A 461,373-nucleotide genomic window follows, 5' to 3' on the forward strand; every position below is an offset into this window, starting at 1 on the left:
CCGGACGCGTTGAGGACACGTGCGACGTCGATGCCTTCGTTGCGCAGCGACGTGATCGAATAGCCGCCACCGGGAACGATCAGCACCGAACGGCCATCGGGGCGCAACGGGCGATAGACGCCGACCTCCGGATAGACGACGCCGCGCGCCTGGATATCGCGGTAGCCATCGGCGTAGTGCGGCATGGCCAGGCGCGGGATCGGCAACGGGTTGGGGGCGCCCGGTGGCAGGCCGGGCCAGAGCGCGAACCGCTCGGCGGGGGGCCAGATCGGCATGCCGGGAGGGCGTACCCTCGCGCCTGTCTGTGCGAACGCAGCGGGCGCGAGCCCGGCGGCGAGGGGGAGGGACAGGAGCGAACGGCGGTCGACAGTCATGGCACCTTCGCTAGCCGATGCGCTCCCCTCGGGCCAAGTCCCTGCGATCTTTAATCGCAAGTTTCGCCCACTTAGAACACGGCAAGAGCCGCGTGGAGCGTCAGCGCGACGAGCAACAGACTCGACAGCGCGAACAGCAGGAAGCGAGTCCGCACGCGGTTGCTGGTTGCCTGCACGACGCTGTGCGCGATCCGCAATGCGACGTAGCCCCAGGCGATCCAGGCATTGACGCCGTTGCCCGTGCCGCTCAGCGCCAGCACGGCGCAGACCGCGTAGAACAGCGTCGGCTGTTCCATCAGATGATTGTAGTTGTGCGCCTTCCACTGGATGTGCGGTGGAAGCGCGCGGTCGGCATCCGCCGCCTTGGTGCCGACGAGCGTCCGCAGATCGACGCCGGCCGCCTTCATCGCCGGCAATCGCGTGGCGAGCGTCCACGCCAGCATCACGAGCGTCCACGCGATGAGGACGACCATCGGTTTCAGGATGTCGCTGTGCATGAAAAAGCCTCCCCCGGTGATCCGGAGAAGGCTGCCTCAAGTGCCCGGTTAGAGCAACGGTATCTCTAATCCTCCCCCGCCAGGGGGAGGTGGCAGGCACTTGCCTGACGGAGGGGGAGGACACGGAACCGAGGTTATCGCCGCCTCCCCCTCCGTCGCTTCGCGCCACCTCCCCCTAGCGGGGGAGGATCAGCAGAAACCTCAGGCCTTGTCGAAGCTCGCGCCCCACTTGCGAACCGGGCGGTCCTTCCAAAGCCCACGATGATACGCGTCCGACGCCAGCAGCGGCATGACCGAACCCGCCTCGGCGAACACCATCTGCTCGATGCCCGTGTTCACCTTGCCCCACGATGCCGCTTCCTGCAGCGTCGACGACGAGCACGCACCGTCGCGCACATCGGCTACCGTGATCTGCACCGCGTACTTGTGGACCTGGACGTCGTCGTGGCCGAGGATCTCGGCGCAGACGACGGTGTCCTGGATGAAGTTCTTCGGCACGCCGCCGCCGATCATGAGGAGCCCGGTGGTGCCCGCCTTGATCTTGATCTCGGTGAGCTCGCGGAAGTCGGCGATCGCGTCGAGGACCATGTACGGCTTGCCCGCCTTCACCGCGTCCACCTGGTGCTTGACCAGACCGAAGCCCGCCGACGAATCGACGAACGCCGGGCAGAAGATCGGCACGTCATGCTCGTACGCGAGCTTGACGAGGCTGTTCTCCTTCTTGCCGTGCTCAACGAGATACTTGCCCATCTCGCGGATGAACTCGCGGCTCGAATAGGCGCGCGGCTCGAGCGTCTCGGCGATCTCGAAGATCGTGTGGTCGACGTGCTGGAGTTCTTCCTCGTCGATATACGTGTCGTAGATCCGGTCGATCATCAGCGAGCGCAGCACGTCGTCGTGCGGCACTTCGAGCGCCTGGTAATGCTTGTGGCCGAGGCCCTCGAAGAAATCCATGTCGACGATCGTCGCGCCGGTCGCGACGATGCCGTCGATCATGTTGTTGCGCAGCAGTTCGGCATACAGGTCCATGCAACCGCCGGCCGACGTCGAGCCTGCGATCACGAGGAAGATCGTGCAGTCCTTGTCGGCCAGCATCTGGTTGTAGATGTCGGTCGCACGGCCGAGGTCGCGGCTGGTGAACGACATCTTCTTCATCGCGTCGACGATCGGCCGCGCGTCGAAGCTGGTGATGTCGATATGCTCGACGGTGGTCGAGAGGAGTTCCGCCTTGCGCTGCGCGTCGATGCGGGTGTCTTCGGTCATAACATGCTCCATAAATCCCCCTTCCGCTTGCGGGAGGGGTTAGGGGAGGGACTGAAATATCCGCGAACGCCACGCTCGCGGACAAGCCCTCCCCCGACCCGTCCGTAAACGGGAGGGGAGGAAGAAGGGCGCGGTACTAAAGCTTGGTTACAGCTTGACGACGTTCGACGCGAGGTCCTGGAAGCGCTCGTCATACAGCGAGACCATAGGCTCGTCGGTGACGATCACCGTCTCGTCCGATCCGAACCCGTTGAACGCGGTCCGCATCGCCGAGCCATACGCGCCGAGCATGCCGATCTCGATGTAATCGCCGGCCTTCGTATCCGCGGGCAGCATGAACGGGCCAACCATATAGTCCATGTCGTCGCACGTCGGACCATAGAAGCTGAACTCCATGTCCTTCGCACGGCTGTCCGGCTCGCGGAGCAGCTCGACCGGGAAACGCCAGCCGATATGCGCCGCATCGAACAGCGCGCCATACGCACCGTCGTTGATGTACAGCTCGGTCCCGCGACGCTTCTCGACGCGCACGATGATCGACGAATATTCCGCGCACAGCGCCCGGCCCGGCTCGCACCACAGCTCCGACGAATAGCTGACGGGCAGCGATTCGAACGCACGGTGGATCGTCTCGAAGAAATGCTCGAGCGGCGGGGGCTCCATGCCGGGATACGAGGACGGGAAGCCGCCGCCGACGTCGATGACGTCGACCGTGACCGCCGCCTCGACGATCGCCGCACGGACGCGCTCCATCGCGTTCGAATACGCCTCCGGGGTCATCGCCTGCGAACCGACATGGAAGCAGATGCCGAGTGCGTCCGCTGCCTGGCGAGCCGCGAACAGCAACTCCTTGGCTTCATGCGGGGCCGCGCCGAACTTCGACGCCAGCGACAGCTTCGAATGCTCGGAAGACACGCGCAACCGAACGCAGAGCGTCAGATCAGAAGCTTCGCGGGTGGCGCGAACGACCTTGTCGAGCTCTTCCAGGCTGTCGAGGCTGAAGGTGCGGACGCCGTGCGTGAAATACGCCTCGGCGATCGCTTCCTCGGCCTTGACCGGGTGCATGAAGCACAGCGTAGCCTCGGGAAGCGTCCGTGCGACCAGGCGCACTTCGGCGATCGACGCCACGTCGTAATGCGTGATGCCGTTGTCCCACAGGATCTGCAGGAGTTCGGGAGACGGGTTCGCCTTCACCGCATACATCGAGCGACCCGGGAACTTCTCGACGAAGAACCGAGCTGCGCGCGCAGCAGCGTGCGGACGAACGAGCGTGACCGGATTGACCGGGCGCCCTTTAGCGATGTCGATGCCGCTCCCGATGCGGGAGGTGTCGGCGGTCGAATGGGCTTTCGCTAACCCCAGCGCGATATGATGCTTGACCAATTCAAGGGACCTCCAATGTCCTGAGACAAATTACGAAAACACTGCCTTGCGGTTGGAAGTCCCATGGGGCAGCGGAAGGGCGATCTACGGTCGCTTGCCCCCCATGTAAATAGGGTTGGCCGCATAGGAGCCAGTGTGTGACGATTTTGCGACAGCCGACGCGGGCGGGGGTGCGGGACGCCGCGGAAAAGATCGCGCGCATTCTGCCGCCGACGCCGCTCTTTGTCAGCGAAATCAAGGGTGTACCGGTCGCTTTCAAGGCCGAATCGTTGCAACCAATCGGCGCGTTCAAGATTCGCGGCGCGTGGCATCGGCTCACCGCCCTGGACGAGGCCGCGCGGAAAAAAGGCGTCGTCGCGTTCTCGTCGGGCAATCACGCGCAGGGCGTGGCGTGGGCGGCGAAGCGGTTGGGGATGGCAGCGACGATCGTGATGCCCTCGGACGCGCCGCGGCTGAAGCGCGAGTCGACGCTTGCACTGGGCGCGGAGGTGGTGACCTACGACCGCGCAACCGAAAGCCGCGAGGCGATCGCCGCGCGACTGGCCGAGGCACGCGGCGCGACGCTGGTCCCGAGCTTCGACGACGCGTGGATCATCGAGGGGCAGGGGAGCGCGGGGATCGAGGCGGCAGCACAGATGGCGGCGCTTGGCATGGGCGTGCCGAGCCGCGTGGTGATCCCGTGCGGCGGCGGCGGCCTGTCCGCGGGAATCGCGCTGGCGTTGAAGGACAGCGCGATCACCGTCGTCGAACCCAAAGGCTGGGACGACATGCGCCGCTCGCTCGAGGCGTCGTGGATCGAACCCGTCGGCCCCAATCCGCCGCCGACCGCGTGCGACTCGCTCCAGACGTTGCGCGTATCGCCGCTGACCTTCGACGTCCTCTCCCGACGCGACGCGACGGGGGTGGCGGTCAGCGAATCGGAGATCGCCGCGGCGCAGCGCTGGGCGGCGGAGAAACTGCGGCTGGTGATCGAACCCGGCGGCGCGGTCGGCCTCGCCGCGGTCCTTTCGGGCAAGGTGAAGCTCGAGCCCGGTCTGCTCGTCATCCTGTCCGGCGGCAACGTCGATCTAGCCGCCTACGCCAAGGCGATGGCGGGGTAATCAGCCGGACGGCAATGTCTTCACCGGCGGTTTCGCGCAGGTATAGGCCTGTTTGTACGGCCGGTTCCAGCACGCGACGAAGCCGTCGAGGATGTTGAGGTTCATCGGCCACGCATAGGCGCGCGGCTTGCCATCCGGACCGACCGGGGCATAGCCGGCCGGGCGGGGCAACGCGGCAAGCTTGGCGCGCGCGGTGTCGAGCGCGGCGAGATCGCGGCGCAGGAAGGCGACGCTGCCATCGACATACAGGTTCCAGCCGAACCCTGCATCCTCTTCAGCCGGTTTCCGCGCGGCCTCGAACAGCGCGATCGCGCGCGTCGTCTGTCCAGCGTTCGCGCGCAACTGGCCTTCGTGCCACTGGAGCAGCCCGGCGGTGCGCGGATTGGCGGGATGACCCGTGCGCCATTCGGCGATCAGGTCGGCGGCCTGCGCATCGCAACCCGCCGCGGCGAGCACTCGCCAGCCACCCGTCATGGTCTGGTCGAACGCGCGTTCGTCGAGCGCCAGCATCGCAGGCTTGTCGTATCGACAATCGCTGAGGGGAGGGGCCTGCGCGGCGATCATCGCGAGAAGGGCCAGCATCTTACCTCCGAATGTCAGATCGAGGTTGCCAAGCTATTGCCGCGCCGTGCGAAGTCAACGCGCTTCAATCCCGACGCTGCGTGGCGTATCGGACGGCATGAACGCCACCCTCACCAGCATCGCCGCCGCAGCCCCCGCCATCGCCATGCTGGGGATGTTCGCCTGCCTGATCGGCGGCGTCGTGCTGATTGCAAAGAAGCGGGACATGAAGAAGGGCGTCCTGATGCTGGTCATGGCCGCCGTCCTGCTGGCCAACGTCGCGATCTGGACGCTCTAGCTCCCTCGCCCCTGCGGGGAGAGGGAAGGGGCCCGCCGCGGTTGCGGTGGGAAGGGAGAGGGGCGTTGGGATGCGCTAACCCGTCCCAATTCCCCCTCATCCGACGCTGGCGCGCCACCTTCTCCCCGAGGGGAGAAGGACAGAATCACCTGATCGGCGAGTTCGGGTCCAGGCGCATGTCGAGATACTTGTCCACGCTCCCCATCAGCTCCGGCATCTCATGCTCGAAGAAGTGATTAGCCTTCGGAATCGTGTCATGATGGATCGTGATGTGCTTCTGCGTGCGCAGCTTATCCACCAGCTTCTGCGTCGCCCCAGGCGTCGCGACCTCGTCGGCCTCGCCCTGGATGATAATGCCCGACGAAGGGCACGGCGCCAGGAACGTGAAGTCGTACAGATTCGCCGGCGGTGCGATCGAAATGAACCCGCGGATCTCCGGCCGGCGCATCAGCAGCTGCATGCCGATCCACGCGCCGAAGCTGACGCCCGCGATCCAGGTCGTCTGCGCCTCGGGATGAAAGCTCTGCACCCAGTCGAGCGCGCTCGCCGCATCGCTCAGCTCGCCGACGCCATTGTCGAACACGCCCTGGCTCTTGCCCACACCGCGGAAGTTGAACCGCAAAGTCGCGAAGCCACGCCGCTGGAAGGTCTTGTACAACTGCTGCACGATCGCGTTGTTCATCGTGCCACCGGCCGACGGATGCGGATGCAGGATCATCGCCACGGGCGCGCGCGGACGCGGGCCCGGCGCAAAACGACCTTCGAGACGGCCTTCGGGACCGGGGAAAATGACTTCTGGCATAGGCACTCGCGAGCTGGGATACGCACTCGGGTGGAGTGCGGGATGATCTGCATTATATAGGCGACACGCCCCTTTCCGCAATTGGAACCGACCCTGTCCCGTACCGAGTCCCGCATCTACCTCGATCACGCCGCCACCACGCCGATGCGCCCCGAGGCGGTGGCGGCGGTGATGGAGGGCATGGCGTGCTGGGCGAACCCGTCCTCGCCACATGCCGAGGGGCGCGCGGCACGGGCGGCGCTGGAGAATGCGCGGAAGCGGATCGCCAAGGCGCTCGACTGGCCACACCACGTAATCCTGACCAGCGGCGCTAGCGAGTCTGCGGCGTTGGCGTTGCGCGGTCGACCCGGCGTCGCCGTCGCTGCGGTAGAGCACGACGCGGTCCTTCGGGCAGCCGAACAACCGGCGATGCTGGAAGTCGATGCCGGCGGTATCGTCCTGAACGGAGCGTGCGCCCAGACGATCGCGCTGCAATCCGCGAACAGCGAAACAGGTGTCCTCCAGGATCGACCTATCGGCGTCTGGATCGCCGACTGCTCGCAGACCGCCGGCAAGCTTCCGCTTCCCGATGCCGACCTGATCATCGTCTCCGCGCACAAGCTCGGCGGCCCTCCCGGTATCGGCGCGCTTCTGGTCCGCGATCTCGGCCTGCTCCACCCGACCGGCGGGCAGGAGCGCGGCTATCGCGGCGGCACCGAGAACCTCCCCGGCGCGCTGGGGTTCGCCGCCGCGCTCGAAGCGCCTCGCGACTGGTTCACGGAAATGGCCGATCTCCGCGCCAAACTCGACGCAGCCATACTTGCGGGCGGTGGCGAGATCGTCGCCCACCACACCGCCCGTATCCCGACGATCGCTTCCTATCGCATGCCCGGCGTCAGCTCGGCGGCCCAGTTGATCCGCCTCGACATGGTCGGGTTCGCCGTCTCGGCCGGCAGCGCCTGCTCGTCGGGCAGCATGCGCCCGAGCCACGTCCTCGCGGCGATGGGCTACACCCCCGAAGCCGCCGCCGAGGTCGTCCGGGTCAGCTTCGGCTGGACCACCACGCCCGACGACGTCGCGAAATTCGCCGAAGCCTGGATGCGCATCGCCCAGGACATAAGGCGAGCCGCATGACGTATCTCGACTACCAGGCAACCACCCCGCTCGCGCCCGAAGCACTCGCCGCGATGCTCCCCTGGCTCGCATCGCAGCACGCCAACCCGCATTCCCCCCACCGCGAAGGCCGCCGCGCGAAAGCCACCGTCGAAGTCGCGCGCGATCAGGTCGCGGCGTTGCTCCCCCCCGGCGGCCGCGTCGCCTTCACCAGCGGCGCGACCGAGGCGCTCAACTGGGCGATCAAGGGCACTTCTGGTGAGATGGTCACGCTCGCAACCGAGCATGCTGCCGTACTGGATACTGTATCTTCGGAGAGCAGGTTCGGTCGCAACCAGACGATACTGCCTGTCGATCGCTACGGTTTCGTAGACCTGCCGTGCGCCAATACAATGATCTGGCCCGACACTGGCATTGTTGGAGCGATGCTCGTCAATAACGAGATTGGGGTAGTTCAACCTATCGCGCGGCTTGCGGAAATAGCGCACGCTGCCGGCGCGCTGATGCTCTGCGATGCGGTACAAGGCTATGGCCGCGTCCCGATCCCCGCCACCGTCGACCTGATCGCGATCTCCGCACACAAGATCCACGGCCCCAAGGGCATCGGCGCGCTCTGGATCCGCGATGGCGTCGATCTCGCCCCGCTGATGCACGGCGGCGGACAGGAAGCGCCGGGACGCTCGGGCACGCTCTCACCCGCGCTCTGCACAGGGTTCGCCGTCGCCGCGCAACTCATGGCCGATCGCAAAGAGCAGGACGCCGCCCACATCGACCGCCTCTGGTCGCTAGCCCTCGACCGCCTCGGCCCCGGCTGGACGATCAACGGCGCCACCGACCAGCGCTATCACGGCAACCTCAACATCCGCCGCGACGGTCTCGACGTGAATCGCCTGATGTCCGACCTGCGCGATATCGCTTTCTCCGCTGGCTCGGCCTGCGCGAGCGGCTCCGGTCGCTCCAGCCACGTCCTCCGCGCGATCGGGCTCACAGAAGCCCAGGCGCGATCCAGCATCCGCCTCGGCTTCGGCCGCTACACCACCGAAACCGAACTCGGCGACGCCATTGATGCGATCGCCGCCGCGGCCAAGGCGCAATGGCCGTGATCGTCCGCTTCATCGCCCGCGACGGCTCGATCACCAGCGCCGCCGCGACTGCGGGCGACCGCCTGCTGGACGTCGCACAGGCGCATGACCAGCCCCTCGAGGGCACCTGCGAAGGCCAGCTGTCCTGCGCGACCTGCCACGTCATCGTCGAACCCGCCGACTTCGCCCGCCTGTTGCCGGCGACCGAGGACGAGGAGGACATGCTCGACCTCGCACTCAATGCGACGCGGACCAGCCGGCTCGCGTGCCAGATCCGCCTGACAAAGGCGCTCGACGGACTGACCGTGCGGATCCCCAACTAGGTCAGCAAAGCTTACAGGAAGACAACGGCCGGTTCAGGGAACGTGCACGGCGCGAAGCTGATTATCGCTCCATCGCCCCAATGTACGGGGATCGAGAGGAGTATCGAACATGAAGATCATCGCCTTGTTCGCCGCCGGCGCGCTCGCCACCGGAACGCTGTTCGCCGCGGCCCCCGCCGATGCGCAGCGCTACGGCTGGGACGGCCCGCGCGGTGGAGATCGCGGCTGGCACGACGGGCGTCGCTGGGATGGCCCCCGCCACGGCTACCGTGGTGATGGGTACGGCGACCGCGGGTATCGTCGCGGCGGTTACGATGGCGGGTATCGCGGCGGCTACGGCTATCGCGGACCGCGCGGTTATGGTCGGTCGCGCGTCGTGTGCCGGATCGAGCGCGGCTATTATGGCCCTGTCCGTCGCTGCTTCCGCCGCTGATTTTGGTCGCGTTTCGGACGCCGGTACGGAACCGTAACGACGCCCTTCGAGTTCGGTAACATAGGTTGCAGGGTCATCAGAACCCGCATCCAGCAGGAGAAATATCATGAAGTTGTTCACCCTCGCCGCCGCTGGTCTCGTCGCGCTCACCGGCCTTGCGCCCGTCGGCATCGCTGCCGAAGCCTCGGCCCAGCGCACCGTCGTCCATGAGCGCACCGTCGTCCGCCATACCGACAACCGTCCCGGCTATCGTCATCGCGTCCGCACGCGTCAGGTTTGCCGCAACGTCTATCGCAATCATCATCGTCAGCGCGTCTGCCGCACGGTCCGCGTCAGCCGCTAAGCGTATCGGCCGAGCCTCGGCGACAGCTAAGGCTTGATCATCCCGCCCGACCCCGCCATATGCGCCGCGGGAGTCGGGCGGACGTGGTCGTCGCCAACTTGGTCAGATCCGGAAGGAAGCAGCCACAACGACCCAGCCACGGGTCGTCCCGGCTCCCACCGCGAACATGTCGTACCGACATGCGAGCGCGGCCAGCGGTGCAAAGCACCGTCTGACGATGCGGCTTAGCCGCAGCGCACTTCCAAACTTCTCCTGATCTCGTCGACCCGCAAAATCTATTGCAGCCCTGCGCGTTCTCGAAACGTTCCGAATCATTGTCCTACGGCGCAATGCTGTGCCAGGATCGGCTCATGCCCCGCACGCCCTCCATACTCAGCCCTTCGCCACATCCCCGCCACCCTTTCGGCGAGCGAAGTGCAGACCCTTCCCAGCGTCTGCACTTCCTGCACTTCACTCCCCTTCGACAGCGCGCGCGGCACCCGCTATGACGACCGCAATGTCAGATTCTTTCGACCTGGGCGAACCCCCGCAGCCGGCCAAGACGCCAGCCCAAACAGGGGACGTCGCCTATCGCGTGCTTGCGCGTAAATACCGTCCGCAGACCTTTTCCGAGCTGATCGGGCAGGATGCGATGGTCCAGACGCTCGGCAACGCGATCAAGCGCGACCGGCTCGCGCATGCCTTCCTGATGACCGGCGTCCGCGGCGTCGGGAAGACGTCGACCGCACGCCTGATCGCCAAGGCCCTCAACTGCATAGGCCCGGACGGCGAGGGCGGCCCGACGATCGACCCGTGCGGCGTCTGCGAACCCTGCCGCGCGATCGCCGAGGGCCGCCATATCGACGTGATCGAGATGGACGCTGCCAGCCACACCGGCGTCGACGATGTCCGCGAGATCATCGACGCGTCGCGCTATTCGGCGGTCACCGCGCGCTTCAAGATCTACATCATCGACGAAGTCCACATGCTGTCGAAGAACGCGTTCAACGCGCTGCTGAAGACGCTGGAGGAGCCACCTCCCCATGTGAAATTCCTGTTCGCGACGACCGAAGTGAACAAGGTCCCGGTAACGGTTCTTTCGCGCTGCCAGCGTTTCGACCTCCGCCGAATCTCCGCCGAGCAGCTGTCCAAGCACTTTGCCCGGGTTTCCGAGCAAGAAGGCGTCGTCGCCGAGCCCGAGGCGCTGATGCTGATCGCGCGCGCGGCGGAAGGCTCGGCGCGCGACGGTCTGTCGATCCTCGACCAGGCGATCGCGCATGCCGGGCTCGAGGGCGGCGGCGTGACCGCGGACGCGGTGCGCCAGATGCTCGGGCTGTCCGACCGCGGTGCGGTCCGCGATCTGCTCACGCTGATCCTGGCCGGAGACGGGGCAGGGGCACTCGCCTCGATGCGCCGCCAATATGACTACGGCGTCGATCCGCTGTCGGTGCTGCGGTCGCTGCTCGAAACCGTCCACGGCATCACGCTGACCAAGGTCGGCACGCCGCCCGATGCCGCGCAGCCGATGGAGGAGCGCGCGGCACGCGAGGAATGGGCGGCGTCGCTCGGCTATCCCGCGCTCCACCGTCTGTGGCAGCTGTTCCTCAAGGGACATGACGAGGTCGCCAAGGCCGCGCTGCCGATCGAAGCGGCGGAGATGGCGCTGCTAAGGGCGATCTACGCCTCGACGCTGCCCGATCCCGGTGAACTCGCGCGGCAGATCGCCAGCGGCGCGGCGCCCTCGGCCGCACCGACGTCATCGCCAACGCCGCCGCCTGTACCCCCGTCAGGCGAAGCGCCGCCCTGGAACGCGGGGTCCGCCGCGAAGGCCACCGAAACCGTGGAGACCGGACCGATCCTGCCGCCGACGTTCGAGGCGCTGGTCGATCTGCTCGACGAATCGGGCGGCCTCGCGATTGCGGCGCGGTTGCGTCACGGCGCGCGCGTGGTCAGTTACGTGCCGCCGGAATTCGCGCTCAGCGGCAGTCGCCCGGTGTCGGCCGACACGCTCGCCGAACTCAACACGCTGTTGAAGACGGTGACGCGGACCGCGTGGAAGGTGTCGATCGTCGACGCGCCCGGCGAGCCGACGCTGCGCGAGGCGCAGGACGCCGCCGATGCGGCGGTGCGGCAAGCCGTTCTCGAATCCCCCATCATGAAGGCCGCGGTGGCAGCGTTTCCGGACGCCCAGCTCGAATCGTGGCCCGGCCAAAGGAGCAACGCATGAAGAATATCGATGAAATCCTCGCCATGGCGCAGAACGTCCAGAGCGAGCTCGAAAAGGCGCAGGCCAATCTCGACACGATCGAGGTCGAGGGCGCGTCCGGCGGCGGGCTGGTCAAGGTGAAGGCCTCCGCCAAGGGCCGCATCATCGGCATCGCGATCGACGATTCGCTGATGCAGGTGAGCGAGAAGCAGATGCTCGAAGACCTGCTGACCGCCGCGTTCAACGACGCGCGGGCGAAGGCCGATGCGGTGTCGGGCACCGAAATGTCGAAGATGACGAGTGGATTGCAGCTACCCCCAGGCTTCAAGCTGCCGTTCTGATACCGGCAGCTGGTATCTGACATTTCTCACCCAGAGCCTCCCAAGCCCGTCATCCCAGCGCAAGCTGGGATCTCCCTCGGTGACGCACCCCTTCGCCACTGAGATACCCCAGCTTTCGCTGGGGTGGCGGTATTGGTCAGGACGTGCGCAAACAGCTATCCAACCCGTCGTTCCGCACCACCGAAACCCGCCGCGACAGCGTATTCCCGTGGCGTCGCACAAACCCATGCGGGTCGATCGCTGCGCGCTTCTTCGGCAACGGCAACACCGCGGCGATCCGCCCCGCCTCGGTCGGCGACAGCCGCGACGCGTCGTGATTGAAATACCGGATCGCGCCGGCGTTCGCGCCATACGTCCCGATCCCCGTCTCGGCGATGTTGAGATACACCTCCATGATCCGCCGCTTCGGCCACAGCGCCTCGATCAGTACGGTGAAATACGCCTCGAACGCCTTTCGCAGATAGCCGCCGCCCTGGAACAGGAACGCGTTCTTCGCGGTCTGTTGGCTGATCGTCGAGCCGCCGCGGATCCGCCCGCCCTGCGCATTCCGCGCCGCCGCCCCCGCGATCGCCTTGAAATCGAAGCCATGATGCGAACAGAACCGCGAGTCCTCGCCAGCGATCGCCGCGCGCGCCATGTCCGGGTCCATCTTCGATAGCGGCATCCAGTCCTTCGTCACGCCGTGGCCGTTGATGACGTCGCCCATCATCGTCCAGGTGAACGGAACCGGCACGAACCGGTAGATTCCAACCCACGCGACCGTGATCAGGACGAAGGCGAAGACGATCTTGGCGGCGATGCGGAGGAAGCCCATCGGCGTTCCTTATGCGATCGTTAGGGACTCGCCAATGACCGCCCGCGCTGCCGCGACGCCGGTTTCATAGGCCCCGTGCGCAGTCGAGAAGTCGAAAGCGTGGCATGCCTCGCCGGCGAAGTGGATACGCCCGTCGACCGGCGCGGCGAGGACGGCGCGCTGACCGGCCCGACCGACGCGTGCGTGGCTGTAGCTACCGCCGATATAAGGTTCGTGGCGCCAGCGGGTCGCAGTCAGCGGCGTGAGACGCGGGCGCCAGTCACTGCCGAGGAGGCCCACGAGTTCGTCGATAGCGAACTGCGCCGCATCGCGATCCTCCAGCATTTCCGCGCAGTCGCCACCGAAGAAGCTCTCGACGATCGGCCAGCCGAACGGCGACAGGCGGTGGCTGGCGGTGCAGGCACTGTAGGGGTTGCCGACGAGATGCGCATTGGTCGGCCATTCTGGCCGGTCGACGTAAAGGAATACCTTGTCCGCGAGCCCGAGCGGAAGGTCGGCCGCGGCGCCATGCTTGTCGGGAAGCGGCGGGTCGAACACGATCTGCGAGGTGGCGAGGACGGTGGTAGGGACGCAGACGATAACGTGGTCCGCCTCGATCATACCGACGGAGGTGCCTAGTTTGAGGCGACGGCCGCTGTGGTCGATGCGCGTCACCGGGGTCGACAGGCGGATGTTCAAGCCCGCGCCGTGGCTGGCAACAAGCGTGCCGTAGCCTTCCTTGACTGTCCAGTTGTCGTCGGTGGCGGCATTTTCATACGCCGCCCAATCCTGGAGCGAGACTTGGCTGAGGTTCGCGCCATTGGCGTAACCGGAGATCGCGTCGATCTTCGGGCGCCATGGGTCGTTGGAATCGATGAAGTCGGAGAGGGGGCGGTTCGGACCTTTCAGCCCCGCTAACGCGCGATCGTTCCAGGTTGCGTAGGCGTCGGCGGATGCTGCTTGGTCTTCGGGCGGGAAGCCGAGGTCTCGCCACTGGGTGCGCCAGTTCGCGTCGGAGCGGTCGACGGTGAAGCCCGATCTTTCGGCGATGTCGGTCCAAGGATTGCGCTGAGCGGAGTGTAGCCAGCCGCACCCAGCATCGACCTGTTCCCCCGCAAAGGCTGGGGTCCAGTCTGGGCTCCCGCCTTTGCGGGAGAACAAGGAGGCGAGGGAGAGGCTCCTGGCTCTGCCGCCCAGCCGGTCGCTCGCCTCGACGAGCAATACGTCCTGCCCAGCGTCATGCAGCGTACGCGCCGCAGCGATACCGGCTGCACCGCCGCCGATGACGACGGTGCGCACCATTTTACGCGGCCAGCAGTCGCTTCTCGCCAGCAATCCGCATCATCGCCTTCTGCAGCTTCTCGAACGCGCGAACCTCGATCTGGCGCACACGCTCGCGCGACACGCCATAGACCTGCGACAATTCCTCGAGTGTCTTGGGATCGTCGGTCAGGCGCCGCTCGGTCAGGATATGCTGCTCGCGCTCGTTGAGGTCGTCCATCGCCGACACCAGCATCGAGTGGCGAACGTCCGCCTCCTGCGCATCGGCGACAATCTTGTCCTGCAACGGTGCATCGTCCTGCAGCCAGTCCTGCCACTGCCCATCGCCATCCTCACGCATCGGCACGTTGAGCGACGTATCGCCGCCCATCGCCATGCGCCGGTTCATGCTGACGACGTCAGTCTCCGCAACGCCGAGATCGGTAGCGATCTTGGTGACGTGCTCTGGGCGAAGATCACCATCTTCGAACGCGTCGAGACGGCTCTTCATCCGGCGCAGGTTGAAGAACAGCTTCTTCTGCGCGGCGGTGGTGCCCATCTTCACAAGGCTCCACGAGCGCAGGATGTACTCCTGGATGGACGCGCGAATCCACCACATCGCGTAGGTGGCGAGACGGAAGCCGCGCTCGGGCTCGAATTTCTTCACGCCCTGCATAAGCCCGATATTGCCTTCGGAAATCAGCTCCGACGTCGGCAGGCCATAGCCGCGATAGCCCATCGCAATCTTTGCCACGAGGCGGAGATGCGAGGTCACGAGCTGGGCAGCCGCCTCGGTGTCGCCATGCTCCTGGAAGCGCTTGGCGAGCATGTATTCCTGCTCGGGTTTCAGCAGCGGAAATTTCTTGATCTCGGCGAGATAGCGATTGAGCCCTGCTTCGCTGCCAAGCGTGGGTATCGTCGCTGGAACGTTGGAGCGGGCTGCCATTGTCGTAATCCCTTTCTGCTGACCCCGATTGCCGCACTGCGGCATGGGTTCGATTATCTATACGTGAAGCTGGGTGAACAGTTCCTGCATGTCTGCAGGCATTTCGCTTTCGAACGCCAAAGCGATGCTTTTCACCGGATGGATGAACCCCAGATGGGCCGCGTGCAAGGCCTGCCGGCGGAAACCGAGCGTTTCGAGCAGCGACTTTTGAGCTTGCTTTGTTCTACCATAGACCGGGTCGCCCAACAAGGCGTGACCGATCGACGCCATGTGCACGCGGACCTGGTGCGTGCGCCCGGTCTCGAGCCGGCACTCGACCAGCGCGGCGTTGCGGAGCGGCGCGATCGTGGTGAAATGCGTCACCGCGCGCTTGCCACCTTCGACGATCGCGATCTTCTTGCGGTTCTGCGGGCTGCGCGCGAGTGGCGCGTTGATCGTCCCGGTCGGCGGGCGCGGGATGCCACCGACGATCGCCTTGTAGCGGCGGTCGATGCTGTGATCGTGGAACTGCTTCGCTAGGCCCTCGTGCGCGCGGTCGGTCTTGGCAGCGATCATCAGCCCCGAGGTATCCTTGTCGATGCGGTGGACGATTCCCGGCCGCGCGACGCCGCCGATGCCCGACAGATTGCCCGCGCAGTGGTGGAGCAGCGCATTGACCAGCGTCCCGTCGAAATTGCCCGCGGCAGGGTGGACGACGAGGCCGGCGGGTTTGTCGATCACGATCAGGTCATCGTCTTCATAGGCGACGACGAGCGGGATATCCTGTGCTTCGTTGTGCAGCGGGGTCGGCGGCGGGATCGCGACCGCGAACACTTGGCCCGTCGCCGCCTTCTTCGCCGAGTCACGCCATTCGCGGCCATTGAGCGTCACCTGCCCCGCAGCGATCAGCGCTTTCAACCGCTCGCGCGACATGTCCGGCAGCACTTCGGCGAGCGCACGGTCGAGCCTCCAGCCATCCGTGGCCGGCGTGATCGATGCTTCGACGATGGAAACCCCCCGGTCCATGTCGTAGCGATGTGGCGATGAGCGTGACGATTTCAAGCGAAGTGCTGACACAACTTGTTGCCGCGGCGACCGCGTCGCCCGACGCGGAAATTTGTGGGCTGCTGTTCGGGACGGCGGGGCGGATCGAGGCGGCCGAGGCGTGCGCGAATGTCTCGGCCGATCCGGCGCGGACGTTCGAGATCGATCCAAGCGCTTTGTTCGCGGCGCATCGACGGGCTCGGGGGGGAGGGCCCAGCGTGGTCGGGCATTATCATTCGCATCCGTCGGGTTCGCCGGTTCCGTCTGCGCGCGATGCGGCGCAGGCTATGGGGGATGGGGCGATCTGGGTGATCCTGGGCGGGGGCGCGGCGCGCGCGTGGCGGTCGGTGGATGTCGGTGCGTTCGTCGAGGAGGCGATTGAGCGTATCAAAGGCATTTCCACCCCGGCGAAGGCCGGGGCCCAATTGGGAAGGTCGGAGTAACGGAGCGCAGCGTTTACTTAGCGATGTTCCCCGATTGGGCCGCGGCCTGCGCCGGGGTGGGGCATACCAAGGTGTGGCATGCTGGGGTGGGAGCATGTTGCAACGCTCTGCATTGCGCTGCCTCTTGCCGATCCAACCACCCTTGCGCGCCGTCTGCACCCCCGCCACAAGACGCTCCAGAATTAGGGGATTTTCATGACGGTCAGCCCGGTCGATTTTGCGAGCCTGCTATGTTCGCGCCTGTGCCACGACCTGTTGTCGCCGGTCGGTGCGCTCAACAACGGACTAGAGCTGCTCGCCGACGAAACCGATCAGACGATGCGCGACCGGTGCATGGAATTGCTCCACGACAGCGCGCGGGCATCCGCCAGCAAGCTGAAGTTCTTCCGGCTCGCCTTTGGAGCGGCCGGAGGCTTCGGAGAGTCGGTCGACACGAGCGAAGCGCGCAACGCGATCGAGGGCTTGGTCGCGGAGAACAAGCGGATCACCTTCGTCTGGGGGGTCGAAACGCCGGCGATGCCCAAGTCCGCCGTCAAGGTGCTGCTGAACCTCGTGCTGGTCGCCACCGAATCGCTCGTGCGCGGCGGCACGATGGAGGTCGGCGGCGAGGAGAATGAGGGCCAGCTCGAGATCGTCGTGAAGATCGAGGGCGCGAAGATCGTGCTCGATCCCGAAATCCGCCGTACGCTGGTTGAGGGCGAAGGCGCGCATAGCGTCACGCCGCGGGTAGCGGCCGCGTATCTCATCAATACGCTCGTCCAGGAGGCTGGCGGCACGGTGATCGTGTCCGAGCCCGCCGAGGGGATCATGATCTTCGGGGCCGTCTTCGACGCGCGTTGACACGCGCCGGCGTTCTTTTTGAAGGGCGCCAACCGCGGCGTTCCGGCCTGGGGCGAGCGTTCCCACTAACGCGCCCTTAACCTCCGTCATGCATGACCGTGCTCGAAACGCGGGGCGCGCATGGACGATCTGTTAGAGGAATTCATTGCCGAGACGCGCGAAACGCTGGAGGCGATCTCCGGCGAGATCGTCGCGTGGGAGTCCGATCCGACCGATCGCGCCCGGCTCGATTCGATCTTCCGGTTCGTCCACACCGTCAAGGGCAGCTGCGGTTTCCTCGATCTGCCGCGGCTCGGACGCCTCAGCCACGCGGCCGAGGACGTGCTGGCGGCGGTGCGCGACGGTTCGCGGGCTCCCCACACAACGATGGTCAACGCGGTGCTCGCGATCGTCGACCGGATCGGCGAACTGGTCGAGGCGATCGATGCCGGCGCATCGCTCGACGATTCGAGCGAGAGCCTGCTGATCGCCGCGCTCGCACCGGACGCCACGCCGCAAGTGCATGTTCCCAGCGCGCCGCAGAGCCGCACCGCGAGCCGCAGCGTCCGCCTGAACGTCGATCTGCTCGATCACATGATGAGCGGCATGTCCGAAATGGTGCTGGCGCGCAACGAGCTTGCCCGGCGGTTGCGCGACAGCGACAGCAGCGTCGATCCGCAGGTCGAGGCGGCGCTGGAGCGTCTGTCGCTGACCGTCGCCGACATGCGCGACACGGTGACGCGGACGCGCATGCAGAAGGTCGACGCGCTGTTCTCCGCCCTGCCGCGGATGGTCCGCGATACGAGCGCGGAACTGGGCAAGTCGGTCAACCTCGTCATCGAAGGCGCGGATGTCGAACTGGACCGCGAAATGATCGAGCTGATGCGCGATCCGCTCGTCCACATCATCCGTAACGCGATTGATCACGGCATCGAGGTGCCGGCAATGCGCCGCGCCGCGGGCAAGCCCGAAACCGGCCGCCTGGTCGTGTCGGCGCGCCAGTCCGGCAATCAGATTCTGATCGAGATCGCCGACGACGGACGCGGCATCGACGTCGCCCGGATCGTCACGAAAGCCGAGGAACTGAAGCTGCATTCCGCCGCCGAACTGGCGGGGATGACCGATGTCGCGAAGCTCGACCTGATTTTCGCGGCTGGGCTGTCGAGCCGCGACGAGGTCACCGCGATCTCGGGGCGCGGCGTCGGCATGGACGTGGTTCGGTCGAACATCGAACAGATCGGCGGCCGGATCGTGCTGACCAACGATCCGGGTCGCGGCCTGCGTATCGTCGTCCACGTCCCGCTGACGCTGTCGATCCTGTCGACGATCGTGATCGGCGTCGGCACGCAGCGCTTCGCGATTCCGCGCCAGTCGATCGAGGAGATCGTCACGGTGCGCGGCGACCAGGTGCGGATCGAGACGATCGGCGACGCCACGGCGGCTACCGTGCGCGGGCGTCGCCTGCCGATGGTGTCGCTCGCGCCGCTGTTCGGGCTGGGCTCGGGGCCGCCGCCGACGCTGGTCATCGTCGCGACGCGCGAGGGCGATTATGCGCTGGGGGTCGACAGCGTTGTCGACACCGAGGAGCTGGTCGTGAAACCCGCCTCGCCCGCGGTGATGGCGACCGGCGTCTACGCGGGCAAGACCCTGCCCGACAACGGCTTGCCGATGCTGCTGCTCGACGTGTCGGGGATCGCCGCGGTCGCCGGCCTCCGGTTCGCGCCGGTCGTCGTCAGCAATGCGGTCCCGGAAGAAGTCGCCGTCCCGGGCATCCCGGCGCTGCTGTTCGATGATCTCGATGGACGGCGACGGGCGATCGCGCTCGCGGTCATCGATCGGGTCGACGCCGTGCCGGTCGAGGCGATCCGGTGGAGCGCGGGCGCGCTGCGGCTGTCGGTCGGCGATGCGCTGATCCCACTCTATTCGGTTGGCGAATTCGGCGACCAGGCCGAGGTTTCCGTGTTGCGGCTCACCGATGGCGACGGCGAAATGGCCTATGCGATCGCGGAAGCGATCGAGATCGTCGAACTGCCATCGGACATCGCGCCGGCACGCCAGTCCGCCTCGGGCGGCAGCGGGCCGATTGCGGGCGTCGTGCTGATCGCCGGCGAGGCGATCGAGCTCGTCGATCCGCACGCCTTGTTCGCGAACGAGCCGATGAAGACGGCGTCGCCGCCGGTCTGCCTGTTGCAGGTCGACGGGTCGGGCTGGATGGAGACGTTCCTCAAGCCGGCGCTCGAAGCGTCCGGCTACCGCTGCGTCACCGCGCTTGCCGCGGGAGAAACCGCGGCGGTCGCGTTGGCGATGGAGGACGCGCCGATCCGCGAGACCGCCGCGCCGGTGGTAAGGCTCAGGCGCTTCCGCGCCGTCGACGGCGACGATGACGGCAGCATCTATCGATATGACCGGCCCGCGCTGATCGCGGCGATCGCCGCGCGGAGAGTGCAATGACGGATCTGTTTCTGGTGGCGCACATCGCCGGTCGCGGCGTTGCGATCGATGCGGCGCAGGTCGATTCGGTCGTCGATATCGGCGACATCGTCGCGGTGCCGCGCGCCGATGCGTTTGTCCGCGGTCTCGCCGCGCTGCGCAGTCGGGTGGTCACGGTGATCGACACGGGCACTGCGCTTGGCCTCGTGCCGACCCCCGAAACGGCTCGACGCGCGGTGATCACGATGGTTGAGGGGCATCACTACGCGATCCTGGTCGACTCGGTTGAGGACGTCGCGCCGTTTCAGCGCCTCGCGCTGTCGTCCGGCCTAGCGTTGCGGCACGGTTGGGCATCGGCAGGAACAGGGATCGTCGAACGCGACGGCGAACCGCTGCTGATCGTTGATCTGGCCGCGCTCATCCCCGCCTCCGCGCTCGCCGCGTGAGCGGGCCGCGTGACGGAAAATTGCTTTGCATTCTTTACCCTTAACCCGCCGCTTACGGTTTGCGGACTATCATGATTCTAACGATTTCCCCGGAAGGCTTTCCATGAAGACCTGTCTTGTCGTCGACGATTCGAAGGTGATCCGAAAGGTCGCCCGTCATATCCTCGAGACGCTCGACTTTACCGTCACCGAGGCATGCGATGGTCGCGAAGCGCTGCAGGCCTGCATGGCGTCGGTACCCGACGTGATCCTGCTCGACTGGAACATGCCGGTGATGAACGGGATGGATTTCCTACGCGCGCTGCGCGAGGCCGACGTCCCGCGGCGTCCCAAGGTCGTGTTCTGCACCACCGAGAACGGCATGGCCTATATCCGCGCGGCGATCGAAGCCGGTGCCGACGAATACGTCATGAAGCCGTTCGATCGTGAAACGCTCGAATCCAAGCTGCAAATCGTCGGCATGGCCTGATCCGAGCGGTTCGATGACGGCCCGGCCTCATCCCTCTCCCCGGCGCATCGCCCCCGCCGCGGCACCACCCTCTGTCGATCCGACGCGCGTTCTGATCGTCGATGATTCGGTCGTCGCCCGCGCGGTGATCGCCCGGTTGATCGACGCGAGCGACCGATTTTCGGTCGTCGGTGCGGTTGGCAATGTCGGCGCCGCGCTGGAGTTCCTGGCGCGGGCGACGGTCGATTTCATCCTGCTCGATATCGAGATGCCGGGGGTCGACGGGCTGACCGCGTTGCCCGACCTGATCGCCGCGGGGAACGGCGCCAAGGTCATCATCGTGTCGTCGTCTGCGGACGACGGTGGCGCAGCCACCGTGCAGGCGCTCGCGCTCGGGGCGGCGGAAACGCTCGTCAAACCGTCGGCCAGCGAACTCTCGGCGCGGTTCGGCGCGGCGCTGGTCGCCAAGCTGGAAAAGCTCTGCGAGTATCCCGGGCAATTGCCGCCGGCGCTGGTCGTCCGATCCAGGCCCTCGCAGCCTGTAGCGACTCCGGCGACCCCGCTGGCCCGCCGCCCGACCGGCGACGATTACGACATCGTCGCGATCGGCGCATCGACCGGCGGCATCCATGCCCTTAGCCGGATGTTTCGCGAGGTGCCGAGCGGCTTCCGCCTGCCGATCGTCATTACCCAGCACCTGCCGGCATCGTTCATGCCCTATTTCGCCGCGCAGATCGCGTTGCTGACCGGGCGGGTCTGCGAAGTCGCGGTCGACCGCCTGCGGATCCGCCCGGGCCGGATCGTCGTCGCGCCGGGTGACGCGCATCTCAAATGCGTCAAGCTCAGCGATGGCGGCGCGGCCTTCCGGTTGACGCACGAGGCGGTGGCCAGCGGATGTATGCCCTCGGTCGATCCGATGCTCACCTCGCTTGCCGACGTGTACGGCGCGCGCGTCCTTGCGATCGTGCTGAGCGGCATGGGACGCGACGGCGCCGAAGGGGCGCGGCGGATCCACGAGGCGGGTGGCTGTGTCGTCGCTCAGGACCAGGAGACATCGGTGGTGTGGGGGATGCCCGGTGCGGTCGTCGGATTAGGCGTTGCGGACGCGGTATTGGCGCCCGACGCGATCGGCCGCCTTGTCGCATCGCGGCGGCGCGCATGACTCATTCGGGTAGTCCTGCGTCGGCCGCATCCCCGACTGCGGTAAGCGTTCTTACCGCGTTGCTGGAGGCGCGGACCGGGCAACAGATCGGGACCTATCGCTCGTGGCGGCTCGACACCGCGCTGAAACCGTTGTTGCGTGACCAAAAGCTCGACACGCTCGACCAGTTGGTGACGCAATTGTTGGAGGGGAGCGATCGGCTGATCGGGGACCGGATCGTCGACGCGCTGGTCAATCAGGAAACCTCGTTCTTTCGCGACGCGCACGTGTTCGACATGATTGCCGACGCGGTCGCCGCCGCCGAGGCTGATCGCCAGCGTCCGCGGATCTGGTGCGCGGGCTGTTCGACCGGGCAGGAGCCGCTGTCGTTGGCCATGCTGTTCGCCGAACGCCAGGACGCGACCGGCGCGGCGATGCCGGAGATCGTCGCCACCGACGTGTCCGACGCGGCCATCGCGCGCGCGCGGTCTGGTCGCTTCTCGCAGTTCGAAATCCAGCGCGGACTGCCGGTCCGCCGGATGGTCCGCTGGTTCGACACGACCGGGAGCGACTGGATCGCCAAGCCCGAGCTGGTCAAGGCGATCACGTTTCGCCGGATGAACCTGGTATCGGACCAGCCGCCGGCAGGCCGGTTCGACATCGTCCTGTGCCGCAACGTCCTGCTTTATCTGTCGAGCGAGACCAAGCTCCACGTCTTCCCCAAGATCGCAGCGGCGATGCGGCCCGGCGGACTGCTGGTGATGGGGGCCGGTGAGACGGTGATCGGCCAGACCCGCGTGTTCGAACCGAGCAAGCGTTTCCGCGGATGCTACGAGACGCCGGCGCAACCCGGTCGGGGTTAGCTCACCGGGGCTAGTTCAAGCGCCAAATCGGCCCGATGAGATCCGTTTGTCGGGTGTCGCCGGACCGCGCCCGTTCGTATTCGGCGGAGCCAATTACGTCGGCGACCCGTTGACGCTATCTATGCCGTTGGGCACTGGTGTTGCGACACTCGGCCACGCGTACCATCCGTACCGCGCGTGAAACGGCTCGAAGGGAAGCTGGCTTGAAGTTCATCGAGACGCCGTCACCGAATTTCGACGATCGCACGCTGCCCATCACCATGATCGTGCTGCACTATACCGGCATGAAGGATGGACCGTCGGCAATCGCCCGGTTGCGCGATCCCGAGGCGAAGGTATCGTCGCATTACCTGATCGAGGAGGATGGCACCGTCCTTCGCATGGTCGCGGAGGACAAGCGCGCCTGGCATGCCGGCAAGTCGCACTGGCGCGGGATCGAGGACGTCAACTCCGCCAGCATCGGCATCGAGATCGTCAATCCCGGCCACGAGTTCGGTTACCGCCCGTTCCCCCCTGAGCAGATCGCGTCGCTGATCCCGCTGGTCGCCGAGATCAAGGATCGCCACGAAATCACGCGGGGCAACATCGTCGGGCATTCGGACATCGCACCGACGCGCAAGCGCGATCCGGGCGAACTCTTCCCGTGGCATGAACTCGCGCGGCGCCGGCTGGCGTTGCCGCGGCCGACCAAGAATTTGATGGACCCCGGCTGGACCGAAGGCGGGTTCTGCCTGGCGCTCGAACGGTTCGGCTATGACGTCGAGAACCGGATGGCGGCGACGATGGCGTTCCAGCGGCGGTTTCGGCCGGAGCTGGTCGACGGCGAGGTCGATGCCGAATGCCGGTGCATCCTGCTCGCATTGCTGCTTCCCAAACCGATGGGCGACGATTAGGGCTTTGCGCGCCAGAGGGTCGGGCGACCGCGGGGATGCTGTAATGGCATCCGCGAGGAAAGTCCGGGCTCCGCGAAACGACGGTGCCGGGTAACGCCCGGCGAGGGTGACCTTAGGGAAAGTGCCACAGAGAGCAGACGGCCAACCCTCGGCTTCGGTCGGGGCGGTCAGAGTGAAAGGGTGCGGTAAGAGCGCACCGCGCGCCTGGTAACAGGGGCGGCACGGCAAACCCCACCGGGAGCAAGATCGAATAGGGGTGGCACATGGGCTTCGTTTCAGCTCGTCACCCGGGTTGATTGCTTGAGGCGGCGGGCAACCGTCGTCCTAGAGGAATGGTCGCCTAACTTTCGACCGAAGGGTCGGAAATGGACAGAACCCGGCTTACAGACCCTCTGGCATCCTTTCTCAAAGCATCGCAGACTGCCTCGAAATGGGTTCGGGGGATGTGATGCGGTTCGACAGAGTGGGCATGATCGGTGTGGGCATCGTGGCGGTGTCCGCCGCGGCGGTTCAGGGGATCGCCCAGGCGCCTGCCGCGACGACGCTGCAGCAGGATTTCGACGCGGCGGCGGCGCTCGATACCAAGGGCGACAAGGTGGCGGCGCTGGCGGCCTGGCAAAAGCTCGAAGCGCGGACCAGGCCCGGCTCGCGCAGTCTGGGCGTTGCGCTGATCCGCAAGAGCGCGGCGCTGTTCAAGCTCGACCGGTCGGACGATGCGGTCGCGGCGGCGCGGGCCGGGCTGAAACTGTTGCCGGCGACCGATCCGACGCTCGCCGAGGATCGCTGGCGGGCGTATTTCAACCTCGGCATCATCGCGCAGACCGCGCTCGATTATGCCGGGGCGAGCGACGCGTATGCGAGCGCGGAGACCGCCGCCCCCGAGGCATCGATGAAGGCCGCGTCGATGCTGGCGTTGGCCGAGACCAAGACCTTTACCGATCCCGCCGCGGCGGACGCGGCGCTGGCCCGCGTCGATGCGCTGGTGAAGTCGGTGCCGACCGACGCCAAGCTGAAGGCGCTGATCGCACGTCGTCATGCGATCCTGCTGCTCAACCGCGGTGCCTTCGAGCCGGCGCGGGTCTACGCGGTTGAGGCGGTCAAGCAGATGGGCGGGCTGACCTCGAAGACCGATATCAGCGATGTGTCCGCACGATCGGATGCGGCGATCGCTTCGCTGCTGGCGGGCAAGCCGGAGGATGCGCGACGCTATATGGCGATGACCGGGGCGGGGCGGCTGACCAAGGGCGAATTCGACCCGGCGGTGCAGATGGACGTGCCGCCTTGTGGCGGCGAGGCCGATCTCCGGCCTGCCGACATGGCGGTGGTCGAATTCACCGTCGGCGACGACGGTGCGGTCAGCGCGGTGTCGCCGATCTACGCCGCGGGGGGCGGCGCGGTTGCGCTCGAATTCGCTCGATCGGTGCGTGACTGGTCATGGACGCCCGAGCAGGTGAAGGCGTTCCCGGCGTTTTTCCGGTATAATGTGCGGGTCGAGATGCGCTGTTCGACGGCGTTCGAGCGCCCGTCGATCGGCAAGTTCCTCGATGCCGATATGGCGACATGGCTCGAATCGAAGGGGCTTTCGCTACCGACCGAGGAACGTGGGGCGGATGCCGTCGCGGTCGTCCGCCAGCGTGCGGCGCTCGCTGCTGCAGAGGTGAAGTCCGGACCCAATTCGCTCGCGACGCTGCCGCCGCTGTACCAGTTGGTCAATAATGCAGTCGTCGGCCGCGAGGAGTCCAACGTATTCGCGAGGCGCGCACTCGCGATCGCCGAAGCGCAGGGCGCGCCCGCATCGGCAAGACTGCCGCTCGATATCAGCGTGCGCGTGACGGCCAGTGCGGATAGCTGGAAGGACGGGGCGTTTACCCGCGCCGTCACGCCGCTGCTGTCGATGCCGGTCTATGCGAACGATCCGAAGGCACGGTCGGCGATCCTTTTGCTGATTGCCGAGTGGACCAGTACGCGAAACCGCCGTGCTGTGCTGTTGCAGCAGGTGGCGGACGACAAGGGACTGGCTGCGAACGACCCCATGCGTGTCGGGGCGCTGATCCGTCTAGCCTCGCTCCAGCAACAAGCGGGCGATACGGCCATGGCGCGTGCGACGTTCGACCGATCTGGGCTGGCCGCGAACCAGTGTGCGATTCTCGACGCGCCGCCACGATTCCTGTCGGCTGGCGGCACATTCCCCAACGAGGCGGCGGCTTGGGGTTTCGAAGGGTGGACCAAGACGCAGTTCGACGTCGGCGCCGACGGCAAGGTTCTCAACCAGCGCGCCGTGCTGAGCTACCCCCCGTTCGTGTTCACCAAGGCCGGCGTGCAGACGATCGCGGGCGCACGATACACCAAGACGTTCCGGCCCGATGGCGGCGTCGGTTGCGGCGGCCTGTCGCAAAACGTGCGGTTCAAGCTGCCGGGGTAAGGTTCTGATGTTGTCCTCCCCGCCACGGGGGCTGGCACTTGCCAGACGGAAGGGGAGGATACGGGCCAGAGGTTTTCGCTTACCTCCCTATCCGTCAGGCTGACGCCTCCCACCTCCCCCTGGCGGGGGAGGATTTGGGGGTATTGCAGCCCTCTCGGCTTACACCAGCACCTTGTCCGGCCGGCCGATCTCTTCGAGCACGGTCTTCGAATCGATTTCCATCATCGGTTTGATCAGGCCGTCGCGGATATCGTAGACCCAGCCGTGCAGCAGCACTTCCTGTCCGCGGGCGAACGCGCCCTGGATCGTCGCCGTACGCGCGAGCCGGATCAGCTGGTCGCGGACGTTGACCTCGACCAGCCGGTTGACCTTCTGTTCGCGGTCGGGCTGCGCATCGATCTCATCCGCATGGTCGTGCAGGACGCCGCGCGCGGTCGAGAGCCAGTCGTCCACGGCGCCGCTCGTACCGCCGTCGAGCGTCGCGCGGATCCCGCCGCACGCATAATGGCCGCAGATGATGATGTGCCGCACGCCGAGCACGTCGACCGCATATTGCAGCACCGACATCAGGTTCATGTCGTCGTCGTTGACCAGATTGGCGATGTTGCGGTGGATGAACATGTTGCCCGGCGGCGTCATGGTCATCTGTTCCGGGCTGACGCGGCTGTCGGAACAGCCGATCCACAGGAACTCCGGGTTCTGCCCGACGAGCTGGCGCTGGAAGAAGTCGGCGCTTTCCTCGATGATCTCGGCCGACCACGCCTTATTGGCGAGCAGGAGCTGCTTGTATTGCCTCATGCGAAACGGACCTCGGTCTGGGGGGCGTTGATCAGCTTCACCGTGCGCATCGCGAGGTCTCCGCGGATCAGCACGGTGATACCACGATACTGCGCGCCCTTGATGAACGCGTTGATGATGTCGACGTTATCGAGATCGACATAGCTGGTCGACGATAGGTCGATCAGCAGATTGGCGTTGTCAGGCACCTTGGCGAGCGCCTTCTGCAATTCGTATTTGTGGATGAAATACAGGTTGCGGCGTGCGCGGACGAGGCAATCCTCGTCGTCGCAGGCAAAGGTAATCGCGGTACGGAAGTTGCGCGCGACGACGAACACGAAGCCGACCGCAAGGCCGATGACGATGCCCTCGAGCAGGTCGGTGAACAAGATCGCGCCGACCGTGACGACGAACGGGATGAACTGCGTCCAGCCCTGCTGGAAGCGTTCCTTGAACAGCTTGGGCTTGGTCAGCTTGTAGCCGGTCGCGATCAGCACCGCGGCGAGCGCCGACAGCGGGATCAGGTTAAGCACCGCGGGGATAAGCGCGACGCTGACCAGCAGCCAGAAGCCGTGCAGGATCGTCGACAGTTTGCTCTCGGCCTTCGAATCGACGTTGGCCGACGAGCGGACGATCACTGACGTCACAGGCAGGCCGCCGATCAGGCCGGACAGGATATTGCCGCCGCCCTGCGCCATCAGTTCCCAGTTCTTGTCAGTCGATCGGCGGCGCGGATCGATCTCGTCGACTGCCTTGACGCTCAGCAATGACTCAAGGCTGGCGACGATCGCGAGCGTGACCGCGCTGCTCCAGACGATGCCCATGGTGATCCCGGAGAAGTCGGGGAAGGTGAACAGCGACGGGAATTGCGACAGCGTCTGCGTGATAGGGACCTGAACGAGGTGCGTCGCCTGGAGCTGCCAGTCGGGCTTCACGACGCCCAACAGCATGTTGCCGAAGATGCCGATCAGCACCACGACCAGCGGGCCGGGGACGAAGCGCAACGGGCCGTCCTTCGGCTTGGCGCCGTCCCACCAGAACAGGAACGCGAGGCTGATTGATGCGATCAGGATCGCCCCCGGCGTCACGGCTGCGCTCAGGCTGTCGAAGATCCGTGTGAAGGTATTGATGCCGTTCGCGGTCGTGAATTCGAAGATACCCTCGGCTTCACGGTCGAACCCCACTGCGTGCGGGATCTGCTTGAGGATCAGGATCAGGCCGATCGCCGCGAGCATGCCGGTAATGACCGACGACGGCACGAACTCGCTGAGGATGCCTGCGCGGGTCAGCGAGAAACAGATCTGGAGCACGCCGGCGAGCACGACCGCCATCAGGAACATCTGATAGCTCGGCATGCTCTCGATCGCGGTGAGCACGATCACCGTCAGGCCGGCGGCCGGGCCGCTGACCGACAGCGGCGACTTCGAGAACAGGCCGACGGCGATACCGCCGACGATGCCGGAGATGATGCCGGCGAACAACGGCGCACCCGATGCCAGCGCGACGCCGAGACAGAGCGGTAGCGCGACGAGCGCGACGACGATGGAGGCGGGAAGATCCGCGCGCCACGTGGTAAGCTTTGGAATGAGAGTCGGCACCAGGGCTCCTGTCGCTAAGGTGTCGGCTGGGAATACGTCCGCACCGGACGCGTCTATCCATGCCACATGACAAATAGTTCATGTTCAGTAGGCGATGAACGGCGGCTGACTCAAGTTGGAATGTTGCGGCGCGGAAGATAGTTGGACCGGACGAGTTTCGGCCCAGTTCGATGCCCGCGGTTGCGTTGTCCGCGCGGACGCCTATTTCGGGCCGCTATGGCGAGAAGCACGACACGATCTTCCGACTGGGGTTTTCCACGCTGGCGCGAATATGGCGCGAGCAGCGAGGCGGTGACCGTCCGGCTGTGCGACCGGCATGGCTGCAACGAGCCGGGCAATTGTCCTGCGCCAAAATCGCCGAACAGCCCGGACCGCTGGTATTTCTGCATGAACCACGCAGGCGAATATAATCGCGGGTGGAATTACTTCGAAGGCTTGAGTGCGGAGGAAGCCGCGGAACGGGAGGCGGCCGAGACGCGGACGGCGGACGGCTATACCGATCCCAAGCATTACGCCTGGGCAGGCTCGGGTGACGGCAGTCGGTCGCGCGACGAGATGCGCGCGCTTGAGGTGCTGGACCTCGAACCCGATGCGACGTTCGAGGACGTGCGCGCGGCATGGCGGCGGATGGCGAAGGCTAATCACCCGGACGTGCGCCCCGGCGACAAGGACGCTGCAAAGCGTTTCCAGGGTGTGCAGGCGGCCTATGAGGTGCTCAAGGCAGCCGAGGATCAGCGGACGTGGAAACCGGCGTGATCCGCGTTCTCCCCAGCCGCTGGCAGGGCAGCGTGCTGGTCTGCGTCAAATGTTCGAAAAAGTTGGACGGCGGGTTCGGCGACAAGGGGCGGACACCGCTGGTAAAGCTGCTGCGTCAGGCGCTTGGCGTAAAGAAAGGCCGCAAGGCGGACCGCGGCGTGGTCGAGGTCAAATGCCTCGGGGTTTGCCCCAAGAACGCGGTTGTGATGGTGGACGGGGCTCGGCCGGATCGCTGGATGCTGGTGCCCGCTGGGACTGACGTGGGCGAGGTCGTCGCGTCACTGACCGCTAGCGGGCCCTCACCCTCGCCGCCTTCGGCGTCTCTCCCTCTCCCCTGAGGGGAGAGGGAAGGGGCCCGACCGGCGCTTGCCGGGTGGGAAGGGTGAGGGCACTTTATTCGGCGTACCGCTCCGCCGTCTCGCGGATCAGCGCGATCATGTTCGGGATCCCCTGCGTCCGGTTCGAACTCAGCTGCTTGCTCAGGTCGAACGGCGCCAGTTGCGCCTTGATGTCGGTCGCGACGATATCGCCGGGCGCCTGATCCTGCACCGTCAGCAACACCAGCGCGATGATCCCCTTGGTGATCGCCGCATTCGAATCTGCCAGGAAGTGCAACCGACCGTCATCGGTCTTGGTCGGATACACCCACACCGATGCCGAACACCCCCGCACCAGCGTCGCATCCGTTTTCAACGCATCCGGCATCGGTTCGAGTTCTTTGCCGAGGTCGATCAGCAGGCGGTAGCGATCGTCGGGTTCGAGGAAGTCATATTCCTCGCGGATGTCGGTGAGGGTGGCCATGGAAGCGGCGGTAGCTGGTCGAAGGTAGCGCATCAACTACCTGATACGACCGACCCCCAGCATTGAGGTCTACCACCCCGGCGAAGGCCGGGCCCAACTGGAGAGGTGGGTATGATGACGGGCTAACTTCGTCATAGCCGTCCCCCAATTGAGCTCCGGCCTCCGCCGGGGTGGTTTGCTTCTCACGATGAGGCCCTAAAGATCCACCCCGGCGGCAATCGCCTCCAATTTCTTGATGCGCTCCTTCAGATCGGCGATTTCGATCCGCGATCCGGTCGACACCGCGACCGGCATCCGGCCGTCCTGCGCGTGATCCAGTTCCAGCCGTCGCAGCGAAAGCCATCCGCGCCATCCGGCCAGTCCGCCGGCGACGATCATCGCCAGCCCCGCGAGGCTCGCCAGCGCCAAGGTGATGTAAAGATTCGGGTCGATCATGTCCGCCTCCTAGCGGTCGCGGAGCCGCTCGATCTCTCGGTCGAGATCGACGCTCTTGTGGTTGTCGGTGATCACGCGCTCCAGCACCTGGATGCGCTCCTTCATCTGCTGCACTTCGTCGCGCAGCCGCAGCGTGTCGATGCTGTCGACGGGGTTCTGCTGGATCGTCCCCATCGCGCGGTACCGGGCGTTCAGGACCTTGGCGGCCATCACGATCAGGACGATGCAGACGACCATGGAAAAGGGATTCATCGGTATTTCTCCAACGTCTTGGGCTTAGCGGTCGCGAAGCGCTTCGATCTCGCGCGCGGTGCGCTCGGCGGGATCGGTGGCGATGCGTTCGAGGACCGCGATCCGCTCTTCGAGCCGTGACACCTGGCCGGTGAGTCGCTCGTTCTCATTGCTGAGCAGCAGCACCTTGCGGTCACCGTCGACATCGCCCTCACGCCGCCGTTTGCGGCCGCGTGCCTCCGGTTCGAAGCCATGCTTCGCGCGGATCCAGTTGTTGGCGACCCAGGCGATCGGTCCCACCGAAATCGCCACGATCGGTATCATCAAAGCCCAATCCATCGTCAGTCTCCCTGTTGACGCCGCGTCTCAGCGCAGGCTGTCGATCTCTGCCGCTAGGCTGTTGCCGGAGCGGCTGGTGTAGTGCGTCTCGATGTCGGCGAGGCGGCGGTCGATGTCGCGAAACTTGCTGCGGACTTCGGCGGTCGAGCGCTTCGGGTTCGAGCGGACGCCCTGCCAGAACTTCGCGTCATCGGGTGTCTCGTACAGGCCGATCGGCTTCGCGTGGCCCATCCACGCTACCATCCAATAGGCCAGCAGCGTCCAGGGGAAGCCCCCGGCAAGCGTGAGCACGACCATCGCGACACGGACGAAGAGCACGTCGACGCCGGTATAGTCGGCGATCCCGGCGCAGACGCCCTTCCACTTGGCGTTCTGCTTATCGAGGTAAAACTGTGTGCGGCTGCCGGACATTTCAATTCCTCCGATCTTGCGAGCGGTCGGACGGACGGTCCGACAGATACGGCGATTGCGTGGTGCCGAGACCCGGCTTCCAGTCGGGATTGTCGGCGGCGATGATCCGTTCGACGGTCATCACGCGGTCCTCCAGACGGCGCGCGAGTGCTTGCATCTCGTCGAGCAACTTCTCGTCCTCCTCGGTGATCCGCGGGGCCTGCTTCCACTTGGTGATGTAGTGCAGGATCACCCACGGCAGCCCGATGAACAGCACGGCGCAGACGAGAACGGGGGTCAGTTCATCCATCTCAATCGTCCTTCTTCATGCGCGCCTTGAGCGCGGCGAGCTGGGCGTTGACCTTGTCGTCGCTGCGCAGCTCGGCGATTTCCTCTTCGAGCGTCTTGACGACCCCGAGCCCCATCGCGTCCGCGCGGCCCTCGGCCTCGTCGACGCGGCGGTCGAGGATCTCGAAGCGGCTGAACGCCTCGTGCGTCTTCGGGCCGTTGTACATCTCGCGAAGCCGGGTGCGGTTGTTCGCGCTTTCGAGCCTGGTCTGCACCGCGTTCTGCTTGGTGCGCGCCTCGCGGAGCTTGGTCTGGAGCTTGGCGATGTCCTCTTCGGATGCACGCAGCGCATCGTCGAGCACGCCGACCTCGGCCTTGAGCTGCTCGGCCATGTCGAACGCCTTCTGGCGTTCCACCAGGGCTGCCTTGGCAAGGTCCTCGCGGTCCTTGCTCAGCGCCAGTTCGGCCTTTTCGGTCCAATTGTCCTGGAGCTGCTCCAGCTTCGAGATATGGCGACGCATCTCCTTCTGGTCGGCGATGGTGCGTGCGGCGGAGGCGCGAACCTCGACCAAAGTCTCCTCCATCTCGAGGATGATCATGCGGATCATCTTCGACGGGTCTTCGGCCTTCTCGATGAGATCGGCGAAGTTGGCGGCGACGATGTCGCGGGTGCGGGAAAAGATGCCCATGTAAATCCTACTCCAGGGGTCGGCCCGAGGCTCTAAGCCTTCGGGGTCTTATGCCACGATTGCGGTATGGACCGCGATGGGCGTTGTGTTGGTTGCGATGGCGGGCCCGACTGCGCCGAGGACGCAGGTTGCGCTGACGACGATGGTGCAGAGGGTGGCGGCGACGGTGCGGGCGATGGTGGTGTTGAACATGGTGGGTCCCCTTTAAGACTGGTTGGTTCCGCTATTCGGCGGGTTGCCTGAAGCTTTGCATCTGTCGTGCCAGTTTCGAAAATGGCGGAATTGCAGGGGTTTGCGCGATTTCGGGCGGTTGAGCGGTGGCGGAAGCTTGCCAAGAGTTGGGAATTCGCGCCACATCTTCGCCATGGAGCGAACAACCCAGGTCATCGGCGAGTCCGGTACGTTCATGGCGGCGCTCGAACGCGCGTCGCGGGCGGCGGCGCTGGACCGTCCGGTGCTGGTGATCGGCGAGCGCGGCACGGGCAAGGAACTGGTCGCTGAACGCCTCCACCGCCTGTCGCCGCGGTGGGATCAGCCGCTGGTGATCATGAACTGCGCGGCGTTGCCCGAGACGCTGATCGAGGCGGAATTGTTCGGGCATGAGGCAGGCGCGTTCACCGGCGCGACCAAGGCGCGGGTCGGGCGGTTCGAGGAGGCCGATGGTGGCACGCTGTTCCTCGACGAACTCGGCACGCTGTCGATGGCCGCGCAGGACCGGCTGCTGCGCGCGGTCGAGTATGGCGAGATCACCCGGATCGGCTCCTCGCGGCCGATGCGCGTCGACGTTCGGATCGTCGCCGCGACCAACGAGCATCTGCCCGACAAGGTCGACCGGCACGAGTTCCGCGCCGATCTGCTCGACCGGCTGTCGTTCGAGGTGGTGACGTTGCCGCCTCTGCGCGCGCGAACCGGCGATGTGGTCGTGCTCGCCGAGCATTTCGGGCGGCGGATGGCGTCCGAACTTGGCCACGAACGCTGGGAGGGATTCGGCCCCGCGGCGATGGATGCGTTGATCGCGTATACCTGGCCGGGCAACGTCCGCGAACTCCGCAACGTCGTCGAGCGCGCGGTGTATCGTTGGGAGCAGGCGGGGCCGATCGATGCGATCGAGATCGACCCGTTTCAGTCGCCACACCGGCCCGGTGCTTCGACTGCGCCGAAGCCTATCGTGGTGACCCCACGCGCGGCCGAGGCAGACGACGGCGAAGATCCTGTCGTTGCGTGCGAGGAAGGTCCGTCTGACTTCAAGTCCCGCGTATCCCGCTTCGAACGCGACCTGCTCTCTCGCGCGCTGTCCGAACACCGCTTCAACCAGCGTGCCACCGCCGAGGCGCTAGGCCTGAGCTACGACCAACTTCGCCACGCCCTGAAACGCCACGACCTGCTCAACGCGGGCGGGTGAGGTGTTCCTCCCCCGCCAGGGGGAGGTGGCGCCGAAGGCGACGGAGGGGGAGGCATGCGAAACCTCTGCTCCGTGTCCTCCCCCTCCGTCAGGCTAACGCCTGCCACCTCCCCCTGGCGGGGGAGGATCGCAACTTGTCCCTCACCCGCTCTTCCCGACCAACCCCGCCAGCTTCTTCAACTTCGGCGCGACCATCGGCACGGTCAGCATCGTGCTCGCCAGCGCCATCAGCAGCAGCGCGGTGAAGGTCTCGTTGGTGATGATCTTCTTATCCAGCAGGATGTTGACGAAGATGATCATGATCAGCGCCTTGGTCTGGAGCAGCCAGCCGATTGCCGACGCCTCGCCCGGCCGCCATTTCAGGATCCGTCCGGCCGCATGAACCCCCATGAGCTTGCCGCCGACCGACGCGACCAGCAGCAACGCCGCCGCGCCGAACACCGCGTAACCGCCGACCGCCCACTGCGTCTTCAGGCCGGTCGAGAGGAAGAACACCGGCATCACCGCGAGCAGCACGAAATGGCGGAACTGGTCCATCTTCGCGGTGGTGAACCATTTCGAATCGAGTACCGCCCCGGACAGGAACGCGCCGACCATGAAATGCAGCCCCGCCCAGTCGGCTGCAAACCCGCAGCCCGCGAGCCAGATCAGGCTGACATACCAGCGATCCCGCTCCTCGATCCGCGCCATCAGTTTGCGCACGATCAGCGTCGCGATCGCGAACCCGACGAGAAAACCACCCTGTCGGCCTACGCGCTCCCAATCTAGCAGGATCAACGCGAGCACGCCCCAGATCGCGATGTCGTCAAGGCTGGCGTAGCGCAGGATCCGCTGGCCGATTGGTTCGCGCAGGATCTCGAGCTTTTCGAGAAAGAGGACGAGGATGGGGAGGGCGGTGACCGCGCAGGCCATGCCGATGCCGAGCACCACCTGCCACGTCGCGCCATCCGGCCCGCGCCAGCCGGGATACCGCAGCATCAACGCCGCCGCGATGCTGCCGGTGATGAGCGGAACCGCTAGCGCCAACCCCGCCGTCACGCCGGTCTCGCCGCGCCGCTTCCAGGCCTCGCCGAGGTCAAGTTCGATGCCCGCGACCCAGACGAACATCATCACCGCCCACCACGCGATGCCGTTGAGCGATCCCAGCGTCGCCGGCGTGAAGATCGTCGCGTAATAGTCGGGATATGCCGCGCCGAGCACGCCCGGTCCGAGCAAGATGCCGCCAAAGATCTGCACCACCACAAGCGGCGCCCAGTAATCGGTTCGCCCAAGCCGCCATACCAGATACGGCACGGTAAAGATGATGAGTATCGCGAGGAGGAAGACCTCCGTCGGCGTCATGGCGTGCATGCAAATCCCCCGGCGCCGATCGGTTCCCCCCGCCGGCTTCGTTACGGTAGCGGTATTATGCGAGCGGGACGGCGGCGGCAATACACACGGTTGCCGCCGGACGGAACCCAGTCTCGTGCGCCATTCCGGGACAGGCGATGTGCTGGCAGCTGTTGGGTAGGGCGAGGGGCGATGATAGGCTGCCGTCGTAACGTACCGGCCCACGGGTCTGCGTATCGTGACCGCAAAAGGACATTTCATGAAACGATCGTTGCTGGCGCTCGCGCTGCTCTCCGTCCCGGCGCTGGGACAGACCAATGCGCCGTTCACCGTCAACGGCCAGGGGTTCGCCACGCTGCAGGAGGCGGTGACGTCGATCCGGATGGGGACCGCGACGATCCTGATCGCCCCCGGCATCTATCGGCAGTGCGCGATCCAGCAGGGTGGCCACATCACCTTCAAGGCGGTCCAGCCCGGCAAGGCGATCTTCGACAGCGTCGCCTGCGAGGACAAGGCGGCGCTGGTGCTGCGTGGCAACGGGTCGGTCGTCGATGGGCTGGTCTTCCGCGGCTACCGCGTGTCCGACGGCAACGGCGCGGGCATCCGCACCGAATCGGGCGACCTGACCGTCACCAATTCGATGTTCCTCAACAGCCAGGAGGGGATTCTCGGCGGCCAGCCGACCAACCAGCGGATCACGATCGATCGGTCGACCTTCTCGGGGCTTGGCCAATGCGACCAGTCGCCGAGCTGCGCGCATTCGATCTATCTCGACAACAAGGGCAGCATCTCGGTGACCAATTCGCGGTTCGAGCGTGGCAATGGCGGGCATTACGTCAAGCTGCGCAGCCCGACGGTCACGATCACCGACAACAGTTTCGACGATACCGCGGGGCACAAGACCAACTACATGATCGATCTCCCCGAAGGCGCGACCGGCCTGATCGCGCGCAACACCTTCGTGCAGGGCAAGGACAAGGAAAACCATTCCGGCATGATCGTCGTCGCGGCGGAAGCGCGGACATATCCGTCGACCGGCCTGCGCGTCGAGACCAACGACGCGCGGCTGTCGCCTGGTGACACCACCAACCCGGCGTTCCTGATCGACTTCAGCCACGACAAGCTGGCGATCGGCGCGAACCGGTTGGGTGCGGGATTGCGAGCGTTCGAGACCCGGTGACGAGGGGCAGGGTGGCGTGCTGGGTGCGTCACCCACGAACCGAAGTACTGCGCCAACCTGAAAGGCTGTTCTCCCGCGAAGGCGGGAGCCCAGTCTGTTCTCCCGCCTTCGCGGGAGAACAAGCGCTACTTGCGAGCGTTGGCCAATCTTAGTTAGCGCAGGTGCTCGCAGCACCCGGATCGAGATCCAGGCACCGCCCGTCCAGCCCACTAACCGGCAACCCGATCGTCGCCGCCAAGGTCGGCACGATATCCACCGTCTCCACCGACAGCGGCTGCTCGAACCCGGTCATCCCCTTGCGCCAGAACAGGATCGGCACGCGGCGGTCGTAATCCCACGGCGACCCGTGCGTCTCGACATAGCCGCCCGCCGGCGACACGATCGTCGTCACGCGCGGCTTCAGCAGCACCACCAATTGCCCCGACCGCTCCGGATAGAACGACGCGCGTGCCCGTTCGATCAGCGTCCAGGTCTCGGGCGGAGTCTTCGCCATCGGCGTCGCCATGATCTCGGCGGCGGAGTACGCCCCCGCAATCTGTGGCAGCGCGCGATACCGGCGCAACGCCTCGGCGAGCACCTTCGCGCGCGTCTTCTCCGGCAGCGTATCGTCGATATAGACGTCGCCCTCGGTGCCAAGCAGCACGCTCCCAGGCAGCCCCATGTCCTTGGCGATGGCGGTGCCGACCTGCTTGGCCAGCACGTTTTCGTCCATGTGCGCCTCCATCGGCATCGCGCGCTGCTGCTGGCGCTCGGTCGCATCGTGCGCGCCGTGATCCGCGGTCAGCACGACCTCGTAATCGACGCCGGTCTCATCCATCACCGCGAAGAAATCACCGAGCGTCTTGTCGAGCTGCGCCATCTGGATGCACATCTCAGAGCCCTGCGTGCCGTAGGTATGCCCGATGTAATCGGTCGCCGATGCGCCGATATCGATGATGTCGGTCTGCGGGCCCTGGCCGAGCTTCATGTCCTGGACCAGCGCGGCCGCCATCGCGAACACCGCAGCGTCGGACGCGGGCGAAACGCGGAAACCCTTGGCGTCGCCCGCCTCGCGCTCGAAGCGCCCCTGGCCGTAGGTCTTGCCCGCGATGACGATCGGATGGTTCACGCCCGCGCAATAGCCCGGCAGCGGCAGTGCCGCCTGCGGCTTGGCGATCAGCGCGGCGACCGCATCGCGCGTGCGCTGCACCGCGGGCGGTACCGCGCGGCCGGCATAGGAGACGTACGTCTTGCCGTCCCACCACCAGAGTTCGTCGACCTTGTGGCCACCCATCATCACCGCCGCGCGATCCTTCCCCGCGACCGAGACCGAGCGCGTCCGTGGATCGCGCGCCTTCATCATCTCGCCGAGTGTCGGCACCTTCAGATGCATGTCGGACACGGTGTAGCTGTCGTGCGTGCTGCCGGTGACGCGCTCGTCCTCCGAGCAATAGACGATCTTGTCGGGCCGCCCGGCACGCTGGTCGATCCAGTTGTTGGCGATGATCCCGGTATGCGCGGGTCGCATGCCGGTCAGGATCGTCGAGTGGCCGGGGCACGTCTCGGTCGCGGCGTGGCTCTGGTAGCCGCTCGGGAACACCGCGCCGTTCAGCAGTCGCGTGAAGCCGCCGGTATAGTGATTGCGATATTGCTGGAACAGATCGGCGGCGAACTGGTCGACCGAGATCGCGACGATCAGTTTTGGCGGGGTGGTCGGCGTCGCCGCAGGAGGCGGTGCCGTCTGCGCGGAGACCGAAGCGGCCGAGGTCAGCAGGAGCGCGGCGATAAGTGCTTTCACGAACAGTCCTTTAGCCAGCGACGACCATCGAGCGGGGCCGTCGCTTTGAAGTGCAATACGACAAGGTCACCGCTATGGCTTTGCGCGATGAACGAAACAAGGATGGCCATGCGCGGATTACGTTGCGTCCTGATGACGGTCTTGCTCGCCGTTTGCGGGCTGGCGGGTACGCCCACGTTTGCGGAATCGCTGAACGGCTCCAGCCAGCATCTCATGATGAAGCTGGTCGCCGAGAGCGATCACCCGAACGCCGGCGCCCCGCTGACGATCGCACTGGCAACGACCCCCGAAACCGGCTGGCACGGCTATTGGCGCAATCCTGGCGACGCGGGCTTTCCGGCGACGTTCGACTGGACTTTGCCGAGCGGTGCGAAGGCGGGCGAACCCGAATGGCCGGTGCCGACCACGCTGCTGATCGCGGGCCTGATGAATTACGTCTACGAGGCGCCCTATGCGCCGCTCGTGACGATCCAGGTCCCGGCGGGGCTCGCGGCGGGAACAAAATTCCCGATCCGGTTGAAGACGAGCTACCTCGTCTGCTCCGCGACGATCTGTGTACCCGAGGAAAAGGCGCTGTCGCTCGACCTCACGATCGGTGACGGCGCGCCATCGCAAGCGGCTGCGTTCGCCGGCTGGCGGCAGGCGATTCCGAAGCCACTCGATGCCGGCGCGAGCTATGCGGCGAACAACGGCACCATGCGGATCGCCATCCCGTTCCCGGCAGGCGCGATGGTGGACAAGGCGTATTTCTTCCCGGTCACCACCGGCGCGATCGAGAATGGCGCCGCGCAGACGGTCACGCGTGACGGCGACCGGTTGACGATCGAGACGAAGCTTGCTGCGAATGCCAAGACCGGCGGCCCGATCGAGGGCGTGCTGCGGATCGGCGAAGGGCAGGGGCTCGGGGTCAAGGCGATGCCCGGCGTGGTCGGCGATGCGGCCGGCAGCACCTCGACCAGCGCGACCACCGAAAGCATCTGGCTGACCGCGCTGATCGCGTTCTCTGGCGCAGTGCTGGGCGGCTTGATCCTCAACATCATGCCGTGCGTGTTCCCGATCCTCAGCCTCAAGGCGCTCAGCCTCGCGCGTGGCGGTGCGAGCGAGAAGGACGCGCGCGGCGAGGCCTTGGCCTACACCGCGGGCGTCGTGCTGGTCTGCATCGGACTCGGTGCCGCGATCCTGGCCCTGCGCGCAGGCGGATCAGCGGTCGGCTGGGCGTTTCAGTTGCAGCATCCGGCGGCGATCGTTGTCCTGCTGCTGCTCAGCGTAGCGATCGCGTTCAATCTCGCCGGGCTGTTCGAGGTCCCGACGCCGCGCTTTGCCGGTGAAAGCGGTGCGAGCGGAGCGTTCGCCACCGGCGCGCTGGCGGCGTTCATCGCGACGCCGTGCACCGGGCCGTTCATGGGTGCTGCACTTGGCGCGGCGCTGGTGCTGCCGTGGCCGGCGGCGCTCGCGGTGTTCGGCGGGCTCGGGATCGGCTTGTCGCTGCCCTTCCTCGCGATCGGGTTCGTGCCCGCGTGGCGGCGGTGGTTGCCGAAGCCCGGCGTGTGGATGGAAACGTTTCGCCACATCCTGTCGGTGCCGATGTTCCTGACCGCGATCGCGCTCGGCTGGGTACTCGGGCGACAGACCGGCGTCGAAGCGCTCACGCTTGCGCTGATCGCGGTGCTGGCCGTGGGCGTGGTCCTCTGGATCGGCGGCACGCGCCAGCGCAAGGGCAAGGCGTTCGGCGTCGTGGCGCAAATCCTGTTGCTCGCGGTGTTCGTCGGCAGCGCGTTACTGATCGCGCGAACGCCGCCCGCCTCCGCAAAGACCGAGACCACCGGCGACGAAGCGTTCACCGAAGCCAAGCTCGCGTCGCTGCGTGCGGAGAAGCGCCCAGTGTTCGTGTACTTCACCGCCGACTGGTGTCTAACGTGCAAGGTCAACGAAAAGGCCGCGATCGACACGGCGGGCGTCCGTGACGCGTTCGCCCAGCACAAGGTGGCTGCGCTGATCGGCGACTGGACCGACGGCGACCCGGTGATGGGCCGCTTCATCCAGGCCCACAACCGCGCCGGGGTGCCGCTCTATCTATATTATGCGCCGGGTGCCGCCGAACCGACCGTCCTCCCGCAGGTCCTGACCCCCAGGCTGCTGCAGGGGCTGGGCGCCTAGACAACGATCCTCCCCCGCAAGGGGGAGGTGTCTGGCCCTTGCCAGACGGAGGGGGCGGTGGGGGAACGTCGGTTCCGTGTCCTCCCCCTCCGTCACCTGCGGTGCCACCTCCCCCTTGCGGGGGAGGATCGCCCCGCCGCTGTCGTCGAAGGGGCTGCACAGAATGACTTGTGCAGCGCAGCGAACCATTGCAGCATGGAACCGTAACGCTTGATGGGGAATTGACCGTTCCGATGGGGAAACAGGCGTTCGACGAAATCATGGGGACGCCGGGCGATACGACCGCTCGTCCCGAACTCGCGGCTCTCGGGCGTTGGATCGAGGAGACGCCCGACGCCGAGCTGCGCCGACGGCAGGAAGCCGCCGAGACGACGTTCCGCCAGCTCGGCATCACCTTCGCGGTCTACGGCGAGAACGAGGCGGCCGAGCGGATCATTCCGTTCGATATCGTTCCCCGCGTGTTTCTCCACGACGAATGGACTCGCCTGTCTGAAGGCCTCGTCCAGCGCGTCGAGGCTATCAACGCGTTCCTCAATGACATCTATGGCGAGCGTCGCATCCTGAAGGAGGGCATCCTCCCCGAGGATCTCGTACTCGGCAATGCGCAGTTCCGGCCCGAGATCGCCGGTATCCGCCCACCGCATGGCGTCTGGGCGCATATCTGCGGCATCGACCTCGTCCGCACCGGCCCCGACGATTTCTTCGTGCTCGAGGACAATGCGCGCACGCCGTCGGGTGTCAGCTACATGCTGGAAAACCGCGAGGCTATGCTGCGGCTCTGCCCCGAGCTGTTCCGCGAGTTCCGCGTGGCTGCGGTCGACAGCTATCCCGATCTGCTGCTCGAGACGATGAAGTCGGTCGCGCCGCACGGCACGGGCTCGAACCCAACGTGTGTGCTGCTCACCCCCGGCCATTACAATTCCGCCTATTACGAACACAGCTTCCTTGCGGACTCGATGGGCATCGAACTCGTCGAGGCCGCGGATCTCGTCGTCGACGACGACATCGTCTGGATGCGGACGATCGCCGGGCGCGTGAAGGTCGACGTGATCTATCGCCGGATCGACGACGATTATCTCGATCCGCTCGTTTTCCGGCCGGACTCCGCACTGGGCGTGCCCGGGCTGATCGCCGCCTATGCGGCCGGCAACGTCGCGATCATGAACGCGCCGGGCAACGGCATCGCCGACGACAAGGCGATCTACAGTTACATGCCCGACATCGTGAAGTTCTACTCGGGCGGCGAGTGCAAGCTGCGCAATGTCGAGACGTGGCGCTGCCGCGAGCCGCAGGCGCTCAAATACGTGCTCGACAACCTCGAAGACGTCGTCGTCAAGCTGGTCGACGGCTCTGGTGGCTATGGCATGCTCGTCGGTCCGACCGCGTCGAAACAGGAGATCGAGAATTTCCGCGCCGCGCTCATTGCGGAACCGCATCGCTACATCGCGCAGCCGACGCTGGCACTGTCGACCGTCCCGACGATGGCCGATGGCGGCTTGTCTCCCCGCCACGTCGATTTTCGCCCGTTCGTGTTGAGTGGATCTAAGGGCGTTCAGGTCGTCCCCGGCGGCCTCACGCGCGTCGCGCTGAAGGAGGGTTCCCTGGTGGTGAATTCCAGCCAGGGTGGCGGGACCAAGGACAGTTTCGTCCTGATGAAGGATCAGTCGCAGCGGATGGGAGCGGGCGGGATGACGCAGTCGATGGGCGGCATGTCGCAGGCACTCGGCACGATCCTGCCGTCGCCGGGAGCGACTAGCTGATGCTCTCACGTACCGCATCGTCGCTCTACTGGCTCGGCCGCTATTTCGAGCGAGCCGACTTCATCGCCCGGCTGGTCGAAGCCACTGTTCGTCTCGACGTTCTCTCCTCGCAGCCGGCGGGCGAGGCTGCCTGGGCCTCTGCGCTCGCAGTCACTGAAACCGAGGAGCCGTTCGCGACGCTTGGCGGCAACCTCAGCCAGACCGAGGTCGTGCGCTTCCTGACGCTCGATTCGAGTCACCCCGGCTCGATCGTCCGCTGCGTCGACATGGCGCGCAACAACGCGAAGGCGGTCCGCACCGCGCTGACCCGCGAGGCATGGACCGCGATCAACCGTGCATGGCTGCTGTTCGAGAACCGGACGACGCCGCGCAGCACGACCGACCAGATGAACCTCGTCGAGGCGGTGAAGACCGAGACGCGGGGTTTCGAGGGCGCGGTGCACCGGATGCTGCGCAACCAGACGACGTGGTTCATCCGGCTCGGCCAGGCGGTCGAGCGCGCGGACAACACCGCGCGACTACTCGACGTCAAATACCATATCCTTCTGCCCGAGGGCGAACGGCTCGGCGGGGCGATCGATCGCGACCAGTGGACGACGATCCTCCAGACCGTGTCCGCAGTGACCGCGTATCGTTGGCTCTACAATGACGGGCTGCGTCCTGCCGACGTGATCGATCTGCTGCTTGCGCGTGCGGAACTCCCGCGCAGCCTGGCGGCGTCGGTCGAGGAGACGGTCGACGTGCTCAATTTGCTGGCGAAACGCACGGGCAATCACGGTGAGGCGGACAGGATGGCACGAATGCGCGCATCACGCATGGCCAAGACGCGATCGGGCGAGGTCATCGCTTCGGGACTTCACCAGTATCTGCAGGCCTTCATCGCCGAGAATGCGCTGCTCCATGGCGCGATCGGCCGCCAGTTCAAGTTCCAATAATGCGGTTGTCGATCGATCATCACACGATCTACCGCTTCACCCAGCCGCAGGGCCGGCTCGTTCAGATGCTCCGGCTTACGCCCGAGAACACGCATGACCAGACCGTGGCGTCGTGGCGGATCGACGTCGATTGCGACGCGCGGTTGCGGCCGGGACGCGACGGCTTCGGAAATGCCGTGACGATGCTCTATGCCGAGGGGCCGGTCGACGGGATCGAGATCACCGTCAAGGGCGAGGTGCTGACCAGCCACTCGGACGGCGTGCTGCGCGGCGTGCACGAGACGTTGCCGCCTGCATTGTTCCTGCGCGCGACCGAGGCGACGGCGCATGATGCGGCGATCGCAGAGTTCGCCGCGGATGCCGTGGTCGGCGCGCGTGATCGGATCGGCGCGCTGCACCGGCTCAACCGGGCGTTGCATCAGCAGTTCGTGTTCGACGCCGGCCGCCCCGAGCCGGGGCTCACCGCGGGCGCAGCGTTTCGCAAGGACAGCGCCACGCCGCGCGACATGGCGCAGATGTTCGCGGTCGCTGCGCGGTCGCTGGGGGCGCCGGCACGCTACGTGTCGGGCTATCATCACACCGATTTCGAGGTGGTGCATTTCCCGACCCCGCATGGCTGGGCGGAGGCGCATGTCGACGGGCTTGGCTGGGTCGGGTTCGATCCCTGCACGGGAATGTCGCCCGAGGAGCATTACGTGCGGGTCGCGATGGCGCTCGATGCGGCCGGGGCGGCGCCGGTCGCGGGCTCGCGGCTGGGTGAGGGTGGCGAGGAGCTCGACGTCGACGTGGTGGTGCAGCGCGAGGACTAAAGATTTGTTTCCCCGCGAAGGCGGGGATTCAGACTGGGCTCCCGCCTTCGCGGGGGAACAAGACGCCGCCGCCGGCTCATGGTATCACCACCCCGGCGAAGGCCGGGGCCCAATCGGCAACGTGGTCGTAACGAAGGGCTATTCTCCGTTAGCAACGTTTCCCAATTGGGCCCCGGCCTTCGCCGGGGTGGTACGTCGCCAGACCCGTTCGCGGTTAAACGGGCTCGCCGCCTTCAGACCAGCGCCGCAACCCGTTCCGGCTGCGTCATCAGATCGGCCTCCGTCAGCCGCCGCCAGCCCGCCGGCCCCAAGACCTCCAGCGGCCGATACCGCGTCTTGTATTCCATCCGCGGCGAGCCCTTCACCCAATAGCCGAGATAGACATAGGGCAGGCCGGCGTCGCGGGCGCGGTGGATGTGGTCGATGATGATGAAGTTGCCGAGGCCGGACCGGCGCGCATCGTCGGCAGCGAAGAAGCTGTAGACCATCGACAGCCCATCCGCCTGGCGGTCGGTCAGGCACGCGCCGATCAGCTTGCCTTGCGCGCCGTCCACCGACGGTTCGCGGTATTCGACGATCACCGAGTTGACCGGCGAGTGCTCGATCATGTCGGCATAATCGTCCTCGTCCATGCCAGCCATGCCACCACCGGGATGGCGGGTGCCAAGATAGCGGCGGAGGAGTTGAAACTGCTCGTCGGTGGCCCAGGCCTTGCAGACCGTTACCTCGATATCGTCAAGTTTCTTCAACAGCTTGCGCTGGGTCGCATTGGTCGCGAACTCGGGCGCGACGATGCGCACCGACACGCACGCGGTGCATCCCGCGCAGGACGGGCGATACGCTACCCCCTGGCTGCGGCGGAAGCCGATCCGGCCGAGCGCATCGTTCAGTTCGCCAGCGTGCGGACCGGTCAGTTCGGTGAACACTTTTCGCTCCTGCCGGTCCGGCAGATACGGACACGGCGACGGGCTCGTGACGAAGAAGCGCGGGAAACGAAAGGGCGCAGTCACCGAACCAGATGTCCTTCAGGCAGGCACGAGGATCCGCGCGCCGCTCCTATATGGTCGCGTCGCTCAACCGTGAAAAGCGGGTTTACCACGATTGTGGGTTAACACCGCAAATCCCGGCAAAATCGGGATATTTACGCCAGCTCGACGGTCGACGTTTCATACCCACCGGCGCGGAGTGCGCCCACCAGTCGATCGAGATGCGCGCGATCGCGAAGCTCGCATTCGATGTCGGTGATCAGGCCTTTGGCCGGCAGCGTCGTGAAGACGCGCTGGTGATAGATCTCGATGATGTTGACGCGTTCCTGATCGAAGATCCGTGCGACGTGGAACAGCGCACCGGGCTTGTCCTGCAACCGGATGCGCAGCCGCGCGAGCCGGCCCGACCGCGCGAGATCGCGCAACAGCACGTTGGCGAGCAGCCGCGTATCGATGTTGCCGCCGCACAGCACGATGCCGACGGTCTTTCCCGCGAACCGCCCCGGATGCGAGAGCAACGCCGCGAGCCCTGCGGCTCCCGCGCCCTCGACCACGGTCTTCTCGATCTGGAGCAGCAGGCTGACCGATTCCTCGAGGCTGCGTTCGCTGACCAGCAGGATTTCGTCGACCAGTTCGGCGACGATCTTCGACGTGATCGCGCCCGGCTCTTTGACCGCGATGCCCTCGGCCAGCGTATCGCCTGCGCACGCCATGTCGGTGCCGTTGATGCGGTTGTACATCGACGGGAACAGCTCGGCCTGGACGCCGACGATCTCGATCGGATGGCCGCCGGGCGCCTGACTCGCCGCCTTGGCGACCGTCGACATGCCCGAGATCAGGCCGCCGCCGCCGATTGGGATCACCAGCGTGTCGATCTGCGGCACGTCTTCGAGCATCTCGATCGCGACCGTACCCTGGCCGGCGATGACGCGCGGATCGTCGAACGGGTGGACGAAGGTGAAGCCGCAGTCGCCCTCGAGAATGCGGGCATGCGCATAGGCCGCGTCGAACGTCTCGCCGTGCAGCACCACGTTGGCGCCGTGGCCTTCGGTCTGCATGACCTTCACGGTGGGCGTGTTGATCGGCATCACGATCGTCGCGGGGATGCCGAGCCGGTTGGCGTGATAGGCGAGGCCCTGCGCGTGATTGCCGGCCGACGCGGCGATGACGCCCTTGGCGCAGGCTTCCGGCGACAGCTGCAACAGCGTGTTGAGCGCGCCGCGCTCCTTGTACGCCGCAGTGAACTGGAGGTTCTCGAACTTCAGATACACCGTCGCGCCGGTCATCTGGCTGAGCGTGCGGCTGATCAGCGTCGGCGTGCGGACGATCGACTCGCGAATGCGCGCGTGCGCGGCGTGGACGTCGTCGAGAGACACGGGAAGGGTGAGCGCCGCTGCGGCAGCCTGGGTAGCCATGCTCGCCCCGCTAGACCATCTGGCGCAACGGGGGAACACCGCTTATGCGCGGAGGCTATGGCAAAACTGGCATTTATCGGAACCGGCGTCATGGGCGCGCCGATGGCGGGGCATCTGACCGCGGCAGGGCACGACGTCACGGTCTATAACCGGACTCGGGCCAAGGCGTTGGCGTGGGCCGATAAATATGGCGGCAAAGTCGCGGACACGCCGGCTGCTGCGGCCAAGGATGCCGAGGCCGTGTTCGCCTGCGTCGGCAATGACGACGATCTGGCGTCTGTCACTCAAGGCGAAGACGGCGCGTTCGCGGCGATGCGCGACGACGCGGTGTTCGTCGATCACACCACCGTCTCCGCCTCGATCGCGCGACGCCTCGCGGGCGAGCGTGCGCTGGTGGTCGATGCGCCGGTATCGGGCGGACAGGCCGGCGCGGAGAACGGCAAGCTCTCGATCATGTGCGGCGGCTCGGCCGAGGCGATGGCGAAGGCCGAACCGTTCATGCAGGTCTATGCCGCACGCATCGTCCACGTAGGCGACGCTGGCGCCGGCCAGACCACCAAGATGTGCAACCAGATCGCGATCGCCGGGGTAATCCAGGGGGTCGCCGAGTCGATCCGGTTCGCGCAGATGTCCGGGCTCGACCTGGACAAGGTGTTCGAGGCGATTTCGGGCGGCGCGGCGCAGAGCTGGCAGATGGTCAATCGCTGGCCGACGATGGCGAAGGACGAGTTCGACTTCGGCTTCGCGGTCGACTGGATGCGCAAGGATCTCGGGCTCGCGCTCGACGAAGCACGCCGCAACGGCGCCGTGCTGCCGGTCGCGGCGCTGGTCGATCAGTTCTACGCTGATGTCCAGGCGATCGGCGGCGCGCGGCAGGATACGAGCGCGCTGGTACGGAGATTGCCGAAGTGATGCGCCTGATGGTTTCCGCAGCCGCGATCGCGCTGCTCTCCACACCAGCTTTTGCCGACGGGATCGTCGACAACGTCAACGGGATCACCGTCGCCGATGGCGGTCGCGTGATTCATTTCAAGGCGATCCTCGTCGACAAGGACGGTCGCGTCACGCGGCTCGTGCCCCCCGGCGAGGAGGCCCCCAAGCTGAGCCGCAAGGAACTGAAGAAGAACGCCGGCAAGCCGCTCTACGATTGGCGCGTCGACATGGGCGGCAAGACGGTGCTGCCGGGCTTCGTCGATGCGCACGGTCACGTCCTCGAACTCGGCTTCGGCGCGTTGTCGCTCGATCTTTCGATGACCAGGTCGCTCGACGAGGCGAAGGCGCGGATCGCGGCTTACATCGCGGGCAATCCCGATCGCAAATGGATCCTCGGGCGCGGCTGGAACCAGGAGGTGTGGGGACTTGGCCGCTTCCCGACCGCCGCCGATCTCGACTCCGTCTCGGGGGGGCATCCGATCTGGCTGTCGCGCGCCGACGGCCATGCCGGCTGGGCAAACCGCGAGGCCATGCGTGAGGCCGGTGTCACCGCCGCTACCGTCTCGCCTTCCGGCGGACGTATCGAGAAGACCGGCGGCGCACCGGCGGGCGTGTTCGTCGATGGCGCACAGGCGTTGATCGAGAAGGTCGTGCCGCAACCACTTCCCAAGGAACGCGACGCCGCGTTCCTCACCGCGCAGAGCATCCTGCTCGGCTACGGCGTCACCGCCGTCGCTGACATGGGCACGACGCTGGACGACTGGCTGACGTATCGGCGGATGGCGGATATCGGCGGCTTGCGCGTGCGGATCATGAGCTACGCGCTCGGGATCGACACCGCGAGCCGGATCGGTGGCAAGGGGCCGACGCCGTGGCTCTATAACGATCGTCTGCGGATGGGCGGCGTGAAGCTCTATGCGGACGGTGCGCTCGGATCGCGCGGCGCATGGCTGCTGAAACCCTACTCGGATGCGCCGGGCCAGTCGGGCCTCGGTTTCCTGACCGATGCGCAACTCCAGAACCAGATGAGCCGTGCGGCGATGGACGGCTATCAGGTCGCGGTCCACGCGATCGGCGACAAGGCCAACCAGGAGGTGCTCGACGCGATCCAGGTCGAGAGCGACACCTATACCGGCGACCGCCGCTGGCGGATCGAGCATGCGCAGATCGTCGATCCGAGCGACCTGCCGCGGTTCGGCAAATATGGCACGATCGCGTCGATGCAGCCGACTCACGCGACCAGCGACTGGAAGATGGCGGAGGCGCGGCTCGGGCCAAACCGGCTCGTCGGCGCCTATGCGTGGAAATCGATGCTGACCAACGGCGCCAAGCTCGCGTTCGGCACCGACTTCCCGGTCGAGAAGCCCGATCCGTTCGCGACCTGGGCCGCGGCGTTCACACGGCAGGATGCCGATGGCCAACCCCAGGGTGGCTGGCAGCCGCAGGAACTCGTGACGCGCGAGCAGGCGTGGTGGGCGATGACGGGTGCGGCCGCCTATGCCGGGTTTGCCGAGAAGCAGTTCGGTGCGCTCGCGCCGGGCCAGCGCGCGGACTTCATCGTCGTCGACAAGGATCCGACGCTCGCCTCGCCGACCGATCTGCGCGCGACCAAGGTGAGCGAGACGTGGATCGGTGGCGAGAAGGTCTGGGTGCGCAAGTAACCGCGCGGGTTACTGGCGCATCCGGATCAGCCCTTCCTGCGCGACGCTGGCGACGAGCCGGCCGTCTCGTGCGAAGATCTTGCCGCGGTTGAAGCCGCGCGCGTGGCCCGACCACGGGCTATCGCATGCGTAGAGCAGCCAGTCGTCGGCACGAAAATCCTCGTGCAGCCATAGCGAATGGTCGAGACTGGCGGTCTGCATGCCGGGCGTGATCCAGTTCATCCCGTGCGGCAGCAGCGCGGTACCGAGCAGCGCCATGTCCGACGCATAGGCGAGGATCGCGCGGTGCATCGCCGGATCGTCGCCGATCGGCGCGACCAGGCGGAACCAGTTGGCATAATGCGGCGCCTGCGGGACAGGGTCGATCCAGCTGCGCGGGTTGACCGGGCGCACCTCGATCGGTCGCCAGCGCAGCATGTGCGCGCGGAATTTCTCGGGGATGCCGTCGATATTCTCGAGCCGCAGGTCACGGTCCGAGCGGAGCGTTTCGGGCGCCGGCACGTCGGGCATCGCGTCCTGATGGTGCAGGCCTTCCTCGGGCATCTGGAACGACGCCGCCATGTTGAGGATCGGCTGGCCCTTCTGCATCGCGATCACGCGCCGCGTCGCGAAACTGCGGCCTTCGAAGTCGCGGACGACGCGGAAGACGATCGGATAGTCCTCGTTGCCCGGCCGCATGAAATAGGCGTGCAGCGAGTGCGCGGCCTTGGGGCCTTCGGTCGAGCGTTGCGCGGCCTGGAGCGCCTGCGCGATCACCTGCCCGCCGAACACGCGACCGACGCCGCCGGGCTGGCGCTTACCGACATAGAGATCGGTGTCGACCTCCTCGATCTCGAGCAGGTCGACGAGACCCTGGGCGAGTGCCTCGGGCGACGTATTGGCAGTGTCAGTCGTCATGTAGCATCTTCACCTTTGTTCCCCGGCGGAGGCCGGGGCCCAGTTGGGAAGGTCGCAGTAACGGAGGATCATGGTAACCGGCAAGGTTCGCCCAACTGGGCCCCGGCCTCCGCCGGGGAACGGGCCTTCCAGTACTCGGCCTTTCAAAACGCCGCTGTTCAATACCCCGCCGCGATCGCCAGCCGATCGGCGTGAAAGTTGGCATCCCCGAACATCTCCGCCAGCACGCGCGCGCGCTTCATGTAGAAGCCGATGTCGTACTCGTCGGTCATCCCGATGCCGCCATGCATCTGGATACCCTCCTGCACGCTCAGCGTGGTCGCCAGCGCGGTCATTGCCTTGGCCACCGACACCGCCTCGTCCGCCCGCTCGCTACCCTGGTCGAGCAACTGTTGCGCCTTGAGGACGGCGGCGCGTGCGACTTCCATTTCCGAATACAGATGCGCGGCACGGTGCTGGAGCGCCTGAAAGCTGCCGATCAGCGTGCCGAACTGCTTGCGCTGCTTCATGTAGCCGACCGTCATGTCCATCGCACCACCGCCGACACCGAGCAGTTCGGCCGCCGCGCCCGTCCGGCCTGCGCGGAGCAGCCGGTCGAGCGGGGTTCGGCCTGCGTCGACCTCGCCGATCACCGCATCCGCATCGACCTCGACGCCATCGAACTCAAGGCGGGCGGCAAGGCTGGCATCGGCGAGGCGTTCGGCGTTCGCGGTGAGCCCGGTGGCGTCCTTCGGGACCGCGAACAGCGTAATACCGTGTGCGTCGTCGTCCGCCCCCGCGGTACGCGCGGCGACGATGATCAGGTCGGCGGTGTGGCCGTGCGTGACGAAGCGTTTGGCGCCGGTCAGCTTGAACCCGTTGCCCGAGCGTTCGGCCTTCATCGCCACCGTGTCGCGGTGTTTGGCGGCTTCGTCGATCGCCAGCGCCGCGACGGTCTCGCCCGCGATGATGCCCGGGAACCAGCGTTCGGCCTGGCCGGTCCCCTTCAGCGCTTCGACTGCAGCGACGGCGGTCGAGAGGAACGGTGAGGGAGAGAGGTTGCGACCAATTTCCTCCAGTACGACGCCCGCCTCGACATGGCCGAGCCCGAGCCCGCCTTGGTCCTCACCGATCAGGACGCCGGTAAAGCCCATCTCGGCGAACTGCTTCCACAGGTCGCGCGAGAAGCCGGTCTTGTCGTTGGCGTCTCGCAACGCGCGCATGTGACTGACCGGCGCATGCTCGGCGACGAAATCGCGAATGGTGTCCTGAAGGACGGTCTGGTCGTCGTCTAGATACAGTGGCATGTCTTCGTCCTTCTGCTCCCTCGCCCCGTCGGGGAGAGGGTAGGGGTGAGGGGCTGTTGGGTCGGATCGTCCGAGCCCCCTCTCTCCCGCCTTCGCTTCGCTGCGGCACCCTCTCCCCGAAGGGGCGAGGGATAGGTTTACGCCGGCAGTTCCAAGATCCGCTTGGCGATGATGTTGAGCTGGATCTCGCTCGTCCCACCCTCGATCGAGTTCGCCTTGGTCCGCAGCCACGACCGCGGGATCGCACCGCCACGCGAGCGTTCGCTGTCCCATTCGAGCGCGTCCGAGCCGCCCGCCGCCATCATCAATTCGTACCGACCCTTGTTCAGCTCGGTCCCGTAATACTTCATCATGCTCGGCTGGGCCGGATGCGCCTTGCCCGCCTTCAGCTCGTCGATGAAGCGTTCGGACATCGCCCCGAACGCCTTCGCCCGCACCTCGAACAACGCGATCGACGCGCGCAGCAGCGGATCCGCCAAACGCCCGTCATGCCCAAGCCCGACGGTAGCGATTGCGCCATCGATCAGCGGATTGCCGCCGCTCGACGCCAGCCCCATCCCCGAGATCATCTCGCGCTCATGCCCGAGCAGGTATTTCGCGACGTCCCAGCCCTTGTTCTCTTCGTAGACGCGGTTGACCTTGGGCACCTTCACATTGTCGAAGAACGTCTCGCAGAACGGCGAATTGCCGCTGATCAGCAGGATCGGCTTGGTCGACACGCCCGGCGAGGCCATGTCGAACAGCACGAAGCTGATCCCGCCCTGCTTCGACGTCTTGTCGGTGCGGACGAGGCAGAAGATCCAGTCGGCCTTGTCGGCGTAGGAGGTCCACACCTTCTGTCCGTTGACGAGATAATGGTCGCCCTTGTCCTCCGCCGAAGTCGCCAGCCCAGCAAGGTCGGACCCTGCATTCGGCTCCGAATAGCCCTGGCACCAGCGGATCTCGCCGCGCGCGATCTTGGTCAGGTGATCGAGCTTCTGCTCCTCGGTGCCGTACTTCAAGAGGGCCGGCCCGAGCATCGAGATGCCGAACGAATTGAGCGGGTTGCGCGCCTTTATTGCCGCCATCTCTTCGCGCAAGATCTTCGTCTCCGCAGGCGACAGGCCACCACCACCATAGGCCTTGGGCCAATCCGGCACGGTCCAGCCCTTGGCCGCCATCTTGTCGAGCCACTCCTTCTGCGCAGGGCTCGACGGCTTGAACTGGCGCCCACCCCAGCAGACGTCGTCGTCCGAGCGCACTGGTTTGCGCATCTCGGGCGGGCAATTCTCCGCGAGCCAGGCGCGGGTTTCGGACCGGAAAGTGTCGAGGTCGGACATCGGATCAGCTCCTGCTTAATCGGTGGCACAGCGCGGCGACGGCGATCGCGTCGTGGTCGCGGAAACGGTTGGTGATGACCTGCACGCCGATCGGCAGGCCGCGCGGGTCGGTCCCGACGGGCACGCTGGTCGCGGGCAGATTGGGGAAGGTGGCGAGGCCCGCCCAGGCGAACTGGACGCCGAACGGGGTATCCTCGCCGTCGATCGACAGCGTCCGCCGCGCGACGTTGCGCTCGGCGATGTGCGCGAAGGCGTTTACGCCGCTGGCCGGCGCGATCACCGCGTCGAACTGCGCGAACAGTGCGTTCCACGCGCGTTGCAGCCGCGCCTGCGAGTCGAGTAGGTCGAACCACTGCGACAGCGTTGCGACCTGGCCGTCACGCGCCGGGCCGCCCCGCGTCATCGCGATGCCGAGCATCCGCATGTAGTCGGCGTGTTGCGCGGCGAAGTCGATCGGTGGCGGCGCAAGCGATATCGTTGCGCCCGAGCGGGCCAGCGCTTCGCCGACATGCGCGATCGCCGACACGATCGACGAATCGACCCGCGCCGCCGGATGCGCCGTCAACAGCAGGATGCGCGGCCGTGTGAGGTCGACGCGCGGGCGGGGCAACGGCAAGTCGGCGAGGATGTCGAGCGCGGCGGCTAGATCCTCGGGATTGCGCGCGAGCGGTCCGATCACGCCGAGAGCCGCGCTCGCCCCATCGGTCCCGGGCACGCGGTGGCCGATATCGGACAATGCACCATAGGTCGGCTTGTGCCCCCAGACACCGCAGAACGCGGCCGGTACACGGATCGAGCCGCCGATGTCGGAGCCGAGTTCGAGCGGCACCATGCCCGACGCGAGCGCCGCCGCGGCACCGCCCGACGATCCGCCGGGCGTCAGCGCGGGATCGAGCGGATGGCTGGTCCGGCCGTAGATCGGATTGTCCGCCTGCCAGTCGCTCAGCCGCACCGGCACGTTGGTCTTGCCGAGGATCACAGCGCCCGCCGCCTTCAACCGCGTGACCGCCACCGCATCGCGGTCGACGACACTGTCACGGTGGACCCCGACGCCCCAGCTGGTCGGCAGGCCGGCGACGTCGAACGATTCCTTGACCGTCATCGGCACGCCGAACAGCGGTCGATCGTCCGGCCCTTCTGCGTCGAGCGCCCGCGCAGCCTCCCGCGCCCCGGCGAAATCGCGGACGACGACGGCATTGATCGCACCGTCGCGCGCCTCGATCCGCGCGATCGCCGCATCGCACTCGGCGAGCGCGGTCGTCTCGCCCGCACGGATCGCCGCCGCGGTCTGGAGCGCGGACCGCTCCATCAGCGAGCGACCGCCGGCAAGAAACGACCGCGACCGATCACTTCAGCCGACCGCCCGATGCCGCGGCATCCTTCAGCGACTTCGCCACCGGGAACCCGTATTTCTCGAGCCCCGCGACGACCTTAGCCAAGCCTTCCGACTGCGCCCAGAACATCGGCCCGCCGCGGTACACTGGCCAGCCATAGCCATAGATCCAGACCACATCGACGTCCGACGCGCGCTGCGCCTTGCCCTCTTCGAGGATCAGCGCGCCTTCGTTGACCATCGTGTAGAGCGTCCGCACGACGATCTCTTCGTCGCTGATCTCGCGCGGCGTCACGCCCGATTTCTTGCGGAAATCGTCGATGATCTCGGCCACGCGCGGCGAGTTGGAGGGCGTGCGCTTCTCGTCGTAATCGTAGAAGCCCGCCTTGGTCTTCTGGCCCCAGCGGTTTTCCGCCGCCAGCGCATCGCGGATGTTCTCGATGCGGGTGGGATCGCGGTGCCAGCCGATGTCGACGCCCGCCAGGTCGCTCATCTGGAACGGCCCCATCGGCATCCCGAAGGCGACATGGACCTTATCGATCTGCTCGGGGCTCGCGCCTTCCAGCAGCAGCTTGGTCGCCTCGACCTGCCGGGGCATCAGCATGCGGTTGCCGATGAACCCGTAGGTGACGCCCGCCACCACGGCGACCTTCTTGATCTTTTTCGCCAGCGCCATGACCGTAGCGAGCACGTCGTCGGCCGTCTTGTCGCCGCGTACGACTTCGAGCAATTTCATGACGTTGGCGGGGGAGAAGAAGTGCATGCCCACGACGTCCTCGGGACGCTTCGTGCACGCCGCGATCTCGTCGATATTCAGGTAGGAGGTGTTCGACGCGAGGATCGCGCCCGGCTTGGCGATCGCGTCGAGCTTGGTGAAGATCTCCTTCTTCACCTCCATCGTCTCGTAGACCGCCTCGATGATCAGGTCGCATTCGGCGAGATCGGCGAAGTCGAGCGTCGGCTTCAGCGCGCCCATCGCCTGCTCGACCTGCTCGGGCTTCATCCGGCCCTTCGCGGCGGTCGCCTCGTAGTTTTTCCGCACGACGCCGGTGCCGCGGTCGAGCGCGTCCTGCTGCATCTCGACGATCGTCACGGGAATACCGGCGGACAGGAAGTTCATCGAGATGCCGCCGCCCATCGTGCCCGCGCCGATCACGCCGACGCGCTTGATCTCGCGAAGCTTGGTGTCGGCGGGGACGTCGTCGATCTTGGCCGCCTGGCGCTCGGCGAAGAAGATGTGGCGCTGTGCGGCCGACTGGACGCCGGTCATCAGCTTCATGAACTCCTGGCGTTCGAACGCAATGCCCTCCTCGAAACTGGAGCCGTCCGCAGCCTTCTCGACGCAGGCGATATTGGCGGCCGGCGCGTCGAAGTTACGGAAACGGCGCGCATTCTCCTTCTTGAACGCGGCGACCGCGTCGGGATCGGCCTGCGCGGTTTTCTCGGACGCGCGGGGCAGGGGGCGCTTGGTCGCGATCTCGCGCGCGAACGCGACGGCATCGGCCTCGAGCGAATCCTCGCCGACGATCTTGTCGATCAGGCCAGCGTCGAGCGCCTTCTTGGTCGAAATCGGATCGCCCTTCGCGGTCATCTCCAGCGCGAGCTTCACGCCGGCGATCCGCGGGATGCGCTGCGTGCCACCCGCGCCGGGCAGCAGGCCAAGCTTCACTTCGGGCGTGCCGATCTTCGCCGAGGGGACCGCGACGCGGTAATGGCAGCCAAGCGTGACTTCGCAGCCACCGCCGAGCGCAGTGCCGTGGATCGCCGCGACGACAGGCTTCGACGAGGCTTCGATCATGTAGACGACGGTGGGCAGGCCGGGCTCGACCATCTCCTTGCCAAACTCGGTGATGTCCGCGCCGGCGAAGAACGTGCGGCCGTCGCAGCGGATCACCATCGCGGTGATGCTGTCGTCCTTGACGCCTTCCTTGATCGCCGCCTCGAGGCCCTGGCGGACGGCGGCGCCGAGCGCGTTGACGGGTGGGTTGTTCGAAATGATGACGAGGACGTCGTCATGGCGTTCTGTGCGGATCGGGCTGGTCATAATCTTCTCCTTGTTCTCCTGCGAAAGCAGTAGCCCAGGGCCACATCGGCAGCCCTGTGTGATACTGGACTCCTGCGTGCGCAGGAGAACGGAAACTCAGGTCATCGCGGCGTAGATCATCGTCTTCAGTTCGCGGCGGATGGGATACATATTGCTGGGCGAAAGCTGGGTCATGAACACCATCGACAGGCGCTCGACCGGGTCGACGAAGAACGCGGTCGAGAACATCCCGCCCCAGTAGAATTCGCCCTTCGACCCCGGCACCATCGTCTTCGCGACGTCGTCGGTGATCGCAAACCCGAGACCAAAGCCGGTGCCGGCGTTCGACGCCTCGCTAAACAACGATTTCGACATCGTCGCGAGATCGGATTTTCCGGGCAGATGATTCTGCGTCATCAAGTCGAGCGTCTTTCGTCCGAGGATGCGCGCGCCGTCGAGTTCGCCACCGTTCAGCAGCATCGTATTGAACCGGTGGTAATCGAGCGCGGTCGAGACCAGACCGCCGCCGCCGGACAAAAGCTTCGGCGCGCGGCTCCACGCGCTCTCGGCACCGCGATCGTACATCGCGCGGCCCTTGCCCGGCAGCAGCGTGTAGCAGTCGGTCAGACGGTCGAGCTTGCCCTTGGGGACCTGGAAGAAGGTGTCTTTCATCTTCAGCGGCGCGAAGATGCGCTCCTTGAAGAACTGGTCGAGCGGCAGGCCCGACACACGCTGGACGATTGCGCCGAGCACATCGGTCGCGACCGAGTAATTCCACGCGGTGCCGGGCGAGAATTCGAGCGGGATTTTGGCGAGTGCGCCGATGAAGCCGTCAAGATCATGGCCACCGTGCCAGCCCTCGAGTCTGCCCTCGCGGTAGGCAGCGTCGACGTTCGAACGGTTCTGGAAGCTGTACGTCAGCCCCGAGGTATGACGCAGCAGGTCGACCATCCGCATCGGCTCGGCGGTCGGCTTGGTCACGAACGGCACGCCGCCGCCGCCGCCATCATAGACACCGATATCCTTGAATTCGGGCAGGACGTGGTGGACCGGCGTATCGACCGCGACGAGGCCCTGTTCGACCAGCATCATGAACGCGACCGAGGTGATCGGCTTGGTCATCGATGCGATCCGGAACAGCGATCCTTCGTTGACGCTCTTGCCGCCCTCACGCGCCGCGCCCTCATGCGAGAAATGGACGATCTCGCCGTCGCGCGCGATCAGCAATTGCGCGTTCGGCAGCTTGCCCGAATCGATGTAGCGCGTCTGGAGCAGCGTATCGATCGCCGCCAATCGACTCGCATCGAAGCCGTGCGCGGCAGGTTCAGCGATTTTCACGATTCGACCGTCCGTGTCATGACCCGCTCCATACCCCTAGTTCGAACTTGGTGCCTCTATTGCCTTGAGTGCGGCAGGAATCAACTATAACCTGTCTTCGAACAGGCGATAAGCCAAACCCGAAATTCAACTCTGGAGTCAACCGGTCTTGGCAAGCGAACCGATCATCGCACTCGATCCCTCCTGGCCGGCGATGTCGCTCGCCGATGCCGAGCGATTGCTGACCGCGCCCGGCGCGAAGTTCGAGATGGAGATGCTGACGATCGACGGCATCGAAACGCGGATCTGGAAGAACGCGCCGCCGTCGTTGCGCTGGCTGGCCGAGGCGGCGCGCGCGCATGGCGACCGGGTATTTACGGCGTATGAGGACGAGCGAGTCACCTACGAGGCGAATTTCCGCGCGATCGCGGTGCTGGCGCATCGGTTGCGCGAGATGGGGATCGGTCCCGGCGACCGTGTCGCGCTGGCGATGCGCAACCTCCCCGAATGGCCGGTCGCGTTCTTCGCAGGTGCGAGCATCGGCGCGATCATGGTGCCGCTCAACGCGTGGTGGACCGGCGCGGAGATGGAATACGGCCTCGCCGATTCGGGCGCGCGCGTGCTGATCACCGACGACGAGCGGCACCACCGACTGGAGGCGGCCTATACAACGCTGCCGGCGCTGGAACACGTGTTCGTCGCGCGTGCCGCGGAGCCGTTGACGGGGATCGTCACCCGGCTGGAGGACGTGATCGGCACGCCGCACGACTGGGCGGCGCTACCCGATATCGGTCTGCCGGAGGCGACGATCGCGCCAGACGATGACGCGACGATCTTCTACACCAGCGGCACTACCGGCGCGCCTAAGGGGGCGCTCGGCACGCATCGCAACATGATGTCGAACATCCTGTCGGGCGGCTATTCGTCGGCGCGCTCGTTCCTGCGCCGCGGCGAAGCGCCGCCCGAGCCGACGCCGCGCGTGACGCTGACCGTGATCCCATTGTTTCACGTCACGGCGTGTTCGGCGGGCATGATGGGCGTGATCGCGACCGGCAGCACGATGATCTTCATGCGAAAATGGGACACGATCCGCGCGATGGAGATCATCGAGCGCGAGAAGGTCAATATCACCGGCGGCGTGCCGACCATCGCGTGGCAGCTGCTCGAGCATCCCGATCGCGAGAAATACGACCTCTCGTCGCTCGAATCGATCGCCTATGGCGGCGCGCCCGCGGCGCCCGAGCTGGTGAAGCGCATCCATGCCGAGTTCGGCGCAATGCCCGGCAATGGCTGGGGCATGACCGAGACGATGGCGACCGTCACGCATCACGGGGCCGAGGATTATCTCAACCGCCCGACCAGCGCGGGGCCGCCGGTCGCCGCTGCCGACCTGAAGATCATGGCAGACGACGGCGTGACCGAGATGCCGGTGGGCGAGGTCGGGGAACTCTGGGCGCGCGGGCCGATGATCGTGAAGGGGTATTGGAACAAGCCGGACGCGACCGCGGCGACGTTCGTCGACGGCTGGGTGCGGACAGGTGACTTGGCACGGCTCGACGAGGAGGGGTTCTGCTACATCGTCGACCGCGCAAAGGACATGATCATCCGCGGCGGCGAGAACATCTATTCGAGCGAGGTGGAGAACGTCCTCTACGCGCACCCTGCGGTGACCGACGCGGCACTGATCGGCATTCCGCACCGGATCCTCGGCGAGGAGCCGGCGGCGGTGGTGCACCTTGCGCCGGGCGCGACGGCGACAGAGGCCGAGTTGCAGGGCTGGGTCCGGCGGCATCTGGCCGCGTTCAAGACGCCGGTCGCGGTGCGCTTTGTGCACGAGACGCTGCCGAGGAATGCGAACGGGAAGATTTTGAAGAAGGACCTGCAGGTGTTGTTCGAGGATCGGGTCGGGGTGACGGTGTAGGAGGCCATACCTGTACTGCTCCGTCATCCTGACGAAAGTCAGGACCAGGGTAACGGAGGGCAGCGATTTTTGGCTCTGGGTCCCGACTTTCGTCAGGATGACGAAGAGCGGGGGGCTCGGGATCAATGCATGATCAGACATAACGCGGTCTTTTCGAGGAATTCCATCGCGCTGGCACCGCGCGCCGCTTGAATGCCGACCGCGATTACGGGATGGGGGTGGCAAAGGAATTGCCATGACGGACGCCATGACGGGCGAGGGACTTCGCCAGGAACCGCACCAGCCACAGGGCGAGGGCGGCGCCGTTGCGGAAGGTCCGCCGGCCGAGAGTGCGTTCGGATTGCCGATTGCGGTCGGGGTCGAGGATGCGATGCGGATCGCGCAGCGTCGCGATCGGTTGCTGGCAGCGCTGACGCTGACGGCGGGGGTCGGGCTGATCCTCGCCATCCCGTTCGCGCTGAAATCCGGCGCCGAGTTCTTCCTGCCGCTCACCATCGCGCTCGTGATCTCGGTCGCGCTGGTGCCGGTGCTGGAATGGCTCGAACGGCGCCATGTGCCGTCGCCGCTCGCCGCGATCCTGTGCATCCTCGTGTTCCTGATCGCCGCGAACATCGCGATCGCCGCGATCCTCGTGCCGGCGACTGATTTCTTCCGGTTGCTGCCGACCCGGCTCGACCGCATTCAGAGCAACCTCGCGCCGCTGCTCGATCTCTATTCGAGCCTCGAGAAATACGTGAACAAGACGCTGCGGCAGGTCGCGTCGACGCCGATCAAGCAGCCCGCGACCGCAGGCGTCGCGGCGCCGGGCTCGATCCTCGAACTTGCCGCGACCTCGGCGCCGGCGGTCATCGTGCAGTTCCTGTTCGGGGTGCTGATCGTGTTCTTCTTCCTGTCGGGCTGGACGCGGATGCGGCGGCAGACGATCACCGGGCGGACCAGCTTCGACGGGGCGATGGCGACGGCGCGCGTCATTCAGGATATCGTCGACGACGTGTCGGCATATCTTGGCACCATCACGTTGATCAATATCGTGCTCGGGATCGTCACCGGGGTGGCGCTGTGGTTCATCGGCATGCCCTATCCGGCGATGTGGGGCGGGATCGTCGCGCTGCTCAATTACATCCCGTATTTCGGGCCGGTGATCGGTGCGTTCCTGCTCGCGCTGGGCGGGCTGATGACGTTCTCCGACATCTGGATGGCGATGTTGCCGCCGGCGTTGATGTACGGGCTGCACCTCGTTGAAGCGAACGCCATCACCCCGTTCGTCGTCGGCCACCGGCTGACGATCAGCCCGCTGCTGATCCTGATCTCGCTGAGCTTCTGGGGATGGGTGTGGGGCACGTCCGGCGCATTGTTGGCGGTGCCGCTGCTGATCATCATCCAGACGGTCGTGAAGGCCGCCGGCAAGCCCGATATCGCCGGTTTCCTGTTCGAGCACGGCACCCTGGTGCAGCCGAAGGTCGGGCGAAATCGCCGTCGCGGTGACCAGCCCGAGCCCCAGCGCGAAACCGGCGGATAATTAGGGTTGACGGTATCCGAACCCTCGCCTAGTTGCCGCCTCCACGCTGTTTCAGCGGGTGTAGCTCAGTTGGTTAGAGCGCCGGCCTGTCACGCCGGAGGTCGCGGGTTCGAGTCCCGTCACTCGCGCCATCGTTTACCCTGACCGGGTAGATGGTTCGAGATTGTGTCAAGGTTTTGACGAGCCTTCCGCTGTGTCCTTCGGGGCGCTAGGGTTCGTCATTGGGAATGCGGGTGTAGCTCAGTTGGTTAGAGCGCCGGCCTGTCACGCCGGAGGTCGCGGGTTCGAGTCCCGTCACTCGCGCCACCCTGATGGGGTGGCCGAGACCCTTCTAGATTTTGGATGCTGAGAGCATCCCTCCCACATACCGTTCGTGCAGAGTAGAGACCGAGTAGCTCCGTCAGGAGCGTATCGAGGGCTCGTATCGAAGCATCGGTTCCGCGCGCCAACCTGTCCTTCGATACGCCCTCTCGATACGCCGCCTTCGGCGACTACTCGACGGCTACTCAGGACGAACGGTAGGGGGCGGACGGAGAGCGTTGGCGCATGGAGGCGACAGGCGGGGCTGGGTTACCGCCCGAGCTCCATCCAGCGCAGGACCGGCTTCAGCGGTGCTATCCAGATCAGGCCGGTGAACAGGTAAAACACCAGTTGCGCCAGCCAGTGCCAACTGCCGACGATGTTCGACAAACTCACGATCGCCACGCACCACACCAGGATCAGGAGCAGGATGCCGAGCATGCCGACGGGTTTGCGCCAGGTTGGCGTCATGGCGTGATCCATTCGAGTTCGGTGGCGATGGCGTGGAGCGGGACGTCCCACGGATCTGGGGTCAGCGTATCCACCTGCTGGACCGACAGCGCAATACCGACGCGCCAGGCGTTCGGGTGCGCCAGGAAGGCGCGATCGTAATAGCCGGCGCCCTGGCCGATGCGATTGCCGCTGCGATCGAAGCCGACGAGCGGCGTCAGGATGATGTCGGGTTCGAGCTCGGCCGCGTCCTCGGCTGGCTGGTGCAACCCGAAAGGCCCGGCGACCAGCGCCGCCTCGGTCGCCCAGGACAGGAAGCGCATCGGCAGCGAACGGCGGACGACATGGGGCAGGGCGATCACGCATCCGGCATCGACCGCGGCACGCGCGAAAGGCGAGGGATCGGCTTCGCCGCCGAACGGGACGTAGGAGGCGACCGTCAATCCGGGCTTCAACCGATCGAGGAACGCCGACGGCACCGGGATCCCGACCGGTGGGCGCGCTTCCCGCGCGGCGCGGAGCGAGGCTCTGAGCGCGCTCTTGTCGGTCATGCCGAAACCTTGGTAGATGGTGGTGTGGCGGGCCCACCATGGCCGTGTGCCGGGTTATCCACTGACGCACGGTACGTCAGGTGGGGACCATATGCTTCGGACCAGGATCCTAACAGGGACAGCCCCCTATGGATGATGAATAGCCTCAGGGATAATAAAGGCTCGTACCGGGCAGAACCCGCCACCGCCAATCTAGGCGCTAGGGGGGCCAAGCTCAAGGGGGCTCTGTTCGAGAGCTTGGGCAAGCCCTTCGAGACGATCTGCGATCCGGGTGAGCGCGATCTCGCTGACCGCCGAGCCTTCGGGCGGGCGGTGTGCGGCTTCGTCGAGGTCGTCGGCGAGCATGAGCGCGACGAACAGCATCGCGCGCTCGGCGCTGAGACCGCCAGCCGCCCGGTCCGCGGTCGCCCAGCGCTCCGCGACCATCGCGCCCAGCAACCGGACACGCGACTCTTCGCCGTCGCGGCAGGCGACCGCATGGGGGCGGCCACCGATATCGAGCATGACCTGGGCCATCAGTTGGGGCTCCCGCGATTGATGACGTCGTCGAGCGCCGCGACCGCTTCGGCCATCCGCGCCTTGAGTGCTGCGTGACGCTTGGCGAGCGCGTCGCCGCTTTCGGCACGGGCGGCAATGGCGGATTCGATCCGTGCGATCGCGGCATCGATCCGGTCGACGGCCGCCGTGTCCGATGTCGTGTCCGACGCCACGTCCGACGTCGCGTCCGATATTGTATCTGGGGTGTCTGGCATGACTGTCGAGATAGCATGACCGGAACACGCGACAAGCCGGTTTCGCCGCCCCGATCCGCGATCCACGGTGTTGACAGGGCGCCCCACCGCCCCGCAAAGGCTGCGCGCCCGGAACGGACTCGCGGGTGTTAGCGGAGATACAGCAATGACGGTCAAGGTTGCGATCAACGGTTTCGGGCGCATCGGCCGTCTCGTCGCCCGCGCAGTACTCGAACAGTCGAACGGCGCCCTCGAACTCGTCGCGATCAACGATCTCGGCGACGCCAAGTCGAACGCGTGGCTGTTCAAGCGCGACAGCGTCCACGGCAAATATCCGGGCGACGTCTCGGCCGAGGGCAACGAGCTGGTCGTCGACGGCAAGCGCATCCGCGTCACCGCCGAGCGTGACCCGGCCAACCTGCCGCACAAGGAACTGGGCGTCGACATCGTCCTCGAATGCACCGGCTTCTTCACCGACAAGGCGAGCTGCCAGAAGCATCTCGATGCCGGCGCGAAGAAGGTGCTGATCTCGGCCCCTGGCAAGAACGTCGACCTGACCGTCGTCTACGGCGTCAACCACGACAAGCTGACCGCCGAGCACACGATCGTCTCGAACGCGTCGTGCACCACTAACTGCCTCGCGCCCGTCGCCAAGGTGCTGAACGATGCGATCGGCATCGAGCGCGGCCTGATGACGACGATCCACGCCTATACCAACGACCAGAAGATCCTCGACCAGATCCACCCGGACCTGCGTCGCGCACGCGCTGCGGCGATGTCGATGATCCCGACCACGACCGGCGCCGCGCGCGCCGTCGCCGAGGTGCTGCCGGAGCTGAAGGGCAAGCTCGACGGTTCGGCGATCCGCGTGCCGGTGCCGGACGTATCGCTGATCGACCTGACCTTCACGCCGTCGCGCGACACGACGCGCGAAGAGGTGAACGCGGTGCTGAAGGCGGCGTCCGAGAGCGGCCCGCTGGTCGGCGTGCTCGACTGGTCGGACGAGCCGCTCGTCTCGATCGATCTCCAGCATACCCCGGCCTCGTCGACGATCGACAGCCTGGAGACCGCGGTGATCGACGGCAAGCTGGTCCGCGTCGTGAGCTGGTACGACAACGAATGGGGCTTCTCGAACCGGATGGTCGATACCGCCACGGCGATGGCGAAGTTCATCTAAGGTAGACGGACGCTGCGTTCTCCTAGTGGCCATCCCATCCCAGCCCGTTATCCCAGCGGAAGCTGGGGTTTCCTCATTCGGGTCGTGACGCCCGCCAACGGGGAGACCCCAGCTTTCGCTGGGGTGACGGGGAGTGGGATGGGCGAAAGACCTTTCGCGGTGACGGCGTGGTAGAGGGTAAGTCAGCTGTCGGTATTGGGATCGGCACGATCGCGGGCATCGCCCGTCACCCCCGCGCGAAAGCCCCGATGGAGGTCATCGACCATGTCGAGATCACCATCGAGGCTGGCCTGCACGGCGACTTCCGCGGCTATGTGAAGCCCGGCGGCAAGGGCCGGCGTCAGGTCACGTTGCTCGAACGCGGCGATTGGGATGCGGCGATGGCCGAGGTCGGCCACGATATTCCGTGGTACGAACGTCGCGCGAACCTGCTCGTCGACGGCTTCGACCTACCCCAGATACCCGGCACGCGGCTTCGCATCGGCGCGAACGTCGTGCTGGAGGTGACGCGCCATACCGATCCGTGCGACCGCATGGACGCACTGGCGCCAGGATTGTTCGCTGCGCTGACGCCGGACTGGCGGGGCGGGGCCTGTACCCGAGTTTTGATGGGCGGCATCGTCGCCGTCGGTGATGAGATCAGGATCGAAGAACCATGACCAAGCCATTCAAGACGCTCGACGATATGGGTGACATTCACGGCAAGCGCGTGCTCGTCCGCGAAGACCTGAACGTGCCGATGGCCGAGGGTCACGTCACCGACGACACCCGCCTGCGCGCGACCGTCGCGACCGTCGGCGAGCTTGCCGACAAGGGCGCGATCGTCCTCGTCCTCGCGCATTTCGGCCGTCCCAAGGGCGTGCCGAGCCCCGACTTCTCGCTGTCGCAGGTGGTGAAGCCGTATAGCGACGTGCTCGGCCGCGAAGTCCGCTACATCGACTGGGAGGGCGCGGATGATGCCGTCGCCATGCTCGAACCCGGCGACATCGCGGTGCTGGAGAATACGCGCTTCTTCGGCGGCGAAGAAAAGAACGACCCGGCGGTGGTGCAGCGCTTCGCACGGCTGGGCGACCTGTACGTCAACGACGCCTTTTCTGCCGCACACCGCGCGCACGCCTCGACCGAGGGGCTCGCCCACGTGCTCCCCGCCTATGCGGGTCGCGCGATGGAAGCCGAACTCGACGCCCTTCAGAAGGCGCTTGGCGAGCCGGAGCATCCGGTCGCAGCCGTCGTCGGGGGCGCGAAGGTGTCGTCGAAGCTCGACGTGCTGCGGCATCTCGTAACCCGCGTCGATCACCTGATCATTGGCGGGGGCATGGCTAATACGTTCCTCGCAGCGCGCGGCGTCGATGTCGGCAAAAGCCTGTGCGAGCATGAGCTTGCGAGCGTTTGCGAACAGATCATGGAAGCCGCTGACAAGGCCAACTGCACCGTCCACCTGCCGTACGACGTCGTGGTCGCCAAGGAGTTCAAGCCGAACCCCGCCACCCGCACCGTCAACGTCCACGAAGTCGCTGCCGACGAAATGATCCTCGACGTCGGCCCGGCCGCGGTCGAATCGCTCGGCGACGTGCTCAAGAATTGCCGCACTTTGGTCTGGAACGGGCCACTCGGCGCTTTCGAGACGGTACCGTTCGACAAGGCAACCGTCGCCCTCGCGAAGACCGCAGCGGCACTGACCGAGGGCGGTTCGCTCGTCTCGGTCGCTGGCGGCGGCGATACGGTCGCGGCGCTCAATCACGCCGGCGTCGCGGATGCGTTCACGTTCGTCTCGACCGCAGGCGGCGCGTTCCTGGAATGGATGGAGGGCAAGACCCTCCCCGGGGTCGCCGCGCTGCACGGTTGAAATACGCGAGCATCCGAGCTATGTTTAACATGTTAAACGGAGACTCGGATGCTCGGCGTCAGGCTCGATAGCGAACTCGAAGAACGCCTCGCGGCGGTTGCGCGCACCCAAGGGCGCAGCAAGAGCGATATCGCGCGCGAAGCCGTGCGTCGGTATGTCGAGCGGCACGACGAGGCTTTCCTGGCGGAGGCAAAGCGACAGTCGCTCGCGGCGGCGGCACTTGGCTGGACCGAAGAAGATGAGGAATGGGAGCGGTTGGGAGTAGCCTGGGATAAACCAGAGCTTGCCAGCAATCGCCGCGATGCCGCCGAATGAAACGCGGTGATATCGTTACTATTGCCGACGCCGACGCCGGAGATTTCGCCAGAAAGCCGCGCCCGGCGCTCGTCGTTCAGACCGACGCGTTCCTGGGGGACCACGACAGCGTTACGGTGTGTTTGATTACCAGCCAGCTGGCCGGCCTCGGCATGTTCCGCATACCGATCGCTGCGAATCCCGACACGGGGCTCTTGAAACCGAGCGAGGTCAGTATCGACAAGGTGCAGTCGGTCTGGCGGCATCGCATCGGTCGACGGGTCGGTGTTGCTTCCAACGAAACCATGTTTGCGGTCGATCAGGCACTTCGCCGTTGGCTTGCCCTTTAAATATCAGGAAAGGATTTACCATGACCTCGACGATCACGCCGCAAGTCAAAACCATTCTCGACAAATACGAAGCCACCAGCCCGGCGGTGAAGGCTAACCTCGCGCGCATCCTCATGCAGGGCAAGCTCGGCGGCACCGGCAAGCTCGTCATCCTGCCGGTCGACCAGGGTTTCGAGCATGGTCCGGCACGCAGCTTTTCTGTGAACCCGCCAGCGTACGACCCGCATTACCATTACCAGCTGGCGATCGATGCCGGACTCAGCGCCTATGCCGCGCCGCTCGGGATGCTCGAAGCGGGCGCGGATACGTTTGCGGGGCAGATCCCGACGATCCTGAAGTGCAACAGCTCGAACAGCTGGGCGACCTCGATCGACCAAGCGGTGACCGCGACCGTGTCCGACGCGGTGCGGCTCGGATCGGCGGCGATCGGCTTCACGATCTATCCGGGCGCTGATCAGTTCTTCGATCTCGTCGAGGAAATCCGCGAACTGAGCGAAGAGGCGAAGTCGGTCGGCATCGCCACCGTGATCTGGTCTTACCCGCGCGGCGGCGAGCTGACCAAGGACGGCGAACTCGCGCTCGACGTCGGTGCCTATGCCGCGCACATGGCGGCGCTGCTCGGCGCACACATCATCAAGACCAAGCTGCCGACCGATCATATCGAGCAGAAGGAGGCCAAGCCGCTCTACGCCAAGCAGGACTGGTCGAAGCAGTCCGACCGCGTCCGCCACGTCGTCCAGTCGAGCTTTGCCGGACGTCGCATCAACGTCTTCTCGGGCGGTGCGGCCAAGGGCGAGGACGCGGTGTTCCAGGATGCGCGCGACATTCGCGACGGCGGCGGCAACGGCTCGATCATCGGCCGCAACACCTTCCAGCGCCCGCGCGAAGAGGCGCTGGCGATGCTCGACCGCATCATCCGGATCTACAAGAACGAGGAATAAGCGTCGATGATCGGGGCGCTCTCCTATCACAAGGCGATCGCCCCGATGATCTGGGTGCTTATCAGACTGTCGACGGTCGAGCTGCTCGTCGTTCACCTGTTATTGCCGCATTGGTGGCCACGGGTCTCGGCCTTTGTCGCGATGGGCACGGTAATCGGGATCGTCTGGCTAGTGGCGGTCGTGCGGTCGTTACTCGGCATGCCGGTATTGTTAGAGGCAGAGCAATTGACCATGCGAGTCGGCCGGCTGCGCTCGGTCCGCGTTCCGATCGGCCAGATTGGCGGACTTCGGCTGTCTTGCGACCCGGCGACGTTGAAGCAGCGCAACGTGCTGAACCTGGCGTTGATCGCTTATCCCGATGTGGTGGTCGATCTCACCGCACCGATCGCAGTCGGGCGGCGGCGGATTTCGACGATTGCACACCGGCTCGATGATCCAGCCGGTTTCGCTGCGGCGCTGAACCGGCTAGGGCCGCGGACATGACCGAATTCGAAGATCCGCTGGGCCCGCTCGATCCCAATTTCGCCGAGAATTTCCGCCGCGACATGCGTCGGCCGGCTTGCCAGCTTTACCTGGTGTCGCCGCTGGACGTTGGCGGCGACTTCCCCGACCGTCTCGCGCGCGCTTTAGACGCTGGCCCCGTTGCCGCGTTCCAGTTCCGTGTGAAGGACATCGATCAGCATGCTGCCGCCGCACTCGGCGAGCCGTTGCGCGCGATCTGTGCGGAGCGCGACGTCGCGTTCATCGTCAACGACGATATCGGGCTGGCCAAGCGGCTCGATGCGGACGGCGTGCATCTCGGGCAGGACGATGGCGATCCGCGCGAGGCGCGCGCGCAGCTTGGACCTAATGCGCAGATCGGCGTGAGCTGTCATGGCAGCCGCCATCTGGCGATGGAAGCTGGCGAGGCCGGGGCCGACTACGTAGCGTTCGGTACGTTTTATCCGACCACGACGAAGGTCGCGACGCATACCGCCGAGCCGGTGATCCTGTCCTGGTGGTCGACGCTGTTCGAGATGCCCTGCGTCGCGATTGGTGGCATCACGCCGGAAAACGCTGCGCCATTGGTAGCTGCCGGTGCGGACTTCATCGCCGTGTCGGGCGCCGTCTGGGGTGGTAACGAGGTTGCGGCGATCAAGGCCTTCGCCGAGGTTCTTGCCCAGCGCTGATATCACGCTGAGTTCGCGCCGAACCGTTGGAAACAACCGTCGTTCTGGCCGTTTGATGCATAAGCGTAACGGTTTGGGATGACGGGCATGACGGCATTTGTGACGAAAGCTTCGGTTCTTGCGGCGTGCCTGTTCGGCGTGGCGTCACCCGCCTTGGCGCAGACTGCACCCGCACAGCCTGCGCCCAATACGCCAGTTCCGATCGACCGCAACGTCCTGCATGTGCAGGTGATCCTCGACCATCTCGGTTTCGGACCGGGCGTGCTGGACGGGCGTGGAGGGCAGTCGCTGGTTGCGGCGTTGAAGGGGTTCCAGGAGGCGAAGGGCCTGCCGATCACCGGCAAGCCCGATGCGCGGACTTTGCAGGCGTTGTATCCGTACCGCGCTGCGCGGCCGACCGTGACGGTCGCGCTGACGCCGGAGATGCTGGCCGGCCCGTTCGTCAATCCCTTCCCGAAGGACCCCGCCAAGCAGGCCGAACTCCCGTCGCTCGGCTACAAGAACATCATGGAGAAGCTCGGCGAGATGTTCCACACGACGCCGGCCGTGATCCTGGCGCTGAACTCGCCGACCACGAAGCTGACGCCGGGTACCAAGGTCGTGTTCCCCAATGCGTTGCCGACGTCGCGCGCCTATGATCCGAAGCTGAAGCCGGACTGGATCGCGACGCTCAACATGCTCAACGTCGATGCGAAGCAGCCGCAAGCGGATCACATCGTCGTCGACAAGTCCGACGGCGTGCTCCGCGTGATGGATGCCAACGACAAGCTGATCGCGCAATTCTCCGCGACGATGGGGTCGAGCCACGATCCGCTGCCGCTCGGCACGTGGGAGATCTATGGCTCTGATTATAATCCGAAGTTCCACTTCAACCCGGCGCTCTTCTGGGATGCGAAGAAGGGGCAGAAGAAGGAAATGCTGCCTCCCGGGCCGAACGGTCCGGTCGGCGTCGTCTGGATGGATCTGTCGAAGGAGCATTACGGCATCCACGGCACGCCCAACCCCGAGACGATCGGGCGCGCGGAGAGCCATGGCTGTATCCGCCTCACCAACTGGGATGCGGCGCGGTTATCGATGATGATCAAGCCGGGGATCAAGGCGGTCTTCCAGGCATAGGCCGATGACGCGGACGTTCTGGATCATTCTCGGGCTGATCATCGTCGTGATCGGCGGGTTCGCGTCGATGGTGTCGTTCGGCAGCGACGGTAGCGGTATCGTGCGGCGGGTGCCCTGGCGCAAGCCGTCGCTTCCCGCCGAGGTCGCGGCGGTTCCCGCGACGCCGGGTGCTCTGGCCGTGCCGGTGGTCGGCGTTTCGCGGAAAGCGATCGCCGACAGCTGGAACGATGCCCGGGGCGGCGGTATGCGCGGCCATCATGGTACGGATATCATGGCGCCGGGCGGCACACCCGTCGTTGCTGCCGCACCGGGCCGGATCGAGAAGCTGTTTCAGAGCGGGCTTGGCGGGATCACACTCTACGTCCGCTCGCCCGATCGACGCTGGACCTATTACTACGCGCACCTTGCCGGCTACGCTGCGGGTATCCGCGAGGGCATGGCGGTCAAGGCTGGCGATACGCTGGGCTATGTCGGCGATACCGGCGATGCGGGGGCGGGCAATTACCACCTGCATTTCGGGCTGACGAAGATGCAGCCGGGCGAACGCTGGTATCAGGGCGAGAACGTGAACCCTTACCCGCTGCTTGCCGGAACCCGGTCGTCCCGCTAAAGCCCGCCGCTTCGGGTTTCAGCAGAGCCATGCCCTAGGGCCATGCTTTGCGGATGGCCCCTAGCTCTTTCCAGCAGGAATCGGTCATGAAGATCAACGCGGTCGAGATTCGTCCCGGCAACATTCTTGAATATGAGGGCGGCATCTGGCGCGCCGTCAAGATTCAGCACACCCAGCCCGGCAAGGGCGGTGCCTATATGCAGGTCGAGATGAAGAACCTCATCGACGGCCGCAAGAACAACATCCGTTTCCGCTCCGCCGAGAGCGTCGAGAAGGTCCGGCTCGAGACCGTCGACTTCCAGTTCCTGTTCCGCGAAGGCGACATGCTGACCTTCATGGACAAGATCAATTACGAGCAGATCTCGCTCGATGCCGATATCCTGGGCGACGCTGCGGCGTTCCTGCAGGACGGCATGGACGTGGTGATGGAGCTCTGGGAAGAGCGGCCGATCTCGGTCCAGCTGCCCGACACGATCGAGGCGCTGATCGTCGAGGCGGATGCCGTCGTGAAGGGGCAGACCGCGTCGTCTTCGTACAAGCCCGCGGTGCTCGAGAACGGCGTGCGCGTGATGGTGCCGCCGCATATCGGCGCGGGCACGCGGATCGTCGTGGATGTGTACGAGCAGACCTACGTAAGGCGCGCGGACTAACCTTCGCTGCAACGAGAAGGGTGAGTGCTGGCTGCGTCATCGCGCCACTTTCCTGGGAACACCAACCCGCCCTCTTCCTAGTGGAGAGGTGGAGATTTTTAATGCCCAGCCATTCCGGCATCATGACCGTCATCGAGCGCGCCGCCCGCAAGGCCGCGCCGCGCCTGCGTCGCGACTTCAACGAGGTCCAGCAGCTCCAGGTGAGCCGCAAGGGTCCGGCCGACTTCGTCAGCCAGGCCGACCAGCGCGCCGAGCAGACGATCTTCGAAGAACTTTCGCACGCGCGTCCCGATTGGGGCATGCTGATGGAGGAGCGCGGCGAGGTCGAGGGTGACCCGAACAAGCCGAGGTTCATCGTCGATCCCCTCGATGGCACGTCGAACTTCCTCCACGGCATCCCGCATTTCTGCATCTCGATCGCGGTCGAGGAGCCGATGCCGAACGGCAAGCGTGAGGTCACCACCGCGCTGGTGTATCAGCCGCTGACCGACGAGAGCTTCTGGGCTGAGAAGGGCCGGGGCGCCTGGCTCACCGACCAGCGCCTGCGCGTGTCGTCGCGGCGTGATCTGTCCGAATCGCTGATCGCCACCGGGATCCCGTTCCTCGGCCACGGCGATTTCGCGCAGTGGAGCCGTATTTTCGGTGCGGTTGCGCCTGAGGTTGCGGGCATCCGTCGCCTGGGTGCTGCGGCGCTTGATCTGGCCTGGCTGGCGGCCGGCCGGTTCGACGGTTTCTGGGAGTCGAACCTGAAGCCCTGGGATGTCGCGGCGGGCATGCTGCTGGTCAAGGAGGCCGGCGGTTTCGTCACCGACTTCCGCGGCGGCGACCGCGCGATGGAACGTAACGAGTTCCTCGCCGCGAACGACGCGCTCCACTCGCGTCTTCATAAGCTGGTGGCCGGCGCGCTGCGTTAAGGCCGATGACCGATCCTCCCCCGCAAGGGGGAGGTGGCTGGCTCTTGCCAGACGGAGGGGGAGGTACGGGTAACCTCTGTTCCGTGTCCTCCCCCTCCGTCACCTTCGGTGACACCGCCCCCTGGCGGGGGAGAATCGTGAGGTCGGATGGTGTCTTGTTTTGCACCCTTAATCCCCGGCTCGCTCCGGAATTACCGTTCCGCATTCTTGCCGGCCATTGGCTTTCGGTCCGATGGACCTCAGGGCAATTCGGCGGCCACCACTGCACTACACGCAAATCTTGTTTCCCCGCGAAGGCGGGGATCCAGACTGGGCTCCCGCCTTCGCGGGAGAACAAGGAAGAGGGGGCCGTGGTTCGAACGCGGCCTCATCGTCCTCTGGGGCGACACGCACCCAACACGTCCAAGGGACGGACCAATATCACTGACCAAGCCATCATCGTGCACTCGCACTAGCTCACGCACCCCGAGTAACGCATGTTTCCCACCACCCCCGCCCCTCCTGTTGCGAGTGATTCTCACACCCTCCACGCCTTGCCCCGAACCCCCCATCGGCCTAAAGCGGCCCCGTTCCGTTCGCACTTGCGAGAAGCAATTTGGTCGACCTGTCGCACTATCTTCCGATCCTCCTGTTCCTCGGGGTCGCCATCGCATTGTCGAGCACGTTCGTGTTCCTGCCGATGGCCGTCTCGCGCCTCACCGGATCGCATAAGCCTACGCCGGAAAAGCTCAGCGAATACGAGTGCGGCTTCCCCGCATTCGAGGATCCGCGCAGCCAGTTCGACGTACGCTTCTACCTGATCGCCATCCTCTTCATCATCTTCGATCTCGAGGCCGCGTTCCTGTATCCCTGGGCCGTCTCGGTCTTCACGCTCGGCTGGACCGCGTGGATTTCGATGATGATCTTTATCGGCGAATTGGCCCTTGGCCTCGTCTACGCATGGAAGAAGGGAGCACTCGATTGGGAGTAGAGCTTCAGCCCGCACTCGGTGCCTCCAGCTCGCTGGTGCCACCCGATCAGGGCTTTTTCGACGGATTGAACGGTGAGCTGACGGACAAGGGTTTCCTCGTCACGTCGACCGAAGAGCTGTTCCAGTGGGCCCGTACCGGCTCGCTGTGGTGGATGACGTTCGGCCTCGCCTGCTGCGCGGTCGAGATGATCCACGTCAATATGCCGCGTTACGACCTCGAGCGCTTCGGTGCCGCACCGCGCGCGTCCCCACGCCAGTCGGACGTGATGATCGTTGCTGGTACGCTCTGCAACAAGATGGCCCCTGCATTGCGCAAGGTCTACGACCAGATGTCCGAGCCCAAGTACGTAATCTCGATGGGATCGTGTGCGAACGGCGGCGGCTATTATCATTACAGCTACAGTGTCGTGCGTGGTTGCGATCGGATCGTGCCGGTGGACATCTACGTCCCCGGGTGCCCGCCGACGGCTGAGGCATTGCTGTACGGCATCATGCAGTTGCAGCGGAAGATCCGGCGGTCCGGGAGCATCGAGCGTTGAGGGCTCCCGCACCAGCTTACACGTCGAACGACGGCGTGATCGACAGCGCTCGCGCTGCGCTCGGCGGCATGCTGATCGACGCGGTCGACCATGTCGGCGAAGTCGCGCTGCACGTTCGTCGTGAGGATTTGTATGACGCGATGATCGCGCTGCGCGACACGCCGGGGCTTGCGTACCAGCAGCTCATGGAGATCGCCGGCGTCGACTATCCGGATCGCGCTGAGCGGTTCGAGGTTGTTTATTGCATGCTGTCGCTGACGCGGAACCACCGCCTGCGCGTGCATGTCGCGACCGACGAGGAGAAGCCGGTGCCGTCGGTGACGGACATCTGGCCCGTCGCCGGCTGGCTCGAGCGCGAAGTGTACGACATGTACGGCGTGCTGTTCAGCGGCAATCCGGACCTGCGCCGCATCCTGACCGATTACGGCTTTCGTGGTCACCCGCAGCGCAAGGACTTCCCGCTGACCGGGTATGTCGAGCTGCGCTATTCGGAAGAGTCGAAGCGCGTCGTGTACGAGCCCGTTCAGCTTGCGCAGGATTTCCGTACGTTCGATTTCATGAGCCCGTGGGAGGGCGCGAACTACGTCCTTCCGGGTGATGAGAAGGGGTCTCTCCCCGAGGCCAAGGGCGCGCCGACGCCGCTCAAGGCCGACACGATCGTCAAGGCGGATGCGGCCCAGTCGCCTACGCAGGCGCCGACCGAGCCCAAGAGCACCGAGTCGACCGCGCAGACGGGCGCTGGCAAGCCGGGGTCCGACGCGGATCCGAAGCCAGCGAACCCTGATGTGGTGCCGACCAAGGGTGGAGGACAGAACCAGTGAGTCTGTATGTCGAAGAGCTTCTGGGTGAAGCCGACGCAGCCGATCCGACGACCGGCGACGTCACGATCCAGAACTACACGATCAACTTCGGTCCGCAGCATCCGGCCGCACACGGCGTGCTTCGGCTCGTCATGGAGCTCGACGGTGAGATCGTCGAGCGCGTCGACCCGCATGTCGGCCTGCTTCACCGCGGCACCGAGAAGCTGATCGAATACAAGACCTACACGCAGGCGCTGCCGTATTTCGATCGTCTCGATTACTGCTCGCCGCTGTGCATGGAGCATAGCTGGGTGCTGGCGGTCGAGAAGCTGCTCGACCTCGAAGTGCCCGAGCGAGCGCAGTATCTGCGGGTGTTCTTTGCCGAGCTGACCCGCATCTCGAACCACATGCTCAACCTCGGCAGCCACGTCATGGACGTCGGCGCGATGACGCCGAACCTGTGGCTGTTCGAGATCCGCGAAGACTGCATGAACTTCTTCGAGCGTGTCTCCGGCGCGCGCATGCATTCGAACTATTTCCGTCCCGGTGGCGTGCATCAGGATGCACCGCTAAAGCTGCTCGCCGACATCGGCGACTGGCTCGACACGCGCCTGCCGCGGCTGTTCGAGGATGCGATCTCGCTCGTCGCGGACAACCGCATCTTCAAGCAGCGTAACGTCGACATTGCCGTGGTCAGCCGCGACGACGCGATCAAGTGGGGCTTTTCGGGTCCGATGATCCGCGGCTCTGGTATCGCCTGGGATCTGCGCAAGTCGCAGCCCTACGACGCCTATGCCAAGATGGACTTCGAGGTGCCGGTGGGCACGCGTGGCGATTGCTATGACCGGTTCATGGTGCGCGTCGAGGAAGTGCGTCAGTCCGCGCGGATCATGAAGCAGTGCCTGCGCGACATGCCCGAGGGGCCGATCGCGTCGCTCGACCGCAAGGTCGTGCCGCCCAAGCGCGGTGAGATGAAGCAGTCGATGGAAGCGCTGATTCATCACTTCAAGCTTTACACCGAGGGCTTCCACGTGCCCGCCGGTGACGTCTATGTCGCGACCGAAAGCCCCAAGGGCGAGTTCGGCGTGTATCTGGTCGCCGATGGTTCGAACAAGCCGTACCGCTGCAAGATCCGCCCGACCGCGTTCTCGCATCTGCAAGCCATGGACTTCATGGCCAAGGGCCACATGCTGGCGGATACGACCGCGATCCTCGGCGCGATGGATATTGTTTTTGGTGAATGTGACCGCTGATGGCTGAAGCTCCGAAAATTCCCGACGAGGCCGAGAACCGCGCACGCTGGGGTTCGTTCGCGTGGACGGACGAGAACCAGGTGAAGGCGAACGAGATCCTCGGGCGCTATCCCAAGGGTCGCGAGCAGTCCGCGTCGATCCCGTTGCTCGATCTGGCGCAGCGCCAGGTCGGGGCAGAAACGCAGACGCAGGGCTGGTTGCCGGTCCCGGTGATAGAGTTCGTCGCGCGTCAGATCAGCGTACCGTACATGCGCGTGTATGAGGTCGTGACCTTCTACACGATGTTCAATCTGGCGCCGGTCGGTCGCTTTCACGTCCAGGTCTGCGGCACCACGCCGTGCATGCTGCGTGGGTCGGACGACGTTCTTGCCGCGTGCAAGAACCGCGGGCTGGTCAAGGGCGGCACGACGCCGGACGGCATGTTCACGCTGACCGAGGTCGAGTGCCTGGGCACGTGCGCGAATGCGCCGATGGTGCAGATCAACGACGATAACTTCGAAGACCTCGATTACGACAAGACGACCGAGATCCTCGAGGCGCTGGCCAATGGCGGCCACCCGACGCCGGGTCCGCAGTTCGGTCGTCGCGCAAGCTGCCCTGAAGGCGGCCCGACCTCGCTGAAGGCGATGGTCGACGCGAACCACGATTACCGGGGGGAGTGGGCCTGATGCTCGCCGACAAGGACCGCATCTTTACCAACGTCTACGGTTTTCAGCCGTGGAACATCGACGCGGCTATCATGCGCGGCGATTGGGACAACACCAAGGATCTGATGGCGCTCGGCCAGGACGCGATCATCGACGTGATGAAGGCGTCTGGGCTGCGCGGCCGTGGCGGTGCGGGCTTCCCGACCGGTACCAAATGGTCGTTCATGCCGAAGGAGCCCAAGCCCGACCGGCCGAACTTCCTCGTCATCAACGCCGATGAATCCGAGCCGGGCAGCTGCAAGGATCGCGAGATCATCCGCCACGATCCGCACAAGCTGATCGAAGGCGCGCTGATCGCCGGGTTCGCGATGCGCGCGCGCGCCGCGTATATCTACATCCGCGGCGAATATATCCGCGAGGCCGAGACGTTGTTCGCGGCCGTCGCCGAGGCTTATGATCGCGGCTTCATCGGCAAGAACGCGTGCGGATCGGGCTATGACTTCGATGTGTTCGTGCACCGCGGTGCCGGCGCGTACATCTGCGGCGAAGAGACTGCGATGCTAGAGAGCCTGGAGGGTAAGAAGGGTCAGCCACGGTTGAAGCCACCTTTCCCGGCAGGTGCTGGCCTGTATGGTTGCCCAACGACGGTTAACAACGTCGAATCGATCGCGGTTGCGCCTACGATCCTGCGGCGTGGTGCGGCGTGGTTTTCCAGCTTCGGCGCGGAGAATAATCGCGGCACCAAGCTGTTCCAGATCAGCGGCCATGTGAACAAGCCGTGCGTGGTCGAGGAAGAGATGAGCATCTCGTTCCGCGACCTGATCGAGACGCATTGCGGTGGCATCCGTGGTGGCTGGGACAATCTGCTCGCGGTGATCCCGGGTGGCTCTTCGGTGCCGCTCGTGCCCGCTGCGCAGATCATGGACTGCGCGATGGACTTCGATGGCCTGAAGGCGGTCGGCTCGGGCCTCGGCACCGCGGCGATCATCGTCATGGACAAGTCGACCGATATCGTCCGCGCGATCAGCCGCATCTCGTACTTCTACAAGCATGAGAGCTGCGGCCAGTGCACCCCGTGCCGCGAGGGTACCGGCTGGATGTGGCGGGTGATGGAGCGGATGCGCACCGGCGACGCCGAGCTGTCCGAGATCGACATGCTCCAGCAGGTCACCAAGCAGGTCGAGGGTCACTCGATCTGCGCGCTCGGTGACGCAGCCGCATGGCCGATCCAGGGCCTGATCAAGCATTTCCGCCCCGAGATGGAGCGCCGTATCCGTGAGCGCGGTGGCGACACCGCGCCGATGATGGAAGCCGCAGAGTAATGCCCTTAGTCAAAGTCGATGGCGTAGAGATCGAGGTGCCTGCCGGTGCCACCGTGCTGCAGGCGTGCGAGCTTGCCGGCAAGGAGATCCCGCGTTTCTGTTATCATGAGCGCCTCAGCATTGCCGGTAATTGCCGGATGTGCCTGGTCGAGGTGAAGCCCGGTCCGCCCAAGCCGCAGGCGTCATGCGCGCTGCCGGCGGCGGACAAGCAGGAGATCTTCACCAACTCGCCGATGGTGAAGAATGCCCGCGAGGGCATCATGGAATTCCTGCTGATCAACCATCCGCTCGATTGCCCGATCTGCGATCAGGGCGGCGAGTGCGATCTTCAGGACCAGTCGGTCGCGTACGGTCGCGGTCATTCGCGCTACGACGAGAACAAGCGCGCGGTCACCGAGAAGTATATGGGCCCGATCGTCAAGACGGTCATGACCCGCTGCATCCAGTGCACGCGCTGCATCCGGTTCGCCGAGGAAGTGTCCGGCGTCGAGGAGATCGGTGCGATCTTCCGCGGCGAGGATATGCAGATCACCTCGTATCTCGAGAATGCAGTCAAGAGTGAGCTGAGCGGCAACGTCGTCGATCTGTGCCCGGTGGGTGCGCTGACGTCGAAGCCGTATGCGTTCGAGGCGCGTCCTTGGGAATTGCGCAAGACGCTGACGATCGACGTGATGGACGCGGTTGGCACCAACATCCGGCTCGACAGCCGTGGTCGCCAGGTGCTGCGTTGCGTGCCGCGGATCAACGAGGACGTGAACGAGGAGTGGGCGACCGACAAGACGCGTCACGCTATCGACGGCCTCGTGCGTCGTCGTCTCGACAAGCCGTATGTCCGCGTGAACGGCAAGCTCCAGCCCGCGACGTGGGATGAAGCGTTTGCGGCGATCAAGGCGGTCAACGCCGGGTCGAGCGTTGCAGCCGTCGCTGGCGATCTGGTCGATTGCGAGACGATGTACGCCGCCAAGGCGCTGCTCGCGAAGATGGGGTCGAGCCTGCTCGAAGGCCGTCAGACCGGCATGGACTATGACGCGACGAGCATCGCCGCGGTCAATTTCAACACGACCATCGCCGGCACCGAGCGTGCCGACGCGATCCTGCTGGTGGGCACTAATCTGCGCTGGGAAGCGCCGCTGGTGAACACGCGGGTGCGCAAGGCGATCAAGAAGGGCGCGAAGGTTTTTGCGATCGGGCCGGAAACGGACCTGACATACAAGGTCGAGTGGCTCGGCGACGATCTGGCGCTGCTCGGCAACCTGCCCGAGGCGGTGACCGAGGCGTTTGGCAAGGCTGAGCGTCCGATGGTGATCGTCGGTGGCGGCGCGCTGAAGGGTGGCCATGCCGCTGCGCTGAAGCTCGTCGATACGCTCGGCCTCGTGAAGGCGGACTGGAACGGCTTCAATGTCGTCCACATGGCGGCGTCGCGGATGGGCGGGTTGATGCTCGGCTATGCGCAGAAGGGCGGCATCTCCGACGTGATGGGGGCGAAGCTCGGCTTCTTCCTCGGCGCGGACGAGGTCGATTACTCGAAGTTCGCAGGCTTCAAGGTGTTCGTGGGGCATCACGGCGACAAGGGTGCGGCGGCGGCCGACGTCATCCTGCCGGGTGTCACCTATGCCGAGAAGTCGGGCACGTGGGTCAATCTCGAAGGGCGCGTCCAGCGCGGCGAGCGCGCTGTGTTCGCACCGGGCGATGCACGTGATGACTGGTCGATCTTCCGTGCTCTGTCCGATACGCTTGGCCACACGCTGCCGTTCGACAGCTTCGAGGGTCTGCGCGAGGAAATGTACGCGGACGTGCCTGCGCTGCGTCATCAGGCGCTCGGGACGTTCGAGTGGAACCCACCTTCGCTGAACGGCGCAGGTGAGGGCGTTCTCGCCGGCTATCCGATCAAGGACTTCTACCTGACCAACGCGATCTGCCGTGCGTCGCCGACGATGCAGCGCTGCTCGGCCGAACTTCTCCACGGGGAAGACTATGCGGAGGCAGCCGAATGATCTCCTGGTTCGAATCTTCGCTCGGTTACGACTGGGCGTTCTTCCTCGCGACGATCATCGATATCTTGGTGATCGCCCTGCCGCTGATGCTGGCGGTGGCGATGATCATCTATGCCGACCGCAAGATTTGGGCGGCGATGGCGTTGCGGCGTGGTCCGAACGTCGTCGGTCCGTTTGGTCTGTTGCAGAGCTTCGCCGACGGCCTGAAGGTGTTCCTGCAGGAGACGATCGTCCCCGCAGCCGCGAACCGGACGCTGTTCCTGCTGGCACCGATCATCACCTTCACGGTCGCGCTGATCGTCTGGGCGGTGGTGCCGTTCGGCGTCGGCGTCGTGCTCGCGGACATCAACGTGGGCCTGCTCTACGTGCTCGCGGCGTCGTCGCTCGGGGTGTACGGGATCATCCTGTCGGGCTGGGCGTCGAACTCGAAATACCCGTTCTACTCGGCGCTTCGTGCGGCCGCGCAGATGGTGTCGTATGAAGTCGCGATCGGCTTCATCCTGATTTCGGTCGTGTTGTGGACCGGCAGCTTCAACCTGTCGGCGATCGTGATGGCGCAGAAGTCGCACGTCTGGTTCTTCAACGGGTATATCCTGAACCCGCTGATGTTCCCGATGGCGGTGATGTTCTTCATCTCGTCGCTGGCCGAGACGCAGCGCGCACCGTTCGATCTGACCGAGGCGGAGAGCGAACTCGTCGCCGGGTACCAGACCGAATATTCGTCGATGTCGTTCGCGCTGTTCTGGCTCGGCGAGTACGCCAACGTGTTGCTGATGTGCGCGCTCAACGCGACGCTGTTCTGGGGCGGGTGGTTGCCACCGGTCGACTGGGCGCCACTGTATTACGTGCCGGGGATCATCTGGCTGTTCGCCAAGATCCTGTTCTTCTTCTTCCTGTTTAGTTGGGTGAAGGCGACCGTGCCGCGTTATCGCTACGATCAGCTGATGCGGCTCGGCTGGAAGGTCTTCCTCCCCGTCTCGCTGTTCTGGGTTTTCCTCGTGTCAGGCTATCTCATGCTGACGCGCGTTGGAGTGGGTTCATGAGCGTCGCTCAGATCATCAAGTCGTTTACCCTGTGGGAATTCGTGAAGGCGCACGCGTTGACGCTTCGCTATTTCTTCAAGGAAAAGGCGACGATCAACTATCCGTACGAGCGCAACCCGGTATCGCCGCGGTTCCGTGGCGAGCATGCGCTGCGTCGTTACCCCAACGGTGAAGAGCGGTGCATCGCGTGCAAGCTGTGCGAGGCCGTGTGCCCCGCGCAGGCGATCACGATCGAAGCCGAGCCGCGCGACGACGGTTCGCGCCGTACCACGCGCTACGACATCGACATGACCAAGTGCATCTATTGCGGCCTGTGCGCCGAGGCGTGCCCGGTCGATGCGATCGTCGAGGGCCCGAACTACGAGTTCGCCACCGAAACGCGCGAAGAGCTGATCTACGACAAGTCGAAGCTGCTCGATAACGGCGACCGTTGGGAAAGCGCGATCGCGGCGAACCTTGCCGCCGATGCGCCGTACCGTTAAGCGAGCGCCGCGATGACACAGATTAACTCCGTCGTCCCAGCGCAGGCTGGGATCTCGTGCCGCACGGGCGCACCCACCAACGTGAAGACCCCAGCATTCGCTGGGGTGACGGGGAAGGTGATCGCGTGATCCAGGCCTTGGCTTTTTATCTCTTCGCCTTCGTCGTCGTCCTGTCGGGCGCGCTGACGATCGCGTCGCGCAACCCGGTCCATTCGGTGATGTGGCTGATCCTCGCGTTCTTCAACGCGGCGGGTCTCATGATCCTGGTCGGTGCCGAGTTCATCGCGATGCTGCTCGTCATCGTCTATGTCGGCGCGGTCGCGGTGCTGTTCCTGTTCGTGGTCATGATGCTCGACATCGACTTCACCGAGCTGCGCGCAGGCGTCGCCCGGTATTTCGGGATCGGCCTCGCGCTCGCCGTGGCGCTTGCCGCCGAGGTGATGATCGCGATCGGCGCCTGGAGCACGGGCCCGATCCAGCTCGCACGCCGTGCCGCACCGATCGACGATACCGTGCCCAACATCCAGGCGATCGGTAACCTGCTCTACACGCGCTATCTGTTCGTGTTCGAGGGTGCCGGCCTGGTGCTGCTTGTCGCGATGATCGGGGCGATCGTGCTGACCCACCGCCAGCGCGGCGGCGTCAAGGCGCAGAACATCAGCCGCCAGAACGCGCGTCGTCCGCAGGACGCCACGCGCAACACGAGCCCGGTCGTCGGGCAGGGAGTCGAACTGTGACGATCGGTCTCGTCCATTATCTGGTCGTCGCGGCGATCCTGTTCACGATGGGGGTGCTCGGCATCTTCCTGAACCGCAAGAACCTCATCGTCATCCTGATGGCGATCGAGCTGATCCTGCTGGCGGTGAACATCAATCTCGTCGCGTTCTCGGCGTTCCTCCACGATCTCGTCGGACAGGTGTTCGCGATGTTCGTGCTGACAGTCGCCGCGGGTGAAGCCGCTATCGGCCTCGCCATTCTCGTGATCTATTTCCGCGGTCGCGGCACCATCGCGGTCGACGACGTCAACCGGATGAAGGGGTAATACGGTTGATCCAGCTTATCGTCTTCCTGCCGTTACTGGCCGCGATCGTTGCCGGGTTCGGCAATCGCGCGATCGGCAACGTGCCGGCGAAACTCGTCACCACGGCTGCGCTGTTCGCATCGTGCCTGTTGTCCTGGCCGATCTTCATCGGTTTCCTGTCGGGCACGAGCACCGCCACCGTCGCGCCGCTGCTCGACTTCATCCACTCCGGCGACATGAACGTCGCATGGTCGCTGCGCGTCGACGCTTTGACTGCGGTGATGCTCGTGGTCGTCACGTCGGTCTCGGCGCTCGTCCATCTGTATAGCTGGGGCTATATGGACGAGGATCCCGATCAGCCTCGCTTCTTCGCGTATCTGTCGCTGTTTACCTTCGCGATGCTCATGCTCGTGACCGCGAACAACCTCGTCCAGATGTTCTTCGGCTGGGAAGGCGTGGGTCTCGCATCCTACCTCCTGATCGGGTTCTGGTTCCGCAAGCCTTCCGCCAGCGCGGCGGCAATCAAGGCGTTCGTCGTCAACCGCGTCGGCGATCTCGGCTTCATGCTCGGCATCTTCGGCACGTTCCTGGTGTTCGGCACGGTCTCGATCCCCGAGATCCTCGCCGCGGCCCCTGGCATGGCGGGTTCGACGCTCGGCTTCCTCGGCTACCGCTTCGACACGATGACGGTGCTCTGCTTGCTGCTGTTCGTCGGCGCGATGGGCAAGTCGGCGCAGCTCGGCCTGCACACCTGGTTGCCGGACGCGATGGAAGGCCCGACCCCGGTGTCGGCGCTGATCCACGCGGCGACGATGGTCACCGCCGGCGTCTTCATGGTGTGCCGCCTGTCGCCGATGTTCGAGATGAGCCCGGTCGCGCTGACCGTGGTCACCTCGGTCGGTGCCGCGACCTGCCTGTTCGCGGCGACCTGCGGTCTCGTGCAGACCGACATCAAGCGCGTGATCGCGTATTCGACCTGTTCGCAGCTCGGCTACATGTTCTTCGCGGCCGGTGTCGGCGCGTACGGCGCGGCGATGTTCCACCTTTTCACGCACGCGTTCTTCAAGGCGCTGCTGTTCCTCGGCGCCGGCTCGGTCATCCATGCGATGCACCACGAGCAGGACATGCGCTATTATGGCGGCCTGCGTAAGAAGATCCCGGTGACGTTCTGGGCGATGATGGCCGGCACGCTCGCGATCACCGGTGTCGGCATCCCGGGTATCTTCGGCAACACCGCGATTGGTTTTGCAGGCTTCCATTCGAAGGATGCGATCATCGAGGCGAGCTGGGCTGCGGGTCAGCCGGGTGTGTGGTTCGTTGGTGTGCTCGTCGCACTGCTGACCAGTTTCTATTCGTGGCGCGTGATGTTCCTGACCTTCTGGGGCAAGCCGCGCTGGGCCGCGTCGGAGCACATCCAGCATGCGCTCCATGACGCACACGGTCACGATGACCACGCCCATGACGCGCATCATGCGGACGATCACCACGCGAACCCGGCGCAGGCCGAGGACGCAGGTCATGCGCCGCACGGTCATCACGACGCGGCTCACGCGCCGGCTGAAGGCGATGGTGGGTATCACCCGCACGAGAGCCCGCTGCCGATGCTGATCCCGCTGATCGTCTTGTCGATCGGTGCGGTCCTCGCCGGCTTCGTGTTCCACGGCTTCTTCATCGAGCCGACCGCAGGCGAAGAGTTCTGGAAGGGCGCACTCGCGTTCCGCGAACATCTGATGCACGAGATGCACGGCGTGCCGTTGCTTATCAAACTGTCGGCGACGATCGCGATGCTGCTCGGCCTGCTGACCGCCTGGTATGCCTATATCAAGGCACCGACGTTCCCGGCGAAGGTCGTCGAACAGTTCGGCGTGCTCTACGACTTCCTGCTGCATAAGTGGTATTTCGACGAGCTGTACGACCTGATCTTCGTTCGCCCGGCGTTCGCGATCGGCCGCTTCTTGTGGCATCGCGGTGACGAGAAGACGATCAACCGGTTCGGGCCCGACGGCGCGACCTGGGTCGTCCAGATCGGCAGCCGCGTGGCCAACCGCTTCCAGACGGGATACCTCTACACCTATGCCTTCGTCATGCTGATCGGGCTGACCGCAGCCGTAACCTGGGCGATCGGACTGTAATGACCGGCTTTCCTATCCTCTCCGTCCTGATCGCGGTCCCGATGATCGCGGCCTTCGTGTGCCTGTTCGTCTCGGCGAACACGGCGCGGACGCTGGCGCTGGCGGCGACGCTGATCGACTTCGTTCTCGGCATCATGCTGTGGATGAACTACGACATCGGCGGCGCGCAGTGGCAGTTCGTCGAGCATGCCCCCGGCATCTTCGGTCCGTTCGGCTGGTCGCTCGGCATCGACGGCTTCGCGCTGATGCTGATCATGCTCAGCGTGTTCCTGATGCCGATCTGCATCGGCGCCAGCTGGCGCTCGATCACCACCCGCGTGCCCGAATACATGGCGGCGTTCCTGTTCACCGAAGTGCTGATGATCGGCACGTTCGCGGCCCAGGACCTGTTCCTGTTCTACGTGTTCTTCGAAGCCGGCCTGATCCCGATGTACCTGATCATCGGCATCTGGGGCGGCGCGAACCGGATCTACGCGTCGTACAAGTTCTTCCTGTACACGCTGCTCGGCTCGGTCCTGATGTTCATCGCGATGCTGTACATGGCGAAGACCGCGGGGACGACCAGCATACCGGCGCTGATGAACTACGATTTCCCGGCGCACGTGCAGACGTGGCTGTGGCTGGCGTTCTTCGCATCGTTCGCGGTCAAGATGCCGATGTGGCCGGTCCACACCTGGTTGCCCGACGCGCACGTCCAGGCGCCGACCGCAGGCTCGGTGATCCTGGCGGGCGTGCTGTTGAAGCTCGGCGGATACGGGTTCCTGCGGTTCCTGCTGCCGATGTTCCCCGAAGCCTCGGGCCAGCTGACCTGGCTGATCTTCGGCCTGTCGGCGGTCGCGGTGATCTACACGTCGCTCGTCGCGCTCGTGCAGTCGGACATGAAGAAGCTGATCGCCTACTCGTCGGTCGCGCACATGGCGATCGTCACGATCGGTCTGTTCGCATTCAACCGGCAGGGCATCGAAGGTGCGATGATCATGATGCTGAGCCACGGCTTGGTATCGGGTGCGTTGTTCCTGTGCGTCGGCGTGATCTACGACCAGCTCCATACCCGCGAGATCTCGCGCTATGGCGGTCTTGCGATCAACATGCCGAAGTACGCGATCTTCTTCCTGTTCTTCACGATGGCGTCGATAGGCCTACCGGGCACCAGCGGCTTCGTCGCCGAGTTCCTGTCGCTGATGGGTACGTATCAGGTCTCGACCTGGACCGCGCTGCTCTGCACGACGAGCATCATCCTCGGCGCCGCATACATGCTGTTCCTGTATCGTCGCGTCGTGTTCGGCGAGATCAAGGCGGACGACGTCCGTGCAATGGTCGACCTGTCGGGCCGCGAGATGTGGCTGCTCGCACCGATCGCAGCCGTCGTGCTGTGGATGGGCGTGTATCCCGAGAGCTTCCTAGCACCGATGCGCAAGGACGTGGGCGTGCTTCTCGCTCGTGTCGATCGCGCCAAGCCGGCCAGCGATTCCAACCCAACCGCGGGGAAGCCCGCCGCAACCGTCCATAGTGCCGCGCACGGGGAGGCACACTGATGGATTACGCCGCTAACATCGCAATGACGCTGCCCGAACTGGTGCTGGCGTTGGGTGCGATCGCCCTGATGCTCGTCTCGGCCTGGGGCGGGGACAAGTCCACGCGCGCCGTCTCGATCGCCGCCGTCTTCGTACTGGTCGGGGCAGGGATCGCATTGGTCGGTCCGGCGTCGTCGGGCGGCTATGCGTTCGACGGCCTGTACCGCGCGGACGCGTTCGGCGCGTTCGCCAAGGTGCTGATCTACATCGCCTCGGCGGTTGCGATCGTGATGGCGCCGCGCTTCTTCGCGCGGACGCACGGCGATGATCTGCGCCCGGAATATCCGGTGCTGATCCTGCTGTCGGCTTGTGGCATGGGGATCATGGTCTCGGCCACCGACATGCTGACGCTGTATGTCGGCCTCGAACTCCAGAGCCTTGCGGCCTATGTCCTCGCCAGCTTCATGCGGCGCGACGGGCGTTCGGCAGAAGCCGGCCTGAAGTATTTCGTGCTCGGCGCGCTCGCCAGCGGAATCCTGCTGTACGGCATCTCGCTGGTCTACGGGTTCAGCGGCACGACGTTGTTCTCGGGTATCTCGGAAGCCTATGCCGGCACAAAGTCGCTCGGCCTGCTGTTCGGTCTGGTGTTCGTGTTCGCGGGGCTCGCGTTCAAGATCAGCGCCGTGCCGTTCCACATGTGGACGCCCGACGTGTATGAGGGTGCACCGACCCCGGTCACCGCGTTCTTCGCGTCGGCGCCCAAGGTCGCGGCGCTTGCGCTCAGCGTCCGCGTGGCGGTGGATGCGATGGGCCCGGCGACCGACCAGTGGCGTCAGATCGTGATCTTCGCGGCACTCGCCTCGATCATCCTCGGTGCGGTGGCAGCGATCGGCCAGACCAACATCAAGCGCCTACTCGCCTATTCGTCGATCAACAATGTCGGCTTTGCGTTGATCGGTCTTGCGGCCGGGACTCCGGAAGGCGTGTCGGGCGTGCTGATGTACCTGACGATCTACGTCGCGATGACACTGGGTTCTTTCCTGGTCGTGTTACAGATGCGCGGTGACGACGGCCAGCCGGTCGAGACGATCGACAGCCTCGCCGGCATGTCGCGGACGCGGCCTGCACTGGCGGCGGCACTGGCGATCTTCATGTTCAGCCTCGCCGGCATCCCGCCGCTGTTCGGCTTCTACGCGAAGTTCGCGGTGTTCAGCGCAGCGGTCGACGCCGGGCTGTTCCCGCTGGCGGTGGTCGGCATCGCGGCTTCGGTGATCGGCGCATATTATTACCTGCGCGTCGTCAAGACGATGTATTTCGACGATCCGGCCCCCGCGTTCGCGCCGATGGAGAGCAAGGTCGAGGGTGGCCTGATCGCCATCGCCGCCGTGTTCGTGTCGCCAGCCGGCTACCTCCTCATCCCCGTGCTCGGCGCGTGGACGATGGCGGCCGCACGGGCGTTGTTCTGAGCATCATCCGCACCGTCGCGGAGACAGGATCGACCAACGCCGACCTGCTGGAGCTTGCACGCGGCGGTGCCGAGGACGGTCTCTGGTTGCGCGCGATCCGGCAGACGGCGGGGCGGGGGCGGCTCGGGCGCGAATGGTCGTCGCCCGAGGGTAACCTCTACGCGAGCACGCTCGTCCGGTTGCGGCCGAACGATCCGCCAGCCGCCAGCCTCGCGCTGGTCGCTGCCGTCGCCTTGCAGGAAACCGTCTCGACGTTCCTAGTCGCCGGGATCTGCCAAGGCACGACCGACGCGAGCGAGACGCTGGTCCTGAAATGGCCGAACGACCTGCTGCTCGCGGACGCCAAGCTGTCGGGCATTCTGCTCGAACGCGCCGACAATGCGGTGATCGTCGGCTACGGCGTCAACATCGCGCATCATCCCGATCTGCCCGATCGCGTGACGACCGATCTCGCCGCGCACGGCGTTGTGGTCGAGCCGGCGATGTTCCTCGACATCCTCGCCGACAGTTTCGCGCGCTGGATCGGCCGTTGGCGCACCGAGGGCATTGCTCCCGTTCGCGAGCGCTGGGTCGATTGCGCGCACCCGGCTGGCACTGCGCTGACCGCTCGCCTTCCGGATGGCAGCGGGATCGATGGCCTGTTCGTTGGGCTCGACACCGACGGCGCGCTGATCCTGCGCTTGGCGTCTGGCGAGCGGCGTGTCATTCACGCTGCCGACGTCTTCCTGCTTTGAGGCCCCGCTGATGCTGCTCGCGATCGATGCCGGCAATACCAATGTCGTGTTCGCGCTGGTCGAAGCCGGCGAGATCGTCGCACGTTGGAGGATCGCGACCGATCCTAGGCGGACGGCGGACGAGTATGCGGTGTGGCTGAGCCAGTTGATGCAGCTTGGCGGGCATGATCGTAACGCGGTCGAGGGCGTGATCGTTGCCACCGTCGTGCCGCGCGCGCTCCACAATCTTCAGGTGCTGGCGTCGAAATACTTCAACACCGACGCGCTGATCGCCGGCCATGCGCCGATCGAATGGGGCATCGCGATCGACGTCGACGAGCCTGCGTCGCTGGGTGCCGATAGGGCGGTCAACACGATCGCCGCGCATGCGCTGCATCCCGGCGACCTGATCGTGATCGATTTCGGCACCGCGACCACGTTCGACGTCGTCGACTATAGCGGCGCATACAAGGGCGGGATCATCGCGCCGGGGATCAACCTGTCGCTCGACGCGCTGGTGACGGCTGCGGCGAAGCTGCCGCGGATCGCGATCGAGGCGCCGACGGACACCAGCGTCATCGGGCTCAACACCGTCTCGCAGATGCACATCGGCATCTATTGGGGCTATGTCGCGATGATCGAGGGGCTGGTCGCGCGGATGAAGCGCGAGATCGGCCGTCCCGTGAAGGTCGTCGCCACCGGCGGGCTCGCCACATTATTCGAGAAACAGACCGACGTGTTCGACGTCATCGAAGCCGACCTGACGATCCAGGGGCTGGCGATGATGTGGGATCGTCACCATATCTAGGGCCATTGGGCTCGCGCCGACCGGCCTGCGGGCCATATTCCTGTATAATCCTGAAAGTAATCAATGACTCCGAAGAACGAACTCCTTTTCTGTGGCCTTGGCGGCTCCGGCGAAATCGGCATGAACGTCAATCTGTACGGGTGCCAGGGCAAGTGGGTGATGGTCGATCTCGGCATCACCTTCGCCGATCCGCAATATCCCGGCGTCGACGTCATTTTGCCCGACCTGTCCTTCATCGAGGACCGGATCGACGACCTGCTCGGCATCGTCATCACGCATGGCCATGAGGATCATATCGGCTCGCTGCCGTATCTTGCCGAAGACCTCGGCGTGCCGATCTACGCAACGCCGTTCACGATGGGGCTGATCCGCGGCAAGCTCGAGGAAGAGGGCATCGCCAACCGCGTGAAGCTCAAGATGATCCCGATGGGCGGCAATTTCCAGCTCGGGCCGTTCGGGTTCACCTTCGTCGAGATGTCGCATTCGATCCCCGAGGCGAACGCGCTGCTGATCGACACGCCTTACGGTCGCGTGTTCCACACCGGCGACTGGAAGCTCGACAAGAATCCGGTGATCGGCAACCCGACCACCCCCGAGGGCTTTATGGCGATCGGCGACAAAGGCGTCGACGTGCTGGTTTGCGATTCGACCAACATCTTCAACACCACTGCGTCGGGCAGCGAGAGCACGGTCCGCAAGGGACTGTTCGAGGAGGTCAGCAAGGCCAAGGGCCGGGTGATGATCACCAGCTTCGCGTCGAACGCCGCGCGGCTGCACACGTTCGGCGAAGTCGCGAAGGAAACCGGGCGCAAGCTGTGCGTGACTGGGCGTTCGCTCGACCGGATCATCAAGGTCGCGCGCGCGACGGGGTATTTGAAGGATTTCCCCGACACGATCAGCCCCGACGAAGCGATGCGCCTGCCCAAGAACAAGGTGCTGATCATCGCGACCGGCGGTCAGGGTGAGGAGCGCGCGGCGCTCGCGCGCGTCGCCAATGGCCAGCACACGATCACGCTCGACGCCGACGACACGGTGATCTTCTCGTCGAAGCAGATCCCGGGCAACGAGGTCCAGATCGGTCGCATCCAGAACACGCTGGCGGCCAAGGGCATCCGCATGATCACCGAGCGCCAGGCGCACGTCCATGTCTCGGGTCACCCGGGTCAGCCGGAACTCGCGCAGATGTACGATTGGCTGCGTCCTGAGGTACTCGTGCCGACGCATGGCGAGATGCGCCACATGATGGAGCATGCGCGCTTCGGTCTCGAGCAGGGCATTCCGCGCGCGATCGTGCAGAGCAACGGCGACATCATCCGCTTGGCGCCCAAGGGCCCGGCGAAGATCGGTAACGCGACGGTCGGGCGCCTGGTGCTCGACGGCGACGTGATCCTGCCGGCGGACGGCGCGACGCTGAGCGAGCGGCGCAAGCTGGCGATCAACGGCCAGATTTCGGTCGGTGTCGCGCTCGGTAAGGACGGCCGGATGGTCGGCCAGCCGCAGGTCCGCGTGCAGGGCGTGCCGGTCGAGGAAGACCGCGCGGCATTCATTGCCGATGCTGTGCAGGCGGCGGCCGACACGGTGCGCGGCGGCAAGCGCGAGAGCGAGAAGATGCGCGAGCAGATCCGTCTCGCGGTGCGCAAGGTCGCCAAGCGCTGGACCGGCAAGCAGCCGATCGTCGACGTCCTGCTGATCGAGGGCTGATCGGATGCGCTGGACCTCGGCACTCGCGATCTACGTCCTGTTCTGGGCGTTCTCGGTGTTCCTGGTCCTGCCATTCGGGGTGAAGACGACGCGCGAGGTCGGGGGCGAACACGTCCCCGGCCAGGCCGAGAGCGCGCCGCACGAGTTTCGCTCGGGGCGGACGGCGTGGCGGGTGACGGTGGTGGCGACGGTGTTGTTTGTGCTGTTCCAGCTGAATTATTCTTACGGGTGGATCACCCCGCAAAGCGTCGACCTGTTCGACCGAGGGAACATGGTCACGCGCTAAGGCGTAAGTAGCGTCTAATCCTCCCCCGCTAGGGGGAGGTGGCTGGCCTTGGCCAGACGGAGGGGGAGGCACGCGCCAACCTCTGTTGCGTGTCCTCCCCCTCCGTCACCTTCGGCGACACCTCCCCCTTGCGGGGGAGGATTATAAGCGCGGTCATCCCGGCGTAGCGGCCGAGCCCGCCAGCATCCCACCATCGATGTTGATCTCCGTCCCCGTGATATACGTGGCCTCGTCCGACGCCAGCATCACCGCCACCGCGGCGACCTCGTCCGGCATCCCGAACCGCTTCAACGGCGTATCGGCCACCAGCGCCGCCATCCGCGCTTCGCGGTCCGGCCCATCCCCAAGCATCGGCTCCCAGATCGGCGTCAGGATCGCCGCCGGATGCACTGAGTTGCAACGGATTTTCCATCCCTGCTGCGCGCAATACAGCGCCACCGTCTTGCTGTGATTGCGGATCGCCGCCTTCGACGACGCATACGCCGAGGCGAGGGGGATGCCGACCAGCCCGGACCGTGACGAGATGTTGATGATCGAGCCGGTCCCCGCAGCCTTCATCGCGCCGATCGCATAGCGGCAGCCGAGGAACGTGCCATCAAGATTGACCGCATGGACCGCGCGCCATTCCGCCAGGCTCGCATGTTCGGGATCGTGCGCAACCATGCCGTGCTCGAAACCGGTAATGCCGGCGTTGTTGACGACAACGTCGGCGACCGGAACGATCTCCGCCAGTCGTTGCCAGTCCGCTTCTTTGCGGACGTCCAGCTTTTCGAACCGGCAGCCGATCGCCGCCGCAGTCTCGGCGCCAATAATTTCGTCGATATCGGTGAGGATGACGATGGCGCCGTCGTCATGGAAGCGTTCGGCGATCGCGCGGCCGATGCCCCGCGCTGCGCCGGTGATGACGCACGTCTTTGTATTCAGTCTTGGCATGTGAGCCTCGAATTTGAGTCCGGTCGGCGGATTGCTCCGCTGGCGATGGCCGCGTCAGCAGTGCCGCTGGATCATGTCGAAGACTCCCGTTCAGTTCAGCGCAGGCGTTCGATCGCCTGCGCCAGCGCGACATACAGCTTGCCCATGTCCGACGACAGCAACGTCACCCCGAGCGGCGACCCGTCCCGCTGCGTCAGGATCGCGCGGAGCATCGCTTCGAAGTCGTGAATGTAGCGGTTGACCATGTCGCGAAACGCTTCGTTGTCGTCATAAAGCGCGGCGATCTCACGGACTTCGCTGGCGTCGAGGATCCGCACCGCACGGCGCGTGAAGACGCCGCGGTCGCCCTTGAGATATGCGCCCCAGGCGCTGTCGGAGATTTCCGGTGCGATCGCCTTGGTAATGTCGATCGAAGCCGAGTTCAGCGATTCGATCAGCAGCGAGACGCGGCGCGCGAAGGTATCGCGCTCGGCCTCGTCGCGCTCGGCGCGTGCGTCTTCGATCCGGGTTTCGACGATCGCGGTCTGGTCGACGATCGCCTGAACCTGATGCGAGAGCCGCTCGGTCGCCTGAGTCGCGGCGGCGACCGCGCTATCCGTGGTGTCGATGATCGCGCGGACCTGGCGCTCGACGGTGTCGTTGGTCGCGCGGCGCATCGCGTCGGCGCTGGCGGCCTCGAGCGCAGCCGCAGCTTCGGGTATGACCTTAGACAGAGTCTCGCGCGCCTTGTCGGCGGCGACTGCGGCAGTGTCACGGACGCGGTGAAGCGCCTCGATCAACTGCGGTGCGGCGTCCTCGGCGAAGTGCTGCGTCCGGCCGATCACTTCGTCGACCATCTGGCCGAGCGCATCTGCCTTCGCGCGGCCGGTGTTGAGCGTGTTGAGCAGGTCGGTCGAGAGGTGGTCGAGCACGAGCCGCTGTTCACCGATGACGCCAGCAATCGCCTCGATCGCGTCGTGCGTGCTTTCCGCCGCGGTGACCAGCGCAAGCAGTTCGGGGCGGGCCGAGACGACGATCGACTTGCTGGCGAGCACATGCGAATCGAGCCGGCCGAGCGCTTCGGGCATCGTCTCGTCGATCTCGCGCGCGGCGGCGTCGAGCGCGACCAGCAGCGTTTCGGTCGTGGCGATCGTCCGCTGCGCCATGTCGTCACCAGCGCGCAGCGCCTCGGTCATCGCATCCGCCGAGCCGCCGAGCGCGCTGATAGACGCGGCAAGGCTTTGTGTGCGCTCGGTGCCGTGGCGGTGGAGCGCTTCGATCCGCGTCTCGACATCGCCGAGCCCGGTGTGGAGATCATCGACGATCCGGTCGCCGGCGCTGCGTTGCAGGTCGAGGCGGATCGCTACGCGCTCGATCGCATCCTCGACGGCGGCGATGCGGAGCGCGAGCGCCTCGGCACTGTCGCGCGCGGCGCTGTCGATCGCGGCTTGATTGGCGCCGACCATCGCCAGCATCGCGTCGCCCTGCGCGGCAATGCCCCGGCGCGAGAGATCGACCGCGTCGGCAGTACGGTTGAGCAGCGCGTCGACCGCGGCGGACATGCCGTCGGTGACCGATTCGAGATGCGCGCCGGCGGTCTGGCTGGTGGCCTCCATGCGGACGATATGCGCGGCGAGCCGTTGCGCGGCGCCGCTCGCCATCGCATCGGCCTCGCGCCCACGTTCGGCAAGCGCGACGATCTGCGCGTCGAGGGCTGCGGCATGTTCGCTCGCCGACAGCCCGGTGCGTTCGAGGCGTTTGGCGACGTCGTCGATATCCGCCTGCGCGCGGGGAAGCGTCGCGATCAGAACGCCGAGGCTGGTCTGTGCGCCGGCGGTCGAGGTAGCGAGGTTGCGGGCATGCGCGGCGGCCTGGTCGATCTCAGACGCCATGCCGCGGCCGATCGCGGCAAGCTGTTCGGTCGCGCCGTTACCCATGTGCAGGAACGTTTCGACCTGCTCGGCGAGTTGCGCGCGGTTGGCTTCGATCGTGTTCGACAGCGCGGCGACGGTGCGCTCCAGGCTCGCAGCTTCGTCGCGCATAGCCTGTGCGGTGATGCCGAACCGATGCGCCTCGGCACGGCTGGTCCGCATCGCGAGCAGCCAGACGATGCCGATCAGGACAGGCACCACGCACAGCGCGGCAAGGAACTGGACGAGCGCGACGGGCGCGATCGTCGCCAGCGCATCGCGCGACATCCAGACCATGCCCACTAGCCACGCGAGCACGACCGCAATGGCGAGCCCTGCGAACAGGCGACCATGGCCACGCGCGGGTTCATCCATCTCGAACGCTTCGAAAGTTTCCTGGATCGCGCTGTGGGGCATAGGGTCCGATACCGGTTCCATCACGATATCCGGGCGAATGGGATGGGCATTGCCTGCCGCCGCACGAAACCCGATCATTGGCGAACCCCCGTTCATGAAATTGCGAGGTATCACGAAACGTGGGCCGACAAAACGTCTAGTGCAATCTTCTCTTAAGCATCCGTCCGGTAACAAGGGCGACATGGCGTATGATCCCGGAGCAATCGATACGACGCTGGCGGCTGCGGTCGGCGACGAGCCCGTCCTGATCGCCGAATTGCGACTCGCTTTCGTAGAGAGCGCGGAAAGGGCGTTGACCGCGATGACGCTGGCGCCCGACGCCGAGGAGTGGCGGGCTGCGGCATGGCGGCTGAAGGGACTGGCCGCGAGCTTCGGCGCGGTCCGGTTGATGACGATCGCGACCGCGGTGGCGGAGGGCGATCCGCGCGACACCGAAGGCCTCAAGAAGCTTCGCCGCGCCATCGCGCGACTCTGAGTTTGGGGGCATGACGGCGGACTGGACCGGATCGGGGCCCATTCCACCCGAACGCGGGCTTTGCAGGACGGCATCGACCGCCTAACAGCCAACGATGCTTGCCGGCCTCTTATTTGCAATTCACGACGCCGACGATCGTCCCGATCGTCTGGCCGCGACGCTGCCGTTCAGCGGCGTCACGCTTATCGAATACCAGGCGCGATTGCTGATCGCGGCCGGCGTGTCGCAGGTGATCGTCGTCGTCGCGCGGATGACGCCCGAACTGCTCGGCGCGATCAACCGCATCGGTCGGCGCGGCGTGACCGTCGATACGGTGCGATCGGCCACCGAAGCTGTCGAGAAACTCCATCCGCTCGCGCGTGTCCTGATGCTCGGCGACGGGCTCGTCACGACCGACGCGATCGTCAAGGCGATGGCCGCCGAAGAGGGCGATTGCCTGCTCGTCGTTCCCGAGGCCGATGCGGGGCCGGGGTTCGAACGCGTCGGGGGGCAGATGGCCTGGGCGGGGGTCGCACGGCTGACTGCGAGCCGGATCGCCGAAGTCGCAGGGCTGCCGCAGGATTACGACCTGCAATCGTCGCTGCTGCGGTTCGCGGTGCAGTCGCGCGCGACGCAAGTGCTGTTGCCGACCGATGCGGTGCGTGGCGGGCACGGTATCGAACGCGAGGCACGGACGCTGGAAGAGCGTGGGCGTGCGGTGTTGATGACGATCGTGTCGGGGCGGCGCGGCTGGTTCGACCGGTTCGTTCTCGCGCCGATCGCGCGGCTCGCGCTGCCGCTGTTGGTCGATCGCGGCGCGGCCGGGGCCAGTGTCGGCGCTATCGGGCTGGCGCTGGGTGTCGCCGGGCTGGGGACGATCGGCTTCGGGTTGGTCTCGACCGGTCTCGTGATCGCGCTGGTCGCCTGCATCGCATTGTCGCTCGGCTCGGTGCTGAGTGGCCTGCGCGACGAGGCGCCGCTGGCGCAGTGGCAGACGCTGGCGATCGGCGGCGTTGTGGCGGCTGCAGTCCTCGTTTTCGCCTTCATGATCGCGGGACAGGCGGGGGAGAATACCGCGTTGGCGATCGGCACCGCGCTGATCGCGATCGGGGGCCTGGCGGAACGCGCGATTCTCGAACGTGGTCGTCGGCTCGGGTGGGGGAGCCCGGCCGCCTATCTGCTGATCGTGGCGGTGTTCGCCGTGCTCGGCTTTCCGGTCTTCGGGCTTGGTTTTGCCGCTGTATATGCGACGGCCACTCTGGCGGATGCGATCGAACGACTTCGTCGCGATCCTTAGGCGGTCTTTAACGACAGGGGATTACCTAACGGATCATGTCTGTCGGCCAAGACCCAGTGCAGGACGCTCCGCCGTCCCTCGACGCGCCCGTTGCCCGGGCGGAAGCCGCGCGTCTTCGCGCCGAGACGCGGCTGGCGGGAACGATCGCCGACTTCTTCCTCGATGCCGACGCGCGGCTGGACGATCGTACCCGGCTGATGCTGGCGAATGTCCTCGGCGGGATCGTCGAGGCGATCGAGGCCGACATCCGCCGCCATGCCGCGCGATTGCTCGCCGGGCAGGGGCTGACCAAGGCGGGTGAGACGGTCCTGCGACCAAGAGGTGCGGGTGTCGTCGCCCGGCTGACGCACGCCGGGCTGCTACGCGACGAAGAGCTCATGGACGAGCTGATCGCGCGGGTGCGCCACGATCTGATCGCCGCATCGCTACCCGTCGAGAGCGCCGATCCGGACGAGGCGAGCCTGCTGGTCCGGTTGGCTGGCGTACCCGACCGCGTCGTCGCGTCGGCCGCGTCGGCGTTGCTGGCAGCGGAAAGCCGACGCCGCGTGGCTAACGAACAGGGCACGGCCAGCGGCAGCGAACTGCCCGCCGAACTCCATCACCGGCTGGTCTGGTGGGTCGCCGCCACGATCCGCGATGAGCAGCGCGCGACGACGCGCGAAATCGACCGGGCGATCACCGACGCCGCCGAGCGCAGTCTCGCCGCACACGACGAAGGCGAGCGCGCGGATGCGATCGCGATGCGGCTGGCGGGGGCGATGGATGCGCGACCCAACGAGCTGCCCGCAGTGCTGGTGGAAGCGATCGGCGATCGTCGGCTTTCGCTGTTCGTCGCGGTGCTGGCGCAGGCGCTGGGAATCGCGTTCGATCAGGCGCGGGCGATCACGCTCGAACCCGATGGCGACCGGCTATGGCTGGCGTTGCGCGCGATCGACCTGGATCGGCCGACGATCGCCAGGATCGGGCTGGCGTTGTCCGAAGCCGATCCGCGGCGCGATATCGAGGCGTTCGCCGATGCGCTCGACGATATCGTCGCGGTCGGTGTGACGGACGCGCAGGCCTCGATCGCCCCGCTGGCGTTGAACCGTGATTTTCGGCTGGCCTTGCGGGCACTTGCGCGTACGGATCGGCGATGACGATGTTCGATCCCACGACCGAAAACCCGATCGCGCATGCCATCGTCGCCGCTGACGGCACGCTCGCATTCGCCGATCCGGCGCTGATCGCGCTCAATCAGCGCGCGGGCGGGATGCGCGGTGCTCCGCTGGCCGTGCCGCAGCTGGCGACGATCGCGCGACTTGCACGGCGGCTCGGGATCGTCGTGTCGCGCGGCGTGGTGGTCGCCGACGACGAGGCGGATGTCGACCTCTGGGTTCGCGCTCAGCCAGACGGCGAGAATGTCCGCCTGACCGTCAGCGGGTGGCGCGAGATCGCGGCGTGGCGACCCGCGCGGCCGTCCCCCGATATGCAGACCGATTTTCTGGGAAGCGACACCGACTGGCGCTGGGAAACCGACGCGGCGCTGCGCTTGACGTTCGTCACGCTGGAGGCGGGGCCGAAACACGGCTTCGACCCGTTCGCGTTGCTCGGCCAACCGCTAACGGCGATGTTCGCCTTCGATTCCGCATCGGACGGCGCGTTGCCGATTCTCGATTCGCTTGCCCGGCGCCGTGCGATGACGGCGCAGCCTGCGCGACTGCGGAGTTCGGATCGCGGGGTGATGCTGACCGCCAATGTCCGCTATGACGTGTCGGGCGATTTCGCCGGGTTCGTCGGTGCGGCACGCGTTGTCGAAGATACACCGCCCTCCGCCGAGCCCACCGTCCTCTCGTCGACTTTCACCACCGGGCTCGACAAGGCGTTGCGCGTGCCGCTCGCGCGGATCGTCGCGAATGCCGACAGCATCAATGCACAATCCGATGGTCCGGTGCAGGGCGACTATGCCGACTATGCCGCCGACATCGCCACCGCCGGGCGGCACCTCCTGTCGCTCGTCGATGACCTCGTCGATCTGCAGGCGGTCGAACGGCCCGACTTCGCGATCCCACCCGAGCCGATCGACCTTGCGGATGTCGCGCGCCGCGCAGCCGGGCTGTTGACGGTCCGCGCGGCCAATGCCGGCGTGTTTATCGCCCGCCCCGCGACCGATCAGCGCATACCTGCGATCGGCGATTTTCGCCGGGTCCTACAGATCCTGGTCAATTTGATCGGCAATGCACTGCGCTATTCGCCGCGGGGATCCGATGTTTTGGTCACCGTCACGCGGGACGCTACGCACGCGGTTCTGACGGTTGCCGATCACGGCAAGGGTATCGCGCCCGACGATCAGGTACGGATTTTCGAGAAGTTCGAGCGGGTCGATCCGTCCGAGGCCGGCGGCAACGGACTCGGCCTGTATATCGCACGGCGCTTGGCGCGGGCGATGCAGGGGGATCTCACGGTAGAAAGCACACCCGGCGAAGGCGCGCGGTTCGTATTGACCTTACCGGCGGATCCGGCGCGCCACTAGGATCAGCGCGAGGCCGAACGCGGCGAGGAATGCGCCGCGATCCGCCCAAGGCCGCTGGTCGAGCATGAAGCTCGACTGCGGCCAGTGGACGTATCCGAGCCCCTGACCGATCCAGAGCAGACCCATCAGCGCGCTGAGCACGCCGACGATCATCAGGATCGGCCGAAGCGTCTTCATCAGCGTGACGCCATCGGGACGTAGTCACGTGCAGTCGGGCCGCTGTAGAGCTGGCGCGGGCGGCCGATCTTCTGGTCGGGATCGGTGATCATCTCGTTCCACTGCGCGACCCAGCCGACGGTGCGGGCGAGCGCGAAGAGGACGGTGAACATCGACGTCGGGAAGCCGATCGCCGACAGGATCACGCCCGAATAGAAATCGACGTTCGGGAACAGCTTCTTCTCGATGAAGTACGGATCGCTCAGCGCCAGACGCTCGAGCTCGATCGCGACGTCGAACACGGGGTCGGTGACGCCCAACTCGCCGAGCACTTCCTTGACGGTCGTCTGCATGACGGCCGCGCGCGGATCGTAGTTCTTGTAGACGCGGTGGCCGAAGCCCATCAGGCGGAACGGATCGTTCTTGTCCTTCGCGCGCGCGATATACTCGGGGATGCGATCGACGGTGCCGATCTCATGCAGCATGTTGAGCGCGGCTTCGTTCGCGCCGCCATGCGCGGGGCCCCACAGGCAAGCGATGCCGGCGGCGATGCACGCGAACGGGTTGGCGCCCGACGAGCCGGCGAGACGGACGGTCGAGGTCGACGCGTTCTGCTCGTGATCGGCGTGGAGGATGAAGATGCGGTCCATCGCCTTTTCGACGATCGGGTTCACGACATACTTCTCGGCGGGCACGCCGAACGTCATCTTCAGGAAATTGCCGGTGTAGCTCAGCGTGTTGTCCGGATAGACGAACGGCTGGCCGACGCTGTACTTGTACGCCATCGCAGCGATCGTCGGCATCTTGGCGATCAGGCGGTGCGACGCGATGACGCGCTGCGCCGGATCGTGGATATCGGTCGAATCGTGATAGAAGGCCGACAGCGCGCCGACGACACCGCACAGGATCGCCATCGGATGCGCGTCGCGGCGGAAGCCACGGAAGAATTGCGCGAGCTGCTCGTGCACCATCGTGTGACGCGTGATCGTGTTGGAAAAGTTCGCCAGCTCGTCTTCGCTCGGCAGTTCGCCGTTGAGCAGGAGGTACGCGACTTCCATGAAGTTCGACTGCTCGGCCAGTTCGCCGATCGTGTAGCCGCGGTGCAGCAGCGTGCCCGCGTCACCATCGATATAGGTCAGCTTCGACTGGCACGACGCCGTCGAGGTGAAGCCTGGATCATAGGTGAAATTGTCCGTCTGCGCGTACAGCTTGCGGATATCGATGACATCGGGTCCGACCGTACCGGACATCACCGGATACTCGAAATCCTTGCCGTCGACCTTGAGGGTTGCGGTCTCGCTCATGCTTGTATCCTTCCTCGAAATCTTATCAGCTAGCCATGCGGTCGGCGATCCGTCCGAGACTCTCGTCGCGCCCGAGCAGATCGAGCACGTCGAAGATCCCCGGCGACGTCTTGCGTCCCGTCAGCGCGGCGCGAAGCGGCTGTGCGACCTGGCCGAGCTTGACGCCCCGCGCTTCGGCCACGCGCCGTAACGCGCCTTCGAGCGCCTCCGTATCCCACGTGGCGAGCGCGTCAAGTTCGGCATGGACATTGCCCAAAATCGCACTCGCTTCACCCTGCAAAAGGCTCGCCGCAGCGTCATCCATCGCAAGCGGGCGCTGGCTGAACAGGAAATTCGACCCTTCGGCCAGCTCGTTCAGGTTTGCGGCACGCGGCTTCAGGACGGGCATCGCGCGAGTCAGAAGATCGAGTCCGCCGGTTGGCAAGTTGTGGCCGAGACGATCGGCGGCAAGTTGCGCCAGCCGAGCGTCGTCGGCTTCTCGGAGGTAGTGGCCGTTGAGGTTCTCGAGCTTCTTCAGGTCGAAGCGCGACGGCGACTTGCCGACGCCCGACAGGTCGAACCACTCGACCGCCTGTTCGCGGCTGATGATCTCGTCGTCGCCGTGGCCCCAGCCGAGCCGGAGCAGGTAATTGTCGAACGCCTCGGGCAGAATCCCCATCTCGTCGCGATACGCTTCGATGCCAACCGCGCCGTGACGCTTCGACAGCTTGGCGCCGTCTGGGCCGTGGATCAGCGGGATGTGTGCGTAGATCGGCTCGAGCCAGCCCATCGCGCGGTAGATCGGCAACTGGCGGAACGCGTTGTTGAGGTGATCGTCGCCGCGAATGACGTGCGTGACGCCCATGTCGTGATCGTCGACGACGACGGCCAGCATGTAGGTTGGCGTGCCGTCGGAGCGGAGCAGGACGAGGTCGTCGATCTCTTCGTTCTTGACCGTCACCGCTCCTTGCACGCGGTCCTCGATCGTGACGGCGCCTTCCTGCGGTGCGCGCAGGCGGACGACGTGAGGAAGGTTCGGCGCTTCGCTTTCGGGGCGATCGCGCCAGGGGCTGCGGATGCGGAGCGGCTTCTTCACGGCCTGGGCCTCGGCCCGCATCGCCGCGATCTCGTCGTTGGTCATGTAGCAGCGATAGGCGTGGCCGCTCGCGACCATTTCGTGTGCGACCTGCGCGTGGCGCTCGGCGCCGGCGAACTGCATGACGACGTCGCCGTCCCAGTCGAGCCCGAGCCAGCGCATCCCGTCGATGATCGCGTCGATCGCCGGCTGGGTCGAACGGACTCGGTCGGTATCCTCGATCCGCAGCAGGAATTTACCCCCGTTCGCCTTTGCGAACAGCCAGTTGAACAGCGCGGTGCGCGCGCCGCCGAGATGCAGGAACCCCGTCGGCGACGGAGCGAAACGGGTAACCACGGGTGCGGCCGCATTGGCGGTGCCCGTATCAGATATTGCGCCCAACCGCGGGTGCTCCCAGACTGATGAAACAATGGAGAAACGATGGCCATGACAGCCGTCGCCGCCCCTAGCATGCGTCCTTGGCGGCGACAAATGGGCGTGCCGCGATCGGGGGCCGTCGTCGGGCTTGCCGTGGAACGCTGGCTGGAGGCGGAGCGAGACCAGCTGGTGCTGTGGCTGCCGGTAATGCTGGGCGGCGGAATCGCGCTTTGGTTCGCGCTGCCGGACCCGGCGGCGTGGTGCATGACGATGCTACTGTTGGTGGCGAGTGGGCTGGCGTGCCTCGCCGTGGGGCAGGGCGGGCGTGCGGCACGCGCGCTGGCGATCGGGTTGCTGACCATCGCATTGGGGCTGGGGTTGATCTGGGTGCGGTCGGAATGGGTGGTGCGGCCGGTTCTGGGCGGTCCGACGATCGCAAGTTTCTCGGCGAGGGTCGAGGCGATCGAGCCGCTGGTGGCGCGGAAGCTGGTTCGGCTGACGGTATTGCCGGTTGAGAAGGGGGGGGGAACCGACGGGCAGCCGGTCGCCTTGCCGTTCCGCGTCCGAGTCAATCTGGCGGAAGCGGATGCGCCGAAGCTGCTGGGGACGGGGGCGGTCATCCAGTTGCGGGCACGGCTGATGCCGCCGCCGCTCCCCGCGGTGCCGGGCGCCTACGACTTTGCGCGCGTCGCATGGTTCGGCGGGATCGGGGCGACGGGACGCGGCTTCGCACCGGTAGTCGTGACGACGCCGAGCGAATCGGGCGCCGGCATCCGCGTCGCGCTTTCGCACCACATCGTCTCGCGACTGGACGGCAGCGCGGGCGGTATCGCTGCGGCGCTCGCGACGGGCGACGTCGGTGCGATCAGCGAGGAGGATTCGGAGGCGATGCGCCGGGCGGGGCTCGCGCATCTGCTGTCGGTGAGCGGATTGCACATCACTGCGGCGGTGGCGGCGACGATGCTGATCGTGTTGCGTCTGCTGGCGCTCAGCCCGTGGCTGGCTTTGCACGCGCGCCTGCCGTTGATCGCAGCACTGGCGGGGGCAGCGGCGGCGATCGGCTACACGCTGCTGACCGGCAGCCAGGTGCCGACGATCCGGTCGTGCGTCGCCGCTTTGCTCGTGCTGGCCGCGCTGGCGATGGGGCGCGAGGCGATGACCTTGCGGCTCGTGGCGGCGGGGGCGGCGTGCGTCATGCTGGTCCTGCCCGAATCCGCAGCAGGGCCGAGCTTCCAGCTATCATTCGCGGCGATCACCGCCATCATGGCGCTGCACGAACATCCGGTGATCCGCGCGTTCTTCGGACCGCACGAGGAGGGGCGAGCACGCCGTCTCGCACGGGGCGTGGCGTCGCTGCTGCTTACCGGACTGCTCGTCGAGTTCGCGCTCATGCCGATCGCGGTCTATCATTTCCACAGAGCCGGCGTGTACGGCGCGTTTGCCAATATCATCGCGATCCCGCTGACGACGTTCGTCGTCATGCCGCTGGAGGCTCTGGCGTTGCTGCTGGACGTGGGGGGCCTCGGTGCACCCCTCTGGTGGCTGGTCCAGCGATCGCTCGAAGCGCTGCTCTGGCTTGCGCACACCGTGGCGGGCGCGCCCGGATCGGTGCGGTCGCTGCCGGCGATGCCGACCGCGGCATTCGCGCTGATGGCGATCGGGGGGATCTGGATCGCGTTGTGGCGGACCAGGTTGCGGCGGATGGGCGTGGTGCCGCTGATGATCGGGGCAGCGTGGGCGCTGACCACACCGCCGCCGGATATTTTGGTGACGGGCGATGGCCGGCATGTCGCGGTCCGGACCGCCGCGGGTCTCTCGATGCTGCGGGACCGGGCGGGGGATTATACGCGGGATACGCTTGCCGAGAATGGCGGGGTCGACGGCGAGCCGCTGCTGCTGGCCGACCAGCCCGATGCACGGTGTAGTCGTGATCTTTGCGTCACCGATATTGCCGCGCGCGGACGGATGTGGCGGATCCTCGCGACCCGCAGCGCCTATATGGTCCCGATTGCCGAGTTCGTTGAAGCCTGTCGCAGCGCCGACGTCGTCGTCAGCGAACGCGGTCTGCCGAAGCGCTGCGTACCGCGGTGGCTGAAGCTCGATCGACGCGTTCTGCATCGGACGGGTGGAATCGCGCTGACCCTGGGGACCGGGACGGTCGTCACGATACTGACTGCAGGCGATCGCCATCCGTGGCGCGATCCGCCTCTGCTCAACCGCGCCGTGCATTCGTTCGCGCCACGACATGTCCGGTTCGACGACGCGGCATCGGGCCTTCGAGCCAACCGGGTTTCGCAGAGGTAGAATGGTAGTGCGAAGGCGCAATGGCGCGAAGAAGGTGTAATTCGGGAGACCCGTACGCCTTTCATGAACGATCAGCTGAGGTCGGTACTAGGACGGATAGACGCTCCCCCAAATGCGACATCTTCGCGCCTTTGCGCCTTCGCGTGATCCAAATCACCATCCAACGCGCGCGCTGTCCGGCCGATAAATTTCACGCGGAGCAGTTTCTTAGCCGACGAACCGGACCAGGTTGAATACTGTCCGGTCGTCTCTCCGCAGTCGTTTTAAACCGCAAGTTCTCCCCAATCGAAACACCTCCGCGTCTCCGCGCGAACCAATTCTTTCGACGGCGCAGAGCAGGCGGCGGCTCAGTCGTAGCGGCGGAAGATGCCGGAGAGTTTGCCCTGCACGCGGACTTGGGCGGGGGCGTAGCGTTGCGGGTCGTAGGCGCGGTTTGCCGGGTCGAGGCGGACCATCGCACCTTCGCGGCGGAAGTATTTGAGCGTGGCTTCGCTGTCCTCGATCAGCGCCACGACGATCTCGCCGTCGCGGGCGGTTTCGGTGCGGCGGATCAGCGCGTAGTCGCCATCGAGGATGCCGGCTTCGACCATCGAGTCACCGGAGACTTCGAGCGCATAGTGTTCGCCGGAACCGAGCAAAGCAGCGGGGACGGCTAGCATCGTGCTGCCTTCGAATGCTTCGATCGGGACGCCGGCGGCGATGCGGCCGTGCAGCGGGATCTCGATGACGTCGTTCGCTGGCTGCGGCGCGGCGGGCACGGGTGCCGACTTCACGTTCGATGCCTTCGAGGGCGCCTTCTTTTCCGGACGTTCGGGCATCCGCAGCACCTCGAGTGCGCGCGCGCGGTTCGGCAGGCGGCGGATGAAATTGCGCTCCTCGAGCGCGCTGATCAGACGGTGGACGCCCGACTTCGACTTGAGGTCGAGCGCGTCCTTCATCTCCTCGAACGACGGCGAGACGCCGGTATCGTTGAGTCGATCGTTGATGAAGCAGACGAGTTCGTGCTGCTTGCGCGTGAGCATGGCGGTTCTCCGTCCGGAACAGACGAGGAACTTCTATGGAACATAATTAACGCCGTCAAGCGGCCAGATCACCCAATGATAAGGATTTCCGCCGATTCGCCCGCCTTTGCCACGGGCGCGTTGCCCGCGCGGACGATCAGGCAGGTCGAGCGCGCCAGCGTGAGCAGCATCGAACTGTCCTGGATCGTCGACGCATAGGCGCGGCCGTCGCGGAGTTCGGCGCGCAGATAGTCGGTACGGGCGTTGTTGGCGGGCAGGTCTTCGCCGAGCAGAGCGTGCGTGACCTGCGGTAGCGGGTCGCGCGCACCGGCCATGTGCGCGACGACCGGCTTCACGAATAGCGTCGCGGTGACGAACGCGGAGACCGGGTTGCCGGGCAGGCCGAGCACCATCATCTCGCCGATCCGGCCGGCCATCATCGGCTTGCCGGGGCGCAGTGCGATCCGCCAGAAATCGATTCCGCCGCCGGCCGCCTCGATCGCCGGCCGGACGAGGTCGTGGTCGCCGACCGAGGCGCCGCCGGTGGTGACGAGGAGGTCGGCCGCGACGCTGGCGAAGGCGTCGCGCAGTACGTCGAGCCGGTCGGGAAGGATGCCGAGATCGATGACGTCGACGGGCAGGTCGGCGAGCATCGCGGCGAGCATGACGCCGTTCGATTCAGGCAGCGCGACGCCGTCGGCGGTCGAGCCGGGGGGGACGAGTTCGTCTCCGGTCGCGGCCACCGCGACGCGGACGCGGCGGTTGACGGTCAGGCTGCCGTGGCCACCGGTCGCGGCGACGGCGATCCGCGCCGGGGTGAGGCGATCGCCGACCGCGATCAGCCGGCTGCCGGTGGTGAAGTCGAGGCCCTTGCGGCGGGTGTTGCGGCCGAAGGTCGGCGGTCCTTCGCCGGCGAGGATCAGCGTGTCTCCGTCGCGCTCGGCTTCTTCCTGGACCATGACCGTGTCGGCACCCTCGGGCATTGCCGCGCCGGTGAAGATGCGGGTGGCTTCGGCTGGGCCGACCGTGCCGGCGAAGGGACGGCCCGCGGCGCTCTCGCCGATGACTGTCCACGGGCCGGGGAGGTCGGCGAAGCGGATCGCGTAGCCGTCCATCGCGGAAAGGTCGGCGGCCGGCTGCGTGCGGCGGGCGAGGATATCGGCTGCGGCCCAGCGGCCGGCGGCGTCGCGAAGCGGCACGGTTTCGTGGCCGACGCGCGGGGCCATGGCGAACAGGCGGGTCTGTGCGTCGGCGACGGGGAGAAGATCGGTCATGCGGGAAACCCCGGATTTGCGTGGGTTTGGCGAGTGAAGTGCAGAAAGTGCAGACGCTGGGAGCGGTGTTGCGCGCGCGGCTTTGGGCATGGGCGGAGCGGCGGGAGTTGGGGGTTGGTGGGCATGGCTGCCGCTTTGCCATGGGTTGCGCGCGTAGGACAGATCGATGTTCGGGGTGCGGCTATCGGTCGCAGTTTGGCGCGTGATATCGGGCGACGTCGGGAGTATTCACGGTCACCGACTGTGGCATTGAGAGGGCTCGACACCGTCTGCTGAAATCCCTGTCCTTGCTTATCGGCACAGGCCGCTTCTTCCCTTGCGGGGCGTTTCGGGACACGTCGGTGCGTGATACGATGCCGGGACTGCGAAGGAGGTGCCGATGCTGTTCGTGATGGCTTTGCTGCTGAGCGCGGGGCAACAGCCGCTTCCGCCAGCCAAAAGATCCCATGCCTGTGCCGGCTTGGATGACGCTCGGACCACCCCCGCCGGCCGGCTTCAGCGGCTGGACGACTTCAGGACAAGCTTGGTCGCGCGGGATCGACACCGACTGGATCGCGCGCTGCCCCGCGATGCCGACGGTGGTATCGCCCAGTGCGACGGGATCGACCGCAGCCGTGCCTCCTGTGAAGCGGCGGCCTATCTGCCCGCGCTTCGCAGTTCGGGGCTGATGGAAAAATTTGTGGCAAGCGTTTGCCGAGGGAAGTCCGCTCGAGGAGATTTCGCGTCTGATCCTGCGGTTTCGCCGCGGGTGGCGCATCGCGGTGGATCGTCTCGCTGAGACTTGTGGGGGTGGGGCTTCGCAACTGGGTCCCGGAATCTTCTCGGGGCGTATCGTCTTTGACCCTGGGCTCCCGCTTGCGCGGGAGAACGGCGAACTGAGGAGCAGCTCGGTTCTGTAAGTGATCGGAGGTCGTTTGGATCTTTTTCGGATGTCCGCCCTGTGGAGGCTGCAACGCGGATTTTTCAGGGTCGCGACTCTATCGTCAAGCTAGTCTGGGTTCCCGCCTCCGCGGGAATGACGGTTGGGAGAGCGGATTGAGACGTCTGAGCCGGCCCGGCTCCTACGCTATGCCGGCAGTGCACCTCTCCGGCCTTCGTCGGGGTGGCGTTCGATGCCGGGGGGATGGCGAGACCGCCTTGGCTGACGGTCGCTGGCAGACGCCTTTATTCCCAGCCAGCGCCTGTTCATCGTCGCGGGCGCTTTATTGCCGATTAAAGGGCACCATATCAACGTGATGATCGCTATCCAGCCGCCGAAGAAAGACCGGATCGCCGCCGTGATCGGCGCGGTTCTGGTTCCAGGGTTGCTCGGGTATGCGCTGATCTATGGGTTGGCGGTGCCGATGCCGGCAGCCGTTGGCGAGGCGTTGAAGGTGTTCGGAGTGGCGCCGCCTCCCCCTCCACCGCCGGTCGAGAAGGTGAAACCGAGGCCTTCGCCCAGTCGCAAGCCGCAGGGGGCCGCGTCGCCGCCGAACCTGAAGTCGAAGGCTACGGAGGTGGTCGCGCCGCCGCCGGTGGTGCCGATCGTCGTGCCGCCGCCGGTGATCGTTGCGGAGAAGGCGGGAGTTGGCGCGCAGGCGACTGCCGGGGCTTCCGACGTGCGCGGGCCGGGGAGCGGGAGTGGGGGGATCGGCAATGGCACCGGGAGTGGCGGATATGGCGACGGCGATGGCGGCGGGGGTGAGGAGACGCCGCCGCGGTGGCGTAAGGGGCGGTTGAAGGATTCGGACTATCCCAGCGAGGCGCCGGAGACGGGGATCCGCGGGATCGTCTCGGTACGCTACACCGTCGAGGTGAGCGGCCGGGTGTCGCATTGCCGGGTGACGCGGTCGAGCGGGAGCGGCGTGCTGGACAGCCTGACGTGCCGGTTGATCGAGCAGCGGTTTCGGTATGATCCGTCGCTCGATGCGGCGGGACGGCCGGTGGAGTCGACGATCGTGGAGAATCACGACTGGACGATCGACGACTCGGATTTCGGGGATCGGCGGTAGGTTCGGCTAGCGGTGCGTTGATCGGCCTGCCCTCACCCTCGCCGCCTTTGGCGTCTTTCCCTCTCCCCTTTGGGTAGAGGGTTTCAGGCGGTCCAGTTTCCGGATTTGCCGCCTGACTTGGCCAGGACGCGGATGTCCGAGAGGACCATCGTCTTGTCGATCGCCTTGGCCATGTCGTAGATCGTCAGGAGCGTTACGGTGGCCGCCGTCAGCGCCTCCATCTCGACGCCGGTCTTGCCTTCGGTCGAGGCGGTGGCGGTGGCGGTCACGCCGGTTTCGTCGACGACCAGGTCGATCTCGACCTTGGTCAGCGGCAGCGGGTGGCAGAGCGGGATCAGGTCGCTGGTGCGCTTGGCGGCCATGATGCCCGCGACGCGCGCGACGGCCAGGACGTCGCCTTTTTTCGCGGTGCCGGCGCCGATCGCCGCTGCGGCCTCGCGGGACATGGTGATGCGACCCGTGGCGACGGCTTCGCGGGCGGTGACCGCCTTGCCGCCGACGTCGACCATTCTTGCCGCGCCGGCTTCGTCGATGTGCGTGAGGCCCGTCACCCGACCAGCACGCGCGTGGCGGCTTCGACGTCGTCCTGGCGCATCAGCGCCTCGCCGATCAGGAAGCAGCGGATGTCGTGCTCGGCCATCGCGTCGAGCTCGGCGCGCGTGGTGAGCCCGCTTTCGGCGACGAAGGTGCAATCCTTCGGCGCGCGGCTGACCAGTTCGTAGGTGCGGTTGAAGTCGACGGTGAAGTCGCGCAGGTCGCGGTTGTTGACGCCGATCAGCCGCGACTTGAGCTTCAGCGCGCGCTCCATCTCGTGTGCGTCGTGGACCTCGACCAGCACGTCCATCCCGCAGTCGAGCGCGGACGCCTCGATCTCGGCCATCTGCACGTCGTCGAGCGCGGCGACGATGATCAGGATGCAGTCCGCGCCGATCGCTCTGGCCTCGGTCGACTGCCACGGGTCGACCATGAAGTCTTTCCGCAGCACGGGGATCGATACGGCGTCGCGGGCGGCGGCGAGATACTGGTCGGCGCCCTGGAACCACTTTTCGTCGGTGAGGACCGACAGGCACGCGGCGCCGCCGGCTTCGTAGGCGCGAGCGTGCGCGGGCGGATCGAAGTCGGCGCGGATCAGGCCCTTCGACGGGCTCGCCTTCTTGATCTCGGCGACCAGCGCATAGCCTTGCTTGGCGTCGAGCGCGGCGCGGAAGCCGCGCGGTTTCGACATGCGGGCGATCCCGGCGTCGATATCGGCAAGCGACGTCGTTGCTTTGCGGGCGGCGACTTCGGCGCGCTTGGTCTCGAGGATACGGTCGAGCATGGTCATGTCAGTAGGCGATCCAGCAGGCGAGCAGCGCATCGGCGCTGCCGGTGTCGAGGGCGGCCGCAGCTTTGGCGACGCCTTCGACAAGAGTGGGGACGGTGCCGGCGACCATCAAGGCGGCGGCGGCGTTGAGCAATACGGCGTCGCGGTAGGCGCCGGTCTCGCCCTTGAGCAGGCGGCGGAGCGCGTCGGCGTTATGGGCTGCGTCACCGCCGCGGATATCGGTGATGGCGTGGCGGGTGAGGCCGGCGTCTTCGGGCGTTACGCGGGCCGGGAGCGCGACGCTGCCGACCGAGGCGACGATGCTGGGACCGGCGCCCGACAGTTCGTCGAGGCCTTCTTCGCCAGACACGACGAGTGCGGCCTCGGTGCCGAGCTGTTCGAGCGCGTCGGCGTAGAGCGCGACGTAATCGGGGCGGGCGATGCCGATCAACTGGCGGGTGGTGCCGGCCGGGTTGGCGAGCGGGCCCATCAGGTTGAAGATCGTGCGCTTTCCGATGCGCTGGCGGATCGGGGTGATGCGCTTCATCGCCGGGTGGTGATTGGCGGCGAACAGGAAGGCGATGCCGATCTCGTTGAGGCTTGCTTCCGCAGTGGCGCCGGCGCGGTCCATGTCGAGGCCGAGGACTTCCAGCGTGTCGGCGGCGCCGGCCTTGCTGGAGGCGGCGCGGTTGCCGTGCTTGGCGACGGGGACTCCGGTTGCCGCGACGACGAGCGCGACGGCGGTCGAGACGTTCAAGGTGTGGTGACCATCGCCGCCGGTGCCGCAGACGTCGATCGCGCCGGCGGGGGCGGCGATTGGGATCATGCGCTGGCGAAGTGCGCGCGCGGCTTCGGCGATCTCGATGCTGGTTTCGCCGCGAGTCGCGAGATCTGTGAGGAAGGTGGCGATCGCGTCGTCGCTCGCGCGCGCGTCGAGGATGTCAGCGAAGGCTTCGCGGGCGGATTCGCGCGAGAGGGGGGAGGACGGGTCTGGAAGGAGGGTGGTGGTGGTCATATACCCCTCCCGCTTGCGGGAGGGGTTAGGGGAGGGGCTACCTCGGAGGTCGCGGGTGCGGCGCTGCCCTCCCCCAACCCCTCCCGCAAGCGGGAGGGGAGTTGATGGGGGATGTTCGCCATCTTGAGGAAATTGGCGAGCATTTCGTGGCCGTGCTCGGTGGCGATGCTCTCCGGGTGGAACTGGACGCCGTGGATCGGCAGCGTCTTGTGGCGGAAGCCCATCACCGTGCCGTCCTGCGCGGTCGCGTTGACGACCAGCGTGTCGGGCACCGCGTTGACGATCAGCGAGTGATAGCGCGTGGCGATGAAGGGCGAGGGGAGCCCGGCGTACAGCCCGGTATCGTCGTGGAGGACGGGCGAGGTCTTGCCGTGCATCAGCCCACCGCGTTCGACCTTGCCGCCGAAATGCTGGCCGATCGCCTGGTGGCCGAGGCACACGCCGAGCAGCGGCTTGCCGGCATCCGCGCAGGCGGCGACGAGGTCGAGGCTGACGCCCGCCTCGGTCGGCGTGCAGGGGCCGGGGGAAATGAGGAACGCGTCCGCGCCCGACGACAGAGCCTGCCCGGCGGAGATCGCATCGTTGCGGACGACCTCCACCTCGGCGCCCAGTTCCATCAGGTAATGGACCAGGTTCCAGGTGAAGCTGTCGTAATTGTCGACGACGAGGATCATGGCGCCGCCATAGCCGATGCGCGGCCTCGCGCAACATGTGAGCGCGTCGAGCCGGGGCGCAAACCGGAGCGGGTGCGGTATAGCGTCGCAATTATGCCGCCGGGTGGTCGTGGTTCGCCGCGGCGCACCCTATATTATTCGGATCGGCGATGATCATTCAGGGCGGAGCAATGCCGCCTGACGGACGTTATCCGATCAAAGGAGTGCCACGCATGTTTCGTACCGTCGTCCTCGCCGCGCTGATCGCGCTTCCCGCCATGGCTTCGGCGCAGGATGCCACGGCCGACACGCCGCCGCAGCGCATCCGCAGCGTGACGCTGACCGGCGACCAGAAATGCCCCAAGTCGAGCGGCGGCGAGATCGTCGTGTGTTCGACGCTCGACCAGCCGTACCGCATCCCGAAGAACCTGCGGAACGACAAGCCGATCGCCGCGAAGAATCAGAGCTGGGTGAACCGCGCGGCGACGATGGATCAGGTCAGCCGCGTCGCTGGCGGGTTGCCGGATACGTGCTCCGCGGTCGGGACGGGTGGCCAGTCGGGCTGCTTCATGCAGCGCAACCAGGCCTATGCGGCGGAACGTCGGGTGCCGGCGAGCGAGACGGATACGACGCCGTGAGTGTTTGTTTGGTACGTCCGATCCTCACCATCTGAAAGGCAACCACCCCGGCGAAGGCCGGGGCCCGATTGGGGGACGAGAATAACGAAGGCTGCGGTCCGTTACCGCGGCCTTTCCGATTGGGCCCCGGCCTTCGCCGGGGTGGAGCATTTGGCCGGCGTAGCTTAGCTTTGCCCTAGGGCATCTAGACTTACTGGCCGAAGCCAGGTGCTTTCGCGCGACCTACTGCTTCGCGCGCAGCCGCTAGGATAGCCCCGGCCTTGGCTTCGCATTCGCGCTGTTCGTATTCGGGGATGCTGTCGGCGACGATGCCGGCTCCAGCCTGGACGTGGATCGTGCCGTCCTTCACCACGGCGGTCCGCAGCACTATGCACGAGTCCATCGAGCCGTCGGGCGAGAAATAGCCGACCCCGCCCGCGTATGCGCCGCGCCGCTCGGGCTCCAGCTCGGCGATGATCTGGCAGGCGCGGACTTTGGGTGCGCCGCTGACCGTGCCGGCGGGGAAGCCCGCGAACAGCGCATCGAGCGCGTCCTTGTCGGGGGACAGCGTGCCGACGACGTTCGAGACGATGTGCATGACGTGGCTGTAGAATTCGACGCCGTAGCTGTCGGTGACCCGCACCGAGCCCGGCGTGGCCGCGCGGCCGACGTCGTTGCGACCCAGATCGAGCAGCATGAGGTGCTCCGCGCGCTCCTTCGGGTCCGCGAGCAGGCCGATGCGGTTCGTCTCGTCCTCGGCGGCGGTCTTGCCGCGCGGCCGCGTACCCGCGATCGGACGGATCGTGACTTCGTCGTCGCGGACGCGGACGAGGATCTCCGGGCTCGAGCCGATCAGCGCGAAGCCGGGGAGGTCGAGGTGGTACAGGAACGGCGACGGATTGATGCGCCTTAGCGAGCGATAGAGCTCGAACGGCGGCAGCGCGAACGGCGTGCTGAAACGCTGCGCGAGCACCACCTGGAAGACGTCGCCGGCGAGGATGTAGTCCTTCGCGGTGGCGACCATCTCGCCGTAGCGGCCCTCGGGCAGCGCGGGGGTGTAGACGGGGTCGGCGACGTCAGCGCGAACGGGGGCCGGAACCGGCGTGTTGGCGAGCTTTGCCGCGACCGCGTCGAGCCGGGACTCGGCTTCCGTGACGATCGCGTCCGCATCGCGCGTCGGATCGGGCCAAGCGGGCGCGACCATATAGAGCGCGTCGGTCAACCGGTCGAACACGAGGATCACGGTGGGCCGCACGAAGATCATGTCGGGCAGGCCGAGCGGATCGGCGGCGGGCTGCGACAGATCCTCGACCAGCCCGATCGTCTCGTAACCGAAATAGCCGACGAGACAGGCGAGCGCGCGGGGGAGCTCCGCCGGCACGTCGGCGCGACATTCCGCGACGAGCGTACGCAGCGCGTCGAGCGTCGGTTGCGGAGAGGGCTCGAACGCGTCGCGATCGGTCGCCCAATGGCGGTTGATCTCGGCGGCATGGCCCTGCGCGCGGAACAGCAGATCGGGGGCGAGCCCGATCAGGCTGTGGCGCCCGCGGATCGCGCCGCCCTCGACCGATTCGAGCAGGAAGTCGCCACGCCCGGGCTCGATCAGCTTCAGCGCCGCGGCGACCGGAGTTTCGGTGTCGGCGACCTGACGACGCCATACGAGCGCGGGACGGCCGGCGGCGAGAGCTTCACGCGCGCTCATGCGATCAGTTCCCGCTGCCGCCCTGGCCGAGCAGGTCGGCGCGGACCCGCGCGATCGCGGCGGCGTCGGTCTTCACGCCGACCTCGGCACGGACCGCCTTGGCGAACTGCTCGACATATTCGCGACCGACCGAGCGGCCGATATTCGCGCGGGCGGCCTTGATCGCGGCGTCGTTGCCCGCCGCATTGCCGCTGGCGATGCTGTCGAGCTTGATGACGAACCAGCCGCTGTCGTCGGGTGCGGCGAGCGTCTTGGCGGTGTTCGGCGCCATGCTGAACATCAGCGCGAGCGCGGGCGGCGCGCCGCGCGGATCCGAGGCGATCTGCGCGCGCGAGGCGGTCAGCGGCCGCGCGGCGGGCAGCTTCAGGCCGGTCTGGCTCAGCGACTGCTGGATCGGCATGCCCTTATTGATGCGGGCGAGCACGTCGGCGGCGACTTTGCGCGCCGCCTGACGCGCGCGGTCGGCGGTCACGTCGCGCAGCACGTCGGCGCGAACCTGTGCCAGCGAACGCGGGGTGGCGGGGACGACGCGGCCGAGCGCGACGACCGCGAAGCCGCCATCGGTGCCGAGCTGGACGAGCTGCGGACCATCGCCCTCGGCGGCCTGGAACGCGGCGGCGACGAGCGGGGCGATCGCCGGATCGGGCTTGCTGGTCGCGTCGTCCGGATTGACGCCGCTGGCGATCAGCGCGGGCGTGGTGACCGGCTTGAGCTTCTGGTCGGCGGTCACCTCGTCGAAGGTGGCGTTCTTCGAGAGCGAGTCGTCGATCTTGTCGTGGATGTCGGACAGCGCCTGCGCAGCCTTCTGGATGCCGAGTGCGGCGGCGATCTCGCCGCGGACCTGGTCGAGCGAGCGCGCGGCGACCTTCTCGACCTTGTCGACCTTGGCGACGACCCAGCCAAGCTGCGTGCGGACCGGGCCGATCACCGCGCCGTCGGCAGCGGCGAACACCGCGTCGGCGACCTGCGGCGAACTCGTGCCGGCATACGCGGCCTTTTCTACACCCGTCTGGGTTGATGCTTCGAGCCCCGCGGCGCGCGCGGCATCCGCGAGGCTGGCGCCGCCCTTCACCTTGGCGGCGAGCGCGGTGGCGCCGGCCTGATCGGCGACGACGACCTGCGAGATCGTACGCTTCTCGGTGGCGGCGTAGCGCGCGTTGTCCTGCCGATAGGTCTTGGCGATTTCGGCGTCGGTCGGGACGGCCTGTGCCTTGACCTGTTCGGGCGTGACGACCGCGTAGCGGACGACGCGGCGCTCGGGGACGGTGTAGCGCGCGATGTTGCGCTTGTAGAACGTGGCGAGGTCGGCGTCGCTCGGCGCGGGGCCGGCGGGGACGACCGCGGTGGGGATGAAGCCGATCGTGCCGGTGCGCTTTTCGAGCAGCAGCGAGGCGTAGGGGAGCGCGAGCTGGCTCGACACCTGAGTCGCGCCGTTGCTCGGCAGCGTCAGCTGCTGCGCGTAGGTGTCGCGGATGATGTCGCTGCGGATCTGCGCGTCGGTCAGCTTGCGCTGCGCGAGCACCTGGCGGTAGAGATTCTCGTCGAACTTGCCGGTCGGGCCCTGCAATGCGGGGATGCTGGCGATCTGGCCATCGACCGCGCGCTTGCTGACGACCATGCCCTGCGCACGGCCGAACTGCTCGAGCGCCATGCTCGAGATGATCCGGTCGAGCGTACCGTCGAGCCCGCCCTGGTTGACGAAGCTCGCCATGTCGAGCGTGGGCTGTTCCTGGCGGAACCCTTCGAGCTGGGTCTGCGCCTGCGTCTTGAACTCGTTGACCGTCACCTCGGCCTTGCCGACCTTGGCGACGTCGCCGCCGGTGATCCCGGCGCCGCCCGTCATCGAGCTCAATCCGGTGACATCGCCCGCCGCGAACGCGAGCGCGATGACGCCGAGCACCAGGAACGTGATGATCACGCCGGCCTTCGATTGGGTAAGACGGCGGAAGAAAGCGAGCATGGACGGCCGATCGACAGGAATGGAACGCGGTTGCTTTACGGGGAGGGCGGCGGCTCTTCAAGTCGGGCGCGTCACGCGGCGGTCAGGTCGTGCGGGGTTGTGCGGGGCGGGGGCGGCGCTATCGCTGGGCGAACTATCGGGGAGATGACGATGCGGCGTAAGCTTGTAGCCGGAAACTGGAAGATGAACGGGTCGCGGGCGATGCTCGTCGAACTCGATGCGATCGCGGCGGCGGCGAGTGCCGCGCCGGGGATCGATGTGTCGGTCGCGGTGCCCTTCACGCTGATCGCGGCGGCGGCGGAGCGCGTACCCGGGTTGGCGATCGGCGCGGAGGACGTCCACGAGGCGGACTCGGGCGCACATACCGGGTGCGTGTCGGCGGCGATGGTCAAGGAGGTTGGCGCGTCGTTCACGATCGTCGGCCATTCCGAGCGGCGGGCGGACCAGCATGAGACGAGCCACGACGCGTGGGCGAAGGCAGCAGCGGCGCGGCGGCAGGGCTTGCAGGTCATTTTGTGCTGCGGCGAGACCGCGGCGGAGCGCGACGCCGACCGCGCCGAGCGCGTGGTGCAGGCGCAGATCGAGAAGTCGGTGCCCGACAATGCCGATGGCAGCTGGTTCACGCTGGCCTATGAGCCGCGCTGGGCGATCGGTACGGGGCGGACGCCGACGCTCGACGAGATCGCGGCGATCCATGCGATCGCGCGCGCGAAACTGCGGATGCTGATCGGCGATGCGGCCGCGGGCGTGCGGATCCTGTACGGCGGCTCGGTGACGGGCGCGAACGCGGCGTCGATCCTCGATACGCCGAACGTCGACGGGGCGCTGGTCGGCGGTGCGAGCCTGACCGCGGCGAAGTTCGTCCCGATCATCGAGGCAGCGGCGTCGCTGTGATCGGTGGAGGGCCAAGGCATGTGTCGAGAAGCGTTAAGTCCCGATAAACCCTAAAGGTCTTAGGGTTAATGGGCGATTCGGAGATCGGATCGTTGTCCGGCGTGATGCTGCTTTCGTGCGAGGGTTGATATGGCCAGATGGGTTCCCGGGTGCGTCGGCACCTCGATTGCGGTCTGTGCACTGGTGTCGACGATGCCGGCTCACGCGGAAACGCCGCGCGAATTGCTGACCCAGGCCGGGTTCGTCGATCGCGATCGCGGGGTTGCCCTTGCGCGGATCGACAAGGCGGCCGCGGTCGCGGGACAGGCGCTGAACCGCTCGCCGAACGACCAGGAGGCTGCGATCATGCAGGCGATGGCGAACGGGTATCGCGCGAAGCTGCTCGGCAATCGGACCCAGGCGATCGCCGCGCGGAAACAATATGAGGCGCTGGTGACGCGGTATCCGCGTAACGCCGAGGCGCAGGCCGCGCTGGGGGCGTGGCACGTCGGTGTGATCGCGAAGCTCGGGCGGTTCGTCGGGCGCGCGGTCGCGGGCGCGCAGAAGGCCACCGGGTTCGAGGCGCTCGACAAATCGGTGGCGCTGGGCGGCAACCGGGCGATGTTCGCGGGGCTGGCGGGGTTGTTGCGGCTGGAGCTGGATCCGAACGACGCGCGGGGACGCGCGCTGGTCGAGACGGCGAGCAAGGCGCCGACGCCGACCGCGATCGACGGATTCATGCGAAGGGCCGCGACGGCGGTGCTGGTCCCGCTGCATGCCGGCGATGCGAATGCGACGAAGGCGATGGCGGATAAGCTGCTGCCGTTCGGGCAGTTCGAGGCGGGGTAAGGCTCGCCCGTCGAGATCAGGACCCTTGTGTTCCCCCCCGCGGAGGCGGGGGCCCAGGGTCTCAAGTGATGGCGTTCGAGATCCTGGACCCCCGCCTCCGCGGGGGAACGGCTAGCTCTTTGGGTAGCGCTTGGCCAACATCGCGAACGATGCTCTGAGGGCATAGGCCTCGCCGCCCTTTGGTCGACCTGGCTTGGTGGATGGCCGCCATGCGAACACGTCGAGATGCGCCCAGGCCGTGTCCTTCGGCACGAACCGGCGGAGGAACAAGGCGGCGGTGATCGCGCCCGCGAAACCGCCATCGGGTGCGTTGACCATGTCGGCGATGTCCGACTTCAACATCTCGTCATAGCCGTTCCAGAGCGGCAGGCGCCACATCTGATCGTTCTGTTCCAACCCGGCAGCGAGCAGGTCCGCCGCGAGCGCTTCGTCGTCGGTGAACATTGGCGGCAGGTCGGGGCCGAGCGCGACGCGCGCCGCGCCGGTCAGCGTGGCGAAGTCGAGGATCAACTCCGGATTGCTCTCGCCCGCCTTGGTCAGCGCGTCGCCGAGGATGAGGCGGCCTTCGGCATCGGTGTTGGTGTTCTCGACCGTCAGGCCTTTGCGCGTGGCGAGCACGTCGCCGGGGCGGAAGGCGTTGCCGGCGATCGCGTTTTCGACCGCGGGGATCAGAAGGTGGAGGCGGACTGGAAGCTTGGCCGCCATCACTAGGTTTGCCAGAGCCAGCGCGTGCGCGGCGCCACCCATGTCCTTCTTCATCAGCCGCATGCCGGCGGATGGCTTGATGTCGAGGCCGCCAGTGTCGAAGGTGACGCCCTTGCCGACCAGCGCGATGCGGGGGTGCGACGGGTCGCCCCATGCGAGTTCGATCAGCCGCGGTGCGCGGTCCCGGCTCGCCGCTTGTCCGACCGCGTGGATCATCGGATAGCCGCTCGCGAGCGCATCGCCGCGCGTGGTCGTGACGGTCGCACCGTGGCGCTTGGCAAGCGTCTCGGCGGCGGCTTCGAGATCCGCGGGGCCCATGTCGGACGCCCCGGTGTTGACGAGATCGCGGACGAGCGCGGTGGCTTCGGCGAGGCGGACCGTCTCGTCGATATGCGCGGCGTCGGCGGTCAGGAGCACGCGCGGGCCGGTCGCATCGGGCTTCACGTACCGCGTGAATTGGTGCTGGGCGAGCATCCAGCCTAGCCCGGCTGCACCGACCGGGCCTTCTGCGAGGCGATAGCTCCCGGCCGGCAGCGAAGCGCCGAGCGAGGCGATCCGCCACGGCGACGTGACCGCCTCGTTGCAGACCAGCAGCATCGACCAGTCGTCGGCCGTCTCGCCCGGCAGGACCGCGCGGTCACCCGCCTTGCCGGTCAGCCGGTGCGAGGCGACCGTCGTGCGGATGCGCTGCGACTGCTTGGCGAGCCAGCCTTCATACGCATCGGGGTGGACGACGTGGATCGACCGCGCAGGCTGGCCGCGGTCGGGTTGGAGCATCGAAGCGAAATCGATCATTGTGCTTGCCATTTAAGAAGAGGGCGCCACCAAAAGTTGTTCGTACCGGCCGTTCGCGCCCGGCTCGGCATAGGTGCTGAGCGAAAGCGCGCGGTCGGGATAGGTGATGCGGTAGGTGCGGTTGACGAAGCCGCCGCGCAAGCGGGTCTTGCCGGTTTGTGCGAACGCGGTGGGTTCGCCGAGCGCGCTCAGACTCGTCTTGTAGTCGGCGAGCGCGACCGGCTTGAAGTAATAGTTGGCGTCTTCGGTCAGCCCCTTGCGGTCGAGCGTGCCGGTGCGGAGCTGGTCGTAGACGGTGCGGGCTCTCGCGAGCGCGGCGGTGTCCTCGGCATTCGCGGGCGCGGCCGGCAGCACGATCTTGGCGACCCCGGCGGCGATGCGACCCGTTGCGTCGCTGAACCAGCTGTTGGTGAGGACGACGATGGCGGCCTTGTCGTCGGGGTAGACGGTGTTTTCGGACAGGAAGCCGACCGCTTCACCGCTGTGTTCGACGTAGCGGCGGCCGTTCGCTGCGCCAGTAAAAACACCGAGGCCGTAGCCGTTGCTCGATCCGTCGGCGAGCTTGACGGGCGTTTCCTGCGCGGCCCAGTCGTCGGCGGGGAGCGTGGTGCGGTTGAGACGCGCGACGTCCCATTTGGCGAGGTCTTCGGCGCTCATCGACAGTTCGCCGGCGGCGTAGAGCCAGCCGTCCGCGCTGGGTGTTTCGGGGCGAACCGGGCCGAGCGCGAACCGGCCATAGCCTTGCGGGAAAGCCTTGCCGATCGCCTTGTCCTGGTCGAGCGCGCGGATATCGAGCGGCTTGAAGACGCGTTGCTGGAGGAAGGTGAGCAGCGGCTGTTTGGCGACCTTCTCGACGATCATCCCGGCGACGACATAGCCCGTGTTCGAATATTGCCACTGCGTGCCGGGCTGGAAATCGAGCGGCTTCTTCGCCCAGCGGTCGACGATCTGTTGCGGCGTGACGGGATGCGCCATCGCGGCGAAGCTGTAGTCCTGCGGCCAGTAATCCTGCAGGCCGGAGGTGTGGCTGAGCAACTGGCGGATCGTGATGCGGTCGCCGTCGGTGATGCCGGGGATGTACTTCGCGACGGTGTCGTCGAGCGACAGCTTGCCTTCGTCCTCGAGCAGCAGGACCGCGGCGGCGGTGAACTGCTTGGAGATCGAGGCGATCTGGTAGGGGAGCTTCGGGTCGGCGGTGGCGATCGCTTCGGACGGTTTGCCGTACGCCTTGGCGAACACGACCCGCCCGCCGCGCACCACCGCGATCGACGCGGATGGGACGCCGGTATCGCCGAGCGCGCCGGTGACCAGCGTGTCGATCTGCGCGGCCTCGGTGGAGGTGAGCGATTGCGCGAGGGCGGGGGCCGGCAGCAGCGCGGCGACGGCAAGAAGGCGGGTCAACATCCCCGCAACGAAGCAGAACCGGCGAGGCGGCGCAACGCCGCGATATTAATTACGCGTCGGTTGAGGGGGTTAGACTAGCGCAGAGATAGTGACGGAACACGGATCGTTACAGCGACGTTTCAATGCGGGGCCGGGAGCCTGTCACTTCCGAGGGGACTTACTAATGTTGTACACCATCGCCGTCATCCTGCTGATCCTCTGGCTGGCCGGTTTCGCGTTCCATATCGCCGGCGGACTTATCCACATCCTGCTGGTCGTCGCGGTCGTCGTGGTCCTGATCAAGCTGTTCACCGGCCGCAGCGTCGTGTGAACCCCGCGCTCCGCCTTGTCGATTAGACTTTGACAGAGCGGAGCGCAGAATTTGCCGATCTTTATCGGCTGCCGATGCGGATAGCCAATTTCCTCCAAAGTTTACGTCGCTCTTCACCAAGATTTGGCGCCGATCTGAACCAATCCTTGATTGCAGGGTGTGTCGAACGTGCAATGATGAGCCCGAGGTCGATATCGCGGTGCTGCGATGATGTCGACTGGAGGGGGTATCATGATGTACGCCTATCTTGTGATGGTCGGTTGGTGCGGGACGAGATGGCCGGGGTGGTGGTGGCCGCATCCGCATCCAGGGCCCGATCCAGAGCCTTGGTCGGATCTCGTGTCGGGGCTGATCGGTATGGCTGGCGGCATCATCGCCGTCGGCCTGTTCCGCGGGCTGTTGCCCGAAGGATTGACGGCCGTCACCACCACAGCCTTGCTCGGCGGCTTGTTCGCATCGTCTGCTGCAACGTCGTTGGGAAAACTTCGAAAAACTGGCGTGCGAGGCTGAGATCGGAAACGGCGTGGGACTGAGGTCGTCGGCCGAGCACGGTGTGCGTTGGCGACGTGACCCGTGGCGGGGTTTCCGTGACGGGGTTTCCGTGACGGGGTTTCCGTGACGGGGTTTCCGTGACGGGGTTTCCGTGACGGGGTTTCCGTGACGGGGTTTCCGTGACGGGGTTTCCGTGACGGGGCTTCCGTAAACGGGGCTCCTGTGACGGGGCTTCCGTGATGAGACTTCCGTGACGGGGCTTCCATTTGGGAACCTTGCCGTCACATCCGTCATTCCGCGGACCGACTGCGACCCGCCCGCAGAACGTTCAAGCCGGGAATTTTCCGGTGGTGACGACGTCGGTTCCGATGCGGAGAGTTCAGACGGGCACGCCGTACAGGTCGTGGTCGTCGGCGTCTTCGATCGTGACCGGGACGATGTCGCCTACCGTCAGGTGGCCGGCGTCGCGCAGGAAGACTTCGCCGTCGATCTCGGGCGCATCCGCCTTTGAACGGCCGGTTGCGCCTTCTTCGTCGACCTCATCGATGATCACGTCGAGCGTGCGGCCGATCTTGGCCTGCAACTTGGCCGCGGAGATTGCCGCGGTCTTTTCCATGATGCGGGCGTAGCGCTCTTCCTTGAGCTCTTCGGGCACGTGGTCGGGGAGCAGGTTCGCCGCAGCGCCTTCGACCGGCTCAAAGCGGAACGCGCCGACACGGTCGAGCTGTGCTTCGTCGAGCCAGTCTAGCAGATACTGGAAATCCTCCTCGGTCTCGCCGGGGAAGCCGACGACGAAGGTCGAGCGGATCGTGATGTCGGGCGCGATGGTCCGCCAGTTATGGATGCGCTGGAGCACTTTCGCATCGTTGCCGGGACGCTTCATCCGGCGCAGCACCGACGGCGCGGCGTGCTGGAAAGGGATGTCGAGATACGGCAGCACGAGGCCCTCCTCCATCAGCGGGATGACGTGGTCGACGTGGGGGTATGGGTAGACGTAGTGGAGGCGCACCCACCCTCCAACTGGGGCGGCGATCTTGCCGAGTTCGCGCGACAGGTCGGTCATGTGTGCGCGGACGTCTCGGGCTTCGTTACGGGACATCGGGCCGCCGGGCTTCACCGGCCAGCTGGCGTGGCGCAGGTCTACGCCGTACGCCGAGGTGTCCTGGCTGATGACCAGCAATTCCTTGGTACCTGCTTCGACCAGCTTTTCCGCCTCGCGCAGAATCGCGTCGGGGCGGCGGCTGACGAGGTCGCCGCGCAACGACGGGATGATGCAGAACGAGCAGCGGTGGTTGCAGCCCTCGGAGATCTTCAGATAGCTGTAGTGGCGCGGGGTCAGCTTCAGGCCGGCGTCGGGGATCAGGTTGAGGAATGCGGACGGCGGCATCGGTGCTGCCTCGTGCACGGCGCCGACGACCTGCTCGTATTCGTGCGCGCCGGTGATCGCGAGCACCTGCGGGAAGCGTGCGCGGATCGCGTCGGCTTCCTTGCCCATGCAACCGGTAACGATGACGCGGCCGTTCTCGGCGATGGCTTCGCCGATCGCCTCGAGGCTTTCCTCCTTGGCGGAATCGAGGAAGCCGCAGGTGTTGACCAGCACGATGTCGGCGCCGGCATAGTCCGGCGACATCTGATAGCCGTCGCCGCGGAGCTGGGTGAGGATCCGCTCGCTGTCGACGAGGTTCTTCGGACAGCCGAGCGAGACCATGCCGATCTTCGGCGGGGAGGGGAGTGTTGTTGCCATGAAGCCCGCGCACATAGGCGCAAAGTTCGGTTTTTTCTAGGCGGCGGAAAATGCATCATCCAAGAGGGGGCGCCATGGGTGGGCAGATTGCGCGGGAAGGAACCGATATGCTGGCGATTGGACTGATGTCGGGGACGTCGCTCGACGGAATCGATGCCGCGTTGATCGAGACCGACGGCGAGGCGTTCGTGCGACCGATCGCGTTTCGCGGCGAGCCCTATTCGGATGCGGCGCGGGCGGAACTGGCCGAGGCGACCCGCATGGCGCTGACGTTCGACAAGCCACGCGCGAGTCCGCCGGTGGTTGCCGCGGGCGAGCTGATTACGCGCGCGCATGTGTTTGCGGTTCATAAGCTCCTTGCCGACGCCGGGGTAGCGGCCGCGGAGGTCGACGTTATCGGTTTTCACGGGCAGACGATCGCGCATCGGCCCGACCGGCGCTGGACGTGGCAGATCGGCGACGGGGCGGCGGTGGCGCGGGCTACCGGGATCACGACGGTGTCGGATTTTCGGTCGGCGGATGTCGCGGCTGGCGGGCAGGGGGCGCCGTTGCTGCCGGTGTATCATGCGGCGCTGGCGGCGGGGCTCGAGGGGCCGATTGCGGTGCTGAACCTTGGTGGGGTGGGGAACATCACCTTCATTCCGGGCGGGCTCGACATGCATGATTCGCGGGAGATGTCGCCGGAGCGGGCGCAGATGATGGACCGCGACGGGCTGGTGGCGTTCGATACCGGACCGGCGAATGGGTTGATCGACAGCTGGGTCGAGGCGGAGACTGGCGCGCGGTACGATGCCGGGGGGGCGCTGGCGGCGTCCGGGCGTGTGGATGAGACCGTGTTGACGGCCATGCTCGATCATCCGTTTTTCGATGCTCCGCCGCCTAAGTCGCTCGATCGGAATGATTTCACGATCCAGCCGGCGCGGGGGTTGTCGGCGGCCGATGGGGCGACGACGTTGACCGCGTTTACGGCGGCGACGGTAGCGGAGGCTTTGCGGCATCTGCCGGCGCGGCCTGTCCGGTTGCTGGTGGCGGGGGGTGGACGGCACAATCCGACGATGCTGGCGATGATTGCCAAACGGACCGGGTTGGTCCCGGAGCCGACGGATGGTCTCGGGTGGAACGGCGATGCGCTGGAGGCCGAGGGGTTCGCGTATATGGCGGTGCGGACGCTGAAGGGGCTGGCGATCAGTTTTCCGGGGACGACCGGCGTTCCGGTGGCGATGGCTGGTGGGGTCGTGGACCGGGTTTAGTTTGCCCGCCGGTGCGTAAAAGTTTGTTCTCCCGCGAAGACGGGAGCCCAGACTGGGCTCCCGCCTTCGCGGGAGAACAAGGGGGTGGGGGGCGCCGCTTGGGTCACTCGCACCCGCTCCCCACCTCACACGTTTACCCTTAGTTACTACCACCCCGGCGGAGGCCGGGGCCCAATTGGAAAGGTTGCAGTAACGAAGCGCGCGCTCAGTTAGCGACGTCCCCCAATTGGGCCCCGGCCTTCGCCGGGGTGGTTTGGAGGGTGGGGGCGGCGGCGTTGTATCAGTGCGGCTTCTTCGCCTTGGCAGGCTTCTTCGGCTCGGGCTTCTTCGGCGGCGCCTTCTTCTCCGCCGCATCCTTAGCGCGCAACGCCGGCGCCGCGATCGCCGCTGCGATCCCCGCAATCATCGTCGCGCCAACCGCGATCGCGGTCTTTGGGTGCGACTTCACCGCATCCGTTGCCGTCGCGAGGCCAGCCTTCGCCGCATCGGTCGCGTCCTCGACCCAGTCGCTCTTCGCTGCCGTCTTCTTTGCCTTAGGCTTCGGCTTGTGGTCGTCGTCGTGATGAACCTTGGCGTGCGGCATGGCGGAGTTGGGGATCGACGACATAGGGCGTTCCTTCGGTAGAGGATGATGCATATCAACCGACCGCCTCCGTGACGGTTCCGTTACGGTACGCCGCCTACCGCACCAAACTCACCGTTTGCGGGTCAATTCGCGCATCGCATCGTCAAGCCCGGCGAGGCTCAGCGGGTACATGCGGTCGGTCATCAGCTCGCGGATGATGCGGACCGATTGCGAATAGCCCCATTGCGCCTCGGCCACGGGGTTCAGCCATGCCGCCGCCGGATAGGTGTTGGTCAGCCGCTGCATCCACACCGCGCCCGGCTCCTCGTTGAAATGCTCGACCGAGCCGCCGGGATGGGTGATTTCGTACGGGCTCATCGACGCGTCGCCGACGAAGATCAGCTTGTAGTCATGGCCGTATTTGTGGAGCAGGTCCCACATCGGCGTGCGCTCGGCAAAGCGGCGCGTATTGTCCTTCCACACGCCTTCGTACGGGCAGTTGTGGAAGTAGAAAAATTCGAGGTTCTTGAACTCGGTCGTCGCGGCGGAGAACAGTTCCTCGCAGAGCTTGACGAACGGGTCCATCGAGCCGCCGACGTCGAGGAACAGCAGCAGCTTCACCGCATTGCGGCGCTCGGCGCGCATGACGATGTCGAGATAGCCCTGGCGCGCGGTGCCGGCGATCGTGCCGTCGATGTCGAGTTCGTCGGCGGCACCGTCGCGCGCGAAGCGGCGCAGGCGGCGGAGTGCCACCTTGATGTTGCGGGTGCCGAGTTCCCTGGTGTTGTCGAGGTTGCGGAACTCGCGCTGGTCCCAGACTTTCAGCGCGCGCTTGTGCGTGCTTTCGCCGCCGATGCGGACGCCTTCGGGGTTGTAGCCGCCGTTGCCGTACGGGCTCGTGCCGCCGGTGCCGACCCATTTGCTGCCGCCCTGGTGGCGTTCCTTCTGCTCCTCGAGGCGTTTCTTGAGCGTCTCCATGATCTCGTCCCACGAGCCGAGCGACTTGATCGCCGCCATTTCCTCGGGGGTCAGGAATTTCTCGGCGACCGCCTTCAGCCAGTCCTCGGGGACTTCGCCGGGGGCCGTGCCGTAGCTGGTGGCGATGCCGCGGAAGACCTTGGCAAAGACCTGGTCGAACTTGTCGAGCAGCCCCTCGTCCTTCACGTAGACCGCGCGGGAGAGGTAGTAGAAATCCTCCGGCGTCCGCTCGATCACCTCGGCGTCGAGCGCCTCGAGCAGGATGAGGTGCTCCTTGAGGCTGGCGGGAATGCCGGCGCTGCGGAGTTCGTCGAGGAAGTTCAGGAACATGAGGTCACTCCGTCACTTGGCCGCGGCGATCGGCAGTTCGATCGCGCTGGGCTGCGCGGCCGAGTGGAAGACGCTGATCGTGGCCTTGCGGTAGTCGGCGGGCTTGGCGTCGAAGATGTTGGGGACGTAGGTCTGCGGGTTGCGGTCGTAGAGCGGGAACCAGCTCGACTGGACCTGGACCATGATGCGGTGGCCGGGGAGGAAGACGTGGTTGGCGTTGGGTAGCACGACGCGGAAATGCGTGGGCTGGCCGGCGACGATCGGGGTCGGCTTGTCGAACCCGTCGCGGTAGCGGCCGCGCAGAATGTCCATCGACACGGCGAGCTGGTAGCCGCCCATCTCGGGCTTGTCGGAATATTCGGCGGGGTAGACGTCGATCAGCTTCACGACGAAATCGCCGTCGGTGCCGGTGGTGCTGGCGATTAGGTCGGCGACGGGCGCGCCGGCGATCGCGACCGGGCTGGTCAGCGGCGGCGTCTGGTAGGTCAGGACGTCGGTGCGGTCGGAGAACGGGCGCTGGTCGTCGACCAGCCATTGCCGCCACGTCGAGCCGGTCGCGTAAGTCGGGCGGATCGGGCGGAGGCGGTAGGGGATCGGCTTGGCGGGGTCTGAAATGTAGTCGTCGTGGCCGTCCTGTGCGGGGGCGGTGGCGCCGAGGCCGCTGGCGGGCTGGAAATAGAGTTTCTGCGTGGCGGTCGAGTTCGGCCAGCCCGCGAGCGTCTGCCACTGGTTCGTGCCGGTCTGGAACGCGGTGACGGGGGCGAGGGGTGCGGGCTGGGCGCCGGACTTCAGCGCGCCGTCCAGGAACGGGAGCAGGACGTTCTTGCGGAACCAGAGCGCGGTGTCGGCATCGAAGCGGATCGCGCCGAGCGTGGAGCCGTCGCCGTTCGCGCCGCCGTGCGCCCAGGGGCCGAGCGCGAGGTGGTTGACGTGGTTGGGGTCAACCTTCGACACCGCCTCATACGCCGCGACGGCGCCGTAGATGTCCTCCTGGTCCCATTGGCTGGCGACCCAGAGCGTCTGCACGGTCTGCGGCTGCTTGGGCAGGATCGTCTCGAGCGCCTGGCCCTGCCAGAACGCGTCGTACGCGGGGTGATCGTGCAGGCGCTGGACGAACGGGAGCTGCGCGAGCCCGCGGCTCTTGACGAAGTCGCTGGCCGAACCGGCGCGGAGGAACGTGTCGTAATCGTCGTAGGCGTCGCGCCAGAGGTCGCCGGCTTCGCCTTTCGCCGCGTCCTGGCTGTAGTAATAATCATAGCCGACCTGGCGGAACGCGCCGCCGTGGAAGTCGTCGTCGCCCTTCCACGTGTTGATCACCGGGTTCATCGGCACCGCGGCCTTCAGCGCGGGGTGCGGGTTCACCAGCGCCATCGCCGCCATCATGCCGTCGTAGCTGGTGCCGATGATGCCGACGCGGCCGTTGCTGTTCTTCAGGTTCTTCACCAGCCAGTCGATCGTATCGTAGGCGTCGGTGGAATGATCGACCTTGGTTGTGTTGAGCGGGCCGATCAGCGGGCGTTCGTTGATATAGGCGCCGTTCGAGCCGTTCTTGCCGCGGACGTCCTCGAACACGCGGATATAGCCGGCGTCGAAGAACATCGCGTCGGACGCCCGCAGGGTCATCGCGCCGCTGGAACTCGACGACCGGCTGGCGCTGCTTTCGGCGTTGTAGGGGGTGCGCTGAAGCAGGATAGGGGCGTCGGTGAGGCCCTTGCGCTGGACGATGACCGCGTGGAGCGTGACGCCGTCGCGCATCTTGATGTCGACCTCGCGGCGGTCGAAGTCGAAGCTGGCATTGGCGGGGACGAACTTGGTTGGGATGTCGCCGCCGGGCTGCGGCGCCTTTTCCTTCTGCGCGGATATCGCGGAGGGTGCCGACGTGGCGAGCAGGGCCAGCGTGATCGTCGTAAGAGCCTTGAACCGCATCGTTATCCTCACCGTCTTGTTGAAGACGCTGGTGGCACGGTTCCTGGGGTAACGGCAACTCCACTCGCGTCGTCATCCTGACGAAAGTCAGGACCCAGGGTTACGGGCGGTGCGGGTCTTGGCTCTGTGTCCTGACTTTCGTCAGGATGACGGGCCGAGCGTTATCGCCCGATCGGCTTGCCGCTCACCGGGACGTAGGCGTCGATCAGTGCGCCGACGTAGTCGGGGTTGCGGCTGGTGAGTTCGGGCGCGGCATGCGCTTTGCCGTAGATGAAGCCGTAGACCGGGTAGACGCCGCCGCCTAGGCCGTCGACGTCCTTGTACCAGACCTTCACGTCGCTCCAGTCGTTGCGCGGCGAGACGTCGAACAGCGTGACGTCCTGTTCGGCGTGGCCGCGCTCGCCGTTCTGGCGCGACCAGTTCGCGTGGGTGAGCATGACGACGCGCTTCTCGACCACCCGGCTGACCACTGCGACATGGCCCATCGGCAGGCGCGGGGTCTTGGCGAAGACGATCACCGCGCCCTCCTTCGGCTTGTGCGTGCGTTCGTACTTGCCGTCCGCCTGCTCCCACCAGGTCCAGGCGTTGCCGTAGATCTGGATACCCGACGCGGCGCGCGCGAACGGCACGCATTCACCGACATAATTGAGCAGCGAGCTGGCATTGGCGCTGGGAGCCGATGCGGTCAGGGCGATGGCAAGGAGCGTTCGGGGGAGGCGCTTCATGAGCAGACGGTATCAAGCGGCTGGTGACTGGTCGGTTGCGGCCTATGGTTAACACAGGGCTTCACCGCGTTTTTCAGGCAGGCCGGCGCGCGTAGAGCGCCCAGTCGACCCCGGACAGCGCGGCACGGCGGCGCACGACGATGCGCTGGTAGCGCGCGCCGCATCGCTCGATCGTCTGCGCGGCGGGGGCATCGTCGACCAGATCGCGGTGGACGAACATCGCGGCCGGGCAGTCGCTGACGATCCGCAGCGGATAGCGTGCCTCGGCCGCGGCGACGCGCAACGTCGCGATCGGACGCAGATGGTCGACCAGCACGCTGGCGCCGCGGGGAGCGATAGCCGCCATGCCGCTGATCGCCGCGCCGGTGTCGCCGCGACGGAGAGCGGCTTGCACCAGATCGTCGCGGACGCTGCCGAAGGTGACGGCGGCCAGAACGGCCAGAGCGACGATCTTGATCGGGCGGCGGCTTGCCAGGCCCTTGGCGACAAGGCTCGCGAGCATCAGCAGCAACGCGATCGACGACAGCAGGAAATAGCGCGGGATGCCGGTATTGCCGACGCGCAGCAGTGTGAGAACGAGCGGAAGCCCGAGGATCGCGGCGAGGTAGAGGACCGCTTTCGGGTCGCGTGTCCGTACGGCGAACGCCAGGGCTGCGACGATCGCGATCAGCACGACCGTGATCGCCGCTGGCGGCACGACAAGTCCGCCGAGCGTGGCCGCGACCATGATGCGGAGCGCGTCCCAAAGCTTGGGTGCCGAGAACGCGACGTAATCGCCGACCTGCATGCCCGTCGGACTTGCCGCGGCGGCGCCGAGCACGACGGCGAACACGCTGAACGCTGCGACCGCGCTTGGCAGGAAGAGGCGGATCGTGAGCGGGATCGCCCGGTCGGTGGAGTGTGTTCGCGCCAGCGTGACCATGACCCAGACACCCAGCGCGGCGAGCCCGAACACCATCGTCAGTTGCGCGAACAGCCCCAGGATCGCGAGTGCCCCCAAACGCCCTCTCGGCATCGAATAGACGGTAGGCGTTTCCAGCCAGCGCGCGATCAGCCAGATCGTGGTCATCAGCGCGAGCAGCATCGGCATGTAGCCGCGTGCCTCTGACCCGTAATTGACCATCATCGGCGACACCGCGAACACCAGCGCGGTAACCAACGCCTCGGTCGCGCCTCGCCTGGCGCCGATGGCCGCGGCCACGATGATGCTCGCGGTACCGCTGGCGATCGACAGCGCGCGCAACGCCATCGGCGCCGCGCCGTAGCCGCACAGCAGCATCCACAGGCTGTTGAGATGATGGTTATTGTCGTGGTTGATTGCGGTGAAGATGCCGAGCGGGGTCCGCGCGCGTTCTACCATCACCGCCGACCACGCCTCGTCGACCCATAGCCCGCCGCGGGCACTCCAGATCCTCAGGGCGAGTCCCAGGACGGTAATTGCGGCGAGCACGAGTGCCATGCGGAAGGTTCGCGGAGTGCGTCCGCCCGACCCTGTCGATCCTCCACCGTCAGGGGGACGTGGCAGGCGTAGGCTGACGGAGGGGGAGGTGAGAGGTAACATCGGTTTCGTGTCCTCCCCCTCCGTCGCGCATGGCGCCACCTCCCCCTTGCGGGGGAGGATCGCGCCGACCCTGAAGCCTATACGGCGATCGGGTTAAGGCCGTCCTTACCCCTGGTTCTTCTGCCGTTTCGCCATGAACGCGAGGCGCTCGAACAGCATGACGTCCTGCTCGTTCTTCAGCAGCGCGCCGTGGAGCGGCGGGATCGCCTTGGTCGGATCGCGGTTCTGCAGCACGTCGAGCGGCATGTCCTCGTGGAGGAGGAGCTTCAGCCAGTCGAGCAGCTCGCTGGTGCTCGGCTTCTTCTTCAGCCCCGGCACGTCGCGGACGTCGTAGAACAGGTCCATCGCCTTGCTGACGAGGATCTTCTGGATGCCTGGAAAATGGACGTCGACGATCGCCTGCATCGTGCCGCGATCGGGGAACTTGATATAGTGGAAGAAACACCGGCGCAGGAACGCGTCGGGCAGTTCCTTCTCGTTGTTGCTGGTGATGATGACGATCGGGCGCTCGACCGCGCGGACGGTCTCCTTGGTCTCGTAGACGTGGAATTCCATCCGGTCGAGTTCCTGCAACAGGTCGTTGGGAAACTCGATATCGGCCTTGTCGATCTCGTCGATCAGCAGGACGGGCGGGGCGGGTTGCGTGAACGCCTCCCACAGCTTGCCCTTGCGGATATAGTTGCCGATGTCGTGGACGCGCGCGTCGCCGAGCTGGCCGTCGCGAAGCCGAGCGACCGCGTCGTATTCGTATAGGCCCTGCTGCGCCTTGGTGGTCGACTTGATGTTCCACTCGATCAGCGGCGCGCCCAAGGCCTTGGCGATCTCGTAGGCGAGGACGGTCTTGCCGGTGCCGGGTTCGCCCTTGATCAGCAGCGGGCGGCGCAGCGTCACGGCCGCGTTGACCGCGACCTTCAGGTCGTCGGTCGCGACGTAGCTTTGGGTGCCCTCGAAGCGCTTCATGCGATGTCCCGTCCGGTTCTGAATACCGGGTATGGATAGAGGCGAAGCGTCGTTCAGTGCAAGCGCGTTACAGATCGCCGCGGGCACTCGCGCGGGCTTCGAGCAGCGCCCACAGACCACGATGCTGCGCGAACAGCTGTTGCCCGCCGAACAGGATCGCGCGTTGACCGCCGGGGATCGCGCCGAGCGTCGCAATGAGCGCGCCTGTGTCGCTGTCGGCGGGTAGCGTCGGTGTCGGCACCGCAACCCCGAACCGCTCCGCCGCGACATCCAGGACGCCGCGGATCGCCTGCCAGTCGTAGACCAACGCCGCACTCGCGCCGGTCGCGCAGCCGCGGCGCTCGGAGCGCGCGAGCATGTCGAGCGCATGGCGTTCGCCGACCAGCGCGCTTTCGCTCTCGGCTTGGCCCGGCGTCGACGGCAGCGGACCGACCGCCGCAGTCAGCCGCGCGAGATAGGTGCGCTCGTCGGCGAACCCGGCGGTGGCGGCGGTCAGCCACTCGGTCGCTTCGGGTTGCACGGCACACGCCAGCACCTCGCCGATCAGGCCGGGGTGATCGCCGTGCACCGCACACAGCGCATGGACCGCATCGGCGAGGTTGCGCTGGCCGGGGGCGCCGGTGATCAGCCGGGTATAATAGGGATGCGCGGCGCTGCCGTCGGTCTCGGCCAGGCGCACGAGCGCCTCCCATGCGTTGAGCTCCCCGACACTGGTCGCCGCGTTCGAAAACATCTTATCCCGGTCGTGTTGTACCGCCGATCGACAGGCCTGCGGCAATGCTCTTGACGGACGCTTTAGGCGAAGACCGTAAAGATGCGGTGTATGACGGGGCGGGAGAGGGGTTTCGTGACGGGCGGAGGCACACTGCGCCCGGGCGGACCATTTAAGAACGGGTTGATAGCGGGCAATCTTCGCCGATGCGGCCTTTACGCCGCGCCGCGCCCTCGCGATAACGCGCCACCGACGATCGTCGGGTCGCCGGGGACTGTCCGGCGGCATGATCCCACGGAGTCTACAGGATGCGCACATGGTTGCTCGGGCTTGCACTTGCTTCGGTCGGAACCGCCGCGATGGCCGCTGATCAGGTTACGCCCCCGGCCTCGCCGGCGACGGCTCCTGCCGCGCCCGCTGCTCCGGCACCAGCGCCCGCGCGCGCCGTCGAGGCCGCCAAGCCCGGCGACCTGACGATGGCGCGGGTGTTCGGCAATCCGGACCTGTCGGGGTCGCAGCCGAAAGCGGTCCGGCTGTCGCCCGACGGCACGCTGCTGACCTCGCTGCGCAATCGCGACGATGAGAAGGAGCGGTTCGACCTGTGGGCGGTCGATACCGCGACCGGGCAGGCGCGGATGCTGGTCGATTCGAAGAAGGTCGGCAGCGGCGCGGAACTGACCGAGGCCGAGAAGATGCAGCGCGAGCGCGCGCGGATCGGCGGCCAGAAGGGCATCGTCGCGTATGACTGGGCACCCGATGGCAAGTCGATCCTCGTCCCGCTCGACGGCGACCTGTATCTCGCCACGCTCGACGGCAAGGTCACGCGGCTGACCGACACGCCGGGTGGCGAACTGAACCCGGTGGTCAGCCCCAGGGGCGGCTTCGTCTCGTTCGTCCGCGACCAGAACGTCGTCGTCCAGCCGCTGAGTGGTGGCGCCGCGCGCGCCGTTACCACCGGTGGGGGCGGCACGGTGCATTTCGGCGAGGCGGAGTTCGTCGCGCAGGAGGAAATGCACCGCGATACCGGCTATTGGTGGTCGCCCGACGAGCAGCATATCGCGGTCGAGCGATTCGACGAGGCGCCGGTCCATGTCGCCACGCGCGCGTCGATCGGCGCTACGGGCACCAAGGTGTACGAGCAGCGTTACCCCGCGGCCGGCACGCCCAACGTGCTGGTCGACCTTTACATCATGAAGCCCGATGGCTCGGGGCAGGTGAAGGTCGATCTCGGCACCAACCGCGACATCTATCTCGCGCGCGTCGACTGGACGCCCGATGGCCGGATGCTGCTGGTGCAGCGCCAGAGCCGCGACCAGAAGCTGCTGGAGATGCTCCGCGTCGATCCGGCGACGGGCAAGTCGACGATCCTGTTCACCGAGAAATCGGGCGTGAAGAGCTGGCTCAATCTGTCCGACGCCTACCGGGTGCTGAAGGACGGCAGCCTTATCTGGCGGTCGGAGCGCAGCGGCTACGGTCATCTCTACCGGTTCGCGTTGGGCAAGTGGACGCAGCTCACCAAGGGCGACTGGGTCGTCACCGATCTGGTCGGCGTCGATGAAGGAAAGGGACGCGTCTTCTTCCTCGGCAACAAGGACGACGTGCTCGAACAGCAGCTCTATTCGGTCGACGTCGCCAAGCCCAATGCGATCACCAAGCTGACCGAAGCGGGCTGGTGGAACAGCGCGACGATGGACGCGGCCGCCAGCCGCCTGATCATCTCGCGCTCGAACTCGAAACAGCCGACCCAGGTGTATCTGGCCGACGCGACCGGCAAGCGGTTGTCGTGGATCAACGAGAATGCGGTGGTCGAGGGGCATCCTTACTATCCGTATCTGGCAAGCCACCAGGAGACCAAGTTCGGGACGCTGAAGGCGAAGAACGGCATGACGCTCTACTGGGAGATGATCACGCCGCCGTTGGAGCCGGGCAAGAAATACCCGGTGTTCTTCGAACATTACGGCGGGCCCGGTACCGGCCAGGTCGTCACGCGCGGCTGGCAGGGCGCGTTGCCGCAATATCTGGTCGATCGCGGCTACATCTATTTCAAGATCGACAACCGCGGTTCGTACAATCGCGGCCGCGCGTTCGAGAACCAGATCTATCACGCGATGGGGACGGTCGAGGTCGAGGACCAGCTGACCGGCGCGAATTACCTGAAGTCGCTGCCGTTCGTCGAGCCGAGCAAGATCGCGACCTATGGCTGGTCTTATGGCGGCTATATGTCGCTGAAGATGCTGGAGAAGACGCCGGGCGTGTATGCCGCCGCTGTGTCTGGCGCGCCGGTTACCGACTGGCAGCTGTACGACACGCATTATACCGAGCGCTATCTCGGCGATCCGGCGACCGACCCGGCGAGCTATTCGACGTCGGCGGCGGTCGAGGAGGCGAACAAGATCGTCGATCCGCTGCTGCTGATCCACGGCATGGCCGACGACAACGTGTTCCTCGACAATTCGACCAAGGTGGCGGCGCGGATGCAGGCGACGGATACGCCGTTCGAGATGATGTTCTACCCCGGCTACACGCACCGCGTGGCGGGGCCGGGGATCAGCGAGCATGTCTGGGGGACGATCCTGAACTTCCTCGACCGGACGGTGAAGGACAAGCCGGTGCCCGAGGCCACGCCGGCGTCGGCGTCGGTTAAGTAACTAACGTGCGGTTCGTCGAGACGTTTCACCTGTGGCCGTTCCTCGACACGCTGGTGAGCTATATCGCCGCGTTCGTCTTCGGGACGCTGATCGGGGCGGAGCGACAATATCGCCAGCGGACCGCGGGGCTGCGCACGAACACGCTGGTCGCGCTGGGATCGGCGGCGTTCGTCGATCTCGGGCAGCGGCTGGGCGGGGACATCGAGTCGATCCGGATCATCGCCTATGTCGTGTCGGGGATCGGCTTCCTCGGCGCCGGCGTGATCATGAAGGAGGGGATGAACGTCCGCGGTCTCAACACCGCGGCGACCCTGTGGTGCTCGGCCGCGGTCGGCGCGTGCGCGGGCAGCGACATGATCGCGGAGGCGGGGTTGCTGACGTTCGTCGTGCTGCTGGCGAACACCGCGCTGCGGCCGCTGGTCGACGGCATCAATCGCATCCCGACCGACGGCCGGACGATCGAGGCCACCTACAGCGTGATGGTGACTGCGGCGGCGGCGGATGCCGGGCCGATCGGCGATCTGGTGGTGGAGCATCTGGAGGCCGCGCAATTGCAGGTGGCGGAGCTGGACGTGACCGAGCGGGGCGAGGACCGGGTGGAGATTTCCGCGACGCTGGTGGCGACGAACGTGCCGGCCGGGGAGCTGGATGCGATCACAGATCATCTGGCGAAGGTGCACCGGGTCGAGCATGCGACGTGGCAGGCGCGGACGCACGACTGAGGGGGTGTAGATGTGCACCTTCCCCAGCCACCACCCCGGCGAAGGCCGGGGCCCAATTGGGAAACGTCGCTAACTGAGCGCCGTTTTCCGTTACTGCGACCTTTCCAATTGGGCCCCGGCCTTCGCCGGGGTGGTGGCTGGGGTGGTAGTGGAGAACAAGAGGGCGGGTGACCTCGGTCAAACGCTACGGTCTCCCAAACCCCCTCTATCCGCGCAACAAGCCGAAAGCCGTTGGACCTGCCCGCGCAACGTCGGTAGTGCGCGGCCAAGTCCAATCGGAGTGACAACATGGGTTATCGGGTGGTGGTCGCGGGCGCGACCGGCAATGTCGGGCGCGAAATGCTCAATATCCTGGCGGAGCGCGAGTTTCCCGCCGACGAGATCGCCTGCGTCGCATCGTCGCGCAGCCAGGGGTTGATGGTCGACTACGGCGACACCGGCAAGCAGATCAAATGCCAGAACATCGAGCATTTCGACTGGAACGGCTGGGACATGGCGCTGTTCGCGATCGGCTCCGAGGGCACCGCGGTCTACGCGCCGATCGCTGCCGCCGCCGGTTGCGTCGTGATCGACAATTCGTCGCTCTACCGGATGGACCCCGACGTGCCGCTGATCGTGCCCGAGGTGAACCCCGAGGCGATCGACGGCTACAAGGCGCGCAACATCATCGCCAACCCGAACTGCTCGACCGCGCAGATGGTCGTCGCGTTGAAGCCGCTGCACGATGCCGCGGTGATCAAGCGCGTCGTCGTCTCGACCTACCAGTCGGTCTCCGGCGCGGGCAAGGCGGGGATGGACGAGCTGTTCGAGCAGAGCCGCAACATCTTCGTCGGCGATCCCGCCGAGCCCAAGAAGTTCACCAAGCAGATCGCCTTCAACGTGATCCCGCACATCGACAGTTTCCTCGACGACGGCTCGACCAAGGAAGAGTGGAAGATGGTCGTCGAGACCAAGAAGATCCTCGACAAGAAGATCAAGGTCACCGCGACCTGCGTCCGCGTGCCCGTGTTCGTCGGTCATTCGGAAGCGATCAATATCGAGTTCGAGAACGAGATCTCGGCCGAGGAGGCGCAGACCATCCTCCGCGAGGCGCCCGGCATCATGCTGGTCGATAAGCGCGAGGACGGCGGCTACATCACCCCGATCGAGTGCGTCGGCGACTTCGCGACGTATATCAGCCGCGTGCGCGAGGATCCGACCGTCGAGAACGGTCTGAACCTGTGGTGCGTCAGCGACAACCTCCGCAAGGGGGCGGCGCTGAACGCGGTACAGATCGCCGAACTGCTCGGTCGCCGGCATCTGCAGAAGGCCTGAACCCGCGGGGTGATTCGCCCCGATACCATCCGCTTCGACTCGCTGGACCGCGTCGCCATTCCGAATGGCGACGCGGTTTTTCGGTGTTTGGCGCAGGCGCGAAATTATTTGATGTTCGCCGGTTGGGCATTTGATCCATTTTGGTAATCGATCGTAGCTCGAGACTTATTTCATTTCGGTTCGATCTAAAGCCTAGTCTACCAGCAAGAAATCAAAATCAATGTACCTGAGGCTGATCATGTTTAGTTAATTCACATGATTACATAACCAAACTGAACAAGAAATTATATTCTGTTCAATTCATTACGGTGAAAAACCGCTTTTATTGAGTAACCTGCTGTTAGGATTAGCAGGCCGAGGCTTCATGCGTTCGGGGATCGGGTCGGTAGTCGATCGGTACCCGGGAACGGTCAGACTGTATTTGCAGTCGCTTGTGGAGGGTATCGGGATGTCTATCGCGTTGGCTTGTCGGAATGCGTCGGAAGCACGGAATTCGGGCGGCACCACGCCCGGTCTGCACGAAACCGCCAGACCGCACCGCGACACCGGCATCCGGCGGCAGATTCGCGGCGGCGTGTCGCTGATCGGGCTGGCCGCCACCACCGTCCTCGCATCGCAGCCTGTTCATGCCCAGGTCGTCGCACCGCCGACCAATCTGGTCAGCGCCTGTTCGGGCGTCAGCCTGCCGCGATCCGTGGTGACCGACATCATGCGTCCCGTGATCAACGGCGTCGTCGATCCGATCCAGCAGACCGTCAACCCGATCCTGGGCAGCGTCACCGCAGTCATCTCCGTGCCGGCCATAGCGTTGCTGGTGCCGCCACTGACCGCGAGCAACCTGAACATCGATGCGACCGGCTTGTTGAACACCGCCGCGTCGGGCGCGCCGATCTCGCTGCGGGTCCTGAACACCAATGGTACGATCGTCGGACCGGGGGATCGGTGCGACTCGCAGGCGGACGGCTTTTCGTTGACGAACCCCGCCGGTATCGCGATTGGCGGCAACAGGATCACCGGGCTCGGCGCGACCGGGGCGGAGGCGTTCGCCGGCGAGGCGAACTCGATCGCGTTCGGCAACGCGGCGTTGACCGACGGGAGCGCGCTCGGCTCGATCGCGTTCGGTACCAATTCGCGCGTCGGCGCGGGCGCGACCGGCGCGGTGGCGCTGGGCACGGGCGCGGTCGCCACCGGCGCGAACGGCGTCGCGCTCGGCGCGGGCAGCCTCGCCGCGCGCGGACCGCAGACGGCCTACGCCGCGATCGGGCTCACCGCGCTGCAAAATTCCGCTGGCGAAGTCTCGGTTGGTACGGTCGGCGGCGAACGGCAGATCACCAATGTCGCTGCCGGCACCGCCGCCACGGACGCGGTCAACGTCGGGCAGCTCGCGGGTGTCCAGTCTCAGATCGTCTCGCTCGGCACGCTCGGGGTCCAGTATGACGACGCGACCCGCGCCAGCGTGACGCTGGGTGGCACCGGTGCGCCGCCGGTCGCGCTCGGCAATGTCGCGGCAGGGGCAGTCAATGCCACCTCGACCGACGCGGTCAACGGCAGCCAGCTATTCGCGAGCAACACCAACACCAATACGGCGATCACCAACCTGACGACGAACATCAGCAACGGCGGCATTGGCGCGCTACAATATTCAAACGCGGCGACCCCGACCGTGCCGAATGGCGGCGTTCCCAGCAACGACGCCGCGCTGGTCGGCGCGGCTGCCGGACCGGTTGGGCTGCACAATGTCGCCGCCGGTGTCGTCGCCACTGGCTCGACCGATGCGGTCAACGGCGGCCAGCTGTTCGCGACCAACACCAACGTCACCAACCTCACGACCAATATCGCCAATGGCGCTATCGGTGCCTTGCAATATTCCAACGCGGGAACGCCGACGACGCCGAACGGAGGCCTGCCGTCGAACGACGCAACGCTGGTGGGCGGCGCAGCTGGTGCGGTTGCCTTGCACAACGTCGCCGACGGGGTTGTCGCGACGGGATCGACCGACGCTGTCAATGGGGGCCAGCTAGCCTTGGTGTCGGGTCAGGTCGGCACGCTGAACGGGTTGGCGGTACAATATGACGATTTGAGCCGCTCGCGCGTGACCTTCGGCGGCATCGGCGCGCCGTCGGTGGTGCTCGGCAATGTTGCGGCGGGCGCGCTCAACTCCACCTCGACCGACGCGGTCAACGGCAGCCAGCTGTTCACGACCAACACCAATGTGACGAATACCAACACGGCGATCACCAACCTGACGACGACCATCAGCAACGGCGGCATTGGCGCGGTCCAATATTCGAACGCGGCGACCCCGACCGTGGCGAATGGCGGGGTGCCCAGCAACGACGTCGCGCTGGTCGGTGCGGCTGCCGGACCGGTTGGGCTGCACAATGTCGCCGCCGGCGTCGTCGCCACTGGCTCGACCGACGCGGTAAACGGCGGCCAGCTTGCCACCGTTTCGGGTCAGGTCGGCGGATTGTCCGCGCTTGCGGTGCAATATGACGACAGCGGTCGGACGCGGGTGAGCTTGGGCGGCGTCGGCACCGGCGCGGCACCCGTCGCGCTCGGCAACGTTGCGGCCGGTGCGCTTGGCGCTGGTAGCACCGATGCGGTGAACGGCGCACAGCTCGGCGCCACCAATGATGCGGTCAGCGTCAACACGACCACCATCGCGAACATCAATACCAGTGTTACGGGCCTGCAAGCCAACGCCTTGCTGTACGACAGCACGCTTCAGGCGTTCAATGCGAACCGTGGTGGGGCAGCGCAGCGCATCACCAATGTGGCTGCGGGTGGACTTGGCGCCGGGAGCCTGGATGCGGTCAATGGCGGGCAGCTGGCCGGGCTGGGCAGCAGTCTTGCCTCCGCACTCGGCGGGAGCTCGACCTACAATCCGGCCACTGGCGCGGTGACGGCGGGCATCCTCTATGGCGGCACGACCTATGGCAGCGTGCAGGGTGCGGTGTCCGCGATCGAGACCTCGGTCGGGGGCATTTTGACGGGCACCGATCTGCGCTATTTCAACGTGAGTTCGACCATGGTGGATTCGCAGGCGCTCGGCACCGATTCCACGGCGATCGGCCCGAACGCCGTCGCCAGTGCCGACGGTTCCATCGCCACCGGGCGCAACACGGTCGCCTCGAGCGCGGGATCGGTTGCGATCGGCGACGGATCCAGCGCGATCAGCGGCAAGGCAGTGTCGATCGGTTTCGCCAATATCGCGTCCGGTGACGGCGCGGTGGCGATCGGCGATCCCAATATCGCGACCGGCGATGGTGCGGTCGCTCTTGGCCGCGACAACCAGGCAACGGGGATCGGGGCGGTGGCGCTGGGCGACACCAACTTCGCCACCGGCAACGGAACGGTATCGATCGGCCAGACCAACCAGGCGACCGGCAACGGGACGATCGCGATCGGCACGAGCAACGTCGTCAACGGTCTTGGCGCGCTGGCCCTCGGCAACCGCAACCAGGTGAACGGCGACGGCGGGCTCGCCTTTGGGTCGGACATCATGACCAACGGCGTCAACACGCTTGCGGTCGGCAACGCCAGCGCCGCCATGGGGAACTTCGCCGCCGCTTTCGGTAACAACTCGGTCGCGAGCGGTCTGAACTCGACGGCGCTCGGCACCGCTGCGGTGGCCTCGGCGGACTCGACGCTTGCCGTCGGCGAAAGCTCCGTTGCCTCCGGCTTGCGTTCGTCCGCGCTCGGCACGAGCTCGGCTGCCACCGCCTTCGCCTCGACCGCGCTCGGCGCAGGGGCGATCGCCAATCGCGAAAACAGCGTCGCGCTGGGCAACGCCTCCTCGACGTTGCGGGGTGGGGTCGCCAGCTACACCGCATTCGGCGTCACCGGCGCGCAATCCTCGATCGGCGAAATCGCGGTTGCCCGCTCGGTCGCCTTTACCGATCCCGTCACCGGGGCGGTGTTGCCGCTCGGCACACGCCAGATCACCGGTGTCGGCGCCGGCAGCGAGGATACCGATGCGGTCAACGTCGCGCAGTTGCGCGGTGTCTCGAACACGCTGGGTACCGCGTTCGTCGGTAGCCTCGGCGGCGGCGCGGCCTACAACGCCGCGACCGGCGCGATCACCGGCCCGAGCTATGTCGTCAACGGCGCGACCTATACCAATGTCGGCGATGCGCTTGCCGGCGTGGGTGGGCAGATCGCCCAGGTGGCGACGAACAGCGTGAGCTACGACAATGCCGCCAAGACCACGATCACGCTTGGCGGAGCAGGTGGGACGACGATCACCAATGTCGCGGCGGGCGCGCTCAACGCCACCTCGACCGATGCGGTCAACGGATCGCAGCTCAATGCGACCAATGTCCAGGTCGCGACCAACACGACCGCGATCACCAACCTCAGCAACCAGGTCGCCAATGGCGGCACCGGGCCGGTGCAATATTCCAACCCCGGCAGCGCCACCACGCCGAACGGCGGGGTCAGGACCAACGACCTGACTCTGGTCGGCGCGGCGACCGGTCCGGTCGGGCTGCACAACGTCGCCGGCGGCGCGATCGCGGCGGGCTCGACCGACGCGGTGAATGGCGGGCAGGTCTATGCGCTGGCGCTGACCGCGGTGAATGCGGTGTCGTACGATACCGACGCGACCGGCGCGCGGACCAACACCGTGACGCTGGCGGGTGGCAATGCCGCGGCGCCGGTGACGCTGGCCAACGTCGCGGCCGGGACGGTCGCGGCGGGCTCGACGCAGGCGGTCAACGGCGGGCAGCTCTATACCACCAACCAGGCCGTGGCGACCGCGCAAGGGACGGCCGATACCGCCCTGGCGCTCGGCAGCAACTCGGTCCAATACGGGCCGGGACGCACCAACGTGACGTTCAACACGGGCGGTGCCGCCACCGTTTTGAGCAACGTCGCCGCCGGCGTGTCGACCACCGATGCGGTCAACGTCGGACAGCTCAACGCGGGCATCAACTCGGCGGTGACTCAGGCGAACACCTACACCGACGGCCGGATCGCGGCGCTGAACTTCGACATGCGCAACCTGCGGCGCGACAGCTTCGCCGGGACCTCGAACGCGCTGGCCGCAGCCGGACTTCCGCAGGCCTATGAAGCCGGCAAGGGCATGGTCGCGATGGGTGGCGGCATCTATGCGGGGCAATCGGCAGTGGCAATCGGCGTGTCGAAGGCCTTCAGCGACGGGCACACCGTGGTGAAGTTCAGCGGTTCCTACGATTCGCAAGGGCGGACCGGTGCGTCGGGGGGGGTCGGCTATCAGTTCTGAGCCGACGGCCAAATCACGGACGGGCGCTCCACGGGGCGCCCGTTTTTGCTCGTCCCTCCCTCCCGGAACGGGGAAGCGGCGTGATATGGTTGACACGCCGGACCGCGCGACCGACTTGGCGGTCCTTCGCTTCAAGACAGGACGAAACCTTGGCCAGCACCCCGATCGCGCCGCAGTATTTCGAGAGCTTCGACGGCACGCGGCTGGCGTGGCGCGAGATGGGAGAGGGGCGGCCTGTGGTGCTGATCCACGGCTATTTCTCCGACGCGAACACCAACTGGGTCCGCTACGGCCACGCCGCCAAGATCGCCGCCAAGGGCTTCCGCGTGATCATGCCCGACCTGCGCGCGCATGGTGACAGCGACAAGCCGCATGGGCTGGAGGCGTATCCGGCGGATGCGCTGACGCAGGATGGCCATGCGCTGGTCAGCCATCTTGGGCTGACCGATTACGATCTCGGCGGCTATTCGCTGGGTGCGCGGACGACGTCGCGGATGCTGGCGACCGGCGCGAACCCGCGGCGCGTGATCTTCTCGGGGATGGGGCTGGAGGGGCTGACTCGGACCTCGCGTCGCGCCGGACATTTCCGCAATATCCTCACCAGGCTCGGTCAGCATGTGCAGGGGACGCCGGAGTGGCTGGCCGAGGCGTTCCTGAAGACGACGGGCGGCGATCCGGTCGCATTGCTCGGGATCCTCGAGACGTTTGCCGATACGCCGCTGGAGATGGTCAAGGCGATCCGGCAGCGGACGCTGGTCGTTTGCGGCGCGGAGGACGAGGACAACGGGTCTGCGCCGGATCTGGCCGCGGCGTTGCCGAACGCCGTATATGTCGCGACGCCGGGCGGGCATATGAGTGCGGTGGTGAAGCCTGAGCTTGGCCAGGCTATCGCCGATTTTCTCGCTGGGTAAGAGGGGGCCGGATGATCCTCCGATCGGCGGACCGCTTGAGTTCGACGTCACGCGCGTAATTCAGCCGGGCCCCCGCGTCCGCGTCCGCGTCCGCGTCCGCGGAGAAATTGGGTGAGTGTGGTTGTTACCACCATGGCAACCGCCCCGGCGGAGACCGGGGCCCAATGGGAATGTCTGAAGTTGATTGTCGGGTCGCTCCGGGGGGCGTGCGAGAAGCTTCGACGGATCGGTCTTGTCGAGAAGGCAGAAGCCGAAGCGCGCTCATGCGCCCTTTTGTCGTGATATGATGGCCAGGGCCGGTTGACCCTTTGCGCCCACCTCAACTTCACCCGGAATCAGCTTTCGGAATCAGCTTTGTTCGAGTCTCTGTGTCTTCTTATGGAAAACCTGCCTCAGGCTGACGATAGAATAGGGCTTGCGGAGAAGATCGAACTCGCCCGTCCCTTGCCTCGACAATATCTCACTATAGCCACTCGTGAGGATGATCCGCATTTTAGGCAGGCGACGGCGTATTTCGCGGGCCAGTTCGATGCCGTTCATGCCCGGCATCATCACGTCCGAAAAAACGAAATCGAATCCAGTACGGTCGCGGTCCAGAAGAGCGAGCGCTTCTTCCGCATGCCGCGCGAGGACGATGTCGTGACCGAGGTCGCGTAGCGCGGCCGACGCGAACGCGCCGACTTCGGGATTGTCTTCGACGACCAGAATCCGGAAATTTCCGGTGTGGTCCGCGCGTGTTTCGACTTCGTCGCGCTCGGGTGCCGGCGCCTGGCGTTCGCGTGGCAGGAAGAGCGTGAAGGTCGCGCCTTCTCCCGCCTCGCTGGTTGCCACGACGTCGCCACCCGCCTGCTTGGCGAAACCGAAGACCTGCGAAAGGCCGAGGCCGGTGCCGCTGCCGATGTCCTTCGACGTGAAGAACGGTTCGAAGATCCGGTCGATGTCCTCGGGCGGAATGCCGGTGCCGGTGTCCGTGATCGACACGCAGACGAAGTCGCCGTGACGCGGCTCGTGGCCGCGGACCGCGGGGATCGTGTCGCACGGGTTGACCGTGATCGTCAGGCGCCCTCGCTTGCCCATCGCGTCGCGCGCGTTGACCGCCATGTTGACGATCGCGGTCTCGAATTGGCTGACGTCGGTGTTCGCGAAACAGCGCGTGCCGGACAGTTGCAGATCGACCTCGATCATCGCGCCCGACAGCATCTCCATCATCTCGTTCAGGCCGCGGATTTTATCGCCGACGTCGAACACTTCCGGCGTCAATGACGATCGGCGGGCAAAAGCGAGAAGCTGGCTGGTCAGCTTGGCGGCGCGGTCCGCGGTCTTCGAGATCGCGTCGACATAGCGGCCGCGACGATCGTCGGTCAGGCCGGGCCGCTTGAGCAGATCCGCGGAGCCGCGGATGACGGTCAGCAGATTGTTGAAGTCGTGCGCGATCCCGCCGGTGAGCTGACCGAGCGTTTCCATCTTCTGCGCCTGGCGAAGCGCGTCATGGACGTGGGTCAATTCCTCGGTCCGTTCCGCCACGCGCCGCTCGAGCGTCACGTTGTTCTCCTGCACCGCCGCGAACAGCCGGGCATTGTCGATCGCGATCGCCGCCTGCGCGGCCACGCCGACGATCAGACGTTCGTGGCGAAGCGTGAACCGGTGCGTGTCGGAATGTCCGAACAGCAACCCGCCTAGCACTTCGCCCGAACGCGACACGACCGGTACGGCGACATAGCTGCGCACCGGCAGGTGACCCGGCGGCATCCCGGCATAGGGCGCGTTCTGCGCATATCGCGCGTCGGCGAGGATGTCGTTCGAGCGCACGACGCCTTCGTTGCGGAAGGTCGGGCCGAACACCGCGGTCGCGCGCGGGCGTCCGAGCCTTTCGAAATCGGCGCGCCGGGCGCCCGACAGCGTGAACAGGTGAAGCCGCTCGCCCGTCTCGTCCATGAGATTGTGGAAATAGGATCCGAACTGCGCACCGGTCAGCTGGACCGCAGCATCGGTCACCATCTGCACCAGCGGTTCGAGATCGAGCTCGGCCGCCAGCGACGCGCCGGTCCGGTTCAACGTCTCGAGCGTATGCGTCTCCGCCAGCAGATTCTCCTCGGCGCGGACGGTTCGGGTCACGTCGATGACCACCGCGATCACGCCGGCGGGCATCCCGTCCGCGTCCGGCACGGGCGAATAGTTCAGGTCGAAGAAGACCCGTTCCGCCGATCCGCCCCGCACCAGCGTCATCTCCTGACGCGCATAGGTCAGCGTCTCGCCACCCAGCACCGTTCGCAGGACCTGGTCGTTGAACGCGGCGATCTCCGGCCAGGCATCGCGCACGGGCCGCCCCAGGATACCCGGATGGCTGGGCCCGGCGATTTCCGCGTACGGGGCGTTGTAGAGCAAAATGCCGTCGGCGCCCCAGAGCAGCGCCATCGGCAAGGGCGAGCAAAGCATGATCGCGGCCGCGGTCTGCAGATGCGTTGGCCAGTCCGCGGGCGCGCCCAGCGCCGACCCCGACCAGTCCCGCGCAGCGATAAGCTTGCCGAGTTCGCCACCACTACGGAGAAACGCAGGGACCTCGGTCACGCCGCATGAGCTTTGCGTAGCGAATACGCGCGCACGCTCGATCTCGAACTGGGTGACAAAGGCAAAATTCCGCTCCGTATCGTCGATTCCCACGGGGTGCTCGTAGGGGGAGCGCCGCAGGTCTCTCCGAGCGCCGGGTTAGCACTTGGCGGCGGTGACGTCGATTTCCATACGACCGAAAGGTCGTATCGCGCATCGGTCGGCCTGGTGAAATGAGAAGCCCGCCGGACCAAGACACGGCGCGGCGACTTCAGCCCCTCGGCACCTGACGGCGGTCAAGGCAGGTCGCGGCGCAGGTCTAAAGCCTGGCGAACACGCTATTTTGCTCTGACTCAGGATCTAGAAGATGACCGATACCAAGCATGATATTGTCGACACCGCTGTTGCCGCGGGCTCGTTCACGACGCTGGTCGCCGCGGTCGGCGCCGCGGGGCTGGTCGACACGCTGAAGGGCGAGGGGCCATTCACCGTCTTCGCACCGTCGGACGACGCCTTCGCCGCGCTGCCGGCGGGCACCGTCGACGATCTGGTGAAGCCCGAAAACAAGGCCAAGCTGACCGAGATCCTCCTGCTCCACGTGCTGCCGGGGACGGTGATGGCGGCGGACGTGAGCGGCAAGGTGCTCGACCCGGCGACCGCAGGCGGCGCGACGGTCCATGTCGACGGCACCGACGGCGTGACCGTCAACGGCGCCAAGGTGGTGACCGCCGACATCGCCTGCACCAACGGTGTGATCCACGTGATCGACAAGGTGCTGCTGCCAACCGGCTGAGACCCTGTACAATTCGGCACCGGGGCAGCAATGTCCCGGTGCCATCGGTTGGAGATATGCGTGAAGGTTGCGATCGTCGGTGCGGGCATTGCAGGGCTATCCTGCGCCCTGCGGCTCCAGCAGGATGGCTGCGACGTCACGGTGCTGGACAAGGGGCGTGGTGCCGGTGGACGGATGTCGACGCGCCGGATCGCGATGTACGAAGGCGAGGGGCCCGGCGGCGAGGGGCCCGGCGGCGAGGTCGCCTTCGATCACGGTGCGCAGTATCTGACGATGCGCGATCCCGCGTTCGTCGAAGCGATGCACGGTTGTGAAGCCGCTGGGGTGGTCGCACGCTGGCCGGCTGCCGGCGAACACGCGTGGGTCGGGACCGATGGCATGAGCGCGATCGTCAAGCACCTCGCCGCGCAAGCCAAGGTCCACTGGAACTCCCTGGTCTCAGACATCCGCAATACGGCCGAAGGCTGGCGGGTCGAGGCGCCGGTGACCCAATCGCTGACGGAGACCTATGACGCCGTCGTCGTCGCGACGCCCGCCGAGCAGGCCGCGCCGTTGCTCGCACCGCACGATCCGGCGATGGCGAGCGAGGCGCTCGCCTGTCGATCGACGCCGTGCTGGACGGCGATGCTCGCGTTCGACCGTCCGCTGGCGATCGCGCACGACGTGATCCGGGACGCAGGGATCATCGACTGGGCCGCGCGCAACAGCGCGAAGCCCGGACGAACGGGCCCGGAAGCCTGGGTCGTGCACGCGACGCCGGCATGGTCGACCGCGCATCTCGAAGAGCCGGCGGAGACCGTCGTCGATCGTCTGCTCGCGGCCTTGGCGATGCAGTGCGGCGCCGCCATGCCAGTGCCGATCGTGCGTGCCGGGCATCGGTGGCGCTATGCCCGCGCGACGGCCACCGACCTCGGCTGTCTGTGGAACGGTAGCGATCGGATCGGTGCTGCGGGCGATTGGTTGATCGCACCGCGCATCGAGAGTGCATGGCTATCCGGGCGGCAGCTTGCCGAGCAGATGCTGGCAACCGGGTAGCGCGCATGCCGCTGGGCGGTGTAGCGCGCACGCCGCGCGCGGGCCGTTCAGACCCCGGCCAGCCCCATCGCCAGCGCTCGATCATCGCCAACCTCCGCCGGCACGCCGCCGACAATCCGCGGATCGATCGCGAAATCGCGCGCGATCTCTCGCACCGTCATCTTGGCGGACATCATCACCGAGGGCGTGCCGCCGCCCGGCTGCGTGCCCTGGCCGACCAGATAGAGGTTCGCGACATCCTCGCTACGGTTGTGCGGGCGGAAGAACGCGGTCTGCGTCATCCGTGGCTCGACCCCGAAGCCATTGCCGAGATGCGACCCCAGCACCTCTTCGAAATAGTCCGGCGTCACGAAGCTGCGATGGACGATCCGCTCACGCAGGCCGGGAATGTAGCCGCGTTCGTCGAGGAAGGTCAGCACCGTGTCGGCAAAGCCTTCGCCGACCGCATCCCAGTCGATATCGCTCTGGTTGTTGGGGACCGGGATAAGCGTGTACGCCGCGTGGTGCCCAGCCGGTGCGAGGCTGGGGTCGGTGATCGTCGGGATGTGGAGATATTGCGAGAAGTCGTCGGCGAGGATCTTGCGCTCGAAGATGTCGGTCAGAAGCTCCTCGTAGCGCGGGCCGAGAATGATGTTGTGATGCCGCAGGTCGGGGTCGCCGCCCTGCATCCGGTACCCGAAATAGATCACCATCAGCGACATGCTCTGCTTGCGGAACTTGACCAGCGCGTCGCGATTGATCCGCCGGTGCGCCTTGTCGACGAGCTTCAGATAGGTCGTCGCATAGTCGGCGTTCGACACGACCAGATCGGCCGCCAGCGTTTCGCCGTTCGCCAGCGTCACGCCGGTCGCGACGCGCTTGCGGCCGCGCTTCTCGACGTCGATCCGATCGACCTTGGCATTCAGCCGCACCGATCCGCCGAGTTCCTCGAACTTGCGGACCATCGCCTTGACCAGTGCGCCGGTGCCGCCGACCGCGAAATGCACGCCCCAGGTCTTTTCGACGAAATGGATCATCGCATAGATTGCGGGGACCTTCAGCGGGTTGCCGCCGATCAGCAGCGGCTCGAAGCTGAACACCTGCCGCATCTTGTCGCTCTTGAAATATTTCGAGATCAGCGAGAACAGCGGCTGGATCGCGCCGAGCTTCAACAGGTCGGGAAGGACGCCGACCATCGAGCCGAGTGAGCCGAAATAGGTATAGCCAAGCTCGAGGAAGCCGCGCTCGAAGATCGCGCGGGCGGCCTCGTGGAAGCGTTCGTAGCCGTCGAGATCCTCGGGGGCCAACTGCGCGATCTGTGCCCGCACGTTGACCGGGTCGGCGTCGTAATCGAAGAAACTGCCGTCGTCGAAATAGATCCGGTAGAACGGCAGGATCGGCACGATGTCGACATACCGGCGCGTGTTGGGGCCGCCGCTGGCGCCTGATACCACGCGGCTTCCTTCCGCAAGCACCGATGGCGGAAAGTCCGGCTCGTTTAGCATCGCCGCGTCGCGCTCCAGCGAGAACAGCTCCTCGATGAAATGCGGGACGGTCAGCACGGTCGGGCCCATGTCGAAGACGAAGCCATCGACGCGGCGGACATAGGCACGGCCACCGACATCGCCGAGCTGCTCGACGATCTGCGTATCGAAGCCGAGGCTCTGCAAGCGGATCGCGCAGGCGATGCCGCCGATCCCCGATCCGATTACGATAGCGCGCTGGCGGGTCATGACGGTCGTCTTTCGTGGAAAACGGTAGAGGATCTGCGGCACTCTACGAGCGGACGTTCGATCCCGCGCAATAACCGCGGATGCGGCAACGCGACAGGGGCGAACGGCTGGAACGCCCGATCGGTGCTGGTGGGGGCGGACCCGCGGATGGGTTTTGCTACGCTCTCGTTAATCGTGGCACGATACGGACTTTCGGCCGTATCCCGTGCCGGCCAGCGCCGCGTCGCCTGACGAGGGGATATGATCGCCCGGCAGCGGATCGGGGATCGCATTGCCGCTCGGCTAGGCCGGACCCGTCCTTTGGTCCGTATTGCCTGGCGAACGCCTAGTGCCGAGACCGCAGATGGGCTGACGGTAAGTGATTTCGCACCCCGAAAGAGCGCTGTGACTACCCTCAAGTCCGTCGTTTCAGGATCCCGAACGCTGGTCGGTGGCCGGCAGACGGGAATGTATGATGCTAGGAGAACCAAGATGACATCACGGATCGCGCGCACATTGGGCGTATGCCTCGCACTGTCGGTTGCGGTGCCGGTTATTGCGGTCGCGGCCAACCCGAAGGTTGGCGGCGCCGCCATGTATGCCAGCAAAACCATCGTCCAGAATGCCTCCGCCGCCAGCAACCTGACGACGCTTGTCGCCGCGGTGAAGGCCGCCGGTCTCGTCGAGACGCTGTCCGGTCCCGGCCCGTTCACGGTGTTCGCACCGACGAACGCGGCTTTTGCGAAGCTGCCCGCGGGTACGGTCACGACGCTGCTGAAGCCCGAAAACAAGGCGAAGCTCGCGGGTATTCTGACCTACCACGTCGTGCCGGGGAAGATCACCGCGAGGGATGCGCTAGCAGCGATCAAGGCCGGCGGCGGCAAGGCGACGCTCACTACCGTGCAGGGTGAGGCGCTCACGGCGCGCGTCACGAACGGCAAGATCGTGCTGACCGACGCCAAGGGCGGCAAGTCGATCGTGACCACGGCAGACGTGATGCAGTCGAACGGTGTGGTCCACGTGGTGGACACAGTGCTCATGCCGTGACGCAATGCGTGGCGCCGGCGTGTCCGGCGCCACGTCCTCTCGCCCCCGCCAGTGGTCACGGTACGCGTTGCATAGGGCGTTGCATGAAGTCTTTCGGCGAAAATCAGGCCGGCGCCTCCAAGGAGGACATCGTCGCCGATCGGTCCTTCAAGCCGCCGGTCGGCGAAACCGAGCACACGGTCGCGTCGATCGGCTTTCATGTCGTCGAACGCATTTTACTCCTGCTCGTCGCGCTGATGACGATCTGCGGTGCCGCGACCGAAATATATCAGATCTACCAGACCCGCTCGATCAATCTCGCGGATATCCTTCTGATGTTTCTCTATACCGAGGTGATCGGCATGGTGAATGTGTTCTACACCGGCAAAGGCGCGACCTTCATCTATCCGATATTCATCGCGATCACCGCGCTGGCGCGGCTCATCGTGCTGCAAAGCAAGGACATGGCGCCCGAGAATATCGTGTTCGAGGCGAGCGCGATTCTGCTGCTTGCCGTGGCGGCCATGGCGATGACGCGCCTCAGTCGATCGGCGGGTTAGATCGAGCGATCGCCGGTCCTCCAACTGGTGCCATTCGCTGCAGATGCTCGATCAGAAGGGGCTAGGCGGGCGTTGAAGCCCTCCGGGAGCATTGCGGGCAGCAGACTTAGCCGCTGTCCGCCGCGCTTGCCGACCCCATCGGTTGGCCGACCCGCACCGTCCGCTCCGGCGCCCAGGTCTCGTCGAAGACGATGGTCCCCGGCCTGAAGAGCATGATGATCGTCGAGCCGAGCAGGAAGCGGCCCATCTCGTCGCCCTTCTTCAAGACGATGGTCTGGTCGTCGTAGGTCCATTCGGACACGGTGTACGGGCGTCGCGGATTGACCAAACCGTGCCAGACGGTCGCCATGCTGCCGACGATCGTCGCGCCGACCAGAACCATCACGAACGGACCGTGGTCCGGGGACGCGAAGACGCACACGACCCGTTCGTTGCGTGCGAACAGGTTGGGGACGCCGCGCGCCGTGACCGGATTTACCGAGAACAGCGCCCCCGGCACGTAGATCATGCGCGTGAGCTTGCCGTCGCAGGGCATGTGGAGCCGGTGATAGTCCTTGGGCGACAGGTACAGATTGGCGAAGCTGCCGTGGCGGAACTGCGCGGCCAGCGTTTCGTCGCCGCCGACCAGCGCCGTGGTCGAAAATCGATGGCCCTTGGCCTGCAGCATGTGGTGGTCGTCGATCGCGCCGAACTGGCTGATCGCACCGTCGACCGGGCAGACGAAGTCGGCGTTTGCGGTCGGGCGAGCGCCGTCTCTAAGCGCGCGGGAGAAGAAATCGTTGAAGCTCGTGTAGCTGTCGATGTCCGGATCGGCCGCTTCGCTCATGTCGACCGCGTATTTGGCGACGAACCAGCGGATGAGCCGCGTCGTCATCATGCCCCCCTGCGCTCCGGCGATACGGCCGGCGAAATACGTCAGGCGCTGCTTGGGCAGCACATACTGGAGCAGCACCTTCAGGCGATCGGACATCAACACCTCAAACCATCGACAGACCGCTTGTAAGCTCATGAGCCGGCAGGTCGACCTCTGAAAATCGCTTGGCCGCGGTCATTGCGCTTACGGACGATCCATCGGATCTGCGGCTATCGACGATTGGTCAGATGACTTCGAGAATTCTGTCGCGGAGTCGGGCTCCAGTAGCGCATCAGACCGTCGGCGAAGATAGGCAATTTGGCCTAACCGAACGGCCTTGACATGCTGACCAGTCGATTTATGATACCGCTATCAACGAACTGCTCAAGACAGGCGTGATCGGGAGGCGGAGACTTCAAACACGATAGTTTTACAGATCGCGTGACCGAGAATGCCTGGCAGTCTCAGGCCGCGTTCCCGTGCCGAAGACGCCGACGACCAAAAAAAGAATAATGCGTCTCGCCGCCACGACGGCGAGGTTCCAGAGAGGATCCTGACAATGACACCTTTTGAAACGGTATCTCGTTTGACGCGCGCGGCATTGTTGTGCGCGACGACGACGAGCGCGCTGTGTGCAACGGCCGCAATGGCGCAGGCGGTTGCGCCGCAGCAACAAGCGCCCGCGCCTGCGCCGGTACCTGCGCCGACGCCCGCACCCGTGGATGAGCAGGATACCGTACCTGTAACGCCTCCTGCGGCGCAGCAGGCACCGCTTCAGGCCGAGGATACGCCCGGCACCACGGGTGAAGATATCGTCGTCACCGGCTATAGGTCGAGCCTCGCCAAGTCGACCAATGCCAAGCGCGCGGCGACCGGGTTCACGGATTCGATCTTTGCAGAAGATATCGGAAAATTTCCCGACACCAATATTGCCGAGTCCTTCAACCGTATTCCCGGCATCACGATCACGCGCGACGTGACCGGCGAGGGAACGAACGTCGCGATCCGGGGACTTGGGTCGAACTTCACGAACGTGACTCTCAACGGCGCAACGATCGCGGTGGCGTCGTCGGGGGCGACCGATGCGCAGGGTACGGATCGTTCGGTCGATCTCAGCTTCTTCCCGACCGACCTGTTCACCAAGCTGACCGTCAACAAGAGCTATACCGCGGACCTTCTCGAGGGGGGCGCAGCGGGCAATATCGATTTGCGGTCGGCACGACCGTTCGATCGTCAGACGTCGTTCCTCGCGTATAACGTGCAGGGCACCAAGCAGTCGCCCGAAGACCGGATCGGTGCGCGCGGTTCTTTGATCGGTAGCTGGCGCAACGACAAGTTCGGCATCCTGGCCGGCGTGTCCGCACAGCGTCTGTTCACGGATACACGCGGGTTCGAGACGATTGGCTATACCAATCCGGCGCTGACCGCCGCGCAGTGCGGTGCCGCTTCGGGCTGCAACTCGACCGCTGGCGGCAACTGGACGATCCCGGCCGTCGTGCCTGCCGGCGCCGGCGCGGGTCTGGTCGCGGGGACGCCGATCACCAGCGCATTCCTGCTCGCGAACAACCCGGGCGCGACGATCCAGCAGATCGACAACGCGCTGCTGCCGCGGCTCGGGCGCTTTACCAGCATCCGCGGGCCGCGCGATCGGATCAATGCGATCCTGAGCGCCGAATGGCAGCCGACCGATACGCTGCATTTCTACGTCGACGGGCTGTATGGCTACAAGAAGAACGAGCTGATCCGCGAGAATATGGCATGGATCGTCCGCAACGGTGCGGTCATTCCGACCAACCTGACGTTCGACAAGGCGGACTGCACGATCGGCTGCGTCGTGACCGGCGGCACCTTTGCCAATGCGCAGTTCTTCAACGAATTCCGTCCCTATACCGAGACGACCAAGCTGTTCAGCGTCAACCCGGGCGGCGAGTGGGAAATCTCCGATAAGCTCAAGCTGAACCTCCAGGCCAATTACGCGCGGTCGACCTTCCACCGCGAAAGCCCGTCCGTCGGCATGACGACCCCGCTGGGTGTCGGTAATACCGTGACCTATACCAATACCGGTGGCATCCCGACCATCCAGAGCGGGCTGGACCTCAACGATCCGGCGAATTTCGGCTGGAACGCGGGCAGCCGCGTCAATGTCTCCGACGAACGTCGGCTCAACAAGAACAAGGGTGCGCGGGGCGACCTGACCTGGGGGAGCAAGGCGCTCAACCTGAAGGTTGGCGGCGCATTCGACGACGTATCACGTCGTATCCAGGGCTTTGACAACAGCCAAGCCTATCAGAATGCGGTTTGTGGCAACAATCCGAGCGCCTTCGTAGCGTCTCCGAATTCCCAGCCGCCCTGCGAAGGGTTGAACGCGCCCGGCGCGGCGCCCGCCGGCTATCCGACGTATCCGGGCTACGGTACCGGATCGACGGCCGGCATGACCGGACCTGTCACCTATGGCGGCTCGCTCATTCCCAACTCGGCCGCACCGACGTATCTGTCGCCGGGCCCGGCCGGGTTCGTCACCGTCGATTGGCCGAAGTTCGCGGCTGCCACCAACTACGACCTCTACCACGATAGCGCGCAGGAAACCGGCGCGTCGACCACGGGTGCCAGCGGCGGCACCATTCGCGAGGTCGTGAAATCGGCGTTCGCGACGGTTAACGGCGAACAGGAACTTGGCGGCAACATGCTGCGGTTCAACGTCGGGGTGCGCTACGTCAACACGATCCAGACGATCGCGGGGCGCGTTTCGTTGCCCGATCCGCGCAACACGCCGGCGGCCGGTGGCGCGCTCCCGGACGGCAGCCGTTATCCGAACCTCGTCAACGTCGTCTCGACCCGGAACGTCTATTCGAAGTGGCTGCCGGCCGCGACGTTCGCCTACGATGTCGGCGAACACGCCGTCGTCCGCGTCGCCGGGTCGCGGACCATGACACGTCCCGATCCGTCCGCGCAGTTGCCGGGCGTCAATTTCGGTGCGCCATCGGCGGATCAGGCATCGATCGGCAACCCCGCGCTCCAGCCCTATCTCTCGACCAATCTCGATCTGGGGTTCGAATATTATACAGGCCGCGAAGGGGTCGTAAGCTTCAACGCCTTCCGCAAGTCGATCGAAGGGTTCACGAACACCGCGATCAGCACCGTGCCGTTCGGGGACCTGGCGCAATACGGGATCACCTACGATACGCTGAACCCGACGCAGCAGATCGCCTTGAATTCGCGCGGCGGCCCGAGCGTCGCACAGGTTCAGGTCACGTCTCAGGTCAATGTGCCCAACAAGCTGACGATCAACGGCCTCGAATTTCAGTGGGTCCAGCCGCTCGATTTCCTGACCAAGATGATCGGCGTCACCGGGTTCGGCTTCAACGCCAATGCGACGGTCGTCGATCAGCGCAGCGACGGGCCGGCACAGGCGTTCGGCGTGGCCCCGTTCACCTACAACATCACCGGCTATTACGAGAAGCACGGTGTGATGCTGCGCGTGTCGACGACGTCGCGTGAGGGGTCGCAGAACAGCGGCGCGGCACAGAACGGCATTCCGGCGGCGGCCTTGTTCGGCACGGATTACACGACCTACGACTTCTCGTCGTCGTTCGATCTGGACAAGATCTTCGGCTTGAAGAACGCACCCCAGCTGACCGTCAACGTGGCGAACTTCACCAACGCGACGCTGCGCTCCTACTTCCAGTTCGAGAATGCGACGTTCACGCAGTACAAGCCGGGGCGTCAGTTCCTGATCGGTCTGCGCGGTACGTTCTAGTATAGTCGGCGGAGACGGGACGATGATCACGCGTCGCACTCTGATCGGCGGCGCGGTCACCGCCGGGCTGATGGCCTCGCCATTGGCCGCCGCGGTGCGGTTCGACCGGCGTAAACGCGGGTTCGACATCACGCAGGCGGGCGGGGGCGTCGTGCCCGTCTTCGTCGATGTGGACGACCTGGCGGGAGTCCGTCGGGCCGCGGGCGATCTCGCCGCTGATATCGGTCGCGTGACCGGTACGGCGGCGCAGGTGCTCGGCGATCATGCGCGGCTGCCCGCGCGGATCATCATGGTCGGATCGATCGGCCATAGCCCGTCGATCGACCGGATGATTGCCGGCCGCAAGCTCGATGTCGCCGGCATTCGGGATAAATGGGAGTCGTTCGTCGTCGAGACGGTCGCCAACCCGCTGCCGGGCGTCGCCGAAGCGCTGGTGATCGTCGGCAGCGACAAGCGTGGCGCGATCTACGGCGCGTATGAGCTGTCGCGGATGATCGGCGTGTCGCCTTGGTATTGGTGGGCGGACGTACCCGTCGTCCGGCAATCGCATCTGAGCGTGGCGCATGGCCGCTATGTCCAGGGATCGCCCGCGGTGAAATATCGCGGCATCTTCCTGAACGACGAGGCGCCTTGCCTGTCGGGCTGGACCACTGAGACGTTCGGCGGGATGAACGCCAAATTCTACGGCCGGCTGTTCGAACTGCTGTTGCGGCTCCGCGCCAATTACCTGTGGCCGGCGATGTGGAATAACGCGTTCGCAATCGATGACCCGGCCAACGCGCCGCTCGCCGAGGACTACGGCATCGTCATGGGCACGTCGCACCACGAACCGATGATGCGCGCGCACAAGGAGTGGACCGACCATCACGACGATTACGGCAACGGCGCATGGAATTACGCGACCAACCAGGCCGGCGTTCGCAAATTCTTCGAAGAGGGTATCGCGCGCAATCGCACCAACGAGGTGGTCGTCACGATCGGCATGCGCGGCGACGGCGACGTCGCGCTGGAGAGCACCGGCAGCCTTCAGTCCGACGTTAAGCTGCTCGAAACGGTCATCACCGACCAGCGCCGGATCATTGCGGAGGGGATGTGCAAGCCCGCCGAACAGGTGCCGCAGGTGTGGGTGCTGTTCACCGAAGTCTATAGATATTACGACGCCGGGCTGAAGATTCCCGACGACGTGACGCTGATGCTGGCGGACGACAATGTCGGCAATCTGCGCCGCCTGCCGACGCCCGCCGAGCGCGGCCGGAAGGGGGGCTTCGGCGTGTATTTCCACATGGACATGCATGGCGGCCCGTTCGCCTATCAGTGGATCAATTCGAACCCGCTGCCCAAGATCTGGGAGCAGATGAACCTCGCCAACCAGTACGGCGCGAACGAGATGTGGATCGCCAATGTCGGCGATCTGAAGCCGCTCGAACTGCCGATCGAGTTCTTCCTCGCGATGGCGTGGAACCCCGCCGATGTCGCGAAGGACAAGATCGCCGACTGGACGCACGCCTGGGCGGAACGGCAGTTCGGGCCCGAGCACGCGACCGAGATTGCGTTCCTCGCGGCGCGCTTTGCGAAATACAACGGGATGCGCAAACCCGAGCAGCTTCGGCCCGACACGTTCAGCCTCGAGTATTACCGCGAGGCGGAGCGGATGTGCGAGGCGTGGAGCGACCTCGTCCGGCGCGCCGACGCGGTCGACGCCGTGTTGCGTCCCGACCAGCGCGATGCGTTCTACCAGCTCGTGCTCTACCCGGTCCGTGCCTGCGCCAATTTGACGCTGATGTACGTCGCAGCGGCGCGTAACGCGCGGTTCGCCGAACAGGCGCGGGCCAGCACCAAGGCGGAGGCGCACGAGGTCCGGCGGCGCTTCAAATACGACCACGAACTCCGCGACACCTACAATCACTTGCTGGCTGGCGGCAAATGGAACCACCTGATGGACCAGACGCATATCGGCTATTTCGACTGGTATCCGCCCGAGGTCGACATCATGCCCGCGGTCGCCGATCTCGATCTCGACGGCGTGACCGGCTTCGGAGTCAGCGTCGACGGCAGTGCGCGCTCGTGGCCAGGGTATTACCTGCCGCCGACGTTGCCGACGATCGACAGCATCACGCGACTGCCGACCTATATCGAGGTGTTTCCGCGCGGCGCTACCGAAGCACCGGTGATGGTGACCGCGGACCAGCCTTGGGTGACGATCCGCGAGGGCAAGGCGTTCAGCGCCTCGCCGCGCGACCGACGGTTCTGGATCGATATCGATTGGGCGAAGGCGCCGGTCGGCAGGGCCAAAGCAACGATCGCAGTCAAGGGCGATACGACGATCAATGTGCGCCTCGACGCGGTTCGCGCAACGCCGCAGCAGGAGAAGGACGCGCGCGGCGCGTTCGGGGGGCTGGCCGGAGCGTTTGCGGTACCGGTCACCGGGTTCGCGCGATCGGTCCCGGTTGGCGGCGTGCAGTGGGACACGATCCCCGATTTCGGACGCGTCGAAGCGGCGATGTCGATCTTCCCGGTCGATGCGCCATCCTTCCGCGATCCGACGCGTGCGCCTCGCCTCGAATATCCGATCTTCCTGGCGTCGGCGGGGAAGTATCACATCGATCTGGTCACCGGCCCTACGCTGGAAGTCATTCCTGGGCGGAAACTGAGCGTCGCGGTCTGGCTCGACGATCAGCCACCCGAGATCGGAACGGTCTTCACGCCCGAAGACGCGGTGGCGCAGGACTTCCTGGGCGCCAAGCACGCGATCAACGCGGCGGACAACGCGCGGACGATGCGCTTCACGATCAATGCCGATCGGCCAGGTCGTCACGTTCTGACCATCGGCATGATCGATCCGACGATGGTGCTGCAGACGATCGCGATCTCGAACGAGGAGCCCAAGACATCCTATTATGGACCGCCGATGATCGCCGCGCGCCCGGCCAAGCCCGGCCAGCCCGCTTCCCCCTGGGCGGTCGTCCGGTCATGATGCGGGCCTGTCTGGCGCTCGTCGGCGTTCTGGTCGCGCTGGCATTGCCCTCGCAGAACGGCCGCGCGGCCGGACAGCAGGTCGCGCCCGTTTCCGCCGACGTGATCGTCAATCTAAAGGCGCCCGGTCCGGTCATCGACAGACACATCTATGGCCAGTTCGCCGAGCATCTCGGGCGGGGCATCTACGAAGGCATATGGGTCGGCGAAAAGAGCACGATCCCGAACATCCGCGGCTATCGTCGCGACGTCGTCGAGGCATTGCGCCATATCCACGTCCCCGTGATCCGCTGGCCCGGCGGCTGCTTCAGCGGGATCTACGACTGGCGCGACGGGATCGGGCCGCGCGCGAAGCGACCGACCCGCGTGACGATGAACTGGCCGAACACGATCGACACCAACCAGTTCGGTACGCACGAATTTCTCGACTTCGCCGAACTGATCGGCGCGGACGCCTATGTCTCCGGGAATGTCGGATCGATGACGCCGCGCGATATGGCGCAGTGGATCGAGTACATGACCTCCGACCAGCCGGAATCGACGCTGGTGCAGGAGCGCAAGCGCAACGGTCGCGACAAGGCTTGGCGCGTGCCGTTCTTCGGCATCGGCAACGAGACCTGGGGCTGCGGCGGCGAGATGCGGCCCGATTACGCGGCCGACGTCAACGCGCGCTACGCGATCTTCGCGCGCGCGCCGAGCGGCTATCCGATGGTCAAGGTCGCGAGCGGCGCCAGCGTCCAGGGTGGCGGCGATTTCGAGGCGTTCACGACGGCGATGATGGCGCACATGGGCGATACACAAGCGCTCAGCTTCCATTATTACGCGATGCCCGACGGTGCGAAGGGCCCGGCGGTCGGCTTCGACGAGGACGGCTGGGCGAACGAACTCGCGCTCGCCTTGCGGATGGAGCCGCTGGTGTCGCGGACCGAGGCGATCATGGACCGCACCGATCCCGAGCGGAAGATCGCGCTCTTCGTCGACGAATGGGGCAGTTGGTACACCCAGCCGCGCGAGGCTCCCGAGGGCGCGCATTACCAGCAGAACTCGTTGCGCGACGCGATGGTCGCGGCGCTCACGCTCGACATCTTCCACCGCCACACCGCACGGGTGCGGATGGCTAATATCGCGCAGATGGTGAACGTGCTGCAGGCGATGATCCTGACCGACAAGCAGAAGATGCTGCTGACGCCGACCTATCACGTGTTCGACATGTACCAGCCGTTCATGGATGCGACGCCGTTCCCGGCGCTGGTCGCGGGGCCGGTCTACATGCGGGGCAAGGCGAGCATGCCGACGATCGACGCGTCGGCGGCGCGGGGGCGGGACGGCAAGCTGTACCTCGCGCTGGTCAACGTCAGCCCCGATACCGCGGTGCGTGTCCGCACCAACCTGACGGGCGCGGCGCAGGGTAGGCTGCTGACCGCGCCGCAGATCGACAGCCACAACAGCTTCGACGCGCCCGAAACGGTGAAACCTGTCGCGTTCTCCGGCAGCGTCGAGTCGGGACACGTGGTCATAACCATGCCTGCGAAGTCGATCGCGGTACTGAGGATCGAATGATGCGAAACGACCAACACGACACGGCGCAGGCCGTATCACGCCGCAGTCTGATGAGCGGGGTCACCTGGAGCGCTGCATTGGCAGCATTGCCCGTGCCGATGTTCGGGGCGGCAGCGCAGGTCGTCGATCCGCGCACCGCGTTTCCGCTGATCGCGAAGGGTGTTCCGGCGACGGTCCTGATCGACGCCGATGCCGACAGCGCTGTTCGCCACGTCGCGACCGATTTTGCCAAGGATCTCGAGAGGGTCAGCGGCACCGCCGCGCGTCTCGTCGACGTCGCGAGCGGATCTGTGCGGGGTCCGGTGGTGATCATCGGCGTGCTCGGACACAGTGCCGTGATCGACCGCCTCGTCGCAGCGGGCAAGATCGCGGCTGCGGATATCCGCGGCGAATGGGAAGCGTTTCGCCAGATCGTGGTCGACGATCCGATGCCGGGCGTGGCGCGTGCTCTGGTGATCGTCGGATCCGATCGGCGCGGCGCGGTGTTCGGTACCTACGACGTGTCCGAGCGGATCGGCGTATCGCCCTGGCACTGGTTCGCGGACGTGCCGGTCCGCCGCCAGCGCGACGTGCTGATCCCCGCCGGATCGCGCCGCGACCAGCCCAAGGTCCGCTATCGCGGGTTCTTCATCAACGACGAGGACCCCTGTCTCAGCGGCTGGGCCAAGAAGGCGTTCGGCGGCGTCAATTCGGCGATGTACGCGCACGTCTTCGAGCTGCTGCTGCGGATGAAGGGCAATTATCTTTGGCCCGCAATGTGGGGCAAGGCGTTCGCCGACGACGATCCCAGGAGCATGGTGCTCGCCGACGCGATGGGTGTCGTGATGGGCAATTCGCACCACGAGCCGATGTTGCGCGCACAGGCCGAATGGCACCGCCATGAGGACCAGGGCGTCACCGGCGGCGCGTGGGACTATGACAAGAACGGCGCCAATCTGCGGAAATTCTGGCGCGGCGGCATCGAACGGATGATGGCCAAGGGCGGCGGCCGGCAGTACGATTCGGTGGTGACCGTCGGGATGCGTGGCGACGGCGACGAGGCGATGGCCGAGGGCACCGCGACCGGGCTGCTCGAACGCGTCGTCGCCGACCAGCGCACGATCATCGCCGAGGTGACCGGCAAACCGGCGAGCGAGACGCCGCAGGTCTGGGCGCTCTACAAGGAAGTGCAGGATTACTACGATCACGGCATGAAGGTGCCGGACGATGTCACGCTGCTGTTCTCGGACGATAACTGGGGTCAGATCCGCCGGCTGCCCGATCCCGCAGCACCGCCGCGCAAGGGCGGCTACGGCATCTATTACCACTTCGATTACGTCGGCGCGCCGCGTAATTACAAATGGATCAACACAAACCAGATCGAGAAGGTCTGGCAGCAGATGGACCTCGCCTACAGGCGCGGTGCGGCGCAGATCTGGATCGCCAATGTCGGCGATATCAAGCCGATGGAATATCCGCTGGGCTTTTTCCTGGCACAGGCCTGGAACCCCGATGCGATGACCCCCGCCGCGGTCGCCGACTATCCGCGCGCCTGGGCGGCCGCCACGTTCGGCGGGGCACAAGCGGGCGCGATCGGCGATATCGTCACGCGGTACAGCCAGTATGTCGCGCGTCGGAAGCCGGAGCTTATCGACCAGAGCAGCTTCCCGATCGGCGGCGTCACGCCCAAGGGGCTCGATGGCGGCGAGTTCGGCGCGATGGTCGGCGAATGGGATGCGCTGGAGGCGAGAATGCTGGCAGTCCGCGCCACGCTGCGGCCCGATCAGCGCGACGCGTATTATCAGCTTGTCGAGTTCCCGATCGCCGCGGTCGCGAACCTGTATCGGATGTATTACGGCACCGCGTGGAATCGGTTGCTGGCGTCGAAGAACGACGCGCGCGCCAATTACTTCGCCGATCTGGTCGAGACCAGCTTCCGCCGCGATCAGGACCTGACTCGCCGGTATCACGCCATCGCCGGCGGCAAATGGGACGGCATGATGGCGCAGGTCCATATGAGCTACGTCATCTGGAACGACCCGACCCAGCAGACCATGCCGAGCATCGTCCGCATCGGTGCCGACACGCCCGAGGCGAAGCGCCGGCAGCAGCCGGTCTTCGTTCGCCCCGCGGCAACGTCACCGGGGATTATTGCCGTCGAAGCCCCCGCGTTCAGCCGCGCGCGCGACGGGAAGGGCCTCCGCTGGACGACGATCCCGCATCTCGGCCGCACTGCGGGTGCGGTGATCGCCATACCGCAGGGACGGCCGGCGACACGCGCGGAGGATGGCGTCTGCCTGGAATTCGATGTCATGGTGCAAAAGGCCGGTCCGGCGACGCTGACGCTGTATCTCGCACCGACGCTCGATACGATCGGCCATGACGGATCGCGCATCGGTGTGTCGATCGATGGCGGCGCGGTGCAGGTGCTGCGCGCCGTGTTGGAACCGACCGGTGGCGACGCCGACACGCCCGCCAAGGCGCGTTGGGCAGAAGCGGTACGTGACAATGGCGTGGCCTTGTCGGCGAGCATGGGCCATGTCGACTCCGGTCGGCATGTCGTCAGGATCTGGCGGATCGACGACAACATGGTCCTCGAGAAACTGGTGCTTGCGACCGTGCCGGTCCCGCTCTCCTATCTCGGTCCCGATCCCCGTGCCTGAACGGGATAGCCCTTGATCGAGTCTTCGAAACAGCCCGTTCCAAGTGGCAGGGCGCCGTAGTAGCATCCACGCGAAGCATCAGATTGGTAAGTTCAGTGGTAAAGCCCGAAGTTCAAAACGCGTTGTTCGGCGGTGGCAGACCCGATGCACCCGGCAAGGATCGTCTCTACCAGCGGCTGGCGCGCCGGCTGTTCGAGGAACTGGTGGCGGGGACCTATGCGGTCGGCGATCGGCTTCCCGCCGAACGCGAACTCGCGATCGAATATGGTGCGAGCCGCCCGGCGGTGCGCGAGGCACTGATCGCACTGGAAGTGCAGGGCTTCATCGAGGTTCGGGTTGGGTCGGGGGCGTATGTCTGCCGATTGCCGGGGCAGGGCGAGGAACCGGGTTTCGCGATCACCGCATTCGAACTGACCGAAGCCCGCATCATGTTCGAGGGCGAGGCGGCGGCCCTCGCCGCGGTCCAGATCACGGATGCCGAAGTCCAGCAGCTCGATGCGCTGGTCGAGGCGATGGCGACCGAGAACCTGCTCGCCGAAGTCACCGAAATCGCCGACCGCGATTTTCACATGACCATCGCGCGGGCGACGCGCAATGCGGGCGTCGTGCGGACGATCGAGGATCTCTGGCACCTGCGCTCGACGTCGCCCGAATGCGCGCTTCTCCATGCCAAGGCGCGCAACGCGATGGTGCGACCGGTCGTCGCCGAACATGCTGCGATCGTTGACGCCTTGCGCGCGCGGGACGCGGCGGCTGCGCGTACGGCGATGCGGGTGCACCTGACGTCGGTGATGGACCATCTGCTTTTCCAGACCGAGGAAATGGCAATGGAGGAGGCGCGGCGCGCGGTGGCCAGCACGCGTCAGCGATACGGGGCGGCAACCGGTCGGTGACGATCAGCCCGAACGCCGAGGTTCGCGGTGTCCGACCACTTCTTCGCTCGGGGCACTCGCGGCTGCGGCAGGCGCGGAAATGCCTCAATTCGCCTCGCCGGCCGTAGACCTGCGTTGACACCGGATCGGGTCCGCCGACATGGTATCGCTAACACAACGACGGCCCCATGAGCGGTGCCGCGTCGAAGATGGAGGTAAGGATGGCCGCGACGAGATTTGCCGCGATCGCGCATCATGGCTTGCTAACGCGGCCGATGGTCGCGCCTGCACGCATGAAGAGCCAACCTTAATAGGCGCCACCCGAACGTCCACCGTCGCTGCCTGCCGACGTTCCTGAACGCCCCGTTCGAAATTTCCCGAAGGACCGACATGCCAAAGATCATCGATGCCCGCGTCATCGTCACCTGTCCGGGGCGCAATTTCGTCACGTTGAAGATCACGTGCGACGACGGCACCACGGGGGTCGGCGATGCGACGCTCAACGGCCGCGAACTGAGCGTCGCGAGCTATCTGACGGATCACGTCGTGCCGTGCCTGATCGGCCGCGACGCGCACCGGATCGAGGATATCTGGCAATATCTCTACAAGGGCGCCTATTGGCGGCGCGGACCGGTGACGATGGCGGCGATCGCTGCGGTCGATACGGCGCTGTGGGACATCAAGGGCAAGCTCGCGGGTATGCCCGTGTACCAGCTGCTCGGCGGTGCGGCGCGCGACGCATGCATGGTCTACGCGCACGCCAACGGCACGACGATCGAGGACACCATTGCGGTCGCCAAGGCGGAGCAGGCGAAAGGCTACAAGGCGATCCGGCTGCAATGCGGCGTGCCGGGGCTCGCCGCGACCTACGGCGTCGCCAAGCATGGCGCGCGCTACGAACCCGCTGATGCCGACCTGCCGAGCGAGAGCGTGTGGTCGACCGAGAAATATCTGCGGGTTGTGCCCGAACTGTTCAAGGCGGCGCGCGAGGCGATGGGCTGGGACGTGCACCTGCTCCACGATATCCACCACCGGCTGACCCCGATCGAGGCGGGGCGGCTGGGCAAGGCACTCGAGCCGTATAACCTCTTCTGGATCGAGGATCCGACGCCGGCCGAGAACCAGGAGGCATTCAAGCTGATCCGTCACCACACCACGACGCCGATCGCGGTGGGCGAGGTGTTCAATTCGATCTGGGACGCGAAGGACCTGATCCAGAACCAGCTGATCGACTATATCCGCGCGACCGTCGTCCATGCCGGTGGCATCACGCACCTGCGCCGGATCGCCGCGCTCGCGGACCTGTATCAGGTGCGGACCGGCTGCCACGGCGCGACCGACCTGTCGCCGGTGGCGATGGCGGCGGCGCTGCATTTCGGCCTCTCGGTGTCCAATTTCGGCGTGCAGGAGCATATGCCGCACACACCGGAGACCGACGCGGTCTTCCCGCATGCGTACACCTGCGACGACGGCATGATGCATCCGGGCGAGGCGCCGGGGCTGGGCGTCGACATCGATGAGGATCTCGCCGCGACCTACGACTATAAACGCGCCTATCTTCCGGTCGCGCGACTGGAAGACGGCACGTTGTGCAACTGGTGAGCGCCCCTGTGGGGCCGCCCGAGGTCACCCGGAAGCCGCGCGGCCGTATCCGCTGGATCGTCTGTGCGCTGCTCTTCGCGGCGGTGGTGCTGAGCTATATCGATCGGCTCGTCCTGCCGACGCTCAAGCCCGATCTCCAGGCGCGTTATGGCTGGAGCGAGACGGGCTATGCCGATCTCGCGATCTGGTTCCAGGCCGCCTACGGGCTCAGCTACGTCGTGTTCGGCCGGCTGATCGACCGGGTCGGCGCGCGCATAGGCTATGCGCTGGCGGTGACGTTATGGACGATCGGCCATGTCGCGCACATCTTCTTCACGTCGACCGGCGGGATGATCCTGGCGCGCATCCCGCTTGCGCTCGGCGAGGCGGGCACGTTCCCGGCGGCGATCGCCGCGACCAACGAGTGGTTTCCCCGGCGCGAGCGCGCGTTCGCGATCGGCATCTTTAACGCCGGCTCGAACGTCGGTGCTATCCTGACGCCGCTGGTCGTGCCGATCATCGCGGTGACGCTGGGATGGCGCTGGGCGTTCATCCTGACCGGGCTGTTGACGGTGGTCTGGCTGATCGCGTGGCTCGGCTTCTATCGCCGCCCGCGCGACCATCCCAAGATCACGCCGGAGGAACTCGCCTATATCGAGAGCGAACCCGTCGAACCCGGTCGCCCGGTCGCCTGGAAGACGCTGCTGCGGCAGCGCCAGACATGGGCGTACATGCTCGGCCGGTTCCTGATCGATCCGGTGTGGTGGACCTTCCTGTTCTGGCTGCCCGACTTCTTCAACAAGCAATACGGTGTGACGATGCTCGCGTTCGGCCCACCGCTGATCGCGGTCTACGTCCTCGCCGATATCGGATCCGTCACCGGCGGCTGGTTTTCGTCCCGGCTCATCGGCCGCGGCTACAGCGTCAACCGCGCCCGCAAGACCGCGATGTTCGCCTGCGCGCTGTGCGCGGTACCGATCGCGTTTGCGACACAGGTGCCGGGCATGTGGTGGGCGGTGTTGTTGATCGGTCTGGCCTGCGCCGGGCACCAGGGGTTTTCGGCCAATCTCTACGCGCTGCCCGGCGATCTGCTGCCGCGGTGGGCGACGGGGTCGGTCGTCGGGCTCGGCGGGTTGTCGGGCGCGGTCGGCGGGATGCTGATGGCGAAGTTCGCCGGCGCGATCCTCGAGACGGTCGGCAGCTACCAGCCGATTTTCATCGTCGCCGCCTGCGCCTATCTCGTCGCGCTCGTCTGCATCCACCTCCTGGTGCCGCGCTATGCGCAGGTTCCGGCGGAGCGCCTTGTCTGATGAACCGCCGCGCTTTCGGTGCCATCACCAGATTCCGATCGCCGTGCTCCTGGTCAAGGCGGCTTCCGAGCGGTGTCGGTGTGCCCCGCGACTAGATTCGTAAGGCTTCACCTATCCCGTCGAAGACGCCGCGCTAGTTCGCGATTGTCCTGGCGCCTGCCTGAGCCCCTTTCGCAATCACGTTCGTCGTCACGATCGGAGGGTGCGGGGCGGTGTCGCCGGATGGGCCGTCAACCCGGTGCGGTCTGCGGTCATCGCCTCGCATACGTGGCCGATCGCGGCACCGTCCTGTCCCAAACGGCTAGGGTAATCCTCGATTACCGCGTAATACCGTACGCGAGATTGCTAGATCACAGCGGAGAGACCGAATGACCGACACCGCCGAATATGTGCCACCCAAGGTCTGGACCTGGAGCAAGGAGAGCGGCGGTCGGTTCGCCAGCATCAACCGTCCGATCGCCGGCGCCACGCACGACAAGGAGCTGCCGGTCGGCAAGCACCCGCTCCAGCTCTATTCGCTGGCGACGCCCAACGGCGTGAAGGTGACCGTGATGCTCGAGGAACTGCTCGCGGCCGGGCACACGGGGGCCGAATACGACGCGTGGCTGATCAAGATCATGGACGGCGATCAGTTCGGCAGCGGCTTCGTCGCCGCCAATCCCAATTCGAAAATCCCCGCGCTGATCGATCATAGTGGCGCGGCGCCGATCCGGGTGTTCGAATCTGGATCGATTCTGCTCTATCTGGCTGAGAAGTTCGGTGCGTTCCTCCCGACCGATGCCGCCAAGCGCGCCGAAGTGCTGTCGTGGCTGTTCTGGCAGATGGGCGCCGGACCGATGCTGGGCGGCGGGTTCGGGCATTTCTACGCCTACGCACCGGTAAAGATCGAATATGCGATCGACCGCTTCGCGATGGAGGTGAAGCGACAGCTCGACGTGCTCGACCGGCGCCTCGCCGAGAGCGAATATGTCGGCGGCGCGGACTATTCGATCGCCGATATGGCGGTGTGGCCGTGGTACGGCGCGCTCGTGACCGGCCAGGTCTACGAGGCCGCGGAGTTCCTCCAGGTCGAGGACTACAAGAACGTCCGGCGCTGGACCGACCTGATCGCCGCGCGGCCGGCGGTGAAGCGCGGGCGGATGGTCAACCGCGTGATGGGCGATCCCGCGAGCCAGCTCCACGAACGCCACGACGCCAGCGACTTCGACACCCGGACGCAGGACAAGCTCGACGCCCCGGCGGGGGAAACCCGCTAGGGCTCGACCAACTGATCGGGCGGTTCAGAACTGCCCGCCGATGTTGAAGGTGATCAGCTTGCTGTCGTCGCCGGGCGCTTTCAGCAGCGCCTTGGCGAGATCGATGCGGAGCGGGCCGAACGGCGAGGTCCAGTTGACGCCGACGCCGACCGACAGGCGCGGGCTGGCGGTGTTGCCCGAATAGGTCTCCTTGTAGGTGCCGAGCGCGTAGGTGTACGGCGTGCCGGTGTTGGTGGTCGTGCTGGCGCCGGCGGAATCGAGATACAGCAGGTTGCCCGAGCCATCGGTATATTGGCGGCTGCCCGCGACGCACGCGATCGAGGCGGCGTTGGCCGCGGCGCAGGTGTCCGTCAGCGCCGGCGTCTTGCCGCCGAACACCGCGCCGACATCCATGTAGATCGACGGACGCAGGCCCAACTCGCGCGCGCCGGCGCCCATCGGCAGTTCGAGTTCGAGGCGGGCCTGGTAATAGGCCGTGCCGCCGAGCGCGGTCTGCGTGGTCGTGCTGCTGCTGTTGGTCAGCGTCGCCGGGACGATCGTGGTGTCGTAATAGGTCCGGGTCACACGCGGGCCGACGCCGCGGATGTCGAAGCCGCGCATCTGCGGGTCGCCGAGATAGAAGCGATCGGTCAACCGGACGTCCTGGCCTAGCCCCTTGATATAGCCGCCCTCGGCATGCGCCGACAGGATGAAGCTCGAGCCCAGGTTCATGTACTTGGTGTAGTTGGCGGTGCTGCGGATATATTTCGTGTCGCCGCCAAGCCCGGCAAAGTCCTGGCTGACGCTGAACTTACTGCCCTTGGTCGGGCGGGTCCGGCTGTTGGTGTTGTCGAACACCAGCGAATAGCCGACCGACGACGTCCAGCGACTGCCGACCGCGTCGCACAGATAGGTGCCGGCGATCGCCGGGTCGCACACGCCGTTGGTGTAATAGGTGGCGGCGTCGAGCGAGACCTGGTCGTAGGACAGCCCGTAGCGCGCGGTGGCGGACCAATATTCGGTGAGCGGCACCGCGGCGCGGATCTGGAAGCCGGTCGAGACCTGTTCGTAGGTGGTGTCGTTGCTGTCGCCGGTGGTGCTGTACGAGCTGTAATCGCGGCGGAAGATGTCGCCACCGAGCGCGATGTTCGTGTCGAACAGATAGGGCTCGGTGAAGCCGAGATTGATCGATTTCGAGTAGCTCGAATAGCTGACGCCGGCGCGGAGTTCCTGGCCCATCCCGCGGAAGTTGCGCTGCGTGATGTTGGCCTGCGCGATGAAGCTTTCGAGGCTCGAATAGCCGGCCGAGAGTTGCAGTTCGCCGCTCGATTTCTCTTCGAGGTTGGTTTCGAGAATGACGCGGTCGGGCGCCGAGCCCGGCAATTGCTTGATCTCCATCTTGTCCTGGAAATAGCCGAGCGAGTTGATCCGGTCCTCCGAGCGCTTGACCTGGAAGCTGTTGAACGCGTCGCCTTCCGCCAGGCGGATCTCGCGGCGGACGACCTTGTCCTTGGTCTGCGTGTTGCCGTTGATCTCGACGCGTTCGACATAGGTGCGCTTGGCTTCGGCGATGGTGAAGTTGACGCCCATCGTCAGCGTGTCGGCGTCCTTCTGGAACTCCGGGTTCACTTCGGAAAAGGCGTAGCCGAACAGACCCGCGGTCTGGCTGAGGTTGTCGACCGAATCCTCGACAAGTTTCGCGTTGTACCAGTCGCCCTTCTTCAACGGCAGCGTGGCGGCGAGCTTCTTGCTGTCGAAGTCGCGGATCTGGCTATCGACGCCGACGTCGCCGAATTTGTAGCGTTTCCCTTCCTCCACCACATAGGTGATGATGAAGTCCTTCTTGTCGGGGGTGAGTTCGGCGATCGCCGAGGTGACGCGGAAATCGGCATAGCCCTGCGTCAGGTAAAACTGGCGGAGCTTCTGCTGGTCGTAGCTGAGGCGATCCTGATCGTAGCTGGTCGCCGACGACAGCAGCCGGCTGAAACGCGCCTGCTTGGTCGCCATCTGCGCGCGGATCTGGGCATCGGAGAAGACCGCGTTGCCCAGGATGTTGATCTGGCGGACCTTCGACTTGGGCCCTTCGCTGACGACGAAGACGACATCGACGCGGTTCTGATCGAGATTGACCATCTTCGGATCGATCACCGCGCCGAACCGGCCCTGGCGGCGGTACAGCTCCAGGATTCGGGCGATGTCCTGGCGGACTGCGGTGCGCGTGAAAATCTGACGCGGCGCGAGCTTGAGCTCCTTGGTGATCTTGTCGCTCTTCAGCGCCTTGTTCCCCTCGATCAGGACGCGGTTGATGATCGGGTTCTCGCGCACGCGCACGACGATGTTGCCGTCAGCGACGCCGGCGATCGAATAGTCCGCGAACAGGTCGCTCGCCTGCAGGTCCTTCAGCGCCTGATCGAGCGTCTCGGCGCTATAGACCGCGCCGACGTGCAGCTTGGTGTAGCTGAGCACCGTATCCGGCTCGATGCGCTGCGAGCCCTCGACGCGCAGGGTCCTGATCGTCCGCGGTCCGGTCGTGGTTGCGGCATTTGGGGGGGTGCCCGGTGCGGGGGAGGGGGGCGTCTTCGGCGGTGGCGTTTGCGCCGTCGCTGGGGCCGTCGTCGTCCCGACCAGAAGCAAGGCGAGCGATCCGGCGCCAAAATTGAACATCATGCGTGCGTCTCCGGGGGTGAACGGCAGCGCTATGGCGGGCATGTTTCCCGGGAATTTTCCGACGTGACGGGATATCGCAAGCTTGCAACACGGCCGGATCGGTCGGGCGCCGCAACGTGAACCATGGACGTGATCGCCCTCCGATATCCCGGATTAAAGCGTAAGTAACATTGACCCTTGCGTTTGCCTGCTGCGCTGCCGCAAAGGGGACGCGTCGGGCAGGTCTGGCGGCTCCGGGAGTCGCCACCAGTCGTGCCGCGTTCGGATTGGAGTTCCTCCGTGATCGGTATCGTCAGGGTCGCATTGTCGCGCCCGCTCACCTTCATCGTCATGGCGATCCTGGTCGCGATCATCGGCATGCTCGCGGCGGTGCGGACCCCGGTCGATATCTTCCCCGACATCAAGGTGCCGGTGATCGCCGCCGCCTGGCAGTATTCGGGTCTGTCGCCCGACGACATGGCGGGACGGATCATCTCGCCCTACGAGCGCGTGCTGTCGACCACCGTCAACGACATCGATCATATCGAGAGCCAGTCGATGCCGGGGATCGGCATCGTGAAGATCTATTTCCAGCCCGGCGCCGACATCCGCACCGCGACCGCGCAGGTCACCAGCGTATCGCAGACCGTGTTGAAGCAGCTGCCGCCGGGCGTCACCCCGCCGCTGATCCTGAATTATTCCGCCTCGACCGTGCCGATCCTGCAGCTCGCGCTGTCGGGAATCGGACTGTCCGAGGGCAAATTGTTCGATACCGCCGTCAATCAGATCCGCCCGGGCCTCGTCACCGTACCGGGTGCCGCGATCCCGTATCCGTCGGGCGGGCGCCAGCGTCAGGTTCAGATCGATCTCGACCCGCAGGCGCTGCAATCGAAGGGCCTGTCCGCGCAGGACGTCGGCCTCGCGATCGCCGCGCAGAACCAGATCAACCCCGCCGGCTTCGCGAAGATCGGCGGGTTCCAGTACAATGTCCGGCTCAACAACGCGCCTGGCTCTATCGACGAGCTCAACAACCTGCCGGTGAAGGTCGTCAACGGCGCGACGATCTACATGCGCGACGTCGCGCATGTCCGCGACGGCAGCGCACCGCAGACCAACGTGGTGCACGTCGACGGATCGCGATCGGTGGTGATGACGATCCTCAAGAATGGCTCGACCTCGACGCTGGCGATCGTGCAGGGGATCAAGGACGCGCTGCCCGCGATCCAGGCGACCCTGCCCGACAGCCTCAAGATCGTCCCGATCGGCGACCAGTCGCTGTTCGTGAAGGCCGCGGTCGAGGGTGTCGTCAAGGAAGGCGCGATTGCCGCCGCGCTGACCAGCGTCATGATCCTGCTATTCCTGGGTTCGTGGCGGTCGACCGTGATCATCGCGATCTCGATCCCGCTGGCGATCCTCGCCGCGATCATCGCGCTGTCGGCCACCGGCCAGACGCTGAACGTGATGACTCTCGGCGGGCTCAGTCTCGCGGTCGGCATCCTGGTCGACGATGCGACGGTGACGATCGAGAACATCAACTGGCATCTGGAGCAGGGCAAGAGCGTCCGCCAGGCGATCCTCGACGGTGCCGCGCAGATCGTGACGCCTGCGTTCGTGTCGCTGCTGTGCATCTGCATCGTGTTCGTGCCGATGTTCTTCCTGCCCGGCGTCGCGGGGTTCCTGTTCGTGCCGCTCGCGCTGTCCGTGGTGTTCGCGATGATCGCGTCGTTCATCCTCTCGCGGACCTTGGTGCCGACGATGGCGATGTACCTCCTCAAGCCGCATGCCGGTGACGTCCACGCGGCCGGAACGCCGACCTCGCGCAATCCGCTGGTCCGGTTTCAGCGCGGGTTCGAGGCGCGGTTCGAACGGTTCCGGCACGGTTATGGCCGGTTGCTCGAACGCGCGCTCGAGACCGGCAAGCCGTTCCTGCTCGGCTTCCTCGCGGTGGTCGCGTTGTCGCTGTTGCTGATCCCGTTTCTCGGCCAGAATTTCTTCCCCGCGGTCGACGCCGGCCAGATCACGATGCACGTCCGCGCGCCGATCGGCAGCCGGATCGAGAGCACGTCGGCGGAGTTCGACCGAATCGCGCGGAAAGTGCGCCAGATCATCCCCGCGAACGAACTCGTGTCGGTGGTCGACAACATCGGCCTGCCGGTCAGCTCGATCAACGCGACCTACAACAACTCGGGCACGATCGGCCCGCAGAACGGCGACATCCTGATCCAACTCGCCCACGAGCATGCGCCGACCGCGGATTACGTCCGCAAACTGCGCGAGACGCTGCCGGGGGCGTTTCCGGGGGCGACCTTCTCGTTCCTGCCCGCCGACATCACCAGCCAGATCCTCAATTTCGGCGCGCCTGCGCCGATTGACGTGCAGATCAGCGGCAAGGATGCGGCAGGCAATTATGCCTATGCGCGGTCGCTGCTGCGGAAGATCGCCGCGATCCCCGGCGTCGCCGATGCGCGCATCCAGCAGTCGGCGCGCTACCCCGAATTGCGCGTCAACATCGACCGCAGCCGGATCGGCCAGTTGGGGCTGACCGAGCGCGACGTGACCGCCAGTGTCGGATCGTCGCTCGCCGGCACCGTCCAGACCGCGCCGGTCTACTACCTCAACCCCGAGAACGGCGTGTCGTACAGCGTCGTCGCGCAGACCCCCGAATACCGCGTCGGATCGATGAGCGACCTGTCGAACATCCCGGTCACCGGCACCACCCCCGGCGGCGCGTCACAGGTGCTCGGCGGGCTGTCCACGGTCGTCCGCGGCACCTCCCCGGCGGTCGTCTCGCACTACAACATCGCGCAGGCGATCGACATCTACGCGACGCCCAACGGCCGCGATCTCGGTGCGGTGGGCGGCGACATCAAGCGCGTGCTGGCGGAGGCCAAGGCGTCGGCGCCGAAGGGCACGACGGTCGCCTTGCGCGGTCAGTATGCGACGATGAACAGCGCGTTCTCGGGGCTGTTCTTCGGGCTGATCGGCGCGATTGTGCTGATCTACCTGCTGATCGTCGTGAACTTTCAGAGCTGGCTGGATCCGTTCGTGATCATTACCGCGCTGCCCGGCGCGATCGCGGGGATCGTCTGGATCCTGTTCCTGACGGGTACGCCCTTGTCGGTGCCGGCACTGACGGGGGCGATCATGTGCATGGGCGTCGCGACCGCGAACGCGATCCTGGTGGTCAGCTTCGCGCGCGAACGGCTCGCCGAACTGGGCGATTCGACCAAGGCGGCGATGGAGGCGGGAATGACCCGTTTCCGCCCGGTGCTGATGACCGCGCTGGCGATGATCATCGGCATGCTGCCGATGGCGCTGGGTTTCGGCGAGGGCGGCGAACAGAACGCGCCGCTCGGCCGCGCGGTGATCGGCGGGCTGATCGTGGCGACGTTCGCGACGCTGATGTTCGTGCCGGTGATCTTCAGCATCGTCCACCGCAAGGACGCCGTGCGCGCGACCGATACCGAGACCTTGGAGCAAGTGCATGTCTGAGTCCGCCACGTCCGAACCCAAGCGCGGGTCGCTGAAGAAAGCCGGTGCCGTCGCGGCGGTGATCGCGCTCGCGCTCGTAGCGTTCGGTATCTTTACGCGTCACCGCTCGGACTCTCAGCTCGCGACGTGGACCACCGCGCAATCGACGCCGATCGTCACCGTGATCCATCCCAAGGCGGACGGCGCGAGCGATGCGCTGACGCTGCCAGGCAACGTGCAGGCGTATAACAGCGCGGCGATCTACGCGCGGACCACGGGCTATATCCGCAAATGGTTCGTCGATATCGGCGATCCGGTGCGCGCCGGCCAGGCGCTCGCGATCCTCGACGCGCCCGAAGTCGACCAGCAGGTCGCCGCCGCGCAGGCCGATCTCCAGACCGCACGCGCGAACCGTTCGCTCGCCGCGTCGACCGCCACGCGCTGGCGCGACCTGCTCGCCAAGGATGCGGTGTCGAAGCAGGAGACCGACGAGAAGATCGGCGATCTCGCCGCCAAGTCCGCGATCGCCAACGCCGCGTCGGCCAACGTCCGCCGGCTCGGCGCGTTGCAGGGCTTCACCCGCCTGACCGCGCCGTTCTCGGGGGTCGTCACCAGCCGCTCGACTCAGGTCGGCGCGCTGGTGACTGCGGGTACCGCCGCCTCGACGCCGCTGTTCACGATCGCCGACGTCAACCGGATGCGGATCTACGTCCGCGTGCCGCAGGCGTATTCGGGGCAGACGCGGCAGGGCATGCACGCGGTGCTGACCGTGCCTGAGTATCCGGGGCGCGAGTTCGACGTGACGCTGACCCGCAGTGCTGACGCGGTCGATCCGCAATCGGGCACCGTGCTGGTCGAATTGCAGGCCGCCAATACCGACCGCGCGCTCAAGCCGGGGGCCTATGCGCAGGTGAAGTTCCCGGTCGGTGGCGGGGCTGGCAGCGGCGTTCGCCTGCCCTCGAGCGCGCTGGTGATCGGCGCGAACGGCACGCAGGTCGCGGTCGTCGGCAGCGACGGCAAGGCACGGCTCAAGACGGTCACGATTGGGCGCGATGACGGCGACAGCGTGGCGATCAGCGCTGGCCTGACCGCCAACGACCGGGTGATCGACAGCCCGCCGGATTCGCTCCAGACCGGCGATCCGGTCCGCATCGCGCCAAGCGCAGGACCGGCCCGTGCGAAGCGCTAGGCTGGGCGCCGCGCTCGCCGCCGCAAGCGTCGCGGGCTGCTCGCTGGCGCCGCCGTACGGCATGCCGCCAAGCCCGACCGCGGCGGCGTACAAGGAGCAGGGGCCGTGGCAGTCCGCCGCGACCGACACGCCGCTCCCGGCCGCGTGGTGGACCGCGTTCGACGATCCGACGCTGACCGCACTCGAAGCGCGGATCGAGGCGGGCAATCCCGATCTCGCCGCCGCCGTCGCACGCTACGATCAGGCGCGCGGGCTGCTCGGCGAGACCCGCGCGGCGCAAGTGCCGACGCTATCGGTCGGCGCGGATGGCAGCCGGTCGCGCGTGTCGGCGGGACGGCCGCTATCGTCGGGGAACGCGGCGACCTACAACAATTTCTCGGTCGGCGCGTCGCTGGCCTATGAGATCGACCTGTTCGGCCGGGTCCGCAATTCGGTACGGGCGGATGCCGCCGCGGCCCAGGCGAGCGCGCAGGACGTCGCTGCGGTTCGGCTCGGATTGCAGGCATCTCTGGCGGATTCCTATTTCCAGATGCGCGGGCTCGATGCGCGGACGGTATTGCTGCGCCAGACGGTCGCCGCGTTCCAGCGCGCCTACGACCTCACTGACACGCGTCATACCGGCGGGATCGCGTCCGGTATCGACGTCAGCCGCTCGGCCGCGCTCCTGTCGAGTGCGCGTGCGGAACTGTCGGCGATCGCCGGTACGCGCGCCGCGTTCGAGCACGCGATCGCGGTGCTGGTCGGGGAAACGCCGTCGACCTTCGCGATCCCCGTCGCGGAAACGCTCCAGCGGCCGCCCGCGATTCCGGTCGGCATACCCTCGACGTTGCTCCAGCGCCGCCCCGACATCGTCGCCGCCGAACGCCGGATCGCCGCCGCCAATGCCCGGATCGGCGTCGCACGCGCGGCGATGTATCCATCGCTCACGCTCGGCGGATCGGGCGGGTTCGAGGCCGGCAATGGCGACATCCTGCGCGCATCGAACAGCTTCTGGGCACTCGGGCCCTTGTCCGCCGCGCTCGCGATCTTCGACGGCGGCGCACGGCGCGCGCGCGTCCGGATCAGCCGCGCGCAATATGACGAGGCAGCGGCGTCCTACCGCTCGACCGTCCTCACCGCCTTCCGCGAAGTCGAGGACGATCTCGCGCGCGGCCGAGCGCTGGCGGAACAGGAGCAGGCGCAGCAGGCCGCCACCCGCGCCGCCGAACGGACGCGCGACCTGGCGCTGATCCGCTACCGCGACGGCGCCTCTGACTATCTCGACGTCGTCACCGCGCAGACCGCCGCGCTGGACGCGCAACGCCTGTTGCTCGAAGTCCAGAGCACGCGCCTGCAAGTCGCGGTCGACACTGTCCGCGCCATCGGTGGTGGCAGCTAGAGCGAAAACAGCCGCAGGAAATAGTCGGCGAAGGTGTCGGCGGCCCGATCGCTGGCGGCAGTCTCGACCCCGAGCAGAAGCCGGGTCTGGTGCGCGACGCACATGCTGATCAGCAGCTGCGCCATCGGCAACGTTCCTTCGTCGCGCAGCAGCCCGGCGGCGACCTGGCGATCGAGATAGCCGGCAAGCAGCTGTTCGAGGTGATGCGGCGCGCGTTCGTAGAAGATCCTGCCAACCTCGGGGGAGCGCCCGCTTTCCGAGACCACCAGCCGCCAGGTTGCCAGCGCGTCGGGGTTGGTGGTGCGGTCCATGAAGCTGCGACAGAATAGCACGATCGTCGCACGGAGGTCGCCCGCGGCGAGCAATTCGCCCTCGAGCTGCTCGCGGAACGCCTGCGTCAGGTCTTCGATGACCGCGGCGAACAGCTCCTCCTTCGAGCGGAAATAGCTCCAGAGCGTCGCCTTCGATCCGCCGAGCGTCGTGAGCAAGCCGGACATCGAGGTCGCGGCATAGCCATCCTCGAGGAACGACTTGCGCGCCGCGGCGACGATGGCGGCGCGGCGCTCCTGCTTGCGGGTTTCGCGTTTGCCCAAAGGGGCGGGTGCCGGTGCTGAATTCATTGCTGTACCATATAGTACGTTTTTCCATTGACAAGGCGCAGCGAGCAATCTAGCTAAAAAACCGTACCCACTAGTACGGTTTTATCATGACACGATTCTCTTCCATCGCAACGCGGACCGCAGGGCCCTTGTGCCTCCTGCTGGTATCGGCCTGTGCGACGGTCCCCAATCTGGGGCCGGCACCTAAGGTCGCACCGGCGGCGGCGTATGAGTCCGACCGTAGCTTTGCGGTCGCCGCCGGCGATGCGGCGGCGGGCTGGCCGGATCAGGCCTGGTGGCACGAATATGGCGATCCGCAACTCGATGCGCTGATCGCCGAGGCGCTTGCCGGGTCGCCGGACGTCGCCGCCGCCGCCGCGCGGGTCCGACAGGCCGACGCCTATGCACAGCAGGCGGGGGCGGCGCGACTGCCGACGCTCGATGGATCGGCCAGCGCCGGCGGGACCAAGCAGAGCTACAACAACGGCATCCCGGCCGCGTTCGTGCCGAAGGGCTGGAACGACACCGGGCGAATTCAGGCCGATCTCGGCTTCGACCTCGATCTCTGGGGACGCAACAAGGCGTCCTATGCCGCCGCGCGCTCGGACGCCGATGCTGCCCGGCTCGATTTCGCGCAGTCCGCGCTGACGCTGTCGACCAGCGTCGCCGATGCCTATGCCGACCTCGCCAAATTGTTCGCCGAACGCGCGGTGCAGGCGAGGGCACTCGATATCCGCACGCAGACCGCCAAGCTGACCAGCGACCGGGTCGCGTCGGGACTGGATACGCAGGCCGAGCTGAAACAGGCGCAGTCCGCGGTGCCCGCCGCGCGCGCCGATCTCGCGGCGACCGACGAACAGATCGCGTTGACCCGCAACCGGCTTGCCGCGTTGCTCGGCAAGGGGCCGGATCGCGGGCTGTCGATCACCGCGCCGGTCGTCACGCTCGCCAGCCGGAGCCTGCCCGCCGATGCCACGACCAACCTGATCGGGCGCCGTCCCGATATCGTCGCCGCGCGGACGCGGGTCGAAGCCGAGGCCAGCCGGATCAAGGTCGCCCGCGCCGATTTCTATCCCTCGATCAACCTGAGCGCGACGATCGGTTTCCAGGCGCTCGGCCTCGGCAATGTGTTCAAGAGCGGCTCGTCCTTCGGCAGCGCCGCGCCCGCGATCAGCCTGCCGATCTTCCGCGGCGGCGAACTGCAAGGCAAGTACCGCAATGCGCGCGCGACCTATGACGAGGCGGTCGCCAATTACGATCGCACCGTCACCGACGCCTATCGTGCGGTCGCCGACGCGGTCGCCAGCCAGCGTTCGGTCGGCGTCCAGCTTGCCGACCAACGCCAGTCGCTGCTCGATGCGCAGGCCGCCTATGGTGTCGCGCGCCAGCGCTACGAAGGCGGGCTGTCGCGGTTCGTCGACGTGCTTACCGCGCAGGATCGCGCGCTTCAGTCGCAACGCTACGTGACCGACCTGCAGGCCCGCGCCTTCACCCTCGACATCGCGCTCGTACGCGCGCTGGGCGGCGGATTTGCCGCGCCCGCCGCCCCCGTCAACGCAGCCCAGATCAACAAGGACAAGACCAATGGCTGATGCCGATCCCGCAGGCACGCTCGACCCCGGCACGTCGGATTTGGATCGGGCACCGCCGCCGGAAGACCGCGCCCCCGCGCAATCGAAGACGCGCAAGACCTTGCTGGCGGGGATCGCCGGCGTCGTCCTGCTGGCCGGGGTCGGCTATGGCGGCTGGTACGCGCTCGTCGGCAGCCATTATGTCGAGACCGACAACGCCTATGTCGGTGCCGATACCGCGCAGGTGACGCCGATGGTGGCGGGGCAGGCGATCGCCGTACTGAAGGCGGATACCGACGCGGTGAAGCGGGGCGACGTGCTGATCCGGCTCGACGACAGCGATGCGCAACTCACGCTCGCGAGCGCCGAGGCCGATCTTGCCAAGGCGCGGCGCCAGTTCGGCCAGACCGCCGCCACCAGCACCGCGTTGTCGGCGCAGGTTGACGCACGCCGCGCCGACATCCTGACCGCGCGTGCCCAGCTGGTGTCGGCGCAGGCCGGCTACGATAAGGCGCAGGTCGATTTCGATCGTCGCCGCAGACTCGCGCCGAACGGCGCGGTGTCGGGTGACGAACTGACCAGCGCAACGAACGCCCTCGCCGGCGCGCGGGCGACGCTCGAACAGGCGCGGGCGGCGGTCGCGCAGGCCGGCGCCCAGCGCGGTGCGGCGGCGGGCAATCTCGCCGCCAACGATGCGCTGATCAAGGGTACCACGACGAGCACCGCACCCGACGTCATGACCGCGGAAGCGCGCATCCGTCAGGCTCGGCTCGATCTCAGCCGCACCGTGATCCGCGCGCCGATCGATGGCGTCATCGCCAATCGCACCATCCAGGTCGGCCAGCGCGTCGCCCCTGGCGCGACCGTGATGCGGATCGTCCCCGTCTCGCAGGCCTATGTCGACGCCAACTTCAAGGAGGGCCAGCTGACCAAGGTGAAGCCCGGCCAGGCGGTGACGCTGACCGCCGACCTGTACGGCGACGATGTCGAATATCACGGTCGGGTCGTCGGCTTCTCCGGCGGCACCGGCTCGGCGTTCGCGTTGATCCCCGCGCAGAACGCGACCGGCAACTGGATCAAGGTCGTCCAGCGTTTGCCCGTGCGGGTCGCGCTCGATCCGAAGGAACTGGCGGCGCACCCGTTGCGGGTCGGCCTGTCGATGACCGCGGAGATCGACACGACCACGTCGTAATTCAGATTGTTTCCCGGGACACTCGGTCCCGAACGAGCTTGCCGGACGGTCCTTTTCCCCAAGACGCAGAGGCCAGCCATTCCCCCGGGCTGGCCTTGGGACCGGTTCGACGAGGGGCGGGTGAAAGTCGCCATGGTGGCCTTCACCCGCTTTCGACCAGCCCCCTTTAGACCAGGGGGCGTCGCGTACGCCAACAGGGAGTATCGCCGCGATGGCGCTCGACGACGACTTCAAGCCCCTGACGGGCACCACGCTGATCCTGGCGGGAATGGTCCTGGCGCTGACCAACTTCATGGTCGTGCTCGATACCAGCATCGCCAACGTGTCGGTCGGGCATATCGCCGGATCGCTCGGCATCTCGTCGAGCCAGGGCACCTGGGTCATCACCTCCTATGCCGTCGCCGAGGCGATCTGCGTGCCGCTGACCGGGTGGCTGTCGACGCGGTTCGGCATGGTGCGGACGTTCGTCGTCAGCATGATCGGCTTCGGGATCTTCTCGATCCTGTGCGGCCTGTCGACCAGCCTGACGATGATGGTCGTCTGTCGGATCGGCCAAGGCCTGTGCGGCGGGCCGCTCATGCCGCTCAGCCAGACGCTCCTTCTACGCGTCTTTCCCAAGCAGCAGCAGGGCCAGGCGATGGGCATGTGGGCGATGACGACGGTGGTGGCCCCGATCCTCGGCCCGATCCTCGGCGGCACGATCAGCGACAGCTGGTCGTGGCACTGGATCTTCTTCATCAACATCCCGATCGCGGTGATATGCGTGTTCGGCGCCCTGCGACTGCTGCGTCCGGCGGAGACCCGCACGCAGACGATCGGCATCGATGCGGTTGGGCTCGCTTTGCTGGTGCTGTGGATCGGCGCGCTGCAGATCATGCTCGACCTCGGCCGCGAGCATGACTGGTTCCAGGACGGCTTCATCGTCGGCCTCGCGCTGATCGCCGCGGTCGGGCTGGCCGTGTTCGTGGCCTGGGAGATGACCGAAAAGGCGCCGGTCGTCGATCTGCGCGTGTTCCGCCATCGTGGCTTCACCGTCGCGGTCATCAGCCTGGCGTTCGCGTTCGCCGCGTTCTTTGCCTCGGCAGTGGTCATTCCCCAATGGCTCCAGTCGAGCCTCGGCTACACTGCGACGAAGGCCGGCTACGTCACCGCCTTCACGGGCGTCGGCGCGGTCATCATGTCGCCGATCGTCGCCAAGCTGCTCGAAAAGGTCGATCCACGCGGACTGGTGTGCTTCGGGATCCTTTGGCTGGGGCTGACCTCGCTGGCGCGCGTGCACTGGACCAGCGGCGCCGACTTCTGGAGCCTCGCGTTGCCACAGCTCCTGCAAGGCTTCGGCGTGCCGTTCTTCTTCATCCCGCTGACGACGATCGCGCTCGGGGCGGTCGAACCGGAGGAAACCGCGTCGGCGGCCGGCGTCATGAGCTTCCTGCGCACGCTGGCGGGGGCGATCGGCACGTCGGTGTCGACCACCCTCTACGCCAACGCCGCGGTGGTCGCGCGGAGCGAGATCGTCTCGAAGCTCAACAGCGATCCGACCACGCAGGCGATGCAGGCCGGCGGCTTCTCGCTCGATCAGGTCCGCGGCTCGATCGAACAGCTGGTCACGCAGGAAAGCTATGTGCTGGCCATCAACCAGCTGTTTTTCCTGTCGGCGATCGTGTTCGCCGGATCGGCGATGATCATCTGGCTATCGCCGCGGCCGACGCGCGTGGTCGAGGCGGGGGCGGCGCACTGATGCGCGCGGCCGCTGACATCGTCGAACCGCCCTCCAGCGACGAGCCGGAAATGTTCGGCAAAGCGCTGATGGAACTGGCACCGCCGCTGCGCCGCCGCGCGTACCGGTTGACGCACGATCCGGTCGAGGCCGACGACCTGCTCCAGGAGACGCTGGCCAGGGCCTGGTCGGCGCGGCTGAGCTTCCGGCCGGGGACCAGCCTCAAGGCGTGGACCTTCACGATCCTGCGCAACCTGTTCCTCGCCCAGTTGCGGCGGTCGTATCGGCTGGTCGATCTCGATGACGGCGTGGCGGAGCGGATCGTGGCGATCGACGCCGACCAGCATGCGAAAACCGAGTTCAAGGCGGTGCTCGACGCGATCGATCTTCTGCCGACCGATCAACGCCTCGCGCTCACTGCGATCGCGTTGGAGGGTCTCGATTACGTGTCGGCGGCGCAGGCGCTGAACGTGACGCAGGGCGCGCTCAAGAGCCGTGTCCGGCGAGCGCGGGCGGCGCTGGCGCGGCTGGTCGAGGACGGCGTGCCGCGATCGGCCGGTGAGCCGGGGCAGGGGGACGAGGCGAAGCCGGAGCGTACCGCCGCGCTGTCGGCGGCGTCGTTTCGCGGCGTCTGGACCACGGCGAAGACGACGGGACACCCCTTGTGGATCGGCTAGCGATGATGGGACCAGTGCAACGCGGTTTCACGCGCGGGTTTCTTCGGATCCTGCTCGTCGCGCTGCCGCTCGGCGGGTGCGCGACGGCCATCCCGCGCACACCGTACACGCTCGCCGATCTCGCCGTGGCAAGGCCCATCGACGGGCCGCGTGTCAGGATGTGGGCGCGTGGCGACGACGCGCGGTACGAACAGGTGCGGAACGAGGTCGTCGCGCAGCGCGCTATCGCCGGGTTGCCGCCGCTGTCGACGCTGCTGGCGATCTCGGGCGGCTCGGACCGGGGCGCGTTTTCGGCGGGCCTGCTCAACGCCTGGACGCGGCGCGGCGATCGGCCGCAGTTCGATATCGTGACCGGGGTCAGCACCGGCGCGCTGATCGCGCCGTTCGCGTTTCTCGGCCCCGATCAGGACGCGATACTGAAGCAGATCTACACCAATATCTCGCCGAAGGATGTCTTCCGAAAGCGCGGCATCGCTGGGGCGATCCGCAAGGCCGGGCTGGCGGATACGACGCCGTTGCGGACGCTGATCGCGCGCTACGTCACGCCGGCGTTCCTCGATCGGATTGCCGCCGAGCACCGCCGCGGTCGCCGGCTGTTCGTCGTCACCACCAATCTCGACGCGCAGCGCGGCGTGGTCTGGGACATGGGCGCGATCGCGCTCAGCGCGTCGCCTGACCGTGTCGCGCTGTTCAACCGCGTGCTGCTCGCCTCCGCCAGCATTCCCGGGGTCTTCTCCCCGACGCTGATCGACGTGACGGCGAACGGGCGCCACTTCAGCGAAATGCATGTCGACGGCGGGGCGGTCGGCGGGTTCTTCATCCTGCCAAGGGCGATCCTCGCGCGCCCCGACGCTGCGGCGCTGACCTCGAACGTGCGGATGTTCGTGTTCTACAACGGCCGGCTGATGCCGGAATTCAAGGTCGTGCGCGGACGGATCATCAGCGTGACGGGCGCATCGCTGACGACGCTGGTCGGCGAGATCGACCGCAACAGCGTCGACGAACTGCAAAGCTTCACCCGCACGGTCAAGGCCCGGCTGTCGGTCTGTTCGATTGAGGATCATCTCCCCGACGAGGAGAGACCGCTGTTCGACACCCGCCGGATGCGCGCGATGTATGCGTTCGGCGAACGGCAGGTTGCTGGCGCTGCCCCCTGCATCCGCTGATTGCCCCATAGCAGCAGGGCGGATAGGTGTACGATATTGTATAACATCGGGGGCGACAGATGCGGTTGGTACAGAACGGAGCGGTCCTGATTGGCCTGTTGCTCGGGTCGTCGTCGCTGGCGGCGATGCCGGCCGTCGCGCCGCAGCAGGGCTATAACCCCGGCGAGACCTTCGCGCCGTTCGACATGGCGCAGCCGGCGAGTGTCTATCGCAGCGCGGACGGGCGACCGGGCCCATCCTATTGGCAGAACCGTGCCGACTATCAGCTGCACGTGACGCTCGATCCCGTCGCCAAGACGATCAGCGGGACTGCGACGATCACTTATACCAACGCCAGCCCCGATCCGCTCGATGTGCTGTGGCTGCAACTGGAGCAGAATCTCTACAAGCCCGGGTCGCGCGGCGCGCTGTCGCGCGGCGGCGTACCCGGCGGCTCGACCGAGGGCATGGTGCTCGATGCGGTCGGCGTGTCGGTCGCGGGCGGCAAGGCGACCGCCGTGACTCCGCTCGTCACCGACACGCGTGCGCAATTGACGCTCGCCACGCCGCTGGCATCGAAGGCCAAGGCGGTGATCACGATCCGCTATCACTACCGCATCCCCGAGGCGTGGGGCGGGCGGACCTCGTGGGGGCGGCTGCGCGACGGCGACGCGTTCGATATCGCGCAATGGTATCCGCGGATGGCGGTCTATGACGACATCCGCGGATGGGACACCGCGCCTTATCTCGCGCAGGAATTCTACCTGACCTATGGCGACTTCGAGTATTGGGTGACCTTGCCCAGCGACATGCTCGTCGCCGGCTCGGGGGCGTTGATGAACCCGACCGAGGTGCTGACCCAGACCCAGGTCGCGCGCCTCGCAAAGGCCCGACTCAGCGATGCCACCGTGCCGATCCGCACCGTTGCCGAGATCGCCGATCCCGCCTCGCGCCCGAAGCGGGGCGGCACGCTCACCTGGCATTATCACATGGCGAACACGCGCGACGTCGCGTTCGCCGCGTCGAGCAAGTTCGCGTGGGATGCCGCGCGCATCCGCCTGCCGGACGGCAAGTCGTCGGTCGCGATGTCGTTCTATCCGGCCGAGAGCGACGGGCAGGCGCGGTGGGGGCGGTCGACCGAATACGTCAAGGATACGGTCGAGCGGTTTTCGGCGAAATGGTTCCCCTATCCCTATCCCGCGGCGATCAACGTCGCCGGGCCGACCAGCGGCATGGAATATCCCGGGATCGTGTTCGACGGGCCGGAGGATGCCGGCAAGGAGCTGTTCTGGATCACCGCGCACGAGATCGGGCACAACTGGTTCCCGATGGTCGTCGGGTTCGACGAGCGACGTCACGCCTGGATGGACGAGGGGTTCAACACCTTCATCGACGTCTATCAGTCGGACGCGTTCAACCGCGGCGAATATGGCCCGAAGCGTGACAGCGAATATGCCGAGGGGGGCGGCAATCCGGTCGACGAGATCCTGCCCGTCCTCGCCGATCCGACCGCGCCGCCGATTTTATCGCGATCGGACACGGTCGTCGAAAAATGGCGGCACCCGGTCACGTACTTCAAATCAGCGCTCGGTCTGACGTTGTTGCGCGAGCAGATCCTCGGGCCGGAGCGGTTCGATCCCGCGTTCCGGCGGTTCATCGCCGCCTGGGCCTTCAAGCATCCCAAGCCCGCCGATTTCTTCCGCGCGATGGAGAGCGACGCGGGTGAGGACCTGTCGTGGTTCTGGCGCGGCTGGTACGCGAACAACTGGCAGATGGACCTGGCCGTCGCCGGGATGGATTATGTGAAGGGCGACGCCGCCAACGGTGCGCTGGTCAAGGTCGAGGCGCGCGACAAGCTTGTAATGCCCGTCACCTTGCGCGTGACCTATGTCGACGGGAAACGAACCGACATGCGCTTGCCCGCCGAAACCTGGATACGCCAATCGGTGACGCCGGTGTTCGTGCCCGGAACCGCGAAGATCGTGAAGGTCGAACTCGATCCCGACCACAACCTGCCGGACCGCGATCGTCGCAATAATCGCTGGCCGGCAGGCTGAGCCTCGCGGATCCGCGCGACGTCAGGCCCGGTGGAGCGCCGGCGTGCCGTGCTCGACCTGGAACGAGGCGGCGGTGGTGATGGTCGCGTCGGGCCGGGACACGCGGTCGACGACGCGGAAGTTGGTCTGCCAGCGATCGGGGGTGACGTCGCAGGTCATGTAGCCGCGACGATCGTTGGAGAATTTCAGGAACGCGTTGTCGGCGAGAATGCGCGGCGCCCCGGCCCGCACATCGGCTCCGTCGCCGCCCGACGAGATCGACGTGCCGACGAACTCGACCGCAACCGCATCGCCCGCGCCACCACGCGTACGCAGTTCGCCCGCAAAATTCTGATGCTCGTCGCCAGTCAGCACCACGGCGTTGCCCAATCCTGCGAGCTTCGAGAACACCCGTTCGCGCGGAACATTGTAGCCGGCCCAGCTGTCCATGTTGCGGGTCGGCGCCGGCTCGTCGCCCGTTCGTCGATCGAGCGGCATCATCATCACCTGCTGCGCGATCGCGTTCCACCGCGCGCGCTTTTCCTTAAATGCGGCGCCGAGCCACGCCTCCTGCGCGGTACCCATCACCTGCGCCTTGGGATCGTCCCACCCCGCGCAATAGGACTTGAAGCCGTCGCCGCACGGCTGATCGGTCCGGAACTGGCGGGTGTCGAGCAGATGCAGGTCGACCAGCGTGCCGACCTTCGCGCGACGATAGATATGCATCCCGTCGGCGCCGGGAAACGCGGATTTGCGGAACGGCATGTGCTCGTAATAGGCCTGGAACGCGGCGGCGCGGCGCAGCGCGAACACCTCGGGCGGATCGCCGCCCTGGTCGAGGTCGCCCACCCAGTTGTTCTCGACCTCATGATCGTCGAACGTCGGGAACCAGGCATGCGCGGCGTGCGCGGCCTGCAGATCGGCATCCATCTTGTACTGCGCATACCGGCGGCGATAATCGTCGAGATCGTAGAGCAATTGGCCTTCGTGAGCGCGCACGAACGGGCGCGGGCGCCCGTCATAGCCGACCGGCACGGGCGAACTGCGGCCCTCGTAGATATAGTCGCCATAGTGGAAGACGAACGCCAGGTCCTCGTCCGCCAGATGGCCATAGGCGTTGAACAGCCCGTCCTCGTAATTCTGGCATCCGCATACGCCGAACCGGAGCCTGTCGATCGCCGCCCCGGCCAGCGGCAGCGTGCGCGCACGGCCGGCGATCGAACGATCGCGGCCGACGCTGAACCGGTACCAATAGGGGCGATCGGGCAGCAGTCCATCGACCTCGACATGGACCGAATGCGCCAGTTCGGGTCGCGCGATCGCGCTGCCCTTGGCCACCAGAGTCGCGAAGCGCTCGTCCGAGGCGACCTGCCAATCGACCGAGATCGGCGCCATCGGCATCCCGCCGTGCCGCTCCAGGGGATCGGGCGCGAGCCGCGTCCAGATCACGAATCCGTTTGCCGCCGGCTCGCCCGCCGCGACGCCGAGACGGAACGGATAGGCCGCAAACACCTGTTGCGCGCGTAGGATGCCGGGCGCCGCGAGCACCCCCACACCGGCCGTCAATCCAAGCAGCGTAGCGCGTCGGGTAAGGGTCACAGGTCCGCCGATCTCTAGTGATGACCGATACACTATATCATGGGTGGTTGGAACGAAAACCCCTTCTTGCCTGCCGTCCGTCGACCACACGAAAAAGACGGTCAGGTGGAGGTTGCGGCGAAATCCGATATCACCTATCGGGTAGTGATATATTATCTCATTGCGAGGTGTTTCGTGCCGTCATCGACCATCCCCGTCACCGTTCTCACCGGCTATCTGGGCGCGGGCAAGACGACGCTCCTGAACCGCATCCTCAGCGAAAATCATGGCCGCAAATATGCGGTCATCGTCAACGAATTCGGCGAGATCGGCATCGACAACGACCTGATCGTCGATGCCGACGAAGAGGTGTTCGAGATGAACAACGGGTGCATCTGCTGCACCGTCCGCGGCGACCTGATCCGCATCATCGAGGGGCTGATGAAGCGCAAGGACGGCTTCGACGCGATCATCATCGAGACCACCGGCCTCGCCGATCCCGCCCCCGTCGCGCAGACCTTCTTCATGGACGACGACGTGCGCGCCCGGGCGAGCCTCGACGCGATCGTGACCGTGGTCGATGCGCGCCATGTCCTCGCCCGGCTGGAGGACAGCCATGAGGCCGAGGAGCAGATCGCGTTTGCCGACGTGATCCTGCTCAACAAGACCGATCTGGTGACCGCGCAGGAGCTGGAGGTGGTGCGCCAGCGCGTCCGCACGATCAACGGCCAGGCGCGGTTGCACGAGACGCAGAACTGCGTCGTACCGCTCGAGGAGGTGCTGGAGCGCGGCGCGTTCGACCTCGACCGCATCCTCGAGATCGAACCCGACTTCCTGTCGGAGGACGATCACGAGCATGACGATTCGATCACCTCGGTATCGCTGCGTTCGGCGACGGCGATCCGGCCCGAGCTGTTCATGCCGTGGTTGCGCAACCTGACCGCGGTCCAGGGACAGGACATCCTGCGGCTGAAGGGCGTGCTGTCGTTCCCCGACGAGGACCAGCGCTATGTCGTGCAGGGCGTCCACATGCTGCTCGACGGCAATCATCAGCGCGACTGGAAGCCGGACGAGGTCCGCACCAGCCGGATGGTGTTCATCGGCCGCAACCTCGATCCAGTCGCCTTGCGCGCCGGGTTCGAGGCCTGCGCGGTTCCTGCCAACCGATGATCGACGCGATGCGTGAAACGCTGGTGCAAAGCCACGGCCGCCGTGTCGAGGTTGGCGCGGAGCCGACCGCGCTCCTGTGGCTCGGGGACGACGCGTTGCTGACGCTCGGCGACGGCAGCGTGCGGCACATGACCGACGCGGGCGAGGTCGCCACGCATCCGGTGCACGGCGGCGCGATCCTGGCGGCGTGCCGTCATCCCGATGGACGCTCGATCGTCACCGGCGGCGACGATGGCCGAGTATGCCGGGTGGTGGCGGATGGCGATGTTCTGGAGTTGGGCCGCTTCGACCGACGCTGGGTCGAGCATCTGGTGGCGAGTCCCGCCTCGGGCCTGATCGTCGCCGGCGTCGGTCGCGAAGCGGTCGTCTGGACGCCCGGTGCCACCGAACCCTCGCACCGCTATGCGATCGGTTCGACGATCGGCGGCCTCGCACTCGAAGGTAAAGGCAAGCGGCTGGCTGTCGCGCATTATGGCGGCGTGAGCCTGGTCTATGCCGCGACCGCCGGCAGCGGCCGCGTCGCGCTCGATTGGATCGGCTCGCACCTCGCCTGCACGATGAGCACGGACGGCCGCTATGTCGTCACCGCGTTGCAGGAGACCGGACTGCACGGCTGGCGGCTTCCCGATCTGCGCGACATGCGGATGTCGGGCTACGTCGCCAAGACGCGCAGCTTCTCGTGGGATCGCCGCGGCAGATGGCTGGCGACCAGTGGCGATGCGTGCGCCGTCCTATGGTCGTTCGACGGCAAGAGCGGCCCGATGGACAAGCCGCCGTTGCTGCTGGCCGAGCGGCGGGGCGCGATCGTCACGCGCGTCGCCTTCCATCCCCGTAGCGACCTGCTGGCGGTCGGCTTTGACGATGGCGTCGTCGTCCTCACGCAGGCCGATGACGATCGTCCGCTGCTGGTCGATGAAGAGGGCGCCGCCATTACCGCGCTGAGCTGGAACGACGCCGGCACCCGGCTCGGCTGGGCCGGCGAGGACGGCCGGATCGGCATCCTCGACATGGCCGCGCGCGCATGAGGAGCCCGTGCGTCGACATCTGCCGCTTCGATGGCCGGACCGGCTGGTGCGTCGCCTGCGGGCGAACACAGGTCGAGTGCCGCGGCTGGCGCAAGGCGGCGCGGCCGACCCTGCTGGGGATCCAGGCGGAGCTGCCCCGCCGCCTCGCCAAGCTGGCCGCGCGCGGCATCGTCGCCTCGGAACTGGCACCCGACCCTATCTCGGAAGACCCCGACACTATCTCGGAAGACATGGCATGACAGATCCCTCGTTCGCACTGCCCACGCTGGGCCTGATGTTCGTGCTCGGCCTGCGGCATGGGCTCGATCCCGATCACGTCGCGGTGATCGACAATATCGTCTTCCGCATGGTCGAGGAGCGGCCTCGATTATCGCCCTGGACCGGCACGCTGTTCGCGCTGGGTCACAGCCTCGCGGTGGCGGTCGTGGCGATCGGCGTGTCGCTGTTCGCGCACTGGATCGTCGTGCCGCGCTGGACCGCGACGCTGGTCGATACGATGGTGATCGCGTTGCTGATCCTCGTCGGCACGCTCAATCTCGTCGCGCTGCTGCGACACCGCGCCTACGCGCCGGTCGGGTGGCGTGCGGGGCTGGTGCCGCGGTCGCTGCGGTCGAGCACGCACCCGGCGGCGGTCGTCGCGATCGGCGTCGTGTTCGGGCTGGTGTTCGACACCGCGACCCAGGCCGCCGCCTGGGGCGCGGCAGCAACGACGCGGGGCGGGCCCGCCGCCGCCGCCGGTATCGCGCTGGCCTTCACGATCGGCATGGTGCTCGCCGATACGCTGGACAGTCAGATCGTCAGCCGATTGCTGCGCTCGAGCCAGCGGGCGGGGCGCGGTGCAGGCGCATCGGTCATGCGATATCGGCGCGGGGTCGGCTGGCTGATCGTCGGCTTGTCCTACGGCATGGCGCTGTTCGCGGCGTCGGAGGCCGCAGGCTTTGCGCTCGACCTCGACGACCGGACCTTCACCGCGATCGGCGTCGGCGCGGCCACCATCGTCGCGGTGCTGCTCGCCCGCGGTGCCTGGATCGCCCGCAAGGCCAGTCGTCCCGCTCTGGAAGGCGCGGCATGACCGGCCTGGTCACCGGACCCGGTGCGCTGATCCCGGTCTCGGTCCTCACCGGCTTTCTCGGCAGCGGCAAGACGACCGTGCTCAATCGGCTGGTGCGCGATCCGCGGATGGCGCGCGCGCTCGTCATCATCAACGAATTCGGCTCGATCGGGCTCGACCATGACCTGATCGTCCGCAGCCAGGACGACATGGTCGTCGAGATGATGGGCGGCTGCCTGTGCTGCACCATCCGCGGCGACCTGTTGCGGACGCTGCGCGAGGCGCCGTGGCGGTTCGCGCGCGACGGCAAGTGCTGGTTCGACCGGGTGGTGATCGAGACGACCGGTCTCGCCGACCCGGCGCCGATCCTGCACACGCTGATGACCGACGAGCGCCTGCAGACACTGTACCGGCTCGACGGGGTCATCACCACCGTCGACGCCGCGACCGGGATGGCGACGCTCGATGCGCAGGAGGAATCGATCAAACAGGCCGCGGTCGCCGATCGGTTGCTGCTCACCAAGACCGATCTCGTCGACGCGGACGCGCGGGCTGCGCTGGAAGCGCGGCTGCATGCGCTCAACCCCGCGGCGCCGATCACGGTGGCGATCGATGGCGCGGTCGATCCGGACCTGCTGTTCGAGGCCGGGCTCTACGATCCTACGACCAAGAGCCACGACGTCCGCCGCTGGCTGAACGCCGAAGCCTATACCAATCCCCCCGATCACCATCACGCGCACGACCATCATCACGATCACCATCATCATGACGTCGATCGCCACGGCGACCGGATCCGCTCGGTCTGCCTGACCTTCGACGACCCCATTCCAGCCTTGGCGTTCGAGCGCTGGCTGGGCATCCTGACGATGTTCAAGGGCGCCGACATCCTGCGCGTGAAGGGGATCGTCAACGTCGAGGGCGTCGATCGACCGATGGTGATCCACGGTGTCCAGCACATCTTCCACCCCCCGGTTCGGCTCGACGCGTGGCCGAGCGAGGATCGCCGCAGCCGGATCGTGTTCATCACCCGCGACCTCGACGAAGCCGATCTGCGCGGCACGCTGACGCTGATGACGCTGGGGCTCGAGCATTTCGGTCTGGTCGGACAGGACGCGATGACCCTAGGGGCAGACGGTGGACTGATCCCGGACAGAGGCTGACGACCACGAGACGACCGCAGGGGCGGGGCGATAATATTAAAAACGGGGGATATCGGTGCGCACGACGATCATAAATTCATGGGTACGCGGTGCCGCCGCGGCGACCGCCTTGTGCGGCGCCTCGACGGCGGCGAACGCCGAGGACCACACGCCGACCGCGCCGCTGTCCGTACCGGCCGCGGGCGAGGAGATCACCGTGACCGGCTGGCGGCTGCGCCAGCTCGACGTCGCGACGCCGACCGCGAGCCGCCTCGGCCTGTCGATCCGCGAGACGCCCGCCACGATCGACCGGATCGGCGCCGACGAGATCCTCACGCGCGGGTTCCGCACGGTCGAGGAGGCGGCGGTCAGCCTGCCGGGCGTCACCTCGGGCGGCTCGCCGGGCGACCCCTCGCTGTTCTCGATGCGCGGCTTCACCGGCGAGCAGATCACGGTTCTGCACAACGGGCTGTATCTCGGGCCGGCGAACATGATCAACCGCCCCGGCAACACCTTCAACATCGCCAGCATCGACGTGCTCAAGGGGCCGGCGTCGGTGCTGTACGGGCAGGGCGCGATCGGCGGCGCGGTCAACATCGTCAACAAGAGCCCGGACTTCACCGCTGACAGCCTCCAGGCGCTCGCCTCCTATGCGTCGTTCGACACGGCCAGCGTCGGGCTGGGCGGCAATCACCGCATCGGCGACACGCTCGCCGCCCGCGCCGACGTCAGCTATCATCGCACCGACGGCTTCGTCGATCGCGCCGGTTCCACCTCGTTCAACGCCACCGGCGCGGTGCTGTTCAAGCCGCGGGACACGCTGTCGATCGCGTTCAGCGTCGATTATCTCAAGGACAATCTGTCCACCTACTTCGGCACGCCGCTGGTGCCTGCCTCGTTCGCCGCCGATCCGATCGGCGGGATCCTGTCGACCGGCAACGGCTATGTCGTCGATCGCCGCACGCGCTTCACCAACTACAACGTGGCGGACAACCGCGCCAAAAGCTGGCAGGTCTGGCCGCGGCTCGTCGTCAACTGGTCCCCCTCCGAGCACCTCACGCTGTCGAACACCGCCTATTATTTCCATGCCGAGCGGCAATGGATCAATGCCGAGAACTATGTCTTCAACGCGGCCACCAAGTTGATCGACCGCGATCGCTTCTTCGTGTTCCACAACCAGGATCTGTTCGGCGATCAGTTCAGCCTGACGCACAAGGACAAACCGTTCGGCCTCGACAACACGCTGGTCGTCGGCATCGACTACAGCCATCTCGATTTCGTCCGCAGCCGTGGTTTTCCCGATGGCGACAGCGTCGATCCGCTGACCCCGAGCCCGGGTCTTTTCGGGGCGATCGACAAGCGCGTGTCGCCGACCCGCTGGGACCAGATCGCGCTGTTCGGCGAAGATGCGCTCGCGCTCACGCCCTCGCTCAAGCTGGTCACGGGCCTGCGCGCCGAGCGGCTGTATCTGACGCGCGAGAATTTCAACGTCGATGACAGCTTCAACGCCGGTTCGAGTTTCGACCGCACCTACCGGCTGTTCAACTGGCGCGCGGGGCTGGTGTACGACGTCTCGCCAAACGTCACCGCCTACGCGTCGTACAGCACCGGCAAGGATCCGGTCGGCGCGAACATCTTCCTCGTCAACGCCAACCAGAATTTCGGCCTGAGCACGTCGCGGCAGGTCGAGGGCGGGCTGAAAGCCGATCTGCTGCACGGCCGCGGAACGCTGACGCTCGCGGCCTACGACATCAGGCGCGACAACATCCTGACGCAGGTCGCGGTCGATACCGTCAGCAATATCGGCAGCCAAAGGTCGCGCGGGATCGAAGCGTCGGGCGAACTGCGCGTGACTCCGGCGTGGGCGGTGATCGCCAGCGGGACCTATGTCGACGCCAAATACGCCAATTTCGTCGACCCGAACTACGGGATCGCCGCGTCGGGCAACACGCCGCCCAACGTCCCGGCCTGGGTCGGCAATATCTGGACGACGGTGCAGCATATCGGCGGACTGCCGCTGGAAGCGGGCGGCGGCGTCAAATATATCGGCAAGCGCTACGGCAACACCGCCAACGACCTCGTGCTCAAACCCTATGCGACGGGGATCGTCTACGCGACCTATGTGCTGACGCCGCGCTGGTCGCTGACAGGGCGGATCAACAATGTCTGGAACAAGACGTTCGTGCAGTGGGCAGACATCTATTACCCCGCGCAGGTCATGCTGGGCGAACCGCGCCGGTTAGAGGTCAGCGTCCTTGCTAGATTCTAGGGCGAGCGCGCGGCGACGTCAGGCCATCAAGACGCTCGTTTGGTTCCACCGCTGGCTCGGCGTCGCGACCTGCCTGATCTTCGCGCTCTGGTTCGCGAGCGGGGCGGTGTTGCTGTTCAAGCCGTTCCCGTCGCTGTCGCACGCCGACCAGGTGCGACTGGAAGCGCCGATCGAATTGGGCGCGGTGGCGATCTCGCCGCGTGGCGCAGCGATCGCCGCTGGCCAGCCGACCGCGTTGCGCCTCGTCCAGCGGGGCGGGGCGCCCGCGTATATCGCCACCACGCCGGACGGGACGATCGCGATCGATGCGCGATCGGGTGAGAGGCTGGGCGATCTCACCCCGGAGGACATCGCCGCGGACCGACGTTCATCGCCCGGCACGACGCCCCCGGTGGCGATCACCTACGACCAGTGGGTCGTCCACAACCGCTTCGATCCGCTCCGCCCGTTTTACCGGATCGACCTCGCCGACCGACATGGAACGAGCCTTTATCGCTCGGCGAAGACGGGCGAACTGGTCCAGCGCACCACTGCCGCGGATCGCGGCTGGAACTGGGTCGGTGCGGTGCTGCACTGGGCGTATTTCACGCCGCTACGGTCGAGCTTCACCGCGTGGGACCGGACGGTCTGGATCCTGTCGTTCGTCGCGCTGCTGGTGGCGGTCGCCGGCACGATCCTCGGCATCATCCGCATGCTGGCGGCACGCCGTCTGCGCACGCCGTCGTTCACCCCGTACCGCCAGCGCTGGATGCGGTGGCACCATCTGCTCGGCCTGTTCGCGAGCGTCTTCGTGCTGAGCTGGACGCTCAGCGGCTGGCTGTCGATGGACCACGGCCGCCTGTTCTCGCGCGGGCAGCCGACCGCCGAACAGGCCGCGCGCTATGCGGGAGCCCCCTTGGCGAGCGCGCTGCCGAAGGACCTGCCGGCGGCCATTCCTGCGGACACCAGGCAGCTGGACTTCACGGTCGTCGGCGGCCGGAGCCTCTCGGTCGCCTGGCAACCCGACGGCACGGCACTGACCTATGATGGCGACTATACGCGGATAGCGCCCGCGACGCTTCAAGACAGGATCGGCAAGGCGGTGCTCGTCGCATTTCCCGACGCGTCGGGTTTCAGCGTCGCCCCGATCGATCCGACTGCGACCTATGCCCTGGCGGAAGGCTGGCCCGCGACCGCCATGCGCGTGACGCTCAGGGGCAAGGCGCTTCCCGATGTCTACGCGGACGGAGCCGACGGTCGATTGCTGACGGTGATGGACGACAGCCGCGCGCGCTACGCCTGGATCTATTACGCGCTCCACACTTTCAACGTGCCCGGCCTCGCCACGCACCCGCTGCTGCGTCGGATCGTCGTGCTGATCCCGTTGCTGCTCGGCTTCCTGTTCAGCCTCACCGGCGTCGTCCTCGGCGTTCAGCGACTGCGAAGGAGTCGATCATGGTCATCAAGCGCGTGTTCGGCGAGCCGCCCAGGATGTCGCTCCGCCTCGCCGCGGTGGCATCAGTGCCTGCGGCGGAGGACGGCAAGGATCGGAAAATGGTCGGACGGATAGCGGGCGCCGTCGTGATCGGTCAGCACCGCGGCGTTCAGCGGCATGAACCCGCGCACCATGATATAGTCGATCATCGCGTGGGGCTTGCCGGTGAAGTCGTGAAACGTGCCGTGCGGACCGGTTTTCTTCGGCGCGGTCGCCCAGACGTCGGTGAGGACACCGGCCAGCCGGCGATGCGCGTCGCTGTCGGGCGTGGCGTTGAAATCCCCGGTAAGCACGATCGGCAGGCCGTGGGCGAGCGCCGGTAGCCTGGCCGCGATCAGGGCGGCGGACCGACGGCGCGCTTCTTCGTCTTCGGTGTCCCGGTTCGCGAAATGCGTGTCGATCATCAGGAACCGGTACGGGGTCCTGCCGCGCGTTTCGAAGATGCCCCAATTGACCATCCGGGGCAGCGTCGCGCCCCACGCCATGCTGCCCGGCGTGTCCGGGGTTTCGGACAGCCAGAAATCTCCCTGACCGACGAGGCGGAGGTGATCGGTACGGTAGAAGATCCCCATATGCTCGGTCGCGTGCCCGCCGAAACGGTCCCGTCCGAACCAGCGGTAGTTCGGCAGCGCGCGAATGATGTCCTGTCCTTGCAACTGGAAAAGCTCCTGCGTCCCGAGCACGTCGGGATTGGCCTCGCGTACGGTCTTCACGAACACGGCGCGGCGATCGGCCCACACGTTCGCGCCATCGTCCGGGTTCGGATAGCGGACGTTGAACGTCATCACCCGCAGGTCCTGGGCGACCGCCGGGAGTGCCTGCGTCATCGCGATCGCGGCCAGGATTTTCAGGGAATGACGCTTCATCGGAGGGCTTCGCTCTGCATGACGGGAGGATCTGTCAGGGTCCGCCCCGGTAGTCGGCGTTCGTGTAGGTCTTGTGACAGCCGTCGTCCGACCTCGTGCCGAAGCTGTTTGACACGCTCAGACATCGATCCATCTAATCCGGACATAAGTTATACGATGCGTCACACGTCCGTCATGAGTGCTCACTAGGGGCGGCGCAGCGCGCACGATCCTCCCCGATATTCCAGCATTCAGGTGTTCCATGATCAGAATTCATCGTTCTGCCGAGGCCGTGCGCCCGGTGCCCGGCCGGACGCAGTTGCATGCCGGTGCCGCGCGTGTCGCGCTTGCGGTCGCCGCGCTTTCAGCACCGTCCGCAGTGTATGCGAAAGACGCCGGAGCCCCCCCGGTGCAAGCACAGGCGCAGGCGGTCGTCGTCGGCCAGTCCGACGACGTCAAGAATGCCCAGGGCAACGATATCGTCGTCACCGGTCATGCCTCGAAGAAGGCGGAGATCGAGGCGACCGGCACGACCAGCGTCCTCTCGAGCGCCGACCTGCAACGCCAGCCCAACATCAGCGTGGTCGATGCGATGGCACGGCTGCCGGGCATTTCGGTCGCGCCGACCGACTTCTTCGGTACGCCGTCGTCGGGCAATCACGGCGGTCTCGACGGCGCGGCGCGTGGTGGGGCGAGCTTCGTCTATCTTCGCGGGCTCAGCGGTTCGTACAACGTCAATCTCGTCAACGGCGCGAACGCGGCACAGGGCATGCCGTATTCGCGTCAGATCCAGCTCGATCTTCTCCCCCCGGTCGGCATCGCCGCGGTCGTGGTCAACAAGACGTCGACCGCCGACATGGACGGCGATGCGATCGGCGGCACGATCGACTTCCGCACGCCATCCGCCTTTGACTTCGACAAGAAGACGCATGTCGGGCTCTATGTGCAAGGCGGCCTGAGCCAGTACGCGCTCGACTATCATACCCCTGCCGGTACCGGGATGGCGCAAGCCGAAGTGTCGCATCGATTCGGCGACAGCGAGCAGTTCGGCGTTTACGCATCGGGCTATTACGGGAAGCGCAACTTCGCCTCGACGATGGTCGACTTCCAGGCGGGCCAGTGGGAGTTCGCGGTATCGCAGGGCGAGCAGGGCAGCAATCCCGACGGGTTCGCCAAGAAGGACAATCTGCTGCTGACCAGCACCAATGCCCAGTTCAGCGAGGGCAATCAGGTGCGCTATGGCGGTGCGCTCGGGTTCGACTGGCATCTGGGCAGCACGAAACTCTACGCGCGCGGCACCTATGCGGTGTCGAACATCGAACAGAATATCTACCAGAAGAGCATCCAGGCCGATGGCTATTCGGCGGCGGTCGTGCGCCCCGACGGCCTGTATCAGAACGCCGAGAGCGACGGCGAATATCACGCCTGGTTCGAGACCGCGCCGGCGCAGTCGACGCTCGCGTCCGGTGTCATCGGCGGCACGACCGAGGCCGGTCGCCTGACGCTCGGCTATAGCGGCTTCTGGAGCTGGGCCAAGGACGCGGCACCCGATCATGCCGAGGTGACCTATCAGACCTTCCAGGGCAACCAGCTGAACGGGCCCTTCGCCGTCAGCTACCGCAATGGCTATCCTCTGCCGCTGCTCAGCGCCGCGCAGCTCGCCCGGTTCAACGACAACTCGCTGTACGGCGTCGAACAGGACAGCGGCGAGTTCACCAACTCGCGCAGCACGGCCTCCAAGCTCGGCGGGCGGTTCGATGCGACCTACAAAATCGGGTCGTGGCTGGACGCCTTCACGGCAGGCGCCAAGGTCGTGCACAGTTCGCGCAACACCTTCTCGCGCGACTACAGCAATCTGAACTTCCTCCCCGTCGGCCAGGCGCTAAACGCCAGCCCGTTCTCGCGCGGCGAGGAATCGTCGATCGATCGGGAATACTACCCTTATACCTTCGTCCGCGGCGATGGGGCGGCGCTCACCAACGCGGCACGTAACGCCGCATCCGCGATGACGCTGTCGGCGAACGACTTTAATCGGAACACGCTGTCGGGCCATGAAAACGTCTACGCGGGCTACGCGCTCGCCAAGATCGTCGCCAATGCCCTCGAGGTTCAGCCGGGCCTTCGCTACGAGCATACCGACATCGATAACGTCTTCTGGAATTCCGTCAGTGCCGACGGCACTGCGGGATCGGCCCCCCAGGAAGGCTTCAAGTCGAGCAAGACGCACTATGATATTCTGCTGCCGAGCATTCACGCCAACTACCGGTCGGGCGAGGAAAACGTCATTCGCGGCGCGGTCTGGCGCAGCTATACCCGTCCGGCCTTCTTCCAGCTCGCCGGCGGCAGCCAGACGACGGTCGACTCGGATGGCACGATCAGCGTCACCGAAGGCAATCCCGATCTGAAGGCGGTCAAATCCTGGAATTTCGACGCGAGCATCGAGCACCAGCATCGCGGCTTCAGCGCGTCCATCGCCGGCTACTACAAGGCGTTGAGCGATTATCTCTACGATCGTGGCACGAGCTTCCGCGCGACGCAGATCGCGGTCGACGGACTCCAGTCGATATCCAAGCCGGTCAACGGCGGATCGGCGGGCCTCTACGGCGTCGAAATCGCTGCGCGGTATCAGCTGGTCGACCTGCCGGGCTGGGAGTCCGGGTTCGGCATCTCCGGCAACATGACGTTGCAGCATTCCTGGGCGCATCTGAACGACGCGTCGACCGACAAGACGCAGCCGATGCAGGGCGCGCCCGAACGCCTCTACAATGCGTCGCTGTTCTACGAAAAGGGCGGTCTCTCCGCGAATGTGTCGTACCGCTATAACGGCCCGCTGATCGCCGCGTACCGGTTCGGCGATTTCGGCGGCAAGGCGCTCAACGACACGCAACGCGCGACCAGCAGCGTCGACACGACGGTCGGCTACAGCTTTAACGACGACCTGAAGATCGCCGGCGCGGTGTCGAACATCTTCGACAATATCAGCTATTACCGAACCGTCGGTCCGGACAGCTATCAGGTTCCGCAGATCGTACGCTGGGGCCGGACCTTCACGATGACGCTGACCGCAGGCTTCTAACCGCCTGCACCCCGCCGATCGCGTGGATCGGCGGGGTAATCCCAGACGACCAACCACGGAGACGCGGACATGCGGATAAGCCCGGCTATTCTTGCTGCAACGGCGATACTCGGCCTGTCCGCGGTTTCCTTGGCCCATACCATCGTCGTCGGTACCACCGTCGCCCGTACCACGGTCGAACGGCCGGAAGGGGAGGAGCCGCTCGTCTACCTGGCGAAAGGCGCGTTCGATATCATCGCGGTGCTGCCACCTGCACCGCGGCAAGACGATCCGCGCTGGAAGGCCGATCGCGCGATCTTTCGCCAGACGCGCGCGTTCGTCGGCACGCCGCGCTGGCGCCTTGCGACCAACGACGTGAAGCTCGGCTCCGACGACATGATGCGCGATTTCAGCTGCGCATTGGGGGTAGAGCTGACTCCGAAAAACGCACCGCTCACGGCGCATCTGGCCGAAAAAGCCGGGTCCGACACAGCGCGCAACAGCGGCATCGCCAAATCCTTCTACAAGCGACAGCGGCCCTATCTGATCGACAACGGGCCGGTGTGTCAGCCGGTCGCCCAATTGAAGGGCAGCTACGACTATCCGTCGGGGCACACCACGGCGGGCTGGACTTGGGCGACGTTGCTCGCGCAACTCGCACCCGACCGCGCGACCGAAATCCTCGCGCGCGGTCGAGCGTTTGGGGAGAGCCGGATCGTCTGCGGCGCGCATAACGCCAGCGCCGTCGAAGCGGGTCGGCTGTCGGCCAGCGCGACGTTGACCGCGCTGTCGTCGTCGCCTGCATTCCAGGCGGATCTTGCTGCGGCGCGCGCCGAGCTATCGGCCCTGCGCCAATCGCCCGCCGCTACCCGTCCAGCGGTCGCGGGCTGCGCCGCCGAACGCGCGCTGATCGCCCAACCCATTTTCGACGGGCCGATTTTCGACAGGACGCTGCGTCGAAAAAGTGACCGTGCGCGCCCGATGAGCATCGGCATATCGATGGCAGTCGCGCTCCCGTCGACAAATGCTGTGAAGCCCCCTCAAACCGCTATGAATTAATATTGCCTATAAAAGTGTATTATCATTTTATAATTATGTTGCACTGCCCCTAAAAGCATAGTTCAATCACTCCACAGGCTGAGAAGCGGACGGCAATTTTAGGGTAGCAAACGAGGCGAACGATCCTCCTACTTTTAATTGGCGTCCCCATCGGCTCATTGGGGGAGCGATGATCACGAAAGGCCGCCGACGGGTTTGACCCGACGGCGTTTCAGATGTCGGCGACCTCGGGACGGTCGCCGTTTTTGGGGGGCCTCGATGATCACACGCAGAACGGCATTGGAAAGATTCGGCCTGATCGGAGGATTGGGCGCGACGCTCGGCGCGATGCAGGCGCTGGGATTGACCGGCGGGCTGATCGGCGAAGCGCACGGCCAGGATATCGCGACGCTGACACCTACCCTCGGCAAGGGCATCCACGTCGTCGTACTCGGCGCCGGGATCGCCGGTCTGACCTCCGCCTACGAGTTGGAACAGGCCGGTTTTCAAGTCACCTTGCTGGAGGCACGCGACCGGGTCGGGGGGCGCGCCTGGACGGTCCGCGACGGCGACAAGATCGAGATGATCGGCGAGCAGACGCAAACCGCGAAATTCTCCGACGGCATATATTTCAACGCGGGACCGGCGCGGATTCCAAGCTTTCACCAGGGCTTGATCGGCTATGCGAAGAAGTTCGGCGTGCCGCTCGAAGTCGAGGTCAATTCTAGCCGCTCCGCCTATGTGATGGGCGAAAATGGCGGCAAGATCCGGATGCGGACCGCGATCAACGACATGCGCGGGCATATCGCCGAACTGCTCGCCAAGGCGATCAACCAGGGTTCGCTCGATCAGGCGATGACCGCGGCCGACAAGCAGAAACTCATGCCCTTCCTCAAGGCATATGGCGATCTCGACGAGAAATACGCGTTCGCCGGTACCGAGCGGTCGGGGTTCGGGACGGCGCCGGGGGCAGGGGTGAACTTCGCGTCGGCAGGCAGTGCGGTGCCGATGGACCAGTTGCTCGCCAACGAACGGCTGCCGATGACGCTGTTCGAGGACAATCTCTACATGCAGGCGACGATGTTCGAGCCTGTCGGGGGGATGGACCGGATCCATGCCGGGTTCGATCGCAACCTGCGCCGTCCGGCGATCCGTGGCGCCGAGGTGACGCGGATCCGGCATACCGCCCGCGGCGTCGACGTGGTCTACCGCGACAAGGCGAGCGATGTCGTCGAGACGATCACGGCCGACTATATCATCTGTACGATCCCGTTCCCGGTGCTGGCGACGATCGATACCGATTTCTCGCCGGCGTTGAAGAAGACGATCGCGGGCGTGGTCTACGACCATTCGAACAAGGTGGCGTTCGAAAGCCCGCGGTTCTGGGAGCGCGAGCAGATCTATGGTGGCATCTCGTTCGTCGGCGGTCCGACCACGCTGATCTGGTATCCGTCCGCCGGGCTGCATTCGGCGCGCGGCATGCTGCTGGGGTGCTATTCGTCGGGCCCCAACGCGGCCGCGTTTGCGAAGCGGCCGATCGCCGAGCAGATCGAATTCTCGCGCGGCGTGGTCGACCGGCTGCATCCGGGCCACGGCGCCGATCTGGTCAACGGGCTCGCGGTGAACTGGCACAAGATTCCGTACAGCCTGGGGCCGTGGCCCGACTGGAATGCGGGCAGCGCCAATGGCCGGCAGGAGGGGCATATCGACACGCCCGAATACCGCCTGCTCCAGAAGCCCGACGGCCGCGTGTATTTCGCCTCCGCCGCGCTGAGTCAGACGCCGGGCTGGCAGGAAGGCGGCATCCAGTCCGCGCAAGGCCAGGTGATGGCGCTGGCCCGTCGCGTCGCGGCACAGGCCTCGACCGGGCGTCCGCGTCGCGCCGCCTGATCACGTCGCCTGAGGGCCAACGAAAGCGATCAAACACGTGAAGGTGACGCAGATCATCAACTGAAACGGGGGCGATGCCTGGAAGCGATCATCATCAAGGGGGGATTACCTTATGAAGACCGTCACCAGCATTTCACGCGGCGCACTGGTCGCGGCGCTTGCCAGCATGCCAGTCGCGGCCGCGCACGCGCAGGCGATCGAGGCCGCCGCACAGGCAAGTGCGCCGGGCGACGACATCATCGTCACCGGCACGCGCGCCACCGGGATCACCGCGGCCGAAAGCGCCGCGCCGATCAAGGTGCTCGACGCCGATCTGATGAGCCATGTCGGCCAGCCGAACCTCAACCAGGTGCTGACGCAACTGGTGCCGTCGTTCACCGCGCAGGCGTTCGGCGGCGACACCGCCAACCTGACGCTGTCCGCACGGCTGCGCGGATTGAGTCCCAACCACACGCTGGTGCTGATCAACGGCAAGCGCCGTCATGGCACCTCGAACCTCGCCGTTCTCGGCGGACCTTACCAAGGCGCGGCGACCGCCGATCTCGACTTGATTTCGCCCTCGTCGATCAAGCGCATCGAGGTGCTCGAGGATGGCGCGGCGGCGCAATATGGCTCGGACGCGATCGCCGGCGTCATCAACATCATCCTGAAGGACGACAAGGAGGGCGGCGATGGTTATGCGACCGCGGGCGAGAATTACGACACCGGCGGGCGCACCTATGCCGGCACGCTGCACCTCGCGACCAGGCTCGGCGAGGCGGGCTTCATCAACGTCACCGGCTTCTACCGCTATCACGACTTCACGCAGGTCGGCGGGCTCGATCGCCGCGTCACCGACATCAACGGCAACCTGCTGAGCAGCACGACGACGCCATCGATCACCGCGCTTCAGCAAAGCCTGTATCCGGGCATGTCGGGCTTCCCCTATGTCAACAAGATCAGCGGCGATGCGCAGTCGCGGTCGACCAATCTCCAGTATAATTCCGGCTATGATCTCGGCGGCGTCGAGCTCTACAGCTTCGGCACCTATTCGCGGCGCATCGCCAGCGCATACGAGAATGTCCGCGTGCCGACGCGGGTCTCTCGCACGGTCGCTGGGGTGACGACCTACTTCGATCCCGAAGGCGACAGCCCGGTCAACGGCTTCTCGCCGCGCGAAAAGATCCGCGAGGAGGACATGGCGGTCACCGGCGGCCTGCGCGGCGACGCGAGCGGTTTCCATTACGACCTGTCGGGCACCTACGGGCAGGACAAGAACAAGATCTACACCGTCAATTCCGCCAATGCCTCGCTCTACGCGGATACCGGTTTCACGCCGACCAGCTTTTACGACGGTTTCTTCAAATCGAGCGAATTCACCGCCAACGCCGATTTCACGCACGAGATCGCGGCGGGCATGGCGGCGCCGATCAACCTTGCGTTCGGGGCCGAATATCGCCGCAATGTCTATGAGATCGGCGCGGGCGACGCCGCATCGACCTACAAGGAAGGCGGCCAGTCCTATCCCGGTTTCCGCGCCTCGGATGCCGGCGTGAATCGGCGCAATTCCCAGGCGGCCTATGTCGATGTCGCGCTGCTGCCGGTCGAGGGCCTCAAGGTCGACGTCGCCGGCCGCTACGAGCATTATTCCGATTTCGGCAGCAAGTTCATCTACAAGGGAACCTCGCGCTACGACTTTTCCGATGCGTTCGCGCTGCGGGGGACGTTTTCGACCGGCTTCCGCGCACCGACGCTGGCGGAGTCGTTCTACTCGGCGACCAACGTGTCGCCGACCTCGGCGTTCGTCCAGCTTCCCGCCAATTCCGCGGCCGCCAAGCTGATCGGCTTTGACAATCTGAAGCCCGAAAAGTCGACCAACTACAGCCTCGGCACGGTGATCCGGCCGGTCCCGCGGCTGACGATCACGCTCGATGCGTATCAGGTGAAGATCGCGGATCGCATCCTCGGCACCGGCTCGATCTTCGGCAGCGGCGGCGCGACCAATTTCCCGATCGTCACCGCCGCGATCCAGGCCAACGGCAACGTCCTCGACTCGACCGTCAGCCAGACCGGCATCAACATCTTCACCAACGGCGCCGACACGCGAACCCGCGGTATCGATTTGGTCGCGAGCTATGCCAGCGATTTCGGCGACTATGGGAAGGCGACCTGGACGCTGTCGGGCAACTACAACAAGACCAAAATCACCAAGCTGGCCACTGCGCCCGCCGCGCTCGGTAACATCTCGCTGTTCGACGACGGCGCGCGCGCCAATATCGAGACCGCGTCGCCGCGCGTGAAGCTGATCGGGTCGACCTTCTACACGATCGAGAAAGTCTCGATGACGCTGCGCGGCACGGTCTACGGAAAGAGTTCGTCCAAATACAGCCCCGACGGCGGGACCTTCTACACGCAGAAGATCGGTACCGCGTTCATCGGCGACGTCGAACTGAACTTCAAGGCGACCGAGGCGCTCGAATTGTCGGTCGGTGCGAACAACGTGTTCAACAAGAAATCGCCGACGCTGGGGCTGGTACCCGGCACCACCAACAACACGCTGGTGGGCGGCGGGAACCAACTCGACGCGCCGCTGACGTTCAGCCCGTACGGGATCAATGGCGGCTATTATTACGCCCGCATCAACGTAAGCTTCTGACAAACGGGGCGCGGTGACCCTCGTCATCGACGCCCAGGGATCGCACCGTGTTTTCGACTTCCGGGAGAAATGCCATGAAAATCAAGACCGTATCGATTGCTGCCGCCATGACCCTTGCGCTGGCGTGGCCGGGGATGGCCGCCGCCGCCGCCAAGTCCGGCGTGATCCGGCATGCCAACACGCCCCCCGGACTGATCCTCCAGGGGGTGACCGTCCCGGCGGGCGCGACCACGTTGTATCTCAGCGGCCAGCTCGCGGCGCAGATCGACCCCACCAGGAAGATCGCACCCGCCGACCTGACGATCGCGGATTTCGGCGATACCCGGACGCAGACGATCAGCGTGTTCACCAAGATCAAGGCGATCCTCGCGGCACGGGGCTACGCGATGAGCGACATCATCAAGCTGACGGTGTTCGTCGCGGGCGATCCGAAGCTTGGCGGCAAGATGGACTTCGCGGGTATGAACGACGCCTTCAAGATGTTCTTCGGCACCGCGGAAAACCCGAACACCGTCGCCCGCTCGACTGTCCAGGTCGCAGCGCTGGCGGGACCGGCATTCCTCGTCGAGGTCGAGGCGACCGCGGCGAAGTGAGCGCGGTGACTTCGCGATAGTCCGGCGAGATTACCAGGAGCGGTCGATCGCGTTTACGCGCGGTGCCGCTCAGCTTACTTTTGGTCGATGCAACGAGCACCGCCTCGACGCCCGACATCGGCCGGCGATCCTGATTCGTAAGCGGGACCATCGCCGCGGGGGCGCAAGGCCGGCTGGCGCGGGCTCAAGCCGCGGCGGCGCGGCGCGGGAGTTTCCAGCCGGGGCGGACGAAGTGGCAGGTATAGCCGTTCGGCTTGCGCTCCAGATAATCCTGATGCTCGGGCTCGGCTTCCCAGAAATCGCCGACCGGGGACAATTCGGTGACGACCTTGCCCGGCCAGAGCCCCGACGCATCGACGTCGGCGATGGTGTCTTCGGCGACGGCCTTCTGGTGCGCGTCGGTATAGAAGATCGCCGACCGGTAACTGACGCCGCGATCGTTGCCCTGACGGTTGGGCGTGGTCGGATCGTGGATCTGGAAGAAGAATTCGAGCACCGTCCGGAAGTCGGTGCGCGCCGGGTCGAAGACGATCTCGATCGCCTCGGCGTGGCTGCCGTGATGGCGATAGGTCGCGTTGGCGACGGTACCGCCGGAATAGCCGACGCGCGTCGACACGACGCCGGGCAACGCGCGGATCAGGTCCTGCATGCCCCAGAAACACCCGCCGGCAAGGACCGCGCGCTCGGTATCGGCCGGGACGTCCTCGACCTGATCGAGATACGCGGCATAGCCTTGCTCCGCCATCTCGCCGCGGGGTACGAAGCGTAACGCCGCCGAGTTGATGCAGTAGCGCAGCCCGCCGCGGTTGCGGGGGCCGTCCTTGAACACGTGACCGAGATGGCTGTCGCCGTGTGCCGACCGCACTTCGGTACGCGGGATCAGCATCGACCAGTCGCGCTTCGCGGTCACGGTCTCAAGGTCGATCGGCTTGGTGAAGCTGGGCCATCCGCAACCGGACTCGTATTTGTCCGCGCTCGCGAACAGCGGCTCGCCCGAGACGATGTCGACGTAGATCCCCGCGGCCTTGTTATGCAGCAGCGCGCCGGTGCCCGGCCGCTCGGTGGCATTCTCCTGCGTTACCCGGAACTGCTCGGGCGTCAGCGCGGCGAGCGCGGCGTCGGTCTTGCGATATGTGGTCATGTGCCATCTCCGTCGACCATCATGTGGTGCTTGTCGGCTCGGCTTTCGAGGTCGCTCGGCGTTCTGCGTCGACGACAGCGCGTGCCCCCTTGCGCCGCGCGCGCGGTTGGTCGACGCGGCGGTGCTTCAGCGCGCTGGGAGAATCTCGATCATCCACCTCATCTTCAGTCTGCCGAGCCTGCTGGTCATCGGCCGCTTCGTCTGGCCGCTGCATATCCCGCTGCTGGTCAAGGGCGGGATCGCGCTTCTGCTGCTGATCGTCTCGCAATACCATTTGTGGAGCCGGCTCTCGTCGGGGTCGGTTTTCTCGCCCGAATTTCCGCGGTTCCTCGTCATCGCATTCAACTGGGGCTTCGGCGCGATCGTGTTGCTCGCCGTGTTGCAGGTGCTGCTCGATGTCGGGACGGTAGCGGTCATGGTGGTTCGCTGGGACCGCGTGATCGTGCCCGACACGCTGCGATACGGCATGGCCATCACGGCGGCCGTGCTGGCGGCGATCGGCGTCCAGCAGGCGATCCGCGTTCCCCCGGTACGCAACATCGAGATCGGCATCCGCGGACTGCCGCCGCAGTTCGACGGCTATATGCTGGTCCAGCTGACCGATCTCCATATCAGCCGGTTGTTTCCCGAGCCGTGGACACGCGCGGTCGTCGATCGCACGAACGCGTTGGGCGCGGACCTGATCGTGGTGACCGGCGACTTCATCGACGGCACGATCGCCGCGCGCCGCGCCGATGTCGCGCCGTTGCGCGATCTGCGGGCGCGCGACGGGATCGCCTTCATTCCCGGCAACCACGAATATTTCTTCGGCTATGACGGCTGGATGCGCCACTTCGCCGACATGGGCATGCGGGCGCTGGCGAACGCGCATGTCGTCCTCGAGCGTGACGGGGGCCGATTGGTCGTGGCGGGCGTCACCGATCTGTCGGCGATCGGCACGCATCATCCCGCACCCGACCTCGCGGCTGCACTGCGCGGCGCTCCGGCGGACGCACCGATCGTCTTGCTCGATCATCAGCCGAGGACTGCGCGTCAGGCGGCGGCGCGCGGTGTCGCGCTGCAGCTGTCGGGGCACACGCATGGCGGGCTGATCGCCGGGCTGGACAGGCTGTTCGGGCCAGCGAATGGCGGCTTCGTCTCGGGGCGCTACGATGTGTCGGGCATGACGCTTTATGTGAACAACGGCACCGCGTTGTGGGCCGGTTTCGCGCTGCGGCTGGGGCGCCCGTCCGAGCTGACCCGGATCACGCTTCGCGGCACCGACTGAAACCCGCATTCGACACGCATCAGCGGGTCGAATCTGTCACGTAGATCGGGTTGCCGATCAGCACTCTCCGGCCGCCGGCAGTACGGATATCCGCCCGCATCCAACGGACCGCGTGTCCCGCGCCGATCGTGAACGCCAGCTTGGCGTCCGAGCCCGCGATACGACCTTCGTTCGGCAGCGGACGATGCACCCCGTCGACGATCAGGTCGACGACATCGCCGTCCGCGCCGGCGACGTGCACAAAGCCATGGATCGCCTGGCGCGAGCGGCGGGTGAGGGTGCCGCCCATGACGGTGATCGCACCCGGATCGACGCTGGCGGAGAGGTCGAGGACCCGGCCGGGATGCGCGCCCTCCAGGTCGACGAACACGCGGCCCGATCGGACGCCGGCAAGAATGGCGGCCTGCGACAGATCGGTGGCGTAGACCACGGTCGCGGGCGTGCCGACCGGCGATTGCGCGCCGACCGGGGACGTGCCGGCATGGCCGTCGATCGCATCGTGATTGTCGCTGCCGCCGATGCCGGTCAGACGAAAGCCGCGATCGAGCAGCTTTTCCCACCACGCGGTGCCGGAGCCCGCGCCGTCGTCGAACGCGCCGCCATGATCCGCCGCGATGCCGCCATTGGCGACCTCGATCGCGCCGACCCGGCTGTAATCGGTGCCGGGCGCCGACCAGCCGCAGCCGAGGCAGTTCTCGCCCGTCGGGATTTCGGGATGGTTGATCGAGATGACGGCACCGGTCCCGCGCGAGCCGTCGAACATCGCGTTGATGTCGCGCGCTCCGGCTCCGCCCAGTCGATATTCGACGAAATCGGTCACCCCGAGCAGATTGTAATGGCCGTCCTGCGTCGTCATCTCCCGGCCCGGAATCACGAGCAGATCATCGAAGAACGGCGCGAGCGTGGCGAGGTCGGCGACCTGCGATCGGACATTGTGATCGGTCACCGTCACGAAGTCGAGATGGTGATCCTGCGCGGCTTTGAGCGTGAAATAGACCGGGCAGGGCACCGCATTGCGGTTCGGCTGACTTCGGCAGAGCGCGTCGCTGTGCCCGGTGTGCGTATGAAAATCCCCGCGAAACCACCCCGGCCCGGCTTTGATCGCACGCGTGGTGATCGCCTGCGCTGGGGCGCCGCGATCGAAATGCACGGTCATCTTGTACGGCACGGTCGCGCCGGGACGCAGGAACGCGACCGCTAGGCCGAGCCGCCACCGACCGGCGGGCAGCGGGCCGGGCAGATAGGACGCAGTCGCGAACGTCTCGGCGATGGTGATGTGCGGTTTGTTCGCGCCGCCCCAGCCCCGCTCGCGCTGCGGATCGTAGACGCCGAGCACCAGGTACGCTCCCTTGGCGGGATCGGCGCCATCGACGTCGATCGTCAGCTTGGTGACGCCGGCCGGCACGTCGAACGGAAGTTCGCGGTAACTGCCACGGTCGCGGTCGTGCAACGTGCCGGCGACCACGACGTCGGGAATCCCGGCAGGCGCAGGCTCCGACGGCGGGGGGGCGTTTCCGAGGAGCAAAGCGAGCGCGGCCGGCAACGGCATCAGCGGGGTCCTTGCTTGGAGGTGTCGGACCTACAGCGCGCGGCAACCGGGTCGCAGCGTTTCAGCACATCGCCCGGCAGGCTCGCGCGATAGGCGTAGCCGTGCGGGTTGGGTACGCCGTCATAATAGTCGCTGCTGACGTACTGGGCGCCCGACGCGACCGCGGCATCCAGACGTGTGCGGTCGTTGGCGCGCGCTTCCTTGGTGTCGGCATCGGCGCGGGTGCGAACTAGGAAGCCTTCGCGGACCAGGCGGGAGATCCGCGCCGCCTCGCCGCGTGGATCCTGGATGTTGAAGACAGCCGCCTCGGGCGACCGCTCGTCATAATAGCCGAACATCGCCCGTCCGCGCAGCGACGGATGCCCGGCGCGATACAGGTCGTAGTGCCGCTCGTCGCCGTCGAGCACGAACAGGAATCGTCCCTTCGATGCGGCGAGCGTCGGCCAGGCGTGGGCGCGCACCGCCTCCGCCAGACTGGCATGATCGCCGCGCACGCCGTCGGGCACGATCAGCCGCGCCTCGCCCATGACGGTACGGATGTCGGTATCGAGCGCGTCGAGATCGCCGGCCTCGAACTTCGCGTCGTGCAGCCAAGACCCGGCGATCGGCGGATAATCGCTGGCGTTGACCAGCACCGTGACGGGCAGATGATCGGGGTGTCGATCCGACCAGCGCCGCAGGATGGCAAGGCAGGCGCGAAAGGTGAGGCAGTGGCTCTCGATGTCGATCTGCGGAAAGTGCAGGACCTTCGCACCGGGCGCCGTCATCGCCGTGCGCGTTGCGGGCGCCGCCATCTGATACGGGGTGGCGTAAAGGCCGCCTTGCGGGTCGGGCGCGACGTCGATCTCGATCTGGCGGATCCCGATCGCGAACTGCGCTTCCAGCGGCGGATGGCCGTAGTCGAGTTCGTGCCAATATTGCGGCGCCAGCGTGCGGATTCGCGCTTCCTCGTCGGCCGACGGGTAGCGTTTGTAACTGTTGTGCGACCCGAGCAGCTGGATCTGGTCGAGCCGCAGCGTCGCCGACAGCCCTTCCACCCGTCCCGTATCGCGCGATGCGGCGGGACCGGCCAGGCCGACTGTGACCAGCGCCGCGGCCAGCCACCGTCTCGTCGCCGGCGCTACCACTGGAACGAGGTCGTCAGCTTGAAGAAGCGGCCGGTCTCGACATAGGATCCGTTGCCGCCGCCGTCCTGGACGCCCAGATACCGCGTCGACTTGCCCATCGTCTTGTAGAAGCTCGCCTTGTTCAGGATGTTCTGGACCTGCCCCGACAGCGACCATTTGCCGATGTGGTAGGTCGCGTTGAAGTTCAGCTGGCGGTTGGGTTGCAGGTACGTGTCGAGCTGATCGTTGAGGCTCAGCAATTGCCGGCCGACATATTGCCAGGCGAGCCGCCCGGAAAAGGCCGGGCGTTCGTAGAACAGCTCGGCGTTGTAGATCACGTTGGGCGCCCGCGGCAGGACGGTCGAGCCGCGACCGACGATCCCGCTGTCCGCCTTGCTGTCCTGCAGCGTCGCCGACCCCTCGACCCCGAAGCCGCCGAAGACCCGCCCGAGTTCGAAGAACTGCTTCCGCGCATGGAATTCGACGCCGTACAGATCCGCGCCGCTGCCGTTCATCGGCATTGTGTAGACCACCCCGCCGACGGTATTGGTGCCGCCGCTAGAACTCGGCGTACTACCAGTCGCGCTCGCAGTGAAGACGAAGTTCGACAGATGCTTGTAGAAGCCGGCGGTCTCGATCACCGCGCTGCGGTCGGGATACCATTCGACGCCGAGATCGACGTTGGTCGCGGTCGTCGGCTTGAGGTCCGGATTCGATCGGTTGACGAACGCCAGCGCGCCGGTGACGTCGTTATAGCTGTACGTCTCCGGACCCGCGACCAGCGCGAACGCCGGCCGCGCGAAACTGCGCCTAGCCGCAGCGCGCACGACCAGCCGATCGGTCGGGCGATAGGCCAGGTTCAGGCTTGGCAGAAATTCGTTGTAGCTGTTGCCGTCCGACGTGAAATGGCCGGTATCGTTCGGCGATGCGCCGCCGGAATCTGTGACCACCACCCAGTGCGTCGCGGTGAAGTTGGTATGCTCGAAGCGAAGCCCGGCGACCATCTGCACTGGCCCCAGTGCCGCATCCGCCTGCGCATAGCCGGCGACGACCGTCTCGGTGCCGAAGACGGTGTTCCGCGCATAGTCGTTGGTCGTGTAATAGCCGGGGTTGGCGGTCCCGTCCGGCGTGAACTGGTTAGTATAGGCGTATGGCAGGATGCTCTTTTCGAAATACGACCGGTCGTAGATCCGGAAGCCGGGATAGTTTCCGCCCATGAAATCGACGTTGCGGCCGGGGAGCGCGGACCCGGTTGGGCCTTGCCCCGCATCGAAATCGGGTCGGCTGCCGTCCGCAGCCGGAATGACGAAATTGTCGCCGTTGTTGCCGAGCAGGCCGCGGTCGTATTGCGAGCGGTCCGAGAGGCTGAGGTCGGTACCCCAGCGGATATGCTTGATCAACCCGTCGGGGGCGTAATCCATATCGAGTTTCAGTTCGTAGAGATTGTCGTCAGACTCGACGTCGCGTGCCTGAAATTTCCACGCGCGGATCGAGTCGGCGCTGAAGACGGCGTTGCGCGTCGCTGGATCGGCGAACGCGAGACCGATATTGGTCGGATTGCCGGTGTCGATCAGGACGCTGCCGCGGGGATTGCCGGCACTGTCGGTCAACAGGCTCGTGTCGCTGTACAGGCTTCCTTCGACGTAGTTCGGACGCCGCTGTTGTCCATAGCCATAGGACGCGCGCAACGATGCTGTGACTTTGTCGGACATCTTGATGTCGCTGCCGGCCTGAATCGTGCCGAGCTGCGAGATCTGGTCGCGGGCCTGGAAGTAGCTGCCGGCCAGCGTGCCGAGCGGGTTATACGCACCGTTTGCTCCGTAATAGGGGGCGGTACCGAGGAGCTGGAGGACGCCGCCGGTGATGCTGTGCTGCACGTCGACCGACGAGACCTTGTAATGGCCATAGGTGCCGCGGATGAACGCGGCGACCGCGTCGCCCTTGAAATCGAGCGAAAAATTGCCGCCGAACCGCTCGATGTTCGAATCGTAGAGATCGTATTTGATCCCCATCGCGGTCAGGTCGCCGGGCCCGGAGGTCGCCGTCGCGGGGATATAGGTGACCGCCTCGACGCTCTCCGCCGCCGATCGGCGCTGTTCGTAATAGCCGGTCGCGTAGACGCCGATGGCGTGGTTCGCGCCGAACGTCTTGGCGAGTTCGATCTGACCGACCCCGCCGAATGCCTTGAAGCCGAGCGTGTCGGCACGGTCGTTGTAATTCGCGCCGCCGGTGACCTTCAGATAATGGTCGCCATATTGGAAGCCGGTCGGCGTCGCGATGTCGACCGTGCCGCCGATCGAGTCGCCGTAATCGGCGGCGCCGGGGGTCTTCGACACGCTCGCCGAGCGCAGGCCGTAAGGCGCGATCATCTTGAGCGACAGCGCGCGGGTCGCCGGATCGGATTGCGCGACGCGCATGCCGTTGATCGAATAGGCGTTGTAGCTCGAATCGATCCCGCGGATCGACACGAACTCGGCCTCGCCCGTCGCCGCCTGGCCGAGGCCCATGTCGGCATAGGCGCTGACACCGGGCAGCACCGCGAGAATGTCGACGATGTTGCCGCCCGGCCGCCGCGCGATCGTCTCGCCGGACATGACCGCATTGGTGCCGACCTGCTGCCGCTTCCAGACGAGCGCGCGCTCCTCCTCGAGCGGTACCGTGCCGGTTACGACGATGTCGTCGGGAGGCGTGGAATCGGCGACTGCATCGGGAGCAGGGGCGCGTGTGCCGTCCTGCGTGGCGGAGCCGACCATCAGGCTGACCGGATGTCGGATGCCGGCGTTCGTCTGCGGTGCGGCGGTTCCCAGCACGACCGTTTTGCCGTCGTCGGTTCGCAGCTGCAGCGAGCTGCCCGCGATCAACTGACGGAGCGCGGCCGCTCGCGACATCGTGCCGCGGACCATCGGCGACCGAGCCTGCGCGATCGAGCCTCGCGGAAAGAAGATCTGAACGCGCGCCTGGCGGCCGAACTCGGTCAGCGCATTGGCCAGCGATTGAGGGGCGATATCGAAGCTGTACGTTCCGGTCGAAGCGACCGGCGCGGCATAGGCAGCAGGCGTCATCAGGAGCGTCGCCAACAGCGACGTTCCGGCAGTTTTCGAGCGCATGATGGAAACCTCTGTTGGTACGGATCGAGCGAGAGTGTCTTCACCCCGAAAGACGATCACCGCGCGACCAACCGCCAAGTCCGACAAAATATTCTTGCCGGATCGGTCGTAATGGCCACGCCCCTTAGCGCGTCAGCAGATACCCGGTCTCGGTGCGCGAGACGCGGATGTTGAGGCCGGCCGACACTGCATTCAGGAACGCGGTCGGGTCGGTCGTCACGAACCGCCCACCGACCGGGATGTTCGCCAGGTCACGGTCGACGATCACGATCTTGTCGACCAGGAACCGGTTATAATCCTCGACCGCGCTACCGAGCGTGGCGTCGCGGAAGAGGATTTCCTGATGCTGCCACGCGGTGATCCGGTCGACCACGCCAACATCCGCGGGGCGGACGATCGCACCGCTCGACGATAGAAGCATGCTGGAGGCCGCACCGGCCGCGGCGTCGATGGAGCCGGCCTTTCCGGGAGAGCGGGCGTGGCCGCTCAGCACCAGCAGGTCGAGCGCGTCGCTGCGGATCCGCAAGTTGAAGCGCCCTGCCGTCAGCATCACGGTCCTATGGTCGTCGTGAAGTTCGGCGTCTGGCCCCTTCCCGAGATTCAGCGCCACCTCGCCGTGTTCGATCCAGAATGTCCGTTCCGTATCCGATACGCGCCAGGACAGCCGCGAATCCGTGTTGAGGATTGCGGTGCTGCCGTCCGGCAGCCGGATCGTCCGGCTTTCGCCGACCGCGGTCGCGGCGCTTTTCCATGCATAGGCGCGTGTCGCCGTCATGCCGCCCGCGATTACGCCGACCGCTAGCATCGCGAACGACGCTTGGACGAACCCGCGCCGCGAACAGGCGGACCCTACCGATCGGGCCTGCGTGGTCGACGCCGAAAGCCCATCGTCGACGCTCTCCCACATCGCCAGCGCGCGCGCGAACGCAACCGCGTGCGCGACGTCGCTGTCGCGCCACGCGTGGAATGCAGCTTCGTCGAGTGTGCCGAGGCGGTGCCGCGCCAGCCACCCGGCGGCTTCCGCAGCATCGATGTCCGCTGCGTTCTCGATAGGTCTGCCGAACCGCGTCACCCGCGGTCCCCTGTGAACACATCCATGGTTCTAAAGACGAACGTGGCGGCCCAAGCCGCCACGGCGGTGATTAATTCGGTTTGCGCGATCCGCGTTGCCGATGATCCACGACGTCTTCTTCGCGGTGGTCGTCTGCGTCACAGCGTCGCGGTCCCAGCGCCTGAGTGAGCAGATAGGTCGCCCGGGCGAGCCGTTTCTCCAGCGTGGACAGGCTCATGCCAAGCTCTTCTGCGATCAGTCTCGGCGATTGTTCGTCGATCCGGCAGCGCTGGAAAACCGTCCGGCACGTGTCCGGTAACGCGCGGATCGCACGGGCCAGTTCGTCGCGGTGTTGTCGATCCTCGGCGAGGCTGTGTGGTCCTGGTGTATCGTCGGGGGCGTCGAAATTCTCGATATCGACGAAATGTCGAAAGTCGACGATCTTGGCGCGCCGCATCCGGTCGATCGCCAGGTTGCGCATCATCCGCAGCATATATGTCTTGGGATTGGCGATCGCGCGCCATCCTTCCGTCGACAGCATCCGCGCCAGCACGTCCTGGACGAGGTCGCGTGCCTCGTCAGTGCCGGTGCAAAGCCGCTGCGCCGCACTCAGCAGATCGCGCTCGAACGGCAGGACGTCGTCGATGAACCAGCGGTCGATGGGGCGGACGACAGTCACATGGGTTTACGCTGTTGGGGAGGGGAGCGGTTGCTCTAGGAACGGCGTGTGTCACTACCGCGACAGGGCGCGCGACCTGAGCGTGCGTTTTCGGTTGCCGGGGGACAAGGCGTGTTTCAACTGGGTCGAGGGGTTGGTCGGAAGCATGAAGGACTAGGACCGAATGACGCGACGGTATGACGTGATGATCGTGGGCGGTGGCCATGCGGGCGCGCAGGCCGCGATCGGGTTGCGCCAGCGCAAGTTCGTGGGCTCGATCGCGATCGTCGGCGACGAGCCGGACCCGCCCTATGAGCGCCCGCCGCTGAGCAAGGAGTATCTCGCCCGCGACAAGCCGTTCGAACGCCTGCTTATCCGTCCTCGCGCGTTCTGGAAGGAGCGCGAGATCGATCTTCTGCTCGGTCAAAGCGTCGTTGCGGTCGATCCGGTCGGGCACAGCGTTACGGTGCAGACCGGCGCGACGCTCGAATACGGCACGCTGATCTGGGCCACTGGTGGAACGCCGCGCCAGCTCGCCTGCGCCAAGCACGATCTGACAGGGGTCCACGCGGTCCGCACGCGCGCCGATGTCGACCGGATGATTGGCGAGCTGGACGGCGTGACGCGGGTCGTCGTCGTCGGCGGCGGCTATATCGGGCTGGAAGCCGCCGCCGTGCTCACAAAGCTGGGCAAGTCGGTGACCGTACTGGAAGCGCAGGACCGCGTGCTGGCGCGCGTCGCCGGCGCGCCGCTGTCCCGCTTCATCGAGGGCGAGCATCGATCGCACGGTGTAGACGTCAGGTTAAGCGTGGTCGTCGACGGACTTGAAGAGCGTAACGGCGCGGTTTCGGGCGTGCGGTTGGCCGACGGCGAGGTCCTGCCGTGCGAGATGGCGATCGTCGGTATCGGCATCGTACCCGCGGTCGAACCATTGCTCGCCGCGGGCGCCGTGGGGGGTAATGGCGTCGCGATCAACAGCCGCTGCCGCACCAGCCTGCCCGACATCTACGCGATCGGCGACTGTGCCGCACATGCCAACCGCTATGCGGACGGCGCGACGATCCGGCTCGAGTCGGTGCAGAATGCGAACGACCAGGCGACGGTGGTGACTAAGAACCTGACGGGCGGTATGGACGAGTACGATGCGCTGCCGTGGTTCTGGTCGAACCAGTACGACCTCAAATTGCAGACGGTCGGCCTGTCCGTCCATTACGACCGCACCATTGTCCGGGGCAATCCTGCGGACCGGTCTTTCACCGTCGTCTACATAAAAGCAGACAAGATCATCGCGTTGGACTGCGTCAATGCGGTCAAGGACTATGCGCAGGGCCGGTCGATCATCGGCGCCGAGATCGCTGGGGTCGTCGGCCTGGAAAACATCGAAAATCCACTGAAAACCCTGTTTGCACAGCCTGTGTCCGGTTGAACTCCGACGGCGAGCTCTCGTAGTCGCGCCGATCAAACTTGGTCAGCGTAGGCTGCGAAGATCGCTTTCCAGGATGCACCATGCTGATAGCGGTATCTTTTCCTTACCATCCAGAGCGAAAGCGCGCCCGCAGAGCGAGGTATCCGTCCGTCGGATTTCGATCAAACCTATTGTCGTACAAGTGCGTTCGCGCTACGGCTGGTAGCGGTAGCATCCTGATGAGGTGCGCTAGTCCAGATTTGGCGCGTAAGGAGCGCCGCTCAGAGGGGGGATCATGAAGGCGTTCAAGCTCGAATCGAGTCGGCATCAGCGCGGTGTGGCGGCGATGCGGATAGGTGTGTCGGTTGCGGCGCTGCTCGCGGGCGGCGTCGGCACGAACGCATGGGCGCAGGCAGCGCCCTCTGCCACGACGCAGGCCGCGTCACCCGAGGCTGCGATCGCGCCCGACGCGACGCAGGCCGCAGCGCCAGGGCAGGACGTCGGTCAACCGGCCTCCGCCGCACCGGGCGATGGCGAGATCGTCGTCACCGGTCGCCGTGCCGCGCTCGAAGCTGCGGACCAGCGCAAGCGTCGCAGCGAAACGATCGTCGACTCGGTCGTCGCCGACGATGCTGGCAAGTTGCCCGACAACTCGATCACAGAAGTGTTGCAACGTGTCTCGGGCGTGTCGATCGTCCGCTTTGCCGCACTGGGCGATCCCGATCACTATTCGGTTCAGGGGTCCGGCGTTCAGGTGCGCGGTCTGACAGGTGTCGCATCGCGCCTCAACGGCCGCGAGATCTTCAGCGCCAACAATGGCCGCGCGATCCTGTGGAGCGACGTCACCCCCGAACTGATGTCTGCGGTCGATGTCTACAAGGCGTCGACGGCGGACCTGATCGAGGGCGGCACCGGCGGTCAGATCGATCTGCGCACCAAGCTGCCGTTCGATTTTAACGGCAAGTTCCACGTCTCTGGCACCGGCGAACTGGCGCTCGGCGATATGGCGAACAAGGCCGATCCTTCGGGTTCGGTGCTGGTCACCGACTCGTTCGATACGCCGATCGGCCGCATCGGTCTGCTCGGCGATGTTGCGTTCAGTCAGTTCAGCTCGCTGTCGCAGTTCATCCGCGTCAGCCCCTATTTCAAAACGACGCTCAGCGACGGGAGCAGCAAGTACGTCCCGAGCGGTTTCGCGTACGGCGACGAGGCATTCCAGTATAAGCGCTACGGCATCTATGGCGCCGCGCAGTGGCAGCCGGCAGACTCGCTGACCTTCACCGGCAGCTTCTTCCAGTCGCGCTACAAGAGTCAGTCGAGCGATTACGGCACGCAGCTTGATTCGCAGACGCTGGCAGTCGATCCGGCGAGCAGCACATTCGACAGCAATGGTTTGCTGACCAAGACGAACGCGCTCTTCAACCGCGACACGACGACGTTCCTGCCCACCGGCGGAGCGGTCAACAGCAGCGGCAACAAAGGCTTCGTGCAGAGCAATACAAGAACGCGCGATTATTCGCTGTCGTTCGCCTGGGCGCCGGTCGACAGCCATTTGTCGCTGAAGGGATCGCTGCAGCGCGTCGATTCGCGTCAGATCTATGATCGCCTCGATATCTTCCGCGATATCGGGTTCGGCCAGAGCTTTGGCATGGACCTCACAGGTGATCTGCCGCAGATCAGCGTCAGTCCGGCGACGCAGGCGTCGTTCGCGGACCCGGCGAATTATTTCTGGACGGCGTCGATGCCGCACAACGAGCGGAACAAGGGGCGTCTCGACGCCGGTCAGCTCGATGCCGAATACAAGTTCGACAACAGCTTCTTCCGGTCGATCAAGGTCGGTGGCCGCTACGCCAAGCGCACCGAGCGCGATCTTTCGAACGGCTATAACTGGGCCGCGCTCGGCCGCGGCTGGAACGGCGATCCGCAGCTGACCTATGCCAACGCGGCACCGGGCGACGTGGCTAACCACGCGTTCAAGGACTTCTTCCGCGGCGAAACGACGCTGCCGGGCAATTTGATGTTCGCGTCGGAGGATCTGGCCTCGCGGTTCAACGTCAACCGTACCGGGCTGGTGCAGTCGCCGCCTGCCGGCTTCTGCACGGGTATCGAATCCAACTGTTCGGCCGCAGGTCCTCTGCCGGTCACCGGCTATGGCGGTCTTTCCGGGATTCGGCCCGTTGGTTTCGTCCTGCCGGGCGACCAGGTCGATAACAGCACCAAGAATATCGCGGGGTACGCGCTGCTCCGCTTCGGGCCCGCGGAGGACGCGCGCGGCATCTCCGGCAATGTTGGCGTGCGGGTCGTGCATATCGAGAACGAAGGCCGCGGCTTCATCCAGCAGAACGGCGGAACGGTCTTCATCCGCAACGGCGTGCAGCAGACGCTTGCGAACACGTTCCTCGCACGCGGCGGCAAGGCGGATTTCACGCGCGTCCTGCCGTCGATCAACCTTGAATATGCGCCGACCGACAGGATCAAGGTGCGCGGCGGCTATAACATCACGATGGATCTGCCGACCTTCAACGCGCTGCGGGCCTCGGGTTCGATTGGCGTGGCGACAACAGCCAGTCAGACTCCGGGCGGCATCGGGACGTTCAACAACTTCACCGCAGATACCGGCAATCCGTTGCTCAAGCCGACGCTGTCGAACAATGTCGATCTGTCGCTGGAATATTACGGACGCGCGGGCACGTCCTTCCACGTCGCGCCATTCTACAAGCGGCTGACCAACCTGCCGATCTACTCGCTGACCACCCGCCAGGTCACCGTTCAATATACGGACGGCACTACGGAGAGCGTCGCTGCGTCGGCCACCGACTACAGCAACTCGACCAAGGCGGCGACCGTCAAGGGCGTCGAGGTCGGCGGCCGGTTCTTCTTCGACATGCTGCCGGGTGCGCTTGCGGGCATCGGCTTCGAGGGCAACTACACGTTCATCAAGAGCAGCAATCCTGGCGACGTCTATCGCGACATCACCGGTGCCGTCAGGAGCGACGCGCCGCTGGTGGGTCTGTCGAAGCACAACCTCAACGCGACTCTGCTGTACGAGCGCAACCCGATCTCGCTGCGGATCGCCTATTCGTGGCGGTCGCGGTACCTGTTGTCCACGAACAGCAACGGCACGAACGGCACCTACACCTATTACAGCGCGCCTAACGTCGTCAGCAATCAGGATGGTGGCAACGATCCGACCACGCAGATCGCATTGCCGATCTACGGTGGAAACTACGGGTCGATCGACGCGGGTATCCGCTTCAAGGTGAACGACCAGTTCTCGTTCGGCGTCCAGGGCACCAACCTGACCGCGTCCACCCAGCGCACGCTGATGGGGGGCTATCCCGGTGGCGAACTGGTCGGCCGAAGCTGGTTCCAGGCCGATCGCCGGATCAGCACTGGCATAAACCTGGCCTTCTGATGATGATGCGTCGCCGGTCGACGTGATGTCGGCCGGCGACGGAGCGGAGGGCGCAATGCGCAAGCGAATCCTGATCGTGGGCGGTGGGACGGCCGGTTGGCTGACCGCCGGCTACCTTGCCAAGCGTCTCGGCGCCGACCTTGCGGGCGGGGTCGCGATCACGCTCGTCGAATCGCGGGACATCGGCATTCTCGGGGTGGGCGAGGGGACGTTCCCGACCATCCGGCGAACGTTGGCGACGATCGGCATCGACGAGGCCGAACTGGTCCGGCGGTGCGGTGCGACGTTCAAGCAGGGCGCGAAATTCGTCCACTGGCGGCATGAACCCGGCCAAGGCCGCACCGATCATTACCTGCACCCCTTCCAGATCGCGGATGCGAGCGACGGCCTCGACCTGCTGCCCTATTGGTTGCTCGGCTATGGCGGTCCGGACAATTGGGACGAGGTTTCCAACCCGCAGAAGAAAGCCGCGGACCAGATGCGCGCGCCCAAATTGGTGACCAACCCGGATTATGTCGGGCCGCTCAATTACGCCTTCCATTTCGACGCGGTGGCGCTTGCCGGGCTGTTGCGCGAGCAGGCGGTGGAGAACGGCGTCCGCCACCTGACCGATACCGTTTCAGAGGTGCTGCTCGACCAGGACGGCGCCATCGGTGGCGTGCGGACCGAGCAGAACGGCGTGCTCGACGCCGATCTCTATATCGACTGCACCGGCTTCCGCGCCGAATTGATCGGCAAGGCGATGAAGATGCCGTTCCGATCCTGCCGCGATGTGCTGTTCTGCAACCGCGCGGTCACCGCGCAACGGCCCTACACACGCCCGGACGAGCCGATCGCCTCCTACACCATCTCGACCGCGCAGGAATCGGGCTGGATCTGGGACATTGGGCTCGATCGACGGCGCGGCATCGGCCATGTCTACTCATCGGACCATAGCGACGACGAAACCGCCGAACGCGTGTTGCGCGGCTATCTCGGCGCCGGCGGCGACGAAGCCGACGTGCGCCATTTCAGGTTCGATGCCGGCTATCGTGAGGTCAACTGGTACAAGAACTGCGTCGCGGTCGGGCTGTCGAGCGGGTTCTTCGAGCCGCTCGAGGCAACCGGGATCGCGTTCGCCGAGGTATCTGCGGGGATGATCGCCAACCTGTTTCCCTGGGGTGGCGACTACGAGACGTCCGCGCGCCAGTTCAACGCCAACATGCTGCGCCGCTACGAGCGCGCGCTCGATTTCATCAAGCTCCATTATTGCATCTCGGAACGCCGCGACACTGCGTTCTGGCGCGACAACGTGGCGGACGCGTCGGTGCCGAACAGCCTGCTCGAACTGCTCGACCGGTGGCGGTTCCGGCCGCCCAACGAACTGGATATCGATGGGCGGGTCGACATCTTCACCGACGCGAGCTGGCAATATGTCCTGTACGGCATGGGCTGGAAGACCGACCTGAGCGCGAAGGCTGGGGCGCTGCGATACGCCGAGGATGCGAAGCGGGCGTTTGCGGAGGTGCAGCGTCAGGCTCAATATGCGATCGCCAATCTGCCTTCGAACCGCGCGCTGGTGGACTATGCGCAGACCCACCGTTTCGGGGCGCGGGCGGCCGCATGAGGGGCACGCCGGCTGCGCGCATCACCAAAATCGTCGTCGTCGGCGGCGGGACCGCCGGGTGGATGACCGCGGCGGCACTGTCGCGAATGGTGGCGAGTGGCGTCTCGGTGACATTGGTCGAGTCCGAGGAGATCGGCACGGTCGGCGTCGGCGAGGCGACGATCCCGTCGCTGCTCGATTACAACAGGATGCTTGGGATCGACGAGGACTCGTTCGTCCGCGCGACCGGTGCGACGTTCAAGCTGGGGATCGAGTTTCGCAACTGGGGGCGGGTGGGGGATGCCTATCACCATCCGTTCGGTACGCATGGGCGCGATATCGATGGCGTCTCGTTTCACCAGCTCTGGTTGCGGCAGGCGGGCCTCGGCATGTCCGCGGACCCAGGCCCAATCGGCGACTATTGCCTGTCCGAGGTTGCGGCGCGCAAAGGACGGTTTGCACGACCGTCGAGCAACCCTGAATCGGTATTGTCGACGCTGTCCTACGCCTTTCATTTCGACGCCGCACTGTATGCCAAGTTCCTGCGCGGCATGGCGGAAGCGGCTGGTGTCACGCGCATCGAGGGGCGAGTGGCGTCGGTCGATCAGGATGCGGAGACGGGGTTCATCACCGGATTGGGCCTCGACGGCGACCGCCACGTACAGGGCGAGTTGTTCATCGACTGCACTGGCTTCCGATCGCTCCTGCTCGGCGATGCGCTTCGGGTGCCGTTCACCAGCTGGCAGCATTGGCTCCCTTGCGATCGAGCCTGGGCGGTGCCGAGCGCGCGGCAAGGCACGCTGACGCCGTACACGCGGGCGACGGCCGAGACCGCCGGCTGGCGGTGGCGAATTCCTCTCCAGCACCGGGTCGGCAACGGCCATGTCTATGCCAGCGATCATATCGATGATGACGCCGCGATGCGCGCGTTGCTGGCCGGGCTCGACGGCAAACCGCAGGCCGAACCGCGCCAGTTGCGCTTCGTCGCCGGGCGTCGCGAGCGGCTGTGGGAGAAGAACTGCGTCGCAATCGGACTATCCGGCGGGTTCCTCGAACCGCTCGAATCGACCAGCATCCATCTGATCCAGTCGGGTATCACGCGGTTAATGATGCTGTTTCCGGACACGGGGTTCGGCGCGGTCGAGATCGGTGAATATAACCGCGTGATGCTGCGCGAATATGCGCAGGTCCGCGATTTCATCATCTTGCATTACCACGCGACCGAACGCTCGGACTCGTCATTCTGGAATCATTGCCGGACGATGGCGATCCCGGACTCGCTGCAAGCCAAGCTCGATCTCTGGGCCGGGAAGGCGCGCACGTTCCGGGAACAGGGCGAGCTGTTCACGCCCGACGACTGGATCGCGGTGCTGCTGGGGCAGGGGGTTCGTCCCGTTTCGACGGACCCGCTGGTCGCGGCGCTGCCGACGGCGGAAACCGCGCGGTTCATGGATCACGTCCGCGAGATGATCGGCAAGACCGCCGACGCGATGCCGACGCACGAGCAGTTTATCGCGCAGCATTGCGCAGCGCCGATGGTGTCATGACGCGCACCTGTGCTCGGCGTCGCGGATTCGCGGCGATCCTGCTCATCGTCCTGTCGGCGCAGGGCTGGAGTCGACCGCCGGCTGCGATCCCGTATCACTGGACCAGCGTCAAGGTCGGCGCGGGCGGTTATGCGCCTAACATCGTGTTCAGCGAGGTCGAGCGCGGGCTAGCCTATCTGCGCACCGATATGGGCGGCGCATACCGGTGGGACGACGCGGCACAGGGGTGGCTGCCGTTGCAGGACGGGAACGCGACACCGAGCTATATGGGGATCGAGAGCATCGCGCCGGACCCGCGCAACGCCGATATCGTCTATATGGCCGCGGGGATGGGGGCTAGCCAGCCAGCCGCGATCCTGCGGTCGGTGGATCGTGGCCGCTCGTGGCGGACGACGCCGGTGCCGTTCGCGATGGGCGGCAACGAGGACGGCCGCGGGATGGGCGAGCGCCTCGCGGTCGATCCCAACGACACCCGGACGCTGTTTTTCGGATCGCGACATGATGGCCTCTGGCGCAGTAGCGACGCGGGCACGACCTGGGCGAAGGTTGCCAGCTTCCCGGTTGCGGGACTCGGCAAACCGGCGCCGCGGACGACGCACGGCGGCGTCTCGTTCGTCGCGATCGATGGGACGAGCGGCAGTCCTGGCAACGGATCGCGGCGGCTTTGGGCGGGGATAGCCGACCCTGGCGCTGCCAACCTTTATCGCTCGGACGATGGCGGGAGGACATGGCGTGCGGCGGAAGGCCCGAAGCTGTTTGCAGGCAAGGGCATCATTGATCGCCGCGGCGTGCTGTGGGTCGGCTATGCGAGCGGTCTCGGGCCGAGCGGCATCGGGACGGGGGCGGTGTGGCGCTACGACCCCAGTGGGCGCGGTCGCGACGTGACCCCTGCCGCGTGGCGCGCCACCGGTGCGGAGGGGGCGTTCCTCGGCGTCGCTGTGTCGCGCAGCGATCCGGGCACTGTCGTGGTCAGCACGGTCGATCGCTATCGCCACGGAGATTCGGTGTGGATAAGTCGCGACGACGGCCGCAGGTGGGACGATCTCGGCGCGCGCAGTCGCCGCGACGTCTCGGCGACGCCGTTCCTGCTGCACGAAGGCAAGGGCGCCGATTTCGGGCACTGGATTTCGGGCCTCGCGATCGACCCCTTCGATCCCGCGCGGATCGCCTACACGACGGGTGCGACGGTATACGCGACACGCGCCGCGAACCGGACCGGCACGATCGGCTGGTCGCCCTGGGTCCGCGGCATCGAGCAGACCGCGATCATCACGCTCGTCTCGCCGACCGGCGGCGCGCCGCTGATCTCGGGCTTCGGCGACCTTGCCGGGTTCGTCCACGCCGACCTCGACCGTTCGCCGCAGCCGACCTTCGTGGATCCGTATATGTCGAACACCAACGCGCTCGACTATGCCGGCTTGGCACCGAACGTGATCGTCCGAAGCGGCAGCCTGTATCTCGACCGATCGCGTGACGGCTCGCTGGGACGCTCGGAAGATGGTGGCAGGACCTGGACGATGGTCACGGTGCCGCCGATGGGTAGCCCACCCAAGCGCGAGGATTTGAACGGTGATTGGCCGATCACGGTTTCGGCGGACGGTGCGACGATCGTGGTCGCGACGCCCATCCCGCAGATGACCCGCGACCGCGGTCGCAGCTGGACGCCGGTGCGCGGCCTACCGGGCAAAACGCGCGCGGTTGCCGACAAGCGCGATCCACTGATGTTCTACGCTGTCGATGTCGAGCACGGCCGGTTGCTGGTATCGCGCGATGCCGCAGCTAGTTTTGCGCCGGTCGCCGGCCACGGCCTGCCGACACAACTTCAACCCGTAGGCCGACAGGGTCGCGAGGCGCAGAGCGCGATCGTCGCTGCGCCCGACAGCGCGGGAACGGTCTGGCTTCAGGCCGGCGATCGCCTGTTCCGCAGCCCCGACGGCGGCGGCACTTTCGTCGCAGCGAGCGGGGCGTTGCACGTCGAACTGTACGGCCTCGGCAAGAACGGTGTGTTCGCGGTCGGTACGCTCGACGGCGTGCGCGGCGTCTGGCGTTCGATCGATGACGGCCAGACCTGGTCGCGGATCGACGATGACGATCATCGCTGGGGCGGACGCTACCGCGTTATCTCAGGCGATCCGCGGCGGGAAGGCCGCGTCTATCTCGGCACGGACGGGCGCGGCCTGTTCTACGGCGATCCAAGGGGGATTCAATGATCCGGCGACTTCTAGTTCTCGCGGCGCTCGGCGCTGCGCATCCCGTCCTCGCGCAAACCGCGCCCAGTCAGGCGATGGCGGGGCAGGCCACGCCGATCCCGCACATCGAGACCCGAAATGGCCGGCATGCGCTGATCGTCGACGGTGCGCCATTCACGATGCTCGGCGGGCAGGTCAACAATTCGAGTAACTATCCGGATGCGCTCAAGACCGCGTGGCCGGTGCTCGACCGGATCGGCGCCAACACCGTCGAGGTGCCGATCGCCTGGCAGCAGGTCGAGCCGCGCGAGGGACAGTTCGATCTTTCGTTTCTCCAGGCGCTGCTCGATCAGGCGCGGGGGCATGACAAGCGGGTGGTGCTGCTGTGGTTCGGCACGTGGAAGAACACTGGTCTCGCCTATACGCCCGACTGGGTGAAGCTCGACAACCGGCGTTTCCCGCGGATGAAAACGCGCGACGGCAGCGATCACGGCGTGCTCAGCGCGCACGGCAAGGCGACGCTCGGCGCCGACCGGCGCGCGTTCGTCAAGGTCATGGAGTATCTGCGCGACCATGATCGCCAGAACACCGTGATCCTGGTCCAGCCAGAGAACGAGACGGGCAGCTATCGCAATCCGCGCGACTATTCGGCGACCGGCAACGCGTTGTTCGCGCAGACCATTCCCGCCGCGCTTGCCCGCGCGACCGGCAAGCGCGGCACCTGGGCGCAGGCGTTCGGCGCGCAGGCCGATCGCGCGTTCAACAGCTGGTACGTCGCCGCCTATGTCGATGCGATCGCGGCGGCGGGCAAGGCGGTCAAGCCGCTGCCGATGTACGTCAACGCCAGCCTGTCGGGCCCGTCGAACGTGCCCGATCCCGACGGGGTCGCGAGCGGCGGGCCGCAGCAGGACGTGCTCGACATCTGGAAGGCGGCGTCCCCGCATATCGATTTCCAGGCGCCCGACATCTACGATCGCGATGCCGGCAACGTCGTCCAGTATCTCGACAAATATGCGCGGCCCGACAACGCGCTGATGGTGCCCGAGATCGGCAACGCGCGCGAATTCCACCGCTTCATCTACCCGGCAATGGGGCGTGGGGCGATCGGCTATTCGCCGTTCGGGCTCGATGAAACCGGCTATTTCAATTATCCGCTCGGCTCGCGCGACCTCGACGACAAGACGCTCGAACCGCTGACGCTCGCCTATCGGATGTTCGGGTCGATCATGCGCGACTGGGCGCGGATCGCGTTCGAACGGCCGACCTGGGGCGTCGCCAAGCCCGCCGACGGCGCGACGGTCTCGACCCGGATGGGCGGCTGGAAGGTCAGCGCAAGCTGGGGCGAGTGGCAGTTCGGGATGAAGGACTGGACCTGGATCAAGTCCGAGCCCGCGCCCTGGGGCAACGAGCCGATCGGCGGCGTCGCGGTCGCACAGCTGTCCGCCGACGAGTTCCTGCTGGTCGGCGATCATGTCCGCGTCAACATCGACGGTGCCGACGGCAAGCCCGGCGGGATGGTGGTGCGCGTCGAGGAGGGCGGCTTCCAGGACGGGCGCTGGGTGATGTCCCGGGTGTGGAACGGCGACCAGACCGACTACGGCATCAACCTGCTCGCCACACCGCAGGTGCTGAAGGTGACGATGGGGCACTATCGCTGAGCCGATCGAACAAAAATACGACGATATCCGGGAGAGATATGATGAACATGATGATGAAGGCGCTGCTGCTGAGCAGTACGATCACGGCGGTCGGTACCGTGACCGGCGCGGCGGCGCAGCGGTTCGAGCGGACCGCCAGTGGCGTGACCGTGATCCCGGCCAGCGGTCCTGCCGCCAGCGTCGAACTCACGGTGTACGGCGACGGCATCATCCACGTCGTCTCGGTGCCGAAAGCCGGCGGTTCGGCTCCGCGCTCACCCAGCCTGATGGTGGCGCAACCGCCCGCGGCGGGTCCGTTCGAGGTCACGCAAGGGGCCGGGCAGGTGCGCATCCGGACCGCCAAGACGACCGCCGAAGTCGCGCTGGCCACCGGCGAAGTCCGTTTTCTCGATGCCGCGGGCAAGCCGCTGCTGGCCGAAGCCGGGCCGGTCCGCTTCGCCGCGACGAAGGCCGACGGCAAACCCTATGTCAGCGTATCGCAGCAGTTCAATCGCGGTACGGATGAGGCGCTTTATGGTCTCGGCCAGCATCAGAACGCGCAGATGGACTACAATGGCGAGGACGTCGAACTCGCGCAGCACAACATGGACATCGCCGTGCCGTTCGTCGTCTCGACGCGGGGGTACGGCCTGTTGTGGGATAACAATTCGATCACCCGCTTCGGCAACCCCAAGCCCTATGCGCTGGTCGGCGACGCGATGACGGTCACCAGCGGCGGCAAGCTGGGCTGGAAGGCGGAGTATTTCCTCGACGGCAAGCCTGCGGCGACGCGGCAGGAAGCGACGATCGACTATCAGTACATCAAGGACCAGGCGAAGTGGCCCGAGGCGGCCAAGGCGCGCACGGTCGCCGCGACGGGCGGCCAGAATACCGCGGGCAACGCGGTGCAGAAACAGACCGTAGTGTGGACCGGCGACGTGATGCCGACCGCGACGGGCGCGCACAAGTTCCAGCTCTACGGATCGAGCTATTTCAAGGTCTATGCGGACGGCAAGCTGGTGCTCGATCGCTGGCGTCAGAACTGGAACCCCTGGTACGCCAATTTCGAGCTGCCGATGACGACCGGCAAGCCCGTTGCGATCCGCATCGAATGGGAGCCGAACGCGGGGTATATCGCGTTCCTGCACAATGATCCGCTGCCCGACGCGGACCGTCACTCGCTGTGGTTCACGAGCGAGGTGGGGCAGGCGAAGGATTACTGGTTCATCCCAGGCGGCAGCATCGACGGTGCGATCGCGGGCTATCGACAGATCACGGGCAAGTCGGAGATGATGCCCAAATGGGCGTACGGCTTCTGGCAGTCGCGGCAGCGCTACGAAACCGCGGACGCGCTGACCAACGTCGTCGATCGCTATCGTTCGCTGAAGATCCCGCTCGACAATATCGTGCTCGATTGGCGGTACTGGAAGGATCCGGAGTGGGGCAGCCACCGGTTCGATGCGACGCGCTTTGCCGATCCCGCCAAGATGCTCGCCGACGTTCATGCCGATCACGCGAACTTCATGATCTCCGTCTGGCCGAAATTCTATCCGACCACCGACACCTACAAGGAATTGAAGGCGGCGGGGGTCGTGTACCAGGGCAATCTTCGGCAGGGGAACAAGGACTGGGTCGGTCCGGGCTATCCCAGCACGTTCTACGATCCGTATTCGCCGACCGGGCGGGGCCTGTTCTGGAAACAGATCGAGGGCCGCCTCGCGACGCTAGGTATCGATGCCTGGTGGGCGGACGCGTCCGAGCCCGACATGCATTCGAACCTGTCGATCCCCGAGCGGATCGATACGATGGGGCCGACCGCGGCGGGGCCTGCCGCCGCCTATTTCAACAGTTTTCCACTGATGAATGCGCGCGCGTTCTTCGATGGCTGGACCGCGTACAAGCCCGACGTCCGCCCGTTCCTGCTGACTCGCTCCGGGTTCGCCGGGTTGCAGCGTTATGGCGCGGCGATTTGGTCGGGTGATGTCGCCAGCCGCTGGTACGATCTGCGCGCGCAGATTTCCGCGGGCGTGAATGCGTCGATGTCGGGTATCCCCAACTGGACGCACGATATCGGCGGGTTTGCGCTCGAGGATCGGTACTCGACCAAGACGCCGACCGCCGCCGATCTGCAGGAATGGCGCGAGCTCAACCTGCGCTGGTTCCAGTTCGGTGCGTTCAGCCCGCTGTTCCGCAGCCATGGCGAATATCCATACCGCGAGATCTACGAGATCAGCCCGGAAGGGTCGCCGATGCGGACGTCGATGATCCGCTACGACGAGCTGCGCTATCGCCTGATGCCGTATATCTACACCGTCGGCGCCGATACCTACATGAAGGACGGCAGCATCATGCGCGCGCTCGCCGCCGGATTTGCGGCGGATCCGCAGGTGCGGAAAATCGACGACGAATATCTGTTCGGCGACGCATTCCTGGTCGCGCCGGTGACCGCGTACGGTTCGCGCAGCCGGTCGGTCTATTTTCCCGCCGGCACGACCTGGTATGATTTCGACACCGGTCGCGCCTATCCGGGAGGCACACGCACCACGGTCGATGCGCCGGTCGAGACGTTGCCGCTGTTCGTCCGCGCCGGCGCGATCGTGCCGACGGGGCCGGTGACGCAATATGTCGACGAGCGGCGCGACGCACCGCTGACCATGCTGGTCTACAAGGGCGGGGACGGCAGCTTCTCGCTGTACGAGGACGATGGCCGGTCGACCGGTTACAAGCAGGGTGCGTTTTCGCGGATCCCGATCCGCTATAACGATCGCACCGGTATCGTCAGCTTCGGCAAGCGCGAGGGTTCTGGGTGGGTCGGCATGCCCGCGTCGCGCAAATTGCGCGTGCGGTGGGTCGGGCAGGGCGAGCCCGGGACGGGCGACGGGTTCGATGCGGAGGTCACCTATGCGGGGCAGCCGATCGACGTGAAGAGCCGACGACGTTGAGCGGGGTGCCGAGGGCTCTGTGCAAGAGTGCAATTTCACCTATGATAGCGATACCTGTCGGCGGGATGACCGTTGAAGGAGAGGACAAACGCATGCGACCGATATCTTCCGTGGCGACTAGCGCGCTTCGTTCACGCCGCTTCGGGGGTCTGCTCTCGCTGGGGGCGCTGCTGGTCTCGACCGCGGCCTGGGCCGATCCGATCGCGACCGTCGAGCGCAACGGCAGCTTCGTCGCGGTCGAGGCGTATGCGCCGAACATCGTCCGCGTGACGATCTCGACCGATCGCGCCGAGGCCACCGCGGCGCCGGGGCCGGGACCGAACGCGAAGCCCGATGCGGCAGGCTGGGCACGGCGTAGCGACGCCGGCGCCGACGTCTTCACCTCGTCTGCGCTGGCGCTGACCGTCGAGGCGCAGCCCTGGCCCAAGGCGCCGAGCCAGATGGAGCGCTATTTCGCGCCCTCGCTGCCGCCCGTCGCGGTAACCGTCCGGGGCGCCGATGGCACTTTGCTGACCCGCATGACCGGCTGGGAAATGGCGCCGCACACCGTCAACGACGAGAAGACGTTCCGCGTCGGTGCGCAGTTCGCGGCGCCCACCGACGAGCATTATTACGGGCTCGGCCAGAACCAGGAGGGCGTGCTCGACCTGCGCGGGCGGACGATCGATTGCCGGCACAATTACGATGCGCCCGCGGGCGAGACGGTCTGCGTGCCGTTCATGGTGACCAACAAGGGCTACGGTATCGTCTGGGACAATCCGTCGCAGACCACCGTGTCGCCCGGCCTCCACGGCTCGACGCACTGGCAGTCGAACGTCGGCGAGCGCGTGTCGTTCTTCGTGATCTCGGGCAAGACCACCGACGAGCTCTACGCCGGCTATGCGCGGCTGACCGGCGCCACGCCGCTGCCGCCCAAGGCGGCGTTCGGGCTGTTGCAGAGCAAGGCGCGCTACGAGACGCAGGCCGAGTTGTTGAGCGTCGCCGAGGGCTATCGCCGCCGCGGCCTGCCGCTCGACGCGATGGTGCTCGACTGGTTCCACTGGACCCGGATGGGCCAGATGGACATCGACCATACGTATTTCCCCGACCCCAAGGGCATGAACGCCAAGCTGAAGGCGATGGGGATGCACTCGATCATCAGCGTGTGGCCGCGCTACGAGCCCGAATCGCGCTATTTCGATATGCTCGCGAACAAGGGCTGGCTGCTCCACGAGAAGGACGGCAGCGTCGTCAACGGGCTGCCGATCCGCTCGGACCGGACCGGCGGGCTGATCGATACGACCAACCCCGACGCGCGCGCCTGGTATTGGGACCGGATCCGCGACAACATCATCTCGCAGGGGTTCGACTGGATCTGGCTCGACGAGACCGAGCCCGACCTCGTTCCCGACGGCCATTATTTCTCGATCGGATCGGGCGATCGCTATCACAACGTCTTTCCGCTGCTGCACACCACCAGCGTCGCGGAAGGATCGGCGCGCGATCGCCCGACGATGCGCAACCTGATCCTCGCGCGTGCCGCCTATCTGGGCGCACAGCGCAACGGCGCGCTGTTCTGGTCGTCGGATATCCAGGCGACCTGGGAAGCGCTCAAGCGGCAGGTGCCGACCGGGCTCGATTTCACCGCGACCGGGATACCCTATTGGGGCAGCGATATCGGCGGCTGGCAATGGCCGAACGGACCCAAGGCCGAGCGCCCCGTGCTGGTCGATCCCGCCGGCGCGACCGCGATGGCGCCGGGCTATACCGACTATCCCGAGCTGTTCGTGCGCTGGTTCGGGTATAGCGTGTTCACCCCGACGCTGCGCATCCATGGCCAGCGGCCCGGCACCGCGCTGTGGGAATACGGCACCGCGGCCGAACCGCTGCTCGCCGATTTCCTGCGGCTCCGCTACACGCTGATGCCGTATATCTACGCGCTCGGCCGCAAGACCTACGAGACCAACGCGCCGATGATGCGCGCGCTGTTCATGGATTTCCCGAACGATCCCAAGGTCGCCAACATGGGCGACGAATACATGTTCGGGTCGGCCTTCCTGGTGGCGCCGGTCACCGATCAGGGCGTGACGCACCGCTCGGTCTATCTGCCTGCGGGCACGGACTGGTATGATTACTGGACCAACGCGCGACACAGCGGCGGGCAGACGATCGACGCCGCCGCGCCGATCTCGCGGATCCCGCTGTTCGTGCGGGCGGGCTCGATCATTCCGATGGGCGTCCAGGTGCCGAGCACCGCGACCGCGCAGAAGCTGTCGGAAATCCGCGTCTATCCGGGCGCGGACGGCAATTTCACGCTTTACGACGACGATGGCGTCACCAACGCCTATCGTGATGGCAAGGGCGCCGGCAAGACGGGTGGCGGTGTGAAATCCGCGCTGCACTGGGACGACCGCGCCGGGCGGCTGACTGCATCGGGGCCGCTGCCGACCGGGCAGGCGGTGGCCGGGCTGGTCAAGATCATCGGTCGGCCATGATCGGCGCGCGCGGTCTTCGCACGCTCGCGCTGTCGCTTGCGGTGGTGTCGAGCCCCGCGTTCGCGCAGGTCGACGTGCCCGGCGATCCCTATGCCAACGATCCGGTCGGGATCGTCGCCGATCCGTGTCCGTCGCATCCCAAGCCTAGCGATGGCGCCGGGTGGCAGGCGTGGAAGCTCCACATGCTGACGCGCGATTTTGGGCAGCTGTGCCGGTACCAGGCGCAGAACCGCGAGGTTCTGGCGTCGGGCAAACCGGTGCGCGTGGTGTTTATGGGGGACTCGATCACCGACAACTGGATCGGCGCGGATCGCGACCTGTTCACAAACGGGCTCGTCGATCGCGGGATCGGCGGGCAGACCACCGCGCAGATGCTGGTCCGCTTCCGACAGGACGTGATCGCGCTCAAGCCGCGTGCGGTCCACATCATGGCCGCGACCAACGACATCGCCGGCAACACCGGTGGGGCGACGATGGCGACCGTGCAGGGCAATATCGAGACGATGGCCGAACTCGCCCGCGCCCACGGCATCAAGGTCATTCTCGCGTCGGTCCCCCCCGCGGCGGCGTTTCCGTGGAGCCCCGACAAACGCCCGGTCCCGCAGGTCCGCGCGCTGAATACGTGGCTGCAAGCCTATGCGCGCCGCAACGGCTTCGTCTTCGTCGAGTATTATGCCGCACTGGCGACCAGGGATGGCGCGATGAAGCCGGGGCTCGCCAGCGACGGCGTCCATCCGACGCCTGCGGGCTATGCGGCGATGCGTCCGCTGGCGCTCGCCGCGGTCCGTACCTCGATCGGCGGGCGATGAGCATGACGCTCGACCGACGCGGCGTGCTGGCGGGGCTCGCCGCGATCGGCCCGGCGACGCACGCGCTGGCGCAAAGCCCGATGGGGCTTGCGCGGGGGCCTGTGAAGCCGACCTGGGAGTCGTTGGTCGATCACTATCGCTATCCCGACTGGTTCCGCGACGCGAAGCTCGGGCTGTGGTCGCATTGGGGGCCGCAGTCGGTGCCCGAGCAGGGCGACTGGTACGGCCGGTTCCTCTACATGCAGGGCCATCCGGCCTACGAGCATCACCTGAAGACCTATGGTCACCCGACCAAGACCGGCATGCTGGATATCCTCGACCGGTGGACCGCGGCGCGCTGGGATCCGGACGCGCTGATCGACCGGTACAAGCGCGCCGGCGCGAAGTATTTCGTGTCGCTCGCCTGCCATCACGACAATCTCGATTGCTACGACAGCCGGTATCACGCCTGGAATGCGCTGCGGGTCGGGCCGAAGCGCGACATCGTCGGCACCTGGGCGGGCGCGGCACGGCGCGCCGGACTGAAGTTCGGTGTCTCCAACCATGCCGCACATAGCTGGCACTGGTACCAGACCGCATACGGCTACGACCCCGTCGGTCCACTGAAGGGCCAACGCTACGATGCGTTCACGCGCCGCGCGAGCGACGGGCGCGGGACATGGTGGGACGGGCTCGATCCACAGCAGCTCTACACCGGCGCCCATGCGGTGCTCCCCGCCGGGATCGACACGATCGCGGCGATGAACGCGTGGCACGAGGCGCATGACGGGCAATGGGTCGAGACCGGGCCGCCGGGGCATCCGGGGTACGCCGCGAAGTGGCTTTTGCGTCAGGCAGACCTCGTCGAGAAATACCGGCCGGACTTCTGTTATTTCGACGATTACGGCTTGCCGTTCGGGCCGATCGGACTGCAGGCGGCGGCGGATTACTACAACCGCTCGATCGCCTGGCACGGCAAGATCGACGTGGTCCTGACCGCCAAGATGCTCAAGCCCAATGAGCGGTTCGGCGTCGTCCAGGATGTGGAGCGCGGCTTCACCGATCATTTGTGGGACGAGCCGTGGCAGACCGACACCTGCATCGGCGACTGGTTCTACCACGTCGCGCGATTGAACGACAAAAGCTACAAGACCGCCGAGCAGGTCATCCAGCGGCTCGCCGACATTGTATCGAAGAACGGCAATCTGCTGCTCTCGATCCCGCAACCCGGCGACGGCTCGATCGACGGCGAGGAGGAGCGCATCCTCGACGGCATGGCGGCGTGGATGGCGATCAACGACGCGGCGATCTTCGGCTCGCGGCCGTGGCGGATCTACGGCGAGGGGCCGACCAAGGTTCAGGCGGGAATGCAGAACGAGGGCAGCGCGGGCCAGTTCACGTCGCGCGATATCCGCTTCACGACCAACAAGGGCGTCCTGTACGCGCTCGTCCTCGGCAAGCCCGAAGCCAGTGTGTCGATCGCCGCGCTCGGCAGCGGTCGGTTGAAGGGAGCGATCGAGCGCGTGACCTTGCTCGGCGGCGGGACATGCGCGCACCGCCAGGATCACGCCGGGCTCCACGTCGACCTGACGCGCGGTCGCAGCCCGTTCGTGCCGGTCCTGCGGATCGACGGTCGCGGGCTGACCAGCGTGGGTTGATCGCGCGCCTGATTGCGCTACCACGAGAGCAGCTAGACAGCAAAAATCGGCGTGGGGGATTGGATATGCGTTGGGCACTCATGGCGGCGGCCGCGGCCGTTGCAACGGCGACGGGCGCCTCGACCAGATCCGCCGAGCCACAACGGACCGTCAGCGTCGACGTTGCCAAGGCAGCGGCACCGGTCGATCGGTCGTTCGACCTGTCGGTCGGGTCGGACTTTCCCGGCACGCTGATCCGCAGCGACAGCCAGGCGCAGCTCAAGACCACCGTCGACGAACTCGGCTTTCGCTACATCCGCTTCCACGACATCTTCCACGACGTGCTTGGCACGGTACGGAAAACCGATGGCCAGATCGTCTACGACTGGACCAAGATCGACCAGCTGTACGACGCGCTGCTCGCCAAGCACATCCGCCCGTTCGTCGAACTCGGCTTTACGCCCAACGTGATGCGGACGTCCGAGCAGACGATCTTCTACTGGAAAGGGAACACGTCGCACCCCGATCCGAAACTGTGGCGCGACCTGATCGACGCCTATGTCCGGCACGTTCGTCAGCGCTACGGCGCGGATGAGGTGCGGCGCTGGTATTTCGAGGTCTGGAACGAGCCCAATCTCGCCGGCTTCTGGGAGAATGCCGACCAGAAGGCGTATTTCGATCTCTATGCCAACACCGCGCGCACCATCAAGGCGATCGATCCGGCGCTGCGGGTCGGCGGGCCGTCGACTGCTGGCGCGGCCTGGGTGCCCGAACTGCTGAAGTTCACCAAGCGCAACACCGTGCCGATCGATTTCGTCACGACACATACCTACGGCGTCGAAGGCGGCTTCCTCGACGAAGACGGCAAGCAGGACACCAAGCTCTCGCCGTCGCCCGACGCGGTCATCGGCGACGTGCGGAATGTCCGCGCGCAGATCGAAGCGTCGGCCTATCCCGGCCTGCCGCTGTTCTTCACCGAGTGGAGCACCAGCTACACGCCGCGCGACTTTGTCCACGACAGCTATATCAGCGCGCCCTACATCCTGACCAAGCTCAAGCAGTCGCAGGGCTATGCGCAGGGCATGAGCTACTGGACGTACACCGACCTGTTCGAGGAGCCCGGCCCGCCGCCGACGCCGTTCCATGGCGGCTTCGGCCTGATGAACCGCGAGGGCATCCGCAAGCCCGCCTGGTTCGCGTATAAATATCTGAATGCGCTGAAGGGCCGGACGATCCCGGTGGCCGACGACCATGTGATGGCCGCCGCCGATGGCCGCCGCATCGCCGCGCTGGTCTGGGACTGGCAGCAGCCGGTCCAAACGGTCAGCAACAAGCCGTTCTACACGCGGCAGGTCCCGGCGACGACGAGCAAGCCGGTTGCCTTCCGCTTCGCGCATGTTCCGGCCGGCACCTATCGGCTGAAGGTCCGCAAGACCGGCTATCGTCGCAACGATCCGCTCTCGCTGTACATCGACATGGGGATGCCGAAGTCGCTCGACGCCAGGCAACTCGGTCTCTTCCAGAAGCAGACCGCGGATCTGCCCGAGCAGGACCGGGTGGTTAAGATCGACGCGCGCGGCACGACCGCCGTTGCAGTGCCGATGCGCAGCAACGACGTCGCGCTGGTGACGCTGGAGCCGGTCGAGCGGTCCGCCCGATAATCGCGTCGATCGGGGGCGCCGCCATGACTGGGATCATCATCCGCATGCCACGCAGACTAAAGCGCTTCACCGCGCTGACGATGATGCTCTCGATCGCGGTGCCGACGCTCGTGCCTGCGGCGGCGGAGGCGCAGAGCATCGCCGGTCATCGGGACTGGCCGGGCAAGGGCGAGCTGTTCGTCGGGACCTGTTATCAGCCGATCGACCGCTCGCCCGCGCAGATCGTCAAGGATATCGCGATCATGAAGGCCGCCGGGTTCAACATGGTCCGGATGGGCGACCTGTCCTGGGATTCATTCGAACCCGAGGAAGGGCATTTTACCTTCGGCTGGTTCGACGACGTGCTGCGACAGATGCACGCGGCGGGCATTCGGGTGATCGTCGATATCCCCGGCCAGCCCGCGCCGATCTGGCTCCACAAACATTTTCCCGGTGTCGACATCGTCGATCAGGACGGCGTCCGTCGTAATGCCGCATCGCGCTATTGGGACAATATCGCCGATCCCGACTATCGCCGCCTGGCCAGCCGCCTCGCCGAACGGATGATGGCGCGGTACGCGCGCAACCCCGCGGTGATCGCGCTCGGCTACGACAACGAGATCGGCAACGGCCAGCTGTCCTATTCCGCTGCCGATCGCGATCGTTTCGTCGCGTGGCTCAAGACCAGATATGGGTTGATCGAGACGCTCAACACCGCATGGGCGACGCAGCGCTGGTCGCGGCGGATCGGCAGCTGGGATCAGGTCGATCTGCCCTATAACCGCGGCCCAGGTCCCAACGAACGCTATCTCGATCTGCGGCGGTTCTGGTCGGACGACACGATCGGCGCGCTGAAGGACCTCGAGAGCGTCCGCAAACGGTTCGCCCCCAATCTGCCGGTGGCGTCGAACTTCTGGCCGACCGCGGGCACCAAGGGGTTCGATTATCTGCGATCCTGGGATGCGGTGTCCACCTATGGCGCGCAGGGCTTCTATCCGGGCGATCCGCTCGGCGCCGGGTTCGAAGTGATGATGAACCGCGCATCGCACCAGACGCCGGTCTGGTTCAATGAATTCACTGCAGGCGGCGTCGGCTATTACGGCACGCCGGGCCGATCGCGGATGTGGGCCTATTTCGGGCTGCTCTATTACGCGCAGACGGTGCTCGCCTGGACGTTCAATTCGCATCTCGGCGGTGAGGAACAGGCGCTGTTCGGATTGCTCGACCATGACGATCGACCGTCGTGGAAGGTCGACGAATTCGCCCGCATCGCGCGCGAATTCCGCCAGCTCAAGACGATGGGATTTCCGCGCTACGAGAAACCGCAGGTGGCGGTCCATTACTCGTTCGACACGATGTGGCTGACCAGTCCGCCGCCCGGTCCCAACTCGCTCCCGGACTATTTCAAGACGAACTATACCGATCAGGTGAAGGCCGCCTATGCGCCGTTGTTCCGGGACAATGTCGATGCGGCGGTGATCGATATCGGTCACGACGCGATCGATGGTTACAAGCTGATCGTTCTGTCCGGCGCGTATCTGATCGACAAGGCGACATCGGATGCGATCCGGCGTTATGTCGCGGGTGGCGGCACGGTCGTCATGACCGGGTATTCGGCGAAGGTGGACGAGACCGGTAAGTGGTTCGGAACGCCGTTGCCCGGCGGCTTGACCGACGTCTTCGGGTTGCGCACCAACGCCTTCTACCGCTCCGAGCAACCCTTGCACGTGCGCTTCGGCGGCCAGATGCTGGACGGGACGGACCCCTATTACGAGGTTCTCGAACCGAGCACCGCCGAGACGCTCGCGACATTCGAGAATACACCCGACAAGAGCCCCGCGATCACCGTCAACCGGTTCGGCAAGGGCCAGGCGATCTACCTCGCGACCGCCGCGCAACCGGGCTTCATCGGTCCCCTGATCCGATCGCTTTATGGCAGCCTCGACATCCGGACCGGGCCCAAAACGCCCGACGGCGTCGTGGCGCGCACGGTCGAGGGGCGGACGTTGTACGTCAACACGACGGCTACGGCAGCCTCGGTGGCGCTACCGACCGCTGGCCGCGATGTGCTGACCGGCAAGGCGGCGGCCGGGACGCTGCGGCTCGACGGTTACGGGGTGGCGCTGGTCGACTAAAGACCAGGTCGGTAACGGCGTTCGACATGGCCGCTCAGCTCGTCGGGATAGAAATAGACCGAGCGCAGATTGCCCTGCGCGTACCGCTCGATCTGGTCGGCGAAATGCGGCGATCGGATATCGCCGCTCTGGCCGCCGGCCATGATCGCCTTCGCGGTCACGCGCGGACCGAATTCCACCACCGCGACGAAGCTGTTGCCGCTGGTGCCGTAATAGCGTTTCGTGCCGGGCCAAGGCTTGGCGCCGAACGAGGCGAGGCTGCCCCATTGTGCCGAGGTGAACGGTACCGGCGTCGAACGCCGCGCGTCGTCGAATTGCGGCGCGATCGCGTCGTCGAGCCGCTGGAAGCGATTGATGACGCGCCACGGCGTCCGCCAGTTGCCGAAGTCCCGGGTGAGCTGGTCGACCGCGGCGGAGAGCGCGGCGAGCTTGGCGTCCGCACCGACGCGCGTCGCGATGTAGTCGGGCACGTTCAACCGCTCGGCCTGCGCGAAGCTGCCGACCTCGCGCCACAACTGGTCGCCCCAGAACACGGCCAGGCTGGTCGCGGTCGAGTCATAGCCCCAGCGGTAATCCCAGCTTTTCAGCAGCGCGATCGGCGCTGCGAGGCGCTGCCGTCGTGGATCGCCTGCGGGCAGGGCGGCGAAGGCGTCGACCAGCCCCGGCAGCAGTCGCGCGAACGCGGGGAGGTACGGATCGAACGCCGCCGTGCGCAGACTGTCGCCGGTCCACCCGCGCTTGCCGGTCAGCAAAAGGTCGGCATGGACGCCGCGCGCGTTGCCGCCGACCTGATCCATGTACCGCGGATAGTCCGCCGCCTTGGGACTGTCGGGCCCGGCTGCGCTCCACGGCCAGTCGTTGGTGTTGTGCACCCAGCCGGTGCGCGGATTGAGCACGCTCGGCAGGCTCGGGAGCGTGTGCAGCCCGTGCCAGTCGGTCCTGGGATCGCTGCCGTCGACCGGTCGGGTGTAGTCGAAGCGGGCGTCGCGGATCGGCATGAACTGTGGCATCAGGAACGCGATCTCGCCCTTGCTGTCGGCGAACAGCGTGTCGTTCGACGAATTCGCCTTCCGCGCGGCGACCTTCAGGTAGCCGGCGAGGTCGGTTGCCTTGGTGCGTAGATAGCTTTGCTCGAGCGCCGGCACGGGCTTCCACATCAGCGCGGTGGCGATCCATTTGCCCGCCTTCATCGCGACAATTGGGCCGTGATGCGTGCGGTAGGTGATGAAGCGGCGCTCGGCCAATGTCCCGTCCGGTTGGCGAACGCGCAGTGCGATCACGCGCGAGGCGACCGGCCGATGCTGCGTCCCGTAGCGATACGTATACCTGCCGCCCCGCCGCGTGATCCGCTCGGCGAACTCGTCGACATTGTCGACGGTCGCCGAGGTGTGCATCCACCCCGCCTTCGCGTTGAACCCTTGGTAGATGAAGAACTGGCCCCAGGTGCTCGCGCCGTATGCGTTCAGACCCTCTGCGCTGGTCATCTGCGCCTCGGACCGGAAGTAGAAGCTGGTGTGGGGATTGATCAGCAGCAATGCATGGCCGTTGGCGGTTAGTGGCGGCGCGATTGCGATGCCGTTCGAGCCGGATGGTTCGCGGGGGATCGACCCGGTTTCCTCGGGAGTCGGCGGCGTCGGCTGGCCATAGAAGGTCCTGAGGTCGCTGAGCGAGATCCGCTCGATATCGCCGCCGATGCTGCCCTCGGTAAAGCTCAGCGCCATCCAGGGTTCGAACCGGGTCAGCACCTTGGGACGCGTCTGCGGATGCGTCGCGAGGTAATAATTGAGCCCGTCCGCCCACGCCTGCATCAGCGTGCGCAACCAGGGTGGGCTCGCGGCATAGTCGGCCTTCAACGCGGCGGGATCGACGAACAGCCTTTGGCGCAGATCCGCCCAGACGGCGTCCTCACCGTCCGCTTCCGCCGTCCGGCCGAGTGCGGTCAGGTAATTGGCTTCGATCCGTGGGAAATCGTCCTCCGCCTGCGCGTAGATCATCCCGAATACCGCATCCGCATCGGTCTGCCCGGCGATATGCGGGATACCCCAGTCGTCGCGGGTGATCGTGACCCGCGACGATTGCGTCCGCCACCGCGCCACGTCCGCTGCCGGACCATTCGTAGCAGCCGACGCGGGAGCCGCCGATAGCAGGGCGAACAGGATGACTGGATTGCGCAGGCGCCGAACGATCGTATTCATGTCACAAGCGTAAGGCGGGCAGAGGGGAAAGACCATGCGGTGGTTGGCGATCATGGCGTTGATAGCGTCGGGGATAGCATTCGGGCCGGCGACGATCGCCCCGGCGGCCGAGCCCGCGTCGCTCCTGCTGAAGCCTGCGGGCGTGTTCGATGCGGTCGACGGCAAGGTCCACGTCGGGTGGCAGGTGCTCGTCACCGGCGACCGGATCGCGGCGGTCGGACCCGCTCTGTCGGTCCCGGCGGGCACGCGCACGATCGATCTTGCCGGCGACACGCTGATGCCCGGCATGATCGAGGGGCACGGCCATCTGTTCCTGCATCCCTATGACGAGGCGAGCTGGGACGATCAGGTGCTCCACGAACCGCTCGCGTTGCGGACCGCGCGCGCCGTCGCCAACGCGAAGGCGACCCTGCTTGCGGGCTTCACCAGCGAACGCGATCTCGGCACCGAAGGCGCGGGCTATGCCGATGTCGGGCTGAAGGCGGCGATCGATCAGGGGATCGTCGCTGGGCCCCGCCTGTCGGTCGCGACGCGCGCGATCGTCGCGCTCGGTGCCTATGGTCCCAAGGGCTTCGAGCCGGGCGTCGTCATCCCGCAAGGCGCGGAGGAGGTGTCGGGCGTCGACCAGATGGTCGCAGCGGTGCGGCGCCAGATCGCCGCCGGCTCCGACTGGATCAAGCTCTACGCCGATTACCGCTGGCATGCCGGCGAAGACAGCCGCGCGACGCTGAGCCTCGACGAGATGCGCGCCGCGGTCGCCACCGCGCACGACGCGGGGCGGCCGGTCGCGGTTCACGCCGCGACCGCGGAGGGCATGCGCCGCGCGATCGACGCCGGCGTCGACACGATCGAACACGGCTATGGCGGCACGCCCGAAATCTTCGCGGCGATGGCGGCGAAACGGATCGCGCTGTGCCCCACGCTGGCCGCGTCCGACGCCACCGCACGCTATCGGGGCTGGAACGGTCGCGAGCCCGCGCCCCCCGCGGTGAGCCTCAACCGCACCAGCGCGCGGGCAGCGATCAAGGCCGGAGTGCCCCTCTGCATGGGTGGCGATGTCGGCGTCTTTCCGCACGGCCAGAACGCGCGTGAAATGGACCTACTCGTCGCGGTGGGCATGCGCCCCGCCGACGTCCTGCTCGCCGCGACGTCGGGAAACGCGCGCTGGTTTCACATGTCCGAGACGCTTGGAACGGTGAAACCCGGCCTGCTCGCCGACCTCGTAGCGGTCGAAGGCGATCCGGCCACCGACATCACCGCCGTCCGCCACGTGCGGATGGTGATGAAGGGAGGCACGATCGTTTCCGACAAGGCCGTCCGCTAGCGCAGTCGATTTTCGGAGGCTGCGGGTGTCGGCGCCCAACTGCCAACTGCGGCCCGTCGCGGCCTAGCCGAGCAGGCGATTGCCACCTTTGGTTCCGCGGCTGTCGCAACGCGTCAATCGCAATGCGTAATTATCGTACGCGATGCGCGGTGAATGCGAGAATTATCACGGGTTGCCCTCCCCATCGTCTCAGATTGTGTCATTTTCGCCACTATGTGTTTCGCGTTTTCTATGGCGCGGCATTGCGGCTTTACATGACAGAACCGTTACCCCATTCCGTCGCCCATAGTCCTGATGCGCCGCGAAGTGGCGGTCGGGACACATGGTTCCGGACGGAGCGTCACAGCGACCGTTTGGGGCAACTGGGGGAATTCATACATGATCTCGACTTCTCGTTTTACTTCGAAGACGCTGTTGCTCGCCGCCGCGACGCCGCTGGCGTTGATGCTCTCGACGACGGCCGGTTTGGCGCAGGATGCGACCACCGCCGCTGACGCATCGGCCACCGCGCAGGCACCTGCGACGGTCACGCCGCAGGACACTGCCGCGCCCGCCGAAACCACCGGCCAGGAAATCGTCGTCACCGGTTCGCGCTTCCGCCGCACCGACACCGAAACGCCGTCGCCGGTTACCGTGCTGACGACCGAGACCCTTACCAAGGCCGGCATCACCAACATCAACGACGCGGTTCGTTCGATCTCCGCCGATGGTGCGGGTTCGATCTCGACCGGCTTCCAGAACGGCTTCTCGGCAGGTGGCGCAGCGGTTTCGCTGCGTGGTCTCGGCGTGTCGTCGACGCTGGTGCTGATCGACGGTCTGCGGTCGACCAACTTCCCGCTCAACGATGACGGCCACAACGCCTATGTCGACCTGAACTCGATCCCCTTCAGCGCGGTCGAGCGTATCGAAGTGCTCAAGGACGGTGCGTCGGCAACCTATGGCGCGGATGCCATCGGCGGCGTCGTCAACGTCATCATGAAGAAGCAGTTCGTCGGCGTCGCCGGCACGGCCGAAGGCGGCGTGAGCGAGCACGGCGATGGCAGCCGCTACCGCGCCAACCTGACGGCAGGCTTCGGCGATTACGCCGCGACCGGCTGGAACTTCTACATGAACGGCGAATATCAGCGCGATTCGGCCATCGCCGCAAAGGATCGCGCGTTCCCCTTCAACACGCTCGATCTGAGCTCGATCGGCGGCATCGACGGCAACACGGCCGACAGCTCGCTGACCACCGCGACGGTCAACGCCGTCGTTCGTCGTACGACGCAGACCGATCTGAACAACCCGTACTCGGGCGGCACCGTTGCGACCGGCCAGTACCAGACGCTCAACCTCGCGAATTGCACCGGTGGCACCTACACCGTCGCAGGCGCCGCGGGCGGCGTTGGTTGCCGTCACGACAACACCTACGAATTCGCGCAGATCCAGCCCAAGCAGGAGCGTTACAACTTCAGCGGCCGTCTGAGCGTTCGGCTCAGCGACAACATCGAAGGCTATGTCACCGGGAGCTATTCGAACAGCCGCGTCGACATCGCCCGCGCGCCGGCATCGATCCGCCAGACGCAGCCTTACGGCGCAGCGCCCGCGCTCGCATCGAGCAACCCCGGCATCGTCCTGCCGGTCTATGTCTGCGCATCGGGCGTGAACTGCGCGACCGCCACCGATCGTCGCGTGAACCCGAACAACCCGTTCGCGCTGGCCGGCGAAAACAGTGCCGCACGGATCTACTATCTGTTCGGTGACATTCCGGTCGGCACGAGCCGCACGAACGAAGTCATCCGCGGTGCTGCCGGTCTGCATGGCGACTTCGGCGACGGCTGGAACTGGCAGGTCGACGCGGTCGGCGCCAAGGACAACCTCAACATCACGTCGTTCGGCGTCATCAACATCGCCGGCCTGAAGCAGGCGATCAACACCGGCGCGTACAACTTCGTCGATCCGAGCCAGAACAGCGCAGCGACGCGTCAGCTGATTGCGCCGACCTACACCGTCGGATCGCACACCTCGATGGTCTCGCTCGACGCGTCGATCAGCAAGGCGCTGTTCCAGCTTCCGGGCGGCCCGTTGCAGCTCGCGGTCGGCGGGCAGGTTCGCCACGAGGTCGAAGAAAATAACAGCCTGAACCCGAACCTCGATCGTTATGCCAACACGTCGGCGGCATTCGGCAAGCACACCGTTTCGGCGGCGTATTTCGAGATCAGCGCCCCGGTGCTGACCCAGCTCGAGATCAACGCGTCGGGTCGCTACGATCACTATTCGGAAGGCTTCGGGCGCTTCTCGCCGAAGGTCGGCGCGAAGTTCACGCCGATCAAGGAGATCGCAATCCGCGGGACCTATTCGCAGGGCTTCCGTGCACCGACCTTCGCCGAGAACAACCCGCTCAGCAGCTTTGCCGGGTTCGTGACGTACACGCCACCGACCAGCTTCCAGCTTGCGCACGGCGGCCTGATCACCGGTGCCAACCCCAACACCAACCCGTATGCCCAGTCCTACAGCCTGGGTTCGGGCTTCAGCGGCAACCCGGACCTCAAGCCTGAGAAGTCGCGCAGCTTCACGGCCGGTACCGTCGTCCAGCCGCTGCCGTGGCTGAGCTTCACGGTGGATTACTACAACATCAAGAAGAGCGACGTGATCGTGACCGGCCCGAACGCCGGTGCCGCGCGCGCGGCCTATTATGCCGGTCAGCCGTTGCCGGCCGGCTATACGGTATCGGCGATCGATGCGATCGATCCGCTGTTCCCGACCGCGATCCCGCGCGTGCTGATCATCAACGCGCCGTACGTCAACGCGGCCAGCGTGAAGACCGAAGGTCTCGACTTCGGGATGAACGCGAGCATCCCGCTCGGTGAAAATATCCGGTTTACCAGCCGTGCCGACGTTACCCGCGTCCTGAAGTACAACCAGGACAATGGCGACGGCGTCGTCCAGAAGTTTGCCGGTACGCTTGGACCGTACGAGCTGTCGTCGGGTGCCGGTACGCCGAAGTGGCGCGGCAACTGGCAGAACACGATCGAGCTGGGCGCTCTCTCGATCAGCGCGACGACCTATTACGTGTCGAAGATCAAGTCGGTCGCGGCCGACGAAGGCACGCCGCTCACCTGCTCGGATGACCCGGCTCTCGACGGCAACCTGTATGGGACCGGCACCAAGTTCTGCAACATCAAGCGCTTCATCTACGCGGATCTGAACGTCTCGGTTGCCGTGAACGAGCAGTTCTCGTTCAACTTCAACGTCGGCAACGTCACCAACGAGAAGGCGCCGATCGCGCCTGCCTCGTATTCGGGCACGAACTACCTGCCGACCTGGCACTATGCCGGCGTCATCGGTCGTACGTTCCGCGCTGGTGCGAACTTCAAGTTCTAATCCACGCTTAGATCGGACAACGAAAAGGCGGCCTTCTCGCGAAGGTCGCCTTTTTTCTTGGCCTTGATACTATGGCTTACGCCTGGATAAGCGGTCTACCAGCGGCATGACGCCGCCAGCGCCGCCCATTAAGCGGCATGGTCAGTTGGTTTCCTTGCGGGCGCCGACGATCATCCGTCTGGCGATCTGACGCACGCCTTCGTCGTCCTTGGTTTCGTCGCTGGCCGGATCGCCGAGATGGTCGAGGCTGGCTTCCATGAAATCGAGCAGCCCCGGATGCTGCGTCTCGACATATTCCATCAGCTTGAACAGCAGGTGCTCGGTCGCGATCTCGCGCTGGCGGGCGTGGACGGCGGTGGTGTCGGTCATGATCGTCTCCCTGGTTGAAAAGGAAACGCTCTCAACGGGATAAGGAGCCGGCGTAGCCGATAGCGATCGCGATTACCTGTTAGGAGAGGCGGACCCGGACGCTTCGGCGGTAGCCCGCTCGCCGGTGACTCCGGCAGCAGCCGCACGGCGTTCGGCGCGCGCGTGTTCGCGGCTGAAGTCGCCGACGCCGCGATCGGTGCTGCACAGCCGGTCCCAGTGTCGGAAATACAGGCCGTAATTACACCCGTAGAGTTCGTGATGCCGCTGGTGGTGACTCGCGGTGATCAGCCAGCCGCCAAGCCGTCCCGACCACATGAACTTCGGGAAGATCTCCCACCCCATGTGGTTGGTGACACCCATGACCGTCATGATCGTCAGCACGACCGCCAGCCCGCTGATGTGGATCGGCACGACGAACACCAGCAACGGGATCACGACCGCGCCGGTCAGCGCCTCGATCGGGTGGAACGCCATCGCTGCCCAGGCGGTCGGCGGTCGGCTGGCATGGTGGAGCGCGTGCGCCAGCTTGAACGGCGCGGGCCGGTGCATCCAGCGATGCGTCCAGTAGAACCACGCGTCGTGGAGCAGCAGATAGAGCAGCACCGACACCGGCCAATACCAGAGCGGATACGCGTGGATGTCGGCATAGACCCGTGTCCAGCCGCGATGCTGCCATCCCCAGGCGACCACGCCCGCCGGAATCCCGTAGATCGCCGCCGATGCGAGACTCCAGACGATCTCGCGGCGCACTTGCGGATCGAGACCGAGATACAGACCGGGATGCCTGCGCCGGGTCACCCAGGCGAACGCGCCCGAGACGATCATGTAGCGGACCCCGACGATCACCGTCATGGCGATCGCGGACAGGAGCATGGCGAGCGTCATGCGGGGCGTCGTACCATGCCGGCGTTGGCCGATCGCTCTGCGAGCGCGCGGCGGCGGGCGGGGAGGCCCCACCACGGCGTACCCGGCGAGAGATGATGCTCGTGATGATAGCCGCCGAAATGGAAGCACGTCAGCAACGACAGCAGCGGCGGGATCTTGGCGCTGTGCGCGTGGTGATGGTCGGCAAACGGCTCGTCGCGCTCGCGGTGCGGCAGCCAGGTGCCGAACACGAACAGCTGCAGCACCGCCCCGAGCGCGGGTACGGCCCAGAACACGACGATATTCCCCAGCGGCGCGCCCAGAACGAGCGTGTAGACCAACGCGACGAGCGTGATGCGGACGATCTGCCCGTGCGAATAATAGGTGCGGAAGAACTGCCCGAACCACCCCGGCAAGCTCGGATCGCCGCCGTGAAAATCGGGATCGCCCGCGGTGCCGGCATGACGATGATGGAGGTGATGCTGCGGCAGCAGGGTCGCGTAGGACAGGCAGGCGTACAGCGAGAGACAGGTTGCGCCGGTCAGGCGGTTGAGCCGCGGATAGCTGGGCGCCAACGCGCCGTGCATCGAATCATGCGCGACGATGAACAGGCCGGTACTGAGCCAGGTCTGCACGAGCACTATCACGACCGCGATCGGCAACGTCGCGAGGCTCCACCGCCACAAGAAGATTCCGGTGATGTGGATCGCGAGCCAAGCCGCGACGATGCCGGCTGCGAGCGACAGGCCGATCCACGCCTGACGCCGAGCCGCTGCGACGGGCAGGGACGGGGCTCCGCTACTCACTGATCCGCCGCGACCGACGAGGAAACCTCAGGCGAACGCGGAACGCGGCGCTGCGGATCGGCATTGGCGCGCAGTTGTGCTTTCAGCACCGTCGGCTTGCGCGCAAACAGGAAGCCGTGGCTGACCGTCCCGTCCTTGCCCTCGACCGCGTGGTGGAGACGATGTGCCTGGAGCAGGCGCTTGAAATAGCCCTGCTTGGGCACCCAGCGGAATCCGCCGCGCTGGTGCACCAGCATGTCGTGCACGAACGCGTAGATCCCGCCATACACGGTGATCCCGAGCGCGCCCCACCAGAGCGGCTCCCACCAGAGGCCCACGGTGAACAGCACGATCGGGACGATCGCGAACACGATGGCGTAATAGTCGTTCTTCTCGAACCACCCGTCATGCTCTTCGTGATGCGATTTATGCCAGCCCCAACCCCAGCCGTGCATCACGTATTTGTGCGCCGCCCAGGCGAAGCACTCCATGAACAACACCATGCCGGCGACGATCGCGAGCTTCTCGACCCACGACATCAGCGTCTGGCCCCCTGGTCGGCCGATCGATGCGACGATTTCATCATGCGCCCCATATACGCGCTAAGGCGTTGCGATGCGAGGCATTGCGCCGAGAATATCGGTTGCTGGCTGAGGACGGCGAGCGGTCGTCGTTGAAGTGGCAAGCCGCAAGTCGAGTTCCGTATGCGGTGCACAGTTGGCAGCATCTGGTATTGCTACCGCCTTGTCACAAAAACGATACCAAAGGCTATCATAGATCAGCCCAGCTTTTCGCTCGGTGGGGAATGATGATGACCCGTAATTTCGTGTCGCGCGTGGCCTTGGCCACCGCGCTCTCTACTAGCGCGCTCGTCGCACACCCCGCTTTTGCGCAGACCGCGACAACACCCACGGTTCCCGCCGCCGGCCAAGATGGCGGAGATACGAACGGCGACGACATCGTCGTCACCGGCCGTGCGGGGACCGAAGGCCAGCGCAAGGTCGAGACGAGCTACGCCATCTCGACCATCTCCGACCGCGATCTCCGCCTACGCGCACCCGTCGGGGTGGCCGAAGCGCTGAAGCAGGTGCCGGGGTTCTACACCACGCCGACCTCGGGCGAAGTCAGCGCAGGCGTCCGCGTCCGCGGCATTCCAAGCGACGGCTTCCAGACCGTCGCGCTGCTGGAAGACGGTATCCCGATCCAGGGCGATCCGGGGCTCGGCTGGCTCAACGGCGACCAGTCGCTGCGGATCGACCAGACCGTCGAGCGGATCGAGGTCGTCCGCGGCGGACCGTCGGCGATCTTCTATTCCAACGCCCCTGGTGCGGCGATCAACTTCATTTCGCGGCGCGGCGGCGATACGCTCGAGGGGCTGATCCGCTACGAAGGATCGAGCTACAATTCGCACCGCGTCGACGGCTGGCTTGGTGGCCCGATCGGCAACACCGGCTGGCACTTCTTCACCGGGGGTTATTACCGGCTGTCCGACGGCCAGCACCATTCGGGCTTCAGGCAAGACCAGGGCGGCCAGATCCGCGCGACGCTCTCGCGCGATTTCGATCGCGGTTCGGTGTCGTTCGGCGTCAAGCGCATCGACGAACGCGTCGGCTATTGGGGTGGCGGCATCTACACCACCAACGCCGATGGCGACGTCGTCAGCGTTCCCGGCCTCGACAACCGTAAGGACAATATCGCTGGCCCGGACACGCAACATCTGACGTTCCGGACTCCCAATGGCCCGATCGCATTCGACAATGCGGTCGGCAGCACGGTCCGGCTGACCCAGCTCAGCGCGCAAGCCGAATACCAGCTGACCGACACGATCAAGCTCCAGCAGAACACGCGCTACCGCGACAGCTTCACGCAGCGCAACAGCATCACGCCGTACAATGTATCGCCCGCGCAAACCTTCCTGAACGCGAATTACGGCAAGGCGACCAATGCCTCGGCGGGGCAGACGCTCGGGCTGTTCTACCGCGACAGTGGCAATGCGTTCGATATTGCAAACCAGAACGGCAACGGGCTGGCGCTGGTCGATCTCGCGCGGACGCATACCGTGCCGCTGAGCGAGTTCATCAACGACACACGCATCGTCGGCAAGCTCGACCTGCTTGGCCATCACGATCTCGCCATGGGCTTCTATTATGCGCGCGAGAACGAGCGATATGGCGCGAACACCGCGTCGGTGCTGACCGACGTCAAGAACCATGCCGACCTCCTCGACGTCTATCGACTCGACGCCAGCGGCAACAAGCTCGCGTCGCTGACCGAAGGCGGCATCGTCGGCTACGGCGCCGAGTTCGCCAACGCCAACGGCATTTCGGACAACGTCGCGGTCTATGCGAGCGACGAGTGGCAGATCACGCCGAAGCTGCGGTTCGACGGCGGCGTCCGCTATGAGCGGATCAAGACAAGCGGCGCGGTCGAGGGCGCGCAAAAGGTCAATCTGGGGCAGAGCCCGACGCTCGCCGACGATGCGGTCGGGACAGGCACGAGCGTCTTCACGCCGTTCTCCCGCAGATATGACGGGTTCGCCTGGACGGCGGGCGCCAATTACCAGTTCCAGCCCTATGTCGGCGCGTTCGTCCGCTATACCGATACGTTCCGGCTGCCCGCGGTCTCCAACTTCATCACCAATGCGGGCGCGACGCCGGTGGTGCAGACGCTCAACATGCTGGAGGGCGGGATCAAATACTCGCGCGGCCCGGTCGATTTCTACGCGACCGGCTTCCGCACTGTCTACAACAGCTACCAGATCAGCGATTTCCGGACGCTCGCCAACGGCCTGCTATCGCCGGTCACGGTGTACGGCGACACGATCACCGAGGGCGTCGAGCTGGAGGCGACGATCCGCCCGGTCGCGTGGTTCGACCTGCACGGATCCTGGACCTACCAGGACTCACGCTTCTCCGATTTCGTCTACACCAACAGCGCGGGCGTGCTCACCGACTATTCGCACCACCGCCTGAACGGCATTCCCGAGAATATCTTCCGCGTCACCCCCGGCGTGACGCTGTTCGGCGACACGCTACGCGTGCAGGCCGACGTCAATTACTCCGGCCAGCTCTATACCGACGTCGCCAACAAGATTAGCCTGCCGTCCTATGTCAGCGTCGACCTGCAGGCGCAGGTCAACGTCACGCCAAAGCTCCAGCTTCAGCTGATCGCGCAGAACATCACCAACACGCTCGGCCTGACCAACGGCAATCCGCGCGCGGGGACGATCGACAGCAGCGAAGCGGGGCAGGCGGTCTTCATCGGCAGCTCGCTGTACCAGCGCAACGTCCGCGCCGCCGTCAGCTACCGCTTCTAAGCTGAAAGGATACCCATCATGCTCGATCGTCTCGCGCTCGTCGCGCTCCTGTTTGTATCCTCCTCGGCAGACGCGGCTGCTCCTGTTGCCGTCGATCCGAAGATCCCGCCGGTTGCCAGCCTTACCGAAGGTCAGTGGCTGAAGGGCGATCTCCATCTGCACTCGCGGCACAGCACCGATTCGAGCAACAACCCCGAGGCGAAGATCATCCGCTTCGCCGAAAACGCCGGGTTCGACTATCTGGCGATCACCGACCACGACAATCACGTCCACGGCGATGTCGCGCACAACACCTGGTCAGACCCCGAGTTCAAGTCGAAGTCGGTAATCCTGCTGTACGGCGCGGAATGGACGACGGTGCGCGGCCACGGCAACGTCTTTTCGGCCAAGCCCTATGATCACCAGCGCCTGTTCGACGTCGAGGACGAGCGCGATGCGAAGATCCTCGCGGTCAAGAAATCGCTCGGCATCCATCTTTCGGCGAACCATCCGAGCGGCAAGGACCATTTCGGCTTCTCCTACGACATGGTCGACTCGATCGAAGTCTGGAACTCGGCGGTCTGGCCGACCAACCTCAATGCGATGATGATCTGGGACGACATGCTCCGCTCGGGTCGCAAGCTGACCGGGCGCGGTGGCAGCGATTCGCATCACGGCATCCCCGATACGGCTGCACAGACAGTGCCCAACAGCATCCAGGCGACCGCCAACTATGTCGGCACGCCGACGACCTGGGTCTTCGCCAGGACGCGCACCGCGCAGGGTGTGATCGATGCGCTCGGCAATGGCCGCGTCTCGGTCAGCGCCAACCCCGACGATCCGCGCGTCGAGCTGATGGCGGACCGAGACGGCGATGGCCGGATGGACATGATGATGGGCGACAACGCCGCGTCGACCGGCAGGCCGGTGACGTTCCAGGTGAAGCTGGTCGGCGCCGGCATCAAGGGGGCGGCGTACAAGATCAAGGTGGTCAAGGACGGCGAGGATTTCGGCGCCTACACCAGCGACCCCGCGACCGGATCGGCGACCTTCACCGACACGCCGCCGGCCCACGGTCGCACCTATTACCGCGTCACCGTCGAAGGCCCGCAGACGCCCTATCCGCAGGTGCCCAATTCGATGGCGCTCAGCGGCAACATGGTCGCGTTGTCGAACCCGATCTTCTTCAACTTCGATCCGAACTTCTAGCGCGGGGTGGGCGGGGCGACCCGATGCGGGATGTAGCGACCGCCCTCAGGTGATCCAGCTCCGTACGCAGGTCGCCGACCACGTCGCCTGCGGCCGCCGGACGACGCAGATCAGCCCGTATCCGAAGGAATCCTGTTCGCGAAAAGACACTTCGACGAGCGCGAGACGTCCGGTTTTCGCGAAAATCGGAGCCGTGAATGTCACGTACCTAGCGTGGCCCTCTTCGTCGGTTGCCGCGCCACGCGTCCCCTTCCATTCACATGCAGGCTTGAAGTTGGGCACCGCATAGGCCGTCGCATTGCCCGCCATGTTCTCGAACTCTTGCGAAGACAGCGAGAGCGAAGCCTTGAAGTCGGGCGTCCAGCTCTTGACGGACAGGATGCGGGAAGCAGCCTGTACATCCGGGGGATACGCTGTCGATCGCGAGTTTGTCGTGGCGGTATAGGCCGCCTGTAGAACATTGCAGGTTCGCGCCGCCGATGCGAATGTCGTCGTGGCAGGCGGTGAGCCGGCTGTCACCGGTCCGAGAAGTCCGACTGTCAGTGCCGCCATGATCAACAGCATCGGTTTCCAAGACTCCCCGGCGTTTGGGCACACTGTCTTGGCCTATATACCACGACGGCGCGACCAGTGGCCAGTCGATCACCGCCGATCGCCACTTACGGGCGACCGGCGGTAATCCCGGCTTCTACATCTTCATCGTCAAGCTGAACTGGAACACGCGACCGGTGTTCATGTAGCCGCCGTTGCGGTCGTTCGAGATGTAGCGTTCCGACTTGCCGACCGTCGCCCAATAGGTGTGCTGATCGAGCAGGTTGCGCGCCGCCACGCCGATTTCTAGGTTTTCGGTGGCGGCGAAGGCGAGGCCGAAGTTCATCTCGCCGATCGGCTGGACGTAGATGTCGGGCTGGCTGTCCTGCACGGTCGCCAGGAAACGACCGGTGTAGTTGTACGACAGGTTGGTGCGAAACTGGCCGGCGGCATAGAAGATCTCGGCATTGTAGATCAGGTTCGGCGCCTGCGGCAGGGTCGATTTCCGGATGTCGGTCGCCGAGATCTGATAGTTCGCTTCGGTGTGCTGGTACGTGATGTTGCCGCCGACCCCGAAATTGCCGAGGAAGTTCGACGCCAGCATGTCGCCGATCGTGAAGCGGCCCGACGCCTCGATACCACGTGCGTTGCCGTCGCGGCCGTTGGCGGGCTGGATCGTCGTCACCGAACCGACGGTGTCGCCGATCGAGCGCGTCCCGGTCGGCACGAGGATGTTCTTGAGCGTCTTGTAATACAGCGCAACCTGGAGGTAGCGGCCGACGCCGCCATAATATTCCACGCCCGCGTCATAGCTCCACGCCTCGACCGGTTTCAGGTTCGGGTTGGGCCGGGTGACGGTGATGTTGCCGCTGGAATCGGCCTCGCTCCGCTGGGTCGGGCCGGCGAGCTGGTCGAAGGCCGGACGCGCATAGCTGGATCGCACCGCACCGCGGACGACGAACCGCGCATCGGGCTTCCATGCCGCCAGCAGGCTGGGGTCAAGATGGTCGTAGTCGCGTCCGGCGTCGATGAAATTGCCACCCACGCCATTCGCGTTGGTCGAGAAATACCGCGCCCGGAAGCTGTTGTCCTCGTACCGCAGGCCCGGCATCACCTCCAGCGTCCCGATCGTCAGCGTCGCCGTCGCATAGGCCGCCTTGCGCTTTTCGTTGCCCTTCAGCAGCCCCTGGTTGATCACCGTCGGTGAGACGAGCGACTGGTTCACATATTGGCTGACCTGCGAGTCGAGTTGGCTGCGGTCGAGGACCTTGATCCCGCGGGACGGATAATACTCGAGGAAGTCGGTCAGCACATAGCCGTTATACTGGTTGATCGTCGGCCCCTGCACGGTCCCGTTTTGGAGCGGCGTGAGGAAGCGGTAGCGCGTCACATCGGGCGCGAGTGACCGACCGTCGCGATCCGAATCCTCGTACAGCCCGCCGATCGCGACGTTGGTCAGCACGCCGGTGCCGTCCCAGCCGATGCTGCCCTTTACGGTCTTCTTGACCTCCGACAGATAGTCGTAGCCCTGCTGGATGTAGAGCTGGCTCGGCCGGTCGAGCGACGCAACATAGGCGCTGGCACCCGACGACAGCACCGGTCGCGGCGACTTCGGGTTCGACAGATCGACAACCACCCCTTGCGTCGCAGGCCCGGTGTTGTTCGCGGCGCCGTTATAGGCGATCCCGCGGAACGCCGCTTCGATCCGCTGCGGCTGGTCGAACCGACCGTCGGCATAGGCGCCTTCGAGCGAGGCGGTGAAACCGTTCCAGTGAGCCTTGCCGCCGAGTTGCGCGGAGAACAGCTCTTGCTCGACGTCTTCGGTACGGAAATAGCTGGCCGGGTTGATGCCGAGCGGGGTGTAGACGCCCGCGGCGTTGTACGCCTGCGTCGTGCCGCCACCGGTCAGCGGGCGAACCGGGTTCGAGCTGGTCTGGCCGCGCGTCAGTTCGTTGCGCAGCCCGGTCTGGTTCATCGTGTTGGTGTTGAGATAGGTCGCGTAGTTTACTCGCGCGAACAGTTCGACGGGGTCGCCGTGATAATCAAGCGAGCCGGTCGCGCCGTAGCGCTTGATCTCGTTGTTGTAGAAATTCCACTGGACGCCGTCGGCCGACAGCGCGTCGCCGTTGGCGCGGGCGGTGCCGACGTTGAAGGCGGTGGTCTTGTAGTCGTTCTGCACCGCGGTCGATTCCGCGGCGTTGGCGCGCTCCTCGTAATAGCCTGCGACATAGACGCCGAACTGATGGTCGCTGCCGAAGCGCCGCGCGGCGTCGATGCCGACCGCGCCGCCGAAACCCTTCTGCTTGCGGTCGAGCGCGAGCTGCGCGCCCTGGGCGAGGACGCGGGCGCGCGTGAAGTCGGTCGAGAAATCGAACGCGGTCGGCGTCCGCAGGTCGATGATGCCGGCGATCGAGTCCGAATCCTTGGCCGCCCCGGGCGTCTTGTCGACCGCGATCGCGCCGACCGCGAACGGCGAGAACAGGTTGAGCGAGATCGCACGCGAGCTGCCCGCGACCTGCGGCAGGCGCAGGCCGTCAAGCGTGTAGGCGTTGTAACCGGTGTCGAACCCGCGGATCGAGACATATTGCGCCTCGCCGGTCGCGCTCTGGTTGCGGCCCTGATCGCGGCTTACCGAAATGCCGGGCAGCTGCTTGGCGAGGTCGGCGATCCCGGTCTGCGAGTGGATCGCGACGTCGCCGGTGGTGACGATGTCGATGACGCCGACCGCGTCATGCTCCTCGGCGAGCGCGGTCTGCTGACGACGGCCGTTGACGACGATGTCGCCGGTGATCGCCTCGCTGACGGTCTCCTTCGGCAGCGTGTCGTCGGTCGTCGCCGCCGTCGCGACCGGGCTGGTCTGCGCGAACGCGGTCGTGCCGGGGACGACGACGATCGCGGCGGCCAGCGCCCCGCCGGCGACCTGAGTCAAAAGAGCAAGCGCGCGCGATCGCTGCCGGCGTACCGGCATCGTGAGTGTCGTGTTCATGGTTTCCCCCCTGGGATGGTTGGGCGGACTGGCACGTCCGTTGACCGGGCAGCTAGGACCGATTCGATACCGTTTTATGACAGGATCGTATAATTTTACGTGTTTGGTTACTTTTTACCTTACGGAACGAGCGGATGCGCGACGACTATCAGCCGAGCCGATCCGCTGCTGATCGAACACCGCAATATGCGATGCCGGCCGATCGAAAGCGGTTATAGTGACGCGATGACACCGACGACCGACACCTTGGCAGACCTTGGCTGGACCGCACATTTCAACGAGCAGATTTCGGACGAGGAGGCGCTGCATTGCCATCCGGTCCGCGTGATGGCGGTCCACCGCGGCAAGATCGCGGTGGCGGGCGAGGGATCGCGCGACTTCGTCTCGCCCTATATCCCCGGCGCGCAGCCGACCGAGGACCACCCGACGGTCGGCGACTGGCTGCTGTTCGACGACGCGATGGGGCATCCTATCCGCGTGCTGCACCGGATCAACCTGTTCAAGCGACGCTCGCCGGCCGATCCGCGCAAGGACCAGATGATCGCGGCCAACGTCGATACGGTCTTCATCGTCGCATCGTGCAACCAGGATTTCAGCGTCGCGCGGCTGGAGCGGTATCTGGTGCTGGCGCGCGAGGTCGGCGTGCAGCCGGTCGTGGTGCTGACCAAGTCCGACCTGACGGATACGCCGGAAACGTTCGCGGCGGCGGCGCGCGCGATCGAACCGGGTTTGCTGGTCGAGACGGTCAACGGCCGCGACCCAGCCGACGTCGCGCGGCTCGCGGCATGGTGCGGCCCCGGCAAGACCGTGGCGCTTCTCGGGTCGTCGGGCGTCGGCAAGTCGACGCTCGTCAATACGTTGCGCGGCTCCGACAGCATCGCGACGCAGGCGATCCGCGCCATCGACGGGACCGGTCGCCACACCACGACGGTGCGCGAGATGCATCGGCTCGAACAGGGCGGGTGGCTGCTCGATCTGCCGGGGATGCGCGAGCTGCAACTGTCCGAGGCGGCGTCCGGCATCGCCGAGGTGTTCGACGACTTTACCCTGATCGCGCAGGAGTGCCGCTTCTCGGATTGTTCGCACCGCGTCGAACCGGGCTGTGCGATTCAGGCGGCGATCGCTTCAGGAACCTTGACCACGGAGCGGTTCGACCGCTGGCGGAGGCTCGCCGCAGAGGAAAAGGGACCAGTGTCGACCGGCGGTCGGCGGCGGTCCTAAGCGTGCGTCATGCCAAGGTTCGGCGTTGTTCCGGTCTCGGCCGCGACGCCGATGCCGTGACCAGCGATACCAGCCCTCTGCCCGCTCCCGCGCTGCATTTCGTGGGGTTTCGGGGAGATGAATATCTCCGCGCAATCCGTATCTTCGGCCCGCCGGACTTCATCCATGTCGGCTGGGACAGTTGGGCCAAGCTGGACGTGGCGGAGGGCGACATCGTGGTGTTCGCACGCGGCACCTTCGACGATCCGCCGTCCGCCTACAGTTTCCCGGATATCTACGAAGCGCCGGACGACGAGTCTGCCTGACAGGCTTACTTGCGCTTCCGCTTGACCGCGGCGCTTCCACACGGAAATTTCGCCCGCAACGCGTTGCGCACGACGAAGGATGGCGCGTCGGTCCATTGCTCGTCGTGCATCCGCAGGTATCGCCGGACCGACGCGACGGTGTCCAGCGTCGAGGCGGTCGCGGGTTTCGGACAGATTTGGCGCGCCTGCGACAGCGTGTCGAACGCACCCATGATGTAGCCGGTGCAGAAGGTGGCGGCAGGATCGGTGTCCTTGCCGCGGCAGTCGCTAACCAGTTGCTCGGTTGTCAGCGAACTGACCACGACGGGCGCTTTCGACGCGGCGAGCGCGGCGATCATCAACAGGATCATGCGATTGCTCTCTTCGATCGGGCGGGTTTGATGGTCATGTTGCCGGCATGCTTTCGGATGCCGCGCCCAGATATGGCAGCAAACGAAGACGTGGGAATACCTCGTCGAGCGTCTTGGTGTCGGGCAGGATGTAGACGACGCCGCCGGCCTTCTTGAACAGCGGGCTCAGTTTGCGCGTGTAGAAGGGCGTGCCGACGTTGACGCAGCCGAACGAGATCCGGTTGTCGTCGGGCGACGGAGAAAGGAGCCGCTGGACGCGCTTCTCCTTCTTGTTCGTGGTAATAACCGCGTGGATCGCGACGGAATTGGCGTAGTCCACCCAGAGCACGCGCTCATGGCCGAACGCGCGACCGAACTTGGCGACATACCGACCAGCGGGTGTCGTCCGTTCGGCGGGCCCGATGTCTTCGAGCTTCTTGGCGCCGACCCCCGGGGTCGAATCGTCGCCGATGCCGATGCCGAGCAGGACGGGCGTCTGTCCGAGCAACGTGCCGTCTGCCTTGAACAGATAGAGCAAGGCGGCCGGCTTATCGATTACGATATAGGGGAGGGTAGCGTTGTCCTGCGCCGCCTTGACCCAAGCCATCACCCGAGATGCGGATTCTGTCGGAATGGGAGCGGGCACCGGGAGAGCAACGCTCGCGACCTTCCGTTTTGAAGGTGGGCGTTTTGCAGATGCGCCTTTTACCGACGCGCCTTTTACCGACGGGCGCTTGGCGGGCCCGGTTTTCCCGTTCGCCGCTTTCTTGGCAGGTCGAGTGCTGGCATCGGCAGTCTGGGCATTCGCGAGGCACGGTGCCGCCGCAAGCGACACCAATGCGGCGACCCGAAACGCAAAAGAAAACGGCTCTGACGCCATCGTTCGAAGATTGAGCATTCGGCGATGTAGCAGAGCCGTTTTCCGTTACAAGTGCCGGTTACCCGGCATTAGATGTTCGGCGATCAGCCGCGCGGCTTGCGCGCGCGCTGCTTCTGGAGCTGCTGCATCTGCTGGTCGACGCCATCGACGCGGCCGTTGAGCTGGTCGATCCGCTGGCCGTTCTGCTGTGCCTGGCCGGCTGCAGCCTGCGCCTGGGTCAGTGCCTGACCGGATACGCCCTCGACCGTGCGCAGACGCCCGTCGATGCCGTCGATGCGCGTGTTCACCGTGGCGATCTGATCGTTGACATAGCCCTTGGTCGCGCAGCCGCCGAGGCCGACCGAACCGAGCAGGATCATCGCAACGGCCGAACGCTTTGCAAAGTTGGAATTCATTCCCTCACCTCATCTGTAGTGGTATTTCCCGGCGACCAAGGTCCCGGCCCGATCCGTTTGGCAATTCGTTTTGGCTGAAATGTGTCCGTTACGGGTCCAATCGAAGCACCGATTTTGCCCAAAACGGGGCCCGTCAGACGGCGGTTTCGTGGTTCCGACGTCGTGGCAGCGAATACTTCGTCAGGCTGTATCTCATTGGTACCGCATAGTTTTTCGGGCGTCGTGGTCGTAGGGCATGCGTCGATACGGCGTCCATCCGCCGCCTTCGACCCGTGTCGGAGCGTTCACCCCCGATCGTTTGCGCCGTTTTCGAACCACCCAGCATAGGGCGTGTTGGCGACCATGCGGCGGTTGAGGTCGGGGGTGCCGTCCTGCCACCAGACCGGTCCGCGTTCGCCGAGCGCGACCTTCGCACGATCGACGCCCGCCCGCGCCTCCGCCAACGCCGCCTTGTCAGCTTTGCGCAAGGCGACGCCCACCGCACGTCTGGCCTGCATCAGGTCGGCGACCAGCGCGGTACGGCGGTCCTCGGAGAGCGACGGATCGGCGCGACGCCAGAGCCTGCCGCGGACGACGAAGTATCGGCCGTCCGGGGTTACCGGATGAACGTCCGCGGGCACGCCTCAGCGGGTCTTCTTGGCGGGTGACGCGGTGAAATCGGGATCCTTCTTCGCCACCCAGTCGACAAACTTGCGGATGGTCGGGTTGGCGAGCAGGCTGTCGACATCCATCCCGGCGCGCTGCAATTCCGAATTGGTGAAATTGGTGGTCAGCGTCTGCTGGCAGACCGGATGCATCGGCACGACGTCGCGTCCACCGCGGCTTTTCGGCACCGGATGATGCCAGACGATCGTCTTCCCGGTCGGGCGGCCGCACAACCAGCAAGGTACCGCCTGCGGAACGTCCTGCTCTTCCGCTGCCTGCGGGTCTTCATAGGGCATGTGTTTCGAATGCTTGCGGGCCATGGGGTGTACCTGAACTGTCTCGACGGGCGCTTCCGACGGGTGCGACTCAAAGCCGTTCCGTTCGTGTCGCGCAAGCCGGGTTGAGGTGAAAGGTTGCGCGCGCTGCATCCCTACCGACGTGAAACGCGTTTGCGAACTGTCCGTCGTCTGATCGACAGCGATCATCCGAATTGCCTGGAGCCGTTACATGCCGAAGACCGTCATTGCCGACCTGTTCGCCGAAACGCTGCATCTGGCCGGGGTCGAGCGCATCTACGGGGTGGTTGGCGACAGCCTGAACGGGTTGACCGACAGCTTGCGGCGCCAGGGCAAGATCGAGTGGATCCACATGCGCAACGAGGAGGCGGCCGCGTTCGCGGCGGGCGCCGAGGCGCAATTGACCGGTCGCCTCGCGGTCTGCGCCGGGTCGTGCGGCCCCGGCAACATGCATCTGATCAACGGCCTGTACGACTGCAACCGGACCCGCGTGCCGGTGCTGGCGATCGCCGCGCAGATCCCGAGCGGCGAGATCGGCTCGAACTATTTCCAGGAGACGCGTCCCGAGGCGCTCTTCCGCGAATGCAGCGTGTATTGCGAGACGATCTCCGACGCGGACCAGATGCCGCGCACGCTCGAGACCGCGATCCGCGCCGCGGTCGGCCATCGCGGCGTCTCGGTCGTCGCGATGCCGGGCGATGTCGCGCTGCGCTCCACCACCGGCACGCTGGCGCGGTCGGCAGGCGCCTTGTTGCCGCCGCGCGCGACGACGGTCCCCGCAGATGCCGATATCGCCGAGCTAGCCGCGCTCCTGAACGGCGCCGGCAAGGTGACGATCCTCGCCGGCCGCGGGTGTCGGACCGCGCACGCCGAACTGCTCAAAGTCGCCGAACGGCTCCAGGCGCCGATCGTCCATGCGCTCGGCGGCAAGGAGTTCGTCGAATACGACAACCCCTATGATGTCGGCATGACCGGGTTGATCGGCTTTTCGAGCGGCTACGATGCGATGATGGGCTGCGACGTGTTGCTGATGCTTGGCACCGACTTTCCTTATCGCCAATTCTATCCGGTCGACGCCAAGGTCGCGCAGATCGACCTGGTCCCCGAGAATCTCGGACGGCGGACCGCGATCGATATCGGGCTGGTCGGCGATGTCGGCGCGACGCTCGCGGCACTGATGCCGCATCTGACGGGCGCCCGCGACGGTGCGTTCCTCAAATCCGCACGCGACAATTATGCCGAGGCGCGCAAGGGGCTCGACGAACTCGCCGACGGAACGCCCGGCAGCGGCGTGATCCATCCCCAACACGTCGCCCGCGTCGTCAGCGAGGTCGCGGCGGACGATGCGGTGTTCGCCTGCGACGTCGGGACGCCGACGATCTGGGCGGCGCGCTATCTGAAGATGAACGGGCGGCGCCGGCTGATCGGGTCGTTCAACCACGGATCGATGGCCAACGCGTTGCCGCAGGCGATCGGCGTGCAGGCGAGCTTCCCGGATCGTCAGGTCGTCACGCTATCGGGCGATGGCGGTCTGGCGATGCTGATGGGAGAGTTGCTCACCGTCCGCCAGCTCGGGCTGCCGGTGAAGATCATCGTCTTCAACAACGGTACTTTGGGCTTCGTCGAGATGGAGATGAAGGCGGCGGGGCTGGTCGAAACCGGCGTCGCGCTCGATAATCCGGACTTCGCGGCGATGGCGCGCGCGATCGGCATCCACGGCGTGCGGGTCACCGATCCGGGCGAGGTGGAGGCCGGCGTCCGCGACGTGCTCGCGCATCCGGGGCCGGCGTTGCTCGATGCGGTGACGGCGCGTACCGAATTGTCGATGCCGCCCAAGATCACGCTCGAGCAGATGAAGGGCTTCACGCTCTACATGGCCAAGGCGATCATCAGCGGTCGCGGCGACTCGGTCGTCGAGCTCGGCAAGACTAACGTCGGTCTGCTGAAGCGCCTGTTCTGATCGGACGGGACGCGCGTCACTGATAGCGCGCGGTCCGGTCGAAGCCGCTGTTCGTCTTGGCCATCTTGGCGAGCTTGCGGACATAGGACCGGACATGGCGGTCGAACCGCGTATCGTCATACACGCCACGCCAGATGAATTCGTCGCGATCGAGCAGCGCTTTCAGGTCGGCGGCAAAGCGCTTCTGGTCGACCGCCGAGTCCTTGGCTTGCATCAGCGTGCAGACCATCTCCTCGGCGGTTGCCTTGTCGCAATCGTCCTGCTGGCCATAGCCGCCACGTTCGGCGGCGACCTGATCGGACCGCGCCGCAGCGATTCGGGCGTCGAGCCATTTGCGCACCTGTGCCTCGTCCCAGTCGGTCGGACTAATGTCTGCCATCGCTTATTCCCGATTGCGGTGCCGTCGCGCCTGCTCCGGTCTCTTCCGTTGGAGCCCGCATACCGCGTGAAACGCGCTTTGGAGAATAGGGCGACATATCGCGCGGCAAGACACTGGCGAATCGTAATAAACCGCCTATACCGTTCGGTATAAAATTATGCCCGGCCGCGTCGCATGCGCGAGCACGTGTTTTAGGTAGGAGAGTGCGATGTCGATACTCGTCAATGGATCGGCGGTCGCTTTGCCCGACGATCCCCGCGTCTCGCTGCTCGATCTGTTGCGCGAGGGGCTGCATCTCTCCGGTACGAAGAAGGGCTGCAACCAGGGCGCTTGCGGCGCGTGCACGGTGCTGGTCGACGGTGAGCGTATCCTGTCGTGCCTCGCGTTGGCGGTCCAGTATGACGGGCGTCGGGTCACGACGATCGAGGGGTTGTCGGACGGGAATGCGCTGCACCCGTTGCAACAGGCGTTCATCGACCATGACGGCTTCCAGTGCGGCTATTGCACGCCAGGCCAGATCTGCTCGGCGATCGGCATGGCGGCGGAAGCGAAGCGCGGCGTACCGAGCAACGTCAGCGCCGATCTCACCGCGGATGTGCAGCTGACGCGCGAGGAATTGCAGGAGCGGATGAGCGGGAATCTGTGCCGATGCGGCGCGCATAACGGGATCATCGATGCGATCCGCGAAACCGTCGCGGCGGAGATTTCGGCATGACCCCGTTTGCCTATGCGCGCGCTGGCGATGCTGCCGAAGCGCTCCGTCTCGGTGATGTCGACGCGGCGGCGTATCTCGGTGGTGGCACCAATCTGGTCGACCTGATGCGCGAGACGGTCGCCAAGCCCGCCACGCTCGTCGATGTCACCGGCCTGTCGGACACGATCACCGAGACGGGAGACGGCGGGTTGCTGATCGGGGCGGCGGTGCGCAATACCGCGCTTGCCGAATACCGCGCGGTACGGGCGCGCTATCCGATGCTGTCGCGCGCGATCCTGGCGGGGGCGTCGGCGCAGATCCGCAACATGGCGACGGTCGGCGGCAATCTGCTCCAGCGCACCCGCTGCACCTATTTCTACGACACCGACGGTTCGCGCTGTAACAAGCGCGTGCCTGGCGAGGGCTGCGATGCGGTCGGGGGCTTCACGCGTATCCACGCGATCCTCGGTGCGTCAGAGGCCTGCGTCGCGACGCATCCGTCCGACCTGTGCGTCGCGTTTGCCGCGCTCGATGCGGTCATCCATGTCGAGGGCCGCGGTGGCGCGCGTACGCTTCCGTTCGGCGAGTTGCATCGCCTGCCCGGCGATCGGCCCGATCTCGACACCGTGCTGGCGGCGGGCGACCTGATCACCGCGATCGAACTGCCCGCGATGGCGTTTGCGGCGACCTCGACGTACCGCAAGGTTCGCGATCGGGCGAGCTATGCGTTCGCGCTGATCTCGGTCGCGGCGGCGCTCGACGTCGTCGACGATGAGGTTAGGGACGTGCGTATCGCGCTCGGCGGCGTGGCGCACAAGCCATGGCGCGCGACCAAGGCGGAGGCGCTGCTGCTAGGTGGTCCGGCGACCGAGGCGGCGTTTCGCGCGGCCGCTATCGCCGAACTCGCCGACGCCAGGCCGCTCCGCGACAACGGCTTCAAGATCGAACTCGCGAAACGGACGATCGTCGCCGTTCTCGGCGACCTGTCGGGAGCAACCGCATGAGCATTCTCGAAACGGTAAAGGGCACCGCCCAGGGCCTGGTGCAGGGTGCGATGACCAAATTGGTGCCGCTCGCGCCTGATAGCTGGGTCCCCGGCGGCGTCCCCGACCCGCTGATCGCGCGTAAGCACGGCCTGATCGGCACATCGGTATCGCGGCTCGACGGTCCGTTGAAGGTGAAGGGTGCCGCACGGTTCGCGGCCGAGTTCCCGCTCGACAACATGGTCTATGCCGCGCTTGCGTTCGCGACGATCCCGCGTGGTCGGATCGCGACGCTCGACGTGGCGGCGGCGGAGGCCGCGGCTGGCGTCGTCGCGGTCATGACCTACCGAAACGCGCCACGCATGAACCAGCCGGCGGTGTTCGGCTCGGGCCCGACCGCGGCGGCGCCCGCCGATCTGCCGATCATGCAGGACGATCGTATCCACTGGAACGGGCAGCCGATCGCCGTCGTGCTGGCGGCCACGCAGGAGCAGGCGGACTATGCCGTATCGCTGATCCAGGTGACCTACGACGCCGAGCCGGCGATCACCTCGTTTACAGCGGCGAAGGCCAAGGGTGCCGAACCGGCATCGTTCATGGGCCAGCCACTGCGGAACGCCATTGGCGATGCCGACGCGACGCTGGCAGCGGCGCCGCACACGGTCGACCAGGTCTATCGGACGCCGCGCCACAACCATAACGCGATCGAACCGCACGCCGCGACGATCGCCTGGGTAGGCGACGATCTGGTCATTCACGACGCCAGCCAGTTGGTCACGATGGCGGCGGCGACGATCGCCGGCGTGTTCGACCTGAAGCCGGAGCAGGTTCGCGTGACCTCGCCCTATGTCGGCGGCGGTTTCGGTGGCAAATGCCTGTGGGATCACCAGATCCTCGGTGCCGCGGCGGCCAGGCTGGTCGGCCGTCCGGTGCGGGTCGCATTGACCCGCGAGGCGGTCTATCGCGGGGTCGGCGGCCGTACGCTGACCGAGCAGCGCGTCGCAATTGGCGCGGATGCGGACGGGCATTTCCAGGCGCTGATCCACGCTGGAACGACCGCGACCACGCCGCACAACAACATGCCCGAGCCGTTCATTCTCGGCACGCGCGCGGGCTATGCCGCGGACAGCATCAAGCTGTCGGTCGAGGTGGTTGAAATCGCCATGCTCGCCAACACGTTCATGCGCGCACCCGGTGAGTCGGTGGGCACGTTTGCGCTGGAATCGGCGATCGACGAACTCGCCGTCGAACTCGGCGTCGATCCGATCGACCTGCGCGTCCGCAATGAGCCGGAGGTGGATCCGACATCGGGCCTGCCGTTCTCGTCGCGGCACATCGTCGAGGCGTGGCGTGCTGGGGCGGATGCGTTCGGCTGGGCCGGCCGTGCGGCGCCCGGCGCGCGACGCGAAGGCGAATGGCTGATCGGGATGGGCTGCGCGACCGGGACCTATCCCTATTACCGGATGCCGGGGGCGGCGGCGCGGATCACGATCGACCGTTTGGGCAAGGCGCTGGTCGAGGTCGCGGCGCACGAAATGGGGATGGGGACGTCGACGACCACGACGATGGTCGCCGCCGAACGGCTCGGGCTGCCGCTCGATTCGGTCGAGGTCCGGTACGGGGATTCAATCATTCCAGGCGCCATCTTGGCGGGCGGGTCGCAGCAGACCGCAGCGATCGGTGGCGCGGTGATCGCCGCGCATAACGCGCTGGTCGCCGAACTGCTGAAACTCGCGGGCAACGATTCACCGCTTGCCGGGCTGTCGCCGGACGAGGTTGGCAGCGAGGATGGCGGTCTTGCCAAACTCGACGATCCGACGCGGCGCGAGTCCTACGCCTCGATCCTCGGCCGGGCGCAGCGCGATGCGGTGACCGTCTCGGCTGAAGGGTCGCCGCCGCTGGAGCAGATGCACTGGTCGATGCACTCGCACAGCGCGATCTTCTGCGAGGTCCGCGTCAACGCGGTGACGGGGGAGGTGCGCGTCACTCGCTTCCTCGGATCGTTCGACTGCGGCCGGATCCTTAATCCGAAGACCGCGCGCAGCCAGTTCCGCGGCGGCATGATCATGGGCCTTGGCCTCGCGCTGATGGAGGAGACCGACTTCGACGAGCGCAACGGCCGGATCATGAACCCTAGTCTCGCCGAATATCACATCCCGGTGCATCTCGACGTCCCCGAGATCGAGGTGATCTGGACCGACATCGCCGACCCGCACACGCCGATGGGTGCGCACGGAATCGGCGAGATCGGCATCACCGGGGTAGCCGCAGCGGTCGCGAACGCGGTCTATAACGCGACCGGAACGCGGGTGCGCGATCTGCCTATCACGCTGGACAAGTTGCTGGTTTGAAGCGATGCGGCCTGCGCTCAATGCCGGTGTCTGGTCTCCGGCATCGCGATGAAATAGAGCGCGAGGCCCAGTCCGGCGACGACCGCCAGCGTCAGGAAGCCGGCGGTGTAGCCGGCGCCGACGATGATCGCACCAGCAAGCGTTGCCGACAGCGCCGCGCCGAGGCCTTGTGCGCTGGCGACCGCGCCCTGGCTGACGTTGAAGCGCCCGGTGCCCTTGGTCAGGTCGGCGATCACGACCGGGAACAGCGCGCCGAAAATGCCAGCGCCGATGCCATCGAGCGCCTGCACGCCGACCAGCCACCACGGGTCGTTCGAGACGGTGTACAGAGCGCCACGCACGGCCAGGAACGCGAAGGCGACGAGGAAGAGCGGCTTGGTGCCCCATTTCTCGGTGTTGCGACCGACCACGATCGCGACCGGTACCATCACCAACTGTGCTGCGACGATGCACGCCGCGGTCAGCGACGTCGCCAGATCCTTGCCGACCGTGCGCGAGAGAAGCTGGCTGACCGACGTCAGCATCGCGGCATTGGCGAGGTGGAACAGGAATGCGGTCAGCGCGAAGATCATCAGCAGCTTGTTCTCGATCAGCGCCTTCCAGCCACTGGGCTGTTCGCAATCCTCGTCTGGTTCGCAATCGAGACCGCGCGCGACCGCATTGTCGATCTTGCCGTTGTCGATCCGAGACGCGGTGACGATGCTCGCCACGGTCAGTCCGCCCATCAACCAGAACACGACGACCGGGCCGAACTTCCACGCGAGCAGGCCCGCCAGCGCCGCGGATACCGCGTTGCCGGCATGGTTGAACGCCTCGTTGCGCCCGACGCGCTTGGCGAACAGCTTGGGGCCGACCAGCCCGAGCGTGATTGCCGAGATTGCGGGCGCGAACACGGCGCCGGCGACCGCAGCGACCGACTGGGTGATGGCGACGACGGTGAAACCGGTCACGATCGGTAGCGATATGCTGCTGAGCGTCACGAGCAACGCGGCGATCATGACGATCCGTGGCTTGTTCCTGGCGCGGTCGATCAGGCTGCCCGCGGGCGTCTGAGAGATCAGACCGACGATCCCGGCAATCGTCAGGACTGCGCCGACGGTCGCCTCGTTCCAGCCATGCGCCGGTCCCCGAACGGCGAGCAGATAGATGGCGAGATACGGCCCAAGCCCATCGCGCACGTCGGCGAGGAAGAAGTTCAGCGCATCCAGGGTCCGGTTTGGGACGGATGCGTCACCTTGTGTACCTCGCGTCTGCTGCGCGGACGCCTGATCCGTGGTGGCCATGAAACTTCCCTGAAATCGCTATCGTGGAACCTGAGCGGTTTGCGGACCGGCCATCGTCGGGGGGTCCAATCTACCGACACCGTGAAAGTTTCCGCGATAGTATAATATAGTGAGCTCGAATGTTCCTAATGATCTCAGGACCTAAACTGAAACTGAACGGTGCGGCACACTGTGCGCGGAGCGATCGTTGCTGATCGGAGGATCATCGAGCAGCCCAGTTCGACAGGCTATCCCGCGTGCTGTTGTCGGCCCCTGCCGGGCGCCGATACTAGTGTTTCTGCGCGCCGGTCATCGCGGAGAAATTGTGCGAGCCGCTACCGGTTGCGAGCAGGTCCGGGCGCGGCGTGGTTGGTGCGATGCGAACCGCGACAATGGTAAGGCCACGGCCGACCTGGAAACCGGCTCGGCGCTCTCGATAGGTCGGCGTGCCGATGGCTTGCGCCAGCACGACGCTATGCGGATAGGCGGGGCGCATCTGTTCGCCGACGATAACCACCCCGCGGACGCCGAGGCGGTCGAGCATGGCGCTGGCTTCGCGCGGCGAGCGTGCGGTCAGGATGTAGCCGCGGCCCATGAAGTCGCTGGTCGACAGCCATTGCGACGCGCGGGCAGTCCAGATTTGCCGCCGACCGCGATCCGCAAAGGCGGCGGCGGCGATCACCGCGCCCTCGCCGCCGGCCCGACCGTCGACCAGCCAGATACCGGGCGTGTCGATCATCGTCTGCGCGATCGTCGGCGCGCCGAGATCGGGCTTCGCTGTTTCGTGCGCAAGGGCGATCGCCGGGGAAACGAGCATCCCGACGGCGCAGGCGACCGCAGCCGCCCGGAACACTGCGCCGAAGCTCCACAACGAACGGATCCCCAATGCGGCGAGGATTATGCACCACGGCAGCAGCGGCAGGATGTACCGGTCGACCAGCGCCACGGGCACGATCGCCTGGAAGATCAGCGTCGCGACGATCACCGCGACCGACAGCCTGACGACCGGCCCCGAACGGGCATCGCGCCAGTGATGGATCGCACCGACCGCTACCAGGAACATCCCGCTCAGGCCGATATTGGCGTGGACGGCCTGAACGTTGGTGACGAGCGAGTCCCACGCATAGGCGCACCCCGGCGCGTAGTTGAACCCGCCAGCCGAAATCCTGAACGAGATCAAGTACCATGGCAGGATCAGCAGACCGGTCGCCACGCCTGCGATCCAGAGCCTGCGATCGGCCAACAGAGCCCAGCGGCGCGAGAGCACGATCTCGATCGTGGGCACGAGGATGACAAGCACGCCGTTGCCCTTGACGAGCGTCGCGAAGACGGCGAGCGCGGCGAACAGTGCATAGCGAAACCAGGACGGACGGTCGGCGGCGGCGAGCCAAGCAATGGCAGCAATCCCGACCACCAGCGCCACCGGCTGGTCGAGCAGGAAATAGCGCGCGCTTTCGACTTCGAGAGGCAACAGCAAGGCGACGAAAGCCGCTGCGACGGCGATCCGCGGCACGCCCGTACGAAACAGCCCCCAGCCGACCAGCGCCGCCGGTAACCCTGCGATGAAGGCGCTGAACATAGAGGCGGCGAAGGGGGAGGGGCGGAGGATCGCGAACAGCGGCGCGAGCAACGCGTACCAGCCGGGCGGCCAATGGCCGATCGAAAGCTTCGGAAAATGGGCGTAGAAATCCCGCGCGAAAGCCATCGGCGAGGGCATGCCGGCGCGCAGCCAATCGCCGATGAACAGCGTGTTGATATAGTGCGCGGACTCGTCCGGATCGATGAAGCTCGCCGAAAGACCCCCGGTCGTCGCGGCGAGCACCAGCGCCGCCAACCCGAGTAGTGGCGCGAGTGCGATCGTTCGCGTGACAGCCCCCCGGATGATCATGCGAGCAAAGCTAGGCGACCGTGCCCGCAAAAACCATGATCATTCGGTACTATCGCGCGGACCGGGTAAGATGGACCGAAGCGGATGCGTTGGAGCACACCGCTTCGGTCCGAAGGCTAGCGGCGGGTCAGAAGGCACCGGACAGCGTGAAGAACACCTGCCGCGGCGGGGTCGCGTAGCTGTTGTAGGTGGTGCTCGCCGCGCCGACGACGATTTCGTAGATGCCCTTGCGATTGGTCAGATTGGTGACGTTGACCGAAAACCGCGTGTTCTTGAGGCCGAGGCCTCCGATCGGTGGCAGGGCGTAGCCGGCTTGCGCGCTAAGCAGGACGCGGCCCGATACCGACTGGTCGTTGGTGTAGGTTGCGAAGCGGCGGCCGACGAAATCGCCGATCACCTGGACGTCGAATGGTCCATCGTTCGCGCTGGCGACGACCTTGTTGAGCCATTTGGCGGTGTTGGGGACATACTTGCCCGCGGTTGGGACGATCGCGGTGCCGCTGGTGTAATTGTCGTCGTATTTCGAGCTGTTGTACGACAGCGCGTCGTAGAGCGAGAAATGCGGGCCGAACCGGAACGTCGTCGCGAAATCGACGCCGTTGGTCGTGACGCCGCCGACGTTCTGCAGGATCGACACGCCGCCGACGACCGACGAGATCACCGGCGTCGCGCTGATCTGCAACAGGCGGTTGCTGAAATCGACGTGGTAATAGTTCACTTGACCCTCGATCGCGGTGATCGGGCCGAGCGACACCTGGCGATGCGACCGGACGCCTGCCTCGTAGGTCCACGAGCTTTCGGGCGACGTCTCGGCCTTCAGCTGGTCGAACGCCTGCTGGCTGCCGAGATTATACGGCGACAGCCCGGCGGCGACCGACGTCTGGAACTGGCGCACGTTCTTCTGCACGTTGGCGAAGAGCTGCTCCGACGAGGTCACGTCCCAGGTGCCACCGATCGCCGGCAGGAACCACTTCTTGGTGTTGATCCTACCCTCCGGCAGGCCGGTCGAGGCGCCCGACAACGCACCCGGCAGCGGCTGGACCGGCACCACACCATTGGCGAACTGCAGGCTGGACTTGAAACCCGCCTCGAGCGTGACCGCGGGCGTGATGTGCCAGCGATCCTGCAAATGGAGCTGGACGATGTCGACGTCGACGTCGCTGCCATATTGGGTCAGGCGGCGCAGCGCGGGATCGGCGCGAACATAGGGCGTCGAGGGATTGTCGACCGGAAACGCGTACCAGCGGCGGCGGACGGTGTTCGCGTTATGCTCGTACCAGCCGCCGAGCTCGATCTCGTGATTGCCCGCGTCGATCGCGAGCCGCGACAACAGCCCCTCGCGGTCGACGGTGTATTCGGTCGTCCGCAGCGCATAGCCTGAATTGCCGAACACCTGTTTCAGGTTCTGGCCGGGATAATAGATGCGGAACAGCGCGGGCAGGCCCGCCACGGTGATCGGTCCGGCAATCTGCCCCTCGCCGTCGTCGTGATGATAATAGACCTGGTTCGAGAATGTCACGGCGTCCGAGAAGCGGTAGTCGAGCTTCACGTAACCCAGATAGTCCTTGCGCTGCGCATCACCGTAATAATTGAGATAGTTGGCCGGCGCATTCGACGGCACGTTGCCGTTGGCATCGAGGTAGGCGAGCGCCGCGGCGAAGTTCGGGTAGAGCAGACTACGATAATAGGGTTCGATCCCGCCGGCATTGTGCGCGACCGAGTCCTGGTTGGGCTCCTGCTTGTTGGAATAGGCGAAATAGCCGGTCAGCGTGACGTGGCTGTCCTTGTGGACGAACTTCGCGTTGACCTGATAGCCGCCCTGTTTCGCGTCGAACTCCCACGCGCGCGCCTTCTGGCGGATGGCGGAGATGTAGCCGCTGTTGGTACCGCCAAGACCGTCGAATTCGCCGCTGTCGATCCGCAGATAGCTGCGCTGTGCATCGTAGCTGCCGAGCGTCTGCGCGAACCGAAGGCCGAGATCGCGCGCCGGATCGCTCGTGAAGGTCTCGACCGCGCCGCCGAGATTGCTGGCCGACGCGGTGCCGAGATCGGCGGCACCCGACGACAGGCGGACCTGGCCGACATTCTCGCTGATGACCGCGCGCTGCGGCGAGAGGCCGTTGAAATTGCCATAGGATTGATCGCCCAGCGGCACGCCGTCGAGCGTAAAGCCGAGCTGGTTCTGGTTGAAACCGTGGACGACCAGCGAGATGTTCTGCTCGTTGTTGCCCCACGGATCGGCGGTTTCGAACTGGACGCCGGGTAGCGTCTGGATCGCCTTGACCGGACTGACGCCCGGCAGCGTCTTCTGCATCTCCACGCCCGACAACGCGACCGACGAGCGCGTCGTGCGGCTAGCGGTGACCATGATCGTGCCGTCGGTATCGCCCTGCTTGGTGACGTCAGGTGCCGGATCCGCTGGAGCCGCGCCGGCATCACCGCCGCCAACCGCCTGCCCGGTTGCGGCCTGCCCGAACGACGGCGTTGCACCGAACGTTACCGCGATCGCGGCCGACGACAGATAAAGCGAAGCGCGGATCACGCCCCGGAACTCGACCATTACAGATCCCCTTGTCGCCGCCCAAACGCGGCTTCAGAGGCGGCTACTAGGCAGGGTCCGCGACATGTCGGTGTCGGTTCGATTACATAAATTATACAGTCGAGGTTGCCGGCGCGGTGGGCGTGGGGGGTGCGCGAGGACGAAGATTGGTCGCGGCAATCCGCTGCCGGGCGACCGTAGCGCGGCTGGCAACGAGACTGGGGTCGCCCGTGCAATCCTACCGACCGCAACGGCGACCGATGCCGCTAGTCGTCGAAGCCGATGAACACCGCGGCTTCGTCGATCGACCGCCGCTCGGAGACGACGGCGTTGGCGGGGAAGTTCTCGTCGGGCCAGCCCAGCGCGATGCTTTTCATGATGACCTGATCGTCGGGGATCCGCGCGTGTTCGCGAACGACCGGGGATTGCATGATCCCCTGGCTGTTGATCACCGTCCCGAGCCCGCGCGACCAGGCCGCGTTGACGAGCGCGGTGGCGACCGCGCCGCAGTCGAACGCGGTGTCGTCGCTGCCCGCAAGGTCGCGGTCGTAGGTGATGATGACGCAGACCGGCGCGTCGAACTGGCGGAAGCCGCGCATCACCCAGTCCTGACGCGCGTCCTTGTCGTCGCGGGCGATGCCCATCGCCGCGAAGAGCTGTTTGGCGACGCCGACCTGCCGCTCGCGGTGAGGACCCGCAAACGCCTCCCCAGTGCGGAACTCGCGCGATTGGGGGATACCTGCCGCCATCCGCTGCGTGTTGCCGGCGCGGATCGCGTCGAGCGCCGCGCCGCCGACGATGTGGAAATGATAGGGCTGGGTGTTCATCGACGACGGTGTGCGTATCGCGAGCGTGAGGACCTCCTCGATTAGCGCGCGCGGCACCGGCTTGGGCAGATAGCCGCGAATGCTGCGCGGGCCGAGGATCACGTCGTCATAGTGCATGCGGGGCCTCGTCACAGTGATGCCCGTACTCGATACAGACTTCTGCGGTGACGAAAACCCTGGCTCGCTAATCCACAAGGTCGGGGACGCCGAAGCGCCCCCGATGCTCTCAGTATTTTACGCGTAGCCGGGCATAATAGAGCCCTCCGTTGAAGCCGAACGGTCCACCGTTGCGCGGATAGACCTGGCCGTCGGACGATCCCCCGGTGAGCGAGTAGATCGGGGTCGACACCGACGACAGCTTGTCGGGACGCGCGTCGAGAAGGTTCTGCGCACCGAGCGTCAGCGTGTAATTCTTGGCGAAGGTATAGCTCACGTCGAGATCGGTGGTGAACTTGCCGCCGAAATGCTGCGGCACCGGATTGGCGGCGGACACGTAATCCTGCGCGCTCAGCCACCAGCTATAATAGTTCTCGCGGACGTTGATGCTGACGCCGTCGAGCGACCAGTTGGTGGTGAAGACCACGCGGTGGTTGGGTGCGAGATGCTCGGCGTCGAGGATCTGGTTCGGCCCGATGACCTGCGGGTCGTACTTCGTCACCGTGCTCTTGTTATAGTTGTAGGCGAGCGTCAGGTTGACCGCCGCTTCGTCGAGTGTCGTGCGATAGGTCCCGACCACGTCGACGCCGCGCGTGCGCGTGTTGAAGCCGTTGGTGAAATAGTTGACCTGCCCGTTGACGCCGACCGCGAGCAGTGCCGGCTGGGCCGCGAGATCGGCCGCCGAGACGACGAAGTTCTGCGTGATGCCGATCCGGTTGCTCACGCTGATGCTGTAGCCATCGACGGTCAGCGTCAGGTTCTTCACCGGATTGAGGATGAAGCCGATGCCGTAGTTGGTCGACTTTTCGGGCTTGAGCGCATCGGCCCCGAAATATTGCGCGATCGCGGTGCTGACCGGGTAGGTCCCGCTCTGGACCGCATTGCCACCGACGAACGCAGTGGTGATGATCGCGTTGTTCGACTGGCCCGGCGAGGGTGCGTGGAACCCGGTGCCGACCGTGCCGCGCAGCGAGAATGCGTCGGCGAACTTGTAGATCGCGTTGAACTTGCCGACGACGGCGCCGCCGAAGGAGTCGTAATGTTCGTAGCGGCCGGCCGCACCGACGCTGAGCGCGGTCGTGAGATCGGTCTCGACGTTGATGTAGGCGCCATAGCTCTTCTGGCTGTAACGGCCGGCGGCTTCGGGGCTCGTCCCGGCATACCCGCTGGCGCCGACGCCTTGCGCGTTGGTCGTCCCGGAAAACGTATAAACGCCGGGTGCGGTCTGCGTGTAGAGTTGCTGCGCGACCGAATACGGGCCGGCGGCGTAGGATTGCAGATCGCCGACGGTCTGTTCGTAGGTTTCCTTGCGGAATTCGGCGCCGCCCGCGATCGTCAGCGGGCTCGGCAACCCGACTTCCAGCGGATAGCTGAGATCGAGGTTGGCGTCGGCTTCTTCCTGGATCAGCTCGCCGAACTTGAAGCTCGTCTGCGTCTGCGGGCCGTAGGAGGCGTTGAGCGAATCGTACATCGACAGCGTCAGCGTGTTGCGGCTGAGCGAGCCGGACAGGTCGTATTTCAGGCCGCCCGCGATCTCGCCCTTGTAGCCGAGCGTCCCGTAAAGCTCCTTGGTCACGCCGACGAAGCGTGGCGTGAAGCCTGCCGGGTAGAGCGAGCTGTAGCGGAACGTGTTGCCGTCGCGAACGAAACCGCCGGCGGGGCAGGTCGCGCTGCCGGTCGGGCAGGCGGTCAGGAAGAAGGTGTTGTTGAACAGCGCGTTGGCGCTTTGCGTCCGGGTCACGCCATCGGTATCGACCGCGGTGCTGGTGACCGAGGCGCGATAGTTGAAACTCTGGTCCGCCTTGCTGCGCGCGAAATTGCCGAAGAAGTAGAGCTTGCTGTCGCTGGTGACGTCGATCGCCGAATTGACGACGAATTTATACCCGTGCGACGGCGACGAGCCCCAGATCTGCGCAGGGAGCGGGTAGTTGGGAAGCTGCGACGCCGAGCCCGGATTGTTGATCGCGTAGTTGGCGGCGGAGGGGCGTTGTGCGCCGCGGCTGGTCTGGCCGTCGTCGTTATACTCGCCGGTGACGTTGATGAACCCGATCTTGCCGAGCGCGACGCCGGCATTCGCGGCGATCTGATAGCTCTTGCCGTCGCCAGCATAATATTCGCCGTAGCGCGCGACCATTTCGAGGCCCGACACTTCCTTCAGGCCATAGTTCAACACGCCTGCGATCGCATCCGAGCCGTATTGCGCGGTGGCGCCTTCGCGCAGGATCTGGAGGCTGCCGATCGCGAGCGACGGGATCGCGGAGATGTCCGCACCCTGCGAGCCGCGACCGAGCCCGGTGTCGCTGCCGCCATAGACCTGGACCAGTGCGGACCGGTTGTAGCGTTTGCCGTTGATCATCACGAGCACCTGATCGGCGGGCAGGCCGCGCAACGAGGGCGAGCGGACGAAGGTCGAGGCGTCGGAGATCGAGTTCTGGCCGACGTAGAAGGACGGCACGATGCTCTTCAACGTGTCGAGCATGTTGGCGGAGGGTTGCGCGGCCAGTTCGGCCGAACTGATCACGTCGACCGGCGATGCAGAATCCGCAAGCGTTCGGTCGGTACGTCGGGTGCCGAGAATGACGATATCGCTGCCCGCCTCTTGCGGCGCGGTTTCCGTCACGGACGTAGTCTGCGCCGGTGCGTCAGGATTGGTCTGCGCTGCCGCCGCGGCGGTGCCGGACAGAAGTGCCACGGCCAACGCCATGGTCGATGTCGTATAGTTGATCATCCGAAGCCCCTTTTAAAATGAGACTTTCAGGATCCTTCCCCCAATCATTGCGAGCCGGGTCGTCTCTTCAAGACGTGTCCGCGAATCGCTGTATTATCGGTACGATGATCGTCTACTAAGGTTGGCACTGTAGTTCAGGTGTCGCGTCAAAATCCCGTAAAGTGTTGATAATACCGCGCCATCCCGCGGTAGGCGGTCGGCGACCCTTAGCGACGACTGCCGTTCCCCGGAGGCAAGTCGCCACACCAATTACGATCTGGCAATGCAAAATTTAAAAAACTGAAACGGTTTTGTCGTTTTGTTGTAAAATTGCCGCAATCGATTTGACTCGCTCGACACGCGGGCCGTTTGGTCCGTCGCGCCCGATCGGCGCATCCATTGCAATCGATTGTTGCTTTTCGATACGGGCGCTGTAGGGTCGTCTTCGATCCCGCGCAGACGGGCTTTTCGCCAATGAGGATGGCCCGTCATGCGACTCCCCGACAGCAAGCCGCATCTTTCGCTGCCGCGTATCCTCGAGATGAACCTGGGGTTCCTGGGGCTTCAGTTCAGCTTCGGGCTGCAGCAGGGCAACATGGCGCCGATCTACAGCTATCTCGGCGCATCGGAGGCCTCGCTGCCGTTGCTGCAACTCGCCGGGCCGATGACCGGGTTGCTGATCCAGCCGCTGATCGGTGCGCTGAGCGATCGGACCGATTCACGCTGGGGCCGGCGGACGCCGTATTTCCTGTTCGGGGCGGTGCTCTGCGCGCTCGGGCTGTTCTTCATGCCGCTCAGCCATTCGATCCTGATGGCGGTCTCGATGCTGTGGATCCTCGATGCCGGCAACAACATCACGATGGAGCCGTACCGCGCCTACGTCTCGGACCGGTTGAACGAGGACCAGCACGATATCGGTTTCCTGACGCAGAGCGCGTTCACCGGGCTCGCGCAGATGCTCGCGTTCCTGACGCCGTCGCTGCTGGTGTGGGCGGGGATGAACCAGGATTGGGTCGACCCGCACAACATCCCGTACACCGCGCGGATCGCGTTCATGGTCGGCGCGGTGCTGTCGTTCTCGACCATTCTCTGGTCGATCAAACGCGTCCCCGAACTGCCGCTGTCGCCCGCCGAGCGCGCGGCGATCGCGGCCAAGCCCAAGGGCTTCTTGGCGACGCTGACCGAGATCGGCTCGGCGATCCGCGACATGCCCTCGGCGATGCGCAAGCTCGCGCTGATGAGCCTGTTCCAGTGGTACGCGATGGCGGCTTATTGGAGCTATGTGATCTATTCGATCGGGCGGTCGGTGTACGGCACCGACGTCGCGACCTCGTCCGGGTTCCATTCGGCGGTGCTGACCAACGGCGAGATGGCGGCGTTCTACAACGGCGTAGCGTTCGTCGCGGCGTTCGCGATGGTGCCGCTGGCGAAGCGGCTGGGCGCCGCGAGCCTGCACGCGCTGTGCCTCGTGCTGGCCGGGATCGGCATGCTCTGGCTGCCGCATATCGAGAGCAAGGCGCTGCTGTTCGTGCCCGCGATCGGCATCGGCATCGGCTGGGCCAGCATCATGGGCAATCCGTACGTGATCCTGGCGGGCGCGATCCCGGCCGAGCGGACCGGCGTCTACATGGGGATATTCAACATGATGATCGTCATCCCGATGCTGCTGATCGCGGCGACGCTGCCGTTCTATTACGGGCCGTTGATGCACGGCGATCCGCGCAACGTGCTGACGCTGTGCGGAATCCTGATGTTCTGTGCGGCGGCGGCGGTGTGGACGGTGCGCGAGCGCAATGCCGAAGGGCTTCGGGTCGGGGCGACGCAGCATGACTGAGCCGATGATCACGCTGGCGGGCACCACCATGAGCGCGGTGATAGAGCCGCGCGGCGATGCACCGCCGGTCTGGCGCTGGTGGGGTGGCACGGTCCATGCGCGCGGTCTGCCCTCGCTTGCCGACACGCGGCCGGCGGCGTCGTTCTCGCTCGACATCGATCAGCCCTTGGCGGTCGTGCCGGCGTTCGGCACTGGCTGGTTTGGCCCGCCCGCGCTTCGCGCGCACCGCGAAGGCCGGCATTTCGCGCAGTGGTTCGAGACGGTGTCGGTGGCGACCAATGACAATGGCCTGACGATCACGCTGGTCGACCGTGCCGCGCGGTTGACGCTGGTCCAGCGGATTGCCGTGGCCGGCGATGTGCTGACGCTGTCGGCCGAGGTGGTCAACGACGGCGAGGACGTGCTCGAGATCGAATGGCTCGCCGCGGGTACGCTGCCGCTGCCGGGCGACTGCACGCACATCCACAGCTTCACCGGGCGTCACAATGCCGAGTTCGTGTCGCACACCGAGCCGATGCCGGCGCAAGGCTGGGTGCGCCAGAACCGGCGCGGGCTGACCGGACATGCCGGGCCGCCCGGATTGTTCGTGAGCGGCCCGGCGAGCGGCTGGCATGCCGGGCGCGTCCATGCCGCGCAACTCGCCTGGTCGGGCAATCACCGTCTCGCGGTCGAGCGCGACGACGACGGCGTCTGGGTGTTGCAGATGGGCGAGGCGCTCGCGCCCGGCGAGATGCGGCTGGCGCCGGGTGAGCGTTATGCGACGCCTGAGATGCTGGCGACCTGTTCGGGTGAGGGCCTCAACGGCGCGATGCAGGCGTTCCATGCCGGGATCCGCGCGCGCGCACCGTGGCCGGTCGAGGGCATGCGACCGCGTCCGGTCCATGTAAACAGCTGGGAAGGGTTTTACTTCGATCATGACGAGGCCGCGCTGATGGCGCTCGCGGACCGCTCCGCCGCGCTCGGCGTCGAGCGGTTCGTGCTCGACGATGGCTGGTTCAAGGGCCGCGACGACGATACCGCCGCGCTCGGCGACTGGGTGCCGGATCCCGTCAAATACCCGCGCGGGCTGGGGCCGCTCGCGGCGCACGTCGTCGGGCTGGGGATCGAGTTCGGGCTGTGGGTCGAACCCGAAATGGTCAATCCCGACAGCGACCTCGCGCGCGCGCACCCCGATTGGGCGCTGCATCTGAACGGCGTGCCACAGCACACGTCGCGCAACCAGCTGGTGCTCGATCTCGGACGCGAGGATGTCCGCGACTATCTGTTCGCGCGGCTCGATGCGCTGCTGACCGAACTGCCGATCGCGTATTTGAAATGGGATCACAACCGGGATCTCGCGGTGGCCGGCGGCGCCGATGGCCGTGCCGGCTATCACGCACAGGTCCGCGGCGCCTATGCCTTGTTCGACCGGCTCGGGGCGGCCCATCCAGCGCTGGAGATCGAGGCGTGTGCGGGTGGCGGCGGGCGGATCGATGCGGGTATCGCCGCGCGGACACACCGATTTTGGACCAGCGACTGCATCGACGCGGTCAGTCGGGTGCGGATGCAGCGCGGCTTCCTCCATTTCATGCCGCCCGAGATGATGGGCGCGCATGTCGGCGCGAGCCCGGCGCATTCGACCGGCCGCAGCCAGGGCATGGCGTTCCGTGCCGCGGTCGCGCTGCCGGGGCATTTCGGCGTCGAGCTGGACCCTGCGACTATGCCGGACACGGACGCTGCGACGCTCGCGGCCGGGATCGCGCGATACAAGGCGTTGCGCGATCGGCTGCATCACGGTCGGGTCTGGCTGGGGGAGGGGCCGGACGGTCTTGTCTGGCAGGCGCATGGCGAGCCCGACGACCTGGTCCTCCAGGTGACGCGTGTCGCACCGACCACCGTGCGCCGACCGCCCGCGATCGCCTTGCCGATGCTTGCCGGGCGTGGTGCGCTGCGCGTCCACCTGCTCGACGTCGCGACCGAGGCGGGGCATCCCGCGCCCGATGCGCCGGTGTTCGCCGCGATGCGCGACGGCGGCGTGGTCTATTCGGGCGACTGGCTCGCACAGGCCGGGCTGCCGACGCCGGCGATGAAGGCCGAGAGCGCCGCGCTGTTCCGGATCGAGCCAGCGTGACCACCGCCCCGACCCGCTCCCTTTTTCCGTTATGACTCCAGGATAACCATGCCCGCCATCACCCATTGGTCCGCCGAGATGCTCGGTCGGATCGCCGACCAGTCCGACGCCGAGCTTCCCGTCATCACCGCGGCCGACGTCGTGCCGGTCGTCGCCGACCACGACGTCTGGGACATGTGGCAGATCGCCTATGACGATGGCCGCACCGCGATAATCGACGGCCGCAGCTGGTGGTTCTTTCTCGCGACGCCCAAATTCGACGATCCCGACGATCGCCACGATGCCGCGCGGATCCGCCTGACCAGCCACGGCGCCGATGGCTGGCGCGATCATGGCGAGACGTTCCCGGACGGCTTTACGCCCGGCAGTCGTGAATGGTCGGGGTCGGCGGTGCTCGGCGGCGACGACACGACGCTGACGATGTATTTCACCGCGTCGGGACGACGTGGCGGTCCGCGCACTTTCGAGCAGCGGCTGTTCGAAACACAGGCACGGTTCGTCGACGGCACTACGCTCGACTGGAGCGAACCGGTCGAATCGATCGCCGCCGATGGCGTTCATTATCTCCGCGCTGCTCAGGTCGACGGCGTCGACGGTCGGATCAAGGGTTTTCGCGACCCAGGCTATTTCCGCGATCCCGCCGATGGCACCGAATACCTGCTGTTCGCGGGCTCGGCAGGCTGGGTCGATGCGATCGACGACGGCGTGATCGGCGTGGGCGTGCGCGCCGCCGGAGACGCGCACTGGACGATCGCCCCGCCGCTGGTCGACTCGATCGGCGTGAACAGCGAACTCGAGAGACCCCACATCGTCCTGCACGACGGGCGCTATTACCTGTTCTGGTCGACCCAGGCGAAGCGGTTCGCGCCCGGCATCGTCGCGCCGACCGGGCTGTACGGCATGGTCGCCGACACGATGGCGGGGCCGTGGCGCCCGCTCAACGGATCGGGGCTGGTGGCTGGAAACCCTGCGGTCGAGCCGTTCCAGGCCTATTGCTGGTGGGTGACGGGCGAACTCGACGTCATCAGCTTCGTCGATTTCTGGGGGCTCGCGGGCGCTGCGCCCGATACGGCCGAGCGTCGCCGCGCGCATTTCGGCGGCACCGCCGCGCCGTGGTTCCGCCTCATACTCGACGGCGACCGCGCCCTCATTCAGGTCGAATCGCGCTCGACCAGCACCGGGACCATCTCGACCGACGGCGAGTCCTCGCCCGCCAGCCTGGCGTAGAGCGCCGCGACCATAGCTTTTGCCCCGGCGGCGATGTCCTGGCGGATCGTCGTCAGCCGCGGCACCGTCTGTCCGGCGAGCGGGAGGTCGTCGAAGCCGACCACGCCGATCGCGTCGGGTACCGAAAGGCCGTGATCGGCGAGCACGCGCAACGCGTTCATCGCGATCACGTCCGACGCACACGCCAGCCCGTCGATGTCGCGGCCGATCCGGGCGACATGCGCGGCGATCTCGTGCTCCATCACGTCCGACGCGAGATGCGTGTCGAGCTGGAGGGGAGGGGGTAGCCCGGCGGCAGCGGCTGCGGCTGCGACGCCTTCGTACCGCTGAAGGATTTCGGGGGTGCGGACCTCACCCAGAAACGCGAGGCGGCGTTTGCCGCGCGCGATCAGATGTTCGCCCGCCAGTCGCCCGCCGCCGACATTGTCGGTGCCGATCGCGCAGTGGACCTGCCCCTCCCAGTGACTGCCCCAGGCGACCAGCGGTCGGTACTGGCCCGCGACCCGCTCGATCGCGTCGAACTGGGTCGACTGGCCGATCACCAGCACGCCGTCGAGCATCCCGGAATCGACGATCGCCTCAAGCCAGTCCTCGGCATCCGGGATGATCCGCGACAGCATCACGTCATAGCCGTTTTCGGTCAGCGCGTCGGCGAGATGGCCGAGCATCGTCATGAAGAAGGGGTCGGAGATGTGCTGGCGGCGTTCGTGGCCGAGCGGGACGACGACGCCGATCACGCCGGTGCGCTGCGTTCGCAGGCGGCGCGCCATCTGGTTCGGCCGGAAATCATGCTCGGTCGCGAGCGCCTGGATCCGCGCACGCGTTTCCGCATTGACCAGCGACTTGCCGGCGAGCGCGCGCGATACCGTCCCCGCCGACACACCTGCCAGCTTGGCCAGTTCGGCGATATTGCGCACCCGCCGTCCGGTGCGGCCCAGTCCTTCGTCCATCGCTTTGTCCGCTCGGTTCATCCCAGGCCTTGTCGGGTGCGGACCGTGTTCCGTCAACCACTTGGCAGGTGGGTGCACAATCGATTGCAAATTTGCGGTTGCAATCGATTGTAAGGGGTTTTAGGGGCCGATTATCGAGCGGCCCGAAGAAGGTCGCGTCATTTTCCCAAGGAGGGGACCGATCATGCGCCTGCCATCGACGTCACTGGTTTCGCTTGCTGCACTCGCTGTAGCGCTGGGTGCCACGCCTTCTTTCGCACAGGTCGCGACGATCCCGACCCCCGCCTCCGGTCAGCCCGGCGCGCCTTCGGTGCAGGCGACGACGCCGCAGCCCGGCCAGGCCGCGAACGGTTCTGCGACCCCGATCACCAACACAGCGATCGACGGTTCGCCCGTCGCCGCCACGACGACCGCGGATGACAGCGGCGCGTCGGGGCAGTTCCTCAACGACATCGTCGTTACCGGCTCGCGCCAGGGCCAGACCAAGTTCCGTAGCTCGACCTCGGTCAGCGACGTCACCGCCGCGCAGGTCACGCAGTTCACGCCGCGCTCCGAAGCCGACGTCCTCCATCTGATCCCAGGCATCCGCGTTGAATCGACCGCGGGCGCGGGCGGCAATTCGAACATCACCGTGCGCGGCCTGCCGCTGGCCTCAGGGGGTTCGAAGTACGTCCAGTTGCAGGAAGACGGCCTGCCCAACGTCGAGTTCGGCGACATCGCGTTCGGTAACAACGATTTCTGGCAGCGTTACGACTATACGGTCGACCGGTTGCAGGCGGTCCGCGGCGGGACTTCGTCGACCGGCGCATCGCAGGCCCCTGGTGCGGTCATCAACTACGTGTCCAAGACGGGTGAAACCGCAGGCGGCCGGATCGGCGTCTCGACGGGGCTCGGCTACAACGACAAGCGCGTCGATTTCGATTACGGCGCGCCGATCAGCGACACGCTGCGCTTCAACGTCGGCGGTTTCTATCGCAACGGCGAAGGCCCGCGCGATCTCAGCTACACCGCGGAGAATGGCTATCAGGTGAAGGCGAACGTCACCAAGACGTTCGACAACGACGCCGGCTATATCCGCCTCAACTTCAAGCGGCTTGACGATCGTGCGCCGACCTACGCCGCGATGCCGTTCGGCGTGCGGGTGAAGGGTGACACGATCACCGGCTATTACCCGCTGGACGGCTATGACGCGCGCAAGGACACGTCGTTTTCGAAGAACAACCTGACCTTCCCGGTCGTCAATTCGGACGGCTCGGTCTCGCAGGGCAACAACAAGGACGGCATCTCGGTCCGCTCGACGACCGCCGGTGGCGAACTCCACTACGACTTCGGCAAGAATCTCGCGATCGACAACCGCTTCGCCTATACCTGGAACAACGGCGTGTTCTCGGTGCCGTTTTACGGCAGCCTGACGAACGTCAGCGCGCTCACCTCAGGCGCCAATCCCTATACCGTCACGACCGCGAACGGCGCGACCTACACCGCCGCCAGCGCGCGCTATGCCAACGGGCCCAACGCGGGTCAGACCGTCGCGGGCAACGCGGTCGTCAACGGCAACCCGACGCTGCGTACTGCCATGAACAACATGAACCACTGGGCCAACGACTTCGGCGTGACCGGCAAGTTCGACGTCGGCGCGGGCAAGGTGACCGCGCGCGCGGCCTATTATCACTACAACCAGACGATCAACATGGACTGGCAGTGGAACGGCAGCCTGACCGCCGCCACCGCGAACGACCCGGCGATGATCGACCTGTACAATGCGGCGGGCGTGCGCCTGACCGACAACGGCATCACCGGCTACAATACCGGGTTCGGCAACACCAACCGCCATTACGATCTGAACTATGCCGGCAACGCACCCTATGCGACGCTGAACTACGAGGACGACCATGTCAGCCTCGATGCCAGCGGGCGGTATGAATTCCTCCACGCCTCGGGCAATTTCTTCCAGACCGCCGCCACCAAATCCGCGCTCGACGTCAATGGTGATGGCGCGCTGTCAGTCGCCGAGCAGAACACGTATCTGAACAGCGGCGTGGCGCAAAAGATCGACTACAGCGTCAACTACTTCAACTGGTCGCTCGGCGCGAACTATCGGTTCAACGGCAACACAAGCGCGTTCATCCGCGTCAGCCAGGGGCATCGCGCCAATGCCGACCGGATCGTCTCCGACTTCCCCGGTGCGTTCACCGCGGCGGGCAGGCTGACCGACATCGGCCGCTCGGTCGCGGTCAATCCGGTGACCCAGCAGGAACTGGGCATCAAGCAGCGCGGCAATTTCGGCGGGTTCAGCTACGGCGCATTCCTGACCGGCTTCCGCAGCCAGGCGACCGAATATAACTACGACCTGACTCGCCCCGCCGGTCAGCGCCAGATTTTCCAGCGCTACAAGACCTATGGTGCCGAGCTGGAGTCGCAGATGTCGTACGAGCACTTCGCGCTCAACGCGAACATCGTCTACACGCATTCGCGGATCGCGCAGGATCTGATCGGCAACAATTCGGGTAACACGCCCGCGGCGACGCCGGACTTCATGTTCACGATCTCGCCGTCGTTCAACCTGCCGCTCGGCTCGATCGGGTTCACCTATCTCGGCCAGACCAAGACCTATACGGACTCGACCAACCTGCTGAAGCAGCGCGGGCAGGGGATCTTCAACGCGTTCGTCTACGTCAAGCCGGTCGAACCGCTGACGATCAGCCTGAACGTCGCCAATCTGTTCAACAGCTGGGACCAGTCCGGTCGTCTCGATCAGGCGTCGGTCGGCGACCTCGCAACCACCGGTGCACTGTACGGCGTCGCCTATGCCGGCACCAACCGCGCCGGGTTCGGACGGACCTTCTCGCTGTCGGCGAGCTACGCTTTCTAACAGAACTACTACCGCCGCTGGCTGTGAGGTCGGCGGCGGAGTGCTGCGGGGCTCACGACGACGTGGCGTGAGGCTTCCCGGAAAGATGACGGCAAATGTGACGAAAATCACATGGAACATTGCCCGATCGTCAGCGGTATTTTGCGTGTCTGCTTCAACGAAAGGAAGTCCGTATGCGTCGCAGCGCTCTCTTCATTCTGCCGATGGTGATGATGTCGGTGTCGCCGGCCCTGGCGAAGGGCTGCATTCGGGGCGCCGCGGCGGGCGGCGTCGCCGGCCATTACGTCGGCAAGGGCCACGCCGTGATGGGCGCCGCGGCGGGTTGCGTTATCGCGCATCATCATTACGCCAAGCAGGCGCGTGCTCAAAAGGCGGCAGCACGCTCGCACGGCTAACGACCGCCGCAACCGATTCTGAACGCCGCCGGTCGACTCTGTCGCCCGGCGGCGTTGCTTTTTGGCTGCGCCGGCTGACCGATTACCGGTTTAGTGCTTAAAACTCGTAATATAGTACAGAAATACCTGAATATTTTTTCGATCCGGAGAGTTTCTTGGTCAGGGCGTGTGTGTTTCCGGTTCGCTCGAACCGCGAGGACATACGGCCATGAACAGGGGCCTATCATGATCGATTTCAGATCCACACCGCGCCTTGCGGCCATGCTGACGATCGGCGCCGGCGCGTTGTCGCTCGCCGCTTGCGTCAACCCTTCCGCCAAGATCGCGACCTCGCTCGAGGGCTATGGTTTCCAGCCTGCGCAGTCGCAGTGCGTCGGCGACCGTCTCGAGGCCAACCTGTCGATCGGCCAGTTGCAGCAGCTCGGCCGCGCCGCAAAGGCATCGCGCCAAGGCGATACGACGCCGGGCCGCCTGACGGTCGGCGACTTCGTTCGCGTCTCGGGTCAGGTCAAGGATCCGAAGGTGCCGCTCGAAGTCGGCAAGGCCGCCGCCGCCTGTGGGCTTCTGACGGATCCAGCCTCGCCGCTCTGACCCGCTACTCCGAGTGAGCGTCGGTCAGCCGCCTCACGGTTTACAGGACCACATCATGCAAGACGTAACCTATGCGGGCGATACCGTCGTATCGAACACCCGCGACTTCGGGGCGCAAGCCTGGAGCTATGTCGAAATCTGGGCGCCGCGGATCATCGCGGCGCTGATCATCTTGGCGATCGGCTGGGCGATCGCGCGCGCCGTGAAATGGGGTGTCGCAAAGCTCGTCAACCGGACTCCGCTTGCGTTGCACGCCAACGAGCCGGGCACCGGGCCGCGTCATCCGTCGACGATCGGCGCACAGGTCGGTGACGCCGCCTATTGGGTGGTGCTGCTGATCGCGTTGTTCCTCGCCACCCAGCCGCTCGGTCTGGCCGGCGCGACCGGCCCGCTCGGCGACATGCTGCAGGGCTTTGGTCGCGCAGTGCCGCGGATCATCGGCGCCGGGTTGATCTTCTTCCTCGGCTACGTGCTCGCCAAGGTCGCCCGGAAGGCGGTCGAGGCGGTGATCACTGCAAGCCATGTCGAGCGATTCTCGACGCATGTCGGCGCGACGTCGCCGGCCGATCCGACCATGCTGCCGCGCGCGATCGGCAGCATCGTCTTCGCGCTGATCATCATCCCGGTCGCGATCGCCGCGCTCGACACGCTCAACATCGCAGCGATTTCGCAGCCTGCCACCGCGATGTTGCGGATCATCCTCGACGCGATCCCGCACGTCATCGCTGCCGGCATGATCCTGGCCGTTGCCTATGTCATCGCCAAGTTCGCCTCGCGTCTGCTGACGCAGTTCCTCGCGACAACCGGGTTCGATCGGACGATCGGGTCGATCGGCATCTTCGGACAGGTCGACGGCCATATCGGCACCAGCGCAGATGCCGGGCGTGGCTACGCTTTCGTACCGTCCAAGACGGTCGGGACGGGCGCCTTCGTCGCGATCCTGATCTTCGGCCTGATGGAAGCGTTCCGACAGCTGAACTTCGCCTATGGCTCGCAGATCATGGCCGAGATCCTGACGCTGTTCGGGCAGGTCGTGTTCGGTGCGATCATCATCTTCGCTTCGGTCGTCATCGCGCGCTTTGTGGCGCACACCATCGAGCGGAGTGGGGATGGCACCACGCGTGTCGCCGCCCCAGTCGTGCGAGTCGCGATCATCATCCTGGGGAGCGCGATCGGACTGCGCTTCATGGGCCTGGCCGACGACATCATCAATCTTGCCTTCGGCCTGCTGCTCGGTGCGATCGCGGTCGCCTTTGCGCTCGCCTTCGGCCTTGGTGGACGCGATGCCGCTGGGCAGGCGGTAAAACGCATGCTCGAAGACGCTAAAACGGGCGATCGGGATGTAGGCCGGGATACGGACCGACCCTCGGACGTTTCGCATCCGGTTCATTCGCAAACTGGATCATTCGACGACGGCAGCGAGACCCGGGACACCCCCTCGACCCCTCGCTTCTGACGCCAATTCACTGATTTTCAACCAAGGAGATAGATTATGAACAGCGACACCATCACTGGCGCGACCACGGACCTCGGCGGCAAGCTCAAGGAAGGCCTCGGCAAGGCCGTCGGCGACAAGTCGTTGCAGGCTGAAGGCACGGCGGATCAGCTCGGCGGGACGGTCCAGAAGACCTATGGCCAGGCCAAGGACGCTGTCGAAGAGGGCATTCGTCCGGTCATCGACTATGTCCGCCAGTTCTCCAAGGAGCGTCCGTTCACCGCCGCCGCCGTGGCCGGCGTGCTCGGCATCGCGCTGATCAACACCCTGCGCGGCAAGTAAGACCGCCGTTGGCGGGAGCATCGCGCTCCCGCCAAATTCTGCCAATGAACCATTTAGAATGACGCGCAGCGCCGCGTCTCAAACGAGGGCCAGAGGATGACCGAAGTCAGTCGCACTCAGTCTTACGATACGCCGCCAAACCCACCCCGCCCGCGGCCGATCGCGACCGCACGGCGTCTGGCGGCGGAGCTGATTGGCACATTCTGGCTCGTTCTCGGCGGCTGCGGCGCCGCAGTGCTTGCCGCCGGCACCGGCGTACCCGGCACGATCGGCATGGCCGGTGTCGCGCTTGCCTTCGGCCTCACCGTCTTCACCATGGCGTTTGCGGTCGGCTTTATTTCCGGCGGTCATTTCAATCCCGCAGTCAGCGTCGGGCTGACCGTTGCAGGGCGGTTCCCCGTCCGCGATTTGCCCGGTTACGTGATTGCGCAGGTCATAGGCGGCATTCTCGGAAGCGCTGCGCTGGCCGTACTCGCATCCGGCACACCGGGCTTTGACCTCGTATCCAGCGGTTTCGCCGCCAACGGCTACGGTCTCCATTCGCCCGGCGGCTACAGCGCAGCGACTGCGTTCCTGTCCGAAGCACTGCTGACGGCAGGGTTTCTGACGGTTATTCTCGGCGCCACCGACGAGCGTTCTCCGGCGGCCTTCGCGCCGCTGTCGATCGGCCTCGCCCTGACTCTGATCCATCTCATTTCGATCCCGATCGACAACACGTCGGTCAACCCCGCCCGCAGCACCGGGCCGGCGCTGTTCGTCGGTGGTTGGGCGCTATCGCAGCTGTGGCTGTTCTGGCTTGCGCCGCTGGTCGGTGCGGCGGTCGCAGGCCTGCTCGGCCGCTGGCTGTTCGCGCATACCGACGAGGATCAGTCGCCGGGCCCGATCGGCGACACCCCGGTGGAACTGCTCGTCGGCGACGATCGCACCAACGGCGAGAGCAGTCGGGTATGACGGAGCATAGCGACTTCAATGCCCGGTATAATTCACGTCGCGATACGACGCCCCGCAAAGTCCGGTCGGAAGACGAGTGGGAGGGGTTGTGGCACACTGACAACGGTGATGCCCGCCCGCACCGCGCGCTCGAACTCTGCATCGTCGCAGTCGGCGCGGCGATCGCGTTGCTGGTGGCGCAGCGCGGCTGGCGCCGCGTTTCGACACCGGTGCGACGGATCGTGCCCTCCGCGGCTGACATTCACGTGCGGCCGCCGCCGCCGCGGTGACGGGACTGCGGTGACGGAACTGCGGTGACGGGCTGCGGTAGTCGAAGTTCGCTTTAAAGCGGGGCCCTATTGCGGCGCCCTCAGGGTCCGCTGCAGTGCATCGTGCCACCCGGCGACAAGCATTGTACGTCGGTCTTCGGTCATAGCCGGCTCGAAACACCGGTCGCGCGCCCACAGCGTTGCCAGTTCGTCGAGCCCCGACCACACACCGGTGGCCAGTCCCGCATGAAACGCCGCACCGCGCGCGGTCGTCTCCAGATCCTCCGGGCGTTCGATCGGCACTTCAAGCAGATCGGCGAGAAAGCCGCAGAGCCAGTCGTTCGCCGCCATGCCGCCATCGACCCGGACCGTCGCGGGGCGTCCGCCACCGTCCGTGATCATCGCCGCGACAAGGTCCAGCGTCTGGTACCCGACTGCCTCCAGCGCCGCCCGCGCCAGATGCGCCTGCGTCGCGCCCAGCGTCAACCCGAAGATCGCCGCCCGCGCGTCCGCATCCCAGTGCGGCGCGCCCAGCCCGACGAACGCCGGGACCATATAGACACCGTGATTGTCGGGAACCTGCGTCGCCATGTCGTCGGTATCGCGCGCGCTCGTGATGACGCCGATCCCGTCGCGCAGCCATTTCACAGCCGCGCCCGCGACGAAGATCGATCCCTCCAGCGCGAACGTCGTCTTGCCGTTCAGCCGATAGGCGGGCGTCGTCAGCAGCCGCTGTTTCGACCGGATCGCTTCGGTGCCGGTGTTGAGCAGCATGAAACAGCCGGTGCCATAGGTCGACTTGGTCATGCCGCGGGCGAAGCAGGCCTGGCCGAACAGCGCCGCCTGCTGGTCGCCGGCGATCCCCGCGACCGGAATCTGTGCGTCGAACAGGCCGGGCGCAGTCAGCCCGTAGTGGTGCGCGTTGTCGTGGACCTCGGGAAGCATCGCGATCGGTACGCCGATCAGCGCGCACATCGCGCTGTCCCAGCGGTCTTCGCGGATGTTCCAGAGCAGCGTGCGCGAGGCGTTGGTGACGTCGGTCGCGTGGACTTTGCCGCCAGTCAGTCGCCACAGCAGGAAGCTGTCGATCGTCCCGAACGCGAGCAGGCCACGCTCCGCACGATCGCGCGCGCCGGCGACATTGTCGAGGATCCACGCGATCTTCGTCCCCGAGAAATACGGGTCGAGCAGCAGCCCGGTGCGCTCGCTGACCTCTGCCTCTGCCCCCGCTGCGCGCAATTCTGCGCACCGCCCTGCGGTCCGGCGATCCTGCCAGACGATCGCGGGATGGATCGGCGTGCCCGTCGCGCGATCCCATACGACGGTCGTCTCGCGCTGGTTGGTGATGCCGATCGCGGCGATATCGCGCGCCGCGACACTGCTCTTGGCGATCGCGTCGCGCGCGGTCGCCAGCACGTCGCGCCAGATGTCTTCGGGATCATGCTCGACCCAGCCCGGTGCCGGGTAATGCTGCGCGAACTCCACCTGCGCCGCCGCGACGCGCCTGGCCTTGGCGTCGAAGACGATGCTGCGCGTCGAGGTTGTCCCCTGATCGATCGCGAGAATATGCTGTCCGGTCATGTGATCCTCTCCGCCTAAGGTCCGACTTGTGCCGGTTTGGAAAGACCGTCAATCCTTTCGTTTGGCTTCGTTATCGAGTAAAGCGCAAGCAACCGAAAGTGAAAGGCTGTGCCGTGCGTTCAATACCATCCACGGAGTACGACCTGCTGATCGTCGGCGGCGGTATCAACGGCGCGGGGATCGCGCGCGATGCGGCGGGGCGCGGCCTGTCGGTGATGCTGGTCGAGCAGGACGATCTCGCCAGCCATACGTCGTCGGCATCGACCAAGCTGATCCACGGCGGGCTGCGCTATCTTGAATATGGTGAGTTCAGGCTTGTGCGGGAGTCGCTGATCGAGCGCGAGCGGTTGTGGGGGATGGCGCCGCATATCATCTGGCCGCTTCGCTTTGTCCTCCCGCAGACTCAATCGCCGCGGCCCGCCTGGATGGTGCGGCTTGGGCTGTTCCTTTACGACCATCTCGGCGGACGCAAGCGACTGCCGGGAACCGAGACGATCGCGCTCGACACATCGCAGTTCGGCGAAGGGCTGGCTGCGAGAACGGGGCGGGCGTTCGTCTATTCGGATTGCTGGGTCGAGGACAGTCGGCTGGTCGTGCTGAACGCGCGCGACGCCGCCGATCGTGGCGCCGAGATCCGCACGCGCACGCGACTGGTTTCCGCCCGGCGCGATGGCGACGCCTGGACCGCGGCGATCGCCGACGCGACCGGCGAGCATCCGGTCCGCGCCAAGGCGCTGGTCAATGCGGCCGGACCTTGGGTCAGCGACGTTCTCGGTCGCGCGGCGGGTGTCCGCAGCCAGAGCAAGGTGCGGCTCGTCAAGGGCAGCCATATCGTCGTGCCGCAACTCTATGACGGCGCGCACGCCTTCATGTTGCAGAACGAGGATCGCCGGATCGTCTTTGCCATTCCCTATGAGGGCAAGTTCACGCTGATCGGTACGACCGACCTGCCGTGGGATGCGGCACCCGGTACGCCGGTTATCAGCGAGGCGGAGACGGACTATCTGATCGCGACCGTCAATCGCTATTTCACGCGTACGCTGACGCGAGACGACGTCGCGTGGAGTTATGCCGGGATCCGCCCGCTGCACGACGACCATGCCGGCAACGCCTCCGCAGTGACGCGCGACTATGTGCTGGATCTCGATGCTGGTGGGGGAAGGGCACCGATGCTGAGCATCTTCGGGGGCAAGATCACGACGTATCGCAAGCTTGCGGAGCATGCGATGGCCGAACTTGCCAAGGTGATGCCCGCTATCGGCCCGGCGTGGACGGCAGGCGCGGCGCTGCCGGGCGGTGATATTCCGGATGCGGATTTCGATCGGTTCGTCGGCGAATTGACAGCGGGGCGGCCTGGACTGCCCCCCGCATTACTGCACCGGTTGGCGCGCGCGTACGGCACCGAGGTCGACGCGCTGCTCGGCGACGCCACCGATGCTGCCGCACTCGGCGAAGATTTCGGCGGTGGGCTGACGCGGTGCGAAGTGGATTACCTGATTGCGCGCGAATGGGCGCAGACGAGCGAGGACATCCTGTACCGGCGCGGCAAGCTGGGGCTGCATGCGCCGACGGGGACGGCGGAGCGCCTGGCCGCGTATCTCGCAGACCGTCTGTCGACCTGTACATGACCGCGTCGCCGTTCGAACACGCGGTGATCCGCCACCGCCGAATACTCGACCTCGCGCGCCAGACCGGAAGCGTCACCGTCGAAGCCCTCGCGGCGGAGTTCGGCGTTTCGTCGCAGACCATTCGCAAGGACCTGAACCAGTTGTCGCGGGTGGCGATGCTGTCGCGCGTGCATGGTGGCGCGGTGACGACATCTGGGGTCGACAATCTCGATCACGGCGCCCGGCGGCAGGTCGCTTCGGCGGCAAAAGCCGCGATTGGCGCAGCGGCGGCGCGATTGATCCCCGACGGTGCCAGCCTGTTCATCACCATCGGCACCACCACCGAGGCGGTCGCCCGCGCGCTGACCGGTCATCGCAACCTGCTGGTGATCACCAACAATCTCAACGTGGTCGACATCCTGCGCGGCACGCCGTCGGTCGAGATCCTGATCGCAGGCGGCCGCGTCCGCGCCGCCGATCGCGCTGTGGTCGGCGCACTGGCAATGGATTTCATGCGCGGCTTCAAGGTCGATTTCGCGGTCATCGGTGCGTCGGGGATCGAGGGCGACGGTACGTTGCTCGACTTCGACGTCGATGAAGTGCGGGTATCGCAGACCATCATCGCGCAAACGCGCAAGGTCGTTCTAGCGGCGGACAGCTCGAAGCTCCGCCGCTCCGCGCCGGTCCGGATCGCGGGGCTCGAGGCTGTCGACTATTTCGTGACCGACCGGCTCGACGATCCGGACATTCTAGCGGCGTGCCAATGCGAGAATGTCGAGGTCGTGGAGGCGTCAGGCAAGGCACGGTAACCGGACTCGTATTCTGACGGTTGCGTCAAAGCCGGCAGTCGGGGCTGCAGCCGGCTTTCTCCGCGACGTTACCCTCCACATAGGGGTTCTCGAAAAGCCCGGTGGCGAACTTGGCAGTTATGATCGGCCGGATGGCATCGTCGATCCGTCCTTCTAAAACACGGCCCCCGCGGACGGCAGCGAGGATCGATGCCGGCGTATCGGAGGCGCTGAACCTGGCGGGAGCCGCCGCCGAGGGCTTGTTCGGACCGGTGCTGATCGTGATCGGAATGCCAAGGCGTGACGCCTCGCCGATCGCCTGGACCGCGTTGGTCTGCTCGGCGAATTGTCGCGGGGGTAGCGCGAGCGGGGTGACGAAGCGGGTGATACCTTGCTGCCGGACCAGAGCCCCTATCCGCGTCAGGTCATAGCCACGCGGCGACCCGCCAGTCCCGATACCCGGCAGCGACATCTGCACCATCGTCCCCGCCTTTTCCGCCAGCGTCATGCGACCGATCAGGTCGCTGGTCCGTCGCTCGGCGGGAAGCCGCCAATCCTCATACGCGGCCAGCCGGCCATTTCGGTCGAGATCGCGAAAGCGGTGACCGTCGATCGTCAAGATCGGTCCCGAGCTACTCTTGATCTGCGGATCGGTACCTGGCGACGGCATGAAGAACAGTCCGGCGGGTATTGCCGCACCAATCAACCAGATCGACGACAGCCGACGGTCGTTCATGACCCGATCGTCGGGTTTTGAAAGCCGTTTTGCGTAAGATCTTCGTCGAGCGCTGGCGAGGTAGCAATCGCCGCGAGAAAGACACGTGCCGGGGCCGGGTACACCCTAACGACCGGCAGGATGGGCGCGGTACCACCGGCCCAGAATATCGTTCCGGTCACTCGTCTCTCCCAGACACTGCACCTGCCCCTTTCCGGGAGCCATCAACACATGCATCAAGTGGGTATTACTGGTCCGGACTACGGAAGAGCAAGTTCTTAGTAACTAGCTGAAATCTTTAATTTACAATAAACCGACCATATGACGCCGATCCGAGACTAATTGGACTTTGGTTCGATAGGTCCTGTGACTTATACGGGGGTCAATCCTGGCGGTAATCGCGCCTGCATGGCACGGTACATCTGCCGTCTGGTCGCCGTGTAACTCCAATTCGCGTACCGGGACCGAGCGCAGCCCTCGCATCACTGCATATTCGTTACGGTCGGTGATCGAAAATATTGAAAATGCTGCGGTTGGCGGCGTTTGGTTAAGATGTGGGCGCAACCTTTGCCGTTCCCGAACCGTTCCCCATCGGCATGACACGAGGATTCCCATGACCGACTTTACAGATCGCAATTCTGGTGCGGGCGGCGAGACCCATCAGGTCACCGATGCCGATCATCCGGTTCTGACGACCAACCACGGCACTCCGATTTCCGACAACCAGAACCAGTTGAAGGCCGGTGCCCGCGGTCCTGTGTTGCTTGAGGACGAGGCCTATCGCGAGAAGATCAACCATTTCGACCATGAGCGCATTCCCGAGCGGATCGTCCACGCGCGCGGCAGCGCGGCGCATGGCTATTTCGAATGTACCGAAAGCCTTGCCGACATCACCGTCGCCGATCTTTTTCAGAAGAAGGGCCAGCGGACCGAGGTATTCACGCGCTTCTCGACCGTCGCCGGCGGCGCGGGCTCCGTCGACACCCCGCGTGACGTGCGCGGCTTCGCCGTCAAATTCTACACGCGCGAAGGCAATTGGGACCTCGTCGGCAACAACATCCCGGTGTTCTTCATTCAGGATGCGATCAAGTTCCCCGACCTGATCCACGCCGCGAAGATGGAGTCCGACCGCGGCTATCCGCAGGCCGCGACCGCGCACGACACGTTCTGGGACTTCATCAGCCTGATGCCCGAAGCGACCCACATGATCATGTGGGCGATGTCGGACCGCACTTTGCCGCGGACCTTCGCGAACATGGAAGGCTTCGGCGTCCACACGTTCCGGATGATCAACAAGGAGGGCAAATCGACCTTCGTCAAGTTCCACTGGAAGCCCAAGGCAGGTCTCGCGTCGACGATCTGGGACGAAACCGTCAAGATTGCGGGTGCCGATCCCGACTTCCAGCGCCGCGACCTGTTCGAGCGGATCGACCGGGGTGACTATCCCGAGTGGGAACTGGGTCTCCAGCTGTTTGACGAGGAGTTCGCGAACAGCCAGCCGTACGACGTGCTCGATGCGACCAAACTGATCCCCGAGGAAGTCCTGCCGGTGAAGATCGTCGGGCGGATGGTGCTCGATCGCTATCCCGACAATTTCTTCGCCGAGACCGAGCAGGCCGCGTTCGTGCCGAGCCATGTCGTACCCGGCATCGGCTTTTCGAACGATCCGCTGCTGCAGGGGCGGCTGTTCAGCTATACCGACACGCAGCTATCGCGTCTCGGTTCGGTCAACTTCCACCAGCTGCCGATCAACGCGGCGAAGGGACGAGCATCGTCTGCCGGCAGCCCGTTCATGAACCAGCAGCGGGACGGTCACATGCAGATGGCGGTTCCCAAGGGGCGCGCCAATTACGAGCCGAACAGCCTTGCGAAGGCAGGGGAAGAGGCCGGCGCACGGGAGGATCCTGACAAGGGCTACAAGACGTTCCCGTCGGATGAGGAAGGTCAGAAGCTGCGGATCCGTCCGGAGAGCTTTGCCGATCATTACAGCCAGGCGCGGCTTTTCTTCCGGTCGATGGACCCGGCCGAGCAGGCGCATATCGCGTCGGCGATCGTGTTCGAACTGTCGAAGGTTTCGCTCGATCACATCCGGATCCAGATGATGGCGAACCTGCGCAACGTCGACGAGGATCTGGCGCAGCGCGTCGCTGCCGGCTTGGCGATGGACTTGCCAGAGGCTTCGCCGACCGCAGCCCCGGTCCTCGACATGGATGTCTCGCCCGCACTGCGGATCATTCGCGGTCCGCTCGAGAAGCACACGCTGGAAGGTCGCACGGTCGGTATCCTGATCGCCGACGGCACCGACGCCGGTGAACTGACCGCGGTGAAGGATGCGATCAAGAAGGCTGGCGGTCAGGCGATGACGATCGCCCCGAAGGTCGGCAAGGTGCCGCTGTCGGACGGATCGTCGATCGCTGCGGATGCCCAGTTGTTCGGCCAGCCGTCGGTGACGCTGGACGCATGCGCGGTCATCTTGAGCAAGGAAGCCTGCGCGAAGCTGGTCAAGGAAGGCGCGGCTGTGCAGTGGGTCATGGATGCTTTCGGGCATCTTAAGGCGATCGGTCATAACGCGGATGCCAAGCCGTTGTTGGACAAGGCCGGCGTCGAGGCGGACGACGGTGTGGTCGATCTCGGTGCATTCGTCGAGGCCGCGAAAAAGCGTTACTGGGATCGCGAGCCGAACGTCCGGACTCTCGCGTAATCGCCAAAGTGTCGCTTCGACAAATGTCGAAGCGACACAAGGTCGAGCGGATCCTCCGCACGATAAAAAACCACGCTCGGCTTGGACGAGCGTGGTTTTTTTCGATTTGGGCCAGATCAAACCGGGCTGGCAGAACCCGCCCGGCTCGACGTCAATTCTTCTTACGCGCGCGCTTTGGGCTTGCAGCAGCTTCGACATCCTCGGCCTCGTCGGGTGCATCTTCGCCCGCTTCGGTAAGTGCCTCGCCCAGTGCCTGTAGCTTGTCCTGCGACTTGTCAGCCTTGTCCGCGATCTTGGTCGTTGCCGTACCCAGGCGATGCAGCAGCGCGTGGATGCGGTCGGCGTCGGGCTCGCCCTTTTCCAACTGCTTGCGCAGTGCCGCGAGATCACGCAAAATCCCCTTGGCTCCCGGCGTGTCGACCTCTGCCAAAGCGGACTCCCAGTCTTCGACGATGTCGGCACCCTTTGCCGGCTTGGTGGTATCGAGCCCGCGATTGATCGCGTTCATCGTTCCTGCAAATTTGACGGCCATATTCACTCTCCGCAGCCACTAATTGGCAGCCGTAAAACGACGCGGCTCCGCTGAAATATCCGTTTAATCGCACCAACCTCGATCAGTGTCGGATAGATTTCGACCCGTCATCCCCGGATCGATCTTTGGCCATAGTCCAGAACATTTGCGGCGGTCCCGGTAGCATCCCTGATCCGGCTCGAGAGCAATTTCACTTCGTTCGCCACCACCGCGAAACTCTTGCCGCGCTCGCCCGCGCGCGCTGCCTCGATCGATGCGTTGAGCGCCAGCATTGACGTTTGCCGCGTGACGGCGCCGATGTCCTCGACGATCTTCGCCAGTTCCGACAAGGTGCTTTCGTGCGCCAGCCGGCGCGTCTCCGCTTCTTCTCGAAACCGCTGCGCGCGATCCGACTCCGTCTGTTCCGCCACGCGCATTGCGGTCACGTCGGTCGCCGATTTGACGATCTTCACCACCGCGCCGTCCTGGTCGAGAATGGGATTGTAGGTCGCCTGAAGATGGACGTCGGCGCCGGCCTTGGTCTTGCGGCGAAATTCCCGCTGCGCGAATCGCCCGGCACGAAGGTTCGCCCAGAAATCCACGTATTCCTGTGACGTGCGGTCTTCGTGCGAGCACAGCATGCTGTGGTGTCGGCCGACAAGATCGTTCGTCGTGTAGCCCATCGTCTTCAGGAAATTGCGGTTGGCGGTGACGATTGTCCCGTCGACCGTCATTTCCAGCCAGCATTGCGACCGATCGATCGCCTCCAGTTTACTCCTATATTCGGCACTGTCGGCGAGTTCGCGATCCGCGCGTTGCAGCGCGGCACCATTCAACAACACCGAGGTCTCGAGCGCGTAAAGCGCGTACAGCGAATGTGTCAGCCGTGACAATTTGGCCGTGTCGCCAGCGAGCGCCGTGCATAGACGCGCATGGCGTGCGTGATAGCTTCGCAGCAGGCTCGCACCGAACGCGACCTCGGTGGTTCGGTCCATGCTGCTCGCGCGGCCCCGGCGAAGTATCTTGCCGATGAGTTTCTGGTCGATGCCGCCGGTGAATTTGAGCTCGGTATAGTCGATGTCGCGTCGGACAAGGTCTTCGATCCGGTCGGGAGCAAGACGATACGGCGTGGCGTTCCCCGCAAACGGTTCCCAGAAGCGGCGGACGTCGAGTTCCACGCCGTCCTGGATGAACGGCCAGATTTCGCGGAGGTCGGTCTCGAGGGTTCCGTCCGGATCGAACGCCGAGCGGAGGTCGCGCACGTCATCCTCGTTGAAATTTGAATCGCTGGTGATCGTCATCTCGGCCTCGTTTCGTGGCGACGGCGTAGCGCGATACAGTCAAAATGGTGTTAAGCCCCACTAAAGCGGTGTCTTTCCCGAACGCGCCGCCGCGGCGCGATCTGGCTGGGATACGCTTGCTGGACACTGTCGCCCCACGCTGCCGCCGGGTGACTTTGATCTGTCACGATACCGTCGCCGATCTGTCGCAGGCGATCGGTAGTCGAACCTCGACTGGGGCGGGGATTGTAAAGATGAACGGGATTTCGAAAGCTGCGTTGGCGGCAGGCGCGGCGCTATGTGCGCTTCAGGACGTTCCGGCCCAAGCGCAGACTGCGCCAACGCCACCGAAGGAGTCGGCTGCACCCGACGACATCGTGGTGACGGGCACCCGCGCCGGCGAACGCAAAGCGATCGAGGAAAAGCGCACCGCGAACAACTTCGTCGAGGCGGTCTTCGCCAACGACGTCGGCAAGCTGCCCGACCAAAACGTCGCCGAAGCCGTACGCCGGCTGCCGGGGCTGTCGGTCGCCAACGATCAGGGCGAGGGGCGGTATGTCATCATCCGGGGGATCAACCCCGATCTGGTCAACGTCACGCTGAACGGCATGACACTACCCGCGCCCGAACCCGAGGGCCGACAGGTCAAGCTCGACGACATCCCCTCCGCACTGATCAGCGCAGTGGTCGTCACCAAGTCGCTGACCGCGGATCAGGACGCCAACGCGATCGGCGGATCGGTCGATATCCGCACGCTGTCCGCATTTGACCGCAACAAGCCGTATTTCGCCGACGCCCGCGCAGCCTATGGCTGGTCGCGGCTCAACGGCAAGCATCCGTATGAAGGCGACATGCAGGTTGGTGGGCTGTTCGGCCCGGATCGCCAGTTCGGCGCGGTGCTGTCAGTCAATTATTCGAAGCGGCCGATAGAGTCCGAGAATTTCCAGGGCTCGACCAACTGGCGCGCGCCGGTGCCCGCGAATGGGTTCGTGGTGCCCGATCAATATGGTCTGCGCGATTACAACCTGACGCGGACCCGCAAGGGCGCGGTGCTCAATCTCGACTGGCGGCCGAGCGATACGACCAAGTTCTTCCTGCGCGGCACCTATTCGGCGTTCGACGACAACGAGACGCGCGACCAGTTCATCATCGACAACGAGTCCGCCTTCTCGAACCAGACGGCGACCACTGGCCGGTTCCGCGGCCGGGGCAGCGTCCGTGTGCGGCGGCGCGAGGAGAAGGACAACACGAAGTCGGTGCAGGGCGGCGGCGAGTTCGATCTCGGGCCGGGCCATCTGTCGCTGTCGGGTGGCTATGCGCGTGCCGAGAAGCGCGATCCGCTCCGCTCGGAATACAATTTCCGGACCGGCGGCAGCGCGCTGACGGTCGATTACGACGTGTCCGATACGCCCTATGTCTTCGCGCCGACCGCGACATTGGCGCAGACCGCCTACGGGTTCAACAGCGTCAATTACGACCAGCGTCTCGCGGTCGAAAAATTGACGCAAGGCCGGGTCGACTATGCCATCCCGCTGGGGATCGGCTCGGACTCGGTCGTCAAGATCGGCGCCAAGTATCTCGACCGCCACAAGACCAACAACCGCGACTATCTGACCTACAGCCTGACCAGCGGGCGGACGTTCACGCTCGCCAACGTCTCGTATCTCGGCGACACCAGCTTCTACGGCAACGATTATAGTTTCGGCCCGCGGATCGGCTACGACACCGCGCAGGCGTTCCTCGCGGCCAATCCGGGCACCGTCACGCTCAACACCGCGGGTTCGATCAACAACAGCCTCGCGAACGATTACGACGTGAAGGAGCGGATCATCGCCGGTTATGCGATGGCGACGCTGAAGTTCGACAAGCTCACGCTCGTCCCCGGGGTCCGCATCGAGCAGACCCGCGACCGCAGCCAGGCCAAGCTGATCACCGCGTCGTCGTCGCTTACCTCGGGGTATAACAGCTTCGGATCGAAGCAATATACCGACGTGTTTCCCGGCCTTAACGCGCGGTACGACCTGACCGACGCGCTCGTCGTGCGCGGCGGCGTGACGACCGCGATCGGGCGGCCGAACTATGCGCAGCTCGCCCCCTATGTCTCGGTCGATCAGACGACGTCGCCCAACTCGGTCGCGCAAGGCAATCCGAACCTGAAGCCGTACAAGGCGCTCAATTTCGACGGCGCCGTGGAATATTATCTGCCGGGGCAGGGGTTGATCTCGCTCGGCGGCTTCTACAAGAAGCTCGACGATCCGATCTATGCGCAGTCGCTGCTCGGCCAGACCGGCACATTTGCGGGGCAGGCGCTGACCAACGCGACCATCTCCACGCCGCTCAACATCGACAAGGCGAAGGTCTACGGGATCGAAGCCAACCTGCAGACGCGCTTCACCTTCCTGCCGTCGCCGCTCGACGGTTTCGGCGTGGCGGCGAACTACACGCGGATCTGGGGCAATGGGAACGGCACGATCCTCGGCGCGCCGTCGCGGACCGGCGACATCCCGCTGTTCCAGCAATCGAAGCATGTCGGCACCGCGCAGATCTTCTACGAGAAATACGGGTTCGCGGTGCGCGCCGCCTATTCGTATCGCTCGGCGTATCTCGACACGCTGGGCGCGACCGCCGCGCTCGACCAATATACCGACAATAATGGCCAGCTTGACGTCAACGCCAGCTATCAGGTCTCGCCGGAGCTGACCTTCTTCGCGAGCGCGACGAACCTGACCGATGCGCCGTGGCGTCGCTATATCGGCAGCAAGGCGCTATTGGTGGAGCGCGAGCGCTACGACATGTCGGTGCGCTGGGGCGCGCAACTCCACTTCTAGGATTCTGCCATGCGATCGATTCTCTCCACCGCCGCCGCGGCGATCCTGCTCGCCTCGACGGGATCTGCCGCCTTCGCGCAGGCGGCGGTGCCGGCCGGGTTGCACGTCGACCGGGTCGTGATGCTGATGCGCCACGGCGTCCGTCCGCCGACCAAGTCGCCGCCGATGCCCGAAGGCACGGCGACCGAGGCGTGGCCCGAATGGCCGGTCAAGCCGGGCTATCTGACCCCGCACGGTGCCGATGCGCTCCGCCTGCTGGCCGCCGCCGATCGTGCCGCCTTCATCGCCGACGGTGTCCTGCCGCGGACCGGGTGCGGGACGATGCGGATCATCGCCGACAGCGACCAGCGGACCATCGCCACAGCGCAGACCTGGGGTGCCGCGATCGCCCCCGGTTGCGCGCTCGATCTCGCGCATCGCCCGCAGGACGTCGCCGACCCGATCTTCTCGCCGATCGACGAAGGCGCTGTTCCATTCGATGCGGCGGCAGCGCGCGCGGCCGTACTCGACGATATCGGCCTCGCGGGTATCGCGGGCGAAGAGCGTCGCCTGCGCCCGGTTCTGTTGCGGCTCGATGCCATCCTGTGCGGGGCGGCGCGAACCGCGTGCGGCATCACCCGCGAGCCGTCGACGCTGGCCCCGATCAAGTCCGGCGCCCGACCTAAGCTCGCCGGTGCGCTCGACCGCGCCTCGACCGTCGCGCAGATCCTGCTGCTCGAATATGCCGACGGCAAGCCGATGCGCGAAGTCGGCTGGGGGCGGGCCACCGCGGCCGACATCGCCCGCGCGTCCGAGTTGCACGCAGTCGAATTCCGCCTGCTCGCACGGCCGCAATACGTCGCCGCGCGCGGGCTTTCCGGGATCGGCGACCTGATGCGACAGGCGATCGGCGATCCGCGCAAGGATGCGCCGGCGATCACGATGCTGTCGGGGCACGATACCAACGTCGCCAATCTGGGCGGCCTGCTCGATCTGCACTGGCGTGTGCCGGGGCTTGCGGCGGACGATCCGTCGCCCGGCGGCGCGATCCTGTTCGAACGCCTCGCCGACCAACAGGGGAAACTCTACGTGCGCGCGGTCTATCGCTCGCAGACGCTCGATCAGATCCGTAACCTCACTGCGTTGGGTGGTGTGGCGAAACCGTACCGCAGCGTCATGCCGATCGTTGGCTGCTCCGCGCGCGGCGTTCGCGGTCTTTGTACGCTGGCGGCCTTCGAGACGCTGATGAAGGACCGGCTGGTCGGCCAAGTCGGGTAAGGCGGACAGAATTGGACCGGCTCGAAATCTTGTTGTCCCTTCCCTGAGCGGTTCGCGCTTCTCTCTCTTTTAGGTACGGTGGAAGAGTCGCGGGCTGCAGTGGCGATCCACGGGAGCAGGCAATCGCCGCCCCGCGACATTCCTCCTGCACCGCGATGCAACATTGCTCTGCGGAGCGCGACGATGCAGATCCGCGAGCACGCTTGCGAACCAGCGGATTGGCGTATACGGGCCGACCGAATGTTACACTACAACATCACACGTAAGCACCGACCGTGAAGGCGGGCGGATGCGAGAGCGGGCAGCGGCCTGAGGGTATGCTGTTTCGGCAGGCGAACACCTGCGCGTTCCGTTTCGCCATGCTCATCGCGGCGCTGTTCGCGATCCTCGTGCAGGGTCTCGTCGTCCAGGCGCATACGCATGTGCACCGGAATATGGCGCCGATCGTCCACGCCGCCGGCGCGCAGGCCTTTACGGGTGCGGCCGATGACGGCTCGACGCAGCAGGACGAGACGGATTGCCCGTTGTGCTGGGAGTTGGCGCACGCCGACGCCTTCCTCCTGCCCGAAGACCCTGTTTTTCTCCCCCCCGCGACCAGCAAGATCTGGCTCGCCGCGCTGTTGCAATCGGTATCCGTCCGCAACGTGCGCTCGCACGCCTGGCGCAGCCGCGCGCCGCCGCTCCCCCTCCAAGCCTGACACTGTTTTCGCGGGTGCGGCGTCGACGAACGCCGGTCCGTACTGCGTCGGCGTCGCGTAAGCGCGATCCGTCGCCCTAGGTTCTTGGAGCTATTCAAAAATGCGACATCTTCTCCTGCTGGGCGTGGCCACGGCTGCGCCTTTCGCCCTGCTCGTTCCCGCCAGCGCGTCCGCACAGACCGCGTCCGCCGATACGACCGCCGCGCCGCAGGCCGGGACGCCGGTCCGGCCCGCCGATGCGACTCCTGCTCCTCCTGCCGGCGGCGACATCGTCGTAATGGCGCGGCGGCTCGATGCCGCGCGCGACGCGATCCTCCCGTCGCTGGGGTCGAGCGACTACACGCTCGATCGCGCGCTTCTCGAGCGCCAGCCGGGCGGTCTCAACCGCAGTCTGGCGCAAGTCCTCCTCCAGGCACCCGGCGTGACGCTCGATAGCTACGGCGCGATCCACGTCCGCAACGAGCACGCCAATCTCCAATACCGGTTGAACGGCGTCATCGTGCCGGAGAGCATCTCGGGCTTCGGCTCGACCTTCGATCCACACATCGCCAAGTCGATCGACCTGCTGACCGGGACTTTGCCCGCGCAATACGGCTATCGGACCTCGGGCGTCATCGATCTGAAGACCGAGAACGGCGCGTTCGAGAACGGCGGCGATCTCGGCTTCTACGGCGGCAGCCGCGGTACGGTCCAGCCGACCGCCAGCGTCCACGGATCGAGTGGCGGGCTCAATTATTTCGCCTCAGGCAGCTATCTCGAGAACGACCTCGGCGTCGAGAACCCGACCGCCTCGCGCGATGCGATCCACGATCATACGCGCCAGTATCGCGGGTTCGGCTATGTGTCCGACATCCTGTCCGAAACGAGCCGGCTGACCGCGTTCGGCGGCACATCGATCGGGTATTTCCAAATCCCCAACAACCCGGGGCAGGCGCCGGCGTATACGCTCAACGGCCAGTCGACGTATGACTCCGCCAAGCTCGACCAGAACCAGCGCGAGATCACGCATTACGGCGTGTTGGCCTATCAATATGCCGGCGATGCGTTCAATTTCCAGATCGCGCCGTTCATCCGCTATTCGCAGACCCGGTTCACCCCCGATCCCCAGGGTGGCGACCTGATCCTCGCGGGGGTTGCGGACACGTCGCGTCTGTCGAGCCTGACGGCGGGTGTGCAGGCCGACGGCAGCTACAAGCTGTCCGACAGCCATACCCTGCGCTTCGGCCTGTTCTTCCAGAACGAGCGGACACGGTCGAACGTCACCTCGCGGGTCTTTTCCGTCGATGACTCCGGGGCCCAGACCTCGGACGTGCCGCTGACGATCAACGATCGCGGCGGCCGGACGGGGCAGCTCTACGGCGTGTATCTGCAGGACGAATGGTCGCTGACCCCGACTCTGACACTCAACTACGGTGCTCGGTTCGACGCAGTACGCGCCTATTCCGACGAGCAGCAGCTGAGCCCGCGCGCCAACCTGGTGTGGAAGGCGGACCCCAGCACCGTGTTCCATATCGGCTATGCGCGCAACTTCACGCCACCGCCGCAGGAGCTGATCGCGTCGCCGACGCTCGCGCTGTTCACCGGCACGACCAAGGCGACCGAGATCACCACCGCCGACCCGGTGCGCGCCGAACGCGAGCATTATTTCGACGGCGGGGTCCAGCACACGTTCGGCTCGGCCTTCAAGCTCGGGGTCGACGCCTATTACAAGATCAAGCGCAACCTGCTCGACGAGGGTCAGTTTGGGCCGTCGCTGGTGCTGTCGCCGTTCAACTACGCAAAGGGCTATGCGTGGGGGACCGAGGTCACGGCCAGCTACACCAAGGGGCCACTCGACCTGTATGCCAACGTCGCCCGCGGGCAGGAGAAGGGCAGGAGCATCGTCTCGAGCCAGTATTTCTTCGCGCCCGACGAACTCGCCTACATCGCCAACCACTATATCTTCACCGACCATTCGCAGCGCTGGACCGCGTCCGCGGGTGGCAGCGTGTCGATCGACGACGGCATCGGCAAGCTCGTCCCCTCGGTAACGATGCTCTATGGCGATGGCCTACGCGCGGATGACCCCGCCGGCATCGTGCCCAATGGCGGCAAGCTGCCGTCCTACTTCACTGCGGATCTCGGGATCACGCAGAATATCGACGGGCCGGGCGTGCTGAAGGGGGTCGCGATCAGCTTCAACGTCACCAATATCGCCGACAAGACGTATCTGCTGCGTGACGGATCGGGCGTCGGGGTCGGCGCCCCACAATATGGCGCGCGACGCGGTGTGTTCGCGGGAATTCGCAAGAGTTTCTGAAACACCTGCGGCTTGCGGTCCGGCCACCGGCGAACCGCAAGCCGTATCACCGGCCTCTGACGGCGCTTATTTCCCGAGGAAACGATTCATGTCGCACGGACAGCATCTGGTCGACGCCCGCACCACCGACTGGCTGGAGCGGGTCGCGGTCGGCGCGTCCGCCGTGTGCCTGGTACATTGTATTGGTCTACCGCTGCTGCTCGCAGCGCTGCCGGCCTTGTCGACGATCGTCGCGGTGCCCGAGAGCTTCCATGTCTGGATACTCGGCTTTGCCGTGCCGGCGTCGGGGATCGCGCTGCTCCTCGGCTACCGGACCCACCGCGCCGGGCTGCCGCTGCTGGTCGGATGCGCGGGATTGGGGCTGCTTGCCCTTGGCGCGCTGCTTCTCCTCGGCGGGGCATTCGAGACGCCGGCGACGATGCTCGGCAGCCTGACTTTGGCGATGTCGCACGTGATGAACTGGCGACGACGGCACGATACCCCCGAACTAGCGTCGGTCACGCTCTAGGGTGGTCGCGATCCCCGGCTCGATCGAAGATCATCTCAAAACGCAGCCCCTTGCCGCCGCGGCCTTGAGCGACCTCCAGAACACCGCGATGCGCTCGCGCGACCCGGTCGACGATCGAAAGACCGATACCTGATCCCTCCGCGCGAGCGCCGTCGGCGCGCCAGAAACGATCTTTCAATCGGGCGAGACACCCGGCCGGCACGCCGTCGCCGTCGTCCGATACGACCAGGCGCCGATCCGGTCCGACGCAGACCGTGATCGTCGTGCCGATCGGTGTGTGGCGCGCCGCGTTGTCGACGAGGTTTTCGAGCGCGAGCGTGATCGCGCCAGGATACCCGAACAGGCTTGCCTGGCCCTCGGACGGGTCGTGATCGAGCGCGATGCTGCGGCCGCCGGCAATGATCACGGGCGCACGGTTGGCGACGACGGTTTCGGCCAGCGCCACCAGATCGAGCGGTTCGCCGCTTTCCTCGATCGGCCGTTCCAGATCGGCTAGTGCGAGAAGCTGGCCGATGACGCGCGCCGCACGATCGACCGACTCGAGCAGCGCGGCCTTCATCGCGGGATCGTCGATCGGGTCGGCGCGCAGCCGGATGATCGCCAACGGCGTGCGGAGTTCGTGCGCGACGTCGGCGGCGAACGCGGTCTGCGTCTTGAAGCCGCGTTCCAGACGATCGAGCGCCTCGTTGGTCGCGGCAGCCAGCGGTTCGACTTCGGACGGCAGCGTGCCGCGGGGTAGCCGCGTGTCGAGGGTGCGCGGACCGATCGCGGCGGCGGTGGCGGACACCGCCTCCATCCGCCGTGTCAGGCGCCGGGTCAGCAGCGCTCCGATGGTCGGCACCAGCGCGGCGATCGGTAGGATGAGGAGCGCGAACCGCTTGAGGAACGCGCTGACGATGTCGTCGGTGATCACTTCGGGCGCGGCATTGTCCTGCGACACCACGATCCAACGGGGTTCCCGCCCGTCCTTCGCGAGCGGCAGGCTGTACGCCTCGATGACGCCGCGGCGGAAAAAATGGCGACGCCCGTCGAGCGGAGCCGCAGCGACGATCCATGGGCGCTCGGGGCCTTGCAATTCGATCACCCGGCGAGCGCGATCGATGATCGCGACGGTCATGCCATCGGTCAGAACGTTGCTGCGCTCGGTCATCGACGGTCGTGGGGCAGCGGCGACCAGCGCCGCCTGGTTCTCCAGCAACCGCCGCTGATAATGATCGGCAGTGCTGTGGAGCAGCAGCGCGACGCCGAACGACAGCGCCAACGTCGCGATCAGCGCGGTCGCGGCGTGCAACAGCACGAACTGGCCCAACAGCGAGCGGGGCAGAGCGAGCTTCACGATTTCGCGACGATCATGTAGCCGACACCGCGCACCGTCTCGATCATCGCCCCGCTGTCCCCCTCCTCCAACCGCTTGCGCAACCGGTGGACATAGACCTCGACCGCATTCGAGCCGAGGTCTCCGCCGAGGCCGAACAGATGATCCTCGGCGATCCGCTTGGGGACGACGTTGCCGGCGCGCCGCAGGAGCAGTTCGAGCAACTCGGTTTCGCGCACCGATAGCGCGATCGGCGCATCGGCGGTGCGTGCGACGCGCGTTTCGAGGTCGAACGTCAGCCCCCCGCAGACCAGCGACCGACCGAGATACCCGCCCTGGCGCCGCAACACCGCGAGCAGGCGCGCGTGCAGTTCGTCGACGTCGAACGGCTTGACCAGATAGTCGTCGGCGCCTTCGTTCAACCCGCGGATCCGTGCATCGATCGTGCCGCGCGCCGTCAGGATCAGGACTGGCCGAGTGTCGCCACGTGCGCGCATCCGGTGGAGCAGCGCCAGTCCGTCCTCGTCGGGCAGCCCGAGGTCGAGCAGGATCGCCGCATAATCGGCATGCTGGAGAAACGCATCCGCTTCGTCCGCGCTGCGGGCCAGATCGACGGCCAGGCCGCGCGGGCACAGCGCTGCCGTCAGGGCTTCGGCGAGCGCGCGATCGTCCTCGATCAGCAATATCCGCATCGAACTCGTCCCCCCTGGCGATGCGCAATGCGTGCCGTTTCGGTGCAGTGCAGCATCCGTAAGCGCGCTGTAAGCCAGCGATCCTATCGGCTCCAGTCTAATCCCCAAGGGGCTGATTATGCACGCGACGACGACACCCGATACGCTTCCTCCGACCCGGGCCCTGTCGCGGGCGGCGCAACTGCGCTGGCTGGGGATCGCTGCGGGGGCGATCGTCGCCGTCGTGCTGGTCGTCATGCTGATCGGCAAGCTTACGCATCACGAGGCTGCGCCCGCTCCGGTAACGCCAGCCGGCACGTTTCGGCCGACCAAGGACCAGATGGCCGGGCTGACGACGATGCGCGTCGGTTACGGTGCGTCGGACGCGCGGACGCTCGCGACCGGTGCGATCACGGTCGATGGCGATCGGAGCACGCCGGTGCTGATGCCCTATTCCGGGCAGGTCGTCCGGGTGCTCGCGGATGCCGGCCAGCATGTGACGCAGGGCCAGCCGCTGCTGCTGGTGAAGACGAGCGATTTCGTCGATGCGCGCAGCGGCCTGTTCGCGGCGCGCGCCGCTGCGCAGAACGCGCAGGCGCAGCTTGCGACCGCCGAGCGGACCGCCGAACGCCAGCGGCTGATCTACGAGACGGCCGGTGGCGCGCTGAAGGATTATCAGCAGGCCAAGACCGATCTGGCGGCGGCGCAGGCGACTGCGCGCACGGCGCAGGCGGCACTGGGTGCGGCGCGCGACAAATTGTCGATTCTCGGCAAGTCGCAGGGCGAGATCGCGCGGCTGGAAAATGTCGGCGAAGTCTCGGGCATCCATGACGTGACCACGCTGCACGCGCCGATTTCCGGGCTGATCGCGTCGCGCGACGTGTCGGCGGGGCAGTATCTGTCGCAGGGTGGCGACAAGCCGGTGATGACGATCACCGATCCGTCGCGCGTCTGGCTGATCGCGCAGCTCGCCGAGGGGGATGCGAGTGCGGTGCATGTTGGCGACAGCGTGACGGTCACCACGCCCGCGCTGCCGGGGCGCAGCTTTCATGCGACGATCGATCTGGTCGGCGCGGCGCTCGATCCGCAGAGCCACCGCCTGCCGGTGCGCGCGACGATCGCCAATCCCGACGGCGCGCTGAAACCGCAGATGTTCGCAAGTTTCTCGATCGAACGCGCGCACAATGGCGATGCGTTGCGCGTGCCGGCGGCGGCGGTGATCCACGAAGGCGACGACGCCCGTGTGTGGGTGGTACGCCCCGACGGATTGCTGGTGGCGCGAACCGTGACGGCGGGTGAGGAGCAGGACGGTCAGGTGACGATCACCGCAGGCCTCAAGTCCGGCGAGCGGATCGTCACCGCGGGCGCGCTCTTCGTCAACGAAGCCGGTCTCGGCGAATGAACCGGATCGTCGAATTCGCGCTGCGTCAGCGGCTGCTGATCGTCGGCATCTTCCTCGCCATGCTGGTGGCGGGGGGCGTCGGCTTCTACAATCTCAACATCGAGGCGTATCCCGATCCGGTCCCGCCGATGGTCGAGATCATCACGCAGACCCAAGGCCTATCGGCCGAGGAGATGGAGCGTAACGTCACCATCCCGATCGAGGTCGGCATGGCAGGCATCCCGCATCTGACCGCGATCCGCGCGATCTCGCTGTTCGGGCTGTCGGACATCAAGATCCAGTTCAGCTACGACCTGACCAACGACGAGGCCAAGCAACAGGTCATCAACCGCCTGTCGCAGCTCCCGCCGCTCCAGGGTGGCGCGCAGCCGACTTTGTCCCCGACCAGCCCGGTCGGCGAGATCTTCCGCTACAAGATCACCGCGCCGAAGGGCTATTCGGTGATGGATCTCAAGACGCTGCAGGACTGGGTTCTCCAGCGCCGGTTCAAGCGGATCCCGGGCGTGATTGACGTCACCGGCTGGGGCGGCAAGCTGCGCACCTACGACGTGGTGATCGACAATGATCGCCTCGCTGCGCACAACGTCACCGTGTCGCAGGTGCTGGCCGCGCTCGCCAAGAGCGACGGCAATGTCGGCGGCCAGACGATCAACTTCGGCGCGCAGGCGGCGATCGTCCGCGGCATCGGCCTGATCCAGTCGGTCGGCGGTATCGAGAACGTGCTCGTCGGCACCGGCGGTGGCCAGCCGGTGTTGCTGAAGGACGTCGCGCACGTCCGCATCGGCAACGCGCCACGGCTCGGCATCGCCGGCTACAACGACCAGGACGATATCGTCCAGGGCATCGTCCTGATGCAGCGCGGTGCGCAGTCGATGCCGACGATCCTCGCGGTGCAGAAGGAAGTGTCCGACATCAACGCGTCGGGTATCCTGCCGCCGGGCGTGCATCTCGACCGGATCTACGATCGCTCCGACCTGATCCACCTGACGATCCACACCGTGCTGGAGAACATGGTGGTCGGCATCCTGCTGATCTTCGCGCTCCAGTGGATCTTCCTCGGCAATCTGCGCAGCGCGATCATCGTCTCGGCGACGATCCCGTTCGCGCTCGCCTTTGCGATCCTGATCCTCGTCTTGCAGGGGGAAAGCGCGAACCTGCTCTCGGTCGGCGCGCTCGATTTCGGGCTCGTGGTCGATGCCTGCGTGATCATGGTCGAGAACATCTTCCGCCACATGGTCGAACGGTCCGCGCATGTCGAAAGCGGGAAGGGGCATTATACGCTCGCCAACCGCTTCTCGGCTGTGCTGGGCGCCAGTTCCGAGGTCAGCCGCGGGATCTTCTTTGCCGCCGCGATCATCATCGCGAGCTTCCTGCCGTTGTTCACGCTGACCGGCGTCGAGGGTCATATCTTCGGGCCGATGGCGAAGACCTATGCCTATGCGATCACCGGCGGGCTGATCGCGACCTTCACGGTCGCGCCGGTGCTGGCGACGATGCTGCTGCCCGACAAATTGTCGGAAGTGGAGACGTGGATCGTCGGCAAGCTGCGCCGCGTCTACGAGCCGGCGGCGGCGTTCGCGCTCGGCAACCGGGTCGTCGCGATCGGTGGCGCACTGCTGCTGATGGCGGTCGCTCTGGTCGGCGTGCGCTCGCTCGGGATCGAGTTCCTGCCGCATCTCGAAGAGGGCAACATGTATATCCGCGCGACGCTGCCCGCATCGGTCAGCCTCGAGGCGGGGCAGCCGGTGGTCAACGGCGTCCGCCGCATCCTGACGCAATATCCCGAGGTACAGGCAGTCCTGTCCGCGCATGGCCGCCCCGACGACGGGACGGACTCCACCGGGTTCTTCAACGCCGAATTCTTCGTGCCACTGAAGCCGTTCGACACCTGGCCGAGCGGCGTCACCAAGGAAACGCTGACCGAGGAACTGTCGAAGCGGCTTAGCGCCAAATATCCGGGCGTCGACTTCTCGTTCTCGCAGATCATCGAGGATAACGTCGAGGAGGCGGCGTCGGGCGTGAAGGGCGCGAACTCGATCAAGCTGTTCGGTCCCGACCTGCCGACGCTCGAGAAATACGCCAACCAGATCAAGGCGCAGATGGGCAAGGTCCGCGGGATCGAGGACCTTGGCGTATTCCAGTCGCTCGGCCAACCGACCGTGCGGATCGACGTCGATCGCGCGCGTGCCTCACGCTACGGGCTGACCCCCGACGACATCAACGCGACCGTCGCCGCGGCGATCGGCGGCCAGTCGAACGTCGACCTGTACGAGAAGGGCACCGATCGCCACTTCCCGATCGTCGTTCGCCTGAAACCCGAACAGCGCGACACGATCGACGCGATCCGCCGGATCACGATCGGTGCGCCGTCGCCCGATGGCGCGGGCACGATCCAGGTGCCGCTGTCGGAAGTCGCCGACGTCAAGCTGACGACGGGTGCCTCGTTCATCTACCGCGAGCATCAGGAGCGCTACATCCCGATCAAGTTCTCTGTCCGCGGGCGCGATCTCGGCGGGGCGGTCGACGAGGCGCATGCGCGGATAAGCCAGACCGTGCACCTGCCGTCGGGCTATCATCTCGAATGGGCAGGCGAGCTCGACAATCTCAACAACGCGGTCGCGCGATTGGAAGTGGTGGTGCCGATCAGCCTGCTGGTGATCCTGCTGCTGCTGTATGCGAACTTCGGCTCGATCCGCGACAGCTTGCTGGCGTTCTCGGCGATCCCGATGGCGATCATCGGCGGCGTGCTTGCACTCGCGCTGACCGGGACCGCGTTCAGCATCTCGTCGGCGATCGGCTTCGTCGCGCTGTTCGGGATCGCGGTGATGGACGGGATTCTGGTAGTCACGACGTATAATCAGGCGATAGACGAAGGGCTCGCGCGCGAGAATGCGCTGGCGACCACCGTCCGTCACAGCCTGCGTCCGGTGGTGATGACGTGTCTGGTGGCCGCCATCGGCCTGCTGCCCGCCGCCTTGTCCAGCGGGATCGGCAGCCAGGTGCAGAAGCCGCTCGCGCTGGTCGTGGTCGGCGGGATGACGCTCGCGCCGATCCTGATCCTGCTGGTGCTGCCGGTGCTGATCGCGCGCTTCTCGAAGCGCGTGCCGCCCGAGGATCGCGGCGCGCATGGCCGTGATGTCGGGCACCATCCACATACCGACGGTCACGGGGAGGTTCAGGCATGAAGCGTCTTGCGATCCTCCTGCTGGCGGGAGCGACCGGCGCCTGCACGATGGGCCCGCGCACTCTCGACGCGCATGCCAGCCTGCCGCCGGTTCCCGCGCCGCAGACCATCGCGCCGATCAGCGGTGCGGCGCAGGCGACCACGCTCGCGACCGTCCCGGCCGAGTGGTGGCGCAGTTTCGGCAGCGCGCAGCTCGACACGCTGGTCGACGAAGCGCAGGTGCACGCGACCGATATCGCGGTCGCCGAGGCCATTTTGCGGCAATACCGCGAACAGGGTGCCGCGACCGCAGGCTCGGCGCTGCCGCAGGTCGACGCCAGCTATCAGGCGCAGCGTACGCGGATCTCGAACGCGCTGTCGCCGGCGGTCGCCGATCAGAACCAGCAGCTCTACACGCTGCACACTGCACAGGTGACGGTGAGCTACGATCCGGACCTGTTCGGCGGCACGCGGTCGAAGATCCGGTCCGCGCGCGCGGCAACCGAGACGCAACGGCAAAGGCTGGCGGCGGCGCGTACGACGGTGATCGCCAATCTCGTCGAGGCCGTGATCCAGCGCGCGTCGCTCGCCGATCAGATCGCGGCGGCGCAGACCGGCATCGCAGTCAATCGCGACATTCTCCAGACGTTGCTCAAGCGGCAGCAGCTCGGGGCGGTCGGTGCGGTCGACGTCTCGACGCAACAGGCCGCGTTGGCGACCGCCGAGGGCGCGCTGCCGCCGCTGGTGCGTGCCGAGGCGCATCAGCGCGTGGTGATCGCGACGCTGATCGGGCGGGCGGCGGGATCGGACCTGCCGCCGTTGCCGACGCTGGCGTCGCTGACCCTGCCACATGATCTGCCGTTGGTGGTGCCGTCCGATCTTGTCGCGCGGCGGCCCGACGTGCTGGCGGCGCGCGCGCAACTCGAAGGGGCAGGGGCCGATGTCGGCACCGCGATCGCCGCGCGATTGCCGGCGATCACGCTCAGCGGCGAGGCTGGCGGGACGGCGGAGCGGTTCGGCGACATGTTCAAGAGCGGCAACCCGTTCTGGTCGCTGATCGGTGGGATCACGCAGCCGATCTTCCACGCTGGTGCGCTGCGGCATCAGCAGCACGCTGCCGAGGCTGCGCTCGAGGGAGCGAAGGCACAGTATCGTGCCGCGGTGCTGCAGGCGTTCGGGGATGTGTCCGATGCACTGACCGGCTTGCGCACCGATGCCGACGCGCTGGATGCCGCGACCCGCGCGACCGACGCGTCGGGCCGCGCGCTCGGGTTCGTCCGGCGTCAGTTGGCGCTTGGCGATGTCGGCACGCCAGCCCTGCTCAACGCTACCGCGACCGATGCGCAGGCGCGGTCGCAGGCGGTGCAGGCCCGCGCGGCACGGCTGTCCGACACGGTGGCGTTGTTCCAGGCCGCGGGCGGCGGGGTGGTTGGCAAGTAGGCGCACGGCTGATCGGGACGGTCGACCGTGCGACCATCTCGATCAGGTGCCGGGCTTTTCAACCCAGATGGTACGATGCGGCAGGTCGAGGACGATCCGCTTGCCTGCAAAGGCATCCCAACCGAACCAGCGGCCGCCCCGGCCATCGTCATGCACCGCAAGGGTCAGCGCGCCGTAGGCTACGGATCGAGCGACGCCGGCCGCTTCTTGCTTTCCGCTCGTGTGGAACGGGATCGAGGTAGCGCTCCAGCCGGCGGTATAGCCGTTGGCTGTCAGCGTCAGGCGGATCGGTGTGAAGCGGGTTTGCAGCGATGCCATCTCGGCCTTGCCGACCGCGGCGATCCGGCCCCGGACGAAGTCTAGCTGGACCGTCTCCTGCATCAGGACATCGCGGCCGACCTCCAGCATCGTACCGTCCGGTTCAGCTGGCCCGAACCGCGCCTGTGAAATCGGGTGGTACGTCGCACGCAGCTTGACGTCGATCGCCGGGTGCAGCGGCAGCGCGGCAGTCGTCGATGTGCGCGCAGACGGGTCGGGCATATGCGGCAGGCGCTTGGCGAGCGGCTCGGCGATCAGGCTCGTCGCGGTATCGGGATCCAGGATGGCCTTGACGGCGATCGTCCGCACCATCGCCGCGATGTGGAGACCCGAGGGCGTGACCATGATCTGGTCGGACTGAATCGTGTGCCAGACGGGCATGGACAACATCCTTGTTGCGGATGTCGCGACAAGGCGGGGTGCCTTCCCGACAGGATGTCCGGGCGATACCGGTCACTGGCCCGGTCACCGGACTATCCCGGAACGGCGCGTCGCGACGATGCATTCCTAATGCCGCGAGCGACTTACAGACGCCTTACGGGCGACCTGTGCGGAGGATGGTTTTCACCTCCGTGCATAGTGCGAGGTGAGGCGGATCACGCGGGTCGCGCGTGATCCGCCGGCCGTTCAGAAGCCTTTCTTCAGCGACACGAAGAACTGGCGGGGCGTGCCGGCGAGCAGCGTCTGGTTGTCGCCGCTCGCGGTGAAGCCGTTCGAGCCGACTGTCGAGACGTACTTCTTGTCGGTCAGGTTGGTCACGCTGCCGAGGATCGACACGCCGTGCCGCGCGCCGTCGCCCTCGAACCGGTAGCCGATGCTCGCATCGACGAGCACACGGCCCGGCACCGACTGGTCGTTGAGATAGGTGAAGTAGCGCTTGCTCATGTAATCGGCGCCGATGCGGCCGGTGAAGCCCGATTGCTCGACGACGACCTCGCCCTTGAGCATGTGCTCGGGGCTGTCGACCGCCATCTTGCCGTCGGTCGCGACGAGGACCGCGCCGTTAGCGGACAGCACGTTGTCGGCGTATTTCGACTTGTTGTACGAGTAGCTGGCGAACAGCGAGAGCGGCGTGAAGATGCGGTAGTTGACTGCGACTTCGGCGCCGTAGGTGTGGACGCTGCCGACGTTGTTGAGCGTCGCAGGGTTGCCGATGATCCCGGCGCCGTTGGAAAAGCCTAGCAGGCGGTTCGAGAAGTCGATGTAATAGCCGACCGCCGAGGCCTGGAACGGACCGGACCGATAGCGCAGGCCGCCTTCCGCCGTCTTGGAGCGCTCGGGCTTGAGCTGGCCACGGATCGCGTCGAACCCGGCCTGGGTCGTCGAGAACGGGCCGGCGGTCGCCGAAGAGACGTAGGCGCGGACGTTTTCCTTATAGTCCGCGAAGACCTCGGCGCCCGGCGTCAGCTTGAACAGGATGCCGGCTTGCGGCTGGAACCAGTCCTTCGCGCTGATCTTGCCGACCGCGAGCGGCGAGGTGGTCGCCGGCAGCATGATCGCGCGGTTGGTGACGTAGAAGCCCTTCCAGCCGGCGTTCAGCACCAGGCGATCGTCGGCGAGGCGGATCGTGTCGCCGACATGATACTGGATGGTGTCGGTGGTGTATTTGCCGTCCCACTGCGTGGCATAGGGGTTGCTCTGGAATTCGAGCGTATCGCGGTTCGGCGTTGGGCTGTCGGTCATCCCGTAGAACCGGCGCGCCTGCGTGAAAGTGTTGGTCTCGTACCAGCCGCCCAGCTCGAGCGTGTTCGCGCCGTGAACATAGGCGAGATTGCTCAACGCACCGCCGCGCTTCATCGCGTATTCGGTGGTGCGGAAGCCGAGCGGGCTGGGTGCGGTGATCGGCGTGCCGTCGGCGTTGGCGGCACCCGCCGGGGTCGGCGAATAGGGCGTGATCCACGACCCCTGGCCCTTGTTGTCGTGATAATAGCCGGTCGTGGTGAGCGTGAGTTCGGGCGTCAGATTGGCATCGAACGTGACGCCGCCAAGATAGTCGCGGCGCAGACCGCCGGCGTCGTAATAGGCATCGTCGACCGTGCCGAAACCGGTCGGGAAGGTCGTGCCGGCGCCGGCCCAGGGCTGGGTCTTTCCGGCTGCGACTGCGGCCTGATTCTGCGCGACCTTGGCGATCTGCAGCGCGAGCGGGTAATCGCCGGCGATGTTGTCGTTGCCGAGCCCGCGGCGGCGGATGATGTCGAGGCTGAGATCCTGGTAATCCTGCTCGCGGCGATCCGAGAAGTTGAGGAACGCCGTCAGCGAGCCGAGGCTGCCTAGATCCTTGACGATCTTGCCGTTTGCCTGGTGCTGGCGCTGGACGCCGTCGCCCTTCCACTTGTCGGTGGTGAGGTAGCCGTAGCTCAGATAGCCTTTGAACCCGCCGCCGAGATCGCCGCTGTCGATGCGGGCGAACGCGCGGTAGGTGTTGTCCGACCCATAGGTGCCGCCGCCGGTGACGTTCATCACGTCGCGCGGCTTGTCGCTGAAGAACTCGATCGTGCCGCCGAGATTGCTGGTCGAGGCTGTGCCGAGCGCGCCGGCGCCCTGCGCGACATCGGTGCGCGCGACGTTCTCCGAGATGATCGCGCGGCTGATGTGCAGGCCGTTGACGTTGCCGTAGCTCATGTCGCCGAGCGGCACGCCGTCGAGCGTGAAGCCGAGCTGGTTCTGGTTGAACCCGCGCAGCGAGATCCGCACCGCCCATTCATAGGCCCCGAACGGGTCGGCGGCCTGGAAATTGACACCGGGCAGCTTCTCGATCGCCTTCAACGGGCTCGATCCCGGCGTTAGGCGAGCGATATCGGCGGCGTTGACGCTCTGGACCTGGCGGCTCTGGCCGAAGCCGAGCACGACGATGTCACCGCCGGCGCCTTCCGCTTCAGCGGGTGCTGCCGTGGCGGGCGTGTCGGTAACGGTCTGTGCCGACAGTGGTGCGGCGAACGCACAGGCTGCGAGGACACAGGGGGCGGCGCCTGCGAGCAGGCCGGAAAGACGGTTCATGGTGGTTCCCCGAGCCGCTGTACTGCGGCTTCTGGTTCGCCATTGCCGCGGGAAGTTACGGCGCCGCGACGGTTCGATGACGCTTGTGTGTCTGTCGAATTTTTAATGCGGCTGGGAGGGATGCACGGTTGCTGGTTTGCGAGATCAACGCGCGTCGAACAGGAAGCTTGTCACTGATCTTGGCGCCGCCGCTACACTGCCGCCGCGGAAGGCGCCGATACTGACCGCCTGATGAGTTGCATCCGTGACGACGACGTCGCGCAGCGTCGCGTTCGGAAGCGCGATGGTCAAGCGCCGCGTGATCGGTCCGCCATTCACGTGCACGAGCACGATCCGGCGGCCATCGGGCGACAGCGCGCCGACCGTGTCCGCATCGTCGACCGGGAACAGCCGATAGCCGGGCCGGAGATAGCGGCTGAACTGCGCCATCACCCAGTATTTGGGCGAGATCCGGATCGGATGCGGCGCGGATGGCGCTGCCGACAGGTCCATCTTGACCAAGCCCCAGTTCGACCCGGGCTTGCCGTCCTTCGCGCTCAGATTTTCGACCGCCTGCCAGAATACCCAGGCCGCGGGCTCCAGTCGCTTCAGATCGCCGACGACATGCTCCGCAAACGCGAGGCCCGAGGCCATGTCCGAGAACGACTCGGGGTCCTTGTCGAGCGGCGTGTCGTTCTCGCTCATCCACAACCGGATATTCGACGCGCGGGCGATATCGCGGACAGCGGTCTGGTGGACGGTGCCGTAGCTGTGGACGTTGAGCTGGCCGATCCGCGCGCGGGTCGCGGCTGGATATCCGGTCCAATCGGTCACGAAGATGTGCGAATTCGTCTCGTCCGGCGCGGCGATCGTGGTGGCGAGGCCGGCCGCCTTCAGCGCATCGTCCGACGCGTCGATCATCGCCGCCTGTCGTGCGGGCGACCAGTGCGCGCCCTCTTGCGTGTTCGCCGCGAACCAATAATCGGTATTGGGCTCGTTGACCGGCGACAGCGTGCGGAAGCGGATGCGATGGCGAAGCTCGAGCTCGCCGACAACGCGCGCGAGATACTGGGCGAACGGACGCTCCTGACCGGCCCGAAGATTGCCGTCGGTGCCTTTGACAGCGCCGGAGACTTTGCCGCTGACTGTCATGAACCAGGGTGGTGAGTTGGAGAACGCCTCGAAGATCGGCGACGGCACCCGGCGGCGGATCGCGTCGATCCACCAGCGCTGGTTGGCATCCGCGGACCAGTTCCACATCGCCGGATCGTCGGGCCGCCACCAGTCTTGGCCGACGGCGGTCGCTGGTTTGCGCCAGAATCCCGGCACGGCCGCGCCGGTGCGGAGATACGGCGCGGTTCCGGCCGCGTTGCCGCCGCCGATATTGTAGCGTGCTATCGTCCAGCCCAGACCGTCCTTGCCGTAGAACAGGTCCGCCAACCGCTCGCGCGTCGCATCGGGATAACCGCCGGTGACGTTGGCGAACCAGGCGAGCGCGGTACCCCAGCCTTCGAACACGGTGCCGGGCCGATCGACCGCCGGCCGGATAGTGAGCGCGATGCTCGGCGTGGTCGATGGCGCTGGCGAGACGGACTGCGCGGCCAGCGGTGTCGCGACGAGCGCGGCGCTCGCGATCAGGTGGCGGATCATGCCGCCGTCAGCCGGTAGAGCCCGGCGCTATGCACAGGCAGCCGCCGCGTCACGCGGGTTCGCGCAACGCCCGTATCGGTGCGCGTCCAGAGATCGCGAACCTTGGCGGGACCGGCGATCCCGAGCATCGACAGATCGATCGACACATCGCGGGCCTCCTTGCCGGTGTTGAACAGCGCGAGATACGTGTCGGTGCCGCCTGACGGTCGAGCCGACCATATTCGCGTATCGTCAGCGACGAAATGCGGCTGGTTGTCGCGGCTCGCCTGGTTGACAGCGATCACTTCCGGATTGGTCAGCAACGCCAGCGTCGGCGCGTCGAGATGACGCAGGTCGCCGCCCATGATCAGCGGCGATCGTGCGATCGACCACAGCGTCATCAACGTCCGCTGTTCGTTGGGCGTGAACTTGGTATCGCGTTCGCCGAGCGACAGGCGACCAAGCGGCAGCATGTCCGCATCCGGCCAGCCGCCGATCCGCCGGTGTGCGTTCCAGTTTTCGAGCCGGGTGAACTGCGCCTCCAGCATCGGCCAGCTGTCCCAGAAATCGTCGGAGATCCGCCACATCTGCGCATGTCGCGCGACATGATCGGCGCGCGGCACGGGCGTTTCGCCAGGCGAAAGGCTCAGCACAATCGGACGGCCGGTCTTGCGGATAGCGGCGGCGGCGGCTTCGATCTCGGGCGCGTGCGCATCATAGGGGCGGCTCATGTCGTCCATCTTGACGAAATCGACGCCCCAGGAGGCGAGCAACGTGAACACGCTGTCGTAATAGGCCTGCGCGCCGGGCTTGGTCATGTCGACGCCGTACATGTCGGGGTTCCACGGGCAGATGCTCGATGTATCGGCGATAGCGCGTGCGGTGGTCTTGGTGCCGAGCACTGGCAGGTCGCGTTCGACCGCGAGGCGGGGAATGCCGCGCATCAGATGCACTCCGAACCGCAATCCGAGCGCATGGACCTGGTCGGCGAGCGCGCGAAACCCGTCACCGCGGGCGCTCGACGGGAACCGGTTGGGCGCGGGGATCAGCCGGCCATAGGCATCGAGGCTGGGTTTGGGGGCGGCGTTGTACGTGTAGCTTTTCGCGTCGGGTTCGTACCACTGGATGTCGACGGTGAAGATGTCGTAGCCGGACGGGAGCAAGGCGCGCGCCATGATCCGCGCGGTCTCGATCGCCTGTGCTTCGGTGATCGTGGTCGCGAAGCTGTTCCAGCTGTTCCACCCCATCGGCGGCGTCGGCGCGAGTGTCGCTCCCGCGGTCTTTTCGCCCGGTGTCCTCGCGCTCGTCGGCTTGGCTGCGTTCGACGCGGGAGCGAGCGATGCCAGCCCAAGCCCAGCGCTGCCGGACAGGATCGCGCGGCGGGTTATCGTCATACTCTCATCTCCAGATCGCCGGTCGCGTTCTATCGTCGCGATACCGTTTGTGACTTGTCAGACTAGTTTGGTTCGTTCCGACACGTCAATCCAGCTGTCCGAACAAAGCAGATGAGCATCGGCTCGCGCGCCACGCGCCGCGTCAGCTGCGAAACTTCAGACGATTCGCGCCAGCTTCAGCCGCGCAACGACAGCTCGGTGTCCGCCTGCGCCTGGGCGATCAGCGCCATCGTCGCGGCCCGCGCGCCAGCCGGATCGCTTTCCGCAATCGCGTCGAACAGCGCGCGGTGCTGCGGCATCGAATCGCTCGGCTTGCGGGTCTGGCGATGCTTGAAGATCGTCGTCCACCGCACCGCCGCGCCGATACTTCCCGCGAGACTGACCAGCAGTTCGTTCTGCGTCGCCTCGAGGATCACATGGTGAAACGCCTGGTCCGCGGCCTGGCCGATCGGGCTGGCGAGGCCGTGTTCCTGCATCTGCTCGAGCGCATGCCCCATCCGCGACACATGGCGCGGGGTGCGCAACGCGGCGGCAAACTCGGCGGCTGCCGGCTCGACGATAAGCCTTAGCTGGAACAGGCTATGGACGAATCCCACCGCGGGTTCGCCTTCGAACATCCAGGCGAGGACGTCGGGATCGAGCAGATTCCACGACGCCCGTTCGCGAATCCGCGTGCCGGCCTTTGGCTTGCTTTCGAGCAGACCCTTCGCGCTGAGCATCCGCAAGGCTTCGCGGACCAGGCTGCGCGAGACGCCGCGCTGGACGGCGATTTCATGCTCGCCGGGCAAAACCGAGCCCACCGGATGCACGCCCGTGACGATCGCGATGCCCAGTTCGCGCGCCAACTGTGTGTGCGAGGGTCGCCCTCGTGGTGCGTCAACCATGTCCATCCCCCGTCCTGTTCTATCCGCGTTACGCTCTGGCGCGTCCTTCGTCACGGTAGCTCTACACCGCGTAACGGGTCGCTAATCTGCCTACACATTGCACAAAAAATAGCACTTGTCCTACAATACGAAGATGGTAATAAGTCCGACAACTGATCGGCAAGCCAGAGTCCTCGACCCTCGATATGCCGGCGATACTTTGATGGGGAGGATCTTGTAGATGGTTCCGTTTCGTACTCGCATGTTGATCGGCGGATCGCTCGTGGCGATCGCCGCGTTCGCGATCCCGGCTGTTGCCCAGACTGCACCGACGACGGCCGCACCGACGCCTGGGCCGACACCCGTTCCGGCGCAGGTGCCGTCCGGTCCGTTGCGTGGGACGCTGAATGCGGATCAAGCTGCGGCGCAGGGTGTCTCGAACGACGACATCGTCGTGACCGGCGTTCGCGAGAGCCTTCGGTCCGCACAAGCGATCAAGCGCAAGTCCGACCAGATCGTCGACTCGGTCAACGCGCAAGATATCGGCAAGCTTCCCGATGCGAACACGGTCGAGGCGTTGCAGCGGATCACCGGCGTCCAGATCCAGCGCCGCTACGGCGAAGGCGCGACCGATTTCGATCACCGCACGCAGCCGGCGATCACCGTGCGCGGCCTGACGCAGGTCAGCAACTTCATCGATGGCCGCGCGGCGATCTCCGCCTCGGGTGGCCGCACGCTCGATCTCGAAGCGGTGCCGCCGGAATTGCTGTCGGGTATCGACGTGTTCAAGAACCCGCCTTCTTCGACCATCGAGGGTGACGTCGCCGGTGTCGTCAACATCCGCACGCGTCTGCCATTCGACTCGCCGGGGCAGTTGGTCAGCGCCACGCTGAAGGGCAATTACTACGACCGCGCCGACAAGTTCGGCGGGTCGGGGTCGGCGCTGTACAGCAACCGGTTCCAGACCGGGATCGGCGAGATGGGCATCCTGCTCAACGGCAGTTACGCGAAGAGCTCCTATCGCCAGGACGCGTTGCTGATCGGCCAGTTCGGTCCGATTCCGCAGGGGGTCAACATCCCCGGCGCACCCGCCAACGCGCAGGTTCCGTTCGGCGAGCAGATCTACGACGATGGCGGCAACCGCAATCGCCTGGGTATCGCCGGCGCCTTCCAGTGGCAGGCCGCGCCCAACTTCCTGTTGACGGCGCAGGGGCTCTATTCGCGGTACAAATTCTACCGTCAGGGCAAATATTATTACTACAACAACAACGGCAATACGGCGACGACGCCGACCGACGGCGCGGCGTTCACGTTCGACTCGGCTGGCTATGCGACGTCCGGATCGCTGTCCAACCAGGTGTTCGAATCGGCGCGGTACGATCAGGATCTGACGAACACGACGGGTAACTACACGTTGAACGCGAAATGGGACGTCACCGACCGGCTGCACATGAAGTTCGATGCGCAGTATCTCAAGTCGTCGTACGATGCCGATCGCAACGGCTTCGTCGTCTCGCTGTACGACCAGACCGGTCAGACCCCGTATTCGGCCAAGAACCAGAGCATCGTCGATTTCGATCTGCGCGGGTCTCGTCCGGTGTGGAACGTGCGGAACCCCGGATTGCTGTCGGATCCAAATAACTACGCCTTCACCTACATCGCGGATTCGATCACGCGGAACGATGCCGACCAGCTCGCGCTGCAATATGACCTCGAATATGACGTAGAGGGCAGCGTGCTGCAGAAGCTGCGCGTTGGTGCGCGGTACGCCGACAGCACCGTCGATCTGCGCGGCACGTGGAATGCCTATTGCCTGCTGCCGAGCGGGCCCAATCCGAGCTGCTCGTCAGCCGCGGGCATCCCATTCGTGCCAGTTTCCGCGCATCCCGAACTGACGATGAGCGGGCCTTCGAACAACTTCTTCGACGGCAAGACTCTGCCTGGGGGGATCGTCTATCCGAGCTTCGCGGCCGGGAGCGACCTGTTTGACAGCATCACCAAGACCGAAGCACTGTTCGGCGGTACGTCGAAGACCGCGTTCACGCCGGGCGACCTCAATCACCAGACCGAGCGCAGCGTCGCCGGTTACGTGATGGCGGATTACGAGACCGCGATCGCCGGGCTCAAGATCGACGGTACCGCGGGCGTGCGCGTGGTGCAGACCAAGACCGGATCGCAGGGGACGGTCTTCAACAGCGACGGGACGCTCGCGCCGCTCGAAGTGAACCGCCAATACACCAAGGCGTTGCCGAGCTTCAATTTGCGCGCGCATCTGACTGAAAAGCTGCAGGCGCGTTTCGCCTTCAGCAAATCGTTCGCGCGGCCGAATTTCGACCAGTTGTCGACCAACGTCACGCTCAACGCGGCGACGGTGGTGAGCCCGATCACGGGTCGACCCAGCGGTGGCTCGGGCAATCCGTATCTAAAGCCGATCACCTCGACCAATTTCGACGGAACGCTCGAATGGTATTTCGCGCCGACCGGCTCGTTCACGTTCGGGGCGTTCTACAAGAAGGTCGACGGGTTCCTGGCGGGCGGTACGGTCGTGCAGACGTTCAACGGCACCGCCTACGACATCGGCACGACGGTCAATACCGGCAAGGGCAACATCAAGGGCTTCGAGACCGCCTATCAGCAGTTCTTCGATTTCCTGCCGGGTGCGTTGAAGGGGCTCGGGATCCAGGCCAACTACACGTTCGTCGACAGCAGCGTCTCGAACCCGTTCGCGACCACCGGCTCGGCGATCCCGACGCAGGTGCCGCTCGAGAAACTGTCGAAGCACAGCTATAATCTGGTCGGATTGTACGAGCGGGGTCCGATCACCGCGCGTCTGGCGTGGAGCTGGCGCGGCAAGTATCTCGACACGACATCGGGCAGCGGTGCGAACGGCATACCGCAGTTCCAGAAGCCCTATGCTTCGCTCGACAGCTCGATCAGCTACAACATCAACGAACATTTCGCCTTCTCGGTGGATGCAGTGAACCTGACCAATCGGATGAACGTGACGTACATCGGCACGACCAGCCAGCCGCTGCAATACACGCTTAACGATCGCCGCTTCGGCTTCTCGTTGCGCGCCACCTACTGACCTTCCCGTCCCCCCTCTGCCGGCGTGGCGTTCCCCTGCCACGCCGGTATTTTTTCGGATATGAATTCGGTCATGACGATCCAGCAACGGACCGCGGACCACAACGTGTCGGTCCAGTATATCGGTAGCGAGCGCGAACCCGTGGTCGTCGTCGATCGCGCCTTCGGAAGCGTCGATGCCTTGGTCGACTATGCCGCGACACGCTCCAAATTCGCGGGCGCGGCGTCGGTCGGGATCGGCTATCCGGGGCTGCTCGGGCCAGCGCCCGCCGACTATATCGACCGGATGGTCCGCCTCGTCCTGCCGTTGATCGGCGAGTATTTCGGGATGGGCGCGGTAATGCCGGTGCGGGCGCGCGGCAATTTCTCGCTCGTGACGACCGATCCGGCCGCGCTGACGCCGGATCAGCGCGTGCCGCACGTCGACGCGGTCGACCGGCTTCAGTTCGCGACGGTGCATTACCTGTGCAGCGAACGGCACGGCGGTACGGGCTTCTTTCGGCACCGTGTCACCGGGTTCGAAACCGTCGATGCGGCGCGGGCGGCGGGCTATCAGGCCGCGCTCGACCGCGAGATGGCCGACCCGGCAAACCTCCCGACCGGCTATTCAGGCGCAATCGACGATCCGTTGTTCGCGCGGATTCACGAGGTTGCGGCCAAGCCCGACCGACTGATCCTGTACCGGGCCGCGCTGCTGCATTCGGGGCTGATCAACACCGTCGATGCCACCGCCGCAGATCCCCGCCACGGGCGCCTCACCGGCAATCTCTTTCTCACGGGCCGGACCGCGGCATGAGCGACCGGGCGCTGCGCAGCATCGCGATTATCGGGGGCGGTACCGCGGGGTGGATGGCGGCGGCAGCGGTGGCGCGGGTGCTTGGCACGCACAATGTCGCGGTCACGCTGGTCGAATCCGAGGAGATCGGCACGGTCGGGGTCGGCGAGGCGACGATCCCGCCGATCCAAGCGTTCAACGCGTTGCTCGGGATCGACGAGGATGCCTTCGTCAAGGCGACGATGGGCAGCTTCAAGCTCGGGATCGAGTTCGTCGACTGGCTGCGGCCGGGCACGCGCTATTTCCATCCGTTCGGCGTCTACGGCACCGATATCGGCGCGGTCCCGTTCGAAGGATTGTGGCACCGGCTTCGCGGCCAAGGCCTGGCCGATCCGCTGGAGGCGTACTCGATCTGCGCACAGGCGGCGAAGGACGGGCGGTTCATGCGTCCGCTGACCGATGGCGGGAACACGCCGCTGCACCGGATCGGCTATGCATTCCACTTCGATGCGTCGTTGTATGCGCGGTTTCTCCGCACGCATGCCGAAGCGGCCGGTGTCGTGCGACGCGAAGGGCGCGTCGTCGACGTCGCGCTCAGGGCAGCCAACGGGTTCATCGAGGCCGTCACGCTGGCATCGGGCGCGCGGATCGAGGCGGACCTGTTCGTCGACTGCTCGGGGTTCCGATCGCTGCTGTTGGGCGAAACGCTCGGCACCGGCTTCGAAGACTGGTCGCACTGGCTGCCCAACGATCGCGCGATTGCGGTGCCGACCGTGTCGAACGGGCCGCCGACGCCGTTTACCCGGTCGACCGCACGCGCCGCGGGCTGGCAGTGGCGGATCCCGCTGCAACACCGCACCGGCAATGGCTATGTGTTCTCCAGCGATCATCTGTCGGAAGACGAGGCGACCGCGACCTTGCTCGCCAACCTCGATGGCGAACCGCTTGCGGATCCCCGGACGCTGCGGTTTCGCACCGGTCGCCGCGATGCGTTCTGGGTCAGGAACTGCGTCGGGCTTGGCCTGTCGAGCGGGTTCCTCGAGCCGCTCGAATCGACCAGCATCCATCTGATCCAGGCGGGGATCGCGCGGTTGCTGGAAATGCTGCCGAACCGCGATTTCGAGGCGGCCGACATCCGCCGCTACAACCGGCTGATGACCGCGGAATATGACAGCATCCGCGACTTCATCATCCTTCATTTCCACGCGACCGAGCGTGCCGACACGCCCTATTGGGATCACGTCCGGACGATGGCGGTCCCCGAGACGCTTGCCGAGCGCATCCGGATCTATCAGGCGACCGGACGCGTGTTCCGCGAGTCCGACGACCTGTTCAGCAAGACGAGCTGGCTGGCGGTGATGGACGGGCAGGGGCTTCGCGCCGAGGGGTTCGATCCGCTCGCGGCAAGCCTGTCGGTCGACGACGCGCAGGCCCGGCTGGCACGGATCGCCGCGGTGACCGCGGCGGCAGCGGCGCGGATGCCGCCGCACGCAGAATTTATCGCGCGTCACTGCGCCGGCGCGATTGCGTCGCGGACGTAAAGCGATAATGTCCGACAAATAAGGTGCGAATGCATCATACAGGAGGAACGGGTGAAGGTTTCGAGCATAGTGATCGGCGCGAGCATGCTGGCGTTGACCGCCGGTGTCGCCGCGCAGGACGCGCCGCGGGTCCAGCCGGTGCAGATCGATCCGGCGCGCCCCGACTGGGAGAATCCCGCCGTCTTCGCGCGCAACAAGATGCCCGCGTCTGCCACCAGCTTTCCGTTCGAGACGCGTGCGGCGGCGATGGCGGGCGATCCCGCCAAATCCGCGCGGTTCCTGGGCCTCGACGGACTGTGGAAGTTCGCACTATCGCCATCGTCGGATGCGGTGCCTGCCGGGTTCGAACAACCGACCTACGACGTGTCGCGCTGGGTCGATATCAAGGTACCGGCGGACTGGCAGGCCGAGGGCCATGATCAGGCGCGGTATTTCAATATCACCTATCCGTTTCCGGCCAACCGCCCGCTGATCCCGCACGCGACCAATCCGGTTGGGTCGTACCGTCGCGACGTGACGCTGCCCGCGGGCTGGACGGGGCAGGACGTGATCCTTCACATCGGCGCGGCGGGCTCCGCGTACGACGTGTGGGTGAACGGCAAGAAGGTCGGCTATTCCGAGGATTCGAAGCTGCCGAGCGAGTTCGACGTCACGAAATTCATGACGGCGGGGCGCAACGTCGTCGCGATCCAGATCCATCGCTGGTCCGACGGGTCCTATCTGGAGGATCAGGATTTCTGGCGCGTGTCGGGGATCGAGCGCGAAGTCTATCTGATGGCGGCGCCCAAGGCGCGTATCCGCGACCTGTTCGTCCATGCCGGGCTCGATGCGGCGTACCGCGACGGTGTGCTGTCGACCGAGGTCGCGGTCACGCCCGCGACGACCGCACTGACCGCGCGCATGACGCTGATGGACGACAACCGCACGCTGCTGACGAAGGCCGTGCGGGTCGCGCCGGGGACGGCGGAACGGACCGTGACGCTTGGTGGGACGATACCGGGCGTAAAGCCGTGGTCGGCGGAGACGCCCAATCTCTATACGCTGCTGGTCGAACTGGTTGGGGCTGACGGCAAGGTCATTCAGGCGACGCCGCAGCGGATCGGTTTCCGCACGGTCGAGATGAAGAACGGGTTGGTCAGCGTCAACGGCAAGCCGATCATCATCCGCGGCGTCAACCGTCACGAGCACGATCCCGAGACGTTCCACGTCATCTCCGAAGCGTCGATGCGCCGCGATATCGAACTGATGAAGCGCAACAACATCAACGCGGTGCGGACGTCGCATTATCCGAACGATCCGCGCTGGTACGCGCTGGCGGACGAATACGGCCTGTACGTGATGGACGAGGCCAATATCGAGAGCCACGCGTACATGGATTACGCGAACAAGCATCCCGAACAGCGCGCCGCGATGCAGGTCGGGTTCGACCCCGCCTGGAAGGACGCGCATGTCAGCCGCGTCGCCAACATGGTCGAGCGCGACAAGAACCATCCCTCGATCATCTTCTGGTCGATGGGGAACGAGGCCGGGATCGGGCCCAACTTCGCCGCCGCCGCGACCGCCGCGAAGACGCGCGATCCGGGCCGGCTGATCAGCTATCTCGGTTGGGGCACGTGGGACGGGGTCAGCGACCACCGCCCCAACTGGTACGCCGACATCTATGCGCCGATGTACGACAGCGCGGAGAAGATGGCCGACTACGCGACCAACTGGAACTTCAAACAGCCGATGATCCAGTGCGAATACGGGCACATGATGGGCAATTCGGGCGGCGATCTCGCCGAATATTGGGACACGATCTACGCGCATCCCGACAAGTTGCAGGGCGGGTTCGTCTGGGACTGGGTCGACCAGTCGATGTACCGCCATACCAAGGACGGTCGCCGCTATTGGGGCGACGGCAGCGAATATGGCCCGAACCCCGGCGGCGAGATCGAGTTCGGCGACGGCCTGCTCCAGTCCGATCGCACGCCCAATCCGGCGCTCTACGAGGTCAACAAGGTATACGCGCCGATCCGGTTCGAGGCGTTCGAGCCTGCAACCGGAACGGTGACGGTGCGTAACCGCCATGACTTCCGCGACCTTTCGGGCTTTGCGTTCGACTGGCAGGTCGAGGAAGACGGCGTGCCGATCGCGCACGGTGCGCTGCCGCCGATGACCACCGCCGCGCATGCGACGCAGGCGGTGGCGCTGCCGCTCGGGACGATCGTGCGCAAGCCGGGCTCGGAATATTTCGTGACCGTGCGCGCGAAGGCGAAGGCGGATGCGGTCCCGCTCGTGCCGGCCGGGCATGTGGTGAGTTGGGAGCAGTTCCCGATGGGCGGTGCGGCCGCGATTGCCGCTGCACCGGCCGCAGGCTCCGACGTTGGCGTGAAGGACGCAGGCGGCGCGATCACGCTGTCGGCCGGGGGCGCCACGCTCGCGATCGACCGCAAGACCGGACTCGTCCGCAGCTACGCGCGCGGCGGCGTTCTGCTCGCGAGCGGTGGCGCACCGCATTTCTGGCGCTCGGTGACCGACAACGATATCGGCATCGGTACCGACAAGCAGTTGGCGGTCTGGAAAAGCATGAGCGAGACGCGGACGGTGCGCAGCGTCACCCGCGGCAAGGCTGCGGATGGTGCCGCGACGGTGCGGATCGAGTATGGCCTGGGCGACGGCGCGGCCGGGTTCGTGACGACCTATGCGATGGCGCGCGATGGCAGCGTGTCGGTCGAGGGTCAGCTGACCCCGCTCAAGACCGACCTGCCGCCGCCGTTTCGAGTCGGGCTGGCGTTCGCGATGCCGACCGACATCAAGACCGTCGAATGGTATGGGCGGGGCCCGCACGAGAGCTATGTCGATCGCAAGACCTCGGCGCCGATCGGGCTGTGGCGCGGCGCGATCGCGGCGCAGAACCACGACTATATCCGCCCGCAGGAGACCGGCAACAAGGTCGACGTCCGCTGGATGGAGTTGAGCGGTGCCGGGCGCGGGCTTCGCGTCAGCGGCGAGACGCCGTTGATGATCAACGCGCTCGCCTTCCCCTATGCCGATCTCGATCGTCACGTACCGGGGACGTGGAAGAGCACTAACGTCGTCCCACACGGGCAGGTGACATTGCTGATCGATGGCGCGCAATGGGGTGTCGGCGGCGATACGCAGTGGAGCGAGGTCGGCAAGCCGCTGCCCAAATACCGCGTGCCGCTGGCGCCGACGCGCGTCGCCTTCCGCCTTGCGCCGTTTGCCGGCGAAGGCACGACGCCCGCCAAGGCGCGCCCCGCCACCGCGACTTCTGAGGAATAGGTGAGGACCAGGATGGAGCCGACCCGGCGCAGTCTGATCGTTGGCGGGGCGGCCACGCTGGCAGTCGCCTCCGTTCCCGCCGTCGCGCGATCCCCCGCGCACGCGTTCACGCCAGGCGCGCTGTGGCCCGACAACCGCGGCGGCCACATCAACGCGCATGGCGGCGGGCTGCTGCGGCAGGGCGATCGCTGGTACTGGTTCGGCGAGCACAAGACGGCGGGCGAGGGCGGCAACGTCGCGCAGGTCGGCGTCCACGTCTACAGTTCGGCAAACCTCTACGACTGGCGCGACGAGGGTATCGCACTCGCCGTCTCGGACGATCCGAAGAGCGATATCGTCCGCGGCTGCGTGATCGAGCGGCCCAAGGTCTTGCGCGATCCGGCATCGGGCAGGTTCGTGATGTGGTTCCACCTCGAACTGAAGGGGCAAGGCTATGCCGCGGCCCGCGCCGGCGTTGCGGTCGCCGACCGGGTGACCGGGCCGTACCACTTCCTGCGCTCCGGCCGCGTCGATCCGGGGCAATGGCCAGTCAACGTGACCGACGCGGACAAGGCGGACACCGACAGCCATCTCGTCCGCGATCGGCCGGGCGGGCAGATGGCGCGTGACATGACGCTGTTCGTCGACGCGAAGGGCACCGCGTGGCACGTCTATGCGTCCGAGGAAAACCGCACTTTGCAGGCCGCGCGACTGCGGCCCGACCTGACCGCGCATGACGGACGCTATTGGCGGCTGCTGCCCGGCGGCGCGAACGAGGCACCGGCGATTTTCCGGGCGCGCGGGCGCTATTACATGATCACCTCCGGGCTGACCGGCTGGGCACCCAACCCGGCGCGGTCGTTCGTCGCCGACCGGATCGAAGGACCGTGGACCTCGCTCGGCAACCCGGTGCGCGGCACGCCCGAGCAGGTCGCGACGACATTCGGCGGGCAAAGTACCTTCGTCCTGCCGCTCCCTGGCAGGAGCGGGCGTGAGCGGTTCGTGTTCATGGCGGATATCTGGCGTCCGAAGAACGCGATCGATGGCCGCTATGTCTGGCTGCCGATCGAATGGGAGGGCGACCGGCCGATCCTGCGCTGGCGCGATCGCTGGACACTGGAGGACTTATGATCCGCATCGCTCTGCTCGCCGCCGCCGCGCTGCTCGTCGCCGCCGATGCACCGCCGCCGCGCTGGGACACGGCCGGCGACCGCAATCCCTTGCTGCCGGGCTATTTCGCGGACCCCTCGATCGTCCACGACAACGGCCGCTGGTACATCTTCGCGACGATCGACCCGTGGGGCGACGATCGGCTCGCGCTCTGGACCTCGACCAATGGTCGCGACTGGAGCTTCTCGACCCCCGCCTGGCCGACCAAGACTGCCGCGACGAGCCCGAGTTCGGGGGACTCCAAGGTGTGGGCGCCGTCGGTGGTGAAGACGCGCGACGGGCGGTGGTTCATGTACGTTTCGGTCGGCAGCGAGGTCTGGGTCGGTACCGCGCCGTCGCCCGCCGGGCCGTGGCGCGACGCACATGGCGGCAAGCCGCTCATCGCCAAGGCGTTCGACCCCCGCTACCACATGATCGATGCCGAAGCGTTCATCGACGACGATGGGCAGGCCTATCTCTATTGGGGCTCGGGGTGGAACTGGACCAACGGGCATTGCTTCGTCGTCAAGCTCAAGCCCGACATGGTGACGTTCGACGGCATGCCGAGGGACGTGACGCCGCCGCATTATTTCGAGGCGCCGTTCATGGTCCGCGCGGGGAAGCAGTATGCGCTGACCTATAGCGACGGGAAGACGACGGAGGACACGTACAAGGTGCGGTACGCGATCGGCGATACGCCGTTCGGGCCGTTCCGCGAGGCCGCCAACAGCCCGATCCTGGCGACCGATCGCGCGCGCGACGTGATCAGTCCGGGGCATCACGCGATCTTCCGGTCGGGCGGGCAGGCGTACATCCTGTATCACCGCCAGGGCCTGCCGTTCCCGCCACCCGGCGACGCGGTGCTGCGCCAGATCGCGGTCGACCCGCTGGCGATCCGCGATGACGGGACGATCGCGACCGTCGTGCCGAGCCACGGCGGGATCGTCGAGGGGTTCGCCGCGCACCGCGATGCGGGGCTGCACTGGACCGCGCGCGGCGAGGGGGCCGATGCGCTGCACGGTCCGGCGCGCGCGGCCGACGACAATTACGCGACGCTGTGGCGGCCGAAGCCGAGGACTCCTGCGACGCTGGTCGCCGATCTCGGCACCGCGCGACCAGTCCGCGAGAGCCTGGTGCGGATGGAATATCCGATCCGTCGCTATGCGCTGTCGATCGACGCCTCCGCCGATGGACGGACCTGGCGCCGCGTTGCGCAGACGACGGCTAGCGGATCCCCGATCGTGCTGCGCCACGCCGCGCCGACACGCTATCTGCGATTGACCGTACCCGCAGACGCGGGCGTCTGGGAGTGGACGATACGATGACCCGGTACCGGATATTGGCGCTGTGCCTCGCGCTCGCTTTGCCTGCGCTCGCCGCGAGTGCACCTGTCGCCAGACCACAGCCGGCGACGCTGCGGATGCCCGACATGCCGCTCCACGATCCGTGGATCGTCGCGGACCGGGCGACGCGGACGTATCACCTGTATACCCGCAACGAACCGGCAATGTCGGGCGACGCGCGGATTGGGATCATGGCCTATACCAGCCGCAACCTGCGCGACTGGGCACGCCCGCGGATCGTCGCGGTGATCCCGCCCGGCGGCTGGGCGAACGACGGCGCGTGGGCGCCCGAGGTACATCGCTGGCGCGGGCGCTGGTATCTGTTCGCGACCTACCACAATGAATCCGCCGCGCTGAAGGTGCAGGGCGTGCGCAAGCTGCATCGCCGCGGAACGACGCTGGCGGTAGCGGACCGGCTCGACGGCCCATTCCTGCCGGTCCGTGATGGCGCGCCGATCGTCGACCGCGAGACGATGACGCTCGACGGCACGCTGTACGTCGATCCGGCGAAACGCCCGTGGCTGGTCTACGCGCATGAGTGGGTCCAGACCGGCGACGGCACGATCGAAGCGATCCCGCTCGACGACCGGCTCGCGGCGAAGGGGCCGGCGCGCGTCCTGTTCCGGGCATCCGCGGCGCCTTGGGCGGACGGCAAGCCGCAGCCCGAGGGCGACGTGATCCGCGTCACCGATGGCCCCGAACTGTTCCGTACGCGCACCGGGCGCCTGTTGATGCTGTGGTCGAGCTACGACCGCACCGGCTATGTCCAGGGGCTCGCCCGGTCGCGGAGCGGGACGCTGGCGGGGCCGTGGCAGCAACTTCAGCCGCTGGTCCGGCGCGACAGCGGCCACGGGATGCTGTTCCGCCGGTTCGACGGGACGCTGATGATGGTGCTGCACCGCCCGTTCAAGAACGCGCGCGGCAAGCTGTACGTCATGCGCGATACCGGCCACAGCATCGCCGTCGTGCGCGAAGCGACCGAGCTGGACGGCGAGACCAACCCGACGCCGCGCTGACCGGCGCCGCCGCTGCGCTTACCGCAGCGTCTGCACCGTCACCATCAACGTCCGGCCTTCCGGTGGCAGGGCCAGGCCGAACGCGGTCTCGTCGCCGTTCAACAGCCGGTCGCGCACGAACCGCCCGCTCTCGAAATGCCCTTCCTCGACCGAGACGAGTTCGGTCGTTCCCGGCTGGCCGAGCTTCGGCGCGAATTGCAGATTGGCCGAAGCGCCGACGATCAGGAAGCGATCGGGGGCGGCCTCGGCAACGATCACGCGCCCCGACACGTCCGGATTGCCCTGACCGCGTGGACCGCCATAGCCATCGCGGACCGGCCCGAAGCGCACCGTGGCGTCGATCGCGCTTAAGGCCAGCGGCACGTTGGCGATGCCGTCTTCCTCGACCGCAGCCTGCGCACGACCGGCGTCGCGGAGCGGGAGCAGGTACGGGGCCGCGTCGCGCAGCAGGCGGTAATCGAGCGCGATCGGCTCGATGGCGTCCTTGCCATCCTTCGTGCCGAAATCGCGATCGATCCCGAATTTCGAGATGCCGACCGCATGCGGCGTCGCCAGGATCAGGAACGCGTGGCGGGCGTGCGCCATGCTGCCGCCGGTTTCGGGCACGAACATCGGGTTGCCCGGAATGTCGTAGGCGCGGGCGATGCTCATATAGGGCGCGACGTTGGTATCGTAATTGTCGACCCCGACCACGTCGATCGCTGGCGTCAGCGCGCGCCACTGCGGCAGCAGCCACGACACCGCGCCGCCGCTCGGCGAGCTGTCCCCCGGCCGCAACAGCCCCGGCTGCTCGCGCGGCCAGACATTGGCGTAGAGCGGCAGGTCGTACGCCGCCTTGCCCGCGGCGGCGACCGCCTGGATATAGCGCGCGGTGTGATACGCCATGAACGCCTCGGGCGCGCGTTCGGCATACAAGCTGGTCCAGTCTCCGGTCTTCGCGGCACGCATTTCAGGCGGCACGGGAGTCGCGAACAGCGCATTGGCGGCGGGGGAGTGATCGCGGTCGGCGCCGAGCGTTCCGGCCTCGTTCTCGACCTGCGTCATGACGACGGTGCGCTGCTTCCCGTCGATCGCTTTCAGATGCGCCATCAGCGCGGCGAACGCGCGTGCGTCGGCAGCCTGCGCGTTTGCGCCGATCGGCGAGAGCACGTCGATCGCGACGCCGGTTGCCGAAATCACGCGCGGGAAACGCGTGGTGTCGCGCTTCACCCAGGCCGGGGCGTACGACATCTTCGCGTTCTTCCAGCTGCCGAACCAGAGCAGCGCGAGGCGGACCTTCTGCCGTCTCGCCTCCGCGACCAGGCCATCGACGATGGTAAAATCGAAACGCCCTTCCTGCGGTTCGATCTCGTCCCAGCCGATCGGGGCCATGACGGTGTTCGCGCCGCTCCGTGCGATCGCCAGCGCGAGGTCGCGGAAGATCGCCGGGGTCCCGCTGGAATTGTTGAGCTGGATTCCGAGCACCAGGAACGGTGCGCCATCGACCTGCAGAACCGGCTTGTCGCCCGCCCCGCGAACGAACCGACTGTCCTGCGCCACTGCGGGCTGACCCAGCAACATCGCCGCCAAGCCCGCCGCCAACGCCCTCGTAGCGATCCGTCCCATACCCAAGCTCCTCGCCTCACCTTTGCCTGTCTTTTGTATGACAAATGGCGGGTTCGTCAACGGGATTGGACTCAGGTGCGAGAAGCGCGGGGGTTGCAGTTACCGTGCGAGGAGTTGTCGATCCCGAAGCATGCGATCGATCTGCCAGCCGAAGGCGATGCCGATCGTGACGAACAAGACCATCTGCGTCGCGATCGAAGCGATCCTGAACTGCCACAGCAGGCTGGCAGGGAACGTCGTCGGGACCTCGTCGATCGCCGGCAGCAGAAACTGCAACGCCACCACGAGCACGACATAGCCCGCCGCGCCGGCCAGGGTCGCGTCGATCGCGGTCGATCGTCCGCTCAGCCGGCGTCGTATCCATACGCCCGCGACTGCCGCCAGGACCGAAAAGCCGATCATCCCGAAATAGGCGACGGTCCGCAGCCTGACGGTCTCGTGAAGCCCGACCGCGGGCGGGGTCGGCGGATATTTGAGCGCGGGTACGAGGACGATCACGACGATCGTCGCCATTGCGAGCAACAGCGACACGGTACGCGGTCCAACCCGGACGACACGCCCATAGAGTACCGCGAAGACGATCGCGAACACGCCGCCGAGCGCGGTCCCGTACATCAGCATCGCGGTGTAGAGCCCCGCGGTCTTCTGCACCGTTCGGCTGACGAGCTCTTCGTCCATGCCGAGCATCGCGTGCGCGGCATGTGCCGCCTCGAAGGCGATCGCGGCGTCGATCTTGGGTTCGGCGAACACGAGCGCGAAGGTCGCGGCGATCAGCGCGCCGAGGATGCCCGACAGCATCCCGCGCCACAGCATGTGTTTCATCATGGTCTGGGTCCCCGGCTCAGTGGCAGGGGAAGCCCAGCAGATGGCGTCCGTCATGGACGTATTCATGCACGTACATGCCCTGGAACAGCGCGAACGCGCCCTGCTCGGTGCTGACGAAATAGAGCATGATCAGTGCGATGATGCTGCCGAGCACCGCCCAGGGGGCGATCTCGTCGAGCGGAATGCCGGGTGTGGTCCCGATCGCGATGTAGGGGTCGTGCGGGGATAGCGCGCGTGCTGGCATGGTCGGTCTCCTGCCGGGATTTCGCGCCCGGCGAGTGTTGAGGGGTCGGGCGGGGTCTGGCTCTCGACAGGAGTAACTCCGTCGATCACAGTGGCGCGACCGCGCCGGTATCGCACCGGCTTCCCGCCCGGCTCCGATCCTCGCGGTGTGGAGCGGTGAGGCAGGGGCGTCAACCGATTTGGAGTGTTCGATGGCTACGCGTCTCGTCCTGATCTGCGCGAGCGCCACGCGATCGATGCGTGCGGGCGGTTTTCCGGACCCGATGGAACCGCTTGACGAAGGGGGGGTGGCGAAGGCCCACGCTGTTGTTCTGGCTGCTGCGAAAGCGGTGCATATCTGGACCAGTCCCGCGACCGCGGCGCGCGATACGGCAAGCGCCCTGGGGCTGGATGCAGCGCCGTGCGATGCGCTTAAGGACGTCGATTATGGCAGCTGGGCGGGACTGTCTTTCGAGGCTGTCCACGCGACCGGGCCGGAGGCTCTGGCGGCCTGGCTGGCGGCGCCGGAGCATGGTGTCCCGGACGGCGAGACGATGGACGCCGTCGCCGCGCGCGTCAAACCTTGGCTCGGTAGCCTGGAGCAGATCGACTCGCCGATCGTGGCCGTGACGCACGCGACCGTGATACGCGCGGCGATCGCCGTGGCGCTGTCGATACCCGTGGCGATGACCCTTCGGATCGATATCGCGCCGCTGTCGAAGACGGTGCTGTCGTTCAACCGCGGATGGCGTCTGCAAGCGCTAGGCGGCGACTGATCGGCGGCGCAGCAAATAGGTGTCCATGATCCAGCCATGCTCGGCGCGCAGTTTGGCGCGATCCGCGACGATCTTCGCCGCGACCTCGGTCAGCGGCCCTGCGACCAGCGCCTCGTTCGACATGCCGAGATAGGCGCCCCACCAGATATCGATGTCCTCACCCGCCAGCGTCTCGAACGCGCATCCGCCGTCGAGCATGACCGCGATCGTCTGGAGCCCGACCGGCCACCCCTCGTCCCGCAGCCGACGGCCGGTGGTGACGAGAACCGGCGCCCCGAGCGTGTTCAGCGGAATCGCGTGCGCCGCGGTCAACGCCTGCAGACTGGTGATCCCCGGCACGACCTGGACCCGCAGCGAAAGGCCGTCGGCGCGCAACCGTTCGGCGATCCGCAAGCTGCTGTCGTAGAGCGACGGATCACCCCAGACGAGCAATGCCAAGCGTCCGCCGTCCGGCAGATGCTCGGCGATCGCCGCCGCCCAGCACGCCGCGATCGCATCGTGCCAGTCGTCGACCGCAAGCAGATACTCCCCGTCCGACCGACGCTCGGGCAGGTCGAATTCCACGACCCGCGTCGTGCCGGTGAGGACGGTGGCGCAGATCGTCCGGCGCAGGTCGATCAGGTCGGATTTCGCATCGCCCTTGCGCGGCAGCAGGATGAGGTCGGCCGCGTTCATCGCGGCCTCCGCCGCGCGCGTGAGATGATCGGGGTTGCCCGTCCCGATGCCGATCAGATGCAGGTCGATCCGGCTCATCGGTCCTGCGCGATCAGGTGGAAGAACGTACCCGACACGTTGCCCCGGTAGGATCCACTTTCTGCGACCTGCGTGCCCTCGGCATCGGTGACGTGCGCGAGCGGCGGATCGGGCTGATCGAGGATCGTCGAATAATGAAATTCGTGACCGCGCAGGTCGGCGCCCGCCGCAGTGCCGGCCATCGGTGCGAGCAGCGTGGCACGGCGATAGCCAAGATGCATGCGACGCTTTTCATAGCTCGTGACCAGACCGAGCAGGCCCGCCATCCGGTGGCGCGTGCCGTCGGCATCGATCAGCGCCTCGCCCAACGTCATGTAGCCGCCGCACTCGCCGTGGATCGGGCGCGTGTCCGCGTGCCGTGCCAGCGCCGCGTGGAACGTGCGCGCCTCGGCGAGGCGGCCGGCGTGCAGTTCGGGATAGCCGCCGGGCAGCCAGACGAGATCGGCGTCCTTGGCGGGGCGTTCGTCGGCCAGCGGCGAGAAGGGGAGGATCTCGGCACCGGCGCTGCGCCATCCGGCCAGCATGTGCGGATAGGCGAAAGTGAACGCGGCATCCTGCGCCAACGCGATCCGCTGCGCCGGCGGCGTGAAGCGGTGCGATTCGGCGCTCCCCCGCTGCGTTGCAGACGCGGCGGCACGGATCGCGGCGAGATCGACATGGTCGCGCAGGAACGCGGCATAGTCGGCGATGCGGGTTTCGAGATCGGCGTGTTCGGATGCCTGCACGAGCCCGAGATGCCGCTCGGGCAGCTTCAGGTCGCCGCGCCGTGGCAGCGCGCCGAAGACGGGCATGCCGACCGCCGCCATGCCGCTGCGGGCCAGGCGTTCGTGGCGCGCGCTGGCGACGCGATTGAGGATGACGCCCGCGATCGCCAGATCGGGATCGTAGCGCGCAAAACCCAGCGCAGTCGCCGCCGCCGACTGTGCCTGTCCCGATACGTCGACGACCAGCACGACCGGCCAGCCCATCCGCCGGGCGATGTCCGCGCTGGCGCCGTTGCCGGTGGCGCCGGGTTTCGCGACGCCGTCGAAAAGTCCCATCGACCCTTCCGCGAGGATGAAGTCCGCGTCGTTCGCCTGTGCGGCCAGGCCATCGAGCATCGTCGCGCGCATTGCCCAGGTATCGAGGTTGAAGGACGCCCGCCCGCTGGCGGCGCGGTGAAAGGCGGGGTCGATATAGTCCGGGCCGCTCTTGAACGGCTGGACCGCGAGCCCGTCGTCGCGCAACGCCCGAAGCAGGCCGAGCATGACGGTGGTCTTGCCGGTGCCCGACGCCGGTGCGGCGATCATCAGGCCGGGCGTCATGCCGCGTCCCCCGCAAACCGCGAAGTGGCATGCTGCGGGCGGAAGCGCCGATCATAGCCTGCCGCGTACAGGCTGCTTTCGCCGAAATCCTCCGACTCGAGGACCCGGCCGACCAGGATCAGCGCGGTGCGATCGGGGCCATTTGCTGCTGCCTCGACGATCGTCGCCAGCGTCGCGCGGGCGATGCACTCGTCGGGCCAGCTTGCCCGCCAGACGATCGCTACCGGGCAATCATCGCCGTACGCCGGGGTTAAAACGTCCACGACGCTGGCGAGGTTGTGGATCGACAGATGGATCGCCAGCGTCGCACCGGTGGCGGCGAACGTCGCAAGGTCCTCCGCGTGCGGCATCGTACTCGCGCGTCCGGGTGTGCGAGTCAGCACGACCGATTGCGTCAGGCCGGGGAGAGTCAATTCTGCTTCCAGCGCCGCTGCCGCGGCTGCGAAGGCCGGCACGCCGGGCGTCACGGTGAATGGAATGCGCAGGACACGGAGCCGACGGAGCTGCTCGCCCATCGCCGACCAGATCGAGAGGTCGCCGGAGTGGAGCCGGGCGATGTCGTGCCCTTCGTCATGCGCCTCGACGATCGTCGCGATGATCTGGTCGAGCGACAGCGGTGCGGTGTTGATGATCCGGGCGCCGGGGGGACAATGCTGGAGCAATGCTGCGGGCACCAGCGATCCGGCGTAGAGGCACACCGGCGACGCCGCGATCAGATCGCGCCCTCGCAGCGTCAGCAGATCGGGCGCGCCTGGGCCGGCGCCGATGAAATGAACGGTCATGTAGGCGATCCTTCGGCGATGGCACAGGTCGCCATCCGGTCGGGGGAGATGTGGCGTTCGGTCAGCAACCGCGCGTCGGGCCCTGCTGCGGCTAGCGCAGACGCCTCCGCCACACTGCCGCTACCGCGCGCTTCGAGGCTGAACGGCGAGCGCGTTGGAGTGGACATGCTGCGCAGCATTGCCGCCGTGACCCGGATCAGCGGTACGCCGAGCGCATCGGCCATAGGCGCCAGCAACGCCGCCTTGTCGTGGGGAGCAGATAGCGCAGTCACGGGGGAATGGCCACGCTGGGCGAGCGCGAGCGCGGCTTTGCAGGCCGAGAGATCGGCCGCGGCACGGAATCCGAACCCTGCAACGATCACAACACGACGCTCCACTGCACGACCGGATACTGCGCGCGCCACCCGCGTCGCGTGCCGAGCGGTGCGGCCTCGGCCAGCTCGATCCGCTGGAGCGTTCCGCCCTTCGCGGCATGCCACTGGGTCAGCAGGATTTCCGATTCCAGCGTGACGGCGTTCGCCACCAGCCGGGTCCCGGCATCGAGCATCGCCCATAAGCGCTCGAGCAACGTCTGCGACAGGCCGCCGCCGACGAACACCGCATCGGGTGAGGGGAGCCCTTCCAGACTATCGGGTGCGCTGCCGTCGATCACGCGCAACCGGTCGACGCCCAGGGCTGCGGCATTGCCACGCGCGCGATCGGCGCGAACCGGGTCCGCCTCGAACGCGATCGCGGCCGTCGAGGCGTGCGACAAGAGCCATTCGATGCCGATCGAGCCAGAGCCCGCGCCGATATCCCACAGGGTTTCGCCCGGCCGCGGTGCCAGCGCAGAGAGGGTCAGCGCCCGCACTGCCCGCTTGGTGATCTGTCCGTCATGGTCGAACCAGTGATCCGGGCGACCGGCTGCACCGGGTAACACCGCACCGTCGCCCGCCATCGTTATACCGACCGCGACCGGATGGGCGATGTCGGCGAAGTCGAGCGAAGCGGCGGTGGTTCGGCGGACGCGTTCCGATGGGCCGCCGAGCGCTTCGAGGACCCACAGCATGCTGTCGCCAAAACCCAGGCTTTGGAGATAGCGGGCGAGGAGCCCCACCGCCGTGCCGTCGCGCACCAGGACGATCGCCTGTCGTCCCGGCGCGAGGATTGGACGCAGGCGGGTGAGCGGCGCGGCATGCAGCCCGAGGCAGGCGGTGTCGTCGATCGACCAGCCTAGCCGGGCTGCGGCGAGGCCAAAGGTGGACACGGCGGTATGCGCCACCCATTCGTCGCGGTCGAGATGACGCGCGATGCTCGTCCCCGCGCCGAACCAGAAGGGATCGCCCGATACCAGCATCACGACCCGCCGCCCGCGCTGGTCGAGCAATCGCGCGATGCCATCCTCGAACGGGATCGGCCAAGGCGAGACATCGCAGCGAAGATCGGGTAGCAGCGCGAGATGTCGGGTCGCGCCGGTCACCAAGTGGGCGCGGTCGATCGCGTCATGGCTTGCGGGCGACAGCCCCGCCGGTCCATCCTCGGTGATCCCGACGATCGTCAGCCACGGATTGCCAACCGCCTCAACCATGTCGTCCATCCTCATCCTCGGCGGCACGACCGAAGCCAGCGCACTCGCCGCCGCGCTCGCGGACCGCGGCATGGCGGCCGTGCTCAGCTATGCCGGTCGCGTGGCGAACCCCAAGCCACAGCCGGTGCCCATGCGGATCGGCGGGTTCGGCGGCGTCGACGGGCTCGCGACCCATCTGCTTCAAAACGGCATCACCCATCTGGTCGACGCAACGCATCCGTTCGCCGCGCAGATGAGCCGCCAGGCCGTCGCCGCGGCGGCGCAGGCCGGCGTCGCACACATCGCGCTCACCCGGCCGGCATGGACGATCGAGGAGGGCGATGCGTGGCACCGCGTCGCCGATATAGACGCAGCGGTCGCGGCCTTGGCGGGACCTCCACGGCGCGTGATGCTGGCGCTCGGGCGGATGCATGTCGAGGCGTTCGCCGCGCAGCCGCAGCATCGCTATCTGCTGCGCTTCGTCGATACCCCCGATGGTCCGATCCCGCTGCCCGATCATCACCTCGTGATCGACCGCGGGCCGTTTACGCTCGAGTGCGACCTTGCATTGATGCGCGAGCACGCCATCGATCTCGTCGTGAGCAAGAATGCTGGAGGCTCGGGTGCCAAGGCCAAGCTGATCGCGGCGCGGCAGTTGGGTCTGCCGGTGCTGATGATCGACCGTCCGGTCCTTCCCACGCGCGCCGAAGTCCACGACGTCGCCGGGGTATTGCGCTGGTTGGATCACGAGGCCGATCTCGGCGTGTAGAGAAGCGGCGTGCCGGCGCGCGCGATCATCCGCGTCGTGCTGGATCCGATGATGACGACCGTCCGCATGTCCGCCATCTCGGGCCGCGCAGCGGGCAGGGGGACGATCCGCAGATCTTCGTCGGGCGTCGATACGGCGCGCGCAAACAGCACCGGGCGCGCGTCGGCGCAGGTCTCGCGCAGGATGGCCAATGCGGCGCCAAATCCGTCGGGGCGCGCCTTCGAGCGAGGATTGTAGAAGGCGATCGCGAAGTCCGCCTCCGCCGCCAAGCGAACCCGGCGCTCGATCACCGCCTGGGGCTTGAGATTATCGGACAAGTTGATCGCACAGAAGTCATGCCCGAGCGGCGCCCCGACGCGCGCACTCGCGGCAAGCATCGCGGTGATACCGGGCAGCACGCGGATATCGAGCGCGCGCCACGCGGGGTCGCCGTGCTCGACCGCTTCGAACACCGCGGCGGCCATGGCGAAGACGCCCGGATCGCCCGACGATACCACCACCACCCGATGCCCGGCGATCGCGAGCGAAAGCGCGTGCGCGGCGCGATCCAGCTCCACGCGGTTGTCCGACGGATGCAGCCTCAGGCCTTCGCGTGGGGCGATCCGCGCGACGTACGGGATGTAGCCGATCACGTCGGTCGCTTCGGCCAGTGCGGTGGTGACTTCGGGTGTCACCAGCGCGGCATCGCCGGGGCCCAGTCCGGCGATCGCGATCCAGCCGCCCGCCGAACTGCTCAAGGCCTGCGCCCCTGGCCATGGATCAACGCGATCGCGAAATACGGCGCGATGTCGGTCGCGTCGACCAGTCGCGTGACGCGCTGGTTGGGCATCGCGGCATATTCGACCAGCCACGCGGAGTCTTCGCGGCCCGCGGCCGTGACCGCGCGGCGCAGCTTGCCGAGGTGCCGCCCGATCTTCATCACCACTAGCGCATCGGTGTCGCGAATTCGCCGGGCTAGATCGTCCTCCGGCAGGGTCGCGGTCAGTACCGTCAGCACGTCGTCACCCCAGGTGATCGGCACGCCGGTCGCGGTCCAGGCGCCCGACATGCCGGTGATCCCGGGCACGACGCGGACTGGCGCGATGTCCGAGAGGCGCGAATGCAGGTGCATGAACGAGCCGTAGAAAAACGGGTCGCCTTCGCACAGCACGACCACCTCCTCGCCGGCGCGTGCGAGAGCGGCGAGATGTCGGGTACAGTCGGTGTAGAAGGCCGACAGGCAGTCCTTGTAGCGTGGATCGGCGGTCGGGATTTCGGTCGTGACGGGATATTCCATCGGATATTCGATCGCGTCGGCGCGCAGCATGCCATCGACGATGCGCCGCGCCTGACCGGGTTTGCCGGCCTTGCGGAAGAACGCGATATGCCTGGCGCCACGCACCAGCCGGTCGGCGCGGACGCTCATCAGGTCCTGCGCGCCCGGGCCCAGACCGACGCCGTGGATCGTCCCGATCGTCATTCGGCATAGCTCGCGAGCGCGTTGATCGCCGCGACCGTGATCGCGCTCCCGCCCATCCGCCCCTCGACGACGACGCACGGCACCGGCTGTTCGGCCCAAAGCGCCGCCTTCGATTCGACCGCGCCGACGAAGCCGACCGGGCAGCCGATGATCGCGGCAGGTCGCGGACAGTGCGGATCTTCGAGCATATTGAGCAGGTGGAACAAGGCGGTCGGCGCGTTGCCGATCGCGACCAGTGCGCCAGCCAGATGCGGACGCCACAGTTCGAGCGCCGCAGCCGACCGGGTATTGCCCATCTCGCGCGCGAGATCGAGCGTTTCGGCAGCGTGCAGGGTGCAGATCACCGGGTTGTCGGCGGGCAGGCGCGCACGCGTGACTCCTTCGGTGACCATGCGCGCGTCGCACAGGATCGGCGCGCCGCGGAGCAGTGCGGCCCGGGCTTGCGCGGCGAAGCCCGGCGAGAAACGGATATGCTGGGCAAGCCCGACCAGACCCGACGCATGGATCATGCGGACCGCGACGGGTTCTTCCTCGGTTGAGAACCGCGTCAGGTCCGCCTCGGCGCGGATCGTCGCGAAGGATCGACGATAGATCGCGGCGCCGTCGGTCTCGTAACTATGGGGCATCAGGCGGCTCCGAAATGGGCGAGGACGGCAGGGGCGTCGAGACCTGCGAGGACAGGGGACTCGCCGGCGCGTGCAACGAAGCCGAGATCGAACCGGCCGTCCCTTCCGGTTAGGACGACATCGGCGGGCACGGACCGCGCGCATCCCTTGGCACAGCCGGAGACGTGGAGCCGGCCGGCGATATGCGGCGCGAGACGGACGGCGAGGTCGCGCGTTGCCACGCTCGCCTGCGGGCAGGCCGGAGCGCCAACGCAGGCGTCGACGTTGAGGAGTGTCGGGTCGCCTTCACCGAACACCATGCCCGGTGCCCCGCCCTCAATGAGGATGGTACGCCATGGCGTCACGCGGATCGCGGTGGCGCCGCTCTGGTGAATGAACCGGTTCAGCGCGGCCGCGTCGATCCGCCCGAACGGGAGGCCGTGCGCGGTGCCGACGGGATGAGCGGGCCTTTCGGACGCTGTCCTGGGGCGCACATTTGCAGTCATGGGCAGAACGGCATCGTGTCGAGCCATTCGCCCTGAGGATACCCCCCCGGTGTCGACGAACCGGTGCGCCAACGCGATCAGCGCGTCGACCTCGCCGCCCTGGTCTACGCGCCACCCTGCTTCGCGACCATCGGCGCGGAGAATCAGGTCACCGTCGATACCGCGTTCTATCCGGAAGTCGGCAGCGTCGGCGTGCAATACGCACATATCACCGGCATCGATTGCGAAGCCGACCTTGCCGGGCAGATCCGGCAGTTCGGCCAGCCGCTGCATCAGTTCGGTTGCGATCCGGTGCGTGTCGTCGCCGTCGCGCCAGTCGGGCGCGACGAGGATCACGCAGCGGCTTTCGATCGCAGGATCGGGATCGACGAGGCCGAGCACGCAAAGCCGTTCGACCAGCGCCTGCCAGTCGACCACACCGCGGATCTGGAGGTTCGCGCGATTGGTGGCGTCGATCTGGCCTTTGCCATAGGACAGCGCCGCGTCGCACAGGCCGAGCACCTGCTCGTGCGTCAATCGCCCGAGCCGTGGGCGGACGCGTATCAGCAATCCGTCGCCCGCCGCCATCGGTCGCCACGCGGTCGGGCACCAACCGCGGATCACGCGCCCGCCTCGAGCTGCGCGAGGATCGAGTTGCGACGCGTCGGCCACAGTCCGGAGGCGTGGAGCGCGGCGAAGCGCGCTTCGAGGGCCGCCAACGCCTGCGGGTTGGCCTGCGCCATGAAGGTGCGGACGTCGTCGCGGGCCAGCGTCGCGTCGTAATAGAGATCGATGGACTGCGCCGAGACGGCATCCGCGAGATGCGCGAAGGCGCCGAGGTGGTCGAGCGTCGCAGCAAGTTCTGCGGCACCGCGGAAGCCGTGCCGCATCATCCCCGCGACCCTGTCCGGATGCGCCGCGCGCGCGTGCACGACGCGGGCGATTTCCTCCCGCAACGACCGTGCGCGCGGTCGTTCGGGATCGGTTGCGTCGAGATGATAGAGCGCGGCGACCCCGCCCGAGAGTGCCTTTGCCGCAGCAAAGCCGGCTTCGTGGCACGCATAATCGGCGGCCAACAGCAGATCGGTTTCGGGAAGGTCCTGAATATGAACAAAGCTGTCGGCGGCGGCGACGCGGCGGCGGATCCCTGCGGAGTCGACGCGGTCGCCGTCGTCGAGCGCATAGGTCGACGCCGCAAGCCATGCCTCGCCAGCGGCAACGCGCGCTTCGGGCGTGTAGGTTTCCGCCGCATCGTCCATGCCGATGCCGTAGCGTCCGGGGGCAGGACCGTAGACCCTCGGGCTCGGAGCCGTTGTGACGAAGGGGTTCAGGTCTGACGGTTCGTCGCGGCCGGCGATCGCACGGACGGCCTGACCGAACATCGTGCACAGGCTGGGGAAGGCGTCGCGGAACAACCCCGAGACGCGCAACGTCACGTCGATCCGCGGACGGTCGAGGCGCATCAGCGGCAGGATTTCGACGCCGGTGACGCGCTGCGACGCCAGGTCCCACACCGGTTCGGCGCCGAGCAGGTGGAGCGCCATCGCGAACTCCTCGCCCGCGGTGCGCATCGTCGCCGAGCCCCACAGATCCACGACTAGCCCCTTTGGATAATCGCCCTGATCCTGGAGATGGCGGCGGATCAGTTCCTCGGCGAGCAGCACGCCTTGCGTATGTGCGGACCGTGACGGCACCGCGCGCGGATCGGTGGTGTAGAGATTGCGACCGGTCGGCAGGACGTCGGATCGGCCGCGCCAAGGCGACCCCGAGGGGCCGGACGGTACGCGCCGTCCATCGAGCGCGGCCAGCAAGCCGTCGCGTTCGGCCTCGCCGTACCGTCCGCGCCCGAAGACGTGGAGGCCGTCGCCGAACCGGCTGTCCTTGACGTCGCAGACGAACGTGTCGATCCGCGTGACGACGTCCGACGCGGAGGCGGCCTGGGTGAGCCCTAACGTGTCCTCGAGACCGAGCGCGTTCGCCTCGTCGCGGATGTCGGCCTGTAAGCGCGTCCGCCGCGCGGGATCGAGCCCGTCCGCGTTGGAGAACTCGTCGAGCAGGGCCTCGAGCCGATCCAGTCCGATGCCGCCTTTCGTGGGTGTCATCGGTGGCGGGACGTGGCCGAGCGTGACCGCCCCGATCCGCCGTTTCGCCTGTGCCGCCTCGCCGGGGTCGTTGACGATGAACGGATAAATCACCGGCATCGGGCCGGTCAGCGCCTCGGGCCAGCAGGCATTCGAAAGCGCCACTGCTTTGCCGGGCAGCCATTCGAGCGTGCCATGCGCGCCGACATGGATAAGAGCGTCGGTGCCGCGCGATCGCAACCACAGATAGAACGCCACATAGCCATGACGCGGACAGCGCGAGAGGTCGTGATATTCCTCGGTCCGGACGGCGGATCGCCCCCGTTCGGGTTGGAGCGCCACCAATGCGGTTCCGACGGACAGCGCCGCGAAATGGAAAGCACCGGTCTGGACGGCGGGGTCGTCTTCCGGTTCGCCCCAAACTGCGAATAGCTCGGTGCGCAGCGAGGCGGGCAGGGTCGCCAGCGCAACACGATAAGCTTCGAGCGGCCAATTGATCTGCTGCGATCCGAGTGCGGTTGCGAGGTCGGTCGTCGAGCCGATCGCGTACCCGGCGTGCTTCAAATCCTCGAGGATCGCGTCGACCGAAGCGATCGCGTCGAGGCCGACCGCATGCGCCATCTGGTGCGCCTTGCCGGGGTAGGTAGACAAGATGATCGCGAGCTGGCGCTGCGGGGCGGGCTTGGCCGCGAGCGCGATCCAGCCGTCGATCCGCGCCACGATCGCGCCGATGCGGTCGGGATCGGCGCGGTGTTCGCGGCGGGCATATTGCAGGTCGGGATCGTGCGGCGCGGCTTCCTTGAAGCTCGCGACCCCCGCGAAGATCCGCCCGTCCACTTCGGGCAGGACCACGTGCATCGCCAGGTCGGCGGGCGACAGGCCACGCGGCGCATCGAGCCACGCCGCACGGCCGGACGTCGCCAGCGCCACCTGGAAGACCGGGACGTCCGCACCGTCGAGCGGCGTCGTGTCGTCGCCGCCTCGGCCCGAAAACGCGGTCGCGTTGACGATCGCGACCGGCGCCAGCGCGATCACCCAGCGGCGCAACCAGCCGCTCGCCTCGGCGTCCTTTAGCGACGGCACGAACACCCCCAGGACGTCGTACCCGCGCAGGGTGAAGGCGGCATGCAACGCGGCGATCGGATCGAGGTCCGCTGCCGCCAGATAGGATCGATAGAAGATCACCAAGATGCGCGGCCGTGACGTGGCGAGCACGAAAGCTGCCGGACAGGCGGTACGGGTATCCGGCTGCCATGCGCCGACCGCGGCGAGTTCGCCCGACGATTGCTGCGGTTGGGCGTTCAGCCCCGAGGTCAACGCGAACTGCGCCAGGGCCTCGCGAGCCGCGTCGGCACCACCGACGTCGCACAGCGTCGACAGCCGGCGCAACACCGCCTTCGGAACGGTGGACGCAGCGTCCAGTCGCCGGTCGTAGCGGCCGTCGGCGGGCAGGACCGCCAGCGCGATCCCCCGTCGTCGGGCCAGCGCTTCGACCTGTTGGAGACCGTAGGACCAATAGGCCGTGCCGCCGATCAGCCGGATCAGTATCGCCTTCGCGCCCGCCAATGTGCGCTCGAGATAGGTGTCGACCGATAGCGGATGCGTGAGGTCGGCGAGGTTCGCGAGCCGCAGGGACGGCATCGCATCACCCGCCGCTACCGCCGTCCGCCAGCCGGCGCTGAACGCCGCGAGATCGCTGTCGGAAAACGAGAGCACGACCAGGTCGGCGGCGCTCTGCCCCAGATCCTGGGGCACAGCGCTTTCGTCCAGTCCGTGGCTCTCGCGAAATACGACGTGCATGGCTGATTAGGCGTCCAGCGCGGCCCTGATTGCCTTAGGATCGAGCCGGCCCTGCTCGGCGATGACGACCAACCGCGTCCGGCGCGCCTCGTCGGTGCGCCACGGCCGATCGTAATGCGCACGGACGCGGGCGCCGACCGCCTGCACGAGCAACCGCATCGGTTTGCCGGCGACCGCGGCATAGCCCTTCACGCGGAGGATCTCGCCGCCCGCCGCCAGCGTCTCGATCCGCGTCGTCAGCGCCGTCGCGTCGTCGACACTATCCCATTCGACGACGATGCTGTCGAAATCGTCGTGTTCGTGATCGTCCTCGCCGTCGTGATGCGAGGGACGGCTGGCGATGTCGTCTTCGGCCGCCGCCCCGAGCCCGAGCACGATGCGGGGATCGACGATGCCGTCGACCAGTTCGACGATCGGCAGAGGCCGTACGGTCTCGGCGGCGATCACCGCGCGGGCCGCGGCGATGCCGTCCGCGCCGGCGAGGTCGCATTTGGTCAGCAGGATCAGATCGGCACAGGCGAGCTGGTCCTCGAACACCTCGGATAAGGGGGTTTCATGATCGATGCTCGGATCGGCGGCGCGCTGCGCGTCGATCGCGGCGAGATCGGGCGCGAACCGGCCTGCGGCGACGGCTTCGGCATCCGCGAGCGCGATGACCCCGTCGACGGTGATCCGCGACCGGATCGCAGGCCAGTCGAACGCTTTCAGCAGCGGCTTGGGCAGCGCGAGCCCCGACGTCTCGATCAGGATGTGGTCGGGTCGCGGATCGAGCGCGAGCAGCGTCTCGACGGTCGGGATGAAATCGTCCGCGACGGTGCAACAGATGCAGCCATTGGCGAGCTCGACGACGTTCTCCGCCGGACAATCGGGGATCGCGCAGCCCTTGAGGATGTCGCCGTCGACGCCCAGCGTGCCGAATTCGTTGACGATCACCGCCAGGCGACGTCCGCCGGCGTTGCGGATCAGATGGCTGATCAGCGTGGTCTTGCCGGCGCCGAGAAAGCCGGTGACGATGGTAACGGGGATCTTCGATAGATCGGGCATATCAGTCTCCTCGCGCCGTGCGACGACGGGCGGGAGCTGCATGATCACCGGCGCGCGACGATGGACGGGCGCGAATACCCATACCACGCACCGATGCAGCCCCAGCCGCATAGGTTCGTCGCTCAGACGGAGAACCGTGCCGCGGCCATCCCCTGGACCAAGGCAAGAGCGACCCATCGCCGGCAGGTCTCCTGGCTCACGGGTCGTCGCTCGAATACGCGGCCTTCCCAGCGTGCGCGACAGGCGCAGCGTCCAGTGGCTGTATCCCGCTTGGCGCAGGATACGTGGCATTCTCGCTCACCGCTTACAGTTGCAGGGACAGCCGCGGATTTGGGGACGAACCCCGCACCGCATTCCCATTCAAGCCTCTCGCGAGGCACCGGCGCGATCAACGAGGTCCGGCTCAGCCGGTCCTCGCCAGTCGCTTAGCGCAAGCCCGCAGGATTGCCAATTCGGGATCGCAGCCAAACTTCGTCCGTGCGCTTCAGGACGGTGCAGCGCACCGCATCCCCGCGATCGGATCGGCGCGATCTTTTCGCGCGATCGCGGACAGGACGCGGTCGCGGCCGGCCTGTTTGGCCCGCAGCAGCGCGGCGTCGGCGGACTGGACTATCGACGACCAGTCGGTGTGCAGCGGTGCGCAGGCCAGCCCGATCGACGTTGTGATGGGGCCCAGATCCTGGCCGTCGTAGCGCACGCGCAATGCGCCGATCCGCCGCCTGACCTCTTCCGCCCGCTCCGCTGCAGCCTCCGGATCCGTGTCGGGCAGGAGCATCAGAAACTCCTCGCCGCCAAACCGGAAGACAAGATCGGTGCCGCGCACGGCGTCCTTGAGCAGCGCGCCGACCGCGCGTAGCACCGCATCGCCGGCATCGTGGCCGTGCTCGTCGTTGAAGCGCTTGAAATGGTCGATGTCGATCATCGCGCAGCATAGTGGCGCGCCGGTCCGCTCGGCCTTGGCGATCGCGCGCGCGAGGACCTCGTCGAGGTGTCGCCGGTTGGACAGCTTCGTCAGCGGGTCGGCCATCGCCAGCGACCGAAGCGCGTCGCGCAGGCGCAGGTTGTCCAGCGCAAGTCCGATATTTTCGGCGAGCATCTGGAGATAGACATCGCTCAGCCCGTCCTCCGCGAAGCCTGTGCGGCGTTCGAAGTAGAGTAGCCCCAGCATGCCGTGCTGCCCGCTGAGGGGAAGGCACAGGCTTTGCGGTACGTCGTGGCCGCCCCGACGCCCATCGAGGTGATCGCACGGGACGTCGAACACCGCACCCGACGGTCTATGGGGTGCGCCGCGGCGGATACCCCAGCACGCCAGTGGCGAAAATTCGGCGGATGAATGGACCGGGTCGAGCCACGAACAGGCTTCGACCAGCACATTGCTGACCGGGTCGAGGAGATACAGCCGCCCGGCGAGTTGCGGCGCCAGTTCGGGGACAAAACGGCCGACGACATTCTGAAGCTCCAGGATCGAGTCGCAGCCCTGCATGCGCTGCGTCATCCGCGACAGCAGGTCCCGCACGCCGCGGTCGGCATCGCGCTCCTGTTCGAGACGCTGCCGCTCGATGCCGTTCTCGCGGAATACGCGCAGCGCCTGCGCCATGTCGCCAATCTCGTCGACCTGTTCGTACGGTGGAGGCTCTGCGGCGTAATCCTGCGCGGCGAGCCGGCCAATCACATCGCTCAGCTTGACGACCGGGTGCAGCACCCGCCGGCGAAACACGAAATACAGGACGAACAGGAAGATCAGCCCGGTAACCACCAGCATCGCCTCCGATGCGGTCCGCCAGCTTCGGGCGGTGCGCTCCGCCGATCGCAGCTCGTCCCCGGTGCGCTGATCGAGGCGATACTGGAAACGCTCGACCGCAGCGCGCGACCGGTCGAGTTCGCGTTCGTATTCGGGCGCGAACAGGATCTGGACGGCGGTGTTGCGATCGTTGCCGCGTCGCGCCCGGATCGCCTGCGCCTGTTGCGCCTGCAGCGCATCGGCCCACCCAAGCGCTTCGTGCAGGCTGCGGAGCTCGTCGGTGGTGGCGCCGGCATCGCGAATATGCCGCGTCCTCGCCTCGACCGATGCCAACTCGGCGTGCGCGCGTCGATAGGCGAGCAGGTCGGCGGGATCGCCGTTGATCACGAACTGTCGGGCCAGCTCGCTTAGCGCCAGCGCATCGTCCTCGATCGTCGCAGTCGCGTGATCGAGTGCATACCGTTGATCCACCGCGGCGCGCTCGCGCTGTTGGGCCGACGATGCGAGCAGCATCGTCGTACCCGAAGCAAGCGTCAGCGCGACGGTAATTCCATACGCCCAGTTCGTTATCGCGACCAACCGCATTCCCCGAGTTTACGGGCGCATGCCTAGCGGTTCGTTAACACGCCGCCGCTATCGCAACCGATCCGGTTCGATACGCACGAACATGACGAAAAGTTTAGATTGATAGTGACTCGCAAAAGCGTTTGAACTAGGGGCCCCGATATCGAAGGGGTCCGATATGAGTTTGACGAGTATTCTGCTAGCCGGCGCGGTAATGTTTGGGGGGCCTGCGACGGCCGATGTCCCGGTCCGATCGGGCGAGGCGAACGATCCGAACAGCGATCAGCGATCGGACGAAATTCTCGTGGTCGGCAAAAGCTATGGCCGGGAAGTCGGCAAGACCGTCACCCCGCTCAAGGATACGCCGAATACCATCACGGTCATCGAGCGCGACCAGATCGAGGCGCAGAACCTGTTCACGCTCGAAGACGCGCTGACCGCGACAAACGGGATCACCGTCAACGGCGTCGGCAGCGAGGACCCGTCGTTCCTGTCGCGCGGCTTCGTCATCAACAACTATCTGATCGACGGCGTGCCGACGTTTTCGCTGAACTTTCCCGCGGTCGTCCCCGACCTGTTCTTCTACGACCGGCTCGAGGTGCTCCGCGGCCCCGCCGGGCTGTTCAGCGGATCGGGCAACCCCGCCGGCAGCATCAACCTGGTGCGCAAACGTCCGCTCGATGCGCTGCGGGTGCAGGCGAGCGCAGGCTATGGCAGTTACGACAACGCCCGTTTCGAACTCGACGTCTCGACGCCGGTCGGTTCGAAGGCCGGCATTCGCGTCGGCGCGATGCTGCAGGATCAGGACCAGTTCTTCGACACCGCGCACCGCAACCGGCTTGGCGCATTCGCGGTCGGATCGATCGAGATCGGCGAGCGCACGACGCTGACGGTCGGCGGGAACTACGATCGGTTCCGCCCGGCGGTCCAGTCGGGTTTGCCCGGTATCGCGGGCGGCGCCGACGGTAGCGACGGAGCCTTGCTCGACATCGACCGGTCGACCTATCTCGGTGCGGACTGGAACCGGTTCGAGAGCAAGAGCTGGACCGGGTTCGCCGAACTCACGCACAAGGTCAGCGACCGCTGGACACTGCGCGCGACCGGACTGTTCACCGATGTCGATCGCGTCGACATCTACAGCTATATCGGCAACCAGCCGGTCACCGCGACCAACGGCAGCACCAACCACATCGCCTATCGCGGCGACAGCAAGCAGCGGACTCGGTCGTTCGACTTCAACGGGATCGGCAGCTTCCCGCTGTTCGGGCGCGACCAGACGCTGATCCTCGGTGGCGATTATCAGTCGAGTTCGGGAACGTCGTTCGCGACGCGGCTGTCGAACTATGCGCGGATCGACGTCTACAACCCGGTATCCCCCCTCGAACCGCCGCTCGATCCCTACGGTCCGCTGCCCTATTATCCGGTGCAGGGTACGGGGGCGACCTGTCCGAGCAGCGGGACTGCGATCACGCCCGCGCCGGCCAATTGCGTGCTCCAGGTCTATGGCGGTTCGGCGACCGACGTCGAACAATATGGCCTGTACGGGCAGATGCGGTTGAGCCCGGTCGCGGGACTGACGCTGATCGGGGGCGGACGTCTGACATGGTGGGATACCACCTTGACGACGCTCCTCACGCCCACCGGTGCGTTGCCCGCGGCCTCGCGCTACGGTTTCGACAATCGGTTCAAGCCTTATGCCGGTATCGTCTGGGACCTGACGCCCGCGCTCAACATATACGGGAGCTACGCCGACAGCTTCACGCCGCAGGCCGCGCCGGTCGGTCGGTCGCGACCCGATGGGCGACAGATCGAACCGCTGACCGGCAAGCAGTTCGAGGCCGGGACAAAGCTGTCGCTGATGCACGACCGGCTGTTGCTGTCGGCAGCGGCGTATCAGATCACGCAGTCGAACCGGCTGTACAACGATCCCGACCTGCCGACGAGCGTGCTCCAGATCGGCAAGGTGCGTGCGCGGGGGATCGAGACCGAGGTCAGCGGCGAGATCGTGCCGGGCTGGCGGATCAACGGCGGCTACAGCTACACGCGGACCAAGTATCTCGAGGATGCCAACCCGCTGTTCGAGGGGATCAGCCTCGTGCCGATCGTTCCGAAGCACATGGCGAAGATGTTCACCAACTATGTGCCCGTCGCCGGACCGCTTGCCGGCCTGAGCCTTGGCGGTAGCCTGACCTGGTTCGGCAGCACGTTCGGCGGCACGGCGGCGGTGTTCAATACCGACGGGACCGTCCGCACCCGGTCGAGCATCGTCCGCCAGGGGAGCTATGCGGTGCTCGATCTGCGCGCGGGCTATGCGCTGACCCCGCGGCTCGGCGTGTCGGTGAACGTCAACAACGTCCTCGACCGGGATTACTACGCGCGGATCAGTTCGACCGGGCGCGGCAATTATTATGGCAGTCCGCGCACCGCGTTCGCGACGCTGCGGTACACCTTCCAGTGACCGCAGGCGACCTGCACGCGCGCGCTCGCTGGGCTCGACGCGGCGATATCGGCCTGCGGGTCGTCGCCGCGGTGCCGCTCGGCTATGCGACCGCGAGCCTGTGGGCGATGGCGCTCGCGCGCATCCTGCCGGGTGAGCGGACCGAGGCGACCGTCACCGCGACGCTGATCGCGCTCGCGCTGTGCGCGGTCGCGGCGATGTGGGCCTTTGCGGCACGAAGCGGCTGGCGCGCGCTGTGGACGCTGGGGGTCGCTGCCGGGATCGCGGCGGCGATCGCGTGGGTCTCGATCGATGCGACGGGCCGGCTGTGAGCAAGGGTTTCCGGCAATCGCAGGCGTTCCTGCACACCTGGTCGGGGATGCTGCTGGGGTGGATCCTGTTCCTTGTGTTCGTCGCCGGCTCGCTCGCGTTCTGGCGCGAGGGGCTCAACCGGTGGACGCGCCCCGAACTCGCGCGGATCGAACAGCCGATGCGCGTGCTGGCGGGCTCGCAGGCGTTCCTCGCGAAGACCGCGCCGGATGCCAAGAGCTGGTTCATCCCGATCGTGACCGACCGGATGCCCGGGGCGCAACTCTTCTGGGTGCCGCAGCCCAAGCCCGGCGAGCCAGCGGGACGGCGCCGCGGTCGCGGCCGGCGCGATACCCAGGCGCTGATCGGCGCCGACGGGCAGATCGCGCACGCCCGTGACACCCGCGGCGGCGAGTTCTTCTACCGCTTCCATTTCGACCTCCATTACATGCCGGTGATCTGGGCGCGGTGGATCGTCGGGTTCGCAACGATGATGATGCTCGTCGCGATCCTGAGCGGGATCGTCACGCATAAGAAGATCTTCAAGGACTTCTTCACGCTCCGTCGCGCGAAGGGCCAGCGATCATGGCTCGACGGGCATAATGCGACCGCGGTGCTGGCGCTGCCGTTCCACCTGATGATCACCTATACCGGGCTCGTCACGCTGATGGCGCTGCTGATGCCCTGGGCGGTCGTCGCCAATTATACCGACGAACGCGTGGTCGCGGCGGCATTGTTCCCGAGCGCGGCGTCGGTCGAGCGTACCGGCCGGCCTGCGCCGCTGATCGACCTGCGAGGGGTTGCCGCCGATGCCGAACGCCGCCTTGGCGCGCCGGCCAGTTTCATCGAGGTCAGCGATCCGGGCGATGCGGCGGCGCGCGTGACGGTGAGCCAGAGTTTCGGTTCGATGCTGTCGTCGCGGACGCCACGCCTCGCCTATGACGGCGTGTCGGGTCGGCTGGTCTGGCGGTCGCCGATGCCCGGTGCGGCGGCCGAGACGGCCGGGGTGATGATCGGGCTGCATGCCGGACGGTTCGCCGGTTATGGCGGGCGGTGGCTGTATTTCCTGTGCGGGGTCGCAGGCACGCTGATGGTGGCGAGCGGTCTCGTCCTGTGGACCGTGAAGCGGCGCGAGCGACTGCCCGATCCGGACAGACCGCATTTCGGCTTCCGGTTGGTCGAGCGTCTCAATGTCGCGGTGATCGGCGGCTTTCCGCTCGGCGTCGCGGCGTTCTTCTGGGCCAACCGCGTGATGCCGGTCGATCTCGGTGGCCGCGCCGAGTGGGAGGTGAATACACTCTTCATAGTCTGGGCGATGTCGGCGGTCCTGGCGTTCGTCGCGAAACCCCGCCTTGTCTGGTCGCTGCTGTTCGCCGCGACGGGCGTGATGCTGATCGTGCTCCCGTTCTACGACATCGTCGCCACCGATCGCGGCATCCTCGACATGCTGGCGCGCGGCGACCTCGTCATCGCCGGGATCGACGCGACGATGGGCATATTCGGGATATCGTTCCTCGCAGTCGCGCACCGCGTCGCGCGGCATCGCCCGAGTGTAAAGCGCGTCCGCAAACCCCGTAGCGCCGAGGCGCGCGTGCTGGAGCCTGCCGAATGACCGTCCTCCCGTTGATCCTGTCGATCGCCGCGTTCCTGTCGCTCGGCTTGTCGACCGATGCGCATCATCGCCGTCGTTTCGGGGCGTGTCCGTCGGGGGGGCGGCGCAGGGCGCTGCGATCGACGGGATGGACTGGCCTCGGCGCGGCGTTCGTACCAGCGATACTGGCGCGCGGATGGGTGTTTGGCCCAATCCTGTGGGTCGCGGCGATCATGGCGGGTGCCGCCATCGCCTTCCTGGCCCTCAACCTCGTCCCCGATCCACGGAGCCGAGCCTGAGCGTTCAGTCGCGTCCGGCACCGGGGACGATCCGGCGCAGTTCGCGGTGGCCGTCGATCCATTCATGCTTGAGCGCTCCCGCGATGTGCAAACCGACCAGCACGTAGAGGACATAGGCCAGCCACGCATGCGCGGCGCCGAACACCGCATGCAGCGTCTCGCGCGTCGCAGGGTCGATCGACCCGAACGCGATCCGCGGCCACTGGACCAGGCCGTAGAGATACATCGGATGGGTCGCGGCATCCTTCCACGCCGAATCCATGATCCAGCCCGATAACGGCATCGCGAAGATGATCGCGTAGAGCAGCCAGTGCGTGACGTGCGATACCGTCACCTCCCAGCGCTGGTAGCGGGCCGGCAGCGCCGGCGGACGGTGCGTCGCCCGCCACAGCAGCCGCATGATCGCCAGCCCCAGCACGGTGATGCCGATCGACTTGTGCAGGTCGATCACGGGGCGGACATGATCGTCGGCCAAATACGGCCAGACCCAGGCAAGCCCGACATTGACGACGATCCCGAGGGCGACCAGCCAATGAAGCGCGATCGCGACCCCGGTGTATTTCCTGACCATCCGCCTGTGCCTCGCTCGTTGTTGCCGGCCCTTCGTCTGCGGGGGCGATTTCCGCAATAGCCCATTCATCCGTCACGCGGTACGCGCGCCGCGATGCCATCGATGACCACCATATTCACCGCGCAATCGCCGCGCCTGTCGCCGCGACCGATCCCGATCGTCAGCCGCCTGATCGGCCTTGCGGTGCCGCTCGTCTTCCTGGCGCTCGTGCTCCAGGCGTTCCTGCGCCAGGGGCTCGCGGTGTGGTCGGTCGGGATCGCGTATATCCTCTACGATACCGCGCTGCTGGTGTTCACCGCGTGGCAGATCCGCGATCTCGCTTATGCGCCGCCACCCAAGCCGAACGGCCTGCCCGCACCGAGCTTCGGCGTGATCGTCGCGGCGCATAACGAGGCGAGCGTCATCCGCCTGACGATCGACCGGCTGCTGGCGCAGGCGCATCCGCCCGAGACGATCATGATCGCCGACGACGGGTCGACCGACGCCACCCCCGTGGTGATGCGGGAGCTCTACGCGCTGGTGGTACCGGCGCTGGGCGACGTCGCGACGGTCGATCTCGGCGGCACACGACTCGCATGGCTACGTCTGCAGCATGGCGGCAAGGCCCGCGCGCTCAACGACGCGCTGCTGCGGATCGATACCGCGATCGCCCTGACCGTCGATGCCGATACGCTGCTCGAACCGGGCGCGATCGCGGCGATGCGCGCGGCGTTCGCGGCGGAACCCGAACTGGTGGCGGCGACCGGCGTGCTCGCGCCGATTTGCGGACCAAGCCTCGGCGGGCGGCTGTTCGAGTGGTTTCAGTCGTACGAATATGTCCGCAATTTCCTGTCGCGCGACGCGTGGATGCGGATGAACGGCCTTTTGCTGATCTCCGGCGCGTTCGCCGCGTTCCGGCGCGACGCGGTGATCGCGGTCGGCGGCTTCGATCCCGACTGCATGGTCGAGGATTACGAACTGATCCACCGGCTCCACCGCCATGCGCACGACACCGGGCTCGACTGGCGGGTGCGCGTGGTCGGTGGCGCACTGGCGCGAACCGATGCCCCGGCGAGCATCCCGGCGTTCCTCAAACAGCGTCAGCGCTGGTTCGGCGGGTTCCTTCAGACGCAGCACTGGAACCGCGACATGGTCGGCAACCGCGCGTATGGCCGGCTCGGTACGCGGATGTTGCCGGTCAAGGCGCTGGACACGGTGCAACCGATCTACGGGCTGGCGGCGTTCGCGATCCTGATCGGACTGGTGATCACCGGACGGTTCGCGCTGGCGCTGCCGATCCTGATCGTGATGATCGTCAAGATCGCGATCGACCTGAGCTTCCATCTCTGGTCGCTCGGCATCTACAAGCGCTGGACCGGGCAACGCGAAGGTCTTGGGCTGGGCGCTGCAATCATCGCCGCGATCGCCGAGCCGTTCACCTTTCAGCTCCTGCGCCACCTCGGCGCGATCTATGGCTGGGTCGCTTTTCTGCGGGGCGGCCAGACGTGGGGACGGCAAACGCGGACAGCATTGGAACACCGGGGATCCTAGTGTTTGGATCAGAATGAATGTATTCTCACTAATTATACTAAATACCAATTCGGATAATCGAGATATTATAATTGGTAACGCTGTTATGACGACAGTATTCCGAAGTATTAACCACGGTCGACGATGAATTCGATCGTGCAAACTCCTTGCCATCGTATCTCGCTGGATTATGGTAGCGCTCGCACAAGCTGACAGATGATCGGTCGTGCGACTCCGTGGTCATGGTGATCGCGATGAATGGGGGGATGAACATGAAGGCTGAAGGTCTTTCGTCGGCGCTCGCGCGCTCGGCGTCCGTCGTGGCACTGGCGACCTGTCTGACGATTTCGGGGCCCGCGTTCGGGCAGCAGCAGACGGGCGCGGAGGCGACCAATGCGCAGCCGACGACCGAGCCGGGAACCACCGCCGACGCGACGGCCGCGGCCGGTCAGTTGACCACCCCTGCAACCGCGCCGTCTTCCGAGTCCACGCTGGCGCCCGCGAGTGACGAGATCGTCGTCACCGGCGTCCGCGCCAGCCTCGAGCGCTCGATCGCGATCAAGCGCAACTCGACCGGTATCGTCGATGCGATCTCGGCGGAGGACATCGGCAAATTCCCCGACACCAACCTCGCCGAGTCGCTCCAGCGGATCACCGGCGTCTCGATCAACCGCACCAACGGCGAAGGCGCGCTCGTCACCGTCCGCGGCTTCGGCCCGAGCTACAATCTCGTCACGCTGAACGGCCGGCAGCTCGCCACCGCGAACGTCCAGGTTGTCGGCGGTGACCAGAACTCCGACGGTGCGCAGGGCGCGAGCCGCTCGTTCGACTTCTCGAACCTCGCCTCGGAAGGCGTCCGGACGCTCGAGGTCTACAAGACCGGCCGCGCGTCGGTGCCGACCGGCGGGATCGGCGCGACGATCAACGTCGTCACGCGTCGTCCGCTCGACGGCAAGGGCGGGCTGACCGGCAGCATCGGTGCGAAGGGCGTGTACGACACGAGCACCGATGGCTGCCTCGATTGCGGATCGAAGGTAACCCCCGAGCTGTCCGGCGTGCTGAGCTGGGCCGACCCGACCGACCGGTTCGGCGTGTCGCTGTTCGGCAGCTACCAGAAGCGCAACTTCACCTCGATCGCGGCGACGTCCAACGACTGGAACGTCATGTCGTACAACGACTTCCTGACGGGCGGTTTCGTCAAGGGCGACGGCAGCGCGAAGATCACGGGCGCGCCGACCAACCCGAACCAGCTCGTCGCCTTCCCCAACGATAGCCGCTACCATTATGCCGAGGGCAGCCGCGAGCGTATCAATGGCCAGGCGGTGGTGCAGTTCAAGCCGATCGAGACACTGACGCTGACCGCGGACGCGTTGTTCGCGCAGAACACGCAGAAGGAAATCCGTTCGGATCTCTCCAACTGGTTCAGCCGGCCGTTCGACGAGGTGCGGTTCGACGCCAATCCGGTGGTCGCGACCGCAAACTATCTGCACGAGACGATCAACGGCGCCAAGGACGAAGGCTTCGAGGCACAGAATCGCGGGCAGAAAAGCCGGGTTCAGGATTTCGGCCTGAACGGCAAGTGGGAGCTGACCGACAATTTCACGGTCAATCTCGATGGCCATTACAGCAAGGCCTCGAGCCGGCCCGACAACCCCAACGGCAACAGCTCGACACTGGTCGGCATGGCAGCGAACGTCGTGACCGCGCATTCGGTCGACTATACCGGCGACATTCCCAAGCAGGATATCACGCTGAACGGTCCGTTGACGCTGAACGAGGTCGGCTCGCAGATCGGTCGGACGTTCGCGTCGGCGCAGGATCAGCGCGTGAAGGAACTGCGCGCCGACTTCGGCTGGGATCTGGGCGGCGGCAGCCGTTTCGATTTCGGCGGCAATCTGCGTGACACGAATATGCATCAGACGCGGGTCGCGACCCAGCAGGTGCTTGGCGATTGGGGCATCACCAACCCCGGCGACGTCGAGAAACTGGCGCCCGGCGCGCTCCAGGCCTTTTGCCTGGTCTGCAAGTTCAAGCATTTCGACCCGGGTAACGATCCGGAGTCGCAGACCGCGTTCCGCGGCGATGCGGCCAGCATCTACTCGATCCTGTCGCCCTTCTATGCCGGTCAGGGCAATGCGGTCGGCGTGACGACCAACGAGGACAACCGGGTTCGCGAGAAGATCTGGTCCGCTTACGGTCAGGTCACCTGGAAGGGCGAACTGGCCAACCGACCTGCGACCCTGGTCGCTGGCGTCCGCTACGAACACACCAAGTCGACATCGACCTCGCTCGTGGCGGTGCCCGCCGCGATCAACTGGGTGTCCGACAACGACTATACGGTCGTGATTTCGAACCAGAACAGCTTCCTCACCGATGGCGGATCGTACAACAATTTCCTGCCGTCGATGGATTTCCAGATCGAGCTGAGGACCAATCTGATCGGCCGTCTATCGTTCAGCAAGACGATCGCCAGACCCGAATATGGCAGCCTGTTCACCTCGACCAGCGTAGCCGGACCGACCCGACCGATCGCGAACGGCGGGATCGCGTCGGGATCGACCGGCAATGCCCGACTGATCCCGCTCGAATCCGACAATCTCGATGCGTCGATCGAGTGGTATTACAAGCCGGACAGCTATGTTTCGCTCGGCGTGTTCGACAAGCGGGTGCGCAACTTCATCGGTAACGGCCAGTTCACCACCGAGCTCTTCGGTCTTCGCGATCCGAGTTCGGGTGCGGCGGGAACCCGGTCCGGACAGGCCAAGGCTGCGTTGCAGGCCCTGGGGGCGGATCAGAGCGACGTGAACCTGTTCGCGCTCACCGCATTGCTCGACCAGACCGGCTCGATCGGCGCGGCGACGACGGTGTTCCAGGCGAATTACAACGCCACCACCCGGTCGCTCAACGACGACTTCGTGAAGCAGATCAACAGCACCCGCGATGTCGTCGCCAACGGTACCGACGCGCTGTATCAGTTCCAGCTGACCCGCCCCGTGAACAACAAGGACGCCGAGATCTACGGTGTCGAGATCGCGGGGCAGCATTTCTTCGGCTCGAGCGGCTTCGGGATCGGCGCGGCCTACACGTTGGTGCGCGGCGATGTCGGGTTCAATATCGGTGCGCCGAGGACCGAGAACCAGTTCGCGTTGCTCGGTCTTTCGGACACGGCGAACGCGACACTGATCTACGACAAGCACGGTTTGTCGGTCCGCTTGGCGTATAACTGGCGCGGCAAGTTCCTGTCGGGGATCAACCGTCAGGACTCGCGTAATCCCGAGTTCACCAAGCCGTTCGGGCAGTTGGACGCGAACATCAGCTACGACATCACGCCGAACTTCGCGGTGTCGCTGGAGGGGATCAACCTGACCGAACAGAAGCTCAGGACCTATGCCCGCGACGAAAGCGAACTCTGGTACGGCCAGGAACTGCGCCGTCGCTTCCTGCTCGGCGGCCGCTTCCGCTTCTGACCGTGTCGCGCGTCGCGAACGCGCGATCGGCGGAGGCTGTCAGGGACGTCTGCTCGGAGCCATTGTGGCTCGGGCAGGCGACCATGTTCCGGGCATGTTCCGGGAATGAGCCGGGTCGGTCCCAAACCATAATCGTGTCAGGGGTCGCGCATTGCGCGCGGCCCGCGCACTGGTCATGATGCCGGAATGCGCATGCCCTTCGCCCGAGAAAAAGGCTGACCGTGACCAGGATCGTTCTTCTCAACAATGTCGACCACGGCGACCTCACGATCGCCACGGGGCATGGGCCGGAGTTCGGCGATGCCGTGAACCAGGTGCTCGTCTTTCCGACCGAATGGCAGGACGTGCAGCGTGAATATCCGATCCTGTTCCGACAATCGGAGGAGGGGCGGTACCAGTCGGTCGCGCTGGTCGGGTTGGACCGGGACGAGAATGTGTTCCTCGGCGATGGCGCTTGGCACGCGCGCTACGTGCCGGCGCTGCATCGGCGCGGGCCGTTTTCGATCGGCGTGCAGCGGTCCGACGACGAGCGCGAGGACGAACCGATGATCCACGTCGATCTCGATCATCCGCGCGTGGTCGAGGGATATGAGCGCCAGGGGCAGGGCGCGAGGCAGCCGGCTTTCCTGAGGCATGGTGGCAACAGTCCGTATCTCGACGCCATCGCCGACGTGCTGAGGCGGGTTCATGCCGGGGTACTGGCGAATGATCCGATGTTCGCGGCGTTCGAGGCGGAGGGGTTGATCGAACCCGTGGCGCTCGAGATCGCGCTCGACGACACGACGACATACACGCTGGATGATCTCTACACGATTTCGGCCGATCGCTTCGCGGCGCTCGATGGTGCGGCGCTGGCGCGGCTGCATGCGTGCGGCGGTCTCGCGGCGGCGTGCTGGGTGATCGCGTCGCTGGAGACGATGCCGCATCTGATCGACCGAAAGATCGCCCGGTTGTCGCAATCATGAGCGGTATGACGACTCTGCCCGCCGTTCGCACGATCGAAGGCATCGCGCGGGGCGATATCGATTTCGCCGCGCTGATCGAGGCGGGTGAGCCGGTCGTGCTGAAGGCGGTCGCGACGGACTTGCCACTCGTCGAGGCTGGCCGGCGCGGCGTCGAGGCGGCGATGGCCTACCTGCTGCAGTTCGATGCCGGGCGACCGGTGGTCGGGTTCGTCGGTCCACCGGAGATCGGCGGACGGTTCTTCTACAACACCGATCTCACCGGCATGAACTATACCGCCGGCCGAGCACCGCTGGCAGACTATCTCGCGCGGATCCGCGTGAACCAGTCCGAAGCGACACCCGAGTCGGTCTATCTCGGCTCGACCGATCTCGACCTGTATTTTCCGGGTCTGCGGGCCGCGAACCAGATCGTCGGCACGGAGGCTTTGCCGGCCTCCGGTCAGTCGCTCGCAAGCCTGTGGATCGGCAATCGGACAACCGCTGCGGCGCATTGGGACATGTCGAACAACATCGCCTGTCCGCTGGTCGGTCGGCGTCGTTTCACGCTGTTTCCCCCCGATCAGGTGGCCAACCTCTATCCCGGTCCGCTCGAACCGACACCGGGGGGGCAGGTCGTCAGCATGGTCGACTTCCGCGCGCCCGATTTCGCACGATATCCGGGGTTTCGCGAGGCGCTCGCCTCCGCCCGGGTCGCAGACCTCGATCCCGGCGACATGCTCGTATACCCGGCCTTGTGGTGGCATCAGGTCGAGGCGCTCGACGCCTTCAACGTGATGGTCAATTACTGGTGGAACGACGTCCCCGCATTTGTCGACACGCCGATGACGACGCTGTTGCACGCATTGCTGAGCCTGCGCGACCGCCCGGAACGCGAGAAGCGGGCATGGCGCGCGATGTTCGATTATTACGTGTTCGGCCCCGCCGATCGTGCCGCCGATCACCTCCCCCCGAATGCGCGGGGCGCCCTCGACACGCTCGATGACAGGGCCGCGCGGCGTCTGCGCGCTCAGGTCCAGCAGCGGTTGAACCGATAGGAATGCCGAGCATGACCGACGAGCGACGTCCACGCCGCGTGGTGATAGCGGGGGGCGGGACGACCGGCTGGCTCGCCGCGGCCGCGCTCTCGCAGCAACTCGGGGCGTTGCTCGACATCGTGTTGGTCGAGTCCGAGGAAATCGGCACCGTCGGTGTCGGCGAGTCCACCATTCCCACTGCGCGCGCCTTCCATCGCCTGATCGGCCTCGACGAGCAGCGGTTCATGGCCGAGACCGGCGCCACCTTCAAACTCGGCATCGCGTTCGAGAACTGGGCACGGATCGGCGATCGCTATCTCCACGCGTTCGGCGAGACCGGCCAATCGACGTGGATGGGCGCCTTTCACAATTTCTGGTTGCAGGCGCGCGAGCACGGGTTCGGCGGCGATTTTGGCGACTATTGCCTCGAGCTGCAGGCTGCGGACGCGGGCAGGTTCGCGATCGACGACAGTGCGTCGGCGCTCAGCTACGCCTATCATCTCGATGCCGGGCTATACGCGCGGCATTTGCGCTGCGTCGCTGAGGGGGCAGGGGTTCGCCGTATCGAAGGGGTCATCGAACGGGTCGAGCGCGTCGATACGAGTGGCGACATCGCAGCGCTGATCCTCCGATCGGGGGACCGGATCGAGGGCGATCTGTTCATCGACTGCACCGGCTTCCGCGCTCTGTTGATTGGCCAAGCGCTCGGCTCGCCGTTCGAAAACTGGCGGCACTGGCTGCCAACCGACAGTGCGGTCGTCACGCAGACTCGCGCGACCGGCCCGGCGATACCCTATACCCGCGCGATCGCGCATGGGGCGGGATGGCGATGGAAGATCCCGCTCCAGCACCGCGTCGGTAACGGGCTGGTCTATGACAGCCGCCATTTGTCTGCAGACGAGGCGCGCGCGCAATTGCTCGCGGAGGTCGACGGCGAGGTGCTGTTCGAACCTCGGCTGATCCGCTTCGAACCGGGATGTCGACGCGAAGCGTGGCGGGGGAATTGCGTCGCGATCGGGCTATCGAGCGGGTTCGTCGAGCCGTTGGAGTCGACCGCGATCCACCTGTCGATGATCGCGATCACGCGGCTGTTGCAGCTGTTTCCGTTCGACGGCAATCACGCGGCGGCGGCGCGACGGTTCAACGCGCAGAACACCGCCGAGATCGAGCGGATCCGCGACTTCATCGTGCTGCATTACGTGCTGACCGAACGCGACGACACCGCGTTCTGGCGCGCGTTCCGGACGATGGCGATACCCGACACGCTACAGGACCGCATTGCCTTGTTCCGGGAGAACGGCATCGCCTACCAGGACCAGGACGAGCTGTTTCGCGTCGATTCCTGGGCTCAGGTGATGATCGGCCAGCGCGTGAGACCGCGCGCGCATCACCGGATGGCGACGATCATGGGCGAGCCCCGGTTGCGACAGGTGCTCGAGGAGATGAGGGCGGGGGTCACAGGCAAGGTTGCCGAACTGCCGACGCACGAGAATTTTCTTCAACGTTACTGCCCCGCGGACAAAGCGAGCGTTCTGCGTCGTGCATGAGGGCAGGCGCGTTTGCAGGGTCGGGAGACTAACCGGGTGATCGATGCGTCTTCAACGACTGATCGGCGGACCGTGCTCCTCGGCGCGCTTTCGCTGGCCGCTGTGCCGCAAAGGGCGGATGCTGCAATGCGCGTGCATATCCAGCGCCTGTCGCCCGCGTTCGACCGGATGGTCGAGCCGGGCGCGACGGCGACGGTGATCGCGACTGGAATACGCTGGGCGGAAGGTCCGCTCTGGGTCGAAGCGGGCCAGTACCTGCTGTTCTCGGACCCGCCTGCAAACGTCGTGCGTCGATGGCAGAAGGACAGCGTCGCCACGCCTTTCCTCTCGCCGTCCGGCGCGGGCGGGACCGATCCGAAGCTAGTCCGAGAGCCGGGTGCCAACGGGTTGGCGCTCGATCGCAAGGGGATGCTGCTGATCGCGAACAGTGGCGGACGATCGATCGATCGCGTCGATCTCGTCACGCGACGTCGCGAGGTGGTGGTCGATCGCTATCAGGGGAAAAGGTTCAACAGTCCGAACGACCTCCACGCCGCGCGTGACGGCGCGATCTATTTCACCGATCCGCCCTATGGATTGGTCGATGGCGATGCGTCGTCATTGAAGGAGCAGGCGATCAACGGCGTCTATCGCTGGACGCCTGGCTTGGATGTTGAGTTGATCGACGGTACGCTGACCCGCCCGAACGGCATCGCCCTGTCGCCCGACGAGACGCGGCTCTACGTTTCGGTGTCCGACGACAAGGCGCCCCGGATCATGGTCTATGATCTGGACCGAACGGGTCGTCCGCGGCGGTCGCAAACGTTCCTCGACGCCAGGCCGATGCTCGCGGGCGGCGCACCGGGGCTGCCCGACGGGATGAAGGTTGCCCGCGACGGTACGCTGGTCTGCTCGGTGCCGGGCGGAATGATGTTCCTGTCGCCCGACGCTGAGCCGCTCGGGCTGATATCGGCTGGCTCTTCGATCGCGAACTGTGCGTTCGGCGAAGGCGGGCGCGCGCTGTTCCTGACTGCGAACGATCGTGTGCTGCGGTTACCGCTACGCGCGGGCTGGCGGCCAGTCTGAGGTCACCGCTTCGCCGGCAGTTTCATGCCGAGCAACACCAGCCGGTCGCCGGTGATCCCGAACCAGTGCGGCACGCCGGCCGGAATCAGCATCACATCGCCGGGCCGCAGCGTCCGGGTCCTGCCGCCGATGATCCGCGCCCCTTCGGTCAGGTCGGGTTTGACGACCTTGGCGTCGGCGAGCCTTCCGCCCGAGATCAGCGTCCCGGCGCCGGCAATGACGATCGCGTATTCTGCTTGATCAGGATGGATGGCGGGGCGGCCCGGCTTTTTCCAATATTCGAGCGCGGCGATGGTTTCGCCGTCGCGAACCAGCGGCTGCCACGCGAACCCTTGTCCCGGCTTCAGCGCGGCGCGCATCGCGGCCACCTGCGCGTTGACCTCCGCAGCCGATGCGAAGCTCGTGGGATCGACCGCCTGCGCCGTTGCCGCGGCGGGTGCCGCAGCGATCAGCACCGCCAGTATAAACGAAAACTTCATGCGCGATCCTTCCGCGTGCCGTCGAGCCGGATCGTCCGGCCTTCGCGTGCGGAGCGGTAGATCGCCTCGACGATCCGCATGTCGCGCAGGCCTTCCTCGCCCGACACGATCGGTTCGCGCCCACTGCGGATGCTCTGGACGAGATGATCAAGCTGACCCGCGAACTGGGTCTTGCCTGGGCCGGAGGGCGGCGTGACTTCGCGTTCGCGGCCGTCCTTGCCGAGCCACATGTGATTGCCCTCGTAGCGCGTCGCGGGTTCAAGTTCGATCCGGCCGGTATCGCCCATCAAAAGGACGTGGTTCTGATTGGCGCTGTACATCGACTGGCAACTGGCGATAGCGCCCGACGGAAATTCGAGCGTCCAGTCGATGATATCCTCGACCTCCGTGAACCGGGGATCGCGGCGATCGGTCGATTCGCGCGCGGTCACCGCGATCGGTTCCTCTCCGGTCATGTAGCGTGCGGCCTGGAGGCTGTAGATGCCCATGTCCATCAATGATCCGCCGCCCGACAAGGCGCGTTTCAGCCGCCATTTCGACGGGTCGCGCTGCACGAACCCATGCTCGGACCGCAGGTATCGGATCTTGCCCGCAGCCCCTGCGCGCGCCAGCCGCATCGCTTCGAGATTGGTCGACTCGAAATGGCAGCGATAGCCGATCATCAGCTTGCGATTGGCGGTCTTGCAGGCCGCGATCATCGCCTCGCATTCGGCGACCGATATCGCCATCGGCTTTTCGCACATCACGTGCTTGCCGGCCTTCGCCGCGCGGATGGTATATTCCGCGTGCATCGAATTCGGCAGGCAGACATAGACGATATCGACATCCGAATTGTCGCGGATCGAGTCGAAGTTCGCGTAGGAGTAGATCGACCGGGCCGGCAGTCCGTGGTCGACGGCGACGCGGTTCGCCTTGGCGGGATCGCCGCTGACCACTGCGGCAAGCCGACTGTGCTGGCAGTTCGCGAACTGTGGGATGATGACGTCGAGCCCATAGGAGCCGAGTCCGACGATCGCGTAGCCGAGCGGCCGATCGCCCGGTCCCGCGCCGAAAGCGCGGGAGGTCAGTGTCAGCGCCGCCGCTGAAATCATCAGGTCGCGTCGTGCAATGTCCATGTCGATCATCCCCGTCCTGCGCAAAGGTCTGAAGGCGAATGCGACGTGACGCAAGAGCGCACGCTTGAAGAAGGAACGGTTCTGCCATCGACCGTTCGTGGCGCGATTCTTCGATCCGCGATGCGATCTGGTCGAGATGCGACCAAAATTCGCGGGGGGCCTCCGCATTCGATTTCCCCCGTTAAACAAGCACATGCCAGGCATAGATCGAAACCGTCGTCGATATCCCGAACATGGCCGCTCGGACGGCGGCAAGACTCATCAGGTCGACCGGTGCATTAGACACGCCGCATCTGACGCGGACTCCGCCTAATCTTCTCGGGCAGCATGTCGCTGCGCGTAAGGAAGGAAGTCGCGATGACCGTCGAATACCCACCTGTCATGCCGTCCAGCAGGAGCCAGGCTCATCATCCGAAACCGATCGAGCTTCCGGCGTCTCTCCTGACTCGACAACCGTTTGCGTTCGCCGATCTGGAGGTCGCATTCGATCCGGAGCTCGACACGTTGTGGACCTATATGCGGCAAAAGGTCCGGCCGAGCTTCAACCCCGGGCTGCTTGCCGAGTTCGGCCAGTGGCAGAACGATATCGCCGAGGCGTGCTCGTCGGAAATGATGCCGATCCGCTATCTGGTTCTCGGGTCGCGCTTTCCCGGCGTGTTCTCGCTGGGCGGCGATCTCGATCTGTTTTCCGAGCATATCCGCCGTGGCGACCGCCAGGCGTTGGTCCGTTATGGCCGGGCGTGCGTGCGGATCCTGCATCGCAATATGCTCAGCCTCGACCATCCGATCATCACGATCGGTCTGGTCGAGGGCGACGCACTCGGGGGCGGATTCGAGGCGTTGCTGTCGTTCAACGTCGTGATCGCCGAGCGGGGCACCAACTTCGGTCTGCCGGAAACCAATTTCGGGCTGTTCCCCGGGATGGGGGCGCATTGTTTCCTGTCGCGGCGGCTCGGTGCGGCGCGGGCCGAGCAGATGATCCTGAGCGGACGGACCTACAGTGCCGAGGAGCTCTACGATCTGGGTATCGTCCATGCGTTGGCGGATCCCGGACAGGGGCGTGCCGAGGTTGAACACTACATCCGCCAGAACCGGCGTCGCCACAGTGGGCATTGCGCGATCTACGAGGCATCGCGCTCGGTCAATCCACTCGCGCTCGCCGAACTGGAGGCCGTGGTCGATCTGTGGGCCGATGCCGCGCTGCGCTTGAGCGATTTCGATCTCAAGCTGATGCGACGTCTGGTCGGTGCGCAGACCCGGCTGCTGACCAAGACAGGCACCTGAAGGCCTAGGAGCGCGCCTGCGCTTTCTGGGCATTGCCGGCAAGCATGGTCGCGACCATGCTTGCCGGCATCGGACGAGCGAGTAGAAAACCCTGGACCGCATCGCACCGGGTCCGGCGAAGCTGGTTGAGTTGCGCCTGCGTCTCGACGCCCTCGGCGACGGTCCGCATGCCGAGTTTCGCGGCGAGATCGATCACCGTCTGGACGATCGCCACCGAGGCCGGGCTTTCCTCGAGATCGGTGATGAACGATCGATCGATCTTCAACGTCTGGAACGGAAATTTGGTGAGATAGCTTAGCGAGGAATAGCCGGTACCGAAGTCGTCGAGCGTCGTCCGCACGTGCAGCCGGTTGATCGCGTCAAGCGCGGCCAACGACGCGTCGATATCCTCGAGCAGCACCGACTCGGTCACTTCGAGCTCGAGCCGTTCGGCGGCAAACCCGCTCGTGGCCAGCGCATTCATGATGACCGTCGTCAGATTGGCGGAGCGGAGCTGGATCGGCGACAGGTTGACCGCGATCTTCACGGTCTGGGGCCACGCGCTGGCGATCCGGCACGCCTCGCGGATCACCCACCCGCCGATCGAAACGATCAACCCGGTATCCTCGGCGATCGGAATGAACTCCGCCGGCGAGATCGCGCCGTGCCGCCGGTTGGTCCACCGCAACAGCGCCTCGCAGGAAAGGACGTACTCGCCGCTCAGATCGAAGATCGGCTGGAACACGAGGTGGAACTCGCCGCGCTCCAGCGCGCCCTGCATTTCGGCGGCGAGGTCGCGAGTCCGCGAGATTTTCTCGTCCATCAGCGGTTCGTAGAAGCACATCTGGCCACGACCGCTGTCCTTGGCGCGGTACAGCGCGAGGTCGGCATTCTTCAGCAACGTATCGGCGTCGATACCATCCGCGGGCGCGATCGCGACACCGATCGACGCGTTCACCTGGAGAAGGCGGCCATCGTGGAGCACCGGCTTTTCGACCAGCCCGAGAATCGTGTGGCCGACGGCGACCGCGTCGGCTTCCGCCTTCACGGTGCAGACCACGGCGAATTCGTCGCCGCCCAGTCGCGCGACCACGCCGTCGACACCGAACGCGTGATCGAGCCGGCGGGCGATCTCGGCGAGCAGCGCGTTGCCAGCCAGATGGCCGAACGAGTCGTTGATCTCCTTGAAGCGATCGAGATCGAGCCAGTTGATCGCCAACCAGTGATCCTTCGACGGCAGCGCCTGCAACCGTGCTTCGAATTGCTCGCGAAACGCGGTGCGGTTGGCGACGCCGGTCAGGTCGTCACGGCGCGCGACGGCGGCGTGATGCTCGGCGAGCGCCGCCTTTTCGCGCGATGCGACCGTCGCCTTCAGGATCACGCCATAGGTTTGCAGCGTGATATCCATCATCGCGACGACGAACAGCAGGATGACGATCGCGAGCGCGATCTTGAGCGGTTCGAGCGACAGGAGCAGCCCGATCGCCAGCGGTACCGAGGCGAAGCTAAGCTGCGACAGGGCGATCCACGGCCGCCCGGCGTTGCGCCCCGCTATCCCCGCCGCGTACCCGATCGTCGTCGTCACCGCCAGCAATTGAAGCACGCCGTCGTTGGTGTTGACGAGCGTCAGCAGCCCGAACGTGCCGAGCAGCGACGAGTAGCCGATCGCGCCCGACCGGTAGAGGAATTCCTGTCGACGGGCCCATGGTCCCGGTGCCGTTTTGCGGGGGAGGCGGCGCTTGCCGTTGCGTTGCTTCAGCCGCAACGCGTCGGCGATGCGGGTGGCTGCGACGATCGCGATCGCGACCGCGCATCCGATCATCCACAGGTTGCCGCTGACCAGCGCGACGATCGTCGTGATCGCACTGCTGGTAACCGCACCGATCACCAGCGACTGCGGCGACGCATAGAGCGATTCGACGAGCGTTTCCTGGACATAGGCAGCGATCGTTTGATCGGAGTGGCGCAACTGCCTCAGGCGGGTAATCAGACCGATCATGCAGCTCTACATGGGTGAAGAAGGTGTAAAAGAAACAAACAAATGCGCGTCGGGTCGGTCCAGAGCGATATTTTTTACCGTACTGTCCGCGTCGAGATGCCGATCGTCCCACGCCCCTCGTTTCCACCGTAATCGCGAAACCGTCTCGCCATATCGCCCGTATCGCTCGATCGGCCGTGGCATTCCTGGCGCGATCGCCTTACGCGCAGGTCATGAACGTCAAGACCTCTGACCCGTCGATGCAACCGCGCGAGTTCGTTGCCTTTATTGCCGCGCTGATGGCCGTGAACGCGCTCGGCGTCGATCTGATGCTGCCTGCGCTCGCCGATATCGGGCACCAGTTGAGCATAGCCACCGCCAACCACCGGCAGTGGATCATCACTGCCTACATGCTCGGTTTCGGAACCGGGCAGCTCGTCTACGGTCCGCTGGCGGACCGGTATGGGCGTCGGCCGATCCTGCTCGTCACGCTGGCTGGGTTCGTTCTGGCGAGCGTGTTCGCCGCCGGATCGCAGACGTTCGCCGCGCTGCTCGGCGCCCGCGTGCTCCAGGGGCTGATGTCGGCGTCGACCCGCGTGCTCGCGGTCGCAATCGTCCGCGATCGCTATGCGGGACGACAGATGGCGCGGACGCTATCAGTTGCGCAGATGATCTTCTTCCTGGTACCGATCATGGCGCCGAGCCTCGGGCAGATGCTGCTCGCGTTCGGCCCGTGGCGCTTCATTTTTTACGCGCTGGCCGGTTTTGCCGCGCTCGTCCTCGCCTGGTCGTTCACGCGGCTGCGCGAATCCCTGCCGGTCGAGAACCGTACCCCGCTGTCGCTGGCGGCGTTGCGCAACGGCTACACGCTGACGCTGACGAACCGGTTTTCCGCCGGCTATGCAGTTGCGGCGTCGATGACGTTCGGCGGCATCATCGCGTTTGTGTCGTCCGCCCAGCAGATTTTTGTTGATCAGTTTCATGCCGGCACGCGGTTCACGGTCCTGTTCGCGGTCTGCGCGTTTTCGATGGGGTGCGCATCGTTCGCCAACAGTCGGCTGGTCGAGCGGCTTGGAACCAGACTGATCTCGCAGTCCGCGGTGATCGGTCTGATCGTGCTGTCGGTCTGTCACATCGGCCTGATCGCGTCGGGCTCCGAAACGCTGGCGAGCTACATGGTATTTCAGGCGTTGAGCATGACCTGCATCGGCCTTTGCGGGGCGAATTTCGGATCGATGGCGATGGAACCGGTCGGCGCTATCGCCGGCACCGCCTCGTCCATCCAGGGATTCATCACCAGCGTCGGCGCGGTGATCGTCGGATCGATGATCGGCCAGTCCTACGACGGCACGACCTACCCGCTTGCAATCGGCTATCTGGCGATCGGCGTCGCGGTGCTGGCGGTAGTGTACGTCGTCGAGGGGGGCAAGTTGTTCCACGCGCATCACAGCGCGTGAAGGACAGCACATCACCGACAAGAACTGATCCGCGTCAGGATTGCCAACCGCGAGGCGTCGACTATGGTCATTGGGCCTAACGCGATAGCATTGTTGGCATTTACTCATTCTAGGATGCCAAATTGCCCCCCGATCCGCAGAGCACCGCGATCGTATCGACCGGAATAGCCGGGCTCGACGATATTCTGGGCGGTGGCCTAACCCCGCAACGCATGTACCTCGTCCAGGGAACGCCGGGGACCGGCAAGACGACCCTGGGTCTGGACTTCCTGCTGACCGGGGTCGCCGTCGGCGAGTCAGGGCTCTACATCACGCTGGCCGAAACCGAGGTCGAACTCCGGGCCGTTGCGGCGACGCACGGGTGGTCGCTCGATGGGCTCGAACTGTTCGAGATGGTGCCAGCCGATGGCTTGGGCGAGGATCAGGAACAGACCTTGTTGCATCCGAGCGAGGTCGAACTTGGCGAGACGATCCGCGACATCATGACCAAGGTCGATGCGTTCAAGCCCGCGCGCGTCGTTATCGACAGCCTTTCGGAACTGCGACTGTTGGCGCAGAGTCCGGTCCGCTATCGTCGGCAGATCCTGGCTTTGAAGCATTTGTTCTCGACTCGGCAGGTCACGGTGCTGATCCTCGACGACAAGGGCGCGACGGGTAGCGATCTCCAGCTTCACAGCATCGCGCACGGGGTGATCTCGCTCGAACAGACGCTATCCGGCTTCGGGTCGCAACGCCGTCGCCTGCACATCGTGAAGATGCGCGGCGTCCGCTACCGCGGCGGCTATCACGATTTCGAGATCGAGCGCGGCGGTCTGCGCGTCTATCCCCGCCTCGTCGCCGCCGAGCACGGCCGGACCTATAGCGACGACTCAGTTTCGACCGGGTCGGAGGCGCTGGACACGTTGCTGGGCGGCGGTCTCGTTCCCGGTACGGCGACGTTGCTCACCGGCCCCGCGGGCGTTGGCAAGACGACGACGTCGGTTCAGTGCATGGTCGCCGCCCTCGAACGCGGCGAGCATGCCGCGTATTTCCTGTTCGACGAGCGGTTGCCGACTTTGATGAAGCGCAGTGCGGCGCTCAATCTCGATATCCAGCCGTTCATCGATAGCGGCCAGTTGAAGATCCGGGCGATCGACCCTGCCGAGATGTCGCCAGGCGAGTTTGCGGATTCGGTCCGCGCCGCAGTCGAGGATGACGGCGCGCGCGTCGTCGTGATCGACAGCCTCAATGCGTATCTGCAGTCGATGCCCAACGAACAATTCCTGATCCTGCAGATGCACGAGATGCTGACGTATCTTGGGCAGGAGGGCGTGGTGAGCCTGCTGATCCTCGGCTTGCACGGCATGATGGGCGACATTCGCCAGGACGTCGACCTCAGTTATCTGTCCGATACCGTCGTCCAACTGCGCTATTTCGAAGCGCAGGGCGAAGTCCGCCAGGCGATCTCGGTAATCAAAACGCGTACGGCACGGCACGAACGGACGATCCGGGAGTTTCAGATCGGGAGCAAGGGTTTGCAAGTCGGCGAACCGTTGCGCGCGTTCCAGGGCGTTCTGACTGGCGTCCCGACCTTTTCCGGTGAGGGTAAGACATTGATGGCCAGCAGAATGGGATCGACGGAAGAGCACGGCTAGCGTGGAAGACCGTGTCTTGATCCTTGCCCCACGCGGCCGCGATGCTGCTATCGCCGCCGATCTGCTCGGGCGTAGCGCAATACGCTCGCTCGTCTGTGCGGATCGGGGGAAGTTGCTGGACGAGATGAGGCTTGGCGCGGGTGCGGTCATGCTGACGGAAGAGGCACTGGCTGGCCAGGATCGATCGGGCCTGACCGAGTGGGTGGCCGCACAGCCGACCTGGTCCGATCTTCCCTTCGTCGTACTCGCGAACGGTGCCGCCGCGCCACGGACCGCTGCCGCTGCCGATCGCCTTGCGGATCTCGGAAATGTAGTCCTGCTGCAACGGCCGCTCCATGCGGAGGCTATGCTGGGCGCGGTCCGATCGTCGCTGAAGGCGCGTCGGCGGCAATACGAGGTGCGCGACGCCGCGATGACGCTGGAGCGCGCGGTGGTCGATCGCACCGCCGAGCTTGAGGCCGCGCGCGAAAGCCTGACGATCGCGCTCGAGGCTGCCGGGATGGGCAGTTGGGACATCGATTTCGCCACCGGCAACGCGCGGCGAACGGCGCGTCACGACGAGATTTTCGGCTACATGACGCCTCGCCCGACATGGGACGTCGATGTCTTCCTCGGCCATGTCGATCAGTCCCAGAGATCGCGGATCGCCGCGGCTTTCGATGCGGCGCTGGAGGCCGGCTCGCTGGACATCGAGTGCGCGATTACCGCCGCGGACGGTGCGCGCAAATGGATCGTTGCCAAGGGACGCGTCACCTACGGACCCGACGGCAAGCCGTTGCGGATGACCGGTGTCGTCTCGGACGTTACCGACAAGAAGGAGTCCGATGCGCAACTCGCGCAGGCGCACAAGATGGACGCGATCGGCCAGCTGACGGGCGGCGTCGCGCATGATTTCAACAATCTGCTGACTCCCATCGTCGGTAGCCTCGACCTCGTTCGTCGCCGTCACAAGGATGATGAGAAGACGCAGCGGATGGTCAGCGGTGCCCTGCAAGCCGCCGAACGTGCCGCGACGCTCACCCAGCGCCTGCTCGCGTTCGCGCGGAAACAGGCGTTGCAGCCCAAGGCGGTCGACATCGGCGCGCTGATCGATGGGATCGTCGATCTGGTTCGCCGCTCGCTCGGGCCGACCATCGCCGTAGTGCTCGAAGTGCCCCGCCATCTCCCGTCGGCGCGCGTCGATCCGAACCAGCTCGAACTCGCATTGCTGAACCTGGCGATCAACGCGCGCGATGCGATGCCGGGTGGTGGTCGACTGGTGCTGACGGTCGCAGACATCGTCGTTGACGCACGGAACGTCCTGGGTCTCCAGCCCGGCCAGTATGTCCGGCTGACCGCGCAGGACACCGGCACGGGCATGGACCGTGCGACGCTTGCTCGCGCGACCGAACCGTTCTTCTCGACCAAGGGTGTCGGCAAGGGCACCGGCCTCGGCCTGTCGATGGTTCACGGCCTCGCCGCGCAGTCGGGCGGTATCCTCCATCTCAGGAGCGAGCCTGGGGTCGGGACGGCAGTCGAACTCTGGCTGCCCGCGACCGACGAGGTGGCGAGCGACACAGTCGATCACGACATCGAGCCGGCCCCGGCGCGACATGCGGCCAAGATCGTGCTGGTCGATGACGAGGAACTGGTGCGATCGGCGACCGCGGAGATGCTCCGCGATCTGGGGTATGTCGTGACCGAGTTCGGGTCGGCCAGCCAGGCGCTGTCGGCGATCCGGTCCGGGATCGATGTCGACATGCTCGTCAGCGACTATCTCATGCCCGGCATGACCGGTGGACAGTTGATCACCGAAATGCGCGCCAACGGCATCCGGCTGCCGACGTTGCTGGTCACCGGGTACGCGGCGGCGGGCGACGACGTGCCCGCTGACGTCATGCGCTTGGGCAAGCCATTCCGGCAGGTCGACCTCGCCGACCGCGTCAACCAGCTCCTCCGTATCCAGCCGAGCGGTGGCCGCCGCCTCCGTGTCGTCGAATAGACGGTTCTCGGTCGAGGTCGCTCCTCGGAAAGTTTGCCGTCAGACCGCTAAGCCATTGGTCGTGACGTGGTCCGCGATTGCTCCGGCCGTCGTCCACCAGATGCGTGGATCCGCCGCCTCCCGCAGCCGCGTCAGTACGCGATCGAGATGGAGCGCACGGTGCGCCTGTCCCATCACATACGGGTGCAACGCGATCCCGAGCACAAGCGGCCGTCGATCGCATTCGCCGAGGAGTTGCTCGACCGCGTCCTCGATCATGCTGGCAAATGTCGCGGCCTCCTGATGCCGACCGACGATCGCGGGAATATCATTGATCTCCTGCGAATACGGCACCGACAGAAGGCCGCGCCCGCTTCGCGTTGCCAGCCGGACGGGCTGATCATCATGCGCCCAGTCCAGCACATACCGATAGCCCGCCTCGTCGAGCAGGTCGGGCGTGCGGTGACTTTCCGAGATCCACGGCCCTAGCCACCCCGTCGGGCGCACGCCGATCCGATCGAAGGCGTCCAGCGTCCCCGCGATCATCGCCCGCTCGTCGTCTTCGGATAAGGTCCCTTGCGCCTGCGCGTTGGTATGGCCGTGCGCCGCAATCTCGTCACCGCGATCGCGGCAGGCCTCGGCGAGGCCGGGGCAGGTCGTCAGGATCGCGCCGTTGATCAGCGCGGTAGTCTTCATCTCGAGCCGGTCGAACATTTCCATGAACCGCCACGCGCCGACCCGGTTGCCGTAATCGCGCCATGCATAGTTCATGACGTCGGGATCGTTCTGCGCCGGCGCGAGGGTCGCACCAAGTCCCTCGCCGAAGCCGAACACCTCGTGGTTGACGCCGAGATAGATTGCGAGCCGGCGTCCTTCGGGCCACGAATACTCGGGACGTCCGACGATCGGGCTGTATGCGTATCGCCTGTGATGCGGCAGGTCAGTCATCGGTTCGCGTTCTCCGTGGCGGTTTGCGAGCGCTTTGCGTTCGCGTAACCCATTGGCATTGCTGAACGCGCACGACCTCCGAGAGTGCCGCAGACCGATCAGCCCAGCGGAACGGGCTTGAGCCGTGCGGAGTCGAGATGCCAGCGCAACTGGTCGGCCGACGCGCCGTCGACATCGTTCACCCGCCGGACGATATATGTTCCGCGGAAGCGCTGGCGAGACCCGTCGTCCAGCGTGGAGTCGACGGTGACCGGAACGGGCTGATAGACCGATCCAGCCCCCGCGCTGCCGGGTTCGAGCGTACCGATCGTGACGCGGGTCGCGCGGGTATGCGCAAAGCCGGCCTCGAACGCGGCGAGGGTCTGGCCGGGGCGGCCTGCGTTGCCCCACTGGCTCCAGGCGGTATCGAAATCACGCGCGTCGATCGCGGAGTAATACCGACGCACGACCGCTGCCGCGGCTTCCATGCTCTTGGGTGCAGGGCCGCAACCCTGCATCGGCGGGGCGTTGCCGTCGAACAGCGCACAACTGCGCGCGATCTCGTCATCGATCATCGCGCAACTGTTGGCAGCGTTGCAGGGCGGGTGCGTCGCTGGCGACACGTCGCGGCAGATCGCCACGCGACGCGCCGCGGCCGCCGCGCCGATATCGGCGAGGCAGGACTTTTTCGTGAGAACCGCCGGCGTGGGGGTTTTCGGCGCAATCGAACTGGCGATCTGCGTCGAGGACGGCGTGGACTGCCGTGCGGTGTCGGTGACGACGGCGACGTCGGCGTTGGTGGTGGTACTGCTCGTCGGTGGGCGATCGTCGGACCGATCGGGCGCGCCGCCACACGCGGCCAGCACGAACAGTGGCACGAGGGCCCACGGCGTCTTGATCTGTACCACTGCGATGATCCTCTCGTTGGCTTTCGGGCTTTGCCGAGTTCGCCGATCCATATCGAACTAGGGGCGGGGGCCCAACCGTCTGTGTCAGGTCGACGTATTGGCGGTCGACGCGGGCGTCCCGGGGTGTGGCGCCTCGAAGGTCGCCCAATCGCTCGCCTCAGGGGTCGGCGGATCCCCGGCGATCCCTGCGTGCTCGGTGGTCCCCGCGCTGCGCCGACGATGTAGATGAACCTTGGCGATCATGTTCGCGGAGATCGGCGCGGTGATGAACAGGAACAGCGCGATCAGCAGCTCGTGCGTGCTCCATGTTCCCGATTGCAGCCAGACATACAGCATCGATGCGAGCAGCAGCGATCCGACCCCGAGCGTGGTGGCCAGGGTCGGACCATGCAACCGCTCCATCGTCGACGGCAACCGCACGAGCCCCCAACTGCCGATCAGCATGAACGCGGCCCCCAGCAGGATCAGCGCCGCGTCGATATGGCCAAGCAGCGCGATCATTCGACGATGTCTCCGCGAAGGATGAACTTGCAATAGGCGATCGTGCTGACGAACCCAACCATCGCCAGCAACAGCGCTGCCTCGAAATAGGTGCCGGTGCCGCCGATCATGCCGATCACGACGATCAGCGCGATGACGTTGATGACCATGGTATCGAGTGCGACGATCCGGTCACCGATCGCCGGGCCTCGGATCAACCGCCAGCCGTTGCATAGCAAAGCGACGGCGACCGCGATTGCGGCGATGTGGAGGGCGACGGCGATCATGCGAATATCCTCAGCAGCCGTGCTTCGTAGCGCGTCTTGATCCGTGCGATCTCAGCCGCTTCGTCGGCGACGTCGAGCGCGTGCACCAGCAGCGCGCGACCGTCGGCGGAGACGTCGGAGGACACGGTTCCAGGGGTCAGGCTGATCGTCGCCGCCAGGATCGTGATCGCCTCGGGGGTGGTCAGGTCGATCGGGATGACGAGCCAGCGCGACCGGAGATCGCGGTTGCGCCGGAACAGGATCAGCCGCGCGACGTGGATATTGGCGGTGACGATATCGAACAGTACGACCGCTAGAAACGCGATCAACGTGGCGCCGAACCGCAGGCGCGGACGATCGGGCCAGAACGGTTCGGTGAACTTGGGCAGGACCAGCGCGAAGACGAGGCCGAGCACAATGTCTCCGACCGTGACGCTGTTCGTCAGCAACAGCCAGACGATCAGCATCGTTGCCGACAAGGCAGGGTGGGGAAGGAGCCACCGGATCATCGCGTACCGATTCCCAGGACGGCGGCGATGTAGCGGTGTGGCGCGAAGATTTGCGTGGCGGTGGCCTCAGCCTGCGCCGTCGCCCAGCCGGCACCGATCGTCAAGGCGGCGAGCAGTCCGATCAGGATTGCGGGAGCGATCAGTTCGGCCCAAGAGCGGGCAGGGCCGTTGATCGGGTCGGCATCGCCCGGTGAGGCCTTCCAGAAGATCGCGCTGCCGACGCGGGCGAAGCCTATGACGCCGATCAAGGTGGTGCCGAGAACCGTTATCCAGAGAACCACCCACGCCGAGGTCGCTGCCGTTGTCGTAAGAATGAACAGCTTGGCGACGAAGCCCGACAGCGGGGGCAGCCCCACGGCCGCGATCGCCGACACGAGGAATAGCAGCCCGGTCGCCTGCTGTCCCGCAAACCGCGGGCTTGGTACCGCTGCATCGCCATATTGGCCGCGGCGGCGCAACGTTATGTCGGCGACCAGGAACAGCGCGGCACCCGCAAGCGTCGCATGCACCAGATAGAAGAGCGCTGCCGCCATCGCCATCTGGGTCCAACAGGCAACGGCGAGCACCAGCGTACCGGTCGATCCGATCAGCGCGAAGGCCGCCTGTTCGCGCATTCCCCGGGCCACGAACACGCCGGCAAAGCCGACGATCGTGGTCGCCACGGCAGCGGGGAACAGCCACGGCGACGGGAGCCACGCCAGCGCGCCTGCTCGCTCGCCGAAGACCAAGGGTATCGTGCGGATCATCGCGTAGACGCCGACCTTCGTCATGATCGCGAATAGCGCCGCGACCACCGGCATCGTCGCGGCATAGGTGCGCGGCAGCCACAGATGGAGCGGGACGATCGCCGCCTTGAGCGCGAAGACGGTCATCAGAAGCACGCCGGCGATGCGAAGGATGCTTTCATCCGCCGCGCCCGACACCGCGATGCGCCGCGCGAGGTCGGCCATGTTGAGCGTCCCCGTCACCCCGTAGAACAGCCCGAGCGCGATCAGGAACAGCGCCGAGCCGACGATGTTGACCACGACATAGCCGATGCCCGCCTTCAACCGGGCCGCGCCCTGGCCGTGGAGCATCAGGCCGTAGGACGCGATCAGCAGGACTTCGAAGAACACGAACAGGTTGAACAGATCGCCCGTGAGAAAGGCGCCGTTCAATCCCAGCAGCTGGAAATGGAAGATCGGGTGAAAATGCCAGCCTTTCCGATCGGTGCCGGTAATGATCGCATGCAGCAGGACGACCAGCGCCAGCGTCGCCGACAGCACCAGCATCGTCGCGGCAAGCCGGTCGAGCACCAGCACGATCCCGAACGGCGCCGGCCAGCCGCCGAGCGGATAGCTGCGGATCGCGTCGTCCTGCATCAGCGCGAACAGCGCCAGCGCCGCCAGCAGCATCGCCCCGCACCCGACCAGCGATAGTCCGACGGCGACGGCCCGTCGGCGGCGCATCACCATCATCGTCAGCGGCGCGATCAGGGCGGGGATCACGATCGGCGCGATCACCAGATGGTCGAGCAGCGTCATTCCTGACCCTCGTCGCGGGCGGTGTCGGCGAGACCGTCGACCTGATCCGAGCCGCTCTCGAGGAAACTGCGCAGCGACAGGATGACGACCAGCGCGGTCATGCCGAAGGTGATGACGATCGCGGTGAGGACGAGTGCCTGGGGCAGGGGATCGGCATGATCGACCACGTCCTTGGCAAACAGCGGCGGGCGATCGACGACCAGTCGCCCGATCGCGAACAGGAACAGGTTCACGGCGTGCGACAGCAGCGTCAGCCCGAGCACGACCTGGAACGTCCGCCCGCGCAGCGACAGATACACGCCGCCGGCGGTGAGCGCGGCGATCGCGCTGGCAATCAGGAACTCGAGGCTCATCGGATCGCCCGCTCGTCCGCCCCAGTGTCGTGACGCGCGGCGCGCTGCGGGTCGTGGCGCGCGGCGCGCTGGGCGACATGGCTCAGTTGCGCCAGCGCCATCATCACGGCGCCGACCACGACGCACGCGACGCCGGTATCGAACAGCGTCGCGGTCGCCAGTTCGATCTCGCCGACCAGCGGCAGGTGGACATAGCCGAAGCTGCTCGACAGGAACGGCGCGCCGAAGACGAGCGATCCGAGGCCGGTCGCCGCCGCCAGCACGACACCGATCGCGATCAGCGCATGCTCGCCGATCCGCCGCCGCTCGTCGGTCCAGTCGAACCCCGAGGCAAGATACTGCAGCAGGATCGCGATCGAGAAGACCAGCGCGGCGATGAACCCGCCACCCGGCGCATTATGGCCGCGCAGGAAAATGTGGAGACCGACCAGCAACGCCAGCGGCAGCAACACGCGCGCCGCCATTACGAACATCATCGGATGGCGCTCGGGGGAATGCGGCATGTCCGCCCGCCACCCGCGCAGGCGTTGCCCGGCGAGGCCGCGCGCCGCCGGTTCGAGCAGCGCGTAGATCGCGAGCCCGGCGATGCCGAGCACGATGATCTCCCCAAGCGTGTCGAACGCGCGGAAATCGACGAGCGTGACGTTCACCACATTGCGCCCGCCCGCCTGCGCATAGCTGTTCGCCCAGTGGAACGCCGACACCGTCGCGATCGACGGTCGCGTCATCACCGCCCAGGCGAGCCAGCCGGTCCCGGCCCCGGCAACCAGCCCGAGGATCGCGTCGCGCGTCTTGCGCGGAATCCCCGACAGCGTCGGCGGCGACTTGGGCAGCAGGTTCAGCGCCAGCAGCATTAGCAGGATCGTGACGACCTCGACCGCGATCTGCGTCAGCGCCAGATCGGGCGCCGACAGGTGGACGAACGCCAGCGCGATGACGAGCCCGATGACGCCGAGGAACAGAAGGGCGAGATAGCGGTGGCGCTGCATCACGACGACTGCGCCGGTGGCGACGATCAGCGCGAGCCACGCGACGATCGCGACGGGTGACGCCGGGAGACGCGGCCGCGGTCCCGCCGATATCCCGCCGCCGGTCAGGACCGCGCCGATCGCGAGCGTCATCGCCACCGCGACCAGGACGAAGAGGTAGCGCTGGAGGGAGGCGGTATGCACGACGACGGACATCCGGCGTGTGACGGCGAAGACCGACTGCATTGCTGCGTCGAACATCCGCTTCGCATCGGGGGCGGATCGTTTCTCGACCCACTCAGCGACCGGCGCGTGCCGCCACAGCAGCAGTACGCCGATGCCGATCGCGGCGATGCTCATCGCGAGCGCCGGATAGACCCCGTGCCACAGCGCGAGATGCAGGTCGGGCGAGGGACCGCCGACGATCGCGCCCGTCGCGGCGGCGACCAGCGGCCCCGCGATCGTCATCGGCATCAGCCCGAGCGCGACCGCGACGACGACCAGCACGATCGACGGCGCGAGCATGGCGACGCCCGGGTCGTGCGGATTGGCCTGCTCGCCGGTCCGCGTTTCCCCGAAGAAAAGCCCGGTCGCATAACGCAGCGAATAGGCGACCGACAGGATCGCCGCGAGCGTCGCCAGGATCGGGATCAGCAGGGTCTCCCCAGCCAGATTGGCGTGCGCGCTCTGTTCCAGCATCATCTCCTTCGAGATGAAACCACCGAGCGGGGGCAGTCCGGCCATCGACGCGGCGGCCAAGGTGCCGAGCGTCGCGGTGATCGGCATCAGTGTCGCGAGCCCACCCAGCCGTCGGATGTCGCGCGTGCCGGTCTCGTGATCGACAATCCCCGCGTTCATGAACAGCGCCGCCTTGAACGCCGCGTGGTTGAGGATGTGGAAGACCGCCGCAGTCGCCGCCGCAGTGGTACCGAACCCCAGCAGCATCACCATCAGCCCCAATTGGCTGATCGTCGAATAGGCGAGTATCGCCTTCAAATCGTCGCGGAACAGCGCGACCGCCGCGCAGAACAGCATCGTCGCAAGCCCGGCCGACGCGACCAGATAGAACCACAAGTCGGTCCCCGACAGCACCGGCCACAGTCGCGCCAGCAGGAAGACGCCCGCCTTCACCATCGTCGCGGAATGCAGATAGGCACTGACCGGGGTGGGTGCGGCCATCGCGTGCGGCAGCCAGAAGTGAAACGGGAACTGCGCCGATTTGGTAAACGCGCCGAGCAGCACGAGCACCAGGATCGCCGGATACATCGGCGAGGCCTGGACGATGTCCGCACGCGCGAGAATGGTTGTCAGTTCGTACGACCCGGCCGCCTGTCCTAGCAACAGCATCCCCGCGATCAGCGCAAGCCCGCCGCCGCCGGTTACCGCCAGCGCCATCCGTGCACCCTGCCGTGCGTCGGCCCGGTCGCGCCAGAACCCGATGAGCAGGAACGACGACAGGCTGGTCATCTCCCAGAATATCAGCAGGAGCAGGACGTTGCTCGACAGCGCGATGCCGATCATCGCACCCTGGAACAGCATCAGGAACGAGAGGAACCGCGCGGTCGGCTCATCCCTCGCGAGATAGCCTTGCGCGTAGACGACGACGAGCAGACCGATGCCGAGGATGAGCCCGGCGAATAGCAGGCCGAGCGGATCGAGCCACAGGCTCAGGTCCAGACCCAGCGCGGGGGCCCACGAAAGGCGCGCCGTCAGCGGCGTACCGGCCAGGACGGCAGGGGCGGCGTACAGCAACAGCGCCATCCCCGCCGCGCTTGCCCCGGCCGCGATCGCCATATGCACGGGGCGACCCGCTCGGGCGCACAGGGCCAACATCACGGCGGCGAAGAAAGGCAGCAGAGTAAGGGCCGTCAAGACCATCGTGAAAGACTACCCCCCGTGCGTCGTTCAGTCACCTTTCGCACGATGCGGCGACGGGGTCGACGGTATCGGCCCGGTTCTGGCCGATTTCGCCTGCAATCAAATTCACGCGTTCGACAACCGGACACGGCCCGTCGGCCAGGCGAGCCCCCTCCGACTTGACACGATCATCGTGCGGTCAGAGCAAACCCTCGTGCGTCATCGCCTCCTGGACCGCGGGGCGCGTCATCATGCGGTCGCGAAATGCGTTCAGCGCGTCGGGGACCGTCAGCGCGTTCTTTTTCGCCCACAGCAGCATTACGAACAGATAGCAGTCCGCCACGCTCACATCGGCGCCGAGCAGGAAGTCACCCTTCATCGTGTCGGCGAGATAGCCCATGCGCTTCAGGATGATCTCGCCAGCCTTCGCCTTGTCCGCATCGCTTGCGCCCGCGAAGAACGGCTTGAAGCTCTTGTGGATCTCGGTCGAGATGAACGCGAGCGCCTCGATCAGGTGCGTGTGCCCCATCGCGCCGGATGGCCTCAACGCCGAGTCCTGATGCGCGATCCAGTCGAGGATGGCGATATTTTCGGTCAGCACTTCGCCAGAATCGAGCACCAGCGCGGGGACATAGCCCTTTGGATTGATCGCCGCGAAATCCTCGCCGCTTTCGGTGCGCTTGGCTTTCAGATCGACCTTTTCATGGTCGAACGACAGTCCGGCTTCGTGCAGCGCGATATGATCGGCCAAGCTGCACGCGCCGGGGGAATAATAGAGCTTCATCGCGGTCTTCTCCGTGCTTGACTGCTGCAACGCGTCGGCATCCCGATCGGCTCGGCTTCAGCACCCGATCCGGACGCGGGCAGCACGATATTCGCGCTCAAGACGGTCGACCCGGTTGGCGACGCTTTCGACCTGGGTGACCGCGCCGATACCCTGACCCGAGCCCCAGATGTCCTTCCACGCCTTGGGCTTCGATCCGTTGCCGCCACCGAAGTCCATCGTCTTCAGGTCGCCTTCGGGAAGATTGTCGGGGTCCATCCCCGCCGCCTCGATCGACGAGCGCAGGTAATTGCCGTGTACGCCGGTGAACAGGTTGGAATAGATGATATCGGAGGCTTTGCCGGCGACGATGCCGTCCTTGTACGCTTGATCCGCGTTCGCCTCGGTGGTGGCGATGAAGGGCGAGCCGATATAGCCGAAGTCCGCGCCCATCGCCTGTGCCGCGAGCACCGCGTCGCCGGTCGCGATCGAGCCCGACAGCGCGAGCGGGCCGTCGAACCACTGACGGATTTCCTGGACGATCGCGAACGGCGACAGGCGCCCGGCATGGCCACCAGCGCCAGCCGCGACCGCGATCAGGCCGTCCGCACCCTTTTCGATCGCTTTGCGCGCGAACCGGTCGTCGATCACGTCGTGGAGCGTGATGCCGCCCCAGCCATGCACCGCGGTATTGAGATCCTCGCGCGCGCCGAGCGAGGTGATGACGATCGGCACCTGCCACTTCGCGCAGGTCTCCAGGTCGCTTTCGAGGCGGTCGTTCGACTTGTGGACGATCTGGTTGACCGCGAACGGGGCCGCCGGACGGTCCGGGTTGGCGCGGTTGTGGGCGCTCAGCTCCTCGGTGATCCGGTGGAGCCATTCATCGAGCATCGCCTGCGGACGCGCGTTGAGCGCGGGGAACGAGCCGACGATGCCGGCCTTGCACTGCGCAATCACCAGATCGGGGCCGGAAATGATGAACAGCGGCGAGCCGATGACGGGCAGGCGGAGGTTTTTTAGAATGGCGGGTACGGTCATGCCGGTTTTCTAGCGCAACCTATTCGCGCGCGCCAGAGCCGGTTTTGCCCTCCACCCCGGTCCACAATGCGGCGGGGTGGAGGGCAGGGTACCGCTCAGACCATCTTGCCGATGACCTTGTCGAGCGTCAGCGGATAGTCGCGAACGCGGACGCCGCACGCGTTGTAGACCGCATTGGCGATGGCTGCACCGACTCCGCACAGGCCGAGCTCGCCAATGCCCTTGGCCTTCATCGGCGACGACTTCTCGTCGAGTTCGTCCATGAAGAACACGTCCTGCATCGGAATGTCCGCATGCGCAGGCACGTGATATTCGGCGAGATCATGGTTGACGAAATAACCGAACCGCGTGTCGACGATCGCATCCTCCATCAGCGCCGCGCCGACGCCCATCGTCATCGCGCCGATCACCTGGCTACGGGCCGATTTCGGGTTGAGGATGCGGCCCGCGGCAAACGCGCCGCTCATCCGGCGAACGCGGATCTCACCGGTCGCCGAGTCGACGCCGACCTCGACGAAATGCGCGCCGAACGTGGCCTGCGCATAGGTCTTGGTCAGGTCGCCGAACTCGATCGAGTCCTCCGCCGACAGACCGGCATCGCCCGCTGCATCTGAAAGCGAGACGCTGCGGTTGCCCGACTTCACCTTGCCGTCCTCGAACACGACGTCGGTCGAGTTGAACCCGAGCTTCTGGGCGACCCGCCCGCGCAACGCCATGCACGCCGCATAGACGCCCGCGGTCGAGCTGTTGCCGCCCCACTGGCCGCCAGACCCCGACGACGCCGGGAAGCTGCTGTCGCCGAGCAGGACGACGACCTTTTCGACCGGCACGCCCATCAACTCGGCCGCGGTCTGCGCGATGATCGTGTAGCTGCCGGTGCCGATGTCAGTCATGTCGGTGGCGACGGTCACGACGCCCTTCTTGTCGATGCCGACCCGAGCGCCCGACTTCATCGTCACGTTGTCACGAAAGGCCGAGGCCATGCCCATGCCGACCAGCCAACGCCCGTCGCGGACCTGACCGGGGACGGGGTTGCGCTTGTTCCAGCCGAAGCGTTCGGCGCCGGTCTTCAGGCAGCCGACCAGGTCGCGCTGCGAGAATTGCCGCGACGGCTTTTCCGGATCGACCTGCGTATCGTTGATGATGCGCAGCTGGACCGGATCCATTTTCAGCTTCTCAGCCAGTTCGTCCATTGCCGCCTCGAGCGCGAGCAGGCCGACCGCCTCGCCCGGCGCACGCATCGCGTTACCCTCGGGAAGATCGAGCGTCGCGAGCCGCGTCGCGGTCATACGGTTCGCACCGGCATAGAGCAGACGTGTCGCGTTCGGTGCAGTCTCCGGACCGCCACCGGGTAGATCGCCCGACCAGCTCTCGTGCGCGATTGCGGTAATCTTGCCGTCGCGCTGAGCGGCGATGCGTAGGCGCTGGATCGTCGCCGGGCGGTGCGTCGTGTTGTTCATGATCTGCGGCCGGGCAAGCGCGACCTTCACCGCGCGCCCACCGATCGCGCGCGACCCGAGCGCCGCCATGACCGCATCACTGCGAATCCACAGCTTCGAGCCGAACCCACCGCCGACATAGGGCGACATCACGTGGATGTTTTCCTTGGGCATCACCAGCGTCTCGCTCATGTCGCGGACCGCCCAGTTGATCATCTGGTTCGACGTCCACAGCGTCAGCTTGCCGTCCTTCCACGCAGCGGTGGTCGAATGCGGCTCCATCATCGAATGGCTCTGGTCGGGGGTCGTGTAGCGCTGGTCAACCTTGACCGGCGCCTTGGCGAACGCGCTGGCAAAGTCGCCGACGGCGGTATCGGGGTTACCGTCCTTTGGCTTCACGGCCGCGCTCTGCGACGCGGCGAGATCGAAATTGCCCTTGGTCCGCGCATAGGTGAAGCGAAGCAGCTTGGCGCCGGCTCGCGCCTGTTCGAACGTCTCGGCGACGACGATCGCCACCGCCTGGTCATAATGCTGCACATCGGGGCCGGCGAGCATCCGGGCGGTATGCGCCTTGGCCTTCGCGACCGTGCCGGCGTTCTGGTAGGTCACGATAGCGAGTACGCCCGGTGCGGCCTTCGCGTCGGCGTCGTCGATGCTCTCGATCCGGCCTTTGGCGACCGCCGAACCGAGAATGTAGCCATAGGCGGCGTTCGGCGCGACGTCGTTGCGTTCATAGGCGTAGTGCGCGGTGCCGGTGGTCTTCAGCTTGCCGTCGATGCGATCGATCGGCTGGCCGAGCACCTTCATGCGGTCGGTCGGGTTCGCCGTGGCGGGGGTATCGAACTTCATGGCGATCAGGCCTTCGCTTCTTCGAACACGGCGCCGATGGTGCGCTCGACCAACGGCAGCTTGAACGCGTTCTGTGAGGTGGTGCGGGCGCCGGCGAGGACGGCCGACGCGGTCGCCTTGGCGCCGTTGGGCATCTGCGCCTCGGCCGCTTCGACGCGCCACGGCTTGTGCGCGAGGCCGCCGAAGGCCAGGCGACCGCGACCGCCCGGCTGGATCACGGCGGCAACCGAGATCAGCGCGAACGCGTAGGACGCACGGTCACGCACCTTCTGGTAGATATGCGTGCCGCCGATCGGCTTCGGCAGGGTTACCGAGGTGATCAGCTCACCCGGTGCGAGCGACGTCTCGATGTTCGGTGTCGTGCCAGGCAAGCGGTGGAAGTCGGCGATCGGGATCGCGCGCGTCTGCCCGGTGGCGTTCACCGTCTCCACGGTCGCGTCGAGCACCCGCATCGCAACGGCCATGTCGCTCGGGTGCGTCGCAATGCACGCCTCGCTCGTGCCCATGATCGCAAGGTTGCGGTTGAACCCGCCGATCGCCGCGCAGCCGCTGCCCGGCTGACGCTTGTTGCAGGGCTTGGTGGTGTCGTAGAAATACGGGCACCGCGTCCGCTGGAGCAGATTGCCCGCAGTCGTCGCCTTGTTGCGAAGCTGGCCCGACGCGCCGGAGACCAGCGCACGGCTGAGCACGCCGTAATCCTTCCGGACACGTGCATCCGCGGCGAGATCTGTGTTACGGACCAGCGCCCCAACGCGGAGACCGCCCTCCGAGGTCGGCGTGATCTTGTCGAGGCCGAGGCCGTTGACGTCGATGAGATGCTGAGGTGTCTCGATCTGGAGTTTCATCAGGTCGAGCAGGTTGGTGCCGCCGGCGATGAATTTCGCGCCCGGCGAGCGGACTGCGGCGCTAGCGGCCTCCTTGGCCGAGGTCGCACGCTCGTAGGTGAAGGCCTTCATGCGGTGCGCTCCGTGCCAGCGACGTCGTGGATCGCGTCGATGATGTTCGCATAGGCGCCGCAGCGGCAGATGTTGCCGCTCATCCGCTCGCGCAGCTCGTCGGTGGTGACAGTCGGCTGAGCAGCAATATCGCCGGTGACGTGGCTGGGGATGCCCGCCTTGATCTCGCCGAGCGTTGCGACCGCGGAGCAGATCTGGCCCGGGGTGCAGTATCCGCACTGATAGCCGTCATGCTTGACGAACGCCGCCTGCATCGCGTGCAGCTTTTCAGGCGTGCCGAGGCCTTCGATCGTCGTGATCTCCTCACCTTCGTGCATCACCGCGAGCGTCAGGCAGCTGTTGATCCGGCGCCCTTCGACGATCACCGTGCACGCGCCGCACTGCCCGTGATCGCAGCCTTTCTTGGTGCCGGTGAGCTTGAGATTCTCACGCAGCGCGTCGAGCAGCGTGGTACGCGTGTCGACGTTCAGCTTGGTGGTGCGGCCGTTGACCTTGAGCGTGACCGGCATGGTCGGCGGGGCCGATTGCACGGTGCCCTGCGTCTGTGCCTGCACGCCGGGCGCGGCGGCGAGCGTGGCGGTTGCGACGCTGCCGGCGATCACGCCACGGCGCGACACCGGAAAAGCTTCTTCGTTATGCATAGAAAACCCCTGTATCTGGTAACCGAACGGACGAAGCGCGGCAAAGTTGCGCCGCGCTGTGTCGGTTTTGTTCCGCGGATATTTTGGGCAAGGTATTGGAATGCGTACGATCTCTTCCAGCGTCTCGGTGAGGCTCTACCATCTCGACGACAGCGGTGAGGGCGGGGCGGCGACGACGCTGTTCTACGGTTCGCTCAGCGAAGCGCTGGTGCTGGCCGCGCAGGAGCCGGAGGAGGTGCAGGCGGGGCTGTATCTCGCGACGGAGAATGACGTGGTCGCGTATCTGGACCTGGACGAATAGCGCCCATCTCATGATCCTCCCCGGCCAGGGGGAGGATCAGGGGCCGAGCCTTACGTCCCGGGCATGAACCCGTCATCGCGGTCCGGCGGGGTCGGTGCATGCACTTCCGCACAGATCGATCGCAGCGCCGGCTTCATCCCCTCCTCGAATGTCGGATGATAGAAGGGCAAATCGAGCACTTCGGTTGCGGTCCAGCCGCTCTGGATCGCCCACGCGATCAGGTGGGCGCTGTGCTCGACCGCTGGGCCGGCCATCGTCGCGCCGGTCAGCCGCCCGTCGCGGCGATCGGCATAGAACCGCACCAGCCCCGCATTGCACGCCTCCACCTTCGCGCGGCCCTGGTCGTCGAACGATGCGGTGCCGATCACGACGTCGCGATCGTCGTCCTGCGCGATCTCGCCGATCACCGCGACATTGGGATGCGTGAAGGTGATCGCGAACGGGACGGTTCGCTTGCCGGGCACGACCTCGGGATAGCGCGCCGCGTTGCGCCCTGCGATCGTCCCCTCCGTCGACGCCTCGTGCAGCACCGCGCGATCATGATCCGCATCGCCGGCGATGAAGATCGGCGCAGTGCCGCACTGCATCGTGTCGCGGTCGAACTCGGGCATGCCGTGGTCGTCGAGCGCGAGGCCGGTGGTGTCCAGCCCGATGTCCTTGATCCGCGGGGGCCGACCGGTCGCGACCAGCAGCCGCTCGAAGCGTTGGCTGCCGGTTTCCGATCCGCTCCACGAAACCATCACGCCGTCGCCGTCGGCGGCGACTGTCAGTTTGACGCCGAGCTTGATCGCCATCTCGCGCGACAGGATCGTCTTCAGCGCCTCGGCGACGTGGGCGTCCTTCAACCCCGCGATGGTCTCGCCGGTATCGAACACGACCGTCTCGACTCCAAGCCGCGCCATCGCCTGCGCCAGTTCGAGGCCAAGCGCACCCGCGCCGATCACGCCGAGCGACTTGGGCAGGTCGGAAAGTTCAAAGATGTTCTCGTTCGTCAAAACGTGGTCGCGGACCGGTTCGAACATGTCGGGGATCATCGGGCTTGATCCGGTCGCGATCACGACCGCCTTGGCGTGGACCTCGCGGCCATCGCTGAGCGACAGGACCGTCGCGCCCTTGAAGATCGCGCGCGCCTCGATCTTCACCCCGTCCGGCAGCTTTCCGATCGACTCCGCGACGCCCGCGACGAATGCGTCGCGCTCCTTTCGCACCCGCGTCATCACCGCCACGCCGTCGACCGTGCCCGATGCCTCGACGCCGAACACCGACGCATGCTGCACCGCGTGCATCGCATTCCCAGCCGCGATCAACAGCTTGGAGGGCATGCACCCGACGCTGGCGCAGGTCGTCCCGCTAAAGCCTTCGTCGATCAACAACGTCGTGGCGCCGTTGCGCCGCGCGCTGCGCTCGGCGGCGAGGCCCGCGGTGCCTGCGCCGATGATCGCGACATCGTAGGTGAGATGGGTCATGACACTCTCCGTTGCCGGAGAATTCCGGAAATACGGATGCGAAACCTTCGAGCGCCACCGGCCGTTCCGCACTGCAAGATAATCAATATCAAGGAAATGCCATGCTCACGCTCCACCACCTGAATTACTCGCGGTCGATCCGCGTGATCTGGCTGCTCGAGGAACTCGGGATCGAGTACGACCTCGTGAAATACGAGCGCGATGCGAACTTCCGCGCGCCGCCCGAGCTGAAAGCGATCCATCCGCTCGGCAAGGCACCGGTGCTGGTCGACGACGCCCTGACGCTGGCCGAAAGCGCCTCGATCCTTGCCTATGTCGACGAGCGGTACGGCGACCGTCGCTTCTCGCCGCCAGCGGTCAGCGATGCCGCCGCGATCCACGACGAGTGGCTGCAATATGTCGAGAGCTCGGCGTCGCTGCCGATCATGATGACGATGTTCGGCAAGCGGATGGGCGGCCTGCCCGATGGCCTCGCCAAGTTCACCGGCCCCGAGGTGACCAAGACGCTCGACTATATCGCCTCGGGCGTCGGCGACGGGCCGTATCTGATGGGCGAGGCGCTGATGCTCGCCGATATCCAGATGTGCTACATGCTCGCGATCGCCGAAAGCTCGGGCCTGCTCGTCGAGCATCCGACCGTCCAGGCGTATCTCGATCGGCTGCGCGCACGCCCGGCGTTCGTCGCCGCCACCGAGATCGGCGGCCCGCTGATGCCCGCCCGTCGCTGATCTCCAGCCTCGTCATCCCGGCACTGCGCCGGGATGACGGAACCGGAACTTACCGCGCCTTCAACCGGATCGCCTCACCGCCACCGGGGGCGAGCGGCAGGGTCAACGTATCGCCCTTGCGGACGGTCCTCGTCTCGATCGTGATCGAATGCCGTGCGTCGGTCTTGTAGTCGGCGTTCGGCCCGTCGCGGTAGATCTGCGCGGTGTAAGTCCTGCCGGCGTCAAGGAAGTCCAGCGCGACGGTCAACGTGCGTGGATTCTCATCGGTGACGCTGCCGATATACCAGTCGTTCGACTTGCGATCCTTGCGCGCGAAAGTGACGTAGTCGCCGACCTCGCCATTGAGCACGCGCGTGTCGGACCAGTCGGTCGGCACGTCCTTGATGAACTGGAACGCCGCCGGATACTTCGCGTAGTTCTCGGGCGTATCCGCGGCCATCACCACCGGCGAATACAGCACCACGTAGAGCGCGAGCTGCTTGGCGATCGTCGACAGGATGTCGCTGTTGTCGCTGCCCTTGAGGCTCAGCACGCCCGGGGTGAAGTCCATCGGCCCTTCGAGCATCCGCGTGAAGGCGAGGTTGGCCTCGTGCTCGGGCGGGTTCTTGCCGGCCCAGCTGTTATATTCCATCCCGCGCGAGCCTTCGCGCGCGATCCAGTTGGGATAGGTGCGGCGCAGGCCGGTGTCCTTGACCGGCTCGTGGCTGTCGATCGCGACCTTGTACTTGGCGGCGGTGGTCACGACGCGGGTATAGTGGTTCACCATCCACTGGCCCTCGTGCCATTCGCGGTGCTGCGAACCGTCCGGATCGACGCGTTCGATCTGCCCGGCGTCGGTGACATAGCCGGTCTTGACCGCCGGGATGCCGTGATCGCGCGCATAGCCGAACGCGCGATCGAGCTGGCTGTCGTAATGGCTTGCCGAGCCGCCGGTCTCGTTGTGGCCGATCAGGTAGACGCCCTTGGCCTTGGCGTATTTCGCGAGCACGTTGGCGTCGAAATCGGGCGTCGGCGTGTCGAACTGCATGCCATTGCCGTCGCCGAACCAGTCGCCGTCCCAGCCGACGTTCCAGCCCTCGACCAGCACGCCCGGAATCTTGTTGGCGCTCGCGAAATCAATGTAGCTCTTCACATGCGCGGTGGTCGCGCCGTGTTGCGGCCCGGTCGCCCAGCTCCACTTGCCGGTGATCATGTTCCACCACACGCCGACGAACTTGCCCGGCTTCACCCAGCTGACCTCGCCGAGCTTGTTGGGCTCGTTGAGGTTCAGTTCGAGGTGGCTCATGTAGAGGCCGGGGGCGTCGTCGGACAGGATCAGCGTCCGCCACGGCGTCGCGAACGGTCCGGTTCGCGTGACTTTCGGCGCGCCGGCGCCGGGCGTGAGGACCGCCTTCAGCGTGTTGCCCTCGACCTTGGCGACGTTCATCCCGGCATAGTCGATCAGCGCCGCCTCGTGCAGCGCGACGTGCGTGCCGCTGGCGAGCTTCATCGTGATCGGGGTGGCGGCGGTGCCGACGCCGGTCAGCGGCGTGCGGTTGTAGAGATACTCCTCGCGGTTCCATTCGAACGCCGGCTTCCACCACGCGGTCGCATCCTCGGCGAACGCGAACTGGGTCAGCTCGTCGGCGATGTTGATCGTCTTGAAGTTGGGCTGTTCGGGGAACTCGTACCGGAAGCCGACGCCGTCGTCCTGCAGACGGAACACGACATCGATCGCGCGCTTCAGCCGGTCGGTCTCGACCAGGCGGACGCGCATCTCGGTGTGGTTGTCGCGGATCGACTTCCACTCGCCCCAGGGTTGGGTCCAGGTCGAATCCGCCTTGTTCCGCGCGATGCTCTCGATCTTCAGATGGCGGTCGAACTTCGGCGCGTCGGTGAACAGGAAGCCGAGGCGCGAGGGGCTGACGATCAGCTCGCCCTTGCGGGTGATGCTGTAGCTCGCCTTGCCCTCGCCATCGGTCGCCACGGTGACGACGATGCTGCCGTCGGGCGAGGTCGCGATCGCGTTCGGGATCGTCGGCGCGGGCTGCGGCTTGATCGTCTCATTCGACGTCGGCGCGGGCGCGGCGTCCTGCGCGAACGCTGGGGCGGCGATCAGGGCGGCGGAGAGCAGGAGAAGGGTCTTCATGATCAAGCGATCCTTTCGGCGACGAGTGCCGCGTACGCGCCGAGGGTCCAGCCCCCGGCCTGATGGGTTTCGACAGTGTTTACGGTCTCTCGCACGCGCCAGATGTCGGGCTGGGCAGGGCGCCACTCTAGCGGTGTCGCGCTCATGTTGAAGAGGCAGAGCATCGTTTCGCCGTCCGCACGGCGTTCGAACGCCAGCAGCGAGGCGCCGACCTCGACCAGGGTCAGGTCGCCGATCGCCAGCGCGGGGCTGGCCCTGCGCAGCGCGAGCAGCCGCCGGGTGAGGTTGAGCAACGAGGTCGCATCGCCGTCCTGGCGATCGACCGCGAGTGCCGCATGATCGGGACCGACCGGCAGCCAGGGCTTCGCCTCGGAGAAGCCGGCGTTGCGCGCGTCCGCGAGCCACGGCATCGGCGTCCGCGCGCCGTCGCGCGACAGCGTGAGCGGCCAGTTGGCGATCGCCTCGGGGTCCCGGAGATCCTCGAACGGCACCTCCACCTGGGTCAGCCCCAGCTCTTCGCCGTTGTAGAGGAAGATATTGCCGCGCAGGCAGACCAGCAGCAGCATCTTCATCCGTGCAAACGCGGCGCGATGCTCGTCGTCGACCCAGCGCGAGACCGCGCGCGGCGCGTCGTGGTTCTCGAACGCCCAGCTTGGCCAGCCGAGGTCGGCATCCGCCGGCCACAGCAGGATCGCGTCGGCCACCGTCTTCGGATCGAGCGCGGAGGCGTAGAGGAAGTCGAACCCGTAGGCGCTGTTGAGCCGGGCGTTGCCCTTCGTGAACAGCTTCATCTCGCGGTCGCTGTCCGCGCCGCCGACCTCGGCGACCGTGAACCGCTCGCCGTAACCGTCGATCAGCCGCCGCAGTCGCTCGAGGAATTCGGGGATGTCGGCATGGCTCTGGTTGTGGACGTGCGCCTGGTAGTCGAACGGTCGCGTCTTCAGGCTGTTGTCGCTGGCCGGCGGATTATCCGTCAGCGCGGGATCGTGCATGGCGAAGTTGATCGCGTCGAGCCGGAAGCCGTCGACGCCGCGATCGAGCCAGAATTTGGCGGTGGCGACGATCTCGTCCTGTACCGCCGGATCGTGGAGGTGGAGCTGCGGCTGTTCCTTCAGGAAATTGTGCATGTAATATTGCCGACGCCGCGCGTCCCACGTCCAGGCGGGGCCGCCGAAGACCGACTGCCAGTTCGACGGCGGGCTGCCGTCGGGCTTGGCATCGGCCCAGACGTACCAGTTCGCCTTGGGATTGGTGCGCGAGGAGCGGCTTTCGACGAACCAGGGATGCTCGTCCGAGGTGTGGCTGTAGACCTGGTCGATGATGATCTTCAGCCCGAGCGCGTGCGCGCGGGCGATCAGCGCGTCGAAATCGGCGAGCGTGCCGAAGATCGGATCGACATCGCGGTAGTTCGCAACATCATAGCCGAAGTCCTTCATCGGCGACGTGAAGAACGGCGACAGCCACACCGCATCGACGCCGAGGCGAGCGACATAATCGAGATGGCGGGTGATGCCGGGCAGGTCGCCGATCCCGTCGTCGTTCGAGTCGGCGAAACTGCGCGGATAAATCTGGTAGATGGTCGCACCCTTCCACCACGGGCGACCATGCGGGTCGGGTTCGATGGTTTTCGACAACAGGGCAGTTTCGGGCATCAACGAGTCTCCGCGGCGCAGACCGCATAGCCGAACGCAGGCAGCGTCATCATGACACTGCCGGGGGCGGCAGCACGAGGCGCGCAGGCGCCGGCGAGCGTGGTGAATTTCGTCGAGATCGTCTCGACCTGCACCGCCTGTGTCAGTGGCTTGGCCGAGGTATTGAAGGCGATCAGCGTCTCGGCGTTGGTGGTCGGATCGAACCGCGACACCGCGAACAGCCCCGGCGCATCGCCGCGGGCGCGGATCACGGTCCGACCGCGGGTGAGGGCGGGATGCGCTATGCGCAGTCTGGCGAGCGTCGCGATCTCGCGGAACAGCGGATGCGCTTCGCCGAAGCTGGCGGTCGCGGTGGTCTTGCCCGTCCCGACCAGCACGTTGTCGTTGTACGAGGCGACCTTCGACGCGAACATGTCTTCGCGCGCGTCCTGATCGCCGCCGTCGCCGGCAAATCCCTGTTCGTCGCCCGAATAGATCGTCGGCACGCCGCGCAGCGTCAGCAGCATCGCATGGCCGAGTGCGACGCGTGCCAGCACTTCGGCATCGCTCGCGGTCGGGTTCAGTCGGCGGACGTCAAAGGCGAACCGGCCCTGGTCGTGATTGCCGAGGAAGGTCGGCAGGGTCATCGCCGTCGCGGCACCGCCTTCGTAGAGCGGATCGCCCTCGAACAGCGCGGCGAGTTCGCGCGTGCCCTTGTTGCCCGCGACGACGTCGGTCACGCCCCAGCGGAACGCGAAGTCGAGTACCGCTGGCAGTTTGTCGACCCGCGTGAACTGCGCGAGATAGCCCGGATCCATCGTCCCGCCCGCAACCTCGCCAAAGATGTGGAAGTTCGGGATACCGTTCTTTCTGGCGCGCGCGATCATCGCGGGCACGAACGCCTGCCAGAACTCCGGGTTGACGTGGCGCGCAGTATCGATCCGGAAGCCGTCGACCTTGAACCGGTCGATCCACGATCCGAAGATGTCGATCATCCCGGCGATCACGCGCGGGTTCTCGGTCATGACGTCGTCGAGCCCCGAGAAGTCACCCGTCGTCGAACTCTCGTCGGCGAACGTCGAGTCGCCGCGATTGTGGTAGTAGATCGGGTCGTTGAGCCACGCCGGCACCTTCACGGTCCGCTCGGCGGCGGGGACGTAGGGCGTGTAGGCGTAGGCCGGGTCGGTCAGCTTGGCGAAGTTCGCCGCGGTCTCGACGCCGTCGCCTACGAACCCGCCATTGATCGCCTTGCCGCCAATGCCGCCTTTGCGCTGGTACGGATAGGTCGCGCGGTCGCGGTACGGGACGCCGACCGAGCATTCGCGGTACTGGATCACATCGGCGGTGTGGTTGATGATGATGTCCATATACACCTTCATCCCGCGGGCGTGCGCCGCGGCGACGAAGGTGGTCATGTCGGCGTTGGTGCCGAGGTGCGGATCGACCTGCGTGAAGTCGGTGATCCAATAGCCGTGATAGCCTGCGGATTCGTGACCGGGCGCCCCTTGCACCGCTTTGTTCTTGAAGATCGGCCCGAGCCAGATCGCGGTCGCGCCGAGATGCTGGATGTAATCGAGCCGCTTGGTGAGGCCCTTGAGGTCGCCGCCGTGATAGAAGCCCTTGGCGGTCGGATCATAGCCGGACTTGAGCCGATCGCCCGCGATCCCGCCGCGGTCGTTCCCCGGATCGCCATTCTCGAACCGGTCGGGCAGGACGAAATAGATCACCTCGTCCTGCGGCAGGCGCGCGCGGTAGTCGGTGGCCGTCGAGCCCGCCCGCGTCTGCGCCGCCGCGGGAGATAGGGCCAGCATGGTTGCCAGGGCCGCGGCGGCGTATTTCATCATGATGTACTCCTGGGATCGGACCGGTTTGCCAGTTTTCAGAACTTGAAGCTGGCACCAAGATAGAATTGCCGGCCGAAATACTGGAGCGTACCGGTTTGCGCGGTCTGGCCGAAATACGACCGCGTCGGCTCGTCGGTGAAGTTGTTCGCCTGCGCCAGGATGGTCATGCCGGACAGAGCGCTGCCCTCCGGGAATTCGTAGCTCATCTGAGCGTCGAATACCGTCTCGGCCGCATTGGTCACGATCTGCTCGGACAGGCCGAACTGCGGCGCGACGAACTTCGAGCGATACCGCATCGAGATGCGGGTAGAGAAGCCGCTCTTCTCGTAGAAGATCGTCGGGTTCGACACGATTTTCGACAGGCCCGGCAGCGACAGTTTCAGCGTGTTGCCGCTGATCGCGTTGTCGATGCTCACATCGGACTGATTGTACGAGATGTTGAGCACCGCACCCAGGCCATCAAGCGGTGCCGGGAGGAAGTCGAAGGTCTTGGTGACCGCAGCCTCGAAGCCGTAGACATAGCCGCCATTGCCGTTGATCGGCGCGAACAGGTTTCCGGTCGTCGTCACGCTCGTATAGGGCGTGCCCGCCAGCGGCGGCGTCGCGATGCCGTTTGCCGCGAAATCATAGTTCGGAATGACGCCCCCGATCACGAAACTCTTAACGTCCTTGTAGAAGGCACCGAGCACGAACGAGCCGCTATTCCCGAAATAATGCTCGTAGGTGGCGTCGAACTGGTTCGCCCGGAACGGTTGCAGGCTCGGGTTGCCGCCGCTGCCGTCCAGCCGTGCGGTGGTGCCGCCGGTCGCCACGAGGTTCGTCGCGATCGAGTTGCGGAAATCGAAGAAGCGGGGACGCGAAATCTGGCGCGACAGCGACAGGCGTGCCTGATCGTTGGGCGTCAGCGAGAGGATGAAGTTTGCCTGAGGCAGCCAGTCGGTGAACTTCGTGCCACGCGTATTCGCATAGCGGCCGCCATTGCCGTCGCCGATCGTCGACGACGAGCTCTGGTCTGAGCGGACGACGCGCAGGCCGATATTGCCGCGGAACGGCAACGACCCTGCGATCGTGTCGAAGTTCAGCTGTCCATACCCGGCATAGGTCTTCTCATCGATCGTGAAGCTCTGATCCTTCGTGAAATCCTGCGTCTGGTCGACGGCGCGGTTGGTGCCGAGCTGCGCGTCGAAGATACTGCCGATATCGGCGACAAGGAAGTTCGGGAACGAGGAGAACTTGCCGTTGAACCCGGCCGTCGTCGAGTTCGCGCTGGTCAGGGTGACCGGCGTGGCGAAGCTGAACGCGTTGAAGCTGGTGATCGTGCGTTCGGCCTGGCGGTTGCCGTAGCGGCCACCGACCTCGAACGACTTCAAGAACGGACCGTCGATCTTCAACAGGGCGCTGCCCGCGAACGCGTAGAGCCGGTCGGTGTCCTTCTGCGGGACGATGTAGAAGCCTTCGAACGTATTGGCGGCGGGGTCGGTGTAGTTGGCGCTGGTGGCGAACGAGCCGACGTTCAGGCCGTCGAGCTGGTAGCTTAGCGTCGTCGGGTTGGTCGTGGTGTTACCGTTGTCGTCCAGGCCCGAATTGTTGAAAAAGCTCGAGGCGCGCGAGTAGGAGCCGTCCGCGGTCAGGGTCAGCTGGCCGATGTCCTTCTGGATGTTGCCGCCGAACGTATACAGCTTGTCCAGGCGGTTCTCGTCCTGCTGGATCGTCCGGGTGCGGATACCGGAAGTGGTGCCACCGACGATCGTGTTGCCGATCACGGTCGGGTCGGTCAGGTTGCTGCTGGTCTGCTGGAGATTTTCGATGCGGATGCCACGGCGGTACACGTCCGATTTGAACCGCGAATAATAGCCGTCGACGAGGACGCGCAATGTGTCGCTCGGCTCGTACTGGATGCTGCCCAGAACGCCGTCGCGCGTCTCGTTGCCGCCCGACTGGACGGCTTCGAAGCCATAGCCGATCGCATCGGGCGCGCCGTTGCGGTCGAGGTCGCGAGCGGCCGGGCTGCCATTCTGTCCGGTCTGGGTATAGTCGTAACCGACGAAGCGCGTGGCGACGTTTGCCTGCTTGAGCCGCGCATAGCCGACCGCGAGACCGAGCGTATCGTCGAGCAGCTTGGTCTGGATCGAGGCGCTGGCGCGGTAGCCGAACTTGTCGGCGTCGGGGTTCTGTCCGGCGCGGTCATTGTACACGCCGCGCACGTTGACGCTGACCAGCGTCTTGCCGGGAATGCTGAGCGGACGCGCGGTGGTCAGCTCGACCTTGCCGGCGACGCCGCCCTCGATCTGCGACGCCTTGGGCGACTTGTAGACCGCGGCCTGGTTGACGAGTTCCGACGGATATTGGTCGAACTCGATCGTCCGGTTGCCCGAGGTCGAAACCTGTTCGCGACCGTTGAGCGTCGCCGAGACGAGATCCTGGCTGAGACCACGGATGTTGATCGCCGAGGCCTGGCCACCGGTACGCTGCGAGGTCACGCCGGGCAGGCGGGCAAGCGATTCCGCGATCGAGACGTCGGGCAGCCGGCCGATATCTTCCGCCGAGACGATCTCGGCGACGACGTCGAGGTTGCGCTTGACGGCGATCGATGAGCGCAGGCTGGCACGGAAGCCGGTGACGACGATCTCGCCGTCGCTTGCGTCGGTCGGCGGTGTTGCCGAAACGCCCGGTGTTGCGGGGCCGGTTTGCGCGGTCGAGGCGTCCGGCTGCGCTGCGGCCGCAGTCGCATCCTGCGCGAATGCGGTACCGGCGAACAGCATGGCCGCGCCGAGCGTGGCGGTGCTGGCCGAAAGCTTCAGGATGGCGCGTGCGGCATCCGCCGACGCACGAGTGCGAGCCGTCATGGTAATCCTCCCCTGGAACCCGGTCGGCGTCTTCGAGCGCGCCGGATATTTGACTGAAGTCTCAATGGAATTTCGCCGGGTCGAAGGGAAGCAGACTACATACGTATTCAAAAAGCCCGATCCGGACGTGTTGCCGGCGAGCCACACCGACAGCGGCGCAAGGACCCGCCAAACCGTGGTTCCGCTACCGTTGACGCCGTGCCTGTTCTGCGCTGTGTCGTGGAGCGACCGTCCGCCGACCGAGCGGACACAGCGAGGATGCCCGTCACGTGACCGCCCAGCGCAAGCCCCATGGCAAGCCGACATCGTTCGACATCGCGCACCTCGCCGGCGTGTCGCAGCCGACGGTCTCGCGCGCGCTTCGCGGCAGCCCCAGCGTCAATGCGGCGACCCGGCAGCGGATCGAGGCGATCGCGCGGCAACTGAACTATACCGTCGACCGAAGCGCCTCGAACCTGCGCAGCGGCACGACGCGGACGCTCGCGCTGCTGCTGTTCCGCGACCCGTCCCCCGACGAGACCGTGGTGAACCCGTTCTTTCTGGGCATGCTCGGATCGATGATGGGGGCGTGTGCCGAACATGGCTACGACCTGCTCGTGTCGTTCCAGCAATTCTCGAGCGACTGGCACATGGATTACGAGGACAGCCACCGCGCCGATGGGCTGATCCTGCTGGGTTACGGCGATTACGCCGATTACGAAGCGCGACTGGTGCAACTGGTCGAGCAGGGCACGCACTTCATTCGCTGGGGATCGGTTCGGCCGGGTCAGCCGGGGCTGACGATCGGTTGCGACAATGTCGCAGGCGGTGCGGCGGCGGCGCGCCATCTGATCGAGCGCGGCCGGCAAAGGATCGCCTTTCTCGGTAGCGCGACCGATCATTACCCCGAGTTCAACGACCGGTACCGGGGCTATGCCGCTGCGCTTGGCGAGCATGGCCTGAAAGTCGATCCGCGGCTGCAGGTGGAGGCGATCTCGACCGAGGACGATGGCACGCGGGCAACGCGCGAACTCCTCCAGCGCGGTGTGCCGTTCGACGCGATCGTCGCGGCGAGCGACTTGATCGCGCTGGCGGCGATGCGCGTGCTTGCGGGGGCGGGACTTAACGTGCCGTACGACGTCGCGATCGTCGGGTTCGACGATATCCCGGCGGCCAGCCTCGCCAATCCCCCGCTGACCACGGTCGCGCAGGATACCGGGCTCGCCGGGCGTCGACTGGTCGAGATGCTGCTCGCGCGGATCGGCGATCGGCCGATCGGCAGCACGGTGCTGCCGACCCAACTCGTGATCCGGCGATCGTCGGGCGAAGGACCGAACTGAATGTCGACGGCTGCACGGCAAAAGCCACGCCAGGGGTTCTGGGGGCTTTGGAACATCTCGTTCGGGTTCTTCGGGATCCAGATCGGTTTCGCGCTCCAGAATGCGAACGTCAGCCGGATCTTCCAGTCGCTGGGGACGAGCGTCGACGATCTCGCCTTCCTGTGGATCGCCGCGCCGCTGACCGGGCTGCTCGTTCAGCCGGTGATCGGGCATTACAGCGATCGGACCTGGGGCAAGCTCGGGCGCAGGCGACCGTATTTCCTGGCGGGGGCGATGCTCGCGACGATCGCGTTGCTGGCGATGCCGAACGCGCCGGTGCTGTGGGTGGCGGCGGTCCTGCTGTGGATGCTCGACGGATCGCTCAACGTCGCGATGGAGCCGTTCCGTGCGTTCGTCGGCGACATGCTCGGCAGTCGGCAGCGCACCGCGGGCTTTGCGTTCCAGACCGGCTTCATCGGCGCGGGTGCGGTGATCGGCAGCCTTGCGCCGATCATCCTGACCGACGTGTTCCAAGTCGCCAACACTGCGCCGGCGGGCGGCATCCCGCCGTCGGTGCAATACGGTTTCTACATCGGTGCATTAGCCCTGTTCTTCGCGGTGCTGTGGACCGTGCTGACGACCAGCGAATATTCGCCGGCGGAGATGGCCGCGTTCAAGGACGAGGACGAGGGTGAGGTTGCGCCCCGCGACACGGTCGTACGGTCGAACGCCAGGCTCGCGCCGGTCTGGATCGCGCTCGGGGCGATCGTCGTCGCTGCGGTGGCGCGGTTCGGGCTCGACAAGCCGGTCTACCTGCTCGGCGGCGGGCTGATCGCGTTCGGGGTGGCGTTGCTGGTCAGCGCGGGGCTGGTCCGGTCGGGCCGGGAGTCCAACGTTCTCAGCCAGATCGTTGGCGATCTCGGCACCATGCCGCAGACGATGAAGCGGCTTGCGCTGGTCCAGTTCTTCACGTGGTCGGCGCTGTTCATCATGTGGATCTACACCACGCCGATCGTCACGCAGCATGTGTTCGGGACGACCGACACGACGAGTGCTGCGTATAACGAGGGCGCGAACTGGGTCGGCGTGCTGTTCGCGGTGTATAACGGCGTCGCGACGCTGTGGGCGTTCGTGATGCCCGCGCTGGCGGCGCGGATCGGCCGTCGCGACGCGCATATCCTCGGGTTGCTCTGCGGCGCGGCCGGGTTCGCGTCGTTCCTCGTCGTCCGCGACCAGTATCTGCTGATCGGATCGATGGTGCTGATCGGGATCGCGTGGTCGTCGATCCTGACGATGCCCTACGCGATCCTGTCCAACGCGCTGCCGCAGGCCAAGCTCGGCGTATACATGGGTCTGTTCAACATCTTCATCGTCCTGCCACAGCTGATCGTGTCGTCGGTGATGGGGCAGGTGGTGCGGACGTTCTTTCCCGGCGATGCAGTCTGGGCGATGCTGATCGCAGCCGGGGTCATGGGTGTAGCGGCGCTCGCGATGCTACGAGTGCCGCGGGGCGCCTAGTCGCTTAGAAATAGGGCGCGTCGGTCATCCGTTGTGACACCCACCAGAGTATCCCGCGCGGATCGCGAATGCCGCCCTGTCGGTCGCCATAGGGCATGTCGGAGACCGGCATGATGCTTTCACCACCCGCCGCGATCGCCCGTGCCATCGCGGCATCCGCATCGGCGACGTAGAGGTACAGCGATACCGAACTCGCCGGGAATTGGTCGGACGCCTCGCTCAGCATGATCGCCGAAGTGTCGAACAGCATCTGGCAATTGGCGATCCGGCCGGTCGGATCGCTGCTCCGGCCGATCTCGCGCGCGCCGAACGCGGCTGTCAGGAAGTCGATATACTCGTTGGCGCCGTCGACGAAGATATACGGCGTGACGACGGCAAAGCCCGCTGGAACATGCATCGTATCTCTCCCCCCTGATCGGAAGACCGGCTCGCTATAGGCGGATCAGCCGCCGAAGCTGCGGCCGCCGAAGCCACCACCGAAGCCACCGCGCGAGATCACCGAACTGCGCGACTGGAAGCGGGCAGGGGCTCTTGCCGTAGTCGGCGTGAAGGCGTCCGAACCCACGCGGGTACGGCCGGTCACATAGTCGCGGTTGATGCGCCCGCCGGCGCCACCGTAATAGTTGCCGTCGCGGTCGCGGTACATCGGTGCGCCGCGGTTGCCGAAGCCGCCGTTGAGCGCTTGCCCGACGAGGAACCCCGTCAGCAGCGGCGTGAAAAAACTTCCGCCATTGCCGTTGTTGCGCGGCTCGCACTGCGCGGCGCCGAACTGCTCCTCGCAGGTCTGCTTGTCCTCGAACCGCGGCGCGGTCTTCGCGGCATCGGCCTTGGCCTGCTCGAACGCGGTGTCGCACTGTACCGCCGACAGCGCACCCGCCGCGCGGCATTCCGCCACCGACGCATAGCTCTGCGCCTCGACCGGCTTGCCGCCGACGTCGCCGTCGCAGGCGGTCAGCGAAATGCCCGAGCCCGCGATCAGGCTGGTTAGGACGATCGATCTGGAACGCTTCATCGCAATGCCTCTCAGTTCGTCATGCAGGCGGCATTGAGGATGCCGACGCACAGCGAGATGCTCGCCATATAGGTTGCCGCCGCAATTTCGCCGCGGACGATCCGGTCGTTGAAGTCGCGCATCACGAAATGCTGGACGACCAGGAACGTAACGATCTGGATCACGCCCGCGAGCAGCGCCCAAACCGCGAACTCGACCAGCGTCACGGTATGCGTCAGTGCTGACGCCAGCGGCAGGACATAGCCGAGCAACGCTGCGCCCAGCGTGATCGCGGCGGCGGTATTGCCCTCCCGGATCAACGACTTCTCATGATACGGCGTCGCGACCTGATAGACGATCTTGAACAGAATCGTGAACGCCCCCGCCGCGACGAACGCGATCAGGAAGGCGAGCGCGCTGGCGCCGAAGCTGTATTGGTCGATCATGCTGGTTCCCCCGAAGCCTTGTGCGCGACGCTAGGCCCTGAACTCGCCGAGTTCCAGTGCCACGCCCAGCATGATCTCGAACGAGACGTCCCCGGACTCGGTTTCCATGTCGATCGCGAGCAGCAGTTCGCGCCCGTCGTCGCCCGGCAGGTCGCGGCTGAACAGCATGCAGGTCTGGAAGATGCGGCGGTCGACGATCCCGTCGCGGTCGTCGTGCAACTCTTCCCAGAACGTCACAGGCTCCTGCTCGCTCGCCTCGGGCCCGAACCACGAACGGCTGTATTCCGGCAGCCCCTCGGCGGTGAAGGTGCGTGCTTTCAGGCGGCTCTTCCACGCGGGGCGCTCGGCGGCGGACGACGGATAGCTGCTGTCCCACGGTGCGAACAACGTGACATCCGTGACGTCCTGCCCGGCGCGGTCGTTCGAGACCGCCTGGAACATGATGTCGTCATCGGTGTAGAACCGGTGGACGAAGCCGCCTTCATTGAGGTCGATCAGGCCTTGCGCGACGATCACCAGCGTATCGCGGTCGAACGGGAACAGGAGCTCCGACCCGAACCTGCGCCACGCCAGGGGATCGACCGTCACCGTCCGCCCCAGCGTGACGTTGCGGACGACGGGCAGGGCGTTGCCGTCAAGCGCTGGCTTGCGGCCGAACAGGCGATCGAACATGCAATCCTCGCGTATGTATGGTTGGCCTGCCTCTTAGGCCAAAGCGCGAGCCGTCGCAAAGCGCCATTGGCGTGCTCTCCGCCTGCGCCTATGTGTCTCCGCGAGCGACAAGCACGGGAGTTCTTGCATTGACCGACATCTGGACCGTCCGCAGCCTGAAAGCCGCGCTCGACACGTCCGAGCCCGCGAAAGCCGGCGAGTTTTCCGCGCGGATCCTGGAGGGCGCGGACCCGGTGCTGCTGGTGACGATGCACCACCACGGCGACCTCGAACTGTTCGTCAACGTGAGCGAGGCGCAGATCGCGTGCTCGACGTTGCTGTGGCCCTGCGACGAGCAGGAGGACCAGTTGGCGTTCAACACCTTCCTGCTGAAATCGCAGAAGCTGGTGCCGCTGTCGAACTTCGGGATCGGCACGGTTGAGGGCCGCGATTATTACGAGCTGTTCGGCGAGCTTGCGACGTCGAGCCCGCTCGACACCGTGATCATCGAACTGCGCACGCTTGCCGAGAATGCGATCGATGCGGCCACCGACCTGCGCCACGCGCAGATCCCCGCCGCCTGATTTAGATACTAACGGAGAGACTGGCATGGCCATCTGGAGCAAGCTTTTCACCCTCGGTCGTGCCGGCGCGCACGAAGCGGGCGCGGCGGTCGTCGATGCGAACGCGCTGCGTATCCTCGACCAGGAAATCCGCGATGCCGACAAGGCGCAAGGCAAAGCACGCGACGATCTCGCGGGGCTGGTCGCCCGCCGCCGCATCCTCGAAACCGAAGTCGAGAGCTATCGCGCTCAGGCCGCGAAGTACGAGGCTTCGGCGCGGATCGCGGTCGAGAAGGGTAACATGGACCTCGCGCGCCAGGTCGCGCAGCGGATCGCGGATCTCGAACAGGACATCGCGCTGAAGTCCCCGCAGGTCGAGGACATGCGCGCTGCGGAGGAGCAGATCCACACTGCCGTCGCGCAGACCGATCGGAAAATCGAACAGCTCCGCCGCGAGGTCGAGGTCGTCAAGGTCAACGAGTCGGTGCAGAAGGCGCAGGCTTCGGTCGCGTCGGGCAGCATGGGTGCGGGCAACAAGCTCGGCTCGGCTGCCGACAGTCTTGCGCGCATTCGTGAGCGGCAGGCTATCCGTGGCGAGCGGATCAAGGCCGCGGGCGAGTTGGAAGACCGCCGCACCGGTGCCGACCTCGACGAGAAGTTGCGGCTTGCAGGCATCGGCCCCGGCCAGTCTTCGGCGGACGACGTGCTCGCGCGCCTGACGGCGCCGAAGACCCCGCAAGTCGGCCAGACGCTGCAGATCGAGCAGCGCGAAGACTCCAAGACGTCGGACTCCTGATGCGCCGGATCGCGGTCGACCCGCGCAGCGACTGGCGCGAACGGGCCGACGCGATCGGGTTCGTCTATCACGATACGGATGGCGAACCGTACTGGGACGAGGGCGCGGCCTACAGCTTCACGCTGGCGGAGATAGAGGACGACCTCGAGCCCGCCGCGGAACAGTTGCACGCGATGTGCCTCGATCTGGTCGACGAGGTGGTCCGCGATCAGCAATTGATGGAACGTCTTGCGATCCCGCGCGAGCAGTGGAACTACGTCGCGGAAACGTGGCGCACGCGCCAGCCATCGCTCTACGGGCGGTTCGATTTCGCCTATGACGGCACCGGCCCCGCCAAGCTCTACGAATATAATGCCGACACGCCGACGTCGGTATTCGAATGCGCGACGTTCCAGTGGATGTGGCTGGAGGATCTCCTCGCGAGCGGTGCGCTGCCGGCGGGAACGGACCAGTTCAACAGCCTGTTCGACAAGCTCCGCGAGCGGTTCCGCGCGTTGTTCCCGAGCGGCGGCTTCGTCCATTTCGCCGCGGATGCGTCGGCGATCGAGGACCGCCAGACGGTGCGGTTCTTCGAGGACCTCGCGAGCCAGGTCGGGATCGAACCGAAGTTCGTCGAGATGAAGGACATCGGCTTAGCCGCCGATGGTCGCTTCGTCGATACCGACGGCTTCGAGGTACAGGCCGCGTTCAAGCTGTATCCGTGGGAGTTCATGCTCCGCGAGCCGTATGCGCCGAACCTGTCGCGCGCCGACGTGCGCTGGATCGAGCCGGCGTGGAAGTCGATCCTGTCGAACAAGGGCATCCTCCCGCTGTTGTGGGAGCGCCATCCCGAGCATCCGAACCTGCTGCCCGCGTTCTTCGACGACGACCCCGCCGCGAAGATCCTCGGGCCGAAATATGTGCGCAAGCCACTGTTCTCGCGTGAGGGCGCCAACGTCGAGGTGATTGGCGAGAGCGGCCATGCGGTGCTCGACCAGGGCTATGGTGCCGAGGGTGCGATTCGCCAGGCCTATGCGCCGCCGCCGGTGTTCGACGGCCGCCATCCGGTGATCGGCGCGTGGATGGTCGGCAACGAAGCTGCGGGGATCGGCGTTCGGGAAGATGAAACGGTCGTGACGCGCAATCTCGCGCGGTTCGTGCCGCATATCATCGAGGCGACTGATGACTGACGCGCGTGAGCTACCCCCGTTGCCGCCGATGGAGCGGCTGGTCGAGCTGATGTTCGACGCCGCAAGGACCGGGCGCGACGAGATGATCCCGGCGCTGCTGCAGGCGGGCGTCGATATCGAGGTGACCGATGCGAAGGGCTACACCCCGCTGGTGATAGCCAGCTACAATGGCCAGGCCGAAGCCACGGCCGCGCTCTTGGCGGCGGGCGCGCAGGTCGACGGCGCAGCAGATGCACGCGGCAACACCGCGCTGATGGGCGTCTGCTTCAAGGGGTATACCGAGATCGTGCAGGTCCTGCTCGACGCGGGCGCCGACGTGAACCGGCGCAATGGCGTCGGTCAGACGGCGCTGATGATGGCGGCGCTGGTGAACAAGACCGCGATCATCGACCTGTTGCTGGAGCACGGCGCGGACCCGGCGATCGTCGATGCGGCGGGGAATAGCGTGCACTCGCTCGCGGTGTCGCAGGGTAACACGGCGTTGGCGGCGCGGTTTTCAGCCTAGCAACGGGAGGCTTCCACCCCGGCGAAGGCCGGGGCCCAATTGGGGGACGGCATTAACGATGCGCCGTCCTTCGTTACTGCGACCTCCCAATTGGGCCCCGGCCTCCGCCGGGGTGGACGTCAATCGGTCGTCTGGGGGGTGTCATCCGGCCCATGCGTCTTCGGCAACACCGCCCCGACATGCGCCTCGCCCCGAGCCTCAGCCAACCGCACCTGCCGCTCGCGCTCCGCATACCCAGCCCGCTGCATCTCGCCCCGCGCGTCATGACACGCCGGGCAACTCACCCCCTCTACATACAGCGGCGACGACCGATCCGCGACACTCACCGGCATCCGGCACGCATGACACAGCGCGTGCGTCCCCAACGCAAGCCCATGCCCAACGGCAACCCGCTGATCGAATACGAAACACTCCCCCTCCCAAAGGCTCTCCGCCTCGGGCACGGTCTCCAGATACTTCAGGATGCCGCCCTTGAGGTGATACACCTCATCCAGCCCCTCGGCCTTCAGGAACGCGGTCGACTTCTCGCATCGTATCCCCCCGGTACAGAACATCGCGATCTTCGGCGGCGGGCCGTCCCCGACGAGTTCGTCACGATGCTCGCGAAACCACGCCGGAAAGTCCCGGAACGTCCGCGTCTGCGGATCGACCGCGCCGGCGAACGTGCCGACCGCGACCTCGTAATCGTTGCGCGTGTCGATCAGAATCGTCCCCGGCTCGGCGATCAGCGCGTTCCAGTCCTCGGGCTCGACATAATGGCCGACGCCTTCCAGCGGATCGATCAAAGGCTCGCCCATCGTCACGATCTCTCGCTTCAGCCGAACCTTCATCCGGTGGAACGGCATCGTCTCCGCGCGCGATTCCTTGACGTCGAGGTCGGCGCACCCCGGCAGTGCGCGGATATGCGCGAGCACCGCATCGATGCCCTCTTCGGAGCCGGCGATCGTCCCGTTGATCCCCTCAGCGGCCAGCAGCAGCGTCCCCTTCACCCCGTTCGAACAGCACACGAGCGCGAGCGGCGGCTGGATCGCGGCGATGTCGGCGAACGGCGTGAAGCGGTAAAGCGCCACGACGCGGATGGGCAGGGTTTCGGTCATCGGTTCATCATGCAGGGGGGAGGAGGTACGCTACCTTAACGCAAGTCGCCCCCCGCGTCAGCCTGCGGTGACGATCATCCCATCGACCACCGCGACCGGCCAGGGCATCAGCCGCGTTCCCCCGCACGGTCCGCCGACGCACGCGCCGCTCTCGATCTCGAACAACGCGGAGTGCCAGCTGCACGCGATCAGATCGCCGCGCGGCGTGAGATAGTCGTCGAGGACCTGCGCGAGCGGCAGACCCATATGCGGACAGCGATCGACATAGCCGAACACCGCGGCGTCTTTACGCACGACGAAGCCGTGGAAGCGCCCGGCACGCATCTGGAGCACGAAGTTTCGCGCCTTGCCCTCGGCGATTGCATCGAGCGGCGCGAGCTTGATCCCGCCGGGCGTCGCGGTCAGCCGTTCCCCGTCGCTCATGCGCGGTCAGCGTCCGGCTGTCGGTCCGGATGCGCGGCGGCAAAGGCGGGGAGGGCGCGGGCGTTGTCGGCGGCGCTCTTGAGGTGCGGATAGGGCGAAAGATCGACCGCGAACCGCTCGGCCGAATAGACCTGCGGCACCAGATGGCAGTCGGCGATCGTCGGCGTCGCACCGAACGCGAAACCGTCACCGTGCCGCGCGATCAGCGTCTCCAGCGCAGCGAACCCGTCGCCGATCCAGCGTGCGATCCATCGGTTCACGGCCGCCTCGTCCGCACCGAACTCTGTCCGCAAGGCGTTCAGGATACGCAGATTATTCACCGGGTGGATGTCGCAGGCGATCGTCGACGCCATCGCGCGGACGATCGCCCGGCCGTTTGCGTCGGCGGGGAGCAGCGGGGGATCGGGATACACGTCTCCGAGCCATTCGAGGATCGCTGGGCTTTGCGTCAGGACTGCATCGTCCGTCTCCAGCGCCGGGACGAACCCCTGAGGATTGAGCCTCCGATACCCAACCTCGCGCTGCGCTCCGGTGCGCAGATCGTGCGAGACCTTTTCGTACGCGATGCCTTTTAGCGCCAGTGCGATCCGGACCCGGTAGGCCGTGGTCGACCGCCAATAGCCGTGCAGCGTCAGGCTCACTTCGGCAGGACCGCTTTCGGGAAATCGGACCATACCGCGTCGTAATCCAGCTGCGAATGCTCCAGCGCATAGGCGGTCGGCGCGTACGGCCAGCAGCTCTCCAGCATGAACGCCATCGTGCCATCGATCTTGTGCGGCTTCAGGTCCGCCGCACTCGCGCCCTGCCAGCTCGCCAGATCCGGCCCGTGACCCGACATCAGATTGTGCAGCGAGATACCACCCGGCGCGAACCCCTCGGCCTTCGCGTCGTACGCGCCGGTGATCAGACCCATCGCTTCGGACATCACGTTGCGATGGAACCATGGTGGCCGGAACGTCTCCTCGGCGACCATCCAGCGCGGCGGGAAGATCACGAAATCGGCATTAGCCCGGCCGGGCACGTCGCTCGGCGAGGTCAGAAGCGTGAAGATCGAAGGATCGGGATGATCGAAACTGACCGTGTTGATCGTGTTGAACCGCGACAAGTCATACCGCCATGGGGCGAGGTTGCCATGCCACGCCACGACGTCGAGCGGCGAGTGATCGAGCGTCGTAGTCCACAGCGATCCCATGAACTTCTGGACCACCTCGACCGGCTCGTCGCGGTCTTCGAACCACGCGACCGGGGTCTCGAAATCGCGCGGGTTGGCGAGGCCGTTGGCGCCGATCGGGCCGAGATCGGGCAAACGGAACAGCGCGCCGTGGTTCTCCGCGACATAGCCGCGCGCTTCGCCATCGGGGAGTTCCGCGCGGAACCGGACGCCGCGCGGGACTAGCGCAATCTGGCCAGGCGCTATGTCGATGCGGCCGAGTTCGGTCAGCAACCGCAGTCGTCCGGCCTGCGGCACGAACAGCAGTTCGCCGTCCGCATCCATAAACACGCGGTCGGTCATGTCGGTGTTGGCAGCGTAGACATGCAGCGCAACGCCTTCGAGATCGGCGGGATCGCGGTTGGCGAGCATCGTCGTCATGCCGTCGATCAGGTCGGTGCTCGGGAAGGGCGCGGCGATCGGGTCCCAGCGCAGGCGGTTGGGTGCGAGTGGCGCGTCGGTGGTGCCGGGGGCGAAGCGCTTGGCGCCGGCATAACGCTCGAACGGCGGATGCTCGGCGGTCGGGCGCATGCGGTAGAGCCAGCTGCGGCGGTTTTCGGGACGCGGCGCGGTGAAGGCGGTGCCGGAGAGCTGTTCCGTATAGAGCCCGAAGGCGGGGCGCTGTGGTGAATTGCGCCCGATCGGCAGCGCGCCGGGGATCGCCTCGGTCGATACGTGGTTGCCGAAGCCGGGTAGGTACTCAGTCTGGCCGGCGGTCTCGCCCGCGGCGTCGGTCGGCTGGTGAATTGTCATGGCTTCCTCTCCGTCACCTGTTCCGATCAACGCCCGAACCGCCGGCCGTTCAAACTCTTATTTGCCCTCTCCCCTCGGGGGAGAGGGAGGGAGACGCGCGCTTACGCGGCGGAAGGGTGAAGGCACGTGCTGGCCTCACCCCGTGCCCTCACCCTCGGCGCTGGCGCGCCTTCCCTCTCCCCAAGGGGAGAGGGTTTAAGCACTCACGCGTCGACCGTGATCACCCCGCGGCGGATCTGGTCGAGCTCGATGCTCTCGTACAAAGCCTGGAAATTACCGTTGCCGAAGCCTTCATTCCCCTTGCGCTGGATGATCTCGAAGAAGATCGGCCCGAACATGTTCTCGGTGAAGATCTGCAGCAGCAGTCCCTCCTCGCCGACATTGCCGTCGATCAGGATGCGGTTGCGGCGCAGGCGCTCCAAGTCGTGGCCATGATTCGGCACGCGCTTGTCGACCAGCTCGTAATAGGTCTCGATCGTGTCCTGCAGCTTGACGCCGCGTGCGCGCAGCTTCTCGACCGTCTCGAAGATGTCGTCGGTCGTCAGTGCCAGATGCTGGATGCCCTCGCCGTTGTAATCCTTGATGAATTCCTCGATCTGGCTCTTGTCGTCCTGGCTCTCGTTGAGCGGGATGCGGATCGCACGGTCGGGCGCGATCATCGCCTGGCTGAACAGGCCGGTCGCCTTGCCCTTGATGTCGAAATACTTCTGCTCCTCGAAGCCGAAGATCTGGCCGTAGAACTCGGCCCAGGTCCGCATCTGGCCACGCTTCACATTGTGCGTGAGGTGATCGAGCAGGTCGAGCCCGACATTGTTCTCAGCCTCGGCTTCGGCCGCGCCCGGAACCGCGTTCCAGTCGTCGTACAGGCTGCCGGCTGCGCCATGCTTGTCGACGAGATACAGCAGCGAACCGCCGATTCCTTCGAGCACATAGCTGCCCTCGCCGAGCGCACCCGTGCTGGCATCGGCCGCCTTGGCGCCGCGTGCGAGCGCCGCGTCGAAGGCTTCCTTGGCATCATGGACGCGGAACGCCATGCCGCTCGCGGACGGACCATGCGCAGCGCGAAACTCCGCCGCGTGGCCGCCGTCCTCGCGGTTGAGCAACAGGTTGATGCGGCCCTGCTTGTAGCGCGTGACGGCCTTGGTCGGATGGGTCGAGGCGGCGACGAAGCCGAACTGCTCGAACTGCGCTGCCATCCGGTCGGGATCGGGCGAGGTGAACTCGGCGAACTCGAACCCGTCGAGACCCATCGGGTTTACGTCCATATGATCAGAATGGGGCATATGGTCCATGACTCGATCCTTAGAATGGTATCCGTTGTTACCAATCTGGCGGGTTGAACAACTGGTGTCAATCGTTACGATTTCAACATGGCTGACCGCGCACTCGTCCTGGACGATTTCATCCCGTATCGCCTGTCGATCACCTCGAACCTCGTCAGCGAGGCGGTGGCGGACACGTACGAAGCGTTGTTCGGGTTGACGATCCCCGAGTGGCGACTGGTCACGGTGGTCGCAGAGGCCGGCGGGATCACGCAGCAGCAGGTCGGGCAGCAGACGCGGATGGACAAGGTCACGGTGAGCCGCGCGGCGATCGCTTTGGTCGAGCGCGGGCTTATGCAACGGCATGCGAACCCGGAAGATCGGCGATCGCATCTGCTGCGACTCACGGACGACGGCCACACGCTCTATGCGTCAGTCGCACCGAAGGCGCTCGATCTGGAGCGGCGGATCTTTGCCGGGTTCTCAGGCGCGGAGGTCGAGCAGTTCGTCGCGATGCTGAGACGGATCGATGCGGTGACGATCAACCTCGTTCAGGACTCCCACGGCGGCGTCGGCGACCAGAGACCACGCAGGTAATCGAGCAGCGCGGTGGTACCGGACGACACCGGCCCGCGCGCATGGACTGCATAAATTCCCACGTCCGCAGACCCGGCCAGTTCCGGCAGGATGCGGACGAGGCGGCCGCTCGAAAGGTCCGCGCTGACATCCCATAGCGAGCGCAGCGCGATGCCGACGCCTGCCAGCGTGAGTTCGCGGACGACTTCGCTGGAATTGGTCGCGACGTAGCTGGGGCGGTCGATCGTGACGTCGCCGTCCGGTCCGGTAAGCCGCCACGGCATCTGGCCTTTTGCCGCGAGCAGGCGGTGCTTCGTGAGGTCGGCTGCGTCGTTTGGCGCAACGTAGTCCGGCGCGGCGCAGAGGACGCGGCGGCTGTCGGCGAGGCGATAGCCGGTCAGGCTCGGCGGCACGGCAGGCGCGATCCGGATGGCGAGGTCGAGCCGGTCGCCGATTACGTCGGCAAAACCGTCGGACAGATCGAGGTCGAGTTCGATCGCAGGATGCGCGTCGAGAAACGGCTTCAGATGCGGCGCAATATGGAGACGGCCGAACGAGGTCGGCGCGCTGACCCGCAGCGGCCCCGCCGGCGTCTCGGCGCGGTCGGACACGCGCGCCTCGGCGTCGCGGATCGCGGCGAGGATCTCTACCATGTCGCGGTGATACGCCGCCCCCCGAGCGGTCAGTTCGAGCCGCCGCGTGGTCCGGTTGAGCAACCGCACGCCGAGCCGCGCTTCCAGCCGCGCGATCCGTTTCGACACCATTGCCGGCGAGATGCCGAGCGATCGCCCCGCCGCGCTGAGGCTGGCGGTGCGGACGACCTCGGCGAAGAGGACGATGTCGGGGTCCATTCGTTCTCCAGGCGATCAACAGCTTTCGGTTTATAGTGTCTAGTGGCGAAGGTGGCGGACGTCTATCGTGCTCGCAGAGCATAGGAGAGCAGCATGGCCGAGATGATCGACAGCTATCAGAATCGGGCGGGTCTGAAGATCGCCGCATCGCTGGTGGACTTCATCGAGACGCAGGCGCTGCCGGGCACGGGCCTTGAGGCGCCCTCGTTCTGGCAGGGCGTGTCCGACATCTACGGCAGGTTCGCGCCGGAGAACGCCGCGCTGCTCGCAGTCCGTGACGACCTCCAGGCGAAGATCGATGCGTGGCACGAAGCCCGCGCGGGCAAACCGATCGACCAGCCCGAGTACCAGGCATTCCTGCGCGAGATCGGTTATCTGGTCGACGAGCCAGCGCCGTTCGCGGTCGCGCCGACCAACGTCGATGCAGAGGTCGCCTCGCTCGCCGGTGCGCAGTTGGTGGTGCCGATCCTCAACGCGCGCTTCCTGCTCAACGCCGCGAACGCGCGCTGGGGAAGCCTGTACGACGCGCTCTACGGCACCGACGCGATCCCTGGCGCGGCGTCCGGCAAGGGCTATGACGCCGCCCGAGGCGCGCAGGTTATTGCCTGGGCCAAGGCATTTCTCGATGACGCTGTGCCGCTAGCGAGCGGGTCGTGGAGCGACTGGACCGGTGGCACGCCTCAACTTGCCGAGCCGAGCCAGCTCGTCGGGCATGCTGTCGCCAATATCCTGTTGCGTCACAACGGCCTGCACATTGAACTGGTGATCGATCCTCAGCATCCGATCGGGCGCGACGATCCTGCAAATCTCGCCGACGTCGTCCTCGAATCCGCGCTGAGCACGATCGCGGATCTCGAGGATTCGATCGCCGCTGTCGATGCCGAGGACAAGGTCGCCGCCTACGCCAACTGGCTCGGCCTAATGAAGGGCGACCTGGCCGCCAGCTTCGACAAGGGCGGCCGTACGGTCACGCGGTCTCTCGAACCCGACAGGCAGTATGCCGCCCCCGATGGCAGCGCCTTCACGCTGCCCGGCCGCAGCCTGATGTTCGTCCGCAACGTCGGCCACCTGATGACGACCCCCGCGATCCTGCTCGCCGACGGCCAAGAGGCGCCCGAGGGAATCCTCGACGGCATCGTCACGTCGCTGATCGGGCTGCACGACCTCAAGAGCACGGGCCCGATCCGCAACAGCCGCGCGGGCTCGATCTACATCGTCAAGCCGAAGATGCACGGCCCCGACGAAGCCGCCTTCACCAACCGGTTGTTCGATGCGATCGAGGACCTGCTCGGCCTCTCGCCCCACACGATCAAGGTCGGCGTGATGGACGAGGAGCGGCGCACGTCGGCCAATCTCGCCGCCTGCATCGCCGCGGTGAAGGACCGGGTGGTGTTCATCAACACCGGCTTCCTCGATCGCACCGGCGACGAGATGCACACGTCGATGCGCGCGGGCCCGATGATCCGCAAGGGCGACATGAAGGCCTCGTCGTGGATCAAGGCGTATGAGGATCGCAACGTCCAGATCGGGCTCGCCTGCGGGCTCAGCGGCAGGGCGCAGATCGGCAAGGGCATGTGGGCCGCGCCGGACAGGATGGCGGACATGCTCGAGCAGAAGATCGCGCATCCTATGACCGGCGCCAACACTGCCTGGGTGCCGTCGCCGACCGCGGCGACGCTGCACGCGACGCATTACCACCGCATCGACGTGTTCGCGCGGCAGGCGGAGCGCAAGGCCGAGCCGATCGAGCCGCTAGATGCGCTGCTGACGATCCCCGTCGCGACCGGGCACAATTGGCAGCCGGACGAGGTTCGCGAGGAGTTGGAGAACAACGCGCAGGGCATCCTCGGCTATGTCGTGCGCTGGGTCGACCAGGGCGTCGGCTGTTCTAAGGTGCCCGACATCCACGACACCGGCCTGATGGAGGACCGCGCGACGCTGCGGATCAGTTCGCAGCACATGGCGAACTGGCTGCTCCACGGCATCGCCACGCCCGACGAGGCGGATGCGGCGCTGCGGCGGATGGCGGCGAAGGTCGATGCGCAGAATGCGGGCGATCCGCTGTATCGGCCGATGGCAGGGCATGAGGACGAGAGCCTCGCGTTCCAGGCCGCCCGCGCGCTTGTGTTCGATGGTCTCACGCAGCCGAGCGGCTATACCGAACCACTGCTCCACGCGTATCGCGCGCGGGCAAAGGAAAGGGACGCCGCCTGATGCCACTCTACGCGATCGAGGGTAAACGACCGACGCTGGCCGACGACGTCTGGGTCGCGCCGTCCGCCGACGTCATCGGCGACGCACGGCTGGGGGAGGGTGCGAGCGTCTGGTTTGGGGCGGTGATCCGCGCGGACAACACGCCGATACTGGTCGGTGCGCGGACCAATATCCAGGAAGGCGCGATGCTGCACTCGGATCCCGGTGCGCCGCTGACCGTGGGCGAGGGCTGCACGATCGGCCATCACGCGATCCTCCACGGCTGCACGATCGGCGACAACGTGCTGGTCGGGATGGGCGCGACGGTCCTCAACCACGCGATGATCGGCGAGAATTGCCTGATCGGCGCGAACGCGCTGGTGACGGAGGGGAAGGTGTTTCCCGCAGGCAGCCTGATCGTCGGGTCGCCGGCCAAGGCTGTGCGGCAGTTGTCGTCGGAGGCGATAGCTGCGCTGAAGATGTCGGCTTCGGCCTACGCGGCCAAGCAGCGCATCTATGCCGAAGGCCTGAGGCTGGTCGAAGTATAAAATCCTCCCCCGCAAAGGGGGGAGGATCGGGCGCCGGACCGCGTTTAGAAGGTGACCCGGCCACCCAGCGACAGCACGACCGCGTGCGCGTTCTGGAGGAAGCCGTTGGTGATGATCGGCGTCTGCGCTGCGGTTCCCGCATAGGCAGCGGTTACCCGGTCGATCGTCGTATCGGCGAAGTCGACATAGCTCGCCGCCGCGTCGAGCGCGATGTGCGAGGTCAGCTGGTACGAACCGCCCGCGGCGTAGGTCCAGCGGTTGGCGTCGGGCACGCGCGCGTCGCGCAGACCGTCCTGTGTCGGCGTCTTGGTGCGCTGAATGCCGGCACGGATCGTCGCCTTGGGGGTGACGTCATAATCGAAACCGCCCGCAAGGCTCCAGCTGTCGCGATAGTTTTCGGGGATCGCGGTGTTCAGCGGCGCACCGAGATCGATCGTGTCGAACTTGCTCCAATTGTACGCCACCACCTGTGCGTTCAGCGTCAGCGCATTGGTGGCGCGGACACGGCCGGCGACGATTACCTGGCCCGGCGTGTTGAAGCTCGCTTTTGCGCCGTCGAGCGACACGTTCGAACCCGCCAGCGGACCGACCAGCCCGGAGATGTCGAGGCTCCCCTTCAGATTGTGGCGGATGCTCGACTTGTAGCTGATGCCGACGGTGGCGAAGTCGTTATGCAGCTGTACGCCGGCGGTCCAACCGAAATCCCAGCCATCGCCCTTGAGCTGCTGGAAGCCGTCCGGCAGCGCCGCCGACACGTTGGGCAGCGCATTGTTGAGGGTGGCGTCGGTATATTCCACGTTCAGTGCACCACCGACGCGCAGCCAGTCGGTCACCGCGACGCCGATCGACGGCTGGATGTCGATCGTCCGCAACCGGGTCTTGTCCGCGCTGTAGCGCGCCCAGCTGTTCTTCTCGTAGTTCGTCGTGAAGCTGAACGGCGACGTCACCGAAACGCCGATCGCGATCCGGTCGGTCAGCGGATAGGCGACCGCGCCCGACGGCACGATCCCGTTGTTGATCGGATCGCGCGATGTGCCGTTGCCGCCGACTGGGGCGAAGGCCTGCCCTGGACGGCGGATAAGCGTGCCGTTGTCGATCACGTCGCCCTTGGGCAGGATCGCGGTGGCGCTGATCGCAGCGCTGCCATCGCGGATGCCGGCGATCGCGGCGGGGTTCCACCACAGCGACGAGGGGCCGGTATCGGCGCCTTCGCCGGAGAAGGCGCGCCCGGCGCCACGCGCGGACTGCGCCTCGAGATAGAAGGCATCGGCATAGGCGGTGCTGGCGAACCCGAACGCCGAGACGAGGGCGGAGACGGCGAGGAGCGGGGCTTTGGTGCGCAAGGTCATGGACGAGATCCTGAAAGCTATACTGATTGAGACGGATGGTAGCGAAGAGGAAGCGCCGCGCCTTAGCGCACGCGCGTCCAGGTCTGGGTCTTGCAGAGCGGGAAGAACACGCAGCCACGCAGCTTCAGCTGGTTCGCGCCGAGCGGGGTGATCTTGCCGCTATAGGTCTTGCCGTCCTCGGCGTTGTAGACTTGGCCGCTGCTCCAGACGCCGTCCTTGTCGGGCTTGAACCCGCTCAGCATCTGCATCCCCTGGATCGGGCGGTTGCGCAGCGCGGTGTTGGAATTGTTCGCGTCCTTCATCGAAGGGTTCGCACGCAGCGCGTCGGAGGTAAGGATCTTGCCGCAGATCGACGGGCCGCAGCGGGCGATCTCGACGATGGCGTTGTGCGTCTCGGTCTTCCAGCGGCCGATGACGGTGTCCGCGGTAGCGGGCGCACCGGCGAGCAGGGCAGTGACTAGCAACAGGGACATCTTCTATCCTCTCCTTGGATGTGGGCACGCCGTATGTGTACGGTCGTTAAAATCTCGTCAGGCCGTCGACGTTATCGCGACCTTGTTGCCGTATACGGCAATCATTGTTTGCGATTAGAATTGTACGAAGACAAGTCAAGTCTTCTTACTGATTCCGGCGAGTAAAAAAGTGTTCATGGACTTGTCGTTCCCCCGCGCAGGCGGGGGCCCAGGGTAACGAACGCAGCGCTGCTTGATCCTGGGCCCCCGCTTCCGCGGGGGAACAGGGTCAGTTCCGCAGGGGCTTGCCGGTTTGCAGCATGTGAACGACCCGCGCCTGCGTCCGCGGATCCTTGACGCTCGCCATGAACGCCGCGCGTTCCAGGTCGAGCAACTGGTCCTCGGTCACGGTATCGACCAGATCGGCCTCGCCACCCGTTAGCACCTCGGCGAGACGATCCGCGACGACGAGGTCGTAGTCGGTTGCCATGCTTTTCTTGTGGAAGTCCGCCACCGCCATGTTCAGCCCCGTCCGGCCGCTCTCCCCGGCAAGGCGGAAGGTCGGCTTCTCCGGTGCCGCATAACCCTCGACCAGGGACAACGCCTTGGCCTTGGCATCCGCCAGCAACCGGTCGCGGTTCATGGTGATGCCGTCGTCCTTGCGCAGGATCATCATTTCCTTCGCCTCTGCCGCCGACTTGGCGACCTGCGCGGTGGAGACCGCCTGGAACACCTTGGTCAGCACCGGCATCGGGCCCTTCGGCACCATGCCCGACTTGGTCCAGCGATCAAGCATCTCGCCATTGCCACCCCAACCGGGGACGAGACCCACGCCGCACTCGACGAGGCCGGCATAGGTCTCGGCATGCGCCTGCACCGCGTCGGAGTGGAGCAGGATCTCGCACCCGCCGCCGAGCGCGAGACCGGCCGGTGCGCTGACGACCGGGAAGGGCGCATATTTGAGCGCCTTGTACGCCTGTTGCCCGCCCGCAACGCTGGCCTCGACCATGTCCCAAAGGCCGGCCCCGACCGCGAACATCGCCGCGCCCAGGTTCGCGCCTGCCGAGAAGTTCGACGCCTCGTTATACACCACCAGCGCCTTGAAACGCTCGCGGACGACCGGGATCGCCTCGTTGATGAGCGCCACGACCTGATCGTCGAGCGCGTTCATCTTGGTGTGGAATTCGAGTGCGGCGACGCCGTCACCGACATCCCAGAGCGACGCCGACAGGTTCTGAAGGATCGGCTGCGAGCGGAGCTTGATGTCCTCCAGCAGTTCGACGCCGTCCGCACGCGGCACGTCAGCATACTCGCCGCCAGCCGTGAGATACTGACGCTGCCCGTTCTCGACACGGTAGAACGGACGATCGCCCGCGGTCGTCAGGATCGCAGGAACGTCGCGACCTTCCTCGGCCAGGCGCGCGGCGAGCACGCCGGGGCCCATCCGGTCGATCAGCTCGAACGGCCCGTATTTCCAATTGTACCCGAGCTTCATCGCGTCATCGATCGCGACGACATCGTCCGCCGCCTCGCCGACCAGCATCGCCGCATAGGACAGCGTGTTGCCGAGGATCGACCACGCATAGGTGCCGATCTTACCCGGCTCCGCGATCAGCGCCGCGAGGTCCTTGCCGGTCTTGCCGGGGAGTTCAGCCGGCTTGGCTTTGGGGCGATATTCGCCGGTCGCGAGATCGAGCGACAGCTTGGTCCGCGTCGCCTTTTCGAAGCGATAGAACCCACCTTTGCCCTTGCGGCCGGTGAACCCTTCCGCGATCATCTTGTCGACCAGCGGCAACTCGCGCACCGTATCGAAATACGGGTCGCCAGCCGGCAGCGTCGAGGACAGGCTCTTCGACAGCAACGGCATCAGGTCGACGCCGACGAGGTCGACCAGGCCAAAGATCCCCGTCTTCGGCACACCCATCGGACGGCCACCGATCTGGTCGGCTTCCTCTACGGTCAGCCCCTGATCCATCGCCGCGTTGATCGCGATCGCCAGCCAGTAGGTGCCGATGCGGTTGGCGATGAAGCCAGGCGTGTCCTTCGCGCGGACGATCCGCTTGCCCATGAAGCGATCGACGAAATCCTCGACCTTCTCCGCGACCGCGACGTCGGTATGCTCACCGCGGACGATTTCGACCAGCCGCATGTAGCGCGGCGGGTTGAAGAAGTGCGTGATGAGGAAGTCGGCCTTGAACTGGTCCGTGCGCCCCTCGACGAGGTTGCCGAGCGGGATCGTCGAGGTGTTCGACGACACCGCGGTGCCTGGACGCTTCAGCGCCTCGAGCTTCGCGTACAGCGCCTGCTTGATGTCGAGCCGCTCGACGATTGCCTCGACGATCCAGTCGCATTCGGCGACCCGGTCGAGGTGATCGTCGATGTTGCCCGTCTCGACCAGCTTGGCCGCCCGCTTCGACATGAAGGGCGCCGGGTCGGTCTTGAGCATCTTCGCGACCGCGCCCTTGGCCACTGCGTCGTGGTCATCACCTTCGCGGGGGACGATGTCGAGCAGCAGCACCGGGATGCCGGCATTCGCGACCTGCGCCGCAATACCCGCGCCCATCACGCCTGCGCCGATGACGCAGACCTTCGTCACAGCGTCGACCATCATGCGCGCTCCAGCACCGTCGCGATGCCCTGACCGCCGCCGATGCACTGGGTCGCCAGCGCATAGCGGCCCCCCTCGCGTGCCAGCAGCGAGGCCGCCTTGCCGACGATCCGCGCGCCGGTGGCGCCAAGCGGATGACCGATCGCGATCGCGCCGCCATCGAGGTTGATCGTCTCGTCCTTCAGCCCGAGGTCGCGGATGCAGGCGATCGCCTGGCTCGCGAACGCCTCGTTGATCTCGACCACATCGAGGTCGGCGACGGTGATGCCGGCACGCTCCAGCGCCTTCTTAGACGCGCCGATCGGGCCAAGCCCCATCGTCTCGGGCGCGCAGCCCGACACGCCGATCGACTTGATCCGCGCGAGGATCGTCAGCCCGTGCTTCTTCGCGAACTCCTCCGAGGTGACCAGCACTGCCGATGCACCATCGGTCAGCGGCGACGAGGTGCCAGCGGTCACCGAACCATCCGCGCTGAACGCGGGCTTCAGGCCGGCGAGCGCTTCGGTCGTCGTACCGGCGCGGATCGTGCCGTCCTGGCTGACCGGGCCCGCCTTGGTCTGGATCGTCACGATCTCGTCGGACAAGCGGCCATCGGCGCGCGCCGCGGCGGCCTTATCCTGGCTCTTCACCGCGAACGCGTCCTGCTCGGCGCGCGTGATCTGGTACTGCCGCGCGACGTTCTCGGCGGTCTCGCCCATGCCCATGTACGCGCCGGCGCTCTTCTTCGCGAGCGCGGGGTTGGGGAGGGGGTTGTAGCCACCCATCGGCACGCGGCTCATCGATTCGAGCCCGGCGCAGATGAACGCCTCGCCCGCACCGACCGCGATCTGGCCGTAGGCGATGTGGATCGCGCTCATCGACGATCCGCAGAACCGGTTGACCGTCATCCCGCCGACCGAGATCGGCAGGTCGGCGATCTGCGCGATCAGCTTGGCGACGTTGAGGCCCTGCTCGCCCTCGGGGAACGCGCAGCCGAGGATGATGTCCTCGATCTCGGCCGGATCGACGCCGGTCTTGTCGAGCAACCCGCGAATCGTCTGCGCGGCGAGATCGTCCGGACGGACGCGGGCGAGATCGCCCTTGCCGGCGAGGTGGAACGGCGAACGGGCGTACCCGGCGATGACGACGTTGGTCACGATGATCCTCTCATATTGCGGTCGACCCGGTTAACGCTTGCGGGTTACCCTTAAGGTGCGATACCTCACCTTTACGTCAAGGTGAAGCGGCCGACAATATGGCTTACGCACACCATCTTATGGAGAGCGAGATGCAGGACACTTCCGGGGGCAAGGCGATCGGCGTACCGTTGCTGGGCGAGCCGCGGCTGCTGGGCGACATGCTCGACACGTCGGTGGGTCGGTTCGGGTCGCGCAACGTGCTCGATTTCATGGGTCGGACGCTGACCTATGCCGCGCTCGGCGAGTCGGTCGATCGGGCCGCCCGCGGGCTTCAGGATCTTGGCGTCGTGAAGGGGACGCGCGTCGCGCTATGCCTGCCGAACACGCCCTATTACCCAATCCTGTTCTTCGCGATCCTCAAGGCCGGCGGCATCGTCGTCAACGTCAACCCGCTCTATGTCGAGCGCGAGCTGGCGCATCTGCTCGAGGATTCGGGCGCGACGATCATCGCCACCTGCGACATCTCGGAGATCCACGCGCGCGTCCTCAAGGTCGCGGGGCAGATGAGGGTGAAGCACGTCATCACCTGCCCGATCGCGGGTGCGTTGCCGACGCTGAAGTCGATTGCCTACCGCATCTTCAAGCGCGCCGAGATCGGCCATGCGCCGAGCGATGCGCACCACTGCACGTTCGACTCGCTGCTGAAGGCAAAGGGTGCGCCAACCCCCGTCATGGTCACGCCGGACGAGGTCGCGGTGCTGCAATATACCGGCGGCACCACCGGCGAGCCCAAGGCGGCGATGCTCAGCCACGCGAATCTGGTGTCGAACGCCGATGCGATGATGGTGTTCGTCGGCGGCGAGCAGCCGCATCAGGACCGCGTGCTCGGCGCGCTGCCGCTGTTCCACGTCTTCGCGCTGACCACCGTGCTGACCTATTCGATCCGCGCGGGCGCAGAAATGATCCTTATGCCGCGCTTCGAGCTCGGTCAGCTACTCAAGACGATAGACCGCACCAAGCCGAGCTATTTCCCCGCGGTGCCGACGATCTACGCGGCGATCACCACCGCCGCCGAGACGCAAAAGATCGACCTATCCTCTATCCACGCGTGCATCTCGGGGGGCGCGCCGCTCCCCGCCGAGGTCCGCACCGCGTTCGAGGCCGCGACCGGCGCCAAGCTCGTCGAGGGCTATGGCCTGTCCGAAGCCTCGCCGATCATCACCTGCAATCCGATCGATGGCATCAACAAGCCGGGCTCCGCGGGCTTGCCGTTCCCCGGCACGACGATCGAGATCCGCGACCGCGAGGACCCGACCCGGCTGCTGCCGATCGGCGAGAATGGCGAGATTTGCGCCCGCGGCCCTCAGATCACGCAGGGCTATTGGCACAAGCCTGCTGCCACCGCCGAGCTGTTCGCGGACGGCGCACTACGGACTGGCGACGTGGGCCACCTCGACGCGGACGGCTATCTGTTCATCGTCGACCGGATCAAGGACCTGATCCTCGCCGGCGGCTACAACGTCTATCCGCGCGTGATCGAGGAAGCGCTGTACGAACACCCCGCGGTGCTCGAAGCGGTCGTGATCGGCGTGCCCGACAAATACCGCGGGCAAGCTCCCAAGGCGTTCGTCGTGCTGGCCGAAGGCGCGGTCGCTACCCCGCTCGAACTGCGCGATTTTCTCCGCGACAAGATCAGTAAGATCGAGCTTCCCCGCGAGGTCGAAATCCGCGACAGTCTCCCCAAGACGCTGATCGGCAAGTTATCCAAAAAGGAACTTGTCGCAGAAGAGGCCGCAAAGGCCGCAGCGGCGGAGGCGAGGGGAGTGAACGCGTGAACGACCGACAGGACGATCTTACCGGCATACAGGAGGTCTCGCGCATGCTCGGCGTGAGCGCGCGGACGCTCAGGTTCTACGAGGACAAGGGGCTGATCGAGCCCTGTCGGATCGGCACGACGCGAGTCTACACGCGGCGCGAAGTCGCACGGATGCAGTTGATCCTGCGCGGTAAACGTCTCGGTTTCACACTGCGCGACATCGAGGAGTTCCTCGACCTCTACGACGCCGACCCGCAGCATGTGGAGCAGATGCGCGCGCTGGCGGAACGCTGTCGCCAGCGGATCGATCTGCTCGACGCGCAACGCGAGGCGATCGTCCAGACGCGGGATGAACTGGAGAAGATCGAGCAGGAAGCGCTCGCACGAATTCCGGACGGGTCGGTCTGACACCTGTGGCTGTTCGTGAGGAATGAGCGCCAACCAACTGAAACGATGGCATCCTGCGGCACTGCACCACCCCGGCGAAGGCCGGGGCCCAATTGGCAAGGTCGAGGTAACGACGCGCAGCGCCAATCAGCAACGTCTCCCAATTGGACCCCGGCCTCCGCCGGGGCGGTACGGTACGGTACGGTACGGTACGGTACGGTACGGGGCACGCCCCATGGGGCGAGGAACCTTACAATCCTCCCCCGCCAGGGGGAGGTGGCTGGCGCATGCCAGACGGAGGGGGAGGGAGGGGAAACGTAGGTTCCGTATCCTCCCCCTCCGTCACCTTCGGTGCCCCCCTAGCGGGGGAGGATCGTGAGCGACCCGAAGCTTAAAGCCCCACCACACCCCCGTCCGTCTTCGTGATCACGATCGTCGCCGACCTCGGTCGCGACGGTGTCGTCACCGCACCCGCCTGGTTCGCCGGCCAGCTGCTCGTAATGTTCGTCGGCCCGCCATTCTCACCCGGATGCTGGATGTTCACGAACAGCGACCGCCCATCCGGCGTCGAGTGGATGCCGGTGATCTCGCACTCCTTCGGTCCGACCAGGAAGCGCCGCAGCGCCGCCCCCGGTGCCTTGCCGACCCGCGTGGTAACCGAACCGGTCGCGGCACCGATCGTGTTCGTCACCGTCCGTGTGCCGCCATCGTTGACGATCCCCGGCACCGAGGCGAGCAGCATGCAGTTGGTGACGTCGGTGTACGCGCCATCGTCGGTCTCGATCCACATCACCGGCGCGATCGTCCCCGAGGCGTTGCTCGGCAAACCGAACCACAGGCCGTCCGGCGACGAGAAGTCGTTGGTCGCGTCGAGGCCCGACAGGTTGATGTTGGTCGCATCCAGATCGGAGCCCGCGCCGAAAGCATAGATGTCCCAGGCGAAGGTCGTCGCCTCGGATGTATCGCCGGTCTCGCGCAGGCGAATGATGTGCCCGTTCGCATTGCCGGTAGTTTGTCCGCCGGTGGTCTTCGGATCGACATAGGCGCGCGGGTTGGGCGCGTCCGCGGTCGCAACGGTGCGCGATGAGTTGTTGGTGAGCGTGCAGTACATCTCGCCGGTCGCCGGATTGACCGCGGTCCACTCCGGCCGATCCATCCGCGTCGCACCCAACGCATCGGCAGCAAGCCGCGTGTTGATCAGCACGTCGACCTGGCTGGCGAACGGATAGGCCGCATTGGCGGAGGTGAGGGGCCCTTGGCCGAACACCAGCGGCAACCACTGCCCGCTGCCATCCGGCGCGAACTTCGCCACATAAAGCGTTCCCGTATCGAGATACTTGTCGCCGATCGCCAAGCGGTTCGCCGCGCTAGCATCCGCCGCAGACCACGGGGTGGCCGATACGAACTTGTAGATATACTCGTTCTGCGCGTCGTCGCCCATGTAGAACGCCGGCTTCACACCCGCGATCGTCCGGCCGATCTGGCACCCCTCGTGGTTCATCCGGCCCAGCGCAGTGCGCTTGCGCGGAGTCGAGGCGGGATCGAACGGGTCGATCTCGACCACCCAGCCGTACTGGAAGATCTCGTTGCGGAAATCGCCGGTGCCGTCGGCTGGCGCGCCGGCTTGCGCGGTAATGTTCCAGCGCGAATAGACCGTGCTGGTCGTATCCGCCGGCTTGACCGTCGACCACCCGTAATTGCCGCCGGTGTTGCTCTCGGACTTGCCGTAGCGGGTCAGCGAGGTGTTGGCCTTCACGCCGACCGCGCCGGTCGCCGCACGCCGCGCGGCGTCACCGACTTCGCGCTTGAAATAGCCGACCCAGTTCTCTTCGTTCGTGAGGTATGTGTGCCAAGGCATTGTGCCGTTTGCACAATTATTGATCGTGCCCCGACCTGCGGTGGCGTCGGGCGAGTAGCGCGTCTTGAGGCTGTCGGCACCGCGCACCGGCCCCGAGAAGCTCGTCGGTGTCAGCGGCGTGATACGGCGGTTGAACGACGAGGTGGCGACGTAGCTCCACGCACTCGCGCGGCTGACCTCGATCACCGACACGCCGTGGCACTCCATCTCCTTCAGGGCCTCGGCTTCTGGGCGGACGCCACCGGTCGTGGTCGGGCCATTCGGATGCAGATAGGCCTGCGTGATGTTCTCGTGGTTGAGCGCGAGCAGACCGCGCGTGTTGCCGTCCGGATCGGGCGTGCCAGCGGTCGACAGGCCGAAATAGCTCATGCCGTCGTGGTGATCGCCGGCGCGCTTCGAGAACGTCGTGTCGCTGCCGTCATTGGCATAGGCCGCGACGCCACTGCCGATCGGATCGCCGAGCCGGTAGAGCACGGTGACGGCATAGCCGGTCGGCACCGCGACGACGTCGGCTAAGCTCTTCGCAACGGCGGTGAAGCCGAGCGAGGCGGCACCGACGGTTACGCTGGTTGTCGCGGTGACCGAACCGCGTGCCGACGTCGCGGTGAACAGGAAGCTCAGCACCGTGCCGGCGGCGGCGCCAGGTACGACGAACGTCGCGACGGTCGTGGTCGCGCCGGCCAGCGTGACGCTCGGGCCCGCGGTCTGCGTCCAGCTGACGCTGTCGACCTGGCCGATCGCGGCACCAGTCAGGGTCGCGACACGCCCGGCGGACGAGCTGCCGCCGGCGGTCGCGGTGACCGTCACGGGGCTCGCGCCGCTGTCCTTGTCGTCGTCGCAGCCGGTCAGCAGCATGCCGCCGAACACCGCCGCGGCGGTGGCCGACATGCCACCCATCAAGGTCTGGCGACGCGAATAGCGCACCTCGATCAGGTCGTTGAGATGGGGGTTGGCGGTCGGATTGGTGTCGATATCGCCGTCGGTATAGATGGTTTCGAACGTCATGGATGGTCCCCCCGGAAAAGTGTCGTCGCAGTCGTCGTGCAAGTGCGGATCAGAACTTCGCGCCCAGCTCGATGCCGTAGAAGCGCGGTTCGCCGGCGATGTAGGTCGGGATGCCGAAGCCCCCACCGGTGTTGCCCGCGTCGATCAGATAGCGCTTGTTGGTCGCGTTGCGGACGAAGCCGCCGACGCTGTAGCGGCCTTCCGCGAACTCGAGCCCGGCGCGCGCGTTGACGAGCGTGTAGCCCGGCGTGCTGACCGCCTGGCTGTTCGGGAGCTCGAAGAACACCTTGGTCCGGTAGTTGATGCTCGGCGTCGCGTAGAGCGTCGCACCACCGACCGGCAGGCGCAGCATGAGGCCGCCCGATGCGGTCGTCTCCGGCTGAAGGCGGAAGCGATTGCCCGCGAACACGCCGTTCGCCGCCTCGTCACCGATGCCGCCATCGATATAGGCAAATGTCGCGAAGGCAGAGAGATACGAGGCGAGTTTCAGATTGCCTTCGAGCTCGACGCCCAGGTTCTTGGCGGATCCGGCGCTCTGCGTGGTGGTGACGCCGTTGTTGGTGATCGATACCTGGAAGCCGTCATAGGTCTGGTAGAATACCGACGCCGCACCGGTGAATGGCCCGACGCGACCCTTGATTCCGCCCTCATAGTTCCAGACGTTTTCCTGCGGCACGACCTGCAAATTCGGACCGACCCCGAACGCGGTGTTCTGCGCGGCGAGTTGGACGACCGGCGAGCGGCGCCCCTTGCTGATCGTCGCGTAGAGATTGACGTCGTCGTTGAGCTTCAGCAGCGCGTTGAAGCGCGGGAGGATCGCGGTGAAGCTCTTCTCGGCGACGAACTTGTTGCCGTTGGTGTTCGCGGTGCCGAGCAGGCTGGTGCGAATGCCGAGCGCCGCGAGGATCACCGAGTTCGGCTGGACCGACGCATAGCCCGACTGGCGATCCTCGATCAGGATGCGCGCACCGGCGGTCAGTTCGAGCGCGGGTACCGGGATGTAGGTCGCGTCGGCGAACACCGAATAGGTGTCGTTGTTGCCGTAGTTGGTGAACACCGAGGCGTAAGGTATTGCGGTTGCACGGCCACCGGTGAGCGCCGCGGTCGCCCGCGTCGCCGGGATCGTACCGTTCGGTGCAACGCAGGACGTACCTGTGGCGATGCCGGCACCGTTGAGCGCCGCGCGGATCGGCGCGTAGGCGGCCGCGACCGAGCACGCGAGATACGTGCCCTCTTCGGTCGCGAACGGGACGCGCTGATAGCCATTTTCGAAAAACGCGTTCCAGCCGACCGAGGCGCGGTATTTCGGCCCTTCGAAGGCGAAGCGGCTCTCGTGGCTCCACTGGTCGCCCTTGGCGTCCTCGGCGAACTCCAGATACGCCGCAGGGCCACCATCGGCATCGAACACCTCGTTCGAATCGAACCGGCGATAACCGTTGACGGTGGTGAAGGTGATCCCCGGTGACAGGTCCGCTGTGATCGTCAGATTGGCGTCATAGACGTTGCGCTTGAGCCCGAGCTTGCGCGCGCCGAGCACGGCTTCGCTGTACGGCGAGCCCGAGAGTTCGGCGTAGCCGTAATCGCCGGTCTGCCCGCCGGTCGGGGCATGCGCGCGGCTCTTGAACGCTGTGCCGGGGTTGCGCTGGCCGTCATAGGTCAGGACGAGATCGGCGGTGATGCTGTCGCTCGGGCGATAGCGCAGCGAACCGCGCAGGCCGCGCTGGTCCTGGCCGTTCAGATCGTCCTGATCGACGCCGCCCTGGTTCTGGTTCGGCACGTTCGGATCGCCGGCGATGTTGCGAACGTATCCGTCGCGGTACTTGTAGGCGAACGCGATCCGCCCGGCGAGTACGTCGTTGCCGGCGTTGAGGAAGCCCGACACCTGCGTGCGGTTGAAATTGCCGTATGATCCGTTGATCGCGCCCGACACACCGGGCTGCGGTTTCGCCGAGATGACGCTGATCGCGCCGACCGCCGCGGCGGTGCCGAACAACGTCGCCTGCGGCCCCTTCACGACCTCGATCCGCTCGAGATCGAACAGGTCCTGATAGGCGCCGCGCGACCGGCTGATGTCGATGCCGTTGTAATACAGCGTGACGCGCGCGCCCTGCTGCGACGAGCCGTTGTCCGAGGTGATGCCGCGGATCACGAAGCCCGGGTTGTTCGCGCTCTGCTCCTGGATCTGCAGACCGGGAATGTACGCGGCGACTTCGCTCAGCGAATTGACGCCGATCGACGCCATCTTCGCGCCGGTGATCGCGGTAACGGTGACAGGCACGTCGGCGATCCGCTGTTCGCGCTTCTGCGCGGTGACGACGATCTCGTCGTTCGGGGTGGTGGGAGCCGTGGTTTCCGTGCCGGGCTGGGTTCCGGACTCCGTTGTCGCCTGGGCCAGCGCCGCGGTCGAGCAGGTCGTGGCGAGCGTCGCGATAGCGAGCCGCGTAAATATGCGTATCATTGTGTCCCCCGTATTCGTGGGACGGCACTAGTCGGCCAACATGACGGTTAAACGGCCTCTTCATGAAAGCAAGATGACAGTCCAGTCACACCACTGTCACAGGGTTGCCACCGGAGTGTAGCGGAGTGCGCCTAACGCGGCGGTGACTAATAACGAAAGCCCTGTTCAATGACGATCAACCGCCGCGATGCTTTGAAGACTGCGCTGAAACTCGCCGGTACCGGTGCGACGCTCGCGCTGCCCTCGGCCGCGACGCACGCAGCCGGCGCAGCCAAGGTGCGCTTCGACCACGGCGTCGCGAGCGGCGATCCTTCGCTCGACGGTGCCATCCTGTGGACCCGCGCGACGCCCGTCGAGGTGAGCCAAGCGGGCGACATCGCGCTGACGTGGCACGTCGCCGAAACAGAAGGCGGCAAGCCGCTCCGCTCAGGCAGCGTCAAGGCCCGCGCCGCGCGCGACTTCACCGCCAAGATCGAGGCGACCGGGCTCCAGCCGGGCCGCGAGTATCGCTACTGGTTCGACGCCGCCGACGGCACGCGCTCGCCGGTCGGTCGGTTCCGCACGCTACCCAAGGGCAAGGTCGCCGATGTCGTGATGGCGGTCGTCTCGTGCCAGCTCTACGCAGGCGGGCTGTTCAACGCCTATGACGCGATCGCCAAGCTCGACCGCGTCGACACGGTGTTGCACCTCGGCGACTATATCTATGAATACGGCGTCGACGGTTACGGCGCGGACATCGCCAAGAAGATCGATCGCCTGGTCGAGCCGCGCCACGAGATCGTGAGCCTCGCCGACTACCGCATGCGTCATGCGCAGGTGAAGCGCGACGTCGACATGCAGGCTGCACACGCCCGCGCCGCGTTCATCTGCGTGTGGGACGATCACGAGGTCGCCAACGACGACTGGATGCACGGCGCCGAGAACCACGATCCCAAGACCGAAGGCGACTGGGATGCGCGGAAAGCGGCGGCGATGCAGGCCTATTTCGAATGGATGCCGATCCGCGATCCCAAGCCGGGCCAGCCCTGGGCGGCGATCAACCGCAGCTTCGAGTTCGGCGATCTCGCGACGCTGGTGATGGTCGAGACCCGGCTGCTCGCACGCAGTCACCAGGTGGTGTCGAAGGGCGAAGAGATCACGCAGGCCGAATACGCACCGATGCTCGCCGAGCGCGCGCGGACGGATCGCGAACTGCTCGGCCCGGCGCAGCTCGCCTGGGTCGAGAAGACGATGGCGAGCTCGGTCGCGGCGGGCAAGCCGTGGCAGGTGCTCGGCAACCAGGTGGTAATGGCGAAGGTCGCAGGGCCCGACATGGAACGCCAGCTGGGGCCGGTGAAGTTCGCCGAGACGATGGCGAAGCTGCCCGCAATGTGGCGCGAGCGGCTGACCGCGAGCGTCGCCTCGTACCGTGCCGGCCTGCCGTTCGGGTTCGACAGCTGGGATGGGTATCCGCCCGCCCGCGAGCGCCTCTACGCGGCGTTCCAGCGCGCGAAGTCGCGGCCGATCGTGCTGTCGGGCGACAGCCACGCGGCATGGGCGAACGACCTGCACGATGCCTCGGGCAAACTGGTCGCCGCGGAGTTCGGCTGCACCGCGATCACCAGCCCGTCCTATGGCTCGCTGCTGCCCGGTATCGGCACGCTCATCGCCGACGCCAACAAGGGCGAAGTCCGGTTCTGCGACCAGGATTTGAAGGGCTTCACGCTGCTGACGCTGACGCCGGAGCATGCGACCGGCGATTCGGTTACGGTGTCGACGGTGTTCGCCAAGCCCTACACGCAAGGCAGCGCGGCGCGCTTCCGTGCGTATGCCGATCACCCGAACCAGCCGCTCGAAAAGATCGTCTGACGGGAGCGCGGCATAGGACCCGCGGGGCGGCGTTGCCGATGCCGTCCCGCGGGCCCTGGGGATATCGGGCGCAGGCTAATTGAGACATTGTAACGCTGCGACGGTCCATGCAAGAAGCGCGTCATCACTCCTGTCTTTGTGAGACACCGATGCCGCGTTCCACTTTGCTCCGTTCCGCCGCCATCCTCTGCTGTTTCGCGGGGCTAGCGCCCGTCCAGGCGGCGCGCGTCAATCCACTGACTGTCCCCAGCACGCTGCCGTTCCAGGCACCGCGCTTCGATCAGATCAAGGACACCGATTACCAGCCCGCGCTGGAGCAGGGCATGGCGGAGCAGATCGCCGAGATGAAGGCGATCGCGAACAACACCGCGGCACCGACCTTCGCCAACACGATCGAGGCGATGGAGCGGTCGGGCCGGACGCTCGACCGCGCGAGCCAGGCGTTCTTCGGCGTGTCGCAGGCGAACACCAACGATGCGCTCGACGCGGTGCGGTCCGCCGAGGCGCCCAAGCTCGCGCAGCACAGCGACGCGATCTATCTCGACCCGAAGCTCTTCGCGCGCGTCCAGGCGCTGTATGCGAAGAAGGATTCGCTCGGTCTCGATGCCGAGCAGAAGCAGGTCCTCGAGATTTACCATAACGACTTCCTCCACGCCGGCGCGCAGCTGAACGATGCCGACAAGGCCAAGCTGCGGTTGCTCAACACGCAGATCTCGACCGCGACGACCGACTTTCAGCAGAAGCTGCTCGCCGGGACCAAGGCGGGCGCGCTGGTGGTCGACGACAAGGCCAAGCTCGCCGGGCTGAGCGATGCCGAGATCGCCGCCGCCGCGGAAGGCGCGAAGGAGCGCGGCATGCCCGGCAAATACGTGCTGTCGCTCCAGAACACGACGCAGCAGCCCGCGCTCGCCTCGCTCTCAGATCGCGCAACCCGCGCGGCGCTGTTCGAGAAGAGCTGGAACCGGTCGCAGCGTGGCGATGCCAACGATACGCGCGCACTGATCCAGAAGATCGCACAGTTGCGCGCGCAGAAGGCGCAGTTGCTCGGCTATCCGAACTATGCCGCCTACTCGCTGTACGACCAGATGGCGAAGACCCCGGCGGCGGCGAAGGGCTTCATGACGCAGCTCGTCCCCGCGACCGCTGCGGAACAGCGTCTCGAGGCGGCCGAGTTGCAGAAAACCATAAACGCGACCGGCGCATCCTTCCCGCTCGCGCCGTCGGACTGGGATTTCTATTCGGACAAGGTGCGGAAAGCCAAGTACGACCTCGACCAGAACGAGCTGAAGCCGTATTTCGAGATTTCGCGCGTGCTGACCGACGGCGTGTTCTTCGCCGCGAACCAGCTCTACGGCGTAACCTTCAAGGAACGCCGCGACATCCCGACCTACCAGCCGGACATCCGCGTCTTCACCGTCTACGACAAGGACGGCTCCGAACTCGGCCTGATGTATTTCGATTACTGGAAGCGCGACAACAAGGCTGGCGGCGCGTGGATGTCGAACTTCGTCGGCCAGTCGAAGCTGCTGAAGACCAAGCCCGTCGTCTATAACGTCGGCAACTTCACCAAGCCCGCGCCGGGCCAGCCTGCGCTGATCACGTTCGACGACGTCACGACGATGTTCCACGAGTTCGGCCATGCGCTGCACGGTCTGTTCGCGAACCAGACCTATCCGCTGGTGTCGGGCACCAACACCGCGCGCGACTGGGTCGAGTTCCCGTCGCAGTTCAACGAGCATTGGGCGCTCGATCCCAAGGTGTTCGCGAACTATGCCAAGGATTATCGCACCGGCGCGGTGATGCCGCAGGCGCTGGTGACGAAGATCAAGAACGCGGCGAAGTTTAACCAGGGCTATGAACTGGGCGAACTGGTGGCGGCGGCGACGCTCGACCAGGACTGGCACTCGCTGCCGGCGTCGGCGGGGCCGCAGGACGTCGATGCGTTCGAGACCAAGGCGCTGAACTCGATGGGTCTCGACACGAAGGACGTGCCCCCGCGCTATCGTACCAGCTATTTCGCGCACATCTGGGCGGGTGGCTATGCGGCCGGCTACTATGCGTATCTGTGGACGCAGATGCTCGATAACGACGCGTATGCGTGGTTCATGGCGCATGGTGGGCTGACTCGCGCGAACGGCCAGCGCTTCCGCGACATGATCCTGTCGAAGGGCCATACAGAGGACTACGGTCCGATGTTCAAGGCGTTCTACGGCAAGGACCCCGATATCGGCCCGATGCTCGAAGATCGTGGGCTTGCCGCTTCGGCGAAATGACGCGGTGATGAACCCTGAGCGGCGATCGTCGTCGATCGTCGTCGATCGCCGCTCAGGAGGCGTCGTCCGGAAAGATGGTTGATGGATCGCCTTCGGTCCACGGCGGAGGGCGGACCATGATCCGTTCGAAGAGCCGCGACGACAGATGCCGCGTCAGCCAGGCCTGCAAACCCGGCATCGGCAAACCCTCGAAATACGATCGATCGGTTTCGGCGAACTGGCGCACGAACGGCATGATCGCCAGGTCGACGAGGGACAGTGCGTCGCGTCCGAGATGATCGGCGACGCGCAGCCGTTGGTCGAGGTTGGCGAGGATGTCCGTGGCGCCCGCGCGATGCTCCAGACGGTTCACCCCATAGCGGTCGGCATATTTGTACCGATCGAGGTGATATTTGAACGCGCCGTCATTCGTGGCGATCAACGCATCCGGATCCGTCTCGCCATCCCCCGCGACCTCGCCGGAGGCGAACGCCCATCGCATGATCGCGAGGCTCTCGTCGATCACCGCCCCGTCCGGCAGGACGAGCACCGGCACCGTACCCTTGGGTGATGCCGCGAGCATCGCGGGCGGCTTGGCGCGCAAGACGACCTCCCGCAGTTCGACACCGCGCGCGCGCACCACGATCGCAAGCCGTGCCCGCATCGCATAGGGGCATCGTCGGAAACTGTAGAGGATCGGCAGCATTGGGCGACTATACCGGATCGCTACGCTGACGTCGTCATCCCGAAGACTTCCTTGCTCCCGACCGATGACCAAATGTCGAACGGCCAGGATGTCTCGTCGTTACCGCCTCAGAAGCGATAGCCGATCGTCGCCTGGACGGTCCGGCGGTTGCCGTACCAGCACCAGTTGTAGTTGGCGAAGCACGACGTCAGATACTTCTTGTCGAAGATGTTGGCGCCGTTGATCGCCAGGCTCAGGCCGTGGAGCGAGGGGGCGAACTTCGCCAGGTCGTAGCGGATGAGCGCGTCGTACACGGTATAGGACGGGCTGTTGCGTCCGACGGTTTCGCCCGGCGTGACGCCGGCGTAGACCTGATCGACATGGCGCAGAGCGGCGCCGATCGTCAGCCCTGCAATGCCACCCTCGGGCGGGGACCAATTCAGCGCGAGCGTCGTGCCGCCACGCCCGACCGTCTCGAGTCCGCGACCTACGCGCGACGGATCGTCGGCGTCGCTCGTAACCTTCACGCGCTGGCGGCTATAGGCGACGCGCGCGTCGAACCCGTAGGGAAGGGGGGCGCTCCCTTCGAACTCGACACCCTGCGAGCGAACGCCGCCCGTCTGCCGAGACACGCTGAAATCGGGTGTGTTCGTCAGGACATTGGTCTGGTCAATCCGGAACCACGCACCCGAGAGCAGGATCTGGGTGCCGGGAACGGTGAACTTCGCACCGGCCTCAAGCTGCTTGCCGAGCGATGGGTCCGCCAGTCCCGATGTTCCGTCGCTTCTCGTCACTGGACTGGCTTGCTGTTCGAACGAGGTCGAATAGCTGACGTACGGCGCAAGACCGAACGGAAGTGTATAAAGAGCGGCTGCGCGATACGTAAACTTCTTATCGTGCTTGACGTCGCGGCCGTCCTGATGCGCACGCGCCCAATCCTGCCGCCCGCTGAGGACCACGCGGAGGTCGCCAAGCGACATCTGGTCCTGCGCGTAGACGCCCTGCTGACGCTGCTGCACGTCGATCGTGAACTGCCCGCCGATCGCGTCGGGCGTGGTCGGCACTACCGCCGTGCCATAGACCGGGGCGAAACCGTTGATCGATGGCGCGGTGCCGAACGCGGCGACCTCGGCCGAATGCGCGACCTGGCGATCGACACCGAACAACAGCGTATGCTTGACCGGACCGGTCTGCACCGTGCCGGTCAGCTGGTTGTCGAAGGTCCAGTTGTTGAGCTGTTCGCGCGTCGCATAGGAGGCGCGGCTATAGGTCTGCTGCGTCGGATCGGTCGCGTCGAGGCCACCCGCGGTATAGATCAGGCCGAGGTTCGACTTCACATATTGATACCGGCCCGAAGAGCGGAACGCCCAGCCGCCGCCGAAATCGTGGCGAAAGATATAGGTGAGCGCGGCCTGTTCGCGGCTGAACCGGTTGCCCGCCTCGCCGCCGTCGAAGCTGGTCGGGAGCTTGCCGTTGGGGTTGGCGATCAGCGTGCCGCTGGCCGGGAAAACGCCGTAATCGCCGTTGTACGGGTCGTGCGAATAGGCGCCGAGCAGGGTGAAGCTGGTCGAGCTGCCCGCGCCGACGGTCACTGCGCCCGAGATCGTCTGGCGCTCGCGCTTGCCAAATTTTTGCTGCGTGTCGGCACCGTTGACGCTTCCGTTGATCCGCCAAAGGACGCCATCACCGGCACGGCCGCCGATATCGGCATCGACACGGTAGAGATCATAGTTGCCGTAGGTGCCGCCGATCGCGCCGTACAACGCCTGGTCGAGCGGCAGCTTGCTCGACTCCGCGACGAGCCCGCCGGGGCTGGACTGGCCGTAGAGCACCGAAGCGGGGCCCTTGATGACTTCGATCCGGTCGAGCCGCGAGACGTCGATCTGCGGGACCGCGTAACCGGACGCGCTGCCGAACTGCTTCAGGCCGTCGAGATAGACCGGCGCATCGAACCCGCGCAGCTTGAACTGGTCATAGACCTCCGCACTCGCGCCGCGCGTTTCCGGCGTGACACCGGCGACGAAGCGCAGCGCCTGGTTGAGGTTTTGCAGGCTGCGCCCGGCAATGTCGTCGGCGGTGATGACGCTGATCGACTGCGGCGTCTCGGCCAGCGGCGTATCGGTCTTGGTACCCGACGACGCCTGACCGCGCGCATGCTGACCCGTCACGACGATCGCGCCGGTTTCGCCGTCCTCTGTCCGAACTTGCGCCTGCACCGGCAAAGCGGCGAGCGTAGTACCAAGCAGGAGGGCGGTGCCGAAGCGACGACGTGTCATGGGTTTTCCTTATCGAGAACCGCCCCGCTAATGTTTATGATAACTATTATCAATAGTAAGTTGCGGCGTGGCGATTTCTCGCTTGTATCTGCGGCGGGTCGGTAACACCCGCGCGGTCAAGAGCGCGCGATCGGAGCGAGGTAGCGATATGAATGTACACAGCATCGCGGTGGAAATCGCCGCCGCAGGGGACGTGTCGTGGTTCGCCAGGAACCCCGACCGCCGCTTGCGACTCCGCACCATGATCCCAGGCGAGTTCAGCGACGTCGGCGGCGAGCCGCCGGTCGGGATGGCATGGCGGACGATCGTGATCGAAGCGCAACCCGGCGCGCGCAGTCGGCAGGCGATCGCCCTGCCGCTGGGGGTCGCGATCGACACGCTCACCGACGAGGCGTTGTTCGCGCTGTTCGTTCAGGTTGCCCCGCCCGGTGCGCGGCAGGCGATCGCCGCGCTCCGCAAAGTGAAGCTTCCCGGCGCGAGCGACCCGACCGTCCCCACCGAGGACGCCCGCTCGGCGGATCGTCGGCATACCGGGCGATAATCGGGATAGACGACCGCCAAGCGTGCCTCACGGACATTTTCAATGGCGCCTGCCGTGTTAGCTTGCCGATAGAGACGTGCGTCGGATCGATGCAGCGTCCACGGCGCCCCGCCCGGATACGAGAGTGTCGCACGGACGGGCGGGGCGCTTCTTCCAGTTCTGGCTCAGATCTCGTCGGGTCCGAAACCAAGCGTTTCGATCAGGGCGGCGCGTGCCCGTGCGCACTGCTCCCACAGGCGCGGATCGCCGAGATCGTCGAAGCCGATCGCCTCCGGCCATTCGCGCGCGACGACCGCTTCGATCCGGCCGCAGATCGTTTCGTCGAGCATGAACCGCGGGTCGATCGCGGCCAGGGCATCCTCGGCGACCTGGACTCGCAGCCGCAAACAAGCGGGGCCACCGCCGTTGCGCATCGATTCCCGCACATCGACGACTTCAAGCCGGCGGATCGGACCGCCGCTCTCGACCTGCTCGGTCAGCCAGCGCCACACCGCGGCATTCTCCCGCGCTTCGGCAGGAAGCACGAGGGTCATCATGCCGTCCGCCGCGGTGACGAGTTGGGAATTAAACAGATAGGTTCCGATCGCGGTTTTCAGGCTGACCCGCTCGGCTGGCACCGCGAGGATCGCGACGTCCGGAACGATCGCCTTAAGTTCGCTGTAGAATGCCGCCGGATCGGCGAAGGCGTGCTCGTGCGTAAACAGGACATGCCCGTTTGCGACTGCCACGACGTCGTTGTGAAACGCGCCGGCAGCGATCGCGGCGTCGCTCTGCCGGACCATCAGCGTGCGCCCAGGGTCGAGGCCGTGGCGCCGCGCGACCGCTTCGCTCGCGGCGCGCGATTGGCGAGCCGGGAAGCCGCCAGCGTGTCCCTCGCCATAGACGAAGATCTCGACGCCGGCGCCGCCCGCTTGCGGCACGATCCGCATGAAGTTTGCGGCACCCTCGTCGCCAAAGGCTGCAGGGACCGGAGCATGGACCCGGAAGAAGCGCGGATCGCCGAATGCAAGCCGCAACTGACGCTCGGTCTGTTCGCACTCGCTCGCCCGGTGCGGCATGGTGGACAGGTTCGCCACCGAGACATGGCAGAGCCCGTCCGCGGTATCTGGCGCTGGCGACACCGTCCCGGCATTCGCGGTCCACATTGCCGATGCCGAGAAGGCGTTTGCGACGAGTGCGCGATCCGCGCGCCACGCGGTTGCAAGCACTTCACTATCGCTGCCGGCAAAGCCCAGCGTCCGCAGCCAGCCGATATTCGGACGCACATGCGGGAGAAAGATCCCCTGCCTGAACCCCAACGCCATGAGCCGCCGCATCTTGCCGAGACCCTGGAGTGCGGCCACCCGAGGCGCCGAGACCGCGCCTGCATTGCTCGCCGAGGCCAGATTGCCGATCGAGAGCCCGGCATAATTGTGCGTCGGCCCGACCAGTCCGTCGAAATTGACCTCGATCACGACAATCCTCTCCCTGCTGTCGGCCTATTTCCAACCGATAGCCCGTTGCGGTGCGATCAAGCCAGTACGCGCCGTGAAAATGGGGACCGATGCGGCGGGAATCGCCACGCCTGATGAAGGATGTTCGGGGAAATCAGGGCTGAACCCAAAAAATAGGCAATGGTCGGGGCGATAGGATTCGAACCTACGACCCCTGGACCCCGAGACCAGTGCGCTACCAGACTGCGCCACGCCCCGACAACATTGCCGGTGAGCGCCCTAGCCGCGACATCGGTAACGATCAAGACAAATAACGCGTGTGTCTATCGGCCGTGTCCGCGTCTATCCCCCGCGCGACGTCGCTGCTAGGAGCGCGGCATGACTCCGCTCGACCGCATCCGCAATTTCTCCATCATCGCCCATATCGACCATGGGAAGTCGACGCTCGCCGACCGGCTGATCCAGGAAACTGGCGGCCTCACCGCGCGCGAAATGTCCGAGCAGGTGCTCGACAACATGGACATCGAGAAGGAACGCGGGATCACGATCAAGGCGCAGACCGTGCGCCTCGCCTATCACGCCAAGGACGGCCTCGATTACGTCCTCAACCTGATGGACACGCCGGGGCATGTCGACTTCGCCTATGAAGTGAGCCGCAGCCTCGCCGCGTGCGAAGGCGCGCTGCTGGTGGTCGATGCCGCGCAGGGCGTCGAGGCGCAGACCTTGGCCAACGTGTACCAGTCGATCGAGCACGACCATGAGATCGTGCCGGTCATCAACAAGATCGATCTCCCCGCCGCCGAGCCCGAGAAGGTGCGCAAGGAGATCGAGGACGTGATCGGCATCGACGCGTCCGAGGCGGTGCTCGCGTCGGCGAAGTCCGGGATCGGCATCGTCGAGATCCTCGAAGCTATCGTCACCAAGATCCCGCCGCCCAGCGGCGACCCGGAGGCGCCGTTGAAGGCGATGTTGGTCGACAGCTGGTACGACCCGTATCTCGGCGTCGTCATCCTGGTGCGCGTGATCGACGGGGTCCTGAAAAAGGGCCAGCAGATCAAGTTCATGCAGACCGGCACGATGCATCTGGTCGACCGGGTCGGCTGTTTCCGTCCGAAGATCGAGCAGCTGACCGAACTCGGCACCGGCGAGATGGGCTTCATCACCGCGCAGATCAAGGAGGTCGCACAGACCCGCGTCGGCGACACGATCACCGATGCGAAGCGGCCTGCGCTGGAGGCGCTGGCGGGCTTCAAGGAAGTCCAGCCGGTGGTGTTCTGCGGGATGTTCCCGGTCGATGCCGCCGAGTTCGAGAAGCTGCGCGAGAGCATCTCGAAGCTGCGCCTCAACGATGCAAGCTTCTCGTTCGAGATGGAGACGTCGGCGGCGCTGGGCTTCGGCTTCCGCTGCGGGTTCCTCGGATTGCTGCATCTGGAGATCATCCAGGAACGGCTGACGCGCGAATATGATCTAGACCTGATCACCACCGCGCCGTCTGTCGTCTACGAGATCGAGCTGACCCACCCCGATCCGTCCGGCACGACGCATATCGAGCTGCACAACCCCGCCGACATGCCGGAGCCTAACAAGATCGCGACGATCAGCGAGCCGTGGATCGAGGCGACGATCTACGTCCCTGACGAGTATCTCGGCAGCGTCCTCAAGCTGTGTCAGGATCGCCGCGGCATCCAGAAGAACCTGACCTATGTCGGTGGTCGCGCGCAGGCGACCTACGAACTGCCGCTGAACGAGGTCGTATTCGATTTCTACGATCGGCTGAAGTCGATGTCGAAGGGCTATGCGAGCTTCGATTATCACCAGATCGGCTACCGCGAGGGTGATCTCGTCAAGATGGGCATCCTCGTCAACGAGGAGCCGGTCGATGCGCTGAGCATGATCGTCCACCGCGGCACCGCCGAAGTCCGCGGTCGCGGCATGGTCGAGCGACTCAAGGAACTGATCCCGCGCCACCTGTTCAAGATCCCGATCCAGGCGGCGATCGGCGGCAAGGTGATTGCGCGCGAGACGATCAGCGCGATGCGCAAGGACGTGACCGCCAAATGCTATGGTGGCGACGCCAGTCGCAAGAAGAAGCTTCTGGAAAAGCAGAAGAAGGGCAAGCTGAAGATGCGCGAATACGGCTCGGTCAGCATTCCGCAGGAGGCGTTTATCGCAGCGCTGAGGATGGGCGACGACGCCTGAAGCCAAGCTTTGCTTGGACGAGGACAAGCGTCTAGCCGGACGGCGACCGGCCGACCTGGTACTCGGTCGTGTCGTCCGACGGCGCGGCTTTGCCGCGGCGCCACTCCGTTGCATTCGGTAGCGACAGACCTAGGCTTGCCTGATGGCGCGAGTATCACCAAAACCCCTCGAGTCCGGATCCTCGATCTCAGCGAAGTCTATGATCGCTGGTTGCGCAAAAAGGTCGCGGTCGTTGGCGGATGCTCGTCCATCGATCGCGCGTGAAGATGCCGTTGCTGTCATGAAATCGGTTTTGGCATCTACCGATCGAACAGGCGGAGATTGCTGAAGCTGACCTGGCGGCCCGCGGTCACTCGTAGGTCGCGATCCCGAATGCGATGTAGCCGACGCAAAGGATAATCCGCGTCAGCCACGCCGCTTCGCCGTGCAGTATGACGCTCGCCGCGATCGCGGCCATAAACGCAGCCATGATCGCCCAGGCCTGCCAGGCGAAGGGGAACGGGAAGATGCCGCCGGTCGTACTGGGCTCGAACCACCCCGAGTGCCGGATGGTCAGCCAAAATCGCATCAGCAGGTCCATTGGATGAGGCTAGCATGGCGCCTCTACCGGTCGCTATCGGCAAAAATATCGCACCATGTTGCAAACCTGTGCTCGCCCGACCACGCCATCACCAACTGTCATCATACCAACACAATCCCCGCCTAACCGCCGGAACGGGGAGTGAGCGTCGCTAGGCGTCGTCGGGCCGTCCGGGGAGGGCGGTCGACGACGATTAGCGACGTTGTATTTTTAGGATGTGCGGCCGGTCGTCAGGGACGGCGCGACACAATTGGGGAATAAAAACTTTGAAGATTTCGGTCGTTAAGTCGGCGCTGATGCTCGGCGTCGCGTTTGGTTCGGTTGTGGGTGGTTCGGCCGCGTTCGCGCAGGCCGCGCCCGTTCAGGAGCAGGCCGCTCCCGAGGAAGGTCTCGGCGACATCGTCGTCACCGCCGAGCGTCGCTCCGAGAACCTCCAGAAGGTGCCGCTGTCGGTCGGCGTCGCATCGGGTGACGCATTGCGCACCTACACCTCGGGCGGCGACGACACGCTGCTCGCATTGTCGGGCCGCGTCCCCGGCCTGTACGTCGAGTCGACGACCGGTCGCATCTTCCCACGCTTCTACATCCGCGGTCTCGGCAACATCGATTTCTATCTCGGCGCCTCGCAGCCGGTCACGATCATCCAGGACGACGTGATCCTCGAGCATGTCGTGCTGAAGTCGAACCCCGTGTTCGACGTGCGCCAGGTCGAAGTGCTGCGCGGTCCGCAGGGCTCGTTGTTCGGGCGCAACACCACCGCTGGCATCATCAAGTTCGACACCAACAAGCCGACCAACGACTTCGAGAGTCGCGCGTCGGCCTCGGTCGGTTCGTACAACAGCGTCAGCCTCGACGCCGGTGTCGGCGGCCCGCTGATCAAGGACCTTCTGGCGATCCGTCTCTCGACGCTGATCCAGCACCGCGAGAACTATGTCGACAACCGGTTCGCCGGCGTCAGTGCCGACAACACAGCGACGCCGCGCAAGGACGCGATGGGCGGCTTCGACGACCGCAATATTCGCGTGCAGCTCGCGCTGACCCCGGGCAATGCGTTCTCGCTCGACCTGTCGGGCCATGCCCGCTGGTATGACGGTACCTCGACGCTGTTCCACCGCGGCGCGCTGAAGAAGGGTTCGAACGACGTTTCGGCCGAGCCACGCAACGTCGTTTCGTATGACGAAGGCAACGACAACCCGCAGAGCTACACCACCTATGGCGGTTCGGCTCGCGCGACCTACGACTTCGGTCCCGCTGCGCTGACCTCGATCACCGCGTACGAGACGACGTCTGGCTTCAGCCGCGGCGATACCGATGGCGGTGCGGCCGCGAACTTCCCGGTCGGCGGTCAGCCGAACGGTTTCGGCCAGTCGCAGGGCCAGATCCGCGATCTCGATCAGTGGTCGCAGGAAGTCCGGCTTGCGGGCACCCCCGGCGGTCGGTTCAACTGGCAGGTCGGCGGCCTGTATTTCGACACGCGCGACATCACCGACTTCTACCAGCGCGGGTTTTTCCTGACGACGGCCGCGCGCAATCCCAACAACTGGGTCCGCCTGCACGACGTCAACACGTCCTGGGCGGGCTTCGGGCAGGTCAGCTATGAACTGGTCGACAAGCTGACGCTGACCGTTGGCGGTCGCGTCACCGAGGACAAGAAGCGCACGCAGCTGCTCAAGACCGCGGATACGGCGGCAGGCGTCGTCACGTATCGCGGCCGCACCGATGTGACGCTGAAGGCGACCAAGCCGAGCTGGGATGCGAGCCTATTGTACCAGGCGAGCCCGGACGTCAGCCTCTACACGCGCGTCGCCGAAGGCTTCCGCGGGCCGACGATCCAGGGCCGGTCGGCGGTGTTCAACTCGGACTTCACGACTGCCAAGTCGGAGACGATCCTGTCGTGGGAGGGTGGCGTCAAGAGCCGCCTGCTGAACAACACGCTGAGCCTGAACGCGACGGTCTTCGCCTACCGCGTCAAGGACATCCAGCTCAACGGCAACGACGTGAACGGCAACGGCGTGCTGTTCAACGCGGACAAGGCGGACGCATACGGCATGGAAGCCGAGGCGAACTGGAAGCCGGCGCCGAACCTGACGCTCGGCGCGGGCCTCAGCCTGTTGCACAGCAAGATCCGCGACAAGAACGTCTACGCGCAGGTCTGCATCCTGAACGGCGTGGTGGTTTGCACCGTCGAGGATCCGACGATCAAGGTCGGCGCCAACACGTTCGCGCAGATCAATGGCAACCCGCTGCCGAACGCGCCTGAGTATAACGTCGACCTAAACGCCCGCTATGACCAGCCGCTCGGCAATGGCGGTCGCGCGTTCATCGCGGGCGACTTCAACATCCAGGGCTATACGCAGTTCGTGCTGTACAAGACCAAGGAGTTCACCGCGAACGGCAACTTCGAGGGCGGCCTGAAGATCGGGTACGCCGCACCGGACGATGCATATGAGTTCGCGGTATTCGCGCGCAACATCACCGGCGAGAAGAACCTCAAGGGCGTGATCGAAAACTACATGGCGGCGGTATTCAACGAACCGCGGATCATCGGCGTCTCGCTCAGCGGCAAGTTCCGCTGATCCTTCCCCCTCCCGTGAGCGGGAGGGGCTGGGGTGGGCTGGCTCGCGCTGTCGTCAAGCGCAGCATGTGTTCGGGCCGGGTGCCCACCCCTCGGTCCCCTCCAGCATGCGGGAGGGGATACAGCGAATTCCCGTTAGGCCCCTGGCAGCCGCGTGACGCATTTTTCAGCAGCGGCCGGCGGCCTCGCGCTGTAGCGACCTAAAATAGAAATTTGCCGTTTTCCTTCCGCCGGTTGATACTCCCCATCATGTCGCTCAATCCCGTCTTCTACGATGCCAGTGGCCGCCGGCGGCGGCGGTTCACCTTTGGCGTCGCTGCGTTCGTCGTGCTGCTGCTGTTGTCGATCGCGGTGTTCGCCGTCTCGATCGGCGCGGTGCCGACCGCACCGCTGCTGCCGATCGAGCCCGAGCACCCCGCGCTCCACAAGCTGCCGGCGCCGCGCGGCGGTATCCTTCGCGAGACCCGGCGCGACCTGAATTACTATGCCAAGCAACTGTTCGGGACGAGCGCGGCGAAGCCCGGTGTCGGCAACGGCGCCAACCCTGCGCTGGCGATCGCCTTCCACGCGCCGTGGGACGAGGCGAGCACCGCCAGCCTCGCGCGGCACGTCGAACAGCTCGACTGGCTGATCCCCGGCTGGGTCTCGATCACCGGCAAGGACCACAGCATCACCGTGTTCCGCGACCAGGCCGGACGCGACATCCTCAACAAGGCGGTCCACCGCCCGATGATCCTGCCGATGGTGCAGAACGCGGTCGACGGGAACTGGGACGGCGCAGGCAGCGCAGCATTGTTCGCAGACCCGAAGGCGCGCGCGGCGTTCCTCGACAAGCTGGTGCCGTTCCTCAGCGCGAACCATGCCGGCGGCGTGTTCTACGATTTCGAGGATTTGCCCGCATCGGCGCAACCCAACTATCGCGCATTCCTCGCCGAGACGCGCGCGCGGTTCGCGAGCCGCGGCTGGGTGGTCGCCATCGCGGCGCCGGTCGCCAACCCCGACTGGAACCTGCCCGCCTATGCCAAGGTGACCGACAAGATTTTCCTGATGGCGTATGACGAGCACGAGACGAGCGGCGCGCCCGGCCCGATCGCATCGCAGCGCTGGTTCGCACACATGGTCGCCGACGCGGCGCGCGGCATTCCGCCGTCGAAGCTCGTCGTCGCGATCGGCTCGTACGCCTATGACTGGCATGCGGGCGCCGACAGCGGCAATGGCGACGCGCTCGACGTCGAGCAAGCGTGGCAGAACGCGTCTGATTCCGGCACCGTCCCGACCTTCGACAAAGCGAGCGGCAACAGCAGCTTCGCCTATTCCGAAGGCGGCGTGAAGCATCAGGTCTGGCTGCTCGATGCGGCATCGGCGTACAACCAGATCGCTTTCCTGCAAAAGGCCGGGCTCGGGAGCGTCGCATTGTGGCGGCTGGGGTCCGAGGACCCCGGGCTCTGGACGATCTGGGGGCGCGATCACCGGAAACTGCCGATCCCCGACTCGATCGACACCATGCCCGCAGGCACGAACGTCGATATTGAGGGCAGCGGCGAGATCCTCAAGATCGCCGCCGAGCCCGTGACGGGCATCCGCGATGCGGTGCCGGCGAAGGATGGCACGATCGCCGACGTAAACTTCACGCGGATGCCTTCGCCGTACGTGGTCGAGCGGACGGGCTATCGCCCGAAACAGCTCGCGTTGACCTTCGACGACGGCCCAGATGCCGAGTGGACGCCGCAGATCCTCGACATCCTCAAGCGCGAGCATGCGCCAGCGACGTTCTTCGTGATCGGCGAAAATGCGCTGACGCAGCGTTCGCTGCTCGAGCGGATGGTCGCCGAGGGGCATGAGATCGGCAGTCACACCTATACGCACCCCAATCTCGCCAACGTTTCGACACGGCAGGTGAAGTACGAGCTGAACGCGACGCAGCGGCTGTTCCAGGCGTTCACCGGGCGATCGCTGCGGCTGTTCCGCGCACCCTATTTCGGCGATGCCGAGCCGAGCACCGCCGACGAGATCTTGCCTGCACTCGAAGCGCAGCAGCGCGGCTACATCTCGGTCGGTCTCCACGTCGACCCGGACGACTGGAAGCGGCCGGGCGTGCAGGCGATCATCGACCGGACGATCGCGGGCGTCGAGGCGGGCAATCCCGAGCGCAGCGGCAACGTCATCCTGCTCCACGACGCCGGCGGCAATCGCGCGCAGACCGTCGCCGCGCTGCCGGTGATCATCGAGCGGCTGCGCGCGATGGGGTACAGCTTCGTGCCCGTCTCGACGCTTGCAGGCCTGTCGCGCGATGCGGCGATGCCGGTGATTTCGTCGAGCGACCGTGTCGCCGCGATGGCCGATCTTGCGTTGTTCAGCATACTCGGCGGTCTAGTCGTTGCGCTTCGCTGGATTTTCGGAGTCGCGATCACGATCGGCATCCTCCGCGCGCTCGCACTGTCGGCGCTGGCGCTAATTCAGGCCCGGCGCGAGCTGAAGACGGTATTCCCGGCGATCGATCCGTCGCGGTTCGTGACGGTGATGATCCCGGCGTTCAACGAGGAGCGCGTGATCGTCCGCGCGGTGCAGGGCGTGCTGGCGTCGAACGACGTCGCGATCGAGGTGATCGTGATCGACGACGGCTCGAGCGACGGCACCAGCCGGGTCGTGTCCGAAGCGTTCGCGAGCGACGACCGCGTCCGCCTGCTGACGCTGGAGAACGGTGGCAAGGCGCGCGCGCTCAACCGCGGGCTGGACCTCGCGCGCGGCGAGATTGTCATCGCGCTCGACGCCGACACGCAGTTCGAACCGATGACTATCGCCCGGCTCGCGCGCTGGTTCGTCGACCCCGAACTCGGCGCGGTCGCGGGCAATGCCAAGGTCGGCAACCGCGTCAATTTGATCACTAAATGGCAGGCGCTCGAATACATCACCGCGCAAAATCTCGAACGCCGCGCGCTCGCGCGGCTCAACGCGATGACGGTAGTGCCTGGCGCGGTCGGCGCTTGGCGCCTCGAAGCGATCCGCAGTGTCGGCGGCTATCCCGACGACACGCTCGCGGAGGATCAGGATCTCACGATCGCGATCCAGCGCCACGGCTGGAGAGTGCAGTACGACCAGTTCGCGATCGCCTGGACGGAGGCGCCCGAGACGATTCGCGCGCTCGCCAAACAGCGTTTCCGCTGGGCGTTCGGGACGTTGCAGTGCCTCTACAAGCATCGCTCGGCGATCGGCAGTTCGCATCCCCGCGGGCTCGGCTGGGTCGGGTTGCCGCAGGCGATCGTGTTCCAGATCGTGCTCGCCTCGATCTCGCCGATCATCGATCTCGCGCTGCTGGTCAGCTTCGCCTCGACCTATCTGTCGGTGCAGGCGCATGGCTGGGAGCAGACCAGCCACGACGTCTACACGATGCTCGCCTATTGGCTGATCTTCACCGCGATCGACGTGCTCGCCGCGACGATCGCCTTCGCGCTTGAGCGCAAGGAACGCTGGGGACTGCTCTGGCTGCTGATCCCGCAGCGGATCGGCTATCGCCAGGTTATGTATTACGTCGTGCTGAAGGCGATCGCGCAGGCGCTGCGGGGTCCGTTGGTGGGCTGGGGAAAACTGGCGCGAACCGGGCGGGTGACGGCGAACTAGTACGGGATTTCGATCCCGGGCTCTCCCGTTCACCCCCTCAACCAAACACCTCTCCGGTCTTCGCCGGGGAAGTAAGGTATCGCAAGCAACGTCTCGCAGCGGCTGGCGTTATGGCGAAACCCTATATAGTCGGGGAGCATGAGGTTCGGGGCTAAGCAAATGCGGTATTCGATAGTGGCATTGGCGATGTCGGTCAGTTTTGCCGCAACGGGCGCGCAGGCCCAGCAACGTTCGCCACTGGTACTCGCCGCCGCCTCGTTGCAGGAATCGATGACCGCCGCCGCCGATGCTTGGGCGAAGAAGGGCCACGCTAAGCCGACCATTTCGTTTGCGGCGTCGTCGGCGCTCGCGCGGCAGGTCGAGGCGGGAGCACCGGCGGATCTGTTCGTCTCGGCGGACGAGGACTGGATGAACGATCTCGCGGCGAAGAAGCTGATCGTCGCCACGACCCGCGTCACGTTCCTCGGCAACCGTCTGGTCGTCGCCGCACCGGCGGGCAGCAAGGTCCGGATCCCGGTGCGGCCTCCCGCCGCGCTCGTCCGCGTATTGACCGCGGGGCCGCTGGCGATGGCGGACACCGCGGTACCCGCCGGAAAATACGGGCAGGCGTCGCTCGAAAAGCTCGGCGTATGGGCGCAGGTTTCGCCAAGGGTCGTCCGCGCCGAGAACGTACGCGCGACGCTCGCACTGGTCGAGCGCGGGGCGGCGCCGCTCGGGATCGTCTACGCGACCGACGCAAAGGCCTCCTCCAAGGTACGGATCGCCGGCGTTTTCCCAGACAATACGCACCCCGCGATCACCTACCCTATCGCGCGGCTGAAGACGTCGACCAATCCCGAGGCGGAGGCGTTCCGGAGGTTCCTCATCTCGCGCGAGGGCAAGGCGATCTTCGTCCGCTACGGATTCTCCGCGCGCTAGATGCTCGACGCGACCGAATGGGGGATCGTCGCGCTGTCGCTCAAGGTCGGTGGCGTGGCGATGCTCGTGACCTTGCCGGTCGCGTTCGCGCTCGCTTGGGTTCTCGCGCGCATCGCGTTTCCTGGAAAAGTGATCGTCGACGCGGCGATCCATCTGCCCCTGGTCGTGCCGCCGGTCGTGACGGGCTGGATGCTGCTGCTCGCGTTCGGGCCCAACGGACCGATCGGCGGGTGGTTGCAACACTCGTTCGGCGTAACGGTGCTGTTCCGCTGGACCGGCGCGGCGATCGCGGCTGGGGTGATGGCGTTGCCGCTGATGGTGCGCGCGATGCGGTTGTCGATCGAGGCGGTCGACCGACGGCTGGAGAACGCCGCACGGACTCTGGGAGCGGGGCCATGGCGCGTATTCTGGACGCTGACATTGCCGCTCAGTATTCCCGGCGTGCTGGCGGGTGCGGTGCTCGGCTTCGCGCGATCGATCGGCGAGTTCGGCGCGACGATCACGTTCGTCTCAAACGTTCCCGGCGAGACGCAGACGTTGCCGCTGGCGATCTACTCGGCGTTGCAGCAACCGGGGGCGGACGCGATGGTCTGGCGATTGTCTTTCATCTCCGTCGGGTTGTCGCTGATCGCTCTGATCGCGTCTGAATTGTTGACGCGGCGGGCGGGACGGGGGCTCCATGTCCTTTGAGATCGACATCGACAAGCGACTGGGCGACGCTCGCGTCTCGCTGACGCTGGAGGCCGGCGATGGCGCGACGGTACTGTTCGGCCCGTCCGGCATCGGCAAGTCGAGCGTGCTGAACATGGTGGCCGGGCTTCTGCGTCCGGATCGCGGGCGGATCGCGGTCGACGGCGAGACGCTGTTCGGCGATGGCATTGATATTCCCCCCGAACGCCGTCGCGCGGGCTATGTCTTCCAGGAAGCACGGCTGTTCCAGCACATGCGCGTCCGCGCGAACCTGCTCTATGGCGTCCGCGGCGAGGCGGAGCGGTTCGAGGACATCATCGACTTCCTCGGCATCGGCCATCTGCTCGACCGCTGGCCGCGCACGCTCTCGGGTGGCGAAGCGCAGCGCGTGGCGATCGGCCGTGCGTTGCTCAGCCAGCCGCGGTTCCTGCTGCTCGACGAGCCGCTGTCGTCGCTCGACCGCGCGCGCCGCGAAGAGATCATGCTGGCGATCGAACACGTCCGCGATGTCATGCGCCTGCCGATCCTGATGGTCACGCACGACCCCGAGGAGGCAGAGCGGATCGGAAACCGGGTCGTGCGGATGTAGACGTGTTGCCCGCGACGGCAATGACCAAAATCGGGCTTCCGCCTTCGCGGGGAGACAAGGCTATGCAAGTTCGAAGCTTCGTTTCTCGCCGTCGATCGAACTCGTCGCGACCCAGAGATCGAACATCCCCGGCTCGACCACCCAATCGCCGTCGCCCCAGAGGCGGAGATCTTCGCGCTTCAGGGTCAATGTCACGCGTTTGGACGCGCCGGGCAATAGCGAGACGCGTGCGAAGGCCTTGAGTTCGCGGACGGGCCGCGTCCGGCTGGCGACGCGGTCGTGAATGTAGAGCTGGACGACCTCGTCTCCCGCGCGGGCGCCGGTGTTCGTGATGGTGGCTTGCACGCTGAGCGTGTCGGTCATCCTCGCTGGGACCGACACGTTCGATACCGCGAAGCTCGTGTAGCTCAGACCATGACCGAACGGGTACAGCGCCTCGTTCTTCGTCTCGCGGTAGCGCGACTTGTATTCCTGGCTGCCGGTGTCCGGCGCCGGGCGGCCGGTGTTCTTGTGGTTGTAGAAATACGGCTCCTGGCCGCTTTCGTTGGGGAAGCTCGCCGACAGCTTGGCGGACGGGTTGACGTCGCCGAACAGGACGTCGGCGATCGCGTGGCCGCTTTGCGAGCCGAGAAACCAGGTCGCTAGGATAGCGGGCGCGTTCTTGACGGCACCATGAAGCGCAAGCGCGCGGCCGTGGCGGAGCAGGACGACAACGGGCTTGCCGGTCGCGGCGACGGCTTCGGCCAGCGCCATCTGCGGCGCGGGAATCGTGATATCGGCCCGCGACTGCGCCTCGCCCGACATGAGTTGCGACTCACCGATCGCCAGCAGGACGATATCGGCGGCCTGCGCCACCGCAACCGCGGCGGCAATCCCGCCGGGGAGGGGGGCTTCGATCGCCGAACCCGGCGCCGTCGTCACGGCGACGCCCCGCGCGCGAAGGCCTTGAGCGACCGAGACGTTGAGCTTCTCGTCGGCCATGAACGCCCACGTGCCGACGACGTTCTGGCGATCCTCGGCGAACGGTCCGATCAGCGCGATCCTGCCGGGGTTTTTCTTCAAAGGCAGCAGGTTGCCGTCGTTCTTCAACAGCACGATAGAACGTGCCCCCGCCTCGCGGCTGAGCTTGAGCATGGCGGGCGTCGAGACGCTGGTGCGTTCGGCCTTCTGGCTGACCGAGCGATAAGGATTGTCGAACAGCCCGATCGCGTCCTTCAGATGCAGCACGCGGCGGACGCCTTCGTCGAGCCGTGCGAGCGGGACGTCGCCCTTCTCGACGAGGTCGGGCAGCCACAGATTGAACAGGTTGGACTGCATGGCCATGTCCATCCCGGCCATGAACGCCTTCTTCGCGGCGTCGCGACCGTCCTTGGCATAGCCGTGCGCGATCAGTTCCTCGTCCGCGGTATAGTCGCCGACGACCATGCCGCGGAAGCGCCATTGCCCGCGCAGCAGATCGGTCATCAGCCAGTGATTGCCGCTCGAAGGAACACCGTCGATGTCGTTGAACGCGCTCATCAAAGTGGCGACGCCCGCGTCCACCGCGGCCTTGAACGGCGCGAGGTGGACTTCGTGCAGCGTGGCGGGCGATATTTCGGTGAAGTTGTAATCCTGTCCCCCGGATACCGCGCCATAGGCGGCGAAATGCTTGGCGCAGGCGGCGACGCGGGTCGGGTCGCGGAGGTTGTCACCCTGGAAGCCACGAACGCGCGCCTTCGCCAGCTGGGTGCCCAGATATGGGTCTTCGCCCGAGCCTTCGGCAACGCGACCCCAGCGCTGGTCGCGGGCGACGTCGACCATCGGCGCGAACGTCCAGTGTATCCCGAGCGCGGTGGTTTCCAGTGCCGCAGCGCGCGCGGTGCGCATCGCAAGGTCGGGATCGAACGCACAGGCTTCGGCGATCGGCAGCGGGTACGCGGTGCGCAGGCCGTGGATGACGTCGCCCGCGAAGATCAGTGGGATCTTGAGCCGCGTCGCCATCGCCGCGTCCTGCGCGGCCTTCGCGCCGGTGTAGCCAACTCCGTTGAACAGCATGCCGATCTGGCCGGTCTTGATCCGGGCGATCTGCTCGGCAGCACCACCAGTCGCGAGGCCGGGATTGAAGGGCACGCCGATCGGCCGGATCTGATCGGAGAAACAGCTGAGCTGCCCCGCCTTCTCGGCCGGGGTCATCTTGGCGATCAGGCTCTCGATTCGGTCGCTCTGCGCGAATGCGGCGGTCGAGCCGAGCGACAGGCCGGCGATGGCCGCGCCACCGGTCAGCAGCTGGCGGCGGTCTACTATGGGCGACATGTCCTGCTCCTTGAACTTTGCGAGCGGACTAGTCGCTGGGCCACGGTTCCGCAAATCCTGCGGAACCGTGGCCCCGGATGTTCAACCGAGCGCGCGCTCGAACAGCCGCGACAGGCGCCCGGAGAAGGCGCGCGCATCGATCGGACGCTCGCCATCGGCGATCTGCGCTTCGTCGAACAGCAGGTGCGCGGCATCCTCGCGCAGCGCCGTCTCGTCCTCCCCGAGCGCGGCGAGCTTAGCGATCAACGGGCTGCGCGGGTTGATCTCCAGCACCGGCTTGGCGGCGGGCATCGCCTGACCGCTGGCCGCGAGGATCCGTTCGAGCTGGCGGTCCATCCCGCTGTCCGCCGCGACCAGGCACACCGCGCTGTCAGTCAGCCGCTCGGAGGCGCGAACCTCGGACACGGCATCGGCGAGTGTCGTCTTCACGAATGCGATGAAGTCCGCGACTTCTGGGGTGGCGTCGGCGGTCGGTGCCGCGGCGCCATCGGCGAGCGGGATCAGGCTCAGGTCGGCCGCCCCCTGGGTGACCGACTTGAACGGCTTGCCATCGAAATCGATGCCCGCCGTCACCCAGAAGCCGTCGACCGAGTCCGGTAGCAGCAGCACCTCGATCCCGCGTGCGCGGAACCCTTCGAGCTGCGGCGACGCCTCGAGCCGATCGAGATCGGTGCCGACCGCGTAATAGATCGCGGTCTGGTTCTCCTTCATCGCCGCGACATAGTCGGCTACCGAGCGCCATGCGCCGGCCGACGTCGTGGTCTTGAAGCGGGCGAGCTTGAGCAGCGCCTCGCGCCGTTCGAAATCCTCGTACAAACCCTCCTTCAAGACCGCGCCGAAATTCTCCCAGATCTTGGCATACGCGTCGGCATCACGCGTCGAGAGCTTGTCGAGTTCGGCCAGCACGCGCCCGGTCACGCCCTTGCGGATCGCGGCGAGCATCGGGCTCTCCTGGATCATCTCGCGCGAGACGTTGAGCGGCAGGTCCGACGAGTCCACCAGTCCGCGCATGAAGCGGAGGTAACGCGGCAGCACCTCGGCATCGTCGGTGATGAAGACGCGCTTCACGTACAGCTTCATCCGGCCGTTGCGATCGGGATCGAACAGGTCGAACGGCTTGGCACCGGGGACGTAGGCGAGCACCGAATATTCGTGCAGCCCCTCCGCGCGGTAGTGGAGCGTCAGCGCGGGCTCGTCGAACTGGCCCGACACGCTGCGATAGAAGTCCGCATAGTCTTCGGTGGTGATATCCGCCTTCGGCTTGGTCCACAGCGCAGCGCCGTCGGCGATCTCGACCGGTTCGGCATCGGGCTTTTCGCGCAGCGTGATCGGCACGGGCACGTGGCCCGACTGGTCCTTGATCAGCCGCTCGACGGTGTAGCGCTCGGTATAGGACGTGGCATCGTCGAGCAGATGAAGCACGACCCGGGTTCCGCGGGGCGGGGCGCCGGCAGTGTCGATCGGCGCGATCGTGTAGGTACCGAGGCCATCCGACGACCAGCCCGAGGCGGTGTCTGCGCCGGCGCGACGCGAGACGACGTCGACCTTCGATGCGACCATGAACGCCGAATAGAAGCCGACACCGAACTGGCCGATCAGCTGCGCGCCCTCCGAGCCGGAAGATGCGGCGATCCGGTCCATGAACGCCTTGGTGCCCGACCGCGCGATCGTGCCGAGCGCTTCGGCCATGTCGTCTGCGGTCATGCCGATGCCGTTGTCCTCGATCGTCAGCGTCTTCGCGTCGGGATCGAGCGTGATCGCGATCTGCGTACGGGCTTCGTCCCCGAGCAGATCGGGCGCGCTCAACGCCTCGTAGCGCAGCTTCTCGCACGCATCGGCCGCGTTCGAGATCAGCTCGCGCAGGAACACGGTCTTATCGGAATAGACCGAATGCACCATCATGTGCAGCAACCGCGAGACATCGGCTTCGAACGCGTGAGTTTCCGCGGGCTGCATCTCAGCGGCTTGGACGGTTTCGTTGGTCATGGGCTGTTACGGCTCTCTTATGGGTAACGACGGCCGGGAATTGGCTGGGTCGGCGGGTAAATTCAAGAGCCGGGTGCCGTCGGACAGCGTGCGCCAAGCCTGCCGATGTTGCGTCGGCATCGCCTGGCGGTTAGCGGGCCCCGATCAGTCGCTATAGGAATGACCGACATGCGCCGTTTTCTCATAGGGTTGGCGGGGGTGTTGAGCCTCATGACTCCGGTCTGGGCGCAACCTGCGTCGCGTGCCACGCCGACCGCCCAGCCGGGGATCGTTCGGGTCCGCCTCGTCACGTCGGAGGGGCCGATCCTGCTAGCGCTCGATACACGGCATGCGCCCAAGACGACGCAGAACTTCCTCGAATATGTCGATGACGGACGCTTCGACGGGACCGATTTCTACCGCGCGAGCCGGCAGAAGTCCTCGCCGAAGACAGGCTTCATCCAGGCGGGGATCCGTACCGATGCGCGGCGCATTCTGCCGCCATTTCCGCTCGAGACGACCGCGCAGACCGGGATCAAGCATCTTGACGGGACGATCTCGATGGCGAGGGGCATGAACCCGGCCTCGGCGGGGGGCAATTTCTTCATCACCGTCGGCCCGGCACCGGCGATGGACGCGCGCGCGGGCTATCCCGGCTATGCGGCGTTCGGGCATGTGATTGCGGGGATGGACGTGGTGAAGCGGATTCTCGCCAAGCCGACTGGCGGTGGAATGGATGCGTTCAAGGATCAGATGATCCTGAAGCGCGTGGCGCTAATCAGTGCGCGCCGCCTGAACGGGGTGGCGAAGCCGACCGGGTTTCCAAAGGCATGGTTGATCAAGGTGCGGCCTGATCGGGCGAAGGAGTGAAGTACGAACACTGTTGTCGGGCTGTTAACCGTACCACCCCGGCGGAGGCCGGGGCCCAATTGGACGGGTTTTATAAGGGCAGACCGCCCAAAGTTTCAAAGTTTAATGCCGTCCCCCAATAGGGGCCCGGCCTTCGCCGGGGTGGTTGGAGTTCGCTAGACTGGTCGATGCGGTGTGTTCGGGGTTTGCGCCTACCATGCTCAGCGCGACCGCTTCCGCCACCTTGATGCCGTCCACCGCCGCGGACAGGATGCCCCCCGCATAGCCGGCACCTTCGCCCGCAGGGAAAAGCCCTGCGGTGTTGAGGCTCACGAAATTGTCGCCGCGCGTGATCCGAACCGGCGACGACGTACGCGTCTCCACTCCCGTCAACACCGCGTCCGGATGATCGTAACCAGGAATCTCACGACCGAATGCGGGCAGCGCTTCGCGCAACGCGGTGATCGCGAACTCGGGGAGGCATTCGGAAAGGTCCGTCATGTGGACGCCCGGCTTATACGACGGGATCACCGAGCCCAGCGCGGTCGATGGTCGCCCCGCGAGCAGATCGCCGATGCGTTGCGCAGGTGCCTTGTAGTTCGAGCCGCCGGCGACATAGGCCCGCGATTCCCAATGGCGTTGCAGTGCGATCCCCGCGAGCGGGTGGCCGGGATAGTCGCGCTCGGGGTCGATGCCGATGACGATGCCGGAGTTCGCGTTGCGTTCGTTGCGCGAATATTGGCTCATGCCGTTGGTTGCGACGCGACCTTCCTCGGAGGTCGCGGCGACGACCGTGCCGCCCGGGCACATGCAGAAGCTGTAGACGGTCCGCTCGTTCTTGCAGTGATGCGACAGGCTGTACGCCGCCGCGCCGAGATCGGGATGGCCCGCGCACGGGCCGAACCGTGCTTCGTCGATCCACGACTGCGGATGCTCGATGCGGACGCCGATCGAGAACGGCTTTGCTTCGACGTGGACACCCTTGGCATGGAGCATCTCGAACGTGTCGCGCGCGCTGTGGCCGACCGCAAAGACGACGTGGTTGGCTTCGAGATAGTCGCCATTGCTGAGGTGGAGGCCGCGGAGTTGGCGGCTGCCGGCCTCCTCGACAATGTCGAGACCGTCGACGCGGGTCGAGAAGCGGTACTCGCCGCCGAGCGCTTCGATCGTCTCGCGCATGCTCTCGACCATCGTGACGAGGCGGAAGGTGCCGATATGCGGGTGTGCCTCGGTCAGAATTTCGGGCGGCGCGCCGGCTTTAACGAACTCGGTAAGGACTTTGCGCCCGAGATGGCGCGGGTCCTTGATCTGGCTCCAGAGCTTGCCGTCGGAAAAGGTCCCGGCGCCGCCCTCGCCAAACTGGACGTTGGATTCGGGGTTGAGGACGCTCTTGCGCCAGAGCCCCCAGGTGTCCTTGGTACGCTCGCGGACGACTTTGCCGCGGTCGAGGATGATTGGGCGGAACCCCATCTGCGCGAGGATCAAGCCGGCGAACAGGCCGCAGGGTCCTGCGCCGACGACGACCGGGCGGGTGCCGGTGTAGCTCGGGCCGGCCTTCGTGACGAAACGATAGCCGGTGTCCGGAGTACGCTGGACGTGGCGATCCTTGCGGAAGCGCGTGAGGACCGTGTCCTCGTTCTTCAGCGTGACGTCGACCGAATAGACGAGTTGGATGTCCATCTTGTCGCGCGCATCGTGCGCGCGTCTGGCGATGGTGTAGCGGATCAGGTCACGCGGGGTGACGCGCAGCCGGTCGCGGATCGCGGCGGGGAGCGCTTCGTCGGCGTGGTTGAGCGGGAGCTTGAGGTCGGTAATGCGGAGCATGCCGCCCGCTCTAGCGCCGCGCAGCGCGATCCGCCATCGGGAGCGGGAGAGGACATGATCATGCGGACCGACGACGAGCAGAATGCCAAGAGCGCCAAGCGCAAGGAGGTCCACGACCGGATCGTCGCGAGCAAGACGATCGAGAAGGGCTTGATCATCGTCCACACCGGCAAGGGCAAGGGCAAGTCGACCGCGGCGTTCGGCATGGCGGTGCGAATGATCGGGCATGGGCGGAAAGTCGGCGTGGTGCAGTTCGTGAAGGGCGCGATGGCGACCGGCGAGAAGGCGATCTTCGACGCGTTCCCCGACCTGTGCGAGTTCAAGCCGATGGGGGAGGGATTCACCTGGGATACGCAGGACCGCGCGCGCGACATCGCGGTGGCGCGCGAGGCGTGGGACGAGGTCAAGCGGATGATCGCCGATCCGTCCTATGCGATGGTGGTGGCGGACGAGCTGAACATCGTGCTGCGGTATGAGTATCTGCCGGTCGACGAAGTGCTCGCGGCGTTGGCGGCTAAGCCCGAGATGACGCATGTCGTGGTGACCGGGCGGAACGCGCCGGATGCGCTGATCGAGATGGCGGATCTGGTGACGGAGATGACGCAGGTGAAGCATCCGTTCCGGTCGGGCGTAAAGGCGCAGGCGGGCGTGGAGTTCTAGGCAAGTCAGGCGGCGATTGAGTCGTGACGAGGCGGACCACCAACGCCCCGTCATCCTGACGAAAGGCAGGACCTAGAGCCACGAAGGTTGCCGCCTGTTACCCTGGGTCCTGACTTTCGTCAGGATGACGCGGGGTTGACGGAACTGCTGGTGAGAACGCCCAACGGCGCACCGCCGTCTTGCGTCCCCCAAGCCTCCCGCGTATCGCTCGACCCGCGACAGGTTTTCCGGAGGCGGCAACGCCTACGGAAATGAAAATGGGAACGGGAAACACCCGGCTGCCCCTGCAACTGTACGCGGCGAGCCATCGTGCCACATGCCATTGGGTTTTCCCGAGAAGGCGGCGCGGACGGCGCTGACCCGCGAGCCAGGAGACCTGCCCGTCGCGGTCGTCTTTCGTCCGGCCAGGGTGCGCCGAACGGACGGGTAACACCCCGCGCGACGACATCGCTTCGCGTCGCGCGGAGGCTGGAGGCGTGCGCCTTTCGCCCTTCGCGCGGTGCGGGATCGACTGTCCGAAGGGGGTCCTATGCCGATTGTATTTCATTTTCCGCTCGTTTGCGCCCGAGCGCTCGCATGTTGAAGCCCGTTGCCGATGGCGTCGCGGTCGTCGCGTGCAACACCTGCCGCCATTCCACCGACGCACGTGACGACGACGAGGGCCAGCGCGGCGGCGCGCGGCTCGTCCAGGCGTTGAAGACCGTGCAGGCGAGCGATCCGGCCTATGCCGACGTCGCGGTGCAGGAGATGCCGTGCCTGTTCGCGTGCCAGGATTTCTGCACGATCCATCTGCGTGCCCCGGCTAAGGTCGGCTATGTCCTCGGCCGGTTCGAGCCCAGCGAAGACGCCGCGCGCGCGATCCTCGACTATGCGCGGCTGTACGGCGAGAGCGCGTTCGGGCAGGTGCCGTTCAAGCAATGGCCGCAGGGGGTGAAGGGACATTTCATCACCCGCACCCCACCCGCCGGGTTCATCGTCGAATGACCGCGTTCGCGTCGCCATCGGCGTTTCTAGCGGCGCTCGCCGCGCTACCCCAACCGGACGAGGCGGCACGTGCCGCCGCGACCGCGCGTCAGGACAGCCTCACCAAGCCGCGGGGTTCGCTTGGTAGGCTGGAGGATATCGCGATCTTCATGGCCGGATGGCAGGGCCATGCGCGGCCCCGGCTCGACCGCGTTTCGGGGATCGTCTTCGCGGGGAACCACGGCGTCGTCGGGCGGGGGGTCAGCGCGTTCCCGGCGGCGGTCACCGCACAGATGGTGGCGAACTTCGAGCAGGGCGGCGGCGCGGTCAACGCGCTGTGCGCGGCGGCGGCGATCGACCTCGCGGTCGTCGCGATCGACCTCGACCGGCCAACCGCAGATTTCACAACGGCACCCGCAATGTCCGAAGCGGAGTGCCTAGCCGCGATCAACATCGGCGCGGCGGCCGTCCCCGAAGGCATCGACCTGCTGATCCTCGGCGAGATGGGGATCGGCAATTCGACCGTCGCGGCCGCTCTGTGCGCTGCCAGTTTCGACGCAGCCCCAGCGGACTGGGTCGGCCCGGGAACAGGCGTCGACGCGAGCGGCGTCGCGCGAAAGATCGCGGCGATCGACGCAGGCATCGCGCTGCACCGTAAATCGCTGACGACGCCATTCGAGATCCTCCAACGTCTCGGCGGGCGTGAGTTGGCAGCGATTGCGGGTGCGGTGGTCGCGGCCCGTTTACGAGGCGTGCCGGTCATGCTCGACGGCTTCATCTGCAGTGCGGCGGTCGCGCCGCTTGCTGCGGCCTATCCCGACATCGTCGCGCATTGCCTGGCAGGACATCGCTCCATCGAGCCCGGCCATACCCGCCTGCTCGATGCATTAGGGCTCGATCCGTTGCTGTCGCTCGGCATGCGTCTCGGCGAAGGCAGCGGCGCGGCGGTCGCGACCCTGCTCGTCCGCGCTGCCCTGGCCGTTCACGACGGCATGGCGACGTTTGCGGAAGCGGGCGTTTCGGAGGCATGACGACGCCGTACATGCTGTTTCTAATGCGGCATGGCGCACCCGAAAGGGAGGGGCGGCTGCTCGGCCGGACCGACGATCCGGTTACCAAAGCCGGGATTGCCGCGTGTCTGGCGCAGGCGTCGGGGCTGGAAGTCAACCATATCGTCTCGTCCGATCTCGTCCGCGCGCGGGACTGCGCGAGCGCAATCTCGGCGCCGCTTGGGCTTACGGTCGGGCAGGACCCTCGTTGGCGTGAGCTGGATTTCGGCGATTGGGACGGTCAGGCGCCGTCGTCGATCGATCCTGTGGCGTTGGCACAGTTCTACGACGATCCGGACGCGGCGCCGCCGCCGGGCGGCGAGGGCTGGTCCGCGTTGCAAGAGCGCGTCGCCGCCGCGCTGGCCGATCTGTCGGGCAGCTCGACGCTGGTCGTGACGCATGGCGGCGCGATCCGGGCGGCGCTTGCGGCGCTGTGCGGGTTCGACCGGCGCCAGATCTGGGCGTTCGACCTGCCCTATGCAGCGCTGCTATCGCTGCGCGTGTGGCCGAGTGGCGAGCTGGCCGCGCCGCCCTTCGTTCAGATCGTCGGACTCGCGACTTGAGGCGGCTGATCGTCGCGTTCGGATTCCTCACACGGCTGCCGATGCCGCACGTCGCGGCCGCACCCGACGATTTCGCGACGGCGATCCGGCTGTATCCGCTGGTCGGTCTGGCGATCGGCACGCTGATCGCGGGCGCCGGCTGGACCGGGTCGCTGATCGATCCCTGGATCGGTGCGTGTGCTGCGCTGCTGGTATGGATCGCGGTGACGGGGGCATTGCATCTCGACGGTCTTGGCGATCTGGCCGATGGCCTGGGCGCGGCGCACGGCGATCGGACGCGGTTGCTTCAGGTCATGGCCGACCCGCATATCGGCAGCTTCGGTGTCGTCGCGATCGTCGGACAGATCCTCGCCAAGCTCGTCACGCTCCACGCGATCGGTGTCGGGGCGTGGGGGCCGCTCATCCTCGTTCCCGGCGTCGCGCGGGCCGGGCCCCTGCTATGGGCGCGGCTGCTGCCGCCGCTCCGCCCCGGAGGGCTCGGCGAAGCGGTATCGCAAGCGGTTAGGGGCCGCGATCTGGTGGGCTGGGGACTGCTGTTGCTCTTGGCGAGCGTCTTCGTACCCGCGCTGATCGCCGCGCCGATCCTGATCTTCGGATTCGCTGCGTGGCTGAAGCGCAAGATCGGCGGCATCACCGGCGACGCGCACGGGGCGGGGATCGAACTCGTCGAGACCGGGCTGTTACTCGCGATATGCGCGGGAGCCGCTGCGCTGCGATAGGGCGAGCAGGGCGTCGAGGTCGACATGCCGCTCAAGCGTTGCCGCGATCGCATCGAGCGCAGCATCGATCGACACGGCATGATCGGGACCGATCGCGTCGATTCCGAGGCGGGCGAGCCACGAGGCGCGCTGCTCGGCGAGCGCCAGCAGGCCGTGTATATAGCTTCCCGACACGAGGCCGTCCGCGCTGGTCGCGCCCTCGGGGCTGCCGTCGGCGCGATGCCCGACGGGGCGACCGGTCGCGCCGCCGGTCGTGACGCCCATGTGCATCTCGTAACCCTCAAAGGGAGCGCCTCGTGCGCGACCATGCACCCGTTCAAGCGTCTTTCGCCCGGTCAGGACTGTGTCGACATCGATCAATGCAAGACCGTCGACGCTCCCAGCCGGGCCCTCGATGCCGCCCGGATCGGCGATGCTGCGGCCGAGCATCTGATAGCCGCCGCAAAGCCCGAGCACCGGCTTGCCGCGGCGATGATGCGCACGGATGTCGATATCCCAGCCCTGCGCTCGGATGAAGGCGAGGTCGGGTATCGTCGCCTTCGACCCTGCGAGCACGATCATGTCGGCGTCCGGGATCGGCGTCCCCGGCGGCACCATGACCAGCGCCACGCCAGGCTCCAGCCTAAGCGGTTCAAGGTCATCGAAATTGGCGATCCGCGGCGTGATCGGGCAGGCGATCGTCACGCGTCGGCTCTGGCTGGCGGTCGGCCGTTCGAGGATCACCGCATCCTCGCTCGGCAGGCGGACCGCGTCGGCGAGCCAGGGCACGACCCCGTATCCGCGCCACCCGCTGCGCGCCTCGATCGCGCGATAACCGTCGTCGAACAGCGCCGGATCGCCGCGGAACTTGTTGATCAGGAAACCGTGGATCATCGCCGCGTCGTCGGGATCGATCACCGCGCGCGTGCCGACGATCGCCGCGATGACGCCGCCGCGATCGATATCGCCCACCAGCACCACGGGCACGTCAGCGGCGCGCGCGAACCCCATATTGGCGATATCGCCGGCCCGCAAGTTGATCTCCGCCGGGCTGCCCGCGCCTTCGACGATGACCAGATCGCACGTCGCCGACAGCCGAGCGAAGCTGTCGAGCACGTCGACCAGCAATCCCTCGCGGCCCTCACGCCAGCGGTCGGCGGCGAGCGTCCCGCGCACTTGCCCGCGGACGATTAACTGCGAGGTGCGGTCGCCCTGTGGTTTCAGCAGCACCGGATTCATGTCGACGCTCGGCTCGATCCGGCAGGCGATCGCCTGCGTCGCCTGCGCGCGGCCGATCTCGCCACCGTCGGCGGTCACCGCGGCGTTGTTCGACATGTTCTGCGGCTTGAACGGCCGGACCGACAGCCCCCGATTGACGAACGCGCGGCACAGCCCAGCGACGAGGACCGACTTGCCGACATCGGAGCCGGTCCCCTGGAGCATCAGAGCGCCCATGCGATACCGCCCGCAATGATGAGAAGAAGGACGCACGTCCGCCGATAGATCGCGAGCGCACGGCGAAGGTCGGTCGCGGTGACCGCCACGCGGCCATCGCCGATATGCGGTTTGGCGACGCTCACGCCGTCATACGCAATCGGCCCCGCCAGCTTCAGGCCAAGCGCACCGGCCATGGCCGCCTCGGGCCAGCCGGCGTTCGGCGACGCGTGGTTGTCGGAGTCGCGCCACATCGTCCGCCACCCGTCGAACCCGGCAACGCACAGCAGCACCCCACTGAGCCGCGCGGGGATCAGGTTGGCGACATCGTCGGTCCGCGCCGCTGCCCAGCCGAACGCGCGCCATCGTTCCTCGCGGTGGCCGATCAGGCTGTCCGCGGTGTTGATCGCCTTGTAGGCCCAGATCCCCGGCAGACCGGCGACGAGCAGCCAGAACAGCGGCGCGACCACGCCGTCGCAGACGCTTTCCGCCAAGCTCTCGATCGCCGCCCTCGCGACGCCGGCCTCGTCGAGAGAGGCTACATCGCGGCCCACGATCATCGCCACTCGAGTCCGCGCGGCTTCGAGATCGCCGCGTTCGAGCGCGTCGGCGACGGGTACGACATGATCGTACAAGCTCCGGATCGCGAGCCCTGGCGCGGCCATCAGTCCGATTGCGATCCAGGCGGACGGCCCGAGGATCAGGCGCGCTATCGAGGCCAGGGCAACGGCGGCGGCGATCGTGACGACGATCAGCAAGACGATGGTCACGACGCCCGCAGCCCGGCGTTTCCAGAACGCCCCGCAAGCGTGGTTCCACCGCGTTTCTGCCGATCCGATCATTCGCGCGAACCCGCCGACCGGATGGCCCACGCATGCGTACACCGCAGGCGGCCAGCCAACCGCGATGTCGACCGCCAACGCCACCAGTGCGACGGGTTCAGTCATGCGCTAGTGCCGCGTCGAGGCGGTTGAAACCGTCGTCGTCGGCCGGCACGCCCATCCGTAGCCATTGCGGTGCATAGGCGAACGGTCGTGTGAGGATACCGGCGCGCGCAAGACGATCGAACAGCGCGTCTGCGTTCGCGCATTCCACCAGACGGAACAGCGGGCACGCACCGGTTGGGTACAGCCCGTAACGCCGCAGCACCGCGTCGAGCCGGCCCGCGCGCTCTGCAATCGTCATACGGGCCTCCGCGGCCCATGCGGTATCGCGATACGCCGCTATCCCGTAAGCGATCGCGTGGGTGGACACCGGCCAGCTACCCAGTCGCACGCGCATCGCCGCCGCATAGGCTGGGGGTGCGATCATGAACCCCAGCCGCAGCCCGGCCAACCCGAAGA

368 protein-coding genes, 3 tRNA genes, 2 other RNA genes, 1 pseudogene and 3 riboswitches (2 of these 377 cut by a window edge) are annotated in these 461,373 nt (G+C 66.0%); of the genes and pseudogenes, 210 read left to right on the forward strand and 164 right to left on the reverse strand.

Translation table 11 applies throughout. The annotated features are described in order from the left end of the window. The 4 genes from ACLBWL_RS09675 to ACLBWL_RS09690 form a co-directional block, all read right to left on the reverse strand. On the reverse strand, positions 1 to 374 hold the 5' end (the start) of the coding sequence (locus tag ACLBWL_RS09675) for an alpha/beta hydrolase (RefSeq protein ID WP_447792502.1). Its footprint begins 616 nt before the window's first position; 374 of the gene's 990 nt are visible here — the first part of the coding sequence; the start codon lies at positions 372 to 374; the stop codon falls past the left edge of the window. Positions 375 to 445: 71 nt separating this feature from the next. Further along, on the reverse strand, positions 446 to 871 hold the full coding sequence (locus ACLBWL_RS09680) for an MAPEG family protein (RefSeq protein ID WP_447792504.1): 426 nt from the start codon (positions 869 to 871) through the stop codon (positions 446 to 448). 201 nt (positions 872 to 1,072) lie between these two features. Next, entirely contained in the window at positions 1,073 to 2,134 is a 1,062-nt protein-coding gene (locus tag ACLBWL_RS09685; RefSeq protein ID WP_056048328.1) for a 1,9-bis(guanidino)-5-aza-nonane synthase, read from the reverse strand. Between the two features lie 147 nt (positions 2,135 to 2,281). Beyond that, positions 2,282 to 3,517: a type III PLP-dependent enzyme gene (locus ACLBWL_RS09690; RefSeq protein WP_447792507.1), complete on the reverse strand. Its 1,236-nt coding sequence runs from the start codon at positions 3,515 to 3,517 to the stop codon at positions 2,282 to 2,284. Positions 3,518 to 3,654: 137 nt separating this feature from the next. Between ACLBWL_RS09690 and ACLBWL_RS09695 the strand changes: the two genes are divergently transcribed. Next, positions 3,655 to 4,617, forward strand: coding sequence for a threonine ammonia-lyase (locus tag ACLBWL_RS09695; protein WP_447792509.1), 963 nt, complete (start codon positions 3,655 to 3,657; stop codon positions 4,615 to 4,617). On the opposite strand, the gene ACLBWL_RS09700 is transcribed toward ACLBWL_RS09695, so the two are convergent. Continuing rightward, positions 4,618 to 5,199: a hypothetical protein gene (locus tag ACLBWL_RS09700; protein ID WP_447792511.1), complete on the reverse strand. Its 582-nt coding sequence runs from the start codon at positions 5,197 to 5,199 to the stop codon at positions 4,618 to 4,620. A gap of 97 nt (positions 5,200 to 5,296) precedes the next feature. On the opposite strand from ACLBWL_RS09700, the gene ACLBWL_RS09705 reads away from it, so the two are divergent. Beyond that, entirely contained in the window at positions 5,297 to 5,476 is a 180-nt protein-coding gene (locus ACLBWL_RS09705) for a hypothetical protein (protein WP_447792513.1), read from the forward strand. A gap of 145 nt (positions 5,477 to 5,621) precedes the next feature. On the opposite strand, the gene ACLBWL_RS09710 is transcribed toward ACLBWL_RS09705, so the two are convergent. Beyond that, entirely contained in the window at positions 5,622 to 6,278 is a 657-nt protein-coding gene (locus tag ACLBWL_RS09710) for an alpha/beta hydrolase (RefSeq protein ID WP_055878070.1), read from the reverse strand. A gap of 81 nt (positions 6,279 to 6,359) precedes the next feature. Between ACLBWL_RS09710 and ACLBWL_RS09715 the strand changes: the two genes are divergently transcribed. From ACLBWL_RS09715 to ACLBWL_RS09750, 8 genes are all read left to right on the forward strand, one after another. Beyond that, a complete protein-coding gene (locus ACLBWL_RS09715) occupies positions 6,360 to 7,391 on the forward strand; it encodes a cysteine desulfurase family protein (protein WP_447792515.1) in 1,032 nt (343 codons plus the stop codon). Next, positions 7,388 to 8,473, forward strand: a complete 1,086-nt coding sequence (locus tag ACLBWL_RS09720; RefSeq protein WP_447792517.1) for a cysteine desulfurase family protein — start codon at positions 7,388 to 7,390, stop codon at positions 8,471 to 8,473. Before ACLBWL_RS09715 ends, ACLBWL_RS09720 begins: the two co-directional genes overlap by 4 nt. Next, positions 8,464 to 8,775: a 2Fe-2S iron-sulfur cluster-binding protein gene (locus ACLBWL_RS09725; protein ID WP_447792519.1), complete on the forward strand. Its 312-nt coding sequence runs from the start codon at positions 8,464 to 8,466 to the stop codon at positions 8,773 to 8,775. The genes ACLBWL_RS09720 and ACLBWL_RS09725 overlap by 10 nt, the downstream gene beginning before the upstream one ends. Positions 8,776 to 8,884: 109 nt before the next feature. After that, on the forward strand, positions 8,885 to 9,208 hold the full coding sequence (locus ACLBWL_RS09730; RefSeq protein ID WP_447792521.1) for a hypothetical protein: 324 nt from the start codon (positions 8,885 to 8,887) through the stop codon (positions 9,206 to 9,208). Positions 9,209 to 9,314: 106 nt separating this feature from the next. Continuing rightward, positions 9,315 to 9,551, forward strand: a complete 237-nt coding sequence (locus ACLBWL_RS09735) for a hypothetical protein (protein WP_447792523.1) — start codon at positions 9,315 to 9,317, stop codon at positions 9,549 to 9,551. A gap of 67 nt (positions 9,552 to 9,618) precedes the next feature. Next, positions 9,619 to 9,712, forward strand: an RNA gene (gene ffs, locus ACLBWL_RS09740) — signal recognition particle sRNA small type. Positions 9,713 to 10,047: 335 nt separating this feature from the next. Then, positions 10,048 to 11,757: a DNA polymerase III subunit gamma/tau gene (locus ACLBWL_RS09745; RefSeq protein ID WP_447792524.1), complete on the forward strand. Its 1,710-nt coding sequence runs from the start codon at positions 10,048 to 10,050 to the stop codon at positions 11,755 to 11,757. Then, positions 11,754 to 12,077 carry a YbaB/EbfC family nucleoid-associated protein gene (locus tag ACLBWL_RS09750; RefSeq protein ID WP_380780722.1) on the forward strand — a complete coding sequence of 108 codons (324 nt, stop codon included), beginning with the start codon at positions 11,754 to 11,756 and terminating at the stop codon, positions 12,075 to 12,077. The genes ACLBWL_RS09745 and ACLBWL_RS09750 overlap by 4 nt, the downstream gene beginning before the upstream one ends. Before the next feature lie 136 nt (positions 12,078 to 12,213). Here the strand turns inward: ACLBWL_RS09750 and mtgA are convergent, their stop codons facing one another. The 4 genes from mtgA to ACLBWL_RS09770 are packed head-to-tail and all read right to left on the reverse strand — an operon-like array spanning position 12,214 to position 16,081. Continuing rightward, positions 12,214 to 12,891 (reverse strand): monofunctional biosynthetic peptidoglycan transglycosylase, encoded by a 678-nt coding sequence (gene mtgA / locus ACLBWL_RS09755; RefSeq protein ID WP_447792526.1) that lies wholly within the window; start codon positions 12,889 to 12,891, stop codon positions 12,214 to 12,216. Positions 12,892 to 12,900: 9 nt separating this feature from the next. Then, positions 12,901 to 14,172, reverse strand: coding sequence for a flavin monoamine oxidase family protein (locus ACLBWL_RS09760; RefSeq protein WP_447792528.1), 1,272 nt, complete (start codon positions 14,170 to 14,172; stop codon positions 12,901 to 12,903). A gap of 1 nt (position 14,173) precedes the next feature. After that, positions 14,174 to 15,076 (reverse strand): RNA polymerase sigma factor RpoH, encoded by a 903-nt coding sequence (rpoH, locus tag ACLBWL_RS09765; RefSeq protein WP_128453093.1) that lies wholly within the window; start codon positions 15,074 to 15,076, stop codon positions 14,174 to 14,176. 57 nt (positions 15,077 to 15,133) lie between these two features. After that, the gene (locus ACLBWL_RS09770; protein WP_447792531.1) at positions 15,134 to 16,081 is read right to left on the reverse strand and encodes an RluA family pseudouridine synthase; all 948 of its coding nucleotides are present in this window, start codon (positions 16,079 to 16,081) and stop codon (positions 15,134 to 15,136) included. A 17-nt stretch (positions 16,082 to 16,098) separates the two neighbouring features. Between ACLBWL_RS09770 and ACLBWL_RS09775 the strand changes: the two genes are divergently transcribed. The 10 genes from ACLBWL_RS09775 (at position 16,099) to ACLBWL_RS09820 (ending at position 26,004) form a co-directional block, all read left to right on the forward strand. Further along, positions 16,099 to 16,542 carry a M67 family metallopeptidase gene (locus ACLBWL_RS09775; RefSeq protein ID WP_447792533.1) on the forward strand — a complete coding sequence of 148 codons (444 nt, stop codon included), beginning with the start codon at positions 16,099 to 16,101 and terminating at the stop codon, positions 16,540 to 16,542. Between the two features lie 195 nt (positions 16,543 to 16,737). After that, positions 16,738 to 17,382, forward strand: coding sequence for a histidine phosphotransferase family protein (locus ACLBWL_RS09780; protein WP_447792535.1), 645 nt, complete (start codon positions 16,738 to 16,740; stop codon positions 17,380 to 17,382). A gap of 120 nt (positions 17,383 to 17,502) precedes the next feature. Next, positions 17,503 to 19,812, forward strand: a complete 2,310-nt coding sequence (locus ACLBWL_RS09785) for a chemotaxis protein CheA (RefSeq protein WP_447792537.1) — start codon at positions 17,503 to 17,505, stop codon at positions 19,810 to 19,812. Continuing rightward, complete coding sequence (locus tag ACLBWL_RS09790) at positions 19,809 to 20,237, forward strand: chemotaxis protein CheW (protein ID WP_447792539.1); 429 nt, start codon at positions 19,809 to 19,811, stop codon at positions 20,235 to 20,237. Before ACLBWL_RS09785 ends, ACLBWL_RS09790 begins: the two co-directional genes overlap by 4 nt. Positions 20,238 to 20,340: 103 nt before the next feature. Beyond that, entirely contained in the window at positions 20,341 to 20,706 is a 366-nt protein-coding gene (locus tag ACLBWL_RS09795) for a response regulator (RefSeq protein WP_447792541.1), read from the forward strand. 13 nt (positions 20,707 to 20,719) lie between these two features. Beyond that, a complete protein-coding gene (gene cheB / locus ACLBWL_RS09800) occupies positions 20,720 to 21,847 on the forward strand; it encodes a chemotaxis-specific protein-glutamate methyltransferase CheB (protein WP_447792543.1) in 1,128 nt (375 codons plus the stop codon). Next, positions 21,844 to 22,689: a CheR family methyltransferase gene (locus ACLBWL_RS09805; RefSeq protein ID WP_447792545.1), complete on the forward strand. Its 846-nt coding sequence runs from the start codon at positions 21,844 to 21,846 to the stop codon at positions 22,687 to 22,689. The genes cheB and ACLBWL_RS09805 overlap by 4 nt, the downstream gene beginning before the upstream one ends. Before the next feature lie 260 nt (positions 22,690 to 22,949). After that, complete coding sequence (locus ACLBWL_RS09810) at positions 22,950 to 23,582, forward strand: N-acetylmuramoyl-L-alanine amidase (RefSeq protein WP_447793463.1); 633 nt, start codon at positions 22,950 to 22,952, stop codon at positions 23,580 to 23,582. 11 nt (positions 23,583 to 23,593) lie between these two features. Beyond that, an RNA gene (gene rnpB, locus ACLBWL_RS09815) (RNase P RNA component class A) lies at positions 23,594 to 23,982 on the forward strand. A gap of 48 nt (positions 23,983 to 24,030) precedes the next feature. Further along, positions 24,031 to 26,004, forward strand: a complete 1,974-nt coding sequence (locus tag ACLBWL_RS09820; RefSeq protein WP_447792547.1) for a hypothetical protein — start codon at positions 24,031 to 24,033, stop codon at positions 26,002 to 26,004. A 159-nt stretch (positions 26,005 to 26,163) separates the two neighbouring features. On the opposite strand, the gene ACLBWL_RS09825 is transcribed toward ACLBWL_RS09820, so the two are convergent. Both ACLBWL_RS09825 and ACLBWL_RS09830 read right to left on the reverse strand, forming a co-directional pair. Further along, on the reverse strand, positions 26,164 to 26,802 hold the full coding sequence (locus tag ACLBWL_RS09825; RefSeq protein ID WP_447792549.1) for a carbonic anhydrase: 639 nt from the start codon (positions 26,800 to 26,802) through the stop codon (positions 26,164 to 26,166). Further along, the gene (locus ACLBWL_RS09830) at positions 26,799 to 28,379 is read right to left on the reverse strand and encodes a SulP family inorganic anion transporter (protein ID WP_132896798.1); all 1,581 of its coding nucleotides are present in this window, start codon (positions 28,377 to 28,379) and stop codon (positions 26,799 to 26,801) included. The genes ACLBWL_RS09825 and ACLBWL_RS09830 overlap by 4 nt, the downstream gene beginning before the upstream one ends. A 216-nt stretch (positions 28,380 to 28,595) precedes the next feature. Here ACLBWL_RS09830 and ACLBWL_RS09835 point away from each other — a divergent pair, with 216 nt between their 5' ends. Further along, complete coding sequence (locus ACLBWL_RS09835; protein WP_447792552.1) at positions 28,596 to 29,135, forward strand: J domain-containing protein; 540 nt, start codon at positions 28,596 to 28,598, stop codon at positions 29,133 to 29,135. Then, a complete protein-coding gene (locus tag ACLBWL_RS09840; protein WP_447792554.1) occupies positions 29,132 to 29,473 on the forward strand; it encodes a (2Fe-2S) ferredoxin domain-containing protein in 342 nt (113 codons plus the stop codon). Before ACLBWL_RS09835 ends, ACLBWL_RS09840 begins: the two co-directional genes overlap by 4 nt. A gap of 55 nt (positions 29,474 to 29,528) precedes the next feature. On the opposite strand, the gene ACLBWL_RS09845 is transcribed toward ACLBWL_RS09840, so the two are convergent. From ACLBWL_RS09845 to ACLBWL_RS09880, 8 genes are all read right to left on the reverse strand, one after another. After that, entirely contained in the window at positions 29,529 to 29,936 is a 408-nt protein-coding gene (locus tag ACLBWL_RS09845; RefSeq protein ID WP_447792556.1) for a SufE family protein, read from the reverse strand. A 195-nt stretch (positions 29,937 to 30,131) separates the two neighbouring features. Next, entirely contained in the window at positions 30,132 to 30,371 is a 240-nt protein-coding gene (locus ACLBWL_RS09850; RefSeq protein WP_423322653.1) for a hypothetical protein, read from the reverse strand. Between the two features lie 9 nt (positions 30,372 to 30,380). Beyond that, positions 30,381 to 30,623, reverse strand: coding sequence for a hypothetical protein (locus tag ACLBWL_RS09855; protein ID WP_132740020.1), 243 nt, complete (start codon positions 30,621 to 30,623; stop codon positions 30,381 to 30,383). A 24-nt stretch (positions 30,624 to 30,647) separates the two neighbouring features. Beyond that, a complete protein-coding gene (locus ACLBWL_RS09860) occupies positions 30,648 to 30,926 on the reverse strand; it encodes a hypothetical protein (protein WP_447792559.1) in 279 nt (92 codons plus the stop codon). A 42-nt stretch (positions 30,927 to 30,968) separates the two neighbouring features. Further along, positions 30,969 to 31,352 carry an envelope stress response membrane protein PspC gene (gene pspC, locus ACLBWL_RS09865; RefSeq protein WP_447792561.1) on the reverse strand — a complete coding sequence of 128 codons (384 nt, stop codon included), beginning with the start codon at positions 31,350 to 31,352 and terminating at the stop codon, positions 30,969 to 30,971. Between the two features lies 1 nt (position 31,353). Continuing rightward, on the reverse strand, positions 31,354 to 31,641 hold the full coding sequence (gene pspB, locus ACLBWL_RS09870) for an envelope stress response membrane protein PspB (protein ID WP_447792563.1): 288 nt from the start codon (positions 31,639 to 31,641) through the stop codon (positions 31,354 to 31,356). A gap of 1 nt (position 31,642) precedes the next feature. Further along, positions 31,643 to 32,308: a phage shock protein PspA gene (gene pspA, locus ACLBWL_RS09875; protein ID WP_187502363.1), complete on the reverse strand. Its 666-nt coding sequence runs from the start codon at positions 32,306 to 32,308 to the stop codon at positions 31,643 to 31,645. A 48-nt stretch (positions 32,309 to 32,356) separates the two neighbouring features. Next, positions 32,357 to 32,500: a hypothetical protein gene (locus ACLBWL_RS09880; protein WP_447792566.1), complete on the reverse strand. Its 144-nt coding sequence runs from the start codon at positions 32,498 to 32,500 to the stop codon at positions 32,357 to 32,359. Positions 32,501 to 32,672: 172 nt separating this feature from the next. Here ACLBWL_RS09880 and pspF point away from each other — a divergent pair, with 172 nt between their 5' ends. Further along, on the forward strand, positions 32,673 to 33,710 hold the full coding sequence (gene pspF / locus ACLBWL_RS09885; protein ID WP_447792568.1) for a phage shock protein operon transcriptional activator: 1,038 nt from the start codon (positions 32,673 to 32,675) through the stop codon (positions 33,708 to 33,710). Positions 33,711 to 33,851: 141 nt separating this feature from the next. Here pspF and ACLBWL_RS09890 read toward each other — a convergent pair whose 3' ends face one another. Further along, entirely contained in the window at positions 33,852 to 35,060 is a 1,209-nt protein-coding gene (locus ACLBWL_RS09890) for a cation:proton antiporter (RefSeq protein ID WP_447792570.1), read from the reverse strand. Positions 35,061 to 35,298: 238 nt separating this feature from the next. Between ACLBWL_RS09890 and ACLBWL_RS09895 the strand changes: the two genes are divergently transcribed. Continuing rightward, positions 35,299 to 36,219, forward strand: a complete 921-nt coding sequence (locus ACLBWL_RS09895) for a right-handed parallel beta-helix repeat-containing protein (RefSeq protein WP_447792572.1) — start codon at positions 35,299 to 35,301, stop codon at positions 36,217 to 36,219. A 148-nt stretch (positions 36,220 to 36,367) separates the two neighbouring features. Here the strand turns inward: ACLBWL_RS09895 and ACLBWL_RS09900 are convergent, their stop codons facing one another. Continuing rightward, the gene (locus ACLBWL_RS09900) at positions 36,368 to 37,996 is read right to left on the reverse strand and encodes an alkaline phosphatase family protein (protein ID WP_447792574.1); all 1,629 of its coding nucleotides are present in this window, start codon (positions 37,994 to 37,996) and stop codon (positions 36,368 to 36,370) included. A gap of 108 nt (positions 37,997 to 38,104) precedes the next feature. Between ACLBWL_RS09900 and ACLBWL_RS09905 the strand changes: the two genes are divergently transcribed. The 4 genes from ACLBWL_RS09905 to ACLBWL_RS09920 all read left to right on the forward strand — a co-directional run bounded on the left by ACLBWL_RS09905 (position 38,105) and on the right by ACLBWL_RS09920 (position 43,657). Next, positions 38,105 to 40,153: a protein-disulfide reductase DsbD family protein gene (locus tag ACLBWL_RS09905; protein ID WP_447792576.1), complete on the forward strand. Its 2,049-nt coding sequence runs from the start codon at positions 38,105 to 38,107 to the stop codon at positions 40,151 to 40,153. 233 nt (positions 40,154 to 40,386) lie between these two features. Next, positions 40,387 to 41,913: a circularly permuted type 2 ATP-grasp protein gene (locus tag ACLBWL_RS09910; RefSeq protein WP_447793465.1), complete on the forward strand. Its 1,527-nt coding sequence runs from the start codon at positions 40,387 to 40,389 to the stop codon at positions 41,911 to 41,913. Then, complete coding sequence (locus tag ACLBWL_RS09915) at positions 41,913 to 42,848, forward strand: alpha-E domain-containing protein (RefSeq protein ID WP_447792578.1); 936 nt, start codon at positions 41,913 to 41,915, stop codon at positions 42,846 to 42,848. The genes ACLBWL_RS09910 and ACLBWL_RS09915 overlap by 1 nt, the downstream gene beginning before the upstream one ends. Then, positions 42,848 to 43,657 (forward strand): transglutaminase family protein, encoded by an 810-nt coding sequence (locus ACLBWL_RS09920; protein ID WP_254687378.1) that lies wholly within the window; start codon positions 42,848 to 42,850, stop codon positions 43,655 to 43,657. The genes ACLBWL_RS09915 and ACLBWL_RS09920 overlap by 1 nt, the downstream gene beginning before the upstream one ends. A gap of 233 nt (positions 43,658 to 43,890) precedes the next feature. Here ACLBWL_RS09920 and ACLBWL_RS09925 read toward each other — a convergent pair whose 3' ends face one another. Both ACLBWL_RS09925 and ACLBWL_RS09930 read right to left on the reverse strand, forming a co-directional pair. Continuing rightward, positions 43,891 to 44,667, reverse strand: a complete 777-nt coding sequence (locus tag ACLBWL_RS09925) for an arginyltransferase (protein WP_447792581.1) — start codon at positions 44,665 to 44,667, stop codon at positions 43,891 to 43,893. Between the two features lie 131 nt (positions 44,668 to 44,798). Continuing rightward, positions 44,799 to 46,058: a threonine ammonia-lyase gene (locus ACLBWL_RS09930; protein ID WP_447792583.1), complete on the reverse strand. Its 1,260-nt coding sequence runs from the start codon at positions 46,056 to 46,058 to the stop codon at positions 44,799 to 44,801. Positions 46,059 to 46,115: 57 nt separating this feature from the next. Here ACLBWL_RS09930 and ACLBWL_RS09935 point away from each other — a divergent pair, with 57 nt between their 5' ends. Together ACLBWL_RS09935 and ACLBWL_RS09940 are read left to right on the forward strand one after the other, a co-directional pair. Then, on the forward strand, positions 46,116 to 46,970 hold the full coding sequence (locus ACLBWL_RS09935) for an NAD(P)-dependent oxidoreductase (RefSeq protein WP_447792585.1): 855 nt from the start codon (positions 46,116 to 46,118) through the stop codon (positions 46,968 to 46,970). A gap of 8 nt (positions 46,971 to 46,978) precedes the next feature. Continuing rightward, positions 46,979 to 48,652, forward strand: a complete 1,674-nt coding sequence (locus ACLBWL_RS09940) for an amidohydrolase (RefSeq protein ID WP_447793467.1) — start codon at positions 46,979 to 46,981, stop codon at positions 48,650 to 48,652. 9 nt (positions 48,653 to 48,661) lie between these two features. On the opposite strand, the gene ACLBWL_RS09945 is transcribed toward ACLBWL_RS09940, so the two are convergent. From ACLBWL_RS09945 to ACLBWL_RS09970, 6 genes are all read right to left on the reverse strand, one after another. After that, positions 48,662 to 49,549, reverse strand: coding sequence for an acyl-CoA thioesterase (locus ACLBWL_RS09945; RefSeq protein WP_447792587.1), 888 nt, complete (start codon positions 49,547 to 49,549; stop codon positions 48,662 to 48,664). Positions 49,550 to 49,707: 158 nt separating this feature from the next. Continuing rightward, a complete protein-coding gene (locus ACLBWL_RS09950; RefSeq protein WP_447792589.1) occupies positions 49,708 to 50,835 on the reverse strand; it encodes an acyl-CoA dehydrogenase family protein in 1,128 nt (375 codons plus the stop codon). A gap of 137 nt (positions 50,836 to 50,972) precedes the next feature. Further along, entirely contained in the window at positions 50,973 to 52,154 is a 1,182-nt protein-coding gene (locus ACLBWL_RS09955) for an acyl-CoA dehydrogenase family protein (protein ID WP_447792591.1), read from the reverse strand. 4 nt (positions 52,155 to 52,158) lie between these two features. Beyond that, on the reverse strand, positions 52,159 to 53,463 hold the full coding sequence (locus ACLBWL_RS09960; protein ID WP_447792593.1) for an amidase family protein: 1,305 nt from the start codon (positions 53,461 to 53,463) through the stop codon (positions 52,159 to 52,161). 37 nt (positions 53,464 to 53,500) lie between these two features. Beyond that, positions 53,501 to 55,531, reverse strand: coding sequence for a 3-hydroxyacyl-CoA dehydrogenase NAD-binding domain-containing protein (locus ACLBWL_RS09965; protein WP_447792595.1), 2,031 nt, complete (start codon positions 55,529 to 55,531; stop codon positions 53,501 to 53,503). Positions 55,532 to 55,627: 96 nt separating this feature from the next. Continuing rightward, positions 55,628 to 56,848, reverse strand: coding sequence for a serine hydrolase domain-containing protein (locus ACLBWL_RS09970; protein WP_447792597.1), 1,221 nt, complete (start codon positions 56,846 to 56,848; stop codon positions 55,628 to 55,630). 193 nt (positions 56,849 to 57,041) lie between these two features. On the opposite strand from ACLBWL_RS09970, the gene ACLBWL_RS09975 reads away from it, so the two are divergent. From ACLBWL_RS09975 to ACLBWL_RS09990, 4 genes are all read left to right on the forward strand, one after another. Next, positions 57,042 to 58,748 (forward strand): class I adenylate-forming enzyme family protein, encoded by a 1,707-nt coding sequence (locus tag ACLBWL_RS09975; RefSeq protein ID WP_447793469.1) that lies wholly within the window; start codon positions 57,042 to 57,044, stop codon positions 58,746 to 58,748. A gap of 370 nt (positions 58,749 to 59,118) precedes the next feature. Then, positions 59,119 to 60,267, forward strand: a complete 1,149-nt coding sequence (locus ACLBWL_RS09980) for an AI-2E family transporter (protein WP_447793471.1) — start codon at positions 59,119 to 59,121, stop codon at positions 60,265 to 60,267. 54 nt (positions 60,268 to 60,321) lie between these two features. Next, positions 60,322 to 60,398: transfer RNA gene (locus tag ACLBWL_RS09985), tRNA-Asp, on the forward strand. 98 nt (positions 60,399 to 60,496) lie between these two features. Continuing rightward, positions 60,497 to 60,573: transfer RNA gene (locus ACLBWL_RS09990), tRNA-Asp, on the forward strand. A gap of 264 nt (positions 60,574 to 60,837) precedes the next feature. Here ACLBWL_RS09990 and ACLBWL_RS09995 read toward each other — a convergent pair. From ACLBWL_RS09995 to ACLBWL_RS10010, 4 genes are all read right to left on the reverse strand, one after another. After that, positions 60,838 to 61,038 carry a DUF2842 domain-containing protein gene (locus ACLBWL_RS09995; RefSeq protein ID WP_132739963.1) on the reverse strand — a complete coding sequence of 67 codons (201 nt, stop codon included), beginning with the start codon at positions 61,036 to 61,038 and terminating at the stop codon, positions 60,838 to 60,840. Further along, positions 61,035 to 61,568 (reverse strand): 5-formyltetrahydrofolate cyclo-ligase, encoded by a 534-nt coding sequence (locus ACLBWL_RS10000; protein WP_447792599.1) that lies wholly within the window; start codon positions 61,566 to 61,568, stop codon positions 61,035 to 61,037. The genes ACLBWL_RS09995 and ACLBWL_RS10000 overlap by 4 nt, the downstream gene beginning before the upstream one ends. Positions 61,569 to 61,760: 192 nt before the next feature. Further along, positions 61,761 to 62,084 (reverse strand): cell division protein ZapA, encoded by a 324-nt coding sequence (locus tag ACLBWL_RS10005; RefSeq protein ID WP_447792601.1) that lies wholly within the window; start codon positions 62,082 to 62,084, stop codon positions 61,761 to 61,763. Next, on the reverse strand, positions 62,084 to 62,320 hold the full coding sequence (locus tag ACLBWL_RS10010; RefSeq protein ID WP_447792603.1) for a hypothetical protein: 237 nt from the start codon (positions 62,318 to 62,320) through the stop codon (positions 62,084 to 62,086). Before ACLBWL_RS10010 ends, ACLBWL_RS10005 begins: the two co-directional genes overlap by 1 nt. A gap of 145 nt (positions 62,321 to 62,465) precedes the next feature. Here ACLBWL_RS10010 and gap point away from each other — a divergent pair, with 145 nt between their 5' ends. The 30 genes from gap to ACLBWL_RS10160 all read left to right on the forward strand — a co-directional run bounded on the left by gap (position 62,466) and on the right by ACLBWL_RS10160 (position 90,057). After that, on the forward strand, positions 62,466 to 63,476 hold the full coding sequence (gene gap, locus ACLBWL_RS10015) for a type I glyceraldehyde-3-phosphate dehydrogenase (RefSeq protein WP_332743498.1): 1,011 nt from the start codon (positions 62,466 to 62,468) through the stop codon (positions 63,474 to 63,476). 248 nt (positions 63,477 to 63,724) lie between these two features. Further along, entirely contained in the window at positions 63,725 to 64,135 is a 411-nt protein-coding gene (locus tag ACLBWL_RS10020; RefSeq protein WP_447792605.1) for an MOSC domain-containing protein, read from the forward strand. Next, a complete protein-coding gene (locus ACLBWL_RS10025; RefSeq protein ID WP_447792607.1) occupies positions 64,132 to 65,322 on the forward strand; it encodes a phosphoglycerate kinase in 1,191 nt (396 codons plus the stop codon). Before ACLBWL_RS10020 ends, ACLBWL_RS10025 begins: the two co-directional genes overlap by 4 nt. A 48-nt stretch (positions 65,323 to 65,370) precedes the next feature. Further along, the gene (relB, locus tag ACLBWL_RS10030) at positions 65,371 to 65,637 is read left to right on the forward strand and encodes a type II toxin-antitoxin system RelB family antitoxin (protein ID WP_447792609.1); all 267 of its coding nucleotides are present in this window, start codon (positions 65,371 to 65,373) and stop codon (positions 65,635 to 65,637) included. Next, a complete protein-coding gene (locus ACLBWL_RS10035; RefSeq protein ID WP_447792611.1) occupies positions 65,634 to 65,966 on the forward strand; it encodes a type II toxin-antitoxin system PemK/MazF family toxin in 333 nt (110 codons plus the stop codon). The genes relB and ACLBWL_RS10035 overlap by 4 nt, the downstream gene beginning before the upstream one ends. A gap of 20 nt (positions 65,967 to 65,986) precedes the next feature. After that, on the forward strand, positions 65,987 to 66,907 hold the full coding sequence (locus ACLBWL_RS10040) for a class I fructose-bisphosphate aldolase (protein WP_447792613.1): 921 nt from the start codon (positions 65,987 to 65,989) through the stop codon (positions 66,905 to 66,907). A gap of 6 nt (positions 66,908 to 66,913) precedes the next feature. After that, positions 66,914 to 67,390, forward strand: a complete 477-nt coding sequence (locus tag ACLBWL_RS10045; RefSeq protein WP_447792615.1) for a hypothetical protein — start codon at positions 66,914 to 66,916, stop codon at positions 67,388 to 67,390. After that, on the forward strand, positions 67,387 to 68,076 hold the full coding sequence (thiE, locus tag ACLBWL_RS10050; protein WP_447792617.1) for a thiamine phosphate synthase: 690 nt from the start codon (positions 67,387 to 67,389) through the stop codon (positions 68,074 to 68,076). The genes ACLBWL_RS10045 and thiE overlap by 4 nt, the downstream gene beginning before the upstream one ends. Positions 68,077 to 68,163: 87 nt before the next feature. Next, complete coding sequence (locus tag ACLBWL_RS10055) at positions 68,164 to 69,192, forward strand: L,D-transpeptidase family protein (protein WP_447792619.1); 1,029 nt, start codon at positions 68,164 to 68,166, stop codon at positions 69,190 to 69,192. 4 nt (positions 69,193 to 69,196) lie between these two features. After that, positions 69,197 to 69,802: a M23 family metallopeptidase gene (locus ACLBWL_RS10060; RefSeq protein ID WP_447792621.1), complete on the forward strand. Its 606-nt coding sequence runs from the start codon at positions 69,197 to 69,199 to the stop codon at positions 69,800 to 69,802. A gap of 86 nt (positions 69,803 to 69,888) precedes the next feature. Further along, positions 69,889 to 70,452 (forward strand): elongation factor P, encoded by a 564-nt coding sequence (gene efp, locus ACLBWL_RS10065; RefSeq protein ID WP_093397280.1) that lies wholly within the window; start codon positions 69,889 to 69,891, stop codon positions 70,450 to 70,452. A 101-nt stretch (positions 70,453 to 70,553) separates the two neighbouring features. Next, complete coding sequence (locus ACLBWL_RS10070; protein WP_056048515.1) at positions 70,554 to 71,366, forward strand: inositol monophosphatase family protein; 813 nt, start codon at positions 70,554 to 70,556, stop codon at positions 71,364 to 71,366. Positions 71,367 to 71,961: 595 nt separating this feature from the next. Continuing rightward, positions 71,962 to 72,336, forward strand: a complete 375-nt coding sequence (locus ACLBWL_RS10075) for an NADH-quinone oxidoreductase subunit A (RefSeq protein WP_121903273.1) — start codon at positions 71,962 to 71,964, stop codon at positions 72,334 to 72,336. Next, the gene (locus tag ACLBWL_RS10080) at positions 72,327 to 72,875 is read left to right on the forward strand and encodes a NuoB/complex I 20 kDa subunit family protein (protein ID WP_187504417.1); all 549 of its coding nucleotides are present in this window, start codon (positions 72,327 to 72,329) and stop codon (positions 72,873 to 72,875) included. Before ACLBWL_RS10075 ends, ACLBWL_RS10080 begins: the two co-directional genes overlap by 10 nt. After that, on the forward strand, positions 72,872 to 73,696 hold the full coding sequence (locus ACLBWL_RS10085; RefSeq protein WP_447792625.1) for an NADH-quinone oxidoreductase subunit C: 825 nt from the start codon (positions 72,872 to 72,874) through the stop codon (positions 73,694 to 73,696). Before ACLBWL_RS10080 ends, ACLBWL_RS10085 begins: the two co-directional genes overlap by 4 nt. 20 nt (positions 73,697 to 73,716) lie before the next feature. After that, positions 73,717 to 74,928, forward strand: coding sequence for an NADH-quinone oxidoreductase subunit D (locus ACLBWL_RS10090; protein ID WP_274705252.1), 1,212 nt, complete (start codon positions 73,717 to 73,719; stop codon positions 74,926 to 74,928). Next, entirely contained in the window at positions 74,928 to 75,596 is a 669-nt protein-coding gene (locus ACLBWL_RS10095) for a complex I 24 kDa subunit family protein (protein WP_447792627.1), read from the forward strand. Before ACLBWL_RS10090 ends, ACLBWL_RS10095 begins: the two co-directional genes overlap by 1 nt. After that, positions 75,596 to 76,897 (forward strand): NADH-quinone oxidoreductase subunit NuoF, encoded by a 1,302-nt coding sequence (nuoF, locus tag ACLBWL_RS10100; RefSeq protein WP_056050371.1) that lies wholly within the window; start codon positions 75,596 to 75,598, stop codon positions 76,895 to 76,897. The genes ACLBWL_RS10095 and nuoF overlap by 1 nt, the downstream gene beginning before the upstream one ends. Beyond that, positions 76,897 to 78,891 (forward strand): NADH-quinone oxidoreductase subunit NuoG, encoded by a 1,995-nt coding sequence (gene nuoG, locus ACLBWL_RS10105; protein ID WP_447792629.1) that lies wholly within the window; start codon positions 76,897 to 76,899, stop codon positions 78,889 to 78,891. The genes nuoF and nuoG overlap by 1 nt, the downstream gene beginning before the upstream one ends. Next, positions 78,888 to 79,934 carry an NADH-quinone oxidoreductase subunit NuoH gene (gene nuoH / locus ACLBWL_RS10110; protein ID WP_056058320.1) on the forward strand — a complete coding sequence of 349 codons (1,047 nt, stop codon included), beginning with the start codon at positions 78,888 to 78,890 and terminating at the stop codon, positions 79,932 to 79,934. The genes nuoG and nuoH overlap by 4 nt, the downstream gene beginning before the upstream one ends. Beyond that, positions 79,931 to 80,416: an NADH-quinone oxidoreductase subunit NuoI gene (gene nuoI, locus ACLBWL_RS10115; protein WP_055877898.1), complete on the forward strand. Its 486-nt coding sequence runs from the start codon at positions 79,931 to 79,933 to the stop codon at positions 80,414 to 80,416. The genes nuoH and nuoI overlap by 4 nt, the downstream gene beginning before the upstream one ends. Positions 80,417 to 80,541: 125 nt before the next feature. Continuing rightward, positions 80,542 to 81,153 (forward strand): NADH-quinone oxidoreductase subunit J, encoded by a 612-nt coding sequence (locus ACLBWL_RS10120; protein ID WP_056048540.1) that lies wholly within the window; start codon positions 80,542 to 80,544, stop codon positions 81,151 to 81,153. After that, positions 81,150 to 81,458 carry an NADH-quinone oxidoreductase subunit NuoK gene (nuoK, locus tag ACLBWL_RS10125; protein WP_082441002.1) on the forward strand — a complete coding sequence of 103 codons (309 nt, stop codon included), beginning with the start codon at positions 81,150 to 81,152 and terminating at the stop codon, positions 81,456 to 81,458. Before ACLBWL_RS10120 ends, nuoK begins: the two co-directional genes overlap by 4 nt. Positions 81,459 to 81,463: 5 nt before the next feature. Continuing rightward, complete coding sequence (gene nuoL / locus ACLBWL_RS10130) at positions 81,464 to 83,569, forward strand: NADH-quinone oxidoreductase subunit L (protein ID WP_132739929.1); 2,106 nt, start codon at positions 81,464 to 81,466, stop codon at positions 83,567 to 83,569. Then, complete coding sequence (locus tag ACLBWL_RS10135; protein ID WP_447792633.1) at positions 83,569 to 85,104, forward strand: NADH-quinone oxidoreductase subunit M; 1,536 nt, start codon at positions 83,569 to 83,571, stop codon at positions 85,102 to 85,104. Before nuoL ends, ACLBWL_RS10135 begins: the two co-directional genes overlap by 1 nt. Then, positions 85,104 to 86,549, forward strand: coding sequence for an NADH-quinone oxidoreductase subunit NuoN (gene nuoN / locus ACLBWL_RS10140; RefSeq protein WP_447792635.1), 1,446 nt, complete (start codon positions 85,104 to 85,106; stop codon positions 86,547 to 86,549). The genes ACLBWL_RS10135 and nuoN overlap by 1 nt, the downstream gene beginning before the upstream one ends. Positions 86,550 to 86,551: 2 nt before the next feature. After that, the gene (locus tag ACLBWL_RS10145) at positions 86,552 to 87,283 is read left to right on the forward strand and encodes a biotin--[acetyl-CoA-carboxylase] ligase (protein ID WP_447793473.1); all 732 of its coding nucleotides are present in this window, start codon (positions 86,552 to 86,554) and stop codon (positions 87,281 to 87,283) included. A 10-nt stretch (positions 87,284 to 87,293) separates the two neighbouring features. Beyond that, positions 87,294 to 88,070: a type III pantothenate kinase gene (locus ACLBWL_RS10150; RefSeq protein WP_447792637.1), complete on the forward strand. Its 777-nt coding sequence runs from the start codon at positions 87,294 to 87,296 to the stop codon at positions 88,068 to 88,070. Positions 88,071 to 88,133: 63 nt separating this feature from the next. Next, entirely contained in the window at positions 88,134 to 89,771 is a 1,638-nt protein-coding gene (locus ACLBWL_RS10155; protein ID WP_056048555.1) for a ribonuclease J, read from the forward strand. A 4-nt stretch (positions 89,772 to 89,775) separates the two neighbouring features. Then, a complete protein-coding gene (locus ACLBWL_RS10160) occupies positions 89,776 to 90,057 on the forward strand; it encodes a DUF1467 family protein (RefSeq protein ID WP_333922776.1) in 282 nt (93 codons plus the stop codon). Between the two features lie 153 nt (positions 90,058 to 90,210). Here the strand turns inward: ACLBWL_RS10160 and ACLBWL_RS10165 are convergent, their stop codons facing one another. Then, entirely contained in the window at positions 90,211 to 90,990 is a 780-nt protein-coding gene (locus ACLBWL_RS10165) for an SDR family oxidoreductase (protein WP_447792640.1), read from the reverse strand. Between the two features lie 95 nt (positions 90,991 to 91,085). Further along, positions 91,086 to 93,374 (reverse strand): hypothetical protein, encoded by a 2,289-nt coding sequence (locus ACLBWL_RS10170; protein WP_447792642.1) that lies wholly within the window; start codon positions 93,372 to 93,374, stop codon positions 91,086 to 91,088. Between the two features lie 103 nt (positions 93,375 to 93,477). On the opposite strand from ACLBWL_RS10170, the gene ACLBWL_RS10175 reads away from it, so the two are divergent. From ACLBWL_RS10175 to ACLBWL_RS10190, 4 genes are all read left to right on the forward strand, one after another. Further along, a complete protein-coding gene (locus ACLBWL_RS10175; RefSeq protein WP_447792644.1) occupies positions 93,478 to 93,771 on the forward strand; it encodes an Hpt domain-containing protein in 294 nt (97 codons plus the stop codon). A 94-nt stretch (positions 93,772 to 93,865) separates the two neighbouring features. Next, positions 93,866 to 95,047 carry a hypothetical protein gene (locus ACLBWL_RS10180; RefSeq protein WP_447792645.1) on the forward strand — a complete coding sequence of 394 codons (1,182 nt, stop codon included), beginning with the start codon at positions 93,866 to 93,868 and terminating at the stop codon, positions 95,045 to 95,047. A gap of 35 nt (positions 95,048 to 95,082) precedes the next feature. Next, a complete protein-coding gene (locus tag ACLBWL_RS10185; RefSeq protein ID WP_447792647.1) occupies positions 95,083 to 96,183 on the forward strand; it encodes a DUF2336 domain-containing protein in 1,101 nt (366 codons plus the stop codon). Continuing rightward, positions 96,180 to 97,556, forward strand: coding sequence for a sensor histidine kinase (locus tag ACLBWL_RS10190; protein WP_447792648.1), 1,377 nt, complete (start codon positions 96,180 to 96,182; stop codon positions 97,554 to 97,556). Before ACLBWL_RS10185 ends, ACLBWL_RS10190 begins: the two co-directional genes overlap by 4 nt. Here the strand turns inward: ACLBWL_RS10190 and ACLBWL_RS10195 are convergent. The 3 genes from ACLBWL_RS10195 to gltX are packed head-to-tail and all read right to left on the reverse strand — an operon-like array spanning position 97,530 to position 100,472. Next, positions 97,530 to 97,733, reverse strand: a complete 204-nt coding sequence (locus tag ACLBWL_RS10195) for a hypothetical protein (RefSeq protein ID WP_107962026.1) — start codon at positions 97,731 to 97,733, stop codon at positions 97,530 to 97,532. The genes ACLBWL_RS10190 and ACLBWL_RS10195 overlap by 27 nt on opposite strands. Then, positions 97,733 to 99,016 carry a citrate synthase gene (locus ACLBWL_RS10200; protein ID WP_056048581.1) on the reverse strand — a complete coding sequence of 428 codons (1,284 nt, stop codon included), beginning with the start codon at positions 99,014 to 99,016 and terminating at the stop codon, positions 97,733 to 97,735. The genes ACLBWL_RS10195 and ACLBWL_RS10200 overlap by 1 nt, the downstream gene beginning before the upstream one ends. Positions 99,017 to 99,041: 25 nt before the next feature. Continuing rightward, positions 99,042 to 100,472, reverse strand: coding sequence for a glutamate--tRNA ligase (gltX, locus tag ACLBWL_RS10205; RefSeq protein ID WP_447792651.1), 1,431 nt, complete (start codon positions 100,470 to 100,472; stop codon positions 99,042 to 99,044). 90 nt (positions 100,473 to 100,562) lie between these two features. Here gltX and ACLBWL_RS10210 point away from each other — a divergent pair, with 90 nt between their 5' ends. Beyond that, positions 100,563 to 102,752 carry a ComEC/Rec2 family competence protein gene (locus tag ACLBWL_RS10210; protein ID WP_447793475.1) on the forward strand — a complete coding sequence of 730 codons (2,190 nt, stop codon included), beginning with the start codon at positions 100,563 to 100,565 and terminating at the stop codon, positions 102,750 to 102,752. Positions 102,753 to 103,099: 347 nt separating this feature from the next. Here ACLBWL_RS10210 and lexA read toward each other — a convergent pair whose 3' ends face one another. Both lexA and ACLBWL_RS10220 read right to left on the reverse strand, forming a co-directional pair. Continuing rightward, positions 103,100 to 103,774: a transcriptional repressor LexA gene (gene lexA / locus ACLBWL_RS10215; protein ID WP_447792653.1), complete on the reverse strand. Its 675-nt coding sequence runs from the start codon at positions 103,772 to 103,774 to the stop codon at positions 103,100 to 103,102. Positions 103,775 to 103,842: 68 nt separating this feature from the next. Then, entirely contained in the window at positions 103,843 to 105,027 is a 1,185-nt protein-coding gene (locus ACLBWL_RS10220) for a molybdopterin molybdotransferase MoeA (RefSeq protein WP_447792655.1), read from the reverse strand. Between the two features lie 379 nt (positions 105,028 to 105,406). Between ACLBWL_RS10220 and ACLBWL_RS10225 the strand changes: the two genes are divergently transcribed. Then, positions 105,407 to 105,805 carry a hypothetical protein gene (locus tag ACLBWL_RS10225; protein ID WP_447792657.1) on the forward strand — a complete coding sequence of 133 codons (399 nt, stop codon included), beginning with the start codon at positions 105,407 to 105,409 and terminating at the stop codon, positions 105,803 to 105,805. Positions 105,806 to 106,262: 457 nt separating this feature from the next. Next, positions 106,263 to 107,018, forward strand: a complete 756-nt coding sequence (locus tag ACLBWL_RS10230) for an energy transducer TonB (protein WP_447792659.1) — start codon at positions 106,263 to 106,265, stop codon at positions 107,016 to 107,018. 83 nt (positions 107,019 to 107,101) lie between these two features. Here the strand turns inward: ACLBWL_RS10230 and moaC are convergent, their stop codons facing one another. From moaC to ACLBWL_RS10250, 4 genes and pseudogenes are all read right to left on the reverse strand, one after another. Further along, on the reverse strand, positions 107,102 to 107,569 hold the full coding sequence (gene moaC / locus ACLBWL_RS10235; protein ID WP_447792661.1) for a cyclic pyranopterin monophosphate synthase MoaC: 468 nt from the start codon (positions 107,567 to 107,569) through the stop codon (positions 107,102 to 107,104). Beyond that, positions 107,566 to 108,342, reverse strand: a complete 777-nt coding sequence (trpC, locus tag ACLBWL_RS10240; RefSeq protein ID WP_447792663.1) for an indole-3-glycerol phosphate synthase TrpC — start codon at positions 108,340 to 108,342, stop codon at positions 107,566 to 107,568. Before trpC ends, moaC begins: the two co-directional genes overlap by 4 nt. A gap of 1 nt (position 108,343) precedes the next feature. Continuing rightward, positions 108,344 to 109,336, reverse strand: coding sequence for an anthranilate phosphoribosyltransferase (trpD, locus tag ACLBWL_RS10245; RefSeq protein WP_447792665.1), 993 nt, complete (start codon positions 109,334 to 109,336; stop codon positions 108,344 to 108,346). Positions 109,337 to 109,446: 110 nt separating this feature from the next. Next, a pseudogene (locus ACLBWL_RS10250) lies at positions 109,447 to 110,010 on the reverse strand (anthranilate synthase component II); the annotation flags it as partial. A 212-nt stretch (positions 110,011 to 110,222) separates the two neighbouring features. Between ACLBWL_RS10250 and ACLBWL_RS10255 the strand changes: the two are divergent. After that, positions 110,223 to 110,627, forward strand: a complete 405-nt coding sequence (locus tag ACLBWL_RS10255; protein WP_447792667.1) for a hypothetical protein — start codon at positions 110,223 to 110,225, stop codon at positions 110,625 to 110,627. 190 nt (positions 110,628 to 110,817) lie between these two features. On the opposite strand, the gene trpE is transcribed toward ACLBWL_RS10255, so the two are convergent. Beyond that, complete coding sequence (trpE, locus tag ACLBWL_RS10260) at positions 110,818 to 112,308, reverse strand: anthranilate synthase component I (RefSeq protein WP_447792669.1); 1,491 nt, start codon at positions 112,306 to 112,308, stop codon at positions 110,818 to 110,820. Between the two features lie 4 nt (positions 112,309 to 112,312). Beyond that, positions 112,313 to 114,268, reverse strand: a complete 1,956-nt coding sequence (locus tag ACLBWL_RS10265; RefSeq protein ID WP_447792671.1) for a SurA N-terminal domain-containing protein — start codon at positions 114,266 to 114,268, stop codon at positions 112,313 to 112,315. Between the two features lie 150 nt (positions 114,269 to 114,418). Here ACLBWL_RS10265 and tpiA point away from each other — a divergent pair, with 150 nt between their 5' ends. After that, a complete protein-coding gene (tpiA, locus tag ACLBWL_RS10270; RefSeq protein WP_447792673.1) occupies positions 114,419 to 115,162 on the forward strand; it encodes a triose-phosphate isomerase in 744 nt (247 codons plus the stop codon). A 129-nt stretch (positions 115,163 to 115,291) separates the two neighbouring features. Beyond that, a complete protein-coding gene (locus ACLBWL_RS10275; RefSeq protein WP_447792675.1) occupies positions 115,292 to 115,990 on the forward strand; it encodes a hypothetical protein in 699 nt (232 codons plus the stop codon). Between the two features lie 111 nt (positions 115,991 to 116,101). Here ACLBWL_RS10275 and ACLBWL_RS10280 read toward each other — a convergent pair whose 3' ends face one another. Beyond that, positions 116,102 to 117,490, reverse strand: coding sequence for a leucyl aminopeptidase family protein (locus tag ACLBWL_RS10280; protein ID WP_447792677.1), 1,389 nt, complete (start codon positions 117,488 to 117,490; stop codon positions 116,102 to 116,104). A gap of 12 nt (positions 117,491 to 117,502) precedes the next feature. Further along, the gene (locus ACLBWL_RS10285) at positions 117,503 to 118,894 is read right to left on the reverse strand and encodes a serine hydrolase domain-containing protein (RefSeq protein WP_447792679.1); all 1,392 of its coding nucleotides are present in this window, start codon (positions 118,892 to 118,894) and stop codon (positions 117,503 to 117,505) included. Positions 118,895 to 119,057: 163 nt separating this feature from the next. Here ACLBWL_RS10285 and ACLBWL_RS10290 point away from each other — a divergent pair, with 163 nt between their 5' ends. Together ACLBWL_RS10290 and ACLBWL_RS10295 are read left to right on the forward strand one after the other, a co-directional pair. After that, positions 119,058 to 119,204, forward strand: a complete 147-nt coding sequence (locus ACLBWL_RS10290) for a lmo0937 family membrane protein (protein WP_447792681.1) — start codon at positions 119,058 to 119,060, stop codon at positions 119,202 to 119,204. Positions 119,205 to 119,435: 231 nt separating this feature from the next. After that, positions 119,436 to 119,714 carry a hypothetical protein gene (locus ACLBWL_RS10295; protein ID WP_447792683.1) on the forward strand — a complete coding sequence of 93 codons (279 nt, stop codon included), beginning with the start codon at positions 119,436 to 119,438 and terminating at the stop codon, positions 119,712 to 119,714. A 361-nt stretch (positions 119,715 to 120,075) separates the two neighbouring features. Here ACLBWL_RS10295 and rimO read toward each other — a convergent pair whose 3' ends face one another. After that, positions 120,076 to 121,440 (reverse strand): 30S ribosomal protein S12 methylthiotransferase RimO, encoded by a 1,365-nt coding sequence (gene rimO / locus ACLBWL_RS10300; protein WP_447792685.1) that lies wholly within the window; start codon positions 121,438 to 121,440, stop codon positions 120,076 to 120,078. A gap of 107 nt (positions 121,441 to 121,547) precedes the next feature. Here rimO and ACLBWL_RS10305 point away from each other — a divergent pair, with 107 nt between their 5' ends. Next, the gene (locus tag ACLBWL_RS10305) at positions 121,548 to 122,690 is read left to right on the forward strand and encodes an anhydro-N-acetylmuramic acid kinase (RefSeq protein WP_447792687.1); all 1,143 of its coding nucleotides are present in this window, start codon (positions 121,548 to 121,550) and stop codon (positions 122,688 to 122,690) included. 280 nt (positions 122,691 to 122,970) lie between these two features. On the opposite strand, the gene ACLBWL_RS10310 is transcribed toward ACLBWL_RS10305, so the two are convergent. The 7 genes from ACLBWL_RS10310 to ACLBWL_RS10340 all read right to left on the reverse strand — a co-directional run bounded on the left by ACLBWL_RS10310 (position 122,971) and on the right by ACLBWL_RS10340 (position 130,468). Then, positions 122,971 to 123,297, reverse strand: a complete 327-nt coding sequence (locus tag ACLBWL_RS10310; RefSeq protein WP_447792689.1) for a hypothetical protein — start codon at positions 123,295 to 123,297, stop codon at positions 122,971 to 122,973. A gap of 87 nt (positions 123,298 to 123,384) precedes the next feature. Then, on the reverse strand, positions 123,385 to 124,563 hold the full coding sequence (locus ACLBWL_RS10315; protein WP_447792691.1) for a vWA domain-containing protein: 1,179 nt from the start codon (positions 124,561 to 124,563) through the stop codon (positions 123,385 to 123,387). 12 nt (positions 124,564 to 124,575) lie between these two features. Continuing rightward, complete coding sequence (locus tag ACLBWL_RS10320; RefSeq protein WP_447792693.1) at positions 124,576 to 126,489, reverse strand: CocE/NonD family hydrolase; 1,914 nt, start codon at positions 126,487 to 126,489, stop codon at positions 124,576 to 124,578. A gap of 161 nt (positions 126,490 to 126,650) precedes the next feature. Beyond that, positions 126,651 to 127,214: a CHAP domain-containing protein gene (locus ACLBWL_RS10325; RefSeq protein WP_447792695.1), complete on the reverse strand. Its 564-nt coding sequence runs from the start codon at positions 127,212 to 127,214 to the stop codon at positions 126,651 to 126,653. Positions 127,215 to 127,287: 73 nt separating this feature from the next. Next, positions 127,288 to 128,673 (reverse strand): hypothetical protein, encoded by a 1,386-nt coding sequence (locus ACLBWL_RS10330; protein WP_447792697.1) that lies wholly within the window; start codon positions 128,671 to 128,673, stop codon positions 127,288 to 127,290. Positions 128,674 to 128,880: 207 nt separating this feature from the next. Then, positions 128,881 to 129,735 (reverse strand): AAA family ATPase, encoded by an 855-nt coding sequence (locus ACLBWL_RS10335; protein ID WP_447792699.1) that lies wholly within the window; start codon positions 129,733 to 129,735, stop codon positions 128,881 to 128,883. A gap of 67 nt (positions 129,736 to 129,802) precedes the next feature. Continuing rightward, positions 129,803 to 130,468, reverse strand: coding sequence for a DUF6975 family protein (locus ACLBWL_RS10340; RefSeq protein ID WP_447792701.1), 666 nt, complete (start codon positions 130,466 to 130,468; stop codon positions 129,803 to 129,805). A 338-nt stretch (positions 130,469 to 130,806) separates the two neighbouring features. Between ACLBWL_RS10340 and ACLBWL_RS10345 the strand changes: the two genes are divergently transcribed. The 5 genes from ACLBWL_RS10345 to ACLBWL_RS10365 all read left to right on the forward strand — a co-directional run bounded on the left by ACLBWL_RS10345 (position 130,807) and on the right by ACLBWL_RS10365 (position 141,284). After that, the gene (locus tag ACLBWL_RS10345) at positions 130,807 to 133,095 is read left to right on the forward strand and encodes a S9 family peptidase (RefSeq protein WP_447793477.1); all 2,289 of its coding nucleotides are present in this window, start codon (positions 130,807 to 130,809) and stop codon (positions 133,093 to 133,095) included. A 5-nt stretch (positions 133,096 to 133,100) separates the two neighbouring features. Beyond that, on the forward strand, positions 133,101 to 133,817 hold the full coding sequence (locus ACLBWL_RS10350; protein ID WP_447792703.1) for an MgtC/SapB family protein: 717 nt from the start codon (positions 133,101 to 133,103) through the stop codon (positions 133,815 to 133,817). A gap of 288 nt (positions 133,818 to 134,105) precedes the next feature. Beyond that, positions 134,106 to 135,131: an aspartate-semialdehyde dehydrogenase gene (locus ACLBWL_RS10355; RefSeq protein ID WP_447792705.1), complete on the forward strand. Its 1,026-nt coding sequence runs from the start codon at positions 134,106 to 134,108 to the stop codon at positions 135,129 to 135,131. A 448-nt stretch (positions 135,132 to 135,579) separates the two neighbouring features. After that, on the forward strand, positions 135,580 to 140,373 hold the full coding sequence (locus ACLBWL_RS10360) for a beta strand repeat-containing protein (protein WP_447792707.1): 4,794 nt from the start codon (positions 135,580 to 135,582) through the stop codon (positions 140,371 to 140,373). Positions 140,374 to 140,522: 149 nt separating this feature from the next. Next, positions 140,523 to 141,284, forward strand: a complete 762-nt coding sequence (locus ACLBWL_RS10365) for an alpha/beta fold hydrolase (RefSeq protein WP_447792709.1) — start codon at positions 140,523 to 140,525, stop codon at positions 141,282 to 141,284. Positions 141,285 to 141,632: 348 nt separating this feature from the next. Here ACLBWL_RS10365 and ACLBWL_RS10370 read toward each other — a convergent pair whose 3' ends face one another. Continuing rightward, positions 141,633 to 143,852, reverse strand: a complete 2,220-nt coding sequence (locus ACLBWL_RS10370; RefSeq protein ID WP_447792711.1) for an ATP-binding protein — start codon at positions 143,850 to 143,852, stop codon at positions 141,633 to 141,635. A 346-nt stretch (positions 143,853 to 144,198) separates the two neighbouring features. On the opposite strand from ACLBWL_RS10370, the gene ACLBWL_RS10375 reads away from it, so the two are divergent. Beyond that, the gene (locus tag ACLBWL_RS10375) at positions 144,199 to 144,624 is read left to right on the forward strand and encodes a fasciclin domain-containing protein (RefSeq protein ID WP_332756231.1); all 426 of its coding nucleotides are present in this window, start codon (positions 144,199 to 144,201) and stop codon (positions 144,622 to 144,624) included. Positions 144,625 to 144,684: 60 nt separating this feature from the next. Beyond that, positions 144,685 to 145,659, forward strand: a complete 975-nt coding sequence (locus ACLBWL_RS10380) for an NAD(P)/FAD-dependent oxidoreductase (RefSeq protein WP_447792713.1) — start codon at positions 144,685 to 144,687, stop codon at positions 145,657 to 145,659. Between the two features lie 47 nt (positions 145,660 to 145,706). On the opposite strand, the gene crtI is transcribed toward ACLBWL_RS10380, so the two are convergent. Further along, positions 145,707 to 147,371 (reverse strand): phytoene desaturase family protein, encoded by a 1,665-nt coding sequence (gene crtI, locus ACLBWL_RS10385; protein WP_447792715.1) that lies wholly within the window; start codon positions 147,369 to 147,371, stop codon positions 145,707 to 145,709. Positions 147,372 to 147,842: 471 nt separating this feature from the next. On the opposite strand from crtI, the gene ACLBWL_RS10390 reads away from it, so the two are divergent. Further along, positions 147,843 to 148,397, forward strand: a complete 555-nt coding sequence (locus ACLBWL_RS10390; RefSeq protein ID WP_447792717.1) for a fasciclin domain-containing protein — start codon at positions 147,843 to 147,845, stop codon at positions 148,395 to 148,397. Between the two features lie 83 nt (positions 148,398 to 148,480). Continuing rightward, positions 148,481 to 148,936 (forward strand): phosphate-starvation-inducible protein PsiE, encoded by a 456-nt coding sequence (locus tag ACLBWL_RS10395; RefSeq protein WP_447792719.1) that lies wholly within the window; start codon positions 148,481 to 148,483, stop codon positions 148,934 to 148,936. Between the two features lie 106 nt (positions 148,937 to 149,042). Here ACLBWL_RS10395 and asd read toward each other — a convergent pair whose 3' ends face one another. Further along, positions 149,043 to 149,906 (reverse strand): archaetidylserine decarboxylase, encoded by an 864-nt coding sequence (gene asd / locus ACLBWL_RS10400; protein WP_447792721.1) that lies wholly within the window; start codon positions 149,904 to 149,906, stop codon positions 149,043 to 149,045. A gap of 442 nt (positions 149,907 to 150,348) precedes the next feature. Between asd and ACLBWL_RS10405 the strand changes: the two genes are divergently transcribed. From ACLBWL_RS10405 to yghU, 8 genes are all read left to right on the forward strand, one after another. Next, entirely contained in the window at positions 150,349 to 153,546 is a 3,198-nt protein-coding gene (locus ACLBWL_RS10405) for a TonB-dependent receptor (protein WP_447792723.1), read from the forward strand. 22 nt (positions 153,547 to 153,568) lie between these two features. After that, positions 153,569 to 156,520, forward strand: a complete 2,952-nt coding sequence (locus ACLBWL_RS10410; protein WP_447792725.1) for a glycosyl hydrolase 115 family protein — start codon at positions 153,569 to 153,571, stop codon at positions 156,518 to 156,520. Beyond that, positions 156,517 to 158,079 carry an alpha-N-arabinofuranosidase gene (locus ACLBWL_RS10415; protein ID WP_447792726.1) on the forward strand — a complete coding sequence of 521 codons (1,563 nt, stop codon included), beginning with the start codon at positions 156,517 to 156,519 and terminating at the stop codon, positions 158,077 to 158,079. The genes ACLBWL_RS10410 and ACLBWL_RS10415 overlap by 4 nt, the downstream gene beginning before the upstream one ends. A gap of 77 nt (positions 158,080 to 158,156) precedes the next feature. Then, on the forward strand, positions 158,157 to 160,721 hold the full coding sequence (locus ACLBWL_RS10420; protein ID WP_447792728.1) for a glycosyl hydrolase 115 family protein: 2,565 nt from the start codon (positions 158,157 to 158,159) through the stop codon (positions 160,719 to 160,721). Positions 160,722 to 160,816: 95 nt separating this feature from the next. Beyond that, positions 160,817 to 161,614 (forward strand): FadR/GntR family transcriptional regulator, encoded by a 798-nt coding sequence (locus tag ACLBWL_RS10425; RefSeq protein WP_447792730.1) that lies wholly within the window; start codon positions 160,817 to 160,819, stop codon positions 161,612 to 161,614. Between the two features lie 369 nt (positions 161,615 to 161,983). After that, positions 161,984 to 163,195: a D-mannonate dehydratase ManD gene (gene manD, locus ACLBWL_RS10430; RefSeq protein WP_447792732.1), complete on the forward strand. Its 1,212-nt coding sequence runs from the start codon at positions 161,984 to 161,986 to the stop codon at positions 163,193 to 163,195. Beyond that, positions 163,192 to 164,484, forward strand: a complete 1,293-nt coding sequence (locus ACLBWL_RS10435; protein WP_447792734.1) for an MFS transporter — start codon at positions 163,192 to 163,194, stop codon at positions 164,482 to 164,484. Before manD ends, ACLBWL_RS10435 begins: the two co-directional genes overlap by 4 nt. 368 nt (positions 164,485 to 164,852) lie before the next feature. Further along, positions 164,853 to 165,740, forward strand: coding sequence for a glutathione-dependent disulfide-bond oxidoreductase (gene yghU, locus ACLBWL_RS10440; protein ID WP_447792736.1), 888 nt, complete (start codon positions 164,853 to 164,855; stop codon positions 165,738 to 165,740). 24 nt (positions 165,741 to 165,764) lie between these two features. Here yghU and bamA read toward each other — a convergent pair whose 3' ends face one another. Continuing rightward, positions 165,765 to 168,383 carry an outer membrane protein assembly factor BamA gene (gene bamA / locus ACLBWL_RS10445; protein WP_447793479.1) on the reverse strand — a complete coding sequence of 873 codons (2,619 nt, stop codon included), beginning with the start codon at positions 168,381 to 168,383 and terminating at the stop codon, positions 165,765 to 165,767. A 282-nt stretch (positions 168,384 to 168,665) separates the two neighbouring features. Between bamA and ACLBWL_RS10450 the strand changes: the two genes are divergently transcribed. From ACLBWL_RS10450 to ACLBWL_RS10460, 3 genes are read left to right on the forward strand one after another with little or no spacing between them, the layout of a single operon-like run. Next, a complete protein-coding gene (locus ACLBWL_RS10450; protein WP_447792738.1) occupies positions 168,666 to 171,857 on the forward strand; it encodes an efflux RND transporter permease subunit in 3,192 nt (1,063 codons plus the stop codon). Then, the gene (locus ACLBWL_RS10455) at positions 171,850 to 173,025 is read left to right on the forward strand and encodes an efflux RND transporter periplasmic adaptor subunit (RefSeq protein WP_447792740.1); all 1,176 of its coding nucleotides are present in this window, start codon (positions 171,850 to 171,852) and stop codon (positions 173,023 to 173,025) included. Before ACLBWL_RS10450 ends, ACLBWL_RS10455 begins: the two co-directional genes overlap by 8 nt. Next, positions 173,012 to 174,403, forward strand: coding sequence for an efflux transporter outer membrane subunit (locus ACLBWL_RS10460; protein WP_447792742.1), 1,392 nt, complete (start codon positions 173,012 to 173,014; stop codon positions 174,401 to 174,403). Before ACLBWL_RS10455 ends, ACLBWL_RS10460 begins: the two co-directional genes overlap by 14 nt. Here the strand turns inward: ACLBWL_RS10460 and ACLBWL_RS10465 are convergent. Next, a complete protein-coding gene (locus ACLBWL_RS10465) occupies positions 174,400 to 175,023 on the reverse strand; it encodes a TetR/AcrR family transcriptional regulator (RefSeq protein WP_447792744.1) in 624 nt (207 codons plus the stop codon). The genes ACLBWL_RS10460 and ACLBWL_RS10465 overlap by 4 nt on opposite strands. An 86-nt stretch (positions 175,024 to 175,109) precedes the next feature. On the opposite strand from ACLBWL_RS10465, the gene ACLBWL_RS10470 reads away from it, so the two are divergent. From ACLBWL_RS10470 to ACLBWL_RS10495, 6 genes are all read left to right on the forward strand, one after another. Beyond that, positions 175,110 to 176,594 carry an efflux transporter outer membrane subunit gene (locus tag ACLBWL_RS10470; RefSeq protein WP_447792746.1) on the forward strand — a complete coding sequence of 495 codons (1,485 nt, stop codon included), beginning with the start codon at positions 175,110 to 175,112 and terminating at the stop codon, positions 176,592 to 176,594. Next, entirely contained in the window at positions 176,587 to 177,765 is a 1,179-nt protein-coding gene (locus ACLBWL_RS10475) for an HlyD family secretion protein (protein WP_447792748.1), read from the forward strand. Before ACLBWL_RS10470 ends, ACLBWL_RS10475 begins: the two co-directional genes overlap by 8 nt. A gap of 211 nt (positions 177,766 to 177,976) precedes the next feature. Next, the gene (locus tag ACLBWL_RS10480) at positions 177,977 to 179,503 is read left to right on the forward strand and encodes a DHA2 family efflux MFS transporter permease subunit (protein WP_447792750.1); all 1,527 of its coding nucleotides are present in this window, start codon (positions 177,977 to 177,979) and stop codon (positions 179,501 to 179,503) included. Next, positions 179,503 to 180,159 carry an RNA polymerase sigma factor gene (locus tag ACLBWL_RS10485; RefSeq protein WP_447792752.1) on the forward strand — a complete coding sequence of 219 codons (657 nt, stop codon included), beginning with the start codon at positions 179,503 to 179,505 and terminating at the stop codon, positions 180,157 to 180,159. The genes ACLBWL_RS10480 and ACLBWL_RS10485 overlap by 1 nt, the downstream gene beginning before the upstream one ends. A gap of 2 nt (positions 180,160 to 180,161) precedes the next feature. Further along, the gene (locus ACLBWL_RS10490; protein ID WP_447792754.1) at positions 180,162 to 181,325 is read left to right on the forward strand and encodes a patatin-like phospholipase family protein; all 1,164 of its coding nucleotides are present in this window, start codon (positions 180,162 to 180,164) and stop codon (positions 181,323 to 181,325) included. A gap of 59 nt (positions 181,326 to 181,384) precedes the next feature. Continuing rightward, entirely contained in the window at positions 181,385 to 183,361 is a 1,977-nt protein-coding gene (locus ACLBWL_RS10495; protein ID WP_447792756.1) for a M1 family metallopeptidase, read from the forward strand. Between the two features lie 21 nt (positions 183,362 to 183,382). Here the strand turns inward: ACLBWL_RS10495 and ACLBWL_RS10500 are convergent, their stop codons facing one another. After that, complete coding sequence (locus ACLBWL_RS10500) at positions 183,383 to 184,939, reverse strand: alkaline phosphatase D family protein (RefSeq protein WP_447792758.1); 1,557 nt, start codon at positions 184,937 to 184,939, stop codon at positions 183,383 to 183,385. A gap of 174 nt (positions 184,940 to 185,113) precedes the next feature. Between ACLBWL_RS10500 and ACLBWL_RS10505 the strand changes: the two genes are divergently transcribed. Genes ACLBWL_RS10505 through ACLBWL_RS10535 form a run of 7 tightly spaced genes read left to right on the forward strand, consistent with a single transcriptional unit; the run spans position 185,114 to position 193,121 of the window. Next, positions 185,114 to 186,088 carry a CobW family GTP-binding protein gene (locus ACLBWL_RS10505; protein ID WP_447792760.1) on the forward strand — a complete coding sequence of 325 codons (975 nt, stop codon included), beginning with the start codon at positions 185,114 to 185,116 and terminating at the stop codon, positions 186,086 to 186,088. Continuing rightward, positions 186,085 to 187,113: a WD40 repeat domain-containing protein gene (locus ACLBWL_RS10510; RefSeq protein ID WP_447792761.1), complete on the forward strand. Its 1,029-nt coding sequence runs from the start codon at positions 186,085 to 186,087 to the stop codon at positions 187,111 to 187,113. The genes ACLBWL_RS10505 and ACLBWL_RS10510 overlap by 4 nt, the downstream gene beginning before the upstream one ends. Continuing rightward, the gene (locus ACLBWL_RS10515; RefSeq protein ID WP_447792763.1) at positions 187,110 to 187,352 is read left to right on the forward strand and encodes a DUF1289 domain-containing protein; all 243 of its coding nucleotides are present in this window, start codon (positions 187,110 to 187,112) and stop codon (positions 187,350 to 187,352) included. Before ACLBWL_RS10510 ends, ACLBWL_RS10515 begins: the two co-directional genes overlap by 4 nt. Beyond that, on the forward strand, positions 187,349 to 188,185 hold the full coding sequence (locus ACLBWL_RS10520; RefSeq protein ID WP_447792765.1) for a HoxN/HupN/NixA family nickel/cobalt transporter: 837 nt from the start codon (positions 187,349 to 187,351) through the stop codon (positions 188,183 to 188,185). Before ACLBWL_RS10515 ends, ACLBWL_RS10520 begins: the two co-directional genes overlap by 4 nt. Beyond that, positions 188,182 to 189,324 (forward strand): CobW family GTP-binding protein, encoded by a 1,143-nt coding sequence (locus ACLBWL_RS10525; protein WP_447792767.1) that lies wholly within the window; start codon positions 188,182 to 188,184, stop codon positions 189,322 to 189,324. The genes ACLBWL_RS10520 and ACLBWL_RS10525 overlap by 4 nt, the downstream gene beginning before the upstream one ends. Before the next feature lie 55 nt (positions 189,325 to 189,379). Next, entirely contained in the window at positions 189,380 to 191,572 is a 2,193-nt protein-coding gene (locus ACLBWL_RS10530) for a TonB-dependent receptor (RefSeq protein WP_447792769.1), read from the forward strand. Continuing rightward, complete coding sequence (locus ACLBWL_RS10535; protein ID WP_447792771.1) at positions 191,559 to 193,121, forward strand: PepSY domain-containing protein; 1,563 nt, start codon at positions 191,559 to 191,561, stop codon at positions 193,119 to 193,121. The genes ACLBWL_RS10530 and ACLBWL_RS10535 overlap by 14 nt, the downstream gene beginning before the upstream one ends. On the opposite strand, the gene ACLBWL_RS10540 is transcribed toward ACLBWL_RS10535, so the two are convergent. Continuing rightward, on the reverse strand, positions 193,070 to 193,912 hold the full coding sequence (locus ACLBWL_RS10540; RefSeq protein WP_447792773.1) for an endonuclease/exonuclease/phosphatase family protein: 843 nt from the start codon (positions 193,910 to 193,912) through the stop codon (positions 193,070 to 193,072). The genes ACLBWL_RS10535 and ACLBWL_RS10540 overlap by 52 nt on opposite strands. A 241-nt stretch (positions 193,913 to 194,153) precedes the next feature. Between ACLBWL_RS10540 and ACLBWL_RS10545 the strand changes: the two genes are divergently transcribed. From ACLBWL_RS10545 to ACLBWL_RS10565, 5 genes are all read left to right on the forward strand, one after another. Then, positions 194,154 to 196,967 carry a TonB-dependent receptor gene (locus ACLBWL_RS10545; protein WP_447792775.1) on the forward strand — a complete coding sequence of 938 codons (2,814 nt, stop codon included), beginning with the start codon at positions 194,154 to 194,156 and terminating at the stop codon, positions 196,965 to 196,967. A 129-nt stretch (positions 196,968 to 197,096) separates the two neighbouring features. After that, positions 197,097 to 198,005 carry an acid phosphatase gene (locus ACLBWL_RS10550; RefSeq protein WP_447792777.1) on the forward strand — a complete coding sequence of 303 codons (909 nt, stop codon included), beginning with the start codon at positions 197,097 to 197,099 and terminating at the stop codon, positions 198,003 to 198,005. 258 nt (positions 198,006 to 198,263) lie between these two features. Then, complete coding sequence (locus ACLBWL_RS10555; protein WP_447792779.1) at positions 198,264 to 199,874, forward strand: flavin monoamine oxidase family protein; 1,611 nt, start codon at positions 198,264 to 198,266, stop codon at positions 199,872 to 199,874. 112 nt (positions 199,875 to 199,986) lie between these two features. Beyond that, entirely contained in the window at positions 199,987 to 202,509 is a 2,523-nt protein-coding gene (locus tag ACLBWL_RS10560) for a TonB-dependent receptor plug domain-containing protein (RefSeq protein WP_447792780.1), read from the forward strand. A gap of 74 nt (positions 202,510 to 202,583) precedes the next feature. Then, entirely contained in the window at positions 202,584 to 203,102 is a 519-nt protein-coding gene (locus ACLBWL_RS10565; RefSeq protein WP_447792782.1) for a RidA family protein, read from the forward strand. A gap of 184 nt (positions 203,103 to 203,286) precedes the next feature. Here ACLBWL_RS10565 and ACLBWL_RS10570 read toward each other — a convergent pair whose 3' ends face one another. Then, positions 203,287 to 204,243, reverse strand: coding sequence for a bifunctional methionine sulfoxide reductase B/A protein (locus ACLBWL_RS10570; protein ID WP_447792784.1), 957 nt, complete (start codon positions 204,241 to 204,243; stop codon positions 203,287 to 203,289). Between ACLBWL_RS10570 and ACLBWL_RS10575 the strand changes: the two genes are divergently transcribed. Beyond that, on the forward strand, positions 204,242 to 205,510 hold the full coding sequence (locus ACLBWL_RS10575) for a metallophosphoesterase (RefSeq protein ID WP_447792786.1): 1,269 nt from the start codon (positions 204,242 to 204,244) through the stop codon (positions 205,508 to 205,510). The genes ACLBWL_RS10570 and ACLBWL_RS10575 overlap by 2 nt on opposite strands. 19 nt (positions 205,511 to 205,529) lie before the next feature. Here ACLBWL_RS10575 and ACLBWL_RS10580 read toward each other — a convergent pair whose 3' ends face one another. From ACLBWL_RS10580 to ACLBWL_RS10600, 5 genes are all read right to left on the reverse strand, one after another. Then, positions 205,530 to 207,059 (reverse strand): CehA/McbA family metallohydrolase, encoded by a 1,530-nt coding sequence (locus ACLBWL_RS10580; RefSeq protein WP_447792788.1) that lies wholly within the window; start codon positions 207,057 to 207,059, stop codon positions 205,530 to 205,532. Beyond that, complete coding sequence (locus ACLBWL_RS10585) at positions 207,059 to 208,186, reverse strand: Ca2+-dependent phosphoinositide-specific phospholipase C (protein WP_447792790.1); 1,128 nt, start codon at positions 208,184 to 208,186, stop codon at positions 207,059 to 207,061. Before ACLBWL_RS10585 ends, ACLBWL_RS10580 begins: the two co-directional genes overlap by 1 nt. Then, complete coding sequence (locus tag ACLBWL_RS10590; RefSeq protein ID WP_447792792.1) at positions 208,180 to 211,272, reverse strand: TonB-dependent receptor; 3,093 nt, start codon at positions 211,270 to 211,272, stop codon at positions 208,180 to 208,182. Before ACLBWL_RS10590 ends, ACLBWL_RS10585 begins: the two co-directional genes overlap by 7 nt. 124 nt (positions 211,273 to 211,396) lie before the next feature. Beyond that, positions 211,397 to 212,344 carry a FecR family protein gene (locus tag ACLBWL_RS10595; RefSeq protein WP_447792794.1) on the reverse strand — a complete coding sequence of 316 codons (948 nt, stop codon included), beginning with the start codon at positions 212,342 to 212,344 and terminating at the stop codon, positions 211,397 to 211,399. 70 nt (positions 212,345 to 212,414) lie between these two features. Then, positions 212,415 to 213,002, reverse strand: a complete 588-nt coding sequence (locus ACLBWL_RS10600) for an RNA polymerase sigma factor (RefSeq protein ID WP_447792796.1) — start codon at positions 213,000 to 213,002, stop codon at positions 212,415 to 212,417. A gap of 163 nt (positions 213,003 to 213,165) precedes the next feature. Between ACLBWL_RS10600 and ACLBWL_RS10605 the strand changes: the two genes are divergently transcribed. The 12 genes from ACLBWL_RS10605 to ACLBWL_RS10660 all read left to right on the forward strand — a co-directional run bounded on the left by ACLBWL_RS10605 (position 213,166) and on the right by ACLBWL_RS10660 (position 236,375). Continuing rightward, positions 213,166 to 214,407, forward strand: a complete 1,242-nt coding sequence (locus tag ACLBWL_RS10605; RefSeq protein ID WP_447792798.1) for an NAD(P)/FAD-dependent oxidoreductase — start codon at positions 213,166 to 213,168, stop codon at positions 214,405 to 214,407. A gap of 274 nt (positions 214,408 to 214,681) precedes the next feature. Then, positions 214,682 to 217,801, forward strand: coding sequence for a TonB-dependent receptor (locus ACLBWL_RS10610; protein WP_447792799.1), 3,120 nt, complete (start codon positions 214,682 to 214,684; stop codon positions 217,799 to 217,801). A gap of 55 nt (positions 217,802 to 217,856) precedes the next feature. Continuing rightward, a complete protein-coding gene (locus tag ACLBWL_RS10615) occupies positions 217,857 to 219,407 on the forward strand; it encodes a tryptophan halogenase family protein (RefSeq protein ID WP_447792801.1) in 1,551 nt (516 codons plus the stop codon). Further along, on the forward strand, positions 219,404 to 220,933 hold the full coding sequence (locus ACLBWL_RS10620) for a tryptophan halogenase family protein (protein WP_447792803.1): 1,530 nt from the start codon (positions 219,404 to 219,406) through the stop codon (positions 220,931 to 220,933). Before ACLBWL_RS10615 ends, ACLBWL_RS10620 begins: the two co-directional genes overlap by 4 nt. Further along, on the forward strand, positions 220,930 to 223,143 hold the full coding sequence (locus ACLBWL_RS10625; RefSeq protein ID WP_447792804.1) for a WD40/YVTN/BNR-like repeat-containing protein: 2,214 nt from the start codon (positions 220,930 to 220,932) through the stop codon (positions 223,141 to 223,143). The genes ACLBWL_RS10620 and ACLBWL_RS10625 overlap by 4 nt, the downstream gene beginning before the upstream one ends. Continuing rightward, positions 223,140 to 224,780, forward strand: coding sequence for a DUF5597 domain-containing protein (locus ACLBWL_RS10630; RefSeq protein ID WP_447792806.1), 1,641 nt, complete (start codon positions 223,140 to 223,142; stop codon positions 224,778 to 224,780). Before ACLBWL_RS10625 ends, ACLBWL_RS10630 begins: the two co-directional genes overlap by 4 nt. A 38-nt stretch (positions 224,781 to 224,818) precedes the next feature. Then, positions 224,819 to 227,701, forward strand: a complete 2,883-nt coding sequence (locus ACLBWL_RS10635; RefSeq protein ID WP_447792808.1) for a TIM-barrel domain-containing protein — start codon at positions 224,819 to 224,821, stop codon at positions 227,699 to 227,701. A gap of 92 nt (positions 227,702 to 227,793) precedes the next feature. Further along, positions 227,794 to 230,175 (forward strand): glycoside hydrolase family 31 protein, encoded by a 2,382-nt coding sequence (locus ACLBWL_RS10640; RefSeq protein WP_447792809.1) that lies wholly within the window; start codon positions 227,794 to 227,796, stop codon positions 230,173 to 230,175. Next, complete coding sequence (locus tag ACLBWL_RS10645) at positions 230,172 to 230,984, forward strand: SGNH/GDSL hydrolase family protein (RefSeq protein WP_447792811.1); 813 nt, start codon at positions 230,172 to 230,174, stop codon at positions 230,982 to 230,984. Before ACLBWL_RS10640 ends, ACLBWL_RS10645 begins: the two co-directional genes overlap by 4 nt. A gap of 2 nt (positions 230,985 to 230,986) precedes the next feature. Next, positions 230,987 to 232,621 (forward strand): alpha-L-fucosidase, encoded by a 1,635-nt coding sequence (locus tag ACLBWL_RS10650; RefSeq protein WP_447793481.1) that lies wholly within the window; start codon positions 230,987 to 230,989, stop codon positions 232,619 to 232,621. Between the two features lie 65 nt (positions 232,622 to 232,686). Continuing rightward, complete coding sequence (locus ACLBWL_RS10655) at positions 232,687 to 234,261, forward strand: GH39 family glycosyl hydrolase (RefSeq protein ID WP_447792813.1); 1,575 nt, start codon at positions 232,687 to 232,689, stop codon at positions 234,259 to 234,261. A 44-nt stretch (positions 234,262 to 234,305) separates the two neighbouring features. After that, positions 234,306 to 236,375: a beta-galactosidase gene (locus ACLBWL_RS10660; protein ID WP_447792815.1), complete on the forward strand. Its 2,070-nt coding sequence runs from the start codon at positions 234,306 to 234,308 to the stop codon at positions 236,373 to 236,375. Here the strand turns inward: ACLBWL_RS10660 and ACLBWL_RS10665 are convergent. Continuing rightward, the gene (locus ACLBWL_RS10665; protein WP_447792817.1) at positions 236,372 to 238,570 is read right to left on the reverse strand and encodes a penicillin acylase family protein; all 2,199 of its coding nucleotides are present in this window, start codon (positions 238,568 to 238,570) and stop codon (positions 236,372 to 236,374) included. The two genes, ACLBWL_RS10660 and ACLBWL_RS10665, sit on opposite strands and share 4 nt — an antisense overlap. 34 nt (positions 238,571 to 238,604) lie before the next feature. On the opposite strand from ACLBWL_RS10665, the gene ACLBWL_RS10670 reads away from it, so the two are divergent. Together ACLBWL_RS10670 and ACLBWL_RS10675 are read left to right on the forward strand one after the other, a co-directional pair. Then, entirely contained in the window at positions 238,605 to 239,894 is a 1,290-nt protein-coding gene (locus tag ACLBWL_RS10670) for an amidohydrolase family protein (protein WP_447792818.1), read from the forward strand. Between the two features lie 378 nt (positions 239,895 to 240,272). Continuing rightward, positions 240,273 to 243,257 carry a TonB-dependent receptor plug domain-containing protein gene (locus ACLBWL_RS10675; protein ID WP_447792819.1) on the forward strand — a complete coding sequence of 995 codons (2,985 nt, stop codon included), beginning with the start codon at positions 240,273 to 240,275 and terminating at the stop codon, positions 243,255 to 243,257. A gap of 141 nt (positions 243,258 to 243,398) precedes the next feature. Here the strand turns inward: ACLBWL_RS10675 and ACLBWL_RS10680 are convergent, their stop codons facing one another. From ACLBWL_RS10680 to ACLBWL_RS10695, 4 genes are all read right to left on the reverse strand, one after another. Further along, a complete protein-coding gene (locus ACLBWL_RS10680) occupies positions 243,399 to 243,626 on the reverse strand; it encodes a hypothetical protein (RefSeq protein ID WP_447792820.1) in 228 nt (75 codons plus the stop codon). Positions 243,627 to 243,698: 72 nt separating this feature from the next. Beyond that, positions 243,699 to 244,511: a sterol desaturase family protein gene (locus tag ACLBWL_RS10685; RefSeq protein WP_447792822.1), complete on the reverse strand. Its 813-nt coding sequence runs from the start codon at positions 244,509 to 244,511 to the stop codon at positions 243,699 to 243,701. Then, positions 244,508 to 245,296 carry a fatty acid desaturase gene (locus ACLBWL_RS10690; RefSeq protein WP_447792823.1) on the reverse strand — a complete coding sequence of 263 codons (789 nt, stop codon included), beginning with the start codon at positions 245,294 to 245,296 and terminating at the stop codon, positions 244,508 to 244,510. The genes ACLBWL_RS10685 and ACLBWL_RS10690 overlap by 4 nt, the downstream gene beginning before the upstream one ends. Then, the gene (locus ACLBWL_RS10695; protein WP_447792824.1) at positions 245,293 to 245,814 is read right to left on the reverse strand and encodes a sterol desaturase family protein; all 522 of its coding nucleotides are present in this window, start codon (positions 245,812 to 245,814) and stop codon (positions 245,293 to 245,295) included. The genes ACLBWL_RS10690 and ACLBWL_RS10695 overlap by 4 nt, the downstream gene beginning before the upstream one ends. Before the next feature lie 266 nt (positions 245,815 to 246,080). Between ACLBWL_RS10695 and ACLBWL_RS10700 the strand changes: the two genes are divergently transcribed. Continuing rightward, entirely contained in the window at positions 246,081 to 248,591 is a 2,511-nt protein-coding gene (locus tag ACLBWL_RS10700; RefSeq protein WP_447792826.1) for a TonB-dependent receptor, read from the forward strand. 18 nt (positions 248,592 to 248,609) lie between these two features. After that, positions 248,610 to 249,779 carry a CehA/McbA family metallohydrolase gene (locus ACLBWL_RS10705; protein WP_447792828.1) on the forward strand — a complete coding sequence of 390 codons (1,170 nt, stop codon included), beginning with the start codon at positions 248,610 to 248,612 and terminating at the stop codon, positions 249,777 to 249,779. 45 nt (positions 249,780 to 249,824) lie between these two features. On the opposite strand, the gene ACLBWL_RS10710 is transcribed toward ACLBWL_RS10705, so the two are convergent. Together ACLBWL_RS10710 and ACLBWL_RS10715 are read right to left on the reverse strand one after the other, a co-directional pair. After that, a complete protein-coding gene (locus ACLBWL_RS10710) occupies positions 249,825 to 250,343 on the reverse strand; it encodes a hypothetical protein (protein ID WP_447792830.1) in 519 nt (172 codons plus the stop codon). A 124-nt stretch (positions 250,344 to 250,467) separates the two neighbouring features. Further along, positions 250,468 to 253,296 carry a TonB-dependent receptor gene (locus ACLBWL_RS10715; protein WP_447792831.1) on the reverse strand — a complete coding sequence of 943 codons (2,829 nt, stop codon included), beginning with the start codon at positions 253,294 to 253,296 and terminating at the stop codon, positions 250,468 to 250,470. Positions 253,297 to 253,521: 225 nt separating this feature from the next. On the opposite strand from ACLBWL_RS10715, the gene rsgA reads away from it, so the two are divergent. Both rsgA and ACLBWL_RS10725 read left to right on the forward strand, forming a co-directional pair. Further along, positions 253,522 to 254,517: a ribosome small subunit-dependent GTPase A gene (rsgA, locus tag ACLBWL_RS10720; protein WP_447792833.1), complete on the forward strand. Its 996-nt coding sequence runs from the start codon at positions 253,522 to 253,524 to the stop codon at positions 254,515 to 254,517. A 56-nt stretch (positions 254,518 to 254,573) separates the two neighbouring features. Then, entirely contained in the window at positions 254,574 to 254,822 is a 249-nt protein-coding gene (locus ACLBWL_RS10725) for a hypothetical protein (protein WP_447792835.1), read from the forward strand. Between the two features lie 5 nt (positions 254,823 to 254,827). Here the strand turns inward: ACLBWL_RS10725 and ACLBWL_RS10730 are convergent, their stop codons facing one another. The 5 genes from ACLBWL_RS10730 to ACLBWL_RS10750 form a co-directional block, all read right to left on the reverse strand. Further along, complete coding sequence (locus ACLBWL_RS10730; RefSeq protein ID WP_447792837.1) at positions 254,828 to 255,172, reverse strand: Rap1a/Tai family immunity protein; 345 nt, start codon at positions 255,170 to 255,172, stop codon at positions 254,828 to 254,830. Positions 255,173 to 255,206: 34 nt separating this feature from the next. Further along, on the reverse strand, positions 255,207 to 256,049 hold the full coding sequence (locus ACLBWL_RS10735) for a hypothetical protein (protein WP_447792839.1): 843 nt from the start codon (positions 256,047 to 256,049) through the stop codon (positions 255,207 to 255,209). 65 nt (positions 256,050 to 256,114) lie between these two features. Further along, a complete protein-coding gene (locus ACLBWL_RS10740; protein ID WP_259467403.1) occupies positions 256,115 to 256,426 on the reverse strand; it encodes a hypothetical protein in 312 nt (103 codons plus the stop codon). 284 nt (positions 256,427 to 256,710) lie between these two features. Then, positions 256,711 to 257,046 carry a hypothetical protein gene (locus ACLBWL_RS10745; protein WP_447792842.1) on the reverse strand — a complete coding sequence of 112 codons (336 nt, stop codon included), beginning with the start codon at positions 257,044 to 257,046 and terminating at the stop codon, positions 256,711 to 256,713. A 3-nt stretch (positions 257,047 to 257,049) separates the two neighbouring features. Continuing rightward, entirely contained in the window at positions 257,050 to 257,391 is a 342-nt protein-coding gene (locus ACLBWL_RS10750) for a hypothetical protein (RefSeq protein WP_447793483.1), read from the reverse strand. 187 nt (positions 257,392 to 257,578) lie between these two features. Between ACLBWL_RS10750 and poxB the strand changes: the two genes are divergently transcribed. Next, the gene (gene poxB / locus ACLBWL_RS10755) at positions 257,579 to 259,327 is read left to right on the forward strand and encodes a ubiquinone-dependent pyruvate dehydrogenase (protein WP_447792844.1); all 1,749 of its coding nucleotides are present in this window, start codon (positions 257,579 to 257,581) and stop codon (positions 259,325 to 259,327) included. Between the two features lie 16 nt (positions 259,328 to 259,343). On the opposite strand, the gene ACLBWL_RS10760 is transcribed toward poxB, so the two are convergent. Further along, positions 259,344 to 259,706 (reverse strand): hypothetical protein, encoded by a 363-nt coding sequence (locus ACLBWL_RS10760; protein WP_447792846.1) that lies wholly within the window; start codon positions 259,704 to 259,706, stop codon positions 259,344 to 259,346. Between the two features lie 208 nt (positions 259,707 to 259,914). Here ACLBWL_RS10760 and ACLBWL_RS10765 point away from each other — a divergent pair, with 208 nt between their 5' ends. Genes ACLBWL_RS10765 through ACLBWL_RS10775 form a run of 3 tightly spaced genes read left to right on the forward strand, consistent with a single transcriptional unit; the run spans position 259,915 to position 263,734 of the window. Continuing rightward, positions 259,915 to 260,421, forward strand: a complete 507-nt coding sequence (locus ACLBWL_RS10765; protein ID WP_447792848.1) for a 2Fe-2S iron-sulfur cluster-binding protein — start codon at positions 259,915 to 259,917, stop codon at positions 260,419 to 260,421. Then, positions 260,418 to 261,404 carry an FAD binding domain-containing protein gene (locus ACLBWL_RS10770; RefSeq protein WP_447792850.1) on the forward strand — a complete coding sequence of 329 codons (987 nt, stop codon included), beginning with the start codon at positions 260,418 to 260,420 and terminating at the stop codon, positions 261,402 to 261,404. The genes ACLBWL_RS10765 and ACLBWL_RS10770 overlap by 4 nt, the downstream gene beginning before the upstream one ends. Then, positions 261,401 to 263,734, forward strand: a complete 2,334-nt coding sequence (locus ACLBWL_RS10775; RefSeq protein WP_447792852.1) for a xanthine dehydrogenase family protein molybdopterin-binding subunit — start codon at positions 261,401 to 261,403, stop codon at positions 263,732 to 263,734. Before ACLBWL_RS10770 ends, ACLBWL_RS10775 begins: the two co-directional genes overlap by 4 nt. 17 nt (positions 263,735 to 263,751) lie before the next feature. Here the strand turns inward: ACLBWL_RS10775 and ACLBWL_RS10780 are convergent, their stop codons facing one another. The 5 genes from ACLBWL_RS10780 to ACLBWL_RS10800 form a co-directional block, all read right to left on the reverse strand. Then, positions 263,752 to 265,017: an MFS transporter gene (locus tag ACLBWL_RS10780; protein WP_447792854.1), complete on the reverse strand. Its 1,266-nt coding sequence runs from the start codon at positions 265,015 to 265,017 to the stop codon at positions 263,752 to 263,754. 268 nt (positions 265,018 to 265,285) lie between these two features. Further along, positions 265,286 to 266,884 (reverse strand): ArnT family glycosyltransferase, encoded by a 1,599-nt coding sequence (locus tag ACLBWL_RS10785; protein ID WP_447792855.1) that lies wholly within the window; start codon positions 266,882 to 266,884, stop codon positions 265,286 to 265,288. Positions 266,885 to 267,011: 127 nt separating this feature from the next. Continuing rightward, positions 267,012 to 269,444, reverse strand: coding sequence for a TonB-dependent receptor (locus tag ACLBWL_RS10790; protein ID WP_447792857.1), 2,433 nt, complete (start codon positions 269,442 to 269,444; stop codon positions 267,012 to 267,014). A 245-nt stretch (positions 269,445 to 269,689) separates the two neighbouring features. Next, positions 269,690 to 270,367: a nitroreductase gene (locus ACLBWL_RS10795; RefSeq protein ID WP_447792858.1), complete on the reverse strand. Its 678-nt coding sequence runs from the start codon at positions 270,365 to 270,367 to the stop codon at positions 269,690 to 269,692. A 109-nt stretch (positions 270,368 to 270,476) separates the two neighbouring features. Next, positions 270,477 to 273,134 (reverse strand): TonB-dependent receptor plug domain-containing protein, encoded by a 2,658-nt coding sequence (locus tag ACLBWL_RS10800; RefSeq protein WP_447792860.1) that lies wholly within the window; start codon positions 273,132 to 273,134, stop codon positions 270,477 to 270,479. Positions 273,135 to 273,603: 469 nt separating this feature from the next. On the opposite strand from ACLBWL_RS10800, the gene ACLBWL_RS10805 reads away from it, so the two are divergent. Genes ACLBWL_RS10805 through ACLBWL_RS10815 form a run of 3 tightly spaced genes read left to right on the forward strand, consistent with a single transcriptional unit; the run spans position 273,604 to position 278,284 of the window. Continuing rightward, a complete protein-coding gene (locus tag ACLBWL_RS10805) occupies positions 273,604 to 274,947 on the forward strand; it encodes an MFS transporter (RefSeq protein WP_447792862.1) in 1,344 nt (447 codons plus the stop codon). Further along, positions 274,940 to 277,057 carry an alpha-galactosidase gene (locus ACLBWL_RS10810; protein WP_447792864.1) on the forward strand — a complete coding sequence of 706 codons (2,118 nt, stop codon included), beginning with the start codon at positions 274,940 to 274,942 and terminating at the stop codon, positions 277,055 to 277,057. Before ACLBWL_RS10805 ends, ACLBWL_RS10810 begins: the two co-directional genes overlap by 8 nt. A 48-nt stretch (positions 277,058 to 277,105) precedes the next feature. Next, on the forward strand, positions 277,106 to 278,284 hold the full coding sequence (locus ACLBWL_RS10815) for a glycoside hydrolase family 68 protein (RefSeq protein ID WP_447792866.1): 1,179 nt from the start codon (positions 277,106 to 277,108) through the stop codon (positions 278,282 to 278,284). On the opposite strand, the gene ACLBWL_RS10820 is transcribed toward ACLBWL_RS10815, so the two are convergent. After that, on the reverse strand, positions 278,209 to 279,234 hold the full coding sequence (locus tag ACLBWL_RS10820) for a LacI family DNA-binding transcriptional regulator (RefSeq protein ID WP_447792868.1): 1,026 nt from the start codon (positions 279,232 to 279,234) through the stop codon (positions 278,209 to 278,211). The two genes, ACLBWL_RS10815 and ACLBWL_RS10820, sit on opposite strands and share 76 nt — an antisense overlap. A 184-nt stretch (positions 279,235 to 279,418) precedes the next feature. On the opposite strand from ACLBWL_RS10820, the gene ACLBWL_RS10825 reads away from it, so the two are divergent. The 7 genes from ACLBWL_RS10825 to ACLBWL_RS10855 all read left to right on the forward strand — a co-directional run bounded on the left by ACLBWL_RS10825 (position 279,419) and on the right by ACLBWL_RS10855 (position 286,089). Continuing rightward, a complete protein-coding gene (locus ACLBWL_RS10825; protein WP_447792870.1) occupies positions 279,419 to 282,106 on the forward strand; it encodes a TonB-dependent receptor domain-containing protein in 2,688 nt (895 codons plus the stop codon). A 173-nt stretch (positions 282,107 to 282,279) separates the two neighbouring features. Further along, positions 282,280 to 282,501, forward strand: coding sequence for a hypothetical protein (locus ACLBWL_RS10830; RefSeq protein WP_447792872.1), 222 nt, complete (start codon positions 282,280 to 282,282; stop codon positions 282,499 to 282,501). Between the two features lie 225 nt (positions 282,502 to 282,726). Beyond that, complete coding sequence (locus tag ACLBWL_RS10835; protein WP_447792874.1) at positions 282,727 to 283,092, forward strand: hypothetical protein; 366 nt, start codon at positions 282,727 to 282,729, stop codon at positions 283,090 to 283,092. Positions 283,093 to 283,147: 55 nt separating this feature from the next. Further along, positions 283,148 to 284,548: a mechanosensitive ion channel gene (locus ACLBWL_RS10840; protein WP_447792876.1), complete on the forward strand. Its 1,401-nt coding sequence runs from the start codon at positions 283,148 to 283,150 to the stop codon at positions 284,546 to 284,548. 36 nt (positions 284,549 to 284,584) lie between these two features. After that, complete coding sequence (locus ACLBWL_RS10845) at positions 284,585 to 284,869, forward strand: CsbD family protein (RefSeq protein WP_447792878.1); 285 nt, start codon at positions 284,585 to 284,587, stop codon at positions 284,867 to 284,869. A 96-nt stretch (positions 284,870 to 284,965) separates the two neighbouring features. After that, positions 284,966 to 285,820 carry an aquaporin Z gene (gene aqpZ, locus ACLBWL_RS10850; protein WP_447792880.1) on the forward strand — a complete coding sequence of 285 codons (855 nt, stop codon included), beginning with the start codon at positions 284,966 to 284,968 and terminating at the stop codon, positions 285,818 to 285,820. Beyond that, complete coding sequence (locus tag ACLBWL_RS10855; protein WP_447792881.1) at positions 285,817 to 286,089, forward strand: hypothetical protein; 273 nt, start codon at positions 285,817 to 285,819, stop codon at positions 286,087 to 286,089. Before aqpZ ends, ACLBWL_RS10855 begins: the two co-directional genes overlap by 4 nt. A 66-nt stretch (positions 286,090 to 286,155) precedes the next feature. Here ACLBWL_RS10855 and glpK read toward each other — a convergent pair whose 3' ends face one another. Continuing rightward, the gene (glpK, locus tag ACLBWL_RS10860; RefSeq protein ID WP_447792883.1) at positions 286,156 to 287,649 is read right to left on the reverse strand and encodes a glycerol kinase GlpK; all 1,494 of its coding nucleotides are present in this window, start codon (positions 287,647 to 287,649) and stop codon (positions 286,156 to 286,158) included. 122 nt (positions 287,650 to 287,771) lie between these two features. On the opposite strand from glpK, the gene ACLBWL_RS10865 reads away from it, so the two are divergent. Together ACLBWL_RS10865 and ACLBWL_RS10870 are read left to right on the forward strand one after the other, a co-directional pair. Further along, on the forward strand, positions 287,772 to 289,277 hold the full coding sequence (locus ACLBWL_RS10865; protein ID WP_447793485.1) for a glycerol-3-phosphate dehydrogenase: 1,506 nt from the start codon (positions 287,772 to 287,774) through the stop codon (positions 289,275 to 289,277). Then, a complete protein-coding gene (locus ACLBWL_RS10870) occupies positions 289,274 to 290,065 on the forward strand; it encodes a DeoR/GlpR family DNA-binding transcription regulator (RefSeq protein WP_447792885.1) in 792 nt (263 codons plus the stop codon). Before ACLBWL_RS10865 ends, ACLBWL_RS10870 begins: the two co-directional genes overlap by 4 nt. 25 nt (positions 290,066 to 290,090) lie before the next feature. On the opposite strand, the gene ACLBWL_RS10875 is transcribed toward ACLBWL_RS10870, so the two are convergent. Beyond that, the gene (locus ACLBWL_RS10875) at positions 290,091 to 290,780 is read right to left on the reverse strand and encodes a hypothetical protein (RefSeq protein WP_447792887.1); all 690 of its coding nucleotides are present in this window, start codon (positions 290,778 to 290,780) and stop codon (positions 290,091 to 290,093) included. Between the two features lie 592 nt (positions 290,781 to 291,372). Between ACLBWL_RS10875 and ACLBWL_RS10880 the strand changes: the two genes are divergently transcribed. Further along, positions 291,373 to 293,460 carry a catalase gene (locus tag ACLBWL_RS10880; RefSeq protein ID WP_447792889.1) on the forward strand — a complete coding sequence of 696 codons (2,088 nt, stop codon included), beginning with the start codon at positions 291,373 to 291,375 and terminating at the stop codon, positions 293,458 to 293,460. A 151-nt stretch (positions 293,461 to 293,611) separates the two neighbouring features. On the opposite strand, the gene ACLBWL_RS10885 is transcribed toward ACLBWL_RS10880, so the two are convergent. Both ACLBWL_RS10885 and ACLBWL_RS10890 read right to left on the reverse strand, forming a co-directional pair. After that, positions 293,612 to 293,992 (reverse strand): hypothetical protein, encoded by a 381-nt coding sequence (locus ACLBWL_RS10885; protein ID WP_447792891.1) that lies wholly within the window; start codon positions 293,990 to 293,992, stop codon positions 293,612 to 293,614. 107 nt (positions 293,993 to 294,099) lie between these two features. Beyond that, complete coding sequence (locus ACLBWL_RS10890) at positions 294,100 to 295,272, reverse strand: methyl-accepting chemotaxis protein (RefSeq protein ID WP_447792893.1); 1,173 nt, start codon at positions 295,270 to 295,272, stop codon at positions 294,100 to 294,102. A gap of 233 nt (positions 295,273 to 295,505) precedes the next feature. Between ACLBWL_RS10890 and ACLBWL_RS10895 the strand changes: the two genes are divergently transcribed. The 5 genes from ACLBWL_RS10895 to ACLBWL_RS10915 all read left to right on the forward strand — a co-directional run bounded on the left by ACLBWL_RS10895 (position 295,506) and on the right by ACLBWL_RS10915 (position 302,841). Then, positions 295,506 to 298,079, forward strand: a complete 2,574-nt coding sequence (locus ACLBWL_RS10895) for a TonB-dependent receptor (protein WP_447792895.1) — start codon at positions 295,506 to 295,508, stop codon at positions 298,077 to 298,079. 9 nt (positions 298,080 to 298,088) lie between these two features. Further along, on the forward strand, positions 298,089 to 299,336 hold the full coding sequence (locus ACLBWL_RS10900) for a histidine-type phosphatase (protein WP_447792897.1): 1,248 nt from the start codon (positions 298,089 to 298,091) through the stop codon (positions 299,334 to 299,336). Positions 299,337 to 299,653: 317 nt separating this feature from the next. Beyond that, on the forward strand, positions 299,654 to 300,034 hold the full coding sequence (locus ACLBWL_RS10905) for a DUF2946 family protein (RefSeq protein WP_447792899.1): 381 nt from the start codon (positions 299,654 to 299,656) through the stop codon (positions 300,032 to 300,034). A 100-nt stretch (positions 300,035 to 300,134) separates the two neighbouring features. Next, positions 300,135 to 302,333, forward strand: coding sequence for a TonB-dependent receptor (locus tag ACLBWL_RS10910; RefSeq protein ID WP_447792901.1), 2,199 nt, complete (start codon positions 300,135 to 300,137; stop codon positions 302,331 to 302,333). 88 nt (positions 302,334 to 302,421) lie between these two features. Beyond that, positions 302,422 to 302,841 carry a MerC domain-containing protein gene (locus ACLBWL_RS10915; RefSeq protein WP_447792903.1) on the forward strand — a complete coding sequence of 140 codons (420 nt, stop codon included), beginning with the start codon at positions 302,422 to 302,424 and terminating at the stop codon, positions 302,839 to 302,841. On the opposite strand, the gene ACLBWL_RS10920 is transcribed toward ACLBWL_RS10915, so the two are convergent. Both ACLBWL_RS10920 and ACLBWL_RS10925 read right to left on the reverse strand, forming a co-directional pair. Further along, positions 302,831 to 304,177: a sensor histidine kinase gene (locus ACLBWL_RS10920; RefSeq protein WP_447792905.1), complete on the reverse strand. Its 1,347-nt coding sequence runs from the start codon at positions 304,175 to 304,177 to the stop codon at positions 302,831 to 302,833. The two genes, ACLBWL_RS10915 and ACLBWL_RS10920, sit on opposite strands and share 11 nt — an antisense overlap. Beyond that, entirely contained in the window at positions 304,174 to 304,848 is a 675-nt protein-coding gene (locus tag ACLBWL_RS10925; RefSeq protein WP_447792907.1) for a response regulator, read from the reverse strand. The genes ACLBWL_RS10920 and ACLBWL_RS10925 overlap by 4 nt, the downstream gene beginning before the upstream one ends. Before the next feature lie 118 nt (positions 304,849 to 304,966). Here ACLBWL_RS10925 and ACLBWL_RS10930 point away from each other — a divergent pair, with 118 nt between their 5' ends. From ACLBWL_RS10930 to ACLBWL_RS10940, 3 genes are read left to right on the forward strand one after another with little or no spacing between them, the layout of a single operon-like run. After that, a complete protein-coding gene (locus ACLBWL_RS10930; protein ID WP_447792908.1) occupies positions 304,967 to 306,229 on the forward strand; it encodes an efflux RND transporter periplasmic adaptor subunit in 1,263 nt (420 codons plus the stop codon). Continuing rightward, positions 306,226 to 309,414, forward strand: a complete 3,189-nt coding sequence (locus ACLBWL_RS10935; protein WP_447792910.1) for an efflux RND transporter permease subunit — start codon at positions 306,226 to 306,228, stop codon at positions 309,412 to 309,414. Before ACLBWL_RS10930 ends, ACLBWL_RS10935 begins: the two co-directional genes overlap by 4 nt. Next, entirely contained in the window at positions 309,411 to 310,832 is a 1,422-nt protein-coding gene (locus tag ACLBWL_RS10940) for an efflux transporter outer membrane subunit (RefSeq protein WP_447792912.1), read from the forward strand. Before ACLBWL_RS10935 ends, ACLBWL_RS10940 begins: the two co-directional genes overlap by 4 nt. A 42-nt stretch (positions 310,833 to 310,874) precedes the next feature. On the opposite strand, the gene ACLBWL_RS10945 is transcribed toward ACLBWL_RS10940, so the two are convergent. From ACLBWL_RS10945 to ACLBWL_RS10965, 5 genes are all read right to left on the reverse strand, one after another. Then, on the reverse strand, positions 310,875 to 311,531 hold the full coding sequence (locus tag ACLBWL_RS10945; RefSeq protein ID WP_447792914.1) for a hypothetical protein: 657 nt from the start codon (positions 311,529 to 311,531) through the stop codon (positions 310,875 to 310,877). A gap of 246 nt (positions 311,532 to 311,777) precedes the next feature. Then, positions 311,778 to 314,147: a TonB-dependent receptor gene (locus ACLBWL_RS10950; RefSeq protein ID WP_447792916.1), complete on the reverse strand. Its 2,370-nt coding sequence runs from the start codon at positions 314,145 to 314,147 to the stop codon at positions 311,778 to 311,780. Positions 314,148 to 314,291: 144 nt separating this feature from the next. After that, positions 314,292 to 315,776: a glycoside hydrolase gene (locus ACLBWL_RS10955; protein WP_447792918.1), complete on the reverse strand. Its 1,485-nt coding sequence runs from the start codon at positions 315,774 to 315,776 to the stop codon at positions 314,292 to 314,294. Then, entirely contained in the window at positions 315,773 to 317,149 is a 1,377-nt protein-coding gene (locus ACLBWL_RS10960; protein WP_447792920.1) for a glycoside hydrolase family 27 protein, read from the reverse strand. The genes ACLBWL_RS10955 and ACLBWL_RS10960 overlap by 4 nt, the downstream gene beginning before the upstream one ends. 176 nt (positions 317,150 to 317,325) lie before the next feature. Then, entirely contained in the window at positions 317,326 to 318,033 is a 708-nt protein-coding gene (locus ACLBWL_RS10965) for a FadR/GntR family transcriptional regulator (protein ID WP_447792922.1), read from the reverse strand. Between the two features lie 220 nt (positions 318,034 to 318,253). Here ACLBWL_RS10965 and ACLBWL_RS10970 point away from each other — a divergent pair, with 220 nt between their 5' ends. From ACLBWL_RS10970 to ACLBWL_RS11000, 7 genes are all read left to right on the forward strand, one after another. Then, positions 318,254 to 321,100, forward strand: coding sequence for a TonB-dependent receptor (locus ACLBWL_RS10970; RefSeq protein ID WP_447792924.1), 2,847 nt, complete (start codon positions 318,254 to 318,256; stop codon positions 321,098 to 321,100). A 60-nt stretch (positions 321,101 to 321,160) separates the two neighbouring features. Beyond that, entirely contained in the window at positions 321,161 to 321,895 is a 735-nt protein-coding gene (locus ACLBWL_RS10975; RefSeq protein ID WP_447792926.1) for a DUF6445 family protein, read from the forward strand. Then, positions 321,892 to 323,415 carry a tryptophan halogenase family protein gene (locus tag ACLBWL_RS10980; RefSeq protein ID WP_447792928.1) on the forward strand — a complete coding sequence of 508 codons (1,524 nt, stop codon included), beginning with the start codon at positions 321,892 to 321,894 and terminating at the stop codon, positions 323,413 to 323,415. The genes ACLBWL_RS10975 and ACLBWL_RS10980 overlap by 4 nt, the downstream gene beginning before the upstream one ends. Before the next feature lie 84 nt (positions 323,416 to 323,499). Next, positions 323,500 to 326,700, forward strand: coding sequence for a glycoside hydrolase family 2 TIM barrel-domain containing protein (locus tag ACLBWL_RS10985; protein WP_447793487.1), 3,201 nt, complete (start codon positions 323,500 to 323,502; stop codon positions 326,698 to 326,700). 12 nt (positions 326,701 to 326,712) lie between these two features. Further along, positions 326,713 to 327,810 carry a glycoside hydrolase family 43 protein gene (locus ACLBWL_RS10990; RefSeq protein WP_447792930.1) on the forward strand — a complete coding sequence of 366 codons (1,098 nt, stop codon included), beginning with the start codon at positions 326,713 to 326,715 and terminating at the stop codon, positions 327,808 to 327,810. Continuing rightward, complete coding sequence (locus tag ACLBWL_RS10995) at positions 327,807 to 329,153, forward strand: family 43 glycosylhydrolase (RefSeq protein ID WP_447792932.1); 1,347 nt, start codon at positions 327,807 to 327,809, stop codon at positions 329,151 to 329,153. Before ACLBWL_RS10990 ends, ACLBWL_RS10995 begins: the two co-directional genes overlap by 4 nt. After that, a complete protein-coding gene (locus ACLBWL_RS11000) occupies positions 329,150 to 330,187 on the forward strand; it encodes a glycoside hydrolase family 43 protein (protein ID WP_447792934.1) in 1,038 nt (345 codons plus the stop codon). The genes ACLBWL_RS10995 and ACLBWL_RS11000 overlap by 4 nt, the downstream gene beginning before the upstream one ends. Before the next feature lie 18 nt (positions 330,188 to 330,205). Here the strand turns inward: ACLBWL_RS11000 and ACLBWL_RS11005 are convergent, their stop codons facing one another. From ACLBWL_RS11005 to ACLBWL_RS11015, 3 genes are all read right to left on the reverse strand, one after another. Beyond that, positions 330,206 to 331,792 (reverse strand): DUF5597 domain-containing protein, encoded by a 1,587-nt coding sequence (locus ACLBWL_RS11005; RefSeq protein ID WP_447792936.1) that lies wholly within the window; start codon positions 331,790 to 331,792, stop codon positions 330,206 to 330,208. Positions 331,793 to 331,891: 99 nt separating this feature from the next. Next, positions 331,892 to 332,617 carry a CbtA family protein gene (locus ACLBWL_RS11010; protein WP_447792938.1) on the reverse strand — a complete coding sequence of 242 codons (726 nt, stop codon included), beginning with the start codon at positions 332,615 to 332,617 and terminating at the stop codon, positions 331,892 to 331,894. Between the two features lie 16 nt (positions 332,618 to 332,633). Continuing rightward, the gene (locus ACLBWL_RS11015; RefSeq protein ID WP_447792940.1) at positions 332,634 to 332,861 is read right to left on the reverse strand and encodes a CbtB domain-containing protein; all 228 of its coding nucleotides are present in this window, start codon (positions 332,859 to 332,861) and stop codon (positions 332,634 to 332,636) included. Between the two features lie 3 nt (positions 332,862 to 332,864). Further along, positions 332,865 to 332,987: riboswitch (cobalamin riboswitch) on the reverse strand. 64 nt (positions 332,988 to 333,051) lie between these two features. On the opposite strand from ACLBWL_RS11015, the gene ACLBWL_RS11020 reads away from it, so the two are divergent. After that, positions 333,052 to 333,615 (forward strand): histidine phosphatase family protein, encoded by a 564-nt coding sequence (locus tag ACLBWL_RS11020; RefSeq protein WP_447792942.1) that lies wholly within the window; start codon positions 333,052 to 333,054, stop codon positions 333,613 to 333,615. Here the strand turns inward: ACLBWL_RS11020 and cobF are convergent. From cobF to cbiE, 5 genes are read right to left on the reverse strand one after another with little or no spacing between them, the layout of a single operon-like run. Continuing rightward, positions 333,601 to 334,368 (reverse strand): precorrin-6A synthase (deacetylating), encoded by a 768-nt coding sequence (gene cobF, locus ACLBWL_RS11025; RefSeq protein WP_447792943.1) that lies wholly within the window; start codon positions 334,366 to 334,368, stop codon positions 333,601 to 333,603. The two genes, ACLBWL_RS11020 and cobF, sit on opposite strands and share 15 nt — an antisense overlap. Continuing rightward, on the reverse strand, positions 334,365 to 335,672 hold the full coding sequence (locus tag ACLBWL_RS11030; protein WP_447792945.1) for a cobyrinate a,c-diamide synthase: 1,308 nt from the start codon (positions 335,670 to 335,672) through the stop codon (positions 334,365 to 334,367). The genes cobF and ACLBWL_RS11030 overlap by 4 nt, the downstream gene beginning before the upstream one ends. Further along, positions 335,669 to 336,454 (reverse strand): precorrin-4 C(11)-methyltransferase, encoded by a 786-nt coding sequence (gene cobM, locus ACLBWL_RS11035; protein WP_447792946.1) that lies wholly within the window; start codon positions 336,452 to 336,454, stop codon positions 335,669 to 335,671. The genes ACLBWL_RS11030 and cobM overlap by 4 nt, the downstream gene beginning before the upstream one ends. Continuing rightward, positions 336,451 to 336,831, reverse strand: coding sequence for a cobalamin biosynthesis protein (locus tag ACLBWL_RS11040; RefSeq protein ID WP_447792948.1), 381 nt, complete (start codon positions 336,829 to 336,831; stop codon positions 336,451 to 336,453). Before ACLBWL_RS11040 ends, cobM begins: the two co-directional genes overlap by 4 nt. After that, positions 336,813 to 338,021 carry a precorrin-6y C5,15-methyltransferase (decarboxylating) subunit CbiE gene (gene cbiE, locus ACLBWL_RS11045; RefSeq protein WP_447792950.1) on the reverse strand — a complete coding sequence of 403 codons (1,209 nt, stop codon included), beginning with the start codon at positions 338,019 to 338,021 and terminating at the stop codon, positions 336,813 to 336,815. Before cbiE ends, ACLBWL_RS11040 begins: the two co-directional genes overlap by 19 nt. Here cbiE and ACLBWL_RS11050 point away from each other — a divergent pair. Then, positions 338,020 to 338,769: a cobalt-precorrin-6A reductase gene (locus ACLBWL_RS11050; protein WP_447792952.1), complete on the forward strand. Its 750-nt coding sequence runs from the start codon at positions 338,020 to 338,022 to the stop codon at positions 338,767 to 338,769. The genes cbiE and ACLBWL_RS11050 overlap by 2 nt on opposite strands. On the opposite strand, the gene cobJ is transcribed toward ACLBWL_RS11050, so the two are convergent. The 7 genes from cobJ to ACLBWL_RS11085 all read right to left on the reverse strand — a co-directional run bounded on the left by cobJ (position 338,745) and on the right by ACLBWL_RS11085 (position 348,569). Continuing rightward, positions 338,745 to 339,506 (reverse strand): precorrin-3B C(17)-methyltransferase, encoded by a 762-nt coding sequence (gene cobJ / locus ACLBWL_RS11055; RefSeq protein ID WP_447792954.1) that lies wholly within the window; start codon positions 339,504 to 339,506, stop codon positions 338,745 to 338,747. The genes ACLBWL_RS11050 and cobJ overlap by 25 nt on opposite strands. Beyond that, positions 339,503 to 340,228, reverse strand: coding sequence for a precorrin-2 C(20)-methyltransferase (gene cobI, locus ACLBWL_RS11060; RefSeq protein ID WP_447792956.1), 726 nt, complete (start codon positions 340,226 to 340,228; stop codon positions 339,503 to 339,505). The genes cobJ and cobI overlap by 4 nt, the downstream gene beginning before the upstream one ends. After that, positions 340,225 to 340,854, reverse strand: a complete 630-nt coding sequence (locus tag ACLBWL_RS11065) for a precorrin-8X methylmutase (RefSeq protein ID WP_447792958.1) — start codon at positions 340,852 to 340,854, stop codon at positions 340,225 to 340,227. Before ACLBWL_RS11065 ends, cobI begins: the two co-directional genes overlap by 4 nt. Further along, complete coding sequence (locus ACLBWL_RS11070) at positions 340,854 to 341,942, reverse strand: cobalamin biosynthesis protein CobG (protein WP_447792960.1); 1,089 nt, start codon at positions 341,940 to 341,942, stop codon at positions 340,854 to 340,856. The genes ACLBWL_RS11065 and ACLBWL_RS11070 overlap by 1 nt, the downstream gene beginning before the upstream one ends. After that, entirely contained in the window at positions 341,939 to 345,199 is a 3,261-nt protein-coding gene (gene cobN, locus ACLBWL_RS11075; RefSeq protein ID WP_447792962.1) for a cobaltochelatase subunit CobN, read from the reverse strand. Before cobN ends, ACLBWL_RS11070 begins: the two co-directional genes overlap by 4 nt. A gap of 6 nt (positions 345,200 to 345,205) precedes the next feature. Beyond that, entirely contained in the window at positions 345,206 to 346,243 is a 1,038-nt protein-coding gene (gene cobW, locus ACLBWL_RS11080) for a cobalamin biosynthesis protein CobW (RefSeq protein ID WP_447792964.1), read from the reverse strand. A 164-nt stretch (positions 346,244 to 346,407) separates the two neighbouring features. Then, positions 346,408 to 346,642, reverse strand: a riboswitch (cobalamin riboswitch). 85 nt (positions 346,643 to 346,727) lie between these two features. Next, on the reverse strand, positions 346,728 to 348,569 hold the full coding sequence (locus tag ACLBWL_RS11085; protein ID WP_447792966.1) for a diguanylate cyclase: 1,842 nt from the start codon (positions 348,567 to 348,569) through the stop codon (positions 346,728 to 346,730). 157 nt (positions 348,570 to 348,726) lie between these two features. Between ACLBWL_RS11085 and ACLBWL_RS11090 the strand changes: the two genes are divergently transcribed. From ACLBWL_RS11090 to ACLBWL_RS11105, 4 genes are read left to right on the forward strand one after another with little or no spacing between them, the layout of a single operon-like run. Then, complete coding sequence (locus ACLBWL_RS11090; RefSeq protein ID WP_447792968.1) at positions 348,727 to 351,006, forward strand: TonB-dependent siderophore receptor; 2,280 nt, start codon at positions 348,727 to 348,729, stop codon at positions 351,004 to 351,006. After that, positions 351,003 to 351,317, forward strand: a complete 315-nt coding sequence (locus ACLBWL_RS11095; protein WP_447792970.1) for a hypothetical protein — start codon at positions 351,003 to 351,005, stop codon at positions 351,315 to 351,317. Before ACLBWL_RS11090 ends, ACLBWL_RS11095 begins: the two co-directional genes overlap by 4 nt. Next, positions 351,314 to 352,906 (forward strand): PepSY-associated TM helix domain-containing protein, encoded by a 1,593-nt coding sequence (locus ACLBWL_RS11100; protein ID WP_447792972.1) that lies wholly within the window; start codon positions 351,314 to 351,316, stop codon positions 352,904 to 352,906. Before ACLBWL_RS11095 ends, ACLBWL_RS11100 begins: the two co-directional genes overlap by 4 nt. Further along, positions 352,903 to 353,184, forward strand: coding sequence for a DUF3325 domain-containing protein (locus tag ACLBWL_RS11105; protein ID WP_447792974.1), 282 nt, complete (start codon positions 352,903 to 352,905; stop codon positions 353,182 to 353,184). The genes ACLBWL_RS11100 and ACLBWL_RS11105 overlap by 4 nt, the downstream gene beginning before the upstream one ends. Before the next feature lie 4 nt (positions 353,185 to 353,188). Here ACLBWL_RS11105 and ACLBWL_RS11110 read toward each other — a convergent pair whose 3' ends face one another. Further along, entirely contained in the window at positions 353,189 to 353,755 is a 567-nt protein-coding gene (locus ACLBWL_RS11110) for a cytochrome b (RefSeq protein WP_447792976.1), read from the reverse strand. Between the two features lie 102 nt (positions 353,756 to 353,857). On the opposite strand from ACLBWL_RS11110, the gene ACLBWL_RS11115 reads away from it, so the two are divergent. The 6 genes from ACLBWL_RS11115 (at position 353,858) to ACLBWL_RS11140 (ending at position 363,321) form a co-directional block, all read left to right on the forward strand. After that, a complete protein-coding gene (locus tag ACLBWL_RS11115; RefSeq protein WP_447792978.1) occupies positions 353,858 to 355,285 on the forward strand; it encodes a glycosyltransferase family 2 protein in 1,428 nt (475 codons plus the stop codon). Positions 355,286 to 355,536: 251 nt separating this feature from the next. Further along, a complete protein-coding gene (locus ACLBWL_RS11120) occupies positions 355,537 to 358,731 on the forward strand; it encodes a TonB-dependent receptor (protein WP_447793489.1) in 3,195 nt (1,064 codons plus the stop codon). A gap of 221 nt (positions 358,732 to 358,952) precedes the next feature. Then, the gene (locus ACLBWL_RS11125) at positions 358,953 to 359,696 is read left to right on the forward strand and encodes a SapC family protein (protein ID WP_447792980.1); all 744 of its coding nucleotides are present in this window, start codon (positions 358,953 to 358,955) and stop codon (positions 359,694 to 359,696) included. 5 nt (positions 359,697 to 359,701) lie between these two features. Next, positions 359,702 to 360,730 (forward strand): cupin-like domain-containing protein, encoded by a 1,029-nt coding sequence (locus tag ACLBWL_RS11130; RefSeq protein ID WP_447792982.1) that lies wholly within the window; start codon positions 359,702 to 359,704, stop codon positions 360,728 to 360,730. Between the two features lie 2 nt (positions 360,731 to 360,732). Next, positions 360,733 to 362,256, forward strand: coding sequence for a tryptophan halogenase family protein (locus ACLBWL_RS11135; protein ID WP_447792984.1), 1,524 nt, complete (start codon positions 360,733 to 360,735; stop codon positions 362,254 to 362,256). A gap of 126 nt (positions 362,257 to 362,382) precedes the next feature. Then, complete coding sequence (locus ACLBWL_RS11140) at positions 362,383 to 363,321, forward strand: SMP-30/gluconolactonase/LRE family protein (RefSeq protein ID WP_447792986.1); 939 nt, start codon at positions 362,383 to 362,385, stop codon at positions 363,319 to 363,321. Between the two features lie 2 nt (positions 363,322 to 363,323). On the opposite strand, the gene ACLBWL_RS11145 is transcribed toward ACLBWL_RS11140, so the two are convergent. Both ACLBWL_RS11145 and ACLBWL_RS11150 read right to left on the reverse strand, forming a co-directional pair. Further along, positions 363,324 to 363,800 carry a cupin domain-containing protein gene (locus tag ACLBWL_RS11145; RefSeq protein WP_447792988.1) on the reverse strand — a complete coding sequence of 159 codons (477 nt, stop codon included), beginning with the start codon at positions 363,798 to 363,800 and terminating at the stop codon, positions 363,324 to 363,326. Further along, positions 363,797 to 364,915 (reverse strand): Gfo/Idh/MocA family protein, encoded by a 1,119-nt coding sequence (locus ACLBWL_RS11150; RefSeq protein WP_447792990.1) that lies wholly within the window; start codon positions 364,913 to 364,915, stop codon positions 363,797 to 363,799. The genes ACLBWL_RS11145 and ACLBWL_RS11150 overlap by 4 nt, the downstream gene beginning before the upstream one ends. A gap of 357 nt (positions 364,916 to 365,272) precedes the next feature. Between ACLBWL_RS11150 and ACLBWL_RS11155 the strand changes: the two genes are divergently transcribed. Beyond that, positions 365,273 to 366,199, forward strand: a complete 927-nt coding sequence (locus ACLBWL_RS11155) for a crotonase/enoyl-CoA hydratase family protein (RefSeq protein ID WP_447792992.1) — start codon at positions 365,273 to 365,275, stop codon at positions 366,197 to 366,199. 4 nt (positions 366,200 to 366,203) lie between these two features. Here ACLBWL_RS11155 and ACLBWL_RS11160 read toward each other — a convergent pair whose 3' ends face one another. Next, on the reverse strand, positions 366,204 to 368,177 hold the full coding sequence (locus ACLBWL_RS11160; protein WP_447792994.1) for a putative bifunctional diguanylate cyclase/phosphodiesterase: 1,974 nt from the start codon (positions 368,175 to 368,177) through the stop codon (positions 366,204 to 366,206). Positions 368,178 to 368,416: 239 nt separating this feature from the next. Between ACLBWL_RS11160 and ACLBWL_RS11165 the strand changes: the two genes are divergently transcribed. The 3 genes from ACLBWL_RS11165 (at position 368,417) to ACLBWL_RS11175 (ending at position 373,228) form a co-directional block, all read left to right on the forward strand. Continuing rightward, positions 368,417 to 369,613 (forward strand): multidrug effflux MFS transporter, encoded by a 1,197-nt coding sequence (locus ACLBWL_RS11165; RefSeq protein ID WP_447793491.1) that lies wholly within the window; start codon positions 368,417 to 368,419, stop codon positions 369,611 to 369,613. Between the two features lie 122 nt (positions 369,614 to 369,735). Further along, positions 369,736 to 371,247, forward strand: coding sequence for an ATPase domain-containing protein (locus ACLBWL_RS11170; protein WP_447792996.1), 1,512 nt, complete (start codon positions 369,736 to 369,738; stop codon positions 371,245 to 371,247). A gap of 16 nt (positions 371,248 to 371,263) precedes the next feature. Continuing rightward, a complete protein-coding gene (locus tag ACLBWL_RS11175; protein ID WP_447792998.1) occupies positions 371,264 to 373,228 on the forward strand; it encodes an ATP-binding protein in 1,965 nt (654 codons plus the stop codon). 39 nt (positions 373,229 to 373,267) lie between these two features. Here the strand turns inward: ACLBWL_RS11175 and ACLBWL_RS11180 are convergent, their stop codons facing one another. From ACLBWL_RS11180 to paoA, 13 genes are all read right to left on the reverse strand, one after another. Continuing rightward, the gene (locus ACLBWL_RS11180; RefSeq protein ID WP_447793000.1) at positions 373,268 to 374,155 is read right to left on the reverse strand and encodes a polysaccharide deacetylase family protein; all 888 of its coding nucleotides are present in this window, start codon (positions 374,153 to 374,155) and stop codon (positions 373,268 to 373,270) included. A 98-nt stretch (positions 374,156 to 374,253) separates the two neighbouring features. Beyond that, on the reverse strand, positions 374,254 to 375,051 hold the full coding sequence (locus ACLBWL_RS11185; RefSeq protein ID WP_447793493.1) for a hypothetical protein: 798 nt from the start codon (positions 375,049 to 375,051) through the stop codon (positions 374,254 to 374,256). Positions 375,052 to 375,126: 75 nt separating this feature from the next. Next, positions 375,127 to 375,543: a Na+/H+ antiporter subunit G gene (locus ACLBWL_RS11190; protein ID WP_447793002.1), complete on the reverse strand. Its 417-nt coding sequence runs from the start codon at positions 375,541 to 375,543 to the stop codon at positions 375,127 to 375,129. After that, positions 375,540 to 375,809, reverse strand: coding sequence for a K+/H+ antiporter subunit F (locus tag ACLBWL_RS11195; protein ID WP_447793004.1), 270 nt, complete (start codon positions 375,807 to 375,809; stop codon positions 375,540 to 375,542). The genes ACLBWL_RS11190 and ACLBWL_RS11195 overlap by 4 nt, the downstream gene beginning before the upstream one ends. Further along, entirely contained in the window at positions 375,806 to 376,297 is a 492-nt protein-coding gene (locus ACLBWL_RS11200; RefSeq protein ID WP_447793006.1) for a Na+/H+ antiporter subunit E, read from the reverse strand. The genes ACLBWL_RS11195 and ACLBWL_RS11200 overlap by 4 nt, the downstream gene beginning before the upstream one ends. Then, on the reverse strand, positions 376,294 to 377,820 hold the full coding sequence (locus ACLBWL_RS11205; RefSeq protein ID WP_447793008.1) for a monovalent cation/H+ antiporter subunit D: 1,527 nt from the start codon (positions 377,818 to 377,820) through the stop codon (positions 376,294 to 376,296). The genes ACLBWL_RS11200 and ACLBWL_RS11205 overlap by 4 nt, the downstream gene beginning before the upstream one ends. Further along, entirely contained in the window at positions 377,817 to 378,173 is a 357-nt protein-coding gene (locus tag ACLBWL_RS11210; protein ID WP_447793010.1) for a Na+/H+ antiporter subunit C, read from the reverse strand. Before ACLBWL_RS11210 ends, ACLBWL_RS11205 begins: the two co-directional genes overlap by 4 nt. Further along, on the reverse strand, positions 378,170 to 381,019 hold the full coding sequence (locus tag ACLBWL_RS11215) for a monovalent cation/H+ antiporter subunit A (RefSeq protein WP_447793012.1): 2,850 nt from the start codon (positions 381,017 to 381,019) through the stop codon (positions 378,170 to 378,172). Before ACLBWL_RS11215 ends, ACLBWL_RS11210 begins: the two co-directional genes overlap by 4 nt. Before the next feature lie 178 nt (positions 381,020 to 381,197). Continuing rightward, positions 381,198 to 381,782: a glutathione S-transferase N-terminal domain-containing protein gene (locus ACLBWL_RS11220; RefSeq protein ID WP_447793014.1), complete on the reverse strand. Its 585-nt coding sequence runs from the start codon at positions 381,780 to 381,782 to the stop codon at positions 381,198 to 381,200. Positions 381,783 to 381,839: 57 nt separating this feature from the next. Further along, positions 381,840 to 382,799: an NAD(P)H-dependent flavin oxidoreductase gene (locus tag ACLBWL_RS11225; protein ID WP_447793016.1), complete on the reverse strand. Its 960-nt coding sequence runs from the start codon at positions 382,797 to 382,799 to the stop codon at positions 381,840 to 381,842. A 95-nt stretch (positions 382,800 to 382,894) separates the two neighbouring features. Then, positions 382,895 to 385,087 (reverse strand): aldehyde oxidoreductase molybdenum-binding subunit PaoC, encoded by a 2,193-nt coding sequence (paoC, locus tag ACLBWL_RS11230; protein ID WP_447793018.1) that lies wholly within the window; start codon positions 385,085 to 385,087, stop codon positions 382,895 to 382,897. 5 nt (positions 385,088 to 385,092) lie between these two features. After that, positions 385,093 to 386,043, reverse strand: a complete 951-nt coding sequence (locus ACLBWL_RS11235; protein ID WP_447793020.1) for an FAD binding domain-containing protein — start codon at positions 386,041 to 386,043, stop codon at positions 385,093 to 385,095. Further along, positions 386,040 to 386,684 carry an aldehyde dehydrogenase iron-sulfur subunit PaoA gene (gene paoA / locus ACLBWL_RS11240; protein WP_447793022.1) on the reverse strand — a complete coding sequence of 215 codons (645 nt, stop codon included), beginning with the start codon at positions 386,682 to 386,684 and terminating at the stop codon, positions 386,040 to 386,042. The genes ACLBWL_RS11235 and paoA overlap by 4 nt, the downstream gene beginning before the upstream one ends. A gap of 100 nt (positions 386,685 to 386,784) precedes the next feature. Between paoA and ACLBWL_RS11245 the strand changes: the two genes are divergently transcribed. Continuing rightward, the gene (locus ACLBWL_RS11245; RefSeq protein ID WP_447793024.1) at positions 386,785 to 386,985 is read left to right on the forward strand and encodes a hypothetical protein; all 201 of its coding nucleotides are present in this window, start codon (positions 386,785 to 386,787) and stop codon (positions 386,983 to 386,985) included. A gap of 50 nt (positions 386,986 to 387,035) precedes the next feature. Here ACLBWL_RS11245 and ACLBWL_RS11250 read toward each other — a convergent pair whose 3' ends face one another. After that, a complete protein-coding gene (locus ACLBWL_RS11250) occupies positions 387,036 to 388,451 on the reverse strand; it encodes a dihydrolipoyl dehydrogenase (protein ID WP_447793026.1) in 1,416 nt (471 codons plus the stop codon). Positions 388,452 to 388,552: 101 nt separating this feature from the next. On the opposite strand from ACLBWL_RS11250, the gene ACLBWL_RS11255 reads away from it, so the two are divergent. Then, positions 388,553 to 389,179, forward strand: coding sequence for a glutathione S-transferase family protein (locus ACLBWL_RS11255; protein ID WP_447793028.1), 627 nt, complete (start codon positions 388,553 to 388,555; stop codon positions 389,177 to 389,179). A 49-nt stretch (positions 389,180 to 389,228) separates the two neighbouring features. Here the strand turns inward: ACLBWL_RS11255 and ACLBWL_RS11260 are convergent, their stop codons facing one another. Genes ACLBWL_RS11260 through ACLBWL_RS11275 form a run of 4 tightly spaced genes read right to left on the reverse strand, consistent with a single transcriptional unit; the run spans position 389,229 to position 397,628 of the window. After that, on the reverse strand, positions 389,229 to 391,307 hold the full coding sequence (locus tag ACLBWL_RS11260) for a glycoside hydrolase family 97 protein (protein ID WP_447793030.1): 2,079 nt from the start codon (positions 391,305 to 391,307) through the stop codon (positions 389,229 to 389,231). A 2-nt stretch (positions 391,308 to 391,309) separates the two neighbouring features. Further along, positions 391,310 to 392,959: an alpha-glucosidase gene (locus ACLBWL_RS11265; protein WP_447793032.1), complete on the reverse strand. Its 1,650-nt coding sequence runs from the start codon at positions 392,957 to 392,959 to the stop codon at positions 391,310 to 391,312. Then, on the reverse strand, positions 392,959 to 394,782 hold the full coding sequence (locus ACLBWL_RS11270) for an alpha-amylase family glycosyl hydrolase (RefSeq protein WP_447793034.1): 1,824 nt from the start codon (positions 394,780 to 394,782) through the stop codon (positions 392,959 to 392,961). The genes ACLBWL_RS11265 and ACLBWL_RS11270 overlap by 1 nt, the downstream gene beginning before the upstream one ends. A gap of 35 nt (positions 394,783 to 394,817) precedes the next feature. After that, on the reverse strand, positions 394,818 to 397,628 hold the full coding sequence (locus ACLBWL_RS11275) for a TonB-dependent receptor (protein WP_447793035.1): 2,811 nt from the start codon (positions 397,626 to 397,628) through the stop codon (positions 394,818 to 394,820). A 269-nt stretch (positions 397,629 to 397,897) separates the two neighbouring features. On the opposite strand from ACLBWL_RS11275, the gene ACLBWL_RS11280 reads away from it, so the two are divergent. Both ACLBWL_RS11280 and ACLBWL_RS11285 read left to right on the forward strand, forming a co-directional pair. After that, on the forward strand, positions 397,898 to 398,947 hold the full coding sequence (locus ACLBWL_RS11280; protein WP_447793037.1) for a LacI family DNA-binding transcriptional regulator: 1,050 nt from the start codon (positions 397,898 to 397,900) through the stop codon (positions 398,945 to 398,947). Then, a complete protein-coding gene (locus ACLBWL_RS11285; protein WP_447793039.1) occupies positions 398,948 to 400,444 on the forward strand; it encodes an MFS transporter in 1,497 nt (498 codons plus the stop codon). Between the two features lie 4 nt (positions 400,445 to 400,448). On the opposite strand, the gene ACLBWL_RS11290 is transcribed toward ACLBWL_RS11285, so the two are convergent. The 4 genes from ACLBWL_RS11290 to ACLBWL_RS11305 are packed head-to-tail and all read right to left on the reverse strand — an operon-like array spanning position 400,449 to position 402,553. After that, entirely contained in the window at positions 400,449 to 400,841 is a 393-nt protein-coding gene (locus ACLBWL_RS11290; RefSeq protein ID WP_132738392.1) for a VOC family protein, read from the reverse strand. A gap of 45 nt (positions 400,842 to 400,886) precedes the next feature. Continuing rightward, positions 400,887 to 401,456 (reverse strand): DUF1190 domain-containing protein, encoded by a 570-nt coding sequence (locus tag ACLBWL_RS11295; RefSeq protein ID WP_447793040.1) that lies wholly within the window; start codon positions 401,454 to 401,456, stop codon positions 400,887 to 400,889. Positions 401,457 to 401,467: 11 nt separating this feature from the next. Further along, entirely contained in the window at positions 401,468 to 401,881 is a 414-nt protein-coding gene (locus ACLBWL_RS11300) for a DUF350 domain-containing protein (protein WP_447793042.1), read from the reverse strand. A 30-nt stretch (positions 401,882 to 401,911) separates the two neighbouring features. Continuing rightward, the gene (locus tag ACLBWL_RS11305; protein ID WP_447793044.1) at positions 401,912 to 402,553 is read right to left on the reverse strand and encodes a DUF2491 family protein; all 642 of its coding nucleotides are present in this window, start codon (positions 402,551 to 402,553) and stop codon (positions 401,912 to 401,914) included. 128 nt (positions 402,554 to 402,681) lie between these two features. On the opposite strand from ACLBWL_RS11305, the gene ACLBWL_RS11310 reads away from it, so the two are divergent. From ACLBWL_RS11310 to ACLBWL_RS11325, 4 genes are read left to right on the forward strand one after another with little or no spacing between them, the layout of a single operon-like run. Then, positions 402,682 to 403,116 carry a YjfI family protein gene (locus tag ACLBWL_RS11310; protein ID WP_333927523.1) on the forward strand — a complete coding sequence of 145 codons (435 nt, stop codon included), beginning with the start codon at positions 402,682 to 402,684 and terminating at the stop codon, positions 403,114 to 403,116. Positions 403,117 to 403,141: 25 nt separating this feature from the next. Next, entirely contained in the window at positions 403,142 to 403,891 is a 750-nt protein-coding gene (locus ACLBWL_RS11315) for a PspA/IM30 family protein (RefSeq protein ID WP_447793046.1), read from the forward strand. Continuing rightward, the gene (locus ACLBWL_RS11320) at positions 403,891 to 405,060 is read left to right on the forward strand and encodes a glutathionylspermidine synthase family protein (RefSeq protein ID WP_447793048.1); all 1,170 of its coding nucleotides are present in this window, start codon (positions 403,891 to 403,893) and stop codon (positions 405,058 to 405,060) included. Before ACLBWL_RS11315 ends, ACLBWL_RS11320 begins: the two co-directional genes overlap by 1 nt. Then, complete coding sequence (locus ACLBWL_RS11325; RefSeq protein ID WP_447793050.1) at positions 405,053 to 405,565, forward strand: ankyrin repeat domain-containing protein; 513 nt, start codon at positions 405,053 to 405,055, stop codon at positions 405,563 to 405,565. Before ACLBWL_RS11320 ends, ACLBWL_RS11325 begins: the two co-directional genes overlap by 8 nt. Positions 405,566 to 405,684: 119 nt before the next feature. On the opposite strand, the gene trhO is transcribed toward ACLBWL_RS11325, so the two are convergent. The 5 genes from trhO to hppD form a co-directional block, all read right to left on the reverse strand. Next, entirely contained in the window at positions 405,685 to 406,662 is a 978-nt protein-coding gene (gene trhO / locus ACLBWL_RS11330) for an oxygen-dependent tRNA uridine(34) hydroxylase TrhO (protein WP_447793052.1), read from the reverse strand. A 57-nt stretch (positions 406,663 to 406,719) separates the two neighbouring features. Further along, positions 406,720 to 407,085 (reverse strand): Rieske (2Fe-2S) protein, encoded by a 366-nt coding sequence (locus ACLBWL_RS11335; protein ID WP_447793054.1) that lies wholly within the window; start codon positions 407,083 to 407,085, stop codon positions 406,720 to 406,722. Further along, the gene (gene maiA, locus ACLBWL_RS11340; RefSeq protein WP_447793056.1) at positions 407,082 to 407,759 is read right to left on the reverse strand and encodes a maleylacetoacetate isomerase; all 678 of its coding nucleotides are present in this window, start codon (positions 407,757 to 407,759) and stop codon (positions 407,082 to 407,084) included. Before maiA ends, ACLBWL_RS11335 begins: the two co-directional genes overlap by 4 nt. Continuing rightward, a complete protein-coding gene (gene hmgA, locus ACLBWL_RS11345; protein WP_447793058.1) occupies positions 407,723 to 409,048 on the reverse strand; it encodes a homogentisate 1,2-dioxygenase in 1,326 nt (441 codons plus the stop codon). The genes maiA and hmgA overlap by 37 nt, the downstream gene beginning before the upstream one ends. Before the next feature lie 203 nt (positions 409,049 to 409,251). Further along, complete coding sequence (gene hppD / locus ACLBWL_RS11350; protein ID WP_447793060.1) at positions 409,252 to 410,340, reverse strand: 4-hydroxyphenylpyruvate dioxygenase; 1,089 nt, start codon at positions 410,338 to 410,340, stop codon at positions 409,252 to 409,254. Positions 410,341 to 410,418: 78 nt separating this feature from the next. Here hppD and ACLBWL_RS11355 point away from each other — a divergent pair, with 78 nt between their 5' ends. Then, positions 410,419 to 410,907 carry a MarR family winged helix-turn-helix transcriptional regulator gene (locus ACLBWL_RS11355; RefSeq protein ID WP_447793062.1) on the forward strand — a complete coding sequence of 163 codons (489 nt, stop codon included), beginning with the start codon at positions 410,419 to 410,421 and terminating at the stop codon, positions 410,905 to 410,907. On the opposite strand, the gene ACLBWL_RS11360 is transcribed toward ACLBWL_RS11355, so the two are convergent. After that, positions 410,862 to 411,737, reverse strand: a complete 876-nt coding sequence (locus ACLBWL_RS11360; protein WP_447793064.1) for a LysR family transcriptional regulator — start codon at positions 411,735 to 411,737, stop codon at positions 410,862 to 410,864. The two genes, ACLBWL_RS11355 and ACLBWL_RS11360, sit on opposite strands and share 46 nt — an antisense overlap. Positions 411,738 to 411,830: 93 nt before the next feature. Here ACLBWL_RS11360 and ACLBWL_RS11365 point away from each other — a divergent pair, with 93 nt between their 5' ends. Both ACLBWL_RS11365 and ACLBWL_RS11370 read left to right on the forward strand, forming a co-directional pair. Continuing rightward, the gene (locus ACLBWL_RS11365; protein WP_447793066.1) at positions 411,831 to 413,951 is read left to right on the forward strand and encodes a malate synthase G; all 2,121 of its coding nucleotides are present in this window, start codon (positions 411,831 to 411,833) and stop codon (positions 413,949 to 413,951) included. Beyond that, on the forward strand, positions 413,951 to 414,478 hold the full coding sequence (locus ACLBWL_RS11370) for a gamma carbonic anhydrase family protein (protein ID WP_447793067.1): 528 nt from the start codon (positions 413,951 to 413,953) through the stop codon (positions 414,476 to 414,478). The genes ACLBWL_RS11365 and ACLBWL_RS11370 overlap by 1 nt, the downstream gene beginning before the upstream one ends. A gap of 44 nt (positions 414,479 to 414,522) precedes the next feature. Here the strand turns inward: ACLBWL_RS11370 and ACLBWL_RS11375 are convergent, their stop codons facing one another. The 4 genes from ACLBWL_RS11375 to ACLBWL_RS11390 all read right to left on the reverse strand — a co-directional run bounded on the left by ACLBWL_RS11375 (position 414,523) and on the right by ACLBWL_RS11390 (position 420,023). Beyond that, positions 414,523 to 415,827, reverse strand: coding sequence for an OmpP1/FadL family transporter (locus tag ACLBWL_RS11375; protein ID WP_447793069.1), 1,305 nt, complete (start codon positions 415,825 to 415,827; stop codon positions 414,523 to 414,525). Between the two features lie 62 nt (positions 415,828 to 415,889). After that, positions 415,890 to 416,300: a DUF2147 domain-containing protein gene (locus tag ACLBWL_RS11380; protein WP_447793071.1), complete on the reverse strand. Its 411-nt coding sequence runs from the start codon at positions 416,298 to 416,300 to the stop codon at positions 415,890 to 415,892. Positions 416,301 to 416,568: 268 nt separating this feature from the next. Continuing rightward, positions 416,569 to 418,887 carry a 3-hydroxyacyl-CoA dehydrogenase NAD-binding domain-containing protein gene (locus ACLBWL_RS11385; RefSeq protein ID WP_447793494.1) on the reverse strand — a complete coding sequence of 773 codons (2,319 nt, stop codon included), beginning with the start codon at positions 418,885 to 418,887 and terminating at the stop codon, positions 416,569 to 416,571. After that, positions 418,887 to 420,023, reverse strand: coding sequence for a thiolase family protein (locus ACLBWL_RS11390; RefSeq protein WP_447793073.1), 1,137 nt, complete (start codon positions 420,021 to 420,023; stop codon positions 418,887 to 418,889). Before ACLBWL_RS11390 ends, ACLBWL_RS11385 begins: the two co-directional genes overlap by 1 nt. A gap of 131 nt (positions 420,024 to 420,154) precedes the next feature. Between ACLBWL_RS11390 and ACLBWL_RS11395 the strand changes: the two genes are divergently transcribed. Further along, positions 420,155 to 421,840: a long-chain-fatty-acid--CoA ligase gene (locus ACLBWL_RS11395; RefSeq protein WP_447793075.1), complete on the forward strand. Its 1,686-nt coding sequence runs from the start codon at positions 420,155 to 420,157 to the stop codon at positions 421,838 to 421,840. Next, positions 421,837 to 422,229, forward strand: coding sequence for a MerR family transcriptional regulator (locus ACLBWL_RS11400; protein WP_132896441.1), 393 nt, complete (start codon positions 421,837 to 421,839; stop codon positions 422,227 to 422,229). Before ACLBWL_RS11395 ends, ACLBWL_RS11400 begins: the two co-directional genes overlap by 4 nt. 370 nt (positions 422,230 to 422,599) lie before the next feature. On the opposite strand, the gene ACLBWL_RS11405 is transcribed toward ACLBWL_RS11400, so the two are convergent. Then, positions 422,600 to 425,071 (reverse strand): alkaline phosphatase PhoX, encoded by a 2,472-nt coding sequence (locus ACLBWL_RS11405; protein WP_447793078.1) that lies wholly within the window; start codon positions 425,069 to 425,071, stop codon positions 422,600 to 422,602. A gap of 49 nt (positions 425,072 to 425,120) precedes the next feature. Continuing rightward, positions 425,121 to 427,529, reverse strand: coding sequence for a TonB-dependent receptor (locus ACLBWL_RS11410; protein ID WP_447793080.1), 2,409 nt, complete (start codon positions 427,527 to 427,529; stop codon positions 425,121 to 425,123). 168 nt (positions 427,530 to 427,697) lie between these two features. Between ACLBWL_RS11410 and ACLBWL_RS11415 the strand changes: the two genes are divergently transcribed. Both ACLBWL_RS11415 and ACLBWL_RS11420 read left to right on the forward strand, forming a co-directional pair. After that, positions 427,698 to 429,377, forward strand: coding sequence for an alkaline phosphatase D family protein (locus ACLBWL_RS11415; RefSeq protein ID WP_447793082.1), 1,680 nt, complete (start codon positions 427,698 to 427,700; stop codon positions 429,375 to 429,377). A 149-nt stretch (positions 429,378 to 429,526) separates the two neighbouring features. Then, the gene (locus ACLBWL_RS11420; protein ID WP_447793084.1) at positions 429,527 to 431,650 is read left to right on the forward strand and encodes a M3 family metallopeptidase; all 2,124 of its coding nucleotides are present in this window, start codon (positions 429,527 to 429,529) and stop codon (positions 431,648 to 431,650) included. Positions 431,651 to 431,702: 52 nt separating this feature from the next. On the opposite strand, the gene ACLBWL_RS11425 is transcribed toward ACLBWL_RS11420, so the two are convergent. Both ACLBWL_RS11425 and ACLBWL_RS11430 read right to left on the reverse strand, forming a co-directional pair. Further along, positions 431,703 to 432,335 (reverse strand): glutathione S-transferase, encoded by a 633-nt coding sequence (locus ACLBWL_RS11425; protein ID WP_447793086.1) that lies wholly within the window; start codon positions 432,333 to 432,335, stop codon positions 431,703 to 431,705. A 107-nt stretch (positions 432,336 to 432,442) separates the two neighbouring features. Then, complete coding sequence (locus ACLBWL_RS11430; protein ID WP_447793088.1) at positions 432,443 to 434,590, reverse strand: TonB-dependent siderophore receptor; 2,148 nt, start codon at positions 434,588 to 434,590, stop codon at positions 432,443 to 432,445. Between the two features lie 148 nt (positions 434,591 to 434,738). Here ACLBWL_RS11430 and ACLBWL_RS11435 point away from each other — a divergent pair, with 148 nt between their 5' ends. Further along, positions 434,739 to 435,131: a hypothetical protein gene (locus ACLBWL_RS11435; RefSeq protein ID WP_447793090.1), complete on the forward strand. Its 393-nt coding sequence runs from the start codon at positions 434,739 to 434,741 to the stop codon at positions 435,129 to 435,131. A gap of 164 nt (positions 435,132 to 435,295) precedes the next feature. Here ACLBWL_RS11435 and ACLBWL_RS11440 read toward each other — a convergent pair whose 3' ends face one another. Beyond that, positions 435,296 to 436,591 carry an N-succinylarginine dihydrolase gene (locus tag ACLBWL_RS11440; protein ID WP_447793495.1) on the reverse strand — a complete coding sequence of 432 codons (1,296 nt, stop codon included), beginning with the start codon at positions 436,589 to 436,591 and terminating at the stop codon, positions 435,296 to 435,298. A gap of 154 nt (positions 436,592 to 436,745) precedes the next feature. Continuing rightward, positions 436,746 to 436,822: transfer RNA gene (locus ACLBWL_RS11445), tRNA-Pro, on the reverse strand. A gap of 120 nt (positions 436,823 to 436,942) precedes the next feature. Here ACLBWL_RS11445 and lepA point away from each other — a divergent pair. Beyond that, positions 436,943 to 438,763 carry a translation elongation factor 4 gene (lepA, locus tag ACLBWL_RS11450; protein WP_056049136.1) on the forward strand — a complete coding sequence of 607 codons (1,821 nt, stop codon included), beginning with the start codon at positions 436,943 to 436,945 and terminating at the stop codon, positions 438,761 to 438,763. A 349-nt stretch (positions 438,764 to 439,112) separates the two neighbouring features. Here lepA and ACLBWL_RS11455 read toward each other — a convergent pair whose 3' ends face one another. Next, positions 439,113 to 439,343, reverse strand: a complete 231-nt coding sequence (locus tag ACLBWL_RS11455; protein WP_447793093.1) for a hypothetical protein — start codon at positions 439,341 to 439,343, stop codon at positions 439,113 to 439,115. Positions 439,344 to 439,639: 296 nt separating this feature from the next. On the opposite strand from ACLBWL_RS11455, the gene ACLBWL_RS11460 reads away from it, so the two are divergent. From ACLBWL_RS11460 to ACLBWL_RS11480, 5 genes are all read left to right on the forward strand, one after another. Then, positions 439,640 to 441,919, forward strand: a complete 2,280-nt coding sequence (locus ACLBWL_RS11460) for a TonB-dependent receptor (protein WP_447793497.1) — start codon at positions 439,640 to 439,642, stop codon at positions 441,917 to 441,919. Between the two features lie 248 nt (positions 441,920 to 442,167). Next, positions 442,168 to 445,536 carry a polysaccharide deacetylase family protein gene (locus tag ACLBWL_RS11465; protein ID WP_447793095.1) on the forward strand — a complete coding sequence of 1,123 codons (3,369 nt, stop codon included), beginning with the start codon at positions 442,168 to 442,170 and terminating at the stop codon, positions 445,534 to 445,536. 159 nt (positions 445,537 to 445,695) lie between these two features. Beyond that, entirely contained in the window at positions 445,696 to 446,454 is a 759-nt protein-coding gene (modA, locus tag ACLBWL_RS11470; RefSeq protein ID WP_447793097.1) for a molybdate ABC transporter substrate-binding protein, read from the forward strand. Then, positions 446,455 to 447,144, forward strand: a complete 690-nt coding sequence (gene modB / locus ACLBWL_RS11475; RefSeq protein WP_447793099.1) for a molybdate ABC transporter permease subunit — start codon at positions 446,455 to 446,457, stop codon at positions 447,142 to 447,144. After that, entirely contained in the window at positions 447,134 to 447,733 is a 600-nt protein-coding gene (locus tag ACLBWL_RS11480) for an ATP-binding cassette domain-containing protein (protein ID WP_447793101.1), read from the forward strand. Before modB ends, ACLBWL_RS11480 begins: the two co-directional genes overlap by 11 nt. Before the next feature lie 60 nt (positions 447,734 to 447,793). On the opposite strand, the gene ACLBWL_RS11485 is transcribed toward ACLBWL_RS11480, so the two are convergent. Both ACLBWL_RS11485 and htpG read right to left on the reverse strand, forming a co-directional pair. Next, positions 447,794 to 450,025, reverse strand: a complete 2,232-nt coding sequence (locus ACLBWL_RS11485; RefSeq protein WP_447793103.1) for a glycoside hydrolase family 3 N-terminal domain-containing protein — start codon at positions 450,023 to 450,025, stop codon at positions 447,794 to 447,796. 81 nt (positions 450,026 to 450,106) lie between these two features. Then, positions 450,107 to 452,011 (reverse strand): molecular chaperone HtpG, encoded by a 1,905-nt coding sequence (htpG, locus tag ACLBWL_RS11490; protein ID WP_447793105.1) that lies wholly within the window; start codon positions 452,009 to 452,011, stop codon positions 450,107 to 450,109. 168 nt (positions 452,012 to 452,179) lie between these two features. Between htpG and ACLBWL_RS11495 the strand changes: the two genes are divergently transcribed. Next, a complete protein-coding gene (locus tag ACLBWL_RS11495; protein WP_447793107.1) occupies positions 452,180 to 452,860 on the forward strand; it encodes a peptidylprolyl isomerase in 681 nt (226 codons plus the stop codon). Positions 452,861 to 452,962: 102 nt separating this feature from the next. Here the strand turns inward: ACLBWL_RS11495 and ACLBWL_RS11500 are convergent, their stop codons facing one another. Continuing rightward, positions 452,963 to 454,663: an NAD(P)/FAD-dependent oxidoreductase gene (locus ACLBWL_RS11500; protein WP_447793109.1), complete on the reverse strand. Its 1,701-nt coding sequence runs from the start codon at positions 454,661 to 454,663 to the stop codon at positions 452,963 to 452,965. Between the two features lie 54 nt (positions 454,664 to 454,717). On the opposite strand from ACLBWL_RS11500, the gene cobO reads away from it, so the two are divergent. From cobO to cobS, 5 genes are all read left to right on the forward strand, one after another. Next, positions 454,718 to 455,323, forward strand: coding sequence for a cob(I)yrinic acid a,c-diamide adenosyltransferase (gene cobO / locus ACLBWL_RS11505; RefSeq protein WP_447793111.1), 606 nt, complete (start codon positions 454,718 to 454,720; stop codon positions 455,321 to 455,323). Between the two features lie 203 nt (positions 455,324 to 455,526). Then, positions 455,527 to 455,721, forward strand: a riboswitch (cobalamin riboswitch). Positions 455,722 to 455,899: 178 nt separating this feature from the next. Then, positions 455,900 to 456,307 carry a DUF1636 domain-containing protein gene (locus ACLBWL_RS11510; RefSeq protein WP_447793113.1) on the forward strand — a complete coding sequence of 136 codons (408 nt, stop codon included), beginning with the start codon at positions 455,900 to 455,902 and terminating at the stop codon, positions 456,305 to 456,307. Next, complete coding sequence (cobT, locus tag ACLBWL_RS11515; protein ID WP_447793115.1) at positions 456,304 to 457,317, forward strand: nicotinate-nucleotide--dimethylbenzimidazole phosphoribosyltransferase; 1,014 nt, start codon at positions 456,304 to 456,306, stop codon at positions 457,315 to 457,317. The genes ACLBWL_RS11510 and cobT overlap by 4 nt, the downstream gene beginning before the upstream one ends. Beyond that, on the forward strand, positions 457,314 to 457,898 hold the full coding sequence (locus ACLBWL_RS11520; protein WP_447793117.1) for a histidine phosphatase family protein: 585 nt from the start codon (positions 457,314 to 457,316) through the stop codon (positions 457,896 to 457,898). Before cobT ends, ACLBWL_RS11520 begins: the two co-directional genes overlap by 4 nt. Continuing rightward, positions 457,895 to 458,617: an adenosylcobinamide-GDP ribazoletransferase gene (cobS, locus tag ACLBWL_RS11525; RefSeq protein WP_447793119.1), complete on the forward strand. Its 723-nt coding sequence runs from the start codon at positions 457,895 to 457,897 to the stop codon at positions 458,615 to 458,617. Before ACLBWL_RS11520 ends, cobS begins: the two co-directional genes overlap by 4 nt. Here cobS and ACLBWL_RS11530 read toward each other — a convergent pair. The 3 genes in view from ACLBWL_RS11530 to ACLBWL_RS11540 are tightly spaced (each overlapping or abutting the next) and all read right to left on the reverse strand, a layout consistent with a single transcriptional unit that may run on beyond the window. Beyond that, a complete protein-coding gene (locus tag ACLBWL_RS11530) occupies positions 458,579 to 460,051 on the reverse strand; it encodes a cobyric acid synthase (protein ID WP_447793121.1) in 1,473 nt (490 codons plus the stop codon). The two genes, cobS and ACLBWL_RS11530, sit on opposite strands and share 39 nt — an antisense overlap. Then, on the reverse strand, positions 460,039 to 460,977 hold the full coding sequence (gene cbiB, locus ACLBWL_RS11535; RefSeq protein WP_447793123.1) for an adenosylcobinamide-phosphate synthase CbiB: 939 nt from the start codon (positions 460,975 to 460,977) through the stop codon (positions 460,039 to 460,041). The genes ACLBWL_RS11530 and cbiB overlap by 13 nt, the downstream gene beginning before the upstream one ends. Then, a protein-coding gene (locus tag ACLBWL_RS11540; RefSeq protein WP_447793125.1) for a threonine-phosphate decarboxylase crosses the window boundary here: on the reverse strand, positions 460,970 to 461,373 show its 3' portion. Its footprint extends 571 nt past the window's final position; only the last 404 of its 975 coding nucleotides appear in the window; its start codon lies beyond the right edge, outside the window; it ends in the stop codon at positions 460,970 to 460,972. The genes cbiB and ACLBWL_RS11540 overlap by 8 nt, the downstream gene beginning before the upstream one ends.

The organism is Sphingomonas sp. M1A8_2b (assembly GCF_053345535.1).

What these genes read in the sequence shown, in the direction of transcription:
- ACLBWL_RS09680 (WP_447792504.1), bottom strand. Translation starts at nt 871, where the DNA reads ATGCACAGCGACATCCTGAAACCGATGGTCGTCCTCATCGCGTGGACG.
- ACLBWL_RS09685 (WP_056048328.1), bottom strand. Translation starts at nt 2,134, where the DNA reads ATGACCGAAGACACCCGCATCGACGCGCAGCGCAAGGCGGAACTCCTC.
- ACLBWL_RS09700 (WP_447792511.1), bottom strand. Translation starts at nt 5,199, where the DNA reads ATGCTGGCCCTTCTCGCGATGATCGCCGCGCAGGCCCCTCCCCTCAGC.
- ACLBWL_RS09705 (WP_447792513.1), top strand. Translation starts at nt 5,297, where the DNA reads ATGAACGCCACCCTCACCAGCATCGCCGCCGCAGCCCCCGCCATCGCC.
- ACLBWL_RS09710 (WP_055878070.1), bottom strand. Translation starts at nt 6,278, where the DNA reads ATGCCAGAAGTCATTTTCCCCGGTCCCGAAGGCCGTCTCGAAGGTCGT.
- ACLBWL_RS09720 (WP_447792517.1), top strand. Translation starts at nt 7,388, where the DNA reads ATGACGTATCTCGACTACCAGGCAACCACCCCGCTCGCGCCCGAAGCA.
- ACLBWL_RS09725 (WP_447792519.1), top strand. Translation starts at nt 8,464, where the DNA reads ATGGCCGTGATCGTCCGCTTCATCGCCCGCGACGGCTCGATCACCAGC.
- ACLBWL_RS09730 (WP_447792521.1), top strand. Translation starts at nt 8,885, where the DNA reads ATGAAGATCATCGCCTTGTTCGCCGCCGGCGCGCTCGCCACCGGAACG.
- ACLBWL_RS09735 (WP_447792523.1), top strand. Translation starts at nt 9,315, where the DNA reads ATGAAGTTGTTCACCCTCGCCGCCGCTGGTCTCGTCGCGCTCACCGGC.
- ACLBWL_RS09745 (WP_447792524.1), top strand. Translation starts at nt 10,048, where the DNA reads ATGTCAGATTCTTTCGACCTGGGCGAACCCCCGCAGCCGGCCAAGACG.
- ACLBWL_RS09750 (WP_380780722.1), top strand. Translation starts at nt 11,754, where the DNA reads ATGAAGAATATCGATGAAATCCTCGCCATGGCGCAGAACGTCCAGAGC.
- mtgA (WP_447792526.1), bottom strand. Translation starts at nt 12,891, where the DNA reads ATGGGCTTCCTCCGCATCGCCGCCAAGATCGTCTTCGCCTTCGTCCTG.
- ACLBWL_RS09760 (WP_447792528.1), bottom strand. Translation starts at nt 14,172, where the DNA reads ATGGTGCGCACCGTCGTCATCGGCGGCGGTGCAGCCGGTATCGCTGCG.
- rpoH (WP_128453093.1), bottom strand. Translation starts at nt 15,076, where the DNA reads ATGGCAGCCCGCTCCAACGTTCCAGCGACGATACCCACGCTTGGCAGC.
- ACLBWL_RS09770 (WP_447792531.1), bottom strand. Translation starts at nt 16,081, where the DNA reads ATGGACCGGGGGGTTTCCATCGTCGAAGCATCGATCACGCCGGCCACG.
- ACLBWL_RS09775 (WP_447792533.1), top strand. Translation starts at nt 16,099, where the DNA reads ATGAGCGTGACGATTTCAAGCGAAGTGCTGACACAACTTGTTGCCGCG.
- ACLBWL_RS09780 (WP_447792535.1), top strand. Translation starts at nt 16,738, where the DNA reads ATGACGGTCAGCCCGGTCGATTTTGCGAGCCTGCTATGTTCGCGCCTG.
- ACLBWL_RS09785 (WP_447792537.1), top strand. Translation starts at nt 17,503, where the DNA reads ATGGACGATCTGTTAGAGGAATTCATTGCCGAGACGCGCGAAACGCTG.
- ACLBWL_RS09790 (WP_447792539.1), top strand. Translation starts at nt 19,809, where the DNA reads ATGACGGATCTGTTTCTGGTGGCGCACATCGCCGGTCGCGGCGTTGCG.
- ACLBWL_RS09795 (WP_447792541.1), top strand. Translation starts at nt 20,341, where the DNA reads ATGAAGACCTGTCTTGTCGTCGACGATTCGAAGGTGATCCGAAAGGTC.
- cheB (WP_447792543.1), top strand. Translation starts at nt 20,720, where the DNA reads ATGACGGCCCGGCCTCATCCCTCTCCCCGGCGCATCGCCCCCGCCGCG.
- ACLBWL_RS09805 (WP_447792545.1), top strand. Translation starts at nt 21,844, where the DNA reads ATGACTCATTCGGGTAGTCCTGCGTCGGCCGCATCCCCGACTGCGGTA.
- ACLBWL_RS09810 (WP_447793463.1), top strand. Translation starts at nt 22,950, where the DNA reads ATGATCGTGCTGCACTATACCGGCATGAAGGATGGACCGTCGGCAATC.
- ACLBWL_RS09820 (WP_447792547.1), top strand. Translation starts at nt 24,031, where the DNA reads ATGCGGTTCGACAGAGTGGGCATGATCGGTGTGGGCATCGTGGCGGTG.
- ACLBWL_RS09825 (WP_447792549.1), bottom strand. Translation starts at nt 26,802, where the DNA reads ATGAGGCAATACAAGCAGCTCCTGCTCGCCAATAAGGCGTGGTCGGCC.
- ACLBWL_RS09835 (WP_447792552.1), top strand. Translation starts at nt 28,596, where the DNA reads ATGGCGAGAAGCACGACACGATCTTCCGACTGGGGTTTTCCACGCTGG.
- ACLBWL_RS09845 (WP_447792556.1), bottom strand. Translation starts at nt 29,936, where the DNA reads ATGGCCACCCTCACCGACATCCGCGAGGAATATGACTTCCTCGAACCC.
- ACLBWL_RS09850 (WP_423322653.1), bottom strand. Translation starts at nt 30,371, where the DNA reads ATGATCGACCCGAATCTTTACATCACCTTGGCGCTGGCGAGCCTCGCG.
- ACLBWL_RS09855 (WP_132740020.1), bottom strand. Translation starts at nt 30,623, where the DNA reads ATGAATCCCTTTTCCATGGTCGTCTGCATCGTCCTGATCGTGATGGCC.
- ACLBWL_RS09860 (WP_447792559.1), bottom strand. Translation starts at nt 30,926, where the DNA reads ATGATACCGATCGTGGCGATTTCGGTGGGACCGATCGCCTGGGTCGCC.
- pspC (WP_447792561.1), bottom strand. Translation starts at nt 31,352, where the DNA reads ATGTCCGGCAGCCGCACACAGTTTTACCTCGATAAGCAGAACGCCAAG.
- pspB (WP_447792563.1), bottom strand. Translation starts at nt 31,641, where the DNA reads ATGGATGAACTGACCCCCGTTCTCGTCTGCGCCGTGCTGTTCATCGGG.
- pspA (WP_187502363.1), bottom strand. Translation starts at nt 32,308, where the DNA reads ATGGGCATCTTTTCCCGCACCCGCGACATCGTCGCCGCCAACTTCGCC.
- ACLBWL_RS09880 (WP_447792566.1), bottom strand. Translation starts at nt 32,500, where the DNA reads ATGTTCAACACCACCATCGCCCGCACCGTCGCCGCCACCCTCTGCACC.
- pspF (WP_447792568.1), top strand. Translation starts at nt 32,673, where the DNA reads ATGGAGCGAACAACCCAGGTCATCGGCGAGTCCGGTACGTTCATGGCG.
- ACLBWL_RS09890 (WP_447792570.1), bottom strand. Translation starts at nt 35,060, where the DNA reads ATGCACGCCATGACGCCGACGGAGGTCTTCCTCCTCGCGATACTCATC.
- ACLBWL_RS09895 (WP_447792572.1), top strand. Translation starts at nt 35,299, where the DNA reads ATGAAACGATCGTTGCTGGCGCTCGCGCTGCTCTCCGTCCCGGCGCTG.
- ACLBWL_RS09905 (WP_447792576.1), top strand. Translation starts at nt 38,105, where the DNA reads ATGCGCGGATTACGTTGCGTCCTGATGACGGTCTTGCTCGCCGTTTGC.
- ACLBWL_RS09910 (WP_447793465.1), top strand. Translation starts at nt 40,387, where the DNA reads ATGGGGAAACAGGCGTTCGACGAAATCATGGGGACGCCGGGCGATACG.
- ACLBWL_RS09915 (WP_447792578.1), top strand. Translation starts at nt 41,913, where the DNA reads ATGCTCTCACGTACCGCATCGTCGCTCTACTGGCTCGGCCGCTATTTC.
- ACLBWL_RS09920 (WP_254687378.1), top strand. Translation starts at nt 42,848, where the DNA reads ATGCGGTTGTCGATCGATCATCACACGATCTACCGCTTCACCCAGCCG.
- ACLBWL_RS09930 (WP_447792583.1), bottom strand. Translation starts at nt 46,058, where the DNA reads ATGGCTACCCAGGCTGCCGCAGCGGCGCTCACCCTTCCCGTGTCTCTC.
- ACLBWL_RS09935 (WP_447792585.1), top strand. Translation starts at nt 46,116, where the DNA reads ATGGCAAAACTGGCATTTATCGGAACCGGCGTCATGGGCGCGCCGATG.
- ACLBWL_RS09940 (WP_447793467.1), top strand. Translation starts at nt 46,979, where the DNA reads ATGGTTTCCGCAGCCGCGATCGCGCTGCTCTCCACACCAGCTTTTGCC.
- ACLBWL_RS09945 (WP_447792587.1), bottom strand. Translation starts at nt 49,549, where the DNA reads ATGACGACTGACACTGCCAATACGTCGCCCGAGGCACTCGCCCAGGGT.
- ACLBWL_RS09950 (WP_447792589.1), bottom strand. Translation starts at nt 50,835, where the DNA reads ATGCCACTGTATCTAGACGACGACCAGACCGTCCTTCAGGACACCATT.
- ACLBWL_RS09955 (WP_447792591.1), bottom strand. Translation starts at nt 52,154, where the DNA reads ATGTCCGACCTCGACACTTTCCGGTCCGAAACCCGCGCCTGGCTCGCG.
- ACLBWL_RS09960 (WP_447792593.1), bottom strand. Translation starts at nt 53,463, where the DNA reads ATGGAGCGGTCCGCGCTCCAGACCGCGGCGGCGATCCGTGCGGGCGAG.
- ACLBWL_RS09965 (WP_447792595.1), bottom strand. Translation starts at nt 55,531, where the DNA reads ATGACCAGCCCGATCCGCACAGAACGCCATGACGACGTCCTCGTCATC.
- ACLBWL_RS09975 (WP_447793469.1), top strand. Translation starts at nt 57,042, where the DNA reads ATGTCGCTCGCCGATGCCGAGCGATTGCTGACCGCGCCCGGCGCGAAG.
- ACLBWL_RS09980 (WP_447793471.1), top strand. Translation starts at nt 59,119, where the DNA reads ATGCGGATCGCGCAGCGTCGCGATCGGTTGCTGGCAGCGCTGACGCTG.
- ACLBWL_RS09995 (WP_132739963.1), bottom strand. Translation starts at nt 61,038, where the DNA reads ATGACGCCAACCTGGCGCAAACCCGTCGGCATGCTCGGCATCCTGCTC.
- ACLBWL_RS10000 (WP_447792599.1), bottom strand. Translation starts at nt 61,568, where the DNA reads ATGACCGACAAGAGCGCGCTCAGAGCCTCGCTCCGCGCCGCGCGGGAA.
- ACLBWL_RS10005 (WP_447792601.1), bottom strand. Translation starts at nt 62,084, where the DNA reads ATGGCCCAGGTCATGCTCGATATCGGTGGCCGCCCCCATGCGGTCGCC.
- ACLBWL_RS10010 (WP_447792603.1), bottom strand. Translation starts at nt 62,320, where the DNA reads ATGCCAGACACCCCAGATACAATATCGGACGCGACGTCGGACGTGGCG.
- gap (WP_332743498.1), top strand. Translation starts at nt 62,466, where the DNA reads ATGACGGTCAAGGTTGCGATCAACGGTTTCGGGCGCATCGGCCGTCTC.
- ACLBWL_RS10020 (WP_447792605.1), top strand. Translation starts at nt 63,725, where the DNA reads ATGGAGGTCATCGACCATGTCGAGATCACCATCGAGGCTGGCCTGCAC.
- ACLBWL_RS10025 (WP_447792607.1), top strand. Translation starts at nt 64,132, where the DNA reads ATGACCAAGCCATTCAAGACGCTCGACGATATGGGTGACATTCACGGC.
- relB (WP_447792609.1), top strand. Translation starts at nt 65,371, where the DNA reads ATGCTCGGCGTCAGGCTCGATAGCGAACTCGAAGAACGCCTCGCGGCG.
- ACLBWL_RS10035 (WP_447792611.1), top strand. Translation starts at nt 65,634, where the DNA reads ATGAAACGCGGTGATATCGTTACTATTGCCGACGCCGACGCCGGAGAT.
- ACLBWL_RS10040 (WP_447792613.1), top strand. Translation starts at nt 65,987, where the DNA reads ATGACCTCGACGATCACGCCGCAAGTCAAAACCATTCTCGACAAATAC.
- ACLBWL_RS10045 (WP_447792615.1), top strand. Translation starts at nt 66,914, where the DNA reads ATGATCGGGGCGCTCTCCTATCACAAGGCGATCGCCCCGATGATCTGG.
- thiE (WP_447792617.1), top strand. Translation starts at nt 67,387, where the DNA reads ATGACCGAATTCGAAGATCCGCTGGGCCCGCTCGATCCCAATTTCGCC.
- ACLBWL_RS10055 (WP_447792619.1), top strand. Translation starts at nt 68,164, where the DNA reads ATGACGGCATTTGTGACGAAAGCTTCGGTTCTTGCGGCGTGCCTGTTC.
- ACLBWL_RS10060 (WP_447792621.1), top strand. Translation starts at nt 69,197, where the DNA reads ATGACGCGGACGTTCTGGATCATTCTCGGGCTGATCATCGTCGTGATC.
- efp (WP_093397280.1), top strand. Translation starts at nt 69,889, where the DNA reads ATGAAGATCAACGCGGTCGAGATTCGTCCCGGCAACATTCTTGAATAT.
- ACLBWL_RS10070 (WP_056048515.1), top strand. Translation starts at nt 70,554, where the DNA reads ATGCCCAGCCATTCCGGCATCATGACCGTCATCGAGCGCGCCGCCCGC.
- ACLBWL_RS10095 (WP_447792627.1), top strand. Translation starts at nt 74,928, where the DNA reads ATGGCTGAAGCTCCGAAAATTCCCGACGAGGCCGAGAACCGCGCACGC.
- nuoF (WP_056050371.1), top strand. Translation starts at nt 75,596, where the DNA reads ATGCTCGCCGACAAGGACCGCATCTTTACCAACGTCTACGGTTTTCAG.
- nuoG (WP_447792629.1), top strand. Translation starts at nt 76,897, where the DNA reads ATGCCCTTAGTCAAAGTCGATGGCGTAGAGATCGAGGTGCCTGCCGGT.
- nuoH (WP_056058320.1), top strand. Translation starts at nt 78,888, where the DNA reads ATGATCTCCTGGTTCGAATCTTCGCTCGGTTACGACTGGGCGTTCTTC.
- nuoI (WP_055877898.1), top strand. Translation starts at nt 79,931, where the DNA reads ATGAGCGTCGCTCAGATCATCAAGTCGTTTACCCTGTGGGAATTCGTG.
- ACLBWL_RS10135 (WP_447792633.1), top strand. Translation starts at nt 83,569, where the DNA reads ATGACCGGCTTTCCTATCCTCTCCGTCCTGATCGCGGTCCCGATGATC.
- nuoN (WP_447792635.1), top strand. Translation starts at nt 85,104, where the DNA reads ATGGATTACGCCGCTAACATCGCAATGACGCTGCCCGAACTGGTGCTG.
- ACLBWL_RS10150 (WP_447792637.1), top strand. Translation starts at nt 87,294, where the DNA reads ATGCTGCTCGCGATCGATGCCGGCAATACCAATGTCGTGTTCGCGCTG.
- ACLBWL_RS10155 (WP_056048555.1), top strand. Translation starts at nt 88,134, where the DNA reads ATGACTCCGAAGAACGAACTCCTTTTCTGTGGCCTTGGCGGCTCCGGC.
- ACLBWL_RS10160 (WP_333922776.1), top strand. Translation starts at nt 89,776, where the DNA reads ATGCGCTGGACCTCGGCACTCGCGATCTACGTCCTGTTCTGGGCGTTC.
- ACLBWL_RS10165 (WP_447792640.1), bottom strand. Translation starts at nt 90,990, where the DNA reads ATGCCAAGACTGAATACAAAGACGTGCGTCATCACCGGCGCAGCGCGG.
- ACLBWL_RS10170 (WP_447792642.1), bottom strand. Translation starts at nt 93,374, where the DNA reads ATGATCGGGTTTCGTGCGGCGGCAGGCAATGCCCATCCCATTCGCCCG.
- ACLBWL_RS10175 (WP_447792644.1), top strand. Translation starts at nt 93,478, where the DNA reads ATGGCGTATGATCCCGGAGCAATCGATACGACGCTGGCGGCTGCGGTC.
- ACLBWL_RS10180 (WP_447792645.1), top strand. Translation starts at nt 93,866, where the DNA reads ATGCTTGCCGGCCTCTTATTTGCAATTCACGACGCCGACGATCGTCCC.
- ACLBWL_RS10185 (WP_447792647.1), top strand. Translation starts at nt 95,083, where the DNA reads ATGTCTGTCGGCCAAGACCCAGTGCAGGACGCTCCGCCGTCCCTCGAC.
- ACLBWL_RS10190 (WP_447792648.1), top strand. Translation starts at nt 96,180, where the DNA reads ATGACGATGTTCGATCCCACGACCGAAAACCCGATCGCGCATGCCATC.
- ACLBWL_RS10195 (WP_107962026.1), bottom strand. Translation starts at nt 97,733, where the DNA reads ATGAAGACGCTTCGGCCGATCCTGATGATCGTCGGCGTGCTCAGCGCG.
- ACLBWL_RS10200 (WP_056048581.1), bottom strand. Translation starts at nt 99,016, where the DNA reads ATGAGCGAGACCGCAACCCTCAAGGTCGACGGCAAGGATTTCGAGTAT.
- ACLBWL_RS10210 (WP_447793475.1), top strand. Translation starts at nt 100,563, where the DNA reads ATGGGCGTGCCGCGATCGGGGGCCGTCGTCGGGCTTGCCGTGGAACGC.
- lexA (WP_447792653.1), bottom strand. Translation starts at nt 103,774, where the DNA reads ATGCTCACGCGCAAGCAGCACGAACTCGTCTGCTTCATCAACGATCGA.
- ACLBWL_RS10220 (WP_447792655.1), bottom strand. Translation starts at nt 105,027, where the DNA reads ATGACCGATCTTCTCCCCGTCGCCGACGCACAGACCCGCCTGTTCGCC.
- ACLBWL_RS10225 (WP_447792657.1), top strand. Translation starts at nt 105,407, where the DNA reads ATGCTGTTCGTGATGGCTTTGCTGCTGAGCGCGGGGCAACAGCCGCTT.
- ACLBWL_RS10230 (WP_447792659.1), top strand. Translation starts at nt 106,263, where the DNA reads ATGATCGCTATCCAGCCGCCGAAGAAAGACCGGATCGCCGCCGTGATC.
- trpC (WP_447792663.1), bottom strand. Translation starts at nt 108,342, where the DNA reads ATGACCATGCTCGACCGTATCCTCGAGACCAAGCGCGCCGAAGTCGCC.
- trpD (WP_447792665.1), bottom strand. Translation starts at nt 109,336, where the DNA reads ATGACCACCACCACCCTCCTTCCAGACCCGTCCTCCCCCCTCTCGCGC.
- ACLBWL_RS10255 (WP_447792667.1), top strand. Translation starts at nt 110,223, where the DNA reads ATGTTTCGTACCGTCGTCCTCGCCGCGCTGATCGCGCTTCCCGCCATG.
- trpE (WP_447792669.1), bottom strand. Translation starts at nt 112,308, where the DNA reads ATGAGCGCGCGTGAAGCTCTCGCCGCCGGCCGTCCCGCGCTCGTATGG.
- ACLBWL_RS10265 (WP_447792671.1), bottom strand. Translation starts at nt 114,268, where the DNA reads ATGCTCGCTTTCTTCCGCCGTCTTACCCAATCGAAGGCCGGCGTGATC.
- tpiA (WP_447792673.1), top strand. Translation starts at nt 114,419, where the DNA reads ATGCGGCGTAAGCTTGTAGCCGGAAACTGGAAGATGAACGGGTCGCGG.
- ACLBWL_RS10275 (WP_447792675.1), top strand. Translation starts at nt 115,292, where the DNA reads ATGGCCAGATGGGTTCCCGGGTGCGTCGGCACCTCGATTGCGGTCTGT.
- ACLBWL_RS10280 (WP_447792677.1), bottom strand. Translation starts at nt 117,490, where the DNA reads ATGATCGATTTCGCTTCGATGCTCCAACCCGACCGCGGCCAGCCTGCG.
- ACLBWL_RS10285 (WP_447792679.1), bottom strand. Translation starts at nt 118,894, where the DNA reads ATGTTGACCCGCCTTCTTGCCGTCGCCGCGCTGCTGCCGGCCCCCGCC.
- ACLBWL_RS10290 (WP_447792681.1), top strand. Translation starts at nt 119,058, where the DNA reads ATGTTGTACACCATCGCCGTCATCCTGCTGATCCTCTGGCTGGCCGGT.
- ACLBWL_RS10295 (WP_447792683.1), top strand. Translation starts at nt 119,436, where the DNA reads ATGATGTACGCCTATCTTGTGATGGTCGGTTGGTGCGGGACGAGATGG.
- rimO (WP_447792685.1), bottom strand. Translation starts at nt 121,440, where the DNA reads ATGGCAACAACACTCCCCTCCCCGCCGAAGATCGGCATGGTCTCGCTC.
- ACLBWL_RS10305 (WP_447792687.1), top strand. Translation starts at nt 121,548, where the DNA reads ATGCTGGCGATTGGACTGATGTCGGGGACGTCGCTCGACGGAATCGAT.
- ACLBWL_RS10310 (WP_447792689.1), bottom strand. Translation starts at nt 123,297, where the DNA reads ATGTCGTCGATCCCCAACTCCGCCATGCCGCACGCCAAGGTTCATCAC.
- ACLBWL_RS10315 (WP_447792691.1), bottom strand. Translation starts at nt 124,563, where the DNA reads ATGTTCCTGAACTTCCTCGACGAACTCCGCAGCGCCGGCATTCCCGCC.
- ACLBWL_RS10320 (WP_447792693.1), bottom strand. Translation starts at nt 126,489, where the DNA reads ATGCGGTTCAAGGCTCTTACGACGATCACGCTGGCCCTGCTCGCCACG.
- ACLBWL_RS10325 (WP_447792695.1), bottom strand. Translation starts at nt 127,214, where the DNA reads ATGAAGCGCCTCCCCCGAACGCTCCTTGCCATCGCCCTGACCGCATCG.
- ACLBWL_RS10330 (WP_447792697.1), bottom strand. Translation starts at nt 128,673, where the DNA reads ATGGCACTCGTGCTCGCCGCAATTACCGTCCTGGGACTCGCCCTGAGG.
- ACLBWL_RS10335 (WP_447792699.1), bottom strand. Translation starts at nt 129,735, where the DNA reads ATGAAGCGCTTCGAGGGCACCCAAAGCTACGTCGCGACCGACGACCTG.
- ACLBWL_RS10340 (WP_447792701.1), bottom strand. Translation starts at nt 130,468, where the DNA reads ATGTTTTCGAACGCGGCGACCAGTGTCGGGGAGCTCAACGCATGGGAG.
- ACLBWL_RS10345 (WP_447793477.1), top strand. Translation starts at nt 130,807, where the DNA reads ATGGCCGCTGATCAGGTTACGCCCCCGGCCTCGCCGGCGACGGCTCCT.
- ACLBWL_RS10355 (WP_447792705.1), top strand. Translation starts at nt 134,106, where the DNA reads ATGGGTTATCGGGTGGTGGTCGCGGGCGCGACCGGCAATGTCGGGCGC.
- ACLBWL_RS10360 (WP_447792707.1), top strand. Translation starts at nt 135,580, where the DNA reads ATGTCTATCGCGTTGGCTTGTCGGAATGCGTCGGAAGCACGGAATTCG.
- ACLBWL_RS10375 (WP_332756231.1), top strand. Translation starts at nt 144,199, where the DNA reads ATGACCGATACCAAGCATGATATTGTCGACACCGCTGTTGCCGCGGGC.
- crtI (WP_447792715.1), bottom strand. Translation starts at nt 147,371, where the DNA reads ATGACCCGCCAGCGCGCTATCGTAATCGGATCGGGGATCGGCGGCATC.
- ACLBWL_RS10390 (WP_447792717.1), top strand. Translation starts at nt 147,843, where the DNA reads ATGACATCACGGATCGCGCGCACATTGGGCGTATGCCTCGCACTGTCG.
- ACLBWL_RS10395 (WP_447792719.1), top strand. Translation starts at nt 148,481, where the DNA reads ATGAAGTCTTTCGGCGAAAATCAGGCCGGCGCCTCCAAGGAGGACATC.
- asd (WP_447792721.1), bottom strand. Translation starts at nt 149,906, where the DNA reads ATGTCCGATCGCCTGAAGGTGCTGCTCCAGTATGTGCTGCCCAAGCAG.
- ACLBWL_RS10405 (WP_447792723.1), top strand. Translation starts at nt 150,349, where the DNA reads ATGACACCTTTTGAAACGGTATCTCGTTTGACGCGCGCGGCATTGTTG.
- ACLBWL_RS10410 (WP_447792725.1), top strand. Translation starts at nt 153,569, where the DNA reads ATGATCACGCGTCGCACTCTGATCGGCGGCGCGGTCACCGCCGGGCTG.
- ACLBWL_RS10415 (WP_447792726.1), top strand. Translation starts at nt 156,517, where the DNA reads ATGATGCGGGCCTGTCTGGCGCTCGTCGGCGTTCTGGTCGCGCTGGCA.
- manD (WP_447792732.1), top strand. Translation starts at nt 161,984, where the DNA reads ATGCCAAAGATCATCGATGCCCGCGTCATCGTCACCTGTCCGGGGCGC.
- yghU (WP_447792736.1), top strand. Translation starts at nt 164,853, where the DNA reads ATGACCGACACCGCCGAATATGTGCCACCCAAGGTCTGGACCTGGAGC.
- bamA (WP_447793479.1), bottom strand. Translation starts at nt 168,383, where the DNA reads ATGTTCAATTTTGGCGCCGGATCGCTCGCCTTGCTTCTGGTCGGGACG.
- ACLBWL_RS10455 (WP_447792740.1), top strand. Translation starts at nt 171,850, where the DNA reads ATGTCTGAGTCCGCCACGTCCGAACCCAAGCGCGGGTCGCTGAAGAAA.
- ACLBWL_RS10465 (WP_447792744.1), bottom strand. Translation starts at nt 175,023, where the DNA reads ATGAATTCAGCACCGGCACCCGCCCCTTTGGGCAAACGCGAAACCCGC.
- ACLBWL_RS10470 (WP_447792746.1), top strand. Translation starts at nt 175,110, where the DNA reads ATGACACGATTCTCTTCCATCGCAACGCGGACCGCAGGGCCCTTGTGC.
- ACLBWL_RS10475 (WP_447792748.1), top strand. Translation starts at nt 176,587, where the DNA reads ATGGCTGATGCCGATCCCGCAGGCACGCTCGACCCCGGCACGTCGGAT.
- ACLBWL_RS10480 (WP_447792750.1), top strand. Translation starts at nt 177,977, where the DNA reads ATGGCGCTCGACGACGACTTCAAGCCCCTGACGGGCACCACGCTGATC.
- ACLBWL_RS10485 (WP_447792752.1), top strand. Translation starts at nt 179,503, where the DNA reads ATGCGCGCGGCCGCTGACATCGTCGAACCGCCCTCCAGCGACGAGCCG.
- ACLBWL_RS10490 (WP_447792754.1), top strand. Translation starts at nt 180,162, where the DNA reads ATGATGGGACCAGTGCAACGCGGTTTCACGCGCGGGTTTCTTCGGATC.
- ACLBWL_RS10495 (WP_447792756.1), top strand. Translation starts at nt 181,385, where the DNA reads ATGCGGTTGGTACAGAACGGAGCGGTCCTGATTGGCCTGTTGCTCGGG.
- ACLBWL_RS10510 (WP_447792761.1), top strand. Translation starts at nt 186,085, where the DNA reads ATGATCGACGCGATGCGTGAAACGCTGGTGCAAAGCCACGGCCGCCGT.
- ACLBWL_RS10515 (WP_447792763.1), top strand. Translation starts at nt 187,110, where the DNA reads ATGAGGAGCCCGTGCGTCGACATCTGCCGCTTCGATGGCCGGACCGGC.
- ACLBWL_RS10520 (WP_447792765.1), top strand. Translation starts at nt 187,349, where the DNA reads ATGACAGATCCCTCGTTCGCACTGCCCACGCTGGGCCTGATGTTCGTG.
- ACLBWL_RS10525 (WP_447792767.1), top strand. Translation starts at nt 188,182, where the DNA reads ATGACCGGCCTGGTCACCGGACCCGGTGCGCTGATCCCGGTCTCGGTC.
- ACLBWL_RS10540 (WP_447792773.1), bottom strand. Translation starts at nt 193,912, where the DNA reads ATGAAGCGTCATTCCCTGAAAATCCTGGCCGCGATCGCGATGACGCAG.
- ACLBWL_RS10545 (WP_447792775.1), top strand. Translation starts at nt 194,154, where the DNA reads ATGATCAGAATTCATCGTTCTGCCGAGGCCGTGCGCCCGGTGCCCGGC.
- ACLBWL_RS10555 (WP_447792779.1), top strand. Translation starts at nt 198,264, where the DNA reads ATGATCACACGCAGAACGGCATTGGAAAGATTCGGCCTGATCGGAGGA.
- ACLBWL_RS10560 (WP_447792780.1), top strand. Translation starts at nt 199,987, where the DNA reads ATGAAGACCGTCACCAGCATTTCACGCGGCGCACTGGTCGCGGCGCTT.
- ACLBWL_RS10565 (WP_447792782.1), top strand. Translation starts at nt 202,584, where the DNA reads ATGAAAATCAAGACCGTATCGATTGCTGCCGCCATGACCCTTGCGCTG.
- ACLBWL_RS10575 (WP_447792786.1), top strand. Translation starts at nt 204,242, where the DNA reads ATGTGCCATCTCCGTCGACCATCATGTGGTGCTTGTCGGCTCGGCTTT.
- ACLBWL_RS10570 (WP_447792784.1), bottom strand. Translation starts at nt 204,243, where the DNA reads ATGACCACATATCGCAAGACCGACGCCGCGCTCGCCGCGCTGACGCCC.
- ACLBWL_RS10580 (WP_447792788.1), bottom strand. Translation starts at nt 207,059, where the DNA reads ATGCCGTTGCCGGCCGCGCTCGCTTTGCTCCTCGGAAACGCCCCCCCG.
- ACLBWL_RS10590 (WP_447792792.1), bottom strand. Translation starts at nt 211,272, where the DNA reads ATGCGCTCGAAAACTGCCGGAACGTCGCTGTTGGCGACGCTCCTGATG.
- ACLBWL_RS10605 (WP_447792798.1), top strand. Translation starts at nt 213,166, where the DNA reads ATGACGCGACGGTATGACGTGATGATCGTGGGCGGTGGCCATGCGGGC.
- ACLBWL_RS10610 (WP_447792799.1), top strand. Translation starts at nt 214,682, where the DNA reads ATGAAGGCGTTCAAGCTCGAATCGAGTCGGCATCAGCGCGGTGTGGCG.
- ACLBWL_RS10615 (WP_447792801.1), top strand. Translation starts at nt 217,857, where the DNA reads ATGCGCAAGCGAATCCTGATCGTGGGCGGTGGGACGGCCGGTTGGCTG.
- ACLBWL_RS10620 (WP_447792803.1), top strand. Translation starts at nt 219,404, where the DNA reads ATGAGGGGCACGCCGGCTGCGCGCATCACCAAAATCGTCGTCGTCGGC.
- ACLBWL_RS10625 (WP_447792804.1), top strand. Translation starts at nt 220,930, where the DNA reads ATGACGCGCACCTGTGCTCGGCGTCGCGGATTCGCGGCGATCCTGCTC.
- ACLBWL_RS10630 (WP_447792806.1), top strand. Translation starts at nt 223,140, where the DNA reads ATGATCCGGCGACTTCTAGTTCTCGCGGCGCTCGGCGCTGCGCATCCC.
- ACLBWL_RS10635 (WP_447792808.1), top strand. Translation starts at nt 224,819, where the DNA reads ATGATGAACATGATGATGAAGGCGCTGCTGCTGAGCAGTACGATCACG.
- ACLBWL_RS10640 (WP_447792809.1), top strand. Translation starts at nt 227,794, where the DNA reads ATGCGACCGATATCTTCCGTGGCGACTAGCGCGCTTCGTTCACGCCGC.
- ACLBWL_RS10645 (WP_447792811.1), top strand. Translation starts at nt 230,172, where the DNA reads ATGATCGGCGCGCGCGGTCTTCGCACGCTCGCGCTGTCGCTTGCGGTG.
- ACLBWL_RS10650 (WP_447793481.1), top strand. Translation starts at nt 230,987, where the DNA reads ATGACGCTCGACCGACGCGGCGTGCTGGCGGGGCTCGCCGCGATCGGC.
- ACLBWL_RS10655 (WP_447792813.1), top strand. Translation starts at nt 232,687, where the DNA reads ATGCGTTGGGCACTCATGGCGGCGGCCGCGGCCGTTGCAACGGCGACG.
- ACLBWL_RS10660 (WP_447792815.1), top strand. Translation starts at nt 234,306, where the DNA reads ATGCCACGCAGACTAAAGCGCTTCACCGCGCTGACGATGATGCTCTCG.
- ACLBWL_RS10665 (WP_447792817.1), bottom strand. Translation starts at nt 238,570, where the DNA reads ATGAATACGATCGTTCGGCGCCTGCGCAATCCAGTCATCCTGTTCGCC.
- ACLBWL_RS10670 (WP_447792818.1), top strand. Translation starts at nt 238,605, where the DNA reads ATGCGGTGGTTGGCGATCATGGCGTTGATAGCGTCGGGGATAGCATTC.
- ACLBWL_RS10675 (WP_447792819.1), top strand. Translation starts at nt 240,273, where the DNA reads ATGATCTCGACTTCTCGTTTTACTTCGAAGACGCTGTTGCTCGCCGCC.
- ACLBWL_RS10680 (WP_447792820.1), bottom strand. Translation starts at nt 243,626, where the DNA reads ATGACCGACACCACCGCCGTCCACGCCCGCCAGCGCGAGATCGCGACC.
- ACLBWL_RS10685 (WP_447792822.1), bottom strand. Translation starts at nt 244,511, where the DNA reads ATGACGCTCGCCATGCTCCTGTCCGCGATCGCCATGACGGTGATCGTC.
- ACLBWL_RS10695 (WP_447792824.1), bottom strand. Translation starts at nt 245,814, where the DNA reads ATGTCGTGGGTCGAGAAGCTCGCGATCGTCGCCGGCATGGTGTTGTTC.
- ACLBWL_RS10700 (WP_447792826.1), top strand. Translation starts at nt 246,081, where the DNA reads ATGATGATGACCCGTAATTTCGTGTCGCGCGTGGCCTTGGCCACCGCG.
- ACLBWL_RS10705 (WP_447792828.1), top strand. Translation starts at nt 248,610, where the DNA reads ATGCTCGATCGTCTCGCGCTCGTCGCGCTCCTGTTTGTATCCTCCTCG.
- ACLBWL_RS10710 (WP_447792830.1), bottom strand. Translation starts at nt 250,343, where the DNA reads ATGCTGTTGATCATGGCGGCACTGACAGTCGGACTTCTCGGACCGGTG.
- ACLBWL_RS10715 (WP_447792831.1), bottom strand. Translation starts at nt 253,296, where the DNA reads ATGAACACGACACTCACGATGCCGGTACGCCGGCAGCGATCGCGCGCG.
- rsgA (WP_447792833.1), top strand. Translation starts at nt 253,522, where the DNA reads ATGACACCGACGACCGACACCTTGGCAGACCTTGGCTGGACCGCACAT.
- ACLBWL_RS10730 (WP_447792837.1), bottom strand. Translation starts at nt 255,172, where the DNA reads ATGATCCTGTTGATGATCGCCGCGCTCGCCGCGTCGAAAGCGCCCGTC.
- ACLBWL_RS10735 (WP_447792839.1), bottom strand. Translation starts at nt 256,049, where the DNA reads ATGCTCAATCTTCGAACGATGGCGTCAGAGCCGTTTTCTTTTGCGTTT.
- ACLBWL_RS10740 (WP_259467403.1), bottom strand. Translation starts at nt 256,426, where the DNA reads ATGAATTCCAACTTTGCAAAGCGTTCGGCCGTTGCGATGATCCTGCTC.
- ACLBWL_RS10750 (WP_447793483.1), bottom strand. Translation starts at nt 257,391, where the DNA reads ATGGCCCGCAAGCATTCGAAACACATGCCCTATGAAGACCCGCAGGCA.
- poxB (WP_447792844.1), top strand. Translation starts at nt 257,579, where the DNA reads ATGCCGAAGACCGTCATTGCCGACCTGTTCGCCGAAACGCTGCATCTG.
- ACLBWL_RS10760 (WP_447792846.1), bottom strand. Translation starts at nt 259,706, where the DNA reads ATGGCAGACATTAGTCCGACCGACTGGGACGAGGCACAGGTGCGCAAA.
- ACLBWL_RS10765 (WP_447792848.1), top strand. Translation starts at nt 259,915, where the DNA reads ATGTCGATACTCGTCAATGGATCGGCGGTCGCTTTGCCCGACGATCCC.
- ACLBWL_RS10770 (WP_447792850.1), top strand. Translation starts at nt 260,418, where the DNA reads ATGACCCCGTTTGCCTATGCGCGCGCTGGCGATGCTGCCGAAGCGCTC.
- ACLBWL_RS10775 (WP_447792852.1), top strand. Translation starts at nt 261,401, where the DNA reads ATGAGCATTCTCGAAACGGTAAAGGGCACCGCCCAGGGCCTGGTGCAG.
- ACLBWL_RS10780 (WP_447792854.1), bottom strand. Translation starts at nt 265,017, where the DNA reads ATGGCCACCACGGATCAGGCGTCCGCGCAGCAGACGCGAGGTACACAA.
- ACLBWL_RS10785 (WP_447792855.1), bottom strand. Translation starts at nt 266,884, where the DNA reads ATGATCATCCGGGGGGCTGTCACGCGAACGATCGCACTCGCGCCACTA.
- ACLBWL_RS10790 (WP_447792857.1), bottom strand. Translation starts at nt 269,444, where the DNA reads ATGGTCGAGTTCCGGGGCGTGATCCGCGCTTCGCTTTATCTGTCGTCG.
- ACLBWL_RS10795 (WP_447792858.1), bottom strand. Translation starts at nt 270,367, where the DNA reads ATGCACTATGACGACGTGATCCTCGGCCCGCGCAGCATTCGCGGCTAT.
- ACLBWL_RS10800 (WP_447792860.1), bottom strand. Translation starts at nt 273,134, where the DNA reads ATGATCAACTATACGACATCGACCATGGCGTTGGCCGTGGCACTTCTG.
- ACLBWL_RS10805 (WP_447792862.1), top strand. Translation starts at nt 273,604, where the DNA reads ATGCGACTCCCCGACAGCAAGCCGCATCTTTCGCTGCCGCGTATCCTC.
- ACLBWL_RS10810 (WP_447792864.1), top strand. Translation starts at nt 274,940, where the DNA reads ATGACTGAGCCGATGATCACGCTGGCGGGCACCACCATGAGCGCGGTG.
- ACLBWL_RS10815 (WP_447792866.1), top strand. Translation starts at nt 277,106, where the DNA reads ATGCCCGCCATCACCCATTGGTCCGCCGAGATGCTCGGTCGGATCGCC.
- ACLBWL_RS10820 (WP_447792868.1), bottom strand. Translation starts at nt 279,234, where the DNA reads ATGGACGAAGGACTGGGCCGCACCGGACGGCGGGTGCGCAATATCGCC.
- ACLBWL_RS10825 (WP_447792870.1), top strand. Translation starts at nt 279,419, where the DNA reads ATGCGCCTGCCATCGACGTCACTGGTTTCGCTTGCTGCACTCGCTGTA.
- ACLBWL_RS10830 (WP_447792872.1), top strand. Translation starts at nt 282,280, where the DNA reads ATGCGTCGCAGCGCTCTCTTCATTCTGCCGATGGTGATGATGTCGGTG.
- ACLBWL_RS10835 (WP_447792874.1), top strand. Translation starts at nt 282,727, where the DNA reads ATGATCGATTTCAGATCCACACCGCGCCTTGCGGCCATGCTGACGATC.
- ACLBWL_RS10840 (WP_447792876.1), top strand. Translation starts at nt 283,148, where the DNA reads ATGCAAGACGTAACCTATGCGGGCGATACCGTCGTATCGAACACCCGC.
- ACLBWL_RS10845 (WP_447792878.1), top strand. Translation starts at nt 284,585, where the DNA reads ATGAACAGCGACACCATCACTGGCGCGACCACGGACCTCGGCGGCAAG.
- aqpZ (WP_447792880.1), top strand. Translation starts at nt 284,966, where the DNA reads ATGACCGAAGTCAGTCGCACTCAGTCTTACGATACGCCGCCAAACCCA.
- ACLBWL_RS10855 (WP_447792881.1), top strand. Translation starts at nt 285,817, where the DNA reads ATGACGGAGCATAGCGACTTCAATGCCCGGTATAATTCACGTCGCGAT.
- glpK (WP_447792883.1), bottom strand. Translation starts at nt 287,649, where the DNA reads ATGACCGGACAGCATATTCTCGCGATCGATCAGGGGACAACCTCGACG.
- ACLBWL_RS10870 (WP_447792885.1), top strand. Translation starts at nt 289,274, where the DNA reads ATGACCGCGTCGCCGTTCGAACACGCGGTGATCCGCCACCGCCGAATA.
- ACLBWL_RS10875 (WP_447792887.1), bottom strand. Translation starts at nt 290,780, where the DNA reads ATGAACGACCGTCGGCTGTCGTCGATCTGGTTGATTGGTGCGGCAATA.
- ACLBWL_RS10880 (WP_447792889.1), top strand. Translation starts at nt 291,373, where the DNA reads ATGACCGACTTTACAGATCGCAATTCTGGTGCGGGCGGCGAGACCCAT.
- ACLBWL_RS10885 (WP_447792891.1), bottom strand. Translation starts at nt 293,992, where the DNA reads ATGGCCGTCAAATTTGCAGGAACGATGAACGCGATCAATCGCGGGCTC.
- ACLBWL_RS10890 (WP_447792893.1), bottom strand. Translation starts at nt 295,272, where the DNA reads ATGACGATCACCAGCGATTCAAATTTCAACGAGGATGACGTGCGCGAC.
- ACLBWL_RS10895 (WP_447792895.1), top strand. Translation starts at nt 295,506, where the DNA reads ATGAACGGGATTTCGAAAGCTGCGTTGGCGGCAGGCGCGGCGCTATGT.
- ACLBWL_RS10900 (WP_447792897.1), top strand. Translation starts at nt 298,089, where the DNA reads ATGCGATCGATTCTCTCCACCGCCGCCGCGGCGATCCTGCTCGCCTCG.
- ACLBWL_RS10905 (WP_447792899.1), top strand. Translation starts at nt 299,654, where the DNA reads ATGCTGTTTCGGCAGGCGAACACCTGCGCGTTCCGTTTCGCCATGCTC.
- ACLBWL_RS10910 (WP_447792901.1), top strand. Translation starts at nt 300,135, where the DNA reads ATGCGACATCTTCTCCTGCTGGGCGTGGCCACGGCTGCGCCTTTCGCC.
- ACLBWL_RS10915 (WP_447792903.1), top strand. Translation starts at nt 302,422, where the DNA reads ATGTCGCACGGACAGCATCTGGTCGACGCCCGCACCACCGACTGGCTG.
- ACLBWL_RS10925 (WP_447792907.1), bottom strand. Translation starts at nt 304,848, where the DNA reads ATGCGGATATTGCTGATCGAGGACGATCGCGCGCTCGCCGAAGCCCTG.
- ACLBWL_RS10930 (WP_447792908.1), top strand. Translation starts at nt 304,967, where the DNA reads ATGCACGCGACGACGACACCCGATACGCTTCCTCCGACCCGGGCCCTG.
- ACLBWL_RS10935 (WP_447792910.1), top strand. Translation starts at nt 306,226, where the DNA reads ATGAACCGGATCGTCGAATTCGCGCTGCGTCAGCGGCTGCTGATCGTC.
- ACLBWL_RS10940 (WP_447792912.1), top strand. Translation starts at nt 309,411, where the DNA reads ATGAAGCGTCTTGCGATCCTCCTGCTGGCGGGAGCGACCGGCGCCTGC.
- ACLBWL_RS10945 (WP_447792914.1), bottom strand. Translation starts at nt 311,531, where the DNA reads ATGCCCGTCTGGCACACGATTCAGTCCGACCAGATCATGGTCACGCCC.
- ACLBWL_RS10950 (WP_447792916.1), bottom strand. Translation starts at nt 314,147, where the DNA reads ATGAACCGTCTTTCCGGCCTGCTCGCAGGCGCCGCCCCCTGTGTCCTC.
- ACLBWL_RS10955 (WP_447792918.1), bottom strand. Translation starts at nt 315,776, where the DNA reads ATGATCCGCCACCTGATCGCGAGCGCCGCGCTCGTCGCGACACCGCTG.
- ACLBWL_RS10960 (WP_447792920.1), bottom strand. Translation starts at nt 317,149, where the DNA reads ATGACGATAACCCGCCGCGCGATCCTGTCCGGCAGCGCTGGGCTTGGG.
- ACLBWL_RS10965 (WP_447792922.1), bottom strand. Translation starts at nt 318,033, where the DNA reads ATGGTTGACGCACCACGAGGGCGACCCTCGCACACACAGTTGGCGCGC.
- ACLBWL_RS10970 (WP_447792924.1), top strand. Translation starts at nt 318,254, where the DNA reads ATGGTTCCGTTTCGTACTCGCATGTTGATCGGCGGATCGCTCGTGGCG.
- ACLBWL_RS10975 (WP_447792926.1), top strand. Translation starts at nt 321,161, where the DNA reads ATGAATTCGGTCATGACGATCCAGCAACGGACCGCGGACCACAACGTG.
- ACLBWL_RS10980 (WP_447792928.1), top strand. Translation starts at nt 321,892, where the DNA reads ATGAGCGACCGGGCGCTGCGCAGCATCGCGATTATCGGGGGCGGTACC.
- ACLBWL_RS10985 (WP_447793487.1), top strand. Translation starts at nt 323,500, where the DNA reads ATGCTGGCGTTGACCGCCGGTGTCGCCGCGCAGGACGCGCCGCGGGTC.
- ACLBWL_RS10990 (WP_447792930.1), top strand. Translation starts at nt 326,713, where the DNA reads ATGGAGCCGACCCGGCGCAGTCTGATCGTTGGCGGGGCGGCCACGCTG.
- ACLBWL_RS10995 (WP_447792932.1), top strand. Translation starts at nt 327,807, where the DNA reads ATGATCCGCATCGCTCTGCTCGCCGCCGCCGCGCTGCTCGTCGCCGCC.
- ACLBWL_RS11000 (WP_447792934.1), top strand. Translation starts at nt 329,150, where the DNA reads ATGACCCGGTACCGGATATTGGCGCTGTGCCTCGCGCTCGCTTTGCCT.
- ACLBWL_RS11005 (WP_447792936.1), bottom strand. Translation starts at nt 331,792, where the DNA reads ATGGGACGGATCGCTACGAGGGCGTTGGCGGCGGGCTTGGCGGCGATG.
- ACLBWL_RS11010 (WP_447792938.1), bottom strand. Translation starts at nt 332,617, where the DNA reads ATGATGAAACACATGCTGTGGCGCGGGATGCTGTCGGGCATCCTCGGC.
- ACLBWL_RS11015 (WP_447792940.1), bottom strand. Translation starts at nt 332,861, where the DNA reads ATGCCAGCACGCGCGCTATCCCCGCACGACCCCTACATCGCGATCGGG.
- ACLBWL_RS11020 (WP_447792942.1), top strand. Translation starts at nt 333,052, where the DNA reads ATGGCTACGCGTCTCGTCCTGATCTGCGCGAGCGCCACGCGATCGATG.
- cobF (WP_447792943.1), bottom strand. Translation starts at nt 334,368, where the DNA reads ATGAGCCGGATCGACCTGCATCTGATCGGCATCGGGACGGGCAACCCC.
- ACLBWL_RS11030 (WP_447792945.1), bottom strand. Translation starts at nt 335,672, where the DNA reads ATGACGCCCGGCCTGATGATCGCCGCACCGGCGTCGGGCACCGGCAAG.
- cobM (WP_447792946.1), bottom strand. Translation starts at nt 336,454, where the DNA reads ATGACCGTTCATTTCATCGGCGCCGGCCCAGGCGCGCCCGATCTGCTG.
- ACLBWL_RS11050 (WP_447792952.1), top strand. Translation starts at nt 338,020, where the DNA reads ATGTCGTCCATCCTCATCCTCGGCGGCACGACCGAAGCCAGCGCACTC.
- cbiE (WP_447792950.1), bottom strand. Translation starts at nt 338,021, where the DNA reads ATGGTTGAGGCGGTTGGCAATCCGTGGCTGACGATCGTCGGGATCACC.
- cobI (WP_447792956.1), bottom strand. Translation starts at nt 340,228, where the DNA reads ATGACGATCGGGACGATCCACGGCGTCGGTCTGGGCCCGGGCGCGCAG.
- ACLBWL_RS11065 (WP_447792958.1), bottom strand. Translation starts at nt 340,854, where the DNA reads ATGCCCCATAGTTACGAGACCGACGGCGCCGCGATCTATCGTCGATCC.
- cobN (WP_447792962.1), bottom strand. Translation starts at nt 345,199, where the DNA reads ATGCACGTCGTATTTCGCGAGAGCCACGGACTGGACGAAAGCGCTGTG.
- cobW (WP_447792964.1), bottom strand. Translation starts at nt 346,243, where the DNA reads ATGCCCGATCTATCGAAGATCCCCGTTACCATCGTCACCGGCTTTCTC.
- ACLBWL_RS11085 (WP_447792966.1), bottom strand. Translation starts at nt 348,569, where the DNA reads ATGCGGTTGGTCGCGATAACGAACTGGGCGTATGGAATTACCGTCGCG.
- ACLBWL_RS11090 (WP_447792968.1), top strand. Translation starts at nt 348,727, where the DNA reads ATGAGTTTGACGAGTATTCTGCTAGCCGGCGCGGTAATGTTTGGGGGG.
- ACLBWL_RS11105 (WP_447792974.1), top strand. Translation starts at nt 352,903, where the DNA reads ATGACCGTCCTCCCGTTGATCCTGTCGATCGCCGCGTTCCTGTCGCTC.
- ACLBWL_RS11110 (WP_447792976.1), bottom strand. Translation starts at nt 353,755, where the DNA reads ATGGTCAGGAAATACACCGGGGTCGCGATCGCGCTTCATTGGCTGGTC.
- ACLBWL_RS11115 (WP_447792978.1), top strand. Translation starts at nt 353,858, where the DNA reads ATGACCACCATATTCACCGCGCAATCGCCGCGCCTGTCGCCGCGACCG.
- ACLBWL_RS11120 (WP_447793489.1), top strand. Translation starts at nt 355,537, where the DNA reads ATGAAGGCTGAAGGTCTTTCGTCGGCGCTCGCGCGCTCGGCGTCCGTC.
- ACLBWL_RS11130 (WP_447792982.1), top strand. Translation starts at nt 359,702, where the DNA reads ATGACGACTCTGCCCGCCGTTCGCACGATCGAAGGCATCGCGCGGGGC.
- ACLBWL_RS11135 (WP_447792984.1), top strand. Translation starts at nt 360,733, where the DNA reads ATGCCGAGCATGACCGACGAGCGACGTCCACGCCGCGTGGTGATAGCG.
- ACLBWL_RS11140 (WP_447792986.1), top strand. Translation starts at nt 362,383, where the DNA reads ATGCGCGTGCATATCCAGCGCCTGTCGCCCGCGTTCGACCGGATGGTC.
- ACLBWL_RS11145 (WP_447792988.1), bottom strand. Translation starts at nt 363,800, where the DNA reads ATGAAGTTTTCGTTTATACTGGCGGTGCTGATCGCTGCGGCACCCGCC.
- ACLBWL_RS11150 (WP_447792990.1), bottom strand. Translation starts at nt 364,915, where the DNA reads ATGGACATTGCACGACGCGACCTGATGATTTCAGCGGCGGCGCTGACA.
- ACLBWL_RS11155 (WP_447792992.1), top strand. Translation starts at nt 365,273, where the DNA reads ATGACCGTCGAATACCCACCTGTCATGCCGTCCAGCAGGAGCCAGGCT.
- ACLBWL_RS11160 (WP_447792994.1), bottom strand. Translation starts at nt 368,177, where the DNA reads ATGATCGGTCTGATTACCCGCCTGAGGCAGTTGCGCCACTCCGATCAA.
- ACLBWL_RS11165 (WP_447793491.1), top strand. Translation starts at nt 368,417, where the DNA reads ATGCAACCGCGCGAGTTCGTTGCCTTTATTGCCGCGCTGATGGCCGTG.
- ACLBWL_RS11180 (WP_447793000.1), bottom strand. Translation starts at nt 374,155, where the DNA reads ATGACTGACCTGCCGCATCACAGGCGATACGCATACAGCCCGATCGTC.
- ACLBWL_RS11190 (WP_447793002.1), bottom strand. Translation starts at nt 375,543, where the DNA reads ATGATCGCGCTGCTTGGCCATATCGACGCGGCGCTGATCCTGCTGGGG.
- ACLBWL_RS11195 (WP_447793004.1), bottom strand. Translation starts at nt 375,809, where the DNA reads ATGATCGCCGTCGCCCTCCACATCGCCGCAATCGCGGTCGCCGTCGCT.
- ACLBWL_RS11200 (WP_447793006.1), bottom strand. Translation starts at nt 376,297, where the DNA reads ATGATCCGGTGGCTCCTTCCCCACCCTGCCTTGTCGGCAACGATGCTG.
- ACLBWL_RS11205 (WP_447793008.1), bottom strand. Translation starts at nt 377,820, where the DNA reads ATGACGCTGCTCGACCATCTGGTGATCGCGCCGATCGTGATCCCCGCC.
- ACLBWL_RS11210 (WP_447793010.1), bottom strand. Translation starts at nt 378,173, where the DNA reads ATGAGCCTCGAGTTCCTGATTGCCAGCGCGATCGCCGCGCTCACCGCC.
- ACLBWL_RS11215 (WP_447793012.1), bottom strand. Translation starts at nt 381,019, where the DNA reads ATGGTCTTGACGGCCCTTACTCTGCTGCCTTTCTTCGCCGCCGTGATG.
- ACLBWL_RS11220 (WP_447793014.1), bottom strand. Translation starts at nt 381,782, where the DNA reads ATGAAGCTCTATTATTCCCCCGGCGCGTGCAGCTTGGCCGATCATATC.
- ACLBWL_RS11225 (WP_447793016.1), bottom strand. Translation starts at nt 382,799, where the DNA reads ATGACCGTACCCGCCATTCTAAAAAACCTCCGCCTGCCCGTCATCGGC.
- paoC (WP_447793018.1), bottom strand. Translation starts at nt 385,087, where the DNA reads ATGAAGTTCGATACCCCCGCCACGGCGAACCCGACCGACCGCATGAAG.
- ACLBWL_RS11235 (WP_447793020.1), bottom strand. Translation starts at nt 386,043, where the DNA reads ATGAAGGCCTTCACCTACGAGCGTGCGACCTCGGCCAAGGAGGCCGCT.
- paoA (WP_447793022.1), bottom strand. Translation starts at nt 386,684, where the DNA reads ATGCATAACGAAGAAGCTTTTCCGGTGTCGCGCCGTGGCGTGATCGCC.
- ACLBWL_RS11245 (WP_447793024.1), top strand. Translation starts at nt 386,785, where the DNA reads ATGCGTACGATCTCTTCCAGCGTCTCGGTGAGGCTCTACCATCTCGAC.
- ACLBWL_RS11250 (WP_447793026.1), bottom strand. Translation starts at nt 388,451, where the DNA reads ATGACCCATCTCACCTACGATGTCGCGATCATCGGCGCAGGCACCGCG.
- ACLBWL_RS11255 (WP_447793028.1), top strand. Translation starts at nt 388,553, where the DNA reads ATGCTCACGCTCCACCACCTGAATTACTCGCGGTCGATCCGCGTGATC.
- ACLBWL_RS11260 (WP_447793030.1), bottom strand. Translation starts at nt 391,307, where the DNA reads ATGAAGACCCTTCTCCTGCTCTCCGCCGCCCTGATCGCCGCCCCAGCG.
- ACLBWL_RS11265 (WP_447793032.1), bottom strand. Translation starts at nt 392,959, where the DNA reads ATGCCCGAAACTGCCCTGTTGTCGAAAACCATCGAACCCGACCCGCAT.
- ACLBWL_RS11270 (WP_447793034.1), bottom strand. Translation starts at nt 394,782, where the DNA reads ATGATGAAATACGCCGCCGCGGCCCTGGCAACCATGCTGGCCCTATCT.
- ACLBWL_RS11275 (WP_447793035.1), bottom strand. Translation starts at nt 397,628, where the DNA reads ATGACGGCTCGCACTCGTGCGTCGGCGGATGCCGCACGCGCCATCCTG.
- ACLBWL_RS11285 (WP_447793039.1), top strand. Translation starts at nt 398,948, where the DNA reads ATGTCGACGGCTGCACGGCAAAAGCCACGCCAGGGGTTCTGGGGGCTT.
- ACLBWL_RS11290 (WP_132738392.1), bottom strand. Translation starts at nt 400,841, where the DNA reads ATGCATGTTCCAGCGGGCTTTGCCGTCGTCACGCCGTATATCTTCGTC.
- ACLBWL_RS11295 (WP_447793040.1), bottom strand. Translation starts at nt 401,456, where the DNA reads ATGAAGCGTTCCAGATCGATCGTCCTAACCAGCCTGATCGCGGGCTCG.
- ACLBWL_RS11300 (WP_447793042.1), bottom strand. Translation starts at nt 401,881, where the DNA reads ATGATCGACCAATACAGCTTCGGCGCCAGCGCGCTCGCCTTCCTGATC.
- ACLBWL_RS11305 (WP_447793044.1), bottom strand. Translation starts at nt 402,553, where the DNA reads ATGTTCGATCGCCTGTTCGGCCGCAAGCCAGCGCTTGACGGCAACGCC.
- ACLBWL_RS11315 (WP_447793046.1), top strand. Translation starts at nt 403,142, where the DNA reads ATGGCCATCTGGAGCAAGCTTTTCACCCTCGGTCGTGCCGGCGCGCAC.
- ACLBWL_RS11320 (WP_447793048.1), top strand. Translation starts at nt 403,891, where the DNA reads ATGCGCCGGATCGCGGTCGACCCGCGCAGCGACTGGCGCGAACGGGCC.
- ACLBWL_RS11325 (WP_447793050.1), top strand. Translation starts at nt 405,053, where the DNA reads ATGACTGACGCGCGTGAGCTACCCCCGTTGCCGCCGATGGAGCGGCTG.
- trhO (WP_447793052.1), bottom strand. Translation starts at nt 406,662, where the DNA reads ATGACCGAAACCCTGCCCATCCGCGTCGTGGCGCTTTACCGCTTCACG.
- ACLBWL_RS11335 (WP_447793054.1), bottom strand. Translation starts at nt 407,085, where the DNA reads ATGAGCGACGGGGAACGGCTGACCGCGACGCCCGGCGGGATCAAGCTC.
- maiA (WP_447793056.1), bottom strand. Translation starts at nt 407,759, where the DNA reads ATGGTCCGATTTCCCGAAAGCGGTCCTGCCGAAGTGAGCCTGACGCTG.
- hmgA (WP_447793058.1), bottom strand. Translation starts at nt 409,048, where the DNA reads ATGACAATTCACCAGCCGACCGACGCCGCGGGCGAGACCGCCGGCCAG.
- hppD (WP_447793060.1), bottom strand. Translation starts at nt 410,340, where the DNA reads ATGGACCATATGCCCCATTCTGATCATATGGACGTAAACCCGATGGGT.
- ACLBWL_RS11355 (WP_447793062.1), top strand. Translation starts at nt 410,419, where the DNA reads ATGGCTGACCGCGCACTCGTCCTGGACGATTTCATCCCGTATCGCCTG.
- ACLBWL_RS11360 (WP_447793064.1), bottom strand. Translation starts at nt 411,737, where the DNA reads ATGGACCCCGACATCGTCCTCTTCGCCGAGGTCGTCCGCACCGCCAGC.
- ACLBWL_RS11365 (WP_447793066.1), top strand. Translation starts at nt 411,831, where the DNA reads ATGGCCGAGATGATCGACAGCTATCAGAATCGGGCGGGTCTGAAGATC.
- ACLBWL_RS11370 (WP_447793067.1), top strand. Translation starts at nt 413,951, where the DNA reads ATGCCACTCTACGCGATCGAGGGTAAACGACCGACGCTGGCCGACGAC.
- ACLBWL_RS11375 (WP_447793069.1), bottom strand. Translation starts at nt 415,827, where the DNA reads ATGACCTTGCGCACCAAAGCCCCGCTCCTCGCCGTCTCCGCCCTCGTC.
- ACLBWL_RS11380 (WP_447793071.1), bottom strand. Translation starts at nt 416,300, where the DNA reads ATGTCCCTGTTGCTAGTCACTGCCCTGCTCGCCGGTGCGCCCGCTACC.
- ACLBWL_RS11385 (WP_447793494.1), bottom strand. Translation starts at nt 418,887, where the DNA reads ATGGTCGACGCTGTGACGAAGGTCTGCGTCATCGGCGCAGGCGTGATG.
- ACLBWL_RS11395 (WP_447793075.1), top strand. Translation starts at nt 420,155, where the DNA reads ATGCAGGACACTTCCGGGGGCAAGGCGATCGGCGTACCGTTGCTGGGC.
- ACLBWL_RS11405 (WP_447793078.1), bottom strand. Translation starts at nt 425,071, where the DNA reads ATGACGTTCGAAACCATCTATACCGACGGCGATATCGACACCAATCCG.
- ACLBWL_RS11410 (WP_447793080.1), bottom strand. Translation starts at nt 427,529, where the DNA reads ATGATACGCATATTTACGCGGCTCGCTATCGCGACGCTCGCCACGACC.
- ACLBWL_RS11415 (WP_447793082.1), top strand. Translation starts at nt 427,698, where the DNA reads ATGACGATCAACCGCCGCGATGCTTTGAAGACTGCGCTGAAACTCGCC.
- ACLBWL_RS11420 (WP_447793084.1), top strand. Translation starts at nt 429,527, where the DNA reads ATGCCGCGTTCCACTTTGCTCCGTTCCGCCGCCATCCTCTGCTGTTTC.
- ACLBWL_RS11425 (WP_447793086.1), bottom strand. Translation starts at nt 432,335, where the DNA reads ATGCTGCCGATCCTCTACAGTTTCCGACGATGCCCCTATGCGATGCGG.
- ACLBWL_RS11430 (WP_447793088.1), bottom strand. Translation starts at nt 434,590, where the DNA reads ATGACACGTCGTCGCTTCGGCACCGCCCTCCTGCTTGGTACTACGCTC.
- ACLBWL_RS11435 (WP_447793090.1), top strand. Translation starts at nt 434,739, where the DNA reads ATGAATGTACACAGCATCGCGGTGGAAATCGCCGCCGCAGGGGACGTG.
- lepA (WP_056049136.1), top strand. Translation starts at nt 436,943, where the DNA reads ATGACTCCGCTCGACCGCATCCGCAATTTCTCCATCATCGCCCATATC.
- ACLBWL_RS11455 (WP_447793093.1), bottom strand. Translation starts at nt 439,343, where the DNA reads ATGGACCTGCTGATGCGATTTTGGCTGACCATCCGGCACTCGGGGTGG.
- ACLBWL_RS11460 (WP_447793497.1), top strand. Translation starts at nt 439,640, where the DNA reads ATGCTCGGCGTCGCGTTTGGTTCGGTTGTGGGTGGTTCGGCCGCGTTC.
- ACLBWL_RS11465 (WP_447793095.1), top strand. Translation starts at nt 442,168, where the DNA reads ATGTCGCTCAATCCCGTCTTCTACGATGCCAGTGGCCGCCGGCGGCGG.
- modA (WP_447793097.1), top strand. Translation starts at nt 445,696, where the DNA reads ATGCGGTATTCGATAGTGGCATTGGCGATGTCGGTCAGTTTTGCCGCA.
- modB (WP_447793099.1), top strand. Translation starts at nt 446,455, where the DNA reads ATGCTCGACGCGACCGAATGGGGGATCGTCGCGCTGTCGCTCAAGGTC.
- ACLBWL_RS11480 (WP_447793101.1), top strand. Translation starts at nt 447,134, where the DNA reads ATGTCCTTTGAGATCGACATCGACAAGCGACTGGGCGACGCTCGCGTC.
- ACLBWL_RS11485 (WP_447793103.1), bottom strand. Translation starts at nt 450,025, where the DNA reads ATGTCGCCCATAGTAGACCGCCGCCAGCTGCTGACCGGTGGCGCGGCC.
- htpG (WP_447793105.1), bottom strand. Translation starts at nt 452,011, where the DNA reads ATGACCAACGAAACCGTCCAAGCCGCTGAGATGCAGCCCGCGGAAACT.
- ACLBWL_RS11495 (WP_447793107.1), top strand. Translation starts at nt 452,180, where the DNA reads ATGCGCCGTTTTCTCATAGGGTTGGCGGGGGTGTTGAGCCTCATGACT.
- ACLBWL_RS11500 (WP_447793109.1), bottom strand. Translation starts at nt 454,663, where the DNA reads ATGCTCCGCATTACCGACCTCAAGCTCCCGCTCAACCACGCCGACGAA.
- cobO (WP_447793111.1), top strand. Translation starts at nt 454,718, where the DNA reads ATGATCATGCGGACCGACGACGAGCAGAATGCCAAGAGCGCCAAGCGC.
- ACLBWL_RS11510 (WP_447793113.1), top strand. Translation starts at nt 455,900, where the DNA reads ATGTTGAAGCCCGTTGCCGATGGCGTCGCGGTCGTCGCGTGCAACACC.
- cobT (WP_447793115.1), top strand. Translation starts at nt 456,304, where the DNA reads ATGACCGCGTTCGCGTCGCCATCGGCGTTTCTAGCGGCGCTCGCCGCG.
- ACLBWL_RS11520 (WP_447793117.1), top strand. Translation starts at nt 457,314, where the DNA reads ATGACGACGCCGTACATGCTGTTTCTAATGCGGCATGGCGCACCCGAA.
- ACLBWL_RS11530 (WP_447793121.1), bottom strand. Translation starts at nt 460,051, where the DNA reads ATGGGCGCTCTGATGCTCCAGGGGACCGGCTCCGATGTCGGCAAGTCG.
- cbiB (WP_447793123.1), bottom strand. Translation starts at nt 460,977, where the DNA reads ATGACTGAACCCGTCGCACTGGTGGCGTTGGCGGTCGACATCGCGGTT.